General features: G+C 45.8%; 304 protein-coding genes, 10 tRNA genes, 2 rRNA genes and 5 pseudogenes (2 of these 321 cut by a window edge). 148 read left to right on the top strand and 173 right to left on the bottom strand.

Annotated elements, in window-relative coordinates:
- The 5 genes from KUA49_RS15955 to KUA49_RS15935 all read right to left on the bottom strand — a co-directional run.
- Nucleotides 1-612: ribosomal RNA gene (locus KUA49_RS15955) — 23S ribosomal RNA — on the bottom strand; it reaches 2,284 nt to the left of the window's first position.
- Between the two features lie 218 nt (nucleotides 613-830).
- Nucleotides 831-904 (bottom strand) — tRNA-Ala (locus KUA49_RS15950).
- A gap of 19 nt (nucleotides 905-923) precedes the next feature.
- A tRNA-Ile gene (locus KUA49_RS15945) sits at nucleotides 924-997 on the bottom strand.
- 154 nt (nucleotides 998-1,151) lie between these two features.
- Nucleotides 1,152-2,683, bottom strand: a 16S ribosomal RNA gene (locus KUA49_RS15940).
- Together the 16S and 23S rRNA genes with 2 tRNA genes alongside form the textbook arrangement of a ribosomal RNA operon.
- Nucleotides 2,684-3,364: 681 nt before the next feature.
- Nucleotides 3,365-5,053 carry an IS1182 family transposase gene (locus KUA49_RS15935; RefSeq protein WP_318331612.1) on the bottom strand — a complete coding sequence of 563 codons (1,689 nt, stop codon included), beginning with the start codon at nucleotides 5,051-5,053 and terminating at the stop codon, nucleotides 3,365-3,367.
- Nucleotides 5,054-5,381: 328 nt separating this feature from the next.
- Here KUA49_RS15935 and KUA49_RS15930 point away from each other — a divergent pair, with 328 nt between their 5' ends.
- The 7 genes from KUA49_RS15930 to KUA49_RS15900 all read left to right on the top strand — a co-directional run bounded on the left by KUA49_RS15930 (nucleotide 5,382) and on the right by KUA49_RS15900 (nucleotide 24,735).
- Entirely contained in the window at nucleotides 5,382-6,923 is a 1,542-nt protein-coding gene (locus KUA49_RS15930; protein ID WP_218412833.1) for a DUF3575 domain-containing protein, read from the top strand.
- 35 nt (nucleotides 6,924-6,958) lie between these two features.
- Nucleotides 6,959-8,860 carry a hypothetical protein gene (locus tag KUA49_RS15925; protein ID WP_218412834.1) on the top strand — a complete coding sequence of 634 codons (1,902 nt, stop codon included), beginning with the start codon at nucleotides 6,959-6,961 and terminating at the stop codon, nucleotides 8,858-8,860.
- A 518-nt stretch (nucleotides 8,861-9,378) separates the two neighbouring features.
- On the top strand, nucleotides 9,379-10,353 hold the full coding sequence (locus tag KUA49_RS15920; RefSeq protein WP_218412835.1) for a hypothetical protein: 975 nt from the start codon (nucleotides 9,379-9,381) through the stop codon (nucleotides 10,351-10,353).
- A 54-nt stretch (nucleotides 10,354-10,407) separates the two neighbouring features.
- Nucleotides 10,408-11,625, top strand: coding sequence for a hypothetical protein (locus KUA49_RS15915; protein WP_218412836.1), 1,218 nt, complete (start codon nucleotides 10,408-10,410; stop codon nucleotides 11,623-11,625).
- 21 nt (nucleotides 11,626-11,646) lie between these two features.
- Entirely contained in the window at nucleotides 11,647-11,841 is a 195-nt protein-coding gene (locus tag KUA49_RS15910) for a hypothetical protein (protein WP_218412837.1), read from the top strand.
- A 7-nt stretch (nucleotides 11,842-11,848) separates the two neighbouring features.
- Nucleotides 11,849-23,806 (top strand): hypothetical protein, encoded by an 11,958-nt coding sequence (locus tag KUA49_RS15905; RefSeq protein WP_218412838.1) that lies wholly within the window; start codon nucleotides 11,849-11,851, stop codon nucleotides 23,804-23,806.
- A 173-nt stretch (nucleotides 23,807-23,979) separates the two neighbouring features.
- A complete protein-coding gene (locus KUA49_RS15900) occupies nucleotides 23,980-24,735 on the top strand; it encodes a Bax inhibitor-1/YccA family protein (protein WP_254880685.1) in 756 nt (251 codons plus the stop codon).
- Nucleotides 24,736-25,055: 320 nt separating this feature from the next.
- On the opposite strand, the gene KUA49_RS15895 is transcribed toward KUA49_RS15900, so the two are convergent.
- Nucleotides 25,056-26,087, bottom strand: a complete 1,032-nt coding sequence (locus KUA49_RS15895) for a helix-turn-helix domain-containing protein (protein ID WP_218412839.1) — start codon at nucleotides 26,085-26,087, stop codon at nucleotides 25,056-25,058.
- A gap of 65 nt (nucleotides 26,088-26,152) precedes the next feature.
- Nucleotides 26,153-29,710: a GH92 family glycosyl hydrolase gene (locus tag KUA49_RS15890; RefSeq protein WP_256624853.1), complete on the bottom strand. Its 3,558-nt coding sequence runs from the start codon at nucleotides 29,708-29,710 to the stop codon at nucleotides 26,153-26,155.
- Nucleotides 29,711-30,027: 317 nt separating this feature from the next.
- Here KUA49_RS15890 and argR point away from each other — a divergent pair, with 317 nt between their 5' ends.
- The 5 genes from argR to KUA49_RS15865 all read left to right on the top strand — a co-directional run bounded on the left by argR (nucleotide 30,028) and on the right by KUA49_RS15865 (nucleotide 34,751).
- Nucleotides 30,028-30,513, top strand: coding sequence for an arginine repressor (gene argR / locus KUA49_RS15885; protein WP_203041609.1), 486 nt, complete (start codon nucleotides 30,028-30,030; stop codon nucleotides 30,511-30,513).
- Nucleotides 30,514-30,568: 55 nt separating this feature from the next.
- A complete protein-coding gene (locus tag KUA49_RS15880; RefSeq protein WP_203041610.1) occupies nucleotides 30,569-31,174 on the top strand; it encodes a GNAT family N-acetyltransferase in 606 nt (201 codons plus the stop codon).
- 74 nt (nucleotides 31,175-31,248) lie between these two features.
- Nucleotides 31,249-32,451: an argininosuccinate synthase gene (locus KUA49_RS15875; RefSeq protein WP_218412840.1), complete on the top strand. Its 1,203-nt coding sequence runs from the start codon at nucleotides 31,249-31,251 to the stop codon at nucleotides 32,449-32,451.
- A gap of 45 nt (nucleotides 32,452-32,496) precedes the next feature.
- Complete coding sequence (gene argC / locus KUA49_RS15870) at nucleotides 32,497-33,498, top strand: N-acetyl-gamma-glutamyl-phosphate reductase (protein WP_218412841.1); 1,002 nt, start codon at nucleotides 32,497-32,499, stop codon at nucleotides 33,496-33,498.
- 110 nt (nucleotides 33,499-33,608) lie between these two features.
- Nucleotides 33,609-34,751, top strand: coding sequence for an aspartate aminotransferase family protein (locus tag KUA49_RS15865; protein WP_218412842.1), 1,143 nt, complete (start codon nucleotides 33,609-33,611; stop codon nucleotides 34,749-34,751).
- A gap of 339 nt (nucleotides 34,752-35,090) precedes the next feature.
- On the opposite strand, the gene KUA49_RS15860 is transcribed toward KUA49_RS15865, so the two are convergent.
- A complete protein-coding gene (locus tag KUA49_RS15860; protein WP_218412843.1) occupies nucleotides 35,091-35,438 on the bottom strand; it encodes a winged helix-turn-helix transcriptional regulator in 348 nt (115 codons plus the stop codon).
- A 132-nt stretch (nucleotides 35,439-35,570) separates the two neighbouring features.
- Here KUA49_RS15860 and KUA49_RS15855 point away from each other — a divergent pair, with 132 nt between their 5' ends.
- Entirely contained in the window at nucleotides 35,571-36,464 is an 894-nt protein-coding gene (locus tag KUA49_RS15855) for a radical SAM protein (RefSeq protein WP_218412844.1), read from the top strand.
- Nucleotides 36,465-36,799: 335 nt separating this feature from the next.
- On the opposite strand, the gene KUA49_RS15850 is transcribed toward KUA49_RS15855, so the two are convergent.
- Together KUA49_RS15850 and KUA49_RS15845 are read right to left on the bottom strand one after the other, a co-directional pair.
- Nucleotides 36,800-37,408 (bottom strand): hypothetical protein, encoded by a 609-nt coding sequence (locus KUA49_RS15850; RefSeq protein ID WP_218412845.1) that lies wholly within the window; start codon nucleotides 37,406-37,408, stop codon nucleotides 36,800-36,802.
- A gap of 139 nt (nucleotides 37,409-37,547) precedes the next feature.
- Nucleotides 37,548-37,715, bottom strand: a complete 168-nt coding sequence (locus KUA49_RS15845) for a KilA-N domain-containing protein (protein WP_118415867.1) — start codon at nucleotides 37,713-37,715, stop codon at nucleotides 37,548-37,550.
- A gap of 203 nt (nucleotides 37,716-37,918) precedes the next feature.
- Here KUA49_RS15845 and KUA49_RS15840 point away from each other — a divergent pair, with 203 nt between their 5' ends.
- On the top strand, nucleotides 37,919-38,416 hold the full coding sequence (locus KUA49_RS15840; protein WP_256624854.1) for a DUF1016 N-terminal domain-containing protein: 498 nt from the start codon (nucleotides 37,919-37,921) through the stop codon (nucleotides 38,414-38,416).
- A 272-nt stretch (nucleotides 38,417-38,688) separates the two neighbouring features.
- Nucleotides 38,689-38,793 (top strand): annotated as a pseudogene (locus KUA49_RS17660) (type IIL restriction-modification enzyme MmeI); the annotation flags it as partial.
- 18 nt (nucleotides 38,794-38,811) lie between these two features.
- Here KUA49_RS17660 and KUA49_RS15835 read toward each other — a convergent pair.
- From KUA49_RS15835 to KUA49_RS15825, 3 genes are read right to left on the bottom strand one after another with little or no spacing between them, the layout of a single operon-like run.
- Nucleotides 38,812-38,964, bottom strand: coding sequence for a hypothetical protein (locus KUA49_RS15835; RefSeq protein WP_203050496.1), 153 nt, complete (start codon nucleotides 38,962-38,964; stop codon nucleotides 38,812-38,814).
- A gap of 44 nt (nucleotides 38,965-39,008) precedes the next feature.
- On the bottom strand, nucleotides 39,009-39,377 hold the full coding sequence (locus tag KUA49_RS15830) for a DUF86 domain-containing protein (protein WP_167639488.1): 369 nt from the start codon (nucleotides 39,375-39,377) through the stop codon (nucleotides 39,009-39,011).
- A complete protein-coding gene (locus KUA49_RS15825) occupies nucleotides 39,361-39,663 on the bottom strand; it encodes a nucleotidyltransferase family protein (protein WP_203050494.1) in 303 nt (100 codons plus the stop codon). The genes KUA49_RS15830 and KUA49_RS15825 overlap by 17 nt, the downstream gene beginning before the upstream one ends.
- A gap of 664 nt (nucleotides 39,664-40,327) precedes the next feature.
- On the opposite strand from KUA49_RS15825, the gene KUA49_RS15820 reads away from it, so the two are divergent.
- The 5 genes and pseudogenes from KUA49_RS15820 to proB form a co-directional block, all read left to right on the top strand.
- Nucleotides 40,328-41,110: a pyrroline-5-carboxylate reductase family protein gene (locus KUA49_RS15820; protein ID WP_218412846.1), complete on the top strand. Its 783-nt coding sequence runs from the start codon at nucleotides 40,328-40,330 to the stop codon at nucleotides 41,108-41,110.
- A 60-nt stretch (nucleotides 41,111-41,170) separates the two neighbouring features.
- Nucleotides 41,171-42,748: an ATP-binding protein gene (locus tag KUA49_RS15815; RefSeq protein WP_218412847.1), complete on the top strand. Its 1,578-nt coding sequence runs from the start codon at nucleotides 41,171-41,173 to the stop codon at nucleotides 42,746-42,748.
- 208 nt (nucleotides 42,749-42,956) lie between these two features.
- A complete protein-coding gene (locus tag KUA49_RS15810) occupies nucleotides 42,957-43,511 on the top strand; it encodes a helix-turn-helix domain-containing protein (protein ID WP_117662198.1) in 555 nt (184 codons plus the stop codon).
- 10 nt (nucleotides 43,512-43,521) lie between these two features.
- Nucleotides 43,522-45,183, top strand: coding sequence for an AMP-binding protein (locus KUA49_RS15805; RefSeq protein WP_218412848.1), 1,662 nt, complete (start codon nucleotides 43,522-43,524; stop codon nucleotides 45,181-45,183).
- A 225-nt stretch (nucleotides 45,184-45,408) separates the two neighbouring features.
- Nucleotides 45,409-46,179: pseudogene (gene proB, locus KUA49_RS15800) on the top strand (glutamate 5-kinase); the annotation flags it as partial.
- Nucleotides 46,180-46,285: 106 nt separating this feature from the next.
- Here proB and KUA49_RS15795 read toward each other — a convergent pair.
- Together KUA49_RS15795 and KUA49_RS15790 are read right to left on the bottom strand one after the other, a co-directional pair.
- On the bottom strand, nucleotides 46,286-48,466 hold the full coding sequence (locus KUA49_RS15795) for an alpha-galactosidase (protein ID WP_218412850.1): 2,181 nt from the start codon (nucleotides 48,464-48,466) through the stop codon (nucleotides 46,286-46,288).
- Between the two features lie 64 nt (nucleotides 48,467-48,530).
- Nucleotides 48,531-50,810: a TonB-dependent receptor gene (locus KUA49_RS15790; RefSeq protein ID WP_218412857.1), complete on the bottom strand. Its 2,280-nt coding sequence runs from the start codon at nucleotides 50,808-50,810 to the stop codon at nucleotides 48,531-48,533.
- 329 nt (nucleotides 50,811-51,139) lie between these two features.
- On the opposite strand from KUA49_RS15790, the gene KUA49_RS15785 reads away from it, so the two are divergent.
- Nucleotides 51,140-52,756, top strand: a complete 1,617-nt coding sequence (locus KUA49_RS15785) for a DUF6377 domain-containing protein (RefSeq protein ID WP_218412851.1) — start codon at nucleotides 51,140-51,142, stop codon at nucleotides 52,754-52,756.
- Nucleotides 52,757-52,789: 33 nt separating this feature from the next.
- Here KUA49_RS15785 and KUA49_RS15780 read toward each other — a convergent pair whose 3' ends face one another.
- A complete protein-coding gene (locus KUA49_RS15780; protein WP_218412852.1) occupies nucleotides 52,790-53,917 on the bottom strand; it encodes a lactonase family protein in 1,128 nt (375 codons plus the stop codon).
- Between the two features lie 1,437 nt (nucleotides 53,918-55,354).
- Here KUA49_RS15780 and KUA49_RS15775 point away from each other — a divergent pair.
- The 4 genes from KUA49_RS15775 (at nucleotide 55,355) to KUA49_RS15760 (ending at nucleotide 59,688) form a co-directional block, all read left to right on the top strand.
- Nucleotides 55,355-55,879: a DUF1016 N-terminal domain-containing protein gene (locus KUA49_RS15775; RefSeq protein WP_218412853.1), complete on the top strand. Its 525-nt coding sequence runs from the start codon at nucleotides 55,355-55,357 to the stop codon at nucleotides 55,877-55,879.
- 294 nt (nucleotides 55,880-56,173) lie between these two features.
- Nucleotides 56,174-57,460: a glutamate-5-semialdehyde dehydrogenase gene (locus tag KUA49_RS15770; RefSeq protein ID WP_218412854.1), complete on the top strand. Its 1,287-nt coding sequence runs from the start codon at nucleotides 56,174-56,176 to the stop codon at nucleotides 57,458-57,460.
- 71 nt (nucleotides 57,461-57,531) lie between these two features.
- Nucleotides 57,532-58,494, top strand: coding sequence for an acetylornithine carbamoyltransferase (locus tag KUA49_RS15765; RefSeq protein ID WP_117694653.1), 963 nt, complete (start codon nucleotides 57,532-57,534; stop codon nucleotides 58,492-58,494).
- 144 nt (nucleotides 58,495-58,638) lie between these two features.
- Nucleotides 58,639-59,688, top strand: coding sequence for a Rid family hydrolase (locus tag KUA49_RS15760; RefSeq protein WP_218412855.1), 1,050 nt, complete (start codon nucleotides 58,639-58,641; stop codon nucleotides 59,686-59,688).
- 81 nt (nucleotides 59,689-59,769) lie between these two features.
- On the opposite strand, the gene KUA49_RS15755 is transcribed toward KUA49_RS15760, so the two are convergent.
- Complete coding sequence (locus tag KUA49_RS15755; RefSeq protein WP_153093847.1) at nucleotides 59,770-60,993, bottom strand: transposase; 1,224 nt, start codon at nucleotides 60,991-60,993, stop codon at nucleotides 59,770-59,772.
- A gap of 195 nt (nucleotides 60,994-61,188) precedes the next feature.
- Between KUA49_RS15755 and KUA49_RS15750 the strand changes: the two genes are divergently transcribed.
- Together KUA49_RS15750 and KUA49_RS15745 are read left to right on the top strand one after the other, a co-directional pair.
- Nucleotides 61,189-62,538: a DUF6057 family protein gene (locus KUA49_RS15750; protein ID WP_218413169.1), complete on the top strand. Its 1,350-nt coding sequence runs from the start codon at nucleotides 61,189-61,191 to the stop codon at nucleotides 62,536-62,538.
- Nucleotides 62,535-64,019 (top strand): TolB family protein, encoded by a 1,485-nt coding sequence (locus KUA49_RS15745; RefSeq protein ID WP_218413168.1) that lies wholly within the window; start codon nucleotides 62,535-62,537, stop codon nucleotides 64,017-64,019. Before KUA49_RS15750 ends, KUA49_RS15745 begins: the two co-directional genes overlap by 4 nt.
- 53 nt (nucleotides 64,020-64,072) lie before the next feature.
- On the opposite strand, the gene KUA49_RS15740 is transcribed toward KUA49_RS15745, so the two are convergent.
- From KUA49_RS15740 to rpmH, 5 genes are all read right to left on the bottom strand, one after another.
- Complete coding sequence (locus tag KUA49_RS15740; protein ID WP_218413167.1) at nucleotides 64,073-65,224, bottom strand: 1-acyl-sn-glycerol-3-phosphate acyltransferase; 1,152 nt, start codon at nucleotides 65,222-65,224, stop codon at nucleotides 64,073-64,075.
- A gap of 144 nt (nucleotides 65,225-65,368) precedes the next feature.
- Nucleotides 65,369-66,364 (bottom strand): D-alanine--D-alanine ligase, encoded by a 996-nt coding sequence (locus tag KUA49_RS15735; protein ID WP_218413166.1) that lies wholly within the window; start codon nucleotides 66,362-66,364, stop codon nucleotides 65,369-65,371.
- 5 nt (nucleotides 66,365-66,369) lie between these two features.
- Entirely contained in the window at nucleotides 66,370-67,431 is a 1,062-nt protein-coding gene (locus KUA49_RS15730) for an RluA family pseudouridine synthase (protein WP_217764144.1), read from the bottom strand.
- Between the two features lie 150 nt (nucleotides 67,432-67,581).
- The gene (locus KUA49_RS15725; protein ID WP_218413165.1) at nucleotides 67,582-68,313 is read right to left on the bottom strand and encodes a PASTA domain-containing protein; all 732 of its coding nucleotides are present in this window, start codon (nucleotides 68,311-68,313) and stop codon (nucleotides 67,582-67,584) included.
- A 171-nt stretch (nucleotides 68,314-68,484) separates the two neighbouring features.
- Nucleotides 68,485-68,640, bottom strand: coding sequence for a 50S ribosomal protein L34 (rpmH, locus tag KUA49_RS15720; protein ID WP_004351099.1), 156 nt, complete (start codon nucleotides 68,638-68,640; stop codon nucleotides 68,485-68,487).
- Nucleotides 68,641-68,861: 221 nt separating this feature from the next.
- On the opposite strand from rpmH, the gene efp reads away from it, so the two are divergent.
- From efp to KUA49_RS15695, 5 genes are all read left to right on the top strand, one after another.
- Nucleotides 68,862-69,428 carry an elongation factor P gene (gene efp / locus KUA49_RS15715; RefSeq protein ID WP_089544480.1) on the top strand — a complete coding sequence of 189 codons (567 nt, stop codon included), beginning with the start codon at nucleotides 68,862-68,864 and terminating at the stop codon, nucleotides 69,426-69,428.
- 63 nt (nucleotides 69,429-69,491) lie between these two features.
- Entirely contained in the window at nucleotides 69,492-70,550 is a 1,059-nt protein-coding gene (locus KUA49_RS15710) for a glycosyltransferase (RefSeq protein ID WP_218413164.1), read from the top strand.
- A gap of 6 nt (nucleotides 70,551-70,556) precedes the next feature.
- Entirely contained in the window at nucleotides 70,557-71,246 is a 690-nt protein-coding gene (gene radC / locus KUA49_RS15705) for a RadC family protein (protein WP_218413163.1), read from the top strand.
- Between the two features lie 105 nt (nucleotides 71,247-71,351).
- On the top strand, nucleotides 71,352-71,672 hold the full coding sequence (locus KUA49_RS15700) for a metal-sulfur cluster assembly factor (protein WP_153122355.1): 321 nt from the start codon (nucleotides 71,352-71,354) through the stop codon (nucleotides 71,670-71,672).
- Between the two features lie 61 nt (nucleotides 71,673-71,733).
- On the top strand, nucleotides 71,734-72,498 hold the full coding sequence (locus tag KUA49_RS15695) for a UDP-2,3-diacylglucosamine diphosphatase (RefSeq protein ID WP_217764131.1): 765 nt from the start codon (nucleotides 71,734-71,736) through the stop codon (nucleotides 72,496-72,498).
- 103 nt (nucleotides 72,499-72,601) lie between these two features.
- Here the strand turns inward: KUA49_RS15695 and KUA49_RS15690 are convergent, their stop codons facing one another.
- The 6 genes from KUA49_RS15690 to KUA49_RS15665 all read right to left on the bottom strand — a co-directional run bounded on the left by KUA49_RS15690 (nucleotide 72,602) and on the right by KUA49_RS15665 (nucleotide 78,323).
- Nucleotides 72,602-73,648 carry a sugar kinase gene (locus KUA49_RS15690; RefSeq protein WP_203040107.1) on the bottom strand — a complete coding sequence of 349 codons (1,047 nt, stop codon included), beginning with the start codon at nucleotides 73,646-73,648 and terminating at the stop codon, nucleotides 72,602-72,604.
- 91 nt (nucleotides 73,649-73,739) lie between these two features.
- Entirely contained in the window at nucleotides 73,740-74,942 is a 1,203-nt protein-coding gene (locus KUA49_RS15685) for an acetate kinase (RefSeq protein WP_117694666.1), read from the bottom strand.
- 106 nt (nucleotides 74,943-75,048) lie between these two features.
- The gene (gene pta, locus KUA49_RS15680; protein WP_217764134.1) at nucleotides 75,049-76,095 is read right to left on the bottom strand and encodes a phosphate acetyltransferase; all 1,047 of its coding nucleotides are present in this window, start codon (nucleotides 76,093-76,095) and stop codon (nucleotides 75,049-75,051) included.
- 280 nt (nucleotides 76,096-76,375) lie between these two features.
- Nucleotides 76,376-77,146 carry a diadenylate cyclase CdaA gene (gene cdaA, locus KUA49_RS15675; protein WP_153090767.1) on the bottom strand — a complete coding sequence of 257 codons (771 nt, stop codon included), beginning with the start codon at nucleotides 77,144-77,146 and terminating at the stop codon, nucleotides 76,376-76,378.
- Nucleotides 77,143-77,988 carry a dihydropteroate synthase gene (folP, locus tag KUA49_RS15670; protein WP_218413162.1) on the bottom strand — a complete coding sequence of 282 codons (846 nt, stop codon included), beginning with the start codon at nucleotides 77,986-77,988 and terminating at the stop codon, nucleotides 77,143-77,145. Before folP ends, cdaA begins: the two co-directional genes overlap by 4 nt.
- Nucleotides 77,989-78,101: 113 nt before the next feature.
- Nucleotides 78,102-78,323 carry a hypothetical protein gene (locus KUA49_RS15665; RefSeq protein ID WP_134843681.1) on the bottom strand — a complete coding sequence of 74 codons (222 nt, stop codon included), beginning with the start codon at nucleotides 78,321-78,323 and terminating at the stop codon, nucleotides 78,102-78,104.
- Between the two features lie 141 nt (nucleotides 78,324-78,464).
- Here KUA49_RS15665 and KUA49_RS15660 point away from each other — a divergent pair, with 141 nt between their 5' ends.
- Nucleotides 78,465-79,766, top strand: a complete 1,302-nt coding sequence (locus KUA49_RS15660; RefSeq protein WP_203050459.1) for a UDP-N-acetylmuramoyl-tripeptide--D-alanyl-D-alanine ligase — start codon at nucleotides 78,465-78,467, stop codon at nucleotides 79,764-79,766.
- Nucleotides 79,767-79,890: 124 nt separating this feature from the next.
- Here KUA49_RS15660 and pdxT read toward each other — a convergent pair whose 3' ends face one another.
- Both pdxT and pdxS read right to left on the bottom strand, forming a co-directional pair.
- Nucleotides 79,891-80,457, bottom strand: coding sequence for a pyridoxal 5'-phosphate synthase glutaminase subunit PdxT (gene pdxT / locus KUA49_RS15655; protein ID WP_218413161.1), 567 nt, complete (start codon nucleotides 80,455-80,457; stop codon nucleotides 79,891-79,893).
- Nucleotides 80,457-81,332: a pyridoxal 5'-phosphate synthase lyase subunit PdxS gene (gene pdxS / locus KUA49_RS15650; protein WP_006847583.1), complete on the bottom strand. Its 876-nt coding sequence runs from the start codon at nucleotides 81,330-81,332 to the stop codon at nucleotides 80,457-80,459. Before pdxS ends, pdxT begins: the two co-directional genes overlap by 1 nt.
- Before the next feature lie 258 nt (nucleotides 81,333-81,590).
- On the opposite strand from pdxS, the gene KUA49_RS15645 reads away from it, so the two are divergent.
- Nucleotides 81,591-82,661 carry an AAA family ATPase gene (locus tag KUA49_RS15645; RefSeq protein ID WP_218413160.1) on the top strand — a complete coding sequence of 357 codons (1,071 nt, stop codon included), beginning with the start codon at nucleotides 81,591-81,593 and terminating at the stop codon, nucleotides 82,659-82,661.
- A 75-nt stretch (nucleotides 82,662-82,736) separates the two neighbouring features.
- Here the strand turns inward: KUA49_RS15645 and KUA49_RS15640 are convergent, their stop codons facing one another.
- From KUA49_RS15640 to KUA49_RS15615, 6 genes are all read right to left on the bottom strand, one after another.
- On the bottom strand, nucleotides 82,737-84,938 hold the full coding sequence (locus KUA49_RS15640; protein WP_218413159.1) for a peptidase domain-containing ABC transporter: 2,202 nt from the start codon (nucleotides 84,936-84,938) through the stop codon (nucleotides 82,737-82,739).
- Entirely contained in the window at nucleotides 84,939-87,215 is a 2,277-nt protein-coding gene (locus KUA49_RS15635; RefSeq protein WP_218413158.1) for an outer membrane beta-barrel protein, read from the bottom strand.
- Nucleotides 87,212-88,120, bottom strand: a complete 909-nt coding sequence (locus tag KUA49_RS15630) for a hypothetical protein (RefSeq protein WP_218413157.1) — start codon at nucleotides 88,118-88,120, stop codon at nucleotides 87,212-87,214. Before KUA49_RS15630 ends, KUA49_RS15635 begins: the two co-directional genes overlap by 4 nt.
- A gap of 44 nt (nucleotides 88,121-88,164) precedes the next feature.
- Nucleotides 88,165-89,388, bottom strand: a complete 1,224-nt coding sequence (locus KUA49_RS15625) for a transposase (protein ID WP_153093847.1) — start codon at nucleotides 89,386-89,388, stop codon at nucleotides 88,165-88,167.
- A 105-nt stretch (nucleotides 89,389-89,493) separates the two neighbouring features.
- Nucleotides 89,494-89,916, bottom strand: a complete 423-nt coding sequence (locus tag KUA49_RS15620; RefSeq protein ID WP_218413637.1) for a hypothetical protein — start codon at nucleotides 89,914-89,916, stop codon at nucleotides 89,494-89,496.
- Between the two features lie 400 nt (nucleotides 89,917-90,316).
- Nucleotides 90,317-90,448, bottom strand: a complete 132-nt coding sequence (locus KUA49_RS15615) for a hypothetical protein (RefSeq protein ID WP_255415628.1) — start codon at nucleotides 90,446-90,448, stop codon at nucleotides 90,317-90,319.
- Between the two features lie 194 nt (nucleotides 90,449-90,642).
- Between KUA49_RS15615 and KUA49_RS15610 the strand changes: the two genes are divergently transcribed.
- The 4 genes from KUA49_RS15610 (at nucleotide 90,643) to KUA49_RS15595 (ending at nucleotide 94,144) form a co-directional block, all read left to right on the top strand.
- The gene (locus KUA49_RS15610) at nucleotides 90,643-91,107 is read left to right on the top strand and encodes a hypothetical protein (RefSeq protein ID WP_218413638.1); all 465 of its coding nucleotides are present in this window, start codon (nucleotides 90,643-90,645) and stop codon (nucleotides 91,105-91,107) included.
- 229 nt (nucleotides 91,108-91,336) lie between these two features.
- Complete coding sequence (locus tag KUA49_RS15605; RefSeq protein ID WP_237474194.1) at nucleotides 91,337-92,446, top strand: transposase; 1,110 nt, start codon at nucleotides 91,337-91,339, stop codon at nucleotides 92,444-92,446.
- 211 nt (nucleotides 92,447-92,657) lie between these two features.
- Nucleotides 92,658-93,401, top strand: coding sequence for a sensor histidine kinase (locus tag KUA49_RS15600; protein WP_218412134.1), 744 nt, complete (start codon nucleotides 92,658-92,660; stop codon nucleotides 93,399-93,401).
- Nucleotides 93,402-93,463: 62 nt separating this feature from the next.
- Nucleotides 93,464-94,144 carry a response regulator transcription factor gene (locus KUA49_RS15595; protein WP_153072517.1) on the top strand — a complete coding sequence of 227 codons (681 nt, stop codon included), beginning with the start codon at nucleotides 93,464-93,466 and terminating at the stop codon, nucleotides 94,142-94,144.
- Nucleotides 94,145-94,449: 305 nt separating this feature from the next.
- On the opposite strand, the gene KUA49_RS15590 is transcribed toward KUA49_RS15595, so the two are convergent.
- From KUA49_RS15590 to KUA49_RS15535, 12 genes are all read right to left on the bottom strand, one after another.
- On the bottom strand, nucleotides 94,450-95,418 hold the full coding sequence (locus tag KUA49_RS15590) for a hydroxymethylpyrimidine/phosphomethylpyrimidine kinase (RefSeq protein WP_218412135.1): 969 nt from the start codon (nucleotides 95,416-95,418) through the stop codon (nucleotides 94,450-94,452).
- 25 nt (nucleotides 95,419-95,443) lie between these two features.
- Entirely contained in the window at nucleotides 95,444-98,344 is a 2,901-nt protein-coding gene (locus KUA49_RS15585; protein WP_218412136.1) for a two-component regulator propeller domain-containing protein, read from the bottom strand.
- 250 nt (nucleotides 98,345-98,594) lie between these two features.
- A complete protein-coding gene (locus KUA49_RS15580) occupies nucleotides 98,595-101,051 on the bottom strand; it encodes a glycoside hydrolase family 2 TIM barrel-domain containing protein (RefSeq protein WP_256624784.1) in 2,457 nt (818 codons plus the stop codon).
- 90 nt (nucleotides 101,052-101,141) lie between these two features.
- The gene (locus KUA49_RS15575; protein ID WP_218412137.1) at nucleotides 101,142-102,218 is read right to left on the bottom strand and encodes an arabinogalactan endo-beta-1,4-galactanase; all 1,077 of its coding nucleotides are present in this window, start codon (nucleotides 102,216-102,218) and stop codon (nucleotides 101,142-101,144) included.
- 82 nt (nucleotides 102,219-102,300) lie between these two features.
- Complete coding sequence (locus KUA49_RS15570) at nucleotides 102,301-103,692, bottom strand: DUF5114 domain-containing protein (protein ID WP_218412138.1); 1,392 nt, start codon at nucleotides 103,690-103,692, stop codon at nucleotides 102,301-102,303.
- Nucleotides 103,693-103,704: 12 nt separating this feature from the next.
- Nucleotides 103,705-105,372: a RagB/SusD family nutrient uptake outer membrane protein gene (locus KUA49_RS15565; RefSeq protein WP_218412139.1), complete on the bottom strand. Its 1,668-nt coding sequence runs from the start codon at nucleotides 105,370-105,372 to the stop codon at nucleotides 103,705-103,707.
- A gap of 84 nt (nucleotides 105,373-105,456) precedes the next feature.
- Nucleotides 105,457-108,426 (bottom strand): SusC/RagA family TonB-linked outer membrane protein, encoded by a 2,970-nt coding sequence (locus tag KUA49_RS15560; protein ID WP_218412140.1) that lies wholly within the window; start codon nucleotides 108,424-108,426, stop codon nucleotides 105,457-105,459.
- 207 nt (nucleotides 108,427-108,633) lie between these two features.
- Nucleotides 108,634-110,526 carry a polysaccharide lyase family 1 protein gene (locus KUA49_RS15555; RefSeq protein WP_256624785.1) on the bottom strand — a complete coding sequence of 631 codons (1,893 nt, stop codon included), beginning with the start codon at nucleotides 110,524-110,526 and terminating at the stop codon, nucleotides 108,634-108,636.
- A complete protein-coding gene (locus tag KUA49_RS15550; RefSeq protein WP_218412141.1) occupies nucleotides 110,526-110,882 on the bottom strand; it encodes a subtilase in 357 nt (118 codons plus the stop codon). Before KUA49_RS15550 ends, KUA49_RS15555 begins: the two co-directional genes overlap by 1 nt.
- A gap of 237 nt (nucleotides 110,883-111,119) precedes the next feature.
- The gene (locus KUA49_RS15545) at nucleotides 111,120-113,177 is read right to left on the bottom strand and encodes a RagB/SusD family nutrient uptake outer membrane protein (protein ID WP_218412142.1); all 2,058 of its coding nucleotides are present in this window, start codon (nucleotides 113,175-113,177) and stop codon (nucleotides 111,120-111,122) included.
- Between the two features lie 16 nt (nucleotides 113,178-113,193).
- Complete coding sequence (locus KUA49_RS15540; protein ID WP_218412143.1) at nucleotides 113,194-116,286, bottom strand: SusC/RagA family TonB-linked outer membrane protein; 3,093 nt, start codon at nucleotides 116,284-116,286, stop codon at nucleotides 113,194-113,196.
- A gap of 236 nt (nucleotides 116,287-116,522) precedes the next feature.
- Nucleotides 116,523-116,595, bottom strand: a tRNA-Phe gene (locus KUA49_RS15535).
- Nucleotides 116,596-116,772: 177 nt separating this feature from the next.
- Between KUA49_RS15535 and KUA49_RS15530 the strand changes: the two genes are divergently transcribed.
- A tRNA-Pro gene (locus tag KUA49_RS15530) sits at nucleotides 116,773-116,845 on the top strand.
- A gap of 23 nt (nucleotides 116,846-116,868) precedes the next feature.
- Nucleotides 116,869-117,837 carry a helix-hairpin-helix domain-containing protein gene (locus tag KUA49_RS15525; RefSeq protein ID WP_218412144.1) on the top strand — a complete coding sequence of 323 codons (969 nt, stop codon included), beginning with the start codon at nucleotides 116,869-116,871 and terminating at the stop codon, nucleotides 117,835-117,837.
- A 6-nt stretch (nucleotides 117,838-117,843) separates the two neighbouring features.
- On the opposite strand, the gene KUA49_RS15520 is transcribed toward KUA49_RS15525, so the two are convergent.
- From KUA49_RS15520 to KUA49_RS15495, 6 genes are all read right to left on the bottom strand, one after another.
- Nucleotides 117,844-119,199 carry a sodium-dependent transporter gene (locus KUA49_RS15520; RefSeq protein WP_218412145.1) on the bottom strand — a complete coding sequence of 452 codons (1,356 nt, stop codon included), beginning with the start codon at nucleotides 119,197-119,199 and terminating at the stop codon, nucleotides 117,844-117,846.
- A gap of 76 nt (nucleotides 119,200-119,275) precedes the next feature.
- The gene (locus tag KUA49_RS15515; RefSeq protein ID WP_218412146.1) at nucleotides 119,276-120,640 is read right to left on the bottom strand and encodes a sodium-dependent transporter; all 1,365 of its coding nucleotides are present in this window, start codon (nucleotides 120,638-120,640) and stop codon (nucleotides 119,276-119,278) included.
- A gap of 168 nt (nucleotides 120,641-120,808) precedes the next feature.
- On the bottom strand, nucleotides 120,809-121,309 hold the full coding sequence (locus tag KUA49_RS15510; protein ID WP_218412147.1) for a CYTH domain-containing protein: 501 nt from the start codon (nucleotides 121,307-121,309) through the stop codon (nucleotides 120,809-120,811).
- Between the two features lie 15 nt (nucleotides 121,310-121,324).
- A complete protein-coding gene (locus tag KUA49_RS15505) occupies nucleotides 121,325-121,474 on the bottom strand; it encodes a hypothetical protein (protein ID WP_218412148.1) in 150 nt (49 codons plus the stop codon).
- Nucleotides 121,475-121,504: 30 nt separating this feature from the next.
- Nucleotides 121,505-122,626: a peptide chain release factor 2 gene (prfB, locus tag KUA49_RS15500; protein WP_218412149.1), complete on the bottom strand. Its 1,122-nt coding sequence runs from the start codon at nucleotides 122,624-122,626 to the stop codon at nucleotides 121,505-121,507.
- Nucleotides 122,627-122,672: 46 nt separating this feature from the next.
- Nucleotides 122,673-124,481: an AMP-dependent synthetase/ligase gene (locus tag KUA49_RS15495; RefSeq protein ID WP_218412150.1), complete on the bottom strand. Its 1,809-nt coding sequence runs from the start codon at nucleotides 124,479-124,481 to the stop codon at nucleotides 122,673-122,675.
- 131 nt (nucleotides 124,482-124,612) lie between these two features.
- On the opposite strand from KUA49_RS15495, the gene KUA49_RS15490 reads away from it, so the two are divergent.
- Nucleotides 124,613-125,677 carry a M20 family metallo-hydrolase gene (locus KUA49_RS15490; RefSeq protein ID WP_218412151.1) on the top strand — a complete coding sequence of 355 codons (1,065 nt, stop codon included), beginning with the start codon at nucleotides 124,613-124,615 and terminating at the stop codon, nucleotides 125,675-125,677.
- A gap of 40 nt (nucleotides 125,678-125,717) precedes the next feature.
- Here the strand turns inward: KUA49_RS15490 and KUA49_RS15485 are convergent, their stop codons facing one another.
- The 4 genes from KUA49_RS15485 to dut are packed head-to-tail and all read right to left on the bottom strand — an operon-like array spanning nucleotide 125,718 to nucleotide 130,847.
- The gene (locus KUA49_RS15485; RefSeq protein WP_218412152.1) at nucleotides 125,718-127,502 is read right to left on the bottom strand and encodes a murein hydrolase activator EnvC family protein; all 1,785 of its coding nucleotides are present in this window, start codon (nucleotides 127,500-127,502) and stop codon (nucleotides 125,718-125,720) included.
- Between the two features lie 45 nt (nucleotides 127,503-127,547).
- The gene (locus KUA49_RS15480; RefSeq protein WP_256624786.1) at nucleotides 127,548-128,462 is read right to left on the bottom strand and encodes a DUF4292 domain-containing protein; all 915 of its coding nucleotides are present in this window, start codon (nucleotides 128,460-128,462) and stop codon (nucleotides 127,548-127,550) included.
- A gap of 17 nt (nucleotides 128,463-128,479) precedes the next feature.
- Nucleotides 128,480-130,360, bottom strand: a complete 1,881-nt coding sequence (locus tag KUA49_RS15475) for a tetratricopeptide repeat protein (RefSeq protein ID WP_318331636.1) — start codon at nucleotides 130,358-130,360, stop codon at nucleotides 128,480-128,482.
- 49 nt (nucleotides 130,361-130,409) lie between these two features.
- On the bottom strand, nucleotides 130,410-130,847 hold the full coding sequence (gene dut, locus KUA49_RS15470) for a dUTP diphosphatase (protein ID WP_218412153.1): 438 nt from the start codon (nucleotides 130,845-130,847) through the stop codon (nucleotides 130,410-130,412).
- A 168-nt stretch (nucleotides 130,848-131,015) separates the two neighbouring features.
- Between dut and dgt the strand changes: the two genes are divergently transcribed.
- The 3 genes from dgt (at nucleotide 131,016) to KUA49_RS15455 (ending at nucleotide 134,244) form a co-directional block, all read left to right on the top strand.
- Complete coding sequence (gene dgt, locus KUA49_RS15465; protein ID WP_218412154.1) at nucleotides 131,016-132,353, top strand: dGTP triphosphohydrolase; 1,338 nt, start codon at nucleotides 131,016-131,018, stop codon at nucleotides 132,351-132,353.
- Nucleotides 132,354-132,626: 273 nt separating this feature from the next.
- The gene (locus KUA49_RS15460; RefSeq protein ID WP_218412155.1) at nucleotides 132,627-132,854 is read left to right on the top strand and encodes a hypothetical protein; all 228 of its coding nucleotides are present in this window, start codon (nucleotides 132,627-132,629) and stop codon (nucleotides 132,852-132,854) included.
- Nucleotides 132,855-133,056: 202 nt separating this feature from the next.
- Nucleotides 133,057-134,244, top strand: a complete 1,188-nt coding sequence (locus tag KUA49_RS15455) for a helix-turn-helix domain-containing protein (RefSeq protein WP_256624787.1) — start codon at nucleotides 133,057-133,059, stop codon at nucleotides 134,242-134,244.
- 298 nt (nucleotides 134,245-134,542) lie between these two features.
- On the opposite strand, the gene KUA49_RS15450 is transcribed toward KUA49_RS15455, so the two are convergent.
- Nucleotides 134,543-135,535, bottom strand: a complete 993-nt coding sequence (locus tag KUA49_RS15450; protein WP_218412156.1) for a GNAT family N-acetyltransferase — start codon at nucleotides 135,533-135,535, stop codon at nucleotides 134,543-134,545.
- Between the two features lie 99 nt (nucleotides 135,536-135,634).
- A complete protein-coding gene (locus tag KUA49_RS15445) occupies nucleotides 135,635-136,462 on the bottom strand; it encodes a glycerol acyltransferase (protein ID WP_218412157.1) in 828 nt (275 codons plus the stop codon).
- Nucleotides 136,463-136,837: 375 nt separating this feature from the next.
- Between KUA49_RS15445 and rsmH the strand changes: the two genes are divergently transcribed.
- From rsmH to ftsZ, 12 genes are all read left to right on the top strand, one after another.
- Nucleotides 136,838-137,752 (top strand): 16S rRNA (cytosine(1402)-N(4))-methyltransferase RsmH, encoded by a 915-nt coding sequence (rsmH, locus tag KUA49_RS15440; RefSeq protein WP_218412158.1) that lies wholly within the window; start codon nucleotides 136,838-136,840, stop codon nucleotides 137,750-137,752.
- A gap of 4 nt (nucleotides 137,753-137,756) precedes the next feature.
- Nucleotides 137,757-138,251, top strand: a complete 495-nt coding sequence (locus KUA49_RS15435) for an FtsL-like putative cell division protein (protein ID WP_203041208.1) — start codon at nucleotides 137,757-137,759, stop codon at nucleotides 138,249-138,251.
- A complete protein-coding gene (locus tag KUA49_RS15430) occupies nucleotides 138,248-140,404 on the top strand; it encodes a penicillin-binding protein (protein ID WP_218412159.1) in 2,157 nt (718 codons plus the stop codon). Before KUA49_RS15435 ends, KUA49_RS15430 begins: the two co-directional genes overlap by 4 nt.
- A gap of 115 nt (nucleotides 140,405-140,519) precedes the next feature.
- On the top strand, nucleotides 140,520-141,983 hold the full coding sequence (locus KUA49_RS15425; RefSeq protein ID WP_218412160.1) for a UDP-N-acetylmuramoyl-L-alanyl-D-glutamate--2,6-diaminopimelate ligase: 1,464 nt from the start codon (nucleotides 140,520-140,522) through the stop codon (nucleotides 141,981-141,983).
- Nucleotides 141,984-142,003: 20 nt separating this feature from the next.
- A complete protein-coding gene (mraY, locus tag KUA49_RS15420) occupies nucleotides 142,004-143,272 on the top strand; it encodes a phospho-N-acetylmuramoyl-pentapeptide-transferase (RefSeq protein ID WP_203041205.1) in 1,269 nt (422 codons plus the stop codon).
- A 44-nt stretch (nucleotides 143,273-143,316) separates the two neighbouring features.
- Nucleotides 143,317-144,654: a UDP-N-acetylmuramoyl-L-alanine--D-glutamate ligase gene (gene murD, locus KUA49_RS15415; protein WP_203049217.1), complete on the top strand. Its 1,338-nt coding sequence runs from the start codon at nucleotides 143,317-143,319 to the stop codon at nucleotides 144,652-144,654.
- Nucleotides 144,655-144,725: 71 nt separating this feature from the next.
- Nucleotides 144,726-146,003 carry an FtsW/RodA/SpoVE family cell cycle protein gene (locus tag KUA49_RS15410; protein WP_218412161.1) on the top strand — a complete coding sequence of 426 codons (1,278 nt, stop codon included), beginning with the start codon at nucleotides 144,726-144,728 and terminating at the stop codon, nucleotides 146,001-146,003.
- A 103-nt stretch (nucleotides 146,004-146,106) separates the two neighbouring features.
- Nucleotides 146,107-147,213: an undecaprenyldiphospho-muramoylpentapeptide beta-N-acetylglucosaminyltransferase gene (murG, locus tag KUA49_RS15405; RefSeq protein WP_203041202.1), complete on the top strand. Its 1,107-nt coding sequence runs from the start codon at nucleotides 146,107-146,109 to the stop codon at nucleotides 147,211-147,213.
- A complete protein-coding gene (gene murC, locus KUA49_RS15400; RefSeq protein WP_218412162.1) occupies nucleotides 147,213-148,589 on the top strand; it encodes a UDP-N-acetylmuramate--L-alanine ligase in 1,377 nt (458 codons plus the stop codon). The genes murG and murC overlap by 1 nt, the downstream gene beginning before the upstream one ends.
- Nucleotides 148,590-149,384, top strand: coding sequence for a cell division protein FtsQ (locus KUA49_RS15395; protein WP_203049214.1), 795 nt, complete (start codon nucleotides 148,590-148,592; stop codon nucleotides 149,382-149,384).
- 43 nt (nucleotides 149,385-149,427) lie between these two features.
- A complete protein-coding gene (gene ftsA / locus KUA49_RS15390) occupies nucleotides 149,428-150,873 on the top strand; it encodes a cell division protein FtsA (RefSeq protein WP_218412163.1) in 1,446 nt (481 codons plus the stop codon).
- 30 nt (nucleotides 150,874-150,903) lie between these two features.
- Nucleotides 150,904-152,241 carry a cell division protein FtsZ gene (ftsZ, locus tag KUA49_RS15385; RefSeq protein WP_203041198.1) on the top strand — a complete coding sequence of 446 codons (1,338 nt, stop codon included), beginning with the start codon at nucleotides 150,904-150,906 and terminating at the stop codon, nucleotides 152,239-152,241.
- Nucleotides 152,242-152,297: 56 nt separating this feature from the next.
- On the opposite strand, the gene recO is transcribed toward ftsZ, so the two are convergent.
- Nucleotides 152,298-153,023 carry a DNA repair protein RecO gene (recO, locus tag KUA49_RS15380; RefSeq protein ID WP_218412164.1) on the bottom strand — a complete coding sequence of 242 codons (726 nt, stop codon included), beginning with the start codon at nucleotides 153,021-153,023 and terminating at the stop codon, nucleotides 152,298-152,300.
- Nucleotides 153,024-153,256: 233 nt separating this feature from the next.
- Here recO and rpsT point away from each other — a divergent pair, with 233 nt between their 5' ends.
- The 4 genes from rpsT to KUA49_RS15360 all read left to right on the top strand — a co-directional run bounded on the left by rpsT (nucleotide 153,257) and on the right by KUA49_RS15360 (nucleotide 159,232).
- Nucleotides 153,257-153,511 carry a 30S ribosomal protein S20 gene (gene rpsT, locus KUA49_RS15375; protein ID WP_203041196.1) on the top strand — a complete coding sequence of 85 codons (255 nt, stop codon included), beginning with the start codon at nucleotides 153,257-153,259 and terminating at the stop codon, nucleotides 153,509-153,511.
- A gap of 261 nt (nucleotides 153,512-153,772) precedes the next feature.
- Entirely contained in the window at nucleotides 153,773-155,743 is a 1,971-nt protein-coding gene (gene gyrB, locus KUA49_RS15370; protein ID WP_203041195.1) for a DNA topoisomerase (ATP-hydrolyzing) subunit B, read from the top strand.
- Between the two features lie 120 nt (nucleotides 155,744-155,863).
- The gene (locus KUA49_RS15365; RefSeq protein ID WP_218412165.1) at nucleotides 155,864-158,239 is read left to right on the top strand and encodes a glycosyl hydrolase family 95 catalytic domain-containing protein; all 2,376 of its coding nucleotides are present in this window, start codon (nucleotides 155,864-155,866) and stop codon (nucleotides 158,237-158,239) included.
- A gap of 51 nt (nucleotides 158,240-158,290) precedes the next feature.
- Nucleotides 158,291-159,232: a hypothetical protein gene (locus KUA49_RS15360; protein WP_218412166.1), complete on the top strand. Its 942-nt coding sequence runs from the start codon at nucleotides 158,291-158,293 to the stop codon at nucleotides 159,230-159,232.
- A gap of 31 nt (nucleotides 159,233-159,263) precedes the next feature.
- Here the strand turns inward: KUA49_RS15360 and KUA49_RS15355 are convergent, their stop codons facing one another.
- Genes KUA49_RS15355 through gpmI form a run of 3 tightly spaced genes read right to left on the bottom strand, consistent with a single transcriptional unit; the run spans nucleotide 159,264 to nucleotide 162,177 of the window.
- Nucleotides 159,264-159,899, bottom strand: a complete 636-nt coding sequence (locus tag KUA49_RS15355) for a DUF3109 family protein (protein ID WP_218412167.1) — start codon at nucleotides 159,897-159,899, stop codon at nucleotides 159,264-159,266.
- Between the two features lie 37 nt (nucleotides 159,900-159,936).
- On the bottom strand, nucleotides 159,937-160,602 hold the full coding sequence (locus KUA49_RS15350) for a uracil-DNA glycosylase (RefSeq protein ID WP_218412168.1): 666 nt from the start codon (nucleotides 160,600-160,602) through the stop codon (nucleotides 159,937-159,939).
- Nucleotides 160,603-160,659: 57 nt separating this feature from the next.
- A complete protein-coding gene (gene gpmI, locus KUA49_RS15345) occupies nucleotides 160,660-162,177 on the bottom strand; it encodes a 2,3-bisphosphoglycerate-independent phosphoglycerate mutase (protein WP_218412169.1) in 1,518 nt (505 codons plus the stop codon).
- A gap of 225 nt (nucleotides 162,178-162,402) precedes the next feature.
- Here gpmI and KUA49_RS15340 point away from each other — a divergent pair, with 225 nt between their 5' ends.
- The 6 genes from KUA49_RS15340 (at nucleotide 162,403) to KUA49_RS15315 (ending at nucleotide 170,348) form a co-directional block, all read left to right on the top strand.
- Entirely contained in the window at nucleotides 162,403-162,741 is a 339-nt protein-coding gene (locus KUA49_RS15340) for a helix-turn-helix domain-containing protein (protein ID WP_117587082.1), read from the top strand.
- The gene (locus KUA49_RS15335; protein WP_218412170.1) at nucleotides 162,738-163,901 is read left to right on the top strand and encodes a type II toxin-antitoxin system HipA family toxin; all 1,164 of its coding nucleotides are present in this window, start codon (nucleotides 162,738-162,740) and stop codon (nucleotides 163,899-163,901) included. Before KUA49_RS15340 ends, KUA49_RS15335 begins: the two co-directional genes overlap by 4 nt.
- A 10-nt stretch (nucleotides 163,902-163,911) precedes the next feature.
- Nucleotides 163,912-165,540: a hypothetical protein gene (locus KUA49_RS15330; protein WP_218412171.1), complete on the top strand. Its 1,629-nt coding sequence runs from the start codon at nucleotides 163,912-163,914 to the stop codon at nucleotides 165,538-165,540.
- Nucleotides 165,541-165,731: 191 nt separating this feature from the next.
- The gene (locus KUA49_RS15325) at nucleotides 165,732-166,568 is read left to right on the top strand and encodes a GLPGLI family protein (RefSeq protein WP_218412172.1); all 837 of its coding nucleotides are present in this window, start codon (nucleotides 165,732-165,734) and stop codon (nucleotides 166,566-166,568) included.
- A 297-nt stretch (nucleotides 166,569-166,865) separates the two neighbouring features.
- Nucleotides 166,866-167,741: a GLPGLI family protein gene (locus tag KUA49_RS15320; protein ID WP_218412173.1), complete on the top strand. Its 876-nt coding sequence runs from the start codon at nucleotides 166,866-166,868 to the stop codon at nucleotides 167,739-167,741.
- 3 nt (nucleotides 167,742-167,744) lie between these two features.
- Nucleotides 167,745-170,348, top strand: a complete 2,604-nt coding sequence (locus KUA49_RS15315) for a hypothetical protein (RefSeq protein ID WP_218412174.1) — start codon at nucleotides 167,745-167,747, stop codon at nucleotides 170,346-170,348.
- Nucleotides 170,349-170,619: 271 nt separating this feature from the next.
- Here the strand turns inward: KUA49_RS15315 and KUA49_RS15310 are convergent, their stop codons facing one another.
- From KUA49_RS15310 to KUA49_RS15270, 9 genes are all read right to left on the bottom strand, one after another.
- The gene (locus tag KUA49_RS15310) at nucleotides 170,620-172,971 is read right to left on the bottom strand and encodes a beta-glucosidase (RefSeq protein WP_218412188.1); all 2,352 of its coding nucleotides are present in this window, start codon (nucleotides 172,969-172,971) and stop codon (nucleotides 170,620-170,622) included.
- A 235-nt stretch (nucleotides 172,972-173,206) separates the two neighbouring features.
- Entirely contained in the window at nucleotides 173,207-174,100 is an 894-nt protein-coding gene (locus KUA49_RS15305; RefSeq protein WP_218412175.1) for a DNA-binding protein, read from the bottom strand.
- Between the two features lie 191 nt (nucleotides 174,101-174,291).
- Complete coding sequence (gene trmB / locus KUA49_RS15300) at nucleotides 174,292-175,062, bottom strand: tRNA (guanosine(46)-N7)-methyltransferase TrmB (protein WP_022121261.1); 771 nt, start codon at nucleotides 175,060-175,062, stop codon at nucleotides 174,292-174,294.
- A 108-nt stretch (nucleotides 175,063-175,170) separates the two neighbouring features.
- Nucleotides 175,171-175,878: an ABC transporter ATP-binding protein gene (locus tag KUA49_RS15295; protein ID WP_218412176.1), complete on the bottom strand. Its 708-nt coding sequence runs from the start codon at nucleotides 175,876-175,878 to the stop codon at nucleotides 175,171-175,173.
- Between the two features lie 86 nt (nucleotides 175,879-175,964).
- Complete coding sequence (locus KUA49_RS15290; RefSeq protein ID WP_218412177.1) at nucleotides 175,965-177,362, bottom strand: DUF5687 family protein; 1,398 nt, start codon at nucleotides 177,360-177,362, stop codon at nucleotides 175,965-175,967.
- Between the two features lie 261 nt (nucleotides 177,363-177,623).
- Nucleotides 177,624-178,589 (bottom strand): glycoside hydrolase family 43 protein, encoded by a 966-nt coding sequence (locus KUA49_RS15285; protein ID WP_203041187.1) that lies wholly within the window; start codon nucleotides 178,587-178,589, stop codon nucleotides 177,624-177,626.
- Nucleotides 178,590-178,650: 61 nt separating this feature from the next.
- Nucleotides 178,651-179,775, bottom strand: a complete 1,125-nt coding sequence (locus KUA49_RS15280) for an endo-1,4-beta-xylanase (protein ID WP_218412178.1) — start codon at nucleotides 179,773-179,775, stop codon at nucleotides 178,651-178,653.
- 31 nt (nucleotides 179,776-179,806) lie between these two features.
- Nucleotides 179,807-181,210 carry an MFS transporter gene (locus KUA49_RS15275; protein ID WP_117661840.1) on the bottom strand — a complete coding sequence of 468 codons (1,404 nt, stop codon included), beginning with the start codon at nucleotides 181,208-181,210 and terminating at the stop codon, nucleotides 179,807-179,809.
- Between the two features lie 12 nt (nucleotides 181,211-181,222).
- Nucleotides 181,223-182,425, bottom strand: coding sequence for an SGNH/GDSL hydrolase family protein (locus tag KUA49_RS15270; protein WP_203049194.1), 1,203 nt, complete (start codon nucleotides 182,423-182,425; stop codon nucleotides 181,223-181,225).
- Nucleotides 182,426-182,674: 249 nt separating this feature from the next.
- On the opposite strand from KUA49_RS15270, the gene KUA49_RS15265 reads away from it, so the two are divergent.
- The 3 genes from KUA49_RS15265 (at nucleotide 182,675) to KUA49_RS15255 (ending at nucleotide 190,491) form a co-directional block, all read left to right on the top strand.
- Nucleotides 182,675-186,595, top strand: coding sequence for a two-component regulator propeller domain-containing protein (locus KUA49_RS15265; protein ID WP_218412179.1), 3,921 nt, complete (start codon nucleotides 182,675-182,677; stop codon nucleotides 186,593-186,595).
- An 83-nt stretch (nucleotides 186,596-186,678) separates the two neighbouring features.
- Nucleotides 186,679-188,682: an alpha-glucuronidase gene (locus tag KUA49_RS15260; protein WP_218412180.1), complete on the top strand. Its 2,004-nt coding sequence runs from the start codon at nucleotides 186,679-186,681 to the stop codon at nucleotides 188,680-188,682.
- 666 nt (nucleotides 188,683-189,348) lie between these two features.
- Nucleotides 189,349-190,491, top strand: a complete 1,143-nt coding sequence (locus tag KUA49_RS15255) for an ISAs1 family transposase (protein WP_218412181.1) — start codon at nucleotides 189,349-189,351, stop codon at nucleotides 190,489-190,491.
- 239 nt (nucleotides 190,492-190,730) lie between these two features.
- On the opposite strand, the gene KUA49_RS15250 is transcribed toward KUA49_RS15255, so the two are convergent.
- The 8 genes from KUA49_RS15250 to KUA49_RS15215 all read right to left on the bottom strand — a co-directional run bounded on the left by KUA49_RS15250 (nucleotide 190,731) and on the right by KUA49_RS15215 (nucleotide 202,988).
- Nucleotides 190,731-190,874, bottom strand: coding sequence for a hypothetical protein (locus KUA49_RS15250; protein ID WP_006847677.1), 144 nt, complete (start codon nucleotides 190,872-190,874; stop codon nucleotides 190,731-190,733).
- Between the two features lie 233 nt (nucleotides 190,875-191,107).
- Nucleotides 191,108-191,995: an Rpn family recombination-promoting nuclease/putative transposase gene (locus tag KUA49_RS15245; protein WP_218412182.1), complete on the bottom strand. Its 888-nt coding sequence runs from the start codon at nucleotides 191,993-191,995 to the stop codon at nucleotides 191,108-191,110.
- Nucleotides 191,996-192,258: 263 nt separating this feature from the next.
- The gene (locus KUA49_RS15240) at nucleotides 192,259-193,710 is read right to left on the bottom strand and encodes a RagB/SusD family nutrient uptake outer membrane protein (protein ID WP_218412183.1); all 1,452 of its coding nucleotides are present in this window, start codon (nucleotides 193,708-193,710) and stop codon (nucleotides 192,259-192,261) included.
- Between the two features lie 22 nt (nucleotides 193,711-193,732).
- Complete coding sequence (locus KUA49_RS15235) at nucleotides 193,733-196,810, bottom strand: SusC/RagA family TonB-linked outer membrane protein (protein WP_256624788.1); 3,078 nt, start codon at nucleotides 196,808-196,810, stop codon at nucleotides 193,733-193,735.
- Nucleotides 196,811-197,089: 279 nt separating this feature from the next.
- Entirely contained in the window at nucleotides 197,090-198,376 is a 1,287-nt protein-coding gene (locus KUA49_RS15230) for an IS1380 family transposase (protein WP_118354577.1), read from the bottom strand.
- Between the two features lie 323 nt (nucleotides 198,377-198,699).
- Complete coding sequence (locus tag KUA49_RS15225; RefSeq protein ID WP_218413402.1) at nucleotides 198,700-200,019, bottom strand: ATP-binding protein; 1,320 nt, start codon at nucleotides 200,017-200,019, stop codon at nucleotides 198,700-198,702.
- Between the two features lie 595 nt (nucleotides 200,020-200,614).
- Entirely contained in the window at nucleotides 200,615-201,535 is a 921-nt protein-coding gene (locus KUA49_RS15220) for a FimB/Mfa2 family fimbrial subunit (protein WP_218413401.1), read from the bottom strand.
- 244 nt (nucleotides 201,536-201,779) lie between these two features.
- Nucleotides 201,780-202,988 (bottom strand): MFS transporter, encoded by a 1,209-nt coding sequence (locus KUA49_RS15215; RefSeq protein ID WP_218413400.1) that lies wholly within the window; start codon nucleotides 202,986-202,988, stop codon nucleotides 201,780-201,782.
- A gap of 125 nt (nucleotides 202,989-203,113) precedes the next feature.
- Here KUA49_RS15215 and KUA49_RS15210 point away from each other — a divergent pair, with 125 nt between their 5' ends.
- Entirely contained in the window at nucleotides 203,114-204,307 is a 1,194-nt protein-coding gene (locus KUA49_RS15210) for an SGNH/GDSL hydrolase family protein (protein WP_218413403.1), read from the top strand.
- A 166-nt stretch (nucleotides 204,308-204,473) separates the two neighbouring features.
- Here KUA49_RS15210 and xpt read toward each other — a convergent pair whose 3' ends face one another.
- On the bottom strand, nucleotides 204,474-205,040 hold the full coding sequence (gene xpt / locus KUA49_RS15205) for a xanthine phosphoribosyltransferase (RefSeq protein ID WP_203049187.1): 567 nt from the start codon (nucleotides 205,038-205,040) through the stop codon (nucleotides 204,474-204,476).
- A 174-nt stretch (nucleotides 205,041-205,214) separates the two neighbouring features.
- Between xpt and KUA49_RS15200 the strand changes: the two genes are divergently transcribed.
- Nucleotides 205,215-206,201 carry a YqiA/YcfP family alpha/beta fold hydrolase gene (locus KUA49_RS15200; RefSeq protein ID WP_218413399.1) on the top strand — a complete coding sequence of 329 codons (987 nt, stop codon included), beginning with the start codon at nucleotides 205,215-205,217 and terminating at the stop codon, nucleotides 206,199-206,201.
- A gap of 101 nt (nucleotides 206,202-206,302) precedes the next feature.
- Here the strand turns inward: KUA49_RS15200 and KUA49_RS15195 are convergent, their stop codons facing one another.
- Nucleotides 206,303-207,610: a nucleobase:cation symporter-2 family protein gene (locus tag KUA49_RS15195; protein ID WP_203049184.1), complete on the bottom strand. Its 1,308-nt coding sequence runs from the start codon at nucleotides 207,608-207,610 to the stop codon at nucleotides 206,303-206,305.
- 27 nt (nucleotides 207,611-207,637) lie between these two features.
- Entirely contained in the window at nucleotides 207,638-208,105 is a 468-nt protein-coding gene (locus KUA49_RS15190) for a nucleoside deaminase (protein WP_218413398.1), read from the bottom strand.
- Between the two features lie 229 nt (nucleotides 208,106-208,334).
- Here KUA49_RS15190 and KUA49_RS15185 point away from each other — a divergent pair, with 229 nt between their 5' ends.
- The 3 genes from KUA49_RS15185 to KUA49_RS15175 all read left to right on the top strand — a co-directional run bounded on the left by KUA49_RS15185 (nucleotide 208,335) and on the right by KUA49_RS15175 (nucleotide 213,017).
- Nucleotides 208,335-211,844: a DEAD/DEAH box helicase gene (locus tag KUA49_RS15185; RefSeq protein WP_218413397.1), complete on the top strand. Its 3,510-nt coding sequence runs from the start codon at nucleotides 208,335-208,337 to the stop codon at nucleotides 211,842-211,844.
- 165 nt (nucleotides 211,845-212,009) lie between these two features.
- Complete coding sequence (greA, locus tag KUA49_RS15180) at nucleotides 212,010-212,477, top strand: transcription elongation factor GreA (protein WP_203040600.1); 468 nt, start codon at nucleotides 212,010-212,012, stop codon at nucleotides 212,475-212,477.
- 138 nt (nucleotides 212,478-212,615) lie between these two features.
- Nucleotides 212,616-213,017 (top strand): HIT family protein, encoded by a 402-nt coding sequence (locus tag KUA49_RS15175; protein WP_203040601.1) that lies wholly within the window; start codon nucleotides 212,616-212,618, stop codon nucleotides 213,015-213,017.
- An 80-nt stretch (nucleotides 213,018-213,097) separates the two neighbouring features.
- Here the strand turns inward: KUA49_RS15175 and KUA49_RS15170 are convergent, their stop codons facing one another.
- Nucleotides 213,098-214,189, bottom strand: coding sequence for a mannose-1-phosphate guanylyltransferase (locus tag KUA49_RS15170; protein WP_218413396.1), 1,092 nt, complete (start codon nucleotides 214,187-214,189; stop codon nucleotides 213,098-213,100).
- 209 nt (nucleotides 214,190-214,398) lie between these two features.
- Between KUA49_RS15170 and KUA49_RS15165 the strand changes: the two genes are divergently transcribed.
- Nucleotides 214,399-214,480 (top strand) — tRNA-Leu (locus KUA49_RS15165).
- 52 nt (nucleotides 214,481-214,532) lie between these two features.
- Nucleotides 214,533-214,614 (top strand) — tRNA-Leu (locus tag KUA49_RS15160).
- A 73-nt stretch (nucleotides 214,615-214,687) separates the two neighbouring features.
- Here KUA49_RS15160 and KUA49_RS15155 read toward each other — a convergent pair.
- Together KUA49_RS15155 and KUA49_RS15150 are read right to left on the bottom strand one after the other, a co-directional pair.
- Nucleotides 214,688-216,841, bottom strand: a complete 2,154-nt coding sequence (locus tag KUA49_RS15155) for a leucine-rich repeat protein (RefSeq protein WP_256624914.1) — start codon at nucleotides 216,839-216,841, stop codon at nucleotides 214,688-214,690.
- 336 nt (nucleotides 216,842-217,177) lie between these two features.
- Entirely contained in the window at nucleotides 217,178-218,464 is a 1,287-nt protein-coding gene (locus KUA49_RS15150) for an IS1380-like element IS942 family transposase (protein WP_055235773.1), read from the bottom strand.
- Between the two features lie 205 nt (nucleotides 218,465-218,669).
- Between KUA49_RS15150 and KUA49_RS15145 the strand changes: the two genes are divergently transcribed.
- Together KUA49_RS15145 and KUA49_RS15140 are read left to right on the top strand one after the other, a co-directional pair.
- Entirely contained in the window at nucleotides 218,670-219,893 is a 1,224-nt protein-coding gene (locus tag KUA49_RS15145) for a transposase (RefSeq protein ID WP_153093847.1), read from the top strand.
- 274 nt (nucleotides 219,894-220,167) lie between these two features.
- On the top strand, nucleotides 220,168-221,745 hold the full coding sequence (locus KUA49_RS15140) for a glycoside hydrolase family 28 protein (RefSeq protein ID WP_218413245.1): 1,578 nt from the start codon (nucleotides 220,168-220,170) through the stop codon (nucleotides 221,743-221,745).
- Between the two features lie 97 nt (nucleotides 221,746-221,842).
- On the opposite strand, the gene KUA49_RS15135 is transcribed toward KUA49_RS15140, so the two are convergent.
- From KUA49_RS15135 to KUA49_RS15080, 12 genes are all read right to left on the bottom strand, one after another.
- Nucleotides 221,843-226,441, bottom strand: coding sequence for an autotransporter-associated beta strand repeat-containing protein (locus tag KUA49_RS15135; protein ID WP_218413244.1), 4,599 nt, complete (start codon nucleotides 226,439-226,441; stop codon nucleotides 221,843-221,845).
- 187 nt (nucleotides 226,442-226,628) lie between these two features.
- Nucleotides 226,629-228,752 carry a hypothetical protein gene (locus KUA49_RS15130; RefSeq protein ID WP_218413243.1) on the bottom strand — a complete coding sequence of 708 codons (2,124 nt, stop codon included), beginning with the start codon at nucleotides 228,750-228,752 and terminating at the stop codon, nucleotides 226,629-226,631.
- 135 nt (nucleotides 228,753-228,887) lie between these two features.
- The gene (locus tag KUA49_RS15125) at nucleotides 228,888-230,714 is read right to left on the bottom strand and encodes a RagB/SusD family nutrient uptake outer membrane protein (RefSeq protein ID WP_218413242.1); all 1,827 of its coding nucleotides are present in this window, start codon (nucleotides 230,712-230,714) and stop codon (nucleotides 228,888-228,890) included.
- A gap of 18 nt (nucleotides 230,715-230,732) precedes the next feature.
- Nucleotides 230,733-233,615 carry a SusC/RagA family TonB-linked outer membrane protein gene (locus tag KUA49_RS15120; protein WP_218413241.1) on the bottom strand — a complete coding sequence of 961 codons (2,883 nt, stop codon included), beginning with the start codon at nucleotides 233,613-233,615 and terminating at the stop codon, nucleotides 230,733-230,735.
- Between the two features lie 39 nt (nucleotides 233,616-233,654).
- Nucleotides 233,655-235,943, bottom strand: coding sequence for a RagB/SusD family nutrient uptake outer membrane protein (locus KUA49_RS15115; protein WP_218413240.1), 2,289 nt, complete (start codon nucleotides 235,941-235,943; stop codon nucleotides 233,655-233,657).
- A gap of 35 nt (nucleotides 235,944-235,978) precedes the next feature.
- Nucleotides 235,979-239,323 (bottom strand): SusC/RagA family TonB-linked outer membrane protein, encoded by a 3,345-nt coding sequence (locus KUA49_RS15110; protein ID WP_218413239.1) that lies wholly within the window; start codon nucleotides 239,321-239,323, stop codon nucleotides 235,979-235,981.
- A gap of 297 nt (nucleotides 239,324-239,620) precedes the next feature.
- A complete protein-coding gene (locus tag KUA49_RS15105; RefSeq protein ID WP_218413238.1) occupies nucleotides 239,621-240,229 on the bottom strand; it encodes a ribonuclease HII in 609 nt (202 codons plus the stop codon).
- Between the two features lie 61 nt (nucleotides 240,230-240,290).
- Entirely contained in the window at nucleotides 240,291-244,217 is a 3,927-nt protein-coding gene (locus KUA49_RS15100; protein ID WP_218413237.1) for a hybrid sensor histidine kinase/response regulator transcription factor, read from the bottom strand.
- Nucleotides 244,218-245,026: 809 nt separating this feature from the next.
- Entirely contained in the window at nucleotides 245,027-246,607 is a 1,581-nt protein-coding gene (tnpC, locus tag KUA49_RS15095) for an IS66 family transposase (RefSeq protein ID WP_318331635.1), read from the bottom strand.
- 101 nt (nucleotides 246,608-246,708) lie between these two features.
- Nucleotides 246,709-247,056, bottom strand: coding sequence for an IS66 family insertion sequence element accessory protein TnpB (gene tnpB / locus KUA49_RS15090; protein WP_218413625.1), 348 nt, complete (start codon nucleotides 247,054-247,056; stop codon nucleotides 246,709-246,711).
- Nucleotides 247,044-247,454: a hypothetical protein gene (locus KUA49_RS15085; RefSeq protein ID WP_270532637.1), complete on the bottom strand. Its 411-nt coding sequence runs from the start codon at nucleotides 247,452-247,454 to the stop codon at nucleotides 247,044-247,046. Before KUA49_RS15085 ends, tnpB begins: the two co-directional genes overlap by 13 nt.
- Nucleotides 247,455-247,725: 271 nt before the next feature.
- The gene (locus KUA49_RS15080) at nucleotides 247,726-250,233 is read right to left on the bottom strand and encodes a hypothetical protein (protein WP_218413617.1); all 2,508 of its coding nucleotides are present in this window, start codon (nucleotides 250,231-250,233) and stop codon (nucleotides 247,726-247,728) included.
- A gap of 107 nt (nucleotides 250,234-250,340) precedes the next feature.
- On the opposite strand from KUA49_RS15080, the gene KUA49_RS15075 reads away from it, so the two are divergent.
- Entirely contained in the window at nucleotides 250,341-251,627 is a 1,287-nt protein-coding gene (locus KUA49_RS15075; RefSeq protein ID WP_055235773.1) for an IS1380-like element IS942 family transposase, read from the top strand.
- 564 nt (nucleotides 251,628-252,191) lie between these two features.
- On the opposite strand, the gene KUA49_RS15070 is transcribed toward KUA49_RS15075, so the two are convergent.
- From KUA49_RS15070 to KUA49_RS15030, 9 genes are all read right to left on the bottom strand, one after another.
- Nucleotides 252,192-254,846, bottom strand: coding sequence for a chitobiase/beta-hexosaminidase C-terminal domain-containing protein (locus KUA49_RS15070; RefSeq protein WP_218413309.1), 2,655 nt, complete (start codon nucleotides 254,844-254,846; stop codon nucleotides 252,192-252,194).
- Nucleotides 254,847-254,923: 77 nt separating this feature from the next.
- Nucleotides 254,924-256,696, bottom strand: a complete 1,773-nt coding sequence (locus KUA49_RS15065; RefSeq protein ID WP_218413310.1) for a hypothetical protein — start codon at nucleotides 256,694-256,696, stop codon at nucleotides 254,924-254,926.
- A 46-nt stretch (nucleotides 256,697-256,742) separates the two neighbouring features.
- On the bottom strand, nucleotides 256,743-259,937 hold the full coding sequence (locus KUA49_RS15060) for a SusC/RagA family TonB-linked outer membrane protein (RefSeq protein ID WP_218413311.1): 3,195 nt from the start codon (nucleotides 259,935-259,937) through the stop codon (nucleotides 256,743-256,745).
- Between the two features lie 27 nt (nucleotides 259,938-259,964).
- Complete coding sequence (locus KUA49_RS15055) at nucleotides 259,965-261,773, bottom strand: hypothetical protein (protein ID WP_218413312.1); 1,809 nt, start codon at nucleotides 261,771-261,773, stop codon at nucleotides 259,965-259,967.
- 33 nt (nucleotides 261,774-261,806) lie between these two features.
- On the bottom strand, nucleotides 261,807-263,543 hold the full coding sequence (locus tag KUA49_RS15050) for a DUF5108 domain-containing protein (RefSeq protein WP_218413313.1): 1,737 nt from the start codon (nucleotides 263,541-263,543) through the stop codon (nucleotides 261,807-261,809).
- Between the two features lie 30 nt (nucleotides 263,544-263,573).
- Entirely contained in the window at nucleotides 263,574-265,091 is a 1,518-nt protein-coding gene (locus tag KUA49_RS15045) for a RagB/SusD family nutrient uptake outer membrane protein (protein ID WP_218413314.1), read from the bottom strand.
- Between the two features lie 12 nt (nucleotides 265,092-265,103).
- Nucleotides 265,104-268,373: a SusC/RagA family TonB-linked outer membrane protein gene (locus KUA49_RS15040; RefSeq protein WP_256624909.1), complete on the bottom strand. Its 3,270-nt coding sequence runs from the start codon at nucleotides 268,371-268,373 to the stop codon at nucleotides 265,104-265,106.
- Nucleotides 268,374-268,382: 9 nt separating this feature from the next.
- On the bottom strand, nucleotides 268,383-270,725 hold the full coding sequence (locus tag KUA49_RS15035; RefSeq protein WP_218413315.1) for a fasciclin: 2,343 nt from the start codon (nucleotides 270,723-270,725) through the stop codon (nucleotides 268,383-268,385).
- A 240-nt stretch (nucleotides 270,726-270,965) separates the two neighbouring features.
- The gene (locus tag KUA49_RS15030; RefSeq protein ID WP_218413316.1) at nucleotides 270,966-274,460 is read right to left on the bottom strand and encodes a fibronectin type III domain-containing protein; all 3,495 of its coding nucleotides are present in this window, start codon (nucleotides 274,458-274,460) and stop codon (nucleotides 270,966-270,968) included.
- Between the two features lie 141 nt (nucleotides 274,461-274,601).
- Here KUA49_RS15030 and KUA49_RS15025 point away from each other — a divergent pair, with 141 nt between their 5' ends.
- Nucleotides 274,602-275,825, top strand: a complete 1,224-nt coding sequence (locus KUA49_RS15025) for a transposase (protein ID WP_153093847.1) — start codon at nucleotides 274,602-274,604, stop codon at nucleotides 275,823-275,825.
- A gap of 96 nt (nucleotides 275,826-275,921) precedes the next feature.
- On the opposite strand, the gene KUA49_RS15020 is transcribed toward KUA49_RS15025, so the two are convergent.
- The 9 genes from KUA49_RS15020 to KUA49_RS14980 all read right to left on the bottom strand — a co-directional run bounded on the left by KUA49_RS15020 (nucleotide 275,922) and on the right by KUA49_RS14980 (nucleotide 289,658).
- Complete coding sequence (locus KUA49_RS15020) at nucleotides 275,922-278,012, bottom strand: hypothetical protein (protein ID WP_218413444.1); 2,091 nt, start codon at nucleotides 278,010-278,012, stop codon at nucleotides 275,922-275,924.
- Between the two features lie 172 nt (nucleotides 278,013-278,184).
- Nucleotides 278,185-279,399, bottom strand: a complete 1,215-nt coding sequence (locus KUA49_RS15015) for an aminotransferase class V-fold PLP-dependent enzyme (protein WP_218413445.1) — start codon at nucleotides 279,397-279,399, stop codon at nucleotides 278,185-278,187.
- Between the two features lie 36 nt (nucleotides 279,400-279,435).
- The gene (sufD, locus tag KUA49_RS15010) at nucleotides 279,436-280,779 is read right to left on the bottom strand and encodes a Fe-S cluster assembly protein SufD (RefSeq protein ID WP_218413446.1); all 1,344 of its coding nucleotides are present in this window, start codon (nucleotides 280,777-280,779) and stop codon (nucleotides 279,436-279,438) included.
- Between the two features lie 13 nt (nucleotides 280,780-280,792).
- Nucleotides 280,793-281,548 (bottom strand): Fe-S cluster assembly ATPase SufC, encoded by a 756-nt coding sequence (sufC, locus tag KUA49_RS15005; RefSeq protein ID WP_089544837.1) that lies wholly within the window; start codon nucleotides 281,546-281,548, stop codon nucleotides 280,793-280,795.
- 43 nt (nucleotides 281,549-281,591) lie between these two features.
- Nucleotides 281,592-283,043: a Fe-S cluster assembly protein SufB gene (sufB, locus tag KUA49_RS15000; protein WP_022120773.1), complete on the bottom strand. Its 1,452-nt coding sequence runs from the start codon at nucleotides 283,041-283,043 to the stop codon at nucleotides 281,592-281,594.
- Nucleotides 283,044-283,136: 93 nt separating this feature from the next.
- Entirely contained in the window at nucleotides 283,137-286,040 is a 2,904-nt protein-coding gene (gene infB, locus KUA49_RS14995) for a translation initiation factor IF-2 (protein WP_218413447.1), read from the bottom strand.
- 65 nt (nucleotides 286,041-286,105) lie between these two features.
- Nucleotides 286,106-287,368, bottom strand: coding sequence for a transcription termination factor NusA (nusA, locus tag KUA49_RS14990; RefSeq protein ID WP_203040613.1), 1,263 nt, complete (start codon nucleotides 287,366-287,368; stop codon nucleotides 286,106-286,108).
- Nucleotides 287,369-287,371: 3 nt separating this feature from the next.
- A complete protein-coding gene (gene rimP, locus KUA49_RS14985; RefSeq protein WP_203040614.1) occupies nucleotides 287,372-287,839 on the bottom strand; it encodes a ribosome assembly cofactor RimP in 468 nt (155 codons plus the stop codon).
- Nucleotides 287,840-287,993: 154 nt separating this feature from the next.
- A complete protein-coding gene (locus KUA49_RS14980; protein WP_218413448.1) occupies nucleotides 287,994-289,658 on the bottom strand; it encodes a S41 family peptidase in 1,665 nt (554 codons plus the stop codon).
- Between the two features lie 273 nt (nucleotides 289,659-289,931).
- Between KUA49_RS14980 and KUA49_RS14975 the strand changes: the two genes are divergently transcribed.
- Together KUA49_RS14975 and KUA49_RS14970 are read left to right on the top strand one after the other, a co-directional pair.
- Nucleotides 289,932-290,005: transfer RNA gene (locus KUA49_RS14975), tRNA-Asn, on the top strand.
- A gap of 46 nt (nucleotides 290,006-290,051) precedes the next feature.
- Nucleotides 290,052-290,125: transfer RNA gene (locus KUA49_RS14970), tRNA-Asn, on the top strand.
- A gap of 801 nt (nucleotides 290,126-290,926) precedes the next feature.
- Here KUA49_RS14970 and KUA49_RS14965 read toward each other — a convergent pair.
- The 3 genes from KUA49_RS14965 to pnp form a co-directional block, all read right to left on the bottom strand.
- Nucleotides 290,927-291,316: a helix-turn-helix domain-containing protein gene (locus KUA49_RS14965; RefSeq protein ID WP_318331634.1), complete on the bottom strand. Its 390-nt coding sequence runs from the start codon at nucleotides 291,314-291,316 to the stop codon at nucleotides 290,927-290,929.
- A gap of 261 nt (nucleotides 291,317-291,577) precedes the next feature.
- Nucleotides 291,578-293,035: an IS1182 family transposase gene (locus KUA49_RS14960; protein ID WP_218413607.1), complete on the bottom strand. Its 1,458-nt coding sequence runs from the start codon at nucleotides 293,033-293,035 to the stop codon at nucleotides 291,578-291,580.
- Between the two features lie 627 nt (nucleotides 293,036-293,662).
- Nucleotides 293,663-295,975: a polyribonucleotide nucleotidyltransferase gene (pnp, locus tag KUA49_RS14955; protein WP_218412574.1), complete on the bottom strand. Its 2,313-nt coding sequence runs from the start codon at nucleotides 295,973-295,975 to the stop codon at nucleotides 293,663-293,665.
- Nucleotides 295,976-296,170: 195 nt separating this feature from the next.
- Here pnp and KUA49_RS14950 point away from each other — a divergent pair, with 195 nt between their 5' ends.
- From KUA49_RS14950 to KUA49_RS14910, 9 genes are all read left to right on the top strand, one after another.
- A complete protein-coding gene (locus tag KUA49_RS14950; protein WP_218412573.1) occupies nucleotides 296,171-297,349 on the top strand; it encodes a TlpA disulfide reductase family protein in 1,179 nt (392 codons plus the stop codon).
- A gap of 152 nt (nucleotides 297,350-297,501) precedes the next feature.
- Nucleotides 297,502-298,959: a sialate O-acetylesterase gene (locus KUA49_RS14945; RefSeq protein WP_218412572.1), complete on the top strand. Its 1,458-nt coding sequence runs from the start codon at nucleotides 297,502-297,504 to the stop codon at nucleotides 298,957-298,959.
- A gap of 126 nt (nucleotides 298,960-299,085) precedes the next feature.
- Nucleotides 299,086-299,619, top strand: a complete 534-nt coding sequence (locus KUA49_RS14940) for an NUDIX hydrolase (protein ID WP_218412571.1) — start codon at nucleotides 299,086-299,088, stop codon at nucleotides 299,617-299,619.
- Nucleotides 299,620-299,725: 106 nt separating this feature from the next.
- Nucleotides 299,726-302,053: a type I DNA topoisomerase gene (topA, locus tag KUA49_RS14935; RefSeq protein ID WP_218412570.1), complete on the top strand. Its 2,328-nt coding sequence runs from the start codon at nucleotides 299,726-299,728 to the stop codon at nucleotides 302,051-302,053.
- 59 nt (nucleotides 302,054-302,112) lie between these two features.
- Nucleotides 302,113-302,640: a shikimate kinase gene (locus KUA49_RS14930; RefSeq protein WP_203049156.1), complete on the top strand. Its 528-nt coding sequence runs from the start codon at nucleotides 302,113-302,115 to the stop codon at nucleotides 302,638-302,640.
- Nucleotides 302,641-302,757: 117 nt separating this feature from the next.
- Complete coding sequence (speA, locus tag KUA49_RS14925) at nucleotides 302,758-304,650, top strand: biosynthetic arginine decarboxylase (RefSeq protein ID WP_218412569.1); 1,893 nt, start codon at nucleotides 302,758-302,760, stop codon at nucleotides 304,648-304,650.
- Nucleotides 304,651-304,731: 81 nt separating this feature from the next.
- Complete coding sequence (gene argB / locus KUA49_RS14920; RefSeq protein WP_218412568.1) at nucleotides 304,732-305,505, top strand: acetylglutamate kinase; 774 nt, start codon at nucleotides 304,732-304,734, stop codon at nucleotides 305,503-305,505.
- 65 nt (nucleotides 305,506-305,570) lie between these two features.
- A complete protein-coding gene (locus KUA49_RS14915) occupies nucleotides 305,571-306,086 on the top strand; it encodes an RNA polymerase sigma factor (RefSeq protein ID WP_218412567.1) in 516 nt (171 codons plus the stop codon).
- Nucleotides 306,076-306,576, top strand: a complete 501-nt coding sequence (locus tag KUA49_RS14910; RefSeq protein ID WP_089544823.1) for a pyruvate ferredoxin oxidoreductase — start codon at nucleotides 306,076-306,078, stop codon at nucleotides 306,574-306,576. Before KUA49_RS14915 ends, KUA49_RS14910 begins: the two co-directional genes overlap by 11 nt.
- 197 nt (nucleotides 306,577-306,773) lie before the next feature.
- On the opposite strand, the gene KUA49_RS14905 is transcribed toward KUA49_RS14910, so the two are convergent.
- The 6 genes from KUA49_RS14905 to KUA49_RS14880 all read right to left on the bottom strand — a co-directional run bounded on the left by KUA49_RS14905 (nucleotide 306,774) and on the right by KUA49_RS14880 (nucleotide 318,337).
- Nucleotides 306,774-307,961: a glycoside hydrolase family 88 protein gene (locus tag KUA49_RS14905; RefSeq protein ID WP_256624831.1), complete on the bottom strand. Its 1,188-nt coding sequence runs from the start codon at nucleotides 307,959-307,961 to the stop codon at nucleotides 306,774-306,776.
- Between the two features lie 424 nt (nucleotides 307,962-308,385).
- The gene (locus KUA49_RS14900; RefSeq protein WP_218412565.1) at nucleotides 308,386-311,454 is read right to left on the bottom strand and encodes a glycoside hydrolase family 2 TIM barrel-domain containing protein; all 3,069 of its coding nucleotides are present in this window, start codon (nucleotides 311,452-311,454) and stop codon (nucleotides 308,386-308,388) included.
- Nucleotides 311,455-311,710: 256 nt separating this feature from the next.
- Nucleotides 311,711-313,123 (bottom strand): hypothetical protein, encoded by a 1,413-nt coding sequence (locus KUA49_RS14895; RefSeq protein ID WP_218412564.1) that lies wholly within the window; start codon nucleotides 313,121-313,123, stop codon nucleotides 311,711-311,713.
- A 4-nt stretch (nucleotides 313,124-313,127) separates the two neighbouring features.
- Nucleotides 313,128-315,035 carry a glycoside hydrolase family 97 protein gene (locus tag KUA49_RS14890; protein ID WP_218412563.1) on the bottom strand — a complete coding sequence of 636 codons (1,908 nt, stop codon included), beginning with the start codon at nucleotides 315,033-315,035 and terminating at the stop codon, nucleotides 313,128-313,130.
- Between the two features lie 10 nt (nucleotides 315,036-315,045).
- Nucleotides 315,046-317,421, bottom strand: a complete 2,376-nt coding sequence (locus KUA49_RS14885; RefSeq protein WP_218412562.1) for a heparinase II/III family protein — start codon at nucleotides 317,419-317,421, stop codon at nucleotides 315,046-315,048.
- A 70-nt stretch (nucleotides 317,422-317,491) separates the two neighbouring features.
- Nucleotides 317,492-318,337, bottom strand: a complete 846-nt coding sequence (locus KUA49_RS14880; RefSeq protein ID WP_218412561.1) for a hypothetical protein — start codon at nucleotides 318,335-318,337, stop codon at nucleotides 317,492-317,494.
- 171 nt (nucleotides 318,338-318,508) lie between these two features.
- Here KUA49_RS14880 and KUA49_RS14875 point away from each other — a divergent pair, with 171 nt between their 5' ends.
- Nucleotides 318,509-320,263, top strand: a complete 1,755-nt coding sequence (locus tag KUA49_RS14875; protein ID WP_218412560.1) for an ATP-binding protein — start codon at nucleotides 318,509-318,511, stop codon at nucleotides 320,261-320,263.
- 281 nt (nucleotides 320,264-320,544) lie between these two features.
- Here the strand turns inward: KUA49_RS14875 and KUA49_RS14870 are convergent, their stop codons facing one another.
- The 3 genes from KUA49_RS14870 to KUA49_RS14860 all read right to left on the bottom strand — a co-directional run bounded on the left by KUA49_RS14870 (nucleotide 320,545) and on the right by KUA49_RS14860 (nucleotide 328,156).
- Nucleotides 320,545-323,388 (bottom strand): alginate lyase family protein, encoded by a 2,844-nt coding sequence (locus tag KUA49_RS14870; RefSeq protein ID WP_218412559.1) that lies wholly within the window; start codon nucleotides 323,386-323,388, stop codon nucleotides 320,545-320,547.
- 59 nt (nucleotides 323,389-323,447) lie between these two features.
- Nucleotides 323,448-323,963, bottom strand: a complete 516-nt coding sequence (locus KUA49_RS14865) for an RNA polymerase sigma factor (RefSeq protein WP_218412558.1) — start codon at nucleotides 323,961-323,963, stop codon at nucleotides 323,448-323,450.
- A gap of 143 nt (nucleotides 323,964-324,106) precedes the next feature.
- A complete protein-coding gene (locus tag KUA49_RS14860; RefSeq protein WP_218412557.1) occupies nucleotides 324,107-328,156 on the bottom strand; it encodes an ATP-binding protein in 4,050 nt (1,349 codons plus the stop codon).
- 272 nt (nucleotides 328,157-328,428) lie between these two features.
- Between KUA49_RS14860 and KUA49_RS14855 the strand changes: the two genes are divergently transcribed.
- The gene (locus KUA49_RS14855; protein ID WP_256624830.1) at nucleotides 328,429-329,856 is read left to right on the top strand and encodes a glycosyl hydrolase family 28 protein; all 1,428 of its coding nucleotides are present in this window, start codon (nucleotides 328,429-328,431) and stop codon (nucleotides 329,854-329,856) included.
- A 77-nt stretch (nucleotides 329,857-329,933) separates the two neighbouring features.
- Here the strand turns inward: KUA49_RS14855 and KUA49_RS14850 are convergent, their stop codons facing one another.
- The 3 genes from KUA49_RS14850 to KUA49_RS14840 are packed head-to-tail and all read right to left on the bottom strand — an operon-like array spanning nucleotide 329,934 to nucleotide 334,398.
- Entirely contained in the window at nucleotides 329,934-330,767 is an 834-nt protein-coding gene (locus tag KUA49_RS14850) for a CPBP family intramembrane glutamic endopeptidase (RefSeq protein ID WP_218412555.1), read from the bottom strand.
- 51 nt (nucleotides 330,768-330,818) lie between these two features.
- The gene (locus KUA49_RS14845) at nucleotides 330,819-331,757 is read right to left on the bottom strand and encodes a bifunctional riboflavin kinase/FAD synthetase (protein WP_218412554.1); all 939 of its coding nucleotides are present in this window, start codon (nucleotides 331,755-331,757) and stop codon (nucleotides 330,819-330,821) included.
- 1 nt (nucleotide 331,758) lies between these two features.
- Nucleotides 331,759-334,398: a calcium-translocating P-type ATPase, PMCA-type gene (locus tag KUA49_RS14840; protein ID WP_218412553.1), complete on the bottom strand. Its 2,640-nt coding sequence runs from the start codon at nucleotides 334,396-334,398 to the stop codon at nucleotides 331,759-331,761.
- 177 nt (nucleotides 334,399-334,575) lie between these two features.
- On the opposite strand from KUA49_RS14840, the gene KUA49_RS14835 reads away from it, so the two are divergent.
- The 6 genes from KUA49_RS14835 to KUA49_RS14810 all read left to right on the top strand — a co-directional run bounded on the left by KUA49_RS14835 (nucleotide 334,576) and on the right by KUA49_RS14810 (nucleotide 339,042).
- A tRNA-Ile gene (locus KUA49_RS14835) sits at nucleotides 334,576-334,649 on the top strand.
- Between the two features lie 194 nt (nucleotides 334,650-334,843).
- Entirely contained in the window at nucleotides 334,844-336,427 is a 1,584-nt protein-coding gene (locus KUA49_RS14830; protein ID WP_218412552.1) for an ATP-binding protein, read from the top strand.
- Between the two features lie 461 nt (nucleotides 336,428-336,888).
- On the top strand, nucleotides 336,889-337,350 hold the full coding sequence (locus tag KUA49_RS14825; RefSeq protein ID WP_218412551.1) for a hypothetical protein: 462 nt from the start codon (nucleotides 336,889-336,891) through the stop codon (nucleotides 337,348-337,350).
- Nucleotides 337,351-337,419: 69 nt separating this feature from the next.
- Nucleotides 337,420-338,508 (top strand): DarT ssDNA thymidine ADP-ribosyltransferase family protein, encoded by a 1,089-nt coding sequence (locus tag KUA49_RS14820; RefSeq protein ID WP_218412550.1) that lies wholly within the window; start codon nucleotides 337,420-337,422, stop codon nucleotides 338,506-338,508.
- 154 nt (nucleotides 338,509-338,662) lie between these two features.
- Nucleotides 338,663-338,785: a hypothetical protein gene (locus KUA49_RS14815; RefSeq protein WP_318331633.1), complete on the top strand. Its 123-nt coding sequence runs from the start codon at nucleotides 338,663-338,665 to the stop codon at nucleotides 338,783-338,785.
- Between the two features lie 151 nt (nucleotides 338,786-338,936).
- Nucleotides 338,937-339,042: transfer RNA gene (locus KUA49_RS14810), tRNA-Met, on the top strand.
- Nucleotides 339,043-339,632: 590 nt separating this feature from the next.
- Here KUA49_RS14810 and KUA49_RS14805 read toward each other — a convergent pair.
- From KUA49_RS14805 to KUA49_RS14795, 3 genes are read right to left on the bottom strand one after another with little or no spacing between them, the layout of a single operon-like run.
- Nucleotides 339,633-340,592 carry a hypothetical protein gene (locus tag KUA49_RS14805; protein WP_218412549.1) on the bottom strand — a complete coding sequence of 320 codons (960 nt, stop codon included), beginning with the start codon at nucleotides 340,590-340,592 and terminating at the stop codon, nucleotides 339,633-339,635.
- 1 nt (nucleotide 340,593) lies between these two features.
- On the bottom strand, nucleotides 340,594-340,977 hold the full coding sequence (locus KUA49_RS14800) for a hypothetical protein (protein WP_218412548.1): 384 nt from the start codon (nucleotides 340,975-340,977) through the stop codon (nucleotides 340,594-340,596).
- Between the two features lie 41 nt (nucleotides 340,978-341,018).
- The gene (locus KUA49_RS14795; RefSeq protein WP_218412547.1) at nucleotides 341,019-341,882 is read right to left on the bottom strand and encodes a hypothetical protein; all 864 of its coding nucleotides are present in this window, start codon (nucleotides 341,880-341,882) and stop codon (nucleotides 341,019-341,021) included.
- A gap of 460 nt (nucleotides 341,883-342,342) precedes the next feature.
- Between KUA49_RS14795 and pafA the strand changes: the two genes are divergently transcribed.
- On the top strand, nucleotides 342,343-343,953 hold the full coding sequence (pafA, locus tag KUA49_RS14790; protein ID WP_218412546.1) for an alkaline phosphatase PafA: 1,611 nt from the start codon (nucleotides 342,343-342,345) through the stop codon (nucleotides 343,951-343,953).
- A 138-nt stretch (nucleotides 343,954-344,091) separates the two neighbouring features.
- Here the strand turns inward: pafA and aat are convergent, their stop codons facing one another.
- The 5 genes from aat to KUA49_RS14765 form a co-directional block, all read right to left on the bottom strand.
- Complete coding sequence (gene aat / locus KUA49_RS14785) at nucleotides 344,092-344,757, bottom strand: leucyl/phenylalanyl-tRNA--protein transferase (protein ID WP_218412545.1); 666 nt, start codon at nucleotides 344,755-344,757, stop codon at nucleotides 344,092-344,094.
- 6 nt (nucleotides 344,758-344,763) lie between these two features.
- Nucleotides 344,764-346,998, bottom strand: coding sequence for an AAA family ATPase (locus tag KUA49_RS14780; protein ID WP_412178613.1), 2,235 nt, complete (start codon nucleotides 346,996-346,998; stop codon nucleotides 344,764-344,766).
- A 116-nt stretch (nucleotides 346,999-347,114) separates the two neighbouring features.
- Nucleotides 347,115-347,417 carry an ATP-dependent Clp protease adaptor ClpS gene (locus KUA49_RS14775; RefSeq protein WP_153122911.1) on the bottom strand — a complete coding sequence of 101 codons (303 nt, stop codon included), beginning with the start codon at nucleotides 347,415-347,417 and terminating at the stop codon, nucleotides 347,115-347,117.
- Between the two features lie 10 nt (nucleotides 347,418-347,427).
- The gene (locus KUA49_RS14770) at nucleotides 347,428-347,934 is read right to left on the bottom strand and encodes a flavin reductase family protein (protein ID WP_218412543.1); all 507 of its coding nucleotides are present in this window, start codon (nucleotides 347,932-347,934) and stop codon (nucleotides 347,428-347,430) included.
- Between the two features lie 168 nt (nucleotides 347,935-348,102).
- The gene (locus KUA49_RS14765; protein ID WP_218412542.1) at nucleotides 348,103-349,524 is read right to left on the bottom strand and encodes an AAA family ATPase; all 1,422 of its coding nucleotides are present in this window, start codon (nucleotides 349,522-349,524) and stop codon (nucleotides 348,103-348,105) included.
- 334 nt (nucleotides 349,525-349,858) lie between these two features.
- Between KUA49_RS14765 and KUA49_RS14760 the strand changes: the two genes are divergently transcribed.
- The gene (locus KUA49_RS14760; RefSeq protein WP_218412541.1) at nucleotides 349,859-351,916 is read left to right on the top strand and encodes a TonB-dependent receptor plug domain-containing protein; all 2,058 of its coding nucleotides are present in this window, start codon (nucleotides 349,859-349,861) and stop codon (nucleotides 351,914-351,916) included.
- 47 nt (nucleotides 351,917-351,963) lie between these two features.
- On the opposite strand, the gene KUA49_RS14755 is transcribed toward KUA49_RS14760, so the two are convergent.
- Nucleotides 351,964-352,875 carry a cation diffusion facilitator family transporter gene (locus KUA49_RS14755; protein WP_218412540.1) on the bottom strand — a complete coding sequence of 304 codons (912 nt, stop codon included), beginning with the start codon at nucleotides 352,873-352,875 and terminating at the stop codon, nucleotides 351,964-351,966.
- Between the two features lie 252 nt (nucleotides 352,876-353,127).
- Here KUA49_RS14755 and KUA49_RS14750 point away from each other — a divergent pair, with 252 nt between their 5' ends.
- The 5 genes from KUA49_RS14750 (at nucleotide 353,128) to KUA49_RS14730 (ending at nucleotide 359,381) form a co-directional block, all read left to right on the top strand.
- Complete coding sequence (locus KUA49_RS14750) at nucleotides 353,128-354,357, top strand: nucleoside recognition domain-containing protein (RefSeq protein ID WP_218412539.1); 1,230 nt, start codon at nucleotides 353,128-353,130, stop codon at nucleotides 354,355-354,357.
- A gap of 101 nt (nucleotides 354,358-354,458) precedes the next feature.
- Nucleotides 354,459-355,922: an oligosaccharide flippase family protein gene (locus KUA49_RS14745; RefSeq protein WP_218412538.1), complete on the top strand. Its 1,464-nt coding sequence runs from the start codon at nucleotides 354,459-354,461 to the stop codon at nucleotides 355,920-355,922.
- Nucleotides 355,923-356,005: 83 nt separating this feature from the next.
- Nucleotides 356,006-356,515 (top strand): hypothetical protein, encoded by a 510-nt coding sequence (locus KUA49_RS14740; RefSeq protein WP_318331632.1) that lies wholly within the window; start codon nucleotides 356,006-356,008, stop codon nucleotides 356,513-356,515.
- Nucleotides 356,516-357,026: 511 nt separating this feature from the next.
- Complete coding sequence (locus KUA49_RS14735; protein WP_176425639.1) at nucleotides 357,027-357,206, top strand: Fic family protein; 180 nt, start codon at nucleotides 357,027-357,029, stop codon at nucleotides 357,204-357,206.
- A gap of 33 nt (nucleotides 357,207-357,239) precedes the next feature.
- Nucleotides 357,240-359,381 carry a S46 family peptidase gene (locus KUA49_RS14730; protein WP_218412537.1) on the top strand — a complete coding sequence of 714 codons (2,142 nt, stop codon included), beginning with the start codon at nucleotides 357,240-357,242 and terminating at the stop codon, nucleotides 359,379-359,381.
- A 153-nt stretch (nucleotides 359,382-359,534) separates the two neighbouring features.
- On the opposite strand, the gene KUA49_RS14725 is transcribed toward KUA49_RS14730, so the two are convergent.
- From KUA49_RS14725 to KUA49_RS14705, 5 genes are all read right to left on the bottom strand, one after another.
- Nucleotides 359,535-362,261, bottom strand: coding sequence for a beta-glycosidase (locus KUA49_RS14725; RefSeq protein ID WP_218412536.1), 2,727 nt, complete (start codon nucleotides 362,259-362,261; stop codon nucleotides 359,535-359,537).
- A 14-nt stretch (nucleotides 362,262-362,275) separates the two neighbouring features.
- Nucleotides 362,276-363,448 carry an ATP-binding protein gene (locus tag KUA49_RS14720; protein WP_218412535.1) on the bottom strand — a complete coding sequence of 391 codons (1,173 nt, stop codon included), beginning with the start codon at nucleotides 363,446-363,448 and terminating at the stop codon, nucleotides 362,276-362,278.
- A gap of 157 nt (nucleotides 363,449-363,605) precedes the next feature.
- The gene (locus KUA49_RS14715) at nucleotides 363,606-364,322 is read right to left on the bottom strand and encodes a substrate-binding domain-containing protein (protein ID WP_318331696.1); all 717 of its coding nucleotides are present in this window, start codon (nucleotides 364,320-364,322) and stop codon (nucleotides 363,606-363,608) included.
- Nucleotides 364,323-364,331: 9 nt separating this feature from the next.
- Nucleotides 364,332-364,739, bottom strand: coding sequence for a hypothetical protein (locus tag KUA49_RS14710; protein WP_218412534.1), 408 nt, complete (start codon nucleotides 364,737-364,739; stop codon nucleotides 364,332-364,334).
- A 224-nt stretch (nucleotides 364,740-364,963) separates the two neighbouring features.
- Nucleotides 364,964-366,913, bottom strand: coding sequence for a DEAD/DEAH box helicase (locus tag KUA49_RS14705; RefSeq protein ID WP_218412533.1), 1,950 nt, complete (start codon nucleotides 366,911-366,913; stop codon nucleotides 364,964-364,966).
- 333 nt (nucleotides 366,914-367,246) lie between these two features.
- Here KUA49_RS14705 and KUA49_RS14700 point away from each other — a divergent pair, with 333 nt between their 5' ends.
- Nucleotides 367,247-368,803: a DUF3843 family protein gene (locus KUA49_RS14700; protein ID WP_218412532.1), complete on the top strand. Its 1,557-nt coding sequence runs from the start codon at nucleotides 367,247-367,249 to the stop codon at nucleotides 368,801-368,803.
- A gap of 259 nt (nucleotides 368,804-369,062) precedes the next feature.
- Here the strand turns inward: KUA49_RS14700 and KUA49_RS14695 are convergent, their stop codons facing one another.
- From KUA49_RS14695 to KUA49_RS14680, 4 genes are all read right to left on the bottom strand, one after another.
- Nucleotides 369,063-370,751, bottom strand: a complete 1,689-nt coding sequence (locus tag KUA49_RS14695) for an IS1182 family transposase (RefSeq protein WP_318331588.1) — start codon at nucleotides 370,749-370,751, stop codon at nucleotides 369,063-369,065.
- A gap of 468 nt (nucleotides 370,752-371,219) precedes the next feature.
- Nucleotides 371,220-372,668: a leucine-rich repeat domain-containing protein gene (locus KUA49_RS14690; RefSeq protein ID WP_203051694.1), complete on the bottom strand. Its 1,449-nt coding sequence runs from the start codon at nucleotides 372,666-372,668 to the stop codon at nucleotides 371,220-371,222.
- A 17-nt stretch (nucleotides 372,669-372,685) separates the two neighbouring features.
- Nucleotides 372,686-373,492: a DUF2971 domain-containing protein gene (locus KUA49_RS14685; protein ID WP_203051693.1), complete on the bottom strand. Its 807-nt coding sequence runs from the start codon at nucleotides 373,490-373,492 to the stop codon at nucleotides 372,686-372,688.
- A gap of 846 nt (nucleotides 373,493-374,338) precedes the next feature.
- Nucleotides 374,339-375,589 (bottom strand): alpha/beta hydrolase family protein, encoded by a 1,251-nt coding sequence (locus KUA49_RS14680; RefSeq protein ID WP_218413545.1) that lies wholly within the window; start codon nucleotides 375,587-375,589, stop codon nucleotides 374,339-374,341.
- 248 nt (nucleotides 375,590-375,837) lie between these two features.
- Between KUA49_RS14680 and KUA49_RS14675 the strand changes: the two genes are divergently transcribed.
- Nucleotides 375,838-376,377 (top strand): TIGR00730 family Rossman fold protein, encoded by a 540-nt coding sequence (locus tag KUA49_RS14675; RefSeq protein ID WP_218413546.1) that lies wholly within the window; start codon nucleotides 375,838-375,840, stop codon nucleotides 376,375-376,377.
- 182 nt (nucleotides 376,378-376,559) lie between these two features.
- On the opposite strand, the gene KUA49_RS14670 is transcribed toward KUA49_RS14675, so the two are convergent.
- The 3 genes from KUA49_RS14670 to KUA49_RS14660 all read right to left on the bottom strand — a co-directional run bounded on the left by KUA49_RS14670 (nucleotide 376,560) and on the right by KUA49_RS14660 (nucleotide 380,113).
- Nucleotides 376,560-377,810 (bottom strand): ATP-binding protein, encoded by a 1,251-nt coding sequence (locus tag KUA49_RS14670; protein ID WP_218413547.1) that lies wholly within the window; start codon nucleotides 377,808-377,810, stop codon nucleotides 376,560-376,562.
- Nucleotides 377,811-377,976: 166 nt separating this feature from the next.
- Complete coding sequence (locus tag KUA49_RS14665) at nucleotides 377,977-379,164, bottom strand: FprA family A-type flavoprotein (RefSeq protein ID WP_040553662.1); 1,188 nt, start codon at nucleotides 379,162-379,164, stop codon at nucleotides 377,977-377,979.
- Between the two features lie 13 nt (nucleotides 379,165-379,177).
- Nucleotides 379,178-380,113, bottom strand: a complete 936-nt coding sequence (locus KUA49_RS14660) for a carbohydrate kinase family protein (protein WP_217763629.1) — start codon at nucleotides 380,111-380,113, stop codon at nucleotides 379,178-379,180.
- A 119-nt stretch (nucleotides 380,114-380,232) separates the two neighbouring features.
- Between KUA49_RS14660 and KUA49_RS14655 the strand changes: the two genes are divergently transcribed.
- From KUA49_RS14655 to KUA49_RS14645, 3 genes are all read left to right on the top strand, one after another.
- The gene (locus KUA49_RS14655; RefSeq protein ID WP_218413548.1) at nucleotides 380,233-381,606 is read left to right on the top strand and encodes a M16 family metallopeptidase; all 1,374 of its coding nucleotides are present in this window, start codon (nucleotides 380,233-380,235) and stop codon (nucleotides 381,604-381,606) included.
- Between the two features lie 208 nt (nucleotides 381,607-381,814).
- Nucleotides 381,815-383,272 (top strand): IS1182 family transposase, encoded by a 1,458-nt coding sequence (locus KUA49_RS14650; protein WP_218413607.1) that lies wholly within the window; start codon nucleotides 381,815-381,817, stop codon nucleotides 383,270-383,272.
- A 289-nt stretch (nucleotides 383,273-383,561) separates the two neighbouring features.
- Entirely contained in the window at nucleotides 383,562-384,224 is a 663-nt protein-coding gene (locus tag KUA49_RS14645; protein WP_218413584.1) for a GDSL-type esterase/lipase family protein, read from the top strand.
- An 811-nt stretch (nucleotides 384,225-385,035) separates the two neighbouring features.
- On the opposite strand, the gene KUA49_RS14640 is transcribed toward KUA49_RS14645, so the two are convergent.
- On the bottom strand, nucleotides 385,036-387,516 hold the full coding sequence (locus tag KUA49_RS14640) for a hypothetical protein (RefSeq protein ID WP_218413582.1): 2,481 nt from the start codon (nucleotides 387,514-387,516) through the stop codon (nucleotides 385,036-385,038).
- Between the two features lie 288 nt (nucleotides 387,517-387,804).
- Nucleotides 387,805-389,391, bottom strand: coding sequence for a hypothetical protein (locus KUA49_RS14635; RefSeq protein ID WP_218413583.1), 1,587 nt, complete (start codon nucleotides 389,389-389,391; stop codon nucleotides 387,805-387,807).
- A gap of 844 nt (nucleotides 389,392-390,235) precedes the next feature.
- Here KUA49_RS14635 and KUA49_RS14630 point away from each other — a divergent pair.
- The 12 genes and pseudogenes from KUA49_RS14630 to KUA49_RS14575 all read left to right on the top strand — a co-directional run bounded on the left by KUA49_RS14630 (nucleotide 390,236) and on the right by KUA49_RS14575 (nucleotide 399,566).
- Complete coding sequence (locus KUA49_RS14630) at nucleotides 390,236-391,306, top strand: site-specific integrase (protein WP_318331631.1); 1,071 nt, start codon at nucleotides 390,236-390,238, stop codon at nucleotides 391,304-391,306.
- Between the two features lie 436 nt (nucleotides 391,307-391,742).
- The gene (locus KUA49_RS14625) at nucleotides 391,743-391,952 is read left to right on the top strand and encodes a helix-turn-helix domain-containing protein (protein ID WP_044072484.1); all 210 of its coding nucleotides are present in this window, start codon (nucleotides 391,743-391,745) and stop codon (nucleotides 391,950-391,952) included.
- Nucleotides 391,953-392,167: 215 nt separating this feature from the next.
- Nucleotides 392,168-392,875, top strand: a complete 708-nt coding sequence (locus KUA49_RS14620; RefSeq protein ID WP_118141874.1) for an immunoglobulin-like domain-containing protein — start codon at nucleotides 392,168-392,170, stop codon at nucleotides 392,873-392,875.
- Between the two features lie 295 nt (nucleotides 392,876-393,170).
- On the top strand, nucleotides 393,171-393,764 hold the full coding sequence (locus KUA49_RS14615) for an imm11 family protein (RefSeq protein ID WP_147347306.1): 594 nt from the start codon (nucleotides 393,171-393,173) through the stop codon (nucleotides 393,762-393,764).
- 78 nt (nucleotides 393,765-393,842) lie between these two features.
- Entirely contained in the window at nucleotides 393,843-394,055 is a 213-nt protein-coding gene (locus tag KUA49_RS14610) for a helix-turn-helix domain-containing protein (RefSeq protein WP_118142058.1), read from the top strand.
- Nucleotides 394,056-394,068: 13 nt separating this feature from the next.
- Nucleotides 394,069-394,257: pseudogene (locus tag KUA49_RS14605) on the top strand (type I restriction-modification system subunit M N-terminal domain-containing protein); the annotation flags it as partial.
- A 99-nt stretch (nucleotides 394,258-394,356) separates the two neighbouring features.
- Nucleotides 394,357-394,752, top strand: coding sequence for a hypothetical protein (locus tag KUA49_RS14600; protein WP_256624922.1), 396 nt, complete (start codon nucleotides 394,357-394,359; stop codon nucleotides 394,750-394,752).
- A 4-nt stretch (nucleotides 394,753-394,756) separates the two neighbouring features.
- Nucleotides 394,757-395,446 (top strand): hypothetical protein, encoded by a 690-nt coding sequence (locus KUA49_RS14595; RefSeq protein ID WP_218413437.1) that lies wholly within the window; start codon nucleotides 394,757-394,759, stop codon nucleotides 395,444-395,446.
- 18 nt (nucleotides 395,447-395,464) lie between these two features.
- Nucleotides 395,465-396,673, top strand: a complete 1,209-nt coding sequence (locus KUA49_RS14590) for a DKNYY domain-containing protein (RefSeq protein ID WP_218413436.1) — start codon at nucleotides 395,465-395,467, stop codon at nucleotides 396,671-396,673.
- A gap of 2 nt (nucleotides 396,674-396,675) precedes the next feature.
- Nucleotides 396,676-397,233 (top strand): hypothetical protein, encoded by a 558-nt coding sequence (locus KUA49_RS14585; protein WP_218413435.1) that lies wholly within the window; start codon nucleotides 396,676-396,678, stop codon nucleotides 397,231-397,233.
- Nucleotides 397,234-397,414: 181 nt separating this feature from the next.
- Entirely contained in the window at nucleotides 397,415-397,987 is a 573-nt protein-coding gene (locus tag KUA49_RS14580; protein WP_118141960.1) for a hypothetical protein, read from the top strand.
- A 964-nt stretch (nucleotides 397,988-398,951) separates the two neighbouring features.
- Nucleotides 398,952-399,566 (top strand): hypothetical protein, encoded by a 615-nt coding sequence (locus tag KUA49_RS14575; RefSeq protein WP_147347297.1) that lies wholly within the window; start codon nucleotides 398,952-398,954, stop codon nucleotides 399,564-399,566.
- Between the two features lie 57 nt (nucleotides 399,567-399,623).
- Here the strand turns inward: KUA49_RS14575 and KUA49_RS14570 are convergent, their stop codons facing one another.
- Nucleotides 399,624-399,752 carry a hypothetical protein gene (locus KUA49_RS14570; protein ID WP_256624921.1) on the bottom strand — a complete coding sequence of 43 codons (129 nt, stop codon included), beginning with the start codon at nucleotides 399,750-399,752 and terminating at the stop codon, nucleotides 399,624-399,626.
- Nucleotides 399,753-399,936: 184 nt separating this feature from the next.
- On the opposite strand from KUA49_RS14570, the gene KUA49_RS14565 reads away from it, so the two are divergent.
- The 6 genes from KUA49_RS14565 to KUA49_RS14540 all read left to right on the top strand — a co-directional run bounded on the left by KUA49_RS14565 (nucleotide 399,937) and on the right by KUA49_RS14540 (nucleotide 403,734).
- Entirely contained in the window at nucleotides 399,937-400,392 is a 456-nt protein-coding gene (locus KUA49_RS14565; protein WP_118141956.1) for a hypothetical protein, read from the top strand.
- Complete coding sequence (locus KUA49_RS14560) at nucleotides 400,389-400,970, top strand: hypothetical protein (protein WP_259318130.1); 582 nt, start codon at nucleotides 400,389-400,391, stop codon at nucleotides 400,968-400,970. The genes KUA49_RS14565 and KUA49_RS14560 overlap by 4 nt, the downstream gene beginning before the upstream one ends.
- A gap of 83 nt (nucleotides 400,971-401,053) precedes the next feature.
- A complete protein-coding gene (locus tag KUA49_RS14555) occupies nucleotides 401,054-401,260 on the top strand; it encodes a hypothetical protein (protein ID WP_218413434.1) in 207 nt (68 codons plus the stop codon).
- 77 nt (nucleotides 401,261-401,337) lie between these two features.
- Nucleotides 401,338-402,030, top strand: coding sequence for an XAC2610-related protein (locus tag KUA49_RS14550; protein ID WP_218413433.1), 693 nt, complete (start codon nucleotides 401,338-401,340; stop codon nucleotides 402,028-402,030).
- Nucleotides 402,031-402,419: 389 nt separating this feature from the next.
- Complete coding sequence (locus KUA49_RS14545) at nucleotides 402,420-403,043, top strand: XAC2610-related protein (RefSeq protein WP_218413432.1); 624 nt, start codon at nucleotides 402,420-402,422, stop codon at nucleotides 403,041-403,043.
- Between the two features lie 250 nt (nucleotides 403,044-403,293).
- Nucleotides 403,294-403,734, top strand: a complete 441-nt coding sequence (locus tag KUA49_RS14540; RefSeq protein ID WP_118082132.1) for a hypothetical protein — start codon at nucleotides 403,294-403,296, stop codon at nucleotides 403,732-403,734.
- Between the two features lie 159 nt (nucleotides 403,735-403,893).
- Here the strand turns inward: KUA49_RS14540 and KUA49_RS14535 are convergent, their stop codons facing one another.
- The 5 genes from KUA49_RS14535 to KUA49_RS14515 all read right to left on the bottom strand — a co-directional run bounded on the left by KUA49_RS14535 (nucleotide 403,894) and on the right by KUA49_RS14515 (nucleotide 407,297).
- Entirely contained in the window at nucleotides 403,894-404,100 is a 207-nt protein-coding gene (locus KUA49_RS14535; RefSeq protein WP_254953997.1) for a copper resistance protein NlpE N-terminal domain-containing protein, read from the bottom strand.
- Nucleotides 404,101-404,481: 381 nt separating this feature from the next.
- Nucleotides 404,482-405,234 carry a hypothetical protein gene (locus KUA49_RS14530; protein WP_118141974.1) on the bottom strand — a complete coding sequence of 251 codons (753 nt, stop codon included), beginning with the start codon at nucleotides 405,232-405,234 and terminating at the stop codon, nucleotides 404,482-404,484.
- 35 nt (nucleotides 405,235-405,269) lie between these two features.
- Entirely contained in the window at nucleotides 405,270-406,220 is a 951-nt protein-coding gene (locus KUA49_RS14525; protein WP_118141966.1) for a relaxase/mobilization nuclease domain-containing protein, read from the bottom strand.
- Nucleotides 406,217-406,630: a plasmid mobilization protein gene (locus tag KUA49_RS14520; protein ID WP_118141968.1), complete on the bottom strand. Its 414-nt coding sequence runs from the start codon at nucleotides 406,628-406,630 to the stop codon at nucleotides 406,217-406,219. Before KUA49_RS14520 ends, KUA49_RS14525 begins: the two co-directional genes overlap by 4 nt.
- Nucleotides 406,631-406,814: 184 nt before the next feature.
- Nucleotides 406,815-407,297: a DUF3408 domain-containing protein gene (locus KUA49_RS14515; protein WP_218413431.1), complete on the bottom strand. Its 483-nt coding sequence runs from the start codon at nucleotides 407,295-407,297 to the stop codon at nucleotides 406,815-406,817.
- A 397-nt stretch (nucleotides 407,298-407,694) separates the two neighbouring features.
- On the opposite strand from KUA49_RS14515, the gene KUA49_RS14510 reads away from it, so the two are divergent.
- Entirely contained in the window at nucleotides 407,695-408,006 is a 312-nt protein-coding gene (locus KUA49_RS14510) for a helix-turn-helix domain-containing protein (RefSeq protein ID WP_008656559.1), read from the top strand.
- Nucleotides 408,007-408,088: 82 nt separating this feature from the next.
- Nucleotides 408,089-408,397 (top strand): helix-turn-helix domain-containing protein, encoded by a 309-nt coding sequence (locus KUA49_RS14505; protein ID WP_318331629.1) that lies wholly within the window; start codon nucleotides 408,089-408,091, stop codon nucleotides 408,395-408,397.
- A gap of 238 nt (nucleotides 408,398-408,635) precedes the next feature.
- Here the strand turns inward: KUA49_RS14505 and KUA49_RS14500 are convergent, their stop codons facing one another.
- The 3 genes from KUA49_RS14500 to KUA49_RS14490 are packed head-to-tail and all read right to left on the bottom strand — an operon-like array spanning nucleotide 408,636 to nucleotide 411,479.
- Nucleotides 408,636-408,998, bottom strand: a complete 363-nt coding sequence (locus KUA49_RS14500; protein ID WP_008628592.1) for a hypothetical protein — start codon at nucleotides 408,996-408,998, stop codon at nucleotides 408,636-408,638.
- Nucleotides 408,995-410,218, bottom strand: coding sequence for a site-specific integrase (locus tag KUA49_RS14495; RefSeq protein WP_318331628.1), 1,224 nt, complete (start codon nucleotides 410,216-410,218; stop codon nucleotides 408,995-408,997). Before KUA49_RS14495 ends, KUA49_RS14500 begins: the two co-directional genes overlap by 4 nt.
- 31 nt (nucleotides 410,219-410,249) lie before the next feature.
- Entirely contained in the window at nucleotides 410,250-411,479 is a 1,230-nt protein-coding gene (locus KUA49_RS14490; protein WP_318331627.1) for a tyrosine-type recombinase/integrase, read from the bottom strand.
- Nucleotides 411,480-411,769: 290 nt separating this feature from the next.
- Between KUA49_RS14490 and KUA49_RS14485 the strand changes: the two are divergent.
- The 3 genes and pseudogenes from KUA49_RS14485 to KUA49_RS14475 all read left to right on the top strand — a co-directional run.
- Nucleotides 411,770-411,964, top strand: a pseudogene (locus tag KUA49_RS14485) (tyrosine-type recombinase/integrase); the annotation flags it as partial.
- Nucleotides 411,965-412,028: 64 nt separating this feature from the next.
- Nucleotides 412,029-413,240 carry a site-specific integrase gene (locus KUA49_RS14480; RefSeq protein WP_318331626.1) on the top strand — a complete coding sequence of 404 codons (1,212 nt, stop codon included), beginning with the start codon at nucleotides 412,029-412,031 and terminating at the stop codon, nucleotides 413,238-413,240.
- Nucleotides 413,237-413,599, top strand: coding sequence for a hypothetical protein (locus KUA49_RS14475; RefSeq protein ID WP_008628592.1), 363 nt, complete (start codon nucleotides 413,237-413,239; stop codon nucleotides 413,597-413,599). Before KUA49_RS14480 ends, KUA49_RS14475 begins: the two co-directional genes overlap by 4 nt.
- A 232-nt stretch (nucleotides 413,600-413,831) precedes the next feature.
- On the opposite strand, the gene KUA49_RS14470 is transcribed toward KUA49_RS14475, so the two are convergent.
- Both KUA49_RS14470 and KUA49_RS14465 read right to left on the bottom strand, forming a co-directional pair.
- Nucleotides 413,832-414,140 (bottom strand): helix-turn-helix domain-containing protein, encoded by a 309-nt coding sequence (locus KUA49_RS14470; protein WP_008656558.1) that lies wholly within the window; start codon nucleotides 414,138-414,140, stop codon nucleotides 413,832-413,834.
- A gap of 82 nt (nucleotides 414,141-414,222) precedes the next feature.
- A complete protein-coding gene (locus KUA49_RS14465) occupies nucleotides 414,223-414,534 on the bottom strand; it encodes a helix-turn-helix domain-containing protein (protein WP_144155427.1) in 312 nt (103 codons plus the stop codon).
- A gap of 396 nt (nucleotides 414,535-414,930) precedes the next feature.
- Here KUA49_RS14465 and KUA49_RS14460 point away from each other — a divergent pair, with 396 nt between their 5' ends.
- The 9 genes and pseudogenes from KUA49_RS14460 to KUA49_RS14420 all read left to right on the top strand — a co-directional run bounded on the left by KUA49_RS14460 (nucleotide 414,931) and on the right by KUA49_RS14420 (nucleotide 424,763).
- Nucleotides 414,931-415,410: a DUF3408 domain-containing protein gene (locus KUA49_RS14460; protein ID WP_153096049.1), complete on the top strand. Its 480-nt coding sequence runs from the start codon at nucleotides 414,931-414,933 to the stop codon at nucleotides 415,408-415,410.
- Nucleotides 415,411-415,594: 184 nt separating this feature from the next.
- Nucleotides 415,595-416,008: pseudogene (locus KUA49_RS14455) on the top strand (plasmid mobilization protein).
- On the top strand, nucleotides 416,005-416,955 hold the full coding sequence (locus KUA49_RS14450; RefSeq protein WP_218413212.1) for a relaxase/mobilization nuclease domain-containing protein: 951 nt from the start codon (nucleotides 416,005-416,007) through the stop codon (nucleotides 416,953-416,955). The pseudogene KUA49_RS14455 and the gene KUA49_RS14450 overlap by 4 nt, the downstream one beginning before the upstream one ends.
- Before the next feature lie 32 nt (nucleotides 416,956-416,987).
- On the top strand, nucleotides 416,988-417,743 hold the full coding sequence (locus KUA49_RS14445; RefSeq protein ID WP_218413213.1) for a hypothetical protein: 756 nt from the start codon (nucleotides 416,988-416,990) through the stop codon (nucleotides 417,741-417,743).
- A gap of 293 nt (nucleotides 417,744-418,036) precedes the next feature.
- Nucleotides 418,037-418,219, top strand: a complete 183-nt coding sequence (locus KUA49_RS14440; RefSeq protein WP_218413214.1) for a hypothetical protein — start codon at nucleotides 418,037-418,039, stop codon at nucleotides 418,217-418,219.
- An 83-nt stretch (nucleotides 418,220-418,302) separates the two neighbouring features.
- Nucleotides 418,303-419,673 (top strand): radical SAM/SPASM domain-containing protein, encoded by a 1,371-nt coding sequence (locus tag KUA49_RS14435; RefSeq protein WP_218413215.1) that lies wholly within the window; start codon nucleotides 418,303-418,305, stop codon nucleotides 419,671-419,673.
- A 54-nt stretch (nucleotides 419,674-419,727) separates the two neighbouring features.
- Nucleotides 419,728-422,052, top strand: a complete 2,325-nt coding sequence (locus KUA49_RS14430) for a TonB-dependent receptor domain-containing protein (RefSeq protein ID WP_218413216.1) — start codon at nucleotides 419,728-419,730, stop codon at nucleotides 422,050-422,052.
- A gap of 19 nt (nucleotides 422,053-422,071) precedes the next feature.
- Nucleotides 422,072-424,273, top strand: a complete 2,202-nt coding sequence (locus KUA49_RS14425; protein ID WP_218413217.1) for a peptidase domain-containing ABC transporter — start codon at nucleotides 422,072-422,074, stop codon at nucleotides 424,271-424,273.
- A 13-nt stretch (nucleotides 424,274-424,286) separates the two neighbouring features.
- Nucleotides 424,287-424,763, top strand: a complete 477-nt coding sequence (locus tag KUA49_RS14420) for a hypothetical protein (protein ID WP_256624894.1) — start codon at nucleotides 424,287-424,289, stop codon at nucleotides 424,761-424,763.
- A 98-nt stretch (nucleotides 424,764-424,861) separates the two neighbouring features.
- Here the strand turns inward: KUA49_RS14420 and KUA49_RS14415 are convergent, their stop codons facing one another.
- Together KUA49_RS14415 and KUA49_RS14410 are read right to left on the bottom strand one after the other, a co-directional pair.
- Nucleotides 424,862-425,545 (bottom strand): outer membrane beta-barrel protein, encoded by a 684-nt coding sequence (locus KUA49_RS14415; protein ID WP_218413218.1) that lies wholly within the window; start codon nucleotides 425,543-425,545, stop codon nucleotides 424,862-424,864.
- Between the two features lie 12 nt (nucleotides 425,546-425,557).
- The gene (locus tag KUA49_RS14410; protein WP_218413219.1) at nucleotides 425,558-426,616 is read right to left on the bottom strand and encodes a DUF4848 domain-containing protein; all 1,059 of its coding nucleotides are present in this window, start codon (nucleotides 426,614-426,616) and stop codon (nucleotides 425,558-425,560) included.
- A 258-nt stretch (nucleotides 426,617-426,874) separates the two neighbouring features.
- On the opposite strand from KUA49_RS14410, the gene KUA49_RS14405 reads away from it, so the two are divergent.
- Both KUA49_RS14405 and KUA49_RS14400 read left to right on the top strand, forming a co-directional pair.
- Complete coding sequence (locus KUA49_RS14405) at nucleotides 426,875-427,870, top strand: histidine kinase (protein ID WP_318331625.1); 996 nt, start codon at nucleotides 426,875-426,877, stop codon at nucleotides 427,868-427,870.
- Nucleotides 427,867-428,619, top strand: coding sequence for a LytR/AlgR family response regulator transcription factor (locus KUA49_RS14400; RefSeq protein WP_218413220.1), 753 nt, complete (start codon nucleotides 427,867-427,869; stop codon nucleotides 428,617-428,619). The genes KUA49_RS14405 and KUA49_RS14400 overlap by 4 nt, the downstream gene beginning before the upstream one ends.
- 498 nt (nucleotides 428,620-429,117) lie before the next feature.
- Here KUA49_RS14400 and KUA49_RS14395 read toward each other — a convergent pair whose 3' ends face one another.
- On the bottom strand, nucleotides 429,118-432,540 hold the full coding sequence (locus KUA49_RS14395) for a leucine-rich repeat protein (RefSeq protein ID WP_218413221.1): 3,423 nt from the start codon (nucleotides 432,538-432,540) through the stop codon (nucleotides 429,118-429,120).
- A gap of 272 nt (nucleotides 432,541-432,812) precedes the next feature.
- Here KUA49_RS14395 and KUA49_RS14390 point away from each other — a divergent pair, with 272 nt between their 5' ends.
- The gene (locus KUA49_RS14390) at nucleotides 432,813-433,553 is read left to right on the top strand and encodes a hypothetical protein (protein WP_218413222.1); all 741 of its coding nucleotides are present in this window, start codon (nucleotides 432,813-432,815) and stop codon (nucleotides 433,551-433,553) included.
- Between the two features lie 385 nt (nucleotides 433,554-433,938).
- Here KUA49_RS14390 and KUA49_RS14385 read toward each other — a convergent pair whose 3' ends face one another.
- From KUA49_RS14385 to dapB, 4 genes are all read right to left on the bottom strand, one after another.
- On the bottom strand, nucleotides 433,939-434,592 hold the full coding sequence (locus KUA49_RS14385) for a WbqC family protein (RefSeq protein ID WP_203041696.1): 654 nt from the start codon (nucleotides 434,590-434,592) through the stop codon (nucleotides 433,939-433,941).
- A gap of 204 nt (nucleotides 434,593-434,796) precedes the next feature.
- The gene (locus KUA49_RS14380) at nucleotides 434,797-435,237 is read right to left on the bottom strand and encodes a S26 family signal peptidase (RefSeq protein WP_203041695.1); all 441 of its coding nucleotides are present in this window, start codon (nucleotides 435,235-435,237) and stop codon (nucleotides 434,797-434,799) included.
- 12 nt (nucleotides 435,238-435,249) lie between these two features.
- Entirely contained in the window at nucleotides 435,250-436,698 is a 1,449-nt protein-coding gene (gene lepB / locus KUA49_RS14375; protein ID WP_218413223.1) for a signal peptidase I, read from the bottom strand.
- 14 nt (nucleotides 436,699-436,712) lie between these two features.
- Nucleotides 436,713-437,474, bottom strand: a complete 762-nt coding sequence (gene dapB / locus KUA49_RS14370) for a 4-hydroxy-tetrahydrodipicolinate reductase (protein ID WP_119248609.1) — start codon at nucleotides 437,472-437,474, stop codon at nucleotides 436,713-436,715.
- A 171-nt stretch (nucleotides 437,475-437,645) separates the two neighbouring features.
- On the opposite strand from dapB, the gene KUA49_RS14365 reads away from it, so the two are divergent.
- Together KUA49_RS14365 and KUA49_RS14360 are read left to right on the top strand one after the other, a co-directional pair.
- Nucleotides 437,646-438,056: an acyl-CoA thioesterase gene (locus KUA49_RS14365; RefSeq protein WP_218413227.1), complete on the top strand. Its 411-nt coding sequence runs from the start codon at nucleotides 437,646-437,648 to the stop codon at nucleotides 438,054-438,056.
- A 142-nt stretch (nucleotides 438,057-438,198) separates the two neighbouring features.
- Nucleotides 438,199-438,331 carry the 5' end (the start) of a DUF2851 family protein gene (locus KUA49_RS14360; RefSeq protein WP_218413224.1) on the top strand. Its footprint extends 1,160 nt past the window's final position, so the window shows 133 of its 1,293 coding nt (coding positions 1-133); the start codon lies at nucleotides 438,199-438,201; its stop codon lies beyond the right edge, outside the window.

The raw sequence follows: 438,331 nt of genomic DNA, 5'->3' as shown, positions 1-438,331 counted from the left end.
GGATCATTATGCAAAAGGCACGCCGTCACATCTTGCGATGCTCCGACCGCTTGTAGGCGCATGGTTTCAGGAACTATTTCACTCCCCTGCTCGGGGTTCTTTTCACCTTTCCTTCACAGTACTCGTTCGCTATCGGTCTCACGGGAGTATTTAGCCTTACCGGATGGTCCCGGCAGATTCGCGCAGGATTCCTCGTGTCCCGCGTTACTCAGGATACCGCTATGCTGCATTTCGCTTCACATACTGGACTATCACCGTCTATGGTCACATTTTCCAAAGTGTTCTGTTCACGATTTGCATACAATGTCGCGGTCCTACAACCCCAGCCACGCCTTGCGACGCCACTGGTTTGGGCTGTTCCCCGTTCGCTCGCCACTACTAGGGGAATCATTATTTATTTTCTCTTCCTACAGGTACTAAGATGTTTCAGTTCCCTGCGTTAGCTCTCTTACATTGGTAAGAGTAACCGTCCTTCAGACGGCTAGGTTGTCCCATTCGGAAATCTCCGGATCAAAGGTTATTTGCACCTACCCGAAGCTTATCGCAGCTTATCACGTCCTTCATCGCCTCCGTGAGCCTAGGCATCCGCCATACGCCCTTTCTTACTTTCTTTACGACTGTATTCTTGTTACTCGTTTCCGAATAACGAATAAGTAGCTCATACTTTCAGCTGTATTCTAACTTGTGAAATCTCATCTTGCGATTTGATTCACTTTAGTCTGAACTAAAGTTCATTACTTACAGTTTTGCTTGTGTCAATATGTCAAAGATCTTTTTGTCAGTTTATAGTTGAAAGTTGACAGTTTAAAGCAACTCAACTAATGACATAGTGGAGAATAACGGATTCGAACCGTTGACCCCCTGCTTGCAAAGCAGGTGCTCTAGCCAACTGAGCTAATCCCCCGAATCGAGAAGTAAAGAAGTAGTCCCAGGCAGATTTGAACTGCCGACCTCCACATTATCAGTGTGGCGCTCTAACCAACTGAGCTATAGGACTGTGTTGGTAAAGAGTAGCATCTCTGCCGAACATTCTCTATCTCTTATTTAATTAAACAGATGGTGCGTACAAGAAGAGAAGCGAACTTTAATCAGTCACTAAAACTATAAACTATTAACTATAAACTAATAGCTAAAGATAATCGTCTCTCCAGAAAGGAGGTGTTCCAGCCGCACCTTCCGGTACGGCTACCTTGTTACGACTTAGCCCCAATTACCAGTTTCGCCCTAGGCCGCTCCTTACGGTCACGGACTTTAGGCGCCCCCGGCTTTCATGGCTTGACGGGCGGTGTGTACAAGGCCCGGGAACGTATTCACCGCGCCATGGCTGATGCGCGATTACTAGCGAATCCAGCTTCGTGGGGTCGGGTTGCAGACCCCAGTCCGAACTGAGACAGGCTTTAAGGATTAGATGCGCTTTGCAGAACACCATCTCTCTGTACCTGCCATTGTAACACGTGTGTAGCCCCGGACGTAAGGGCCGTGCTGATTTGACGTCATCCCCACCTTCCTCACACCTTACGGTGGCAGTGTCCCCAGAGTGCCCAGCGTGACCTGATGGCAACTAAGGAGAGGGGTTGCGCTCGTTATGGCACTTAAGCCGACACCTCACGGCACGAGCTGACGACAACCATGCAGCACCTTCACAGAGACCCCGAAGGGCGTCATTGTCTCCAAATCCTTCCTCTGCAATTCAAGCCCGGGTAAGGTTCCTCGCGTATCATCGAATTAAACCACATGTTCCTCCGCTTGTGCGGGCCCCCGTCAATTCCTTTGAGTTTCACCGTTGCCGGCGTACTCCCCAGGTGGGATGCTTAATGCTTTCGCTTGGCCGCTGACCTATTCAGACCAACAGCGGGCATCCATCGTTTACCGTGCGGACTACCAGGGTATCTAATCCTGTTCGATACCCGCACTTTCGAGCTTCAGCGTCAGTTGCGCTCCAGTGAGCTGCCTTCGCAATCGGAGTTCTTCGTGATATCTAAGCATTTCACCGCTACACCACGAATTCCGCCCACTTTGTGCGTACTCAAGGAAACCAGTTCGCGCTGCAGTGCAGACGTTGAGCGTCTACATTTCACAACACGCTTAATCTCCGGCCTACGCTCCCTTTAAACCCAATAAATCCGGATAACGCCCGGACCTTCCGTATTACCGCGGCTGCTGGCACGGAATTAGCCGGTCCTTATTCATAAGGTACATGCAAAAAGTCTCACGAGACTCACTTTATTCCCTTATAAAAGCAGTTTACAACCCATAGGGCCGTCTTCCTGCACGCTACTTGGCTGGTTCAGGCTCTCGCCCATTGACCAATATTCCTCACTGCTGCCTCCCGTAGGAGTTTGGACCGTGTCTCAGTTCCAATGTGGGGGACCTTCCTCTCAGAACCCCTACTGATCGTCGCCTTGGTGGGCCGTTACCCCGCCAACAAGCTAATCAGACGCATCCCCATCCATCACCGATAAATCTTTAATCCATTTCAGATGTCTTCTATGGACGTCATTGGGTATTAGTCTTACTTTCGCAAGGTTATCCCCAAGTGATGGGCAGGTTGGATACGCGTTACTCACCCGTGCGCCGGTCGACGCCTAGAAAAAGCAAGCTTTCTCTATCGTTTCCCCTCGACTTGCATGTGTTAAGCCTGTAGCTAGCGTTCATCCTGAGCCAGGATCAAACTCTCCATTGTAAAATATCATTTTTACTTTGCTAAACCCGAAAGTATAGCGAAGTGTTTGTTGTCTGTACTTAGGACGAATATCCTTTTCGTTTATTGAAGCTTAGTAAACCTGACTTGTCAATTGCTTGACGGTTCGTTTCTTTTTACCCAGTTCCTTCATACTCCCTATATATAATAAGGTGTAATCCAAAACCGCTTCTTGTACTACTTGTCTGTTTATGTAAAATCTTTCAAAGAACTCTTTCTTTATTTGCTTAGAGAAAGTGTATTTCTCAAAAGCGAGTGCAAAAGTACTAACTATTTTCGAAACCACCAAATTTTCAGAGAAGAAAGTTTCATTTTTATCTCAAATTTAACAGTCTTAAACATTCTAACTCATTATTCTCCTTCCAGCTCCTTATAGTATACATACACACGTTGAGCGCATGTGTGCACGCACACGATTCTTTATATAGTTAAGAAAATCTAAAATACAAAAATTACCCCCCAGCCCGTCCGAGAACGGCCGTTTTGGGGTGTATCATAGAGGGCAGAACCGCTATCACGACTCCACCTAAGCCCCTCTAAGGGCATATCTTTTTTCATCTTAAAATTTTAGTTTATGTTAAACAATTCGTCATAAGGGCTTAAAATGGCCGATATGAACACTAATAGAGCGTGTTTTTCGATGGTATTGATCCCTACAGGTCATTATCCAAGAGAAGCAATCAAAGCAGGTACACCTTTGAGAGATATGGCACGACGAAGGTTATAAGATAGGCAAAAGAGACCCATCTCAGCAGTTACTTTCAGTTTGCCTTTCAGTAAAAAGTAGTATTGCCCAAGTGCTCGCTTCATGGTTCCAAAAGGATGCTCGGAGAGGCATTTGCGATTGTCCATCTTGTTCTGATCTAGATGTAAAACGTAACGGACACCCTTCTTCACGATCTTCATTCTTGGAGGTTTTGGCTTGTCCTTATTCTCTTCTTTGAGTTGCTTGCGTTTTGCTTCGGTTGCCTTTATCAAGGTGTCTTTGTTGAAGTCTGCCTCCTTGAACTTCTGGATGGTACACTTGCACTTGCATTTTTTACATGCAAGCTTGTTGCAGTAGCGGATCATACCGTTTCTTTTGATAGACTTTTGCCTCAGGATTTCTCCTTGCGGACAATAGACAAGATTGCGTTCGGCATCCCTCACGAAGTATCCTTCAAGAGCCTTGGCACGCATCTGCCCGGGAGTCATCTTCAGTACAGCAGACTCTGCTACATCAGAAGTGTACTCCTTGACCTCTACAATCTGTGCATCGGTTAAAAAATCCTTGTAGGCTTCCGGTATGACTGCAGCTTCAAGACATGCCTTCAAATCTTCTGGATTAGTACTTGACTTTTGTTCGTCAGTTATGGTAGCTTCGTTATAGTCAAACTGAACCTGCTCCGTGCAGCTGCCATCACGTTGGATGACATTTGGTACGATACCATTAGCCAATGCATCTGCATGAACCTCGGGACACTCGTACCCCTTGTCTGCAGTTGATTCAAGAACGTCAACACCATAATCGGCTTTCACCTCAGATGCTACGCTTGTAAGCTGACCATGGTCTGTTGGACTGTTGGTTACCAGGAAGCCTGCTATCATATGGCTCTCCGCATCAACTGCAGTTTGCACATTATAACCGACACAAAAGCCTTCGTTGGCTTTCATTAGTCGGGAATCAGGATCGGTTAAGGAAATCTGGCTTTCACCACTTTTCTCAAGTGTATCACGGTATCCCTCATAGCGTTCCTTGCGCTCCTTGCAAACATCAAGCTTACGTTGCAACTCATCTTTAGAGAGCCTGCGTCCTTCCTCATGATCGTATGCTTCAAGTTCTTCCATATAGATTGAAATATGTTCATCAAGACGCTTGATTCGGTCATCGAGTTTGCTTAGAGTAAGGTTGTTGTCTTTAGCATTTACAGCCTTAAACTTGCTTCCATCAATAGAGATGTACGACTTGGAAAAGAGCTTCAGTCCCATACAAAACTTGTTGAACTCTTTAAAAACTTTAGTAATAGCCTTCTTGTTGTCCTTGCGGAAATCGGAGATTGTACGAAAGTCAGGAGTCAGCTTGTTGAGCAGCCACATTACCTCTACGTTACACTTGCACTCACGAGCAAGTTTGCGAGAGGAACGTACCTGATAGAAGTAACCATAAATATAGAGTTTGAGGAGATCGCGAGGATCATATCCAGGAGTACCTGTCTCTGCAGGAGTACTGCGGACGAATCCCAGTTCATCCATTTTGAGATTATCGACAAAAGCATCAAACAAGCGAACAGGGGCGTCAGCCTCTACATACTCGTCAATGCAATCAGGGAAAAGAACCCTCTGTCGTCTATCTTGTCCTTTTTTATATGCCATATCTTTCTTGTTTTTTACTACAAAGATACATAAAATAATTGAGAATCAAGAAGATACGAAGTTAATTAACTATAAAGAGCAAAAGAAAAATGCCCAATTCAGTTGTTTGCTTCCCTAATTAAGTTTTCGGACGGCCTCCCCCGTTTTTTTGGAAGCTATCGGATTTTTTGCTACCTTTGCCTATGAATAAATGAAAGTTATACTAACTTGAATGGTATATTCTGAGCAAAATCAGATATATCCGACATAAAATATGGTATACCCGTACAAAATACGGTATATCTAAGAACGATAAAGAAGATTAAGAACAATATAAAGAGAACGATACATGAATAGAAGTAATGGACTGCGCATGCTGCTCCTCTTGATTTCTACTCTTACGATGAATTCCGCGCTGGCACAAGACTGGCGATTGAAGACGAACCTAGCATACTGGGCTACAACAACACCCAATATCGCTGCAGAAACCAGACTATCTAACCGATTGTCGATGGATCTATCATTAGGATGGAACACATTTACGTATAGTGGAAACAAAAAGCTGAAGCACATTGCGATACAACCGGAAATCAGATACTGGCTTGGATGCCCCTACATCGGACACTTCTTGGGAGCCAACATACTCTACTCGCATTACAATGCGGGTGGCGTACACTTCCCCTTCGGCTTTTTTCCAGAGCTAAAAAAGCATCGGTTCCAAGGTGACTTGGGTGCAGTAGGACTGGTGTATGGTTACGACTGGTCGCTCGGCAAGAGCAACAGATGGAACCTGGAAACGGCACTGGGACTGGGAGTGGGATTCACTCGCTATACCAAATATAACTGTTATGGAAAATGCGGTACAGCTATCGAGAAAAAAAACAAGACTTTCGTGATGCCAACCAAGTTGGCTGTTTCGCTGGTTTACAACATCGGGGCTACCGACCGCATGGACAACTGCCGCCAGAAGGAGCCGCAGGAGATCATCCTTCCTGAAGATAATTGCACGCTCAACGAAATCCAGTTTATCCCAGCCCTTTCGTTCGTCAAGGACAACACGGGCAAGGCGGGCGATTTACAGAAGAACAACCCTGTGCTTCAAGATATTAAGACCTATCGTCCTTACACCAAGGATTTGGTTTTGAGCCAGGAAGAAGGAGCACTCTACATTTTCTTCCCAAAGTCGAAGGCTGAGATTACGCAGGAGTTCCGCAATAATAACAAGGTGCTCGACCAGATTATCGACATCACCAAAGCCATCATGAAGGATACCACTTCTTCGGTGAAGATTATCCAGATAGTGGGTCTTGCATCCATCGATGGTTCCGTGAAATTTAATGAACAGTTGGCTGGTAAGCGAGCAGAGGCATTGAAGGATTATATTCAGCAACGCACCTTGCTTCCCGATTCGCACTTCGAGTGCAACAATGGCGGAGAGGCTTGGGCTGAACTTCGCTATAGTATCAAGGAGAGCGACCTGAAATGCCGGGACGAACTGCTGAGGATTATCGACAGCGAACCTGATGCCGACCGCAGGGAGCGTCGCATCAAGAGTATCGACCAAGGCAAGGCATGGGCAGAACTTCGTGATAAGATTCTGGGCAACCAGCGCAATTCCGGTTTCCTCCGCATCTACTACGATTACGTACCTGACGAGGCGGCGACCACCATCAACCTAGCCACCCAGTTGCTCAAGTCGGAGCGTTACCAGGAGGCGTTGAAGGAATTGCAGAAGGTAAAAGCCGACAAGCGAGCCGCCAATGCCCTCGGCATAGCCTACTACATGACGGGCAACCGAGAAGCCGCCCGCCGTTATTGGCAGCAGGCGATGGAGACTGGCGATGAGGAGGCGAAGAAGAACCTCATGCAATATGATAGAATTTTTAATTAACAAGATTATTTACATACTAAAATCTGACTAAAGTTATGAAAAGATTTCAACTATTTAGCTTGGCAAGTGCAATGCTTCTTGCAAGCGCAGCAGGATTCACTTCCTGCTCTTCAGATTCAGAAGATCCTCTGGACGGAGGATCAGGTGTGGCAGGACAGGTGGTGAAGACACAGTTCTACCTGAACATTCCGTATGCAGGAAATGATGAGGGCGGAAATGCCAGAGTTTCAACGAGAATGACAGAGCACTATACCCAAAACGATAAAACGTTTTTGGGATTGGACAATATGGAAATGTTTTCTTTCGAGGGCACACCTGGAACAAATACAGGTACTGGAGAGAAATCTACATCTACCGCAGCCCTAAACCTTGGAACTAGCGGAAATGCATCAAGTAAAGATAACGTCAGCGGAACGAACATGACTTCTTGGCGTAGTGTTTATCGTGACATTGCTATTCCTGTCGGAACAAAGAATATTATTCTGTATGCTAAAGCTCCAAGAAATTTATATAATGGAACAACAGGGCAGAGTACCGTTAGAGATAATTTTGCAGCTGGTGCATTGACTAATCCTTATGAAAAATTAACTTCAGGGGCAAAGCCAACACTAACAGAGCTTAAGTTCAATTTGGTTAAAGCCTATAATGGAACAAATTTTGCAGAAGATGGCAAAGATATTTTGACAGCACTGAACACTATTGCAGGTACTTCCATAGAGGTAGGACCTGAAGGCAACAAAAAGACCATCAAATGGTCTGAAATTAAGAAGGAGTCCCCATCTGATTTCGGCACAGAGAATGAGCGCGAGGCATTAGCTTCTCGCTACTCGAAATTTAAAAGCTTGACTGCGGGTTCTGCCACTTCAGTAAAAGAACTCATTACTGACTTAAAAAACGTTATCGGTGGTAAGGATGAGTCTACGGAAAACGAGTTGGCCAAAAAAATCGTCGAGAACTGTAAAACCGCTCTAAGCACCACCCTCAAGGATGTAGAATTTCCAAGAAACAAGAACTTACCTGATGGTGTAGCAAAGGTACAATGGAATACTGATCAATTTGCTTTTGTCGATGCAAACAATGTTGGCATAGGAGCAACCAATGCAGGAAACAACATTGATTATACCAAAATCACATACCCTGCAGAGTTAGCATATTTTGTAAGTTCTCCAGTAAAGACATCCCAAGAGGAGATTACTGCAGTTGCAAAATTACCAACATACGAGGAATGGACTAAAGGTACAATTTGGAACACAGGTTACAATGACGTAGTTGAAAATAGAACTCGTTTCGTTGCATTACAAAATCCACTCCAATATGGTGTAGCATGCTTGAAATCAACTATAAAGTGCAATAATGGTCCATTAGAAGATAATGCAAAAGATGGCAATTTTGGATATGACAAGAACAACACCATAAATATACCAACAGAAGGCTTCAAGGTTACAGGTATTTTAGTTGGTGGACAGCCACAAGGTGTAGCTTGGAATTTCGAACCATATGCTACCAATACTAATGAATTCAGTTATACGATTTACGATAATAACATGAATTTTGGTTTTGCAGCAAAAACAACAGAATCAAGCCCGAACTACACATTGGTATTGGACAACAAGGATGCAACTGCCAACAAGCAAAGCAACGTATTTGTAACCGTAGAATTAGAAAATAATTCAGGTGTAGCTTTCTATGGTGCAGAAGGCATAATTCCTGCAAACACCAAATTCTATTTGGTTGGTGAATTGAAGCTCGAAGGAAATACTACCACAACTGTCGACCGTGTATTTGTCAAGGATCATACCACCATTGCCAACTTCACCATCACAAACTTGAAGAAGGCATACAACCATATCCCTGATATGCGTACATCAAAGATTAACGTAGGTCTTGCAGTAGATCTTAAATGGCAGGATGGTATAAAATTCGATGTAAACCTCTAAGCCAGATAGAATAAAACGATAGCTTATCCCCCACACGTTCTTAAAGGGCGTGCGGGGGAACTTTCTAGAAACACAAATGGGGCTTGACAGGCTAGCAACTGAATCTCATCCCGTTTTGCGCCTCAGAAAGGCACGAAATTGCCCTAGCTGGGGCAACTTTCTGTCCTAACTACGGCAGTTAACTGCCATGCCTAGGCACTTTGCGAAATGAGCGGAATTCCACTCCGCTATCGCCTACACTTGCCTTCGGAAACAGGCTTTCGAAATCAGCGTATCGCAGCATACGCAGAAATCTCGAAAACTATTGCACACTACACTAACACTACACCACACTACACTCATCTCGCTCCGTGTAATGTAGTGTAGTATTCGTGTAGTGTCAGCGCCCACACTACACTCACATAACAACCTTATACACAGCTATTTGCTGAACTTCCGTGTAGTGTGCAATAGAAAACGCAAATTATAATAATATTTGTAGAGGAAGATTGTCGAACATTAAGAATGCAAAAAGTACAATGAAAAAACTATATAACACTTTACTGGCATCCGTGATGACCATCAGCCTCATCACCAGTTTATCTTCATGTATTGATGAAGATATGAGCGACTGCGGCAAAGAGTATAAGATACAATATAATCTGCAACTCAATACGCAGATCAACACCGTGATTGACGTGGATCTGAACCTCATCGAAGAACAGGAGATTGCAGCCCGGCTGAAACAGGCACTCAGTAAGGTATTCACCGACCATGCCCACGACAACGACCTCTCCTTCTTCGTAGGCGAAGAACTCTCCCACCACGAGGCAAACAAGATGGGGGCCAACTCGGTATCCTACACCATCTATCTGCCACGCAACAACTATCAGAACCTCTCTCTCGCCAATACAGGAAGCGCCGACAACGTAAAAATCATCAACGCAAACTCCTGTAGATCACTCGCTTTGCGGCAAGAGGCAAAAGATACCATCAACAGTCACAACATCGGACTGTTCACTTCCCGACTCTCCATCGACGAGAACGATTTCGAACACGATCTGCAAACCACGCTCTATATGGCAAACAGCTCAGCTGTGGTGGTCATCGACCAGAGCAAGGTGCAGCCCACAGAACTCTGGGGATTTGTAGAAGGCATGGCAACCCAATTCCAGGTGAACGACAGCACCTATTCTTCCAGCCTCAACACGATGGTCAGGGCAAAGAGAATCAACCAGGATTTCATCACCAACTCCATTCCAACCCACGATGCCCTATACACAGTCTGCTTCCCGAGCATCAAACCGGAATGGCGCTACCACGTCATCGCCAAGGTGAACGACAAATACACCGAAACCATCTTCACCATGAACGAACCGCTGAAAGCCGGCAAGCTTAAGATTATCAAGACCCGACTGAAGGAAGACGGTTCGCTCTCTACCAGTAACACCGCCGTAGGCGTAAGCGTGAAACTCGACTGGAAGCCAGGCGGAAGCCACGACATTGAGATTTAAGTGAAGAGTGAAGAACGAAGAGTGAAGAATTCAACGGCTATAAAGATTTGATATATGAATCATATTACGAAATACATATTTGTTATACTATCGCTTATCATGCTGGCAGGATGCAGCGGAAGCGAGCAGAGCGAGGAGAGGCCAAAGGACACGTTGGCTCCCATCTCGCTCACCCTCTCCGTGCCTAACGACAAGTCAAGCACCCGAGTCGGAGACCCGGGAGAAGACGCCCACGACGAGGTGGACTGGGACCGGCTCACCATCATCATCGCCTATACGAAAAAGACAACGGGAAAAGACATCTATGACGGTTCAGCCAACACGATGGTGTATTACGATACCTTCAGAAAAAAAGAGGATTTTGAGAGTACCAAGCCAGTGAGCCATTACACCTCTACCCTGTCGCCTGCCGATGCCAACGGCTATCACGACTACACCATCTATCTGCCTCCAGGCACCTGCTGCGTTTATGGTGTAACCTATAGCAAGGGCAAAGGTTTGGACCTGGAAAAAGCCTTAAGCGAGATAGCAAAGGACGGAAAAGACCACAACAAAGACATCTATAACTTACAGATTTCCAACGACTACGCATTTGATAAAACAAAGAATACGATGGATATAGCCAAGTTCATCAGCGTAGCCAGCGGTTATGCAACAGAAGTGAATGTTGTCGACAACACGTTGACCAACAAACGAGAGATTCCCGTGGAATTCAGCTCGAACACCACCAGCAGCACCAAGCGATATTGGCGCATGGTGCTGGGCAGACTTGCCACCAAACTCGACATCCAATGGGATGCTAAGGGAGCTTACGAGAATGATGCCAAGGGAAATCCGAAGTTCACCGATGTGAAAGTAGAAGGCTTTACTTATCATGGTGAGGCAGAAGGCACAGGAACTTCAGGGACAGGTTCCACCACATCGGGTGCAGGATACGGACGGCTCTTCCCTACCCTCTATGCCGCCGCTTCAAGTATAACCCAAAAGACATCCGTAGGCGGACAGAAAAACTTCATCAACACCTCGGAAATCAGCAAGCGTAACGGAAGAGTTTATCATTACACCTTCCCTGATGGCACTACGAAGCCACGCATCACCTTCGATATCAAGACGAAAAAAGATGGCGCAACAGAGGAAAAATCCGACAAGGTGACTTTCGACTTGAAGAACCGGACAGAAAGTTTCAATCCTGCCCAATGGTACAAGATCAACGTAACCATCAAGGGAGCCAAAATCGGTAATGCGAGCAACATCATCATCGACAAATTCTAACATAATAAGAGAATATTCATCATGAGAAAACTCTATCCAACATACTGCAAGCTTATCGCAACCCTCCTGTTGCTGGGTTGCTCCATCGCCTTGTCTGCACAAGGCAAGACCTATTATGTAAAAGCAGATTCCGAGATAACGACCTCCGGCAGCGACGGCTTATCATGGGAGAATGCTATCACCCTGGAAAATGCACTGAGCCAAGCCTGGCGATGAAATCTGGGTGAAAGGCTATGAGGACATTACCGGTCACATCTACAAGGCACCGGAGGGAGGCTTCGTTCTCCCTTCGGGCGTTGCCATGTATGGAGGTTTTGCAGGAAATGAAACCATCAAGAACGATCTCCCTACGGGCAGGCACAAATATCAGATGAAGTATCAGACGGCTCTGGTGGGCGATATCGATACCAACGACAAGGCGAGCCAGCAGCTGATTATCTATCCAGAGAACACCACCCGCACCGACAATGCCACCCATGTGCTGACCCTCCAGATGGGCGTAACACAGGACAACACCAACGACGGCAACAAGCCAACCATTGTTTCCGGTTTCCTCATCGCAGCAGGTAATGCCAGTGGAGCGAATACTTCTGCAAATGGCAGAGGTGGCGGCATCTACGTGGTGAACAGCAACGACGGCAATGCCCAGAGTCGCTTCTTCCGTATTTCGCAATGTAACTTTGCGAACAACTACGGCATGCGCGGCGGTGCCATCTATGTAGATAATTCCTGCACCAACCAGCTGTCAGCCATTAGCTACTGCAGCATTTTTAATAATGTGGCAGGCAAGCGAGGCTCCAGCGAAAACGAAGGTGGCGGTATGTGGATAGACGGAACAGCCACCGTCTACAACTGCAACATCAACAACAATACGAACGGCGGTATCCGACTTTCGAACACATCGAAAATCGTCAACTGTTCTGTTATTGCCAACACCGTATCAGCCGCAGACCTGACCACAGACGGGGCTTCTAACAGCAATGACGGCGGAGCGGTTTACAACACCGTGCTCTGGCATTCCACTGCACTCAGCAAGCAAGACAGCCGTCCTGCCTTCTATTCCTGTGCTTTTCCGGAAGTAGAGGTAACCAATTCCAAGGCCAACACCGACGCTAACGGGAACGTAAGGATCAGCAACGAGAACCACGGCATAGAGCCAGCCCCTTGGTTCAAGCAGAGTGCCGTGACCCAGGGTTACGACTTCTCATTCAGCAGTAACCTGAAGCAATTATACAGCACCGCCTTCACTTTCGAGGAAACCTCTGCCCTTCTGAACAAGGGAAAACTGGAATACTATAAAAATCTTGTAGTTAATGCAACCCTGGAAACAACTTCTACCGACATCATGGGTAGAACACGCTATCAGACAAGCACCATCGACATCGGCGCCTACGAGTATGCCCGCATGAAGGCAGGACGCATCAGATACGTGAAGCCTCAGAAAGAGGGAAAGGGCGACGGATCAACATGGAATGATGCCACGGACGATATCCAGTGGGCCATCAACGATTTGGCAGATAATGCACCAGGCGAGAAAGGCGAAGTCTGGGTAGCAGCCGGAACCTATGTAGTAAAAGACCGCATTACCGATGATACATCATCCCCAGTATCCCTGCTGATGAAGAATGGCATCAGCGTTTATGGTGCATTTAAGGGAACCGAAAAAAGACGTTCCGAGCGCATCGAGGAATCCAAGGATTTAAAGCCATGGGGCTGGAAACAAGAATCCATCATCAGGGGTGCGGAATTCAAGGGAAGCGACGATGCCAACTGGAGTAATAATGACGAAGCCTGGAACATACAGAACAGCGGTTCCTACCATGTGGTATGGTTTGCTCCCTTGCCTGGAGGAAATGCCTTTACCGACGAAGTATATCTTGAAGGCTTCACCATTGAGGGAGGTAAATTTCACGATACGAACAAAGCCGAATACGCCCCAGGCTGTGGTGCAGGCGTTTATATCAACGACCCATCAGCCCGAATGCGCTACTGCACCGTGAGATTCTGTAACCCGGGCATGAAAGAAAGCGGAAGCATCAAGCCACGTGGCGGCGGCATCTACTGCAAGAACGGACAGACGGAAGGTAACCTGGTATACAACTGTTCGGCTTACCAGGGCGGAGGTATCTATATAGACGAAGCCGGCTTCATCACCCGAAGCATGGTAACCAACTGCTCTGCCTATCAGGGAGCGGGTGTATATCTGAATGGTGACGCTAATAACTCAGAGAAAGCCTATTATCAGATTCTTGCCACCTCGGTAATCAGTAACAATACCAGTACCCGAAATGGTGCTGTGTATCTGGATGGTCACGGACTGGTGATTAACAACACCATCGTCAACAACTACACCACCAACACATCAGATGCCGCTGACGAGCTGTCATCCAATACGGGTGGTGTGTATATTAAGAAAAAGGGTCTTCTTGCCAACAACGTCATCTGGAACAACTCGCTGCTCCGGCACAAGTCTGGCACCAGCAACTCAGCGTCCATGGCACAGATTTATGCAGCCAACCCATCAGAAGAGACCGTACAGTTTTACAACAACGCCATCTCGGATGTAAATGCAGCCAAATGGACCAGCTCCTATCAGAGCGGAACCATCTCCATCAACACGTATTACTCGGGCAAGGGATTCGTGATGGGCAAGGAGGCACCTTACAATACGGTGGAAGCCTTCAACGAGAAACGTGGCGTTCTTACAGACATGAAGACGGTGAACTATTACTGGGAAACATTGACAGGTAGCCGACTGCGCAACGTGGGCATCAGCTATGCTCTCCTGCCATCTTCCTACCTGTATCAGCCAAAAATAGACCTGAGCGGAAAAGCTATCAGTTCGGTTCCGTCAGCAGGAGCCTATATGGCTGACAACCACGACCTTGTATTTGAAAAGAATGACAGCAAGAAACGCCTGCGCATCTACTTTGACCGTTCACGAGAACTGGTGGACGGAACAGGACAGTCGTGGGAAAAGAGCTATACCTCATCAACAGTAGATGAAGTACTGGATTATCTTGCCAACATCAAGGATGGAGACAAGGTTCAGGTAGTTACTGCTGACAACACTACGCCAGAGGAATTTACCATCAGCAAGAACAGCGGTTGGGAGTTTGAAATCTGTAGCCGCGAGGGTGTGTTCGAACCGAAGATAGCCTACAAGTGCGAGGAAACAGATGCCAGGTCATGCACCTTCAGCGTTCCACCTTGCCTACTCCCAATTACCGTGTATGGCGGTTATCCAGGATATTCAGAGAATCCGAATCCAAAGGATGAAGACCGTGCCCCTATCAAATACCGCACCGAAGTGAACGGAAACCTGAATGGTTCTGAACTCAACGAGGGCCTCTACCATCTGGTCCGCATCGAAGCGGGTGCCAACATCACCATCGACGGCTATGCCTTTACCCATGCATACGCCGCCGGTACTGCCTACATGCCTTATGGTGGCGGCGTGCTGATAGGCAGCATGGACCAGAGCAGCCAAGCAACCACCGTGAAGCTGAAGAATTGCATCTTTGAGAACAACACGGCGACAGATGGCGGTGCTATCGCTACCATGCCGGATGCCGTGAATGTGAAATTGGAACTGGAAAACTGCGTCATCAATAACAACACAAGCAAGGATCCGCATAATCCAAGTCCATCGGAGCTGCCTTCCATCATCTATCTGAACAAGGCTCAAGGCAGCAACAACAAACTCACACTCAACCACGTGAGCATCATCAACAATGAGGGAGTAGCGCCAGATAACGACCTTGTGAAGGCTACCTCGTATGCTGTAGGAAACAAACTGAACATCAACGGCACATGGGATGGTTCGAAATGCAAGAACAGCACGAATATCAACGATATCAACACTCTGGGAAAAGACGGAGCCCTGAACTTCAGCAACCCAACCAATGAAGTGGGTGCCAAGATGAGCGGCAACGTTTATTACGGAGGCTATTCATCCTTCCGCCCGCTGACCAGTTCTGTACAGGCTGGCCGCATCATCAACAGCGCCCAAGAAAACAATGCAACCACAACAGTCAAGGACATCACCGGCGAAGACCGCAACCTAGGTGGTGTTCCTGACCTGGGTGCATACGAAGCTCTCCTGCCAAAAGCAGGAAAGATTATCTACGTGCGTTCGTACAACCAGAAGTATGAAAGCATCAGCGACGCCAATAATGACGACCAGGACGGCAACCCTAACTTCAATATTCTGAATGAATCAAATACCGAATATGATGGAAGCAGCTGGGACAAGGCTATCATCGGCAACGCTATGTGTGATAATACAAAGGCAAGAAACGGCAATGATTTCTATGAAAAGCAGAGTGACAATACGCTGCTTAGCACCACTATTGACAATACAGATTATAGTCAGACTAACGGCAAGTATCGTTCAGAAACTGACTCTTATGGTGATTTCTGGACTAACTCAGGAAATCAGGACAAGCAGTATCTCTCTGGCTGGGGAACATATAATAAAATCACCAACAACAGAGACGAACGATACATCAGCGGTCTACAATATGCTGTGGAAAGAGCAGCTGAGTTGAATAAAATAAAAAAAGACAGCGTTGTGGTGTGGGTAGGTGCAGGTATCTATACCGACTACAAAGGATTCGTTATCAGAGACAACGTGAAGGTTTATGGCGGTTTCCCATACGAAGGCTACCCAGGAGAAGACGACCGCCATCCGCTGCTGTCACAATACGTGCCGGCACGTAAGGAATACGAAAATCTGGAAAAGACCAAGTATGAAACCATTCTACAGATCAGAAAGGAATCGCCTGTATACTTCAAAAACGGAGATAAGGAAATGTGGTATCAGGAGAAAAATCCTACTGATGGCTCTAATTATGACTTTACAAAAACGTTGATAAACAGCGGGAAAACAGAGCGCCATTATGTTCTCTATCAGCCAGACGTATGCCTTCCTACCTGGTCGCCATCGGGTGATGGAAACGCCTCACGTACTGATGGTAATGCCGTACGCTATAAAGGAACTTTAAAAGACGATAAAAACTACGTGGATTACGAGCATGCCAAATGGGATGGCTTCTCTGTACGTCACGGTTACATCATCAACTATCCTGGTGCCAACCGTGACGGAGGAGCAGGTGTGCGTGTATTCCGAGGTGTAGAACTGGAAAATCTCATCATCGTCAACAACTTCAACCATGGCAGTCGCGTACGTGGTGGCGGTTTGTATATGGACGGCGAGAACAGTAAGATTTCGAACAGTTACCTGCTGAGAAACCTGAGTTATGCCAACAGCAGTGAAAGTTATGGAGGCGGAGCCTATATGATTCAAGGTACCGGATTCAACCTTGTGGTGGCAAACAACCGCTGCTATAACGGAACCTGCTGGGGTGGAGGCATCTTCCTGGAAAGTGCCAAGTTCTACAACAACACCATCGCCTACAATATGGCGACAAACGGAACCGGCATCTATCACTGGCAGGATGCCAAAACCGGAGTTAGCTCACAGCTCTCACTCTACAACTGTATTATCTATGATAATTACGACAACAGTAATAGAAGTGTCACAGATCAAGTAAACTCAGCTGCATCGGGCAAGATGAATCCATCCCACAACTGCTACATGAACAGTGGTAACATCAACAACAAATTCCAGGAAAGCGATGGAAATTTCACTGGCACAAATTTGGCTTTCCCATTTGAAGACCAGACCTACGAAAGTGGAAACAATTTCCGCTTCCGCAATGCCCGACTGAAGAACAACTTCCGTCTGTACGAGGCGGGTGGTTTGACGGGTAACAAGTGTCTGAATGGTGGAACCACAAATGTAGGAAATGGAATCATCCTTCCGGAAACCGATATGGACTATACCAACCGTATCAAGGACTGCGCCATTGATATCGGTGCCTACGAGGCTGACAATAATGCCAATATCGCACCACAGAAAAAGACAAACAGCGCAAATATTATAGATTACATTTATTATGTAACCCAAAACGGATGGGGAAACAGAAGTGGAGACAGTCCGGAAAACGCTGCCTGTGCTGACAAGCTGCAGAGTGTGCTGACCGCTGCCGGCGAGAAATTTAAAACAGCGAACCAAGGCATTACAGATAGCAACCTAAAGCATCAGGTGTTTGTAAAAGTGGCAGGTTATCAGGCTGATGAAACCGGAAAGCGCTTTACTTATCATGCCAACACACTGGCAGACCCTAGCGATCCGCAGAGTTATACCTTCCTGATTCCTAACGGAGTATGCCTGATGGGTGGTTACTATGAGGGTGACCAGGAAGGAGGAAAGCTGAAAGATGGAACCGCCAATTGGGATAATGACAAACGCGACTGTATCAGCACATACCAGACGGTATTAAGTGCCATAACCGAAGTAAAAGAAGGTTCTGCCGTTAACCAGGAGGTGAACGGCTACCACACCGTGTGCTTCGGCAAATGGCCTACGGGCAACTATGACGACTACAACACCACTGCCCTGACAGAGAATACCATCATAGATGGCTGTCGCCTGATAGACGGTAACGCAAGCGACAAGTCGGGCTTCAAGAGTATGGGTGGTGCAGCCATTGTGCCAAGAAAGGCACATGTACGCAACTGTGAGATTTCCGACTGTCAGGCTACCCAAGGCGGTGCTCTCATGTTGCTGAAAGGTAGCATCGTAAGCGGTAGTGTCATCGTAAGAAACAAGGCACAGAAAGGTGGTGCCATCTATGCACTTCGTTCCAACGACAAGAACGAAGACACCAAGAACTACCATGCCTACGTCATCTCATGCACCATCGCCAGAAACGAGGCAACCATTGGCGGCGGAATCTACCAGGAGGAAAACTCCCTGATTGGCGGTAACTCCGTGATATGGGGAAATTCGGCACAGACCGACAACAACATCAGCGGTGATGTGAACTATCAATCTTACGACTATCTGCAGGGACTGGGAGAATATACGGAGAAATTCTATCCATACAACTATTGTTTCGTAGAGAAGATGGCGTTGCCAGCCAACAGAATGAACACGGAGATGACTAGCGATCTTGACAGTTACTTCAACGACAACAAAATCTTCAAGCCTCGTGCCTATTCACCATTGATTGACAACGGAGTTTTGGAAGAATACGTAACTGCATGGAAGGATTATGGTATCAGCAGCTACGATATTACCGGCAAGGAAAGAACCATGACCAAGCAACAGACAGCAGGTGCATACACATCTGATCTGCCTGCGTTTGATAATACCAAGCTTCTGAAGCGCCTGTTTGTTTCTCAGACAGGTGGTGAGATTGTAACAGAAGAAGAGAAGGCAAAGTATTATGGCCGCTCCTTCCTAACTCCTTTCAACAGTCTTGAAGCAGCCCTCGACTATATCAATGAGGCTAGAGAAGAGGGAGTAGCTGATGAAACTACCCACTTCGAGATTCTGATGACAGGCGGAACCTATAAGCCGAGCAAGATGCGACAGAATAAAGATCTTTCGCAAGAGCAGAACACGATAGACCGCCGCTTGCAGAGTTTCACCATCCCTGTGAACGTAGATATCTTCGGCAGTTTCTCGAAAGATGACCTGTATTCTTCAACTCCAGTTAATCCTACTACGGGAGAAGAAGCTGGAGATAAGTTTACAAGCTTTGGAGGTAATACTTTGACTCCAGATGGAGACATCAAAGACATCTTGGCTAACCGCAACAAGAACTACATGACCGACAACAATAAGAACGGATTGATAGAGCCATGGGAGTTCCAGAATCCTACGATTCTTTCCGGTGACATCAAGGCATCGGAAAAGGAGCGTAATGTATATCATGTAGTCTACAGCAATGCGGGCACCACAGGTACTTCGGCAACATTGAACAATGAAGTGGTATTAGACGGTATTACCATCATGAATGGTGAAACCATGACACAGCTGAAGAAAGAAGAAGGAGGAACTAACGAAGTTGCCGAGATTGGTCGTGGAGGCGCTATCTACACCAACCGCGTGAACTATACATTGAACCGTTGCCGACTGATCAAAAACTCCGGTCTGCATGGCGGAGCTATCTATGCCAACAATGCAAGTCTGGACATCATCGGCAGTACAATCAGCGGCAATAGAGACGTATCAGAAAAGGCTAGTCAGGATGTCATCACCGAACCAGGTAAGGGTGGAGCCATCTATCTCTATCTCACAGAATCTGAGAATGGAAACCTGCATATCGTCAACTCGCTCTTAGCCAACAATGATGTAACTTGTGGCAGATATACGGGCACAGAAGTTTCGCAAGGCGGAGCCATCTACATCCGTAGAGCAAACGATGCTGGCAGTATGGCTGCGGGCTATCAGGATGCCTACATCGTAAACAGCCTCATCGTGAACAACAAGGCAAAGCAAGATGGAGCCATCCATGTGGAGAACGAGGTGAAAAATGGTACGATTACACCTATATTATATAATACCGCCATTTGGGGTAATGAATCTACAGATAATAGTGTGCTCCTCCAAAGAGATCACATGCGCAACTGCGCCTGGGATAAATTACCTGCTTCTACAGTTTCTCCTGCAACCGATGGCAACATCAAGCTGAACAAGGAGAACATCGCATCGGATGGTCCACGCTTCACAGCGCCTACAACGACAAAGGGTTACGAAGGTTATACACAGGATGCCAAGTGGAATCCACAGGCTATCTCTGTGCTTACAGATGCAGGTGATGGAAAGAAGGATGCAGACGATACAAACGAGAGTGGTAAATATCAGAAATGGTGGAGTATGCACAATAATCGCCTTAAGGAATATGGTTATCGATCTGAGTATATCCGTTCTGCTAACAGCAGTAAGGAATACTACAGATACGTTGGTCCGAAAGACGAGAAAGGTGTAGTGAGAGAAAAGCCTATCGACATCGGCATGTATGAATTCCAGTATGTATTCAAGTTTACAGACTTAGAAAAGGTTTATATCGGTACGGAAGAGAAAGGAAATGGCGATGGTAGCAGTTGGGATAACCAAAGCACCGACCTTCGTGGTGCCATCATTGCCATGGCTAACCCTTCTGGCAACGTATCTGCAGGTACTACAACCAACAACAACAGAAAGGTGTTTGTACGTGGAGGTACTTATTATTCGCCAACCTACTCTAGCGGCGATGCCTTCTCTCTCATTGTGAACAATGACGAAAAGGCTAAGTATATAACATCGATTGAACTTGTAGGTGGTTGTACAGGCTCGAAGAATGCTGACGGAACAGAGGTGCAAGACTTCAGCAAGCCTTCGGTACTCATTGAGAACCCAGCAAAGGTGGGCGAAACCAAAAACTTGCTTAATATCGTAACGAATGGTAAGCCGGTGACTATTTCCGGTTTCACATTCCAGAACCAGAGTGGTGTGGGAGTAAATGCGAAGGTTAACAATGATCAAGCCGGAAAGGGAGAAAAAATGAGGCTCCATCATTGTGCCTTTAGAGAGAATAAAGGAACCGGAATGAAGGTAGACAACACCCTGGGGGATGGCATACACATGTGGAATGTACTGTTTGCAGATGGTATCGGAGATGGTCTTACTATTGACGGTTCACAATCAGCAGACATAACAAATGCCACATTTGTCAACAATACAGGCACTGCGGTTAGTGTAACAGACAACGTGTATAATTCTGTCGCCTGGAAGAATGGTTCTCAAAATCTGAATACAGATAACAAAAATGTCGTGATAGCTAGTTCTATCGAGAATGGTGATGTGCTAAATGGTCCGAACTTTGTTGATCCCAATAACGGTGACTATAGAATTCGACCTAGCCTCAAGTTACTTGATCAAGGAAGCAACGACAAATATCAGCAAAATGCTAATATAAACTCCGAAAAGGACTTGGGCAATACTGCCCGTCTGATTGGCGACAACATAGATATCGGTGCATACGAGTGTGACACGAAGATGATTCAGATTATCTATGTAAAAGAAGGTTCTGCAGTTACAGGAACAGGTGAAAGCTGGGAAAGCCCAACCAACGACCTGCAAGGCGCCATCAACCTGGCTGAGCTTTATGCCAACAAGAATGCAGGTAAATATGGCTACGTCTTCGTAGACAGGAATATGAAGGCTGATAACGTGAACATCAGCATGCCTGGTGTCAAGATGTTTGGTTCGATGCGCAAAGAAAAAAGTTCTAAAACAGAACCAGAAGCTATCGTGCAGGATCTCCTTACTCAGAGAAAAGGAATCATTGAGTTTGCCAGTCAGTCTACCATCAATGGACTGACACTCAACAGCGGAACTACAGATACCAGAATGTGTCTTGTTGATGGATTCAAGGTTTCGGGCAACGTCTGCCTCCAGGGCAACAGTATGCTCTCTACTTCTATCCTCGATGCAAAAGCAAAGGTAACAGGCGATGCAAGTGGTTTGCTCTACAACAGTCTGGCGTTAGGAACCGTGAAAGACGTGAAGTCTGTCAATGTAACTGCTTCCGGCGCATTACCATCATTGACAGGTAGTGCTGTCAACAGATCATCTGTAACCACCTATAATAAATATGTGAAAGATGATTATTGGAAGTACCAGCTTGACGAGACAGACAATGCCAACATCAACGCTAACACAGACGCAAGCAAAACTCAAGAATGCATCGACATGGTGATGCACAACCATGACCTTGCCGGCAACCAACGCATCAGAGGTAAGGTTGATAACGGATGTTTCGAGACTTGGTATCTAACAAAAGATGCAGAAGCAAAGAAATCAGATTATCCTCATGGTAAATCTGTGATCTATGTCATGGCAGAAGACAAGGAGCTGAAGCTCGACAACACATTCTATACAGAGACGAATCCGTTCAGCCCAGGCTTCCTACTCTTGAAGCACCACGCTGGTTTAAGAGGCAACAACAGTTATGTAAACCTCACCAACTTTGCCGTGGAAAGAAACTTGAAGGCAAGAACCAACTTCTTCTCCATGCCTTTCAAGGCTACCAATATGGAGGTTGAGGGCACAAATAATCCTGCTGATGGTAGCGTAGTAGCCTACTACTATAATGCAGCTACTCGTGCCAAGTACGACTATAAATTTGACAAAAACGATAGTAAAGCATGGGTAAAGGGCGTAGACAACCAGCGAAACTTCACCGCAGGTTTCAGAATGGAAGCTAATGGCAAGATGACCGTCCGTTTCTACGGAACCAGTTACACGGAGAAAGACGGTAGCACCAACAAGAGCCTGCTGGATAAGATTACCCTGGTACAGAACAATAACCAGCAACCATGGTCGAGCAGCAATGGTGGCGGCTTGAAGTTCACCCACAAGGAGAACATGGGCTGGAACCTCTTCGGGTCTCCTTATCTCTGCGCCATGAACTATAGCGATATGGAATATGGCAGAGTCATCTACCAATGCGAAGAAAACGGCAGCTACAAGGCTATCAATACGGATGGTGTAACAACCGGCTACATCCCAGCGATGGATGCCGTGTTTACGCAGACTGCCACTCTGGATAATTCAGAAATCGTGATAGTAGGACATTCGGAAGCAAGGGCAACAACAGCCTATCAAGCAACCCGAGCCCTCGACATCGCCATCACACAGAGCAACAGAAACAGCAGAGCCGGCAACGGCACTCCTGCAGATGACCAGCTCCAGTTGAACGCAGTTCCTGCTCAGGAGGCGAAATCAGACTTCGACCTGGGAAGCGACGGCGTAAAATGGATGACCAGCCAGAATGCTCAGATCTATGCAACCCGCAACGGCGGACGCTACTCGCTCCTCTCTGCCATCAGCATTGAAGCAGAACAGAGCATCGGCATCAGTCTGCCGGAAACGGGTGAATACACCATCAGCATTCCTGAAGAATGCGATGCCAGCGAATACGAAACCGTATGGCTGAAGGACAAGGAAACCGGAAAGGCTATAGACCTGAAGGAAGACGATTACCGATTCCATGCAAGCCAGGCAGGCGAGCAGAACCATCGCTTCACCATCAGTTTCAACCGCATGGCAACCGACATGAAGTCAGACATCAGCATCCAGGCTATCGGATTCAGAACCATCGTCCTCAAGGGACTCCAGCCGAACGACCTCATCAGCGTGTATGCTGCCGATGGCGTTCTCGCCCTCCAAAAGAAGGCAAAGGCTGAGAAGGAACAGGTTCGCACAGCCATCCAGGGCAACGTAATCGTAGAAGTGACACGAGGCGGCAAACAGGTGGCAGTAAGGAAGATTGCCCTGAAATAAGGGATGAGGACACGGACGAAGACTGAAAAGAATGAGATAAAAACCAGTCAAAACAGTCGGAAAGCCGTAAAAGAACGGAATAAATGTTAATAAAGCGCAGAGATAATCGCTAGTTTCAATAATTGGCATTATCTTTGCGCTTTGTATTTGCACAACAATTAGAAAATAAAACTATGACAGAAAAGGAAATGTACAATCTGATTAATAATCAGAATGAACAGCAAAGCAACGGCTTTGCTATCAATGAGAAGGAGCGTGGATTGAGCGGCGTGTTCTCCGCACTGATGCGCAAGGTTTATACATGGATGACCCTGGCTCTCGTTATTACGGGTGTTACTGCATACGGCGTGGCTGCCAGCCCAACCCTGATGATGACGCTGATGACAAGCCGAGGCTTGCTCTTCGGACTGGTAATCGCTGAACTCGCCCTGGTATTCATTATCACAGGTGCCCTGAACCGCCTGTCGCTAAGCACGGCTACCCTGCTCTTCATCGTCTACTCGGTATTGAACGGAGCGATGCTCTCTTCCATCTTCGTGGTTTACACGATGACCAGCATTGCCAAGGTGTTCTTCATCACAGCCGGAACCTTCGGTGCCATGGCTGTATATGGTTACACCACCAAGAAGGACCTGACCTCGATGGGCAAGATTCTCTTCATGGCTTTGATTGGTTTGATTATCGCCACCGTAGTAAACATGTTCCTGAAGAGTTCTGGATTTGACTACATCCTGAGCTACGTGGGTGTTGCTATCTTCACCGGTCTTACAGCATGGGATAGCCAGAAGATTAAGCACATGCTCCAGACACAGTACGACATGAGCGAAGGTGCTCAGAAGTTGGCACTCATCGGAGCCTTGACATTGTACCTCGACTTCATCAACCTGTTCCTCTATCTGCTTCGCATCTTCGGAAGCAACAAGGAATAAGATTTCAGTTATCTGATTTCTGAAGTTAAAATCAGAATATAGGAATCAGCAGTTTTTCTTAGTATATAAAAAAAGCAGAGGTTGGCTTGCCCTCCACGGGTTAGCCAACCTCTTTATGTGTTCTATCAAAAGCAAATGATAAGTAAACCTAATCTAGAAAATTCTGATGCAAAGATAAGCTTTTTCTCCGAAAGTCAGGCTTCATTTGGTAAAAAAAAGAAGCCATTTGAACAAAAAGTATCTTTTTTATTGTCTGTTACCAAAACTCATTTCGTAAAAAACATGCATTCATTTCGTAAATTCAGTTGGTTTACAATCATTTACAGAGCATTTCTAAATTCATTAGGCGAACAGCCATAAGCAGAAGAAAAGACTCTTCTAAAGGTGGAAAGGGAATTAAATCCCGACTTCTCTGAAATCTCCAGAATGGAAGATTCTGAGTTTCGAAGCAGATTTTCCGCATAACGGAGGCGGTAATTGTTCACGAAATCATAGAACGTGCTGCCATTCTCCTGATTGAAATACCTGCTGAGATAAGTGCGGTTGGTGCCCACCATGTGTGCCACATCCGAGAGCTTGAGTCGCGGATTGAGATAGATTTTCTCCACTTCAAAGAGACGCTGCACCTCGGTGGCGAGACCTTGCTTTTCCTCTTCACTCTCTTGCGGAGCAGCTTCTGCATGCGCTGCCTCCACATCCTTCAGTTCATCAATCACCGACTCATGTCGATACACAAAGTAACAGATGAACATCCAGATAGCCAGGGAGCAGACCATATAAAGATTGTCGAAGCCTCCGTCGATGACAAAGCAGCTCAAGGTCCAGATAATCAGGATGAGGAAGAAACTGCCAAGGATGGCAAGGAGCCAGGAAAGGTTGATGTTCTCCTGATAGGAGAAACGCTCCTTGAGCTGGCGATGATACCTGCGGATGAGGAAGAAGAGTACAACGAAGGTGGTGACGCCATAAACGGCACCCCATACCGAGAGAATATAAAAATAGATGTTGGCACCCGAGATGAGAAACAAGAGCGGAAGCAGCACAAAAGGCAACTCCAGCACCACCGCCTTGGTCCAGGTGGTCCATCCCGGTTTTACCAGTTCCATCAGCACAAAGCTATAGAACGGAATGATAAACATATCGACAGCGGAGGTGAAATACCATCCCTCCGTACTGCCGAAACCCTTGTAGTAGAAGAGCACGAGGTCTTTCAGGCACTGTGCGTCCGCTATCAACATCAAAAGCATGATGAGGCGGAAGAGCCGTTCACTGCCCTTACGCCAAAACATCCATGCCATCATGGAAAAGAACATCATGCTCATTCCATAAATAAAACTCGTTACAGCATCCATATACTTATCTGTTAATTGATCTAGTTGCCAGGCTTACGCCTACAGTATTAATTTCTATGATTCTATTATTTCAATTCAAAAAGCAGTTGCCCTCCACTCACTATCTGCTGGTGAGAGAGGCGATAACCATTCAGTGGTTTTCCGTTAAGAGAGGTAGACTGGATGAGGTAGCTGCCTGCATCCTTTCTTCGGGCTGACAAGATGAACTTCTTTCCGTTTTCCAGATTCAGCGTCACCTTGTCGAAACCTGGCGTACCTATATAATAATAAGGTGTGCCAGGACAAACCGGGTAGAAACCCAGGGAGGAGAATACATACCATGCCGACATCTGACCCGCATCATCATTGCCCGACAAACCGCCCGGGGTATCATTATACTCCGTCTGCAGGATGTGGTGCACCCATTGCTGGGTCTTCTCCGGAGCTCCGGCAGCATCATAAAGATAGGCTATCTGATGGCAAGGTTCGTTGCCATGCCAGTACCATCCCTTGTCGAACATCCTATCCAGGCGGTAGATGACCTTATCTTCTGCCTTCTTCTCCTTCTTATCCATCGGTTTGCTATGGCGGATCACATCAAACAATCCTTCCGGATTCTGGGGCACATACCAGGTATAATGACAGGCAGCACCCTCGGTGATGAAGCTCTGGCGATGAACCAGGTCTTTATTGTTCAGCCATTTTCCATTCTCATATCTGCCATCCGCCCAACCCGAGACGGGGTTGATGACATTGCGCCAATTCTCTGAACGGCGCATCAGTTCGTTGTAATCTTCCTGATATTTCTGTCGCTGCGAAGCATCCCTGCAGGAATCCATCAACGCCTTCGCCATCTGCGCCACGGCAAAATCATCGTAGGCATACTCCAGGGTGCGTGAAGTCTGCTCGTTGGTATGATAAGCTTCCTCCACCATATCCTCCAAAGGAATGTAGCCATTATTGATATACGACTGGATGGCACGGCGTCCCTTTCCATCCTGATACTCCTTATATATATAAGGTGTAGAGAAAGCATTCATGCGCATTCCCTCGTAAGCCTTCTGCGCATCGAAGTTGCGGATTCCCTTGATGTAGGCATCGGCAAGGGCGGCACTGGCATGGTCGCCTATCATCGCAGCCGTATAACTGTTCCAACATGGGAAGGCAGGAAGCCAGCCACGGTTCTGATACATCCCGACCAGCGACTGCATCATCTCGCCCGAACGCTTCGGGGTGATAAGCGTATAGAGCGGCAATTCAGCACGATAGATGTCCCACATGGAGAAATCATCATATCTGATTTCATCACCCACATCACTCACTTCGTGAGGGAGGAAGGAACAGCGATACAGGGCACCGTAAAACTGGTTGACCTTTGCCTGGTCGCTATGCTCCACATCGATGGTATGCAGACGGTCGCACCACAAATCGGCAGCAAACTGCATCATGCTATAGAAATCCAAGCCGCCATAGTTGTAGTTCTCGGCATTGAGATTTGCCAGGGCTTTCTCGCGGGAGGTGAAGGAAGTGCCCGACATCCACTCCATCGCCTTGCCCGCCTTTCCACGGAAAGTGAGCCAGGCACCGATGCGTGGCTTATCCTGCATCTTCAAGCCCTTGCTAATTCTGTTGTCACCTTCGAACACTCCGTAATCCACCAGGTCTCTGGCATCGTAAGCCAGCACGAAGTGACCGCTGAAACCAGCCGACTCGCCCCATCCCTGGTAAATGCGATGCACCGGATTATAGCCATACACCACATGATTGAGGGTATCAATCTCGATGTAGCCCTGCCCTTCATCACTATTCGGATTGATGACCAGACGCACCAGCTGGTCCTTTTCGGGAGTGACACGGAGGATGGAGGTATGGCTCAATGCCGTCATCTCAGCCTTGAGATGCTCCTTCTTCAGATTCACCGCATAGTAATGAGGATGCGAAACCTCATCGGCATGACTGAAAGGAGTGGCGCGCTGCTCGGGCTGGAGCCTCAGCTCATTGCCCAGGGCGGCAACGGTAAAGGAACCGTAATCCTGCATGCAGCCACCCACTATCCAATGGCTGCAGCGGAAACCCTGCAAAAGGGAGTCCTTATAATAATAAGGTGCGATGCACTTCTGTTCGGTATCCTGGGTCTGCGGAGTCCAGAAGTTCTGACCGTTCGGAACGAGTACGGCAGGCAGGGTCTGTCCATGCTCCTCACTGCCCTTGCCAAACAGGCCGGCACTCAGGGTGTTGGCCTGTGCCGTGCCCACCATCGTGTTGATGGCATTCAGCTGGCGGATGTGCTCCAGGTTGTGGATACGTTCGTGCATCTGCTTCTTCCACTGGTTCCAGGGATAGTAGCACGTGCCATACTCCACCTGCGAGAGGATATTGATCTTGATGTCCTTCTCATTGAGCATGAACTTCACCAAGACGGAATCCTGGGCATTCTTATAGAAAATCATCTGCAGATTCGCTGCCATCGGAACCACCCTATCCATCCTGTCCACATCATCGCCCAATACCACCTGTTCCTCATCATCCTTGGCACTTGGAGGAAGATGGGCGGTATTGAAGAGGAGCGAAAGCAGGCGATAGAGTGCCGTATCGTGACCGAAGCGGAGAGTTGCCGACGACTGGCGAGCACGCAGGGCGGCATCAGCCTCAGCCTCGATGTTCTGCCAGAGCGGAATGGCACAACGTGCAGGAATCGACTCGTTGGTAGGTTCGTTGCCATTGACGATGGTCATGCGACGATTGTTTGCCTCATAGATGGCTTGGAACTCCTCATCCGTGAAGAGGGCATTCAAGGCTTCTTCTATGTCGATAGGATAAACCGGGAAATTCAAGCCCACATCCTGGATGGATGAAGTGATGGCATGCATCTCGACCATCAGTTTCATCGGTTCATCTATCTTCGAGATGTCTTTGAAGAGTTGACGGAGAAATCTGTCGGGAGAAATCAGAGGTTCCACCTTGGTTCTGCTTGCCAGCGCCTTGATTTCGGGAGAAACGTGGGCTATCCATGCCATATCAGCAGAATCGGTCTTCACATCCAGGTTCAACTGGGGCTGGAGGAGCTGTAGTTCCGAAGTAAAGGCTTGCATACTCCTGGCACAACGGTCGGAGATGCTGGAACGTGCCTTCACCTGATTGCCGGCAGCAAAGATTTGCGGAAAGTGGGCAAACATTCGTCGGGCGATGCCCTGATGCTGAAGTGCACCGAGCCGGGTGAGCTTTCCACCATTTCCCCTGGCATTCTCCCACATTCTTGTCAGCATTCCCTTCACCTGCAGTCCGAGCGGAGTGAGATTACTCTCATCCTCGAAATGCCTGCATATCCATACATAACGGTCGTCATGCGCCATCCATCGGGAACCGTGGCGACCGTAATGACTGACATAAAAAGGAGTAAATCCGGCAGGAATAAGACCCGACGAAGGAATCAGGGAATCCTTGAGAGCATGCTTTTGGGAATCTGGCAAAGCGCCTTTCAAGGAATCAAGCACGCAGCAGGAGTCTGTCCCGAAAGTTCCAGTCTGCGCTGACGGACCTCCGGGATAGGCGAAATAAATGCCCCCCATCTGATGACGGGTTTGTGCTTGCATGGAAAGGATGCAACCTAACCATATATATAATAATGTAACTATTCTGTTCATTGTAGTTTACTTACTCATTGCATCAATGAGGAATACTTTGCAAATATAAGCAAAAAAATCAATATCTGCAATTTTTCTACGTAGAAAATACACTTTGAAGACGAAATTTCTACACTTTTCTTTCATTATCTGGAAGAATGAGGAAGAAGAAGACAGAGTGCAAACACGCCGTATGCATAAATATACTGCATAAAACATGCATAAAACCTAACTTTTAAAACATTTTATCGCTTAAAATGCATTTTTCCTAATATTTATTTGGCAGTTTCGCATATTTTGTGTAATTTTGCAACGGCAAACGAATAAAAATACAACGTATGAAGGTAAAAAATAGCAGATTGGAAACATTGAAGATGCTCATCTCTAGTCAAGAGTTGAGTTCGCAGGATCAACTCTTGCAAGCGCTCGCCCAGGAAGGATTTGAGATTACGCAAGCCACATTGAGCCGCGACCTCAAGCTACTGAAGGTAGCCAAGGCAGCTTCATCCAGCGGCAAATACACATACGTACTTCCGAACGATGCACTCTACAAGCGGGTATCCAACCATATCCCGATCAGCAACATGGCAATGGGAACAGGATTCCTCTCCATCAACTTCTCGGGCAACATGGTAGTTATCAGAACCCGACCGGGATATGCCAGCAGCATTGCCTACAACATTGACAACAGCGACATCACCCAGATTCTGGGAACCATCGCAGGAGATGACACCATCTTCCTCGTCAAGAAAAAGGGAATTACAGAAGAAGAGATCATCAATGCACTTTCGGTGGTTATTCCTGAACTCAGTCTGCACGACTGATTCAACCCATAAATAAGAAATAGAAACAAGAACATTATTAAATATTTAAGAGAAAATGGAAGAAGTTAAAGTAATGGTGGCTGACGAAAGTCACATCAAATACATCGACACCATTCTGACTACAATCGCAGAAGCAGCAAAGAAACGTGGTTCAGGTATCGCCAAGCGTTCACCTGAATATGTGGCTACCAAGATGCGCGAAGCCAAGGCTGTCATCGCACTCCAGGGCGATAAGTTCGCAGGTTTCAGCTACATCGAAACATGGGGCAACAAGCACTATGTCACCACATCAGGTTTGATCGTTCACCCAGACTTCCGTGGTATGGGACTGGCTAAGCGCATCAAGAACCTGACCTTTACGCTCGCCCGACAGCGATGGCCTCATGCCAAGATTTTCTCTTTGACTTCCGGTTCGGCTGTCATGAAGATGAACACCCAGCTGGGTTATCTTCCTGTTACCTTCGCCGACCTGACCGACGACGAGTCATTCTGGCGGGGTTGCGAGGGTTGCATCAACGTAGATGTCCTCCATCGCACCAACCGCAAATACTGCATCTGCACCGCCATGCTCTTCGACCCAGAGGAGCATCTGCCTATCAAGCTTCCTCAGGAAGTGATTGAGAGAATCCGCAAGATTGACGGTCCTTCTGCAGAAATCTAAATCCTTATATATAATAAGGTGTTGGCAAGAATGCCATCTAAATATTATTCACCACATATTAAACATAAAATAAAATGGCAAATAAGAAAGTTGTAGTCGCTTTCAGCGGCGGTCTCGATACATCATACACAGTAATGAAATTGACCCAGGATGGCTGGGATGTTTATGCAGCATGCGCTAACACAGGTGGTTTCTCTGCCGAGCAGTTGAAGACCAACGAGGAGAACGCATATAAGTTGGGTGCCAAGGCATACGTCACTCTCGACGTTACCCATGAGTATTACGAGAAATCATTGAAATACATGATTTTCGGTAATGTGCTCCGCAACAACTGCTACCCTATCTCTGTATCTTCAGAGCGTATCTTCCAGGCTATCGCCATCGCACGTTACGCCAAGGAGATTGGTGCTGATGCCATCGCTCACGGAAGTACAGGTGCCGGCAACGACCAGATTCGTTTCGACATGACCTTCCTGGTTATGGCTCCTGGTGTAGAGATCATCACATTGACCCGTGACAAGGCACTTTCCCGTAAGGAGGAGGTTGACTACCTGAACGAGCACGGCTTCTATGCAGACTTCACCAAGTTGAAGTATTCTTATAACGTAGGTATCTGGGGAACCAGTATCTGCGGTGGTGAGATTCTCGACCCAACCCAGGGTCTTCCAGAGGAGGCTTACCTGAAGCACGTTACTGCCAAGGAAGAAGAGGCTGAGCTGAAGATTACCTTCGAGAAGGGTGAGATTGTGGCTGTCAACGGCGAGAAGTTTGATGATAAGATTGCTGCCATCCAGAAGATTGAGGAGATTGGTGCATCTTACGCCATCGGTCGCGACTGCAACGTGGGTGACACCATCATCGGTATCAAGGGTCGTGTAGCTTTCGAGGCTGCAGCTCCTAAACTCATCATCGAGGCTCACCGCCTGTTGGAGAAGAGCACATTGAGCAAGTGGCAACAGTACTGGAAGGACCAGGTAGGTAACTGGTACGGAATGTTCCTCCACGAGAGTCAGTACCTGGAGCCAGTGATGCCGGATATCGAGGCAATGCTGACTTCTTCTCAGCGCAACGTAAACGGTACAGCTATCCTGAAGCTTCGTCCATACAGTTTCCAGACTGTAGGTATCGACTCACCAGACGATTTGACCAAGTCTAAGCTCGGTGAGTATGGCGAGATGCAGCACGGTTGGACAGCAGAGGATGCGAAGGGCTTCATCAAGGTTTCTTCAACACCTTTGCGTGTTTACTACGGTATGCACCCAGACGAACAGCGTTAATTCACATTAGCAAGACACTTCAAACAGACACTCTTCACTTAAATTATGGTAAAAGTAGGTATTTTAGGAGCAGCTGGTTATACAGGAGGTGAGTTGATTCGCCTCCTTATCAACCACCCAGAGGCAGAGATTGTATTCGCCAACAGCGAGAGTAACGCCGGCAACCTGGTGGCTGAGGTTCACGAGGGATTGTATGGCGAGACTGACTTGAAGTTTACCGCCGAGATGCCTTTCGACCAGGTGGATGTTATCTTCTTCTGCTTCGGTCATGGCAAGAGCGAGGCGTTCCTGAAGGAGCACAATGTTCCGGAGAACGTGAAGATAATCGACCTGGCACAGGACTTCCGTCTTGCCCCTGAGACTGTAGTTGCTACCCAGCAGCCAACCCCAGCCGCTCACGATTTTGTATATGGTCTTCCAGAAATAAATGAATCAAAAATAGCCGTAGCTCAGCACGTGGCAAACCCAGGTTGTTTTGCAACCTGCATTCAACTTGGTTTGTTGCCTGCTGCTAAGATGGGCCTCATCAACAGCGATGTATCTGTCAATGCCATTACCGGTAGCACCGGCGCTGGTCAGAAGCCAGGTGCCACTACCCATTTCTCATGGCGCAACAACAATATGAGCATCTACAAGGCATTCAACCATCAGCACGTGCCAGAGATTCGTGAGAGTCTGAAGCAGACACAGGGTTATCTCGATGCAGCCATCGACTTCATCCCTTACCGTGGCGACTTCGCCCGTGGCATCTTCGCTACAGAAGTGGTGAAGACCGACAAGCCAATCGAGGAAATCGTGGCAGGTTACAAGGAGTTCTACAAGAATGCCAAGTTCACCCACTATGTGGATAAGGCTATCGACCTGAAGCAGGTGGTGAATACCAACAAGTGCCTGGTTCATGTGGATAAGTATGGCGATAAGCTCCTGATTACTTCCTGCATCGACAATCTCTTAAAGGGCGCCGTGGGTCAGGCAGTTCAGAACATGAACATCATGTTTGGTCTCGACCAGACAGCAGGTTTGAAACTCAAGCCATCAGCATTTTAGATAAAAGAATTCGGAAGAACGGATGAAAAATCATTCGTTCTTCTATCATAAAAAAAAAGTTTATCACAAGATAACTCTATGAGTTGTTTTTCTTAAAACATAGATTTAACATGAAACTTTACGACGTATATCCTCTTTTCGATATTAATATAGTAAAAGGTAAGGGCTGTAAGGTATGGGACGACAAGGGTCAGGAATATCTCGACCTCTATGGCGGTCATGCCGTTATCAGCATCGGTCATTGCCATCCTCACTATGTGGAGATGCTCACCAACCAGTTGAACAACCTGGGTTTCTACTCCAACTCTGTCATTAACAAGTTGCAGGTGAAACTCGCTGAGCGTCTGGGCAAGGCTAGCGGTTATGAAGATTATCAGTTCTTCCTCATCAACTCGGGTGCCGAGGCAAACGAGAATGCCTTGAAACTGGCTTCTTTTACCAACGGCAGAACCCGCGTGCTCTCTTTAGAAAAGGCATTCCACGGCAGAACATCCCTTGCCGTAGAGGTAACAAATAATCCAAAAATCATCGCACCTATCAATGACAATGGTCACGTAACCTATCTTCCTATCAACGATCTGGAGGCATGGGAGAAGGAACTCGCCAAGGGCGATGTATGTGCTTGTATCATCGAAGCTATTCAGGGCGTAGGTGGTTGTAACATGGTAACTCCTGAGTTTGCTCAGGGCTTGCAGGCAGCCTGCAAGAAATACGGCACCATCCTGATTTGCGATGAAATCCAGTGCGGTTATGGTAGAAGCGGTAAGTTCTTTGCTCACCAGTGGTTGGGCATCAAGCCAGATCTCATCACCGTAGCCAAGGGTATCGGCAATGGTTTCCCTATGGGTGGCGTGTTGATTTCTCCAGAGTTTACTCCTGTATATGGTCAGCTGGGTACTACCTTCGGCGGCAACCACCTGGCATGTACAGCAGCCCTCGCCGTTCTCGATGTATTCGAGAAGGAGAACCTGGTACAGAATGCGCATGAGGTTGGTGAATATCTCATCGCCCAGCTGAAGGAGTTGCAGAAGCGCAACAGCCATATCACAGAAGTTCGTGGCCGTGGTTTAATGGTAGGAGCCGTACTCGATATTCCTCACAAGGAAGTTCGCAGCAAGCTCATCCACGAGCAGCACTGCTTCACCGGTTGCGCCGGCACCAACATCCTCCGTATCCTCCCTCCATTGGTATTGACCAAGGAGAATGTGGATGACTTCATCGGAAGATTGGAAACCGTATTGAAGGAAGTATAAACCCATTGAGATAAGGATATAAAGAAAACTCAACCCATAAAAGAAATAGGAAACACTCCTATCTTGAGCAGCAAGCCCTTTGCGGTTTGCTGCTTTTTTGTTCCCCTTATTGGAAAACAGACAATAAAGACAACAGGCTCTCAATAGAGAACTGCGATTATGCCGAAATACTGCGACACGCTGTCATAGTCATGGATTATACGTATAATTTGATATCTATCCATATTTACCTCCTCATTTTAAATAGTAATCACGCTGCAAATATACACCTTTTATTTTTTATCTCCAAACATTCCTGCCTAAAAGTGCAAACTGTTATAATTACTACTTAAAGCCAATCTATTTTCTGCCCTTCACTATCTGCTCAAAATGCAGCTGCCCCCATTCTATGACGTAGCCTATTTCTCGCAAGAAGTCCTTGGCTATTGGTGTGAGAGAATATTCCACCCTTGGAGGAACTTCTTCAAATCTCTCTCTTGTAACAAGTCCTTCTTGCTGTAGATAATCAAGCGTGGACGCAAGTACTTTTTCCGAAACCTGGGGGATTGTTCGGAAAAGTTCGCTGAAACGGATGCTTTCCTTTTCGTATTCCTCTATACGGAGCATCACGACCAATGCCCATTTCTGACTCATCCATTCCAAGACAGGAGCGGCTTGGCAATAATCATAATTGAGTTTCTTCTTCATAATCTTCAATACTTACCTTTTGGTTAGGGGCATAAAGCCAATATGATGATTTTTTTTGTCGGTATTTCCTTACCTTTGCACCATCAATTTTGATGATACCATTATAATAACGTAAAAAAGAAAGGAAATAGTATGCAACCCACATTACATTTTGACGGTCCGGTGTGGCGACCTCCTTATGAAGCCACTTCACAACTCTTGCAGGTCACAGCTGGCTGTACTTGGCATCGCTGCAAGTTCTGCACGCTCTATGGCAAGCAGAAGTTCCGTATGTCTCCGATGTCGGAAATAGAGGAAGACTTAAAAGTAGTCCATTCTTTCCAACCACGAGCTCACCGTATATTTCTTACAGGTGCCAATCCTTTTGTGCTCACCACGAACCGCCTGACTGACATTGCATTGCTCATCAGAAAATACGTAGGCGAAGGACACCCTACCATCGGTTGTTTCTCTCGAATCACGGATATTCGCAACAAGACGGTAGAGGAACTGCAACAGCTCCACCACTTAGGTTTCGATTATCTTACCATTGGCGTAGAGAGTGGCGACAGTGAAACTCTAACAAGGGTCAACAAAGGGTATCTGTCCGAAGACATCGTTGAACAATGCCGTAAACTTGAAGAAGCAGATATACATTATCACTTCTTCTATCTCGTCGGATTAGGTGGTCATGGAAACGGTGAAAGAAACGCTCTGCGTTCGGCTGGGGTTTTCAACCAACTTCACCCAGTAAGCATAGGTTTCCTCTCGCTAACATTGTTTCCAGAAAGCCAACTCTACCAAGAAATTCAAGAAGGTAAGTTTGAGGAGGCAACAGAGCATGAGCGTTTCGATGAGATGATAACACTCATAGAGCATCTGCATATCCAGACGCATATTCTGGGGCGAACGGTTAGCAATCCTGTACCATTTACCGGTTCCTTGCCCCATGACAGAGTTTCGTTGCTGCAAAAACTAAGAGATGCAAAGGCGAAATTGAGCGAAGAACAGTTGAGAAGTTATCGTGACAGCATAGAATCGTTGTAAGCAGTCCGAAGAAAAGGCAGAGAGTCCACAAGTACTCTCTGCCGTCAGTCTCGCTGCTTTTTCTTCTTGGGGTAAGGTATCCAGGAAAAAGAGTTTCAATAATCTCAATTGCCTTGTCACGATACTTTATATCAAGAATATAGTGTTCTTTAAAAGCCATCAAAAAGGTTGCGATGCGACATCATCTCCTTCATATATTCATGGTATAATTATTGTATTCTTGCTGCAAAAGACTGAAAAACAATGAAATAGCAAAATCTATCACATTTTTATGAGGGACTTTTTTGAAGATTAACACACTTTTATGAGGGACTTTTCGAGTTATCCATACATTTTTATGAGGGACTTCCTACTTTTTCGTCTTTTGCTGTATCTTTTTGTATTTCAATTGGCTCTATTTCCAACTGATCAAAAATTATTTTATCTGAATTGCAAATTTCATTCTTGAATTTAGAGATATTTTTATTAGAAGCATTATTCAAATATACGACAATTCTATTTTGAATAGGTCTGATACCAACAGCAACCCACCCAATTTCGTCTCGCAATGCAGCTTTCTTGGCAAAAGATACTTTCAATTTAGCGTTTAATTCTTTTAATTCTTGAAGAGAATAAGTACAAGATACAAATGTCACATTTGAATCTGTGCCTAGTCTTTTCTTTATATCTTCTATTCCTTTTGGACTTCCATTTTTGACCATGACAATAAGTTTATTTGCCTTGACATATGAGCCTCCAAAATATTCTGGTGTTATTATGTCATCAGATGTTGTGTTGTTTTTCCTTACTGCAACATTTGCATAAGAATCATATAACTTTTCATTAAGTTGTTCTATGTTGCTTGCATAAGAAGGCCTACACTTATAACTATTCTCTGCACAAGAAGAGATAAATCCTAAAAGGATTAAAGAGAAGATTGTAAAGTATAAATTCTTACTATTCATAGTTGATAAAATTTAATAATACTACAGCATAGGTTAGTTCCACCCATCGAGTCGGACTCATCGTAAAAGCATTCTAGCCCGCTTCTTTCAAAAGGGGGTAGAATTCGACCCCTTTAAAATTAGGGTTGTTCAACTGCTCTCAAAGTCCTAAGTACTCCAAGGTGTTTTTGGAACGCAACCAATTCTTTACCACATCTTTGGGTTCAATGGGATTCTTCTGCCTTGCTATATCGGTAATGCAGATGTAATCAACACCATCTTTTGTTAGTGTTTTTTTCGTTTGGTTTCTTACAATAATCTTTGCCATAAGATATTTGTTTTTGCATTCATTTTTTATTTTTTGCGTTGTCGGTTTCCCGATTGCGAATGCGAATATACGAAAAATATCGCTAAAATGGGAACAAAAGAATAAAAAACGGATGAAATTTCGAAATAAGACTTAATTTTTAACGGTTGTTATAGCATTGGCGCACGTTTATTGTAGTGTTAAGATTGCAAAGACTATAAATAATGGATGTTTCACCACATCAACTTTGGAATATGATGAAATTTTATAAACGTTACGCAGGGTATGATACAAAAGTGCTACGGAGCGTTGCACTTTTGCCGTGGTCGCACAATCTGCTGCTGTTGAGTAAGGGGCTGAATGATGAAGCCACGCTATTTTATGCACAGGAAACCGTAGCCAAAGTCTGGAATCGCGACTTGTTGCTCAATGCCATCAAACTCAAAATGTATGAGACACAGACATTGGCACGAGTAGGCAACAATTTCGACCGCACTCTTCCTGCCGAACAAGCGCAGTATGCCAATGAGGTATTTAGCAGCAGCTACAATTTCGGCTTCTTAGGTGTGACAAGTCCCATTTTGGAGCTTGCACTTGAAGATATGGGAAAACCTATCGGAGTGGCAGACTATCAGCTGATAGTACCGAAAGAGAAATTACAGAAAGTCCTTGCTGATGAGATAAAGGCATTTAGTGAGGAAAAAGAAAAAAAGATTAATTGAGCAAGCAAATGTCAAAAGCAAATAATAGAGCGGCAGCCGATACATTTTTGGCTGTCGCTCTTGGCGTTTTAAGAAAAAGTTATTACCTTTGCCAACAGGAAGAGACAACGCAAGAGTAGCCGACGAATTCTTCACTCTTCGTTCTTCACTCTTCACTTACGAACATGACAGAGAAACAACAGAAAAATGCTGCCGCTGCCTTTGTATTCATAGGAAATAAGTTCCTCAAGAATTTACCCAAACGAGAGTAGAAGCTCGTATAACAGTATTGAATTAAATGCAAACGTGTTTCTTCCGAAAGACGAAAATATGTACCAATGGGATTCATAAAGGCAGGGACAATCGTTACAGACCGCATACAAATAATTCCAGCAGCCAGCCTTTATCATAACTGTTCAAGAGGTATACGAAACCGCATTAACAGTCACAACCCTTGCCACATAGCCATTAGGCAAAGATGGCATATCAACTACCTCATTAACTGGATGCTCCTTAAGGAACTCCTCCCAGGTGGTATGAACTACTTTTAATTTATTGTTCTCTTTCATATCTACAAGCGCTTAATATAAATCAGTATAGAAGAACAAGTTCATTATTCCCCACAATAATGTTCCCAATCTGTCTCGTTCAGGTATTTCTCCACTTGAGCCTTGATTTCGGGAATATTCTCTTTTGCTGTAGCCCAAAGAATACGAGGCAACACCTGCGAATAACCATGCACCAAAACATGGCGCATACCTTCCACCTGTTTCCAAGGAATCTCCGGGTGACTTGCCTTGAATTCCTTGGTCAGCATATAAGCAGCCTCGCCTACTATCTCTACATTTTTCATCGTTGCAAAATAGACTAAAATATTTGAGGAAAACTCCTCAAACTCTATCCCATCAATGATTTTGAGTACGTTGGAAGAATACTCCACAATATCTTCCAGTCTTCCTTTATCCCTAACTAGCTCTCTCATATACCAAGATTTTATCTCGTTCAACACTCTCCTGAGCATACGGACGCAAAGAGCCATCAACTACCAAGTCAACTTCACGACCTAGCAGTTGCTTCAATTCCTCATACATTCCTCCATGAGTAAGCAAAGTAAACGAACCATGCTCAAAATCGGGGACAAAGAGAATATCTATATCGCTCTGAGCCTTTTCTTCACCACGAGCAAAAGACCCAAAGATCCATGCCTTCAACACAGGCTTCTTAGACATATAGTCATGGATTATACGTATAATTTGATATCTATCCATATTTACCTCCTCATTTTAAATAGTAATCACGCTGCAAATATACACCTTTTATTTTTTATCTCCAAACATTCCTGCCTAAAAGTGCAAGCCTACCTCAAAAAAATAATCTTAAATGGCTCTACTTTCGAATGTCAGCAGTCCTTCGTGGGTCTTCTTATATTGAGGAAAATGAGCTTTCACCACCACTTCGCCAAGTTCTTTGGAGAACTTATCAAATAGGGTCGTGTCGGAAAAGTGTCATCAAACCAAGACAACATCTGCATTTACAAATAACTTTACAGATCAAGATATAGCGAAAATATCCCTTAAGGAAAGATTTAATTTCCCTTAAGGCAAAATATATTTTCCCTTAAGGCAAAAAATAAATATCCTTAAGGGAAAATTTTCAATTTCTTCTTTCCCCATTATATGGGTGTTTCTTCTTGATTGTCTATTTCTAGAATATCATTTACATAGTTTCATCTCCATCATCTGTAAGATAGGCAAGTACAAGGAGAAGAGAACCAAGGACGTGGATACTTCCAGAATGGGAGTAAACTAGCAAAATTCTTAAAATATCGTCAGCAAACAAGCGTACTTCCTTAAAAAATCATCAATAAACACGCTATTTTCAGATAAAAGTAGTATCTTTGCACCGTAATTGCATTTTAACTATAAGACGACAATGAAAATAACAATTATCGGAGCAGGTGCTATGGGCGGTGCCATGGCTGAAGGACTCTTGCAGAGCGAGAAGTTCACTCCATCAGATATTACGGTATCAGACCATAACCAACCAGTATTGGATCACTTCGCAAGCGAAGGAGCCAGCGTAACTCTCGACAACCAGTTGGCTTGCCACGGCGCAGACATCGTATGCGTGGTAGTAAAGCCATGGTGCGTGGAGAAGACATTAAAGGGAATCAAGGATGCACTCGACTACAAGAGCCAGAAACTCGTGGTCGTTGCAGCCGGTGTGCCATCAGCCAACATCAAGGAGTGGTTAGATAAGGATGGTATTACCCCAACCTTCTTCCTCGTGATGCCAAATATCGCCATCGCCTACAAGCAGTCGATGACCTTCATCACTCCTGTAGATGCATCTGCCACAGAAATCCAGCAGATTACAGAAATCTTCGATGAATTGGGCGAAAGCCTCATCATGGAAGAACGCCTCTTCCCTGCTGCCACAGCTATGTCGTGTGCCATCGCTTACGCCATGCGCTATGTAAGAGCCAATGTGGAAGGCGGCGTAGAGATGGGCTTCAAGGCTAAGGATGCCCAGAAGATTGTCTTGCAGACCATCAAGGGTGCCGTAGAGCTGCTCCAGGCAACAGGCGAACACCCAGAGGCTGCCATTGATAAGGTTACTACTCCTGGCGGCTGCACCATCAAGGGCTTGAACACGATGGAGCAGAATGGCTTCACCAATGCCGTCATCAAGGGATTGATAGCAGGAAAGAAATAGATTCTATCTGTAGATGATAGAAGGTACATAGCAAACAACCCATAAAAGAAAACGAAGACTATGGCAGAGATGAACACAAGGAAATTGCCAGCTGGCATACAATTCTTTAGCATTATCCGCAAGGAAGGCTACTTATATGTTGACAAGACCGACTTGGTATGGCAACTTACTCACTCAGGTGATTTATACAATTATCTGAGCCGTCCTCGTCGTTTCGGTAAGTCTCTGCTTCTTGATACTTTGCAATGCTACTTTGAAGGCAAGAAAGAACTCTTTGAGGGGCTGAAGATTATGGAACTGGAAGAAGAATGGACAGAGTATCCCGTCATCAGACTTGACATGAGCGGTGCAGGTGCCACTGCTGCCGAAATCAAAGACTATCTCAATCTTGAGTTTTCGAAATACGAAGCATTATACGGCATCAAGCCTAAAGAGACATCTCGCGAATCCGTACGCCTCCAAGTTATCCTTGACACAGCCTATCAAAAGACAGGTAAGCAAGTAGTGGTACTGATTGACGAATACGATTCCCCTTTGCAGCATTCATGGAAGACACCAGAGCATGAAGGTTGCACTGAAGTTTATCGTTCTGTATTCTCCGTACTCAAACTCAAAGGAAATGTACTTCGCTTTGTCTTCATCACAGGCATCACGAAGTTTACTCAGATTTCCTTATTCTCAGTACTTAACCATCTGACAAACATCAGCTTTCTCCCACAATTTGCCCCTCTTTGTGGCATTACCGAGAAAGAATTGACAGTTAACTTCGCCCCAGAGTTGGAGGCCTTGGCAGATAAGATGGAATGCAGCATTGAAGAAGCACACGACAAGTTGAAGACCTATTATGACGGTTATCATTTCAGCGATGAGAACATGACCGACATCTACAATCCGTTCAGCTTGCTCAACGCCCTCTCCCAATTGCGTCTGCGCAACTATTGGATTTCATCCGGCGCCACTTCCATGCTGAATAAATTCGTGAACAACATGGAGCTACGCCTTCATGACTTCGAAGATTGCTACATCGACAAAGACACTCTGGAGACATCAGATGTCATAGAAGGCGGTGCCGAACTATTCCTCTATCAGACAGGTTATCTCACTATCAAGGGTTTTGATGAAGATGGATATTCTTTAGGCTTTCCGAATGAGGAAGTAAGAAAGGCTCTCTACAAAGCAGTACTGCCAGCATTGACCCAAAAGGACATTACGGATATTGTCTCCATACAAAGTAAGTTAATGCACAGCTTGAACAATGGCAATTTGGAAGAAGCCAAGAAGTGTATGAAATCTCTTATCTCAAATGTCCCATACAGCAATAAAAAATTGGCAAGTATGGACATGGAGGAGCGTTATCGCCTCATCATTAGCACCATTTTGAATGCCATAGGCTGCAAAGTAGAGGTAGAGCACATGTTATCAACAGGTAGAATAGACATCGTAGCCTCCACCTCCCGCTTCATCTATGTAGTGGAACTGAAGTTAACCAACAACGGAGGATTGGAAGCTGCCGAGAAGCAAATCATCAGCAATGGCTATCTCAAGCCTTTCTTGGCAGATGGCAGAAAGGTTATAGGATTGGCTGTAGAATTAGATGATATGGGCAAAGGACTCATTGATTGGAAAGAAGTTAAATAAAGAAAGATTAGAATATGGCAAACAACAAAATACGTGAGGAGGAAGTCTGCGCATTCTAATAGTTTTATGCTTCATACATAAATATCACTTTAATCTATTAATTTATCAGCAGATTGTTTGGATATATCAACAAAAAGTCGTAATTTTGCCCCAAAATGCGAAGGTATACAATATACCTTCGCCAGGAACAACTATAAAGAATAGAACTATGGATGAAGCAATTAAGCAAATCGGTGAAAGACTGAAAGGTCTCCGCGAGGTTCTCAACATCCCGGCAGAGGAGGTGGCTGAACTTTGCGAAATCAGTCTTGACCACTATCTCAAGATTGAGTCGGGAGAAGCCGACCCATCCGTGTATCGACTTTCAAAGATTTCAAAGCGATACGGCATCGACCTCGACGTATTGCTCTTCGGCGAGGAACCTCGCATGAAGGGATACTACGTTACCCGCAAGGGTCAGGGACCGGAGATAGACCGCAACAACCAGTATAAATACCAGAGCCTTGCCGTGGGATTCAAGGATAGAAAGGTGAATCCGTTCATGGTACAGGTGGATCCGTTGCCTGGCGACAAGAAGCCGAACAAGAACGGACACGACGGACAGGAATATGACTATGTGATTGAGGGACAGCTGGAAGTTACCATCGAAGAGAAGGTAATGGTGCTGAACCCAGGCGACAGCATCTACTTCGACAGCAAGAAGTCACACTGCTTCCGTTCACTCAACAATGAGCCTGCCAAGTTCCTTTGTATAATTATCTAGGAGAGTTATTATGATCGAGAGATTTCTTAAACAGACAAAATTCACTTCAGAGCAAGACTTCAAGGAGCATCTGGAGTTTATCATACCAGAAGATTTCAACTTCGCCTACGACGTGATGGACGAATGGGCAAAGATCAAACCAGACCACGTGGCGCTGCTCTGGGCAAGCGAACGAGGTGAGGAAATCCGTTTCACCTACAAGGACCTGAAGGAGCAGAGCGACAAGGCTGCTGCTTACTTCCAGAGTCTCGGCATCGGTCACGATGATAAGGTGATGCTGATTCTGAAGCGTCACTATCAGTGGTGGCTCGCCATGCTAGGCCTCCACAAGTTGGGCGCCGTAGCCATCCCTGCCACCCACATGCTTACCAAGCACGACATCGTTTACCGCAACAATGCAGCAAGCGTAAAGGCGATTATCTGCTGCGGCGATGATTACGTGGTAGAGCAAATTAAAGAGGCAATGCCAGAGAGTCCTACCGTCAAGACCCTGATCAGTATCGGTCCGGACATCCCAGAAGGTTTCCACGACTGGATGAAGGAATGGAACGAATGCGCTCCTTTTGTTCGCCCTGAACATGTAAACTCTAATGAAGATACCCTGCTGATGTACTTCACATCGGGAACCACTGGCGAGCCAAAGATGGTGGCACACGATCACCTCTATGCCCTCGGTCATCTGACCACGGGTGTATATTGGCATAATCTCCACGAGAATTCCATCCATCTTACCGTAGCAGATACCGGTTGGGGCAAGGCTGTATGGGGCAAGCTCTACGGACAATGGTTTGCCGGAGCCACCGTCTTCGTCTTCGATCACGAGAAGTTTACGGCGGATAAGATCATGCGCCAGATTGAGAAGTACCACATCACCTCTTTCTGTGCCCCTCCTACCATCTATCGCTTCATGATTCAGGAAGATTTCTCAAAGTATAATCTCAGCAGTCTTGAATACTGCACCACTGCGGGTGAGGCAATGAACCCATCCGTGGCAGAAACCTTCCAGAAGCTGACTGGTGTTCAGATTTACGAGGGCTTCGGACAGACTGAGACCACCATGACCTTGGGAACCTTCCCTTGGATTAAGCCAAAGCCAGGAAGCATGGGCAAGCCAAATCCACAATATGATGTTCACATTCTTCGCCCAGACATGACGGAATGCGAGGATGGTGAAAAGGGTGAGATTTGCATCCGCATCGGCGATAACAAGCCTATCGGTCTCTTCAAATATTACTATCGTGATGAGAAGCAGACCAAATCGGTTTGGCATGATGGTTACTATCACACGGGCGATATGGCTTGGCGTGATGAAGAAGGCTACTTCTGGTTTGAGGGCAGAATCGACGACGTAATCAAGAGTTCGGGTTACCGTATCGGTCCTTTCGAGGTAGAGAATGCCCTGATGACTCACCCTGCCGTAGTAGAGTGCGCCATCACCGGTGTGCCAGACCCAATCCGCGGCATGGTAGTCAAGGCTACCGTCGTACTGAAGGATGAATACAAGAGTATGGCAGGTCCAGACCTCATCAAGAAGCTGCAGGATCATGTGAAGCACGAGACTGCTCCTTATAAATATCCTCGCATCATCGAATTCGTAGATGAACTGCCAAAGACCATCTCCGGCAAGATTCGAAGAGTAGAGATTCGAGAAAAAGACAATAAAAAGAAATAGGAAATCAAGCTTTTCAAGTTTCGAAAGCTTTTGCCCTTACAGGGCGTATAGCAATTATAAACCTTAACCCAGGGCGTTGCCCTGGGCTAGGAGTTTCTGCCCTTTCAGGGCGTGTGGCGTCTAGGTGCTTTTGGACTTTCTAGTCGTATGGTGTCTAGGGGGGGGGCTTGTCCATCCTCAAGCCATTTACGAAACTTGCAAAAAGCATTCATCAGCATAAAATTTATGGGAAAAAGAATCGTAGTGAAGGTGGGCAGCAACGTGCTGACCCGAGAAGACGGAAAACTGGATGTAACGAGAATGTCGGCGATTGTTGATCAGATTGTCTGGCTCAGAAAACACGACTATGAGGTGATTCTGGTTTCTTCTGGTGCCGTGGCTGCCGGAAGAGCCGAACTGCACGTTGACCACCAACTGGACAGCGTGGAGCAACGCCAGCTGTTCTCTGCCATCGGACAGGTGAAACTCGTAGGTCTCTATTACAACCTTTTCCGCGAATACAAGATCAAGATAGGTCAGGTATTGACCATGAAGGAGAATTTCGGTGCCGAAGAGCAGTATAAGAACCAGGAAGCCTGCATGCAGGTGATGCTGGAAAACAACGTGCTCCCTATCGTCAACGAGAACGATACCGTGTGCATCACCGAGCTGATGTTTACCGATAACGATGAGTTGTCAGGCTTGATTGCCAAGATGATGAATGCCGACACCTTGATTCTATTAAGTAATGTGGATGGCATCTACAATGGCGACCCAAGCGAACCTACCACCCGCATCATCCCATCGGTTTATTACGACCGCGATATCAGCGAGTACATCCTTGCCAGCAAGAGCAGTCACGGCAGAGGCGGTATGACTTCTAAAGTAAAGACCGCCCACGATGTAGCCAATGCCGGCATCAAGGTAATCATCGCCAACGGCAACACGCCAAACATTCTCATCAATCTGAAGGAACATCCGATGGAGACCCTTCATACTGAGTTTGTGGCAAGACCGCTAAACAAGTAAAATCATTAGGGATAAGAAATACAGAAACCTAAAAAAGCAGCAAGCCTATTATAGACTTTGCTGCTTTTTGTTTTTATTATGAATAGTTGATACGTTATTCTAATACCAATACATGGCTGGTTCCATCTGTCTGGCTGAATACATTCAAACCGACCTTCATCAGATAGTCACCGCTATACTGCTTGCCATTGCACTCCAAATCAGATTCCTTGCCAGGCATCAGATTAAGCTCCTTTACGGTATAAACCTTATCGGCATCCAATCCCTGCATCTTCACATTCATCACAGGCTCCTTGTAGCGTGGATGCAAGTCGTAAGCAAAGAGAACGGCACGCTGCCTGTCCTTACTTACATAGTTAATGGCACAGTGGTTGCCTTCGTATGGAGAAACCAGACGATACTGGTCGCCATCGAGAATCATCGGCTTCATGCTATCGTAGTTCTTGACTGCATTCTGCACAAACTTGTATTCATCACCAGAAAGCGACTTGAGGTCGATATCAAAGCCCAACTTACATGAACTGCAAACATCGGTGCGGAACTTCACACTGGTATTCTTGTTCCAGTTAGTTACATGCGAACCCATGGTCTTGGCTGGGAAGAACTTAGACAAGCTCCACTGGATGTAGAGGCGCTCGTATGGATCCGTATCGTCTGAACACCAGAACTCAGTGAAATACTTCAGCATCTCGTAATCCATTCTGCCGCCACCACCAGAGCAGAGCATCATCGGCAACTTAGGATACTTCTTATGAATACGGGTAAGCACCTTGTAGATACCACGCACATGATCGATATAGAAATTACCCTGATTCTCCTTATGATATGGAGAATAGATATTGGTAATCACACTGTTGCAGTCCCACTTGAAGTAAGCCACATCCGGATTCTCCGTCATGATGCGATCCACGATGCCGAATACATAGTCCTGCACCTTAGGATTACTGATATCAAGTACCAGCTGATTGCGGTAATAATAGGTATCACGCTTTGGCTGCATGATGACCCAGTCAGGATGCTTCTCAAAGAGTTCACTCTTAGGATTCACCATCTCAGGCTCAATCCAAATACCAAACTTCACACCAGCCTTTTTGGCATCTCTTACCAATCCAGGTATTCCATCAGGCAGCTTGCTCTTGGTAGCCTCCCAGTCGCCGAGACCTGCATGGTCGTCCTTGCGAGGATACTTGTTGGCAAACCAACCATCATCAAGCAAGAACATATCTACACCCAGGTCCTTGGCATCCTTCATCAACTCAGCAAGACTCTGCTGGTTGAAGTCGAAGCCGGTATTCTCCCAGTTGTTCAAGAGCGTAAGGCGATCTTCCATACCCATGTTTACCTGATACTGGCGAGCCCAATTGTGCAAATTACGGGAAGCCTCACCAATACCATTATCACTCATGGCAAAGATAAACTCAGGGGTAGTGAACGTCTCACCAGCCTTCAGCTTATAGTTAGAGGCGTATGGATTGATGGCAGGGATAACACGAAGGGCTCCCACGTTATCTACCTCGAAGGTAAAGCGGAAGTTGCCAGGCCATCCGATGGTTCCAAGCATCACCTTGCCCTCATTCTCCTTGGCAGGCTCATCGAATCCCAGTTCAAAGAAGGGCTCCTCCTGCATGGCTGCACGGGTACCCAACTTGGTATCAACAATCTTTTTACCAGCAGTCAACTGGCAAGTCTCAGGCTGGCCTTCCTTAGCCCAGTCGCTATGATAATTGGTAACGAAATACTTGTTTGCCTTGAAATAAAGCATTGTAGAGCTATATCTCCAAAGTGTAACCGGAGCTTTCTCCTTATGAGAGATTTCGCTCCATGCCTTGATGACGTTCTCCTTAGGGTAAGCTGCATAGTGGAGCTTCACGGTCAGCGGATACACCTTGTCCTTAAGAGTGATGATGGTCTCAACACCTCCACTGATAGCCTTTTCTTCAGAAGACTGATAATATAAATAGGTGGTCATATTACCATCTGCATGGGTCACTGCCACTGCCGGTTCGAAGAAATCTTCATCACCAGAGGTTGCATAAACCTCATGACCTCGCTGGCAGACGGAACCATCAGAAGCCGCATATACATCCCACTTCAGATGATTGTAATCTGAAGGATTCTTCAACTTGTCACCCAGATACACCTGGTAGAGGCGACCCTTAGGAGAAACTTGCATCACGAGGTCGGTCTTATCGGTTGACACTCTGATGGTCTTTTGAGCAGATGCCATGATAGATGTCATGCACATCGCTGCGATAATCATAAATACCTTTTTCATTGTTCTTTGGTTTTTATGTGATTGCTTTGTTATAATTAAACGCTATAATTCTTTCGTTATTATCTTAGAACTTGATTCCTGCAGAGAATTCCACCGTGAACGGACGGAGATAGCTACCACTCATGTACTTGCCTTCATATTTTCCGGCTTCCTGCTTGGTAATCAGCTCAGAGCCACTAATGGTACCCTTGGCACCCTTCTCGTTGAAGATATTGATGACACTCACGCCAAGGCTCAGATTCTTGTTCACATTCCAGTTGATTCCGCCGAAAGTCTCCCAGTGACCATTGAAATAGAGTGCCTCCTGAAGGTTGGCATAGGTCTTACCGAAGTAACGGAAGCTCAACCAGGCATTCAGATTCTTGGTGATGTCGTATTTAGGGTCCAACTCAATAAGTACCTGAGGAATCTCCTTGACAATCATGTTATTGGCATTCACTCCCATAGACTGACCGTCACTGAACGTTACACTTGCATTATAGTTCTTATACACCGGCTTCTGATAGGTGAAGAGTGCATGCATGTGGAAGTTCTTGAACGGATTGATTTCTGCCGAGGTTGTCCAACCCAAAGTCTGGATGTTATAGATGAGCAACACGGTCTTGCCCTCTGTTGTTCCTGGCTTGGTAAGATTCTGCTGGTCGATATTGTTCGACTTAGAAATATAGGTCACCATTGAAGAAAGGTCAATCCAATCATTCTTGTAGAAAATACCACCACGAATCAGTGGGATGGTTACTCGCTTATACTGTTCCTCGGTAGGACCTGTTCCTGCATACTCGCTGATACGTGGGAAACGGGTGGCGATGGTAGCATCGGCTGTCAAACCAAACTGGCGGGTCAGGTTATACGTCAACTGCAAGGTGGCTGCATAATTCAATTTATCCTTGGTTACGTTCTTTGCTTCGATGCTGTGCTCGGTAGCAACAACAGAACCATCAGCAGCAGTGGCGTATGTATTATAGTTACCCATGTGGAATCCTGAGAAACGTGGAGTAGAAATCTGCTCGGCAGACATACGGTAGTACTCCAATCTACCACCATAGAACACCTTGAACTTAGGACTTACCTTCCATTCGTCGGTAAAGTAGAGTGCCAACTTGTTCTCTGATCCCTTGGTGTATTCAGGACTCAACTCATTATAACCGAAAGTCTCAGAACGGCGGGCTGTCTGTGTAGGATCAAGCGGATTGACATACATCTGGCTCAAGGAGCGTGGATAAGCTTCTACGGTGCCTGCCCACTGGAACGAAGACGAATAGTAATTGAGATGGTAATACCACTCGTTCAAACCAATCATTAACTTATGGTTGTTCAACTGCTTGGAGATTTCGGTAGTCAAAAGCGCATTGCTCACCTTACCAACATGCAACCAGGTGCGACGTCCCTCTATGTAGCCACTGTAGTCAGACCCATCAGAAAGCTGATAGCCATCAGCCTCGCTCACCTTAGAGATGGTACTTCCTCCGTAATCCACATAATTGGCACGTGGAGCATTCATATACTTGGCGTTGAATTTCCACAACCATCCATTATCAAACTGATACTGACTGATGAGGGCAATCTCGTTGGCATGATTCTCACTGCCATCGCTCATATTCCATGTCTCCATCTTTCCTGACTTTGTATTCAAGTATTGGAAAGAACCTTGACGTTGCACGTATGAGTCCATACCAGGGTCAAAGCCATCAATCTTCTTGATACTGCCGTCGCCAGAATAGATAAATGGGGCTGCATTGGCAAAATTGCCAGGGTTCTTGCTGTTGGAATACTTATATAATAAGGAGACACGTCCCTTTCCATCATTCAAGATGCGAGTGATGCCGAAATGATAAAGTTGGGTACGGTCGGCATAATCAGTAAAGCGAAGCTTGAAACTACCTGGATCGAAATTCTGATACATACTGGCTGTATAAAGCCAATTGTCACCGATTCCACCAGACAGGTTGAGATCTACATTCTGCATACCAAAATGGTTTGCCTTATAGTTGAGCTTGCCCTTGAACTCTTTCTGTCCCAACTCGCTGAAAGAAGAAACTGCGTACGCAATATTACCCGTAGCAATGGCAGACTCAGATGGAGTCATCAAGTCGGTACCTTTCAGTGAGGCATCGCTTCGCCAATGGGCAGACAGCTTGTGTACGGAAGAAGAGTAAACGGCAGGAAGACCGTTCTCATATACGGTTACATCCTCGCTTGGCAATCCTATCTGGATTTCACGAGGCTTGTTGGCATCAGATGCGTTGAGCATCACATTACGCTCTTCCTTTTTCTCCTTGTTTTCAGAATCGTCAGAAGGAAGTGCATACACTTGGCTTGCAGCTGACATCGCTACCAAAGCCATAGAAAATGTACGGATTCTTAAGTTCATAATCTTACAGTTGTTTATTCTTAGTTTGACTTGATTTCACTTGCCACCGAATGCGATTCGATTGCGGTTGCAAAGTTAAGGAGATTTTTCAGACATTGGCATCATGTGTAGGTTACGAGTAGATAAATACCAGGTTATAAAGTCTATAACCTACTAATAATCAATCCATCAAAGATATTAATACTTTTTAATAGAGTAGATGATAAAAAGAGGAATAAAAGTAGTATCTTTGCAGAAAAATACAACTCTAAGGCATTCTTATAGCCTATCTGATAGTAACAATAACAATTAAAAGGATAGTTATGAAAGTAGTATTGTGGTTCTTAATGATGCTTATGCCATTGCTGGCAAGTGCTTCTTCCGTAAACGAGGAACAGCTGTTCCATCGTTTAGACAGTTACATCGCTCAGCGAAGCAAGTTTACCCAAAGAAAAGAAGCGAAACTGCTAAGACTCAAAAAGCAACTACACATGACTTCCGACAAGCGCAGCCAGCTTAGTCTCTATAACCAAATCTACAGGGAGTATTATACCTACCGTTACGACTCTGCCATGACATACGCCAAGAAGGGCTACCAGCTGGCAGCACAGCTTCAGGATGATTATTTCATCAACCTGAATAAAATCAATCGCGCGGCAGTGCTATCAACAGGCGGTTTCTACAGCCAGGCAGAAGACTTAATGCTCGCAATGGATGTGGAGAAAATGTCACCTAAGTTATTGCAATACTATTATTATACCTTGACTTGGGTATATAACTACTGGGGAACTTTCTGCAACAAGTCGGAGTTTCAAGAAGGATTAGAAGCCAAAAAACGTTTTTATTTAGGCAAGACTCTTGAGCATATCGGCAACAAGGAATCCGCTCTTTATTACTATCTTTCAGGAGAGTTTGAATTTCTAAAGCAGCGTACAAGCAAAAAAACACTTCAGTTCTACATGAAGGCGCTTTCAGCCAGTCCCCTGAACAGCCGTGTGCATGCCTCATCGGCTTATTGCATTGCCCGCTATTATTATGATACCGACCAAAAGGATTTGTATGAGAAGTATATTGTAGAAGCAGCCATCTCAGACCAGATATGCCCCCTGAAAGAGAATCTTGCCCTTCAGGAACTTTCCACCTATCTATATAATAAGGATGCCTCCTATGCAAAGAGGGCTTCCAAATACATCTATTGCTCCATGGAGGATGCCCAATTCTACAACAACCGTCTCCGCATGGTTGAGATTTCCCGCATACTTCCCCTTATCACAGAAACGAACCATCAGGCAGAAGTACGCAAGAACCGCATCGTAACAGCATCCCTCGTCATCGTGAGTATCCTGTCGCTAGGATTCCTTGCCATGGCTTTCTTTGCATTCAAGATGAACAAGCGTCTGGCCAAGAGCCGTAGGGAGATAAAAAGCCAAAATACACTCTTGGACGAACTGAACCAGAAGCTGCTCAACACCAATAAGCGAAGAGAGACCTATATGCATTTATTCATGGATATCAGTGCCGTATATATCAAGAAACTGGATGATTATCGCAAACTGGTAAGCCGCAAAATCAAGGCAAAGCAAACTGCCGATCTTCTGACTGCCATCAATAGCTACAAGCTGGCAGAAGAAGAGGCAGCCAACTTCTATATTCGCTTCGACAAGGCATTCATTGACTTATATCCGAATTTCGTGGAAGAGTTCAACCAACTGCTGTTGCCTGAAAAGCAGATTGTTCTCCCTGCCCCAAACAGTCTCACCAAGGAACTGCGTATCTATGCACTGATGCGACTAGGAATTACAGATGGTCAGGAACTGGCCACCCTCCTGTTCTATTCTACGCAAACCATTTATAATTACAAGACTGCCATCAGAAAGCGAGCCAAAGACCTCGCCACTTTTGATGCAGCCATCAACCAACTATGCAATGTGATAGGCTAACCAGAGCAAGTGCCTGATAAGCCCCAAAGCGTATTAATTGGCAAACTGCACGCAGACAGGTTTTCCAACCTTTATATCCTGCTTCGTATCAACCATCATTCCTGTTTTCCTGTCGATTTTGAAAACTTGAATCACATGGCTGTCACGGCACGCCACAAGCATAAACTCTCCGTTAGGCGTGATGGCGAAATTGCGAGGATGGGCAGCTGTAGGTTGGAAGCCTATCTTTGTGAGCAGACCCGATTTCTTATCTACGGCAAATACCGAGATGCCCTCATCGGTTAACCGATGGGATGCATAGAGAAAGCGACCGTCAGGAGACAGATGAATATCAGCACTTCCAAGCGTACGGGTCTTTGAAGCCTGTATGCGCTGCAACTCCTGCAATGTACCCTTGTTATATCCCAATACGGTTACCGTGCCATCCAGTTCGCCTATCAGATAAACCACATTGCCTTTTGAGTTGAATACAAGATGGCGTGGTCCCGTTCCTTTAGGTGCCTGATAGGCAAGAACAGGATTGGATAAGAATTCCCTGCCATCATTTACCTGGAAGCGCCAGATACAGTCGTTCCCCAAATCATTGGCAAGCATATATTGATGATCAGGAGTCATCTGGCAGCAATGGATATGCGAAACCACGCCACTCCCCTGTCGATGCATATCGAAATATTGCGATTCTGGCGCCACACTTCCATCTTCCTTGATTGGGAATACGGAAATATCACCCCCATTATAATTGGATGTCACTACATATCCGCCATACAGCATCACATTGCATGGTGCAGCACCAGGCATATTGTTTTCCTGTCGAGTAGCCTTCGTTCCACACTTCTGATACCCAAGCGGAGTCATCGAACCCTCTTTCTTATTGAGTACGAAAGCCCCGAGCCCTTGTCGCCCATCATCATATTCACTCACGGCATAAACCCGATTTGCATCATGATTCATCATGAGGAACGAAGGATTGCCTGCCTGCACATCGCCCACCAATTGCGACTTCCCTGTATGCTGGTTGAAACGATAAACATACATTCCATCCGAAGTACTCTGGTCGGTATAAGTACCTACCACCATTGTAAGTTCATCACTCGCCACTGCCGGCATCCCCACAGCCATCGTCAAGGACAAGCCTGCCAATATCGCCTTTATATTGTCCATAAGTCGTATCATTTTATCAAGTTTATAATATTAATATTGCATCAGAAGCAAAAATACAAAAAGAAATGGAAACGGGCAAGCGAAAAAGCAAAAAACTATTATTTTTAACTCTTTAAGCAAGAGAGGCAACTACTCTGCACCCCAACCAACCATATACATTCGGCATCTCCTTCTGAATGACGGCGCAAAGATACTGCTTTTTTTCGACTCACTCTGAACTTTCGTGAAGATACGCAAAAAAAAAAATCTCTCAATGACTAAGATAGAAATCTCAGTGACTAAGATAAATCTCCCAGTGACTAAGATAGAAATCTCAGTGACTAAGATAAATCTCCCAGTGACTAAGATAGAAATCTCAATGACTAAGATAGAAATCTCAGTGACTAAGATAGAAATCTCAATGACTAAGATGAAATCCCTGTTTGTGTGAAGGCAAGGCTGTGATGTGAAGGCATGGTTTCGAAAAACTAGTTTTCTAATACTAAAAACCTATATCTAAAACCCTGATATTCATTTCATTTACCTTTATAACACGCTGTATATACAAAAGTATTGGAGCCTAGGGTTCACATCACACCTTCAAACCAGCGGTCATTCGGGCTTGATTTCGGTTGCAAATGTAGGCAATGGCAGAAGAAAGTCCCAAGTATTTCTGCGACAGAGAAAATATGCTTTAAACGTGCGGAATGTATCTAAAAAAGATAGATTCCGCACGTTATCTCACTATTTGTTAGAGGATACAAATTCGCAGGTTAGCGGAGCAGTTTCTTTAGTAAGAGAATATGGCTTCTCGAAGATTGGCACTAGGCTCGGCAGCTCTGCTGAGCCTAGCCAGCAGGTCTGCCGACTGCAGTCAGCACCTCTGCTGAGCCTAGTGGCAACACGTTAAAATTGTACTACATCATACCCTATAGTTGTACAAGCATACACCCTATAATTGTACAACTTCACACCCTATAGTCGTACGACAACAAATCTCGTGTTGTACGACTATGCATATATTGTTTCTATGCGCTACAGTTCGTTTGATTTATTTTTAAGCATTTTTTGTGAAACCGCCAAACTTTTATCGAAAAAAGTGATGGGAAAGATGGATTTTTAGAAAGAAAGTACTATCTTTGCAACATATTTCATTAATTGAAGTTTCGCAAGTAGCATTCTACCGTCCCCGAAGGGGGCGAATGTGAATAACCGCGGGTGGAATGACCGAAGGGAATGGAACCTGCGGATAGTGACAGAAACTCTCTTATCGTCCCCGAAGGGGGCGAACAGGAGCAAGACTGGATGAGGTTCGCCCCCTTTGGGGACGCTTTCTCCCTACTATTGGTTGTCCGCAGGTTCCATGACCTTCGGTCATTCCACCAGCGGTTATTGAAAGTTGGCCCCCTTCGGGGACCGGAGGTTACTTGCGAAACTTGAGTCATTAATAAAAGCATCATGAAGCAACTCAACAAGAAATATAACGATGAAGACAATATGCTCGTCAACGACTTGCGCTCCATCGTCAGCAAGGCTCGCAGCAAAGCATTTGCTGCCGTCAATTATTCTCTGGTGGAAAGAAACAGGAGAATAGGACAACGTATTGTAGAACAGGAACAGAACGGAGCATCACGTGCTGAATACGGAAAGCATGTGATAGAGGTTGCTTCGGCTGCTTTGACCAAGGAATTCGGAAAAGGATTCTCTGAGACAAACATCATGAATTTCAAGAAGTTCTACCTGAAATTCAAAGAGTTAACAATTCCTCAGACACTGTCTGAGGAATTCAAAAAGCAAAAACAGCAGACACTGTCTGATGAATTTTCTTTGCTACCCAAAAAAGGTCAGACACAGTCTGCCCAATCCGAGTTACGCCTTCTTCCTTGGTCTCATTACGAGCGTCTTATACGAGTAGAAGACAAAAAGGCTCGTGAATGGTATGCAAAGGAGGCATATGAGCAAGGTTGGAGTTTCAGAACCTAGAACCGCAATATTAACATCTCATATTATGAACGTCTTCTTATATCTTGGTCGATTTGAAGGTAATCGCATTACTTACCAGGATGTAGGACAAATGGATATGTATCTTCAGATGTACGACAAGATGAAAAAAGGACCAGGCGCTGCCTGACCTTTTTGAATCTCATTTTCCGTATAACTATACATTTTTATACAAAATCATCACTTTTTCTTGCATAAAGTTTGCGATTTCCAATAATTATACTTACCTTTGCAACGAAATAACATCTTATCATTAAATAAGAAAGGAAATAGCGAATGGAACTGAAAGAGACTTTCCAAAAAGTGAAGGCTGCCAGCAAGACCCTGGGCTTGCTCAGCGACGAACAACGTAATGAAATCCTGCAGGCGGTGGCTGACGCTATCATCGCCGAAACTCCTGTGCTCCTCCAGGCAAATGCAGAAGACTTGGCTAAGATGGACAAGGCTAACCCACTCTACGACCGATTGCAACTCACCGAGCAGCGACTCCAGGATATTGCTTCGGATATGAGACACGTAAGTACCCTGCCCTCACCACTCGGAAGAGTTCTCAAAGACAAGACACTCGACAACGGATTGCACCTGCAGCGAGTAGCCGTTCCATTCGGAGTCATCGGCATGATTTACGAGGCCCGTCCTAATGTTACCTACGATGTTTTTTCTCTCTGTTTCAAGAGTGGAAATGCATGCGTACTGAAAGGTGGAAAGGATGCAAACTCCTCTAACTCAGCGGGTGTCGAACTTATCAACAGGGTGTTGATAAAGTATGGCGTGAATCCAAACGTATGTACGCTTCTACCAGCTACCCATGAGGCTACAGGCGAAATGCTGAATGCCGTGGGCTATATCGACCTCTGCATTCCTCGAGGTGGAAAGAAGCTTATCAACTTCGTTCGTGATACTGCCAAAGTGCCGGTTATCGAGACTGGAGCTGGCGTGGTACACTGCTACTTCGATAAAGATGGCGACCTGGAGATGGGCAAGCGCATCATCACAAATGCCAAGTGCCGAAGAGTAAGCGTATGCAATGCACTCGACTGTCTGCTGATTCATGAAAGCAGATTAAGCGATCTCCCTGCCCTCTGCAAGGGGCTCGCCGAGAAGCAGACCAAGATTCATGCAGATGCCAAGGCCTACGAGGCATTAAAGGGGCACTATCCTGACACCTTATTATATAAGGCTGAGGAAAGCGAAGCGAAGATGAAGGAAACTGATGCTAACATGAAGAGCATCTGGAACACCGAATGGCTCAGCATGCAGATGGGTATCAAGACCGTGGCTTCGGAAGATGAGGCACTCGAGCATATCGCCACCTACGGAAGCGGACACAGCGAGAGCATCGTTTCCAATAACGAAGCAACCCAGAAGAAGTTCCAGGCAATGGTAGATGCAGCCTGCGTTTATGTAAACGCTCCTACCAGCTTTACCGATGGCGCACAGTTCGGACTGGGCGCAGAAATTGGCATCAGCACCCAAAAGCTTGGAGCCCGCGGACCAATGGCGCTAGAAGAGATTACTACCTACAAGTGGTTGATTACAGGTCAGGGACAGACAAGGAAGTGAAGAACGAAAAGTGAAGAGTGAAGAATTCAATAGCATTATATTAGAAATAACAAACAAAAAACGAAATAACAATGAAGACATTCTTTAATGTTGAAGACCTTGGCGACTTGAAAGCAGCGCTCGCCGAGGCACAGGAAGTGAAAGCAAACCGTTTCGGTTATCAGGAGTTGGGCAAGAACAAGACCTTGCTGATGATATTCTTCAATAACAGTCTCCGTACCCGACTGAGTACACAGAAGGCTGCGATGAACCTGGGCATGAATGTGATCGTGCTCGACGTGAACGCCGGTGCATGGAAACTGGAGACAGAGCGTGGCGTTATCATGGATGGCGACAAGAGCGAACATCTGCTGGAAGCTATCCCAGTAATGGGTAGCTTCTGCGATTTGATTGGCGTGCGCAGCTTTGCCGGTTTGAAAGACCGTGACTACGATTACGCCGAGACTATCGTAAACCAGTTTGTGAAGTACAGCGGCCGCCCAGTCTTCGCCATGGAGACTGCCACCGTTCACCCACTCCAGGCATTCGCCGACCTCATCACCATTGAGGAGCATAAGAAGGTGGCTCGTCCTAAGGTAGTCTTGACCTGGGCTCCTCACTGCCGTGCCCTGCCTCAGGCTGTACCAAACTCATTCGCCCAGTGGATGAACGCAGCCGATGTTGATTTCGTGGTTACTCACCCTGAGGGCTATGAGCTGGACCCTAAGTTTGTGGGCAATGCCAAGGTGGAGTACGACCAGAAGAAGGCGCTGGAAGGTGCAGACTTCGTTTATGCCAAGAACTGGAGCTGTCCGGGCGTGAAAAATCCAGCACAGTATGGTGAGATCTTGAGCAAAGATATGAGCTGGACCATCGACGAGGAGCACATGAGCTGGACCAATGATGGTTGCTTCATGCACTGTCTGCCTGTTCGCCGCGGTCTGATTGTTACCGATGATGTCATCGAGAGCAAGAACAGCCTGGTGATTCCAGAGGCAGCCAACCGTGAGATTTCAGCCGAAGTTGTAATCAAGCGCATGCTCGAATCGCTTTAATATTTTACAGATAACAGGAATACCCATCACCATAAGTAGGTATTTTCATCAAAAGTCCATCTTGTTTTTTTCTTTTCTCATGAATTATCCGTAACTTTGCAGAAAAATTGTAGAAGATATTCAGAAGAAAAGACAAAAAACAAGATGGATAAATACAGCATTATTACACCAGAAGTGATGGGGACATTCAATGACCGCCTCAACTTTCTGTATCTAAAACTAGGTAATTATCTCGACATTGAGAAACAGGAGCATCGCACTTTGCAATATTGCAAGGTATTTCTCAGCGACTCCCAAAATCAGATTCAGGATTTCCAGGACTCTCTTCTCTATCAGGAGTATCTGAAAGATATCCACCTCACCATCGTAGAGCAAACACCCCTTTGCGGCAGCAAGATTTCACTTCTGGTCAAGACCACGGACGATGAGACACCACTCCTATTCCATAGTCTTCGCCTGACGGAGGAAGAAGCAAAGGGGAAGGATTCATACGAGCAGACAAACCTTCTTTTCAACAAATATCTGCAAATCATTGCAGATACGGATATGACAATGGAACGCAATCTTGTGCGTACCTGGATATACGTTACCAACATCGACGTGAATTACCAGGGCGTAGTGGAAGCACGCAACGACATTTTCGACAAGGAAGGATTAACTGCCGACACCCACTACATCGCCAGCACCGGCATCGGAGGAGCCACTCCCGTTCGCCATGCAGCAGTAGCCATCGATTTCCTCACCTTCCCCGGCATCAAGGAAGAAGACAAGAAGTATCTCCAGGCACTGGAACATCTGAACCCTACCCATGAATATGGCGTAGCCTTCGAAAGGGGAACCCGGGTTACGCTGCCAACGCATTGCAGCAATTCTGATGGAAGCCAGCATTTCAAGCAGCAATACTTCATCTCAGGCACGGCGAGCATCGACAAACTGGGAAACGTAGTTTATGAAGAAGATATTGTAAGACAGACCGGCAGACTGCTGGAGAACGTAGGAGCCTTGCTGAAAGATGGCGATGCCACCATGAACGATATCCAATATTTCATCATCTACCTGCGAGATATTTCCGACTATCATACGGTAGATAGAATGATGCAACAGTTTTATCCGCAGATACCCCGCATCATCGTAGAAGCCAAAGTCTGCAGGCCAGGATGGCTGATTGAGATGGAATTTATCGCAGAAAGATAATAAAAATGCAGAAATTTGCCCCCTACAAGCAAATTTCTGCATTTTTATTACTCAATAGTTCGTTAATAATTCAATAATGTGCTAAGCAGCTATACGCTGTAAGCACGAGAGATCTTTGAAAATCTTGCTAATTAAAGTTCGGTTCGGGGTGTACCCGCTTGCTTTAAAAATTCGTTTCACCAGATAAATATTGGTCATCAGTGACTTGAATGAAGACATAGAATATTCCATTCCCATCTCCTTCATAGTTACCTTGGCAACATTTAGTGATGTGAACGAAGCATTGAAAGCAAAATCGAGTTTCCACTTATCGCGAGCCTGGCAGTCCATAAGACCAGTATAGCCTTTGGCGTCACGAAAGCAAAATTCGATCTGGAACCTGGTTCTATAATAAAGAAGTACTTCTTCACCCGAAAGTGAGGTGTCTGTAGAGAAGAATAGTTTCTTCTTGCCATTCGGCATCTGCCAGATGACAAGTCTAACTTTACACCTGAGTGCCTTGGAATAGGCTATCAAAGTATAAGCTGTTCCTTCTATATCTTTCATCTCCATCTTCTCCATTCGAGTGAGGTCAAGATTCTTCATATCAATCTTGCCATCCTTGGTCTTGGGGCGACCACGTTTTCCAGTACGTGGACCAGCATAGACATAAAAGAGACAAGCATTGTCACGAAAGCGGCTTATCAAAGAGAACCCTTCTTTCTTTATCCCATTAACAAATGTACTTGTAGAGAAGTAAGCATCTGCAACTATGAGGGTTGAGAGTTTAAGAAGTTCCTTGCGGTAACGCTTAATGACGCTGATATAGAAATCTACCATAGTCTTGTTTCTAAGACTCAGTTCTTTATTACTTAGCGACTGGTGTGCTTTTAACATCATGCAGTCTTTGGCATCAATATCAATGAGGCCAATACCCATGATTTCGAGACCATGTTTAACAGACTGTGCACATCCCGACCAAAAACGACCGATATGTGGAGTCTTCTTGCCAGCTTTGCTGATGTAGCTGGGATCAATGGCAATAGCCCATCTTCCCTGTTTACCAAAGAAGCGCTTGGCAAGTGAGACATTAAGTTTGAGCCAGTCAATGCTTTTCGACTTTTTTAAGCCGAATGCGTTGCGATAGGTTTGCTCAACATGCGAGCCATACCTCCCCATTTGGGTGAAATTTATCTTTCTTGGTATTACCATGAACAAAATTATCACCTCGATGAGTATTTTCTCGAAACTTTTTGTTAACTTTGCAGCCGAATCTTCAACTGCATCTTTAAAGATATCCATATATTGGTCAAGTCCTGTATTCATATAATTTTGCGTTTGTCGTGATTTGCAAAGTTACTGAAAATCAGCGACTTGACCAACTTTCTATAGTTAAGTTTTCATAAGCATTTCTTAATATAAGTTATTGATTTACAGACGATTAAATATTAATTTAACGCAGTATTGTTACTTATTCTTATATTTTTTTTCTACCTTTGCAATAACCAAACTTATCAAATTATGAATAGTAATCTAAAAAGCTTTTGCATATTCATCATATATGTATTTGGGGCTATAGCATGTTTTGCTTTCTTCCAATTCTGCTATCCCTATCATCTGTATTACCAGGAGCAGAACCAGCTGTTCCTGGCATCATGGGATTATCTTACCACCTATCTGGAAAAACCAGGTTGGCTGGCATGTATGGCTGGTGATTTTCTCACACAGTTCTATCTCTATCACTATATGGGGGCTACCATTCTTACCCTCTGCATCCTTCTCGCTGGCTACAACATCAAATATGCGGTGAGAGATGCAGGCTTCAAGGGAACATGGGCACCCAATATCGCTGCGTTCGCAGTGATGACGCTGTTGGTCTGCTTCAGTTTGGATTACGAATACCGGCTGAGCAGCATCCTGGCAATAGCCGGTGGAGCCAGCGTATTCCGTGTCAGCACCACAATACTTGCCAGCACCAGAAAGTTTATCAATAAGATAGAAACGATGGACGAAAATAATCCTACATTGCATCGCATGGGACTTCCGATCTGGATCTCAACATTCAGTATCACCATATCAATTTTCGTATGTCATTGGTTCTTCGGATACGGCGTATGGATTTACGGCGCACTGGTCTTCATAGGCAGCCTCGAGAACATCATGAAAGCAGGCTGCTACTATTGCCTGACCACCCTGGTGATTACCTTCTTCCTGCTCATGCTCTGCAAACGCCTTTACTTCTGTGATTTCCAAACCATCTATACGTATCCGGGTATAGGCAAATTGGTAAAACCACAATTAGACCAGGAAAGGACACTCGCCGTGGATTGTGAATACTACTTTGGCAACTACAACCGGGTAATCAACATGGTTGAAAAGGATAAGAACCCGAACCAGTACATGAAGTTTTACCATGACCTCATCATGGCACAATTTCGCAGTCAGCCTGCTTCCTTAAAGAAGTACCCCAACAAAGACATCGGTACCTTTGAGACATTGGAAGCCAACCCTTCCCTGCTCACCATCCATGCACTGAATGAACTATACTGGGCTCTAGACGATATGACCTTCTGCGAACGGGCAGCCATGCTGGGAAACATATATTCCCCCAACTGCCGCAACATCCGCATGGTGAAGCGACTCGCAGAAATCAATCTGGTGAAAGGAAATTATGCCGCCACCCGCAAATATCTTCGTATTCTTCAAAAGACATTCGTCTGGAAAAGATGGGCCGACCGCATTTTCGCTTCTCTCGGCAAAAACGCCAGTGCAGAAGAGAAAGCCATACTGCAGACGTATCTCGACAAGCGCAAGAACATCAGACTTGAGCAGCAAGACAACAACAACCAGTTTATAAAGCAAGTAAGATGAAACACAAGAACATTCTAAATATCACCCTGGCAGGACTCCTTCTGTTCGCCTCATGCGCCCAGACACATGAGAATGCAGAGCAGAAGAATCATCTGCCCAATATGTATCCCGACTATGCTGATGTTACCATCCCCGTGAACATCGCACCGCTCAACTTCAAGATTCGTGACAAGCACCTCACCAACATCGAGACAGTACTCACCATCGAAGGAGCAGATGAGGATGATGCAGATAATACCCTGACGGCTACCAGCAATAGCCAAAATCTGAAGTTCGACTTAAAAGAGTGGAAATATTTCCTGGCGAAGGCAGCTGGCAAGAACATCAAGGTGCAGATATATTCCAAGAGCGACGAGGGGGAATGGACGGCCTTCAGACCTTTTACCTGGCAAGTGGTGAGCGACAGCATCGACTCGTATCTTACCTATCAGCTCATAGAACCAACCTATGATGTATGGAGTAAGACCAAAACAAAACAACGCTGTATAGAGAACTGGGATGAAAAGATAATCGCCGACTACACCCTGCTCAAACATCTCAAGATGAACACGTATGCGTATGGCAACCAGAACGAGAATCTCAGCATCATCTATCTAAGAGGTGAAAATGGAGGAACCATACTCAACCGTAACGGTAAACTGAGAAAACTCAACCTGCAAGGCAAGGGCATGGCTTTACCTGGAATATACTACAGTTTCAATCCTTCGGGCAGATATCTCACCTATTCAACCAATACAATGGTGAGAGATTTCAATATCAATACCGACAAGCGACTGGAAGTATATGATACGGCAAGCGACATATATGTGGCCGACCTCGACAACAACCGCATCATCTCATCACCACTGGCAAGCGACAGTAGCCATCTGGAGACTTTTCCCACCTTTTCGGCCAACGGCAAATACATCTACTACTGTGCAGCCAACAAGAAGGAACTGTCCGACAAGAATCAGAAAAATCTGAAGAATCTGAAATATGCCTTGGTGCGCATTCCCTTCAATGAGGTAAATGGCACATTTGGAGAAAGAATAGACACCCTCTACTCATCCCGTTCCGTATGTCATCCTAAGATTAGTCCTGACGGCAGATTCTGTCTCTTCACGGTCCTGGATTACGGTACCTTCCCAGTCTGGCACACAGAGTCAGACCTCTATATGCTGGATTTACAGACAGGCAAGACCGACAGCCTCAACATTGTGAACAGCAAGAAGAGCGACACCTATCACTGCTGGTCACATACCGGTAGATGGTTTGTCTTCATCAGCAAACGGGATGATGGCATCTACGGCAAACCTTACTTCTGCTATATCGACCGGCAAGGCAAGGCCCACAAGCCATTTGTACTCCCACAAAAGGAGCCGACCTTTTACGACGACTGCCTGAAGAGTTTCAACATCCCGGAATTGAGCCGAGGTCCTGTACCTTTCAATACCATTGGCATCGAACAGGCACTGAAACAGGAAGCAGAACAATTCAGATAAACAAAAAAAGTCCGAGCTTATGAAGGCTCGGACTTTTTTTATTTATCCATACTTTATTTATTTACAGCCAAATAATTACGTGCCGGATTGGCATACATGGTTAAGAATCGCTCCTTCAAATATGCTTCATCCTTACCAGGAAGGTCAATTTTAGCAAGCTGACTCTCCATATATCTTTCAAAATTAGCTTTTTCTTCTGCAGTATATTCTGTCTGATGCGCATCAGAACCCTCCAGAAGATCCAGGGCTACATAGTTGCCCGGATAGAGGCGGTAGTTCTTGAATATCTGTTCATCTATATAGGCTGCCACCTTATTATACAGTTCCTGCTTAGGTGTATCAGGATCCAGAGAATCGAGATACTCATCAAGACATGGGGCTGCATGATAATGCACATGACCCTTATAGCCGAAGATACCGGTCTGCATGCTTACCAAATCATCCATAGGGCCCTTCTTCCAGTCTGCATTATCGCGCTTCTGCTGGAACTCCTTTGCCTTCAGGAAATCGCATGGGTCGTACTCATAACTGATAGACAGAGGTACAAGATGCAGCTGCTTCAAGCGCTCGATGATACTGCCTTCTCCACCCATCGACATCATCTGCAGAATACTCTTCTGGGTGCGGTCGTTGCTATCCTTGGCTCTACCCTCTCGCTGGGCAATCCAGATATTCTCGTTCTTCTCCTTGATGGCGAAATGCATGTAATCGGAAAGACGCTTGCTCGACACGAGCATCTGGCGCATACTCAAGGCACGCTCCACGATAAACGCCTTGTTGACACGCACCAGGTCCTTGACCCAAGGAAGTGACAGAAGGTTGTCACCGATGGCAATCTCGCAGGTGGTCTTGAAGCCATTGTCGATAAGCATTACATCGAGGATAGCTGAATCGAGCACGATATCACGATGGTTACTGATGAAGGAATAGTTGCGGGTATTATCGATGGCTATGCAATCCATCTCACAACCCGTTGCTGCCTTCTTCAGGATGCCATGGACAAAATCGTAGGCGAAAGCCAACTGGAAGTCGAGATTGGTCTTGCAAACCTTCAACTTCTGGGCAATCATCTCAAAAGGAACTTGTGGATAAAGATAAGCAAGTACTTGCTTGAACTGATCGTTTGAAAGCAAACGGTCGAACACCTCAGGAAGGTCTTCTGGCTCCCAAGGGCGAATGGTATCAAATTCTTGAGGGATCTTCATAACTTTATGGTTTTCGGGAGTTAAGGAGTTAAGGAGTTATAGGAGTTAAGACAAATGTTCTAAAACGATATCTTTACATACCATTAAATTCTACCGTTGTCTTAACTCCTTAACTTCTTTAACTACTTAACTCCTCATTAATTATTAGAACTGATTCTCCACGATGTCGCTGAGCACGTCCTTGATGTCAAGACCTGCAGCACGCACCTGCTGAGGAATGAAGCTAGTAACGGTCATACCCGGAGTGGTATTAATCTCCAGCATATTCACCTTATCCTTACCGTCCTTATCCTTAGAGATGATGTAGTCGATGCGGATGATACCGTTGGCATGGAGAATGTCGTAGATGCGGGATGTAGTCTTTGCCACCTCTTCTGCTGTCTCTGGAGAGAGACGGGCTGGAGTGATTTCCTGTACCTGACCATTATACTTGGCATCATAGTCGAAGAACTCGTTGCTGGTTACCACCTCGGTAGCTGGCAACACTACTGTCTTCTCGGCTGTCTTGTAGATACCCTGAGAAATCTCGATACCATCAAGGAAGCCTTCTATCATCACCTCGTTGCTCTCCATGAAAGCCACACGGAGGGCTGGAGCCAACTGGTCGGCATTCTTCACCTTGCTCACACCGAAGCTGCTGCCGTCGGCTGCTGGCTTCACGAAACAAGGCATACCGATGCGCTCGGCAATGGCATCCTCATCATACTCCTCACCACGGCGAAGCAAGATACTGTCAGCCACGTTGATTCCGAAGCCACGGAGATAGTTGTTGAGCACATACTTATCAAAGGTCAGTGCCTCTACCAGCACGCCGCTGGTAGAATATGGCAGATGGATGAGGTCGAAGTAGCCCTGCATCACGCCGTTTTCACCTGGCTGTCCGTGGATGGTGATATAAGCATAATCAAAGTAAACATGCTTGCCGTCTTTTACAAACGAGAAGTCGTTCTTGTCAATCTCAATAGTCTCACCATTATCCAAGGCCACGTGCCAATCAGTGCCCTTCACGTCGACGAGATAGATATCATAACGCTCCTTGTCGAAGAAAGAATACAAACCCTGACCTGAGCGCAATGATACGTCGTGCTCAGAAGAATCACCACCACATACGATGGCTATCGTTCTCTTGCTATTTTCCATAATCACTAAATATTTTTGAATGTATCTTGTGTGGTGCCTGCAATAAAGCCGCGCCACTTTTCTATTAACTTACTGAAATCTTCAGGCCACTCGCTGTCGAAGTCCATCTGCTCCTTGGTTGTTGGATGAACAAAGCCGAGTGTCTTGGCATGAAGTGCCTGACGTGGACAGAGCTTGAAGCAGTTCTGGATAAACGCCTTGTAACTGCTGCTTCGCTGACCTCTCAGGATTTCGGCTCCACCATAGGTCTCGTCCATGAAGAGCGGATGACCTATCTGCTTCATGTGGGCACGAATCTGGTGGGTACGGCCTGTTTCCAGGATGCACTGCACCAAAGTGGTGTAACCGAATCGCTCCAACACCTTATAATGGGTCACCGCACTCTTGCCGATGCCGCTATCCGGGTCGAACACCTTCATGCGGAGACGATTCTTAGGGTCACGACCGATATTGCCTTCGATGCGTCCCTCGTCTTCCACGATATTTCCCCAAACCAGGGCATTGTAGCTGCGATGGGTAGTCTTGTTGAAAAACTGCTTTCCCAAAGCCGTCTTTGCCGTAGGAGTCTTTGCCACCACGAGCAAGCCGCTGGTATCCTTGTCTATGCGATGAACCAAGCCCACCTCCGGGTCGTTGGCATCAAACTCAGGCATATCTCTCAGATGCCACGCCACAGCCTGAATCAAGGTGCCATGGAAGTTTCCGGCACCCGGATGCACCACCATACCTGCCTCCTTGTTGATGACCATGAGCTGGTCGTCTTCATACACCACATTGATGTCGATTTCCTCAGGCTTGATACTTGTCTCATGACGAGGACGGTCGAGCATCAGGGTAACCAGGTCGTTAGGGCGAACCTTGTAGTTACTCTTCACAGGTTTGCCGTTCACGTGGATAAATCCGGCATCGGCAGCCTGCTGAATGCGGTTGCGGCTCTGATAAGCCATCTTGTCCGCCAGATACTTGTCTATACGAACCGGATCCTGGTTGGCATCCACCTGCACCTTCCAATGCTCATAGAGGTCGTCGCCTCCATCGCCAGCCTGTGCAGCTCCGCCTTCATCCATCTGGATTTCGTCATCAAGTTCATCCATATCTCCTGCATCATCAAACCCGAAGTCATCCTCTACAGGAGCATATACCTTATTACTATAATATATATAATTCAGAATTTCCACTCTTAACTATCAATTATTAATTATCAATTATTCATTAGCTCACTCCACCACTTCGTTCGGCTGGTGTTCATGCGAAGGAGCAGGTTCAGTAGGTTCCGTACCAGGAACCACCTCGAAGTTGTCCACATCTCCCGTGGTTCCATCACCCTCGCCTTCCATCACGTCATCTTCGCCGTGATATACCGGATCAATCTCGTCGATGGAGTCGGAAGCGTCACGCTGTCCGTTACCCACCTGTATGATGAGCATGTCGTCGATGGAAACCTTGTCGCCAGCTACCACATGCCTACCCTTTACCAGGATGCCATACACCCAGTCTTCTTCACCAGGAATGTATTGCGGAGGCCCCAGTTTGAATCCCATAGCCGTGAGCTTAGCCATCGCCTCTCTCAAGGAACTGTTGTCGATGACATCCGGAATGGTGATACGAGGCGAATGGTCGGAATTGATGGTGACATAGATGATATGTCCCGATTTCACCAGTTCGCCGAAGGCAGGACTCTGCTCGAGAATGCAGTCGGCAGGCAAGGATCTCACGTATCCCGTATCCGTAACCACGATTTCCAGCCCCGCATCATCGAGGATGTGGGTGGCATCATCAATATTCTTGTATCTGATGTCAGGCACACGGATGGCCTCACCATGATGGGTATAGATATCGATGCCAAACTTGACACCGACACAGAGCAACACGAGCACCAGAACCATGGCGCCGAGATTTCCCCAAAGATACTTACTCTTAAACTTATTTATAAACTCAGATGAAGTCATACTTTAATTTTTGGTGCAAAGATAGGAATAATCGAAGACAATACAAAATAAAACGCCAAGTTTTTGCGTTTCATTACCTCATAAAAAGGCATAAAAAGACAAAAAGCAGCAAAGAATCTCTCTTTGCTGCTTTTAATGTCATCGTCCTCCGACGAATTTTCCTACCGGAAATTACTTTCCGTGGTGCTCGTCAGATACTGTTAACTTCTTACGGCCATGAGCACGGCGAGAAGCCAATACGCGACGACCATTCTTTGTTGCCATACGCTCACGGAAACCATGCTTGTTCACGCGACGACGATTGTGAGGCTGAAATGTTCTTTTCATTTTTTCTTATTTATTTTTAATTAATATTCTTCGCAAAAGTGCAAAATAAGCCCTTTTTGGGCTGCAAAATTACGCATATTTTCTGAAATAACCAAGAAAACTACCAAATTTAGCTTAAATATTTATGTTTTTTTCGATTTTCCCTTTGTTTTTTCATGTTTTTGCCGTAACTTTGCACCCGAATTGAAGATTATTATAATAACATTCAAGATAAACAAGAAATGATTAATTCACAGGAAATTAAGATTGGAACTTGCATCCGCATGGATGGCAAAGTATGGGTTTGCATCGACTTTCAGCACAGAAAGCCAGGTAAAGGTAACACTGTAATGAACACTAAATTGAAGAATGTTGCCGATGGTCGCGTGTTGGAGCGTACATTCCAGGTAGGTTTCAAATTGGAGGATGTTCGCGTTGAGCGCCGCCCTTATCAGTACCTCTATGAGGACGCTACTGGTTGCATCTTCATGAACCAGGAGACCTTCGAGCAGGTGCCTATCGCTAAGGAGAACGTTACTGGCGGTCAGTACATGAAGGAGGGTGACGTTGTTGAGGTGGTTACTGATACAACTGATGGTACTATTCTCTTGGCCGAGATGCCAGCAAAGACTACTTTGAAGATCACTCACTCTGAGCCAGGTGTAAAGGGCAACACTGCTACCAACGCTACTAAGCCAGCTACTCTCGAGACTGGTGCTGAGGTTCGTGTTCCTCTGTTCGTTAACGAGGGCGAGACTATCCAGGTTGACACCCGCGATGGCAGCTACCTCGGTCGTGTAAGCGAGTAATCCGTTTTTCAACAAGAACATTACGCTCTTATTGAGTAAAACTAACCCTTAATAGTAAGAATAATGAGATATTCCATCATAGTACCAGTTTTCAACCGTCCCGACGAAGTGGACGAACTTTTAGAGAGCCTTACCCATCAAACGGAAAAGGACTTCGAGGTGGTCATCGTAGAGGATGGCTCGCAGACTCCTTGCGAGGAAGTGTGCAAGCGATACGAGCACTTGATGGATATACATTATTACTATAAGGAGAACTCTGGTCCGGGCCAGAGTCGCAACTATGGTGCCGAGCGTGCCAAGGGCGAGTATCTGCTGATACTCGATAGCGACGTGGTCTTGCCAGAAGGTTATCTGAAGGCTGTAAGTGATGAGCTGAGCCGCAAACCTGCCGATGCATTCGGCGGACCTGACAAGGCACACTCATCATTTACAGACACTCAGAAAGCCATTTCTTATTCCATGACTTCTTTCTTCACCACCGGTGGTATCCGTGGCGGAAAGAAGAAGATGGATAAGTTCTACCCTCGTTCATTCAACATGGGCATCCGCAGGGATGTTTATCTCAAGTTGAATGGCTTTTCCAACATGCGTTTCGGTGAGGACATCGATTTCTCTATCCGCATCTTCAAGGCAGGCTGCCGTTGCCGTCTGTTCCCTGAGGCATGGGTATGGCACAAGCGCCGCACCGACTTCCGCAAGTTCTGGCGACAGGTCTATAACAGTGGCATCGCCCGCATCAACCTTTATAAGAAATATCCCGAGAGTCTCAAGCTCGTGCATCTCTTGCCGATGGTCTTCACCGTGGGCGTGATAGGTACGTTCCTGCTGCTCTTCTTCGGATTCCTCCCTTACATGCTGGGCACCGTACACGTATTCCCTATCCTGGGCAATGCGATGGCAGCATTGGGCTGCATCGGCCTGTTCTTCATCATTCTCTACACCATTGCGCTGTTCATCGACAGCAGCAAGGAGAACCACAGCATCAAGATTGGCCTGCTGAGCATCCGTGCCGCCTTCACCCAACTCATGGGATATGGCTGCGGATTCCTCTCGGCTTGGTGGAAGAGATGCGTGCTGGGACAAAGCGAATTCAGCGCATACAACAAGACTTTCTATAAATAATCCATTATGAGTGAGAAGCTTTCTATTTCGCAATGGGCAGAGGAAGACAAGCCTCGTGAAAAACTGGAGCGACTGGGAGCATCAGCACTATCCAATGCCGAACTGCTAGCCATACTGATCGGTTCCGGCTCTCAGGACGAGAGTGCCGTAGACCTGATGAAACATATCATGAGCGATTGCGACAACAATCTCAATTCACTCGGCAAGATGAGCATCAAGGAACTCACCCGCTACAAGGGAATGGGTCCCGCCAAGGCCATCACCATCCTTGCTGCCTGTGAGCTGGGGAAGCGTCGTGCCCTCGATAAGTTGGGCAATCGCCCCGATTTGGGCTCTTCTCTCGCCATCTACAACTACATGCTCCCCAAGATGCAGGACCTCGACACAGAGGAAGCATGGGTTCTCATGATGAACCAGAACTTCAAGCTCATCAAGGCAAGTTGTCTCTCGCATGGCGGCATCACGGAAACCGCCGTCGACATCCGCCTGCTCATCAAGGAAGCCGTACTCAACAATGCCACCATCATAGCCTTTTGTCACAATCACCCCAGTCATAGTCCGCTGCCCAGCAAGGCAGACGACCAGCTCACCCTGCAGATACAGAAGGCATGCGAAATCATGCGTCTCTTTTTCATGGACCATGTCATCATCACCGATGGCAGTTTCTATTCCTATCACGACAAGGGAAAGTTGTAAATCCAGGTATTTTTCATGTCTTTGTGCGCAAACAGGAAAAATAATTCTCCATTTATTTTGCATTGTCTATAATTATTGTTACCTTTGCAGAAAACAATATAAATTATGACACAAGAAGAAAAGACAAAGATAGAAGAAAGAATCGTTGATGTTCTCAAAACCGTTTACGACCCTGAGATTCCCGTGAACATCTGGGACCTGGGCATGATTTACAAGATTGACGTGAAGGACGATGCCACCGTAGAGCTGGATATGACCTTCACAGCCCCATCATGCCCTGCTGCCGACTTCATCCTGGAAGATGTACGCAGCAAGGTAGATAGCGTAGAAGGCGTGAAATCAGCCAATGTAAACCTCGTTTTCGAACCAGCCTGGGACCAGAGCATGATGAGCGAGGAAGCTCGCGTAGAACTCGGCTTTGAATAAAGACAAAGCCGTTGAATTCTTCACTCTTCATTCTTCACTCTTCACTTAAAAAGAATCGCTTATGAAAAATGTATATTTCCTCTCTGATGCGCATCTTGGCTCATTAGCCATTCCGCATGCCCGCATGCAGGAGCGCCGCCTCGTCCGCTTTCTCGACAGCATCAAGAACAAGGCTGCAGCCATCTATCTGCTGGGCGACATGTTTGATTTCTGGAACGAATACAAGAATGTTGTTCCAAAAGGATACACCCGCTTCCTGGGAAAAATCTCTGAGTTGACTGATATGGGAGTGGAAGTACATTTCTTCACCGGCAACCACGACTTATGGACGTATGGCTACCTGGAAGAAGAGTGTGGCATGATAGTGCACCACAAACCGCAGACCGTTGAAATCTACGACAAGATTTTCTTCCTTGCCCATGGTGACGGACTGGGCGACCCCGACAAGAAATTCAAGTTTCTGAAGGCAATGTTCCACAACCGCACCTGTCAGCGCCTCTTGAATGCCATCCATCCCCGCTGGGGATTGGCATTGGGACTGAACTGGGCGAAGCATAGTCGCTTGAAACGTGCCGATGGCAAGGAGGAGCCTTACATGGGCGAAAAGAAGGAATTCCTGGTCCGCTTTGCTAAGCAGTACATGCAGGGACACAAGGATGTGGATTATTTCATGTTTGGCCATCGCCACATCGAACTGGATCTGATGCTGAGCAAGAAGACCCGCCTGATGATTCTGGGCGACTGGATATGGCAGTTTACCTATGCCGTATTCGATGGCGAACACATGTTTATGGAAGAATATGTGGAAGGCGAAAGCCAACCGTAAGTATAATTTATAGTTGATAGTTAATAGTTTATAGGGCAATCTTGCTTAAAGCGGTTCCTGCTATAAACTATTAACTATAAACTATTAACTATCAACAAAGCTTTTATCTCTGAATGCGTCCACCCGAAGAAGTCATGTTATTGATGATTTCTTCTTCACTTACCAAGTTCTGGTCACCTGGTATCGTATTCTTGATGGCACTAGCCGAGAGCGAGAAGTCCAGGCAATACTGATTCTTATCACCCCACTTCTGATGTGCATGAATATAGGCTGCTACGAAAGCATCGCCTACACCCATCGGATCCACAATCGGCTCTATATCGTATATTCTTGTTGTATAGAGCTGGTCTTCCACTGCATCATAGAGCAGACCACTCAAGGTGTGATGACTGCTGGCTATCTGATTTCTCACCGCCATCACCATCTTCTTACACTTAGGGAAGAGATGGTGCATCTTGCGGAAATACGCCAGATAAGCCTCCTTATCAATCTCATAGTTCTCATCCAAAGCCTCAAAAGGAATGTGAGGCACACCACTGGCCACCTCCCACTCATTCTGGTCACCGAAGATGATGTCGCTATACTGCATCATCTGGAAGAGCACATCGTGAGGTTCCAGGCCATATCCCCAGAGATTCTTGCGATAGTTGATATCGCAGGCAATGGTCAAGCCGTCGGCAACAGCCAGCTTGATGGCATCCATGGTAGATTCCATGGCATCACGGCTGATGGCACAGGTGATGCCCGAGCAATGGAATACGGCTGCATCTGCCAATACCTGATCCCATTTCACCATACCTCGCTTCAAGGTATAGAAAGAAGAATTCTTGCGGTCGTAGACCACGCGAGAATTGCGCATTGCCACAGCCTCCTCGAAATAATAAGTTCCAAGACGGTCGCCACCACGCACCACATGAGAAACATTCAGACCATACTCTCTGAGGTGCATCAACGCAGCCTGTCCCATCTCGCCATACGGCAAGCGGGTAACATACTCCACGTTATCGCCCAAATAAGCCAAAGAGATGGCTGCATTTGCCTCACTTCCACCATAGTTGCCAAACATACGGTGTCCTTGGAATAAACGTTGATAACCAGGCTTAGATATTCTAAGCAATATTTCTCCGAAAGTTACAATCTTTGTTTTCATCATTCTCAAAAATCTCAAAAAATTAAAAAGGTGAAGACCTATCACATTTGTTTTAGTCTTCACCTTATTATATTATATCTTTGTGCTGGATTTACTTCTTAGCAACCAACTCCATTGTATCGCGAGCGATAACGATCTCCTCGTCGGTAGGAACTACTACTACCTTCACCTTACTGTCGTCAGTAGAGATGATAGCTTCCTCGCCACGAACCTTGTCGTTCACTTCCTTGTTGATCTTGATACCGAGATACTCCAGGTTCTTGCAAGAATCCTCGCGCAGGTCGGTCTGGTTCTCACCCACACCAGCTGTAAATACGATAGCGTCAACGCCACCCATAGCTGCTGTGTAAGCACCAATGTACTTCTTGATGCGATACTCATACATGCGGAGAGCCAGCTGAGCCTTCTCGTTACCCTCGTTGGCAGCATTCTCGATGTCGCGCATATCAGAAGAAATACCTGTGATACCGAGCACACCACTCTTCTTGTTCAGGAAGTCAGCCATCTCCTGTGGCTTCATGTTCAACTTCTCCATCAAGTAGGTAACGGCAGAAGCATCGATGTCACCACAACGTGAACCCATCATCAAACCAGCCAATGGAGTCAAGCCCATTGATGTATCCAATACCTTACCATTCAATACAGCAGCTACAGAGCCACCGTTACCGATGTGGCAAGTGATGATCTTAGAGTTGTTCTGGTCGAGACCGAGAATCTCGCAAACACGCTTAGAAACATAGCGGTGAGATGTTCCGTGGAAACCATAACGGCGTACGTGATACTTCTCGTACAACTCGTAAGGAATTGCATAGAGGTAAGCATAGTCTGGCATTGTGCTGTGGAATGCGTTGTCGAATACGCAAACCTGAGGAGTGCCAGGCATCAAAGAGTCAACGGCACGGATACCCTTCAGGTGACCTGCGTTGTGAACAGGAGCGAGGTCGCAAAGTTCCTCGATACCATCCTCTACACTCTTGTCAACGATGACGCTCTCCTTGAACTTGTCACCACCCTGCACTACGCGGTGTCCTACAGCGTCGATTTCCTTCAAGTCCTTGATGGCGCCGATTTCCGGGTCGAGCAGGCACTTGAACACGAAGTTCACACCTTCCTTGTGGTCAGGCATGTCGTGCATAATCTGCTTCTTCTCGCCGTTAGGCAATTTCACCTTGATGAAAGCGTTATCAAGACCGATACGCTCTACACCACCCTGTGCCAATACAGACTCATCGTCCATATTATATAACTTGTACTTGATAGATGAACTACCACAGTTCAGAACCAATACTTTCATTTTGCTTTCAATTTAAAATTTATAGTTTACAGTCTATAGCATAAACCACCCATCTTACAGCAGCTTAGCCCTATAAACTGTTAACTGTTAACTATTAACTATATACTTACGCCTTCTTAGCATCCTGTGCCTGGCAAGCTGTGATAGCTACCATGTAGTAGATGTCATCTACAGAGCAACCACGAGAGAGGTCGTTTACAGGACGAGCGATACCCTGGAGGATAGGACCAATAGCGATGGCACCACCCAGGCGCTGAACGAGCTTGTAGCCGATGTTACCTACCTCGAGGTTTGGAACTACCAATACGTTAGCCTTACCAGCTACCTCTGACTTAGGAGCCTTCTTGGCAGCTACCTCTGGAACGAGGGCTGCATCAGCCTGAAGCTCACCGTCGAGGTGAAGCTCTGGGAACTTCTCCTTAGCGATAGCAACAGCATCCTTCACCTTGTCGATGATATAAACACTCTTGCCTGTCTCCTTGTTGATGGCATCCTTGGCGCTACCCATGGTTGAGAAGCTCAACATGGCAATCTGAGGATCAGCAATACCTGCCACTGACTGAGCTGTATGAGCTGTAGTATAGGCAATCTGAGCAAGCTGGTCGGCTGTAGGGTTTGGAGTTACAGCAACGTCACCCATTACCACTACGCCATCCTGACCATACTGCTTCTGGTCTGAGATGAGCAGCATAGCTCCACTTACGCAAGTGATACCTGGAGTACACTTGATAATCTGAAGAGCTGGACGAAGAGTATCGCCAGTTGTGCTCAATGCACCAGAAATCTGACCATCAGCACCCTCTGTCTTGATAATCATGCAACCGAGGTAGAGGTTGTTCTTAGTTACGAGTTCACGAGCCTGCTCTACGGTCATGCCCTTCTTCTTGCGAAGTTCAGCGAGCTTCTCAGCATACTCCTCAGTCTTAGGGTTGTTTTGTGGATCAACGATAGTAGCCTTGTCGATGTTGTTAAGACCCCACTGTGCAGCGAGATTCTTAATGTTGGCAGGGTTACCGATGAGGATGATGTCTGCGAGATCATCAGCCAGAACTTTATCGGCTGCTTTCAAAGTACGCTCCTCTTCTGCTTCAGGGAGCACGATGCGCTGCTTGTCAGCTTTAGCGCGAGCTACGATTTGCTGTAATAAATCCATTTTATTTCTTTCTTTATATAATTTTATTATCTTCGTATGGTGGATATGTCAAAGGGTAAGGCTGCATTTTTGCACTTTTTGCCGTTTTGCCACATCGACTTTGCAAAAGTACATATTTATTTTGAAATAACACTCACTAAAATGTGTAAAAAAAGCTAAAACGGGAGATAATCATTATCGTAAAGGTTTACGTTCCAAGAAAAGTGAAGTATTAAGAGTGAAAAGTGAAGAACGAAAGCACATGAATTCTTCACTCTTCGTTCTTCACTCTTCACTTAATTTATAGCATTTCCTGAGTAAGGATGCTTTCCAGCTCCTCTGCCGAGAGTCGGAGTTTGAACTCTCCCTTGATGGCTACGCTGATTCGTCCCGTCTCTTCCGATACGATGACGGCGATGGCATCACTGCTCTGCGAGATACCCAGGGCAGCTCGGTGGCGGAGTCCCAGTTCCTTGGGAATATCCAGGTTGTGACTCACGGGGAGGATGCAGCCTGCTGCCATGATTCGCTTGTTGCTTACCACCATGGCTCCATCATGCAGAGGCGAGTTCTTGAAGAAGATGTTCTCTATCAACCGCTGGTTGATCTTGGCATCTATCTCCTCGCCCGTATCCATGATATCCTTCAAAGGCACGCCACGCTCGATAACGATAAGGGCACCCACATATTTCTTAGCCATGCTCATGCAGGCCATCACGATAGGCATGATGGTTTCCTTGTTCGCCTCCTTCTGGCTCTCCTTGCTGGAGTGGAAGAAGCGGACCAGCCTCCGCATGCCTTTCTGTGAACCTATCTCATATAGAAATCTTCGGATGTCTTCCTGGAAAATGACGATAAGGGCGATGACTCCCACGCTCACCAGTTTATCGAGGATGGAACCCATCAGGCGCATCTCCAGCACCTGACTCACGAAGAGCCAGATGAGCACAAAGAGCATGATGCCCACGAAGATATTGAGCGAGCGGGATTCCTTCATCAGGCGATAGACGTAGAAGAGCAGCGAGGCTACCAGGAGTACGTCTAACGCATCTTTGATTCCAAACTCTATCATACTCTGCCCTCCGTCATGGCTTCCACGATTTTCACAGCCTCAGCAGCTTCCTTCACATCGTGAACACGAAGGATGCTGGCACCCTTCATCAGGGCGATGGTATCAAGCACAGCGGTTCCGTTGAGCGATGTGGTGGCATCGCCACCCAGCAGCTTGTAAATCATGCTTTTGCGGGAGATGCCCACGAGCACAGGAAGTTCCATTACGTTCAACTTCTCCATCTCATCATAAATCTGATAATTCTGGATGAGATTCTTGCCGAAACAGAAGCCCGGGTCGAGGATGATGTCCTTGGCACCCAGGTCGCGCAACTGCTGCACTTCCCTGGCAAAGCCCTTCATCATCTTGGCGAGCGTAGGCTGCACCGACATTAATATATAAGGCACCTTCAGTTCGCCCACCACACGGAACATTTCAGGATATTCCTCCTGTCTCTGCTCCAGCGGCACATTGGCGATACCTGTGATTCCACCTTCTGAAACATCGTTGATGATATCGGCTCCCCACTCCCCGATACACTTGCGTGCCAAGGTAGGGCGATAGGTATCTACGGAGATGGCAGCATGCGGTTGCTCCCTGCGAACGATGTCGAGAGCGAACTTCAGGCGTCTTCCCTCCTCCTCTTCCGATACTTCATCGGCACCGGGACGGGTGGAGAAAGCGCCCACATCAATGATGCTTCCACCTTCTTCTATAATCTGATTAGCTCTCTGAGCTATCTCCATTTCTGTCTGCTTTCTACTTCCTGAGTAGAAGCTGTCGGGCGTAACGTTCAGGATGCCCATCACCTGAGGGGTACTCAAATCCATCAAGCGCCCCTTGATATTGATCGTATATTCCATCGGATTATAACTCTTTAAGCCATTTCTTACCTGATTCAGTATATGTCCAAAGCAAAATACCACCACCTATTAAAGTGCCTATTCCAAATATCAAAATCATTGTTTCCATTTTCTTAATATTTTAAAATTCGATTACCTACTATTGCAAACAAAATTGTCATGCACACACCAAATAAAACATACAGAAGATTCATATAACCGAATTCTCCTGTTATCATTGGCGTAAGCCCACCCAAAACCATCGCTCCAAAACTTAGTTTGGAGATATCGAAGAAATAACCAGCTAGCTTGTCTTTCCTCGTTTTTAATTTATCTCTTTCTATGTTTGCGCCCATTCCGACCTCACTTTCCAAAGATTACTTGAATATTTCTGCAAAAATAGAAAGAATAATCGAGAAAAACACATTTTTTTGAAAAAATGTTTGCTATGTCCACGATTTAATGTACTTTTGCACTCAAAACAACAGTTATAGACTATGGATATTTCAGAACTCTATCAGATTTACCAAGCGCACCCAGTGATTACCACTGACAGCCGCGACTGCCCAGAGGGCAGCATCTTCCTGGCTTTGAAGGGCGCATCGTTTGATGGCAACAAGTTTGCCGACATGGCTTTGGAGAAAGGCTGTGCCTATGTGATTGTAGATGAAAAAGAGTATGCCAAGGAGGGCGACGAGCGCTACATCCTCGTAGAGGATTGCCTCACCACCTTCAAGGAACTCGCCCGTGAGCATCGCCGCCACTTCAATATTCCTGTGGTAGGCATCACCGGAACCAACGGCAAGACCACCACCAAGGAACTCGTCTCTGCCGTTCTCGGCGAGAAGTTCAATGTGATGTTCACCCAGGGTAACTTCAATAATGACGTGGGCGTACCAAAGACCCTCTTCCGCCTCTCTCCGGAAAACGAGATTGCCGTTGTAGAGATGGGTGCATCCCATCCTGATGACATCCGAAAGCTCGTGGAATACGTGGAGCCTACCTGCGGTATGATTACCAACGTAGGCCGTGCCCACCTGCAGGGATTCGGAAGTTTCGAAGGCGTGAAGAAAACCAAGGGAGAACTCTATGATTACCTCGCAGCCAACGATGCCCTCGTCTTCATCAATGCCGACAACGAGCACCTGATGCAGATGGCTGAGCAGCGCAACATCAACCGTCTCATCACCTACGGCAAGGACGAAAACTGTGATGTATGGGGAGAAGTCATCTCCTGCGCACCTTTCCTGAAGTTCCGCTGGCGCACCGAGAGTTTCGACTGGCATGAGGTTCAGACCCATCTCATCGGCTCTTACAACATCGACAACATGCTTGCCGCCATCACCATCGGTCTTCATTTCGACGTGAAGCCTCAGCAGATAGATCATGCCCTGGAGAACTACATCCCAAGCAACAACCGTTCGCAGTTGGAAGAGACGGCGCACAACAAGCTGGTGGTAGATGCCTACAATGCCAACCCATCGAGCATGGCAGCCGCCATCGAGAACTTCCGCGTGATGGATGTGCCTCATAAAATGGCGATTCTCGGACAGATGGGCGAGCTCGGCGAAGTGAGCCACGAGGAGCACCAGAAGGTTGTAGATCAGTTGCAGGCAGCCGGTCTGGAGAATGTATGGCTGGTAGGCGATGAGTTCAAGGATATTCCATGCAGCTACCGCAAGTTCCAGAATGTAGAGGAAGTGAAGGAAGCGCTCAAGGCGAACCAGCCTCACGACCATTACATCCTCATCAAGGGCAGCAACAGCGTGAAGCTCTTCCAGCTTCCGGAGTTGTTATAAGAAGAACTTTCAGAATGAGTAAAACTATAAAAGCAAAAAGCCTTGCGGGATTCCGTAAGGCTTTTTGCTTTATGATATGGATTCTGCAAATAGAATCCTGAATTTTACTTCTTGCACATTTCCATTACTTGCACATTTCCAGAAAATACTTATGAATCTCCAGGCTTTCGTTCAATTCGGGATGGAAGGCGGTAACCAGCTGCTTACCCTGGCGGGCAGCCACAATCTTACCATCTACTTCCGCCAGAACCTCAGCATCTCCCCACACCTCTTTAATATAAGGAGCACGGATGAAAGTCATAGGGATATTTCCCTCGATGCCCTTCATCGGAGCCTCGATGTAGAAACTGCCCAACTGGCGACCGTAGGCATTTCTCAAAGCCGTGATGTCCATCGAAGCAATGCGATGGCTAGGCTCGCCCTCAATCTTCTTGGCAAGAAGAATCAAACCGGCACAGGTACCATAAACTGGCAAGCCGGCAGCAATCGCCTCCTTCACTGGCTCCATCAATCCCAGTTCATTCAAGAGTTTCGCCTGGGTGGTACTCTCACCACCCGGAATAATCAAGCCATCCTTAGGCTGGTCCCAATCCTTCAACTGGCGAACCTCGAAACTATCCACGCCCAGCTGAGCCAGTTTCTGTCTGTGCTCAGCAAAAGCGCCTTGTAAAGCTAATACAGCGATTCTCATTACTTACCTCTTTCAGCCATGAGCAAAGCAATCTCCTGCTCATTGATACCTACCATTGCCTCGCCGAGATCCTCGCTCAACTCAGCCAACATCTTAGGGTCGTTGTAGTTGGTAACAGCCTTCACGATAGCCTGGGCACGCTTAGCAGGGTTACCGCTCTTGAAGATACCAGAACCTACGAATACACCCTCGGCACCGAGCTGCATCATCAGGGCAGCATCAGCTGGAGTAGCCACACCACCGGCAGCGAAGTTAACCACTGGCAACTTGCCGTTCTCGTGAACATACTTCACCAGGTCGTAAGGAGCCTGCAACTGCTTGGCAGCCTCATAAAGTTCATCCTCGCTCATAGAAACCAGGCGGCGGATTTCGCTCTGCATCATACGCATGTGGGTAACAGCCTGAACCACATCACCTGTTCCTGGCTCACCCTTGGTACGGATCATGGTTGCACCCTCAGCGATACGGCGGAGCGCCTCGCCCAGGTTCTTGGCACCACAAACGAATGGCACGTCAAACTGAGTCTTGTCGATGTGATAAACGTTATCTGCTGGAGAGAGCACCTCGCTCTCGTCAATATAGTCGATTTCGATAGCCTGAAGAATCTGAGCCTCAGCGAAGTGACCGATGCGGCACTTAGCCATTACAGGGATAGAAACAGCCTCCTGAATACCCTTGATCATCTTAGGGTCGCTCATACGAGAAACGCCACCTGCTGCACGAATATCAGCTGGAATACGTTCCAGCGCCATTACTGCGCATGCACCTGCTGCCTCTGCGATTTTTGCCTGTTCTGGAGTTGTTACGTCCATAATCACACCACCCTTGAGCATCTGAGCCAAGTTGCGGTTCAATTCTTGTCTATTTTCTGCCATAATTCTTTTAATTTTATCTATTTACGGCTGCAAAGGAAACACTTTTCAACGAAACAGCAGAAAAATGTTCCAAATTCTGCAAACATTGAGTCATTTTGTATAAAGGATGATTCGCAAAAGTATAAGGCATATTCCGAAATATGCAAAGCTCTACACAAAAAGATTTGTTAAACAATAATAATTTAAAGGAGTTTATCTTCTAAGCATCTTTATTTTTTCGTATCTTTGCGAAAAGTTTCGTTACGAAAAAATTCGATTATGGAAAATCCGTTTAAATTTGGCTCATTGGTTGATGCCCCATACTTTACAGACAGAGTGAAAGAACTGGACTACATCGTACAGTTTCTCAAGAGCGAGAACCACCTTGTTCTTATGTCACCACGACGTTTTGGCAAATCAAGTCTCGTAAAAAAGGCTGTTGTCCAAACCCAACGACCATACCTATGGCTCAATATGCAAGCCGTGCTCAGCAAAGAAGATTTTGCGGCAAAGCTTCTGAAGGAACTGCTCAATCAATTCAAACTGGAAAAGATGAAGCACTATCTTCGTAACTTCCGCATCATTCCTTCTATCAACATGAACCCGATGACAGACGAGCTATCGGTTTCATTCCAACCATCAACCGACAATGGAACAACTGCAATAGAAGATGTTTTAAATACAATTCTGAAGGTTTCTACACCTCAAAACAAACTGATTGTTGTCTTTGACGAGTTTCAAAGCATCCTGGAAATCGATAAAAACATGGATAAGCAGCTCCGTTCCATCATGCAGGAACAGACAGGCATCAATTACATCTTTCTAGGCAGCCAGGAATCGATGATGACAGATATCTTTGAACGTGTGAAGTCTCCGTTCTATCATTTTGGAATGCTGATGAGACTCAACAAGATTCCATACGAAGATTTCAAATCATATATTGCAGACAGATTGAAAGATGTATCAGAGCAGCCTACTCAAATTGCAGACGAGATACTGGCCTTTACAAGTTGCCATCCATACTACACGCAACAGCTTTCATTCGCAGTTTGGAACAACCTGGTAGCTGGCAAAAACGAGGATGTACTCCAACTCGCCATAGAAGACATCATAACAACTCATGATTTAGACTACGAACGTTTATGGCTGAATTTCAATAAGACAGACAAATATGTAATGGTCAGTATCTGCGAGGGCAACAATCCTGCACAAGACAGGAACCAACCTACCAGCACGATGACCAGTGCCCTATTGCGTTTAAGCAAGAAAGGCTACATCATCCGAAGTGACAGATATGAAATAGAAGACCCATTCTTCAGGAAATGGATACTCAAGAATATGATTGAGTAAGATTATATACTGAGAAATCGCCAGCGAAGCTGTAGAAAGGCTTCACTGGCGATTTTATTCCATATCAAACGCATTTTAGTTTCCCAATTCCAACTGATTCTTCACAAGATTATAATATGCCCCTCGCTTGGCGGTTAAAGATTCATGGTTGCCAATCTCAACCACCTTTCCCTGGTCAAGGACTACGATTTGGTCGGCATTCTTCACCGTGCTCAGGCGATGAGCAACAATCACAACCGTCTTGCCTTGATAGAACTTATCCAGGTTCTCCACGATATTACGCTCGTTGTTGGCATCAAGCGAGTTGGTCGCCTCGTCCAGGAAGATATAGTCAGGATTCTTATACACCGCCCTTGCTATCAGGATGCGTTGTTTCTGTCCCTGGCTCAGTCCTACGCCATCACGCCCTATCTTGGTGTTGAACTTCAGCGGCAAGGCCATCACATAATCCTTGATGCAAGCTATCTCAGCAGCTCTCATCAAACGGTCTTCATCTATCTCTGCATCATCCACGGCTATATTGCGCCCGATGCTCTCCGAGAAGATGACGCCCTCCTGCATCACCACGCCACACTGTCGGCGCCACCATTTCCTGTTGAGCTGATTGATGTCGGTATCGCCAATGGTGATTTTTCCTTCCAGCACCGGGTAGTAACCCAGCATCAATCGGATGAGCGTGGTCTTTCCGCTGCCCGAAGCTCCCACAATCGCCGTCACCTTGCCTTGAGGAATAAGAATATCCACCCCGTCTATTGTCTTTCTGAGGGCATGAGGATCATACTTGAACATGATGTTGCTGATATGGATACCATCCTCAGGATGTTCAAGACCTGTCAGCAAGCCCTCCTTCCCGTTCTCATCATCCATCTGATGAATCTCATTGATTCGTTCCAGACTGATTTTCACATCCTGAACGGAATAGAAGAAGTTCATGAGTTGCTCCACCGGCGAGTTGAGCTGTCCGATGATATATTGCACGGCGAGCATCATACCCAAGGTCATGTGCCCCTGGATTACCGCCGTAGCGGCAACCACCGTCACAACGATATTCTTCACCTCATTGATAAAAATACTTCCTGCCTCCTGGGTCTGCTGTAGTTTTAGAGATTTCTGCTGCACTCTGAAAAGATTCACCTGAGTTTCCTCCCACTCTTTTCGCTTGCGCTGCTCACAATCCTGCAACTTGATTTCCTGCATAGAAGTGATGAACTCGTATGTTCTGTTGTTATTGATGGCCTGCTGCTCGAAGAGTTCATAATCAAGCACCTTTCTTCGACGCAGGAAGAGTGCCATCCATCCTCCGTACAGGATGCTGCCAAGCAAGAAGATGGCAAACACCACTTTATTATATATAAAGAGCACCACCGAAAACACCACGAAGGTAAGCATGGCAAAGGTGATGTTGAGCGTCTGCTGGGTGAGGAAGTTGTTCACACGGCTATGATCGTTCATTCTTTGCATCAAGTCGCCCATCAGTTTGGTGTCGAAGAACGACATCGGCAGTTTCAGCAGTTTGATGAAGAAATCGCTCACCAGGGAGATGTTGATCCGCATGGAGATGCGGAGCAGGAACCATCGGCGGGCAAAGTCTATTGCAGTTCGGCTGATAGTGAGCATCAACTGGCCTAAGAGAATGAGCCAGATGAATCCAATGTCTTGGTTCTTGATACCGACATCCACGATGGATTGGGTAAGGAACGGCAACACCAGCTGCAGGGCGCTGCCCGCAAGCAGTCCCAAGACAATCCAGGAGAATGCCTTGCGGTATTTCTTGAAATATCTGAGAAGGAACTTGAAGGAATGCTTCTCCTTCTGTCTATCTTCTCCTTCCATCTGATAGGTAAAGAAGGCAGGAGTGGTCTCGAAGAACATGGCGATACCCTTGTCCTCGCCATTAGAGCGAGTGCTTATCCAATGCCGTCTGAATTCTTCAATATTATAAGTTGTCTTTCCCTTGCCAGGGTCTGCGATATAGAACTTCTTGCCCTTCTTCACCTTATATAATACCACGAAATGGTTCTGGTTCCAATGAAGGATGCAAGGAAGCGGAGTCTCGCTAAGTTCTACGACACTTGTTTTGGCACATACCGTATCCAGTCCCAAGGTCTTCGCTGTTTCGTTGATACCAAGCATCGAAACCCCTTCGGTTGTGGCAAAACAGAGTTTCGACAGAGAATCCAAAGAATATTCTCTGCCGAAATATTTACAAATCATCTGCAAGCAAGTAATGCCACATAGCATACTATCATGCTGAAAACAAACAGGAAATCTATTCATTTACTTTTCCACATCTAAATTCTTACTATTATTTAGCTTTGTTGTCTTCCCCTTACCCAAACTATACTTAACACTGATAAGGGCAACAAAAGCATTTACTCTATTATCGCCATAGGTTTGATAAGCAAAATTTGGAAGACTCACTTTTGTATAAGTCTTCTTGGAAATCATGGAAGTCGGTATGCTTACTTCCAAAGATATTGGCAACTTACCTTTTAACAAAGAGTAAGAAGTTCCTACAAACAACTTTTCCTCTTCATCATACTGTTTACCTTGTAATAATGGCAATTTGTCATGTCGAAGGAAATAGCTAGCCATGAAACTCAATTTTGTTTTTGGAACATTCCAAAGAAACTGTGTATCAAGATACCAGGTTCTGCCAAAATGCTTCGTGTCATCTTTCATATACCGATGATACCATTGGTAATTTGCAACAAATGACAGTTCTACGCCTTTGCCAAGATTATAATCACCTTCCATTCCCAAGTAATTATGTCTGTAATTACAATTTGCTTGAGTTTGATAAGTTTTATCCTCTTCTTGCTGATAATAGTCTATAATCTCATCCTTGCTCTGCTTGTACATATAGTCAATCTTGACTATATTGACAAAGTTGACCGTAATTTCAGAATAATGCATAATTCTAGGTTTCAACTCAGAATTGCCTCTATGCCAAAGCACATCGTTCACTTGCCATCTTACCGTTGACAACTGATCAAGGTTGGGATACTCCACATCACAAAAATAATTATATTGCAAATACATCCACTTAATAGGTTTCCAATAACCTTTAAACAAAGGCATCCAAGATGTATGTTTCTCAGATACAGCCTTCAATTGGTTTTCATCTTTAACAGTCAACAAATGAGTGCCTAGCAAAGCATTGAAATTTCTAAATGGCTGATATGATATTGCTCCCATCAATTTACTTCGAGTTTCCTTGCTACTATGCAACAGAACATTCTCATTTCGGTCAGAATTAGAATAATCTTTCCATATTTGGGTGAAGTCTGCCCACAAAGACACCTTACTGCCTAAGTTATAATAACCAGACAAATAATAACGCCAATAGTTTTTATCTCCCTTGTAAGGGGTTTGAGCTACATCATTTTTTGCACTATAAAATCTATCTTCATGAATATCATACCTATTATATATGAGTTCCGAAGATAAATTTAAATGTTTTAGAACCGTTCCCTTATAAAACAATCCAATAGTATAATCATCTGTATTGAAATCATCTAGGCTATTTGATTCATATTTTTCGTCCCTATTAGAAACAGAAAAGAAATCACTTTGTTTACTTCCCTTTGTCTCTATCCAAGCTTGCACAGATAGTGTTTGATTATCTGACAATTTATAATCTGTTCCCAAACTAAAGCTACCAATATTGCTCCCAGTACTCATGTTTGGTTTTCTATAATCAATAGCCTTTGATTTTATCGTCACATCACCCAAGTTACTATATTCATAACCTAAAACATCATAATTCTGACGATGCGTAAAGTTTAGGCTGCCATACAGATTAACCCTTGGAAATGTATAGGTAAAGTTTGCACCCATAACTTCACTATTGGAATGCTTATTTCTGAAAGAATACAAATTGCGAGAGAACGCACTTATATCCCATCCTGTATAGTCATTAACCAGTTCCATATTAAGCACTACTGGATATTCAGAATATTTACCAGCAGGATAACGCATAATTTCTACGGTTTTGATGCGCTTTGGGTTTATGCTGATGGCATATTCTCGTTTTACTTCCTTGCCATTGATAATTACAGGTACATTTTTATCTTTTCCTACATTCACTTCGTCTGTTCCCCAATCTGTTGTTATACCTGGAATTTTTGCTAATAGCTGTATAGCACTAGTGGTTCCTTTTCGAAGGGAATCGGTGATGAATACAGTTTCTTTAGATGCATTTCTACTCACCATATCAGCCACAGCTACCACCTCCTTTAAGTTTTCCACCTTTGATTGCAATACAACGACACCTATATCGCCCTTGAAACCAAGAGGAGATATAGTATCTCGTTTTTCAAAACCTATCGACTGGAAAGACAATTTATATATGTTTCCTTTGCTCTCCAAAGAGAATTCTCCTGTTTCCATACTGCGCACTCCACCCAGAAACCGATTTGTTTTATCAAAAGCAGAAACTGTAACAAAAGGTACACAAGAAGAATCCGATACAGATACAATTTTTCCTCTCACCTGCGCTAAGCAAGTGAAAGGAAACAAAAATAACATCAACACTACCCAAATGTACTTCATCTCTTAAGTTTTTTATTATTAATGACTCGCCAACAATAATCTTTTATACGATGTTCCAACAATTCATATTGTCCTTGATGACCACAAGGTATTTTGCCGTGGTTTTCTATTATTCGTTCTTCTCGTAATATAGGACAACCACAATAACATAACGGATAATAATGACAATTATTACAAACGCATTTCTCGTCAAATAAGTCATAGTCAGAAAAAACTGGTTTTTCTTTCCAAATTATATCTCCATTAGGATCTAGATAACCACGTAATTTACCAATTGGTCTCTTATCACATTTTTCCACTCCTCCATTATAATAGAACATATTATAATGTTCTTTTTCTACATAGCACATAGAGAATACATGTTGGATAGAGAGTTCAAAGCCACATTCAACAAGTTTTTCTTGCAATTTGCGCAACAAAAGAATAGACACGTTCTGCTCTTTAACTTGCCATACCTTTTGTAAATCCACTAATATTCTATTTCTATATTCTTTTGGAATATATCTAGTTATATCAGTTACCAGTGTGTCACTTTTCAATGTTGCCAATGTATAATTGATTCTCAACGTAACTTTTGCCTCAGAATTTATCCTCAATAAGTTAACAATATTATTCAATATCAACCGAAAAGAACTGTCAGATAAACTATCTTGCTTATTTTTATTATGAGTCTTCTCATCGCCATCTATTGCTATTTGATAATAATCAACCTTGCATTTCTGTAAAAGTTTGATATTATCAATATTGAGCAAAGCACCATTCGTAGTTATGCCACTACTAAAATCAATTTTATGCTCTTCACAAAAACTAATCAGTTTCGGAGCTATGTATTCTATAACTTTCGGCTGCGTCAGTGGTTCTCCACCAAACCAAGATAAAACATATTCATGAATGGTATTTTCCAACAAATATTTTTTTATCAATAGTTCGTTAATAATTCAATAATGTGCTAAGCAGCTATACGCTGTAAGCACGAGAGATCTTTGAAAATCTTGCTAATTAAAGTTCGGTTCGGGGTGTACCCGCTTGCTTTAAAAATTCGTTTCACCAGATAAATATTGGTCATCAGTGACTTGAATGAAGACATAGAATATTCCATTCCCATCTCCTTCATAGTTACCTTGGCAACATTTAGTGATGTGAACGAAGCATTGAAAGCAAAATCGAGTTTCCACTTATCGCGAGCCTGGCAGTCCATAAGACCAGTATAGCCTTTGGCGTCACGAAAGCAAAATTCGATCTGGAACCTGGTTCTATAATAAAGAAGTACTTCTTCACCCGAAAGTGAGGTGTCTGTAGAGAAGAATAGTTTCTTCTTGCCATTCGGCATCTGCCAGATGACAAGTCTAACTTTACACCTGAGTGCCTTGGAATAGGCTATCAAAGTATAAGCTGTTCCTTCTATATCTTTCATCTCCATCTTCTCCATTCGAGTGAGGTCAAGATTCTTCATATCAATCTTGCCATCCTTGGTCTTGGGGCGACCACGTTTTCCAGTACGTGGACCAGCATAGACATAAAAGAGACAAGCATTGTCACGAAAGCGGCTTATCAAAGAGAACCCTTCTTTCTTTATCCCATTAACAAATGTACTTGTAGAGAAGTAAGCATCTGCAACTATGAGGGTTGAGAGTTTAAGAAGTTCCTTGCGGTAACGCTTAATGACGCTGATATAGAAATCTACCATAGTCTTGTTTCTAAGACTCAGTTCTTTATTACTTAGCGACTGGTGTGCTTTTAACATCATGCAGTCTTTGGCATCAATATCAATGAGGCCAATACCCATGATTTCGAGACCATGTTTAACAGACTGTGCACATCCCGACCAAAAACGACCGATATGTGGAGTCTTCTTGCCAGCTTTGCTGATGTAGCTGGGATCAATGGCAATAGCCCATCTTCCCTGTTTACCAAAGAAGCGCTTGGCAAGTGAGACATTAAGTTTGAGCCAGTCAATGCTTTTCGACTTTTTTAAGCCGAATGCGTTGCGATAGGTTTGCTCAACATGCGAGCCATACCTCCCCATTTGGGTGAAATTTATCTTTCTTGGTATTACCATGAACAAAATTATCACCTCGATGAGTATTTTCTCGAAACTTTTTGTTAACTTTGCAGCCGAATCTTCAACTGCATCTTTAAAGATATCCATATATTGGTCAAGTCCTGTATTCATATAATTTTGCGTTTGTCGTGATTTGCAAAGTTACTGAAAATCAGCGACTTGACCAACTTTCTATAGTTAAGTTTTCATAAGCATTTCTTAATATAAGTTATTGATTTACAGACGATTAAATATTAATTTAACGCAGTATTGTTTTATATGTTTCATTATTAAGTCAAACCGAGTATAATCCAAGACAACTGGTTCATGCTCTTGTACGCAATACCAACAATTATAGTTACATTCGAATGTAGGAAGGATTGTCGTTTTGAATTCTAAGGCATGGACAAAGCTATCCCTTTCCTTTTTCAAGATAGCTCTTTCGTCAAAATCGTCTTCAACTATAAATTTTGAAGTAGCCAATCTTTGTAATATTTTAGGGTGAGTACTTGCATAATTATCAGGATTATTTGTTAATTCCATCATTGAAGCTAAGGCTTCTTCCTCTAAAATAAGAAATTCCTTGTTAAATCCATTGAAGATTACAAAATGCACGTTATCATCTAATGGAACAATATATAAAAAATCATTTGATCTCATAAACTATAGTATTGAATTACACACATTCAAGCTGGATACCGTACCTAGGAGACAGAGTACTTATCCAGCTTGATAGTTCCAGATACTTTTTCTATTAACAAATGTTCATCTTCTATATGACTTCAAAAAATCAGAAGCAAATAGCACATTTATCACATTTGTTGCACTTGTCTGTGTTGTTACCAGGTTTTGTTAGCGGTTCATTATTATCAATACCACCGCCTAGCAATACCATCAACTCTTCTTCATTCAAGACAGAAGAGTTCTTCAAATTGAAAGTTTGTAAATTCATAATAATACAATTTATGCCTACTTAAATAAACGCTTCAGCAATCGTTCCTTTACACAGTAAGGTCTGCAAATAATATCGTCGACTTTATTATTTTTCTTACTTTAATGACTATCCCCAAATGGTGTCATCACCATCAGGTTCTTCGTCATCTGGGTTATAGTGCCAATTTCCTAAAGAATCTAACCACCAATACCCACCGCCTACAATTAGGCTTAAGTCTAAATCTTTCAATATATCCATACAATTTTAATTTGATTAATTTTCTAGTTGCAAAATTACGTCAAATTGCTCAAACCACCAAACTTTTTACATCATTTCCCACATAATATTTACCCCCTAAATTTTCATATAAAAATGATGTTAGAAAGTACGCTACTTTGAAAAAATATTTGTATTTTTGCACTTTTGAAGTAAAATAAGTAAAAATACAAAGCATGAAAAAGTATTATTGTATAACGATTTTAGCACTTTTAGTTGTTACATTGTTACAAGGATATAATGTATCTTTGCAATACAAGGAATATATCTATAAGGAAATAGATAAGATTAATTCTGCACTAAAAGTTTCTGTTGATGAAGAATATGCTATCCGAGCACATCAAAATTACAATCCACATAAAGATGGAAAACAACGACTCTACACAAAAATAATGACGGACGAAGACTTTCTCAAGGCGAAGCCCGAGAAAGAAGATGTCATTCGCTTTGACGAAATAAACATTCAAGACCTAAGAGATAAAGGTATTGCAGAGACAGAAGCTGAAGCTATGGGATTATTGACAAAAGATAGACTTACTGCCAAGGGTAATCCCATTAATTTAGCCAAACTCTCCCGAATATTCAAGAAAAATCTAAATGAGGGCTTTACCTATACCTTATTAATATCAATACTCTGTTAATTCTTATGTAATCGATTGAAAATGAGAGAGTTAATTAACGTAATATAACTAATAAAATTTGGTTAAGTGGCTGATTATCAGTAACTTTATAGTTCTCTAAGCTCAAAGTTATATGACATCAGAACCACTCAACCAATATACGGAAATATGCAGAGATGCTATCAAAAGTTCATCTGCAAAGTTAAGCAAAACTTTCGAGAGTCTACTCTTGGAAATACTTTTATTGTACATGACGATACAAAGAAAGATAAATTTCACTCAAATGGAGCGTTACGGCACCCATTGTGAGCAGACCTACAGAACGAACTTCAACCGTGGTCGTGCTAAATGCATAGACTGGGTGAAGTTCAACCTTGCCCTATGCCGACGTTACTTGAATATGGATGGTCTATTGGCTATAGCCATCGATCCGAGCTACATCAGCAAGTCGGGTAAGAAGACTCCGCATATCGGTACTTTCTGGTCCGGTTGTGCAAGTTCCATGAAGCATGGGCTTGAAATCATGGGGCTTGCACTTGTCGATGTCCATGCCAACAGTTGCATGATGCTGCGCGCCCATCAGACTCCATCTACTGGAGAATTGAAAATGCGTAACATGACTCTCGTGCAACATTACATAGCGGTCATCAAGCGTTATAAGAAGGATTTGTTGAAGGTCACCGATATTGTTGTCGCTGACGCTTTCTTCTCTATCCGTCCGTTTGTGGACGGAATCAAAGAGTGCGGTTTCCATCTTGTCAGCCGCTTCAGGGATACTGCGAGCCTATATTATGTGTATACGGGACCTCGTTCCAATAAGCCTGGACGTCCCAAGACACTTGACGGAAAAATCAACTACAAGAAACTTGACCTCACACGTATGGCAGAGTTGCATATTGAAGGACTTGAAGGCACAGCCTACACACTCATAGCCTATTCAAAGGCATTGAAGCAGAAAGTGCGCCTTGTCATTTGGGTTATGCCGAACGGAAAACACAAGCTTTTCTTCTCAACAAAGACATCCATGTCGGGTGAGGAAGTGTTGCGCACATACCGCTCAAGATTCCAAATAGAGTTTTGTTTTCGCGATGCAAAGCAATATACTGGTCTTACGCATTGCCAAGCAAGACACAAGAACCAGTTGGACTTTTCCTATAATGCATCATTCGCATCACAGAATGTTGCGAAAGTGATGATGAAGGAAAATGAATTGCCGTATTCCATGGCTTCTTTCAAGGAGATTATGGCAAGCACATACATCGCTAAATTAATTTTCAACAAGTGTCGGAGAATACCGAACCGAAAGTTAATTAGTCATACTATCAAAGAACTCTTTGGCTGGCAACGTAAAGCTGCTTAGCCATTATCTCAAATTTTAACGAACTATTGTAATATTAGATGAGAATAAAAAAGCCATTAAGAGTTATGGGCAAACAAAGGACATTGAGACTTGGCAGGCTAGCAAGCCTATCGCCATCGGGCTCAAACCTATCCGTTTCGTACAGGCAAAGGTAGATATAACTCCATCTTCTTTCATCATAAATTCTATAGAGACTCTAATCTCTACCATAATGCTAGCTCTTATCATCGTCTTCTGCGTAGGATACCAGATGACTGCCATCAGATACAAGGAAGACCTTCTGAGGAATCGTGAGGTAAGCCTTCATGGAACTGTACACGACTTGAAAGCACCATTGGCAAGCATCTTGCTAAAGTTGGGATTCATCAAAGACTGTATCAAGGATGCTGACTTGCAGGAGATGATTACTTCTTCTGAAAGACAAATCAAGAATCTTGCCAATACCATCAAGACAATACTTATCACCTCTAAGGCTAGTGAAAGCAAGTTGGTTATCAACAAAGAACAAATTGACATCATCGAGCTGACGAAACAAGCGCAAGAACAAATAGATATCAACTATGCCAGCAAGCCACATGCCATCGGAATCCACGACCATCGTGAAGAGAAAGCACTGGTGTATGCAGATAAGTATCTGATAGAAAATGTGATGCACAATCTGATGGAGAATGCCGTTAAATACTCAGACAAGGAGGCAAATGTTGAAGTCAACATCAAACAGGATGAACATTTCACCATCATCAGCGTGTCTGACCATGGCGTAGGCATCGACAAAAAATATCAGAAGAAGATATTCGAGCAGTTCTATCGCATACCAGCCACACACCATAAGAGCGGATATGGCATAGGCCTTGCCATGGTAAAATATGCCGTTAAGGCACATGGCGGAACCATCAAGGTGGTGAGCGAACTAGGCAAGGGCAGCACCTTTACATTTACATTGCCGCTCAACTAAAAGCAACAAATCGTAATGGGCAAGGAACAAGAAACAAGATAAAACATTATAAAATAAGAAATATGGAAAAGATAAAAGTACTATTGGTCGATGATGACCTGGATTTCGGCAACACAGCAGTCTTGCTACTTAAAAAAGCAGGCTATGAGGTCTATTTTCAAAACACGCTGTTTGGAGTAGAAAGCCTTATCATGAAGCTGTCTCCCAACCTCATCATCCTCGATGTGATGATAGGAGAAGAGAACAGTCTGGAAAGAATCAACGACATCCGTCTTGCCGCAGAAGACATCCCTATCATGTGTGTATCTTCGTTACATGATCCAGAACTCAAAACCGAAGCCGCCAATAATGGCGCGATGATTTACATCGAGAAGCCTTTCGACAGCCGTGAGTTCCTGGGATGGGTAAACCGCTATGCCAAGCCTAAAGACTTCAGCAATTCTCGTATGATAAACATGGGTGCCTACACCGTAGATACAGAGAGCCATGTGCTCAGCTTCCGTGGCTGCAGCGAGAAGACGCTGGGCAATACCGAGTTTGCTACACTCAAGCTATTATGGATCAATAAGGGCGAAGTCGTGCCACGCCAAGACCTCAAGGATACAGTTTGGAGAGGTGTACACTGTAGCGAAGAAAGTCTGAATAATGTGATGTACAACTTGCGACGATATTTCGCCAAGGATGCCTCCATCCACCTGGAGACATTGCGCGGAGAAGGATTCAAGATGTGGATGGATGACTAGTTTTATGGCTCCTAAGTCTATGAGTTCCAAGAAGAAAAACATAGAGTTAAAAAGCAAAGAAAAAAACAACACGGACAAATTCAATTTGTCCGTGTTCCTAATTTAACTTAATTATTTTAACTTTTATTCGTTCATACACTACACAGATGCAAGTTAGTACCATTGCCTGGCAAGAAGTAGCATAAGCCTTGTTTTAATCTTTCAAACACCCTCTAGGAACTACTTTTTTTCGATATTTCCTCAGTTGGCCGATTTTCATTTCCTCAGTTGGCCGGATTCCATTTCCTCAGTTGGCTGGACTCATTTTAATTAACAGGCTTTGATTGCCTGAAAGCAGAAGGCGTTACCCCTCTCATCTTCTTGAAGAACTTGGTGAGATGTGCCTGAGATGAAAAGCCGAAGGTGTTGGCTATCTCCTGCACCGTATGCGTGGTGGTAGAAAGCTCGCGCTCTATCTCCTTCACGATGTATTCATCGATAATCGCCTTCGGCGTCTTGCCGGAGATACGGCGGGTAACCTGCGCCAGATAGCGGCCACTCACATTCAGCTGGTCGGCATAGAAATGCACATCGCTATAGGTGCGGCAGAAGTTATTCACCTGCGAGATAAACTGGTTGTAAAGTTCGGAACTCCTGCCCTGCAGATTGCTCTCCCTAACCAGTTCTATATTAATGAAATCCTGCGCCATCGCCAACGCCTCCTCCATCTTCTTGCCCTGGTTCAGATAGATGGCAAGGGCAGAAGAGAAGCGGTTGATGAGACCATGCGAATTGGCATTATCAAGGCGATAGATCCGGAGTCCCTGCTTTTCGGCAAGCTCCAGAAGTCGGGAGTTCTGAAGAATGATGTCACTCTCCTTCTTTCTCGCCACAACTACCGAGCAGAGCGGCAGCAGGCGATATTTGATCTGGCTCACCACATCCTCGGTCATCAGCGCATCACCCTGGCTCGACCAGATGGAAGGAGCATAGATGATGTGTTCGGGACGATACTTGGTCAGGGCATCGATGAGCACATTCAGCGTCTCTACCTTGCGTATCATTCCCACCTTCACGATGTTGGGCTGCATATCGTTCATGATTGCCTCTATCTGTCCGGAAACAATCTCGGCTGGAATATCGAAGAACTCCTGGATACCCAGGGTATTCTGCACGGTGATGCTGGTTATCGCCGAAACGGCATAACCTCCCAATTCGAATATCGTCTTGATATCCGCCTGCACACCAGAGCCACCGGTGCTGTCGGAACCGGTAATCGTTAATATTGGCAACATTTCGTTTGAACTTGAATGAATCTTTCTATCTCTTCATATATTCCGAAGGCGACATGCCGAACAACTTGGAGAAGCACTTCGAGAAGTAGCTGCTGTTAGAGAAGCCCACGGTGTACATCACCTCGGAAACGCTGAACTTGCCAGCCTTCAGCAGTTTAGCAGCCTTGCGCAATCGCATGTCACGAATCAGTTCTACAGGTGTCTGACCCGTAAGCATCTTCACCTTGCGATAGAGCTGCTTGTTACCCATGCCCATCTTCTCCTGAAGCATTGTTACGTTGAAGTTGGAATCTATCATGTTTTCATCTATCGCCTCCTTAATCTGATCAAGCAGGCGCTGATCCATTTCATCCAACTCTTCAACTTCCGGCTGCGGTCCATTAACCATCTGAACAACCATGGCACCCGGAGCATCATCCGACGAAACATCCACATCGAGCGTAGAACTTACCACATGGGATACCTCTTCGAAAGAACGATGCTCCACTGCCGTCTTCAGGTCGTCGGCAAGGTTGGCATAGAACTCCATACGCGCCTTTACCTGCTCCAGGATCTCAGCCTTCTGCTTCTCAGCCTCCTGCAACTGCTTCTTCACGAAATGAGAGTTGATGATCCAGGCGAGGAAGACAATCAGCAGGGTAAGATAGAACAGCTTGCACCAGATGGTGAGATACCAAGGTGGAAGCACGGAGATATCGAGCGTATAAACCTCGTCGCCGATATTGCCCTCGCCATCCAGCACATGAACGGACAGATGGTAATCGCCATACGACAAGCCATTGTATGAAATATCGAGATTGCCCTTGTCCAGATAGTGCCACTCGTGGTCGCTGCCCTCCAGGCGATAAGCATAGACGGCTGTAGGATGGTCGGCAAAAGGAAGGTCGGAGAGCTGAAGGGTGAAACTGTTCTCATCGCTCTTCAACACCAAGGTCTTCAAACCAACAGGCGATACGCCCGGCGTACCCTTGATGCTCTCGTCGAGCAACGCCTCCTGGGTCTGTCGGCCATTCACCACAATGCCAGCCAGCAGCAGCTGCGCCTTATCGTTCTTCGGCATGTCGAGGTCGGCACGGATAGAGACGAAGCCATCGTTGCCACCCATCACCACCTCGTGGTTCAGCTTGGAATAATAGATATTGTTAGGAGTAACCATCGGGATGATGAAGCGGAAGCTGTTACCCTTAGGATCCAGCACGCAACATGCGTTTCCGGCAGCCACCCAGATGTTTCCTTCCACATCACACATGGAAACCACCTTGTCGCCAATCTTCCATTCCTTGCTATCCACCTCCTTGCCCTTCATAGGCAGGTTCACCATGTAGCACTTGACGCTGGCGTTATATCCTACCCACACGTTGCCGTTGCCGGAAGCCATGAGATAGTTGATGGCGTCGTTGCCTCCGATATGGGCCACGCGCATGGTGTAAGGGTCGATGCGGTCGAGATGGTCATGGGAAGAAGCCCAGATCATTCCCTTGCCATCGAGCACCATCTGTCCGACATGCAAGCCCGAGAGGGCATTCTGTCCCTTGTCGGAAAAATGATAGTCTGCCACGCAGGTAGCCGTGCCCGAAGCTGCATGGGCGATGGCTGCCACCAGGCGCTGCTTCTCCATCACGAAGATGCCGCCCTGATAGGACGCCATCCAGATTCTGCCCTTTCTATCCTGAAGGATATCGTAGGCCCAGGCGGTGGAATACTTGCCGGTCTTATCATAGACGATGAAATTGAGCAACTGTCTGGTCGCCCTATCATAAAGGTTGATGCCGTGGTCTGTGCAGACCCACACATCACCATCCTGATCTTCATAAATCTTGCGCACACGGTTGTGGGCTAAAGGAGCCGCAGGATTGTTCTGCTTATACCATACCACATTCTGATAATCAGATACGGCACCCTGGGCACGCACGCCCTCGGTATAATGAATCAAGCCATTGGTACCACCCATCCACCATTCGCCATTACGGGTCTGGAGGATGGCATGCAGGAAGCTTCCCTCGCCGGAGAAGGTAATCTTATCGAGCGATGTGAAGCGATAGTAGGTATGGGTAGAGAGACGTGATAGTCCGTTGTCGGTACCAATCCACACATTCTGCCATTTATCTACATAGCAAGCCCATACGATGTTGTTGGGGATGGTAGCCTCATTGCGGGAGTCGTGAACGAAATGCTCCAGACTATTGTTCATCGCCATGCGATAGAGACCATTGTCGGTACCGATATAGAGGTTTCCATCCTGGTCTTCATCAATACATTTCACGGAGTTTCCGTTCAGTGCTTCTATCTTCGAAAAATTCTGCAGGCTGCGGTCGGCGCAATAAAGAGCGCCCTCGGTACCTATCCAATAGCAATGGCGGATGGCATCGTAAGCCAGGGCATTGACCAAAGGCTGTGCGCCCGGGGTAAGAAGGATGGGACGGTTGTTGAGACGGAGTCCGGAGAGTGAACCTACGAGAAGTCCCTTCTGGGTATGCAAGATGGCATACACATCCGGAGCGAAGGCTTTCTTTTTGTCCTTCATATCGATTACGCGCAGTTCCTTCAGTGCCTTTTTCTTGCTTTCATCTCCATAAGCCTCTGCATCAGGGGTAGAAACATAGGTTTCCTTCTTGGCATCAAACTGCAGGATGCCATTGCCCGTAGCCATATAGAGCATGCTGCCCTCGAAACCGAGTGCATTGATGCGTACATGATTAAAGGTGTGGGGAGCAAAATGGCGATAGTCATGATAGCCGTCATAACTGTAGAGTCCGTTATCGGTTCCAAGCCAGATGATGCCATTGGCATCCTGAGTAATCGCACTAACCGTCTGAGCACCATCAAGGGTGGTGTTGACGAATCTTTGCGCATGAAGCGCTAAGGTTACGAAGAGCATAGCTATCGCCATACCCATTCGGTTTATAGTTGTAGTTATCTTGTTCATGGCTGCAAAATTACACATTATTCATGATAATGCCAAATATTATTAGAGAAAAATAACAATAGGATAGGGAGAAATTGTTGCTACCATTAGAAGAAATCTCCGTTCAATACTTTTGAACGTATGTTCAAAGCTTTTGAATACACATTCAAAGCTTTTGAACACACATTCAACGTCGCTGAACGAAGAATTCCCCTAGGAGCAAGAACTTCTACTCCTAGGGGAATCTATATTTATCATTAGTAAGTTTGCTTTATATTGCCTGAAGCGTCAATGTCTTCTCGATGTTGCGCTTGCCATCCTTCACGGTGAGGATGATGTCGCCCTTCTGCGCCTTGCTCTGTACAAGAATCACGAGCTTGCCGGAGAAGAGACGCATGTGTGGCTGGGTGAATGGTTCGAGCGATGTGGCATCGCCATTGCAGGCTGCCTTGAAGGTTCCGGCACCTGTTACCTCGAAGGTCAGCTCATCATCGGCGAGCGGGCACTCGTTGCCATCCTTATCCAGAAGGCTCACGGTGACGAAGGCAAGGTCTTTGCCATCGGCATTCAGCAGCACGTTGTGCTCGTCGGTGCAGCCTTCTACCATGCAGGCGATAGGCTCATGATCTGGAGTTTCCACACTGAACTTCATCTGCGCTGGTTCACCGGCTGTACGCTTCACGTCCTCGCCTACCTTGTCGCCATACTGGTTGTAAGTAACCACACGAATCTCGCCCGGTTCATATTTCACGTTGTTCCAGCGGAGGCGATAGCGGTCCAGACGGCTTGACTTGTCCTTGCGCACCCTGCCCTGGCTCTTGCCGTTTACGAAAAGCTCGCCTTCCACACCATCGGTGTAGCAATATACAGGGGTAACCTGTCCTTCTCTACCCTTCCAGTTCCAGTGAGGAAGAAGATGGGTGGTGTGCTGATGCTCGTTCCAGCGGGCACGATACATATAATACCGATCCTTTGGAAGTCCGGCAAGGTCGCAGATACCGAAGTAGCTGCTGCGGCTTGGCCAGTAGGTATCGTATGGAGTCGGCTCGCCCAGATAGTCATAGCCCGTCCACACGAACTCTCCGATTACCCAACTGTAGTCATCCTGCATCTTCCAGTCATCATCCGGAAGATTACTCCAGGAGCAATACTCCGTATCATAGCTGGAGCACTGACCGTCGGCGTATGGGTTGTTGTTGCTGGCACGCACCTCAACCGGGAACTTATACACGCCACGGGAGCTGACGGTAGATGCTGTCTCTGAACCCAGGAGGAATCCCTGAGGCAACTGCTCGATATTCTTATAATATTTATGTACGCGATAGTTGAAGCCCGGAACGTCCATCACCTGAGCAAATCCACTCTTCAGGGCAGCCTCAGCCTTATCCATACCCTGGGTAACAGGGCGGGAAGGATCATACTGATGACAGATATCCTGCAGATGCTTGGCAATCTCCTTACCCTCCTTACTCCACTGCTCAGGAATCTCGTTGCCGATGCTCCACATGATGATGCTAGGATGGTTGCGATGGTGCTTCACAAGATTGGTGATATCCCTGTCACTCCATTCCTTGAAGAACTTGGCGTAGCCATTCTTGCACTTAGGAAAAATCCACATATCGAAGCTCTCAGCCATTACCATCATACCGAGTGAGTCGCAGATCTCCATCTGCATGGTAGAAGGCATGTTGTGGGCTGTACGGATAGCATCGCAGCCCATCTCCTTCATCGTCTTGATCTGGCGGATGAGTGCCGCCTTGTTTTCAGCAGCTCCCAACGGACCGAGGTCGTGGTGCAGGCAGACACCCTTGATCTTGCGGGTAATGCCATTGAGCTGGAAACCATTATTCTTGGATACCGAGATGGTGCGGATACCGGTCTTCAGCGTCTGGACATCAGCCACCTTCTTGCCTTCATATCGGGTTAACTTCACCTGATAGAGATAAGGAGATTCCGGCGACCAGAGCTGAGGATTCGCCACCTTCAAGGTAGTCTTGATTTCAGGGGTTGCACCCTTAATGGTCTGCTCGGCTACCTTGGTACCAGCCTCATCGAGCAAGGCGATGACCGTCTTGCCCGACTTACTAATCTTTCCTTCCAGCAAAGCGTTCACCTCTACTTCGGCTTCCTGCTTATCTGCCTTCAGGGTACGGACGAAGGTATCCCAGGTAGAGAAGTTCTCTTTGCCATAAAGTTCCACAGATACCGGACGGTAGAGACCGCCGCCTGGATACCATCTGCTGCTTTCCTCTACATTATTAAGATGTACTTCTATCAAATTGCTCTTGCCAAACTGGATGAAAGGAGTGATGTCGATGCGGAAGGCATTATAGCCGTAAGCCCACTTGCCAGCCTCCTTGCCATTGACGCTGACAATAGGCTGGCTCATGGCACCGTCGAAGACGAGTACGGCACGTTTATAGCCCTTAGGAGCCGTCCACTTCATCTGATACATGCCCTCGCCTATCCAAGGCAGCGCACCCGAACGGCCCGACTTCTCAGTCTTTTCCTTTTCGCCATTCTGCTCGATGGCTACCATCTGCAAGTCCCATTTCTTATCGAAAGGTCCCGAAATAGCCCAATCGTGAGGCACGGAGACCTGAGACCACGATTTGCCATCGCGGGAGAAATCCCACGACGGCAAATTTATTACTTTTCGGCTCTGCGCCTGGCACACGGAAGAGAGCGCCAGGGCAAGAGTCATGAAAGCTATGCTTCTCTTAATCATATATATTATTTCTATAGTTTGTTCAATATTCTATTTTCAGTTTCGCTTCTTACCACTCCCGAAAGAAAAGAAGAAAGCGAACTTGCCCGATTACTTGAAGGCATCGAGAGCTGCGGTTGGCTTACCGCTGTTGTCGAAGGCTCCCTTGTCGTAACCATTCCACTTGCCATAGCACTCAGGCTCCCAGTAGAACACGCCCTCGCAGGTAGAGATAGCCTTGCAGCCATCCACCATCTTCTTGAGGAATGGAGCGGCATTTTCTGAATCCCAGACCATACCAATCTCTGAGATGATGACATCGCAGTTGTATTTACCGGAAAGGGTCTTGATGTTGCTGAGACAAGCATCAGATACTTGCTCCCAGGTCTGGTCGGTAATCCAGTCAGGATAGAGCGACATGCCGATGACATCCCACTTGGCGCCCTTCTGCTTCAGACCATCAAACATCCAGGTATACTGGCCCAGATTGTTTCCCTTGTCAAGGTGCACAATCACCTTTGCCTCCGGATAAACAGCCTTGACGGCATCATAACCGGCATTGATGTAAGCGGCAAAGTTAGCCATGTTCTTAGAGGCACGGCCTGTTACCTTCAGGGCAGCATCGCCCTCCGCATCATTCCAGAGCATGCCGTCGGTGGTTTCGTTACCCACCTGCACCCACTCTACGTTGACGCCTCTTTCCTTCAAGGCTTTCAATACATCCTTGGTATGATCGGCAACCGCCTGCTTCATCTGATTGAAGTCATAGTTCTTCCAGGCAGCAGGAACGCCCTGCTTGGAAGGGTCTGCCCAAGTATCAGAGTAGTGGAAGTCAATCATCAGGCGCATACCGAGCTGCTGAGCTCGCCATGCCTTCGCCACCACATCATTCTTTCCGTTCCATCCACCATCAGGGTTTACCCATACACGAAGACGGATGGAGTTCATGCCGAGGTCACGGAGAAGCGCCATGCACTCGGTTGCCTTACCATTGGCGTTATAGAATTTCTTTCCGTTCTGCTCCATCTCGGTGAGCCAACTAACATCGGCTCCCTTGGCGAAGCCGCTCATATCGTATGTCTTCTCCTTTTCGGGAGTAGCATTATCTTCATTGCTGCAACTTGTGCCCGTGATAGAGAACAAAAGTGCTGAAGCCAGCAATATGGCTTTTCCTAAAATATTCTTCATTGTTCTTTGGGTTTATAGCTATCTTTACATTATTCTAAATAACGCTTTTACGTATCAGATATTGCAAAGATAGCTGAATTATTTATTCATATTTCCATGTCATGGCGTTGATGTCGGCAGTAACAGTAACCTCGCCGCCAGTTACATCGTCCTTGAACCAAATGTTCCAACAATCACTAGCTGTAGACAATTTAAAGAGATCGCTTGGATCTGAACCATACCAGGTCTGCTTGTCGTCCTTGTTCTCACCTACGTAGATGAATCGGAAGTTCTCCCAAGCAGTTGGTTTGTACTTACAGGTATAAACGCCATCACTCACCTTGTTCATCACGGCAAGAAGGGTGTTACCGTCCGTGCTGAACATACAGAGGGTATTGCTAGCCTCTGGTTCTGGAGCAGTCTGATTACCAGCTTCAATAGAGTAAGTCAGTTCGCTGTGCTCGCCTACCTTTACGGTGATGGTATAAGTACCCGCCTTGGCTATGTTCACGCTGCCAGCAGTTGCGGCATCAGTCATCTTGCCATCAGCCAGCGTATAGTTCATGGTCTTGACTACGGCTGCAGCATCGTCTGTAGCTGTAGCCTTGCTGTACTCTGCACCCGTAGCTACTATATTAATAGGTGTATTATCAGCTGTGGTTGTAATCACCTTCACCCAAGCATAGTTAGGAGCATCGTAGGTCATTTCCTCACCATTCAACTGCATCGCCTTGATGTAGGTTGGCTTGAATTCCTTAGCCTTTGTATCTACCACTGTATAATAAATACCTGTCTGACCAGGGAACCAGAAGTTCCATGCAGACTCCGTATTATCCATTTCATACACATGGCCATCCTGTCCTACATTACCCCAAATGGTTCCATCATTCTCCTTACCCCAGATGTGGAACCAAGAAGAAGCAGTCATATAGCCGGCATAAACTCCATCAGAATGAGGAGAATAGAGTTTGGTAAGAACTTGATCCTTATTCTCATTCAGGATATTGATGTAACTCATATCAATAAGGTATGGAGTAACCTTTACCTGGCAGACATTACTGTAAGCGGCATCAAGATTGGCACCTTTCTGACTCTTGATACGGAAATAGAGAGGCGAACTCTGTCCTGCAGTCAGACCGAGATCCTTGGCAGCTGCATTGAGATCCGCACCAGTGAAAGCCTTGGAGAGATCGGTTACGGAATACTCCTTTACCGTAGCAAAGCTCTCTGAAGGAGATGCCTGCAGATAGGTTTTCAACACACCATTGCCCGCAGGTTTGGTCTCGTCGCTCGAAAGCAAGGTGGGATTCTGCCAGGCCATCGAAAGAACGATGTCCTTACTGTTGTCAACAGACAGCACCACATCGCTGACCGATGCCATCAGACTGGATGCCTTGAAGCCATCCAGATATATCTTGTCGCCACTCTCGTCGCAACTCACCAGAGCGGTGAGTGCGCAGAGAAGCATCATCAGGTTTCTAAATATCTTTTTCATTCTTTTATCCTATTAATAGTTGTCGTTATGAAGATTTGGATTGGCGGTAAGCTCGGTGTTAGGGATTGGATAGATGTTGTACTTGCTGTCAACAGCCTGTCCATCGTGGGTGCCACCCTTCCACTGCCAGATATACTTGCTAGTGGTAAACTCGCCGAAGCGAATCAGGTCGGTGCGGCGATAGCCCTCATGATAAAGCTCACGAGCTCGCTCATCGAGGATGAACTGGAGGAAGGCATCGTCATTGGCAAAATTGCTAGACCAAACATCAGAAGCACCTGCACGCTCGCGGAGGAGATTGATCCAATAGATGGCTCCCTGCTTTCGGGAAGCGATGACCTCAGGATCGGCAGCATCAGTCTTTCCTTCTGGCCATGGATCCCAACTTGCACCCTGGGTACGAGCCACGCACTCAGCATACATCAGATAAACATCTGCCAAGCGGAAAAGAGGGAAATCGGTTTCCACACCATCATTGGCTGTATTGGATGCTATGGTTCCATCATCCTTCAGGTTGCTCCATTTCTCTGAGAGATAACCGGTGGCTTCATCGGTCATGCTGGTTACATCCTTGCTCTGCCCGTTGGTAAAGAACTTGCAGCGCTTGTCGCCATTGCCATCGATATCGGTCTGGGTAAACTTATCCACGAACTCCGGACGGAGGCGGAACTCACTCCAGCCATTGGTAACACCGAAGTCGGCAACATTCTGATTGGCATTCGACATACTCAACTGTCCGCAAACCAAATAAGTAGATGAACCCCAGCTTACGGTATGCTCTGCACTTACCGGCAAAGCAAAGATAATCTCGTTGGTACGCTTGTCATTATCGGCATTGAAGAGCTTGCTGTAATCAGACTCCAAAGAGTAGCCCATATTCATTACCTTCTCGCAGACCTCCTTACACTCGGCATACTTAGCTACGCCGGTATAAACCTCGCTGTTCAGATAAAGCTTGGCAAGCAAGGTATAGGCGGCACCCTGAGAAGCCTGGCCGTAAGGACAGGTGGATGCAGGAAGCATGTCGCCTACGCAATCCTTCAACTCGCTCTCGATGTAATCGAAAGTCTGCTGCGGAGTATAACGAGGAGGAATAAAGCTGCCTACAGGATCGTTCTCTGTCACCATCGGAATATTGCGATAGAGATCGAGGGCATGGAAGTAGAACATGGCGCGCATGAAGCGGACTTCTGCCTTATACTCCTTTATCTTCACCTCATCCTCGCCCGAGAAGCTGGTGCCATTGGCATTGCGGAGAAACTCGTTGCAGAGGGCGATGTTGTAATAGATGCGATAGTACATATCTGATACCCAGGCATCGTTGGCATCCCAAGAGAGATAGGTCAAGCCTGTGGTCTGTTCACCTGTCAACCAGGTAGAGGCAAATTCATCGGTACCACACTCCTGCATATTGATAAACATACGCATGTAGTCGAAACCACTACCGTTGTTCAACACGGATTCCATATCCTTGTTATCGCCACCCTTGCCCTGACCGCTGGTCACCATGGCAGCATAAATCTTACCCAGCACTGCCTCGTAATTGGCAAGTGAGGTATAAACATCCTTAGAGGTTGTCTCCGTCTGAGGATATTGGTCGAGGTCGGATACACAGCTGGTAGTGCTGCTCAGCACTGCTGTTCCCAACATCATACTATATAATATATTCTTAAGTTTCATTGTTATTTGTACTTTGAACGTTGAACTTTGAGCTTTATGATCAGAAAAGCCTCAATCTATTAACTATTAACTGTCAACTATTAACTAAAACTGAAGTCCAAGGCTTACTGAATAGGTGCGAGGACGTGGATAGAATGAGTTGTCCATTCCGTTTGGCACCTCAGGGTCTGTGCCTGAGTAACCGGTAATGGTGAATACATTCTGTACCATCGCAGATACGGTGAGTGAAGCCCACTTGTTGATCTTGCCTACATTGTAACTCAGGCTCAGGTTATCGAGTTTCAGGAATGAAGCATTCTCTACGTAGTAATCTGAGAGATACTGACGGGTCTTGAAGCCTGTCTTCAGGAAACTTGTATTGAGGTTGTTGAGCTGTGAGTTGTTGTAGCTCACGGTCTCCCAAGCACCAGTGCTCATGCCCATGCCATTATATACGTAGTTGTCGATGTTGGCACGGAAACTCATACCGAGAGTCAACTGCTTATATCTCAAAGATGTACTCAAGCCCATGATGTACTTAGGAGCAGGAGAATGATAACGGTAGAGGTCGGCATCATTGATTTCGCCATCGTTGTTCAAATCGGCATAAGCGCCCTCGATTGGCTTGCCTGTCTCTGGGTCGTAGAGCTGATGATATACGTAGAACATGTATGGCTCATATCCCTCTGAGAGTACCTGGAACTGGTAAGCATCGATAGATGGACCTACCTTCACGTTGGTCTGACTTCCACCCGGAGTCAAAGAAAGGTTCTTCACCTTCATATTCTGCCAGGTAAAGTTGTAGCTCAGGTTCCACTCCCAGTCCTTGGTCTTGATAGGAGTTGCATTCAGGGAAACCTCGATACCCTTGCTATCCACATTACCTACGTTGGTAAGGATTGTCTTCGAGAAGTTGGAACCTGCTGCTGTTGGTACAGATGCCAACAGGTCCTTGGTCTTACGGGTATAGAAATCGATGGCACCACCGATACGGCCATCCAGGAATCCGAAATCAAGACCGAAGTTCCAGGAGGTTGTTGTCTCCCATTTCAGGTTCTTTACGTATGCCTCAGGACGGTAAGTATTGATATACTGTCCGTTGATGAACGCTTCGGCACCTGTCACACTGTATGTATAAACCGGCAGATAGTTGTAGTTGCCGATGCCTTCCTGCTGACCGGTAACACCATAGCTGGCACGGAGCTTCAAGTTAGAAAGTACCTTCTGGTTCTTCAACCAAGGCTCTTCTGTCAAAGTCCAGCCCAAAGCAACAGATGGAAAAGTACCCCAGCGGGTATCCTTAGAGAAACGGGAAGATGCATCGCGACGAACTGTAGCAGTCAGGAGATACTTTCCATCGAAGGAATAGTTGACACGTCCGTAATATGACAACATTACATGACGGTAATCTGATGCCTTTACGGTTGACAGGTTTGTACCTGCTGCACTCTTGGTATAATAGAGTGGTGTAGTACTCTTCCAGTACTGGTAGTCGTAACCAGCTGTCAAATCAACATTACTCTTGATATTCTCGAAATACTTCGCATAGTTAGCATAAAGGGTAAGCAGACGGTTCTCATTCTTCTGAGGACCATACTTGTAATCGCTACCGCTCAGAGACTCATCCTTGTTGAATGACTGTGCAGCATAGACAGGAACATGAATGGTTCCGTCGCCCTTGGCATAGTCAGCACCCACGGTGGCATGAAGCTTGAGGTCTGGCAGGAAATGAACCTTATAATCCACATCCATCGAACCGATGAAGCGGCTCACCTTACTCTTTGAATCATAAAGATCTACCAAACCGCGTGGGTTTCTCACACCCGCATTCACAGGATAGCCATCAGCATCGAGTGCCTCATTATAGCCACCATATTTGTCGTTGCCGGAATAAACCGGGATGGTTGGGTTGAATGTTGCGGCAGCCCAAACGGCACCACCATTATTGAATGAGTTGTTATTGAGTGTACCCTTGGCGTTGATGGTCAACTTCAGGTGGTCCTGGAAGAAGCTAGGAGTCAACACCACGTTACCTGTCCAGCGCTCTACATTATCCTTGCGCACCAGACCGCTCTGGTTGTAATATCCGGCAGAAACACGGAAAGGCAAATACTTGCCGATGCTTCCGCTCAAGCTGAGGTTGTTATCAGTACCGAAAGCGGTGCGATAAACCTCATCGTTCCAATCGGTATTGGCATTGCCTAGCAATGACTTCTGGTTATCGGTACCAAACTGATTGATGACATTCACGAAATCATCATGGCTCAGCATATCCACCATCTGCGCACGGGTCTGCATACTGTTGGTAGTATTGAAGTTCACCTTCAAACCGCCCTGCTGTCCCTTCTTGGTGGTGATGATAATGACACCATTAGAGGCACGGGAACCATAGATGGCTGTAGAAGAAGCATCCTTCAACACGGTCATGCTTTCGATATCAGATGGGTTGATCATACTGAGGAAGTTGCTGCTGTTACCAGAGATACCACCCTGCTCCAATGGCACACCATCGAGCACGATAAGCGGGTCGTTGCTGGCATTCAGAGATGCACCACCACGCACACGGATGGTACTACCTGCAGAAGCAGAACCACTGTTGGACATAATCTGTACACCCGAAACCTTACCATTGATCAACTGCTCTGGAGAAGAAACGAGACCCTTGTTAAAGTCCTTTGCCTTCACCGTAGCCACGGAACCCGTCAGATCGCTCTTGCGTGCAGTACCATAACCGATGACCACGACATCGGCAAGCGCCTTGCTATCCGATTCGAGATTCACCTTCATATTATCAGATATAGCCACCACCTGGTCGATATATCCTATATAGGAGATTTTCACCTTCTTGGCTGAAGAAGGTACTTGAAGACTGAAGTTACCGTCAAAGTCGGTAACCGTACCACTCTTATCACCTTCCACCATGACAGTGGCGCCGATAAGAGCCTCACCATTCTGCGCATCTGTTACTACACCCTTGACGGTGCGGGTTTGAGCCAGGAGCTGCAAACATCCCATGAGCAACAATGCTACGAGAAGAAAACTTCTCTGTCTAAACTTTCTAAAGATTGCATTCATTTTGCTTAGCTGTTTATTAATCAGGTTCTTATTATGATTGAATGATTTGTTTCGTTGCTGGTAGCGATGGGAGTCGCTTGTGACAACGATTTGTTTCGGTTGCAAAAGTAGGAAATAGAATGCAAAGTGCTAGACAGATACTTGACAAATGAAAAGAAAAAACGGACAAGAAGACGGAATATATCCGCTTTTGTCCGTTTTGTTATATTATAATGGAAGAAATACCTTTACCACACCCGACTTGTAAGCATCGAGAATGCTTGCCAATGCTGGCAATGGCTGCTGATGACCATTGGTTACTACAGTTTCATCTGGAATATCGAAGTGGATGTCGCCATGGTTCAATCGACCAGCGCCATAATAACCTTCTACGATAGCTGGCACATCGGCTGCGTTATCAGCTGTATGTGCATACATCAAGCTTGAGTTGGTATCGAAGTTATTATAGGCAGTACCACCCACCAAAGTCTTCACGCTGGCAGGCACCAGATCAGAAGCCCTGGCTACCTCGTAGGCATCGAAGCTGGTATTGTTGGATGCATAGGTAACATAGCTGAAGCCGCTTGGCTTGTTGGCAAACACATTGCCATACGCCTTGATCATACCACCATTCTCGCTAGAGAAGGTTCCCTTTGAACCCTTGGCATCGGTGCCCTGCTGAGAGCTCATGATTGGACGCTTCACAGCATCAAAGTAGTTAGATTCCATAAAGATATTAGAACCCGTTGTGGCTCCTACGCCATATACATCACAATGCTGATAGTAGTTATTGTACATGTGAACGGTCATGGTACGTACACGGGCATGACGGGAATCGGAATGGTCAAACCAGTTGTGGTGATAGGTAATCCAGTTTTCACCAGTCTCGCTCTTCATGCCACACATAGAAGACTTACCGTTATCCCAGAAATGGTTGTAAGCCACGGTCACATACTTAGAGTTGCCCTTGATATCCACGGTACCATCTCCCTTTGCCTGGTCGGCAGCACTACCTTTTCTGCCATAGAACAAATCCAGGTGGTGAATCCAGATGTTTGAATTCTTTGTATCGAGCGACATTGCATCGTCGAGACAACGCATGATGGCGAAGTTACGGAACTCCACGCTCTTGGCATTTCTTACCAGGAAGCCGAAGCCATAGACGGTGGCATCATCACCCACGCCCTCGAAGGTCATGTTCATGGTAGAATAGCCAGCCTTACCCTTAATCTGCAAACCCTCGGCAGAACTTGAAATTCCATCCAGGTCAGCCAGGCTCACCTTGCCGATGATACGGAAAGCAATAGGAGTGGTATCATATCCCTTCTGGTAAGCATCGATGATTGCCTGCAAACCTTTCACGGTTTGCTTCTTGTTCTTGGCTCCGGTGATGACTTCTGTAGATACGGTCTTGGCTGTGCTTGCTGTGATATAGAGAATCTTGGCATCCGACTTCAATGTACCATCATTGTTGTAAGCACCAATTCCCTCGAAATTGAAATGAGCGAAGCCCTCACGGTTGTAGTTCTTTACCAAGAGATTGGAAACCGTATTGGCACCAGCCATCTCCTTACCGGCAGCATCCACAGGAACCACCTTTACAGAATAGGAACCCGCCTTCAAGCCGAGCACATCGGCACGGAAATAAGAAGCATACTGACGAATCAGTTGTGCATCAATTTTCTTGCCATCTACATATACATTGTAAGAAGAAGCTCCCTCGAAAGGAGCCCACTTCAGATAAACAGACTCCAGCCAGGCCTTTGCCTCCGTAATCTTCACAACGCCGGCAGGATTCTCCACGCCTCCGTTCTCACCCTGCTCCACTCGCTTGGCAAAGTTGATTTCTCTGACAGAAGCATCATACTCATCGTTATCGCTTCCATCCTTCGGAGCGATGATAGCCTTGTCGCCTTCAAACTTCACACTGGCCAAGTCGGCAGTATTGTAATATTTCACATCTCCCGCATTGGTGGTAACAAACATCTGGTTCACCTTGCTGTTACGAGCCACAGCATGATTCACCTTATCTGCATTTACCTGAGCCAACACGCTACCGGCACCTCCCAATAAGAGCGCCAAAGAGAATACCATTTTCTTCATTCTGAATTCCTCCTTCATTACTTTATGATTACTTTCTTACCATTCACGATATAAACGCCCTTAGACAATCCCTCAACGGAATTGCCCACCAACTGACCATTGAGGTTAAAAACCTTACCCTGCAATGCCTCCTTGAGCTGCTCCACCTGATGAATACCTGCGGATGTGCCATAAGTGAAAGAAAGCGATACGAGCGACATATCCATCGTATCAGAAGAGTTGTCAGCGTAGCTGAGCGTTACGTTGTCACCATCGAAGGTGATTTCTGTGATGGTCTTGTCGATCACCTGACCATCTACCTTTACGGTTTGCTTGTTGTCTGCATACACGGCGGCAGAGAGCATACAAGCCAATAGGAATAAGTACTTCTTCATTATCTAATATGTTTGTTAGATTACTTAATATTATAGATGATTGTTTTGTTTGCGATGCAAAGATAAACAAATATCTTATAGATTGCGACATACTATGACAACTTTTAAACGTAAACGTTATCATAAACATCAGACTGCATCATTTTTAAAATATTGGTAAAAAAAAAGGCGAGCACTATTCACCAAGAACAATGCTCGCCAAAAAATAGAGTGTGTTAACTTATATCTAACCTATCCTTAATATCCTGGATTCTGCCAGAAACCTGTGGTGCTGTTCACTTCTGTTGTGAAGTTCTGAACGGCATCAATCTCGTTCTGTGGAATTGGACGGTAGAGATAATGCTTGTTACCATCTGCCTTCAAGTTGGCTGATGCCTGAGCATTGTACTTCTCTACATATTCATAAAGTTTACCGGTACGCTTCAAGTCGAACCAACGCATCTGCTCACCGCAGAACTCAACGGCACGTTCCTCAAGGATAGTGTCGATGTTCGCATTGCCACTCAAGGTATTGTCTGTACCTTCGATGGCACGAGCCTGACGAAGCTGGTTGATGGTTGCCATGGCTGCATTACCATCTCCTAAAGCCAACTGGCACTCTGCCTTGATGAGATACATCTCTGGCATACGCATCACGATGGCATCACGGCTAGAGATGTCGTTGGTTGGGTAATTCTCATCATACTCGTTATCCAGGAACTTCTTGATACCTGGGAATGAGCACCATCCAGCAATCTTGTATGAATTGAAACGTTCGTCACCATAAACCCTAGAGCTCTTGACTGCTGCCTCTGTTGGCTTGGCTGTAGCCTCATCCATAGAGGTATAAACAGGGATGTCGCCACCAGCCATAAACTGGATGCGGTATCTGTTCTTAGCCCAAGCCTGCATAGCCTGACCCTCTGGGGAATCTCCATCCATAGGACAGTAGTAGATGGCTGTATCCTGCAACAACGGATAATTCTTTGCATTCTTTGCCAAATCTGGAGATGCGATGTCGTAGTGATCGAGCAGGGTTGCCTCAGAACGCTGGTCGGTAGCCTTATGCTTCTCCAACAGGTTCCACAAGTGCAAAGATGGCAAGTAGCGGGTAAAGCCACGTCCGTATGGTGAGTAAGCTGCACCGCACTCTACGTTCTTGCCGGTTGACTTACTCTTGATAGTAGTCTTGCCCTTGGCAATACGCCAGAACACCTGTGAGTCTTTCTGACCATTACCACCTAGGTCGGTGGCACCATTGTTCCACATTGATACGAACATCAACAGCATAGCACTACCGCCACGGCTATAACCTGTACGGGTAATCAAACTGTTATACTGCATTGGGCTACCGCCTTCCAAACGGTAACGGTAAGGAATACAGTTGGCATTGGTAGCGATGTCCTGAGAATATGTTACACCGAAGAGAGCCTCCTTGTTGGTATTGTAGCTCTCGTTAGACATGGTCCATACATGCTTGTAGTCATTATCCAGGCTGGCGTAATCGCTTGCACCGATAACAGCCTCAGCATCAGCCTGTGCTGCAGTATAGAGGGCATTCTTATCCTTGCCATCATAGTTACCACCCTTTACGGTCTGGTTCAACTGTCCGCCCAACCATGAAGCAGCATAGAGCAACACTCTTGCTCTCAAAGCCTTGGCAGCCCAATAGTTGGCACGGCCATCTGCCTTGGTCTTGTAACCGGCAGCCTCGAAGTTGGCGATAGATGCATCCAGGTCGTCCAGAATCTTGCCATAGACTTCATTCTCCGGCATACGGGTTGGGTTGAAGTTCTGAGCTGTGATAGGCTCTGCATTGTAAGGGATAGCACCCCAGATGTTCACCATGTGGAAATAGTAGAAAGCACGCATGAAGTGTGCCTCACCCAGGTTGCGGTTCTTCTCCTCGTCGCCCAGGAAGGTAGCCTCGTTGATATACTTGAGGGCATTGTTGCAAACATCAGTAGCGCTATAGAACAACTCCCAGTAATGGTCCAGACAAGGGTTGTCGGCTACATTGTTCTCCAAGGCAGCAGCACCAAAGTTGTAAGAGCAAAGGCTCTTCTGCTTATTGTCGTAGCCATAGTAAAAGAGGTCGGTACCCATTTCACTCAAGCCCAAACCAGCCTCCTTACCATACCATCCGCGAGCGAAGGTATAGCAGTTGGCAACCAGTCCTTCCAATCCAGAAGGGGTTTTATATGTCAAGTCGGCAGTTTCGCCCACCTTGTTCTCTTCTTCCAGGAAATCAGAGCAAGAGGTAAGCCCCAACATCATAGAAGAGGCTGCTGCCATGAATAATATCTTTGTTTTCATAATTGATTCGATGATTTTAGAATTCTACATTAAGACCTACTACTACCTGCTTCTGCATTGGGAACGAGATGCTACCACCACGCTCTGGGTCGTAGTTGTCAATCTTGCTCCATGTCATGAAGTTCTTCATTGAGCAGTAGATGCGAGCCTTGCTCATGCCCACGGTGTGCAACCAGTTGGCTGGCACGTTGTAAGAGAGGGTGATATCCTTGATCTTGAAGTAATCTGCCTTCTCGTATGTGAATGCACTCTTGTAGGATGACCAGATTTTGCTGGCATTTGAATCCAAACCTGGGCTAGGGAACTTAGCGCCCGGATTGGTTGGTGTCCAGTAGTCAATGGCATCACCCCAGTTGGCTGACTCATAGTTCAACTGCTCATTCATGGCGTAAGAGATGTAGCCTCCCAAACGTGCCATCAACTGCACAGAGAGCGAGAAGTCCTTGTAGCTGAAGGTGTTGGTCATACCAAATACGTGATTAGGGTCGCGGTTGTAGAGTACACGGTCGTCAGATGTGATATTGCCATCGTTATCTGCATCCAAAATCTTTGGAGAACCTGGTGTACCATAGCCCTTGGTGCTGGCGCAGGCAGGCTTCTTTCCGTCGTGAGCTGCCTTGAAGTCCTCTACATACTGGTCGAACTCACCGATACCCCATTCACCGAGTACCTTGTAATCATAGAATGCGTTTACACGATTGCCTACGAACAGGCCCTTGGTTCCTGATACATACTTATCTACACCACCTGTCAACTCGGTAATCTCATCCTTGAAGTGAGAGTATGACCAGTTGGCTGTCCAGTCGAAGTCCTTGGTACGGATGATGTCTGTCATCAAAGATACCTCAAGACCCTGACCCTTGGTCTTACCGATGTTGTCGATTACGGTTGGGAAAGAAGAAGCTGGTGCTGTCTTGTAGAACAACAGGTCGTAGGTATGGTTCCAATAATAATCCACGCTACCGCTGATGCGACCGTCGAAGAAACCGAAGTCGAGACCCAGGTTGAAGGAAGATGTCTTCTCCCAAGTCAGGTTAGAGTTACCCATCTGACTAGGAATCTTACCAGCCACGTCGTTGTTACCTAAATAATAATAATAGGTAGTACTGCTCAAGGATGCCAATGTAGAATAAGCATCGATGGCTGCATTACCGGAAACACCCCATGAAGCACGGAGCTTCAGGTTGCTCAATACCTTCTGGTCTTTCAGCCAATTTTCTTCGATTAATCTCCAACCTGCTGCCACAGATGGGAAGTAACCCCACTTGTGTCCCTTTGCCAAGGTAGAAGAACCATCGGCACGGAGAGAAGCGGTAAGCAAATACTTGCTGGCGTATGAATAATTCAGACGACCGAAGAATGACAACATGGCTGTCTTCACGTATGTAGAAGTTGTCACAGGTGAGAGGATCTTGGAAAGATCACGGAAACCACTCTCATAGTAGTGGGTAGCACCGGCATCACCGCCTACAGTAGAACTTTCTGTTACGGTCTGTGTCAACTCATGTCCCAGCAAAGCGGTCAAGTCATGCTTCTCTGCGATGGTAGTATTATAGTTAATGGTGTTGTCCCATGTAATCGCAGTAGAGTTATTTCTGATCTGACGGATGTAGCTGGTAGAAGGAGACTGGTATCTCTGCTGACTCTGATAGTCCTGGTACAAGCCATTTCGTGAGTCGCTTCTATCCACGGCAAACATTGAGCGGAGATTCAATCCCTTGATAGGGTTCAACTCCACATAGGCATTACCGAAGAAACGGGTAGATTCGGTATTGTTCTGATATGCCCCCTCCACATCATCGAGCAATGGAGAGCAGTGGGCTGCATACCAAGGGTTTGGAGTTGAGTTGATGCTGCCATCTGTCAAATATGGATGAGTGATGGTGGTCATCTTCAACGCCTGGTTGTAAACACCTGAGTTACGGCGGTTCCAATTCTTATAGGTATAAAGCAAGCTTGAGCCTACCTTTACTACCTTGTTGATACGATGGTCGATGTTCACCTTACCATTGTAACGGCTCATCTGGTCGTTCTTCATCAGACCGCGGTCGTACATCGCACCGAGAGAAACGTTGAAGTTGGTCTTCTCGCTACCACCAGCCACGTTGACTTCGTAGTTCTGAGAAGTGCTGTTCTTCAGGAGCAAGTCGCCCCAGTCGGTGTAAGAACCATCATTATAGATATCCAATGTAGCTGTACCATCATCGAGCTTTTCTGTCAACACAGTCTCAGGAGTAATACCAGAAAGTACGGTATTATAGGCATCCAGAGTCTTGTCGCCCTTTGCCCAATCCTGGTAAGCGCGCTTGTCAATCAGGCGCTGCACCTCCTTGTTGCCATACATAGAATGTGCGGCATTGGTAGCGCTATTGAAAGAGTTGTAGAAATTGAAGCCCACAGATGTTCTGCCAGCCTTACCACGCTTGGTGGTGATGATGATGACACCATTGGCACCACGGGTACCATAGATAGCGGTAGAAGATGCATCCTTCAATACCTCCATAGACTCAATGTCGGATGGGTTGATGTCGAGGGTAGAACCGTATGCCACACCATCCACGAGGATTAATGGATTATTGGAAGCCAACATAGAACGGGCACCACGAAGATTGATGCTCACTCCAGAGCCAGACTCACCACTGCTCTGCTGCAAGTCCATGCCAGGAATCTTTGCCTGCATAGCCTGCATCGCATTAGAAGAAGCCACGTTCTTCAAGTCATCTGACTTGATAGAGGCCACGGAACCCGTGAGGTCGCGTTTCTTAACGACACCATAACCGATGACAACCAACTCATCCAGAGAATTGTTGTCCTCTTCCATTACGACTGAAATAGTGTTCTGACTACCTACCTTCACCGACTTTTCCTTATATCCAATATAAGAAAACTTAATGACGGTAGATGGCTTGACGCCATTGAGCGTAAAATTACCATCCAGATCAGTAACTGATCCAGCACCAGCAGCTCCATCAGGAACTACACTTACACCAATCATAGGTTCACCATTAGAGTCCTTGACGGTACCCTTAATTGTTGCCTGGGCGAAAGCGCCAATGCAAATAGAACCCAACGCAAGTGCCATACTTGCTCTTTTTAGTTGTTGTTGCATAAACATCTCGTTTTAGCTTGGTTATTATTGTTTCTAAGTTGAAATTTGCTTATAGGTTTCTATAAATAATCAGATAAAATATCTTGGTTATTACAGATACTTTTACTTTCTACAATGCAAAAATAAGAAAAATAGTTCAATGTTGTTCCTTTTTCGTATGAGAAAGACACGTAAACGTTTACGGATTACAATAAACAAAAAGCCGAACTTCATTTCTGAAATTCGGCTTTTTGAAGTGGTACCACCAGGAATCGAACCGGGGACACAAGGATTTTCAGTCCTTTGCTCTACCAACTGAGCTATGGCACCATACTCTTTACAGATGATTTCTCATTTGCGGGTGCAAAGGTAGTAATAAAAATCGGTTCCACCAAATTTTTCGGTGAAAAAGTTTTCAAAAAAGATAAAAAAGTGCTTTTTTATTTGGTTTTATGCAATTTTTGGTGTACCTTTGCATCGTCTTTATGACCATAGGTGCCAAAACATCGGGATTTAGCGCAGTTGGTAGCGCACGTCGTTCGGGACGATGAGGTCGCTGGTTCGAGTCCAGTAATCCCGACTATTCACCAAAAAGCGGGACTTATGAACATAAAAGACCTATTTTACCTCTCCAAGAATGACCGACAAGCCGTCTTCGCCTTGCTAGCCATTCTCATCGTATGCCTTTCTCTTGTGGTCGTCATCGGAGGTTCTGATGACGGAAAAGATGCGTCAGCATCCAGAGACATCAACGAGCAACCGCTCACTCTACGTGATTCCTCCCAACAGGCTCTCATCCAACAAGCCACCTCCCAGCATCCTCTGTATTATCAGGAAGAAGGAAAGGTGCACGAACTCTTTCCCTTTGACCCGAACACTGCCGATTCCACCACCTTCAAGCGACTGGGTTTGAAGAGTTGGCAAATCAGAAGCATCTACCGATACCGAGAGAAAGGAGGAGCCTTCTCCCGTCCGTCCGACTTTGCCCGCGTTTATGGCATCACCAAGAGAACCTTCGAAGCCCTGCTCCCCTTCATCCGAATAGCAGACGATTTCAAGCAAGCCTCCGAGTTTTACGGAAATGAAAGATATGAGCGCAGGGGAAGAAGACATACACCTTATTATAATAGGGGGTATGATGAAAGGGAGTCCAAGGTATACAGTTATCCCCACAAGTTAAAGGAGGGCGAACACATCGCCATCAACAATGCCGACACCACGGAACTGATGAAGATTCCGGGCATCGGCAGCTACTATGCCCGCACCATCGTCAGATATAGAGACAAACTTGGAGGCTTCGCTTCTGCCGAGCAACTGGAAGAAATCGACGGTTTCCCGGAAGCTGCCATCAGCTTCATTCAGATTGATGCCGAACACATCCACCGGCTCAACATCAATAAGCTTACCCTCAACCAGCTTCGCAATCACCCCTACATCAACTTCTATCAGGCTAAGGAAATCTGCGATTACCGAAGACAAAGAGGTCCTATCAAAAGTCTGGAAGAGCTGAAACTCCTCAAGGATTTCCCACCTGATGAAATAGAAAGGCTCCAACCTTATGTCTGCTTCTAAAATCTTCTAGATTACTCCAAACTGATGGAGGAAGATAAGGAGGATGCAGATAGGACTGACGAAACGGATCATAAAGAGGAAGACAGGGAATAACCTGCCACTCACCGTACCCCAGTTGGTAAACTCATCACGCACAATCTTCTTCGGAACATACCAGCCCAGGAAGAGACAGGTGACGATGGATCCCAGCGGCATCAGCAGCTGCGCCGTGAAGTTATCACAATTGGTAAGGAAATCCTTGCCGAAGAAGCCCAATCCCGGAACTGCTCCCTGGGAAAGGGAACAGAACACGGCTATGATGCTGCAGGTGACGGTCTCTATCCACGCACCCTTGGAACGGGTCATCTTGCGTTCCTCATAAATCATCGCCGTACCAATCTCGTGCATGGAAATGGTAGAAGTGAGCGCCGCCAATACCAACAGAGCATAGAACAATACCGAGATGATGTAACCTGCCACAGGCATATCACCAAACGCCTGCTGGAACACATTCGGCAAGGTGATGAAGATAAGCGACGGACCGCTATCCGGCTGCACGCCCACCGAGAAAGCAGCTGGGAAAATCATCAAGCCTGCCAATACTGCAATCACGGTATCTATCACCACAATCTGACTGGCAGATTTCAGAAGATTGGTCTGACGACTGAAGTAAGATGCGTATGTACACAGACAGGCTGTTCCCAAACTCAGGGAGAAGAATGCCTGTCCCAAAGCTTCGAGCAGCACGTTCTCATCCACCTTAGAGAAATCAGGATGGAAGAGGAACTGTACACCCTTCATCGCTCCCGGCAAAGAGCAGGAGGCAATGACGATGACGATGAGCAGGATGAAAAGCAGCGGCATCAGAATCTTGGATGCCTTCTCGATTCCATTGCGGACACCTCTTACCACCACCGCATGGGTAAGCAGGATGAAGCCCACCGCCCATAAGGTAGGACGAATAGGATCGGAGGAGAAGGTCTGGAAGTAGGTCTTCACATACTCCGGGTCGCCATGAACGCCACCCATGATGCTGGCATACAGATATTGCAGACACCAGCCTGCCACCACGGCGTAGAAACCCAGGATAATCATAGAGGTGATGACACCCACCAGTCCCACGGTTCCCCAAGCCTTATGCTTACCCAGGTTGCTATAAGCTCGTGCCGCATTGGAAGCCGAATGACGACCAATGATAAACTCGCTCATCATGCCAGGCAAACCCAGCAGGATGATACACACCAGGTAGATGAGGATGAAGGCGGCACCTCCATTCTGACCTGCCATATAAGGAAAGCGCCATACATTTCCCAAACCTACTGCAGAACCAGCCGTGGCGAGAATGACGCCCAATTTACTTCCGAAATTTCCTCTACTCTCCATTGTTTCTTATGATTTTTATGCTTCTGCCCTTACAGGGCGCATGACTAACTACTCTGACACCTTATATTAAAGGCACCTATCCGAAGACTCCAAACTGGTGCAGGAATACCAGGAAGATGAGGACAGGGCAAACAAACTTGATCAGGAAGAGATAGACATGGAATACCTGTCCCTTCAAGGTTCCCCAGTTAGTAAACTCATCCTTCACCACCTTCTTCGGAACATACCAGCCCAGGAACAAACAGGTGAGAAGACCTCCCGTAGGAAGGAACAACTGTCCCGTTACGAAGTCGAACCAATCGAACAGAGCCTTGCCGCCGAACGACAATTTATCCGTAGCTCCCAAAGAGAGTGAACAGAATGCACCGATGATGGCACAAGATACCGTAACAATCATGGCACCCTTCTTTCTGTCAATCTTCAACTCCTCATAGAAGAAAGAAGTATTCACCTCGTGGAGCGACATCAGCGATGTCAACGCAGCCACAGAAAGAAGCACGTAGAACATCAGCGAGATAATCCATCCCAATACCGGCATCGATGCAAACGCCTCGTTGAAGACATTCGGCAAGGTGATGAAGATAAGCGACGGACCACTATCCGGAGAGATACCCACCGAGAAAGCTGCAGGGAAAATCATCAAGCCAGCCAATACCGCCACCATCAAGTCAATGGCAGAAATCTGAATCGCCGATTTCAGAAGATTGGTCTGTCGGCTGAAATAAGATGCATACGTACAGATACAACCCATACCGATGCTCATGGAATAGAACGACTGTCCCAAAGCATTGAGGAATACATTCCTATCCACCTTTCCGAAATCAGGTTTCAGCAGGAACTCGATACCCTTTCCCGCATCCGGCAACAGACAGGAAGACACCACGATAATGAGAAGCAGGATGAACAGAAGCGGCATCATCACCTTGGATGCCTTCTCGATTCCTCCGCGTACACCATGGATAATCACGAAGTGACAAATCAGGAAGATTGCCACCGTCCACGTCACCGGACGGATAGGATCGACAGAAAACTCCTTGAAGTAATTTGCCACGAAGGTTGGGTCGCCATGCAGTTCGCCCATGATGCTGGCATATACATACTGCAGGCACCAGCCCGAAACCACCGCATAGTAACCGGTAATCAGGAAGCCCGTAAGCACCTCCAGGTAGCCCACCCACTTCCAAGCCGTTCCATTGGCGAGCTTGGTATAGGCACGTGCCGTATTGGAAGCACCATGACGACCGATGATAAACTCCGAAACCATACAAGGGATGCCCAACAGGAGTACGCATCCGATGTAAACCAAGATAAAGGCTGCGCCACCTTCCTGACCAGCCATATAAGGGAAGCGCCATACGTTACCCAAACCTACGGCGCCACCTGCAGTAGCAAGGATCATTCCTATCTTGCTACCAAAACTTCCTCTATTTGATTCTGCCATTTTCTATTTCTTTCTTACTAATTTCATTAACTTTTCGTATAACAGCCTGCAAAATTATAAAATATTTCTGAAATAATAGAAATATTTGAAAGCAAAAGTATAAAATTAGTAATATTTATGCATTTTAGCATGCTTTTTTGGATAAAAAAGGCAGTTTATTCACTTTTTCTATCGATATTCCTCAGGCAAGGTATCACGCCACTGCGAGAAAGGATTGCCCAAAAGATGAGAATTATAGAAACGCTTGTCGCCCGTTACCTCCATACCGATGAAGTCGGGTTTCTCATAGGCTTCGCTCTCGCTCTCCAGTTCCACCTCAGCCATTACCAGCCCCTCATTGTCACCATAAAACTCATCCACCTCGAAGGTATGATTGCCACTTTTCACCAGATAGCGGCGCTTATCGATAACATCACCCTGGCAAAGCTGCAGCAGATGCTGCGCCTCGTCCATCGTAATCTCCTTCTCAAACTCATAGCGTGTCATTCCGCCATTCACCGACTTGCCCTTAATGGTAAGGTAAGCCTTCTCGTCTCGTGTGCGAACGCGCACCGTAGCCCCCTCGGCAGGAATATAGCCCTGCTGGATATGGCTAGAAGAAAAGGCGGCGCTCTTGTAAGCGTCGCCCTTCTTGACGAGGAATTTTCTTTCTATTTCTAATCCACTCATTTCTTATTTCCTAATTTATGCGATAGAAGCTGCATAGATGGCAAAGAGAATGCCCAGGGCTATCAATACGCCAAATATCCACTTCACTACTGTCTCACCTTTTGCGGCTTGCTTCTTCTGATAAGCCTCATGCTTGGCTTTTCTTAAATCTTTATTTCCACTCATAGTTGTATTATTTTTTAGGTTGCTAATTGTTTATTCCTCATTTTCCGATGGGAACTCCATGAGATAAGCCTTGATGAAACCGTCTATCTTGCCATCCATCACGCCATCCACATCCGATGTCTGATAGTTGGTACGATGATCTTTCACGCGGCGGTCGTCGAAGACGTAACTTCTTATCTGGCTTCCCCACTCTATCTTCTTCTTGCCAGCCTCAATCTTAGCCTTGGCTTCCAGGCGCTTCTTCATGGCGCGGTCGTAGAGTTGACTCTTCAAAAGCAACAATGCCTTGGCACGGTTCTTTGGCTGGTCGCGGGTCTCGGTGTTCTCGATGAGGATTTCCTCTTCCTCACCCGTATCAGGATCTGTGTACCAATAGCGGAGGCGCACTCCCGACTCCACCTTGTTCACATTCTGACCACCGGCACCACTCGAACGGAAAGTATCCCACGAGAGTTTGGCTGGATCAACATACACCTCGATGGTTTCATCCACCAATGGGGTGACGAAGACACTGGCAAAACTGGTCATTCGCTTGCCCTGGGCATTGAAAGGCGATACACGCACCAGACGGTGAACGCCATTCTCGCTCTTCAGATAGCCATAGGCGTACTCGCCGCCCTCGATGGTCATGGTCACGCTCTTGATGCCAGCCTCATCGCCTTCCTGCAGGTCGGTGATGGTTACCTTGTAGCCATGAGCCTCAGCCCAGCGCATGTACATACGCATCAGCATCTGTGCCCAGTCCTGGCTCTCGGTGCCACCGGCACCCGAGTTAATCTTCAGCACGCAGTCCATCGGGTCTTCCTTTTGGCGCAGCATGTTCTTCAGTTCCAGGTCCTCTATGGCCTTGATGGCCTTGGCATAGTCGGCATCCACCTCCTCCTCGGTCACCATCTCGTCTTTATAGAAATCGAAGGCAAGCTTCAGCTCGTCGGCATAAAGACGCACGGTCTTGTAGCCATCGAGCCATTTCTGTATGCCCTTCACCTTCTTCATCTGCTCCTGTGCATACTTCGGGTCTTCCCAGAAGTCAGGAGCCTGGGTGCGGAGCTGCTCCTCTTCAAATTCTACTTTCTTCTGGTCTATATTCAGATAGCGATGCAGAGCATCGGCTCTGTCCATCACATCCTTCAATTGGTCAGCTGTAATCATTAACTTTGAACTATAAACTTTTAACTTTAAACTTTAAACTTTATGATTACTCCTCATACATCTTGTCAATCTCCGCCTTGTAGTTCTTGTTGATGATAGGGCGGCGAATCTTCAAGGTGTTGGTCAGCTCGCCCGACTCCATAGAGAAGTGGTGAGCCAGGAGGGTGATGCGCTTAATCTGCTCATAATAAGCCAGGTGCTGCTGGAGAATCTGAATACGATCCATCAGCATCTTCTGCACCTTCTCGTTGGCACACAGGTCCTCACGGCAGGTGAAGGCGATGTGATGCTCACGCGCCCAATCCTCTACGAGGCGGAACTCAGGAACAACGAGGGCTGATACGAACTTGCGCTGGTCAGCGATGACGGCAACCTGGTCGATGAACTTATCTACCAGGAGCAACGACTCTACCTGCTGCGGAGCGATATACTTACCATTCGATGTCTTGAACAGGTCCTTGATACGCTCAGTCAGGTAAAGCTCGCCATCCTTCATGTAGCCGGCATCTCCCGTATGGAAGAATCCATCCTTATCGAAAGCCTTGGCATTGGTGGTATCACGATGGTAATATCCCGGAGTGATGGTAGGACCCTTGAGAAGAATCTCGTTATCCTCACCTATCTTAATCTGAATGCTGGAGATAGGACGACCTACAGAACCCAGACTGTGCTTCTTGTCGAGATGATCACAAGATACGGTGGCGAGACTCTCGGTCAGACCGTAGCCCACAACCATATTGATACCCACGGCGTGTACAAACTCCTCTACCTCAGGACTTACATAAGCACCTGCTGTAGGGAAGATATTAGGATTATCCAATCCCAACTGCTTGCGCACGATGCTCAGGATAGTCTTGTTGACAATCTTATATTCCAGCTCCAGAGCCAGAGGAGGACGCTTACCGTTGGCGATATAATCAATGTTACGCTTCTTTCCCACAGCCAAGGCATGATAGAAAAGTTTCTTCTGGATAGGACCTGCATCGTCCATCTTAGCCTTCACGGCGATATACACCTTCTCCCAGAAACGTGGCACACTACACATACAGGTAGGATGCATCTCTCGCATACTATCCTGAATCTCCTGCGGATAGGTATTGATGATGAGCTGGGCACCCTCGCTCAAGCAGAGATAGGCCCATCCACGCTCAAAGATATGGGTGAATGGAAGGAAATCAATGACACGATCCTTTTCGGTAACAGGAACGCACTCATTGTTTGCCTTCAATGCAGCTGCATACTGACTGTATTTCAGCATCACACCCTTGCTATCTCCAGTTGTTCCACTGGTATAGAGGATATTAGCCAAATCATCCATACTTGCCTGCTTGTAGAGTTCCTCTACCTCCGTCTGGCGAGGAAGATTCTCACCCAGCTTCAGGAAGTCCTTGAAATAGAGGGCTGCAGGGTCATGCGTACTGATGCGCACGCTGGAATCGAAGATGATGATACGCTCCAGGGATGGACAGAGGGCAAAGATACGATGAGCCTTGTCATACTGCTCCTGTTCGCCTACAAAGAGGAAGCGAATCTGCGCATCGTTGATCATATATTGAATCTGCTGCTCGCTGCTGTTGGCATAGAAAGGTACAGAGGTAACTCTGATACCATACGCACCGAAGTCGGTGTACAGGTAATGCACACAGTTCTGCGAGAAGACAGCGATTTTGTCGAGTGGTTTAGCCCCAAGATTGAGAAGGGCATTGCTCACTTGTTTCACTCTCAACGAGAAAAGGTTAAACGAAACCGATTGCCACTGGTCACTACCAAACTTTCTGAAAGTAAGCGCAGGCTTCTCTCCCCACTTCTTAGCGAGGTCGTGAACCAGGACTGAAAGATGACTATTAATCTGCATAAGCTAATATTTATAAATATGTGTGCAAAGATAATAGAATTTGTTAAGAACACAAAATAAAAAGATATTTTTTCCACATAATCTGCTCTTTTTTTCGTAACTTTGCCCCGAAATCAAATAATAGAGAGATTATGATGCTACAAGAAGAATATGTTAGCGATGCCGTGGAACTGCTGAAAAAGCTCATCGCCACCCCATCGGTAAGCAGAAACGAAAAGGATGCTGCCGACATCATGGAGCAGACCATCCGCAGTTATGGCTTTGAGCCTCAGCGTGAGGCAAACAACATCTGGATTATCGACCCTCATTACGATGAGAGCCGACCTACCCTGCTGCTCAACGCCCACATCGATACCGTGAAGCCAGTGGCTTCGTGGACACGCGACCCGTTTTCACCGGATGTTGAAGATGGCGTACTTTACGGCTTGGGCAGCAACGATTGCGGCGGCGGCCTCTGTTCTCTTCTCCAGATATTCAGAATGCTGACAGAGAAGCCTCAGCAGTATAATCTTATCTATCTGGCATCCGCCGAAGAAGAGGTGTCGGGTAAGGATGGCATCACCCGTGCCCTGCCTTTGCTCCCGCATATCGACCTTGCCATCGTGGGCGAACCTACCGGTATGAACCCTGCCGTAGCAGAAAAGGGATTGATGGTGCTGGATGTGATAGCTCACGGCAAGAGTGGACATGCGGCAAGAAACGAAGGAGTAAACGCTATCTACGAGGCATTGGATGATATGCGATGGATTCGTGACTACAAGTTCGAAAAAGTGAGCGAGTTCCTGGGCCCTACCAAGATGACGCTCACCGTGGTGAATGCCGGCACCCAGCACAATGTGATTCCGGATAAGTGTACGATGCTCGTGGATATCCGCACCAACGAATTCTACGACAACGAGGAGGTTTACAAGTTTATCTGCCAGCACCTGAAGAGCGAGGTAAAGGCACACAGCTTCCGTCTGAAATCATCACGCATCGACCCGGCGCATCCTCTTATTAAGAAATGTGTAGCCATGGGCATGAAGCCATTCGGCAGTCCTACCCTCAGCGATCAGGCATTAATGCACTTCCCATCCTTCAAGTTAGGACCGGGCGAATCATCCCGCTCCCACTCTGCCAACGAGTTTATCCGCATCAGCGAAATCCGCGATGCCATTACAAAATACGAAACCCTCTTAGATGGTGCTGCCATCTAAGAGGGTTTTCCTTATCTACCTAAATTGTTCATTCTAGCATTTATCTTCCCAACCAAGCCTCTGGGTTGAGCTTGGCAGTCTCCTTGCGAAGCTGGAACTGGAGGATGTTGTCGGAACCCACGGCACCTAAAGCCTGGCGGGTACTTACCTTCTGTCCCTTATGAACGCTTACCGATTTCAGGTTGCAATATACTGAGATGTAGGCACCATGACGAACCAATACGTTCCACATGCCACCATAGCCGAATACGGCACTCACCTCACCATCGTAGATGCTGCGAGCTACACAACCCGGCTTGCCCTGAATGTTGATACCCTTGTTATCAAGCCTAACACCCGTCAAGCCCTGCACGTTATACTGACCGAAATGGCTCACGATGCGATAACCTCCACTGATAGGCATCGGCAGACGACCACGGTTTGCCTCGAAACCACCATTCAGCATACGGTCTACCGAACTCAAGGTAGCCGCCTCCTGCGCCTCCTTCTTGGCAGCAGCAATCTCACGAGCCTGACGCTCCTCATCCGCCTTCGCCTTCAGCTCGGCAGCCCTGCGGTCAGCTTCCGCCTTCTTAGCCGCCTGCTCGGCAGCAGCTTCACGAGCCGCCTGTTCTGCGGCAGCACGCTGTGCCGCCTCGGCTGCAGCACGCGCCTTAGCCTGCGCCTTGGCTTTCGCCTTCGCCTCCGCCTGGGCAGCAGCTTCTTCCTGTGCCTTTCTTGCAGCCTCGGCAGCAGCACGAGCTTCCTCGGCAGCCTTTCTTCTTGCCGCCTCGGCAGCAGCCTCACGGGCTTTCGCCTCAGCTATTCTGCGGGCATTCTCTCTTGCGGCAGCCTCGGCAGCAGCCTTCTTGCGGGCCAATTCCTCGGCACGCTTCTTGGCTGCAGCGGCAGCAGCAGCCTTGCGCTTAGCTTCGGCAGCAGCACGGGCACGAGCCTTTGCCACTTCCTGCTGAATCAGACGGTCAATCTGTGCATTGATGGCCGCATCCTTCTGACGCTGGTCGGCGATGACAGCCTGAATGGTCTTCTGCTGCTTCTGCAGTCCCTGCACCATCTCCTTCTGCTGCGTCTGCTTGCCTTCCAAAGCCGTCTTCTCCTGCTTGCCCTTATATAATAAGGTGTTCTTATGACCCTTTACGTTCTCCAACTGGTGATGCTTCTCGTTCACCTGCTTCTGCTTTGCCTGGATGGCCTGTCCCTGCACCTTCTGATAGGAAGAATACTGGCGGATGAACGAAAGGCGGCGATACATCTGAGTCAGGTTCTTGGCGCTGAAGATAAACATCAGCTTATCCTGCACCGTATGGTGCCTGCTCATATAGCGCATAGAGCGGATATACTTGTTCTTTCTGTCCTGCAACTGCTGCTGAAGGGTCTTCAACTGCGCCTGCAGAATACCTATGTTTCCGTCGATATGGTGGATGTCTTTCTGGATTCCATCAATCTTCTTCTGGCTCTGGTCTATTTCGCCGTTCAGAGCCATCAGGTCTTCCAGTCGCTTCTTCACGTCGGCCTGATTCTTGCGCAACGCCTGCTCCTGTTCCCTGATTCGCTTCTGGATACTGGCACGCTGTCCCTGCAATCCCCTGATGTTGGCATTGCTGTAGGTGGCAGCTCTGCGTTCTGCCTTCGTTGGAGCCTTGGTAGAAACCTGCACATGCTGCTTGCCCCTTCGGGCAGGTGCCTTGGCAGCCGGCTTTTTTCTGTTGTGCTGTTTGTTTGAGGCAACGGCAGTCTTCTTCGCAGGTTTCTTCTGCACATGATGCTGTGCAAAAGGCGCCAGCGAGAACGTCATTGCCAATATGAATAATATGATTCGCTTCATGATGAATAGGAATGATTTCTATGTTTATTTCCAGCAATCATGCGATTACATGCTCATGAGTTTGCCAAGTACATCTTTAGGTGATACCTGCTTGTACTTACCCGACACCTCGGTCTGCGCATCCCACTTGTCGTCGGTCTTCACGCTCTTCATCTCGATGTTGAGCTTTACCTCCTGAGGCTTGTTGTTCAGGATGGTGGTAAGCGTCATGCGCTGGGTGGCAGGAAACATCTTCACGCCCACACTCTTGAAGTCGCTATACTTCAGGTTGAGTCGCGAATCGCCGTTGCCTTTATCCTTGTAGGTAACGTTGGCTTCAGCGATTCTTCCGCTGTTTCTATTCGCCTTCCACTGGTAGTTCATGTTGCCATATCTGATGGAAACAGGCACATTTTCGGCGGTTTCATCGAGATTTGCCGAGAATTTCTTCAGGTCGGAATCTGATACCTTCTTCACACCTGGCACGAGCAACTGGTTCCAGAAGAGTGCCTGGAGCGAATAGAAGTTGATGCCCTGCTTCTTGAGGAAATCCACCTGCGTATAGTCTGCCTTGATGTATTCCTTGTGCATGCGGTCTACGATGAGCACATAGTTTGGGGTGAACTCCAGTCTGCCCACCTCGGAACCCAGTATTGGGATAAAGAGCTGGATGCGGATTACCTCGTCCTTGCGCATGCTCAGCTTGCCCGGCACGGTGATGTCCTTGCCTGCCGCCTGCAGATTAAACGTCATATTGCCCACGATGTTCTTGGCATACACCTGGTTGTCGGCAACCTTCTGCACGAAAGCCAGGTTCTTCATCGAAGCCACCTCTGCTGCATCCGCAGCCTTGGTCTCGGTCTTCCTGTTCTGGGCATTCACCTTGCCCGTTCCTTCCATCTTCTTGGTAGAGCCGCAAGAAGCCATCAGCAGAAGAGCCACGGCAGCCACTGCCATCTTCAAATTGTTCATCACTTTCATTTTCTTCTTATCCTTTCTTATTTCTTTCTACCTCTTTTTGTTTTTCTGCCCGTAGCCTTGCCGGTGGTTTTCTGCTTCTTCACCTCGGCTACAGCCGGATTCATCCTTTTCTGGAATTCTTCTTCAGAGATATATTGTTTGTTCTTTATTTTCCAATCAAGCGTAGTCGACGGGTTATCGTCGGTATGGGCTTTCTTCCAAAAATCCACGGCTTCATCGGTGATTCCGTTCATGGCGTAAATATCGCCGGCATGTTCAAGAACCGTACTGTTGTTCTCGGTGGAATCGCGGTTTTTCAGCGCTGCATCGATATAAGTCTTGGCATCTGCATAGCGTTCCTGCATAAACAGAATCCAGGCATAGGTGTCAAGATATGTGCCGTTGTTCGGCTCAGCCTTGATGGTCTTGTAGCTCATCGATTCTGCCTTGTGCAGATCCTTGCCCTGCTCGCTCAGATAGTAGGCGTAGTTGTTCAGCGCCATCACGTTGTCGTCCTTCCATTGCAGACAGGAATCGTAGGCTGCCATCGACTCCTCTGTTCTTCCTTTCTTATACAGGATGTCGCCCATTACGGCATAGAGATCGGAAACCAAGTCCTTGTTCGACTGTTCGTTGAGCTGCGCCACTCCCAACCGGAACTCGTTGAGTGCGTGGTCTTCGTCGTTCTTCTGATAATACGCCATTCCTCCGAAATAGTAGAAAACCATTTCCTCGGGATTATACTGATGGGCTGAATGCGACTGGGTAATGACTTCGCCATACTTGCGCTGGTTCCAGAGACTCTGGATAAGCTGCAGGCGGGCGTTCACGTTGTCCGGTGCTATGTCGAGCACCTTCTGGAATGCCGCATTCACCGTATCGGCAGGCATCTGCTTCAAACTCATATAGGCAGCCCTCAACTCGGCTACCTCTGATGATGGTTCCGGCTGGTTGAGCACCTTGTTGAAGAGGGCGAGCACCTTGGTAGAGTCGCCTCCCTCACTCTCGTTGGTCTGGATATAGGAACGGAACATCATAATCCTGGTTTCGGTATCCGTCTTCCTGCTCATCAATATCTTGTCGAGCATCTGGTGCGCCTGATCCTCCTGCTTGGTGGCATTATAGTAGTCGTAGAGCGACATCTGGGCGTAGGCATTGTCCGGTTCTTCCTTCAGGGCATCGGTAAAATACTTGAATGCCTCTTTCTGCCGGTTGTGCTGCATCAGCCAGTTGCCGAGCATCGTCTTATACACCATGTCCAGGGGATGCTGTTCCGACAGCGTCTTCAGTTCGTTGTAAGCCGCCTTCGGGTCGTTCATCATCTCGTAGATGCGCATCTTGGTCAGGGTAAGCTGTTCGCTCTCGCCTTCCTCCGTCTCCAGTCTGCCCACGGTGTTGAGCATCATGCGGTAGTTTTTCTGCTGCTGGTAGAGCTGCGCCAGGATGCGGAGGGCATCGGTGTTGCTGTGGTTCTTGGCATAGAGTGCCTCGTAGGAACCGATGGCCTTGTCGTATTGTCCCATACCTATATAATATTGGGCAAGGCGCTCAGCATAGGTCAGGTTGTCGGGATTCAGGGCGATGGCCTTATTCATACACTCCAGCGCCAGGGAATCCTTCTTCAACTGGGTATAATAGAGCGACTGGTAGAAATATACCTCAGCCGCACGAGGGTCTATCTTCCGGGCATGCTCGAAGAGATCGAAGGCAGCAGTCAGGTTGCCCGCCGCATGCTGTCGTGCCGCCTCGGTAAAGAAGTATTCAAATCGCTTGCGGTCGTTGGGTGAAAGCGAATCCACCCAAACAGTCTGCTGCTTCGCTGGCTGCACCTTTTTCTTACGGGCCAACGAAGGCAAGGCCATCACGCCTGCCAGCGCCACAGCCACCCAGAAGCCCTTATTTCCATAAATTCTCTTCACGATATCTTTCCCTTTCGCTTTTCTCTATTTTTAATGTTCTGTTCTGATGTTATTTCACTCCGGTATGTCCGTATCCACCGGCGCCACGATCGGTCTCATCCAGCTCTTCTACCTCGATGAAATCGCACTGTTCGTGCTTGGCAAGCACCATCTGGGCGATGCGCTCCCCGTCGTTGATGACGAAGTCTTCCTGCGAGAAGTTGATGAGCAGCACCATGATTTCGCCGCGATAGTCGGCATCGATGGTGCCCGGCGTGTTGAGCACGGTGATGCCATGCTTCAGGGCAAGACCGCTGCGTGGACGTATCTGTGCCTCGTAACCCACTGGCAGAGCCATGAAAAGCCCCGTAGGAACCAGTCGGCGCTCCATAGGATGGAGCACGATGGCTTCGTCGATGTTAGCACGCAAGTCCATGCCCGCACTCTGAGGTGTGGCAAACGCAGGGAGAGGCTGATGTCCCTTATTGATAATCTTTACTTTCAGCATAATTCTAGAATTTTCTGCAAAAATACTGCTTTTTAGGCGAATAATCGCATTTTATAAGTGAAAATGATATAATTTATTGTTTTTTATTTTGATTTATGCGCACTTTCATGTATTTTTGCGCATCAGAAATGAAAGGATAGTAAGAATCACTTATATAGCAGATGGATTATGGAATGGAAACAACTCATATCAAACAAGCGCTTCGGACAGGAGCATAAGCATGCCGAACGCCACGACGATCGCTCTGAATTCAAGCGCGATTACGACCGCCTCATCTTCTCGTCGGCGTTCCGCCGCCTGCAGAACAAGACGCAGGTATTCCCGCTGCCGGGCAGCATCTTCGTACACAACCGCCTCACCCACAGCCTGGAAGTATCGAGCGTGGGCATGTCGCTGGGCAACGACATCTCCCGCCGCATCATCCAGAAGCGTCCGGAACTGAAGGATACCCTCTTCGAAGAGATAGGAACCATCGTGAGCGCAGCCTGTCTGGCACACGACTTGGGTAATCCTCCCTTCGGGCATTCAGGCGAGAAAGCCATCCAGACTTTCTTCAGCGAAGGAGCAGGCCAGAGCCTAAAATCGGCGGTTTCATCGGAGTTTTGGGATGATATCACCCATTACGAGGGTAATGCCAACGGCTTCAGAATCCTGACGCATCGCTTCAAGGGCCGTCGCCAGGGTGGATTTGTGATGACTTATCCGATGCTTGCCGCCATCGTGAAATATCCTTTTGCCAGCAGTCTAGCTGGCAATCACGGTAAATTCGGCTTTTTCACCTCCGAAGCGGCTACCTACCAGAAGGTAGCCGATGAATTAGGCATCCGCCGCCTGTCTGCCGAAGGCGAACCACTGAAGTACGCCCGCCATCCGCTGGTGTATATGGTAGAGGCTGCCGATGACATCTGTTATGAGATTATGGACATCGAGGATTCGCACAAGCTGAAGATTCTTTCCTTCGATGAAACCGCCGATTTATTGCTCGGTTTCTTCGATGAAACCACGAAAAACAAGATTCGCCAGCGCATCATCGACGAGGAACTGACCGATGAAAACGAGCAGGTGGTTTACATGAGAGCCTGCGTGATTGGCAAACTGGAGAACGAATGCGTAAAGGCATTCCTCGACCACGAGGAAGAGATTCTTGCCGGCACCTTCGAGGGAGCCCTCATCGACCACATCTCGGAGCACGAGCGCAATGCCTACATCACCTGTACCCAGGTTTCGAGAAAGAAGATTTACGCCAGCAAGCCCGTTCTCGACATCGAGCTTTCGGGTTACAAGATCATGGCCACGCTGATGGAAGTATTCATCGATGCCGCCGTCAACCCGTCCCGTTTCTACTCCAAGCAGCTTCTGCGCCGGGTAAGCAGCCAGTACGACATCGAGAACGAGAATCTGGAAGATCGAATCATGGCGATATTGGATTACATCAGCGGCATGACGGATATCTATGCCCTAGATATCTATCAGAAGATAAACGGCATCAGCCTGCCTATTGTATAGGATAACACCAAAATTCTGCTGCCTTTTCTTTGACACAATAAGACAATTTACCCCCAAAAACAGAAATCTGGGCTCTAATGGGGCCACTTTAAAACTGCGCTAAAATAAGTATTTATATGTATCTTTATGTTAATTTAGGTGTCGCATTGGTACCAATGCGACACCTTGAACATAGGAAGTAGACACATGAACATAGGAATGCGACACCTAGTTTCGAAAAAAAATGCTATATTTGCAGCATGAAACAAAGATTAGAAATAAAAACAAGAAACAATGACAACAGCAGAATTCACAATTTTCATTCTAGGAGTATCCATACTCATATCGGGCATCATCATATTCTATGCCATGATACGTGAGTACCAGAACTATCTTGATGATCACTGGAAGGCAGAGTTCAGCCTTGCCGATTTCATCAAGCGGGAACAGTTTTATATCTACCTGTTCCTGGGATTAACGCTTATCATCCTGCAGAACCTGTGGTATCTGCTGAGTGATTAGCAAGTTAGCCCTGCATAGGCATGCAGAGAAATTCGCATCATCTCATCTGCAAATCAAAAAAAGAGAGATATTACGAGAATTCACAAAGTTTTATGTTAAATTGTATTGCCGTTTGCAAAAAAAGTGGTACTTTTGCAAGCAGATTCACCAACTGGAAATAATCATAATAATAAGGTGATGAAACGAATTTTTAGAAGACAATATGAAACCATTATTTCTGCTGCAGTTTGCATGCCTCATCTTCATGGTGGTCAATGCCCTAATCCTGGCATTCACCCATCTGCATGTAAGATGGCTCAACAAGCGATATGAGCGTTCAAGATGGCTGATTTTCGTAGCCATGCTTGGACTTGCCATACAATACCTGATGCAGATGATTTATGGATTCCGAGCCACAGACGATGGTTTGGGAGCCATCATCAACATCCTGGTCTATACCCCCTGCTTCACGCTCATAGCCATGGGCATCTACAACATAGAGGCCACCCACGCCAACCGCAAAAAGATGATTCTGATTTGTGGAGGCGCCTATGCAGCCATACTCGCCACCTTCCTGGCAGGTGTCCACTTCTGCAACGGCCTGCACATCGGAAGCTGGCTCTATGTGATGCTGGCTCTCTACGCAAGCGATGTAGTATATTGCATCTATATGATTATCAAGGAGATGAACAAGAGAAAGAACATGCTGGAGACGATGGCTGCCACCGACATCCTGCCATACGTGAGATACGCACGTGCCAGCGTCATGATTCTCATGTTTACAGCCGTAATCACGCTGTTTGCCATCCTCAACACCAAACTGCTATTCATCGTGGGACCTCTCGGACTGGTTTCTTTTTTCTTCTTCATCCTCAGTTTCGTGGCACTGGGCTACAACTATACCCCTACCGAAGAACTCCTTGATAAGGAAGAGGAGAAGATGGCTGCTCTGGAAATAGCTATCAGCAAAGGACTGGCTGATGAAAACGACCCTGAAACAAAGCTGGAAATGGAGGAGCTGAATGATGAAATGACGGAAGCCCTTACTGATGAACGGCAACTGTTTATACAGCGATGTCTGGATAAATGGTGCAAAGAAATGGGATACAAAGACAGCACGGTGAACATGCTGACCTTATCTCATCAGCTTAGGATTCCGAAGTATGAGCTGACTCAGTATTTCGACAAGATTCTGCAATCTACGTTCAGAATCTGGCTGAGTGAAATTCGCTTCGAGGCGGCAAAGAAGATGATGGAAGCCTGTCCTGACTTCAGCAACGACATCATCTCTGCCGAATGCGGCTTCTCATCCCGCACCCATCTCTACCGCATCTTCAAGCAGAAGGAGGATTGCACCCCTACTGCCTGGAGAGAAAGACAACAGAAAGAATCCGACATTGCTGGCTCTTGACATTCCATCGGAGTGTAATATAGAATTTATTATAGGATAATTTTCAACCATATAGGACAAAATTGTTTTTAAGACTAGAAGAAAGTTCCGTTCAGCGTCGTTGAACCTACATTCAACGTCGTTGAACGGACATTCAACGTCGCTGAACGGACATTCAACGACGCTGAACGAAGCTTTCTACTAACTCTAGAAACATTTTCCTTTAAAGGTAGGAAGTAATCAGTATGAAAATGATGTAAAAATTCCCATGCCCTTATTGCCGGAAAGCAATAAGGACATGGGATTATCTGTTGTTTTATTATTCTTTTTCCTTATAGAAAATCTTGTTGGCACCACTGGTTATCTTCAGCGCCTCAGGATGCTCCTCTATGAAACTGTTGATGTGACGAACACGCTTCTCTTCCAGAATCTCATCCACGGCTATGAGAATACCCGTCTCCTCTACATCACCGAAACCATAGTTGATGGCGGTGCCGAAGAGCTTCATGGTAGGACTCAGATTCATATACGCATTCACCAATGGAGGAATGTTGAAGCCCAACTCTCTGATTTCACGATTCAAGATGCGATAATCAGCACGGAAATCATCCTCGGTGAAAATCTTCTCCATCTCGCTCTCAGGAGTCTCCAACTTCAATGGCTTCATCGGAATCACCAGGTTCTCCTTGTCATCAAAATGCTTCTTGAGGAAGTAGAGAATCATGTCGCGACCACGACGGATGTAAGATGGATACATCGTCATCTTGCCAAAGAAATACTTCACCTCTGGGTAAAGCACAGTCAGGGCACCCAAGCCATCCCAGAGATTATCCAGGGCAAAGATGCTCTTGCTGTTCTTGCGAACATTCTGATACTCAATAGAAACGAACGAACGGCCCAGCTCCACGGTGTAAGGCATGTAATCCTTCAGGAACTTGTCGGAGAAATGGAACATGTGGCTGGTGGCGAGCTTTGGCTGGCCCTTCTCGTCGAGCTGCCAGTCCCTACCCAGCAGATAACGGTAACCACCGATAATCTCGTTGGCCTCCGGATTCCAGACGATGAGCTGCTTATAGCAGTTGTCGCCAAAGTCGAATTCGTCAAGATCCATCGATTTCCCGGTTCCACCGCCAGCCTCACGGAAAGCGATTTCACGAAGGCGCCCAATCTCCTTCAATACATTTGGCGAGTCATTTGCCGTAACGATGTAAATCTCGTTATGGCTCTTATTGGTCATGCGAAGCTGCTTGTCGGGAGTCAACTCGCTCTTCAGCAGCTCGCGGTCAATCGGTTGGATGATTTCTTCTTCCATACTACTCTATCTCTATATAAAAACTATATTCTATAAATCTATATTATGCTTTACGATGCTTATAATGCTTTGCGTATTATAATGCTCTGTTATAATCTGTTATAATTCGTAGACCTTATCTTTCACATACTGTGCCCACTCGGTGGCCGACTTGCTATGGTCGAAGGTCTGCCAAGGAATCGGTTTGCCGATGGCGATGCGGAAATGCTTGCCCACGTTCTTGTACATCTCGTCTACCAGGAAAAGCATGGCGAGATTGAACGGCAGATGCTTGTCGCTGAAGCGGGCGATGCGATAGAATCGCTCTGAGTTGCGCCCGCCAAAGTGGATAGGCACCACGTCGCGCTGATACTCCACGCTCTTGGAAATGAAAGTCTTCTTCCAAGGCAGGTCACGGATGCTGCCGTCAGGCTGCTTGCGGCTGTTCAGGCCAGCAGGGAACATGAGCATGTGGTTGTCGCTCTGGAAACCAGCCTCCACCATGCGCGGGAAGTCACGGCTCTGTCGACCGGTTTTGTTGATGCCGATGCTTACAGGTTTGAGTCCCGGAAGATTGAGCAGAAGGTCGTTTACCAGATAGCGGAACTTGCCGTCATAATGCTTTCCGATGATGGAGCCCAGGCACACGCCGTCCTGTCCGCCCAGCGGATGATTAGACACGAAGGTATAGAGCTTTCCGTCGTTCTTATCCGGCAGATTCTCCAAGCCCACAATCTCTACATCCATCTTCAGATAGCGCACGCATTCGGTGAGCCACTCTGTACCGGAAAGGCCACGACTTTCCCACAAGAACTTGTTGACCTCGTCCTCGTGAATGATTTTCTTAAGCCAAGAAACCAGGAAACCCGGCACATACTTCGCCTTGCTTCCCATCTTGCTCTTCAGTATCTTTTCTATATCTATCGTTTTCTCAATTGAAGCACTCATGTTCATTAAAACTTATAAGTACGTGCAAAATTAGTTCTTCTTTTTTAAATACGAGTCATTTTTTCCAAAAAAATATCATTTTTGCCTAAATTTCCTATAAAATAGCATCATTCGTGCAGAAATCAAGACAAAAAACAGTGTTTTCGGAGTTTCCGTGACATTCGGTTCAGCAGAGCCCAAAAGGCGGGAAAACAACTTTTTTATAGCCGTTTTTAAAATTTTGCACGGAAAAGTAGCAGTTTGTGGGGATTTTTATGTACCTTTGAACCCGAATTCCTTTTAAATAGGTACATACGTGTGGTAAAATAGGTACATACACGTGGGAGGAATGAGTTAAAAATAAGAAACTTATAAAGAAAAATAAGAAAAGACGATATGATTAAGACAGCAGAAACATACCACGTACCCGTTCTCCTGAAAGAGAGCGTTGACGGACTGAATATCCAGCCAGGCGGCATCTATGTAGATGTTACCTTCGGCGGTGGCGGACACTCCAGGGAGATACTCTCCCGACTCAGCGAGGGCGCACACCTGTATAGCTTCGACCAGGATGCCGACGCCGAACGCAACGTGGTGGCGAATCCTGAATTCACCTTCGTTTGCTCCAACTTCAGATACCTGAAAAACTGGATGCGATACTATGGCGTTGACGGACTCGACGGACTGCTTGCCGACCTCGGTGTATCGAGCCATCACTTCGACGACGAGACCCGTGGCTTCTCGTTCCGCTTCGACTCGCCGCTCGACATGCGCATGAACAAGAGAGCCGGAAAGACTGCTGCAGACATCGTGAACGAATATGAGGAAGAAGCCCTTGCCGACATCTTCTACCTCTACGGCGAGCTGAAGAATTCGCGCCGCATCGCCTCTGCCCTGGTCAAGGCGAGAGCCACCAGCCCCATCAAGACCACCAAGGACTTCATGGCAGCCGTGGAACCCCTCTTCAAGCGCGAGCGAGAGAAGAAGGAGATGGCGAAGCTCTTCCAGGCGCTGCGCATAGAGGTGAACCACGAGATGGATGCCCTGAAAGAGATGCTCCGATCTGCCACCGAACTGCTGAAGCCGGGCGGCAGGCTCTCGGTGATCACCTACCACTCGCTGGAAGACCGCATCGTGAAGAACATGATGAAGGCGGGCAATCCGGAAGGAAAGATAGAACAAGACTTCTTCGGAAGAATAGAAACTCCGTTCAAGCTCGTGAACAACAAGGTAATCATTCCTGATGCCGACGAGCAGGAGAGAAACCCGAGAAGCAGAAGTGCTAAACTTAGAATAGCAGAAAAGAAATAAGAAAATGGAAGAAAAAAAAGAAAAACAGATAGTCAACAGCCAGGCGGAAGAAACAGCTCCTGAAGGGACGCCGAAGGCTGCTGCGTCCGAAGGTCCAGCCAAGGAAGCAACTCCCGAAGAGTCGCTCAAGGCAGCTCTAGCCAAGCAGGCCATTGAAGAGGAGGCTTCGGGATCGGCAAGCTTTACCCTGCGCAAGATTCTGGGTGGCGATATCCTCACCGCCCAAATCATACGCAAGCAGATATGGCTGTTTGTGCTCATCGTGTTTTTCGTCATCATCTACATATCCAACCGATACAGCATCCAGAAGGACCTTATCGAGCTGGACCAACTGCAAAAAGAGCTGCAAGACACCAAGTACAAGGCTTTGTCTACCAGCAGCCAGATAACAGAAAAGAGTCGTGAGAGCAATGTGCTCGACGTGCTGAAGCACAGCAAAGACAGCATCCTGCACATCGCCACCCAGCCTCCTTACATCATTAACGTACCCGAAGAATGAGCAAGTTTGAACATAAGAAAGTAATGCCCCGCTACAGCGCCATCGCCATCATCATGACCCTGATAGCGGCTGCCATCGTGGGCAAGGCATTCTACATCATGACTGCCAAGCACGACTACTGGATGAAGGTTGCCGAGCGACAGAAGAAAGATTCCGTGACCGTGAAGCCTAACCGAGGCAACATCCTGAGCTGCGCCGGTCAGCTGATGGCGAGTTCGCTGCCTGAGTTCAAGGTGTTCATGGACTTCCAGGCATTGTCTACCGCCAAGAACGACTCGCTGTGGGATGTGAAGCAGGATTCCATCTGCCAGGGTCTGCACAAGATATTCCCGGAGAAGAGCGCTGAGGAATTCAAGCGCAATCTGATAGAGGGACGAGGCAAGAAGAGCCGCCACTGGGCAATATACGGCAGCCGCATCGACTACAACACCTTTACCGAGGTGAAGAGTCTGCCGGTGTTCCGCATGTCGCCCTACAAGAGCGGTTTCCACTGGGAGGAATATAATGCCCGCACCCGTACCTACGGTTCGCTTGCCGGACGTACCATCGGAGCCATGTTCGGCGCCAAGGATACCGCCCGCTTCGGACTGGAGCTGAGCTACGACTCCATCCTGCGCGGAACCAACGGTATCGTGCACCGCCGCAAGGTGCGCAACAAGTTCCTCGACATCACCGATACCCCTCCTATCGACGGAGCCGACATCATGACCACCATCGACGTGAGCATGCAGGACCTTGCCGAGCGTTCGCTCATCGAGGAGCTGAAGGAAATCAACGCCAACGTGGGTGTAGCCATCGTGATGGATGTGCCTACCGGCGACATCAAGGCCATCGTGAACATGGAGAAATGTTTCGACGGAGAATACAGAGAGATTCACAACCATGCCGTGAGCGACCTGCTGGAGCCGGGTTCCGTGTTCAAGCCAGCCTCGCTGCTCGTGGCCCTGGACGACGGCGTGGTGGATACCACCTACCATGTGGAGACGGGCTGCGGCGTATGGCAGATGTATGGCAGAGACATGAAGGACCACAACTGGCGCAAGGGCGGATATGGCATGCTGAGCTTTGCCCAGACCCTGTGGTACAGTTCCAACATCGGTGTGAGCCGCATCATCGACGATCATTACAGGAACAATCCTGAGAAATTCGTGAAGGGCATCTACCGCACCGGTCTGCACGATGACCTGAAGATTCCGCTGATGGGTGCTACCCCGGCAAGAATCCGCATGCCGCACAAGAACAGCCACGGACAGTATGACAACTGGGCTAAGACTTCGCTGCCATGGATGAGTATCGGATATGAGACGCAGGTGCCACCTATCTCTACCCTCACCTTCTACAACACCATCGCCAACAACGGCAAGATGATGCGCCCTAGATTCGTGAGCAAGGTGGTGAAGAACGGAGAAACCATCATGGAATTCCCGCCAGAGGTGATGCGCCCGCAGATAGCCAAGGAGAAGAGCATCAAGGAGTTGCAGACCATCCTAGAACAGGTGGTGAGCGTGGGACTCGGAAAGAAGGCTGGTTCGCCTAACTTCAAGGTGGCAGGAAAGACGGGTACGGCGCAGGTATCAAAGGGTGCCGGCGGATACAAGAACGGCGGAACCAACTATCTGGTTAGCTTTGCCGGCTATTTCCCTGCCGACAATCCGCGCTACAGCTGCATCGTCTGCATCCAGAAATCGGGCTTGCCTGCTTCGGGAGGAAGCATGAGCGGAAAGGTGTTCCACGACATCGCCGAAGGCATCATGGCGCAGAGTCTGAAACTCGACGTGAAGGACGCCAAGGATTCAGCTTCCATCTTCGTACCCGACGTGAAGAACGGCAACGTGCTTGCTGCCGACTATGTGCTCACCCACCTGGGCATCAAGACCAACACCAACTGGGGCGGCAGCTATGCCAACGGAAACCCTATCTGGGGCAAGGCCGAACGTTCTGGAAGCCGAAGCATCCGACTCATCAGAGAGAAGCAATACGGCAAGGGCACCGTGCCTGACGTGATGGGCATGGGCGCAAGAGACGCCATCTTCAACATGGAGAGCCGAGGCATCAAGACCCGGATTGTGGGCAGAGGAAAGGTAACCAAGCAGAGTCTGGTTCCCGGAACTCCGGTCAAGAAGGGAGCCGTATGCTCCCTTGAGCTCAACTAAACCAGAGCAGGACTCAACTCTCGATGGCATCCAGAGCTGAGTTCTGCACCCTATATATAAATAAGGTGTAAATCTCTATATATAAATAAGGTGTAAATTTATAAAAAACAATTATATGAAGTTACAAGAATTGCTCAAAAACATCGAGCCGATACAGATAATCGGCGATGTAGATGTAGAGGTGTCGGGCATCAACATCGATTCCCGAAAGATTAAGGAAGGTCACCTGTTCGTTGCCATGAAGGGCACACAGGTTGACGGCCACAAGTTTATACCAAAGGCATTGGAACTGGGCGCAAAATCGGTTTTGTGCGAGGACTTGCCTGAGGAGAAGGTTGAGGGCGTAACTTACATTCAGGTAGCATCTACCGAGGATGCTGTAGGCAAGGTGGCAACCCTTTTCTATGGCGACCCATCCAGAAAACTGAAGTTGGTTGGCGTGACTGGTACCAATGGCAAGACCACCATCGCCACCTTATTATATAATATGTTCCGCAAGTTCGGACATAAGTGCGGTTTGCTCTCCACCGTGTGCAACTACATTGAGGACGAGGCGATTCCTGCCGACCATACCACTCCAGACCCTATAGAGCTGAACATGCTGCTGGGCAAGATGGTAGAAGCTGGCTGCGAGTATGCCTTCATGGAGTGCTCTTCGCACGCCATCGCACAGAAGCGTATCGGAGGTCTGCAGTTTGCCGGCGGATTGTTTACCAACCTGACCCGCGACCATCTGGACTATCACAAGACCTTTGAGAACTATCGCAACGCCAAGAAGGCATTCTTCGACGGACTGCCAAAGACAGCCTTTGCCATCACCAATGCCGACGACAAGAACGGCATGATTATGGTGCAGAACACCAAGGCTACCGTGAAGACCTACTCCACCCGCTCTATGGCCGACTTCAAGGCAAGAATTCTGGAGTGTCACTTCGGCGGCATGTATCTGGAGATTGACGGCAGAGAAGTGGGCGTACAGTTTATCGGCAAGTTCAACGTGAGCAACCTGCTCGCCGTATATGGTGCAGCCATCATGCTGGGCAAGAAGCCAGAGGATGTGCTCGTAGTGATGAGCACCCTTCACAGCGTAAACGGACGACTGGAGCCAATTCAGTCGCCAGAAGGCTATACCGCCATCGTAGACTATGCCCACACGCCAGACGCCCTGGAGAACGTATTGAACGCCATCCACGAAGTGCTCGACGGCAAGGGCGGCGAAGTAATCACCGTATGCGGAGCCGGCGGCAACCGCGACAAGGGCAAGCGCCCGCTGATGGCGCAGGAGGCCGTAAAGCAGAGCGATAAGGTAATCATCACCAGCGACAACCCACGCTTCGAGGAGCCACAGGACATCATCAACGACATGCTTGCCGGACTCAACGCCCAGCAGATGAAGAAGGTGATCAGCATCGTAGACCGCAAGGAAGCCATCCGCACAGCCTGCATGATGGCAAAGAAGGGCGACGTGATTCTCGTAGCCGGAAAGGGACATGAGGACTATCAGGAGATTAAGGGCGTGAAGCACCACTTTGACGACAAGGAGGTGATTCGCGACATCTTCGGCATTCCACAGAAGTAAAACAAAGAAAAAGAAGAAAAATGTTATATTATCTCTTTAGATTTTTAGAGCAGTGGGGCATCTCAGGCTCTCACATGTGGGGTTACATCTCGTTCCGAGCCCTGCTCGCATTGATATTGTCACTCGTTATCTCAGCATGGTTTGGCGAGAAATTCATCAAGTATCTCAAAAACAAGCAAATCACTGAGACCCAGCGCGATGCCAGCATCGACCCGTTTGGAGTGAAGAAGATTGGCGTGCCTTCTATGGGTGGTGTCATCATCATCCTTGCTATCCTCGTTCCGGTGATTCTGCTGGGACGTCTGCGCAACATCTATCTCATTCTGATGATCATCACCACCGTATGGCTGGGTTTCCTGGGCGGTATGGACGACTTCATCAAGATTTTCAAGCGCGACAAGGAAGGCTTGAAGGGTAAGTACAAGATTGTGGGACAGGTGGGCATAGGCCTCATCGTGGGTCTGGTGCTCTGGGCTTCGCCTGACGTGAAGATGAACGAGAACCTCGCCATCGAACGCCAGGGACAGGAGACCGTGGTGAAACACCGCGCAGAAGCAAGAAAATCGCTGAAGACTACGATTCCGTTCTTCAAGGGTCACAACCTGGATTACTCCAATATTACCAGCTTCTGCGGCAAATACAAGGTGGCAGCAGGCTGGATTCTCTTCGTGATTATGACCATCTTTGTGGTGACAGCCGTATCCAACGGAGCCAACCTCAACGACGGTATGGACGGCATGTGTGCCGGCAACTCCGCCATCATAGGTGTGGCGCTAGGCATACTTGCGTATGTGTCATCGCACATCGAGTTTGCCGCCTACCTCAACATCATGTATATCCCTGGTTCAGAGGAACTGGTGGTATTCTTCTGCGCCTTCATCGGAGCGCTCATCGGTTTCCTCTGGTACAACGCCTACCCTGCCCAGGTGTTCATGGGCGACACGGGTTCGCTGACCATCGGCGGTATCATCGCCGTGGGTGCCATCATCATCCACAAGGAGCTGATGCTGCCTATCCTCTGCGGTATCTTCTTCGTAGAGAGCCTCAGCGTGATGATGCAGGTTTACTACTACAAGCTGGGCAAGCGCAGGGGCATCAAGCAGCGCATCTTCAAGCGCACGCCTATCCACGACAACTTCCGCACACAGGACAGCCAGCTGGACCCTGAGTGCAAGTACTTGTGGAAGAAGCCTCGCAACTGCTACCACGAATCGAAGATTACCATCCGCTTCTGGATTGTAACCATCATCCTGGCGGCATTGACCATCATCACATTGAAGATTAGATAAAACACAGGCGCTTTTATCAGCCTGATTTAGATAAGAATAAGACAATGAGCAAAATTGTAATTTTAGGAGCCGGCGAGAGCGGCGCAGGTGCTGCCGTGCTGGCTAAGAAAGAGGGATTCGAGGTCTTCGTATCAGACATGTCGAAGATCAAGGATAACTACAAGAAGTTGATGGATGACCACAACATTGAATGGGAAGAGGGTCACCACACAGAAGAGAAGATCTTAGACGCCGACGAAGTCATCAAGAGCCCGGGCATCCCTAAGGAGGCACCTATGGTTCAGAAACTGATGGCGAAGGGCACTCCTATCATCAGCGAAATAGAGTTTGCAGGCCGCTATACCGACGCCAAGATGATCTGCATCACGGGCAGCAACGGCAAGACTACCACCACCTCGCTGATTTACCACATCATCAAGTCGGCTGGCTACGATGTAGGTCTGGCGGGCAACATCGGAAAGAGCCTGGCGCTGCAGGTGGCTGAGACTCCTCATAAGTACTACGTCATCGAGCTGAGCAGTTTCCAGCTCGACAACATGTATGAGTTCCGTGCCAACGTGGCTATCCTGCTCAACATCACCCCTGATCATCTGGACCGCTATGAGTTCAAGATGCAGAACTATACCGATGCCAAGATGCGCATCACCCAGAACCAGACAGAGGAAGACAGCTTCATCTTCTGGAACGACGACCCTATCGTGAAGAAGGAACTGGAGAAGTATGACCTCAAGTCACACCTCTGCCCATTCTCTGAATTCAACGAAGAAGGATGCGTGGGCTTCATCGAGGACGGCAAGTACAAGCTCAACTTCCCATCAGCCTTCGAGATGCCACAGGCAGACATGAGCCTGCGCGGCAAGCACAATATCTACAACAGTCTGGCTGCCGGACTTGCCTGCAACATCGTGGGCATCGACCACGAGACCCTGCACAAGGGGCTGAGCGATTTTCCTGGCGTAGAACACCGTCTGGAGAAGGTGGGCAAGTTCAAGGGCGTTTACTATGTGAACGACTCAAAGGCTACCAACGTGGATGCCTGCTGGTATGCGCTGGAAAGCATGACCACTCCTACCATCCTCATCATCGGAGGTAAGGACAAGGGCAACGACTACAACCAGATCAAGGACCTGGTGAAGGAGAAATGCGCAGGTATCGTATATCTGGGAGCCGACAATCAGAAGTTGCACGACAACTTCGATGCCCTGGACATCCCTGTGCGCGACACCCACAGCATGAAAGACTGCGTGGCAGCCTGCCAGGAACTGGCTAAGCCAGGCTACACCGTATTGCTGAGCCCATGCTGCGCCAGCTTCGACCTGTTTAAGAACATGGAAGACAGAGGAGAGCAGTTTAAGGCATTGGCAAGAGCCATCGGAGAATAAAAAAACGAGGAGTTAAGGAACCAGGCATCCCTGACCTTAACTCCTTCACTTTCAAAATAGATAGAAAAGAAATGAACAATAAAACCATAGGCAACATATTCAAGGGAGACAAGGTAATCTGGATGGTTTTCTTCTTTCTCTGCATGATCAGTATCGTGGAGGTGTATTCCGCTTCCAGCTCCCTGTCGTACAAGAGCGGCAACTTCATGGCTCCTGTACTCCGACACATTGGCCTGCTGGGAATGGGCTTGATTACCATGATATGTATGCTCAAGGTTAAGTGCAAGTACTTCAAGATAGTAACTCCTTTCGTCTTGCTCCCGTCGCTCGGACTGCTCGTCTGGGTGCTGGTAGCCGGACAGTCTACCAACGGTGCATCCCGATGGATCAACTTCATCGGCATCCAGTTTCAGCCATCCGAGATAGCCAAGGGAGCGGTGGTGCTGGCTGTGGCACAGATCCTGAGTGCCATGCAGACACCCAACGGTGCCGACCGTAGAGCATTCAAATACGTTCTGACGGCTTGCAGCATGTTTGTTTTCCTCATCTGTCTGGAAAACCTGTCAACCGCCATGCTTCTGTGTATCACCATCTTATGCATGATGATCATAGGCAGGGTACCGATGAGCCAGATAGGCAAGCTGGTGGGTACAGCCCTGATAGGCATCTGCCTTATCTTTGCCGCCGTCATGATAGTAGGTCAGGACAAGGGAGAAACGGCGCAGAAACCGGAAAATACCTTGACGGAAAACGTGAACGAGGAGAAAGAGGCACCGGGAAAAATAGAGAAGATGTTCCACCGCGCCGACACCTGGAAGGCACGTATCGACAAGTTTCTGAATTCCAAGCCAGTGGCACCGGAAGACGTAGACCTTGACAAGGATGCCCAGGTGGCACATGCCAACATCGCCATCGCCTCATCCAACATCGTAGGAAAGGGTCCGGGCAACTCCGTGGAGCGCGACTTCCTGTCGCAGGCATTCTCCGACTTCATCTATGCCATCATCATCGAAGAGATGGGCATCTGGGGAGCCGTGTTCGTAGCCATGCTCTACATCATCCTGCTGTTCAGAGCCGGCAAGATAGCCAACCGCTGCGAGAACACCTTCCCGGCGTTCCTCTGCATGGGCCTTGCCATCATGCTCGTGGTGCAGGCATTGTTCAACATGGCAGTGGCTGTGGGCCTGGCTCCGGTGACCGGTCAGCCGCTTCCGCTCATCAGCCGAGGCGGTACTTCCACCATCATCAACTGTCTCTATCTAGGAATCATATTAAGCATCAGTAGAACAGCAAAAAAGAAAGATTTGCCTCAAAATGAAGCAAATATTGACAAATTTGCTGCTGCATAACAAAAGACTATCTAAAATTAGGTAAAAAATGCCATTAAATGGATTTTTTTGCTTACCTTTGCGTTGGATTTATTGACCCTATGGGTCAGAAACAAGAATGGACATGGACAATGAATTAAGAATCATCATAAGTGGAGGCGGTACAGGCGGTCATATATTCCCTGCCGTATCCATCGCAAACGCCATCAAGGCCAAGCGCCCTGATGCCAAGATTTTGTTTGTAGGAGCACTCGGCAGAATGGAAATGCAGCGTGTCCCTGCAGCAGGTTATGAAATCAAAGGATTGCCTATCTGCGGTTTTGACAGAAAGCACCTGCTCAAGAACATCGCCGTGCTCTTCAAGATCTGGAAGAGCCAGCACATGGCAAAGAGCATCATCAGGAATTTCAAGCCGATGGCGGCTGTAGGCGTGGGCGGATATGCCAGCGGACCTACTCTCAACGTTTGCGCCAGCAAAGGTATTCCATGCCTCATCCAGGAACAGAACTCATACGCAGGTGTGACCAACAAGCTCCTGGCAAAGAAGGCAGAAAAGATATGCGTGGCTTACGAAGGAATGGAACGTTTCTTCCCAGCCGACAAGATTATCATGACGGGAAACCCAGTGCGACAGAACGTGCTGGAGACTACCATCACCAAGGAAGAGGCAAGAAAGCAGTTTGGACTCGACCCTGAAAAGAAAACCATCCTGCTCGTGGGCGGAAGCCTCGGAGCAAGAACCATCAACGAGAGCGTGCTGCAGCACCTGGACCTGGTGAAGGAAAGCGGCGTGCAGTTTATCTGGCAGACAGGTAAGTACTACAACGCAGCCATCATGGAGCAGATGAAAGGCAAGGAATTGCCAATGCTCAAGGTTACCGACTTCATCAGCGACATGGGTGCAGCCTACAAGGCAGCCGACCTGGTTATCAGCCGTGCCGGTGCCAGCAGCATCAGCGAGTTCTGCCTCATCGGCAAGCCAGTAATCCTGGTTCCTAGCCCTAACGTGGCAGAAGACCACCAGACCAAGAACGCCATGGCACTGGTGAACAAGGACGCAGCCATCTACGTGAAGGATGCCGAGGCACCAGAGGTATTGCTGAAAAAGGCAGTAGATACAGTGAAGGACGAAGCCAAGCTCGCCTCACTCTGTGAGAACATCAAGAAATTAGGTTTAAAGAACTCTGCCGACGTCATCGCCGACGAAGTCATCAAATTAGCAACAAAGTAATGGAAATCAAAGATATCAAAGCTGTTTATTTTGTAGGTGCCGGCGGTATCGGCATGAGCGCCATCGCCAGATACTTCCTCAGCAAGAAGTTGGTAGTAGCAGGATACGACAAGACTCCTTCCAAGCTCACCCATGAGCTGGAGAAAGAGGGCATGCTCATCCACTACGAGGAGAACATAGACCTCATCCCTGAGGCCTGCAAGGATGCCAAGAGCACCCTGGTGATTTACACACCAGCTATCCCAGCAGAGCACAAGGAGCTGGTTTTCTTCCATGAAAACGGCTTCACCATCGAGAAGCGTGCTCAGGTACTGGGCACACTGACCCGTACACACAAGGGCTTGTGCGTAGCCGGCACACACGGCAAGACTTCAACATCTACCATGTGCGCCCACATCATGCACCAGAGCCATGTAGATTGCAATGCCTTCCTGGGTGGTATTTCCAAGAATTACGGCACCAACTACATCCTCTCTGACAAGAGCGACTACGTAGTAATCGAGGCAGATGAGTTCGACCGCAGCTTCCACTGGTTGCGTCCATGGATGAGCGTCATCACATCTACCGACCCAGACCACCTCGACATCTACGGCACCAAGGAGGCTTATCTGGAAAGCTTCCGCCACTACACAGAATTGATCCAGCCGGGCGGTGCCCTCATCATCCACAAAGACCTGGAGATGAAGCAGCACGTGCAGGACGGCGTCAAGATATACGAATACAGCCAGGACGAAGGCGACTTCCACGCAGAGAACATCAAGATAGAGAATGGCGGAATCACATTCGACTTCATCTCTCCTATCGAGAACGTGACAGGCGTAGAACTCGGACAGCCTGTGCCAATCAACATCACCAACGGTGTGGCTGCAATGGCAATGGCACAGTTGAATGGCTGCACAGCCGATGAGCTGCGCAACGGAATGAAGACATACGGAGGCGTGGACCGCCGCTTCGACTTCAAGATCAAGAACGACAAGCTCGTATTCCTCTCCGACTACGCTCATCACCCAAAAGAGATTTACCAGAGTGCGAAGAGCATTCGTGAGCTGTACAAAGATCGCAAGATTACTGCCATCTTCCAGCCACACCTCTATACCCGCACCCGTGACTTCTACAAGGACTTTGCCAACAGCTTGAGTCTTCTCGATGAAGTCATCCTCTGCGACATCTATCCAGCCCGTGAGCAGCCTATCCCAGGTGTAACATCCAAGCTCATCTACGACAACCTGAAGCCAGGCGTAGAGAAGAGCATGATACACAAGGAAGACGTACTCGACCTGGTGAAGAACCGAGACTTCGACGTACTCGTCATCCTGGGAGCCGGCGACCTGGACAACTATGTTCCTCAAATAACAGAAATATTAGAAAAGAAGTAAATGCATATCAATTGGCAGAAAACCATCATCATCACCCTAGACGTGGCATTGGCCACCTACCTGGGTTTCGCTTTCACCAAGTTTAACAAACCTGATGAAAAGAACCTGGTGTGCACCAAGGTGAACATCAACATACAGGATGAGATGACCAATGGCTTTCTGAATGCAAAGGAAATCAAGAAGAGACTGGAGATGAAGAAGCTCTACCCCCTGGAGAAGCCACTCAGCCAAGTGAACTCCAGGATGATAGAGGAGGCACTGAAAACCAGTCCCTTCGTGAAGACCGCAGAATGCTACAAGACCCAGGAAGGTCTGGTAGATATCTATCTCACCCAGCGCATGCCAATTGTTAGAATCAAGAGCATCAACAACGAGGACTACTATGTAGATGATCATTATCAGATTATGCCGAACACCAACTATACGAGCGACATCATCATCGCCACGGGCAACATCAACAAATGGTACGCTCAGAAGTATATCTCACTGGTGAGCAAGACTCTGATGACGAACAATCTTTGGAGAAATCAGATTGAGCAGATCAACGTACTGCCCAACAGGGGCATCGAACTAGTTCCCCGGGTAGGAAACCACATTATATATATAGGTAACCTGCCCGAGAGTAACATCATCAGCAAAAGAGAAAAGGACGTAGAAGCGTTCATCAACAAAAAGATGGACCGATTGGAGAAATTCTACAAATATGGACTATCTCAGGCTGGCTGGAACAAATACTCATACATCAATATCGAGTTTGACAACCAGATTATTTGCAAAAAGCATCATAACAGCTAATTTAAGGTTAAATAGAAACAGAAAAAGATAATATATAAGGACTATGCCAAAGGAATTTATTGTAGCTATCGAGCTTGGCTCATCTAAGATGACAGGTATAGCAGGTCAGAAGAATTTGGACGGCAGCATCACCGTACTTGCTGTCGTTCAGGAGAATTCATCTTCTTGCATCAGAAAGGGTGTTATCTATAACATCGACAAGACGGGGCAGTGCCTCATCAGCATCATCAAGAAGTTGAAGAATATTCTCCAGCAAGACATCACCCAGGTATACGTGGGTGTAGGCGGCAGATCTATCAGAAGTCTGAAAAACGTCATCGTGAAGGATCTGCCTGGAGCTTCCATCATCTCGCAAGACATGATCAACGAGCTCATGGACATCAACCGCAACATGACGTATCCAGACCAGGAGATTCTGGATGCAGCAACCCAGGAATACAAGATAGACAACCAGTATCAGATAGACCCTGTAGGCATACAGTGCAACCATCTGGAGGGTATCTTCCTGAACATACTCTGGCGCAAGAACTTCTACAACAACATCAACACTTGCTTCGAAAACGCCAATATCTCTATTGCAGAGATGTACTTGGCTCCTTTGGCTATGGCAGACAGTGTCCTTACTGACTCTGAGAAGCGTGCAGGATGTATGCTCGTAGATCTGGGTGCTGATACAACGACCGTATCCGTATATTATAAAGGTATATTGCGCCATCTCTCTGTCATTCCATTGGGCGGCAACAACATCACCAAGGATCTGACTTGCCTGCAGCTTGAGGAAGCTGACGCAGAGAAGATGAAACTGAAATACGCCAAGGCATACACCGACATCGCCAATATGGACCAGGCACTTCTCTATCCTGTAGATAAGGACAGAAGCGTGGAGAGCAAGAAGTTCATCGAAATCGTAGAGGCTCGCGTTGAGGAAATCGTGGAGAATGCCTGGTTCCAGGTTCCTGCGGAATTCTCAGACAAGCTGATGGGCGGCATCATATTGACCGGTGGTGGCAGCAACATGCCGGAAATCGACAAGGTATTCAAGAACCATACGCATATTGACAAGGTGCGCATTGCCAAGTTCGTTACCCAGACCATCAATTCGAAGGACCAGAAGATCAACAGCCGCAACGGTATGATGAACACTATCCTGGGACTCCTGGCCAAGGGCGACATGAACTGTGCCGGCAACGAATTCGGACAGGATCTCTTCGACAATCTCGACAACCACACTTCTACCGTTGATACCCACAGAACTACACGCAACCCTAACGACACCACAGGTTTGGGCGTAGTTCAGACAGAGGAAATCAAGAAGAAGGCAGAGGAAGAGGCTCGCCGCAAGAAGGAACAGGAGGAAGAGGAAGCAAGACGCCTGGCTGAGATTGAAGCCGAGGAAGAAGCCAAGCGCAGAAAGGAGAACAGCCTCGTCCACAAGTTTATGAGAGGATTCAAGAAATTCGTCAAGGATACCATCTCAGAGGAAGAATAAGAAAGAATAACATTTTAGAATTATACTATTATGCTAGATAACGGAAATACTCCACATATTCTGGACTTTGGAGAGCCAGAAAAAGAAAACAGCATCATCAAGGTGATTGGTGTGGGTGGTGGTGGCGGTAACGCCGTAAACCACATGTATCGTGAGGGCATCCACGACGTAAGCTTCGTATTGTGCAACACGGACAATCAGGCACTCAACGATTCTCCTGTACCTGTCCATCTGCAGTTGGGTAAGGAAGGATTGGGAGCTGGCAACAAGCCTGCCAAGGCACGCCAGGCAGCCGAGGAAACCCTGGAAGAAATCAAGCACATGCTCAACGACGGAACCAAGATGGCTTTCATCACCGCAGGTATGGGTGGTGGTACCGGTACAGGTGCTGCCCCTGTCATTGCCCGCGTGAGCAAGGAGCTGGGCATCCTGACCGTAGGTATCGTTACCATCCCATTCCGCTTCGAAGGTCCAAAGAAGATAGACCAGGCGCTGGATGGCGTTGAGGAAATGTCAAAGCACGTTGATGCCCTGCTGGTTATCAACAACGAGCGACTTCGACAGATTTATCCAGACCTCGCCGTGCTCGATGCATTCGGCAAGGCGGATGATACCCTGAGCGTAGCTGCCAAGAGTATCGCAGAAATCATCACCGTTCACGGACTCATCAACCTCGACTTCAACGACGTGAAGACCGTATTGAAGGATGGTGGTGTTGCCATCATGAGTACAGGATACGGTGAGGGCGAAGGTCGTGTGAAGAAGGCCATCGAAGATGCCTTGAATTCACCATTGCTCAACGACAACGACGTATTCAACTCTAAGAAGATTCTGCTGAGCATCGCATTCGCCAGCGAGAAGAAGGACAACCCTGGTTTGACCATGGATGAGATGAACGACGTGAACGACTTCATGGAGAAATTCGGCGAGGACTTCGAGCTGAAGTGGGGACTTGCCATCGACCCAGAGCTGGGCAGCCGAGTAAAGGTAACCGTACTGGCTACCGGTTTCGGACTCGAAGACGTGGAGGGTATGAACCGCCACATCAAGAAGCATACAGAGGAGGAAGCCCGCCGCATGGCAGAAGAGGAAGAGACAAGAGCCGAGCGCCAGAACCGAAGAGAGCGCTACTATGGTTCAGACGGCAACTCTACGCAGTATAAGCGTCATCCACACATCTTCCTGTTCCGCCCTGAGGATCTGGACAACGAGGATGTAATCCTGCAGGTAGAGAATACTCCTACCTACAAGCGTACACGCCAGACTCTGGAAGACATCCGCAACCTGGCTTCAGGCAATGTGGAAGTGGAAGAGGCTAAGAAAAAAGACGATAACGACTCTATTCAGGGAGTTATCAGTTTCGCCTAACTGCCCCACCGCATGAAGCCTTCCCTCATCCCCTCGCCACGAGGAAAGGGGAAAGACTAGGCAAAGAGTTCCTTCAGAACAGAAAAGCTTTTCAATTCCGGGAATCCCGGAACATGAATCTTATAATATTGCAATATCACCTCTATACAGCGGTTCCGATCCATTCTGGACATTGTATAGAGGTGCATTGTTTCATAGCTCAACCTGAACAGGCTCACCATACGCAGGGAATCCTCCTTATTTAAATAATGTGTATGCGTAGGCACGAAGGAAACAAAGCGACCCTCCTCTAAGTCAAAGTAATCGCCCGTGACTCCACTTTCCAGGTTCGGAGAGAAGCCCAGGAAGAAGGTAAGGCGAACCATGAAGACGATGTGAAAGTTGGCAAAGCCCTCTCTGGCACGGTCGAGCCACAAGACACTTTCCTCTATAAACGAGAACAAAGGCATGTTAGCCTGTTCGTTGCGGGTGGCCCGCCCCAGGAGCTCAGCCAGGAACATCGACATCGCCAACTTAAACGGCGAGAAGGGAATATCCACGAATGGAGAGGAGATGGCAACATCCCTGATTCGTTGCAGACTTGCTTTCGGACGATGGTCAAACTCCAGGTTCAGCAACATCAGGGGCTGGAACAGCTGTCGCTTCATCTTCGACTTGGAAGATTTGGGAATTTTAACCATAAAAGAGAGTCTGCCCAGCTTTTCCGTGAAGAAATCCACGATAAGCTGTGCATCACCATATTTAATCGTTTGCAGCACAATGGCTCTAGTTTTTACTTCCATTTTGTCTATAATTGTTTAAAAACAGGGCAAAATTACAAAAAAACAAGCATTTAGCGAAAATTTTCCCGAAAAAATTTGTGAGATTCGAAAAAAAGTAGTAACTTTGCACCCGCAAATAAGCAATGGTCCCTTCGTCTATCGGTTAGGACGAGAGATTTTCATTCTCTAAAGAGCAGTTCGACTCTGCTAGGGACTACAAACATTATAAAGAATAAAAAAATATAAACATAGAGATGGCAAATCACAAATCATCAATCAAGAGAATCCGTCAGGACAAGAAGAAGGCTTTGCATAACAAGTACTATGCAAAGACTATGCGCAATGCCGTTCGCAAATTGCGCAACATGTCTGACAAGGAGGAGGCTGCAAAGCTCTATCCTACAGTTCAGAAGCTTTTAGACAAGTTGGCTAAGATCAACGTTATTCATGAGAACAAGGCTGCTAACTTGAAGTCTGGTCTTACTCAGCACATCGCAAAGTTGGCCTAACTTATAAGTCAAAGCAAAAGACATAAATAAGGCTGCATTCCTTTCAAGAGGATTGCAGCCTTATTCTTGTTTTCCAAAGTATGTTTTCCTTCCCTATTTTGTTATCGGAAACAGCACGTTTTATCCTCTTTTTTCCCCTATTTCTTCTACATATTTGAAAACTTCACGTTTTCTTGTTTTTTTCGCTATTTTTCACAAAGAAAACCTTCTGAATCTCAGCTTTTTTTAGTATCTTTGCACGGAAATAAGACAATTCTAAAAATGGCAGAAAATCAAAACAACGCAAATAATTACTCTGCGAGTAACATCCAGGTTCTCGAAGGCTTGGAGGCTGTTCGCAAACGTCCGGCGATGTATATTGGTGACATCTCCGAAAAGGGTCTTCACCACTTGGTAAACGAGACCGTCGATAACTCTATCGACGAGGCGATGGCGGGTTACTGTACCGACATCGAGGTAACCATCAACGAAGATAACTCCATCACCGTAGAAGATAATGGTCGTGGTATCCCTGTGGATATGCACGAGAAACTCCATAAATCAGCCCTCGAAGTCGTAATGACCGTGCTCCATGCCGGTGGTAAGTTCGACAAGGGTTCCTACAAAGTATCTGGTGGTTTGCACGGTGTGGGTGTAAGTTGTGTAAACGCACTTTCTACCCACATGTTGTCACAGGTGTTCCGTGGCGGCAAAATCTACCAGCAGGAATATGAGAAGGGTAAGCCTCTCTATCCTGTCAAGGTGGTAGGCGAGACCAACAAGCGCGGTACACGCCAGCAGTTCTGGCCAGACCCAACCATCTTCACCCACACAGTCTATAAGTGGGACATCATCGCCAACCGTATGCGCGAGTTGGCATTCCTCAACGCAGGTATCAAGATTACCTTGAAAGATCTGCGCCCAGACGAGGAAGGCAAGACCAAGGAGCAGGTATTCCATGCCAAGGACGGTTTGAAGGAATTCGTCCGCTACGTGGATCGCCATCGCACTCACCTCTTCGACGACGTCATCTATCTGAAGACAGAGAAGCAGGGTATTCCTATTGAGATTGCCGTGATGTACAACACAGACTATTCAGAGAACATCCACTCATACGTCAACAACATCAACACCATCGAGGGTGGTACTCACCTGACCGGTTTCCGCATGGCGTTGACCCGTACCTTGAAGGCTTACGCAGAAGCCGACCCAACTATCTCTAAGCAGATAGAGAAGGCAAAGGTAGAGATTGCACCAGAAGACTTCCGCGAGGGTCTCACAGCCGTTATCTCTATCAAAGTAGCAGAGCCTCAGTTTGAGGGACAGACCAAGACCAAGCTCGGCAACAGCGAGGTGCAGGGTGCCGTTCAGCAGGCTGTGAACGAGGCTTTGTCTGATTACCTGGAGGAGCATCCAGACGAGGCTAAGCGCATCTGCGAGAAGGTGGTATTGGCTGCAACAGCACGTATCGCTGCCCGCAAAGCACGCGAGAGCGTACAGCGCAAGAACTTCATGACTGGTGGAGGTCTGCCTGGTAAGCTCGCCGACTGCTCTATGAAGGATCCTAAGGAATGCGAAATCTTCCTCGTCGAGGGTGATTCCGCTGGTGGTTCAGCCAAGCAGGGCCGCGACCGTTTCCGCCAGGCTATCCTCCCATTGCGTGGTAAGATTCTGAACGTAGAGAAGGTTCAGTGGCATAAGGTCTTCGAGGCTGAGTCTGTGATGAACATCATCCAGAGTATTGGTGTCCGCTTCGGAGTGGATGGCGAAGACAGCAAGGAGGCAAACACCGACAAGTTGCGCTACGACAAGATTATCATCATGACCGATGCCGACGTCGATGGTTCACACATCGACACCCTGATCATGACTCTCTTCTATCGCTTCATGCCAAAGGTTATTGAGGAAGGTCACTTGTATATCGCAACCCCACCTCTCTACAAGTGTACATACCGCAACAAGGTGAGCGAATACTGCTATACCGAGCAGCAGCGCCAGGCTTTCATCGACAAGTATGGCGACGGCACAGAAGACAAGAATATCCACACCCAGCGATACAAAGGTTTGGGTGAGATGAACCCAGAGCAGCTTTGGGAAACCACCATGGACCCTTCTACACGCTTGCTCAAGCAGGTGACCATTGAGAATGCAGCTCAGGCAGACGAGATCTTCTCTATGCTGATGGGCGACGACGTGGAGCCACGCCGTGAGTTCATCGAGCAGAACGCTACTTACGCCAATATCGACGCTTAAAGTTAACACGAACATATTGGGGGCAGACTCAACAGGAGTCTTCCCCCTTTTTTAGGTTGCTGCCCTCCAAGGAACCGCAACCTCAGGCATCATATTTTAACAACTAACAAAACAGGATTTATGAAGCATCTGCTTTTCACGTTTGCGCTAGCTGCCTCAGGCTTTCTGAGCAATCAGGCGGCAACAGTAAGTAAAGGGCCACTGCCCAACAAGCTGTGGTACAACAAGCCTGCATACGCCTTCGAAGAGTCACTGCCGCTAGGCAATGGCAAACTGGGTGCGCTGGTTTACGGTGGAGCCAACAACGACTCCATCCAGCTCAACGACATCACTCTCTGGACGGGCGTGCCCGTGAATCCCAACGAAGGTGGCGAAGCCTACAAGTGGATTCCGAAAATCAGAGAGGCGCTGTTCAAGGAGGATTACAAGACTGCCGATTCCCTGCAGCACTATGTGCAAGGCCATAACTCGGAGTTCTATCAGCCACTGGGCATGATCAACATCAAAGACTGCAACCAGGGCGAGTTTACGGATTATTACCGCGAACTGAGCCTCGACAATTCCCTGGCTACTGTTCGTTACAGGCGCAACGGCATCCAATACACCAAAGAGTATTTTGCTTCTCATCCCGACAAGATGATTGCCATCAAGCTGAGTGCTTCCCAAAAGCGAGCCATCAACAGCGACATCTCCCTCACCTCCCTCATCCCCCATCAGGTGAAAGCATCCAGAGGACAGCTCACCATGACGGGACACGTTCTCGGGGATGAAGCCAACAGTACGCATTACTGTGCCATGCTTCAGGTAAAGAACACCGACGGAAAGGTGTGGGCAAGCGATTCCGTACTCCATCTGAAGGATGTGAGCGAGGCTATCATCTATCTCATCAACGAAACAAGTTACAACGGCTTCGACAAGCATCCCGTGAAGGAAGGAGCTCCATACATCGAGAACATAGCCGATGATGCCTGGCATCTCGCCAACTTTACATACGATGAATTCAAGCAACGCCACATCGCTGACTACAAGAAGCTCTTTGATAGAGTAAGCTTGAGCCTGAAAGGAGCCAAGTTTGATGCCACCCGCCCTACCGACAGACAGTTGCTCGCCTACAGCGACAACCACGAGAGCAATCTTTATCTGGAACAGCTCTACTTCCAGTATGGCAGATACCTGCTCATCAGCAGCAGTAGAACCAAGGGCGTGCCAGCCAACCTGCAGGGACTCTGGGCACCAGCCCTCTATTCGCCATGGCGCGGCAACTATACCATCAACATCAACCTGGAAGAGAATTACTGGCCGGCAGAAGTTACCAACCTCCCAGAACTGGTTGCCCCAGTAGACGGATTGGTTGAAGGCATGTCGGTGACAGGCCGACACAATGCCCAGCACTTCTATGGCATCGATAAGGGATGGTGCGCCGGACACAATACAGACGCCTGGGCGATGAGCAATCCTGTGGGAACCGGAAACGAGAGCCCACAATGGAGCAACTGGGCGATGGGTGGAGCCTGGCTCGTAGAAGCCCTTTGGGATCACTACGACTATACCCGCGATACAGAATATCTTCGCACCACCGCCTACCCGCTGATGAAGGGTGCAGCCGACTTCCTGCTTGCGTGGCTCATCCCGAACCCACACAACCCCAACGAGCTGATTACTGCCCCTTGCACATCGCCAGAGGCTGACTACATCACCGATAAGGGCTACCGTGGCAGCAGTTTCTATGGTGGAACCGCCGACCTTGCTATCATCCGCGAGCTCTTCAAGAACACCATCAAGGGAGCCAAAGCCCTGGGCATCGACAGCGATTATCAGCAGCAGTTGCAAGCAGCTCTCAATCGTCTGCGTCCTTACCACATTGGCAAGCGAGGCAATCTGCTGGAATGGTATCACGATTGGGACGATCAGGATTGGCATCATCGACACCAGTCGCACCTGCTCGGACTCTATCCGTTCCATCAGATTTCGGTAAACAAGACTCCGGAACTTGCTGCTGCCGCAACCAAGACTCTGGAAATCAAGGGCGATAATTCCACCGGTTGGAGTACAGGCTGGAGAATCAACCTCTGGGCTCGTCTGCACCGTGCCGACAAGGCCTATCAGATATACCGCAAGTTGCTCACCTACGTAAGTCCTGAGGTTTACAAGGATAGCAAGCACCGCAGCGGTGGCACCTACCCTAACCTCTTTGATGCCCATCCACCTTTCCAGATAGATGGCAACTTCGGAGGCACAGCAGGTGTATGCGAGATGCTGATGCAATGCGACGGCGAGACGATGGACTTGCTCCCTGCCCTTCCGCAGGAATGGAAGGCAGGCGAGATGAAAGGTCTGAAAGCCCGTGGCAACTATGGCGTATCGCTTGCCTGGAATAATGGCAAGATGACCCGTGCCAGCATCACCAGCAAGAACGGGGGAAATCTTTCTGTCAACTACAACGGTAAGCAGAAAGTCCTCTCCTTCAAGGCTGGAGAAACAAAGATTATCAAATAACAAGAATCACATCGGTTTTAAGAAACTGGATTAAAAGACAGAAACAAAGCAATGAGATATTTAACGACTCTCATCTTTTCAATACTCTGGGTACTGAGCTCCCATGCACAGGAGTTCGGTACCCATTGGATTTCGTATCCCCTTCCCAGTGACTCTGCCGAAGTATTATTCCGACAGCGTTATCTTCTGGAAGGTCGCCCCCTGCAGGCATCGCTCAGCATTGCCAGCACAGGAAGCTACCGCCTCTATGTAAACGAAAGAAACGTGACCCGAAGCGTGAAGTTTGACGGTATCAAGGATAGCACCTTGCTCAACCGCACCATCGACATCACGAAATATCTGCGAAGCGGCGAAAACGTCATTGCCGTATGGTATTCGCCGGAAGGCAAACCGAGTCACGGCAAACAGCTTTCATTGGAGTTTTACGGATGGAATCAGGACACCACCTCATTCTATCATCAGGCAGACGGAAAATGGTACTGCCGACAGTTGAGAGACTGCACCCATGGCGACATCGAGCGCTTTGACGGAAGAACCAACACGCTGGCATGGAAATCGGAAGAATATGAGCCCTACGGCTGGATTCATCCCACAGGAAGTATGGATTTAGCAGAAAGCGAAGACAAACCAGATGGTCAACCTCGCCAAGAAGACAAAGGATATAAGGAATACAAAGGCTACAAGGTTTTCAAGGCAGAGAACACATTATATAATGTATTGGAACCTGTATGTACGTTTACAGATTCCCTGGGTGGTTACAACATCGACTTCGGTCGCCCTTTCCATGGCACCATCCGCCTCACTCTGCGAGATGCCCACAGAGGCGCCAAGCTGCACATCAATGGTTATCAATACATTTGCAACGGGGAATTGGATGAACAAGCCTTCTTCCGTTTCAAATTTCAGAACAGAAGAATCTATACGATTACCTGGAACGGAAGATTCAAAAAGAGCGATATAGTCCATATTGAAGGATTAGAGATTTCGGAATAAGCCCAAGAGCTTTTCGAAATCTCTTTTTTTATTAATCTTCCAAGTCGGCAAGCAATTGCTCTGCCACTTCGCAAAGCTCACCATACCATTCCTTACCGAACTTCTCAATCAGCGGACCTTCCAGGAACTTATAAACCGGAAGATTCAACTCCTCACCCTTCTTGATGGCATCCTTACAGATGCGCCACTTGTTATAGTTGATGCCATACACCTCGTTGCCGAAATCCTTGGCACGGATAGGGTACAAGGCACAGGAGATTGGCTTCTTGAACTTCGACTTGCCTTCGCGATAAGCACGTTCCAGGGCACAGAGGCAACAATTCGGAATTGTATGTCCATCTCCCAAGTCTTTCAAATCCTGGTAGCAGGTAAACACACAATCCTTACCGTTCACGATGCTCGTTACCAAATCGCCTTCAATATCGGTATAAGCCACACCCTGCTTATCAATGATAGCCTGGGCAGAAGCCGAGAGATCATCCCAAACCACATCGAGCGCATCCTCTATCTCCATGATTTCATCCAGGGTAACAGGAGCTCCCGCATCGCCTTCGATGCAGCACTCACCCTTGCAGGCATCAAGGTCGCAACAGAATTTTTCAGTGATGATATCAGGTGAAACCAACACGTTGCCCACCTGCAGAATACGCAGTTCGTCTTTCTTCATAATGTTTCTTGAGATGAATAAATGTCTTTGAGATAGCCTACCATTGGATAGGCGCAATTCCGTTCTGCTGCAGATACGCATTGCAGCGGGAGAAATGATGATTGCCAAACCATCCGCCACGGTTGGCAGATAATGGCGAAGGATGCACACTTTCCAATATCAGGTGCTTGCTCGTGTCAATGAGTTTTGCCTTGCTCCGGGCATAACCGCCCCAAAGAATAAACACCAGGTGTTCCTTGTCCTTGCTGAGCGCCTGGATAGCAGCATCTGTGAATTGCTCCCAGCCCTTGCGCTGATGGCTCGCTGCCTGATGGGCACGAACGGTAAGGGTGGCGTTGAGCAACAAGACTCCCTGCTTTGCCCAGCGGGTCAAATCGCCCGTGGCTGGCATCGGAGTGCCGAGATCCATCTGAATCTCCTTGAATATATTAATCAATGATGGTGGAAAAGTGATTCCATCTGGCACAGAGAAACTCAACCCCATTGCCTGCCCCGGCTCATGGTATGGATCCTGTCCGATAATCACTACCTTTACATCATCAAAAGGACAGAGATTGAAGGCATTGAAAATCAAACGGCCCGGAGGATAACAGGGCGTACGCAGGTATTCCTCTTTCACGAAGTTTGTGAGGTCAACAAAATACTGCTTGTTGAACTCGTCACCTATATGCTGTCTCCAACTTTCTTCTATCTTTACGTCCATGATGTTTTAAGTTAAAGAAGTCAAGGCTCCAAAAAGCCTTGACTTCCGAAATTATTATTAGTCAATAATCAAGTTCTCACCTGTCATATCAGCTGGCTGCTCCAAGCCCATGATGTGGAGGATAGAAGGAGCAACGTCTGCCAAACGGCCATCCTTAACGGTAGCTGAGTTGTTGTCAGTTACGTAGATGAATGGAACTGGGTTCAAAGAGTGAGCGGTGTTTGGTGTACCGTCCTCGTTGATAGCGTGGTCTGCATTACCGTGGTCAGCGATGATGATAGCCTCATAATCGTTAGCCTTGGCAGCCTCGATAACGTCCTTTACGCAGTTGTCAACAGCATGAACAGCCTTAGCGATAGCGTTGTAGATACCAGTGTGACCTACCATATCACCATTAGCGAAGTTTACAACGATGAAGTCGTACTCCTGAGTGTTGATAGCACCAACCAACTTATCCTTTACCTCGTAAGCGCTCATCTCTGGCTTCAGGTCGTATGTAGCTACCTTTGGAGAAGGAACCAGGATACGGTCCTCGCCCTCGTATGGAGTCTCACGACCACCATTGAAGAAGAATGTTACGTGAGCATACTTCTCTGTCTCTGCAGTGTGGAGCTGCTTCTTGCCCTGAGCGCTCAAGTACTCACCGAGAGTGTTCATTACGTTCTCCTTAGGGAAGAGGATGTGAACACCCTGGAAGCTTGCATCGTATGGAGTCATGCAGTAGTACTGCAAGTCCTTGATGGTGTGCATGCCTTCCTCTGGCATATCCTGCTGAGTCAATACCTGTGTCAACTCCTTGGCACGGTCGTTACGGTAGTTGATGAAGATAACAACATCACCCTCCTGGATAGTACCGTCAACCTTAGAGTTATTGATTGGCTTGATGAACTCGTCAGTTACGTCCTCATCATAGCTCTCCTGCATTGCCTTCACCATATCGTCAGCCTGCTTACCCTTACCCTCAACGAGCAAGTCGTATGCTTCCTTCACACGGTTCCAGCGCTTGTCACGGTCCATAGCATAGAAACGACCTACGATGCTTGCGATGTGTGCATCATTCTTGTCGCAGCAAGCCTGAACCTCCTCGATGAAGCCCTTACCGCTCTTAGGGTCTGTATCACGACCATCCATGAAGCAGTGAACGTATGTCTCCTTCAAACCATATTCCTTACCAATCTCAATCAACTTGAAGAGGTGATCCAAAGAAGAGTGAACACCACCGGTAGAAGTCAAGCCCATCAAGTGGAGCTTCTTACCTGTCTTCTGAGCATAGCTGTAAGCGTTGATGATTTCCTGATTCTTCAAGATGTCACCGCTCTCGCAAGCCTTGTTGATCTTAACGAGGTCCTGATATACCACACGACCAGCACCAATGTTGAGGTGACCTACCTCAGAGTTACCCATCTGACCGTTAGGAAGACCTACGTCCTCGCCACAAGTCTGGAGAGTAGAATGTGCTGAAACTGCTGTCAAATAATCGAGATAAGGAGTTGGAGTCTTGAAGATAACATCACCCTTATCATGCTTACCGATTCCCCATCCGTCGAGAATCATTAAAAGAGCTTTTTTTGCCATAATTACATAAAATAATTTAAAATCGAATTTCTGCCTGCAAAGTTACAACAAAATAGGTGAAGGACAAAATAAATTAAGATAAAAAAACTCCCTTCTTTCAACAAAAAAATATATGGAGACAAGGTTATAAGGGATTTTAACTTTTTTAGTTCATTTTTATTTGGAACATAACATTATTTTTTGTATCTTTGCAACTGATAATATCTTGTTATTATCCCAATGATTATGCAAGAAACGAATAATATATTAGCAATATTAGACAACTACCTCCACGACAATCCTGATGAGATTGCAAAGGAGATGGCAAACGACTTCAGAAAACGAAGAATAGAGAAGAATCTGACACGTGAGCAAGTGGCAGACAAGTCAGGCGTTGCCGTCAGCAACATCACCAGATTCGAACAAAAGGGCCTCATCTCCCTCAAAAATCTGATAGGTATCGCCATAGCTTTGGAATACACCTCAGAAATCAAGAACGTCTTCTCGCAACCCAAGTACTCCACCATGGAGGAGTTGCAACAGATAAAAAGAAACGCTAACAAGAAAAAGGCTTACAGACAATGAAACATATAGAATCTTTAGCCGTGAAATATCACCAGGAGAAAGTCGGCACACTGTCATTGAGTGCCGATGGAAAGGTATGCACCTTCGAGTATGACAATCTGTGGCTGGCATCTGGCTTTAGTATATCTCCGTTGGAATTGCCACTGAAGCCCGGTCTTTTCATTGCCAAAGCCACCCCTTTCAACGGGAACTTTGGCATCTTCGAAGACAGCCTTCCAGATGGATATGGTAGATACCTATTGCATAAAGCCTTGCTAAAAGAGGGCATCAACGACTTTGAGCTATCTGCTCTTGACCGACTGAGCATCGTGGGCAATGGAGGTATGGGCGCATTGACCTACGAACCTACAACTTCTATCCAGACAGGACACGAGATAGAGGACTTTGACCTTTTACAAGCAAAAGCCTTGGAAGTACTGAAGGAGCAACAGGATAATGACGCAGGATTATTATTATATAATAGTGGTAATAGTGGCGGTTGTCGCCCGAAAGCCATTTTCACAAATGAGGATGGTCATTGGTTGGTCAAGTTTCGCCATACCTATGACCCACAAGATATGGGAAAGCAAGAGTATCATTATAATAAGATAGCCAAGCAATGTGGTATCCAAGTACCCGACTTCAAACTGGTAAACAACAAGTATTTTGCCTGCCGTCGCTTCGACATTTCTCCAACAGGCGAACGCATTCACGTAGCCACAGCTGGAGCCTTGCTCAACGTTTCCCTTTCCAACCCCATTCTCGATTATCTCAACCTTTTGGCGCTTACAGGTTATCTTACTCAGAGCCAAGAGGATGTGGAAGAGATGTTCCGCCGTATGGTTTTTAATTACATAATGGACAACAAGGACGATCACTGCAAGAACTTCTCTTTCTTGGTTCAGAAAGAGAGCGATGGCAAATGGCACTGGCATTTAGCTCCTGCCTACGACCTCACCCATTGCACCGAGGGATATAATGGTGAACACGCAACATCTGTAAATGGGACTGGGCATCCGACCGTAGAGGATATGATTGCCGTTGGCGTAAAGAATAAAATGAAGGAAAAGAGATGCCGCGAAATCTACGAAGAGATATCCTTACAGGTTAAGTCTGGTGAGAATATATTGGACTTTTGCAAAAAGATTTCTGAAACAACAAATGTAAAGTTGATAATTTGACGATAACAATATGATTTATACAAGCAAGAAAACCATCATATTTCTGTTCACTATCATGCAGCTAGCCATTCTCTCTAGTTGCATGGACTCAGGATATCGCCTATCCTTCCCTGAGATAGACGACCTTGCCGACGAATACCCAGCACAAGCCAAGGTATTTCTCTCTCGTGCTGACAGCAACGACAACAAAGGCTACTATAAGCTCTTAACAGCCAAGATAGAGTATCAACTCAAAGGTTACATTTATAAAGAAAACTACATAGACGATGCCATCAACATCTTCGTGAACGAAAAGGATGAGCCCCTTCTTGCACGTTCCTTATATTATAAGGGAGCCTCGATACTCAACAACTATCGAGATACCACAAAAGCCATCAAATGGTTCTCACAGGCCATCGCCTACGATAGCAACATGAGAGAAAAGGAGAAGCTGGATATGTACGACATATTGTGTCGCATTACCCACCAAAACATTTACACCGTAGAGTTAGAAGACGAGGCTCGCCAAACCAACAATATCCGCTACCGTGCCTGGGCACTACTCTATCGTGGCATCAACAACCAAGATCAGGAACTTGCCAACCAAGCTTTCGAAGTTGCCAATCAAATCAAAGAGAACAAGGACAGCACCTTGGGTCCCATGTACTATCATTACTTCCAAGCCTTGATGGACAGGGGCAATGTGCCTGATTCCATCTTGATAAGCTATGCAAAGAAAGCGCAAGACAATCACGGGGTAAAATATGACAACAACATCGATTTCTATCGCTTGCTCACAAGAAACAGCGAGGAAACCCATGCCTTCGCCACGCAGCATATCAAAGAAAACTATAGCATAGATCAAGAACGCCTAAATACATGGGGATCCTATTCCTTTGCTTTAGGATATAAGTATTATCTCCCCTTATATTTCCTCTCCCTACAAAAAGGAGATACACTCATGGCAAACCGTGTTGCCCACGAATTACGACAAGAAGCTCCTTTGCTTGTCAAAGACGAAAACTCAGAAAAGGAAAATCAAGTAAAACTGATGTACGAGGGTGGTAACACCCGTTATCGCTATGAAAAGGTTAAGACCTATATATTTGTAGGAATCATCATCGTGCTCATCATTCTCTTGACGATGACTTACCTCTCCATTTCAAGAATCCGAAAGGCTCACCAAACTATTAAAAACTTGCATGAGTCACTGCACCAGTTAAAAGATGTGGAGAACTCTTCGTTATCGGAGCAATGCGAACGATTAAACCACGAAATCACCACCCAGCTTCGCAAACTGAAACGTCGTGACAAGGACATCGAAGAATACAAGGCTCAAATTACCGAGCTCACAGACATCAGCCAAGGCTTGGTATATTATTCGATGACGATACAAAATCAAAACATCAGCCAGATAGGTAAGCAAGGCATCCGACAACTTCTCGCCAGCTTCAAGGTGATAGACGAGAAGTATAGCGAACGATTGGAGAACTACGACTTGAATCCATCACAAAGCCTCTTCTGCATCCTCTACCATATCGGCAAGAGCGATGAGGAAGTGATGCAAATCCTGCAATACTCTCTCTCGAATATCAGGGTAAGAAAGTCGAGAATCAAGAGTGACACTGGAGCAGAGTCGTTCGACGACATCATCAGATAAGCACTCCCATCATTTTTCCGCTATGCTCCATTAAGTTATCGAAGCATTACAAAAAGCTTGTATTTTAAGTTTTTCCTAATCGTAATTCTCTCGCTATCAATACATCTGCACTCACTGACGTGTAATTCCGATTTGGCTATCTCTATCATTTGTATTACCTTTGCATCCGAAATTCTAAACATCAAACGACTATGAGAAGAATAACATTATTATTAGCAGCCATACTCACAGTATGCAGCTTGAATGCTCAGAAAGGCAACAAAAATGAGAAAGTGGTCAATATTGACAAGGTAAACTATCGCATCACCTACAATGGGAAAATGGTACCAGATACCACAACAGTTCCCTACAACTATTGGGAGAGCGAAATGCGACTGGACATCGGTAGCAAGACAACTCATTTCTATGATAGAACCAAGCAAATATCCGATTCTATCATGGATGAACAAGCTAAGACGGGGCAATATGACATGAGTAAAATTCCTAGAGGTGGCAGAATCCATTGGGAATTCTACAAGAACTATCCATCAAAGGGGCAAACCACTTTACTGGATAAAGTCCTTGGTAACTATTACCAATGTACAGAACAATTAGAGGTGCCAAACTGGCAGCTTATCCCAGATAGCACAACTACCATCATTGGCTATAGATGCCTGTTGGCAAAAGCACTCTTCAAAGGCAGAACCTGGTATGCCTGGTACTCAGAAGACATACCTATAAGCGAAGGACCTTGGAAAATTTCCGGACTGCCTGGTCTTGTTCTACTTGCTTACGACCATAACAAACAATACATATTCAATGCTATCGGTATGAGCACATTGAATGGGACCGAAAGCATAACTTTCACGGAAAAGGCAAGAGAGAAAGTAACACAGAAAGAGTTAAGAGAGGCTAAGCATAAATTTGATGGCGCAGAAGCTCTCAAAGCAACAGCGAGAAAAACTGGATTTACGTTTAAGAAATTACCCGAAGGTGCCATCAAGGCTCTAAACCGAAGCAACAAGAGCAACCCTATCGAGCTGGAGTAACTCCAGCTCGATTAACTGATCGTATTCTACACCATAACAACAAACGAACAATATAAGCATGAAAAGATATTTATTCATCACTTGTTTGGTATTCCTTGGAATCATCGGAATATCAGCTAAACTTACAGCGAAAGTAAAGGAGCAACTAAAAGGAAAGCAAAATAAAACAGATAACATTTTAGTTTACTCTTCGCTAGTTTTATCGTCTATTAAAAAGCTATAAATATCTACATTTTTTTTGCAGAGTGCCACAAAAAGTGTAACTTTGCAAGCAGATTAACAGATAAAGGCAGAATTATGAAGAAAATCATCTTAGCTTTAGCAACCTTGCTCTTTATGGGAAGTGCTGCAACAAAAGCACAAGTCACAAAAGTCACTGTGCGCTCTATCTCGGGAAACAGTAAGGAGGAAGTCGAGAACATCGACAACGCCAAGTATCGCATTACCTATGAGGGGAAATGGGTGAACAATCCTTCCATCAAGCCCTTCATCTACACGGATAGCGAGATGCGCCTCGACATTGGTGAAAAGGCGACCAGCTTCTATGACAGAACGAAACAGGTAAAGGATTCACTCATGGACGAAAAAGCCAAGACTGGCAATTTCGACTTCTCCGATTTACCTAAAGGTGGAAGATTCCCGTTCTCCTACTACAAGAACTATCCATCTACTGGCAAATCCATCCAATTGGAATCTGTCGGCACTACAGATTACAAATGCACAGAGAACGTGGAGACACCCGACTGGCAACTCATCCCCGACAGCGCAACAACCATCATCGGCTATCATTGCCAACTAGCCAAGACCAACTTCAAGGGAAGAACTTGGTATGCATGGTACGCCGAAGACATTCCTTTGCCAGAAGGTCCTTGGAAGCTGATTGGACTGCCGGGCTTGACACTGAAAGCATACGATGAAAACAAAGAATATTCATTCACAGCCATCGGCATGAGTACGTTGACAGCACCAACACCTATCACGTTCCCCAAGGCTAAGAGAGAAGAGATTAGCCAAAAAGACCTCAGAGAATTCAAAGAGAAGTTTACGCCTGGAATGGTGTTGGAAACATTAAACATTAAGAACATAAAAATACAGGACGAAAAGGGCAACCCAATTGACATGAAGAAATTCATGAACAAGAAGAATGTCTTCAATCCGATTGAACTTCAATAATAAATGAAGAGAATAATTATCAGTTTTATCGCTTTCTTTCTCTTGTTCTGCATCCCAATGGCGATGCAGAGCAAGAGAAACACTCCTATCTTACTCGATGACGACAACACTGCTACAGGGATTCATGGTTATGTAGAAGATTCATTGACCCATAACCGTCTAGCCAACGTCTCCATCACGCTGCTCCGCAATGGAAAGCCCTTGAAGTTTACAAGAACAAAGGAGGACGGAACCTTCGTGCTCCCTATCACAGAAAAGCAAGCCAACGACAAACTGCAGGCCACGTTTATGGGGTATAAAAAGACAAAAACATCGATTTCATCGGGAAAAGAAACCATTATCAGTATGGCTTCAACAGCTTTTGTCTTGAAGGAAGTACAAGTAAAAGGCTCTCGCATCACGGGTCGGGATACCATTTCTTTCGACCTCACCCGCTTTGCCAACGAACGAGATAACTCCCTGAAAGATGTACTGAAAAAGCTGCCAGGCGTGGATATAGAGAAGAATGGCCGTATCAACTACAATGGTAAGCCCATCAATCGATTCACTGTGGAAGGTCTCGACCTGACCGGTGGCAAATATAACCAACTAGAGGAGAACATCAAGGCAAAAGATGTGAAAAAGGCCGAAGTCATCGAGCATGACCAGCCTATCAAGGCACTCCAAAACAAGACCTTTACGGATAATGTAGCGATGAACATCGCCCTGAAGGATAGTGCCCGCGACAAACTGATGCCCACCCTCAAGCCTTACATGCTCGTAGGGCATCCGTCCCACGTAGGCGGAAGCATCAATATCATGCAAATTGGCAAGAAGAAACAGATGATGTATGATGCAGAATACGACAGAACAGGCAAAAATCTCGGCTATGCACTTAACCAACTCGCATCTTACAGCAATCGTCTGGCTCCTGCCTCCCTTCCATCATGGATATCAGTACCATCGCTTGACGCTCCTATCGACGAAGAACGCCTGCGCTTCAATACCTCGCAAAAATACTCCATCAACCATATCAAGAAGAATAAGGACGATGCAGAGACTCGCATAGAAGCCAACTATCTTCGTACGGTAACCCGACAAGAGCGAGAGAACATGAGTATCTACGACCTCGGCGGCGAAGCTCCCATAGTTACCACGGAGCACAACCACAAGACGATGATCAGCGATGCCTTCAATCTGCAATGGGAGAACAAGGTAAACAAGACTGAGCATTATGGCAACGAGAGCATCAGCCTCAGCGCAGCACAAAACGATGGTTTGTCAAACATCAACGACACGCTTACCCAACGTGTCCGCATCCCAAAGCTCGACCTCTCGGCAAGTATCTACCGCCTCTTCGTCTTCAAGAAAAGTCAGCTCTCTTGGCGTAGCACTGCCGACTATCACCATGGTGTGGCGGACCTTTACGTTAACGACGAGCGCAATCGCATCCGCACCAACCTTTGGCATACAGCACACGCCTTACAGTGGATGAGGAATCGCTACCACTGGACACAGGAATATAGAATGAGTATCGACCTCAACAACATCTATGCGAAATATCAGAAAAGAAGCGATGAAATCGGCAAAAACAACGGATTCATCGAAAACAGTCACGATGAAATCGGCAAAAACAGTCTTAACATCACAGGGAAGTTCACCCCTTACTGGCAATACAAGACCGAGACGTTCCGTATGTCGTTCTCTCCCGATTTCATCTGGGAACGCTTCACCTATCCACAGAAAACTCTACTTACCATATCACCCTACCTTTACTTATATAAGAAATTGGATTTCCGTAGAGAGTTGACTATCTACACAGGATACAGTACAGGAACAGGCAATGCCACCAACTACGCCATGAAGCAATATCGTCAAAGTTATCGCTCTTGGTACACTTCGAGCGACATCATTCCGATAACTTGCTCTCTTTATGGCAAGTTGAGTTACGACTACAAGCGCCCTATCAAGGAAATCTTCTTCAGCGCATCGGTCAATGCCAGCAAAAACTGGATGAACACGGCATCCGACCTACGCATCGAGGATGGCAAATACTATACCTCATTATATAAGCAGGACAGCAAGAGCAACAATCTAGGAGCATCACTCTACATATCGAAGGGCTTCTACGACCTGCATCTGAAAACCCGCCTAGAGGGCAGTTACAACTACAGCAAGGGTGAGCAATACAGCAGCGGCAAAGCCATCAGCTACACCGCCGACAACTATACAGTGAAGCCTAGCATCGACTTCTCGCCGTCCTGGTGTGCCTTTAGCTATGAGGGAGAATTCTCTTTTTACAACTCGAAACGTCAAAAAATGGCGAAGTCATCGTTATTTAATTGGCGCCAAAGCGTATCTGCCACCGCTACCATCAGCCATGTGGACCTCTCCTTCTCGCTCGTACATTATCAAAATGAGCTGCAAGAGGGCAACCACCTTAACACCCTCCTTGGCGATGCATCGGCAGTTTGGAGAATGAAAAAGCTCCGCCTTTCAGCAGAGCTTCGAAACCTTTTCAACAAGAAGAACTATATGGAAACCATCTATAGCGGCATCAGTACATTGACCGACAGCTATCATCTTCGCCCCCGCGAACTGATGATTTCCGCCCAGTATTCCTTCTAAACAAGAACTCCCATCTCAGAAAAGAGACGGGAGTTCTTTGCTTTTGAGGATAGGAAAATAGGTGCCGCGAAATTTATAAAGAAATAACTTTACAGACCAAATGAGGTGAAAAATATCTCTTAAGGAAAGATTTTATTTCCCTTAAGGAAAAATATATTTTCCCTTAAGGAAAAAAATAAATATCCTTAAGGGAAAATTTTCAATCTCTTCTTCCCCCATTTTACGGGAGTTTCTTCTAGATTATCTCTTTCTAGAATATTATTTACATAGACTACTTCTGCTTCAGATAGTTCATCTGAACATTAGGAGCGCAGGCATTGCTTGTCTTCTCGGTGTATTCAGATACCTTCAATGTAGCAGTACCCTTGATGTTCTCTACGTCACTACCTACCTTGAAGAGATAGTTACCTGCATCTACCTTCCACTGGCTGTTGGCCTCATCGAAGCTGGCAAGATCGCGCTTTTCAAGTATCATCTTCAAAGTCTGACTCTCACCTGGATTCAGCAACTTGGTCTTGCCGAAGGTCTTGAGTTCCTTGGCTGGCTTCTCGTAAGCACCCTTAGGAGCGGTGACATAAACCTCAGCAACTTCCTTGCCGGCAACCTTACCGGTATTCTTGATGGTTACGCTAACCTCAATGTTATTGCCTTTTGCCTTAACAGATGGCTTGCCAAACTCGAAGGTAGTATAGCTCAAACCATAACCGAACGGATAAGCCACATTCTTATTGAAGGTGTCGAAGTAGCGATAACCTACATAGATATCCTCCTCGTGGTTGCTATAATCGTAACCCTTGATGTTACCCTTACTCCAATCCTGCAGGTTCTTGTAGGTGTACATATCGTAATCCTTGGCGAAGTTGGCAGTAGATGGATGATCGGTAGCAGCGATAGGCCAGGTCATGGTCAACTTACCCGATGGATTCACCTTACCGGTCAGGATATCAGCTACAGAGTTACCACCCTCGATACCTGGCTGCCAAGCTACGAGAATAGCATCCACACGGTCTCTCCAGCTGGCTGTCTCCATCACAGAACCAGAGTTGATGATCACAATCACCTTCTTGCCCTTGGCATGGAAAGCATCAGATACACGGAAAATCATATCCTGCTCTATCTGACTGAGGTTGAACTCACCATTGATCTGGCGATCCATTCCCTCACCTGCCTGACGGCCGATGGTGATGATGGCAGCGTCTGCCTTTGGCTCCTCGCTGGCTACACAGCGCTCAGTAATCTCGATTTCATCGAGCTTTGGCTGACCCTGATCCAGGAACCACATCATCGGATTCTTGTCTGCCTTCAACTTAGCCTTGGCATACTTCACATAATTCTGATAGATTTCCGTAAGCTGAGGAGTAGTTGCTACACCGATATTCTTCAAACCGGTAACCATATCCACAGAATAGCCTACATTAACGGCTCCACTGCCAAGACCACCCGACATGAAGTCGTAAGAGTTGACGCCGAAGAGCGCTACGGTCTTCAAACCCTGGATAGGAAGAGCGGCATCATTCTTCAGGAGCACCATACCCTCGGTAGAACTCTGACGGGTGATGGCTGCATGAGCCTTCAAGTCTGGCTCACCACTATATTTATATCCCTTGAATCGAGGAGTCTTCACGATATATTCGAGCATACGGCGAACATTGCGATCCACATCCTTGATATCCAACTTGCCATTCTTTACTGCATCAACAATATCCTGTACCTGTGCTGGATAACCCGGCATCATCAGGTCGTTGCCTGCCTCAACTTCCTGTTCCAGCGGAAGGTCGGCACGCTTACCAATCCAGTCGGTCTCCACGATTCCCTTGTATCCCCAGTCGTTGCGGAGAATATCGGTAAGGAGTTCCTTGTTGCCCTGGGCATAAACACCGTTAATCTTGTTATAGGCAGACATGATAGTCCAAGGATTGCTCTTGCGAACCATCATCTCGAAACCCTTCAGATACAACTCACGGAGAGCACGCTGGCTCAATCGCTCATCCACCTTGGTACGGTCAGTTTCCTGGGAGTTTACGGCAAAGTGCTTGGCACTCACGCCCACGCCCTGACTCTGCACACCCTGTACAAAGGCGGTTCCGATAAGACCCGTTACGATTGGGTCTTCTGAATAATACTCAAAGTTACGACCACAGAGCGGATTGCGATGCAGGTTCATACCCGGTCCGAGCACAACATCACAGCCATACTCCAGGGTTTCGTTACCGATAGCCTCACCCACCTTTCGCACCAGGTCGGTGTTCCAGGTAGAAGCCAGACAGGTTCCGATTGGGAAACCGGTAGCAAAATAGCTACGGCTGTCACCTTCGCGATGAGCATCGATATGAACACCGGCAGGACCATCACACTGAACGGTAGTAGGAATGCCGAGACGAGGGATGGCTACAGTAGTACCCGCAGCACCCGGCACGAACTTCTTCTGATGTCCGAGCATAGCACCGCTGCCCACGAATCCATCGTTACCACCGCCCACCAGCATCTGGGCTTTTTCTTCCAAGGTCATCGCCTTGATTACTTCATCGATGTTGTTGGCATTCAATTTTGGTGCAGATTGCGCCATCATTGTAGTTGCCATTGCTCCTGCCGCAACGGTAAGAGCCAATTTCTTGTAGTTCATCATTTTGTCGTTTATTTAGTTAGTTATTATTATTCTGTTCTTTTAGTCGTTTCATCAGTTCCATGCAGTCCCTGAGAATACTGCATTTCTTCAAAAACTTGCTGCAAATATAATAAAATAAGGTGGAAACACCAAGCATTTCCACCTTTTTCTTCTCTATTTCTATCAGATTATTCCCGGATTTAACAAAAGATATAGTAAGAGAATAACATACTATACATATCCCAGACTAAGACTAGTCCTGATATTTAATCTGGAAGTAATCGAGCAGACGCTTATAGAAGTCCTGTGCAGTAAGACAAGTATCCATCAGATAGCCTTTAATGTGATTCCACTCGTGCAATCCTCTATAATAAAACATCTTCAACTCATCTGTAATGATAAACGGAACGATACCATTGCTTAGGCACTCCTTGAACATGATCAAGCGCCCCACCCTTCCATTACCGTCTTGGAAAGGATGAATAGACTCAAAGCGTTGATGGAAATCGATAATATCCTCCAGCGTTTTTACTTTCTTGGCATTATACTCCTTCAGCAACCTTACCATTTCCTTATGTACCATTTTCGGTTCACAAGTATCTATGCCCCCCACTTCATTTGGAAATCGCTTGTAATCTCCCACCACAAACCAATCTTTGGTGCTATCAGAAGTTCCAGACTTGAGGATAAGATGAAGTTTCTTGATGAAGTCTTCGGTCAACTTCTCATCAGCCTGCTCGATAATCAAATCGATACACCTGAAGTGATTGGTTGTCTCAATGATATCATCCACCCTTACACTTTGGTCCGTAATGCCTATCGTATTGGTTTCAAAAATAAAACGAGTCTGCTCATGCGACAACCTGCTTCCTTCGATATGATTGGAATTATAGGTTAAGTCTATTTGAGTACGATGATAAATGCCTCCTTTCAGCTTCATATTCTTCTGCTCCCGAAGGATAGAAAGAAGTGGAGAAACCTGTAGCTTCTTGGATTTACGCATAGGCAAGGTTGCATCGGCAGGAATATTCCATGTCTTTCCCACCAACACTACTCCCTCAATTTTCCCGGAAGCACAATAATTACGCGCAGTTCGTTCTGATACCCCATACTTCTGCGCAAACTCTTTCACTGATATATAATCCATATTTTATCGGCAAGTTTACGTTTGTATTTCGACTGCAAATATAATACTTTTTGCCGATAACGGCAAGAAAACAACGAAAAAAAGCAATCATCATCCCTCTTTTTTGCCGATAACGGCAAGAAAAACGCCCAACTGCTGATGTGCGACCACATATCAGCAGTTGGGCGGTTTTAAATATATATTGCGATAACTTACTTCGCTGTATCCTTTGAACTTCTCTTATCACGGCGATAACTGCGATAATCATCCAGCGGAATCTCAATATCAGGTTCCACCAGCTCACCCTCACGTGGCAAGGCAAACTTCTGATACTTGATGTTCAGACCACGCTCTATCCACATACTCTCATAATAGGTCTGGATAGAGAGAATCTTACGGGTTTCCTCATCGATACCCTCCTGATGATAGAGGTCCTCGGTGCGGAAGAGTACAGGCAGATGGTTGCCATCCACCATATAAGTGGTATAGGTGAAGAGGAAGTTGGAGTCCGTCTTCAGATGGATGATACCGCCATCCACGAGGAAGTGGCGATAACGGTTCATGAAATATGTAGATGTAAGACGCTTGCGAGGATTCTTCATCTGCGGGTCAGAGAAGGTGAGCCAGATTTCCTGCACCTCATCTTCGGCAAAGAAGCGGTCGATAATCTCGATGTTGGTACGGAGGAAAGCCACGTTCTTCTGTCCTTCCTCTATCGCCTTCTTGGCACCGGTCCACATTCGTGCACCCTTGATATCCACACCGATGAAGTTCATCTCTGGATAGAGCTTGGCAAGTTCCACAGTATATTCACCTTTGCCGCATCCCAACTCCAGCACGATAGGATTATCATTGTGGAAATACATCTCACGCCACTTGCCCTTCATATCGAAAGGCACGTCATCTACTACACTATATGGATACTGGAACACGTTCTCGAAACGCTCCATATCCGCAAACTTAGCTAATTTACCTTTGCTCATTGATTCTTTTTTTCTTCGTTTGGGTACAAAGGTAATCATTTACCGATAATTATACAAATCGTATAATAGAAATTGTATAATATTAACGTAAAAAGAATCGCCAGAAAGCTATTCCGCCTGAATACCGAAGTACTCGTTGAGTTCGGCGATGGCAGCGCCATCAGCATTCGGAAGATCCTTCACCAACTTGCCTTTCTCCAGTAGAAGGATGCGAGAGGAGATGTCGGCAATGAAGTTGAGGTTATGGCTGGAGATGATGACCGTGGTGCCCTGCTCCTTGCAGATGCGCTGAATCATGTGGGCGATAGTCATCTGAGAAGAAGGATCAAGATAGTTGAATGGCTCATCCAGAAGAAGGACCTTCGGATTGATGATCATCGCTCCAATGATGCCAATCTTCTGTCGGTTGCCCTGAGAGAAATCACGGAGATACTTCTTGGTTCCCATGATTTCATCGTGCATAAAGCCCTCAAACTGCGCCAGTCGCTCCTGCAAGGTCTCATCGTCGATGTTATAGACATCAGCAATGAAATCGAAGTACTCCTCAGGGGTGAGGAAGTCGATGAGGAATCTGCCGTCGATGTAACTGCCGGTATATTCCTTCCAGGTTTCACTCTCGTTCACCTTCTGTCCATTGCTTTCCACGAAACCATCATCTGCCTGAATCAGGTCGAGAATCAGACGAAGCAAGGTAGTCTTGCCCGCACCATTATTACCTACGAGTCCTATCAACTCGCCCTTTGCAACACCCAGATTATCAATATCGAGTACGGTATTGCCATTATATATCTTCTTGAGATTCTGAATCTTGATCATTTTACTTTGAATTTTGAACATTGAACATTAAACTTTATGATTAGTAAAGCTATTGAATTCTTCACTCTTCACTTTTCGTTCTTCACTTAACTCATGAACTTCTCCATGCGCTTATACTTGTTCTTCTCGAAGATGGCAGCAATCTTGGCGATGAACCATTTATGGATGGCGATGCTGATGACTGCCAGCGCTACACAGGTAATAAACCATGCCGTCTCGCCAAAGAAATGATAGATGGCAGCGACGCCAGCCAGCGGGAAGAGGAAGGCGATGGAATAAATATTGATCTTCAGATTCGCTCCCTGCATGCTGAACATGGAAGTCTGGAATATCTCCAGACGGGAAGAGAAGAGTGCCGTAGGCAGATTGAAGAGATTGATGAATACTGCCAGACAGAAACCGCTGATAAGCACCTGGATTCCGATTCCTGCATGCAGGAAAAGGAACGGAAGGGTGAGCAACAAGGCTATCGCACTCACTACCATATAATAATAGAAGCAATTCTGCAGCATCTGCTTCACCTTTACCGGCTTGGTCATCAAACCATGGAAGAAGTTTGCCTCAATACCAAAGGTCCATTGCGACAATACCACCGATGGCAGCAGGATGGCACCTGCCACATAGAGGGTAGTCATAGCCACCTTATCCCCCATTTCCTGTCCCGGCTCTAAAGGCATCAGGGCGAAAAGATAGGCATCGAAGAGGAAGATGGCGGTAATCATAATCACCATCGTACGGACACGCTTTGCTCTCAATGTGCCGATATATTGCAGACTGAAGAGGTTGACATGACTGAATCCACGGAACTTGGAAACCTTCTGTTTCTGCTCGTTATAAATCTTTTCGTGATAGAGATAGGCGGTAAGTCCGGTGAATACCGCTCCAGCAAGGAAAAAGAGACCTATCCATCCCATCCATACCGGGAAGAAGGAAGCCACAAACATATATCCTATCAGCACGGCAAACATTCCCATCCATCCTAATATCAAGGGCCATTTCAGAATCCACTCAGTAGCCTTGCGGTAACAGGTGATATAGATGCCGTTGACAAAAGAGAACCCCAGGAACAGGAAGAAGCTGGCTACAGCCTCACTTGCCGGCAGAAGATAGATGAACACCGGAAGCGTAAGCACCGGAAGCACATAGTTCCAGAAGCTCACGAGATTGGTAGTGAGCAGGAACTTGTTCCAGACTTTCTCTGGCACAGGGCGCGACTTCACATAATCATCCATTGCTGTAATATCCCGCTTCATCACCATCTTCATGATGATGTCAGGAATCAGCATGCCGATTACGATGCCTGCACCCAACAATGCCGGCATCTCTTCTCCCTTCAGTTCTCCTCCACTCTCGGTGAAACCCTGGTAGAAGCCCACGCCCACCATCACATACAGGAAGATGATGTAGCACGCCACGAAGGCATCTCTCTTGCGGAAGTTACGGCGCTGTTGCAGCCACCATAACCTTAACAGTAATTTCAACATAATTCTTTCATTTCATTGGTTTATGGATGCAAAGATAAACAAAAAAACGCAGAAAACAATAACAAAAAGAAAGAAATAACATAAAAATAACATGAGATAAAAAGAAAAAGATATCCGATACTACAAAAAGAAAAACAGCACCTTCCTCTCGAAGATGCTGCTCACTTTCTAAACTAACATTAACTAAATGTATCAACTATTCATCAAAACTATTAAAAACCTAAAGCCTATGTTTATGCCTGATTGCCCGAAAAAGGCGGATTACTCATCCGTCTTTACTGGCAAGATATTATCATCCTCATCATAGAAGAGAGGAGCCACCTTTACGCTGCGAAGCCAGGTTGTATCATTTGATGGCACGCAGTCGTGATGGAACAGATACCACTGTCCCTTGTACTCACAGATGCTATGATGGGTTGTCCAACCTACTACTGGCTCCAGGATAACACCCTTATAAGTAAATGGTCCATAAGGATTATCACCTACTGCATAGCAGAGATAATGAGTATCACCGGTAGAGTAGCTGAAATAATACTTGCCCTTGTACTTGTGCATCCAGCTAGCCTCGAAGAAGCGATGAGGATCATCGGCTGGCAACACCTTACCCTCCTCGTCAACGATGACAACAGGCTTTGGCATTTCTGCAAACTGCTGCACATCATCAGTCATCATGGCTACACGAGATGGTAACGGATTCTCCTTGCCCTCTGGAAGATGCTCATCCTTCAGTGCCTTGTTGTCCTTGTACCACTGAAGCTGACCGCCCCAGATACCACCGAAGTAGCAGTAAATCTTGCCATCATCATCCTTGAACACACAAGGGTCGATGCTGTATGACTTGCGGATAGGGTCGGCATTCGGAACGAAAGGACCTTCAGGCTTATCAGCCACAGCCACACCGAGATGAAACACGCCATTATAATCCTTGGCAGAGAAGATGAGATAGTACTTGCCATCCTTCTCTACTACATCGTTGTCCCACATCTGCTTCTCAGCCCATGGCACATCCTTCACATCGAGAATCACACCATGATCGGTTACTTCACCCTCCATCACGTCGTCCATAGAGAGAACGTGATAGTCTTTCATCTGGAAGTGACCGCCATCATCGTCGAAGCTTTCGCCGCTATCCCAGTCATGAGATGGGTAAACATACAGGCGACCGTTAAACACATTGGCAGATGGATCTGCCATATAATCCTTAGGGAACAAATATCTTGCTTTCATTGTTATCTTATATTTAAAGAGATTGATGATATTATCTTAAGAGATTCTATTTGAAGAAATCTTATTTAAAGAGATTGACGATTTCCTTCACCACAGGCTTCACCTCGTTGTTGCGGTCGATGAGCAGCGGATAGTTGGTTCTGCCTGGGATAGGCCAGCCATTCAACCAAGAGTGACCATCGTTGACACCCCAGAAGGTAACACGACTGATGACATCCTTGTGACGCTCTACAATCTTGAAGAGATCGAGATAACGCTGGTTGAAGAGTTTCTGTGCCTTCTTGTTAAGTCCCTTCACGTATGGATTGTACTTCTTCTGAAGTTCAAACTTCTGACTGATTTCCGCACCGCCGAATCCTTCCGGATTAGGAAGCATGTTCATATCCAGCTCAGTCAGCATCACCTTGACACCTTGACCTGCAAAAGCCTCGATGCTCTTCTCATACTCAGCATAATCAGGATAATCAAAACCATTGTGGCTCTGCATACCTACAGCATCGATGCGGAGACCCTTCGCCTTCAAATCGCGAACCAGCTTGCAGATAGCCTCTCGCTTAGCTGGCTTCGAAGTAGAATAATCATTATAGTAAAGCTCTACGTTAGGATCAGCCTCATGCGCAAAGCGGAAAGCCAGTTCGATGAACTCCGGACCGATAATCTTATAATATAGAGACTTGCGGTAAGAGCCATCATCCTCAAAAGCCTCGTTCACTACGTCCCATCCCTTTACTCTACCTTTATAATGAGTAACCACATTCATGATGTGATTATACATTCTGCCGATGAGCACTTCACGGCTTACCAGATTACCCTTATCATCGGTAAACATCCACTTAGGTGGCTGAGAATGCCAAACCAGGCAATGACCTATCAAGGTCTTGCCGTTCTTCTCAGCCCAGTCAGCCAGCTTATCGCCATCGGTGAAATCAAAGCGATTCACCTCCGGATGATTTTCCTCGCCCTTCATACAGTTCTCGGCAACTACCTGGTTAAACTGTTTCTTCACTACTTCCTCACCTGCCGGGTCTTGTCCGTCTGTCAGAGAAGTATTAACGGCAGCACCCACCAGGAAGTACTTGCCCATGGCCTCCTGGAATGTTGGGATTGTCGTATTATTATTGCCTTTCTGTGCAAAAGCTGCAGAAGCAAGCATCAAGCCCAAGGCTAAAGTTGAAATTTTCTTCATGTCTAATTTATATTTTTCTTAATTTTAAATGTTACTTTCCTTGTTTGTGTCGAGCCTCGATCTTCTTGTTGATATCATCGATAACCGCATCTGTCAACTCATACTTCGAGATAATGAAGATGGCGAGCAGCAACAAGGCAGCAGGAATGACACATACCAACCAGAGAATACCCTCCTGAGCCTCAGGAGTCTGCTCCACGGCCTTCGGATTGTAAGCCACGTAAGCAAGGATGGCTGGAGCCACCACACTACCCAAGGTCATACCCGCCTTGAAGAAGATGCCCGTCAAGGCATTCACGATACCTGCTATACGCTTGCCACTCTTATACTCTCCATAAGAGATAACCTCAGGAACAAGAGCCCACATATAACCCGTAGCTACAATAACACCCGTTGACTTAACAAACTGGGCGATATAGACGAGCATCATACTTGGCTGCTCCATCTTTGCTACCAGATAAAGGAATGCCATACCTACGATGGCGATGCCCAGGAACACATAGAACATGTTCTTCTTGCCGATTGCCTTCTTGATCATAGGCACCAGTGGCATGAAGATGAACGATGGTGCCGAACCCAAACCCATGAAGATGGAAAGCTGCTCGGAGGTTCCGTGAAGGTTGCTGTTCATGAAGTAAGCTCCTGCCGCATTGCCGATAGACATCATGGCGAAGGCGGTGATGAAGAAGAAGGCTATGATACGCAAAGGACGGTTGTGGAAAAATTCCATCCAAAGGTCGCTTATCTTCACATTGGCACTCTCCTCGGCATTCATTACCACACGCTCCTTACACTGTGAGAAACAGAAGAGGAGCAACAACAAACCAATGACGGCATAGATGGTCATGGTGGTAAACCAAGCCACCGGATCCTTAGGCAAACCATCCGACTGCTGGTCGGTAAAGTATGCGATGAGCAATGGAAGGCCTGAGCCTACAGCCAAACCGCCACAATTTGCCATAAACATACGAACTGACGTCAACACCGTGATTTCATCGGTATCACGAGTCAGCGATGAGTTCAAGGCTCCATAAGGTACATTGATAAATGTATAGAGCAATGTCATGGCAATGTATGTGATATAGGCATAGAGCAGGGATGGTGCAAAGCCATTCCAGAAGCAGAGGATGGCAAAGCCCGAAAGTGGGATTCCTACGAATACCAGATAAGAGCGATACTTACCCAACTTAGGATTGTGCTTATCTATAAGGGCACCTACAATAGGGTCCCAAATCACATTTGCAACATTTCCTACCGTAAACATCACGGAAACGTCAACTGCATCGAGTCCATAGATATCGGTATAGAAGAACAACAAGTACATACATGTTGTCTGGAAGATGAGGTTTTGTGCCAAGTCACCAGATCCGAATCCGATGCGCTGCAGCCAACTCAGTTTGTAGAATCCCTGGGATTCCTGTGAATTCTTTTCCATATCTTTATTCTTTTATTTCAATTTTTCTGCGGCAAACTTGCCCATAGCTTCATATCCCTTAGGGTTGAGATGCAACCAGTCGTCTGAATATTCAGCCTTCAGGCGCTGAGGGTCTTTCGGGTCGCGGGTTAATTCATCGAAATCGATGACCTCATCAAAGGCACCGCTCTTTCTAATCCATTCGTTCACGGTTTGGCGCATTGCCTCATGCCAGAAAGAATACCATCCGTTGCCCTTGGTTGGAGTGATAGTTCCGCCATATACCTTGATGCCCTTTGCCTTGGCTTTTGCTATCAGCACCTTGTAGCAGGCAATCAGGGTATCTGTCATGTGCTCATAATTTCCGCCACAGCAGCCGATGTCGTTGGTTCCCTCAAAGATGATGAGCTTATCCACACCTGTCTGTCCCAGGATGTCACGGTCGAAACGCTTCATGGCAGGTTCACTCAATCCGCCTTGCACCACGCAGTTGCCGCCGATACCGAGATTCAACACACCGTATGGCTTCTCTGCATTCAGGGCATCCGAGAGGAAATCGGTCCAACGGTTCTGATGGTTGGTAGTACTTCCACGGCCATCGGTGATAGAGTTTCCGAGGATAGCCACCACAGGGGTAGCCTTATCGGTCTTCACATCAATGGCTGAAAGATTATACCAGTGATCCACCTCCTCGCCATCATCAAAACTCTTATCCATCGGTTTAGGAGTACGATGCAAACCGTTTACTATATAAGATGTGGTACGTGAACCACGATGGGATGTTGCATTCACTGGAGTCTGCTTGCCATAGTCGATGGTAATCGTGAGGCGCTGTCCACTCTTCAAGGCATATTTCAAATCATCTGAGAAGATAGCCTTGCCAGGAGCAATGGTTACATTCTTCTTGCCATTAAACTTGAGATACTTCACGGTCTTACCATTCACAAACCAGTTGCTGTCCTTATCGGTATCTGCAATATACACCGATTTGATTTCCACCGGTTCCTTGCTCTGCTCGTTGCTGAGCTTCACTCTGAGTTCATTTCCGCCAAAGGATACATGAACCACCTGTCGGCAAGAGCGGTTGCTCAAGCTTTCCTTAGGCATATCTCCTTTGCCAGTCCATTCCACTGCAGTAGCCCAAGAGCCTTTCCACACCTTCTGAGCGAAAGCTACAGAACTTGACGCAGCCAATACGAGCGCCAAAGATAAGATTTTTATTGCTTGTTTATTCATTGTTATTATGATGCTTTTAATGTTTCTATTGTTGTTGACGATGCAAATTTACTAATAAGTTATGAAATAACAGGTATTTTATAGTTACCATTACTTTTCTATTTGTTTCATACTCACAAAAAAGACACAAAAAGATAAAGAAACAAAAAGAAACGAAACATATTGTTACATTAGAATTTGTTTCTTCCATTGTTTTTTGTTACTTTTGCAGCCATAATAACCTATTTAAATAAGAAACGGACAAAAAATATGAAGCATATCAGACATTGCCTCACGGCACTCTTCGCTATCGCCTTATCGCTTATGGTATGGGCCGACAGTGGTGAACTCTTCACTTCGGGCAAGCTATCCAGTTCGCTTATCAACTGTATAGTGCAAGACAAGTATGGCTATATCTGGGTGGGCACGGAATACGGACTCAGCAAGTTCGACGGCTACCGCTTTACCAACTATCTGCACAACGAAGAAGACACAACCTCCATCACCGACAATATTATCTCCGACCTTCTGGTAGATAAGAAAGGTAACCTCTGGATTGGTTGCGCCAAGGGACTGATGCGCTATAATTATGAGACGAACAATTTCTCCCGTCTCCAGTTTCCTGATGGCAGAAAGCCACGCATCTATTCGATGGTAGAAAGCCATCGCGGCGATATCCTGCTGGGCACGGCAGGTTACGGTCTCTACTCCGTGAAGAACATCGGCATAGAGAAAACGGCAAACAACAGATTCACCATCAAATGGGAGAGAGCATACACCGAGCGCGACTCGGATGTATTCTTCACCCATATCTACGAAGACAAGCACCATTATCTCTGGCAGAGCAGTCACCTGTCAACCTTCACCCGATTCATCGAGCAGCAAGGCAAGGTGCAGCGCAAAGACTTCAAATCGCCATACGGAGCCCCTGTGGCATTCATCCAGCATCGCCCGCAAGCCATGCTCATCGTCTGCATGTATGGCATCATCTACTATGACTATCGCACGGGACGTATAGCCGATGCCGGCTACGACCTGGGTACTTTCAAGAATCATGTAACCATCAACAATGCCACCTTCGACCACGAGGGCAACCTCTATATCAGCACCTCTGAACATGGAGCCCTGATCATCAAGAAGGGAAGCAACAAGGTGGAACAGCTGGAAAACAGCAACAGCAATTTCAATCTTTCCACCGCCTTCGTCAACGATATCATCGAAGACAAGGACAACAACCTCTGGATAGGCTGTTACAAGAAAGGTCTCTATCTGCTCAACCAGCGCCAGCAAGCCTTCAGCAGCTGGAGTTTCTCGGCACAGAACTACATCATCGGCAGCAGCGTTTCTTCCATCGCCCCTGGCGAGAATGGCGAAACATGGTGTACGGTGCAAAACAGTGGCGTATTCTGTTTTGATGCTTCAGGAAAGATTATCGCCCACCCTACCTCGCCAGCAGGCACCTGCATCATCTACAAAGACCGCCGGGGTGCATACTGGATCAGCAACGGAAGTGCGCTCTACAGCTACAATCCGCATACGGGAGCCTATCAGGAAAAGCTCACCTTTACCAGCGCAGGTATCTACTGCATGACAGATGACAACCAGGGCAATCTCTATATCTCTGTATATAGCAAGGGCCTATATATATATAATGTGGAAAGCGGAAAGGTTACCGTACTCAATATGCGACAGAGAGGAAACAAGGGATTCCTCTGCAACGACTGGGTGCGCAGCATGGCATTCGACCATACCGGTCATCTGTGGATCGGTACTTCAAATGGCGTTTCCTGCCTCAACACGAAGACACTCAGCTTCAAGGACTTCGGATGGAATAACATTCTGAAAGACAGACAGGCGAATGGCATCTGCGAAGGAAAGAACGGCGATATGATTATCGGAACGGAAGAAGGACTCTATCTTTTCGACCGAAAGAACAACAAGACCCTTGCTCTCCCTCACGCCGAAGTTCTGAAGGGAAAGCAGGTGTGCAGCATCATCAAAGACCATCAGGGCGACTTGTGGATAAGCACCACCATGGGCATCTGGCAGTATGACCAGAAGAACAGACTGTTTATCGGGCACATCAATGGCAACGGACTCACCACCCGTGAATACGTGCTGGGTTCCTCCATGCATACCGCCAGCGACCTCATCGCCTTCGGAACAAGCGACGGCATCACCACCTTCTACCCGGAAAGAGTGAGAGCCAAGAAGATGGAACTGGGAGATGTACACCTCACCAACTTCATCATCGACGGCAAGCCAATCAACTGTCTGACGGATGAGTTCACTATACCATACGAGGAGAATTCGTTCACGCTGGAGTTCTCGCTGCTCAACTACAGGAACACCGACAACATCAGCTTCCAATATCGTATCAACGAGGGAAAATGGAACAGCACCAACGAAGGCTCCAACGCAGTATCATTCAACAAGTTGAAACCGGGCAGCTACACCCTGGAGGTAAGAGCCATGAGCAATGGCAACTTCTCCAAGAAGTCAACCATCATCCACATCAAGGTGTGCGACCCTTGGTATGCTTCCACCTGGGCATTTCTCCTCTATTTCCTGGCAGCAGCAGGCATCATCCTGTATATCATCTACCGGTATGAGCGCCATCGCAAGGAAGACCTGGAAGAAACCAAGATGCAGTTCCTCATCAATGCCACCCACGATATCCGTTCACCGTTGACATTGATTATGGGACCGCTCAACAAGCTGAAGACAAGAATCACGGATGCCGAAAGCAAACAGGAAATCGACACCATCGACCGCAACGCCCAGCGCCTGCTGCTTCTGGTAAACCAGATACTCGACGAGCGAAAGATAGACAAGAACCAGATGCATCTGCATTGCCAGGAAACCCAGCTCAAGGAATTCCTGAACGGCATCATATCGCTCTACCGTTTCAATGCAGAAGAGCGCAACATCACGCTCTCGCTCCAGGAAGATGCGAGCCTCAGCGATGCCAAAGGCAAGTTGCCTGTATGGATAGACCGCATCAACTTCGACAAGGTGATTTCCAACCTGCTTTCCAACGCCATGAAATATACCTTCAATGGCGGCACCATCACCCTCATCATGGGCAAGGACGAGAAGAATGCCATCATCAAGGTACAGGATACCGGCATCGGACTGAAGGAAGAGAAGACCGACCGACTCTTTGACCGGTTCTACCAAGGCAGCAACAGCAGCGACCTTCACATCGAAGGCACCGGCATCGGACTGAACCTCTGCAAGGCATTCGTAGAGATGCACGGAGGCAAGATCAAGGCATACAACCGCACCGATGGCATCAAGGGTTCCTGCTTCGAGGTAACCATTCCGCTGGGCAAGGAACATCTGAAGCCAGAAGAGATTCTCAACGAGGAAGAAGACAGAAGCATCGAATCCATCGGCAAGAAAGTGCAAGCCAACCGCAACTTCAACATTCTGATAGTAGATGACGATGCAGAGATAGCCCACTACATCAAGACCGAATTGTGCGACTGGTACCGATTTGACCATGCCAGCAACGGCAAGGAAGGATTGAAGATGCTGCTCACGGGCAAGTACGACCTCGTGATAAGCGACGTGATGATGCCGGAGATGGATGGCATCACCATGCTGAAGAACATCAAGAGCAACAGCAACATCAGCGATGTTCCTGTCATCCTGCTCACCTCGAAGAGCGAAGTAGAGAACCGCCTGGAAGGTTTGCGCAAGGGAGCGGATGCTTTCCTGGCAAAGCCATTCAACATGGAAGAACTGCATATCCTCATCGACAACCTGGTGGATAATGTGCGACGCATCCGTGGCAAGTATAGCGGGGCACAAGGACAGAAGGCGAAGATTGAGCAGATTCAGGTGAAAGGCAACAACGATGCCCTGATGGAGCGAGTGATGAACTATATGAATGAACATCTAGCCGATCAGGATCTGAACGTGGAGAAACTTACGGCAGATGTGGGTATCAGCCGTGCCCAACTGCATCGCAAGCTCAAGGAGATAGCGGGTGTATCTGCCGGAGAATTCATCCGCAACCTGCGACTGGAACAGGCAGCACGCCTGATAGAAGAAGGACAGATCAACATCACGCAGGTGGCTTACTCCGTGGGCTTCAACAACCAGACCCACTTCTCTACCGTGTTCAAAAAACACTATGGCATGTCGCCTAGCGAGTATGCTGAAACAAAGAGAAATGAAAAATAAACAACAAATAGAAGAGAATAAGGTATTTTTTCGTATCTTTGCAGCAGAAACAATAACAATACAAACTAATGATCTGCAAAGATATGAAGAAATACCTCATTTTATTATTTACGGTACTTACATCACTCCATGTTTCTGCACAGAGTGATGGTTCACAGTTATGGCTCGGAAAGCAGTATGCTAACTCATGCCAAGTCATCTCACAGTTGCCTAATGATGCAACAGCCAAGATTGCCAAGCAGGAGTTAGAAAACAACTGGCGTGGCAAGAATGTTGAGCTCAAGATAGACAAGAGTCTCAACCTGGGCGAGGGCTATAACATCTACGCCCGTCCTGCCCAGCAAGGCGACAACATTCAGTACGAAGCAACTATCACCGCCAGCAATCCTATCGGTTTGCTCTATGGTGCCTACGAGTTAATTCGACTTCAGAACACTGATGCCTACAACACAGGTAGCGGCAATCAGCAGAACTTCAGCAAAGCCATCGATGAAACCGAGAAACCACAAGTGGGTCTCCGCATCCTCAACCATTGGGATAATCTCGATGGCAGCATCGAACGTGGCTATGCCGGCAAGAGCATCTTCAAGTGGGAAGAAATCAAACTCGGAAAGAAAGGCAAGGGCGGCAGCATCAGCAAGAGCCTGCACGACCGCCTCATCACCTACGCCCGTGCCAACGCATCGCTCGGCATCAACGGAAGCGTACTGAACAATGTAAATGCATCGCCAAAGATGATGACGGCAGAATATATTAATAAGGTGAAGGTCATCGCCAACATCCTGCGCCCTTACGGCATCCGCGTTTATCTCAGCATCAATTTCGCTTCGCCGATGGCTCTGGGTTATACCAAGACCGCAGACCTGTTGGACAAGAAGGTGCAGCAATGGTGGCAGAAGAAAGCCAAGGAGATTTATGCCACCATCCCCGACTTTGGCGGCTTCCTGGTAAAGGCAAACTCCGAGGGACAGCCTGGTCCGGGCGATTACCACCTCACCCATGCCGATGGAGCCAACATGCTTGCCGATGCCGTGAAGCCATACGGAGGCATCATCATGTGGAGAAGCTTTGTATATGGTGCTAATCATAAAGGAGAAGACCGTGTAAAGCAAGCCGTAAGCGAGTTTAAGGATATGGATGGAAAGTTCAGAGACAATGTGATTCTGCAATCCAAGAATGGTCCGCTCGACTTCCAGCCTCGTGAGCCATACGCTCCTATCTTCGACAACATCAAGAAGACTCCTCAGATAGCAGAACTGCAGATTACCCAGGAATATCTGGGACAGAGCAAGCACCTCACCTATCTTGCACCTATGTGGAAGGAATTCTTTGGATTCGTCAATCCTAGCAAACTGGTAGGTATCTCTGGCGTAGCCAATATCGGTGATGATGCCAACTGGTGTGGTCATCCTTTCTCTCAGGCAAACTGGTATGCCTTCGGTCGCCTGGCCTGGAATCCTTCGCTCAGCGCAGAAGAGATTGCCCACGAATGGCTCGTTCAGACTTACGAGAATCAGAATGAGAAGTTCACCAAACCTGTAGAGATGATGATGATGACCTCTCGCGAAGCCTGCGTCAACTATATGATGCCATTGGGCTTGCACCACATCTTCAAGTTCGACCACCACTATGGTCCGGAGCCGGATGGTTTCATCGCCAGCTATCCATTGGAGTGGTGCCCTGTTTATTATCACAAGGCTGATGCCAAGGGTATCGGTTTCGACCGTTCATCCAAGGGAACAGATGCCGTTGGCCAGTATCCGGAGCCTTATCGCAGCCAGTACGACAACATCCAGACCTGTCCTGAGGAATATCTCCTCTGGTTCCATCATGTGCCATGGACTTACAAGATGAAATCAGGCAGCACCCTCTGGCAGGAACTCTGCATGAAATACAACATGGGCGTGGCAATGGTAGAAGTTTACCGTGACTACTGGCACACTTCTGCCAAACAGTATATGAAGGGTCATGAGCAGGAATGGCAGCATACCGATTCGCTTCTCAACGTGCAGCTTGAGAATGCGAAGGAATGGCGCAACACCTGCCTGAAATACTTCCAGACCTTCTCGAAGATGGATATCCAATAAAAGCGGAAGCAGGAAAAATCATCAGCAAAAACAAAAAACTATCAAAATAAAAAAGGTGTATCCTCGCTTGCCCGATGTATGGGGCAAGAAGGATACACCTTATTATATTATGGGTTAGGATAATTAGGTTGGAGCGCCTTGAATATAAAGACTTATCCATACCTTTATCGAGCGCAATGTAAGCTTGCTTACAAATTGCCGAACGCAGCTAATCTTCTGCAAAGTTACGCTTTTCTTTTGAAAGATGCAAGGATTTTTGGGAAAATGTTTGAGTTGTAAAACTACTATTGTACTGTCAATGAGTTTATACTTGTACAACAGTAGGTTTATGGTTGTACAACTAAAGGGTATATAGTTGTACAACTAAAGGGTATACAGTCGTACGACTAAAGAGGGTGTTGTTGTACGATAATGAGGTGTCGCCGCTAGGCTCAGCAGAACTGCTGACTGCAGTGGGCAGAGCTGCTGACTAGGCTCAGCAGAGCTGTCGAGCCTAGTGGGAATCATCAAGAAGCAGTCTGCTCAGGGCAGACGCATTAAATATTTTATTCGTTAACATCTGTGTTATACTGTTATAACTTATTGAATATTAACATTATATATTTGTATATATGAAATATTTTTTGTACCTTTGTAAAGGAATAAATAACAATTAAAAGGTACAAAATGAGCATTATTAAGTTATCTAAACAAATAGCCGACCCACGAGTTGAGGGTCGAACTGTCCATAAAATGGAACATATCATTTACATTACAATCGCTGCGGTAATTGCAGGAGCTCAATCTTGGAACGAAATTGCAGAGTTTGGAAAAAGTAAGTTAGACTTCTTCAAAAAGCGTTTGCAGGGGTTGGAGACTATTCCAAGCCATGACACCTTCAATCGTTTCTTTTCTATCTTTGATCCAAAAGGATTTGAAGAGATCTTCAGAAACTGGGTTAGAGAAATTGTAGGGGAAGTCAAAGGTGTTGTTGCCATTGATGGCAAACTTATGCGTGGATCAAGCAAGTGTGATGCCGAGCACACTATTGGTCAAGCTGACTTCCGCACATGGATCGTATCTGCTTGGTCAGCAGACAATAGCATATCACTTGGGCAAGAGAAAGTCGGTGAAAAAACAAATGAAATCACGGTCGTTCCCAAGTTGCTTAGTGCTATAGACGTGTCAAATGCCATTGTGACAATAGATGCTATGGGATGCCAAACTTCTATAACAGAGAAAATCATAGAAGGCAAGGGTGACTATATTATCGCCTTGAAGGAAAATCAGAAGAAAAGTTACGAATTAGCTAAGGACATGATTTACGAGCATGAGTATAGAGGCAATTGTAATGTAGTGACAAAACATTATTCCTTTAATGAGGGACATGGTCGTCAGGAAGAAAGAACCTGCATTGTTGTAAGCTATGGGGACATAATGCAGGGAATGTTTAAGAACAGGTTTGTTGGGTTAAGGTCTGTTGTCGGGATTACCTCAAGAAGATCTGTTGCGACATCTGGTGAAACATCTGAGGAAACAAGATACTATATAACTTCCTTAAGTAATGAAGACCCCGAAAAGATAGCAAGCGCCATTAGGCAACATTGGTCCATAGAAAACAACTTGCATTGGCAATTGGACATTACTTTCAGAGAAGACGAAAGTAAGAAAGTCAAAAATGCAGCGAGGAACTTCTCTACCATAAGCAAAATGGCCCTCTCCATCTTGAAAAATGACAAGACGACCAAGGGAAGTCTCAACCTGAAAAGATTGAAGGCAGACTGGGATGAAGAGTACCTGTCAAAACTTTTGGAGGGCAGCGCAATTTAATGCGTCTGCCCTGGCAGTCTGCTTGAACCTCAGATATAGTCTCTCAGAACCTCAGATACCGACTGCTTGAACCTCCTAATCTATATCTTTGACCCAGCGCAGTCGTATCCTTGTGCCAGATGAGCCGTCTCGTTACGCTTATTCAGCCGCATTGTTATGCTTGCTCAGTCGCCTTGTTGATCATATTTTTCGTTTAAGATCTCAATTTGCGACCTTAAACGTTTTGCTTTTGCATACCTTTATCTCAAATGTGGTGCAACTTCACCATTAGGTAAAAGAATTCCTGCCCTAATTAAAAAGGCGCGTGCTGCTTCTTTACTGGCAGTAGAAGCCTTTCTTGCTGCCTCTAATCTTTCTTGTCTTTTGCTATCAAATAAATCCATATTCTACCTCCTTGTTTTAATAATTCAACTTTCGTGCTGCAAAGATTATGCCTGCAAGCGCAATGTAAGCTTGCTTACAAATTGCCGAGCGCAGCTAATCTTCTGCAAAGATACGCTTTTCTTCTGAAAGAAGCAAGAAATTCTGGAAAAATGTTTGAGAGTGAGGGAGATAAAAAGAAAAAGGTGTATCCCGCTTGCCCGGTGTATGGGACAAGAAGGATCCACCTTTTATATTATAGTCTTTTAATTTCCTGCTCTGTCAAACCGGTAATTAAAGCTATCTGCTCTATGCTCAATCCATTAGCCAGCATTTTGCGGGCAATGTTATTTTTCTCTTCAGTTCTACCTTCAGCTTTGCCTTCAGCTCTACCTTCTTCCATACCTTCCAATCTTGCATTTCCCAGAACGTCATTTTGAATCATGATGGCATTGATGTGCTCATCGTATGCATAGCGTTCTGCATCCGACATGGAATAGTATTTCAGTTTCTCACGAGCTTCCTGCAGACCTGGCGCTTGGGTTTCAGGAGAGATGACACCATTCTTCAGATACTCAACCCATTCTTCCAATGGTGATTTAGCCACCTTGTTGAATTCGTTTACACGAACCAGAATATAAGTTGGGAAAATCTCAGAAGGCGATTTCCTTACTATCGTATCTTTCTCCTTGGTGCTGATAACAAGATGGTCTTGGGTATGCAAGCCCACGAAGTTGTTCTGTCCCACATAAATATAGTCAGAACCCTTGCCCAGATCAAAGTACAGAATGCTGATGGAATATACCTTCTTCACCTCTTTGTAGGTATTTCCCAGATTGATATGCTCTGTGATGGCTTTGGCTACTCCATAGAGCACACGCTCCAGGTAATACAGTTCACTTGTGTTCTGTATCTCGACGATAATGATTTCTCCCTTGCTGTTTTTCGCCTTGATATCAACCCTGTTGAACTTATCATTAGCCTGCTGCTGATTACCTTCGCTTTCCAGAATATCAACAATCTTGATAGGTTCATTCAGAAATACAGTCAGGAAGCCCTCAAGCACCCCAAAGTTCGCCTTCTGGCGAAGCAAACGCTTGATAGCCCAGTCAAAGCGTATGTATCTATCTCTTAGCTCTGTCATATTTGCCTCCTTATTTTAATGATTCAACTTTCGTGCTGCAAAGATTATGCCAGCGAAAGCAATGTAAGCTTGCTTACAAATTGCCGAGCGCAGCTAATCTTCTGCAAAGATACGCTTTTCTTCTGAAAGATGCAAGAAATTCTGGGAAAATGTTTGAGAGTGAGGGAGATAAAAAGAAAAAGGTGTATCCTCGCTTGCCCGATGTATGGGGCAAGAAGGATACACCTTTTATTTTATTGTACTACATCTTATATCTCTAAGATTTAATACTCAGGATTCTGCTGCAGTTCCTTATTGTAGTCGCGCTCAGCCTGAGGAATAGGCAAGATAGTACGATAATCGTTATACTTGATTTCTTCCTCATCGCCACTTGTTACACTCTGGTGATTACGCCAATATGCATAAGTTATCTGGTTCTCGCAGAACAACTCAATCTCATATTGATGAAGAATATCCTGAAGAGTTACAGATGTAACATCCTCATATCCTTCAATACGATTTTTCTGAATAGCATTGATGTATTCAGCTGCGGCAGCACTTGTTGCAGTCAAAGTGTATGAACCAGGATTGTCAATGTGCCACTGAGCCTCTGCAGCAATCAGATAAACCTCAGAAAGACGGATAATCTTTGGATTATTTACGTAGATATTAGCATTCTGACCAGGATACTTTGCTGGATAATAACCTGCTGCAGCCTCATACTCATCAGCATCTGTCTGATCTTTAATCAGACCAGAACGTACATCCTTTGGATGAGAAGAAAGATACTTGTACAAATAGCCGTTAGTATTGAAAGCGCACTCAGGATAACCTGTTGCATCTGTATAATAGCCAGGACCATGACGTTGAGCATTATACTCAGAAGAAAGTTTCATCTCAAAAAGAGACTCTGTGGTTCCTGCACTTGCCCAAGCAGAAACATAATTGCTACGAGTATAAAGTTCATAACCTGCTTCACCAGCATGATCTATGACCTCCTTAGCATCAGCGAGAGCCTTGGTGTATTCACCAGCATAAAGGTAAGCACGAGCACGAAGAGCCAAAGCTGCATAATAGTTAAAGTAACCTACATCAGAAGTTTTGCTCAGCAAAGGAAGTGCATCGGTAAACTGCTGAATAATGTAGTCGTAAGTTGTTTTCAAATCAGTACGAACGCCCTTGTAATCCTGTGGGAAAGTCTTATCTGCCAAGACCAAACCCAAAGAGTTAGAAGGATTATCCACAGTTGTTGGAATATAACAGAACATACGAGCCAAGTCGAAATGCAACAAACCACGCCAAGCAATCAACTGACCTTTGAGATTGTCAATCGTAGCCTGCTTACCTTCCACATTAGGAACAGCTTCTAAGGCACTGTTTACATTTGACAATGCCTTATAGAAAATCTGATAACCTGCATCAGGATATGTTCCGTTTGGAGAATAAGCATATTGGCGGATTTCATCTGTCTGTCCCTGTGAAGAAGGAGCCATGAAATCGTTGGTACGCAAATCACCAAAAAGAGTAAACTCAGAGGCATATGACATTTTATCATAACCAACCAAAGAACCAGAGAGGACATAGCCAATACCATTGACGGCATTCTGCAAATCAGAAGTACTCTTAATAGCAGAGTTGGTAGGTAGTTCTGTAGAAGGTTCTCTATCGAGGAAGTCGCTGCATGAAGAGAACATCATGCTTGCAGCAATACCCAATACTAAATATATCTTTTTCATATTTATAATCTTCTATTATTGTTTAAAAACTGAAGTTGAGACCGAACAGGAACTGACGTGTTGTTGGAGTATCAGTCTGACGATAACCATTGACATCTACATCTGGATCCAAATCCTTGGCTGCATTGTAAATCAAGAAAGGATTGGTTGCACGGAAATAAACGCGCAAATTGCTGATATACTTCTTGAAATATGGCACAGTCCAACCAATAGTAATATCGCGCATACGAATGTTATCTGTAGAGATAATTTCACGTGAAGAGAACTTATCAGAACGATAAGGATTACCCATAATTGGCTTAGGGAATTCTGCTACATCACCTGGCTTTTTCCAATAATTACCTGCTACACGCTTAGACATATTGAATGTGCCCATACGAACACCATCGCTATAAGTCAAGAAGTAACCTGGATAATCGAACAAATCACCACCAAACTGATAAGAAATCATGAATGAAAGATCAAAGTCCTTGTAACGGAAAGTATTGGTCATACCACCAATCCAATCAGGAACACCCTTACCGACAATTGTCTTGCCTGCCTTTGAATAAACAGGTGTTACACCCTTAGACTCATCCTCTGGGTCAATCCAGAATTCCATCAAACCGGTCTCAGAGTTTACACCCTTAGCTTTTGGCAAATAGAATGTATGCATAGACTCACCCTCACGGAGCAAGTACATATTACCATCACCATACTGAACATCGTCACCATTAGGCAACTTATTGACCTTAATGCTCTGCTTGGTCAAATTGAAATCTGTGGTCCAAGAGAAATCACTTGTACGAATATTCTGAGAGCTTACAGAGAATTCAAGACCCTGATTCTTCAACTCACCGATATTATTCCAATAACTGTTGAAACCAGTTACGTATGATACTGGCATCTGGAAAAGAAGGTCTTTTGTCAACTTGTTGTAATAATCGAAAGTTAATGTCACCCGATTATACAAAGTCCAATCCAAACCGATATTGAAGTTGTGAGATTTTTCCCAGCTCAACTTTTCATTAGCCATCTGACCCCAGAAAATTGCAGGTTGTGAGCCATAACCACCAGAAGTAGAATATGTACCCATATAACCATAATAATCTGTAGGCAGGTTACCATTAGTACCATAAGAAAGACGAAGCTTCAAATCGCTGAACAAATCATTGTCCTTCAAGAATTCCTCACTGCTGATACGCCAAGCACCAGATACAGAGAAGAAGTCAGACCAACGGTTGTCTGCTGCCAAACGTGAAGAACCATCACGACGATAACTTGCAGAGAAATAGTACTTATTATCATAGTTGTAGTTTAAGCTACCCAACCATGACATCATTGCAGCAGTATAGCTCATGCTGGAGTTGCTATTAGACTGGCCATTAGACAACTCAGGCAATGCAGCTGCATAATTCTGAGCAGAAGCATACAATATCAACAGGTCGCGCTTCTCTGTCTCAAAACCAGCCATTGCAGCAAGATTATGCTTACCAAATGAATGATTATAATTCAATGTTGTAGAAGAGGTAAGAGTCTTACTTGTATATACGCTACGAGAACCAATACCATTCTGAGCCTTACCATTTACACTCTTTGGAGCCCAGAACTCGCGGATACTGTTGCTCATATAGTCGAAACCAAAGACTGAACGTAAAGTCAAATCGTATGGCAACTTTAATTCACCTTCAACATTAGTCAAACTACGCATCAATTCTGCATCCAATGTCTCAGAACGATCGCCCTGATCTTTTACATCACCAAACATCAAGTTTGGATTAGAGATTGTAGATGAGAAAGAAGCACTTGCATTATATGAACCATCTTCATTCTTTACCTTGGCAGTAGGGTCCATTGAGAAAAGAACAGACATTGGTGAACTTGTACCAAATCCCTGTGCCTGGTCACCCTGATCACGGAAACCAGAAGTATTGGTAAATGAAAGCATTTCCTTTGCAGAAACCTTGAACCAGTCTGTTACTTTATGATCCAAATTCAAACGACCACTATAACGGTCAAAAGAACTACCCTTTACTGTACCATTCACCTTATTATAGCCAAAGCTGGTGAAGAATTTCGTACGGTCATTACCACCATCAATAGAAATCTGATGGTCTGTGGTGAAACCTGTGCGGTAAATTTCATTAAACCAGTCTGTTGTCTCATTAGAGTCATAATTACTAAAATAGCCAGATTGGATTTCAGCTAAAGCTGCAGCAGAAGCATCCATACCAGGATAATATGCTTTCAATGCATTTGGATACATTTCAAAATAGTTCTTGACTGCATCAGTCCAATACTCCTTCAACTCAGCACTATTCATGGTCTCGAATGCACTCTTTTTGGCAATGTTGCTCCAACCCATCTGCATATCATAGTTGACATGTGTCTTACCTTCCTTACCTCTCTTGGTAGTAATGATAATGACACCATTGGCTGCACGAGAACCATAGAGTGAAGATGCGGCAGCATCCTTCAATACGGTCATGCTTTCAATATCATTTGGGTTGATAGAAGACAAGATAGACTGAGAACGGGTATGACCACCAGCATTTTCCATATCACTATTTGATACAGGAACACCATCAATGACAAACAAAGGCTGAGTAGAGCCATTGATAGAACCAATACCACGAATCAAAATACTCTGGTCAGAACCTGGGTCTCCTGTAGAAGCACCAAGATTGACACCAGCCATTTTACCCTCGAGTGACTTAACAAGTGAAGACTTTGCTGCAGACATGTCCTTGTCCTTCATTACAGCAGCAGAACCGGTGAAAGAAGCCTTTGTTGTAGTACCATAAGCTACAACAACCACCTCATCCAAAGTCTTGTCGTCAGAAACCATAACAATCTTCATGTTAGAAGATGCCTTTACGGTCTGCGAGTTCATACCAATGTAAGAAATCTCCAACTTGGCTCCGGCAGGAGCGTTCAATGAAAAGTTACCGTCGATGTCGGTAACTGTACCTGTGTTAGTGCCTGCCACCTTGATGGAAGCACCGATAACTGGGCTGCCATCCTCAGAAGAGGTAACCTTACCAGAGATTTGACTTTGCGCAAATGCCATACCCGTACTCAGGGTGAGGCCTGCGACTAATGTCATGAGTCTTTTATCCATAATCTCTCTCGTTTTAAATAAATGAATATATATTTTTTTTCTCTTTATCTCGTTTCGGGCAAAACTTATATGAAAGTGTAACCCGCTTTTCAAAACTTACTTAAATTTCCTCAAATCCGCAACCGCCCTCATAAGATGACACAGAGGTCAAAAAGGTAGCGACACTGTGGCAAAAGAGGGTGCAACGCAGCAAAAATCGCCACAAAGACGCATTAAATCCCCTTACCCCACCATGCGACTTGAGGCAATACGCAAAATCACGACCATAAGTTGTCGGTGTCATCCAAAGTCATTCTGGAACACATCAGCATAAGCGTTGTTGCATGAATAGATATTCAGCACATACTGCCTTGATGTCCTGACCCATTTGGCTGGCACAGAGATGAACTTGAAGACAAACGCCTTGATGCGGCTTGTTGCTTTGAGTCCGAACCTCTTCACGTCAAGCCTCGCCATGATGAATTTATAGAAGTTGCGTATGAGTGCCGTAAGCAGAAGAAACACCGTGTTTTCTCCCATGAAGGATTTTGGAAGCCTGTTCCAGCCGAATCCGTTATTCATTTCATCGAAGATGCGTTCCTTCCCTCCACGGAGGTTATAGAATTTGACAATCTCTTTCTCGGAAGACTCGTAGTCATTTGTAAGGATGCAGCGGTAGGTGTATTCGCCTTCCCACAGGTCAATCTCACCGTCAATTCGCTTCTGCCTTTGGATTACAAGACGGTATGCCCTCCCTTTCCATTTCTCAACAAGAATGGAGTTCAGTTCAAACTCAATGCCGCCCAGTTCCTCTCTCTTCCACCCTCTGAGTGCAAAGATGTCATCGTAGAGCGAACCGCAGCGGTTGGCGCGGATATAGAAAGTCATGCAATGCTTTCCGACCTCTTCCACAATTTCCTCTGAGCAGGATCCGCAATCTGCCCTGAAACGATTGACTGTCAATCCTTTCTGTTCAATCCTCTCAAAGAATCTCCTCAACGTGTCCTTCTGGTGGAAACGAACGTTAGTGTTGCCGTCGCTGTTCTCTATGCCGACAATCATGTCGCCAATGACAGCCACACCTGGACGGTACCCGAGAAACTTCTTGTATGTGGGTTTCGCATCAAACTTCTCAGCCTCTATGAACTGGTGGTCGAAGTCAACGTCATACCCCTCGCCCTCTTTCAGCTGCCCTGTGGACAATAGGCAATTGAGGAGCAGTGTATTCAGCATGTCTGCCGTGTTGAAGTCGTAGGTCTTGCCAGTGTCGGATGTGTAGGAAATGTTATCCTGGGTCAGTTCCTTTATGGCTCTGAGAATCGTGTCGGCACTGCATGTGCGAAGTGTCGGATGAAGCGAGAGGTGATACATCAGATGAGTGGTGACATCCTCTATGCATGAGCCGCCACAGAAATAAACGCTCATAAGCGAACGGATGATTTCGCTGTATTGATAACCATACAGCCTACATCTCATACCGAGGGTTGAGTCGATTACAGATGAGAGATTGGAGTCAAATTGCTCCATTATTGAAAAAATTCCTCCAAAAGGAGAGAGTTTCTCAGATTTTATTGCTACCTTTGCCATGTCTGTCGGGTTTGATACATATTTTGATTTGCAACACTAAGATAGGTGAAAAATCTGACATGGCAAAATCCTGAGCAACTTTTTGTTGCTCAGGTACTTATAAAATAAGTTAAACTAAAATGCTGCGGAATTTAGGAATTTTAAAAATATTTTTAATCGGCTGCAAAATTACACATTATTTAGCAAACCACCAAACTTTTTTCTAGAAAAATAGTATTTCGACCGACATTTTATTATAAATATTCACTTTTTATTCACTTTTTCTACAAAATAACAAGATTAAGGCGACAGTTTAGCTAAAAACTGCCACCCATCTTGTTTTTCTAGCTTTCTGCTTCCAATTCCTTACCCAAAGCAAAAAGCATATAAAGAGGTATATTGATCGTTTTAGAAGCCTCATTCTTCTCATACATCAGAAGACTGGTACGGAGTGCCCACTTCGGTGAATACTTCTCCCTGTATAATTTAAGGCTTTTTGCATTCATCGTCACTCCTGCCTTTACTTCCAACGGATAAACATCCCAGCCATCAGAAACGAGGAAATCTATTTCGGCTGTAGCAGAGGATGACCAATAGTAATTGGTTTCCAGAACATCAGAGTAATTCTGAAGTTCCTGACAAACGTATTGCTCCGTCAAGGCACCCTTAAACTCTTCAAAAATCCTGCTGCCTTCCAATATCACCTTAGGAGAAACGCGGCTCATCGCCCTCAGAAGGCCTACATCAAGCAGAAACACTTTAAAAGATTTCAGGTCAGCATAGGCCGAGATTGGAATATCCGGCTTGTTCACATTGTGGGTTCTGATGATTTCACCTGCATCACAAAGCCACATGATGGCATCCTCATATTCCCTTGCCCTGGCTCCCTCTCTCACCAATCCATAGACAAACTTCTTGTTTTCCTTCGCCAACTGAGAAGGAATACTGTTCCAGATATAGCGAATCTTCTCTACCATGGAATTAGGAGCATGCTTAGAGAAATCTTTCTGATAGGCAGCTATCAACTCCTGCTGGATGCGATTCACCTTATTATAGTCTTTACTGTCCAACCACTCCATCACAACAGCTGGCATTCCGCCTATAATCATATACTTCTTCAGGTAATCCGTAAGCCGGTTCTCAAAAGCACCCAGATTTCTATTTCCCTTGTCTATATAGTCAACCAGCATCTTCTCTTCATTTGCTATCAGAAACTCTTTGAAAGACAATGGATACAGATGCAGAAAATCCGTTTTGCCTACAGGGAAAGATGTTCCTTCATGCAGGGCTATACCTAGCAAAGAACCCGCACAGCAAATGACATACTCCGGTGCTTCCTCGCAGAAGTATTTCAGAGAAGTGAGTGCTCTTGGCATTTCCTGCACCTCATCGAAGATGATAAGCGTCTGTTCCGGCTCTATGAGTTTACCATTGTAAATGGAGAGTTGTTCTATGATACGCTGCGGAGACAAATCGCCAGCAAAGACTTCTCCAAGCACGTCGCTCTGCTCGAAGTTGATATAACAGACGTCTTTGAAGTACTTTCTGCCAAATTCCTTCAATAGCCAGGTCTTACCAACCTGTCTTGCCCCTTCCAAGACCAAGGGCTTTCTACTATGGCTTTCCTTCCATTTTAGCAATTGAGATATAAGCAATCTTTCCATACTTTATGCATTTTTCTGCAAAGATACTAATAAACAACGGATTACAAAAGAAAAATCACATTTTCCTAAGGACTTTTAAGCATATTTATCACATTTTCCTAAGGACTTTTCTCCCCATTCATCACATTTTCCTAAGGACTTTTCTTCTCATTCATCACACTTTCCTAAGGAGTTTTGCCTGACTATGGCAAGAAGTTGCTCCTAACTAGGGCAATTTTCTGCCATAACCAGGCACTAAAAGATTCGTGGCTACATGTTTCGGAACTGATACCCGCAGGAAATCCTGAGGCACCGAATACGCAAATCTACTTCACACTACACTAAGTGCACATTAAAACACTGTATTTCAGAGTGTTATCACCTGTGTAATATCAGCTCTCACACTACACTAACACTACACCACACTACACGCAGCTGCGGAAATACGGAGCCACTTACAGTTAAAAAAATCGGAGCCGCCTGCCCCCTAGAAAAGTGTAGTGTGGTGTAGTGTTAGTGTAGTGTCAGCCAGGGTATTGCACTCGCACAAGTCAATGAAACACAGACAATTACAACATATTCGTGTAGTGTGAAGTACAAAGCCCGATCCAGAGCTCTATTCAAACTCCTTGCCATACCCAGAATCAGCAATATCAGCTTCGCCAACATTTATCGAGAAACCGGTGGTATAACTGCTAAAAGGACCCGTATAAGTGGTTCGCTTGCCAGTAACCAGATGAACATTCGAGAAGGAATTGGATTTTATCACCTTATCATTCTTGTCAAACACATCAACCGTTACAGAGACATCTTCTACCTCATCTTCCCCCGGAATAACATAGAAGGTCAGTCCCAAAGTCTTGCCCACATACTTGGCTAAATCAAAGTCCTTATTCACTTCGGCCTTTGAAGAACAATGACCCGTAGACGGATTGAGCACATTACCGCAATTACCCGACATCTTGATGGAAAGATTCTTCGAATTCCCTGTGAATTTATCCGTTGTCTGAATCTTGAAAGCAGCCACGGAACGCTTGAGCACACAATCGAAACTATGCGACTTACCTGAAGAGGCTATCGTTATATCCTTATAGCAATAAGCCATATCAGGAACCGAATTGTTTGGGAAAACCACTTCCGTAACCGACTTGATTTCAACCCTAGACTTGCCGATAGGCTTAGGAGTATTGGCTGCCACAATGATAAGATGGTATGTTCCCTCGGGAACATACATTTTAACTTGACCGAAATTGTCCATAGCATCATCTTGCCTAACCACATACTCCGACTTCATGGTTCCACCATCAGGAATCAACGCCACCTCCAGTTCGGAAAACAGGCCGCAGTCTGCCAATGCCTTATTGCCAGAGCCGTCGCCTCTCGTCCCAATATCAGAGATGGAATGCTCAAAGAGATTGAATACAACCTCTTGGTTTTCTACTTGTGATGAACCAGTCATCACATTGTCTGATGTACAGCCAACCAACAGGCTAGCTACGAAGACCAGCATCAGGCCTATGCTTCTAAAATTCTTCATCTTTAACCTAGATTTAGGTAAGACGCCAGGAATATCCCAGTGTTATCGGCAATGCCAACCGAATGGTACAGACGATTGTTAGTTACAGTTGCGTTACTGCAAATTTACTTAAAAAAAGAATGGGGTGTTACCGAAGACTCCATTTTTTAAGATTGTTTAAACAGAAAATGTATCCTTACTGCTCTTCCTGGAAGAAAGCAATAAGGATACACATTATTATATTAAGGGGATGAAAAGCCCCATATTATGAACGGATCTTATATCCGTGGATGCTATAATACAGAATGTAGAGGAAGCATGGAAGGCAAAGCCAATATGCCTGCTGAGCACCTACGGCATCCTTCAAACTGCCATAAAGCGTAGGAAGAACGGCACCGCCAAACATCGCCATGATGAGCAACGAAGAACCAGCCTTGGTAAACTTACCCAAATCTGCCATTGCCAAAGGCCAGAGTGCAGGCCACATCAGAGAACAACCCAATGCCATCAATGAGATGAAATAGATGGAAATCTCGGCTGGAGTAAGAACCACCAGCAAAGCTCCAGCTATCGCCAGGAACGAACAGAGCTTCAATGCCACAGCCTGACTCATGTACTTAGGAATCAGGATGATACCACAGATATATCCGATGACAATGCCGATAGGAGCAATCCACGCATAGTTTGCCGCACCTGGCAAGCCCAGAGAATTGGCATAATCTACCAGGGTTCCGAGCGATACGGTTTCAACACCCACATAGAGGAACAATGCCAGACAACCCAACAGCAAGTGAGAAAACTGGAACACAGATGTCTTGGTAGCAGCATAGGCACAGGCTGCAGCCTCTTCACCGTCAGACTCATCTTCTCCGGCAGCCTTTACCTCAGGCAATGGAGCCACGAATGCCAGCACGCCCAGTGCCAGGAAGGCTACGATGATAATCCAGAATGGCTTAGACAGGTCTTCGATGCCAATGAGATGCACGTCCTTGCCCAGCAGCCACACGATGAATATGGATGGAATAGGCCATGCCAGCTTGTTGCAGATACCCATCATACTGATGCGCTTTGCCGCACTATCCAGAGGACCCAAGATGGTGATATAAGGGTTTACCGATGCCTGAAGATAGGCATTGGCTGCACCGCTCACAAACGAAGCCAGCAGAAACAGTGGAAAACTCTTCTCATCGGCAGAAAGGATGAAGAGATAGAATGCCGCAGCAAAGATAACGAACGACAGCGACATCGTCTTCTTATAGCCTATCGCCTTGATGGTGAGACCAGCCGGATAGCCGAAAATCAGGAACGGAATGAAGGTTGCCGCAATGATGAGATAAGAAGCTGCGTTGGAGATACCCAACGAACCCTGCAACACCGGCACCAGCAATGAATTGATTCCCAAGGCAAAGCCTAATGAGAAAAACATGATTCCAATGAACGACAATGGAATCGCAAAACTTTTACTTGAACTCATAGATTTATATTTAGTTAGAATTTTTGGCAAAGGTACAACTTTTCCCCTTATTATCCAAAGTTTTATGAAAAAAGTTTTTAAATTTCTTGGTTTTATTGCCTTTTCTCTCTAACTTTGCACGCATGATGAAAAGATTATTAGTTTTTTTAATGGTGTTCTGTGCCCTGTCAACATATTCTCTAGCACAGAACTGGGTAGGCACCTGGGCCACAGCTCCGCAAACTGTAGTCAGATCATTTATGCCCTATAACAACTGCATGACCAACCGCTCGGTGCGCCAGGTGGTAAAGGTAAGCATAGGAGGCGACGTGATTCGCCTCAAGTTGAGTAACATCTATTCGATGCAACCCGTGGAAATCCGTTCCATCTACATCGCTCATGCCAAGGACTCGTTCAGCATCGATGCCAAATCGGCACAATACTTCAAGTTCGGCAACAGCTACAAGACCGTCATTCCTGCCGGCAAGCAGATAGTGAGCGACGCCCTGAAGTTCAACCTCAGAAACCTGGAGCGTGTAGCCATCACCATCAACTACACCTCGGCTCCCGAAGTGCCCACCGTGCACATGGGTTCGCGCACCACCTCTTATATCATGAAAGGTGTAACCAACGCCCACTCCAACTTCGAGAAGGCTTTCAGAGAGAACCACTGGTACAACATCAGCGGCATCGACGTGTATACCATGAGCAACAACATGAGTGCCATCGCCATCATGGGCAACTCCATCACCGACGGCAAATGCTCTACGGATAATGCCCAGAACCGATGGCCCGACGTCATGTCGGAGATGCTGCAGCTGAAGCATAAGATAACCAACCAAGGCGTATTGAACCTGGGCATCGGCAACAACCGGGTAACCGTGCCGGGCGGATTCGGAGCACTCGCCAAGGAACGCTTCGACCGCGACATCCTGATGCAGAGCGGCGTAAAGAAGGTGATTATCTTCGAAGGCATCAACGATATCGGAGCAGCCAAGAGCGGCAACAGCGAGACGGTGGCACGCCAGATTATCGAGAGCATACAGGGAATGGTAAGGAAGGCGAAAGCCCGGAAGATGAAGGTTTACCTGGGCACCATCACGCCTTTCAGGGGCGCCGGCTATTACAGTCATTTCCATGAAGCCGCCCGCCTCTACGTGAACGACTGGATTCGCAGCCAGGCAAAGAAGGTGGATGGCATTCTGGATTTTGCAAAACTGCTGCAAGACCTGAATGATGACAGAAGGATGAAGCGGGAATACGCCAGCAACGACTGGCTCCACCCGAATCCGGCAGGATACAAGGCAATGGGCATCTATGCCGCAGACATCATCAAGTAAGTCATCATCTTATCAAGAAGATACATCCTCATATATTTAGCCTTAAGGCTAAATTTATTTTCCCTTAAGGCTAAAAATATTTAGCCTTAAGGGAAAAAATATCTTTTCTTCAAACACACAAATCCGCCGGGATGCCTAGCGGGATATGTTCTACTATAATTCTTATTTATTTCAATACAATCTTGCAGTCATCCAGGCTCTCTACTGTAGCGAGTGCCTCATAACGGATACCTTCCTTGCGCAGGAAATCACCACCATGCTGGAATGCCTTCTCGATGATGAAGCCCATCGCCTCAATCTTGGCACCAGCCTTCTCGCAGAGATCCATCACACCCTTGGAAGCGTTACCGTTGGCGAGGAAGTCGTCGATGAAGATAACACGGTCTTCAGGAGTCAGGTAGCTGTTGCTTACACATACCGTATAGTCACGGTCTTTGGTAAAAGAGTGAACCACCGAGGTAATCATACCCTCCATGGTCTTAGGCTGCTTTTTCTTGACGAAGACAACAGGGAGATTGGTCAGATAACCCACCATGATGGCAGGAGCGATGCCCGAAGCCTCGATAGTAACAATCTTGTTGTAATTGATGTCCTTGAAAAGGCGCACGAATTCCTTAGCTAAGTCCATCATCAGAATAGGGTCCATCTGATGGTTTACAAAGCTGTCTACTTTTAAGATTCCACCAGGAAAGCAGCGGCCTTCCTTCATAATTCTTTCTTTCAGTAAATCCATTATGACTTGAACTTTAATATGGTTATTGGGTGCAAAATTACTACTTTTTTCGGAAACAGGAAAGTTTATCGCCCAATAATTTTGTTTTGTCTGCAATTTAGCGTAATTTTGCAGCAGAAATGAATAAGATGTTCAGGGAGCATGATATGATACCCCCTATTAAACTATAAGAATATGAATCCATATATCAAGCAATTCCCCGACCTCATGTCGGGCAAGAAAATCATGTATGTTCACGGTTTCCTCTCTTCTGGTCAGAGCGGCACCGTGAAGATGTTGCAGGAACTGATGCCGAATGCCACCCTCGTGGCTGAAGACATCCCGGTACATCCGGAAGAGGCCATAGAGATGCTGCAGAAGATGGCGGAGACGGAGAAGCCCGACCTCATCATCGGCACCTCAATGGGTGGTATGTACACCGAGATGCTGAAAGGCTACGACCGCATTCTCGTAAACCCAGCCTTCGAGATGGGCAATACGATGAGCAGCATGACCGGCAAGCAGGAATTCCAGAACCCGAGAAAGGACGGAGTGAACGAACTGATGGTTACCAAGGGTCTCATCAAGGAATACCGTGACTTTACCGAGCGTTGCTTCCAGGACATCACCCCTGAGGAGCAGGCACGAGTTTATGGTCTCTTCGGCGATGAAGACCCGGTGGTTCACACCTTCGACCTCTTCCACGAGCACTATCCGCTCGCCATCCCATTCCATGGCGAGCACCGACTCATCGACAAGGTGGCATTCCACTATCTCTGTCCGGTAATCCGATGGATAGACGACAAGCAGAACGGCAAGGAGCGTCCTATCGTATACATCGACTTCGATGCCCTGCACGACAGTTACATGAAGGCAACCAGCAGCATGCACAAAGCTTACGAGATGCTGATAGAGCATTACAATGTATATATCGTAGCCCCTGCACCTACCAACGACCATGAATACATGGCGAAGGTACAGACCTGGGTGGAGGAATATCTCTCTACCCCAGCCTACGACCACATCATCTTCTGCAACCAGAAGAACCTGCTCTACGGCGATTACTTCATCGATCCTCGCCCATGCAATGGTTTCATGGGTACGGCGATAGAATACGGCAGCGATGAATTCAAGACCTTCGAAGAAATCATCACCTTCTTCGAAAGACTGGGAGGACAGTGATTTAGTGGATAGTTTATAGTTAACAGTTTATAGCAAAAAAGGTGCAACTCACATTCTGACTTGTGAGTTGCACCTTTTTTAACTATAAATTCCTTTGATTCTTATGCTTTATCCATGTTCTTTGGCAACACGAGGTTCAGGATAACGGCGAGCAGGAAGACTACGGCTACACAGTTATCGGCGAATACGGTGCGGACAATCTCTGGGAAGATGTTGAACATGCCCGTGGCTGATGTGAAGCCGAGACCTACGCTAAGCGAAAGGCTCACGATGACCATGTTGCGCTGAGAAAAGCCCGTGCGAGCCATCATGCCGAAACCGGCAAAGAGGATGCTACCGAACATCATGATGGTGCAGCCACCCAATACAGCCTGAGGAATGGTGGTCAATACATAACCGATAGCAGGGAATACACCACCGATAATCATGATGATGGCACCCAACGCAATGGTGAAGCGGTTTACCACACCCGACATGGCTGCCAAACCTACATTCTGGCTGAACGATGTGATAGGAGTACAACCGAAAAGACCCGAGAAGGTACTTACGAAACCATCGCAGCATACAGCTGAGCCCATCTCCTTGGTGCTAGGATCACGCTTCAAGGCACTGTTGCAGAGAGCCGAAGTATCACCAATGGTCTCTGTGGCAGACACCAGATATACGGCTACCACCGAAAGAATGGCACCGATATTGAACTCTGGGGTGAATGGCAGGAGCTTTGGCAACGAAACGATGGAAAGACCAGAAAGTCCACTATAATCTATCATTCCCACGAAGAGCGCCAGCACATAACCCACCAGCAATCCTACCAATACAGAAAGAGAGCGGAGGAAACCCTTGGCAAAAATCTGACAGAGAAGACAGGCAAGCAAGGTAACCGTGCCCACAACCCAATTGTTCATGCTGCCGAAATCTGCTGCACCCTGACCACCTGCAAAAGAGTTGGCACCCACAGGAAGGAGCGAGAAACCGATGGCTGTTACCACCGTAGCAGCAACCACAGGAGGAATCAACTTGATCCAATACTTGGCGAAAAGTCCGAGTGTTCCTTCTACCAGACCACCAATGATGACGGCACCCACCAGGGTACCCATGCCATGAGCACCGGCGATGGCGATGGCAAGCGAAAGGAAGGTGAAGGAGATACCCATCACGATAGGAAGGCGTGAACCGATTCGCCATACCGGATAAAGCTGCACCAAGGTACCGATACCGGCGATAACCATACAATTCTGGATGAGCACAGCACTCGTCGGACTATCCAATCCTACTGCACCAGCAAGAATCATAATTGGCGCAATGTTACTTACGAACATCGCCAACACATGTTGAAGACCAAATGGGAGTGCTTTACCGACGGGCACTCTACCGTCAAGCTTGTAGAGATTTTCTATTGACTGTTCCATTATTGTTATAAATAATTAGAGAATTTACTAATACTCCGTTTTTTCTGAATTTTCCTCCCACATGCGGAAGGCACCCAGCGCCTCATCACGCATCAAGGCAATCATCGGCTTGTGGCGGTCTTCTATCTTGCGGTCAATCTCCTCGTAGATAAACTCATCGTCGAAACCAATCTTTGCCGCATCCTTTCGGTCGTTGGCATAATAGATACGGTCGAGATGTGCCCAGTAGATAGCACCCAGACACATCGGGCATGGTTCGCAAGAGGTATAAATCTCGCAGCACTCCAGATTGAAGGTCTTCAGCTTGAAACAAGCCTGGCGCACACAGTTCACCTCGGCATGTGCCGTAGGGTCGAGATCGATGGTTACGCTGTTGGAAGCCTCAGCAATGATGATACCATCCTTGGCAATGACAGCACCAAAAGGACCGCCACCGGTCTTAACACTATTCTTTGAGAGCTCAATGGCTCTATGCATCAATTCTTCTTTTGTCATAATTCTTATTCTTTAATATCGGTTATTAAAATAGAGTACTACATTTTTTTGCACGAACTTTTGCTGCAAAGATACACTTTTTCGCACGAATATTCGACACTTTACTACATTTTTTTGCACGAACACCCTAAATTCCCTTAAAAACGCATTCCCATTCAACAGTTAATTATCAATAATTATAAATACCTTTATTATAAGAGTAGTTATAATTTTCGTAACTTTGTAGCCTATGAATCAAAACAATATCAGCGCCGCAGAACTCTTCCTTAGGGTAAGAGAACTTTTGATACTCCCCGAACTGGAGCCGAAGACACGCAACAAGATGATGCACGACACGCTCATCCTCTGCTGCCACGAAGGAGTGAAGGATACCAAACAGGCTTTCGGTAACCTCTTCTCCCAGGTGGATTATCTCTGTAAGGCACGCGGCATCAAGGTGGCAGACAAGATTGCCATACAGACCATGCGCCGACACAGCAACTCGCAGGAACCCCTGTCGGGCGAAGACCTCAAGTATGATGCACGTGCCCTCGCCATCTTCATCTCTGCCGTGTTCGGAGTGGATGTGCCCCACGAACTGAACGTGCTCATCCCACATACCAACCGCCCCTACCAGAAGGGACTGGAAATCAACAACCGCCGCATCCGCTGCATCGTGAAGAACTGGGACAGCGACTTTATCCGTGTGGATATAGACCAGGATGCCGACGAGGAGGAATACCTGGTGAGACTGAAGGACGAGGAGAACCATATCGACCACACCTATCTTTGGGACCTTCTGAAGGAAGGCATGCAGCTCAACCTGCTCGACTGTCAGGTGAAGCAACCCATCATCACTCCCCGACTCGTCGTGGTAGAGCCCGACTATCTGGTAGATATCAGTAGCATCGCCAGCTGCTTCACGGCTTTCGGCCACCATCCTTTGCTCTATCTTCTCAACCTGATGAAGCCTAGAGCCAACACCCAGGCCACCCTGCTGGGTAACTTTGCCGGAGCAGCACTGGACGACATCATCAACACGCACGGAAAATACCAGATGAACGAGACGGTGAAGACCAATTTCAGGGAGAAAGCCCTGGAGTTCTGCACCTGTCCCTGGTTTGATGCCAAGAAGTTCTATACCGATGCCAGTCTGCAGGCATTCAATCTGCAGCAGGTGGTGGATATTCTCTTCCCACGCACCGCATCGCAGGCACAGATGACAGCATTCCGGGGCGAGGAGTTCTACGACAGGAAGAAAGCCATCCTCGAACCTTCGTTCGTCTGCGAAGCACTCGGCATCCAGGGACGTGTGGACCTGATGACCACCGACTGCAAACTGCTGGTGGAGCAGAAATCGGGACGCAACATGAACATAGAGACCCATCAGACAGACCCGAGCTATCACAGTTATCAGCTGGAGCCGCACTATGTGCAGCTTCTGCTCTACTATGGCGTGCTGCAGCATAACTTCAAGCTGAGCAACGAACGGGTAAACATCCGTCTGCTCTATTCCAAGTATCAGCCGCAAGACGGACTGATGGTGGTAGCCTATTACCGCAAGCTCTTCCAGGAAGCCATCACCTACAGAAACCAGCTGGTAGCCGCCTCCTTCGAGATAGCCAAGGAAGGCTTTGAGCATGCGCTGAACGAGTTTACCCCCGAAGTACTCAATGTAGCCGGCACCCAGGACTTCTTCTACAACAAGTACCTGAAGCCTCAGCTCAGCGCCATCACCGACCCACTCCATGCCCTATCGCCACTGGAGGAAGCCTACTTCTGCCGCATGATGACCTTTGTGCTCAGAGAGCAGATGATCAGCAAGGTGGGCGCACAGGAAGGTACGAACACATCAAGCTCCGACCTCTGGACGATGCCTCTATCAGAAAAGAAGGATGCAGGCAACATCTACACCGACCTGCACATCATCAGGAAGGAACAGAGCTGCGAGGGAAGCGGATACGACACCATCACCCTGAGCGTGCCCGACCAGGGCAAGGACTTCCTGCCCAACTTCCGCATCGGCGACATGGTGTATCTCTATACCTACACGCTGAAGGAAGAACCCGACGTGAGAAAGGCTATATTATATAAAGGTGTATTGCAGGAGATTCACAGCGATGAGATTGTGGTGCATCTGAACGACGGTCAGCAGAATGCCGACATCTTCGAGATGAACCTGCCGTATGCCATTGAGCACGGAACGAGCGATGCCAGCACGGGCGGAAGCATCCGCAACCTGCACCAGTTTATCTGTGCACCCAAGGACAAACGCAACCTGCTGCTGGGACAGCGTGCTCCACAAAGAGACACTTCCCTATCGTTGACCAGACATTACGACGATGTTCTGGACGATATCATCCTCCGTGCCAAGCAGGCACAGGATTACTTCCTGCTCGTGGGACCTCCGGGAACAGGAAAGACCAGCCGTGCCCTGAAGTTCATGGTAGAAGAAGCCCTGAACGACGGAACGGGATTGCCTACAGCGGAAAGCATCGCCACGGCAAGAGGCGGCTATCAGCAACCAGCCTCATCCATTCTCCTGATGAGCTATACCAACCGAGCCGTGGATGAAATCTGCGAGATGCTGGTAGATTCCGGCATCCCATTCCTTCGACTTGGCAGCGAGTACTCCTGCGACGAGCGATTCCGCCCATATCTGATAGAAAAGGCCATCAGCGACTGTCCGAAGCTGGAAGCCATCAAACAATATATAATAGGTACGCGCGTCATTGTGGGCACCACTTCGATGATGACCTCCAAGCCATTCATCTTTACGCTGAAGCACTTCAAGCTTGCCATCATCGATGAGTCGAGCCAGATATTGGAACCCAACCTCATCGGCTTGCTTTCGGCTGTGGATAAGTTCATCCTCATCGGCGACTACAAGCAGTTGCCTGCCGTGGTGCAGCAAAGCGAGAAGGACTCAGGCATTCCGACCATCAACGACAGCCAGAAAGGTGGTGTCATCGACATGAGCATCCTGCAGGACATCTGTCTCACCAACTGCCGCAACTCCCTCTTCGAGCGTCTGATCCGCTGGGAAGACCATGAGGAGCGCAGCGAATTCATCGGCATCCTGCGCCGCCAGGGACGAATGCATCCGGAAATCGCAGAGTTCCCCAACAGGATGTTCTACCGACGGGAGAAGCTGGAGCCGGTGCCTTGTCCACACCAGTTGGAGACGGAACTCTCCTACACCCTCCCATCGCTCGATGCCACCGACGACCTGCTGAAGAATCACCGCATGATCTTCCTGCCATCCCAGTTCTGCAAGGAGCCGAATGTATCAGACAAGATCAATGCCAACGAGGCGGAAATCGTGGTAGATATGCTTCGCCGCATCCACCGTTTCTACGGCGATCGGTTTGATGCCCAGAAGACGGTGGGCGTCATCGTGCCTTACCGCAACCAGATAGCCATGGTGCGCAAGGGCATCGAGAAGCTCGGCATCCCGGAACTGGAGAAGATAAGCATCGATACCGTGGAGCGATACCAGGGCAGTCAGCGCGACGTCATCATCTACAGTTTCACCATCCAGAACATCTGGCAGCTCGACTTCCTTGCCGGCAACAGTTTTGTGGAAGATGGTGCCATCATCGACCGCAAGCTGAACGTAGCCATCACCCGTGCCAGGAAGCAGATGATTATGACGGGCAATCCGGAGATATTGCGCAATAATCAGATTTTTAACCAATTAATGGACTATGTGAAAGAAAAAGGGGGATATTTTCAAAATTTCACCGAAAAAGTTTGGTGATACGGAAATAAAGTCCTATCTTTGCAATCGAATTATAGACAAAAGGATAAACAAGAGACACAAAATAGATTTAGGATTCCGGTGCTCCGCAGGCACTGGAATTCTTTATTTTTTTATGCCTTTTGCAACCCTATTATTAATAACATATAAACAACAGGAAAAATTATGGCTTACATGTCACAAGAAGGCTACGACAAACTCGTAGCTGAGCTGAAAGAGCTCGTATCTGTAGAGCGCCCTAAGGCATCAGCCGCAATTGCTGAAGCCCGCGACAAGGGTGATTTAAGTGAGAATTCAGAGTATGATGCCGCCAAGGAGGCACAGGCTCATCTAGAAGATAAGATCAACCGCATCAAGCTCACCATTGCCGAGGCTAAGATCATCGACACCAAGCAGCTCAGCACCGACTGCGTGCAGATTATGTCGAAGGTAGAGATGACCAACATGGCTAACAAGGCAAAGATGACCTATACCATCGTGAGCGAGAGCGAGGCAAACCTGAAGGAAGGCAAGATTTCCATCAAGACCCCTATTGCTCAGGGATTGCTCAACAAGAAGGTAGGTGAGATTGCGGAGATCAAGATTCCTCGCGGTACCATCAATCTTCGCATCGACAAGATTTCATTTGAATAAAACGGAATAAAAGGAACTATCATATTGGCAGCGATGCCCGTATGACGGTTCCTTTTATGTTATATGTAAGCCCCCAAGATAAGTCAAGAAAGATAAATTGTAAATTCTAAATTATTAATTATAAATTGATTAGCGATTATGGCAAGCATTTTTTCAAAAATTGCAGCAGGAGAGATTCCTAGCTACAAGTGTGCAGAAAGCGACAAGTTCTATGCTTTCCTCGACATTAGCCCTATCGGCAAAGGTCATACTCTGGTGATTCCTCGCAAGGAGGTGGATTACATCTTCGATATGGAGGATGCAGACCTGGCTGAATTTGAGGTATTCGCCAAAAAAGTGGCTAAGGCCATCAAGGCAGCCTTCCCATGCAAGAAGGTAGCTCAGGTGGTTTTGGGTCTGGAGGTTCCTCATGCCCACATCCATCTCATCCCTATGAACAGCGAGGCCGACGTGAACTTCCGCAAGGAGCACCTCAAGCTCTCAGAAGAGGAGTTCAAGGAAATCGCCGACAAGATTTATACAGAATTCAAGAAACTTTAAATTCAAGAAGTTTCAAACAGAAAAAGAGCTGCGAAGCATATTCGCAGCTCTTTTTCTATCTATATTCCATACGTTCTTACTTAAACAAACTCATCGCCCTTCTTCATCTGTATCTCGTTCACATATTTGCGAACCAGGGCAGAAGAGTCTTCTTTCTTGCATACCAGGAGCACATTGTCACTCTCGGCTACGATGAAACCATCGAGGCCGTTCAGCACGGCAAGCTTGCCCTTTGGCACCTTGACCACCGTGTTGCTGCAGTTCTCCATCAGCACATCGCTGTCTACTATCACATTGTCGCCCTCACCTTTCTGCATCGCCTCGTAGATGCTGTGCCAGGTGCCCAGGTCGGCCCATCCGAAGTCGCATCTCATCACGCAGACATTAGACGGTTTTTCCAGAATACCGAAATCCACAGAGATGTTGGGATAAGAAGAGAAGCTCTCCTTCATGTAGGCATTCTCCGTCTCCACGCTGAACTCAGGATACTTTTTGTCGTAGTCACGGAGCACCGGTGGCAATATCTTGCAGAAGCACTCACGCAGATAACTTACATTGCTCAGGAAGAGGCCCGTGTTCCAATAGAACTCGCCACTCTCCATGAAGATCTTGGCGAAATCACGCTCAGGCTTCTCGGTAAACGACTGCACATGATAGATGTTGTCGCTGCAGACATCGCCCATCTGAATGTATCCGTATCCTGGTTCAGGGCGGGTAGGCTTCACACCCATAGTCAGGAAATGGTTGTTCTCGGCTACGAAAGCCAAGCCCTCAAATACATTCTCGCGGAAAGCCTCCTCGTTGAAGATGGCCTGGTCGGAAGGTGTGGTGATGACACAGGCATCCGGGTTCATCATCGAGATGCGATGGTTGGCCCAAGCCATGCTAGGTGCCGTGTTGCGATGGATAGGTTCTGCCAGGATGTTGTCGGCAGATACCTCTGGCAACTGCTCCTTCACCAGATTCACATATTCCTCGTTGGTATTGATATAAATATGGTCGGCTGGCACTATCTTCGCCATACGATCGAAAGTTTGCTGCAACTGGGTTCTACCTACTCCAAAGAAGTCGATGAACTGTTTGGGATAGTTGCTGCGGCTGCATGGCCACAATCTTCTACCCTTACCTCCTGCCAATATTACGCAATAATTGTTATTATCATTAATTGTCATATTACGGGTCTTAAATGTTGGTTACTGAAATCATGTGTAAAGTTAGCAATTATCCCCGAAAAGACCAAATATTTTGAAAGAATTTAATAAAGATAGGACAAATACAACACATTTTTAGTATTTTTTCCAAGCTAAATATCTTTTTTCGAAAAAAAACAGCCAAAAAGTTTGTTATTTCAATTTTTATTTGTACCTTTGCACCCGCAATCGCCCAGATGGCGGAATCGGTAGACGCGCTGGTCTCAAACACCAGTGGAGCAATCCATCCCGGTTCGATCCCGGGTCTGGGTACAAAGAGCTGCAAGTTCTTCAACTTGCGGCTCTTTCCTTTGCAAACACCATCGCCCAGATGGCGGAATCGGTAGACGCGCTGGTCTCAAACACCAGTGGGGCAACCCATCCCGGTTCGATCCCGGGTCTGGGTACAAAGAGCCGCAAGTTCTTCAACTTGCGGCTCTTTTTTTGTTTTTTGTTTTTTGTTTTTTCTTTCTGGAAATCTTATCGCAACTTGATATTGCTCCAATCATTCATACCATCGGCAGGAACCACCGTTGGCGACTGGCTCTTATGGTTGATGACCACCGACTGGCGGCGCACCTCCTTGTTCACATACTCGCTCAACTCGCCCAAGGTTACATCTCCCTTGGTATCCTGCAACTTCTTCAACAGATAATAGGTGAACAGACCATGTCCCTTCTCCTTATATGGATAAGCAGTCTCGTCGCCCGTAGCAGCACTGAATACCACCATGTTGCCCTTTGGCGCATCCTGCTTCACCTTCAACGCCACACCACGAGCCGATGCCAACATACCATCGCCACGCTGGGCACCACTGAAGCAGGCATCCATGAACACCAATACCCGCTTGGCATGGAGACCATCAAGCGTATCATACAGTCGCTTGGTGCTCAGACATACCTCTGTGTTCTGACCGCTGGCATCCACAGGAAGCAGGTAAGCAGCCTTGTCTGATTCGCTTGGCACACCATGACCGGCATAATAGAAGATGACATTCAGGTCGCCCTCGAAGGCAGAAGCAATGCTCTTGATGTCGTCTAAGGCTGAAAGCATCGTACCGAATGTTGCATCGCGATACACACGGATGTTCTCCTTAGGGAGACCCAGGGTCTTCTTGCAGTAGGAAGCGAACACCTTGGCATCGTTCAAGGCGTACTTCACCTTGGTGACACGCTCGTAATTCTCGTTACCGATAATCACGGCAAAGGTCTTCTTGTTCTCCTCGTTGGTTTCAGGAATATTGATGTCGAGCGCATTATCCACTACTTCCAACTGAGAGTTCGCGGTTCTGGCTGCACTACCACCATGCAAATCTATCTCCAATGGAGGAAGATTGGCAAGGAACTCGCTGGAACCATCGTTCTTGTAGCTGGAAGCCGACTGATAAACCTTATCGCCCAACTTAAACTGGCAGGAAAGGATAGCCAGCTGGTCGTCTATCACACCATACTGAGGTTCAAGCTGAATCTGGTTCCAATATCCCTTGAAGAGATCAGCCTCCTCGGCAGGCACCTTGGCATAGATGCGTCCCAAGCCATCAATGGAAACCGGGTAAGTACCATAATCGGTATCATATACGCCCAAGTTTCCCTTCACCATATTGGTGGTATAGGCAGCAATGTAGTTCTTGCGCACATTGTCAATCACCTCATCGAGCTTCTTCTCACGGTTTTCAGGAGTTACACGCTCCTTCCACTGCTGGGCAGTTTCGTAATCCTTCTTCTTCTGCCAATCCGCCATTCGGCTGTTTACCATATCGAAAGCGAAATAGCTGAACGACTTCACTATCCTGCGCAGATTCTGACGGGCAAAAGGACTGGAGTTATATGGGAACTCAGGATACTCCTTGGTCATGCTCAGGATGTCCTTCACGGCATAGTTAGGACAGGATGCAGAAGAATTGCTTCTCACATCGGTCAGGGCTGGTCCCTTGATGCCCAAACTGTTGTCATCAGGCAAGTTCTTATCGATATTGGCAGAAGGCTGCATTCTTCTTGGCTTCTGGTCGGGCAAGGTGAGGCTCTTCAACTTGTTGCAGTAAAGGAAACAGCATACACCCAACTTCTTCAAACTGTTAGGGAATGCCAGTTTCTCCAGTTGCTGGCAGTTGTAGAATGCACCCGCGCCAACGGTCTCCACGCCCATCGGGAGTTCCATCTCCTTCAAGCCGCTCGCCTCGAAAGCCAGGTCAGCAATCTTGGTTACAGAAGCAGGCACCTGCAGCTCCTGCAAAGCATCACATCCACGGAAGGCAGCCATCGGAATCAGAGTGAGCGAAGAAGACAGGGTAACCTCCTTCAGTTTCTTGCAGTCCTCAAAGGCATGAGTACCCAGGTTCTTCACCGTGTTAGGCATCAGAATAGAGGTAACGTCAGAACCCTTGAAGGCCTCCTCGCCAATCTCTACCAGATATTTAGGAAGCACGATGTCGGTGATGGAACCCTGTTCGTCCTTGGCAAAAGCACGGGGAGCGATGGCAACCACCTTACGTATCTTGCCCTTTATCTTCAAAGAAGAAGGAATTGAAAGACTGGTAGATTTATGTTCCCAGCCAGTAACCTTTGCCGTACTATCCGACAAAGCCTCATAAATGACACCAGCCACCTTGGCACTGATGACCTTCTGTGCGCTCATAGGTATCAAAGCGCACAGGATGCAAACCAAAAGCAGAAAAGTTCTTTTCATCTAAAGCTAATTTATATTATTCACGTTTATATTCATTCACAATACTGCGTTAAATTAATATTTAATCGTCTGTAAATCAATAACTTATATTAAGAAATGCTTATGAAAACTTAACTACCTCAAATCCGCAACCTATAGGGTTTAGTGGGATTTTGCTTGCAAAGCGACAAAATTCATTTTATTGTACATATTTCTTGCACAACAGAAATGTCGCAGACACAAAATCCCCTTACCCCATAAAGCGACTTGAGGTAATACGCTGGTTTAACCAGAAAAGCATGGTCTTTAACCAAAGTCTGTCTTGAACAGGTTGGCATAAGCATTGTTGTCTGAGTAAATATTCAATACATGCCTACGTGATGTCTTAATCCATTTCGCAGGAACAGAGATGAACTTGAAAACAAAGGTCTTGATTCTGCTGGTGGCACGCAATCCAAATTCATGGGTTTTCAATCTCTGCATAATAGCTTTGTAGAAGTTTCTGATGAGAGCTGTCATAAGCAGGAATACAGTATTCTGTGCCATGAACGATTTTGGCAATCGATTCCAGCCAAAGCCATTGTTCATGTCATCGAAGATGCGTTCCTTGCCACCACGAAGATTGTAGAATTCCACGATGTCTCTTGCACTCGACTTGTAATCGTTAGTCAGTATACATCTGTAGGTATATTCGCCTTCCCAAATGTCAAGGTCTCCATCTATTCGCCTTTGTCTCTGTATGACAAGACGATACGGTTTTCCTTTCCATTTCTCAACAAGGATGGAATTCAGCTCAAATTCAATACCGTTGATTTCAACAGTTTTCCATCCAGTCAAGGCAAACATGGAATCGTAGAAGGAAGAGCATCTGTTGGCACGAATATAAAAATGCCTGCAATGAGCCTCTACCATATCTACGATTTCCTCCGAGCATGAGCCGCAATCCATGCGGGCACGGGATATATATACTTCTGATGCCTCCAGTCGCTTGAAGATTCTTTCCAAAGTCTCTCTTTGGTTGAAGCGCACGTTTGTGTTGCCGTCTCTATTTTCAATACCGACAATCATGTCGTTAATGACTGCCACACCTGGACTATAGCCCAGGAACTTCTTGTAGGTTGGTTTTGCATCATGCTTCTCTGTTTCAATGAACTGATGGTCAAAGTCAAAATCATACTCTTGACCGGATTTCAATTGACCAGTAGCAAGCAGGGCTTTGATCAATAAGCAGTTCATCTTGTCTGCAGTATTGAAATCATAGGAGTTGCCAGAAGCAGATTTATAGGTGATGTTCTTACAAGTCAGTTCTTCGATAGCACGCAATATGGTGTCTGCGCTGCAAGTGCGAAGAGTTGGATGAAGAGACAAATGTTTCATCAAGTGAGTTGTAACATCCTCAATACATGAGCCGCCACAAAGATATACGCACATCAGAGAGCGTAGAATTTCGCTATATTGATAACCAAACATAGTGCATCTCAATCCCAAGGTGGAATCTATGGTTTGAGCTAAAAGAGCATCAAATTGCTCCATAATAGAAAAAATTCCTCCAAAAGGAGTGAGTTTCTCAGATTTTATTTGTATCTTTGCCATGTCATATTAGAGTTTTGCTTGTCTTCTTTTCGCAACACTAAGGTAAGTGAAAATTCTGACATGGCAAAATCCTGGGCAACTTTTTGTTGCTCAGGCACTTATAAATAATGTTAAACTATAGTGTTGCGGAATTAAGGAACTATAGAAAGTTGGTCAAGTCGCTGATTTTCAGTAACTTTGCAAATCACGACAAACGCAAAATTATATGAATACAGGACTTGACCAATATATGGATATCTTTAAAGATGCAGTTGAAGATTCGGCTGCAAAGTTAACAAAAAGTTTCGAGAAAATACTCATCGAGGTGATAATTTTGTTCATGGTAATACCAAGAAAGATAAATTTCACCCAAATGGGGAGGTATGGCTCGCATGTTGAGCAAACCTATCGCAACGCATTCGGCTTAAAAAAGTCGAAAAGCATTGACTGGCTCAAACTTAATGTCTCACTTGCCAAGCGCTTCTTTGGTAAACAGGGAAGATGGGCTATTGCCATTGATCCCAGCTACATCAGCAAAGCTGGCAAGAAGACTCCACATATCGGTCGTTTTTGGTCGGGATGTGCACAGTCTGTTAAACATGGTCTCGAAATCATGGGTATTGGCCTCATTGATATTGATGCCAAAGACTGCATGATGTTAAAAGCACACCAGTCGCTAAGTAATAAAGAACTGAGTCTTAGAAACAAGACTATGGTAGATTTCTATATCAGCGTCATTAAGCGTTACCGCAAGGAACTTCTTAAACTCTCAACCCTCATAGTTGCAGATGCTTACTTCTCTACAAGTACATTTGTTAATGGGATAAAGAAAGAAGGGTTCTCTTTGATAAGCCGCTTTCGTGACAATGCTTGTCTCTTTTATGTCTATGCTGGTCCACGTACTGGAAAACGTGGTCGCCCCAAGACCAAGGATGGCAAGATTGATATGAAGAATCTTGACCTCACTCGAATGGAGAAGATGGAGATGAAAGATATAGAAGGAACAGCTTATACTTTGATAGCCTATTCCAAGGCACTCAGGTGTAAAGTTAGACTTGTCATCTGGCAGATGCCGAATGGCAAGAAGAAACTATTCTTCTCTACAGACACCTCACTTTCGGGTGAAGAAGTACTTCTTTATTATAGAACCAGGTTCCAGATCGAATTTTGCTTTCGTGACGCCAAAGGCTATACTGGTCTTATGGACTGCCAGGCTCGCGATAAGTGGAAACTCGATTTTGCTTTCAATGCTTCGTTCACATCACTAAATGTTGCCAAGGTAACTATGAAGGAGATGGGAATGGAATATTCTATGTCTTCATTCAAGTCACTGATGACCAATATTTATCTGGTGAAACGAATTTTTAAAGCAAGCGGGTACACCCCGAACCGAACTTTAATTAGCAAGATTTTCAAAGATCTCTCGTGCTTACAGCGTATAGCTGCTTAGCACATTATTGAATTATTAACGAACTATTGCATTCACTATTCGACTACAAAAATAAGCAAACTTTTTGAGATAAAGAAACTTATTGGCAGAAAAATAAAAAGAAAAGCCAAAAAAGCATTCAATTGGCTGTTTCGAAAACGTTTACGATGTTTTCCACCCTCTATTCTACACTTTGATTTGGAAAATCAAAATAATATTTCTATATTTGCACACAAAAGGAAACTATTAAGTAAGAAACTCTATATAATAAACCCAAATAAACAAAGTAACATTCATGAAGAAATTATTCAGTTTTGTTTATGCCTGTGTACTGGCTCTCGGAATCCAGGCAGCAGACATCAACAACTATGATGCACTCTATGAGAATCTCCCGTTCAAGATGGAGAAAGTAACTCGACCACAGTTCCCAAGCAATGAGGTCAATCTGAAGGACTTCGGTGCCATCGGCGACGGTTCTACCCTCTGCACCGACGCATTCAGAAAAGCCATCGATGCCTTGGCTCAGAAAGGCGGCGGCAAGCTCGTCGTACCTCAGGGTGTCTGGTTCACCGGTCCTATCACCTTGAAGAGCAACATCAACCTGCATATAGAAAAAGGTGGTATCATCCTCTTCTCGGCAGACGTAAACCTCTACCCTCTCGTGGAGACTTCGTTCGAGGGTCTTGACACCCGTCGCTGCCAGTCGCCTATCTCAGGACGTAATCTGGAGAACGTGGCTATCACGGGTCAGGGAGCTATCGATGGTAACGGCGAGTACTGGCGTCCTTTGAAGAAGGCTAAGGTTACTTCGGCACAGTGGAAGGCGATTACATCCCGTGGCGGTGCCTTCAAGAACCCAAACTACTGGTTCCCATCAGAGGCAGCACTCAAGGCTGACGCAAAAGGTGCCGGCATGAACGTGCCTCTCGGCATCACTACAGAGGAAGGTTGGAACGAGGTGAAGGATTACCTGCGCCCAGTAATGGTGAGCCTCATCAGTTGCAAGAACGTATGGCTCAATGGAGTCATCTTCCAGAACTCTCCAGCCTGGAACATCCATCCACTGATGTGTGAGAACGTATTGATTGAAGATGTATTGGTTCGCAACCCTTCTTTCGCACAGAACGGCGATGGTCTGGACCTGGAATCCTGCAAGAACTCTCTCATCGTGAACTCTACCTTCGACGTGGGCGATGACGGCATCTGCATCAAGAGCGGCAAGGATGCCGACGGCAGAAACCGCGGCGTAGCTTGCGAGAATGTCATCGTTGACGGCTGTACCGTATTCAAGGGTCATGGCGGCTTCGTGGTAGGTAGCGAGATGAGCGGCGGCGTGAAGAACGTGATTGTAACCAACTGCCAGTTCCTCGGTACCGACGTAGGTTTGCGCTTCAAGAGTGCCCGTGGCAGAGGCGGCGTGGTTGAGAATATCTACATCAAGGATATGTCTATGTTTGATATCCAGACCGATGTGATTACCTTCGACCTCTATTATGGCGGCAAATCGGCTGTGGAAGTATTGAACGATGGCGACCAGAAGAAGCAGCAAGTGGTAGATATGAAGAAGGTGGATGAGACAACCCCAGCCTTCCGCAACATCGACATCAACCATGTAATCTGCCGCGGTGCCCGCCGTGCAGCCTACTTCAACGGCCTGCCAGAGATGCCAGTACAGAACATCAGTATCAAGGACATGGAGGTGAACAATGCCGAGCAGGGCATCGTAATCAACCGCACCGAGGGTGTAACCCTGGAGAACATCAAGGTAAGCGCCAAGACCCATACCTTTGATGCCAAGAACTCAAAGAACGTAACCGTAAACGGAAAGAAATACAAGAAGATAGATGAAAAGGGAATCACCCTCGACTTCTAGAAACTTGAGATAAGGATATAAAAAAAACTCCCTTGCTTTTGTGGGCAAGGGAGTTTTTTTATATCCTTATTATTGTATTACCTTTATGTAATCATCATTACTTCAATGTAATCTTGATTCCACCCTGAGCAGTACGAACAATGTAAGTACCGGCAGCAAGACCGCGATTCTTCAAATCGCTCATCATGGTAGCCTTGGTAGTCATGAGACTGGTCAGCTTAAATCCACCGATGGTATAAACATCAGCCTTGAACGAACCACCATCAAGACCTACCTCCTTGATGCCTGTAGAAACAGCCACACGGATAGTACCCGTAGAGAGGAACGGAGTAGTATCCCACTCCAATCCGGCAGGAAGTGCCTGAAGCTCGAAGGTAGGATTACCACTGATAGAACCCGCGCAATCGAGTACACGAACATAATCGCCAACGGCTGGAGTCCAAGTATCCTTATAGGTTACATAGATAGTACCATTCAGAACTGCATTTCCACCAACATTGAGGAAAGCCCATGCTAGAGACTTAGAACCGGTATATGCATTTACAGAGATAGAATCTGCCTTGGTCTTATTGACATAGATGCTGGAACCAGCTATAGCATTCAGGTTCTTCAAGATGTTGATAACACCCGTATTGTTAGTCTGTGCTGTTTCTGCATTGCTACCTGGACGCAAGATTCCACCCTTCAGGAGGCTGACACCGTATGTGCAACCCACACCACGAAGTTCACCTTCGTTCTGTACATAAAGAACAGTAGGAGCAGTCATGGAAGAAGTAGCAGTAGCCTTGTTCAACTTCACGACTCCATCCAGAATCTTCAACGACTTGGCATTGGCAAGTACATTCTCACTGGAGATGGTCCAGATACCCGTACCATTCTTCACCACATTGCTACCATTGATAGAACCCTTGAACTCAAAGTTCGTGTTCTTGCCACCGATGGTCAGCGTATTGGCACCCGATCCGAAGTTTCCACCATTACTGATATAGCCGGAACCTGTCAAGGCACCAATGGCAAAACTCTTGCCGTTAGTACAGAAAGCATAGTCCTTAGTAAAACGTGAATCAACATTAAGCGTTGCCAAAGGAATACCATAAGTGTTGTTGAAATCAAATACTGGCTCGTAAGCGTTCTTGCTTCCACGCTTTGCATTGATGGTTCCTTCAAACTTACTCCAGTCGCCCTTGAAAGGACAGCGGATCCAAGTGCCATAGATATCAATAGTTCCCTCACCGGTCAACTTACCGGTATAGTCACAACGTCCATCAGGATACCAGATACCCGACTTACCCTTAGGCACCTCGATATTCACATTATCCGAGTTGCTGCTATAGATACTGTTGGAAGCCTGCAATACTACCTTGCTTCCATTCAATACGATGGTCTTACCAGAGAAGTGACCATCCTGGAAGTCATATACTGTACCCTGGTTGATGTAGAGCACATCAAAATCAGCAGTACTGTTCAACTGCAATGTACCGGCTCCCATCTTATAGAGGTCACGGTTCTTGCCGGAACCCTTCCTGATACCGCCATTCAGAATCAGCGTACCTGTATTATTGATGACACCGCCATCCTCGCCAAGCACGATAGGATGAGAAGATGTCATACCTTTAGTAACCTTCAAGATACCGGTGTTGCTCAAGGTGATGGTATTGTCTGCGGCTCCCAAAGAACCATATTCCAGACCATCCTTATTGGCAAGGGTTGTTGGAATCAGGGTTCCACCCTTGATGTTGGTACCACCACTATACTTGTTGGTATTCTTGACATAGACTGTTCCAGTGCCCTCTACATTCAGTGAACCTTCGCCCAAGATAGAGCCTTTACCTGCAAGGCTATAAACCTTCTTGTCATTCTTGAAGTAAAGATTTCCCGGAGTCACATCCTCTGCAATGCTTACATTGCTTGTTGCTGCATCATCATTGAAGGTCAGTTCATCGCCTGTGACGAACATCTTGTCAGAAGAACTGAAGTTTTCTGTTGACATTAAGTCCCAGACAGAACCCTTCTCACCTGTCCATACGCAGCTCTCGCTATCACGGGTATCAGAAAGATTCAAGACAATCTTGCCATCTGTATATTCCAGACTGAACTTATGTCCATCAAGACCCTCAACAACGATATCAGAAAGTTTGCCAGTCAGCTCACCCACCTCTGCCAAGGTATAAGTACCAGGTGCTGGAGCTGTTGCGAATTCAAAGACAGGAGTATTATACTGTGGTCCATTCTTCCAATACTTCTTCTCTATGCTCATCTTGTCAGCCACCAACTTATCTACGTTACCATCCTTGGCATCGAATACCACACGAGCGCCGAAGCCCAAATCGAGCGAAGAAGTGGTCAATGTTCCGATATTCTCCTTACCGCCAGGACGAATCACAGAACCATAATCAGCCTTAATACCACCCTTGAAGTTACCGCCGTTAGAGTTCAACTCAGCAAAGCGATTGAGCCATACAGGACTGCTTTCCATGGTGCCGTCAAACTGCAAAGTACCTGCCCAGACATCAGTCTTGCCGGTATAAGTCTGCTTTACATTAGGAAGGACCAAAGTACCATCACCCTGTTTTACCAGGCGCATGCCGCCAGTAAAGGCGCCACCTGTCAAGGTATGGGTATAATAGGTATATTTAATCTCTGTATCCTTGGTTCTGCACTCGCTGGCAGCCGTACCCTGCACCCAAGAAGGAGCATTGTCGGTAAAGATAGCAGGAGAAGCACCTTCTGCCACGCTTACAGTGGCATCGCCAGTAGTGGCGAGAAGAGCATGCTTGCCATCCAATGCCTTGGAAATAGAGGAACCAACCTCTTCTCGACCTGTGGTGGTGAGAGGTGGAGGAGCAATGGTGATACCTTCCAACTCGCCGAGGAAGTAGGATACATGAGGTGGCTGATTGTAGCCGCAAGGCTGCCATACCATACCATTGCGATACTGATGATCGTACCACAAAGAATAGTTACGCCACTTAGTTGGCTCATTGGTGGTGTAGATGCGGATATTGTTGTCGGCTGTTCGCTCGATAACCTCTTCACGCCAGTCGCCAAAGATATCACCCTGGTAGCAAGGTGTTGCCTTGGTACTATTGTTGGAATAAGCGCCAAGGAAAGTAGCTATTGTTCCCACACCAGGCTTAGTTACCTCTGTATTATTAAAACACTCCTCCAGAAGATCACCATCCCAATAAATACGGAAGTTCATGCTAAGTCCATTGGTATTGGTACTCACATGATCATTTGTGACCGTAGAGATAGGAGTATCGTGTGCACTATGACCAACAGCTCCAGGGAAATCATTATAGAAATTGCCTGCCAGGCAACGACCATCATCGTTGGTATCAGTCTTTCGATAATATATCTTGCTGGTTGTTGCATCACGATAATTGTTGGATGGATTATCCTCATTACAAGCGAACATCTCCTGACCATGGATATAAGGATTGAAATCTCCTATATGCTGGGCATCACCATGACCGAGACCTGTAGTAGAGAGTCCCTTGCCGTTATCATCAATCACCATAGAACCCCATACAATCTCATCACGTCCATCCCAATCCACATCGGCAACGATATAGTTGTGGTAACCCTGACCATACCAAGGAGAACCCGGCTGGTTGTTGGTCCATTTCCAGCGAACCTTCAAATCGTGGGTCTTTGGATCCACATCGTATGCGATGAACTTGTGGCGGGTATAGATACCACGTCCCAGGAAGATGCTTGGATGCTTGCCATCCAGATAAGGAGCGCCGAAAAAGTACTTGCTGCTGCGATGACCATAGCCATCACCCCAAGCTGCCTTCAAATCTGTTTCTCCATCTTCCAGACGCTTCAATGGGAACTCGATGCACTGGTATGGCTTACCGGTAGCACCTTCGCAATACCAGAGGAACTCCTTGCCATAATGGGTAAACCATTCTACGGAACCCGAACCCTTTGGCTCACGGTAGTTAGTCCATGAAGAACCATTTTTACCATTGGCACCAATGGTATAAGTGGTACCATCTGCCATGTGGACAGTAGAGCCTTCTTCGAGTCGCATTACGACTTCAGCCTTGCCATCCATATCCCAGTCGTAGCCAACAATGTTCTGCTCGTTGTTCTGGAAGTCACCCATGTTAGGGCCACAGTTTACCCACCAGAGCACGGTACCATCCTGCTTCAGGCAAGCCAGCATGGAATACTCCTTGGTTGCCACTCCATTGATGGTTGGTCCATTTTTTGGATAGAGTTGTTCACCTTCCTCCTTATTGTTGAACTTCATCAGGATTTCCACCTCACCATCACCATCCACATCGGCGCAGCAGGCATCGTTAGGCTCATAAGTAGCCTTAAGCGATGCATCGTGCTTAATCTTGATTTCCTTATAATTGCTCTTGAATACAGTAGCAGCCTTAGAAGCCTGCTGCTCTACTCCATTCAATACCGCCTTCACGGTATATTGACTACTTTCCGAACCAGAAGTATCCGTAAAGTTAGATACATCCAATGGTTCAGCGTTTACCTTTGTACCATCTCGATAGAGATTGTACTTCACATCGTAATACTCATCGGCCTGAATACGCCATGAGCAATAGACACCCTTGGTGGTCTTCACTGCCACCAAGCCACGGTCTAGCTTATCGGTGAATCGCTGGGCGTTTGCACCCATGCTAACCAACAAAGCCAAAGCTGATGTTGCAAGTAATTTTTTATTCATTATAATCGTAGGTTATTATGTTGCTTGTTTATTCTTCTTTAATTGGTGGCAAAGATACACATAAATAATGAAGTATCATCCATAAAATCTGATTATTTACTTTATTTTTTGATAAAAGCAGCATCTAAGAACTAAAAAAGGGTGCATTGCTGCACCCTTTTTTATTTATGTTATCGTAATTTCGAGATTACTTCATCTGAGCACCAGACAAAGAGAATGTCTTGTTACCCTTAACGATTACGAGACCATCCTTTGTCATCATCTTCTTAACTGCAGGAGCAGCAACCTCAGCAGCATTTACTGAAGAGATGCCTGTTGTGTTAGGAGTAAAGCCCTTATAAGTCATAACCTTTACATCGCAGAGAGCTGTATCGTAACGATAGAGGTTGAAGTTCTCACCTGCTACACAAACTGTAGTTGCATTACAATCACCCTTGTCAGGACGGTCGTAACCACCACGAGTGTGAACGATGTAGAAGTTTGGCTTGCTAGCATCGTCAGAAGTGTACTTAGGGTCGAGAGTTACAGTAGCATTTGTAACTGCTGTGTTGTAGTAAACGATACCCTCGAGTGGGAAGATGCTCCATGCAGAAGCTACATACTTAGAGTTGGCAAGAAAATCTGCAGTTGGTGCCAATGGAGCGAATGCTGTTGTTGCATCCTCAGGAACCTGAACATTCCACTTAGCATCATCAGTACCGATACATGCCATATCATAGAAGCCATGACCCGACTTGGTAGTTACATAGTTAGCAGCATCAGCCTCTGTACAAGCAGTAGCATTACCATTTGCATCATAACCATACATCTGGGTTGAATAAGCACGATCCCAGTGTGACTTGTTGGCATTATCAACAATCTCTGTTACAGAGAAGCCTGCCTTTGCAGCATCGCATTCCTCCTTAGTCCAAGCATAATTCTTGTTCTCAGCTACAACGTACTCAACATCGTTTTCTACAGTAACCTTCTCTGATGGAGCATACCAAGGCATCTCTACAGGGTGTGTACCATCGAAAGAGTAAAGTTCCAAAGTTCCCTTACCATCCAATGTGATAGTTTCACCAGTCAAGATATTCTTCTCCTCTACTACACCATCAACAGTCTTCTTATAGTGGATAGTAACTGTAGGCTTCATCAAAGTCTCAGAGTTATCAGCCACAATCTTATAAACCTTCTTGTAGCCCTCTTCTACGTTAACAATTGAAGCAGATGGTGTAGGCATGGTAATCTGCTCGCAAACTACATCATTTACAATCTCGTTAGACTTCTTCTCTTCATTGTCCTCAAGAGTTGTCCAAACCTTCAACTGACCAGACTTGTTGCAGAAGATGATCTTAGAACCACCATCACCGCTGGTCTCCATCTCGCGGGTATCAGTTGCATCACTATAACTAACCGCAACTTCCTCCTCATCTGCATAAGCAGTACCATCGAGACCTTCAGCATCACCGAGCTGGATCCAATGCAAGGTATGACCCTCTGGGAATGTTACGTAATAAGCGCGCTGCTCGCCTATAGCTGCAAACAAATCTACAGAAGGCTCCTGAGCGAATGGACCTTCAGCCTCATAAGAAAGACCGATGTTAGAGAGCTGGTGTGTAGAAGTACCGTTCATACCGAACACGAAGATACCGGCACGATTCTCTTCACAAGTATAGTTGTGAACACCTGTCTTCAGAACTGTACCTTCTTCATCTGCGATAGAGTAAGTTGCAGTCTTAGCTGCTGTATTGATAACTACAGCAAACTTGTAAGTTTTCTGGCTTGAGAGAGTAAGAGTCTCCTCTGTAGTCTGATTCCAGTCGTTCTTTGCTGTTGGCTCCTCGTTAATCCAAATAGTAAAGTCACCATTAGCGGCAGCAGGCTTCTCGCCCACTCTCCAACGGAAGAAATAGTCATCACCGTCGTTAACCTTATACCAGTGATAGTTATGAGTACTAACACGATTATCAGTAGGAGTACAGATACCTACAGGAAGAAGCGTAAACTCCATGTCTGCACGGGCAGCCATGTTAGACATGTTCAAGTCCATGGTGAACTTGTAGGTGTGATTAGGAAGAGTAGCAGGATCTACACCAGCCCATGCAGCCTCATTCCAGAAATAGTTGAGCATACGTCCACCATTCTTCTTGTTCTGCACCTCAAGATACTCCTTACCTGGTGTTGAAGCGAAGTTGCCTGCATCCTGGATAATCCATCCAGCAGACATCTTATCAGTTGGCACCTTGAAGAAGTACTTGTCCATCACCTGAGCCTTTGCTGTCATTGCGAATACAGCCAAAAGCATTGCAATAAAAGTAAACTTTTTCATTGTTAAAACGTTTAGTTGTTTATAATTTGTATTTAATATTTTGCCCTTATCCCCAATCATCTGCCCACCCGAAGGTGGGCGAAATGATTTCTGACAGGAGATTCAAAATCTTTGTTCTTCTGGGAAGCAGGAGGATTACCATCCAGGATTCTGGGTAATGGCACCACCCGACTTCATGATTTCTGTCTGGTTGAATGGGAAGAGATTCCATTTACTCTGCCACTGTCCATCACCACGAGTCACAGCCACCTTCTTATAAGTAAAGGTACCATCCTCGTTCTTGGTAATTTCCATGCGGTGGATGTTCATGAACTTATCGCCATCTTCCATCCAGCGACGCACGTCGTAGAAACGGTGTCCCTCGAAGGCAAGCTCCACGCGGCGCTCATTCTTATACTCAGCCCAGAACTCATCGTTGGTCATACCTGTAGCGAAAGCAGGCATGCTTGAACGCTCACGGGTCTTGCTTGCCATCTTGGCTGCGGTCTGAGTGGCAGGAACAGTAATACTCTGCGCATTGCCTTCTGCATCCTTATATTCTACTGCACCACTTGCATCAGCTGCATTTCCGCTGCCGCTAGCCTTGAAATACTGATATAGAGCCTCAGCATAATTCAAATACATGCCACCCATACGGAAGGTCAACCATCCGTGAGGTGAAGTAGTAACCGCATAACCAGAACGGGCACGGAGAATCTGATCGGCATTACAGAATTTCTTCAGATAGTAACCGGTGGAAGTAGCGTATGACTTACCAGCGGCATTACCTGTACGGGAATGGTGACCTCCTACATAGGTCTCGATGGTTGGATACTCGCTATTGTAAGCCGCCAAATCGTTAGGCCATGCCTCACCATTCACAACAACAGTCTTGGCAAGTCGAGGATCGCGGTTAGCGTATGGATCATTCGCATCATAGAGAGGACTCTCTGAAATACTCTTACCATCGGTACATTCGAAAGCATCTACAAGGTCCTGGGTTGGACAGTTGCCACCCTGGCCAGATGAATAACCAACAGGGAAGTTGTAGCCTTCGAAGGTATTGGATGATGCAGTACGACGGGCAAAGAGAATCTCCTTAGTGCTGGAAACATTTGAATAGTATTCCTTACCCCAAAGATCTTCCAGGTTGGTAGCCAAACCATAACCCTTAGCCTCAGCCGCATCAATCAGTTCCTTGTTGGCAGCCACAGCGATAGCCCAGAGATTCTTCTTCTCCTCATCGGTTTTACCCTGGGTGAAGAGAGGTGAAGCATGATAGAGGGCTGCCTGAGCCTTCAAGGCAAGAACTGCATACTTATTAGCACGACCGGTTTCTGCCTTAGAAAGAATCATATCCGATTTACCGGCATAGTCTTCGATAATCTTATCCTTGATGTCATCACACTCCTTGATGATGAAGTTGAAGATGTCATCAGAACTGGTGCGTGGCAGAGCTGTTTCTTCTGTACCTGTGGTATTATGGTCCTTGAAAGGAACACCGCCATACTGGCGAACCAGGGTGAAATAGAAGTAAGCACGTGCCCAACGAGCCTCATACTGATAGTTATTGTAGAGAAACATCTGCTTCTCGTAATCGGTATTGAGCTTGAACTGGTCAAACTCCAGATTAGACCAGTTGTCAATAACCTCATTGCAATAGGTGATGCCCTGATAAGCAGAAGACCAGATGGTCTGGTGTGCATTAGATGCACTCCAGTTGCCATTGAAGAAATCTTCCACGGAGTTACCATCGTGGCTATACTCCGACTCATCTGTTGCAGAAGAGAGCATGGCACCCGAAAGGTTACCCCAGTCGGTATCAATATCTGTGTATATCGTGGTCATCAATCCACCCACATAGCTGAATGAGCGCTGTATATACTCCTTGTCGTAAGCTGTATATTCATTGTAGTCCATGTTACAAGAAGACAACGCCATAGCAGCCAATGCAAAGCAAAATAGTTTTTTATTTACTTTCATAATCGTAATTCCTTAAATTTAGAATGTTACTGCAGCTCCAAGCTGAAGACTTCTGGTAAGAGGCTGCGTTGTGCCGTATGCTGCAGCATCTGCCTTATCGAGATGATCAGCTGTAAAGAGGTCGGTACCACGTACATACAACTTCACGTTACTGATGAAACCAGCCTTTTCCAACAATGCCTCTGGCAAGTAGTAATACATCTCAACATAGCGGAGCTTCAGGTAGCTGCGGTCAAACATATTAAGCGTATTGTTTGTATTGTTGTTGGCATTGCTTGTTGCTGAAAGACGTGGGAACTTGGCATTCTCTGTATTGTTGCGCTCTGCAGACCAGGAGTTCTCGTAAAGATACTGCGACAAAGTGTTGCTTGCCACAGCCGAACGGTACAGACCATTGGTGGTCATGAATCCGGTCCACTTGCCTACTCCCTGGAACATCGCATCGATACCCAGTCGCTTATACTCCACACCCAGGTGGAAGTTGTAATAGAGGTCTGGCGCTGTAGTGCTGTAACCTATCGCCTTGCGGTCGTTGGTATCAATCTTACCGTCATCAGTCAGATCCACATACTTGATATCACCAGGATAAACCGTAGTAAAATTCTGCACAGGATAACCCAACTGCTTCATTTCTGCGGCAGAAATCACTCCATCGCCATTCAGGTCATCGCTCTTCTGGAAGAAGCCATTGGCTACATAACCGAAAGCCTGACCATATCGCTTACCTGTAGAAGAGGTATTGGCAAAGAGCTGCGGTGTCTCAGCCTGCTCCTCAACGATGGTTTTGTTCAATGTCATGGATGCACCCAAACTGATGGTGAGATCCTTGTTGAGTTTCTTGCTGTAATCAGCAGAAACCTCAAAGCCCTTCTGGTTGATGATACCTACATTCTCATAAGGAGCGTCCAATCCGAAGACTCCTGAATAGCTGCCTGCTGTAGAATACCAGATGTTGTAACGGTGCTGGTAATAGTAATCAGCAGAAATATTCAAACTGCCAAAGAGAGTGGCATCGAAACCTACGTTGAACTTGCTAGACTGCTCATGGCCGAGTCCCTGAGTACGTGCTGTTCCGAGATAAGTATTACCCCATTGAGTACCAGTATAAGTGGCATCAAACGGATAAGAATTACCATTCATCAGATAAAACTGATCGTAATAGGTCCATACGTTATCGCCAGGGAGCACGTCGAGTGACTGGTTACCCCAAGATGCACGCAACTTCAGAAAGTCAACCCAGTTCACGTTCTTCATGAATGCCTCATTAGAGAGATTCCATGCTGCAGAAACATTTGGAGAGAAAGCCCACTTGCTGCCAGGAGCCAGACGGCTGGAACCCGACTCAACGAGCGCTACATCCAAGAGATATCTGCTATCGAAACCATAATGGGCGAAGAGAGATACATTGTGACGGTAAACGGTGGTGTTGGTACCCGTCTTGTCGTTGTACTCGTAATCGTACTTCAACTGTCCATACACATTGTGCTTCTCTGCAAAAGTTCTATCATAATTGATGGCTGCATTCCATACACAGCGGCGAATCCAGTTGTTGTTGTTAGAACCAGTTCCCATGTTTGAGTCGGTACCCAACACAGAAGACATCTTTGCCTGACCATCAGCTATCACATCACCATTGGTTGGTACCTCGTAGAAACTGTAACGATAAGTCTTGGAATGGTCCTCATATACATTCGACCAGGTATCGTAACCCAACTGAGCCTGTGCACTCAATCCTTCGGTGATGGAAGAGAGATCCTGATTCAACACCAGATCAGCATAAAGAGCACGTTGGTGGTTCTTGTAATAGGCAGCGCCCTGGCTCTGAGCCACTGGGTTATTCGTAGTATATACAGAATTACCACCCCATACTGTTTCTGAAACCTTTACTGGGAAGGCATTGGCTGGTACCTTGTAAATCATACTCCAAAGATCAGCCTGAGCTCCTGGCTGCGACTGTTCTGTCAGCAAGCCATACAAATGGGTATGCAACTTGGTCTTAGGACCTAAGTCGATGTCCATGTTAGAGCGCAAGGTTCCGCGGGTATATTTATTCTGTGTAGAATAACCGTCGTTCTGGAAATTCTTGATGAATCCCTTGTTGGTGAGCAACTGCACGTTGGTATAATAACGGAAGTTATTGGTACCACCCTTGAACTCGATGTTGAAACGATCGTTGTTTGATACATTACGGAAAGTTTCATCAGCCCAGTTTACATTTGGATAATTGAGCGGATTGGAACCATCTCTATAGGCATTGATGACATTTGAACCATAAACATCATTACCGTCCAGGTTCTGGTGCTGGTTATGGTAAGCCTCGTTGACAGCCATTGCGTATGTAGCTGCATCTACCATCTTAGGCTTATTGGTCAGGAAAGAGAACACATGGTCGTAAGATGCTGTAATCGACTGGGTGTTGTACTTACCATGCTTGGTAGTAATCAGAACTACGCCATTGGCACCCTTGTAACCATAGAGAGCAGTAGCGGCTGCATCCTTCAGGATAGATACGCTCTCCACATCCTCAGCTACTACATTCTCAATGGCACGCTCCACTCCATCTACAATGAAAAGAGGAGTGCTGCCACTTGATGACTGAACGCCACGGATATAGAAAGTAGGATTCTGGGCATGAAACAAGCCTGCGCCATCAAGGCCTACAAGACCAGAACCTGAACCCAAGATATTGTTACCAATGTTGCGTGCGCCACGCTTGTTGACATCCTTGCTGGTGATGACGCTGACAGCAGAAGTTGACTGCTCACGGGTGAAGGTATGATTGGCACCCACATCAACAGTCTGGTCTTTATATGCCACAGAGTCCACGATGTCCTGCTGCGCCATTGCAGGCAGGCTCATGCCTGCAAGCAATGACAACATATATATATTCTTTGTTTTCATATACAAATTCATTTTAGTTTGTTAGTCCCAAAGAGTTCATTACTCCCAACCAGGATTCTGAACAAGACCATAATTCTTATTAATTTCTGCCTGTGGAAGTGGGTCAAGCAGCCATTTTTTCACCTCATTACTCTTAGGATCTTTATTCCAAAGGTAACGGCTGTTGGCAGTAATTGTCTTGACGCAACTCAAGAAGAACTGAGGCTGTGTTGATGAAGGGTCATTCTCACGGTCTGCTCCTACCCAGGCTGCATTACGGCTCTGGAAACCATCACTAGTCTGAATCAGGCGATACTGCATCAAGCCATGGAGCTGCTTGGTCATCCAATCGGTACGCTTCAGGCGAACCATATCGAACCAGCGGGCATTGGTAAGACCCAACTCACGCACACGCTCATCGAGAAGTTCCTCCATAAACTCATTAGAAGTTGCACCATTGCCCAGAGTTACAGTTGTATTCAGGGCAGCCTCAGCAGTAGTTGCAGTGTAGTCCTTTGCCTTTCGGAATGTAGAATTTGTCCATACCTTAGCCATCGAAGGAAGACCTACACGAGAGCGAACCTTATCCACCATCTCTACAGCCTTAGCCACATTCTTATTGCTGCGCTTCACGAGAGCCTCAGCATACTGCAGGTAGAACTCAGGCAATGACAAGGCAACCCACTGGGTTGGGAAACGATAGGAATCACCGGAATCGTCTGTAGGATAACCACCTGCTCCCAGATAATACTTGTTGAATCCGTAACCAGAACCAAACATGGTATTCTGCTGGGTCAAGACACCAGTACCACCATCATTACCACCATACCAAAGTTCCCAAGGATAACCTGTCATGGAAGCTGTTGTCCAGTCGAGGTTCATGTTCTGACCATTCACGATGCACTCTTCATACAAGCGTGGATCACGGGTAAGCGTTGTAGTAACTTGTCGGCTACCAGCAGGTACAGTACCATCCACGAACATGGTATGCAGAGACTTCTTGTTGCGGGAAATCGCACCTGTATATTTATTGGTTACGAAGTTCGTCACATTCACGGTAAAGCTTCCATCCTTATGATATACCATGGTAGAGTCTGGCTCAGTAGCCTGGCTCTTATAGGTCTTCTTAGCAGCATTATCCCAGTTGAATGGCTCGCCATCGTTCCAAGAGAACTTCTCCACATACTCCTGTGTAGGGCAATAAGCATTACGTGGCACAGTCTTAGAATACCAAGAGTGCCAGCAATAACGGCCTGCACCCGTCATATCATTACCTTGTACACGCACTGAGTGCAATACCTCTGTAGAAGCATTGAGATAATAACCACGACGATAAGCCAGTCGATAATAAGCTACCTTCTCGTCTGCCTTAGTAACCTTGGCAGGGATATTAGCTTCCTCCAGCTGATACTTGCCTTCCTGCTGCAACTTGTTGTAGAAATCATCGCAAGCCTTGGCAAAGGCATCCCAACGTTCCTGATACTTAGAAGCATCAGTGTACATGATGTATGGCTTCACCTCATCAGAAGCACCATCATAATACGACTTTCCATCTTCTGGATTCAGCAAAGGAGAGGCAGCAAACTGCAAGACCTTGCACTTCAAAGCCATCGCACCGGCCTTGGTCCAACGACCGTTCATTGTAGCCGTGGCTTGCCATGGCAAAGCACTCTCGGCAATAGCCTGGTCAAGTTCATCTACCATCCAATTCACACACTCCTCTACCGTCTTACGAGGGAATTGTCCGCTCACCTCACTAGTTTCCAAAGGATGATCCATGATAGGAATGCCACCAAAATGCTGGAAGGTATTGAAAAAGGCATCAACCATCAGACAACGGGCTTCAGCCTTCAAGCGATTCTTCTCTTCCTGAGGCATATCAGCCTCAGGAGCACGATCTACATTAGCCAGGAAAATCTGGGCAGCACGAATCGACTTCCACTGATATTCCTTGTCGTATGAATAAAGCGGACCATCCAAACCATCCGAACGGTCAACATTGGCAGTCAGAGAACCTGTATAGTACTTTGTATAAACGGCAGGTCCATTAAAGAAATCATGCCAGCAATCGGTGAGTGCATCAAACTTACCAGTATATGGGTTACCCGCATGAGGCATATTGGTTCCACCATTATAATAAGGTAAGCCATAATACTGCTTGGAGTAGATACCTACAAGAAACTCACGTGTATATTCTGCATTCTGGAATACAGAGTCGATAGTGGCAGTAGAACTGGTAGCCTTATCAAGAGAGGCATCACCCACGGCAATGGTATCAGTACAAGCGGTAAACGCTGCACCTGCCATGAGCATTGCTACTGCACTATGTAATAGTATATTATGTTTCATTGTTTCTTAGTTCATTTATTTACATTACCATTTGATTAGAAGCCTACATTCAAACTAATGGTGTAGGTGCGCTGCAATGGGTAAGATGGAGCATTAGAAGCTCTGGTCTCCGGGTCACCCCACTTATAAGGAGTAAAGGTAAGGAGGTTATAGCCCGAAAGGGTTACCTCGCACTTGTGCATACCAATCTTCTTGAAAGCTGGATTTATGAAATCGTATGACAAAGAGACTGTCTTCAGACGAAGATACTTGGCATCCTTCTCCCAAAGGTCAGATTCTGTATAATTCTGCTCGGCATTATCCCAAGTGGCACGTGGATATAGTGCATTCTGCGACTCATAGCTTCCTGGTGTCCATGTGTTGTTAACATGGTATGAAAGAAGTCCACCCTGGGTTGTATTGGAAGAACAGTAGAATGGCTGACGGAACACATCGGTGATATAACGGCTTACATTCCATGCACCCGTGAGCTGCATGTTGAAGGTCAGACGCTTGTAGTTAAAACCAAGTGTCAAACCTGCCATGTACTCAGGATCATCCGTATAACCATTGTCACGAGTCTTATCATTAGGATTTATCTTACCATCGCCATCAAGATCGATATATACACAATCTCCAGGCATAAGGTAATCCTTCAACTGCGCTGGGAATGGCTGCCCGAATGTCTTCTCATACTCTACCTTGGTCTGTTCGCCCTCGTAATACTTCCAGAACTTATACATAGAACGGGCACCGATACGATGACCCCTCGCCATCATATATTCATTCTTCTTAGGCTCCTCCTTCATCTCTACGATTTCATTCTGGTTGTAAGAAAGATTCAGTTTGCCCCAGAAGCGGAAGTCCTTACCTATCTTATCATTGTAACCGAGCGAAAGCTCCCAACCCCATGACTTCGTTTCACCTGCATTGGTATAAGGCATGGTGAAACCGATGGTTGAAGGAACAGTTTCATCACGAACAAGGATATCGGTACGATGCTCACGATAATAATCGAAAGTTGTCTTAAAGCGGTCGCCGAAGAAATACAGGTCGAAACCATAATCCTGCTTGAACGCCTTCTCCCAACCAATATCAGGGTTGTTCTTGATAGACTCGTATGCACCAGCTATAGAAGAGGTTCCCTGAACGGTACCCGACTGTGCGTTACCGAAGAGATAACCATAGGAATCTGCCCAGTTGCTCATATTGTTAGTCAAGCCATAGCTGCCCGTAATATATGGATCGGCGAGATACATGAATCGGATAGCATCCTTGGTCTTATCGTTACCAACGAGACCCCAAGATGCACGGATCTTGAAGAAAGATGCCACCTTGGAAATTGGCTTCCAGAACTTCTCCTCGCTGAGAATCCATCCCACAGAACCTGCTGGGAAGACACCGAAGCGTCTGCCTGGCGCAAAGTTCTCCGAGCCGTTGTAACCCATGTTGAACTCTGCCATATATCGGCTGGCATAGTCGTAAGTAACACGACCCACAAGGCCTACGTAAGAACGAGGTACATCTGGATAAGAACTTTTAGAATAGTAATACTGCTTCGACTGGTTGTAAAGGAGCAGTGCATTAACGGTATGCTTATCGAATACACGAGAATAGTTGAAGCTGCCCTCCAAGTACCAGTCACGTGCCTTATCCTGAGATGCAGAATAAGAAGGATCTGTATCATTGCCATTCTGACGATATACAATATATGGTGTACCATCAGCATTTAAGATTATTTTCTTGTTACCTTCTGCATCCAAGATGAATTGACCCTGATCGTCTTTCTCATACTGTATGAGCGGATTGAATGAAGCCACGACGCTCTTACCCTGCTTATTAATGGTATAGGCAGAGTTATAAGATCCCTTTGCCTTGAAACTCAATCCCTTGGTTATGAAGTCAAGTTTCTGGTCGAGAACGAGGTCCATCTGAATCTTATTGATATTGGTCTGCATGAATCCATTGCCATAGTAACCCATACCTGCATTACCTACGAACGGCAACTTCTGATCATCATAGTCGGCGGTACAATAAACCATCTTACCATCCACGATACCAGGACTGGAGAATGGGGTTGCATAATAAATCTGCTTAATCAATCCGGCAGCACCTGAACCCGTATAAGGCTTATCAGCATTGCTCACGTTACCTGCCACATTGAACGACAAGGTTGTAGTTTTGGTTGCCTTGAGGTCGAGGTTAGAACGGTAGTTGAAACGATGATACTGATAACCATAGTTGTATCCTGCACCAAACTCTTTGAAAAGACCATCCTGAGAGTAATAACCTGCAGAGATAAAGTACTTCACACGATCAGTTCCACCCGAGATATTCAAGTTGTGCTGCTGCTGAAGAGTTACATCTTTCATGATGTAATCAGCCCACTTGGTACTTGGGAAACGGATAGGGTCTGAGCCAGTGGCAAACTTCTGAATGATGCCATCAGAGAAACTGTTAGAGAAAGTGTGCTCAGCAGTATATGCATCCAAACTTGGATATTTACCAATTGCCACACTTTTGTTTGCACGCATCCAATAATCATTCAGAGACATCTGATTATAGAAGTTGGCATACTCGTAAGAACTAGCCTGCTCCACCATCTTGGTAGGAGCAAGAGCGGTCCAGGATGTTGAGACGTTGATCTTGGCCTTGCCCTGAGCACCACGCTTGGTAGTAATAAGGACAACACCATTGGCACCACGAACACCGAACACGGCAGTGGCAGAAGCATCCTTCAAAACGGTAACACTCTCGATTTCATTTGGGTCAATATCTGCCATGGTTCGCTCCACACCATCCACCTGGATAAGAGGCTGCGAATCGCCCCAAGTAGCCTTACCACGAACGAAAATCTCTGCGGCATCGCTACCTGGCTCACCAGAATACTGTACGGTTGTCACACCCGAAAGCTGACCACCGAGCACGTTATTGACAGAACCTACGGAAGTGCGGACCAAATCCTCACTCTTCACGCTGGAGATGGCACCCGTCATAGTTACCTTCTTCTGCACACCATAAGCCACCACCTCTACTGCATTCAAGCTGACAGCTCCACCCTCCTTCATGGTTACTTTCATACCATTCTTGGCTGGAACAACCTGATCTGCGAATCCAATATAGGAAATCTTCAGCTTTGCGCCAGGCTTCACCTTTATGGAGAAATTACCATCCATATCGGCAACTGTACCTTGCGTACTACTACCACCTACGACCAAAACTGTGGCACCAATAATAGGCTCACCAGTCTCGTCGACAATTGTACCTTTAACAAGTTCTCCCTGTTGTACATTCTGAACCTCAGCAATAGCCTTCGACACCAACATTGGTGAGAAAGTCATCGTCGTGAGACACAGCGCCAAGGGCAGAACAGAACTTTTCAGGACTTTGTTTTTGTTCATACCTGGTTTAGTTTTTAAGAAGATCAGCAGCAGAATCCAAACGCTCCGCCACCAACGTTCATGTTTGTATTTAATTTTGTTTAATTCTTTGGTTTAAAAATTGTTGCTGCAAAAGTACGAAATTCATTGTATATATATAAATCTAAATCGTACAATTATCCGTCAGATTGTACAAAAATACATAATAAACAAACAAAAAGACACAATAAATAACAAAAAATAGCACGGAAAACAAAGGAAAGAGACAATAATACCTAGTTTATCTAGTGGATTTAGTTTTAATCAGTAGGCGTTCTATCAATCCTTGAACTCCAAGGAGAGTTCTCCTGTTCCCAGAAGATTATAGCTCATGCGATGATATGGCGTAGTGCCAAACTCCTTGATTGCCGCACGATGCTTCTTCGTAGGATAGCCCTTGTTGCTCTTCCAGTCGTACTGAGGATATTCCTCGGCAAGGGCATCCATATAGTCATCACGATAGGTCTTGGCAAGGATGCTTGCCGCTGCTATCGCCAGATACTTTCCGTCACCTTTTACTATAGTAGTATAAGGTAAATCCTGGTAAGGCTTGAAGCGGTTGCCGTCTACGATGACTGCCTCCGGGCGCACCTTCAACTGGTCCAAGGCACGATGCATCGCCAGAAAACTGGCATTCAGAATATTGATCTGATCGATTTCTTCGGGAGTAACCACCCCCACAGCCCAAGCCACCGCATCACGCTCTATCTGCTTGCGGAGCGCCTTGCGCTTCTTGTCGGTGAGTTTCTTACTATCGTTCAAATCGGCATTCTGATAATTAGGGGGAAGAATAACGGCGGCAGCATACACGCTGCCCGCCAAACATCCACGGCCTGCCTCATCGCAGCCAGCCTCTATCATATCCTTGTAATAATGACTTTCTAACATAACTTATTCTGATTTTTAATATTTCTTATTCTGATAAATACTTCTTCTATCGAAAATCCTTCTATTCCTTTGCTTGTTCTTGTTTGATATACTGAGATGGAGGCATGCCATATTGCACCTTGAAGCACTTGCTGAAATAGTAAGGGTTGTCGAATCCCACAGCATACGCCACCTCCGATACATTATTGTCGCCTTTCGCCAACAATTCTGCAGCCTTCTTCATTCTCAATACACGGATGTAGTCGTTTGGCGTATAACCCGTCACACCTCTCACCTTTCTATAAAAGAGGGTGCGCCCCATGCGCAGCAGGCCAGCCACCTTATCTACCGACAAATCCTGCTCGCCAAGACGTGGATAAATCACGGCATCCAAACGGCGCACAAACATCAGATCCTGGTCGTTAGCACACATTGCTGAACGAACCGCCTGAACCTCCTTGCAAAACTTCTGCTTGAGTCGTTCACGCTGATCAAGCAACTGAAAGATGCGAGCAACCAGCAGTTGCGGACTGAAAGGCTTCGTGATATAGGCATCGGCTCCCGACTCCGTCCCCTCCAACACCTTGTCATCGGTACTCAATGCCGTCAACAGGATGATAGGGATATGGCAGGTTTCAAACTTATTCTTAAGTCGCTTAGTCAGTTCGAAGCCATTCATCCCCGGCATCATCACATCGCTTACCACCAGGTCGAAGTCTTCTTCCTTCGCCATGGCTAAGCCCATCTGTCCATCGGTGGCTACCCTGAGGTTAAAACAACTTTCCAATTCCGATGCCAGGAAGTCGCGTACATCATTATCATCCTCAACCAGTAAGATGGTCTTGCGGTTGAGAGGCTCATCTGCATCTGCTTTCTGCGGCTCCTTCTTTTCATTCTCCGGCTTTATCACAGAATCCACAGGCGCAACCAATATCGGATTGTTCTCTATCAGAAAGTCTGATTCCTCATAGCATTCCTTGCCCAACGGAATCTTCACCACAAAGATTGCTCCTCCCCCTTCGTTGTCATGGAAGGAGATTTCTCCATGGTGAACCTTCACCAACTCGTGGGTAAGATGCAAACCGATGCCAAAGTTCTCGCCCGTATAGCTACTCTGCATGAAACGGCTGAACAGCTGGGCTTGCTTCTCCTTCGGTATTCCTACACCGGTATCAGCCACTCTGACTGTCAGTTTTCCCCCTTGGAAAGCAAGGCTAACCACTATCCTACCCTTCACAGGCGTATATTTAAAGGCATTGGAAAGCAGATTGAACACCACCTTGTCCATCTTTTGCTGGTCAAGATACATCAGATAGGCTGGCAACTGAGACTCAAGCTTAAAATCTATCTGCTTAGATTCAGCTGCATCGTCAAACATCTTGCAGATGCCCTGCACGAACATCACAACATCCGTTTCCTGCAAGGAAAGCTTCAGTTTTCCAGCCTGCATCTTTCTGAATTCCAGCAGTTGGTCGATGAGTCGCAACATACGCTGCACACTCTTATCCATCGTTCTCACGGTCTTCTCCAGCTCCGGCTGCCAATGATTGGCCTTCATGATGCGCTTCTCCTTTTCGAGAGAGCCTTGAATCAATGTAAGCGGTGTGCGGAACTCATGTGCAATATTGGTAAAAAACACCAACTTATAGCGTATAAGCTCCTGTTCGAACTTGATTTTTCCCTTCAGGAGATTCTTTTCACGAATGCTCTTGGCTACCATAACTATCACCACCGTGAGGAACAAGGCATAGAACACCCATGCCCATACCGACAGATAGAATGGTGGCTCAACGCTGATATCGAGTACACTTTCCTTGCCCCAGATACCATCGGAATAAGATGCCTTGACGTGAAGGCGATAACTGCCAAATGGCAGATTCTGGTAATTAACCCAAGGAGTAGGCGAAGGAATGCTCCAAGATGAATCGTATCCCTCCAGCCAATAGGTATATTTCACGTTATTCACATCGGAATAATCGAGCGTAGAGAAGTTAATTTTAGGCGAACGCTCCTCATACGACAAGGTCATCTCATCAGAATAAGGATGAGAGGTAAACACCACGGAAGTCTGTCCCTTGACATGACTGATACGGGAAGGATTAATGATGGTTAAACCATAATTGCCACCCAGCAACACCCTGCCATCATCGAGACATACTGCCGAGTTCTCATTATATACATTGCCCATCATGACCCGGGAGAAAAGATAGTTATCAAAAGATTTATCCTTTGCCTTCCAGCAAGATACACCCTGCTGGGTAGATACCCACAGATTTCCATCAGCAGTTTCCACCACCGACTGCACCATATTGTTGATAAGTCCCTGCGAAGCATCCAGAATACGGAATTTTCCGTCTTGCATGCACACCAATCCCTCGCCAGGCACTGTGAGCCACAACCTTCCCTGTCTATCTACCAGCATATCATGTATCTCGGAACCCCGTTTATAGACACGCAGTCCCTGTCCATCAGCAGCAAACCGGGTAGGATCTACACAGAAGAGACCACCCGAAGTACCGCCCCAAAGCATACCTTTGCGGTCGATGGCGAGACATCTTACTTCGTTAAGTCCCACACTATCAGCAAAGAAAGTCTTCACCTCATATCCTTCGCCACGAGGAATGGCTACACTCAAGCCTTCGCCAAAGGTACCTATCCACATACGTCCCCGAGCATCCGGTTTCAGGCAGAACACCTTCTTGTTCTTGAAATCCAGTCCTGGAATGCCATAGATACCCTTTCCTCGGGTACCAATCCACATTCTTCCCTGTGGCATTTCCACCACACTATATATATTGGAATCAAAATGGCTTTTTCCCAGCATTTGCGCCATGTCGGCACTATAATGATACAGGCATCCATCGCGAGTACCCACCATCACCGAACCATCACGCTGCTTCTTAACCATTCTCACCACATTAGAGAAATCGAGGTTCTCCTTGCCATTCGGGAAAATGCGCACCACACCCTTGTCCATTACCTGGAGATGTGACACACCTCCATACTCAGCACTTACCCATACTCCATCACGACGGTCGGCAGCAATGCAAAGCAGGTAATTAGAGGCTATCGGCGATTCTCCCTTGTCGTTTGCCACGAAGTGCTGTCCTTGGGTCAAGTCGTGATTGAATACAAACAGTCCCTTGCCATAGGTGGATATCCAAACCAGGCCGTGGTTATCCTCCACGATGTTAAAACGTTCGTAATCGATATAGTTAGTTTCATTTGGCAACAAGCGCAAGGTAATCAGGCTATCGCCCACCACCTTGCGCAAGATACCCGTATTGTTGTAAATCCACTTGCCACCTTTATTATCAGTAAGCACACGCCCATTAGGCACCTTCCATTTCTGCACCAGTTGCTTATCAGCTATTTTTGCATCCTGCAACTTAGGCAGGATATCCTCCATCTCTTTAGCCGAGAGGTACTTCACCTTGAAGTTTCCATCACGATAATCTACGATGAGTCCCCCATCCTTTGGTCCCCACATATAGAACAGTCCCTTTTCCTGCAATTTTGATTGGGTAAAATGCAAAGGTCTTTCCTGTGCTCTCCATCCTTTCGCCTCCGACAGGTAATCCACCAGATGTCCCGTTGTCATATCCAGACAATAGAATGTCTCAGAGGCAGTATAAATCCACATATACTTAAAGTCCTTATCTTCCGTTATGCGCTTCACACGGCGGTCGGAACTAGAAGCATACGCACTATCCTGTAAATACACCTTCATCTGATTGCCATCATATCTTGCCAATCCATTGTTGGTAGAAAACCACATGAATCCTTTTTGATCCTGATAAATATCAGACACAGCATTAGAAGGCAACCCGTCTTGAAGGGTCACCAATTTGGCTCTCACATCAATGGGAAGTGAGAGCGTATCGATAGAAGTCTCCTGACTTACCTTTTCTTTGCAATCATCGTCCTCATGAGCTTGCTTTCCATGCCCAAGGCATGCTTGGAGAGTCAATATTACAAAGATTATGATGATAAATCTTATATATTTCATTTTGTTTCAGCCGCTTTAATTGAGGGCAAAGATACAACTTTTATCTGAAACAAAAGCAAAATTGGGAAATAAGTATCATTTTTTAGTGTATTATTATCAAAAATCCTCTTCCAGAGTGCAAGAACATATCTTTTAGAGAACAAGAACATATGTTTCAGAGTGCGTGAACATACCTTCAGAGAGATTCCCACTAGGCTCGGCAGACCTGCTGACTAGGCTCAGCAGGTCTGCTCACTGCAGTCAGCTGTTCTGCCGAGCCTAGTGACACTTCAATCAGGAGTAATCATATTTTTATAGATGATATAGGTAGGTCTGGCTAGTTTACTGTTGACGTAGAACAGTTCACTGTCTTACCTAGAACAGTCAACTGTCTTACCTAGAACAGCCAACTGTCTCCATATCTGCCAGTAGGCTGTCCACACGGCATAGCAAAACCTGCCATAAGAGATAAGAATACAAGACCATCCCCTGGGATTCTTGATTCCGAAAATAGAATAAACAATGGATTCATGAAATACTCTTCACTCTTCACCCAGCCCTCGTAAACCCCGATAAACAGGGCGTTTCCCAGGGTGAAGAGTAGGCTCAACTCTTCACCACTCTTCACCACTCTTCACCCAAGCCTCTAAGCCTGTCCCTTCTCTACCAGAGAGAAATCTTAACCATTTTCGGTCACCATCGCAGATGACCCGATTTTGTACAATTCTTCATGCTATTTATTTTTTCAATGTCCCCTTATGGTAAGCGGCTCCGCGTTTATACCTTGCATAATTCAAAAAAAACAGTAACAGCTGATTAAACAAATGCTGTTACTGCTTTTTCCATCGGTCAGGAAGTAAGTCTCTATATTTCTCCAGTGGGGTATTCGGTTGCCATTCAATGGTCTTTTCTATGACATCGCTAATGTATTCAAACAGATTGATGCCATTCAACTTGCATGAAATAGCTATAGAATATAGGATAGCTCCCCGTCTTGCTCCTTCGTGCGAGCCAAAGAACATAGAGTTTCTTCTTGATAGTGATATGTACCTCTGGATTCTCTCAATGTAGTTGTTATCGAGAGCCGTATCACCTCTTTTGAAGATGTCACAAATGGCATTATATTCATTAAGGGCATAGCCGACCGCCTGCGCCAAGGTAGACTTGGGCAGCAAATCCTTCCTGGAAGATATTTCCTCCAGTTTCTCCAATAAATCCTGTAAAATGTCTGGTGCGTATGACTGCCGATAGGCAAGATGGTCTTCAACGGTCCATCCATTTACCCCAACCTTATGTTTTTTGTCTTCTCGATAAAATCTGTTGATGATATCTACGACCTTCTGAGCATCCTTGTCCTCCTTGCCGCAGTCGATGAAGTCTCTCTTGACATGCTGTAGGCAGGCGATTCTCATAATGTCAGGATAAGCATCCGACTCCAGTTTCCGGTAAGGAGCATATGCATCACTCTGTATGGTACCTTTATAATCAGAGAATACGTTAAGTATGACCTGCTCAGAACGTGAACCATCCTCATATACGAAGAAGACAAGTCCCAGTTCAGGCGCACTTACAGCCCAGAGGTAGCCTTTCTTCGAACCCTTGTCCGTAGGCTTTGTCTTGGCTAACAGCACTTTATGATATGTCTCGTCTGCCGAGACATAATCCTGCTGCAACACTACTTGGCAGATAGCCTTATAGAAGTTTTCCAGTACATCGGCACTTCTGGCAATCAGCTTGTTTGCCGTAGCTTTCCTTAACGTAAACCCATTGTCGGCAAAGTATTTGGTAATTCGCTCTACCGGCATGGAATAGATGTATCGCATCTGCAGGAGACCTGCTGCAAAGGAAGGTGAATAGGAAGAATTCAACAACAGAGCCGGCGGAGTCTTCCCCGGATACATGATACTTCCATCCGTATAAGTGTTGATGTGATACACGGTCTTGATGAACTTGATGGGTTCCATGCTGTAACGTATACAGGTACGAGTCCCGAAGAGACGCAACGTCTTCAAAAGCTCTGCATCCATGACTGGATCTATCGTAACATGCACTTCTTTCATTTCGTAATGCATGTCACGCTTGGCTCCGTTGTTTTTGCGTGCCTTTCTTTTTTCGGCCTGCTCTTTTTTCTTCTTGTCAAATTCCTCCTGGGGCATCGAGTCTTGTGGATTCTTCTCCTGACGTTCGGACTTCTTGCCTGAAACGAGCTTGCCGAGTGCCTTGTTCTGACGATTCGCTTTGTCTATGGCGATTCCTTTCTGGACGAGTAGTTCTTCTAATGACTTTATACGTATAATGAGTTCGTTGACCTGTAGGGTCAGCGAACTCACTGTAGTATTAGCTTGCTGAAGTTGTTCGTTGGCAAGCTGAAGTTGTTCCTTCAAAAGTACTATAATTTCGTCCTTTGTCATAGTGCAAAGATACGAAAAAATATCGAGATATGCAAGTATTCTTATATATTATTTTTAGTTATTTTATTGATGTACAATATGTTAGAATTTTCCTGCCGCTACTATAGATTGAGTCTCTTTCTATATTTCATGCTTTTTAGGCAAATTCCGCTCATGATGGCCGATAGTGTCCTGTACGGCATTTTGCATTGTTTGTTCTTGGGGTCAAAGAATGGTAATTCAAAGGTTCCTCGCTCCAATCGCTTCTGGTACAGCAAGAAACCATCGCCATCCCACTTGAGCATTTTTACCTGCTGGCGGTTCTTGGAGAAGAAGATGAATACCGCACCACCAAGTGGCGGAAGTTCCAGCTCGGTTCTCACTATCTGATACAAGCCATTTATGCCCATGTTCATTCGTACGTATCTCTGGCAGACATAGTACTGGGTACTCTCATTCAATCCAAACATACTGCATCCTCCTTCTCATAAAGTTTCATCAACGCCATAACAGACTTGGCACATCCTTTTTTAACGGAAACCAAAGTTCCATTTGGAAAGGTTATGTTTATGCCATAAAGGAGGTCCTCCATAGGAAGATCTATGGTAGGAGGTTCCATAGGCACGAACATCATGCCTGTACTTGATGCAGATGCTTCTGCTTTTTCTCTGCGGGCTGCCTCCTGGGCTTGGCGGATTTCCTGCTTGGCACGTAAAACTGAATATCCTTTTTCGCACATCCAGTTCATCATGGTGCGATGATTTACATGTCTTTCCTTCAAGAAAGGAGTAAGTTGGGCCTTGGGGTTTCGATTCAGATAGACTAAGAAGGAATCCCAAGCCTTCTCAAAACGTTCGTTTGCTGTCATAATTTGTTTGATTTTAAAATGATGGTGCAAAGGTACGAACAAATGAGAAGACTACAATGGTATAAACGCGGAGCCGCTTACCCCTTATGGGTGAAGAGTGGTGAAGAGTGGTGAAGAGTTGCGGGAACTCTTCACCACGCTAAACACCTTGTTTATAGAGGTTTGCGAGGGCTGGGTGAAGAGTGAAGAGTATTGTCCGAGTGCTAAGTTTACAGCATTCTCTTTTTGAGAGTTTTTCTTCCGGGATAGACCACTGAGAGTGCATGAAACATCATCTATTCTTGACTATATTTCCATCAGGAGTTATCGCCTCAGCAGAAATAATAAGTTGCCTGCATGTACCCGTATTGCAAATTCTCAAATCCACATAGCCTTCCTTATTGGTCCTTACGTAAGGATTCCAATACAATGTACGACGGAAATCTTCATTGGATGGAAGTTCACCATACCCCGGCGAATAGAACTCCACAGCAGGACTATACCCATCAAAGAATGTGTGGCGCAAGTTTTTGGGGCATTTTCTAAACATCTTATGGGTATAGACAAAGACTGTTGCCATATTACCAATTTTCGCCCAAGCATTTCCCACCAAATAGCGTTTCCAGACATTAGGAGCTTCGGTAATATAAATCGCCTTTACTTCTCCCATTGTTACAGGCATATCGTCTATAGTTCTACTTTTCATCAAAGGAACCGTGCCTGTAAAAGGGAGACCATTTGTGATACATCTTGGACTATTGTCCAACATCCACAAAATAGGATTTCCATTATAAGAGAAATCGCAAACATCTTTATCATACCAAAAAGCAGGGTTAAAGGCATCAAACAGTTCTCTATAATCACCCTTAAACGCATGATTTTTCTGTTTCAGCCATTCATAGATATAGGGAATCTCCTCACCTTTATCCAAAAGTCTGTCTCTCTCCTTATCTATATTATAATATAGGTAAGAGACTTCCTTGCCTTCCGTTATATTATCCCAGGCTATTCCACTTTCCCAAAAATGCTTTTTCTTGACCACGGTGGGCAACATGTGAGTGCGAGAGAGCATGCTGATACCAGCAGGCTTCTCTAACACTTCATCAGTATTGCGGCTGTAATGAAAAGAAGTCATGGCTGCCGTGGCATCCTGGGGACGCATCAACTCCAACAAGGAAAGGGAACGAGGTGATGGAGAAAAATTACGGTCTATCTCTATACTATACTTTTTAGGTATGTGAACAAACATATTCCATTCTCCATCACAAGGAGGAACTTCTATCACGTAATAGCCCAGACTGTCGGTCACAGCATTCCCACTCAGAGACTGCCCCAACTCATTGTAAAGGCGGAAACGTAAATTCTGGTTGGACACAATGGCTTTCTTTTGAGGACCCTTTAATCTTCCTGAAATGCTCAATCCCTTTTCTACAGGATGAACTATCTTGAAGTTTTTCTTGCCCATCATCTGACTGAGATCATAACGACGCCAGCCTTGAACCAACATCAGCAGGTCGGCTGCTTCGCGATGTTCGGCATCGTCTGACTCAAAATAATATTCGGGATGAGACACATAGCCATGCAGTTCTCCTGCCAACAGAAGCCAGTTCTCGCAATCAAGAGAAGAGATATTCTTTTCCGTATCGGCATCACGAACTGATAAGGAGAATATGGTAGATGGGGGAGCATGAAAAGACAGGTTGATTGGGGAGGACGGGAGCAAGGAGGTTTCTTTTACGGTAACACTTATGCTATCTTTTAAAGTCCGGGGATATTGGAAAAACAACCTGTCTGCAAGAACCTGACCAGCGCCATTGACTACACTGACCCGGTTTACACCATCAGCAATGGCTGAATCTGGAAGAGACAAATATATAGAACGACTACCCGCTACAACATCCACATGCTTCAATGCACCATGAGCTGTCAGTACTATTCCCAAAGAATCCTGGGCAAAGGAGGTCGTTGTATTCAAATTCACACACCAGGATTTACCAGACTGTGTCACTCTCATGCTACAGCCTTCCTTTTCCGCCACAGGCAATTCCTGGCGATATAATCTTCCCCTCTTATCTTTCAAGTTTAGAGAATATATCTTACCAGGCTGTGCTACAAGAGAGAATACGCCACGACCGTTTTGAGAGGTACTGACAGAACATAGGCACTCTTCTCCACAGGACAGTTCACCCGTTCCATTAACAGGTAAACCCTGACGGTCTCTTATTTCAAATGCTACACGACAAGACAAGTTCTCTACCAAATGACCACCTTCGGGGAAAAAAGCTATATTACCATCCTCTGGCTTGGCAAAGGATATCCCAGTTTCCTCCTTAGTAGGCACTTTTTCTGATTCACGAACTTGCCAGGCTGTTTTCCCTAAAGAAGGACGAGAATAGTCACCTTCCTTGCCAGGCGTTTCAAAAATAGGGAACACACGAGAGAAAAGCCAGCTACTATCCCAATTGAGCATATAGCGAGTATAGGCTCTGACTTCATAGAAACCACCTGCCAGCACGTTACGTAAGTCAAAGACGCCATCAGCCTGTCCCATAGCCCCTATCGGAAGTTTTTGGGTTTCCACCACATTACCGCTTCTGTCAAGCAATTCAACATAAAGGACTCGGCTCACATCAGTTGCATGGTGATTGTCACTACGCAAGACATAAGCCTTAAACCACATCTTCTCCCCCATAAAATAAGCTGTATTATCGAAATGAAGATACACTTTTTCCTGAGGGAGATAACGATTGAACAAATTGATTCTATTTACCCTTAATTCCGCAACACTATAGTTTAACATTATTTATAAGTGCCTGAGCAACAAAAAGTTGCCCAGGATTTTGCCATGTCAGAATTTTCACTTACCTTAGTGTTGCGAAAAGAAGACAAGCAAAACTCTAATATGACATGGCAAAGATACAAATAAAATCTGAGAAACTCACTCCTTTTGGAGGAATTTTTTCTATTATGGAGCAATTTGATGCTCTTTTAGCTCAAACCATAGATTCCACCTTGGGATTGAGATGCACTATGTTTGGTTATCAATATAGCGAAATTCTACGCTCTCTGATGTGCGTATATCTTTGTGGCGGCTCATGTATTGAGGATGTTACAACTCACTTGATGAAACATTTGTCTCTTCATCCAACTCTTCGCACTTGCAGCGCAGACACCATATTGCGTGCTATCGAAGAACTGACTTGTAAGAACATCACCTATAAATCTGCTTCTGGCAACTCCTATGATTTCAATACTGCAGACAAGATGAACTGCTTATTGATCAAAGCCCTGCTTGCTACTGGTCAATTGAAATCCGGTCAAGAGTATGATTTTGACTTTGACCATCAGTTCATTGAAACAGAGAAGCATGATGCAAAACCAACCTACAAGAAGTTCCTGGGCTATAGTCCAGGTGTGGCAGTCATTAACGACATGATTGTCGGTATTGAAAATAGAGACGGCAACACAAACGTGCGCTTCAACCAAAGAGAGACTTTGGAAAGAATCTTCAAGCGACTGGAGGCATCAGAAGTATATATATCCCGTGCCCGCATGGATTGCGGCTCATGCTCGGAGGAAATCGTAGATATGGTAGAGGCTCATTGCAGGCATTTTTATATTCGTGCCAACAGATGCTCTTCCTTCTACGATTCCATGTTTGCCTTGACTGGATGGAAAACTGTTGAAATCAACGGTATTGAATTTGAGCTGAATTCCATCCTTGTTGAGAAATGGAAAGGAAAACCGTATCGTCTTGTCATACAGAGACAAAGGCGAATAGATGGAGACCTTGACATTTGGGAAGGCGAATATACCTACAGATGTATACTGACTAACGATTACAAGTCGAGTGCAAGAGACATCGTGGAATTCTACAATCTTCGTGGTGGCAAGGAACGCATCTTCGATGACATGAACAATGGCTTTGGCTGGAATCGATTGCCAAAATCGTTCATGGCACAGAATACTGTATTCCTGCTTATGACAGCTCTCATCAGAAACTTCTACAAAGCTATTATGCAGAGATTGAAAACCCATGAATTTGGATTGCGTGCCACCAGCAGAATCAAGACCTTTGTTTTCAAGTTCATCTCTGTTCCTGCGAAATGGATTAAGACATCACGTAGGCATGTATTGAATATTTACTCAGACAACAATGCTTATGCCAACCTGTTCAAGACAGACTTTGGTTAAAGACCATGCTTTTCTGGTTAAACCAGCGTATTACCTCAAGTCGCTTTATGGGGTAAGGGGATTTTGTGTCTGCGACATTTCTGTTGTGCAAGAAATATGTACAATAAAATGAATTTTGTCGCTTTGCAAGCAAAATCCCACTAAACCCTATAGGTTGCGGATTTGAGGTTTACCATTTCCCGTATCCCTACATCCTCCGCAGCATGAAGAGGGGAAAAGAATAGAAACACTATTGCGAATATTACAAAGTTACAATTTACTCTTCTCATATTATTACAAACTAACTATGACTCTGTAGATTCATATTTCCACTCAATTTTACCACCATTTCTAGTACATTCGTTTGAGCACTTCTGCATATTTAATCCTATCTACCTGCAAATCTTCAGAACTAGCATTTACTACCATAACAAACAGAGACACTAAGGCCAATATATATTTTTTCCCATTCAGTTTAAGTTTTATAAATTAAAACAATAAGCATAAACAAGTCTAGACAATTCAAAAGTTTTCAGAGGCAGGCCACACCGATTATGCAGCCTGCCTTGAATATTATCCTATCTATTAGTTGAGCTTCAAGCCAGCAACATTATAGATGGCATTACCCTTCTGAATAACAAGGCGACCATTCTTGCTGAACTTCATTACCTTCACATTCTTTGCTGCATCAGCAGCAGGGATAGACTCTATACCTGTTGTAGAACCAGCAGTCTTGATAACATAGATGTCATAAAGCTGCCCCTTAGAGCCACCAGATACCTGAGCAACACGGAGGTAAACAGGTGTAGTCTCGTTCAAGTGGAAACGAGTCTTCTTGTACAAACGCTGAGATTTAGAGAAGTTCAAATCTCCAACCTTCTCCCAAGTTGTACCATCAGCAGACTTCTGCAACTCGATGCCAAGGTCGCTAGTACCACCATTAGAAAGATAAGTAACAACATCAAATGTTCCATCAAATGTCTTGGTTGACTTCACACGCATAGTATAAGGATCACCTGAAGACTTACCACCAAAGCTAACCTTACCCTTAGAAGGTGTACCGCCTATCTCATCGATAGCCTCTTCTGCAAAATAACCAGCAGTACCAGTGAAGATACCAGAAGAAGCTGAGACATTGGTCTCACCTGTGATTACCTGACCTTCAGATTCGATAATCCAATCCGTATCAGAAGTAGAAGATACATACTTGTAAGCCTTTGGGTCTGGCTTATAGATAACTTTCTCCTCACCTGTCTCAGGATCTGTCTCGGTATGGTCAACCTCGCTACCATAGTAAGCCCAAGCAGACTTGCCGAAGTAATAAACAGCCTTAGCTGCACCACTAGCACTGCCAGCAGTAATAGCTTCTGCCAAAGGAGTAGAAACACCATCAGCATCTGTTACAACAGCATTTGTGAACCAATCAGCCTCATTGGCAGTGAAGTGAGAGATAGTATCCTTAACTTCAGGAATACCCTTTACTGCAAACTCTATAGCTACAGCCTCGCTCTGCAACTTGCCCTCAGCAACCGCAAAAGCTGTGATGGTACCAGGCTCAGTTACCTCTACAGGCTCTGCATAGGTAGCAGCAGTGCTGGTCTTGGTCTGTCCACTGAATGAATAGTAAACCTGAGCACCCTCTTCCTTGTTGGTAATGGTGATGACAGACTTACCTTCCTCTGATGCAATCTCAACAACCGGAGCAGCTGCCTGAGACTGGATGTCGATTTCCTTAGAAGATTCCTCACTCTGGAGATAACCCTCAGAAACAGCATAAGCTGTCAACTTAACAGGCTCTGTGTAAACCAATGGCTCAGAATAAAGCTGGTACTCGCCATCGCCTACCTTATAATAGACCTGAGAACCGCCAGTTGCACAACTGATAGAAACAGTGGTCTGCTGATCTGCATAGTTCAAAGAATAAGAAGGAGCAGCAGCATTGGTTACATCACGCTTGGTTTGAGCAGCCTCGTTGATGATATTACCAAGAAGGCTAGACCACTCGGCGTAAGTTGTTACAGCGGTTTCATCAGAACCCAACAGGAAGTAGCTGTTCTTGCCTGCACCATTATTATGACGATGGATGGCAACAGCATCACCCTGCTTAGCGATAACCTCGTCGTTGGCAAACTTCTCTGGAAGAGTTACAGACACATGAGATGCATAATCGAATGTACCATCCTCAAGCGTAAGGTTTGTCCAATAGCCTGCATCAGCATCGGTCACGGTCATTGTTGTTACATCGTCAGCAGCTGCGGTATAACCAAAGAGTTTGTTGTTCAAGTTAACCATTGGCACGAAAGCGATGTTCTTCTCCAAGGTTGGATAAGCAGGAGACTCGGCTGTTACGTCTGAACCAACAACCACTGCCTCGTAGCTACGCAAAGACTCATCGGTAACCTCATCGGTGGTAGCATCGATATCTGTATATTCAAAGCCATCGGTAGGACGCATAGCATAATCCAAGCCTGCGCCACCAGCATGCAACCATGCCACCTTGCGAGCCTCACCCATGTTGTCACCCTCATCAACCTTGATGAAGTACATGTGGCAGCCATTGGTGTTGTAAATCAACACATTGTAGGTACCATCCTCGTTAGGAGTATCCGTCAAGCCCTCTTCTGGTACCTGCCAGGTCTGCTCCACGTAAGTCTTAGGCACCGCATTGGCTTTGCCATCAGGATCCATCAGTTTGGTACCCTTGGTGCTAAACTTGCCGTTCTCCACGATGTAGAGTTCATAACCACGAGCCTCTGTGGTTTTGTGAGACTCCACACCCATAGTAATCTTTGCACCAGCCTTTACATTAGGAATCACGAAATAGTCCTTCTTCTTAGAACCCGTCCAGAGATAAGAAGCGCCCTCATAGCCTGAGCCATTGTTGATGGCGATGGCCAAAGAACGATTCGTAGTGTTGGTGTAGAGCAAGCCATCCAATTCCTGGATAGGCTGTCCGTCTGCACAAAGCTGAGCACCAGTGGTAGCATTACCCTGGGCCTTTACCTCCCAGAAGATTTTACCACCTTTGGCAGCAGCTTGATTACCATTTGCCTTCTCGATGTCTGACCAGCCACAAGCAGGATTCAAGGCTTCTGCATCTGTAGAGAAATTAGCAGATGCGCCCTTGTTCAAGTTGGCAATTGTAGCGGCACTCCAATTCGTGAAGTCCCACTTTCTACTTTCTGCATTTGCTGTCAATACACTGACAGCCAACAATGCTAGTGTCAAGAATTTCTTCATACACGATAGTTGTTAAATTAATATTAGGTTATTTATTCTTCTTCAAGATGATTCTCTATCCGTTCGATTCCCGGATTCTAGAGATGATACTTCACCCAGTTGGCACCATTCATGATGGCAGCACGCACCTGGGCAGCCAATCCTCTGGTTTCATACTTAGGACAGATTTCATCTGCCACGATACCCCTGTCCTTGTATCTCACAGCCACTCGGTTCATCCAAGGATAAGTCTTGCCTTCGCAAGAGAACTCCATTTCAGCCTCCTTCATGATCTGGATATCGTTGTTTCGCTTGGCAACTTGCATCTGAGCCGGATTGTTTCCGGTTTCAATCTGGCGCGCCGACAATTCGTAGGCACCACGGATTCCGGTATCAGGATACTTGCGAGTACCCCACTCTGCACTAGAAGTCCAGTTGCGGGTAAATCCTTCCCACTCCGGATACTTGATCGGCTTGCCTGCCTTGATAGAGTCATCGTTGGCAACAAGTTCATCTACCTTCTCACCCGTCATTCCGCTGTTGAGCACACTGTTCAATGCCGAGAAACGGTCTAACTGATTCAAGGCCTCACACAACATCAGATGATACTGGGTGGAACGATAGATATAAATATGCACATCGTCCTGATAAGCGTTGGCACGGATGCCATTGCGGCCACCATTCTGACGATACTTGGCGATGTAATAGCCATCGGCACTCTTTCCTACCAGATTCTTAAAGCGAGTTTCAGATGTTGAACCGCCTGGATTCTTATCAGGATTGGTGAAATTATCCATACCGGCCTCAGAAGGCTTCAATAGATACTTGGCAGGAGTATCACTATTGAAATGCTCTACCAAAGAATTGGTCTGCCCCTGGTTGTAATCGTAAAGGATGGCACATACATTCTCAGGTACGTATGGCTCCTGCGACTGCCACAAATTGGCATAACGTCCCTTGGTTCCGGCATTAGGACACCAGTAAGGGTTGTTGCCCGAGAAACTCTCATTATTTATATATACGTTCAGCGCCTTTAGGAGCAAGTCGGCAGCCGTCTTGTAATACACCTTGGCAGGCTCATTGCCCACACCATTGTCGGCATCCAGATAAGCACCCTTCCAAAGACAAAGCTCAGAATAAACACCCTCGTAAGTTGGAACGATATAATTCCACTTGCGGAAAGGAGAAGCCGCAATGTTCGTCACATTCGTCGGATCAAGCCATGCAATCCAGTCAACTACACGGTCGGACTTCACACCATCATATCCCGCTTCCATCAGGTTCAGGCATTTATCTATCACCTGGTTCATCGGAATGACATTGTTACGTGCCTGTGCCAAGAAAGCATCCACACTGCCCACGGGTTCATCTATCCAGGCAGCCTCGCCATAAATCTCACCGATGGTCTTATAAGTCCATGCCTTGATGCGGATGGTAGAAGAAATCAAGTCCTGGCAGATTTCATCATCCACCTGTGGCATCTTTCGAAACTCCTTCACCTTGTGCAGGTAATCATTGCACGCCAGAATCAACTCATAGTAGGCAGCAGGAGAAGCATATTCGTTGCCCTGCAAGTTATCTGCATACTGATAGAGCGACCACAAGTCGGTGCCTGCATTCTTCGTCGGTTCGATAAACTCAGCACGAGTATCCGTAAGCAGGATTTCCTTGTCACCTATCGCCTGCATCTTGGTCAGCAATCCCACGAATCCCGTGTACATCTCGGTATTTTCCGAGATATAATGCTTGTCGCTCACCTGGTCGTCGGTATCTGGATTAAAGAAATCCGAACATGAAGTAAAGGTCAGGGAGAACGCTGCAGCGAGTACCCCTACACTCCATTTGTATCTTTTGAAAATATTACGTTTCATTCTTTATTCTCATTTTAAATCGATTCAATACTACGTTCTGATTCTTCTAGAATTTCAGATTCACACCAATCTTCACGGAACGTGGCGCATTCAACTTGCCATAATCCACACCTTGCATCAAATTGCTGTAAGAATAGGCAAACTCCGGATCAAGACCCAGATACTTGGTGAAGGTAAGCAGATTCTCACCCGATACGTAGATGGTAGCTCCCTGAATGAAATTCCAAAGCGACTTATCGTAAGTATAGCTCAAGGAAATATTGCGCAACTTGATGAAGTCGGTGCTCTCTATCCAACGGTCGGAGAAATCGTTGTTACCACGTGGGTCACCCCACTCGGCATGCGGCATATCAGTGACCTGACCTTCCATGTTCCAACGGCGAACCACAGATACCGACTGGTTAGAGAAATCGGAAGCCGACTCTGTGACACGGCGCATGGCATTGTAGGCCTTTCCACCCCACTGATATCCGAAGTCAACATCTAATCCGAAGTTCTTATAGTCAAAGTGGGTATAGAAGTTGCCAAATCCCTTAGGAGTGGCCGAACCCAACACAACACGGTCGGCAGCATCAATTCTGCCATCACCATTCTGATCCACAAATCGAATATCGCCAGCCTGGTAAGCCACACCTCTATCGTTCAGCAAAGCTGTCTTGCTTCCATCTGCTTGGGTGTAAGCGGCATTCGCCTCTGCCGTAGTGGAATAGACTCCTGCTGTCTGATAACCATAGAAGGCAAATGGTGATTCACCCTGACGGGTAATCAAGGTGGCATTGTCTGACAATGAATAAAGCATGTCGGCAGCACCATTCATACTCTCCACCTGATTGTTGACGGTACTGAGCGTAGCACCCAAAGTCCACTTAAAGTCCTTGGTGACAACAGGTGAAACCGAAACCTTCAACTCTACTCCATCACCCTTGATCTTTGCAGCATTGCGATAGTAAGGAGCAGTACCCAAGAGTGGAGAAGCATTTCCGAAGAGAATCACATCCTTGGTCTTGGAGTTATAATACTCGGCAGCCAAAGAAATGCGATTATTGAAAAGAGCCGTCTCGATACCCACATTGTAAGTGGTGGTGATTTCCGGTTTCAGCACATCGGTGGTTGCCAAGTTTGCACGTACAATACCTGCAATATCCAGGAAAGGACTTGAAGTATAGTAACTCTGGTAATACTTGCTGCCGAAGCGACTGTTACCCGTCGTTGAACAGTTGGCATAAAGATTCAGCTTATTGATGAAATCTGCAGAATGAAGTCCTGGCAGATTCTTCACCATCAAAACCACATCGGCTCCCGGATAAACCTTGGCATCACCAAACTTTCCTGCAACACTGGATGCACCATCCAAAGAAGCAGTCAACCCCACCTTTGCCAAATTAGCGTAAGTATAATTAGCTACGGCATAGAGGTTCATCCAATTCCACTTGTTGTTGTAACCATCGAAATAGCGTTTTTCAGAAGAAGGCACACTACCCATCGTCTTCAAGTAATCGTTAGGCGTATTTCTTCCGAATGACACATCATACTCGTAATCGGTGGTCAGAGCCTGGAATCCCAACTGCACCTTCACATCATGCTTCTTGGCGAAAGTCTTCTGGAAATCGGCATTCACATGATAGAACATATTCATGGTGTAATTGGTTCCCACTCTCACTGTGTTGTTGGCATTGCCATAACGGTCGGTAATAAACTTGATAGCCTGCGAGGTGACACCCGGAATAAACATATTTTCCTGGTTGTAGTTGTAGTACAAGCCCACAATGCCATTCAAGGTAAGCCACTGCGCTGGGCGATACACCAACTGCACCTTGGCATTTACATCATACTGTTTCTGGGTAGCCTCAACGGTATTCACCACCGCCAACGGATTGGATACATAATAATCGTCGATGGCACCATATTTATAGGTACTATAGTTGGAAATCAACTTGCCGTAAATATCGGTACTGTATGGCGAGAGCAATGGAGAACGACGATATGCCGCCAACATTGGATTTGCCTCGTAGCTCATGCCCTGCTCCATGAAGTTACCCTTCATGTAAGCTGTGTTGACAGACGCCAGGATTTCCAACTTACGACTCACCAGGACAGACGCATTGATTTGCGCATTATAGCGGTCGTTGTTTGTATTCTTCAAGGTTCCCTGATCGCCATTATAGCCCAGAGAGATGTTGTACTTGGCGATGGCATCACCTCCTTCTACCCTGAACAGATAGTCCATGGTAGAAGAGTTGCGCAACACCTCATCCTGCCAATTTGTGTTGAAGCTATAAAGCTCGGCATTATTGGCTTGCGGATTTGACAGGAAGGTGAAATCATTGAAGAAAGCCTCCTGATTGGCGTAATGCGTCAAGCCCATATCCGTGAGATAACTCTTGTATTGGGTTGAGTTCATCAGAGGCAAACGGCTCTTGTTCCAATTGAATCCATAGATGGCATTGAAAGAGATGCGAGTATTCATGTTCTCCTTGGATGCCTGGTCGGTTTCGATGAGAACCACACCATTGTTGGCAAGAGAACCATAGATAGCAGTAGCCCCATCCTTGAGTACCGTGATATTCTTGATATCCTGGCCATTGAGTGCCTCGAAGATAGAACGGCTCAAACCACCTATTACCTTCGACTCATTCTTGTCAGGCATGAATGGCACACCATTAATGACAACCAACGGATTGCCATCGCCTATGATGGTTTTCAAGCCTCGTATCTGCATATTGGCACCCTCACCAGGAATTCCGCCCTTATTGACAACACGCAAACCAGGCAATCCACTTTGCATCGCCTTCTCTACAGTCATAGAACCAAGTGCGAAGTCCTTACGGTTGATATTATTTCTACCCGCCATGGTAGGGTCATTTTCCACGGTCTCATGAGGAAGAACAACCGACTCGTTATAGCGAGAAGTCTTGTTTGAAATGAGGTGTACAACGATTTGCTTCCCTAGTTCATGCTTCTTCAGATGTTCCGTCTTATTGAAATATCCCTCATGGCGGAAAGTGAGCATAACATTCTCTTTGCAATCCTTGATGGTAAACATACCATTGGCATCTGTGCGCACAGCACCCTTGCCAGGCATCGAAATAACCACATTTGCTACCGGTTGCCCGTCGTTGCCCACCACCTTACCTCGCAAGTCTTGCGCCTGAAGATTAGCCGAAAGTGCAAGAGCGGCACTCAGCAAGAGTGCGCCCTTCACATTTCCTTTGGCATATTTAGAAATATAGCTTTTCATCATTATCTATTTTTTCGTAAACAGTCTATACTAGTAGTTGTCTTTGGTTGGACGCAAGCACCAGTGGTTGAATACCATCGTGGTGTTGCCATTCCAAGTAGGACTAGCAATTTCTATCGTGATTTCCACAGGAGAACCATCGCCCTTTACATCTGGGATTTCCAACTCGCTGATAACTGTACCACCATCCGTATCGTAGTTTCCAGCTTTCTTGTTGGTAGAAAGATTCTCTGCAGAAGGATCATAACCTTCGATGAAATTTCCCGGGTTACGGTCGTAGTGGAATGTTGTGGTTGAACCCAAGGTGATTGGGTCGGAAACTGCCACGACATCGGTACTTCCCTTGACACGAACCTTGAAGGTGATTTCCATGTTCTGATTCTGCTTAGAACCAAAACTCAGGGTGTATTTGCCCGGTGGTATCAGGAATGGCTTGATTCCCGTCACCGTCAGGTTGCTCTTCAGCCAGTCTTTCTTCACCATTTCCATACGAGTAGGATAAGTCTCGAAGATACGCTTACATGGCGTGAATACCAACTGCCAGTCGCCTGAGGCATCATCACCCACGGTCAAGTCCAAGGTTCGGCACTCATGCTTTGGCCATACGCCCTGCAAAGGAGTCCATGCGGCAACCGCAGTGGTACAAGCCTTAAACTGCATGTTCAACATCTGGAAGAAACTCTCCTTCTGTTCGGCACTACAGAACTCATAAATGCTAAAGTCTTCCTTGAGACGCCAAATCAAGACGTTGTTAGGAATATGGAGTCTGGTCACCTGGTAAGCAATTCCATTAGACAATTCGATAGGAGTAGGATTGATTTGCTGAACCGAAGTCTTCCAATACTTAGAGAAGATACTGGTCAACATATCGTTCTCCTCATCCTTACTCTGCAAAGTCTCTGGTGTAAGCTTCTTATCGAAGAAGGCAGCATCCATGATCCAATGGCGCATCGTATATTCGAAATTATACTGACGCTCGGCATTCCACTCATCCCACAAGCCCCATTTCTGCAAACGGACCTTGGCATCTGCTATCGCCTCTTCTACCACGGCATTACTTGTCAGAAGCAAGGTAGCGGTAAGAGACTCAGAACTCAAATCGAAGTTCTTCTCCAGGAAGTGAGTGTTCTTGTAAATAAACACAGAGTCATAAACCGTATTACCCTCGTCGTTCACACCGATAGGCTTGCTGTTCTTCTTATCGAATTCCTTCGTTCCACTAGCCAGGATGCTATCTCTCAAGATAGAATAGTTATCATCCAGATTCGTGATATAATCATAGATTGACTTCGGAATGTTCAACAGAGAAGAAAGAACATAGATGTAGCCCGAGTTGGTTTTCACCACCTTCTTGACAGCAGAAGTACCAAACATAATGTGTCCGGCTATCTTTCCCTCGTTGCGGGCGGCATCATCCAAATCTACATTGATGTATTTACCATGCCACATCATGATGCGCATGTTGTTACCTTCGGTCTTCAAGTTGGCGGGAGAAACAGCTATATCGCTGACATGAGCCTTGACGGCATTATCGATTTCAGACTCCTTGCCAGTGGGTGCCTGAAAGTCGCTGTTTTCTACCACAAGCATGGTGCTCAATTGGTTTTTCTGCTCCAATGTGGTAAAAATGCCGTGGCTCTTGAACAATTCATTGATGGATGAGTATTCTGGCTCCTTGGAAAGATACTCCTCACTACTCATATCCACAACCACCAGTTCATCAGAGTTCACTGTGGTCTCGATATTCTTGAAGTAATCCTTGTCTGACAGTTCAGAGCAAGCCCCCAAAAGCATCACAGCCGAGAAAGCCAACAAATAGATAAACTTATTGCGTTTCATTTTTCCTATTCTTTTAAGTTATTATCTTTCATCTTAGTCGTTCACCGGCACGAATGTGATGGTGTCAAACTGCAATGAGAAGTTCTTATTGGTAGAGGCAGCTCCATCCTTCACCTTGAACGAGAAGGTATGAGAAGATGTGCTATCAAACTCTATCTCATCATAAAGCACAGTAGTATAAACACCTGGAAGTACTACGTTTGAAGAAGATTTCACCAAGGTGTAAGGAGCCACATAGTTGCGATCCTTACCATCGAAGGTTACTTCTAAGGTTCCACCAGAGCCATCAGTCTTCTGACGCATAAAGTTGTGGCTGGTTGTATAAACCACATCCAACAACACCTTATACTTTCCTCTTACCAAGGTAGGAGTCTGCATGCTTGCCGTACCGGTATTTCCAAGGTTGAACACAATGCAATCGTTGTTGTTAGCCTGCTTGGCACCATACTCAATCGCCTTGTCGGCTGGCTTCAATGTTGTATAATAGCAAATTGGAGCAAAGGTGGTATTCTTGGTCTCTGTCTCGCTATGAGTGAAGCAAGATGCCCGACTCAGGGAAACCAACTGCTGCTTGGTGCTTGCAACTTCAGGCTGATACTCTACAGAGGCATCTTCAACAAGGCTCTTGATTTCATTGTCGTCAGCCAGGTCCCATACTACCATCTGCGGGGCTGGTTCCCAAACAGGCATCCAGCTATCCACCTGGTGCAGGTAACCATTCAAGGCAAGTACATTCGATTCATTCTCTACGAAATGAACAGGAGTGCCGCTCGCAGTATTGATGGCATAACGCTCAGCAGCTGCCGTCTTGGTGGTATCGGTGGTCAGGGTAAATACAAGGTTACTGGCACCTGTTGACCACAATCGACTGGTATTGTCACCTTGAACGGTACCCATGGCATCCAGGGTATTCTTACTATTAATAATGTGGTAGCCCACATAAGCACGGAGTAAGGAATCGGCAGAAACCATGGCATCAGTATTCATTTCAGCCAACTTCTGCTTCAACTGTTCCAAAGATGCTATGTTTGCCTTCGCAAAGGTGGCATCATTCACCGCCAGCACACTATAGTTGCGATTGACCGTAGTCTCAACTCCCTCTACCATCATGGTATCAGTCACAGTATTGAGAATCTTATCCCAGCCAGTCTCCTTTACGGCTTGATTCAAGATACTATATTCTCTATTGCCGGAAATTCTATCTGCCAGCGTCTCTACCAATGGTGTCAAGGCAGAAGAAAGCACATAAATCTTACCATTAGAAGCAGGAAGCCCCATTTCTATCACCTGTGCCTGACTATTACTGTTCGACAAGATAGCCTGACCAGAATGTTCTTCATCAATCTTTATATTGATCTTATCCTTGGTCAAGCTGGTGATACTGGTCTTATTGACAAACTGATCTGCCTGGATAGAATCTTTCACCGTATGATAAAGCACGAAACTTCTAGCATACTCCTTACCGGCATCAGCCACCTTGGAGCCCAATGCAGCCTCAAACTTATTCATTGCCTCGTCGGTAGGAGCAAAGACCGTGAAACTAACTCCATCCGATGACTGATTGAGCGCATTATAGAGTCCGGAAACATTCAAGACATTCACAAACTCTCCAAATCGCCCATCCTTCTCCAAAGTATTAGAGATAGGCGAATTCTCATCCGACTTAAAGGTAGAACCTTGGGCAGGATCAGAGCCTATGTCGAAAACAGAAGAATCGCAGGAAGCCAACATCAGCATCGCTGCCAAGCCTAAAAAATATATCTTTTTCATTTTCTTTTCTGATTAATTGTTCCTACCAGATTACTTACTATAATAAGGATTCTGAACCAGCAACTGGTTATGCTCAATGTCTTTCTGTGGCAATGGGATATACCAGGCATAATTGTCGATGAGTGAAGATTTAATCCATTCTGCCTTGGTTGTCTGATTACCCTCGCAGATATACTCTATGGCCTTATTCTTGTACTTATGGTTATCTATACGAGCCAGCCATAGCAAATCATACCAGCGTTTCGCCTCTCCAAAGAACTCCATCTCCTTCTGGTTTAGGATTTCTTCCAAAGTATTTTCCTCACCGTAAGATTCCTTCTCGGCATCTGTGATAACAGGCAAGGAAGCACGCTCACGAATCTGGTTTACCAGGTCGATAGCCTCAGAGACATGACCTGTCATCACTTCTGCCTGGGCCTTCATCAAGATGATTTCTGCCACACGGTAGAGAATAAAGTTGGCATCCTGATGGAGACGGACACCACCTTCGATGTCTGCCACATCATTGCCGTAATACTTCCAGAGATACTTGGTTCCATTCACCGTAGCGTAGGTGGCCAAATTCATTCTGCCAGTTCGTTCACCAGGATTCATCACCTTAGCCACTTCCTCGTCCATCTTAGCAATGGCATCCGTAGTGAAATTCAAGCCACTATTGGACATCGGGAAAAGACTGAGAGAGAAATTATTGCTCTCTTTTGCCAACTCGTAGTTCCAGTTCAGCTCGAAGATGCTCTCATTGGAGTTACCCGGATAGAAGATGGTGTACCAATCCTGCGTATTCTTCAAGAATCGAGGATAAAATTGTTCGCCACTCTTGTTTGCATTGAGAATCATATCACAATACTTCTTGCAGGTATCATAATCCTCACTCCACAAACTCACGTCAGCCATCAAGGCATAAAGAGCCCACTTGGTAACACGTCCCTTGGTCTCCCAATCATTCTCATAGGTTGACTTGGCAGAGTTAGTAGCCAAAGCCGTTTCCACATCGGCCTTGATCTGCTTCACAATATCTTCCTCGCTATCCTTGGCTGCATTCGTATCTTGCGAATCGTCGGTATATGGATTGAGGACAAGCGGTACCTCCTTGAAGTTCTTCACCAAGATGAGATAGCAATAGGCACGCTGGAAATACGCTTCGCAAAGGTGAGCGTTCATAACAGCATCATAATAGGTGTTATCAGAAGCCTGAACCTTTGGTGCATTCTTAATCACAGAGTTGGCAAAGTTGATAATCTTATAAAGAGTGCCATAGTCGCACAAAGAATTATCAGGAGTCATCAGGAAATCCTGCAACTTGGTCTCCTTGCTATCATTTGAGAACATTGCACCACCTCGCAGTTCACCCCACTTGATGAGGCTTGGAACTGCCTGGCGCATCTGGTAATAACCTGAGTTAATGACAGCCTCCACTTCCTCCTTTGACTTCCAATACTCCGTTGATACTTGTTCATTCTTTGGCAATACATCCAACCAGTCGGTACAGGAAGTAAACGAAAGCGATACCGTAGCCGCCAACAGTAATATATTAATTGTCTTCTTCATTGTTTAATTCACTTAAAAGTTGAGATTGATATTGAACACATAACGCTTAGAGACTGGTGTGGTTGCATTATCCCTCACCAAACTCTTGGCTGATGGCATGCCCACCTCAGGCTCCTGACCGGAATAACTGGTAAAGGTAAAGAGATCGTAACCTGTAGCGTAAATCTTACAAGCAGAAATACCCCATCCCAACTTACTCAAGAACTTCTTTGGTACATTGTAGCAAAGAGTCAAAGTCTTCAAGCGAACATAAGTAGCATCCTCAACGAAACGATCGGAACCCAAATAGTTGTAACCCATACCATAGAGAGCACGAGGAATATCTGTCTGGTCACCTTCCGAGCGCCAACGGTTCAACACCGCAGTTGACTGGTTGTCCTTTCCATACATATTCTCCAGGTTCATACGAGCGCTGTTGATTACCTTCTGTCCAAGACGGCCATAGAAGACAGTGGTCAAGGAAAGATCCTTCCACTTCAGCATGAATCCACCACCGAAAATCAGCTTAGGATTGGCATTACCCAAGTAAACGATATCCTTTTCGTTGATGACACCATCTTTATTGACATCCTCATACTTGGCATCACCAGGATAAACCAAAGTACTACCATTGCGCATAGTGATAGGCTTGCCATTTACATCATACATCACGTTGCCCGCAGCATCCTTGGCATAGGTTTCGTTGGTATTCTGATATACGCCCTTGTAACGATAACCATAGAAAGCGCCAATTGGCTGTCCCTCTACGATTCTCATGGCATAGTTACCATTGCCGAAGGTATATTTCTCCTGAGTATAGTTGGCAGGCAACACCTCCACCTTATTTATATTACGTGAGGCATTGGCATTCACTCTCAACGACCATGGACCTCGCTTGATGACATCATAGTCGAAACGAGCCTCAAAACCCTTATTGCTCAAAGAACCTGAGTTCATCCAAGATAACTTGGCATAACCAGTGGTACTTGAAATTTCCACATTTCTAGACAACAAGTCGGTGGTCTTCTTATCATAATAATCCAAGGTTACGTTCAATCTGTTGAAGAATCGGAAATCAAAACCCAAGTCCCACTCACGAGTTGACTCCCACTTCAATTTATCCAACTGCATGCGAGAAGGATAAATGGCAGGATTGGTTACGTATGTACCCATGCTCTGGAACGCACCATAGTAATCAGAAGCACCGCTAGGAGATTTACCCGTCCAAGCCAAACTGGCGCGAACCTTTGCCTCATTCACCACCTTGTGGAAGCCATCAGACCAAAAATGCTCTCTATCGATATTCCAAGCCAATCCGCAACTAGGATAAGTAGCAAAACGATTGTTTCTACCCATAGATGAGTTACCCTCGTAATTGATGGTTCCATTCAATACATAACGGCTATCATAGTTATACACTACCTGTCCTGTAAGAGTAACCGTGCGTCGCTCATTGGAAGCAGAGTTAGCTCCTGCCACCGCACTACCAATCACAGGGTCTGAAAGATTTGCCGAAGCATTTCCATAAGTAGAATTAGAAGTACTTGTACTTTCAGACTGGTAGGTACGAAATACACCTGTAGCAGTCAAGCCATGCTTCTCGCCAAACACCTTATTATATAAGAGTTTCCATTCCGACTGCAACGAGTAAGCATCCGAAGTTGCATCAGTAGCCTGATTGGCATAGATACTATTCATCAAGACACCCGTAGCAGCCTGTGGCAAGAACTTATTGTTCTTCTGAGTCTTCATATACAAAGACACCCATCCTCTGAAGCGAAGATCAAACGGAAAGTCATATTCCATCGTAACCGTCATCTTCTCATCACGGACATTGGTCTTATTAAAGCCCAACTCTGCCATAGCCACAGGATTAAAATGATTACCCTTGCTACCACTCATAGAGAACGACCCTTCGTAGGAAGAGTTCAAAGAGAAGTACTGGTCGGTAGGCAAACCTGTTGTTGGGTCTATCCAATAAGGAGACTTGTTAGGCATGGAAGATTGTGCCATTGAGCGAACATTCTCCAACACATTCGCATCCTTCTTGGTATTAACAAAAGAGAAATCGGTATGCACGCGCAAACGGTCGGAGAAATTGTAAGTCACTCTCAACTGTGATGTCAAACGAGTAAGTCCCGTTCCCTTTGTTGTTCCTTCCTCATTCAAGTAGCCCAAGGAGAAACGATATCTGGCCTTTTCACCACCACCCGACATGTCGAAGTTGTTATCAGAAGTCAGGGCATGCTGCTTTACAGCATCAAGCCAATCAGTATCCTGATTATACTCGTTGTAATACTGATAATTAGGATTGTAATTGATAGGGTCTGCATTGAACAGCATATCCATCTCGGCAGAAGCATTAGACAAGCCCTTGGCATTGGCAGCATTCCAAAGCGCATCCTGCATCATGGCTGTATATTGACGACCATTCAGCAAAGGAATGGAAGAAGGCTCCTGCTTGATAGTCCACTTAGAAGAGAAGTTGAAGCGAGTCTTACCCATCGCACCCTTCTTGGTATTGATGAGAAGCACACCATTGGAACCCTTGGAACCATAGATGGCTGTTGCTGCACCATCCTTGAGCACATCGATGCTCTCGATATTAGATGGAGCAATATTCAACAAGGCACCAAAGTCTTCTGAATTAGCTGTAGCAAAATCGAAGTCATCGCTGATATTGGCATCGTATGGTACACCATCAACTACAATCAACGGATTGGCATCGCCTGTCAATGTATTGGTACCACGAATCTGCATGGTATTCTTGGCACCAGGATCACCACCCATGGTGATATCAAGACCAGAAATCTGACCCTGCAAGGCATCCTCTATAGAGGTTACCGGAGAAGCATCAACGATATCAGCCAAATTGATAGACTGTACTGAAGAAGTACGTTCCATCTTTGTGATACCCATATTATCACGTCGGTTCGCAGTGACGGTTACCTCTCCCAATTCGGTCTTGGTATCATCCTTCAACTGGAAATCCGCCTTTGTCTGTCCTGTATATTTCACCTTGATGGTTTTCATACCGATGAAAGATACCTGTAAGCTAAGATTCTTGGCATCGGCAGGTACCTGAAGGCTATAGTTACCATCCATATCAGTAGTCACACCCTTGACATATCGGTTTTGGGTATTTACCAACACCACATTGGCACCAATGATAGGTTCATTGAACTTAGCATCGGTTACATTACCCGTAATAACCTGTTGAGCAGCTGCGCCGATAACACAAGCCACCCACATGATGGTCAAGCATGCAAGCCTCATTACGTTATTAGTCTTTATCTTTTCCATATTGATTGTTTATTTCAATAATCCGTCAATAAAATGAATACATCCGTCGTTGAATGCAAATGGGAAGTAAGAGTACTTGGAATCTACAGGTGCTACCTCATCGGAACCTACCAACTTCACACTCAGAGAACTTCCGCCATCAATGATTTCCAACTTCGTGGTCAAGGACTTGGTAATGAATTGTCCCTTGCAACTTGATCCCAAGAATGGATAGTCTGTAAAGACATTCTCTTCGCTTGAGACGAAGTAGTCGGTTACCCAAGCCTGCAGCTGAGCCTTTTCGGTGGCAGTCAACTTTGCCGTAGCCTTATAGTTACCATTGGCATCAAAGAGTTTCTTGTAACCAGGAACCTTTTGATAGTTCTTGCTTATCGCCTCGTTGGTTGGCACAAAAACAATTTGTCTGCCATCGGTGACATAAGCATCATCAGAAGGGAATGCCAACGTTGTACCCGATACAAGACCAGCCTTATTGAGCAGCTGCGCAAAGAGATAGTACTCAAAGTTGGCATCATTGCAAACAGCCAGGGCATGCTTCACACCATCGCCAGACTGACGCTTAAAGATAGACTTAGCATCATAAGCGTATGCCTTTCCGTTGCTCCAAGAGTTACCAGCGTTGGTTATCTCATGGAAAGCAACAAATGGTTCTTCCGTATTACTTGGATTGAGCAGCTGATTGAAGTTGGCATTGTTGGTTATCTTACCATCCTTCACAAACCAATAGTTGAAAGGTGCATAGGTATCTACCACCTGCAATCCTTCTGTCTTCAACTCCTTCACCTGATCAGAGATGTGCATATTTACCAAATTCAGTTTGGCATTGTCTCCCATCTGCACGAAGGCACCGGCATCAGAGCTATACTCCTGCAATTCCTTGCCACTGGTAGTGGTATAAAGACGCATCTGCGGATCGGCAGTTTCAAACTGCGCATTAGATGGAATCAAGGAAACAAACTGAGAGTTGTCGGCTGCGAAAGACGAAGTCAAGCCCGAACCATCCAAGGTATAGAGATAACAATTGTAGTTCACATCCTTGAAGGCTGGTGCCACCACCGAAGAGAAGATAGCCGGGGCTGTCATTTCGTCCATTCCATAGAGGAAACCATTAGTGCAAACCTTTCTTCTACTCTGATGAATGTTTGCCGGATCAAAGTTCACTGTAGTACCAAAGATGGTTTTTACCTTTCCCTCTTTAATTTCCGTAGGCATCACCGGGAACTTACTGTCTGCAAACATCTGCATCACGAAATATCGCTTAATCAACGGATCCAAACTATTGATGTCGCCATATCCCTGTTCCGGAGTCCAGAATGTCTTGAAGAATTGGGTCAGAGCCTGGTTGGTTGGCGCAAAGATACTATATCCTTGTGACTCCAGGTAGTAAGTTTGCATATAAGCCTTATCGCTTCCTGCAAAGGTCCACTCGTATGCGATATTTGGCAAGCTGCCATGAGAACGCAAATAAGCCGTATAACCCAAAGTCTGATTGGTTTCCTTCAGAGCCTCTGTATAAGTTTCATAAGAATTATAGAGGTTGAAGAACTCAGAATAGTCTGCATTGTTCTTCAATTCATCATAAATGGTATTCACGGGTTCGATAACCTGATCCACATGATACAGATAGCCATTATCTGTGATGACATTATTCTCATCATTAACAGCAGCATTGGCAATGTTGAAGCCATCACCTGCATGAGCCTCACCATACCATTGGGTATTTGGATAGAAATAATGATAATCAGCGGCAGCATCTGCGATTCCCTTGGTTTCAAAATACTTGGTAGAGAATACCGGCAGATATCTTTCATAATGATACACGCTGATATCCTTGGCAGAACCATCAATGGTAGCAGAAACCTGCTCGATGGCATCCTGGCTATGGGTGCGATGCTTGTAAAAAAGTCCTGCATTCAATTTCTTGTCTGCCTCAGTAGCAGCATCACCATCGTTAGGACGGAAGTTTACCATCTTATCCCAGTCGAAGGCATAATACATCAGGTGCATACCAATCAAATTCTTTACAAATTGAGGATTTGCCTGGTACATCTCATCGATAGAACCATAACCTTTCTCTGTTAAATACTTACCAAATGCTTCATCATCCGGCGCAGCAACTGTCACAATACTCTTACCAGCAACAACACCATCATTGCCGGTCAAGTCAATTCCGTGTAAAAAAATGCTGTAGTTACCTTCCTTCTGAAGAACCTCATAGGCATTTCCCTTCAACCAACTTGGTACTTTATAGTGATCATTATCTTCCAACTTATCACTACAAGAGAAGAAAAGGCAAGGCGTGAGTAAAAACATTCCGCCCAACACGCATTTTTGCCAATAAATCTTATTCATAAATTAGTCTTTAGATTCCAATTGTTTGTTAAGCAGCTTCATATTCTGGCTAGGCTTCTTTATAAGAACAATAGTGCTGCATAAAAACTATCGTTCAGAGGCTTATACGATGGCAAAGTTACTCATTTTTTTAGAAAGAAATGAATAACCTGGAAACAAATCGCACCTCAGTGTACAATATTAGTGGAAATGTACGATTTGAGTACATTTCCACCAGTTTGTTACCTCAGAAGCCTTTGATTATCTTACTATTTTACGAGTAAGCACTTCGCCATTCTTGGTTGTAATACGATACATAAAAGTACCTTTACCTACCGCTGCTATTTTCTTACCCGACATATCGAAGCATTCTATCTTCTTGATATCTTTGCCAGCCAAGACATCTTTGATAGATGTGGGATTGCCAACAACCTTCACCACACCTTCCTTGGCAAGTTTTGATAAATCCCAAGTCTGACCATCGCCAGGAGTTTCAGGAATCATCTGCACTTTGCCATTCACCTTTACTCCGGCAGAGAAAACAGGAATCGTCTCACCATCCACGAAGAACAAAGCATCAGCTTCATCTCCTATCTGAATCACGGCTTCATCTTCCAGCGTCACCGAACCGGCACTGATTGTATTATAAGAAGAACCATCTGCCAGAAGACTTACGACACCTCCGGTTCTCACCTCCAGGTTTCCCTTCAAGGTCAATCTCGAACCATTGGCACCTTCCTCTACATCGCCAGCCTGGAGTTTACCTCCTTCATAAATTCTTACAAGACCCGCAATACTTCCCTTACCAGAAAGGATGGCATCTTTCATGACGTTCACGGCGCCTGTGCCACTATTCGTTCCATTAACTATAAGGTTACCTTTCAAAACATTGGTAATTCCCTTATAATCGTTGTTACCCGTCAAGCGCCAGTAACCAGTACCAGTCTTCGTAATAGAAACAGTTCCCTGGTAACCACTTCCACCCGCAGCCCAGTTGTTAATCTTGCCAGCAAAAGTCTCGTTGGTATTTGCCGAACCCACCGTCCAAGTACAAGTGAAGCCCTTGGTCTTCTTGCTCGAACCACTGAGATAAGTTTTCGAAGAACCCGACAAACCGCCAATCTTCAGATTCGAGTTGGTTTCCCATGAAGCCAAGCGGGTATTACCCGTTGCCTCAACCACTGCATTCGGCATCGTAACACTGCCACTGTTGAACAAGAGCAACGAGCCGTCTTTCTCAGAAGATACACCATTCGCAATCAGGCGCCCCGTAAACTCAGTATAGTTGCCCTGAAGATACTCACGCAGATAAGGAATGTTCAACTGCAAGTTGCCGGAACCCGTTATCTTGTTCTTCAGGTAGCAGAGGCGGTTAGGCGAGAACTGGGAGGTAGTACCTTCCTTCACCTCAATAGGGAAAGAATAGGTTTCATAACCATTCGACTCTCCCTTGGTCTTGAGTTCTCCACCAGCCATCACGAGCTTAGAAGATGAACCGATACCCGCCTTGGATATATCTGTTGTTGCTAGATTAAGCTTGCCACCACGAAGAATGGTTGCTCCTTTATAACCAAAGAACTTATTGGTTCCGATGGTAACCTGACCATCACCACTAAAGGCCAAATCGCCATCACCCTCGAACACACCGTTCATGGTAACAGTCGCATCCCCTTTGGCTATGTTCAGTTCCGTTTCACTCTTAACCTGTGCAGCTCTATCTGTAGAGGTTGTGCCACCTGTATATAAATAGGTACCACCATCGAAAATCCAACTTTGAGCAAAGTTGGCACTTGCCCCTATCGCACTAGGTTCACTTCCATTCGTCAGAGAATTAAACTCCAAGATGCCTTCATGAAGAACCGTCGGACCAGTATAACTATTCAATGTATTCAAAGCCAACGTGCCTTCGCCTCCCTTATTGACAGAAGCCTCACCACTAATGGTTCCTGCTCCATCAACAGATACTCTGCCATTGCCTTTCACAACTACAACGGCAGGCGAAACAATCTCACTCAAATTCACCTTAACGTCACCAGCGGCATCAAAAAGCACATTCTTGCCATTAACAAAGGCGTCCTGTCCCTTATTCCAACTCTTACTCTTCAAATCCCAATCGGTAGCAGACGGATTCCAGGTCAAGTCTGGCAGATAGGAATCAATATCAACCATACCCGTCTCTACAGGACGAGTTGCCATGGTGAGTTCTGGAGAATATTCAGAATACTTGCCGGCATCAGCAAAAGCTCTTACTCTTACCATGTAAGCTACACCTGGTTCCAAGCCCTCGATGGTACAAGAAGTACTATTGGCAGCTGTGCGGGCCACTTCCTTCCACAGAATCTCATCTTTCTTAGTTATTTCAACGCAGAATCCATCTTCTGCATAGGTATAATCACGCCATTTCAACTTAATGCAAGAACTGGTAGAAGAAACGAATTCTACGCACATTGGCATACGGAGAAAATAGTCGTGGTCGGCAACGGAGATACTATTAATATAATTTTCTATATTGGCATAACCATTAGCTGCAATCACCAAGGCATCATCCTTATTTGGGTTGGTACCATTCGCCTTTTCCCAAGCATCAGGCATACCATCGCCATCGCTATCTATCTTCTTGTTTCCGCCCCAAACCCTCCATTTGTCAGGCGTACCATATGGAAGATTTTCCTCATTTGCCAATAACTCTCCTTGCTTGCCCAAAGAGTTCACCTCATCCACCATATAACAGTCGCAGTAATCACGATAAGGCAAAGAAGCACCCACTATCGGAAGAAGATTCTCCAACAATGTATTTCCTGCCCACTTAGGCATCTCAGGATAATCATAACGGATTGACTGGCGTACGCCAGCAGCATAGTTGGTTACTTCCTTTGGTTCAAACTTGCCATCCATATTGCTATCTTGCCAATTGTCCTCTCCATAGAAGTTGAAGGCACCCTCGCCAGCGCCACCAGAGAAGGCATTGCCACCATTGGCAGGACCATTAATGAAAAGATTTCCTTCTATGTTCACAAAGGAATCTCCCTTGGAGTCTCCACCCATAATATAGCATCCATTCTTCCAGTTATACACTATGTTATTCACATACTGGTTGATGCCTTTTATCTTATTGTTACGAGTAGCATTGTCGATATACAGGTTACGATAAAGGGAAATATAATCTGACTGCATCAAACCACCAGCACTATGAGGCATCAGTCCCTGTCCCATGATACAGTTGGAGATGGTGATGTAATCAGGATGTTTTCCCTTATTATCAGGATTGATAGAGAAAGTCTCATCTAATCCCCAAGAGAAGGAGCAATGGTCAAAAATCATGTTCTGACCGTTGGCAATACCAGCCGCATCCTTACCCGAGCTACCTTTATGACCCATGCGAAAACGCATGTGGCGCACAATGATATTGTCTGCTCCAGAGAAGGAAACACCATTGCCATAGACTGTGATACCTTCACCTGGTGCCGTCTGTCCCGCAATATACAAATTATTTTTGAATACCAAACGGTCTTTGATATTGATGACACCAGCTACATCAAAGACGATGAAACGGTTTGGCTGACTGATTGCATCGCGCAAAGAGCCAGAACCAGAGTCGTTCAGGTTGGTGACATGATAAACTGCTCCACCTTGACGCGCTCCTGTTGCAAAACGTCCCCAGCCCTGAGCATCAGGAAAGGCCAATTGCTGTGCTTGTGCAGCCAGGCAGCCTCCAGCCAACAAGGCTGAAAACAATATTTTATCTGTTCTATTCATCAATACTGCGTTAAATTAATATTTAATCGTCTGTAAATCAATAACTTATATTAAGAAATGCTTATGAAAACTTAACTATAGAAAGTTGGTCAAGTCGCTGATTTTCAGTAACTTTGCAAATCACGACAAACGCAAAATTATATGAATACAGGACTTGACCAATATATGGATATCTTTAAAGATGCAGTTGAAGATTCGGCTGCAAAGTTAACAAAAAGTTTCGAGAAAATACTCATCGAGGTGATAATTTTGTTCATGGTAATACCAAGAAAGATAAATTTCACCCAAATGGGGAGGTATGGCTCGCATGTTGAGCAAACCTATCGCAACGCATTCGGCTTAAAAAAGTCGAAAAGCATTGACTGGCTCAAACTTAATGTCTCACTTGCCAAGCGCTTCTTTGGTAAACAGGGAAGATGGGCTATTGCCATTGATCCCAGCTACATCAGCAAAGCTGGCAAGAAGACTCCACATATCGGTCGTTTTTGGTCGGGATGTGCACAGTCTGTTAAACATGGTCTCGAAATCATGGGTATTGGCCTCATTGATATTGATGCCAAAGACTGCATGATGTTAAAAGCACACCAGTCGCTAAGTAATAAAGAACTGAGTCTTAGAAACAAGACTATGGTAGATTTCTATATCAGCGTCATTAAGCGTTACCGCAAGGAACTTCTTAAACTCTCAACCCTCATAGTTGCAGATGCTTACTTCTCTACAAGTACATTTGTTAATGGGATAAAGAAAGAAGGGTTCTCTTTGATAAGCCGCTTTCGTGACAATGCTTGTCTCTTTTATGTCTATGCTGGTCCACGTACTGGAAAACGTGGTCGCCCCAAGACCAAGGATGGCAAGATTGATATGAAGAATCTTGACCTCACTCGAATGGAGAAGATGGAGATGAAAGATATAGAAGGAACAGCTTATACTTTGATAGCCTATTCCAAGGCACTCAGGTGTAAAGTTAGACTTGTCATCTGGCAGATGCCGAATGGCAAGAAGAAACTATTCTTCTCTACAGACACCTCACTTTCGGGTGAAGAAGTACTTCTTTATTATAGAACCAGGTTCCAGATCGAATTTTGCTTTCGTGACGCCAAAGGCTATACTGGTCTTATGGACTGCCAGGCTCGCGATAAGTGGAAACTCGATTTTGCTTTCAATGCTTCGTTCACATCACTAAATGTTGCCAAGGTAACTATGAAGGAGATGGGAATGGAATATTCTATGTCTTCATTCAAGTCACTGATGACCAATATTTATCTGGTGAAACGAATTTTTAAAGCAAGCGGGTACACCCCGAACCGAACTTTAATTAGCAAGATTTTCAAAGATCTCTCGTGCTTACAGCGTATAGCTGCTTAGCACATTATTGAATTATTAACGAACTATTGATTCATAGGTTCTTGTGTTAATTATTCATTCGTTGAAATTCAATACTGATTCTTCCCAGATTGCGCATCATGGCAAAGGTTTCAAGCCTTCCCACTTCACATTCCAGTTGCCATCTTGCGGGAAGCCTGGATTAGGATGAATGCTACCATCCCAACCAGCACACATCATGGCTACCGCCATCAAGAGTCCACCATTGCCAGGAAGATAAAGACGAAGTCTGCCATCTTGGTAATTATGTCCACTTACCAGATAAGTATTCTTCTGCTGTTTCATCAACAGAGCACCCACGGCATTCTCGGGTTCACCCATGCGGGCGGCCCCCATTGCCATCATCGGATAATCCCATCCCCAGGAGGTATTCCACTTCCAGTTCTTCCAAATCCACTGCTCTGTCTTCTTCATCTTGGCGAAGTCTATCATCCTACTGTTGTAAGGGAACAAGCCGATGGCACCCATCACTGCAGGATGATCGCTGAACATTCGTTCCTTGGTATAGGTATCAGGTTCTGTCTCTGCTGCGAGATACAGACTATCCTTGGATGCCAAAGGAGAAATCTTGGCTAGGATATCATCCCAACGGGGTTCACGAGTTTTTCCCAGACGAACACGCCAATCTTGAGCTATCTTCAAGGCGCAATGCCATTGACTCAACTCAAACGGCGGATTTACCGTAGTTGCAGCAGGCAAGGTTTCTTGAGCAGCGATACAACCTCGCAGAATATAGCGATCGTGCTCTTGATCATATTCTGCAAAGTCACCCATAAATTCCGCGGTTTCATCGACCAATCTAGCATACTTCTGCAAGATAGCAGGAGAAGGATTAGCACGATAAAGTAATTCCGCCAGATAAATCAGGTGTGGCTGTTGCCAGATTAGGAAACTTCCCACACTAGAAGGAGCCTCTCCTGCATCTGGATCGGTCATCTTCATCCAGCGTACTCCCTTGAATCCCTGTCGTTCTGCTATCTTTCGGGCATTTGGTTCTGCCTTGAAATACCAAGACAAAGAACGTTCCAACAGTTCCGGATGCCCCCACAATGCAAACTGTGCCTGATGCCAGAGAATCATCTCTAAATGGAACTTGCCAAACCATGAATTATAGGTAAGTCCTGTTTCTTGAGGAGGAGTTTCTCCTGCATCCTGGATAGCCAAAAGATATTGACTCAGCACCACCCGTCGCTCCATTTCCTTGGCACGAGCATCCTTACACTGTCCAAAATCTACCATCGCACCTTTCTGCCAGTAATGGTTCCAGTAATCCTTGGCTGCATCCGCCACTTCACCGAAAGTTTTACGAGCAGAAGATGCTTGCTCGGCATACTCGCAAGTCAACTTCAGGTCGGCAGACTTCGCCTGCAACTGATAGAAGTTCTTTCCCTTTTGCTTGAGTTTTGCAGAACCCTCCCATCTCAACATCACAAAATAGACGGTTTCATCGATGATTCTCTTCAAAACTGCCGAATTTTTATCCTGCGCTACGAGCATTGTGGAATGAAGATTATCTTTATTCCAATCGCAAGCATCGTCAGCATGACCGCCTGTTGGATAAGCAAAGCGGATATCTACGGCGATGTTTCCCTTAGACTGCACATGAGTGGCAATCATATCAAGCGTTGGGTCACAAGCCGTCTCCACCCGGTATGCTTTACCTTTATATATAAAGCTACTCCGAATCATACCATCCCACATATCCAAGGTCTGATTCACCTGCTTGATGTCTTTTGGATTAGAACCAAGCGACAGACCCAGTGTACCCAGATGAAGGCGATGAGGATTCACACGAAACCAATTACCAGCAGTCTTCTTTCGCTGGTCATCCTTAATCTGAGTAGCATAAGGCTCTTTTCGCCCACGTCCGAAATCATAATCACGCCAACTTTCTTCCGGCTTGTAATTCTCAGGATTAGCAAAAGAATGCCATCCCCAATCACTCATTGTTCCAAGAGGTACACCCTTGGAATATGACTTAGGAAAAGACTGTAAGCCTGTTCCATCCACAGTCATTGCAAACCCGCCATTGCCTACAGACAAAGAATTCAGCGAATCCATCGACTCAACATGAGGGTTGTTTCTCTCTATCACTAGCTTTCTGTTGATGTTCTGAGCTGTCAAGCTCAAGGAGAACAGCAGAAGTACACTTAATAACGTTTTCTTCATTTTCCGGTTTTTAAGTTTATTTGTCGGTGCAAAGTTAGCCTTTTCATCGGGATTTGGCAATATATTATCGTACATTGGCATACATATCTATTCATATTGACAAGACCATGAACAAAAAAAGGTGTGCCAATCGGCACACCTTTATATTATATATAGTAAATGTTGTTGTTCTTTAGAACATCATAGCCACTCGCTTCACACCAGCAACCAGAGCATCTACTTCTTCCTTGGTATTGTACAAGGCGAAGCTGGCACGAACGGTACCGAGAATGCCATAATGGTCCATCAAAGGCTGAGCACAGTGATGACCGGTACGAACGGCTATGCCCAGGCGGTCGAGCAAGGTTCCCATATCCATGTGATGAATATCACCAACCAAGAAGCTGACAACGGCATCCTTGCCCTCCTGCTCACCAAAAAGCCTGATTCCATCGATGGTTCTCATCTGTTCCATGCAGTAACGGGTGAGTTCCTGCTCGTGCTTGGCAATGTTGTCCATACCGAGCGAAGAGACATAATCGATGGCTTTAGCCAAACCATGGGTAGCTACATAATCCGGAGTACCAGCCTCAAACTTGAAAGGCAACTTCTCGAAAGTGGTCTTCTCGAAGCTTACACTCTCGATCATTTCGCCACCTCCCTGGTAAGGAGGCAACTTCTCCAGCCATTCTTCCTTGCCGTAAAGCACGCCGATACCGGTAGGACCATAGATCTTATGACCGCTGAAAGCGAAGAAATCGCAATCCATGTCCTGTACATCCACAGCGAAATGAGGAGTACTCTGAGCGCCATCCACCATCACAGGCACACCGTGCTCATGGGCAATCTTTATCATCTCTTTCACCGGATTCACCGTACCCAGCACGTTGCTTACCTGAGCAATGCTCACGATTTTGGTGCGTTCGGTGAATAAATGGGCGAATTCATCGAGATTTATCTCACCTTTATCGTTGATTGGGATTACACGGATGGCGATTCCCTTCTTGGCAGCCTGCAACTGCCAAGGCACGATATTGGAATGATGCTCCATGGTAGAGATAATCACCTCGTCGCCTTCGCTCATAAAGGCATCGCAGAACGATGAAACCACGAGATTCAGACTCTCGGTAGTACCACGGGTAAAGATGATTTCCTCAACCTTCGGTGCATTGATAAACTTGCGCACAGTCTCGCGGGCTGCCTCATGAAGATCGGTTGCCTGCTGAGAGAGATAGTGCACACCACGATGCACATTGGCATTCACGTTGAGATACTCGTCGCGCATGGCATCGAGCACACACAATGGCTTCTGCGTGGTTGCCGCATTATCCAAATACACCAATGGCTTATCATATACCGTTCTCGATAAAATCGGGAAATCTGCTCTTACTTGATTGATATCATACATAGTTTTAAGAACTTTACTCCTTTAAAAGGATATTATCTACTTGCAAAGCTTGCAGCCCTCACACTTATTGAGCTCACCACGGAATCGCTTCTCTACGAGATGATGCAGGCGATCGCGCAATGGCTCCAGCTCCATCTTGTCGATGACTTCGTTGATAAATGCAAACTGAAGGAGCAACTTAGCCTCCTCACGGCTCACTCCACGCTGCTGCATATAGAACAATGCCGCATCGTTGAGCTGACCTACAGTACTTCCGTGCGCACACTTCACATCGTCGGCATAAATCTCCAGCATCGGCTGGGTGAACATGCGGGCAGTCTTCGTAGCACAGAGATTCTGGTTGGTTTCCTGCGAAGTAGTCTTCTGGGCACCATGACGAACCAATACTCTACCGGCAAAAGCACCACGTGCCTCACCATCGAGTACATACTTATAAAGTTCGTTGCTGGTACAATGACCCACCTGGTGGTCGATGAGCGTATTGTTATCTACCACCTGGTTCTTATCGGCAATCACACAACCATTGCAGAAGCACTCAGCTCCCTCGCCCTTGAACACGAGGTCGAGTCGGTTGCGGGTGATACCGTTATGAAGCGTGATGACGTTATGGTTTACACGGCTGTTAGCCTGCTGCTCAATGTAAACGTTGCTGACACGACGGTTCTTGTAATGAGTCTCCTCCAGACAATAGAGGTCGAGACTGGCATTCTCGCCAACATAAGCCTCGATTACCTGGGTAGCGAGGAAGTTCTTGTCATCGGCTGCATGGTCGCAGAAGAGGAGCTTGGCCTCAGCGCCCTGTTCCATCACGATGAGGACACGACGGTTTACCATCAAATCAACATCCGAACGAAGGATATTGATTACCTGAATGGTTCGCTCCACCTTCACGTTCTTTGGTACGTAGATCAACAAGCCATCCTGTGCCAGAAATGTATTCAATGCCGTGATGCCATCTTCATCGGTTTTGGCAATCTTGGCATAGTATTTCTCGATGAAATCGGGGTTTTCTGTAGCAATCTTGCTCAAAGAATCCACGATAACACCCTCTGGCAACTCCACCTTTGGCAATGCCTTGTTATAGAAAGCATCGTTCACCACGAAGTAGAGCGAAGTGCTCAGGTTAGGCACATCGCAGCGGAAAGCCTCGTATGGATCTACCGGAATTTCCAGACGGTTCAAGTTCAAGCCATAGTCTGGCTCGAAGATGGCACTCATATCTGTGTACTTGTATCTTTCTACCTTTCGGGAAGGGAAGCCCAGGCGACGGAAGTCCTCGAAGGCAGCATCGCGCACCGCATTGAGCACCTCAGCACTGTTCCTCTTGATCATTCTCGAAGAAGACTGATACAAGTCTAAATATTGATTTTCTGAAAGCATAGCCATCCTCCTATTATTTCTCATCTACTTCAGCCTTGATCCAGTCGTAACCACGAGCCTCAATCTCCTTGGCAAGTTCAGGACCGGCAGTCTTCACGATTCTACCCTTATAGAGTACGTGAACCACACTTGGCTTAATCATATCGAGCAGACGCTCATAGTGAGTAATGACGATGGCAGAAGTCTGGTCGGTATGCATCTTGTTCACACCGTCAGCCACGATACGCATAGCATCCACGTCGAGACCCGAGTCGGTTTCATCGAGAATAGAAAGCTTTGGCTCCAGCATCGCCATCTGGAAAATCTCGTTGCGCTTCTTCTCACCACCTGAGAATCCTTCGTTTACAGAACGGCGAGCCAACTTGCTGTCCAGTTCCACCAACTCGCGCTTCTCACGCATCAGCTTCATGAATTCGCTGGTGTTCAATGGTTCCAAACCCTGATACTCGCGCTTGGCATTGATAGCCGCACGCATGAAGTTGGTCATGGATACGCCAGGAATCTCCACTGGATACTGGAAAGAGAGGAACAAGCCTTCACGGGCACGGTCCTCTGGCTTCATATCCAGAAGGTTCTTGCCGTTGAAGATAGCCTCACCCTCGGTTACGGTATAGAGAGGGTTACCTGTGAGCACAGCGCTCAAGGTTGACTTACCGGAACCATTAGGTCCCATGATAGCATGTATCTCACCATCGTTGATGGTCAGGTTGATACCTTTCAATATTTCTTTGCCTGCAATAGTAGCATGCAGATTCTTTACCTCTAACATAATTTTAGTCTATTTTTATCGATTTCATCGAGAATAATGATGATTATCCTACGGTTCCTTCGAGTGAAACACTCAGGAGTTTCTGTGCCTCTACGGCAAACTCCATAGGCAACTTGTTGAGCACATCCTTGGCATAGCCGTTTACGATCAGACCGACAGCCTCCTCGGTAGGAATACCTCGCTGATTGCAATAGAAGAGCTGGTCTTCTGAAATCTTCGAGGTAGTTGCCTCATGCTCGAACACGGCTGTATCGTTATGGGCATCCATGTATGGGAAGGTATGCGCTCCGCAATCGCTGCCCAGCAACAAAGAGTCGCAGGAACTGTAGTTGCGGGCATTATCGGCATTGGATGTAGCACGAACCAGACCACGATAGGAGTTCTGGCTATGACCTGCCGAGATACCCTTAGAGATGATGGTACTCTTGGTGTTCTTACCCATGTGGATCATCTTGGTACCCGTATCAGCCTCCTGATAGTTGTTGGTAACAGCCACACTGTAGAACTCTGCCACAGAGTTGTCGCCACGCAAGATGCAGGAAGGATACTTCCAGGTAATCGCAGAACCCGTCTCTACCTGAGTCCAGCTCAACTTAGAGTTCACACCACGCAAGTCACCTCGCTTGGTTACCAGGTTCAGCACACCACCCTTACCATGTTCATCACCAGGATACCAGTTCTGAACGGTAGAGTACTTCACCTCTGCATTATCCTTGACAATAATCTCTACGATAGCTGCATGGAGCTGGTTCTCATCACGCATTGGCGCTGTACATCCCTCCAGGTAAGAAACGTAGGCATCATCATCGGCGATGATCAATGTACGCTCAAACTGACCGGTGTTACGGGCATTGATGCGGAAGTAACTGCTCAACTCCATCGGACAGCGGACGCCCTTAGGAATATAAACGAATGAGCCATCACTGAATACGCAACTGTTCAAGGCTGCATAGAAGTTATCACGATAAGGAACCACGGTTCCCAGATACTCTCTTACCAAATCAGGATGCTCTTTCACTGCCTCGCCGATACTGCAGAAGATGACGCCCTTCTCACGGAGTTTCTCCTTGAAGGTAGTCTTCACCGACACAGAGTCCATGATGGCATCCACGGCGGTGCCGCTCAAAGCCAGACGCTCCTCCAGAGGAATACCGAGCTTGTCGAATGTCTTCTCCAGCTCAGGATCAATCTCCTTGTTCTTCGGCTTCTTTGCCAAAGGATCGGCATAGTATGAAATCTCCTGGTAGTCAATAGGTGGCACGTGCACGTGTCCCCACTTTGGCTCCTTGAGCGTCTTCCAGTAATTGTAGGCTTTCAGACGAAATTCGAGCATCCAGTCTGGCTCTCCCTTCTTCTGCGAGATCAGGCGCACAACATCCTCGTTGAGACCCTTTTCTATGATTTCAGTATGTACATCGGTGGTAAAACCATACTCATATTTCTGGTCTATCACGTCCTTGACAACCTGATTCTGTTCTTTCTCTATTTCTGCCATTTTATTTAGAATAACCTTTCGTTATTTTAACCCTAAATAGGGATAAGCCGCTGAGGACTCATCCCTACCTTATTATATATAATATATGCTATATTACAATTTCTGCTCTACCTCGATTTCTGTGAAGGTCTCGATAATGTCGCCTTCCTGGATATCGTTGTAGTTGACGAGGCTCAAACCGCACTCCATACCGGTAACCACCTCCTTGACATCGTCCTTGTAACGCTTCAAGGCACCGATTTCTGCTGTACGGATGACGATACCGTCACGGATGACGCGAGCCTTATCCTTAGCGTGTACCTTACCCTCGGTAACGAGACCACCGGCAATAGTACCCACCTTGGAAATCTTGAAGGTCTGCTTCACCTCAACCTGACCGGTAACGATTTCCTTCTTCACCTTGTCGAGCATACCTACCATCGCGCTCTTGATATCGTCGATAGCATCGTAGATGATAGAGTATGTGTTGATTTCAACACCCTCACGGTCGGCAGCCTTGCGTGCATCAGCAGATGGACGAACCTGGAAACCAACGATGACAGCATCTGAAGCAGAAGCCAACATCACATCGTTCTCAGAAATCTGACCCACAGCCTTGTTGACTACGTTCACCTGAACCTTCTCGGTAGAAAGCTTGATGAATGAGTCGCTCAATGCCTCAACAGAACCGTCGGTATCACCCTTCACGATGACGTTCAACTCGTGGAACTCACCACGTGCGATACGGTGAGAAATATCACCCAAGGTCAAGCGCTTCTGAGTACGCAAGCCCTGCTCACGCTGCAACTGCTCACGCTTGTTGGCGATTTCGCGAGCCTCCTGCTCTGTCTCGATTACGTGGAACTGGTCACCTGCAGTAGGCGCACCGTTCAAACCGAGGATGATAGCTGGCTCAGCTGGAGCTGCTGACTTGATGTTGGCATTACGCTCATTGAACATCGCCTTGACACGGCCCCAAGAAGTTCCGGCGAGAACGATGTCGCCTACCTTCAAGGTACCGTTGGCAACCAATACGGTAGAAACGTATCCACGACCCTTGTCGAGAGAAGACTCGATGATGGTACCTGTTGCGCGACGGTTAGGGTTAGCCTTCAAGTCGAGCATATCAGCCTCAAGGAGCACCTTGTCGAGCAGATCGTGAACACCGATACCCTTCTTGGCACTGATTTCCTGGCACTGATACTTACCTCCCCACTCCTCAACGAGCAGGTTCATGTTAGCCAAGTCCTCACGGATACGGTCTGGGTTGGCACCTGGCTTATCAATCTTGTTGATTGCGAATACCATTGGCACACCGGCAGCCTGTGCATGGGCGATAGCCTCTTTGGTAGTAGGCATCACAGAGTCATCGGCTGCGATGATGATGATGGCGATATCGGTGGCCTGAGCACCACGGGCACGCATGGCGGTGAACGCCTCGTGACCTGGAGTATCCAGGAAGGTTACCTTGCGACCACTGTTCAGCGTAACACTGTATGCACCGATATGCTGGGTAATACCACCCGCCTCACCGGCAATCACATTGGTATTGCGGATATAGTCGAGCAAAGAGGTCTTACCGTGGTCTACGTGACCCATCACGGTTACGATTGGAGCACGTGGAACCAAGTCGTTCTCATCATCCTCTTCCTCGCTCACGGCCTCCTGAACCTCGGCACTCACGTATTCGGTCTTGAAACCGAACTCCTCAGCCACCATGTTGATGGTCTCTGCATCCAGACGCTGATTGATAGAAACCATGATACCTACACCCATCAGGGTAGAGATAACCTGAGTAACGCTGATGTCCATCATCGTAGCCAATTCGCTAACGGTAACGAACTCAGTGAGCTTCAGGGTCTTGCTTTCCTTCTGCTCCTGACGAGCCTGGTCCTGCAACTTCTCCTGAACAGCCTCACGCTTCTCCTTACGATACTTAGCACCCTTCTTGTTCTGGCTCTTGCTGGTCAAACGGGCGAGAGTCTCCTTTACCTGGCGTGCTACAGCCTCGTCGTCCACCTCAATCTGGCGCTGGTTGCCGCGGTTGTTGTTATTGCCCTTGTTATTATTGTTATTATTTCTGTTCTTGTTTCTGTTCTTCTTGTTGCCACCATTGTTGCCATTATTGCCCTTATTATTCTGGCCGTTACCGTCGCCATTGTTCTTAGCTTCGGCATTGATGTCAACACGCTCCTTGTTGATACGAACACGCTTCTTGCGATCGTTGTGCTGCTGAGCCAATTTCTCCTCACGCTCCTTGCGTCTCTCCTCCTTCGACTTTTTCTTAGGACGAGTACTCTGGTTGAGAGAAGAGAGGTCAATCTTACCCAACACCTTAGGCTCATTGGCAGAGAACTTCTTCTCACTCTTAAGTGTGAATACACTTGAAGCCTGACTGCCAGCAGCAGTATTCTGCTGTGACTTCTGCTCAGCATTCTGGTGCTGAGCGTTTCCATTCTGTTTACCCTGTGCAGCATTCTTATGACCCTTGGAGTCATTCATCTTTGGCTGCTGTGATTTTTGCTGATTCTCTTGTTTCATCTGTTGTTTTTGCTGAGAGCCCTGTTGATGAGGTCTCTGATCATGTTTTGGCTCAGCCTTACGAGCTTCTTTTACTGGCGCGTGACTGACGGCAGCAGTCTCGTGCTTAGGTTTCTCTGACTTATGGGCAGCAGACTCTGCAGAGTTTCCCTTGCCGATGCTATCCAAGTCAATCTTACCCAGCGGCTTGAACTGCTGCTGCTTGCTTGACTCCAACGAGTTTTCGGCATGAAGGTCGTCCTGCTCTTGTGCACGCTTCTTATCCTTGCCCTTTTTGGAAAAGAGTTTCTCGGCCTGATCGCGAACCTCCTTATCATGACTGAAGGCATTAGTCAATGCCTGATACTGCTGGTCGCTGAGTTTGAAGCTCGGTTCGGCCTTGACCTCTCCCAGGTCTTTCTTTCGTTCTAGGAATTCAACTGCCGTCTGAAGTCCTATATTCAATTCACGTAGTGCTTTGTGTAATCTGATGCTCATATATATATTTTAATCTCCTATTTTTAAAGTTTGATTCCCCTGTAGCACCCGCCAGCAAGGGAAAATTATTGTTCGAATTCAGCTCGCAATACCTTGAGAACGTTATCAACGGTCTCCTCCTCAAGGTCAGCCTTCTCTACAATCATGTCGCGTGGTGCGTTGAGCACCTGCTTGGCTGTATCGTAGCCGATACCCTTGATAGCATCGATAACCCACTGGTCGATCTCGTCAGAGAACTCATCCAGGTAGATATCCTCATCAGCCTCATTCTCGCCCACCTCGCGGAACACATCGATGGTGTATTCTGTAAGCATAGAAGCCAGCTTGATGTTCATACCGCCACGACCGATGGCCAGGCTTACCTCCTCTGGCTTCAGGAACACCTCAGCCTTCTTGTTCTCCTCGTCGATGGTGACAGAGGTGATAGAAGCAGGAGCCAGGGCACGCTGGATGAACAGCTTGGTATTGGCGCTGTAGTTGATGACGTCGAGGTTCTCGTTGCAGAGCTCACGAACGATACCGTGAACACGGCTACCCTTTACACCTACGCAGGCACCTACTGGATCGATGCGCTCGTCGAAGCTCTCCACTGCAATCTTGGCACGCTCTCCCGGAAGACGGGCGATGCGACGGATGGCTACCAGACCCTCTGCTATCTCAGGAACCTCTGCCTCCAGCAGACGCTGCAGGAAGATAGGCGCTGTACGGCTCAGGATAATCTTAGGGTTGTTGTTGTCGTTGTCAACACGGAGGATGACGGCACGCACTGTCTCACCCTTGCGATAGTTGTCGCCAGGAATCTGCTCTGTCTTAGGCAACATCAACTCGTTGTTCTCGTCGTCAACGATAAGCACCTCGCGCTTCCATACCTGGTAAACCTCACCAGAGATTACCTGACCCACGCGATCCTTGTACTTATTATAGAGAGAGTCATGCTCAAGCTCAAGAATCTTAGAAGCCAATGTCTGGCGAAGGGTCAGGATAGCACGGCGGCCGAACTTGTTGAAGTCAACCTTCTCGCTCACATCCTCGCCTACCTCGTAGTCTGGCTCAATCTTCTGAGCTTCGGAAAGGGCGATTTCCTTGTTCTCATCCTCTACCTCACCATCGGCAACAACTACACGGTTGCGATAAATCTCGAAGTCACCCTTGTCTGGGTTCACGATAACATCGAAGTTTTCGTCACTACCGAAAATCTTAGCAAGCACGTTGCGGAAACTTTCCTCCAACACACTTACCAAAGTAGTACGGTCGATATTCTTGGTTTCTTTAAACTCGCGGAATGTATCAATCATACTCGCAGTTAATTCTTGCTCTTTTTTAGCCATAGCTTATTTGAAACTGATTATATATTTTGTATATTTTACTTTATCCATCTGGTAAACGTGGTCCACTTCCATCTTTACAGGACGCTTCTTACCTTCAACCTTTACCTTTTCTTCCACGCCAACTGTGAAGTCGTTACCGTCCACAGCCTTCAAGATGCCCTTTACCTTGATGCCATCTGCATCGAGCACCTCTACCTCCTTGCCTACGAAGTTGATATACTGCTGTGGAACCTTGAATGGCTGACCGAGACCTGCGGATCCTACCTCCAGCTCATAGTCCTCGTCATCACGACTCAAGCGTTCTTCAATATATCTACTCAAAGCCACACAATCCTCAATCCATACACCGTCAGCGTGGTCAATCTCGACTACGATGCGATTGTCCGGACTGATTTCAATGTCTACCAGGAAATATTCCTGATCCTGGAGCCATTCATCAACTAATTTTTTTACGACGTTTTTATCAATCATATATACCTATTTAAAATAAAATGAGGAACTCTTGCGAGCCCCTCATTCCACTGAACGGTGCAAAATTACGAATATTTTTGAGAATATCCAAAGATTTCCCCGTTTTTTTCTTCATAACCTGCGCATTTTTAGGTAATTGTGCAGAATTTAGCACTTATTTCTTTGCCGGACGCAATATTTTGCTGTATTCTTCAGGTGAATTCAGCAACTTTACAGCTTCCTTAATCTGCTTGTCATAACGCAGAGAGTTCTGGATGGCACCAGCCTGGAAATAATAGGCTGCAACAATCTCATTTTCCAACAGTTGCTTGATATACTCCTTGTTGTAATCCAGGTCTTTCGCCACATTGTGGCTCAGCTTCTTCTTCAAAGCCTCAAACTCCGGTTTGGCATCATCGTAATATCCCTCGAACTTGGCGAGTTTCTCCAAGTCCTTCAGATATTTCTCGGTCTCTCGGTCGTATTTGAAATCCGCCTTCAGCACTCTTGCCTTGAACTCATCGTAGTCGGCATCGGTAAGGGCGAAATCCTTGGCAGGGGCGATGGTAGGATGCTTGGCGATGTAATCCACTTCGTAGTTGAGCATCACCTCGTTGCTATCTCTTGCGCCCGCCAGATAGAAGGCGATGTTAGGAAGCGAGTCAGGCTTCACCTCAACATCCGGCTTCACGCCGCCGCCATCACGCACCTCTCTTCCATTGGCGGTATAGAACACCTTGGTCAGGGAATCAGGCACATGCTCCACATAGCCTCCCTTGGAATGCTTGTAGTTGAGCGCCTGCACGCATCTTCCGCTCGGAATATAGTATTTGGCTGTGGTCAGCTTCATCAGTCCGTTGTAAGGCAGGTCCATCGTGGTCTGCACCAGTCCCTTGCCATACGTGCGCGTACCTAATATAATAGCACGGTCATAGTCCTGCAAACTGCCGCTCATAATCTCGCTGGCGCTGGCAGAATTTCCATTCACGAGCACCACCATCGGCATTACGGAGTCTACAGGCTCCACGCTGGTCTTGTATTCCTTGTTGGAACGCTGCAGCTTGCCCTGCATCTTCAGCACGGTCTTTCCCTTTGGCAGGAACATGTTGATGATGCTCACCGCCTCGCTCACCGAACCGCCGCCATTGTTGCGGAGGTCGAACACCAAGCCCTTGGCACCCTGTTTTTTCAGGTCGATGAATGCACGGCGCACGTCCTTGGCGCAATTGTCGGTAAAGGAATTGAAGTTGATGTATCCGAATCCGCCCTCCAGCATACCGTAATATGGGAGGAACGGCATCTGGATGGTACGGCGGGTTATCTTCATCTTCAGAGTCTTGCCCGTACTTGGCCGTTTCACCTTAATGATAAAGGATGTACCCGGGTCACCACGAAGATGATCGCTCACATAAGCCACGTCTTTATTGGTCATATCTTCATTGTCGATGCTGAGGATGATGTCTCCCTTCTTCAATCCCACTTCGGCAGCAGGCATATTCTCGTATGGCTCGCTGATGCAGACACGCTGCAACTGGAAATTGTAGCGCACCACGGCACCCACACCGGCATATTTACCGGTGAGCATATTCTTCAGTTCGTTGACTTTCTCCTCTGGATAGTAAGTGGTATAAGGGTCCAGACTACCCAACATAGCCTTGATACCATTGCCCACCACCTCTTCGGCATCGAGCGTATCCACGTACATGAGGTCCAGATTCTTGTAGATGGAGTTGAATATATCCATATTCTTCGCCGTCTTGAAATCATGATCTCTATCTATCTGTGCAAAAGCAGGTGCTGCGAGCAGCACCATGAGCAACGAAATCAATACTTTTTTCATGCTTATCTTTATCATCATTAATTATTTCTCATTTCTTTCTCCCCATCATCGGTTTAGAGGATAATCCGAGCGGGGTTGTAATTCGCCCACAAAATTACTCATTTCTTTGCTAAAACTACCATTTTTAGTCTAAAAAAGTGGCTCTAAGCCCCCAAAAATGCACTTTTTTGAAGAAAAAGCAAAAAAAGTTGGGGAAAAATTTGGCAGAATGGAGAAAAGTTAGTACTTTTGCACACGCAAATAAGGAACGTCATGTTTCTGCAATGCAAAAATGCTTCAATAGCTCAGTTGGTTAGAGCACCTGACTGTTAATCAGGGGGTCGTTGGTTCAAGCCCATCTTGAAGCGCAAACGATGATTTTGTTTCATCACTCATTTTATTAAAGTTAAAAATGCTTCAATAGCTCAGTTGGTTAGAGCACCTGACTGTTAATCAGGGGGTCGTTGGTTCAAGCCCATCTTGAAGCGCAAAAGATAAAGCCTTGCAAGCAATCACTTGCAAGGCTCTTTTGTTTTTATACATTTCAAAGTTGCACCCTATTTGCACCCATAATCCATAGACCTCCATTTCACCTGCCCCATTGCAGAATCTTCAACATGTAATTCTGCAAAACGGAGGATTTGCGGCTCAGGAGAGATTGTCCGTGGATAGACAATCTCTCCTGAGCCAATTTTATTTGTATCCATTTAAACTTTCGCTCTTAATTACGCTCGTAATTACAAGCAATTTAAGAGCGACGCAATTCTTGATTTTCAAGCACTTACAATCAAGAGCAAAACTTTTTCGCTCGTAATTCGCTCGTAGTTCGCTCTTAATTCGCTCTTATTTTACGAGCGACCAATTTGAGACGTTTCTTCACATGGATTTTCCCTTCCTTTCTTAAGGAAGCCAGCAAGTTAGTCATCCGCTAGGCGTCCCGGCGGATTTGCAATCCGCCGTAAAAAAGGTTCGACCTATTAAAACCGGGGGATTTGTAATCCCCCAACAAAAGGAAAAAGCACACTCCTTTGCTGCGGATTGCAAATCCGCAGAACCTAAATAGGTTAGGACATTTTTTGACGCCGGATTACAAATCCGGCGGGACGCCTAGCGGGAATATATTTAGCCTTAAGGCAAAAAATATATGAGGGTGTGCCATGGACTTATGACACATTGCTTGCCGTAGGATTTTCCGGGTTGGTCATCTGCAAATATCCGGCTACAACAAAAAGTATCATGGTCTTCGGCAAAAGTGTCATGGTCGGTGCCTGAGTGTCTAAGTCCGGTGTCTAAGTTGGTGTCAGAGTGTCTAAGTTGGTGTCTGAGTGTCTAAGTCTAGTATCTAAGTCTTCGACTTGGTTACTTTTTCCATGGACTTCGTTACCAACTTGGTCACTTTTTTCCTCGACTTGGTTACTTTTCCACTCGACTTGGGTACCTACTTGGTTACTTTCTTCTCTCCAAACCATAATGACAAATTCCTGTGCCTTGTCATTATTCATAAACGTGGCATTGGTTTCTCCGGTCTTATCCTTTATATCAACTACCAACTTGCCACCATGTGAATTACTGAACGCCACTAACTCACAGGCAATATCATATTTGTCGAGAATGCGTTCCTTGAACTGCACCCCCGACACCTCGCCAGCGTTTATTTGTTTCAATATATCGTCCATCATTCTTAGATATACATTATTGAAGTTTCGCAAGTGGTTCAAGTACGGGCTGAAGGCCCAAAAGCTCCTAGCCCAGGGAGGGCACTGAAAAAGGTACCCAATTTTAAGTTGCATAGCTTGTTTTTGAACTTTAATTCTTGTCCAAGAAGCATTTCATCTTTTAAAAGTGGAATACTTTTTTGGACAGGAATATAGCCCCAAATAGCTTTCTATAGCCTTTCTGGCGCTTAATTCGGCAATATATAGAGGAATCTACTTCCCCCCTTATGCATTTTGCATCAATTTGATGATTCTTTTCACATTTGCAGCGAAAATAGTCAAAGCACCCTGCATTTCCATGCACGACAAACCGTATGACAGGGCTCTGTCATATCCTAAGACATTCTTAAGTTCGGAGTTCTTGGCTTCTATCTTGTATCGTTTCCTCTGAAGATTTATAAACTCTTCTGTTTTTTGATATTCGATTTGCTCCAACTGTTCATCCGATTTGATGGTAACCGCATATGTTTTTGTCTTGGCTCCTTCCTTGTAGCAACCTTCACGCAATGGACAGACCTTGCATTTGTCCACATCAAAATAATAGGTAATGCTGGAGTTTCTGTGACGCTTGTCATTTTTGCGATTATTCATCTCTTTCCATTTCGCCAGATGCCCTGCTGGGCAGACGTACAGATCTGCATCCTTGTTGTATTCAAAAGGGAGTTTGTTTGTTCGATTACCGTCAATTACAGAGCTTAAACGAGCAGAGAGGCGCATATTGTTTTCCTTTGCCATTTTGAGATTCTCCTTGCTGGAATATGCCTTATCTGCTACTATGGAATCAACTTCCATTCCTGCTTCCTCTGTCTTTTTTATCAATTCCGGCAATTGCTGTCCATCACCCTTCTCGCCGGAGGTGACGGTAGCTGCGGTGATAATTCTCTCATCGCTCATAGCTATATGCGTCTTATAGCCAAAGAATGAAGAATGCGCTGTTTTATGTCCTGTACGGGCATCTTCATCTTTTGATATTACGCCTCGGGTCTCTGCATCGGAAATGGTTTCTTTCAGCATGTTAAGACGTTCCTTGACTGCAGGCATATTGGCAGTTGCAGCGTCAGCTTCTACTGTTGCAACTATTGTTTTGGCAGCAGTCATGATAGAAGAATACTTCTTTTCTTTTGGAAGCTCAGGCAATTCCATGCTGTCATCTACAGAATCAACGACCTTGATTACGTCCTTGCAATAATACTCCAAACTCTTTGCTGCACTGATAGGGTTGGAACGAGAATGCGTATGGGTTGCATCAACAATGATGGTTCTAGACTTGAGGACACCAGCTTCTATAGCAATAGAAACAGTCTTCTTGATGAGAAGATCCAACAGGTCCATATCCTTCAGGCGAAGTCGACGGAATTTGGTCAAGGAACTAGGATTAATCAGATTAGTCTCCTCAGGAGTTAATCCCAAGAAGTACTTAAACGACATATCATAGCGAGTACGTTCAACAACATCAACATCCGATATGTTATAGATTACCTTTAAAAGAAGATACTTAAACATACGGATAGGACTCTCTGCTGTACGACCATTGTCATGACAATACTTGTCCTGCAATTCCTGGTATACGAAACTAAAGTCCACCAGGTCAGTAATCTGGCGGAGCAGGTTGTCTTTTGGGATAATCAAGTCATACAAACTTGAATAATCACTGAATGATATGGTCTGTTGTTGCTCTAGCATAATCCTTGTATTTTCCTACAAAGATACAAAAAATATTGCACATATGCAACTTTTGGGTACACTATTTCAAAGATCGAATGTTAAACTAACATAACCAATGAAGGGACTTTTTCAGTGCCCTCCCTGGGCTAGGAGCTTCTGCCCTTTCAGGGCGTGTGGAGCTCACTTGCGAAACTTGAGTAAAAGGTATGTAGTCGTACGACTAAGAGATATATACTCGTACGACTAAGAGGTATATGACCGTACGGCTAAGAGGTGTACACTCGTACAACTAAGTAGGTTGTAGTTGTACGATTAGAAGGTGTTGCCACTAGGCTCGGCAGAGCTGCTGACTGCAGTCAGCAGACATGCTGACTAGGCTCAGCACGTCTGATGAGCCTAGTAGCAACATTCAAGAAGCTATATACTAGCACCCCAGAAGTTATATACTCAAACCTCAGAAGTTATATACTTGCACCACAAAAGTTATATACTTGCACCCCCCAAAGAAGCATCCACGCCCTGCAAAGGCAGCGTTTTTGTTTCCTTAAGGAAACATTTTCATAGGGTTCAGATAAAAAAAACGGGTGCATTCCGCTTGTTCGGCGAAATGCACCCATCTATTTATTTATGTATTTAATACTCGGATTAATCTACGTCGTTGTTGTGATCCAAAGAATCATTGAAGTCCTTTGGAGCATTCTCGTTGCGATGGTCACGACGTGGCTGACGAGCTGGACGCTCACCACGACCCTCATGACGATCGTCACGACGACCACGACGCTCACCACGCTCTGGACGTGGACGACGCTCACGCTCTACGTAACCCTCTGGCTTCTCCATCAACACACGGTGAGAGAGCTTGTACTTGCCAGTCTTAGGATCAATCTCCATCAACTTCACCTTGATCTTGTCGCCTTCCTTGATGCCAGCCTCTTCAACTGTCTCAAGACGCTTCCAGTCAATCTCAGAGATGTGGAGCAAACCATCCTTACCAGGGAGAATCTCTACGAAGCAACCGTAAGGCATGATAGAACGAACAGTACCCTCGTAAACCTCACCAACCTCAGGAACAGCTACGATAGCCTTGATCTTAGCCAAAGCTGCATCGATAGAATCCTTGTTAGGAGCAGATACCTGTACGTGACCCTTACCATCAGTCTCCTCGATAGTGATAGTAGCACCAGTATCCTCCTGCATCTGCTGGATAATCTTACCACCAGGGCCGATGACAGCACCGATGAACTCCTTAGGAATATCGAATGCTACGATACGTGGAACCTGTGGCTTCATCTCAGCACGTGGCTCAGAGATAGTCTCCATCATGCAGTTGAGGATGTGCTCACGACCAGCCTTAGCCTGCATCAAAGCCTCCTCAAGAATCTCGAAGCTCAAACCGTCGCACTTGATATCCATCTGTGTAGCGGTCAAACCATCGCGGGTACCTGTGGTCTTGAAGTCCATATCACCCAAGTGGTCCTCATCACCGAGGATATCGCTGAGGATAGCATACTTGTCCTCACCTGGGTTCTTGATAAGACCCATAGCGATACCAGAAACTGGCTTCTTCATAGGAACACCTGCATCCATCAGGGCGAGAGTACCGGCACAAACAGTAGCCATAGAAGAAGAACCGTTAGACTCCAAGATCTGGCTTACCAAACGTACTGTGTAAGGGAAGTCTGCAGGAATCTGACCCTTCAAACCACGCCATGCCAAGTGACCGTGACCAATCTCACGACGGCCTACGCCGCGCTGAGCCTTAGCCTCACCTGTAGAGAATGGAGGGAAGTTATAGTGAAGGAGGAAGCGCTGGTAGCTCTTCTCGAGCACACCGTCGATAAGCTTCTCATCCATCTTTGTACCAAGAGTACATGTAGAGAGAGACATGGTCTCACCACGCTGGAAGATAGCGCTTCCGTGAGGCATTGGGAGTGGAGAAACCTCGCACCAAATAGGGCGGATTTCTGTAGTAGCACGGCCATCAAGGCGCAAGCCCTCGTCGAGGATGCAACGGCGCATAGCATCGCGCATTACGTCATCATAGTAACGGGTAGCCTCAGCGTGCTTCTCCTCCAAGTCTTCCTCAGAAAGATCGGTATGAGCAGCGTCATACTTCTCAAGGAAGTCAGCCAAAACCTTGTCGAAAGCATCCTGACGTGCATGCTTCTCCAAAGCCTGGTGGTTGATATCGTAAGCTGGCTTGTAAAGCTCAGTCTTGATCTGCTCACGGAGTTCCTCGTCGTTGATTTCATGGTCGTACTCACGCTTCACGTCAGTACCCTTCTCCTTAGCCAACTCATACTGGAGCTCGCACATAGGCTTGATAGCCTCGGCAGCCACCTTGAGGGCACCAATGAGATCCTGCTCAGAAACCTCCTTCATCTCACCTTCTACCATCATGATATTGTCCTTGGTAGCACCAACCATGATATCCATGTCAGCCTCTTCCATCTGCTGGAATGTAGGGTTAACAACATACTCACCATTGATACGAGCTACACGAACCTCAGAGATATAGTACTCGAAAGGAATATCTGAACAAGCCATGGCAGCTGAAGCAGCGAAACCTGCGAGGGCATCTGGCTGATCAACACCATCGGCTGAGAGCAACATTACCTGTACGTAAACTTCTGCATGGTAGTTAGAAGGGAAAAGTGGACGCAGAGCACGGTCCACGAGGCGAGAGGTAAGGATCTCCTCATCGCTAGCCTTGCCTTCGCGCTTGGTGAAACCACCAGGGAAACGACCAGCAGCACTGTACTGCTCACGGTAATCTACTTGCAAAGGCATGAAATCTGTACCCGGAACTGCATCCTTTGCTGCACAAACAGTTGCGAGAAGTACTGTGTTACCCATGCGGAGAACCGCAGCACCATCAGCCTGTTTTGCAACTTTTCCGGTCTCAATTGTGATGGTTCTTCCATCAGGCAACTGAACACTTTTTGTAATTACGTTCATCGAAAATTAAAAAACTTATTGTTTTGTCTAACATCTAAATATATAAAACGCTGCAAAGATACCTTTTTAATTATTAATAAACGAATATTTCGGCCACTTTTTTCTACTTTTTTAATTATTTTATCTATCTAAGGCGTATTATTCACAATTTTATTGCTACCTTTGCAGTCGATAATTTTGCAAAATATAAATTCAATGAAGATATCTAAAATCTATTCAGCCGCAGTGATCATGGTAGCTGCGCTGGCTTTTACGTCTTGTAACAACAAGAAATTTCATATCAATGGTAACATTACCGAAGCCACAGACTCGATGCTCTATCTGGAGAACCTGAGCCTGAACGGACCTGTGAAAATCGACTCTGTGAAGCTGGGAGAAGACGGTGCGTTCGCCTTCGACGAGAACGCCATGGATTCCATCACCCCTGAGTTCTACCGCCTCCGCATCGCCAACCAGAGCATCAACCTCAGCATCGACTCTACGGAGACCGTCAAGGTGAAGGCATCCTATCCTCAGATGAGCTATAAATATGAGGTGGAGGGTTCGGAGAACTGCAGCAAGATCAAGGAGCTTTCGATTAAGCAGATGATTCTGCAGAACAACATCAACGCCATCACCAAGAGCCCCAACATGGGCATCGACTCGGTGGATGTCATCGTAGCCCGCATGCTCGATGGCTACAAGCAGGACATCAAGGTGAACTACATCTTCAAGGAGCCGATGAAGGCTTCTTCCTACTACGCCCTTTTCCAGACCATCCAGTTGGGCAACGTGAACTCGCTCATCTTCAATCCCCGCAACAACAAGGATGATGTAAGAGTGTTTGCTGCCGTGGCTACCAGTTGGGACACCTACTATCCTGGCGCCGAGCGTGGCAAGAACCTGCACAACATCGCCATCGAGGGCATGAAGGATATCCGCATCATCGAGAACCAGCGTGCACAGCAGCAGATTGATGCCAGCAAGGTGAGCGTAAACGGCTGCATCGACCTCGCCATGGAGGACAGCAAGGGACAGGTTCGCCGTCTCACCGACCTGAAGGGCAAGGTGGTACTGCTCGACTTCCATCTCTTCGCCAGCAGCGAGAGCACCAAGCGTATCATGATGCTCCGTGAACTCTACAACAAGTATCACGCAGCAGGCTTGGAAATCTATCAGGTTTCCGTAGACCCTAACGAGCACTTCTGGAAGACATCCACCGCAGCACTGCCTTGGATCTGCGTACGCGACGAGGGTGGCATCCAGGGACAGAGCCTGCAATTATATAATGTACAGAACATCCCTACCTTCTTCCTCATCGACCGCAGCAACACGTTGAAGGCGCGCGATGCTCAGATCAAGGACTTGGACGAAGCTATCAAGAACTTACTGTAAAAAGGTAGGAGAAAGAAATATTATAATAAGTTAGGAGTAAGAATTCAGGAACCAGGAGTTTTCCGGTTCCTGACTTTTTGCTTCACAACATTTATACCACATGATTCTAAAACGAAAGTAATCAAACATCAATAAACTTTAAACACTAAAAAATGAACAAGAAATTTTTAGCATTGGCAGCCATAGCTCTCATAGCAACAGGAGCGCAGGCTAAGGTAAAGTTGCCACACATTCTGGGTGACAACATGATTATCCAGCAGGATTCAGAAGCCAACCTCTGGGGTTGGGACAAGCCGGGAACCACCGTCAAGGTAACCACTTCCTGGTCATCAAGAACCTATTCTGCCCAGACGGGCAAGGACGGCAAATGGGCTGTCAAGGTTTTTACCCCGAAGGCTAGCTACACCCCACTCTCCATCACCTTCGACGATGGCGAGAAGACCGTTCTCAACAATGTGCTTGCAGGAGAAGTATGGGTCTGCGCCGGACAGAGCAACATGGAGATGCCGGTGAAAGGATTCGGCAACTGCCCTGTGAAAGGCTACAACAAGGCTGTATTGACAGCCAACCAGTATAAAGGCGTTCACTACGTGAAGATTCCTAGCGTGATGAGCAGCAAACCGCTTAACGACGCCAACTGCGAATGGAAGGTAATCAGCCCGGAAACCGTGGGCGATGCTTCTGCCACCGGCTATTTCTTTGCACAGGTGGTAAACAAGGCACTGAATGTGCCTGTGGGACTGGTGATGGCAAACAAGGGCGGAAGCCGAGTAGAGAGCTGGCTAGACCGTGACTATCTGAAGAAGAACACGAAGGAAGACCTCGACTCCATCAAGATGACGAAGAATCCTAAGTTCAAGTGGGATTTCCTCTACCCTCTTCTCTGGGGCAACGGAACCTTCCATCCTATCCTCAACTATAGCGTAAAGGGAATTCTCTTCTACCAGGGCTGCTCCAACGTGGGCGACCCGGCAGGTCAATACACCCAGCGCCTTGCCGACCTCGTAGCCCAATGGCGCAGAGACTTCAAGCAGGGCGAACTGCCATTCTATTTCGTGCAGATTGCACCTTATCATAATGGCGACGTGAATGGTGACTGGGGTCCAAGACTCCGCGAGCAGCAGTTTAACGCCGCCAAGGTGATTCCTAACAGCGGCATCGTGTGCACCGAAGACCTGGTTTACCCATACGAGGTAGAGCAGATTCATCCATGCCAGAAGCAGCCTGTGGGCGAGCGCCTTGCCCTGCAGGCCCTGAGCAAGACCTATGGCATGAAGGGACTCTTCTGTGAGAGCATGACCTTCAAGGAGATGAAGATTGTAGGCGACACCGTGAAGGTTCACTTCGACAACACCTACGGAGCCTACAACCGCTTTGAAGGCATCAAGGGCTTCGAGGTAGCCGGCGAGGACAAGGTGTTCCACCCTGCCACAGCCAAGCATTTCTGGCAGGAAGGCGGCAACGACGGATGGAACGAGTGCATCATCGTAACCAGCCCAGAGGTAAAGAAGCCAGTAGCTTTGCGCTATTGCTTCCGCAACTTCCAGCTCGGCAACATGGCGAATGCAGGCGGTCTGCCTCTCTTCCCATTCCGCACAGACAATTGGTAATCATCAAAATATCAACAGCGGTCGATCTTTGCCTGAATCAAAGACCGGCCGCTTTTCGATAATGACATGATGATAATTCCTTTTCCATTATACATTATACATTAATCATTATACATTAATCATAATATGAGTCACGTTTTAGATAAATTCAAGTTTTGCCCCGTTTGCGGTTCTCCGAATTTCGAGATCAACAACATCAAGAGCAAGAAGTGCAAGGACTGCGGCTTCTCCTATTATCTCAACCCGAGCAGCGCCACCGTTGCCTTCATCCTCAACGAGAAGGAAGAGCTGCTGGTAGTTCGCCGCAAGAACGAACCAGCCAAGGGTACCCTCGATTTGCCGGGCGGATTTGTAGACATGGATGAAACCGGCGAAGAAGGCGTAACAAGAGAGGTGAAAGAGGAAACCGGACTCGATGCCATCGAGGTGAACTATCAGTTCAGCATCCCGAACCTCTATCTCTATTCCGGCTTCATGGTCCACACCCTCGACATGTTCTACACGGTAAAGGTGAAAGACCTCTCGCATGTGGAAGCTATGGACGACGCCGAAGAGTCGTATTGGATTCCCCTCAGCGAGCTTCATCCCGAGGAGTTCGGATTAGGGTCGATAAAGCAAGGTGTGACCAAATTTCTTGCAAAACACAAGACGAAAGGATGAAAAAAAGCCCCGAAACATTTAAAAAACTAAAAAAATCACTATATAATAAGGTATAAGCAAAAAGTTTATATACTTTTGCAAACCAAAAGAAATTGTGTAGAAGCTTATGCAAGAAAATTTAGTTATCGTCGAGAGCCCTGCAAAGGCTAAGAAAATAGAAGAGTTCCTGGGTAAAGACTTCAAAGTGATGTCTTCCTACGGACACATCCGTGACTTGAAAAAGAAAGAACTCAGTATAGACGAGAAGACCATGGAACCTTGTTATGAGATTCCAGAGGAAAAGAAAAAACTCGTCACAGAATTGAAAGCAACCGCGAAGCAAGCCAAGAAGATTTGGTTGGCATCCGATGAGGACCGCGAGGGAGAAGCCATCAGCTGGCACCTTTGCGAAGTACTCGGATTGGATGAGGAGAAGACAAGCCGTATCGTCTTCCACGAAATTACCAAACCTGCCATCTTGGACGCTATCCAGCACCCACGCCATCTGGACATGAACCTGGTGAATGCCCAGCAGGCACGCCGTGTGCTCGACCGCATCGTGGGTTTCAAGCTCTCTCCAGTGCTCTGGAGAAAGGTGAAGCCAGCCCTCTCTGCCGGTCGCGTACAGAGTGTTGCCGTACGCCTGATCGTGGAGCGTGAGCGTGAGATACAGAAGTTCAAGAGCGAGCCATATTATCGCGTGAACGCCGTATTCGCATTGATTAATGAGAATGGCAGCGCCACAGAGGTGAAGGCAGAACTTGACCAGCGTTTCAAGACCCACGAGGAGGTGGAAGCCTTCCTGGAGAAATGCAAGGACGCCAAGTTCAGCGTAGAGGCAGTGACCAAGAAGCCGCTGAAGCGTACGCCTGCCCCTCCTTTCACCACCTCAACCCTGCAGCAGGAAGCAGCCCGCAAGCTCGGCTTCACCGTAAGCCAGACCATGATGGTGGCTCAGCGCCTGTATGAAGGTGGACGCATCACCTACATGCGTACCGACAGCGTAAACCTCTCTACCCTCTGCAGCAATGCCAGCAAGGACGAGATTATCAAGGTTTACGGCAATGAGTACAGCAAGCCTCGCACCTATCATACCAGCTCTAAGGGAGCGCAGGAGGCTCACGAGGCCATCCGCCCTACCTACATGAGCGAGACCAGCATCGATGGAACCAGCCAGGAGAAGCGTCTTTACGAGCTGATCTGGAAGCGCACCATCGCCTCTCAGATGGCTGATGCTCAGATAGAAAAGACCACCATCAACATCCATATCGACAACACCACAGAAAAATTTGTTGCCAATGGAGAAGTTGTTGTGTTCGACGGATTCCTCAAGGTATATCGTGAATCTACCGACGAGGATGACAACGCAGAGGACTCAACCCACATTCTGCCAGCCATGAAGGAAGGCGATGAGTTGCAGCGCCGCGAGATTATCGCCACCGAGAAATTCTCCCTGGCTCCGGCAAGATACACCGAGGCAAGCCTCGTGAAGAAACTGGAAGACCTCGGCATCGGACGTCCATCTACCTACGCTCCAACCATCAGCACCATCCAGCAGCGCGAATACGTGGTGAAGGGTGACAAGCAGGGCGTGGAGCGCAACTACACCGTAGATTCCCTGAAGGGCATCAAGATAACGCAGAAGACCAAGAAGGAAATGGCTGGCTCCGAGAAGGGCAAGCTGCTGCCTACCGACATCGGTATCGTGGTAAACGACTTCCTGATGGCCAACTTCCCTAACATCATGGACTATAACTTCACAGCACATGTGGAGCAGAGATTCGATGACATTGCCGAAGGAAAGACCGAGTGGATTAAGTGGATGAAGGACTTTGACAAGGGATTCGAGCCTGAGGTGAAGGAAGTGATGAACGCACGCAGCGAGCACAAGGCCGGCGAGCGCGAGCTAGGCAACGACCCTAAGAGCGGTCGCCCTGTGTTCGTGAAGATAGGCCGCTTCGGTCCTGTGGTTCAGATAGGTACAGCCGACGACAAGGACAAGCCACAGTTTGCCCAGTTGCCTGCCGACAAGAGCATCGAAACCATCACCCTGGAAGAGGCTCTGGAACTCTTCAAGCTGCCACGCCAGGTGGGCGAGTTCGAGGGAACCACCGTTACCATCGGTGCCGGCCGCTTCGGTCCATACGTGCTCCACAACCGCAAGTACGTATCCATCCCTAAGGACATCGACCCTATGGCCATCACCCTGGAGCAGGCGATAGAACTCATCAACGAGAAACGCAGCAACGAGCAGAAGCGCCACATCAAGACCTTCGAGGAAGATGAGAAACTGGAACTGCTGAACGGCCGCTACGGTCCTTACATCGCATACGATGGCAAGAACTACCGCATTCCTAAGGCAAAGCAGGAGAATGTGGAGGCGCTTACCTACGATGAATGCATGACCATCATCAAGGAAGCACCGGAGCCAAAGACTAGAGGCAGAAAGAAGTAAATTGCTGATGGATGGTTCCCTTTTTAGAGGAGCCATCCTATCAAAATAATAAGAAAGAAATGAAGTCAATCATCATCATTGGATATATGGGAGCCGGCAAGACAACCGTCGGCAAGGCCCTCGCCAAAGAGCTTGGCGTGATGTTCTACGACTTAGATTGGTATATCGAAAGCCGTATGCGCAAGACCGTGAAGCAGATTTTCGACGAAATGGGCGAAGAGGGATTCCGCCACATAGAGCACAACATGCTCCACGAGGTGGCAGAGTTTGAAAACGTAGTGGTTAGCTGCGGCGGAGGAACACCTTGTTTCTTCGACAACATGGACTATATGAACCAGGCAGGCGAAACCATCTACCTGAAGGCAAGCCCTGAAACCCTGCATGCCCACCTGAAGATGGGCAAGGGCGTACGCCCCCTGCTGCTCAACAAGACTCCCGAGGAAGTGGATGTCTTCATCCGTGAACAGCTCAAGCAACGCGAGCCGTTCTACGAAAAGGCCAAGCACATCATCGACGTCAATGTGATGGACAACTTCGACAAGATTAACAATACGGTTCAGCAGATTAGAAACCTGCTGAACGTGTAACCCAAAAGGTAAGCATTCCCCCCACCCATCTGAGGGAGAGTGCTTACCTTCACTCGTAGTATATTCATATCATAACATCAAATTATAATAGACTAAAAAGCAAGACAAGAACAGAAAATGAAGAAATGGACTATTGAAGACTCGAAGGAGCTCTACAACATTGGTGGTTGGGGCACTTCTTACTTTGGCATCAACGACAAGGGTGATGTCTATGTAACTCCATGCAAGGACAACACGCAGATAGACCTGCGCGACATCATGGACGAGTTGGCATTACGCGACATCAACGCTCCCGTACTGCTCCGTTTCCCAGACATCCTCGACAACCGCATCGAGAAGACAGCCAGCTGTTTTCAGAAGGCAAAGGAGGAATATGGTTACAAGGGGGAAAACTTTGTCATCTATCCTATCAAGGTAAACCAGATGCAGCCGGTTGTAGAGGAGATTATCTCTCATGGAAAGAAGTTCAACCTGGGACTGGAAGCCGGTTCCAAGCCAGAACTTCATGCCGTTATCGCCGTACAGGCACAGAGCGACTCGCTCATCATCTGCAATGGCTACAAGGACGAGAGCTACATCGAACTTGCCTTGCTCGCACAGAAGATGGGTAAGCGCATCTTCATCGTGGTAGAAAAGCTCAACGAGCTGGATATCATCGCCAAGGTGGCAAGCAAGCTCAACGTGAAGCCAAACATCGGTATCCGCATCAAGCTCGCTTCTTCAGGCTCAGGAAAATGGGCTGAAAGCGGTGGAGATGCATCGAAGTTCGGTTTGACAAGTGCCGAACTGCTCACTGCCCTCAACAAGATTGAGGAGATGGGATTCCACGACTGCCTGCGCCTCATCCACTTCCACATCGGAAGCCAGATTACCAAAATCCGCCGCATCCAGACGGCTCTCCGTGAGGCAGCTCAGTTCTACATTAACCTGCACAAGATGGGCTACAATGTAGATTTCGTAGATTGCGGTGGTGGTCTTGGTGTAGATTACGACGGCACCCGTTCTGCCAGCAGCGAAAGCTCTGTAAACTACTCTATCCAGGAGTATGTAAACGATTGTGTCTATACCTTCGTTGATGCAGCCAACAAGAACAATATCGAGCATCCTAACCTCATCACCGAGAGTGGCCGCTCACTCTCTGCCCACCACTCCGTATTGGTGATTGATGTGCTGGAGACTGCATCCCTGCCTGAAATGCCAGAGGAGTTTGAGGCAAAGGAGACTGACCACCAGTTGGTGAAGGACCTTTATGAGATATGGGACAACCTGAATCCCCGCAACATGCTGGAAGACTGGCACGATGCCGAGCAGATTCGCGAAGAGGCCTTGCAGCTCTTCTCTCACGGCATCGTAGATTTGAAGACCCGTGCCGAGATTGAGGCGATGTACTGGAGCGTGTGCCACGAGATCAACAATCTTGCCAAGCACATGAAGCACGTACCTGAGGAGCTGAGAGGACTGGACAAGATTCTTGCCGACAAGTATTTCTGCAACTTCTCATTGTTCCAGAGCCTGCCAGACAGTTGGGCCATCGACCAACTCTTCCCTATCATGCCTATCCAGCGTCTGGACGAGCGTCCTACCCGCAACGCTACCTTGCAGGACATCACCTGCGACAGCGACGGCAAGATTGCCAACTTCGTAACCGATGGTCATATCGGCAACGTTCTTCCTCTTCATCCTTTGAAGAAAAACGAGCCATACTATCTCGGTGTGTTCCTCGTAGGTGCCTACCAGGAGATTCTGGGCGACATGCACAATCTCTTCGGCGACACCAATGCAGCCCATATTTCCGTAAAAGACGGCAAATACAGCATCGACCAGATATTCGATGGCGAGACCGTAGAGGAGGTATTGGATTACGTACAGTATAATCCGAAGAAACTCGTCCGCCAGTTGGAGCAGTGGGTAACCAAGAGTGTGAAGGAAGGCAAGATTTCACTCGATGAGGGTAAGGAATTCCTGGGCACCTATCGCAATGGTCTCTTCGGATACACTTATCTTCAGTAAGAATTAACAGTTGATAGTTAATAGTTTACAACAAGATTGCCCTATAAACTATTAACTATAAACTATAAACTAAACTTAAAGATGGAAAAAGTAACAGTAGTAAAGGTAGGCGGTGCCATCGTTGAAGACAGCGAGCAGCTGGCACAGCTCTTGAAGGATTTTTCTGCCATTCCCGGCAAGAAAGTATTGGTACATGGCGGTGGACGCCGTGCCACCAAGGTAGCCGCAGCCATCGGCATTGAGAGCAAGATGGTAAACGGCCGTCGCATCACCGATGCAGACATGCTGGAGGTGGTTACCATGGTGTATGGCGGTTTGGTGAACAAGAACCTGGTTGCCAAGCTTCAGGCTAACGGCGTGAACGCCCTCGGTCTGACAGGTGCCGATATGGACGTAATCCATAGTCACAAGCGCCCATTGAAGGACGGCATTGACTTCGGATTCGTAGGCGATGTAGAGCGTGCCAACGGCAAGATGCTCCAGACCCTGATCAATGAAGGCATCACCCCCGTGATGGCTCCACTGACCCACGACGGTAAGGGCAATATTCTCAATACCAATGCCGACACCATCGCAAGCGAGACAGCCAAGGCTCTGGCTCCTTACTACGACGTGACATTGATATACAGTTTTGAAAAGAAAGGCGTGCTCAGCAATCCTGAGGATGACGACAGCGTGATTCCAGTGATTACACATGCCGATTTTGAGAGATATAAAGCAGACGGTACCGTGGCAGGCGGCATGATTCCAAAGCTGGAGAATGCCCTTGCAGCCATCGACGCAGGCGTGAAAGAGGTGATTATCACCCTTGCTACCGCCATCGACGGAAAGCACGGAACTGTTATTAAGAGTTAAAAATAGAAATAATTCAGAGTTGCTTGTAACTTTCTTACAGGTGAGTCGTCATTAATTATGTAGGGATGAAAGAAATCAGTTTCCAAAACGATGTTTTGCCACTGAAGAATAAACTCTTCAGGCTGGCCCTTCGCATTACTCTCAACCGGGAGGAAGCGGAGGACGTTGTGCAGGATACCATGATTAAAGTCTGGAATGCCCGCGACAGATGGCAGGAGCTCGACTCCATCGAGGCCTACAGCCTCACCATCGCCCGCAACCTCTCGCTCGACCGCATCAAGAAGATGGATAATCAGAATGATTCGCTGGAAGAGCAAAATACGGAAAGGCTCGACGAGACATCATCCACTCCTTCCGAACGAATGATTCAGAAAGACAAGCTGAACATCGTAAGGAACATCATTAATGAGTTGCCCGAGAAGCAGCGCAGCTGTCTGCAACTTCGAGACATCGAAGGAAAATCCTATAAGGAAATAGCAGACATCCTCAGCATCACCGAAGACCAGGTCAAGGTGAACATCTTCAGGGCTCGACAAACAGTTAAACAAAGATTTCAACAATTCGACAGTTATGGATTATAAGTACATCAACCAACTTTTGGACCGCTATTGGAAGGCCGAGACTTCTCTCGAAGAAGAGGAGATTCTCCGTGCATTCTTCAGCCAGGACGAGTTGCCTGCCGAGCTGAAGCCATATCAGGCGCTCTTCTCTTACGAGATGGGCGAGGCTAAGCAAGAGACACTGGGTGATGACTTCGATCAGAAGATGATGGCGATGATTGAAGATGAATACACCAAGGAGCCAAACAAGGCAAAGGTAGTTTCACTGACAGAGCGTCTGAAGCCTCTCTTCAAGGCTGCTGCCGTGGTAGCTATCGTCTTGACCTTGGGCAACGCTGCCCAGGTTCCATTCCAGAACGATGTCGATAACCAGATTGAAAACGTAGGATACACCAAGAGTGGCAAGGGCGTTTCCGTAGCCATGGGCGATTCTGCTTCGGTTGATTCCATGCAGCGCACGGGCATCGACCAGATAAGCACCACCACCGCTTCTCCTACGATATTGAAGTAGTTATTTCTATGCTTTCTCTATATAAAAAAAAATCATGTTTAGTAAAACAATTCTGAAACTGTGAAGTTTCAATTCTCTCAAATTTTTCATAACATACTAACGTATTAGGGCTGCCAGAATATTCTGGCAGCCCTTGCTGTATATCAAAAGAGACAACCCACACGGGTTGCCTCTTAACACATAAACCTTATTCTAACCTAATAACTTATATTTTTCACTCTATTCAATGCTTCTAAATAATAATAGTCGGCATAGATAATGCAGGCATCTATCTCGCTTCCTGCCGGATGATGCCCCGTGCTATGCATTAGGAATGCCACATTCTTCTTGCCGCTCTGGTATTTACTGGTGCTAAGCTGGGCTAGCGTCTGCAAGGCAAACTGCTTGTACTCTTCGCCTTTCTCACCTCCCACATATTGCTGAAGTTCCAGTAAGGCATCGGCAACCACACAGGCAGCACTTACATCCTTCGGTGCTCCCATTGTTCCACGTGAATCATCCATATCCCAAAGAGGAATGAAGTCATCGCTGGTTTCCTTCAATCGCTTGATGTAAATATCAGTCACCTTCTGGGCAAAATCCAGGAACATCCTGTTGCGGGTATAACGATACACCATCGTATAGCCGTAGATGGCCCAGCTCTGCCCTCTTGACCACATGGAATCATCAGAATATCCCTGATGGGTCACTCCCTTGATAAAGTTACCACTGATGGTATCATATACTGCCACATGATAGCAGCTGCCATCCGGACGGAAATGATTCTGCATCGTGGTCTTGGCGTGAGTTACAGCCAAATCGTAAAGAAGTTTGTTTCCTCCGTTTTTGGCAGCCCAGAACATCATATCGAGGTTCATCATATTATCCATAATCGTATTGTGCGGCCAGTTGCGAGGCTTCACTTCTCTAGGCCAACTCAATATCGTACCCACGATAGGATTGAAGAGCGTGGCAAGCGAATCGGCGGAAGCCAGAATCACATTCTTGTATTCCTGCGAATGATTCACCTCATAGCCCTTCCCGTAGGAACAGAACATCAGGAAACCGATATCGTGGTCGTAGCAAGGGCGATAGGCGATGCCTTTCAGAGACTCCGTATATCCTTCGGCAGCCCTGCGCACAGCCTCATCCTTAGTATTCTGATAGTCCATCCAGAGGATTCCCGGCCAGAAACCGTCACACCACTCCTCTGGTGTAGCCTTGCGGCAGTTCCAGCCCTTCTGCTTATCCCCCTTGAGGATATTTCGAGGCTCCATCGTGTAGTCGAAAGAGCCATCCTTCTGTTTCAACTCAGCCAAAGCTCTGCCCACCTGCTTATGGCAGTATTGCAGTTGCTTATTCACATCAAGCCCCTGCTTTGCATCGAGCTTGCTCTGTGCCATCATGCCGTTCGCTAGGAACAAGGCTGATACCCCAAAAAGTATTTTTTCTATTTTCATCATAATTCATTTATTATCAATACGAATGAAACAGGAAGATTACTTAAACTGGTTAGTATTGGAGCAATAAAGAAGCGCAGCTATGGTTTGTTATATGTTAAAAATATGCTTATAAGCTGCCAAAACTATACTTTTTAACATGGTTTTGGCAGCTTATAAGCATATTTTTATTATATCTGCCATACTTAAAGAAGTTTTCTGCAAAGATACAAATCTTTTGCGGAAAGACGAAGCCCGAACTTGTGAAAGTTTGGGCTTTGTTGTAAATAAAAACATTTTTTTCAATTCCGTATCTGGGAAAAAGAGAAAAACGAAAAGGGTGCGCCATTAACTTATGACACACCCCCATAAAGCAAGAAGAAAAAGTCTTTTACTTCTTCAATGTCAGACGATAAGCCAAAGAATACTCCCCATCAAAGAGGCGATACTCCTTGTGAGGTGGCTCACCCCAACTGTTATCACCACCGACTCCTCGCTGAGCACCATCCAAAATCACATACGTCTCCTGACGTGGGTGCATGTCCTTCTGGTGCATCATCTTCTTCTCCAATCCCATATCGAGATCTTCGTCTGCGAAATGAAGGGCAGAGAAGTCCATCGGTTTCTCGGCTTGGAATCGAAGGGTGATGCCTGATTGAGGCGAGGCAATCTCTGCCCAACGCACATCACTGTGGTTGCCTGTCTGCTGAGGGAAGATGTATGGGTAATACATATCCGTCACGGTGGTATGGTAGAGACCGATAAACTGACTGGTCTTTCTATCGGAGTAGTTCTCCCATGGACCACGACCATAGTAGCTTACGTTCTCGAAGCCCTTAGGAAGCGTCATACGCATACCGAAGCGAGGTAATTCCGGCAGTTTCTTTCCCCTGGTGTCCATACTCGCCTTAACGTCAATGCTGCCATCCTTGCGGAAGAGATAAGAGAGATGATAAGGTTGCTTGAGATCGCTCAACACCATGTCAAAGGTAATGAGCACTCCTTCCTCGGTAGGTTCGCCCACCTGACATTTCGATACATAGCGATTGGTCTGTGCGGAACGCCATACGTTACTCTTCTGTGGCATCTTGTTGCCATAATCGTTGTCATTAGGCGCACGCCAGAAGTAAGGTTCCAAGGCTGTACGATTGTGCAAGGCTGAAACACCATCCATGACATAATTGGTGAGCACACCATTCTGCTTGTTGATTTCCACCTTGATGCCGCCTACTGTCAGCACGATGTTGTTCTTCTGGGTTTCCACCTTGATATTACCTTGAGCCTGTTGGCGATTCATTTCTTCCAGTTTTCCTTCGTGTACGAACTGCTCCTTTGCCAAGTCATAATGGGCAGGCAAGAGGTCGTTTGCCTCACGAGTGTAGGCATAGACCTGAAGGGTGTATTCATCGCTTTCCTTCAAGGATGGCATCTTGATGCGCACCTTGCTTTCCTGCTGCGGCAAGGTCTTCAAGCGGAAGTCGCCTGCAGCAACCTCCTTGCCCTCCTTGCAGAGCACCCAGCGGAAATCATAGTCAGCAAGCGTAGAGAACTGATACTCGTTCCTTACGGTCAACTCGCCCTTCTTCCAGTCAAAGCTAGGGAAGATGATGTCTTGATATACCTTCTTCACCTCTAAGGCTTGCGGCTTGTAACTCATATCGGAAGCAAGGACACCATCACATCCACTGTTCATCTCCACAGGCCATACATAACTTCCCATCTCTCCATTATACATCCAATAGGTACGATGGTCGGTATTCTCGTTGATTGTACGGCGGATGCCTTGATCTTGGAAGTCCCAGATAAATCCACCTTGCAAGTTAGGCGACTTCTTGATTAAATCCCAGTAATCCTGAAGGTTTCCATTGCTATTACCTTGCGCATGAGCATACTCACACATGATGAAAGGACGCTGTTTGCCACTCTTGGCATAGGCGAGCACCCTGCCCCAGTTAGGGTACATGTGACATACGATGTCGGTATTTTCTTCCTCCCAAGCTTGCTCAAACTGTACGAAGCGAGTTTTATCGTTCGCTTTCAACCAGCGATACTGCTCATGGAATACCTGTCCATTGCCACACTCATTGCCCATCGACCATCCAATGATGCTTGGGTGATTACGATCACGATAGAACATACGATGGATGCGGTCACGATGCGCAGGAGCCCATTCCTTGCGATAAGCAGGATGTGGAACGGTATCAGTGAAATAGACACAACTGCCCATTCCGTGGGTCTCAATATTTGCCTCATCCACCACATAGATGCCATACTTGTCGCAGAGATCGAGCCATTCTGGACAATTAGGATAATGGCTGCTACGCACAGCATTGATGTTCAACTCACGCAGGCGGCGCAGATTATCCATCATAATTTCGTGGCTCTGCACGTGTCCTAAGGAGTCATTGTGCTCATGGCGATTGATACCCTTGATATATACCATCTTGCCATTGACAAGCAGTCGGGCGTTCTCAATCTTCACCTCACGGAAACCTACTTGCTGGCGCACGGTGTCACCACCCAGTACCATCGCCATCTGATAGAGATAAGGTTTTTCGCCACTCCATAGGTTCACCTTATTCAGTTTCTTGCTCACGTGGATGGTTGTCTCCTTGCCATCAACCTTGAAAGGCTTGGTTTCATTGAGCAACAACTTGCCACTGGCATCACGAAGTTGAACCATCATCTTATCAGAGACCGACTTGCCAGAGAAATTGCGAATGGTAACATCTGTCTCAAGCTGTCCATTGCGATAGTTATCCACAGGAGTAGCCGTAATATTGTAATCCCATACAGACACTGGGCTATAGGCTTGTAGATACACGTCACGCTCTATGCCTGTGATACGCCAAAAATCCTGATCTTCCATATAGCTTCCATCGTGCCAACGATACACTTGTACCGCCATTTGATTGGCACGACCATCTAGATGGACTAACTTCGTCACATCAAACTCGGCAGGAGTCTTGGAGCATTTGGTCATACCCACCTCCGTGCCATTTACCCATACTCTCGCATAACCCGTGATGGAGCCGAAGTGGAGCATCACTTCCCTGTCCTTCCACTGAGAAGGTACAGTGAATGAAGTACGGTAAGTACCCACAGGGTTAGGGATGTCGATGTAAGGAGGATTAGGCGACCAAGGATAGGTGATATTGGCATACAAGGGTGCGCCAAAGCCCAACAGTTCCCAGTTGGATGGCACAGGTATCTGCGCCCACTTGGAGTCATCGAAGTCCATTCGATAAAAATCGTCAGGAGCATCCTTGATGTCGTCGGCATAATGGAAACGCCACTTGCCGTTCAGCAACTTCGTATGCGAGGTCTTAAACCAAGCGTGTGGTTGTTCCTTGCCTCGCTCAAACACGGTCGGATTCTCCCATTCATGCTCGTAAGCATTCGCCACAAGAATAGAGCCGAAGAGAGCAGCCGACAACAGTAATAAGTTCTTGATATTCATAATTCACTTAATATTTATATTTTACTCTTAATACACTTCACTAACACTGATGTTGTAAGTTTGCGCTAAAACGATGCCTATTTGCAACATATAGAGCGCAACACTTAAAAAGAGTCTTCTTGCTGTAGTCTTAATCATCATAGTTATGCTTTGTTTTTCTAGGTATACGATTATAAAGCTAAAATTACATAAAAACGCTAACAAAAAAATCCCATTGGCATTACTACCAATGGGATTACTCTCATCTGTTTTATTTTCATTTCAAGCGATTCATCACATCTTTCGGAATCTCAATACAGATAGGTTGCACGGCACCCTTATATTCACCATCGGCATCAGCAACCGCTACCAGCCAGCAGGTGAATGACCTACGGGCATTGTCCCATCCTGCCTCGTAGGGATAGAACTTGAAGGTCGTATCATTGACTTTCTTGACAGGACCATTGATTACCTCAATGTGAGGTTTCTTCTTGCCATGCTCTTGGGTAGTTGCACGACGAGAGCTATCGGTATAGACCGCCTTTAGCTGGAAGGTGATGCCATCCAGATTTCTTAAATCAAGCTTCATGCCTCCCTGCAACTTATCGTTGTATGGAATGAGCTTACCTTGATACTCGAAACCAACATACTGAACTTTCTTGCCCGCCGTCTCCTTGTATCGAGCCTCTGTGAGTTCCGTCATTTCCTTATCGAAATACCAGAAGGCATCATGCTTGTCGCCCTTATATATATTATAAGGTGCAGGCTGAGGGCGAGAGGCTGAAGCAATCTCAGGAGCTTTGCCTTTGTCCGCTCCATCTGTACCCATCATATCAGAATGGAATCTCTCGGCAAGCCAACCCTCCTTCGGATTGAGTTTACGGAGTGTTCCATCGGCATTCAAACGCTGTTCTAATGCCTTCTGAATGAACTTGGCAAGATACAAGGCTGTCCTATCGCCACAATCAAAATGTCCTCTGCCAGTATCGCAAAGGAAGGAGATACAACTCTCTGGATACATCATGCGGAAGGCAAGGGCAGGATTCACACGAGCCTCCCACCATTCATACTCGCCTTCTACCATCAAACCAGGAATGCCATCAATGTTGCGATGACGTCCCCACTCCACGTTATCCCTACCATATCCACAGAGATTGGTACGAGGCGCATCACCATGGAAGGAGATGAGGCAGAGCGTGCGGTTCGGATTCCAAGCCGCAAAGTTCCAAGGGAAGGTAGCTTGCGCGGAATGTCCCAAAGGGATGATAGGAGCCTTGGCTATCTCGGCATGGCCGCTTTGGTCGGCGAGATTGCCCATCATCTCCTCAAAGGTATTCTGTGCGCCAGTCGCTGGATCCCAGTTGTTGGTGAAAGCAGGAGCCACCCATACCATTGCCACACCCAGTTTCTTCATCTGAGCCTGAAACTTCGGATTCTTATAGATAGCCTCCTCCGTCATATTCTGTTGAGAAAGCATCACCGCTTTCACTTGCTTGCATCCCTCTGGCACCCAAAGGTAAGCCACCGGAGCCTTGCCTGTCTCTGAAGAGATATAGCCTCTCAAATCCACTGACCACTGGTACATTCCACTACCTCCCACACCAATGGCATGGGCTGTACTTACGAAGATGCCTTGCAACAGCAAGACCATCAACATAACTCTGATACGTATTTTTCTTAATAACATCATATTGTCATTTTAACAAACTGAATCGCAATGCGGCACCGCCTGACGGCTGCAAATGAAGCTTTAATATCTTGCCAGCCTTGATAGTCTGAACTACAGTAGATACCTTGGTATGAGTATTCAACGCAGGGTTATCGTTGTATATCTCCACTTGATATTTCTTGCCTTTCTGCAAGAAGTCGGCTGTATTGAGAGTGATGTCACGAGCTTGCAAGCCATTCATCGCTCCCACAAACCAATCATTGCCCGAGCGACGCGCCTGCACGATATACTCACCTATCTCGCCCTGCAAAGCCTTGCTCTCATCCCATACGGTAGGACAATATTTCCAGAAGTCCAACTCCTTTTCTCCCTTATATACATTCGGGAGGTCATACCAAAACAAGAAGGTGACAGGACTGTAATATACTACTGGCATCGCCAACTGGTGAGCCTTGGTATTCTTCACTCTACCATTGAAATAACAAGGCGTATAATCAGCAGGACCGCAGAGGAAACGGGTAAATGGCAAGATGGTGTTGTGCTCAGCATCTGGCATTTCCTCGTTGCCGCCAATACCTTCTTGCGTCATCAAGTTAGGATAAGTGCGGCTCCATCCTGTAGGGCGATACTCATCGTGGATATCCACCATGATGTGATGGTCGGTACACTTCTTTACGGCATTGTGAAGCCAAGTGGTCCACTCCTGCGAACCTATCTGCACAAAGCCAAACTTGATTCCACTGATGCCCCATTTCTCATAGAGTGGCAATAGCTGGTCAAGCTCCTGATACAAGGCTCTCTGGTTGACATAAACCCACACACCGATGCCCTTGCTCTTGGCATACTGACAGAGCTTTGGCATATCAATGTCGCGAGTTTCCAATACTTTCAAGGCAGAAGAAGACATCTTCATCTCTGGACCATACCAGCCTGCATCAAGCTCGATATATTGAAGACCTCTATCCACACAGAAGTCAACACCCTCCATGCAAGTCTTCATATCCAAACGACATACACGGAAAGCCTTGCCTGGCTTAATCCAAGAGGTATCGGAAATCTGGCAAGGAGTATTGAGATTGAGCACCATCTGCTTGTTGTTGATCAGGTCGATAGCCTTCTCACCCACCATGATGAATCGCCAAGGCATATCGTATGCCGTGATGATGTCGGCAGGATGGAACAACGCCATCTGTAACTCATTGTCTGCTTTCAACTTAAGTTTACCTCTCACAAAGTCACTCAATGCAGCCTCACCAATGGCTGCATAAAGTCCATTATCCAAACGAAGTGTCAATGGGCGCTCTGCCTCTTCCTTCCAAGCAGCCTCGCTCTTCAAAAGCTTTACCTTGTTGGCATGAGATTGCGCCCAAGCATAGTGGTAAGCCTCTGCACCTGGGGCAAAGCGGAAAGAAGTGATGTCGTCGGTGATGTGCATGAACAAACCATTGGTTGCCTCAGGGAAATGATAGCGGATGGCTACTCCCTCATCGTAAGCTCTCACAATGATGTCTAGGAGATATTGCTGGCGCTTGTCGTAAGCATTACTTGCGCCCTGATGCTTGCCACCCTTCAAGAGATGAATGGTCATCTCATTATAACGATCTCGTATCTGGGCATACTCGCCATAGACTGGCTTCCAAGTATTGTCCTCAGAACGACGATCCACACTTGTTACTTCCATACCATGGGTCCAAACGTTGCTGTTATCCACTGGTATTCCCATAGCCGACTCCACCAAGTGGTTGTCGATATTCACACCTAATTCACCCTCTTCTATTACCTGCTTAGCTGCATAGTCGAGGCGGTAGGTTAATCTTCCGTCTTTCTGTTCGAAGACGAAGTTGTATTTGCCGTCAGGCGACTGCAAGGCTTCTGCTGCATATCCAACTATAGCAACCGCCCAAAACAAGATAGCAATAAAAAACTTTCTCATAACTGGATTTCTACTTGATTTGTACTTTTCCATTCTCCGAGCATACGATGCGCTGCTCGGTTCCATCCTTCAGCTTCACGATAATGCCCACGGCACTCGGCTCGCTCGGCGTAAAGTAATCTACCGATGCTATATCGCCTGGCTCCGCATCAGAACTTGGTTCATATACGCAGACGAATGGATGGTTCCATGCCTCTCCCTTCTGGCGAGCCACAAAGGTAAGCACTGGCTGCTCATCTACCTTATAAGGCTGATTCGGCATGCGCTCATATTCGAGGTTGACTGGCGAGAGAGCTTGGAAGATGGTACGGTTCTCATCTTTCTTCATCCACATGGTCATGGTGATTTCACGCTGACCATCCATTGCCTCCACTACCTTATCATCCAGTATCTTGGTAACGAACTGCGTCTTTACACTGTTCTGCATCTCTGCGCTCTTCTTGTCATAGATATAAGAATAGGCATAGAGATGACCACCTGCAAAAGCAAGTTCCTCCGTTGGTTTCATATCGAGAGGCTGACCAGAAGCCGCATCCATCACCTTCATCTCCTGTCCGAGATTGTGATAGAAGTAATCGTGGGTTTTATCGCCACCTTCCTTCTTCTTGCTACGGAACACATCTATGTAATATCCACCCTTAGCAGATGTCTTCACGATGGCGGTGGTACGCTGCTGCTGTGCCTGTGTCTCTGGCTCAATGAAACTTACGGTAGCGTAAGTTATCTTATCCTTAAGTTCAGAATCCTTCTGAAAAGAAAGTTTCTTTTCGGAGAGCTTCTTGCTGGCAGGTTGATCCTTGCTTACCTCTGGATAAGAGGCGACAACCTTGAAGGCATGCTGAGACATCATTACAGGATAGCTTGATACACCATCCACCACTACCGTGTTATGGGCTGGCATCTGGGAATAATATTCCAGATAGTCCAAGCCGCTATAGAGGGTTCTGCCGATACCTGCATCAGGTCCCAAAACATATCCCTTGCCATAGAGTTCGAGCGAGATGCCGTTGGAATGCTGGTGGTTGCCAAGGCTAGCATTGACGGAAGCCATCAAGTCGTGCTGCTTGTCCATACCACTTCGCATCGCTATCCACGAAACATTAGGGGCATAAAACAGGGTGCTCGTATATGCCTCTATCTCAGAGATAGGAGCTTGGGGAGCCACTGCATTCTTCAGAAGATTCATCTCAGAGATAAGATTCTTATTCTTATGGCGAGTGGCATACTTCAATACTTGGTCGATGCCACCTGTATTGAGATAACCTGGATGAGTATCGCCAAAACCTGCAATCATACGGTTAGGGAAGAGATATTCGGCAGAGGTCTTCACTGCTTCCGTCAAGATAGGACGCTGCTTGAAGAGGTCAATGCCAGCCTTCTCATCCAGCATGTTGGCGAAATCGCAGATACTGCTCAATACCGTGGTACTGTAGCCTGGCGATTCATACCAAGTCTTGCTCTTCGCATCAAAGCCGAAGTCGATGAGCTTGTTCATACTCCACTGGCGAATACTATTTTGATTTACGATATAATCCAAGTAGTATTGCTTGCCCTTGCCATCTGCGTATGCTTGGTTATCTTGCAATACCAAGGCTATCTTTACGATGAAGTCAGCCTGAAACAAATTCCAATTGTTGTGAGGCACACCATTGGCGATGATGTTCTCAGCCCACTTCTTGAAACCAGCCTCGATGACGGCTTGGTCGTCCTTCACAAGATTCTTGATGAGGGGATACATCTGGGTGAGTTCGTTGATGGCATCCTCGTGGATAACCTCAAAGGTAGTCATGCCCACCAAGGTTTGCTGATGACCATGATTCAAATCGATAGGCACATTGCGATAGGCGATGCCCTTCATATAGACATCGAACACCTTTGCTGCCATCTGTCCATAGCGCATATCGCCAGTGGCGGCATAGATGCGAGCGGCATCACGGGCAATACCGATAATCTGACGGTTCACACCTGCCAGATTGCATCCCGTCTTGGCTGGAGAAGTCTTCTCCATCTTTCCTGTAGCCCTGCTAATGTAAGTAACGCTACCCTGCTCATCGTCATCATAAGGAATAATATCCTCCAGCTTAGGGCGATTATATTGAGATGCCGTGCTTCGTGAGCCATTATATTTCACGGTAGGCGCAGCTGCTCGCTCTCCCCCAGGATGAGAGAATGTCTCACCATTAACAAACACATCTGATGCATTGGTCTTCCAAAACATCTGCAATCGGGAATAGAGCCAGTCGGGTTGCTTATCCACCTGGCTCATCACGTTCTCAATCTTAGCCTTCAACTTGGTAATCTCTGAATCCTCCACCTTCTTCTTAGCCATACCGAAAGAAGAAGAGAGGAGCATCAAGGCTGCCACATATAGTACTTTCTGTTTCATACGAGTTGTTCTTATCTTTTATGTGATTTTTAATAAGAATACGATTGGGGGGCGATTTATACGTATGACATCAGATAATAAAACGTATGTAAGTGCGGTCATCGAAGCTTTTGTTCCCTGCCACCAAGCCCTTAGTGGCGATGAAGTCGTGGATGCATTGAGGGTCGTTGGCAATCTGCTCTGCCAATGCCGCCTCACTCTCTGCCAAGGTTGGCTTCAGGAAAGGATAGCCATCGCTAGCCAATACTACTTCATTAGGCGATGAAACAGGCTTCGTTTGCTCTTGAAAGTATGTTTCAATGCTACTTGAAGCAGGTTTCATTTTCAAGGCTACAATCTTCACTCCCTCCCGATAAATCGGGAATCCATCGATAACCGTATAGGTCTGGTTCTGCCCGGAAAGCATCGCCTCAATCAATAATGGCTCTATCTGCTTTCTAGCCTCAGCAGGCGAAAGGCCCTGCTCTATCAGCTCTACCCTCTTTCTTGCAATCGCCTGCTCATAAGGCTTGCCGTTCTCATAAAGCTTTCCATCGATGATGGCCTGGCAATCGCCCACCATCCAGATTTCATTCCTTGTCCGGCTATAAAGGATAGCCGAGGCGGTAAGCCGCTCTTCCGGATGCTCCTTCAACCGCTCTTCCACCCCTAGCTTTTCATACACCTTATTATATATATAGGCTGTCACACCCTGGCAGAAATCATCTACCGAGGCATCTGCTTTCAACTCCTCACGAATATACTCCGAGATAAGCATCATGGCGTATCTTCCGTTCTTCATATCAGGATTGAGACGCTTCGGAGTCTTGCTTGTACTGCCATCAATCACTGCGATGAAATCATCGGTAACTACCATTCCATCCTCACAAGCCTCAGGGCTCTTCTTTCCTATAATACTGCTTTCAATAATTTTCATTTTTTGTCTATCTTATGCTAAAAATCAAAGTCTATTTAATATAAAACCACCCCAAAGGTACTTCATTTCTGCGAAACGACCAAAGAAAACAGACTACTTTCTTTGGTCGTTCCAGATATTTATTGTAACTTCGCAGCATAATTCGAATACAAACGATAAAACAATAAAGATATGGAGCAGAACGTAGCAAAAAGAGTACCATACGGCATACAGGATTTTGTACAAGTAATAGAGCAAAATTGCTATTATGTGGACAAGACTGCATATATTCCAAAGTTAGAAGATTGTCCCAACAATCTCTTCTGCATTCGCCCTCGCCGTTTTGGTAAGAGCGTATTCTTGAGTATGCTCCATGCTTATTATGACTGCCGCACCAAGGACAAGTTCCAAGAGTGGTTTGGTGACTTGTGGATTGGCAAGCATCCTACCCCCTTACAAGGCAGGTATCAAGTGATGCACCTTGATTTCTCACAGGTGGGAGGTTCCATCGAAAACCTCGAAGAAAAGTTCAACTTCTACCTTGGTGTTCAGCTCAATGGATTCATACGAGACTATCTTGACTTCTACTCAGAGAAAGTGCAGAAACAAGTGGAAGATGCTAAAGATGCAGGAGTTAAGCTCGCCATCATCCAAAGCGAGGCGAGGTCGAAAGGCTATCCTCTTTATCTCATCATCGATGAGTATGACAACTTTACCAACACCGTGCTCAATGAGCAGGGAGAGGATGTGTATTGGGCTATCACTCATGCCGAGGGCTTCTATCGTGATATCTTCAAGAAGTTCAAGGGTTCCTTTGAGCGCATCTTTATGATGGGTGTAAGCCCTGTGACGCTGGATGACGTAACAAGTGGCTACAATATCGGTTGGCACATATCCACCAAGGAGGAATTCAACCAGATGCTTGGATTCTCTACAGAGGATGTAAGGGAGATGTTCACCTATTATAAGAATGTGGGGAGGATTCCGGCAGATAGCGATGTCGAGGCTATCATCCAAGAGATGAAGCCTTGGTATGATAACTATTGCTTCTCTAAACAAGCATTAGGCACACAGAGTAAGGTGTTCAACTGTGACATGGTGCTTTATTTTCTCCGTAATTATATGAGCAGTGGCGAAGGCCCTGAGGAAATGGTTGACCCAAATACGAAGACGGATTACAACAAGATGAAGAAGTTGCTCCAACTCGACAAGTTGGATGGCAACCGCAAAGGTGTGATTCGCACCATTATAGAGAATGGCGAAATTATAGGCAAGATTGCAGAGACTTTCCCTGCCCGAATGTTAACCAAGCCACGTATGTTTGTGAGTTTGCTCTTCTATTATGGTATGTTGACCATCAAGGGAACGAAGGGTGACCGCTTGATACTTGGCATCCCTAACAATAACGTTCGCAAACAGTATTACGAGTACTTGATGGAATTGTATGAGGAGAAGGCGAGTGTCGATACGGAGCAGTTAGAAGCCTACTATTATGACATGGCATACGATGGCAAATGGCATGATGGACTTCAGTTCTTGGCAGATGCATACACCAAGATATCTTCTGTTCGTGACGGCATCGAGGCAGAACGCAACCTGCAAGGTTTCTTCATGGCTTATCTGAGCCTGAATGGCTACTATTATACTGCCCCAGAGTTGGAATTAAATCATGGCTATTGCGACTTCTTCCTCCTACCCGACTTGACTCATTATCCTACAAAACACTGTTACATCATTGAACTGAAGATATTGCCAAAGAGCGAGTTCAACGCCATGAGCAAGGATGGCAAGCATACGAAAGCCGAGTTACAATGGGCAGAAGCCGTGGAGCAAATCAAGCGATATGCCGAGGCACCTAGGGTAGAGGCTCTCCGACAAGGCACCACCTTGCATAAGATTATCATGCAATTTGAGGGCTGGGAGCTGAAGAGAATGGAGGAAGTGTGATTTCACAAAAGAAGCCTATCTTTGCATCTAAATGGCAAGACAGTGTACAGACATAGACGAAGTTTTACGCTCGATCAAATTCTAAATTCAATGCAATTCTTGCTGTTGTACAACTGTAAGGTAACTACCCATGCCCTGGGGGGCTGAGTAGTTACCTATGGGTGAAGGTGGAATATGGCAACCTGCTGAACCTGGAAAAACGAGAAGTTTTTTCTAATTGAGGGCATCAATATTATAATTCAATTACGCAAGTTTTGTCAACATGATAAAATGTCTGCGCATTATCTTACCACTACTTTCTTACCATTGATAATATACAGGCCCTTTCCTACTGTTTTGACCTCTTGTCCTTGCAAATTGTAGATGCGGCCTGAAACAAGGGATTTGCTTGATTCTGATACATTCTCTATGCCAGTTTCCACCGTCTTTTTTACTCCATAAAACTCAATCTCGGCCACATTGCAACTGCCTTTATCTGGGCCAATATATCTCATGTAACGATAGAACTTACCAGCAGGAGCCCTCAACAGAGTGAGCTGATTCTCTACAGGAGCAGAGGCAATCGTAGCAACAGTAATAGCAGATTTGAAATCTTCCGTGTTAGAAACCTGGATCTTTCCTCCTACCATTCGAGAGACATAGCCCACTCTAGGAGCATACTTCACATATAACAACATAGCAGCATTGCCCTCGCCCATATCGTATCCCAGCCAGTCACCAGACTCATTTTTGGCATCAAAGAAAGTGGAGAGATTGCCATCCAAAGCTGCCGTAATAGTACGAGAGGAATTATTTTTATAAGACCCCTCCGATCCGATTATAGTTCCATTAAGTTTCTCACTATCATAAGTGGTAACGGTCTTAACTGAAGAGCAGACACCTTCACCCCAGTCATTCTTTGCTGACACCTTATAATAATATGTACCATTCTCACTAATCTCATCCACCAAACTTGTGGCACGTGTTTTAGCGATACATTCATAAGACTTCCTATCAACAGAACGATAGACATAGAAGCTATCCGCATCAGTAGTAGATCTCCAAGAGAGATACACATGGTTTGCCCCTGGCCAAGAAGCCGCTAATGAAGTAGGAGCCGCAGGCTTTGAACCAGGTTCACATACCGTCCCTTCTACTTTCACATGATCAAACACAGCCTGGTACACCTTGCTAGTATTACCAGAGCAACTTGCCATTCCCACATAATAGGTAGAAGGCATGCTGACTATGCTTTCACCCACCTGATGCCAAGTTAAATTATCTCGGCTAATGTAAGTAGTAAAGAGTTTGCCCTGACGCTTGATACGCATCCACATTGGTGCCTTGCCATAATTGGTAGCTTCCTTCCAAACAGTATTTCCGTTTGAAGAAGAACGTGTACAAGTGCGAAGTATGCGGCATCCCTTTTCGCCTAACGTAATTCCCACTCTCTGCGCTCCAGCCCCTAAGGTAGAACGCATCTGAATACCGACCTTATAGAAAGCTTCTTCTGTACTAGACAGTCGCACAGTGAGAGTGGCATCACCCTTCATCTTCAGATATACAAACCCCTCAGAGTCTGCTGTTCCTCCAATGTCTTTACCAGCACCACCTACGGCAAATGTTGAATCTTGCGCAGCAGTAAAGAGCGAACCTCCCAGTGTATTGCCAATAGGAGCAAACGTCCATCTAGCAGGCAGGGCATCGCTACCTTCTTGCGCAGTAGCACTGACCACCTCGCTAAACTCGCTGTAACCAGCCTTATTGAGCAATCTCACCTTATAATAGTAAGTTTTCCCCACTTCCACCTGTTCGTCTATATACTCATTATTGGCATAATAATCCCAGGTCTTAAGTGTAGAGAAATTCTTGCCATCCTCAGAACGATATACAACAAATCCCCTGGCATCTTCACCCACAGGATGATTCCAGCTAATACAAATCTTCTTAAATCCATCCTCTGCCTTCAAGTTGACAGGCTTTGCTGGCACCTCAGTAAAATAAGGTGATGCTGCAGCATCTATCGTAAAGAAAAGAGTGCCATATCCCAACAATTCATTGCGTGTGTCAGGGCGAGCTAATTTAGCTGCCATTGTCAGATAAGGGAACAAGCTGTCATCCATTCCTTTCACTTCCTTGTAATGATGATATACCGCCTCGAAGCAGCAAGCATCAGGACGAAGACGGAAACCATTGTTGTGAGTTGAAATATAATAGAACTTGATTCCACTCATATTATCTAGTCCACTGCAATCAACTGGCTCGAAAGGGGCATCAGTATGACCTGTGTTGTATCGACACCAATACTCCATACCCTTGAGGAGACGGTTGTCTCCAGCACCAAAGAGATCATCGCCCTGATTCCAACATACAAGACATGCCTGAGCTATGTCACCCAAGGTCAGTCCACCATGTACATTGTCACGTCCCATCTCTCGCATCTGACCACTAGGGTCAATGCTTCCACCAAACATGGTGCCCCAATGGGACTCATCCAACATCAACTGATAACCTTCCTGATAAATCTTCTCATCATCGAGCAATACACCGGCAGCAATAACTGCCAAGGCTGCTGGAGTGTACCAAGAAGGATGAGAGTTTGTGTAAGTGCAGAACTGGCGGCATGCAGGATAAAGAACTGTACGCACCTTAGAAAGGAAAAGATCACGGTTCTTAGCCTCCCATCCCTGATAAAAACTACCATCCGTATTGCGGAGCATCTCAGCAGCAAGTATCAGGGCACGAGATGGATACTGATAGAGTTCAGCTGTGGCGGTCTCCAAAGTGGTAGCCCATGCCGACAAGATATTTGCTGCACACTTGGCATAAGCCTCATTGCCTGTTACATGCCACTCTATGGCATTAATCATGGCAGCATAAGCGTCTTGCGCCGCACGTTGACGCTGTCCATTACTTCCGCCTATCTCTGCACGAGCATAGGGGGTATAAGTAGGCTTGGCGAAATTATCGGCTTGCATCTCTTTCCAAAGCGAAGCCCAAGGCTCGTCACCGGCATTGACATGAGTCTTGATTCTTTCCAAGTCTGAAGCAGCCAGGATACTACCAGGATGCTTGAATGTGCGTTGGGCACTGACAGTAAAGACAAATGCAACCAACATCAAAAAAATAAAAGATAATTTTCTCATTGCTTTTAAGTTTAAATGTTGACTCCACTTTAAAAAGTGGGTTAAATTTGAATTATACATTACATCGCCATGCTCAGCATGGCCCTCACCTGCTTGCGAGAGGTGAAGAGCTGAGACTCCACGGTGCGCTTGGAGACATTCATCTCCTGAGCAATGTCGCCAGCTGTCATATCCTCAATGAGACTCATGCGATATACCTTGGCACAAGCTGGAGACAATCTTGCCATACTGTCATTCACCATGCGCAGGGTATCATGATACTCTGTCATGCGCTCTACATGAGAGTGCTGGAGTTCCATCTCATACTTGGCATTCTCCTCCATCTTATGACGGAAGATGCGACGGCGGAGAAGGTCCTTCACCTTGTTGGCTGTGATGGTATAGGCAAACGACTTGATGGTTGCCTCGTTGATGATACCTTCAAAGGTCATCAGCTTGAAGAAAGCATCCTGTACAAGATCTTCTGCCTCCTCGCGATTACCCAAGCGGGAAGTGGCGAAGTTGACGAGTTCATTCTGATGAACGGTATAAAAGGCGGCGATTATTTGCGCCTGGTTATGAGTTGACTGTTCCATAATCGTTTGATAGTTGTTTGATTTCTGCTGCAAAGGTAATACAAACCTTTAAAAGCAGATGTACCAAACGTACCAACGATATATGTGAAACGTACCAAATTTACGCTATAGCTGATTATCAAATACTTACAACGCCTCTTCTCTTAAGAATACTGCGATGGCAATACGCCAAACATCTCCTTGAAATGCTTGGCGAAGTTCTGCGGAGAAGCAAAACCTGTGCGATAACAAGCCTCCGAGACATTGCATTTCTCCTCTTTCAGGAGCTTTGCTGCCGTCTTCAATCTCACCATTCGGATGAAATCAGCAGGTGTCTGTCCCGTCAGGGATTTCATCTTTCTATAGAGACTCATTCTCGACATCACCACATCGGCAGCCAAGAAATCGATGGTGTATTCCGAGTTATCGATGTTCTTCTCGATGCAGGCGATAATCTCCTTCAGGAACTTCTCGTCAGGCGAAGAATCGGTCACTGTCTTCGGGTCAAGCGAGATGCTGTGAGAGAAGTCTCGCTGGCGCTTCTCCTGCTTTTCCAGCAGATTGCTGATGCGCGCCAGGAGCACCTCCATGTCGAAAGGCTTGGCGATATAGGCATCGGCTCCCGCCTTATAGCCAGCAGCCCTGCCCTCGTCTGTGCTCCATGCCGTGAGCAGGATGATAGGGATATGCGAGGTCTCGATGTTCTCCTTGATGCGGCGACACATATCCGTACCGCTCATCCTTGGCATCATCACATCACTTACTATGATGTCAGGGTTCTCTGCCTCAGCCATCATGGCCCCTTCTATTCCGTCCTTTGCCGTCATCACCTTGTTATATATACGGCTCAACTCTTGAGAGAGGAAATGGCAGAAGTCTTCATTATCCTCAACAACCAACACGGTCTTCTCTATCTTCCTGGATGTTTGCACACCTACGGCACCATCCACAACATCAGCCATCACCGGTGCTGCCATGCGGTTCTCCTCAGAGGCCTCCTGCCGCACTACCCGCTTCAGGTCGGCAGGGATATCCACGATAAACCGTGAGCCCTTGCCCTCTTCACTCTCCAGCGAAACCTTACCTTCGTGCAGCTTGATGTATTCATACACCATATTCAATCCGATGCCCGAACCCACCTGGCGCAAACTAGGCTCCTGCTCCGTGCGATAGAAACGTTCGAAGACATGCGCCTGGTCTTCCTTCGAAATGCCACAGCCCGTATCCTCTACTACGATATGAGCATATTTCCTGCTATCCTGGATACACTTCTCCAGACAGACACTTACCTTTCCACCTGCCTTCGTAAACTTCAAGGCATTAGAGAGTAGATTGGTCAATATCTTGCCCAACTTATCCTTGTCGAAATACATAAACAAGCCCTCGGTCTTGTCGCAGAAATCCAGACGGATGTTCTTCTGCTCGGCAAGCGGCATAAACTTCATCGTGGTATATTGCACAAACTCGTTCAGGCTTCCACTCTGCAGGTTCAGGCGTTCGCCGTTCATCTCCATCTTCCGGAAATCGAGAAGCTGGTTCACCAGTTGCAGCAAGTCGCCTGCATTCCTGCTCACATCGTTAAGCTGGGCACGAGTCTCGCCATCTTCGGTACGCTTCAGGATACTTCCTATAGGCGTGATGATAAGCGTAAGCAAGGTGCGGAATTCATGACTGATGTTGGTGAAGAAGCGGTATTTCATTTCCTCCAGCTCCTTATATTTCTCATCTTCCATACGCCTGCGGTTCTGCTCCATCTTCCAGCGGAATCCCCAAACCAGAATGGCTACAAAAAGTAAGAAATAGATAAGCTTTGCCCACCAGGTGGCCCACAAAGGTGGCTGTACCTCTATCAGCAGCGTAGCAGGCTGCTTGCTCCACACCTTGTCGAAACCGGCAGAATAAACCTCCAGTTCATAACTGCCCGGAGCCAGGTCGGTAAAGCTTGCCCTGCCCACTCCATCCTGCGGATTGATTTCCACCCATCTATCGCTCAATCCCTTGAGCCTATATTTATAATAGGTGTGAGTAGGCATGTCGAAATTCAGACCCGAGAAGAGGATGGTGATGAAGTTCTCTTGATGCTTCAATATCAGCTGACCGGTGGCGGATAAAGTAGAAGTCAGAATGGTTCTGCCATCTATCTCCTTGCCCGGTGATACCTCCTGATTGTTCACCCAGAGAGAAGTAAAGATAGGATGACCCGTGTATTTCATCTCCCTCACATCGGCAGGATTCACGATGTAGTATCCATCCTGCGTACCGAAGAACAGGTTACCCCCTGCCAGATGCCCCATAGTCATCCAGCCGAAATTACTCTTTCCCAATTTGTTCTGACTATCGAATACCATCAGCTTCAGTTCGCCATCCTGCAGGCGCTGGAACCGGCAAAGACCATTTGGCGTTGTAACCCATACATTGCCATATCGGTCTTCTATCATTCCATTAATCATCTCGTTAGGCATTCCCTCCGCCTTTCCGAAAAAGCGAGAGGACTTATCCTTGGGATTGATGACGAAAAGCCCGTTGAGCGTACCTACCCATACCCAGCCCTGACAGTCGATGAGCAAAGCCTTGCAAGGTCCGTTGAGCTTCATCTGCGTAGCCTCATCATCTACCAAATCCTTTGGGAAAAGGGCACGCCGGGTAGTTGGCGAATACACGAACAAGCCTTGAGTGGCTGCCACCCAGATGCGATGCCGGCTATCCTCCTTAAAGTCGTTGACCACCTTATATTTCTCCAGCGCCTTGTTTTTCAAAGGCACGATTCGCCTGTTCTGTTCATCAAAGCATCCGATGCCTCCATGATAATTCACCCAGATGCGATGCTGGCTGTCTTCCAGAAATCCACGCACGATGTCGTAGTTAATGTCTCTGGCAGGAATGCCACCCTGCATGAAGTGATGAATGGTCCCGTTCTCCCGCAGGAACAATCCCTGGCGGAAACTTCCTGCCCAGATTCTTCCCTTGCTATCCATCATGCTTCTGATAATATCGGAACCACCCATAGAGATAGGAGAAGCCTGATGATTCAGGGCATCCAAGGCAAACAAGCCTTTATCAGAAGATAGCAACGGCAAGCCATTCGGCAAATCGTTGATGCGATAGCCGTTCATTTTCAGACCCATAGCTACAAAAGGGGAATAGGCAAACTGCTGCATGTTGGGATGATAGAGACAGAGTCCCTTGCTCCATAATCCGAGCAGCAGATTACCTCTACTACAGGCGATTCCCTGGATATCATCTATCAAGGTCTCGCCATCCAAGGTATGAATTTCAGAAAGAAGAGAGGTTTTGCCATTGGAAGCGATGGTCAGAAGACCCGCCTGTCGGATGCTGGCATACGCCGTTCCATCTTCTGCGATGCTGAGCGCAACCAACGCTGCCGCCTCATTCTCATACCGATGCTGCCAATGATGGGTAACTGATACAGAAGATTGATGATTGGCTGATAAAGAAGGTTGATGATTGGCTGATAAAGAAGGCTGATAGGAAGCCACGCCGTGGTTCCACATCAGCCAAAACTGATGCTTGTTCTGTGCAAACTGCATGAAATCGCGAGCAGGCACCTCTCCCTGCCAAACCTGCTCGGCAGAAATCGTCTTGGTCATGGAGGCATTCATCCCCTTCACCCAACCATCAGAATAAAGGAACCAGTGGTTTCCCTTAAAGTTGCAGACATCACGCAATCCTTTGGTTCTTATCTTTATCTGCCGGCATGGAGTTTCAGCTTCTCCCAATTCAGACGCTTTCACCATCAGCATCTTTCCCGATGCAGTGACAAACCAAAGATTCTTAGCCGAATCGATGAAGAAATCACGAACTCTCTCCCTGATGCCCATCGAAGCCAGCAGCCCCTTGACATCCCGCACGTAGGCATCCTTCGTCAAATCGAACACGAGAAACTTTCCCAGTTCCTTGATCCATACCCGCTGCCTGGCATCCACATACGCCGTGGATAGCGCCGATACATAATCGGCAGCATAAGCCTCATCGCCCATCGGAGAAACCGAATGGAAGGTGCAGCCATCGAAAAAAGAAAGACTGGAAGATGTTCGCACGCCCAATCTGCCATCAGAAGTCCAAAAGAGGGCCTTCACCTCATCATCCGGCAATCCTTGGCTCGTATTGATGAGGCGAAAAGAAGACTGGGCGCTAGCCAGGAGATGGCTAACGAAAAGTACTATGAATATAATATATAGACGCAATGCTTTCATCCTGTTATTCGTTTTGTTTGTTATTCCATCATTTATCATTCGTATCGTTTGTATCGTTTGTCATTAAACGGTATAGGTTGTTCTGCCTTATGATGGTAAAAGCGATGCAAAGATACAAGTTTTTAACAACTAAGCCAAGAAAAAGAAAAGAAAAATCAGTTTTTTCCGTTTTCTCATAAGTATATCTTCCAAGTTATGCGTAACAGATGTATAAAATAAATGATTCATTATAAAATATAGCTTTTATGAAAAGAATATCTCTTATAAAGAGTATGTCTCTATTGAATAGAACATTCATGATACTCGCCTTGGGACTTGCATCCCTCACTTCTGTTGCCAAGGATAGACTGGTGGTAAGCAAGGCTCCGGCAGGCATAGAACTGAAAAATGACTTTAAAGTACAAGCCCGCACCAGTGGCGGCGAATGGCAGGACATCGATACCTACGCCTTCAAGGTGGATAGAGTGGCTGATGCCAAGCACAATGTAGAGGTCACATCCGTAGCTAAGTTTGAATTCGAAGGTAAAGTTGAAATACAGGTAAAGAGCATTGCTCAGGATATCAAGAGTTTCAAGGTTCGTCCTAACTCCTATGGAATTGAGGCTAAGCAAGAGGGCAATACATTGACATTCTCTCTCGACCGCCCTCGCTACCTCTCCGTAGAAATCAACGGCAACATCTACCAGAATCTCCAAATCTTCGCAGACAACATTTTAGAAAAACCTAAGGTAAAAAAGAAAAAAGATCTGATGTATTTCGGCCCAGGCGTTCACGATTTCAAGGGCGATTCTATTCACATTGCATCAGGCAAGACAGTTTTCATAGATAACGGAGCCGTCATCAAGGGTTGGCTATCCACCTACGGCTCAAGAGATGTCAAGATTCTCGGTCATGGCATCGTGATGCCAGGACACCACGAGGGTATTATGGTGAGATACAGCAAGAACGTCTATATCGACGGTCCTCTCACCACCCAGTTGCCTATCGGCGGCAGCGATTCCGTAACCGTAAAGAATGCCAAGGTGATGAGTTGGTATGGCTGGGGCGATGGTTTCAACATCTTTGCCAGCAACAACATCTACCAGGAACATCTCTTTGCACGTACCAGCGACGACTGCTCCACCATCTACTGCACCCGCAAGAACTATCATGGCGGTTGCAAGAACATCACCATCAAGGATTTCGTCATGTGGGCAGACGTGGCGCATCCTATCATGATAGGCTTGCACAGCGAGACTCCAGAGAACGAAGACATCATCAACGTGCTCTACGATAACATCGACATCCTGGAGCATGCCGAGAACCAGATAGACTATCAGGGCTGCATCGGCATCAACAATGGCGACAACATCCTGGTAAAGGGTGTCACCTTCCAGAACTTCCGCATCGACAATATCCGCAAGGGTATGCTCTTCAACATGCGCGTATGCTTCAACAAAAAGTACTGTTCTGCTCCAGGCAGAGGCATCGAGGATATTACCCTGCGCAACATCGCCTATACCGGAGAAGCTCCCAACATGGGCATCATCGCCGGTTACGACGAGAGCCGCAAGGTGAAGAACATCCGTTTCGAGAACTTCACCATCAACGGCAAGGTGATTTCGGATGACATGCCAGGAAAGCCAAAATGGTACAAGACTGCAGATATGGCGAATATCTACGTAAACGACCACGTGGATAACATTACATTCAGCAAATAATTCTACTTACAATCTACGTTGATATATATAAAGAAAACGGCTGCCCCCTCAGTGATGAAGGAGCAGCCTTTATTGTGTTATGCCTTTGCTTTCTTTAATCTGATAATCATCTGTATAAAGCTTGGAATCATGATGCAGAGAGAGAAGCCTACGGCGTAATATACAGTCTTCTCATCGCCATGGAAAAGGTCGATGAGCTTGCCGTCGCTCTGCGGCATGATATTGGTAAGTACATACGCCATCGTATTATTTATCCAGTGGAGCAGGATGCCCGGAACAAGACTGCCGGTGCGATAATACATCCATCCCAGAAGCAAGCCCATCAGAAGGGCATTGATAAACTGTGCCGCGTTAAAATGAGCCAAACCAAACAACGCTGCAGAGATGATGATGGCTACCCAATGGTTCTTCTTGCTCATGATGCCCAGCAGGGTGCGAAGGATGGCTCCACGGAATACTACCTCTTCGGCAAGAGGCGCCAGAATGCCGACTGCCACATAGCCCCAAGGCTCCTTCATCATCGAGGTGATTATCTGCTGAGTATTCTCATCCATCTCAATGCACAGCTGCTCATAGAGGAACGACAGGGGGATGATGGTTCCCAGGGAGAACAATACCACCCAGAGAAGCGTGCCCCAAGGCTTGGAAAGCAGATAACCGCGGGTAAGCGGCGTCCACTTCGTCTTCAGGAAGATGATGAGGGTGATGACACTGCTGAACACCGAAACAAGCGCCGTAAGAATGGCGTTACCGCCCGTATTTGCAGCCAGAAGCGTTGCCTGATAACCTTCACCCTTGATGCCTGCCCAGATTCCTGCACCGGCATACATCATGATGATTTGTACTACTATAAATATAATAAGGTAGAGGACTACATCCGTCAAACCTCTCTTTAAATTAATCTTTGCCATTGCTTTTATAGTTTATAATTAACTGTTTTATAGTTAATAGCATTCCTGCTATCATTCCGCTTCCTTTTCGAAGAGATCCAGCACGGTCTGCTCATCCACCTTCAGTTGCGCCGCCAACTCCTCGGGACCGTCAAACTTCCGTTCGCCCCTTATCCGCTTCATGAAGCCTACGAGCAGGAGCTGGTCGTAGATGTCGCCATCGAAATTGAAGATATGCGTCTCCAGCGTTATCTGCTTGCCATTGAAGGTTGGACGGTTGCCCACGTTCATCATTCCCCGTTTCCATACCACCGAGTTCTCCAGTCTCACCTTTACAGCATAGACGCCAGGGGCAGGAATCATCTGTCCGAAGTGCGAGATGTCAAGATTGGCTGTAGGGAAACCGAGCTTTCTGCCTTCATGGAATCCGTTCACCACCTTTCCGATGATGGTATAAGGAAAACCGAGGCACTGGGCTGCCATCTCCACTTCTCCCTCTTTCAGCAAAGAGCGGATCACGGAAGAAGAGATGTTGATGCCATCTATCTGGAAGGCTTCGTTCCTGATTACCTCGATGCCCATCTCCTTGCCATAGCGCACGTAATCTTCGAAAGTCTCCTCGCGGTTGTGACCGAAGCGATGATCGTAGCCGATGAAGAGTTTCCTTACGTTGAGATGGTCGTGGAGCACCTGCTGCATAAACTCTCTTGCCGACATCGCAGCCATCGCCTTGTCGAAATGCAGCACCACGGCATTATCCACTTCCGTCTTCGAAAGCAGCAGTAGCTTGGAATCGAGCGTACTCAGCATCTCTGGCTGATAATCCGCCTGCAAAACCTTGCGGGGATGCGCATCGAAGGTGATGACGGTGGATTGCAAGCCATCCTTTCGTGCTGTCTCTACGAGATGATGAATCAGGAACTGATGTCCACGATGCACCCCGTCGAAGAAACCAATGGTTGCCACACATGGCGGCAACTGCACGGTATCGTTATAATGTATTGTATTCATTCTATCTTCTCTTTGCTATCATTCTCTTAAAAGCTCTCCACAGCTCGCCCACCCAGAGCACAACAGAGGTGGAACCGATGATGAGCAGCCACTCGTGGAGCGACAATGGTGTGGTGCGGAACATTTCGCCACCAAAGGTGACGATAATCCACTGACCCACCAAGACCAGTACAAGCACCAGAATCATTCCCCTATCCTTCAGGAAATGGCGGAAGGCGGTGTGATGACTCATCAGCGCCTTGGCATTGAAGAGGTTCCAGAACTGGATCATCACGAAGGTGGTGAAGAACATGGTCAGTTCATGCACATCTACTCCACCCTTGCCTCTGCGCTCACAGTAAACCAGCAGGGCAAACATCACGAGGAAGAAGACGATGCCGCAGAACAGAATACCGAAACCGATGCTCTTGTTGATGATGAAATCGGATGCCTTGCGTGGTTTCTCCTTCATCACCTCGTGAGATGGAGGCAATGAGGCAAGCGCCAGGGCTGCGAAGGTATCCATGATAAGGTTCACCCAGAGAATCTGAGTAACCGTCAAAGGCATCTCGGTTCCGATGACTGAGCCACCAAGCACCAGCAGGAGGGCTGCCACGTTTACTACCAACTGGAAGAAGAGGAAGCGCTGCAGGTTGCGATAGAGCGAACGTCCCCACATCACGGCGTTGGCGATAGACTTGAAGGAATCGTCGAGCAGGGTCATATCCGAAGCCTCCTTAGCCACGGAAGTTCCCGAACCCAGCGACAAGCCCACGTGGGCATAGTGAAGCGCCGGAGCATCGTTGGTACCATCACCTGTTACGGCAACCACCTCGCCACGCTTCTGGAGCATGGCCACCAGTCGCTGCTTATCGGTAGGACGGGCACGGCTCATCACACGGATATCCTTTGCCCGTTCGTAAGCCTCTTCATCAGAAAGAGCCTCCCACTGTTCGCCCGTAATCATCTGCTGGTCGAGCGAGGTCAGAGAGCCATCTGCTCCGATATTCTCAGGTTCATCTTCGAAGACACCTATCTGCTTGCCTATCTCCAAGGCGGTGGCAGCCGTATCACCCGTAACCACCTTTACTTCGATACCCGCATGACGGCACTCCTGCACGGCGGCAGGAACATCCGGACGGATAGGGTCGGCAATGGCAGCAATGGCTTGCAGCTGAAGGTCGTTGGCATCGAGAAGTGCTACCACTTCGGCAGTAGAGGTTCTGGAAGTTCTCATGATAGAAGCTTCTACCTTCTTATAGGCGAACGCCAGGGTTCTCATCGCCTTATGCTGCCACTCGTCGAGTTCTTCGGCAGTCTGTTTCTTCATTCTATCCTCGATGATGCATTTCTTCATCACGATTTCAGGCGCACCCTTTACGAAGAGATAGGTTTCGCCATCAACTTCTGCCAAGGTTGCCATCATCTTCCTCTCGGTAGAGAAAGGCAACTGCTTGAGCACGTTCACCTGCTTGCGGAGTTCTTCATAATCCTTGCCCTGGGCATCGAGCCAGAGCAGGAGAGCCGACTCGGTAGGATTTCCGATAGGTTTGCCGTCATTCAACTCGGCTGTAGAGTTGAGGGCGATGGCAGTATCGAGCAGCGCCTCATCACCCTGCTTGAGTTCCAGGGCGCTCACCTGCATCTTGTTCTGGGTAAGCGTACCGGTTTTATCGGTACAAATCACGGTAACGGCACCCATGGTTTCGCAGGCATGGAGCTTGCGCACCAGATTGTTCGACTTCAGCATTCTTCGCATGTTGAGCGCCAGAGAAAGGGTAATTGCCATCGGCAATCCCTCCGGCACCGCCATCACAATCAGGGTAACAGCCATCATGAAATAGTTCAGCACGATTTCTGCCATATAGAAATAATCCTTGCCGCCCCATGCCGGATTGGTGAGGATATCGTGAATCAGGAAAATGAAGAAGGCTGCCACAGATACCACGGAGCCCACCTTGGAAATCATCTTCGCCAACTTATCGAGCTGCATGTGAAGCGGTGTCTCCACCGAAGTCTGTTCGGTAGATTTCTTCGCCACCTTACCAATCTCGGTAGCATCGCCCACGGAAGTAACCACGAACTCGCCCCTACCATTCATCACCATGGTAGAACGGAGGATGATGTTGCGAGGATAGGCTCCATCGCCACCGCCTTCCAGAGATTTCTCAGTAACGGGTTCGCCCGTCAGGGTAGATTCATTCATCTGCAGGTCGTTGCAGACGATGAGTTCGCCATCGGCAGGCACCTCGTCGCCCACTTCCACGAGTACCACATCTCCCACCACCACATCGTGGCGAGGAATCTCCATCACCTTACCATTGCGGCGCACCTTTACCGGCTGCTCTTCGCTGAGTGCCGTGAGCAGATTAAACTTCTTAGCCGCATCACGCTCAAAATAGAAGCCCACGGTAGTAGCCAGGAAAACAGCCACGAAGATACCGATGGTCTCCATGAAATTCTTTTCGATGAAAGCGAGGATAAGGGAAACGAAAGCCGCAACGAGGAGTATCTGGATAATCGGATCGCGAAACTTATCCAAATACAGTTTCCATAATGAGGTACGTTGAGGAGGGGTGAGCACGTTTTTGCCATGCTGTTGCCTACTCTGTTTTACTTGTTCGTCGGTAAGACCGATTCTTTTGTTTTTGTCTATGTCCATTTCTGAATAGAAATACTTTTCTTTTTGTACATTTAATAAGTACATACGCACGTGTGCGCACATAAATTTGGTGCAAAGATACAGTATTTTTCTGATTCTAAGAAAATTTTTAAGATTTTATTTGGTTATTTGCCTAAAATCTAGTATCTTTGCACTCGAATTTGATAGAAATTCAATGGACTTGTAGCTCAGTTGGTTAGAGCAACAGACTCATAATCTGGAGGTCCTAGGTTCAAGCCCTAGCTGGTCCACGTTGGAAATCAAGCAGTTAAGCAGAAATCGCTTAACTGCTTTTTTCGTTTTAGGAAACATGCCTGAAACTACGAATTCAAGCATGCAGAAAGAATGCATCTTCAAAGAGCAACATCGTAATTCCTCTTTCAAAATTTGGTGGTTTCAATTATTTGCCGTATCTTTGTGCCATATTAAAAAAGGAGAAAGGATTATGGCAAACAATGAATACAGAAAGCTGCCTACAGGCATACAATCTTTCAACAAGATAAGAGAAGAAAACTATCTCTATGTTGATAAGACTGACATCATTTGGAAATTGGCGAACAAAGGCAAACAGTATAATTACTTGAGCCGCCCTCGCCGATTCGGAAAGTCTGTGCTCGTTGATACGCTACAATGTTACTTCGAAGGAAGAAAAGAACTCTTCGAAGGACTCAAAATTATGGACTTGGAGAAGGATTGGAAAGCATATCCTGTGATTCGACTCGACATGAGCCGTGGAGGAGCCAATGCAGAAACCTTGCGTTCGTACCTGAATCTGCGATTCGGATACTACGAGGAGAAGTATTCCATCACTCCCGATTCTACAGCCAAACTTGCCGACCGCTTTGATGCCATCATTACGACGGCATACAAACAGACGGGCTTGAAGGTTGCCATCCTTATCGACGAATATGACTCTCCACTCCAGCACTCTTGGAAAACCCCGGAACACGAAGCATGCACCGAGGTATATCGTGAAGTCTTTGCCATTTTAAAGGCCGATGATGAATACGAGCGTCTGGTCTTTATCACGGGCATCACCAAGTTTACGCAGATTTCCCTTTTCTCTGTGCTCAACAATTTAACCAACATCAGTTTCCTCCCAGAATATGCAGCCATCTGCGGCATCACTGAAGAGGAAATAAAAGAGAACTTCAAGCCTGAACTTGAAAAAATGGCAGAGGCGAACGGATGGACTTTGCAGGAAACCCACGACAAGCTGAAGGACTACTACGACGGTTACCATTTCAGTCGCCGAAACATGGTTGACATCTACAATCCTTTCAGCCTTATCAATGCGCTTGACACCCAGGATCTCAACAGTTATTGGGCATCATCAGGAGCCACATCCATGCTGCCGAAGTTCATCAAGGATGCAGAGTTGCGCCTACCTGACTTTGAGGATTGCATGATTCTCCGCAACACATTGGAGACTTCCGATGTTACTGGTGGAGGTCCAGAACTCTTCTTATATCAATCAGGTTATCTCACCATTAAATCGTGCGTAGGAAATGTCTATCACTTAGGCTTCCCAAATGAAGAGGTAAAACAGGCGCTATACGAATGCGTACTGCCGGCATTGACCATGCGACAAGAGGCTGATACGCAATCTCTGCAAGCGCAGTTGTACCAATATCTGGAATGCAAAGAGCTAGATAAAGCGATGAAAGCACTCAAAGCATTGGTTGCCGATGTGCCTTACAGCAACAAAAAGTTGGCATCCATGGATATGGAAGAGCGTTACCGACTGATTATCAGTACCATCTTGAATGCCATCGGTTTGAAGGTGGAAGTAGAGCACATGCTTTCTACTGGCAGAATCGACCTCGTTGTCAAAACAACTCATCACATCTATATAATAGAACTGAAGTTAAGAAACAATGGAGGCAAGGAAGCTGCCATCAAGCAAATTCAAGACCGACAATACCTAGAGCCTTTCAAGGCCGACAAGCGAGAGGTAGTAGGCTTAGGCATAGAACTAAACGAAGAAGGCAAAGGCGTTTTGGATTGGGAAATGGTAAATGAAGTATAAAGCAATAGGGGCATGTCGTTACTTGATACGGCATGCCCCTATTGCTTTCTCAACTAAATTATAGCCAAGAAAAAACAACTTGAAATGTTAAATCTCAACAAATATTAGAAGAAAGACTGACAAATCCTTGGTCAATCAAACAATTATTGCTAAATTTGCACCAATTCTACAAGGAGTAGAAGTACATATTTAGAATGAGCGTTTGAAGTTATCTCGACATAGAATCTGGACAATTCGATGCAAAATGAGATGGCAGTTCAAGGTGCTCATGCTTTCATGTCGCATATATATACCCATATATATAACACATGGAGCATGGGCTATTGTCTGTTACTATTTTGCAAGCAGTCCAGAGCTTTATGTCAGTAATACTCAATAGTCCCCATGCTCCTTTCTTTATGTGTTGAAAACAACTATCAATAAAAGCCTATCTGGTGGGGATATAAAGGCAACGTAACAATATGACACTTGAAGAATTTACAGGGAAAAAACAAGTTCCACAAATTCCTCAAACAGCTAAAGAGGTTGAAGCATATATCCAAAAACTTTTAGCTACAGACATGACTGTTGACATATTTTTAGATAAAATTGCAACATTACTTGCTCTTATTGGGGAAGAACAGTTAGATTCAACTAAGATTATCGGCCAAGTTGGTTACAAAGGCAGTCCCCTGATTCCAGAATGGGAACATAAACCAAACCAAACACCATTCTATGTAAAAGACCCATTAACAGAGAAAAGTGTTCCAGACCCTCGTGTAATCTACATCGGACGCTTTATCTATAAGATGGGGAAAATTATGGAAAATAACGGACATGGTTTCATGTACGAACTTTATGTTAGAACTGCACAAAGAATACATTGTTTTATAAGTCCTCTAAATGATGCTTGGACAGGAATAGGAACATGGAACTTCGAATAACAAATAACGATATTTTTTTATAGGGCTGATTCTATTTAGCCCTATAAATTATAAACAAAAATAAATAAAATGCAAAATATTATCGATAAAAATACAGCAGAACAACTAAGCTTTTTAACTCATACTGCCTATATAGCACCTATCGGAAACTTCTTAGCAGCAGAGTTTAGCATAAACGAAGATATTTACTTTGAGATGGAAGTATCTTCAAGGCAAAATGCTTATGAAAACAACTTATTAGGATTAAACCAAGAAGGTCTAGCAGAGCATCTTGCTATTCTTGGGGTTATTCCAAACCCCGATTTTGTTTTCTTTCCAAAGCCTATAGAAAATATCAGATATTTAATGTACCGATACATAAAAAGCATTTTTCAAATTCCCAACAATAGTTTACATTGTTTTTCTAACGATTCTGAGTTTAAAGCATTTTGCAACAATAACAATATAGATTATATCCCACAACAATGGTTTAAGCGCATTTATATCGAAGGTTCTTATACCGTTGCACGCTCTTATATTTTAAAGTGCAGTCTAGTTTTTCAAAACTTATATTTTCCAAAGGATTTACAAGAAAATAATTTTTCTGTAACACTTCATGATGCTAAAAAGCTTCAACAAACTGTAAATTTCAAATCTGATTTCTCAGAAATTTTCGAAATATTAAAGAGAAACAATATTACAAAGTTCTATCATTTCACAGATAAGAACAATATTGAATCTATAAAAAGATATGGACTACTTTCGGCAGATGAATTACACAAAAAAGGAATAAGACCTAAATACGCTAGTAGTGAAAGGTCTCGATATTATGACAAAGAAATGGGAATTAGCGATTATGTCAGATTGAGCCTCGTAAAAGGGCACCCGATGATGTACTCTTCTATGACAGCCACAGGTTTAACTCCTATCATATTAGAAATAAATCCTATAATAGCTTTAATGCCAAATGTTTATTTTGCAAATACAAACACGTTGGCAAAAGATGCTCAAATTGGTTCTACAGCAACAGACCTAACGAAACTTGATTTTACCATAATACATTCAAACAAGGCATATTATGAATTAAATAGCATAAAAGACAAAAAAGCATATCAAGCCGAAATTCTTATCAAACAAAGAGTTGGGCAAGAAATGATACTCAACCTAAAAGATTTTTAAAATATCGTACCTATTTGGCCAACTTCTACCATCATATGGAGGTTGGCTTTATTTTTTAGCTAATTATCCATAAAAACAAAAATTTGGTTACCAAAATGGTTGCCAAATCAAATAAAAGCATTATCTTTGCAGCCATACACCAACATATATCAATATGACAGAATACAAGAGACAAGACATCACAACGGAACTTCGTGGAGCACTTCAAGAAGTGAAAGACCATATCGAGGGTAAGAAGCGACTTCAATCCTTAGATAGTCTTCTTGAAGAATTATAAGAGAGATGGGGTTCTCTCTATAAAATGAATCCCAATATTATTTGCAAAGTACATAACTATTGTACCCAAGCAAAAAGGATGATTGTTGACTCATTGTTGACTAATTTCATTCTATCAGTGTTCATTAACTGGTTGGCAAATAGCATAAAAAGACTTGTAGCTCAGTTGGTTGCACCTTGCTAAGCCCGCAGGAGTTAGTAAGGCTTGGCAACAGACTCATAATCTGGAGGTCCTAGGTTCAAGCCCTAGCTGGTCCACGCTGAAAATCAAGCAGTTAAGCAGAAATCGCTTAACTGCTTTTTTCGTTTTTGGGAAACATGCAATGGTTATGGATGAAAGCATTGCAATAAATGGGCAAGAACTATTGCTGGCTCTTGCCATTCCATCGGAGTGTAATATCGAATTTATTATAGGAGGATTTTCAACCATATAGGTCGAAATTGTTTTTAAGACTAGAAGAAAGTTCCGTTCAACGTCGTTGAACCTACATTCAACGTCGCCGAACCTACATTCAACGTCGCTGAACGGACATTCAACGTCGCTGAACGAAACTTTCTACTAACTCTAGAAACATTTTCCCTTAAAGGTAGAAAGTAATTCCTTTAAGGGAAGAATTATTTCGAACTGTCGAGGTTTGTCTGGGTATGCTCGCAAAACATATCCTTGCACAAATGGCAGGGAGCAGCGTTTCTACCAATACATACCTTCTGCTAGAAATGTTTAACCTACGCTGTATATCAAACATAGAATACACATTTTCATGAATTGCATTTACTAATATTTGAACTTGTTCACTAGCTTGTTCACCAGCTGTTTTGTAAAAATAGAGTAAAAACATTTGCTTTTTTCATTGCAGGTTTGCTTGAATTTGGTCTATTTGTTTTTGCGTATTCCGCAAAAGTTTCTTTGCCCATCTTACTCCTTCACCATGTTCGGAGAATGCGATATAATCTAGCCCTAACGCAACAAATTCTTTAAACTGCAAAAGAGCATCTTCAGATAAACCGTTAAACATCAACGCAACAGCATAGTCATACTTAACAAGAGGGTCATTGGGTTCTTGCTCAAAAGCTGCTTTTGCATAAGTTAAGCAACCTGCCTTGTCCCCAATAACCTTATAGGTCTCGGAAAGAATCGTCTTCAAATAATACTCTTTGGAATAACGCTTGCAAATGACACGAAGATAGCGCACCAGTTTCTCCTTATTGTTACTCTCTTCCAAAGCGTCTATTCTTTTCAAGATTCGATTCCGCTGAGATTCAGAAGCATATCCTATATCTGAGGCTTTTGCAACAGTCCTTGGATGACTATACTTCAATACTTTACAGAAAAGAATAGCTTCCTTTTTGGAGAAATCACTTTCAATACCTTTTCCTCGGTGTGACAAATGCTCTTCCATTAGAGCCAAGGCCTCCTTATCTTTAAAAAGGTGATAGAGACAATCTGCCTTATAATATCTGGAATCATTGATGACAGACTTTGCCCATCTGACACCATAGCCATTTTCCGCAACCTCCTCAATAGTCATATTTAAAACAACATCCCACTCTTCTATGGATTGCTCATATTTTTCTAATGACCAAAAGATTCTGCCACGAGTATAATTCAAGAGAGGCATAACAGGGCATACCTCTTTTGCTTTATCGGCATAAGACAAAGCTTCCTTATCTTTGCATCTGTTCCATAGGACATTTGCAAGTTGAGTCAACAAATAGCAGTTATTTGGTGACAAAGCAAGTTTCTTTCTCAACAGCTTTTCTGCTGCTGAGAAGGAATTACTCTTTATAAGTTCTATCAATTTATCCATCTTACTTAGAAATATTTGATTCTGTCCCAAAAGGAAGTTGTACCTCTTCGTTCCAAAGTTTCTCAAACGCTTCCTTTGATATTGCATGAATATTGAGATTTCGATAATCATCCATAGTCATGTCATTATCACACCAATACCCCCAGTTTTCTTCAAAGGGAGCTTTGAATACCACCAAGCCATTTTCTGCCACACCAACTTCCCTATTCGTATATTCTTCTACGTCATCATACTCTAAGTTCCATTCTTTAACGTAGTCAAGATTTTCCTCTAATGTAGGGTTAGCCATTGGCACGAAATGAGACAATAATCTATCTATTATCTTTTCCCAAAAGGTGGCTTTTTGAGCTATGGAATATTGATATTCTAATTTGAAATACAGCATTTAAACTAATAGTAAAAAATTTAATAACACTCCCTATTGTTTCATTTCCTATAAAACTTTATAGTCTTTATTCTTGTCTTGCCAGAATAAACTTCCACCAGATACACACCAGCAGGTAAACTCTGTAAACTGCTAAAGCTATTTGTCGAAAGTTTACGATTACCATACAAATCCCTAACAATAAAATGCTTGTCATCTAACTGCAAGTTATTTATTCCAGCAACATTGCCATATGGAGGTAGCTCTAAAGTATATACATCCTTACCATATTTGTTCTCTGCCGAAATATGTATCCAAGCATAATAAGGAGCTGTGATATATTCTGATTTAACATGAGCATAAAACGGCTCTTTGATTATCTGACTTGACATACCACCGCCATATTCCTCTTCTACACTGATAAACAATTCATCACTACCAACATATTCAACATCATAATACACATCATAAGAATCGTACTTTGGCATATTACTAACGATTTTCACCACCTTTACACTTTTGATTCTAGGCTTTAATTCCAGAGTCAAATTATAAACACAAGATATTTTCTGTCCTCTCACCTCTCCCTCTAAAACTATCTTGGCATCAATATCACCATTGATATTGATATGATACTTACTGACATCATCTATTTGTGGGATAGAGAAATCTTTCGTGTCACTTTTTTGAAAGACAACATTCTCTTTCCCATCACTTGATGGCAAGATATACTTCCAACATATATGATCCAGATACGCAGCATCAGCACCACTGATATAAAAATCATGTCCTGTGTAGAAAGATACCAAGCCCGTACTATCCATATCTCTCCCTATAATTTCTACATCTTCTTTTCCCTCAACAGCAACTGATGATACCAACAAAAGCACCAACAAAAATACTTTTTTTATAGTTCTCCCCTTCATGACTTTATTATTTAAATAATTTCCACAACACTATAAACTCTATATTTTCACAAGCAGCTGAACAACCTAAAGTTATTCAGAATATTGCCACATCAGTAAATTCACTTATCCTAGTGTTGCTAAAAAATAGTAAAATACTGAATGACATGGCAAAAGTACAAATAAAATCTGAAAAGTTCACTCCTTCAGGAGTTTTTTTTTCAATCATAGAGTTTTTTCTCTTTTGAGTGTTCGCCAGCAGGCTGTTCCGTAGTTTTACTTTGTAACAAAAAAAGAGACTATGTAACAACTTGGCTTCATCATTTCTTTCTGCCTTACTTTTCGATACCAAACTCCATTTTCTTCTGTTTTTATTGTTTTATCCCAAAATAAATTGTATCTTTGCAAGCGTATTTAAAACATATTACAATTTACAATCTATCTATATCAGATATAGATGTATCAAATAACATATAGAGAAATGAATAAGATTTTTAAACTCATCTTCGTGCTCTGCTGCTTCTGCGGCATCGCACAGGCTCAGCCTCAACGACCTAAGCTCGTTGTAGGCATTGTAATCGACCAGATGCGATGGGATTACCTCTATCGCTACTACGCCCGCTACGGCGAAGGCGGATTCAAGAGAATGCTCGGCGAAGGATTCAGCGTGGAAAACTGCAAGATTCCTTATATCCCTTCGGTTACAGCCATCGGTCACTCTTCTATCTGGACCGGTTCCGTGCCTTCTATCCACGGAATCGCCGGAAATAACTTCGTGAAGGATGGAAAGGTTGTGTACTGTACTGCTGATGATACCGTAAACCCTGTGGGCTCTGATAGCAAGGCGGGCAAGATGTCGCCTCGCAATCTGTGGGTAACTACCATCGGCGATGAACTCCGTCTGGCTACCAACAACCGCTCTAAGGTGGTGGGCGTGGCCTTGAAAGACAGAGCTTCCATCCTCCCTGCCGGTCATCACGCCAATGGCGCTTACTGGTTTGATGATAAATCGGGCAAGTTCATCACCAGCACATTCTATATGGAAAAACTGCCAGAGTGGGTGAACAAGTTCAACAAGCAAAAACTGCCTAACAAGTATCTTTCCAAGAAATGGGAGACGCTCTACCCTATCGATTCCTATAAGGAGAGCACCAGCGATGACAACAACTATGAGAACGGTATCGCTGAGGGCGAGAAGGCGGTATTGCCACTCGACTTGCCAGCCTTATACAAGAAGCATGGCTACAAGATTCTCCGCAACACCCCATTCGGCTGCAACCTGACCTTCGATATTGCCAAGGCTGCCATCGAGGGCGAGAACCTGGGTAGAAACACAGATACCGACCTGCTGACCATCAGCTGTTCAAGCACCGATTACATCGGTCATCAGGTGGGCGTGAACGCTATAGAAACAGAAGACTGCTATCTTAGACTTGATAAGGCTCTGGCTGATTTCTTCGCTTATCTCGACCAGACCGTAGGCAAGGGAAATTATCTCACCTTCCTCACCGCCGACCATGGAGGTGTGAACAATGCCACCTTCCTGCAAGATCAGCGAATCCCTGCCGGCATCTGGAACAAAAAAGGATTGGTAGAAGAGCTGAATCAGATTCTGAAAGCTAAGTTCAATACCGACAAGAATCTCGTGAAGACTATCATGAACTACCAGGTGTTCTTCAACACAGATACCATTGAAGAACTCGGTTTGGATTACGCAGCCATCAAGCAGGCTGTGGTAGATAGATTGAAGAAAGACAAGGATGTGCACTATGCCTTCGATATGGAGAAGACCTCCACAGAGAGCATTCCTGCAGAGCTGAAGTTCCGTGCCATCAACGGCTACAACCGTGAGCGCAGCGGAAGCGTCCAGATAGTACTGAAGCCAGGTCACTACGATTATTACAGCAGCAAGGGAACTACCCACGGAGCATGGAATCCATACGATATCCATATTCCTTGCCTGTTTATGGGTTGGGGCATCCAGCACGGCGAGAGCGCCCAGCCTCACTATATGACGGATATTGCCGCCACCGTTTGTGCGATGCTGCATATTCAGGCACCTAACGGCTGCATCGGCACACCGATATTCTAAACACAACAAAGGCTAGGTTTCCCAGAATCGGGAACCTAGCCTTTATTATTTATTTCCTCTTCAAAAGAGAAACTCTTTTATTCTTTCTTGCAGATTATATTCTTCATGCATGATTATATTCTTTCATGCATGATTTTCCTAATCATCATTCATGATTTCCATATATTCCTCGTAGGAAATATATCTGCCACCCATCGACTTGAGATGCGGGGTTTCCAACTGGCAATCTATCATCTTGCCTCCATGCTCCTGCAGATAATTAGCCAGGAAGATGAGGGCTATCTTTGAACCCGACGGAACCTTGGAGAACATGCTCTCGCCAATGAAGACCTTGCCGATGGTGACGCCATAAAGTCCGCCCACCAACTCACCAGTTTCATTATCCCATACTTCCACGCTTGCTGCAAAGCCCTGCTCATGAAGGGCGGTGAATGCCTGAATAATGTTTTCACCCAACCAGGCACCCTCTTCCTCATAACGGCCATTGGTCTTGCTGCAGGCACGAATCACAGCATCGAAATCCTCGTTGATTCCCACGCTGTATCGGTTCTTTCTCAGCAAGGTTCTCATGGAATGACTGACGTGGATTTCGTCCGGGAAGATGACGAAGCGCTTCATCGGACAGAACCAGAGTATCTCCGGCTGGTCGCGAAAGCTATACCAGGGAAAGATGCCATTGCTGTAAGCCAGCAGCAGGCGGTCGATGCTCAAGTCGCCACCTATCGCAAAACATCCGTCGTCATCGCCGTAATGCGGATCGGGAAAATAAATCTCTTCCGCATTTTCATCTATCTGTAATATCATAGCTTCCTAATAATTAACCACCAGTTCCTTACCATCGAAATCTACGCAGCCCTTGCCTGCCTTCTTGAGCTTGCCGAAGAGCAGCGCCTTCATCAGGATTGGCTTCAGGCGGTTGCCGATGACACGATCCATCTCGCGGGCTCCATATTCCTTGGTAAAGCCCCACTCCAGAATCTTCTCTCTTGCCGCATCGGTAAGCGTAATAGAAACTCCCTTTGCTGCCAACTTTGCATCGAGCTGACGAAGCTTCTTGGCAAGAATCAGTTCTGCCATGTGCTTATCCATATCGTTAAACACCACAGTGTCGGAAAGTCGGTTGATGAACTCTGGCTTGAAGGTCTTCTTTACCTGAGCCAACATCGCCTCGCCACGGGTTACATTACCGCCGAAACCTACGCTTGCCTGGGATGCATACTGCGCTCCGGCATTGGAAGTCATCACGAGGATTACGTTTCTGAAATCTGCCTTCTGACCCTTGTTGTCGGTCAATCGGGCATAGTCCATCACCTGAAGCAGGATGTTGTAGATGTCGCTATGCGCCTTCTCAATCTCATCGAGCAGGAGCACGCAGTTTGGTGTCTTGCGGATGGCATCGGTAAGGAGACCTCCATCTTCATAACCCACGTATCCGGCAGGCGAACCGATGAGCTTAGCCACGGTATGCTTCTCGGTGTATTCACTCATATCGAAGCGCACCAGTTCGATGCCGAGTTCCTTAGCCAGCACACGGACCACCTCGGTTTTACCTACACCCGTAGGACCCACGAAGAGCAGCGAAGCCATCGGCTTGTCATCATCCACCAGTCCTGCCTTCGCCATCATCACAGCCTCAACCACCTTATCCACAGCCTTATCCTGACCATAAATCTTGTCGAGTATGCGCTGGCGGAGTGTAGCCAGAGAATCATTGTTTTCGTCCTTGATGGCAGCCGCATCTATCTTGCAGACCTTGGTAAGAATCTGCTGGATAATAGCCTTGGTTACATAAGAACGCTGGCGATATTCCACAGGATGCACCTCCAGATAAGCACCCGCCTCATCCATCAGGTCGATGGCCTTATCAGGCAGACAGCGGTTGCTGATGTATTTGGCACTGGCACGAACGGCATACTCCAGGGCGTCCTTGCGATAGGTTACGTTGTGGAACTTATTGTATTTATACTGCAAGCCCTCCAGGATTCTGATAGCTTCCTCCTCGGTAGGTTCCTTGATGTCAATCTGCTGGAAGCGGCGCACGATGCCCTTGCTCTGAGCCATATAGCGGTTGAACTCCTCGTAGGTAGTAGAACCGATGAATCGGATGTCGCCTGCCTCCAGATACTGCTTCAGCATATTGGAAGCATCAGGTCCACCATCAGAGCCACGACCTGCACCTATCATATTATGAATCTCATCAATATAGATGATGGTATTGCCTTCCTTGGCGGCTCCCTCCATCACCATCTTGATACGCTTTTCGAAATCGCCACGATACTGGGCGCCGGCAAGCATCTGTCCCATGTCCATGCCATAGATGCGTGCTCCCTTGAGACGATCAGGCACCTGATTCTCGTTGATGAGTTTGGCAAGACCATAAACCAGGGCGGTTTTACCTACGCCCGGTTCGCCGATGTGAAGCGGATTGTTTTTTTCTGCACGACAGAGCACCTGAATGGTTCTATCCAGTTCCTGTTCTCTGCCGATGAGCGGATTGTGCTCCTCCACCTGATCAGAGATACAGGTAACCAACTGGTGCCAATCCTGAGGCTGTCGGCTTCTTCCCTCCTCTTCGTCATCATCATAATCGTTATCATAGTCATCCTCATCGTAGCCATCACCCATCATTAGGGTTTCATCACCTGGTTCATTTTCCAGCGGATAATAGCTATCCACACTCGCCAGGAATTCGCCCTGACGGTCGCCTACGTTCTTGCACAACAGGTAAGCGGCTTCTGAGTTCTGCAAGCCAAACATCGCCTGCACGAAATGAGGCACATTCACAAGTTTTCTATCAGCGGCAGCAGCCAAGGCGCATGCCGTTCCAAACATGGTCTTGAAGAGCGACGAAGGCTCCGGCAGATACTTGATATTTTCAGGCACACGCTCCTGCTTGGCGAGCCATCCCACCAAGTCTTCGTGCATCTTAAGACTATCCACGCCTTCCTCCTGCAAAGCCTGGCAGAAGGCATACTGGCGGAGCAATGACAGAAGCATGTGCTCCGGCATCACAAACTCATGATCGAAGAACCGGGCCTGCTTCATGGCATCGTCCATCAAGACACTCATATATCGGGTTAATCCCATACTGTCCATTCTATTCTTTTCCTTTCTTTATTCGGGATTTAAAACTTGAATCGGGGGTTTTGAAAAGCCCCCTATCATTCTGGCATATAAGTGAGCTTCAGCGGATATTTCTGCGTACGGGCTTTCTCCATCGCTTTTTCCACTTTGCTCTTGGCAATGTCGTAGCTGTAGGTACCCACCACGGCTTTCTCCTCGTGATGAACCTTGAGCATGATTGCTTCAGCCTCAGCCTGCGACTTGAAGAAGATGGTTTCGAGGATATCCACCACGAAATCCATCGGTGTGAAGTCATCGTTGAACATCATCACCACGTAACGCCCCGGCTCCTTGAGCCTGGTTTTCTGGCGTTCACGAATTGCTGTCTGTTCTTGAGCCATATTTTAATTATTACTTTGTATAAGCATTGGTAATCTCCACGACATAGACATCGTGGAATCCGCCCTTGGCACCATACCACTGCAGCAGGTCCTTATCGAGGAACTTCTCTGCCGTCATATTGTCCTTATAGAGTTTGCGGCATTCCAGGGTGAGTCGTGACTGCTCAAAGCCAATGCTGCCGTTATCGGTCTCCACAGGAGTCAATCCTGTTTCCTTTGCCTTATCGAAATCACGTCCACTCTTAGAACCGCAGAAGTTATATATCTTTCGAGCCTCCTCGCTATTGCCGAGGAAAGAGAGGGTCATGAATTCATTCTCCTCGATGATGCCGTGGGTGTAGCGTTCCGGGCGGATAAATACCACAGCCACCGGCTTGTTCCAGAGCCATCCCAGGCAACCCCAGGAAGCCGTCATCATATTGAACTTATCCTTGTTGCCGGCGCAAACCAGCATCCATTCCTTACCAATAGTCTCGAAGACATTATCATTCAGTTCTTTTACGTTGATTTTCTCCATTTTATCTTTTCCTTTCTCTGTATATTTTAATTAATGAAATAAAGCAGCATTCAACAAAAGCCATGCCAATTCATCGCCTAACACCGCATATCACCTGCAAAGATACAAGAATAATCTGAAAAAGCGAATGTTTCTATCAGAAAATATCGAAATCGCCCATTTTTACAATTATTCACAAAACAGATCATCTGCCACAACCTCGCTCTGCACTCTATTCCAATAGGCATTATGAGCTACCCCATAAGTGGTAACCATCGTAAGATGAATCGCCTTACGATGAGAAACGGAAGCACCAAAGCGGGAGAGCTTGTGACGAAGAACTGCATCGTAATCCTTATCTATCACAAACTCATTCTGCGAGAACTTCATCTCGCAGATATTAACCGTATTATCGGCTCGCTCTATCAGCATATCAATCTGCGCTCCTGCACCATAAACCGGATCATCTTTCACCTGCCAGGAATACGTATTGGTAACAACGCCCGAAATGCCAAGCGCCTGCTTGATTTGAGGAATATGCTGGAAACATACCCGCTCGAAAGCCAAGCCGCACCACGAATACCGGAGAGGCGAAGTATAATTGTGAGACCAGAACGAAGGATCATCAGTTTTGTTCTCCTGCATGAACTTCAAGAAGAACAAAGAGAAATTATCCATCAGGCGATAGATGGCATTATATTTCCTGGCACCATAGGCATTGGTACGGACGATAAAGCCACAATGCTCCAAATCTTCCAAGATTCGGGAAAGATTGCCATTATCCGCAATTCCCAGACCAGACACAATCTCCTCTCTACGCATTCCGCCTAACTTCTTCCCCAAGATACTCACCACATCTATATATTTATCAGAATTACGGAAGAGAGAATCATACAACTCCCTGAACTCATAATGCAAAAGCCCCTGAGGTGCAAAGAAAAGAGCATCTATATTCTGTGCCAAACTTCTGCCCTTCTGCATCAAAGACCAATAATAGGGAACACCACCCATCACCATATAGGCTTCCAGCAAATCATATCGAGAATAAGCCAAGCCCATAGCCTCGCTATATTCCTCACACTCGTGAAGGGTGAAAGGCTCCAGGAATATCTGATAGTTCACACGATTATGAAGTCCGCCATGATTCCTGAAGATCTTATTGATAATCCAGGATGTGGCAGAACCGCAAATAATGAGCAGGATGTCGTCTCGCATGGCAGCCCATCCATTCCAGAAGAACTCCAAAGCCGTGACAAACTTAGACCTAGGCGTATCCATCCAAGGCATTTCGTCGATGAAAACAACTTTCTTTTTCGCTGATGACTGGCGAATAAGCTCCTTCAACATATCGAAAGCCTCCAGCCAATGCTTGGGGGTAGAAGGCGCAACATATCCTGCGTTCTCTAAAGAAGAACGCCAACCATACAGTTGCTCTTGCAAAGACCCATTAGCAAGACCGGAATGAGAAAAAGTAAACTTATCCTTAAACGTCTGTTTGATGAGATAAGTCTTTCCCACACGTCTTCTTCCATACAACGCAACGAATCTTGAGTCATCGGAATTATAAGCTTCCAGCAACTCAGCCTGCTGTTTCTTTCTGCCTATCAACATATTATAATCCTCCCTAATTGATGATTCTACTTATTAAACTAGGGGCAAAGATAATAAAAACTATCGGTATAACTGGCGGAAAATACATTTTTTAACCCACATTCCGCCAAGTATGCACTTATAATTGGCGGAAAACGCCTTTTTAACCCCATTTTCCGCCAAGTATAGCACGCCAACCACTCTTGATTTAAATTAAATCTTTACATGCAGGATTAAAATAAATCACATTTTACTTTGTCATTTCGAGAAAAGGCAGTACCTTTGCAGCCCGAATGCCGAAAACCGAGCAGGCTTGCGGCTTCGATTTATTATTCATTTATAAACATTTTATTTAATGTACAAAACAATTTTCAACAAGCGCAACAGCTTGAAGTTCAACCGATTCTCTAACAAGAGATACGCCCTCTTCGCAGTTTTGGGAAGAGAGGTACTTGTTGGTGCTCTCAGCGTTGCTACCCTGAGCCATGCTAAGGCAGCAGGCGTAAGCACAGAGGGAGCCAAGGTTGATTCTACCCTCTACAAGGGTGGAAAGGCTTACGAGCTAGATGCGGTGAGCGTTACCGGATCTCGTGCGCCGATGACTGTAGAGCAGTCACCTAAGATTGTGTCTGTCATTACCCGCGACGATATTCATCGTGCGGCTGCACAGACGATCAACGATGTATTGAAATTAGCTACCGGCGTGGATGTCCGTCAGCGTGGTGGCTTTGGTGTTCAGACGGATATCTCCATCAATGGTGGAACCTTCGACCAGATTACCATTCTCCTGAATGGTGTCAACATTTCCAATCCACAGACTGGTCACAATGCTTCTGATTTTCCTGTAGCTCTTGCCGACATCGACCACATCGAAGTGCTCGAGGGGGCAGCATCGCGCGTATTCGGAACTTCAGCCTTTAATGGTGCCATCAATATCGTGACCAAGAAGGCAAAGAATGATGGAGTATCTGCAAGTGTAGAAGGCGGAAGCTTTGGAAGTTTCGGAGCACAGGGACGTGTGCAGACGGCTTTTGAAACGGGCAAGTGGACTCAGGCTTATTCCGCAAGCGGAGGCTACAAGCGCTCGGATGGTGGCACAGACAACAGCGACTTCGAGAAGGGACAGGGCTACGGCAATCTCTCGCTCTCTTACGACCAGCGTTTCGACATCATCGCCCAGGTGGGTATTGCTACCCAGAGTTACGGTGCCAACACTTTCTACAGCGCCAAATACAACAACCAATATGAGAAGACAGACCACGGTATGGCTTCTCTCAACCTGAGTCTGCACAACCAGGAGAAGACCTGGGAGATTGCGCCTCAATTCTATTATAACAATTTCAAGGATCACTATCAGCTGATTCGCGGTATGGCTGGAGCCAAGGCTGGCGAGAACTATCACGACCTAGATGTTTATGGTGGTGGACTGAATGCCAACGTGGCTTGGGCTTTGGGTAAGACTGCAGTGGGCTTCGATATCAGCAAAGAGTGCATCTACTCTACTGCATTGGGCGAGGAACTCGCAGAGAAAGACTATAAGGACATCTCTGGTTCCGACCGTCAATATACCCGAAAGGGTGAGCGCACCAACACCAACATCATGTTGGAGCACAACTTCATCTTCGGCGGCTTCACCTTGTCGGCTGGTGTCTTGGCCAACAAGAATACAGGTCTTGACAACGACTTCCGTTTCTATCCTGGTGTAGATATGAGTTATCGTCCTAACGACAACTGGAAGTTCTACGCATCCTGGAACAAGGCTCTGAGAATGCCTACCTACACCGACTTATATATAAGTAATGTGGTGCAGCAGGGCGACATCAATCTGAATCCAGAGAAAAACTCAACCTTCAAGGTAGGCTCTCAATATCGCCAGGCTGGTTTTGCCGCAACCGTAAGCGGATTCTACGCACACGGCACCAACATGATTGACTGGGTTCAGACTTCCGTGACCGAGCAGAACGACAGCAAGTATCACGTAATGAACATCGGAAAGCTCAACAACATGGGCTACAACGTGGATGCAACCATCTATATGAGAGAGTTGGTACCAAACAGTTTCATTACCCGCATCAAGTTGGGTTATGCTTACATCTATCAAGATCATAAGACCGAGACCAACATCCTGAAATCACTCTATGCATTGGAGTATCTGAAGCACAAGGCAGTATTCGGTTTGGATCATCAGATCTGGAACAAGCTTTCAGCATCGTGGAGCGTAAGATGGCAACAGAGAATGAATGGCTATCATCCATACACCAAGGTGGATTGCAAGCTGATGTGGGATGAGAAGAAATACAATATCTTCGTGAAAGCCGACAACATCACTTGCCACCGCTATTACGACCTCACAGCCGTTAAGCAGCCAGGTTTGTGGATTATGGCAGGAGCCAGCGTAAATCTCGGCTGGTAATATAAAAAAAAGTCTTCAAGCCAAAATGGCTTGAAGACTTTTTCCGTTTATTCCGGTTTCTGATATTTTCCATTCACTTTAATCGGTTCGAGATGGATTCCCACATGGGTATCTGCGCCGAAGTGCTGCTTCAGTTTTGTTTCGATATGAGTAGCATGCTCATGAGCCTCATAAAGCGAAAGAGAGCCCGGCATGCGGATGTGCATCTCTACCGCAATCTTGTTTCCGATGCGACGGGTACGCAGGTTATGAATCTCTCCTACTCCCTGCTCTTCATTTGCAATCTTCAGGATTTCATCTTCCTCCGTTTCCGGAAGACTGGCATCCGTCAGTTCTTTCACAGACTGCATCACCAGTCCCCAGGCAGCCTTGATGATGAAGGCACTCACGATGATGGCTGCAAGCGGATCGAGCACCGCCCATTTTTCTCCCAGGATGATGGCGCCACCAATACCGAACATCGTTCCGATACTCGATAAAGCATCGCTACGATGATGCCAGGCATTTGCCACTACAGCCTCGGAATGATATTTTCTTCCGGCTTTAACCGTAAACTGATAAGCCCACTCCTTCATCACGATACTTACGATGGCTGCAATCAAGGCTACAACGCCCGGCTGCTGGAGTGTCTCGCCGCAGATGGCACGATAAGTCTTGGTTACGCCCGAATAGCAGATCATCACACCCACCACAAAAAGCGAAATGCCGATGATGGCTGTGGCAAGCGTCTCGTATTTGCCATGACCATAATCATGGTCCTTATCCTTTGGCTTATTGCCCAGTTTTACGAATACCAATACCACCACATCGGTGGCGAAATCGGTAAGCGAATGGATGGCATCCGCTATCATGGCTGCAGAATGTCCGAGAATACCTGCAGCAAACTTCAGTACGAGCAGCACCACATTGATGATGCTTCCCGCTATCGTCACCTTATATACTTCCTTTACTCTATCCATTTTATAAAATATAACAGAAGTCCTTTGCTTCCTCAATAATGTTTTTGTATAAATCTACTTACTGTTTTTTAGAATTTGGGGCGCAAAGATAATACCATTTTCTGAAAGCAGATAAAAAGGGAGATTAAAAAAGTATAAAAGCATCGCTAAACAAGAAAATTATTGTAATTTTGCAGCCGTTTTAGAAATATTACATTAATTAATAAGAGAATGTGCGATTCTTAGGTCGCAGCATCAGATTATTCAGATTATATGGTTTTAAATTACATTTGGATAGCATTTTTCGTGATTGCGTTCATCTTCGCACTCATCGGATTGGCAATGGGAGATACGACTATCTTCCAGAAGATTGTAGATTCCACCTTCGATTCTTCCAAGAATGCCTTCGAGATTTCTCTCGGACTTACGGGCGTGCTCGCCCTCTGGCTTGGCATCATGAAGATTGGAGAGAAGGCGGGAGTAGTGAATGTGTTGGCCCGAGCACTCAGCCCGGTCTTCACCCGTCTCTTCCCCGATATTCCGAAGAACCATCCGGTGATGGGAAGCATCTTCATGAATATCGCTTCGAACATGCTGGGACTCGATAATGCGGCAACGCCTACCGGATTGAAGGCGATGCAGCAGATGCAGGAACTCAACACGAAGAAGGATACGGCAACGAACCCGATGATTATGTTCCTGGTTCTGAACACCTCAGGACTCACCATCATCCCTACCACCATCCTCGCCTTCCGTGCCTCCTATGGTGCAGCCCAGCCTACGGATGTCTTCATCCCTATCCTGATGGCTACGCTCGTGGCTACGCTTGCCGGAATCATCATCACTTCGCTCTGGCAGCGCATCAACATCCTGCAGCCGGCATTGCTCGCTACTCTGTTGGGAATGTGCGCCTTCGTAGGCATCATCATCTGGGGATTCGGACAGATGGACAAGGATACGATGAACACGGTTACCACCCTGGCTTCTAACATGATTCTCCTGGGCATCATCCTCTGTTTCATCCTGGCTGGTTTCTGGAAGAAGGTGAATGTATATGATGCATTTATCGAGGGAGCGAAGGAAGGTTTTACTACTGCGGTGAAGATTATCCCTTATCTCGTAGCTATCCTTGTGGGCATCGGCGTGTTCCGTGCTTCGGGAGCGATGGATATGGTGATTCAAGGCATTTCGTGGTCGGTAGAACAATGCGGCTTGAATGCCGATTTCGTAGGCGCCCTGCCTACCGCCATCATGAAACCGCTATCGGGAAGTGGTGCACGAGGCATGATGCTGGAGGCGATGAAGAACTATGGTCCTGATTCGTTTGTGGGCAGATTGAGCTGCATCTTCCAGGGTTCCACCGACACCACCTTCTATATATTGGCTGTATATTTCGGAAGCGTAAGCATCAGGAATACCCGCCACGCTGTGGCTTGCGGCTTGCTCGCCGATTTGGCAGGAGTCATCGCAGCAATCGCCATTGCATATTTATTCTTCGGATAAGAGTCTCCCACAGATTTCACAGATTTACACAGATAATCTTTGAATGACGGCGCAAGCCCAATTTAACATTTAATACTTAACATTCAACATTAAGAAAGATAATGGCAAGTTTAAAATCACTCGCAAAGGATACCGCCATCTATGGTTTGAGCAGTATCATCGGCAGATTCCTGAACTATCTGCTTGTACCACTCTATACGGCTAAGATCAGCGCCGCCAGTGGTGGTTATGGTGTCATCACCAATATGTACGCCTATACGGCGTTACTCCTCGTTATCCTGACCTACGGAATGGAGACTACCTTCTTCCGTTTTGTCAACAAGGAGGGAGAAAACTCAGAAAAGGTTTATCACACGGTATTGAGCATGGTGGGCTTCACTTCCCTACTCTTCATCGCCCTGGTATTCCTCTTCATCACGCCTTTGAGCGAAGCGATGGGCTACGCCGACCATCCGGCTTATGTATGGACCATGTTCGTAACCGTGGCTATTGATGCCTTCCAGTGCATTCCGTTCGCTTACCTCAGATACAAGAAGCGCCCATTGAAGTTTGCCGCCTTCAAGTTGCTCTTCATCGGTCTGAACATTGCGCTCAACCTGATTTACTACGTCATCATGGATGGTCACGATGTGGGTTATGCATTCTACATCAACCTGGTTTGCACCGCTTCCATCACCTTCTGTTTCTACAAGGAACTGAAGGAAGGATTCATGGGCGAGAAATGCTCCTGGAGCGAATGCAAGGTACTCATCAGGAAGATGATGGGCTACAGTTGGCCTATCCTCGTACTCGGTATTGCCGGTATTCTGAACCAGACAGCCGATAAGATTCTCTTCCCTTACATCTATGAGAAGGGCGATGCGCATGCACAGCTCGGAATCTACGGAGCAGCCAGCAAGATTGCGATGATCATGGCGATGATTACCCAGGCTTTCCGCTATGCTTACGAGCCGTTCGTATTCGGCAAAGCGAAGGATAAGGACAACCGACAGACTTACGCTTCGGCGATGAAATATTTCGTCATCTTCACCCTCTTGGCTTTCCTGGTGGTGGTAGGCTATCTGGATGTATTGCGCCACATCATCGGTCGCGACTACTGGGATGGTTTGAAGGTAGTGCCTATCGTAATGGCTGCCGAAATCATGATGGGAGTATATTTTAACCTCAGTTTCTGGTACAAGCTCATTGACAAGACCATCTGGGGTGCTTACTTCTCGGGCATCGGTTGTGCGGTATTGATTGCCATCAACGTTATCTTCGTACCTATCTATGGTTACATTGCCTGTGCCTGGGCTGGTTTCGCAGGTTATGGAACAGCCATGCTTCTCTCCTACTTCGTGGGTCAGAAGAAGTATCCTATCAACTATCCGGTGAAGGAGATTATGATTTATGTGGTTCTCGCCCTCATCCTCTTCGCAGGAATGACCGAGGCTAACAGATACTTCTCCAGTGGAATTGCCTGCCTCATCAACACGGTGCTCATCCTCATCTTCGCCGCATATCTCGTGAAGAAGGATTTCCCATTGAAGAGTCTGCCGGTGGTGGGTAAGTTCTTTAGAAAGTAAAGCATCTTATGAAATTATAAGAGCTGAAACAAGAAGTTATAAGAACTGAAATGATGAGGAATCAACTCCTAAACAGATTAAGTGTGAACGATATTTATTCTCTTTGCCTTCAAACGCAAGGCAAAGAGAATAATTGTTTAAAGGAAGAGCTTTACCAACTCACCTTCGATGAAAACGACCGTGTATCGTTCAATGCGCTTTGGGCTTTAACCCATTTCGATGAAGCCAACAACCCGTGGCTCTTTCAGAAGCATGACGAACTGATAGATAGAGTTCTCGTAGAGAAGAATGAGACCAAGCGCCGCCTGATGCTCCATCTTCTTCTCCGTCAGCCTTTCGAGGAAGAATCACTCCGCTCCGATTTCATCGATTTCTGCATTGCCAAGATTACCGCCTGTTCCCAGCCCTACGCCATCCGCTGCTACTGCATGAAGCTCGCCTACGAGCAGATGAAGTACTATCCCGAACTCCTCGAAGAGTTAAGAATGGCATTGGATATGCTGGAGCAAGAGGTTCTACCCCCAGGATTATTATCAGCAAAAAGGCAAATTATGAAGAAAATCAAGCGAAGCCTTGGAAAATTCGGGAAATAGTCGTAACTTTGCAAACGTAATATTCTAACAATATAATACATAAATGGATGGAGATACAACTGAACGATTATCACAAGAAAGTCAATGCCCAAATGCAAAAGAGCATGGCTTATTGGCGAGAGCATCCGCTTTCGCTGGAGGAGTGCTTAGCTCAATTCAAGCGCTTGCGGGAACGACGGCTTGCAAGGGAGTCAAAATCGCAAAGTTAAATATCAAGCATTACATCTATGAATAAAGATAGTTCGTGCCAACTATCGAAACATTCAGAAAGGCATAGATTACTCTCCTATCTACCTGGTTCGTTTCTTCAGAAACTTACTCCTAAAAGATGGTTGGGTTCTCAAGAACAGATATTTGCATATCCGGCCGACTGATGATTGGAAAGAGCAACCAAGAATAGGTACCCCACAAGTATCCCGCAAGCTATCCTCAAGTACCCCACAAGTTCAGTCAACATGTGGAGACTCTTATTCTATCCTTTAACGATGAATATATGACATCTGCGGAAATTATGGGTGCAATCGGACTAAAGGACAGAAAAAGTTTTAGTGAACTATATTTAAACGCTGCCCTCTCAGAAAAAGCTATTGAAAGGAAATACCCAAACACCCCAAGACATCCACGCCAGCAATATCGAATGACAGAGCTGGCAAAGACTTGGAAAGAAGGGTATGAGAAAAAGAATAAATAACATCATAATAAAAATAGAAAACAAAAACAAGTAATGAAGAAAAAAGCAACGGTCCTTATCGCCTCTATCATGGCGTTCTGCGGAATCAACACCGCTCACGCTGACGAGGGAATGTGGACGATTTACAACTTGCCTAACGCTGTGTATGAGATGATGCAGCGCGAAGGCTTCAGTATGACTTACGACCAGCTCTACAACGGCGAGAATGCCTTGAAGAATGCTGTGGTTAACTTCTCCGGCTATTGCTCGGGCGTAGTCGTTTCTCCAGACGGTCTGGTATTTACCAACCACCATTGCGGTTTCGAGGCTATCAGAAGCCACTCTACCGTGGAGCACGACTATATGCTCAATGGTTTCTTTGCTAAATCTTACGCAGAGGAATTGCCTAACGAGAATATGTTCGTCAGCTTTATGGTTGAACAGAAGGATGTAACCGATAAGGTGATGAGCCTCGGATACGAGAAACTCGACAACAAGAAGCGCGATGAACTCATCGATTCTCTGGAGAACGAGATGACTAAAGAGGCTAAGAAGAACGATTCTACCCTCCATATCACCGTTCAGCCTTTCTACGAGGGCAACAAGTGGTACGCTACTACCTATCGCGACTTCACCGACCTGCGTCTGGTTTTCACCGTACCAAAGTCTATGGGTAAGTTTGGTGGCGATACAGACAACTGGATGTGGCCTCGCCAGACCTGCGACTTCTCTGTATTCCGCATCTATGCCGACCCTAAGACCAATGGTCCTGCTGCCTACAGCAAGGACAATGTGCCTTATCATCCAAAGCGTTGGGCACAGGTTTCTCTCCAGGGTTACAAGGATGGCGACTATGCGATGACCATGGGTTACCCAGGCAGCACAGAGCGCTATCTTTCAAGCTACGGAATCCAGACCATGCGCGATGCTGAGAATGCGCCTCGTGCCCAGGTTCGTGGCGTAAAGCAGGAGGTAATGCAGAAGCACATGCGTGCCGACGAGGCAGTCCGCATCAAGTACGACAGCAAGTATGCCAGCTCTGCCAACTACTGGAAGAATGCCCTCGGTATGAACAAGTGTATCGACTCTATCGGCATCGTAAATCTGAAACGTGAGTACGAAACCCGTCTCCGTGCTTGGCAGGATACAGCCAAGGCAGCCAACGATCTTGCCCACAAGGTAGATTTCGACAAGCTCGCCAAGCTCTACAAGGAGAGCGCAGACGTGAAGTATGCCTGGACCAACTTCTCTGAATCTTTCACCAGAAGAAGCAACATTGAGTTCTCTACCCGTGCCATCAAGCTCCAGACCAACATGGAGGTGAAGGGTCCTGAGAAGAACAAGAAGAAGCAGTATCATGAGTTTGAAGATAACTCTGCAGAATGGGATATGGCGCTCGATAAGGAAGTGCTCGCTACCCTCTTGAAGAACTACAAGGAGCACGTAGATGCAAAATGGTTGCCTAAGTTCTACAAGACCATCGACGCTGAGTTTGGCGGCGACTACGCCAAGTATGTGGATTATCTCTGGGAGAAGTCGCTCATCATGAAGAAGGGCGCCAAGCTCTATTTCAACAAGAAAGGATATGAGAAGGATCCAGGCGTAAGCTTCGGTATGGATCTGAACGATGTATTTGCAGATTTCGCTGCTCAGATGGGCAGCATCAACGACAGCATCGCCGAGCAGGAGAAGTATCTCTGTGCTGCCAAACTCCGTATGGAGGAAGACATGCCTCACTACAGCGACGCCAACTTCACCATGCGATTGAGCTACGGTCAGGTAGGCGGTTTCGACCTCGGTGGCAAGCCATCTGGCTATTATACCACAGCCGAGAGCCTCGTTGAGAAGATGAAGCAGGGCGATAAGGTCATCGATTACTACGCTGAGCCTATCATGCACGAGCTTCTCTCTGAGAAGGATTTCGGCAAGTATCAGGATAAGACGACTGGCAAGATGCAGCTCTGCTTCCTCACCAACAACGATATTACCGGTGGTAACTCTGGTAGCCCTATGTTCAACGGCAAGGGTGAGTTGATTGGTCTTGCCTTCGATGGCAACTGGGACAGCCTCAGCTCTGACATCAACTTCGACAAGCGCCTGGCTCGCTGCATCGGTGTGGACATCCGCTACGTGCTCTACCTGATGGATAAGTGGGGACACGCAGACCGCCTCTTGAAGGAGATCAATGCGAAGTAATTCCTATCTCTGAATCAACAGAGATGATAGAATGGTTTATCCTGGGCTAAAGATTAGTCTCAGGATAATATGAAAAGAGCGGAAAATCAGCTGTTAACTGTTAACCTGTTAACTCCTGGCTTTCCGCTCTTACTTTTTCTCATAGGTTCGCAACTAATATTGCGAGATATTATTCAGCTCCTTCAATGAAACCTGACGAGGCTTCTCGGCGAGTTTCTTTTTCAATTCATCCACCGTTATTTCTGCAGATGGATTGAAATCGGCAGAGCGCATATAATCAATTACACTCTGATAGAAAGCCTTGCCTTCCGGATATTTGGCAGCCTTTTCCAAATCACTCATGCAGACGAGAAGCTTTCCGGCTCCCACCTTCCATTCCATCACCAAACCCAACTTATGATTCCGCTCAATATTATCTATCACCTGAACAATCGGGCGATAATCCTTGGCGAAGTTGTCAAGCACCAGCGGATGCGATTCCTTAATAACCGGGAACCATTGCCAGTTGGTGTGCATTTCCGTAGGGAATCCCTTGAATATCGGATGTTCCGGATTCGTCAGAATGCCCAGAGTTCCTGGAGAAACCTTCTTCTTGTTGTTCTCGCAGATGGTCTTGAACATGCGATAGTTCCAGTAATCGGTCTGGAAGAGTCCGCCAACAGTATAAGGAGTAGCATTATCTGCCTGCGAAAGCGTATCATCGGCAGCCACAAAATGGCTGGAAGCCGTAGGCATCCAAAGCACCTTTCCACCATTTTCCAAGACTTTCACCACTTCTTGATTCAAATCCTTGGCTATGATGACGCCCTTCTTTTCCAACGTCTTCTTCGGATAAACCCAAAGTTCGTAGGAGTTTCTCGCCTCTGTTCCTTCAATGTTTAATGTAAGAAGCAGCTTGGTAGGTTTCTGCACGTGGAAAACACCATTCAGTTCACCCACATCCACCAAACCTTCATCGTATGAAAAGATGTTCAATACACCCTCATCCTCAGCCATCAAGTCGCCCATATTCTTTCTCACTTCACCATCCTTGGTACTGAAAGTTCCATCATCCATACAGAACAATCCGTTCTCGGCAGCCAGATGCCATTTCAGTTTCTTGCCCTTCAGCGAAGAACCGCCATAATTGGCTACCTTTACCTTTGCCTGAATCTTCTCGCCATCCTCGAAACAGAACTTCTTCATTTCCAACAGAGGAACCACAGGCGAACACCACTGGCGCCATTCCTCGGGTGTAGTGATTCCCTTACTCTCCATAAACGCATCCAGGATGCCTACGAAAGCACTTCCCTGACCGGGATAATCCTGAATGTCGAGCAGTTGGAAGCCCGCCATATTCCGGGTTCTCAAATCCATCTCTATATCGGCTTTATAGAGTTTCACGCTCCATAAGCCCGAAGCCTTGTGGAAATCATCTGCCTGCGAGAGCATTCCGGCTGCAGCCAGACGACGGCGGAACACTTCGAGGTTATAAGGATGAAGCACTCCGGTGTATTTCTTCATTTCCCGATAATCAGGATAGGTCTGAAACTGGCCTGTTTCGTGAGAGATGATTGGGATTCCTGCCTTATCGCAAGCCTCATCAAAATTCATCGTAGAATTAGGATGGAAATGATTGATCATTCCTCCATCGTAGGCATCGGCAAACGAGAAGGAACCACGGGTATGAGTATTGTATTTGCCCCATCCCTCGCCTCCAATGCGGCAAGTGGTGAAGTAATCCATTCCTTCTTTTATTCCCTGATAACCGAGATAGTAATTACTTCCGAAGGTATAGTATTTATCGGGCGCAATCTTGCGGAAATCATCCACAAACTCCTTCATCTTGTCGATGTCGCCCCAGAGTTCATTACCCAGTGCCATCATTCTGAAAGAAGGATGATGACCATATTCTCTGAGGATGTTCTCGCCTTCCTGATGCAGGAACGCCATCAGCCTTTCATCCTTCTTATCAAAAGAGCCCCAGAAAGGAAGCTCCGGCTGAAGATAGATTCCCAGACTGTCCGCTGCCACGAAAGCCGCCTCCGGTGGGCACCAGGAATGAAAGCGCACATGGTTGATTCCATACTCCTTGCAGGTTCCGAGATACTTCATCCAGCCTTCCACGCTCATTTCCACATGTCCCGTCAGCAGCCATACAGCTGCATCGTGCTTGCCACGGAGAAATATCCTATGGCCATTGGCGTAGAAGTGAGCGCCCTTGATATGAAAATCCTTGGCGAAATCAGGCATCTGAAGGGCTGAAGGAGAAACTACAGAACGGCTAGGGACTGCTCCTGTTAGAGTTTCTGCAGATTTGCTCTCTACTGAGCTGGCTAGCTGGAGTTCTATCCTTCCGATAATTCCATTCCAGTTGGTCTGCGTATCTTCTGTATAAGCATGACTGGAGCCGTAAACCTGATCCGGCACACCTCTTCCATTATCCACCACGATTTCCAGGAGATGCTTGCCCGGCTTCACCTTCTTTGGCAGAAGATAGCGCTGGGGAGTAGAGATGAAGTTGCAGGAATCCACCAGTTCTCCATCCACATACACCCATGTCGGTCGAGTACGCTCCAGGAAGAGTTCTACCGGCTTCTTCTTCCAATCCTTCGGGATATTGATGGTTCTGGAATATCTAGCAGCTCCTTTATAGGCATAGAGCCTCGTAAGATGCGTTGTTTCCATCGTATCTTTCGGAGCGAATCCCAGATGGTTCGTGTCGATGGTGCCTGGGAGGATGGCACGCTTCACCTCACCTTGCGAGGCACGCTTACCCTTGGCAAAAGCACTACCGCTCTTTCCCAACTCTACATTCCATTCACCAGCGAGCGAAATGCTCTGTGCTTGCAAGCCCAGACTTACCAGTCCCAGACAAGCGATAAGAATAGATTTCTTCATTTGCTTATAATTGTCTAATAGTTCATACCAAAAGCCCAGAGAGGAATAACATTGCCCATGCCTGTCTCTATATCATCCTTCACAACATATCCCTCTTTAGCCTCAGAAATCTGCTTCTGACCTTTCTTTTTACCACCAATCTCAAAAGTCTTGTCTTCTATCTGGAAATCAGAGATTGGAGAATTGAAGACAGCATGATTCACACGCATCTGATTAAAAAAGAAAGTCTCTCGTTGATTGCCAATATCAGGCACCGAAGAAGAGAGAGCAAAGGAGAGGTTGGTATTATCAAGATACACCTTTTCTACCTTGCCCAAACCACGCACACCTCCTGTGGACTCGTGAAGTTGGGCTATCAAACCTGCACGCTCCATCAGTTCGAAGTAATCGGGCAGATTATTGCGATCTACCTTGATAGTTGTAGCAATGGTACTCATGTTTGGCTTGAAAGGCACACTATCAGCTATTACCTGCATCAATTCCTTCAATTTTCTGGACACCATCACCGTATAATTGGCATATTGTGGAATATCCGTCTCCAAAGTCATACTCACCACTTGATTCAGTCGCATCCTATAGCCCTCATCCTTTGAAAAAGGATAGTAGCCCTTGCGCAGATATTCATTAAACAATGCCAACGGATGCTCTATCTCCTCCGGCAACACGACTTCATTATTTACGATTTGTTCCAATGTAGAGACAGGAATGTCTATGCCCTTTTCCATACCGATGTATTCACGAAAAGACAAGCCTTGCATCGTAAAGACCAGTACTCGTCGGCTTAAATCTGCTGTACCTTTATAAATATCAAGCACAGAAGAACCGGTAAATACCACTTGCAAGGTTGGCAGATTATCGTATATCATCTTAAGTTCTGTAGCCCATCCCTTATATTTATGTATTTCATCGATAAAAAGATGCTTGCCTCCAAGTTGGCTAAACTTCATTGCAGTTTCAAAGAGAGTATGATTAGCGAAATAGATGGATTCCGCACTCACATAGAGAGTATCTTTCATCTGAAGATTCAATTTGATATACTGCAAAAGGAGTGTTGTCTTGCCGACTCCACGAGGTCCAACAAGAGCTGTCATCCGATTCGACCAAGGAATCTGATGATACATATATCGTAGGTATCGAGTATCGGTACGCTTGATAAGATTGTCTGAAAGTTGCTTCAATAATTCCATATTTCTTGCCTTATTTGATGTTTACGGCTGCAAATATACAAAAATTGCGGTAAAAATACCGCAATTTACCAAAGAAATTGCTGTATTTTTACCGCAAAATATAATTTTTGAAGAAAAAAGCCACAGCAAGTGCAAAGATGATTGTGCTGACTCGACATTACTTTCCACTACATATTATCTTTTTTATATAAGAAGATCCATTATCAAAAAATAATGAAATCACAAATACCCCACTCAGATGGTGATGAATTTTTATGAATTTATCATTTACACTTTTGGAAAAGACCTTTGTTCCATTCAAATCAAATACTTGTATCTTTTGTAAACATTCATCACACTTAACTGCAATATTACCATGCAAATAAGAAACTTCTATTTTTCCGTCATTTGTTTGCTTACTTATCCCTGTAGAAGATTTATGAAGAGGGATGTAACCACTTTCCTCTACAACTGATTGCCCTTTGTCACTAGTCAGAAATTCAAAAATTTTATAAGCAGTAGAGCTCTTGTCTATATCGGCTCGAATAGAAGCATAAATATTAGTTACATATGGATAAGTATCATTATATATATTCTCCTTAATCATGCTAACCCCTTCTATACCGATAGCCTTTGTACTTCCATAGCCAACAATTACGCTATAATAATAATATGGAGTAAACGCAATTCCACTCCTGTCATTTTCTATTTGGAAATAAGGAGTTTCCATAGTTGTTCCCATATGCCACTCTGGAAACTTTTTGATTTCTAGCCCATCCATTACCATTGTTTCAAATTTTTCTTGACTACCAGAGTTTCTATTACGCACATAAGGAGTTATAAGCATATCTTCTCCACCAACCTCTTGCCAATTAGTGATATCTCCTGTATATATTTTTCTTATTTACTCCACAGATAGACATTCTATAGGATTAGAGTTATTAACCATAAAAGTTAAAGCATCCTTAGCTATCGGTTTTTCTATCAATGCAACATTATTGTCCCGAGCGTATTTATTTTCATCACGCGAAGCTGCTCTAGCGGCAATTACAAGTTCAACCTTTCCATCTATCAAATTCATATATGATTGATGCGTGTTTGACTTTTGCATTTTCTTTTCTATCAATGCACGTTGACTGTCAGAACAAGCATAAACTGGGCGTACTTCTTGCTTTGCTCTAGTTGGATCTTGCAGGAAAGGGCTATATCTTTCCCATTTGTATTGAAAACCAAAAATTCGGCACATCAATATATCTCTCAATGGTTCCGTAGAATCAGATCCATCGAGAACGGGAAAATTCTCAGGACTCATTCCCTCTAAGACTGGACTGACATTGTTTGTGTCATCACCACTACAAGATGTAGAAAACAGCAAAAACAGACTAACGATGTGTAAATAAAAGTTTTTTTTTCATAGACTATAAGCATTAAAAGGATAGGTGTAATTGCGATTTGCTTTTCCACCTATCTTTGTTTGTTATTTTATTATTTTAATATTACTTTCTTGACATTTACTTTACTTCATCATGCTATGCTTTACTTCTTCTTAGGTCTACGGCGAGCCCAACCTTCTTCCTCGAAGTTTGGCTCCTCGCCCTTAAACTTCACGTTGTCGTTGTTCTGGAAGAACTGGCGCCAATCGCCTGTATCCTCCTGGCTGCGTGATTTTCTTCCGCCACGAGATTCGCCACGGCTTCCACGTCCTCCCTTTCCACGAGCATCACGAGAATCATCAGAAGAACCTCTGCGGCCACGACCTCCTCTTTCAGAAGAACGGCCGCCACGGCTCTCAGAATCGCGTCCGCCGCGGGCTGCTCTGCCATGACCTTCCTCATCAGCATCGTTACATCTCACGGTTCTACCCTTGTACTCAGTACCGTTCAATGCCTTCATCACGCGCTTAGCATCCTCCTCAGGCACCTCGATGTAGGCAAACTTACTCAGCAGGTCGATGTGACCCACCTCCTGACGACCCTTCACGTGCTTGTTCAGATACTGCATGATTTCGCCCGGATAGAAACCATCAGCCTTACCCAGGTTGATGAACAGGCGCTTGAAACCAGCCTCTGTCTCATGCTTTCTGCGACCATTGGAAACCTTGCCACGACCCTCGCCACGGCTTCCACGACCCTCACCGCCACGGGAACCCTTGCCGGTTTCTGGCTTGATAATCTCAGGAGCGTTCTTATAGTAATCGAGGAACTTACCGAAGGTGATGGTTACCATCTTCTTGATGATGTCCTCCTTGTCGATGTACTCAAACTGGCGGTTGATTTCAGCCATGTATGGTTCAATCTGATCCTCATCCACATCGGTCTTCATGATGTCGTCCATGGTCTTGAAGAGCTGCTTCTTGCAGATTTCCTCTGGGGTAGGCAATACGCCGTCCACGAACTCCTTGCCAATCTGCTTCTCTATCTGGCGAACCTTGAACTTCTCTCTGGTATGGATGATAGAGATGGATGTTCCCTTCTTTCCGGCACGACCGGTACGGCCGCTTCGATGGGTGTAACTTGCCACATCATCAGGCAAACCATAGTTGATAACGTGAGTCAGATCATCTACGTCTAGACCACGAGCAGCCACATCGGTAGCCACCAGGAACTGAACGGTATGGTTGCGGAACTTCTGCATGGTGAGGTCACGCTGCTGCTGACTCAAGTCGCCGTGCAGCGCCTCAGCATTATAACCATCCTTAATCAGCTTATCTGCAATATCCTGAGTCTCCAGCTTGGTGCGGCAGAAGATAATCGCAAAGATGCGTGGATAGAAATCCACCACGCGCTTCAGGGCGAGATACTTGTCCTTGGCATTTACCAGATAGTAGATGTGGTTTACATGCTCAGCACCCTCGTTGCGCGAACCCACTACGATTTCCTTGTGGTCGTGCAGGTAGTTGAGGGCAATCTTCTCGATGTCCTTGCTCATGGTAGCCGAGAAGAGCAGGGTGTTTCTATCCTCAGGTACGTTCTCAAAGATGGAATTGATGCTCTCAGAGAAGCCCATGTTCAGCATCTCGTCAGCCTCATCAAGCACCACATTGTTCACGTGCTCCAACTGAGCCACGCCACGATTAATCAAATCGAGCAGACGGCCAGGGGTAGCCACGATAATCTGCACACCATGCTTCAGGGTGCGAATCTGGCTTCCGATGTCGGTACCGCCATAAACTGCGGCAATATGCAAACCGTCGATGTACTTGGCAAAACTGTTCAAATCGTCAGCTATCTGGAGGCAGAGCTCACGTGTAGGACTGAGGATGATAGCCTGTGTCTGCTTGCTGCTGGCATCAGTTTTCTGGATAACCGGAATACCGTAAGATGCAGTCTTACCCGTACCGGTCTGCGCCAACGCAATCACGTCGTTCTTATTACCAAGCAAATATGGGATAACTTCTTCCTGAACTGGCATTGGATTCTCAAATCCAAGCTCTTCGATGGCACGGCGAATCTCCTCGCTCACGCCCAATTCTTCAAATGTCTTCAAATCTTTTTAACCTTAATTCATTATAATCAAAATGGAAGGCCGAATTCACCCTCCCAGCCATGAATTAGGGTGCAAAATCCTTCCGAAACGCTTGCGGCAATCATACGCTTTTATTAAGATTGCCTAAATTCGGGTGCAAAGATACGAAAAAAATGCGAGTTTCTTGCATTTTTTGCGCAGAAATCATTATCTTTGCATTATCTTTACAGATAAATCGGGCGACATTCTATGCCGAACGACTAACAATTGATAATAACAAACAACGAGAATAACGACCCTCGCACCTATACGATGCATCCGTTATAACCTCGAAACAACAAAGAATCAAACGATATGAAAAAGGTAATTTTCACCCAAGAGTGGATGGCAATGCATCCATACGAGAAACCAAACGACGTTGACCAGTACTACACAGAACTTGCCAACGAAATATATCACGCCCTTGACGAGGCATGCTTCACCCACCAGTTTCCAAACGTGGAGGAAGCCAAGCAGCTTGCACTCAGCATAGCCGGCTACTTCGAGGACATCATCTCAGGCACCTGCATCTGGAAGACCTTTACTGCCGAATGCAAGAAGCGCTACGGCTCCTACATCCCTTTCTATGAGAACGAGGACGATTTCATCCAGAATACCCTGAACGAAAATATGCCTCCATACGACCCGGACGAAATCAACTTTGCCGACATCAAGTTCCTCTGCTGGCATCATTACCAGCAGAGCAGTCATGTGCAGGGAGCCGTGCCTTTCCTCTTCAGCACCGTAGAGCTGGCAGCAAAGCTTGCCTACAATGTGCTCGACAAGGAGTATGAAACGGCACCAGAGAACGACCGCCTCTATGAGTTCCTCTGCGAACTGCCTACCGATGAGGATAAGTTCTATGAATATCGCGATGCACTCGCCTGGTTCCACTATGGCTGCTACTTCAACGTGGGCAACCGATTCCGCCTTCAGATGGAGCTGGAGCGCCTCGCCCACTCTCCACAGGGCTTCAACGACATCATCGCCTACTCTATCCAGATAGAACAGACGATGAACAGCCGCAACAACCTGCTCGCCCTCACCTCTGCCGAATGGCTTGCCAAGGTGAGCGAACATCATCCTGCCCACAAGCTCTGGACAGACATCGACTACAAGAGCACCCGTGCCTTTAAGATGATCAAGGAGGATGATAACTTCTTCTATCTGAAAGATGTATATGATGCGAAGGAAGAAGAGAATCTGCTCAGAGTGCGCAAGGATTCTACCAACATCGAGGATGCGAGCGCATTCCTCAGCGGCGAACAGCTGATTGTTACCAACCTCTTCTACTTCGGTGGTGACTGGTGGCAGACGGGTGCCTTACTGAACCCTCCTTACGAGGAGAACAAGGAGCAGATTGAGGCTGAGAAAGACCGCCTGAACCGCAAGCAGCCTATCCACGATTACAACCTGCTCAAGGCGAAGGATTTCGGGGATAAGTTCATCTTCCTGGAGGATGTCAAGACCCTGAAGGAGTTCTTGCAGGAGATAGGTTTCGAATTACCAGCCAACATCAAGTTTCCTCCAAAATACGAGAAGGGAATCATCGTTTGCGGAAGTCCATATACGGGCATCAATATCTGTTTCGGTATGGCTCATTGCATTGCAGCTCCAGAGAATCCATATTACAACGCTGAGCGTGCGGAGGTTGATGGTTTCAACATCATCAGCGGCAACGGTCGCCCATTCCCTTACGAGATTGTGTGCAAGCTGATAGACAACAACATGTTGCCTGATGCCAACCTCTTCACCAGCCGATACGTAAAGGAGGCAGGCTTGAAGATTACCCAGGCAAACCTTCAGTTCCTTGCCGATTACTATCTGATGGGCAGAAAGGACAAGGATCTGTCGCCAGCAGAATTGTGGTAAAATCATATTGAAAAGAGCGGAAAAACAACTGTTAACTGTTAACTCTGTTAACCCCCCAGCCCGTCCGAGAACGGCCGTTTTGGGGTGTATCATAGAGGGCAGAACCGCTATCACGACTCCACCTAAGTCCCTCTAAGGGCATATCTTTTTTCATCTTAAAATTTTAGTTTATGTTAAACAATTCGTCATAAGGGCTTAAAATGGCCGATATGAACACTAATAGAGCGTGTTTTTCGATGGTATTGATCCCTACAGGTCATTATCCAAGAGAAGCAATCAAAGCAGGTACACCTTTGAGAGATATGGCACGACGAAGGTTATAAGATAGGCAAAAGAGACCCATCTCAGCAGTTACTTTCAGTTTGCCTTTCAGTAAAAAGTAGTATTGCCCAAGTGCTCGCTTCATGGTTCCAAAAGGATGCTCGGAGAGGCATTTGCGATTGTCCATCTTGTTCTGATCTAGATGTAAAACGTAACGGACAACCTTCTTCACGATCTTCATTCTTGGAGGTTTTGGCTTGTCCTTATTCTCTTCTTTGAGTTGCTTGCGTTTTGCTTCGGTTGCCTTTATCAAGGTGTCTTTGTTGAAGTCTGCCTCCTTGAACTTCTGGATGGTACACTTGCACTTGCATTTTTTACATGCAAGCTTGTTGCAATAGCGGATCATACCGTTTCTTTTGATAGACTTTTGCCTCAGGATTTCTCCTTGCGGACAATAGACAAGATTGCGTTCGGCATCCCTCACGAAGTATCCTTCAAGAGCCTTGGCACGCATCTGCCCGGGAGTCATCTTCAGTACAGCAGACTCTGCTACATCAGAAGTGTACTCCTTGACCTCTACAATCTGTGCATCGGTTAAAAAATCCTTGTAGGCTTCCGGTATGACTGCTGCTTCAAGACATGCCTTCAAATCTTCTGGATTAGTACTTGACTTTTGTTCGTCAGTTATGGTAGCTTCGTTATAGTCAAACTGAACCTGCTCCGTGCAGCTGCCATCACGTTGGATGACATTTGGTACGATACCATTAGCCAATGCATCTGCATGATCCTCGGGACACTCGTACCCCTTGTCTGCAGTTGATTCAAGAACGTCAACACCATAATCGGCTTTCACCTCAGATGCTACGCTTGTAAGCTGACCATGGTCTGTTGGACTGTTGGTTACCAGGAAGCCTGCTATCATATGGCTCTCCGCATCAACTGCAGTTTGCACATTATAACCGACACAAAAGCCTTCGTTGGCTTTCATTAGTCGGGAATCAGGATCGGTTAAGGAAATCTGGCTTTCACCACTTTTCTCAAGTGTATCACGGTATCCCTCATAGCGTTCCTTGCGCTCCTTGCAAACATCAAGCTTACGTTGCAACTCATCTTTAGAGAGCCTGCGTCCTTCCTCATGATCGTATGCTTCAAGTTCTTCCATATAGATTGAAATATGTTCATCAAGACGCTTGATTCGGTCATCGAGTTTGCTTAGAGTAAGGTTGTTGTCTTTAGCATTTACAGCCTTAAACTTGCTTCCATCAATAGAGATGTACGACTTGGAAAAGAGCTTCAGTCCCATACAAAACTTGTTGAACTCTTTAAAAACTTTAGTAATAGCCTTCTTGTTGTCCTTGCGGAAATCGGAGATTGTACGAAAGTCAGGAGTCAGCTTGTTGAGCAGCCACATTACCTCTACGTTACACTTGCACTCACGAGCAAGTTTGCGAGAGGAACGTACCTGATAGAAGTAACCATAAATATAGAGTTTGAGGAGATCGCGAGGATCATATCCAGGAGTACCTGTCTCTGCAGGAGTACTGCGGACGAATCCCAGTTCATCCATTTTGAGATTATCGACAAAAGCATCAAACAAGCGAACAGGGGCGTCAGCCTCTACATACTCGTCAATGCAATCAGGGAAAAGAACCCTCTGTCGTCTATCTTGTCCTTTTTTATATGCCATATCTTTCTTGTTTTTTACTACAAAGATACATAAAATAATTGAGAATCAAGAAGATACGAAGTTAATTAACTATAAAGAGCAAAAGAAAAATGCCCAATTCAGTTGTTTGCTTCCCTAATTAAGTTTTCGGACGGCCTCCCCCGGTTGTTCTTCCGCTCTTTTTTATTTTTAGTAATTTCTCAGTTAGTTATTCTAAAATCACTAATTTAAAATGTTTGTACTAAGGAAAGAATGAAAAAGGGCACGATTACTCGTGCCCCAATGAAAGCTTCTGTTAGTAAGCCTCCAAACTAAATATCAGCATTAAGACCACCAACAAAAGTACCTTAATCTACGTTGACTTTTTCATTGTCTTCGCTTTTTAGGGTTAGTTTAAAATAGGTCTTCACCTGCCTACGGTATCTATGCGGCAGAGCACCTAGTAAGCCACAGTGCTCCCATATAGCATCACAAGATGCCTGTCGTCATTTATTGAACAACAACTTTCTTCACACTACCATCACTATACTTAACGATGTTCAATCCCTTGGCTGGAGCAGACAATCGCTGACCATTTACAGAATAGCGAGAGAGTTCCTTGGCATCATTTGAGGTTGTAACCTTATCAATGCCAGTTGCATCGAACTCTACTATCTTTCCAAAATCGCCCCAAACATTAGCAAGCCAATAGTCTTGTTCTGTTCCTTGTGGAACATATAGAGTACATTTTCCTAAATTTGTTTCACTAAAAGTCTTGTAAGCAGAAATCGGAGTTGGCCAGCTAACATATACAGACAGTAAGTTCGAGCATCTTTGGAAAGCATACATACCTAAAGTAGTTACACTAGATGGCACCACTATACTTGTAATTTCTTCATCATTCAGATAATATTTAATACCACAACCAACCTCTATACAAGGATGATCTTTTGTCAAATATGTCTCAAAATCACCATTAATATAAAAGCTAACATCTTTTAAACCAGTACAGCCCTTAAAAGCGTAAAAGTCTATCTCGGTAATACTAGAAGGGAGGGATAAACTAGTTAAACCAGTACAGCCACTAAAGGCGGCAGAGCCTATTTCGGTAACACCAGAAGGGAGGGATAAACTAGTTAAACCAGTACAGCCATAAAAGGTTAAAGAGCCTATCTCGGTAATACCAGAAGGGAGGGACAAACTTGTCAAACCTCTACAGTCCTCAAAGGCGGAAGAGCCTATTTCGGTAACACCAGAAGGGAGGGATAAACTAGTTAAACCAGTACAGCCCTCAAAGGCGGAAGAGCCTATCTCGGTAACACCAGAAGGGAGGGATAAACTAGTTAAACCAGTACAGCCATAAAAGGTTAAAGAGCCTATCTCGGTAATACCAGAAGGGAGGGATAAACTAGTTAAATCAGTACAGCCCTTAAAGGCGGAAGAGCCTATCTCGGTAACACCAGAAGGGATGGTCAAACTTGTCAAATCTCTACAGTCCTCAAAGGCGGAAGAGCCTATTTCGGTAACACCAGAAGGGAGTTTTAAACTCTTCAAATTTCTGCATTCATAAAATGTATAACTACCGATGGTATCATCTGTTGTATAATATTTATCATAAGAGCCACTTGGGGAATAATAAAAAGAACCTCCTTTTATTATTTTCGCTTCAGACAAATCTAATACAGATAGATTTCCTTCAACAGGTCCACCGTAAAAATTTACTCCTGCCATCTCACGAACAAATTGCAAATCACTTCCATTTATCTCACCAACAATCTTAAGATTAGTAATCTGACGTTTTTTGTTATAACCAATTTTACCAGATAAAGTACCAGCCTTATCCAGCTTGATTGTAATCTGTTTGGTAATCAAGCCACCATCTGCAGCCTGAATTGCTAAACAACCAAGCAACATAAATACCGCTGTTAAAAACAGCCCTTTAAAAGTAATTGTTCTCATATTCTTCTATTTATTTGTTAATACATTAATTGTTCTACAGATATATTCTTATAACCTATTTGCTGCAATAAAGTTTTTATTGTCTTTTCTGTTGTTTCAAAATTTAATTGTTTGCCTATCAGAATTCCTTCCAAAGACAACTTTGAGAAAACTATGTCTAAATAAGGAACTTGCTTGCCATTATTATCACGATACTTTACACATTTTTTATCCTGTGGATAAGAAAAATACACTCCGTTCTCTGAACATGAAACTTGCATATTGCGCTCACGTATTCTTACATAGCGCACCTCTTCCTCTTTGCTCCATTCTTCACATTTCACAAAAGGACAACAGGCAATCTCATCAACAAACTCTTCACTAATATTAGCCGTCCCATAGCCCTCCTTACGATATTCTAATGTAACCTCTGCCAGTTTTGCCATCTTATTTTGCTCTGTCGCATATCTAACAGATGCCAAATAGTCACCTTCTTTCGCAAATTGTTCATCAGTTGGTAGCATTATTTTTCTATTCATGACCAGGCACACCCCATTTCCATTTTTACCATATTTTTCCCATAAGTATTTAGTATCAGATGCTTCAGAGAAAGAAACAACATAAGGGAATAGCTCATACAAAGAATCTACTTGCCCTTTAAGAGTTATATTATTTTTGGTTATTTTCTCTTTCAACGGCTCATACAACCACTTATATTCTAGAGAATCATTCATACAATCATAACGGCTTGCCCAAAAATGCAATCCGTCATTTTTTATGATGCTCTTTAAGACATCGTAACTTGTAAAGTGCAATATTTGATTTGTAAATTTGGACTGTACCATAATCTAACTTTTTATAATGTGAAACAACTGGTTTATACACAATAAAAAGAAAGCGTGAACTTGCCCGTTGCTCGCTTCATGAACAGAGGCCCTGGCAAGCCCATCTTATCGAAACGAACAACATCGAAGCCCACGCCGATATGATACACTTATCCCTATACCGAATTGGACACCCTACTTGCGTAGGGTGCCACATCAGTACAGAGATGTGAATATACACATCCCGAGAGCATCTACCGTTGCATAGTCTTTGATAAGATTCTGAAACTGCCAGGTTTCTGTTCATCAAGAACTAAGCGCATAGTAAACGCACTTTAATATTATGTATGATACCTCTACCCTCCCAAGTCCTCGTCTCAACCATCTCCCCTTTAAAAAGGAAGAAAAGCATCAACTCGGCGTGAGCGAACGGGTATCTGCGTGCAAAGGTAATGAAAATAATCGGAAAGTCGTATCATTTCCGATTATTTTTTTCAAGAAACATAAAGATTCTGTTGTGTGAAGGCACACAAACAGCCACAAAAGCCCTTTATCTATTCTACTTTGAACAAATCATCCAGCACCACCTCGTTCTGAATGTTTTGCCAACCAGCATTATGCTCTACACCATACGAAGTTATCATTGTTAAATGGAGAGTCTTCTTCGTTCCTGTAGCTTGCCTGAACAACTCCCTGCGCCTGATTAACCAAGCCGCATAATCGGGAATAATGGAATAAGTACACAAGTAAAAATACAAAAGTCTACTACGCTAACCCCTTAAAAAATGGCGTTAGCGTAGTAGACTTTTGATATTTAAGAGGAGAAGGTACAGAAAAACAGCTGTTAACTGTTAACTCTGTTAACCCCTATTTCAAATTCTTATCCAGAAACTCCAGCATTTTCTCCTGCGCCTTCAAGCCGCAGGAATGAGGAATATCCCAAAGCTCCGTATCAAGCAGATTATCAGCCCCCTGACTCTTCCAAACCTTGTGCATTTCGGTGAAAGCATCTTTTACACCAGGTACAGGGAAGAGCTTGTCTTTTGTGCCATTGATGAAGAGCATCGGCTTCGGACAAGCGAGGGAGGCGATGTGAGGATAGTCGAGATATTGCCTCAACCCCGGGATGCAATTCGCAAAGCCGCCATTTTCCTTTCTTCCGAATCTCCGGGTAAGTTGAACATCGGTGGTAATCATCCAGCAGATGGAAGCACCCGCCTTGATTCTATCCGATAAAGCCGAGAGCATCCACGAACGATAGGCTCCCATCGAACAGCCTACGCATCCGATACGCTTCGCATCCACCATCGGCAGCGAAGCCAGGAACTCGGTGCTGGAAATATCATCGTAAGTCATGAAGGCAGAGAGGTCTCTACCCAGCATCATCATGTTGCCGGCTATCAGGTCGTATTTGTTTCTATCCACGCCTTCCTTCCGGCCTCGTTCTCCCCACATCGGAGCATCTGCAGAAAAGACCACGTAGCCATGTTTCGCCAGATAATCGCCCACATACTGATTATCGTAAAGCTGTTTTGCCCACGCATCTGCATCATCAAGAATCTCCTGACAGAGCGCCTGCTTCTCCGGAGCATCTTTCTCTTCCGGAGTAAAGAAAGGACGAATCATCTTCTCCTTTCCTATAAAGAGATGAGCACCATGATCATGAAGCGCATTGACTGTTGGGAACGGGCCCTTGCCATCCGGAATCAGGAGATAAGCCGTAATTCGGGAATAGGCGTTGATATTAAAGGCGATTTTCTGCGCCTTATATCCGTCTCTCCGTTCCTCGCCCAATACTTCCATATCCCAAGCCGCAGCCGCTTTCGGAGACGTCATCATACATTCAAACACCTTCGCTCTTGCCGCCTTCTTCCATTTTTTGAAGTTCTTAATCGGACTGTTTCCCCAAGCCATCGGATACGTCAGTTCCTTCTTCAGCGTTTCTACATAGGTAGGAATCTCTCCCTGCCATTCATACTTCTCTCGCTTCTGAAGCTTCGGCTTCGAAGGGGTTTGCGCATGCGACACAGGGGTTTGTGCAAGCGATACAGAGGTCTGAGCAAGCGCCACCGACGCCTGCAACAATGCAATAATACTATATGTGATAATCCTTTTCATTCTATCTTTCTGTTTATAATTTGTCGAGAAGAAATCTATCTTCCTGTTTATAAGATTAGTTATAGTTTGCAAAATTAAGAAATTATCCGCAAAAAGAGCCCAATAATCTCGAAATTTTTGCGTACCTTTGCCTAAACATCTATAAATAACGGATAAAACATCATCAAATAGAAGATAAAACATCAATAAACAACAGATAAAACATCAATAAACAACAGATAAAACATCATCAAATAGAAAATAAAGACATGAAAATAGCAGTTTTTTGTTCAGCAAATAAGAATATCGACCCCGACTTCTTCACGATGACTGAAGAGATGGGAAAGTGGATGGCAGAAAACGGCCACGACCTGGTTTTCGGCGGCTGCAACTCTGGTCTGATGGATTGCATCGGCAAGGCGGTGAAGGCGAATGGCGGCAGAACCATCGGTGTGGTTCCTACGCTTGTAGAGCGAGGCGGCAGAACCTTCCCTGACCTCGACATCGAGATTCCGTGTGATAATCTCAGCGACCGCAAGGACCTGATGCTTGCCCAGAGCGACATCTTCGTAGCCCTTCCTGGCGGCATCGGCACCCTGGATGAAATCTTCACCATCGCCGCCGCCCACACCATCGGCTACCACCACAAGATGATGATTCTCTACAACATGAAAGGCTTCTGGAACTCCACCATCGCCCTTTTGGACGATATGGCAGAGAAAAGCATGATTCGTGGCAATTGGCGAGATGTGATAGAAGTAGCGGATAACCTGGAAGAGTTAAAGGTGATAGTTGAAAATTCCCATTAATATGATTTTTCGGCAAACTTGCACATTTTTGATATTAAGGAAGGAATAGAAGCCTATAAACGAAATACTCAGAAACAAAAGAAAGAGCGGAAAAACAACTGTTAACTGTTAACTCTGTTAACCCCAGTTGTTCTTCCGCTCTGAAACTTTATTTCTTATCACCTTCCCGCTCAAAAAGAAAATTACTTCAGCATCCATTCCCAAGCAGGAATTATATGCACCGCCTTACCATCCACGGTAAGCTCCTCTTTCTCATTCAGCGTAATGATGTAACCCTCAGACAAATCATAGATTTCCATCGCCTCTTGCAAGCCCTCTATTTCACGCTTGCGAGTCTTCTCATCATCCATCTTCACCGTAACCTGGTAAGCCTGGGTAATCCTTACACCTTCTCTCACCACAAAGTCGCACTCTTTCTTGTCGGCATGGTAGAACAAGTCGTAACCCCTTCGCAGCAATTCGATGAAAACGGCATTCTCCAGTTTTACACCATTGTTATCCGTGACATTGAAACCCATCCTGCTGATGATGGCATTATCTATAAAATACACCTTCTTCGGGCTCAACATCTGGGTCTTTACCGATGGAGCATACTTCAACAACTGGAATATCATGTAGGTTTGCTGAATATATTCCAGATAGTTCTTGATAGTTTCGGGATGGCGAATGCCCACTATCTTTCCCAGCGAGTTATAGGTAACACGCTTGGTGGCATTGCTGGCAAGATAAAATGCAAGTTCTTTAATTTCCTTGTCGTTTGTAAGACCATTGCGAGCCATCACATCCCGGAAGATAATGCTCTCATAAAGTGAGGACAGGTAACTGACGGAACCCGTCTGAAGATACTTCGGGAAACCACCCCTCTCCAAGAAATCACGGAAATGTCCCAACAGTTTGGAACGACTCGCCATCAGATAGAAATCTTTCTGCGAAGGCTCAATATGCTCCAGCTGCAGGTATTCGGCAAAAGAGAAAGGATAAACCTCCACAGAGATATAACGCCCTGTGAGGTGAGTGCCCATCTCCTTGCTCAGCATCCGGGCATTGGATCCTGTCACCACCACCTTATTGCCTTCATTGTAAAGACGTCTGACAAAGGTTTCCCAACCCGCAATGTTTTGAATCTCATCAAAGTAATAGGTGTGCTGCTCACCGAAAAGCTCAAAGAAGCATTCCTGCAAGGTTGCAAAATCTTCAAGCTTAAAGTTTACAAGACGCTCATCGTCAAAATTGAAGAAGAAATCTTTCTCCTCCAACTTATCACGCAGTTGCTGCAGCAACACCGACTTTCCACATCGTCTTACACCAGTTATGATAAGGATTTCCGTGGTGGTAAGCCATTCCTCTTCTATGTGTCGAGGGATAGCATCCTGCATAAGATGCTTGCAGTTTTCCTGCTGCTCAAATATAATTCGTTTCAACAGTTCTTTCATTGCTCCACTATTTTATGATTTGTGGGCAAAAATAAGAAAAATATCTGAAAGCAGCAAGAAAAAGCCGAAAATCTTTCATTCAGGATGAACAATTTTTCAGAAATCTTTCATTCCGAACGAATACTTTCTCCCGAAACCTTTCATTCGGAATGAATAGATTCTGATTTTATTCCGCCAGCAGCTTCTCAGCCATCGCCTTACCCAGAGCCTCGCACTGCGCCTTTACCTCTGGAGTAATCGCCTGCTTCATATCCACCGGCTCGCCCACTGGCTCATAGTGGAGCTTGGTTTCGTTCCACTCCTGAATCTTAGCCACAGCCTTGCTTGCCCAGCAATGAGAGCCGTACCAGCCAAGAAGGTGGTTCTTGACGTCCTTATTGGCAAGCTCGGAGAGGAGAACCTCCATCTCGTGATAAAGACCGGCATTGTAGGTTGGAGCACCCACGATGAGACCCTTGTAGCGGAAGATGTCGCGCAGGATGTAGCTGTGGTGAGTCTTCGAGATGTTGTACATTACGATGTTCTTCACGCCAGCCTTGCTTGCTGCACGGGCGATGATTTCAGCCATACGCTCGGTGTTGCCGTACATGGTGCCGTAGCAGATAACCAAGCCCGGCTCCGTCTCGTACTTCGACATCTTATCATACATGCCGATAACCTTCTCAATATGCTCGTGCCAAACCGGACCATGGGTTGAGCAGATGTAATCCAGCTCCACGCCAGCCAACTTCTTCAAGGCATTCTGAACAGGGATTCCATACTTACCCACAATGTTTGAGTAGTAGCGAACCATCTCCAGCCAGAAAGTCTCGCAGTTGATTTCCGTATCGATGATGCCGCCGTTCAGCGCACCGAAGCAGCCGAACGCATCGCCCGAGAAGAGCACCTTGTTCTTTGCATCGAGGGTTACCATGGTCTCTGGCCAGTGAACCATAGGGATGAGAACGAAGCTCAGCTCGTGGTTGCCCAGAGAGAGGGTTTCGCCATTCTTCACCTCTACCACATCATCAGTTACGCCATAGAAGCCTTCCAGCATTCCCAGGGTCTTCTTGTTGCCCACAATCTTGATGTTAGGGTAATATTTCTTGATGAGGGCGATGGAGCCGCTGTGGTCAGGTTCCATGTGGTTGATGATGAGGTAATCGATTTCGCGGTCGCCAATCACCTCGTGGATGTTCTCCAGGAACTGGGTGAAGAAATCTACCTCTACTGTATCTACCAGCGCTACCTTCTCATCGTCAATGATATAAGAGTTGTAGCTCACTCCATTAGGCAAAGGCCAGAGGCCCTCGAAACGATGCTTGTTGCGGTCGTTAACGCCTACGTAATAAATCTTGTTTGTAATCTCAGTCATAATCTATATATTTTTATAATTCCTTCTTCTTTTGCTCTCCAAATTCCTTGGAAACATAATTGTATATGTCCTTGCAGCATTCGGTGGAGAACTCCTGGGCACTCTTCAGGAGGCTATCCCATTGTGCCTCAGATAAGCCACGGTCGATATCCTCGCGGGTGATTCCATCCTTGATCAGTCCGAATACGAAACCGGCATTGAAGTTATCGCCGGCTCCGATGGTGCTCACCGGCTTCATCTTCTCCGAAGGATAACTCTTGGCAAAGCCGTTCTCGGCTCTCACCTCCACAGGCTCAGCGCCCTGGGTGCAGATAAACTTCTTGCAGTAGAAACTGATTTCGGCATTATACACCTTGTCTGCCTCCGGTTTCTTGTAGAGGATTCCGAAGTCCTCGTGGCTGCCACGCACAAAATCGGCGTGCTCCAGGTTCTCTATCAGATTAGGCGTAATCTTCATGATCTCATTCTGATGAGAAGCACGGAAGTTGATGTCGTAATAGAGGATGGCACCGTGATTCTTGGCGTACTCCAGGAAACCGGCCACCTGAGGACGAACCACCGGATTCAGGGCGAAGAACGAACCGAAGAGCACGATGTCGCCAGGATTGATTTCGGGAGTGGCAAACTCCAGCTGGTCGTGGGGATGGTCCTTGTAGAAGATGTAGTCGGCATTGTTGTTCTCGTCGAGGAACGCCAGCGAGAGCGGCGACTTCGATTCCGGAAAGATGCTCACATTGTCGGCATTCACGCCGTTATCTCTCAGAAACTGAATCACATACTCACCAATACGGTCGTTGCCCGCCTCGCTGATAAACGAAGCGTTCACGCCCGAACGTCCCAACGAGATGACTGCATTGAACGATGAGCCACCCGGTACTGCCTCTATCGGCTTGCCGTTCTTGAAGATGATGTCAAGCACGGTCTCTCCTATTCCTATAACCTTACGCATTGTTTTATGTCTCTTTTATATTTTTTTGGGGACAAAGATAAGTCTTTTTGGCGATAATGCAAAATAAATGCTCAATATTTTGGATAAATTACATTTTCAATGTAACTTTGCACCTTGAAATGAAATACAATACTTATACATTAGACAACGGACTCCGCATCATCCACCTGCCATCGGACAGCAAGGTGGTGTATTGCGGCTACCAGATAAATGCCGGCACCCGCAACGAGGAGCCGGGCGAAGAGGGCTTGGCTCATTTCTGCGAGCACGTCACCTTCAAGGGCACCGAACGCAGAAAAGCCTGGCACATTCTCAACTGTCTGGAGAGTGTGGGCGGCGACCTGAATGCCTACACCAACAAGGAGGGCACGGTGTATTACTCTGCCATCCTGAAGGAGCACATCGCAAGAGCCGTGGATTTGCTTTCCGACATCGTCTTCCACTCGGTTTATCCGCAGGCGGAGATAGATAAGGAGGTGGAGGTAATCTGCGATGAGATAGAGAGCTATAATGATTCGCCAGCCGAACTGATATATGATGAGTTCGAGAATATCCTCTTCAAGGGTTCGCCGCTGGGGCATAATATTCTGGGCACAGCCGAGCAGGTTCGGGCTTTCAAGACGGAGGATGCGCTGCGCTTCACAAGGAAGCTTTACCGGCCGGATAATGCGATATTCTTCGCTTATGGGGATATTGATTTCAAGAAACTGGTGAAGCTTATCGGGAAGGCGCTCACAGATGATAGTTCGGGCAAGCTTGCTGAGAAGGGTTGTCACGCAGATTTCGCAGATGACGCAGATTTCTCGGGAGAAACGGGAGACACGGGATTCGCGGGGGCACGGGATTCTGAGATTACGCAGATGTCGCAGGCTCCGCAGATGACGCAGATTTCTAGGGGAGCGATAGATTCGATGGGGTCGATGGATCCGATGGGTTCGCCTGCCGGGCAAACGATTGTGATGCAGAAGAATACCCATCAGGCTCATGTGATGATTGGAACCCGGGCTTACGATGTGAACGACGACCGCCGAATGCCGCTCTATCTGCTTAATAATATGCTGGGAGGACCTGGCATGAACGCCAAACTGAACCTCGCCCTCAGAGAGCACAACGGCTTGGTTTACACCGTAGAAAGCACGATGGTTTCCTATGGAGACACGGGCACCTGGAGCATCTATTTCGGCTGCGATGAGCACGACGTGAAGCGCTGCCTCCGCCTGGTTCGCAAGGAGCTGGATAAGTTCATGCAGAAACCATTGAGCGACGCCCAGCTCAAGGCCGCCAAGAAGCAGATAAAGGGCCAGATAGGCGTGGCTTGCGACAACCGCGAGAACTTCGCCCTCGACTTCGGCAAGAGCTTCCTGCACTATGGCTGGGAGAAGAACGTTGACCGCCTCTACGAGCAGGTGGATGAGATTACCGCCGCCCAGATTCAAGCCGTGGCTCAGGAACTGTTTGATAAAGACAGGCTCACCACCCTGATTTTCAAGTAGTTCTTGAAACAGAAAGCAAAGCAAAAAGCAAAAAGCAGAAGCCATTGCCCCACACGCCCTGTAAGGGCAGAAGCTCCTAGCCCAGGGAGGGCACTGAAAAAGTCCCTTCATTGGTTATGTTAGTTTAACATTCGATCTTTGAAATAGTGTACCCAAAAGTTGCATATGTGCAATATTTTTTGTATCTTTGTAGGAAAATACAAGGATTATGCTAGAGCAACAACAGACCATATCATTCAGTGATTATTCAAGTTTGTATGACTTGATTATCCCAAAAGACAACCTGCTCCGCCAGATTACTGACCTGGTGGACTTTAGTTTCGTATACCAGGAATTGCAGGACAAGTATTGTCATGACAATGGTCGTACAGCAGAGAGTCCTATCCGTATGTTTAAGTATCTTCTTTTAAAGGTAATCTATAACATATCGGATGTTGATGTTGTTGAACGTACTCGCTATGATATGTCGTTTAAGTACTTCTTGGGATTAACTCCTGAGGAGACTAATCTGATTAATCCTAGTTCCTTGACCAAATTCCGTCGACTTCGCCTGAAGGATATGGACCTGTTGGATCTTCTCATCAAGAAGACTGTTTCTATTGCTATAGAAGCTGGTGTCCTCAAGTCTAGAACCATCATTGTTGATGCAACCCATACGCATTCTCGTTCCAACCCTATCAGTGCAGCAAAGAGTTTGGAGTATTATTGCAAGGACGTAATCAAGGTCGTTGATTCTGTAGATGACAGCATGGAATTGCCTGAGCTTCCAAAAGAAAAGAAGTATTCTTCTATCATGACTGCTGCCAAAACAATAGTTGCAACAGTAGAAGCTGACGCTGCAACTGCCAATATGCCTGCAGTCAAGGAACGTCTTAACATGCTGAAAGAAACCATTTCCGATGCAGAGACCCGAGGCGTAATATCAAAAGATGAAGATGCCCGTACAGGACATAAAACAGCGCATTCTTCATTCTTTGGCTATAAGACGCATATAGCTATGAGCGATGAGAGAATTATCACCGCAGCTACCGTCACCTCCGGCGAGAAGGGTGATGGACAGCAATTGCCGGAATTGATAAAAAAGACAGAGGAAGCAGGAATGGAAGTTGATTCCATAGTAGCAGATAAGGCATATTCCAGCAAGGAGAATCTCAAAATGGCAAAGGAAAACAATATGCGCCTCTCTGCTCGTTTAAGCTCTGTAATTGACGGTAATCGAACAAACAAACTCCCTTTTGAATACAACAAGGATGCAGATCTGTACGTCTGCCCAGCAGGGCATCTGGCGAAATGGAAAGAGATGAATAATCGCAAAAATGACAAGCGTCACAGAAACTCCAGCATTACCTATTATTTTGATGTGGACAAATGCAAGGTCTGTCCATTGCGTGAAGGTTGCTACAAGGAAGGAGCCAAGACAAAAACATATGCGGTTACCATCAAATCGGATGAACAGTTGGAGCAAATCGAATATCAAAAAACAGAAGAGTTTATAAATCTTCAGAGGAAACGATACAAGATAGAAGCCAAGAACTCCGAACTTAAGAATGTCTTAGGATATGACAGAGCCCTGTCATACGGTTTGTCGTGCATGGAAATGCAGGGTGCTTTGACTATTTTCGCTGCAAATGTGAAAAGAATCATCAAATTGATGCAAAATGCATAAGGGGGGAAGTAGATTCCTCTATATATTGCCGAATTAAGCGCCAGAAAGGCTATAGAAAGCTATTTGGGGCTATATTCCTGTCCAAAAAAGTATTCCACTTTTAAAAGATGAAATGCTTCTTGGACAAGAATTAAAGTTCAAAAACAAGCTATGCAACTTAAAATTGGGTACCTTTTTCAGTGCCCTCCCAGGGCAACACCCTGGGTATAAACAGCATTTCGCCCTGCGCCCTGTAAGGGCAAAAGCTTTAAAAATACGCATTAATAACTAACTTAATATAAAATTTATGATGAAAAAAATCATGTTATCAATCTGCCTCCTCTGTGCCTGCACTACCTTACAGGCTCAAGGACGCAAGCACACAACTTTCTTTGATCAGAGAGCTACGCTCTTTGAAGTTCTTCCAACCAGCAAGAAGGACATCATCTTCCTGGGCAACAGCATCACCAACGGAGGTGAATGGGCAGAGTTACTTGGCAACCCACACGTCAAGAACCGAGGAATCAGCGGCGATAGAGCCGACACCCTTCTCGACCGCCTCCACGTCATCACCAAGGGCAAGCCAGCCAAGATCTTCCTCTTGATTGGCATTAACGACCTCGCCGGCGGTCGCAGCGTCGAGGACATCGCCAAGGACATCGATGAGATTGCCGAGCGAATCAAGAACGAATCTCCTTCTACCCGACTCTATCTGCAGAGCGTTCTGCCGCTGAACCCAAAGTTCAACATGTTTGTTACCCACATGAACCGCAAGAAGGATGTTCCTGCCCTCAATGCCCTGATCAAGGACATCGCCAACCGCCGCGGCTTGACCTACATCGACCTCTTCTCTGAGTTCGTGGCTCCTGGAACCCAGGACATGAACCCAGATTATACCAACGATGGCTTGCATCTGCTCGGAAAAGGCTACCAGAACTGGGTTAGAATCCTGAAGCCATATCTTGGGAAATAAATTCAAAAGAGATAGATTTACCTACATATCAATAAGTTACGTAATTTCTTCTATGTGGTAAATCTCAAAATCATCCTCGAATAGGGGTATAAACAAAGAAAATCGGGCTGTTAACTGTTAACCTGTTAACCGCCCGATTCCTTTTTATATAATGTATGTCTGATTTTTTGTTGTTAAACGAAAAAAGGAGCATCATCCGCTCCTCATCCGGAAAGCCCCATTGGCTCCCCTCCTACATTCTGGAAGCCCATTTGGCTTCCTGCTTTGCTTCAATTACTGTTTTTGAACTTTTAATGTTCTTTACTTTTAAATACCTGAACTTCTTAAAGTCGTTGAACTTCATAAAGTTCATTACCTCGTTGGCTTTTACTTAAGCGAGCTTGTTGCTTGCTGCGCCAACTGTTGCAGCGAATGCTACTACTGCTGCGAATGCAATTCCTAATACTAACATAACTTTTCCTTTCTTTACTTTAAATTAAACATTATCCTTTATATTAACAATCTTTCAACGTTACCCTGCTTCTCCAATCTTTCACCTTATCTAATACCTTCGTTTATCCTATCTAATACCTTCGTTATCCTTACTCTAACAATCTTTCTTCCTTATAACCAATACTTTATGTTACCTGAACTAACAATCTTTTATCCTTCTTTCTTAATTCCGGTGCAAAGATACAAACTTTTGTGTTCGCACACAAATATTTTAGAAGAAAAGTTTCAGAAACCCCCGATTTCTTGATAAAGGTCAAGTACCTTTACATTCTCGTTACAAAATCAGACACGGATTACACGGATCCGTGCCTAATCTATTCTACGCTGCCATTCCCGGCGTTCCATAATGCCCATACTTGCCTATGAACTTAGCCGTCTTCGAGAAGGTGCCATCCTCGTTCTTCACGATGAAACCACGCTTCTTCCAGTTGCACAGCAAGATGGCAAGTTTCGTCTTCGTGCCGTGAATCTGACACACACGCTGAATCTCCACCTTATCAAAGGTATCGTGAACATAGAGCAGAAGATTGCTCACACCCGTAGCATGATAAACCATACGGCTGTCGGCATCTATCGCCTCCTGCATCTGATTGCCGAAGAAACGCATCTTGCACCACAAATCATACTTCACGCTCCACTCTATGAAATCCTCTATCGACTTCTCCCACTTCTCGCCATTAGCCAGATAAAGCACCATCGCACGGCGGAAACCATTTGCCAAACCACGCTTGGCAAACTCGGCGTATGGCTTGTTGTAAGCCAGCTGAGCCGTCTCCATAATCTCATTCTCCAGTCGCTCGATGAGCAGTCGCGCCTTCTTGCAATCCTTGAAACCGCTGGTGCCGTTGAGATGATGAATGTAAGGAGCCAGCTGCGCCTTGAACAGGGCATCATACTCGCCTACCACCGGACGCGGAGCGAAATCGGGACGGATGATAGTGGCTAGCGACAAGCGGCTCACGGCGCCATCAGCCACCTCTCTTACCGAGAAGAACTTCTGGGTAACGGCGATGGTGCTCGAAGCATTCCAGTTGAAACGGGTCTTCACCTGCGCCGTAACGCTCTTTACGCCTACACGCTCCTGACCATCCAGCGAGCAATCCCAGCAGCAGCGAATCAGCTGACTAGGGTCGTTGAACTTCTTGAGCATATCCACCTCGTCCATCTTGCAGTAGAGGAAGCCGTCGCCAGCCTTCTGCACATCGTCGAGACGCTGGATGTAGGCAGCACGGGTAAGGTCGGGCGAAACGATTCGGATGCAGATATCCTCCGGGCGCACCGGCTTTTTCTTGTTGTCGCCCATGGTGCTCACCTCATCCTTCCAATCCTGCTCCTTCTGGCGGTTCACCTTATCCATCTGCACCAGGTCGTCGATGATGCAGTCGATAGCCCCATTCACCAGCGATTTGCCCGAAGACATCGCTGCCACCAGCAGATTCATCATTGCCGGCTCGTGCACCTGGTTATCGGTGTATCTGAAGCTTACGCCCTTGAGGTGAGCGGCAAGCGGAGGGAACACCGCCATTGCCACGGCTGGCTTGAAATCAGCAGGCACCTTGCTGGTGAGCAGCTTCACGAGCTTAGGCAGCTTGGCAGGCATCTGAGGGGGAACATCGGCGTAGATTCCCGCCTTCTCGGTGACCTGCTTGGCGAGATAATTCTTGCGGGCAATCTCCACCGCCTGCTTCACGAGCTGCGGCATTTCCGTGGATTGAGCCACCTTGCAGGCATTCTCCACAGAGGCGAACGCCTTCGCCTCGTCTTCGCCGAAGATTTCGATAACCTGCTTTATCCAAGCCACCTCGCTATTGCAGATGTATCTGAGCAGGCAGGCTTCACGATAGATGAAGTTATTGCGGTTGCCATGGGCAGGAGCACCGCCCATCAGCTCCACCAGCGCCTTGGTAATCTCCTCATAAGGAACTCCATCGTAGGTTTGCTCATACTGCGCAGCATTGGCTGCCTTTCTCGCCTTCTCCTCCTCGCTCTCGATGGGTTGGAAATCTACGGTTGGAGCAGATGATGATGAAATATCCAGCGGACGGCCGTCAATATCCAATCCTCTCTTTCTATAAGCCTCACGATATTCTGCCACGGCCTCCTCGTCCAGGCGCTTGTACCAGTCGTCGGCAGTATAGATTTGGCTGGTTGCATCGGTGATGAAGATGATGCGCTCGGGAGTAACGCAGCTAGGGTCTTCGGTGGCATGAATGAGCTTGCAGAAGGCACTCTGCGCCTCGGCGATGGTCATTCCCACCGGGATACGGATATCGATGTGCGCCTTGTTGCGAGCCGAACGTTCCACGTGAAGCACTTTCCCCTTCCAAAGCTCGATGTCATCGGCAGAGAAAATCTTCTCTCTGAAAAGCTTCTCCTCTGCATCATCAAACATCCCGTTCAGCAGCAGGGCATTCTTCACGGCCACCTCTACCTCCTCCGGGTTGTCGATGTCAACGGTGGTTTGGAAGGTAAAGGCCTCAGGGTCGATGGTCTTCTGGGCACGATGGTCGTCGATGAAATGGAAGTAGTGAGGCGAACGGAACGGCAACTGCTTCTTCAGGAAGCCCACCTGCTTATCCAGCTGCTTGTAGGCATCGCCCGCCTTCATCTCCTCCTGCTTGGCGGTAAGGTCGCGAATCTGCCCTACGAGCTGGGCGAGCCAAGGCTGCTTGGTAAGCTCGGTGTAGTAATCGAGAAGATAAGTAGAAATCTTACCCATGTTCGCATTGCGATTAGGGTTCATGGCGATGAGACGGCTGCTCATCTGCTTGCACTCATCAAAGGATAATAACTGTTTCATAGTTCTTTCTTTTTTTTATTTTGTTTGAAAGTTAATAGGCAGATTGTTTCCAAAACTGCCGCTCTCCATTTTGAAAAGCGATGCAAAGGTAACAAAAAAGAAAGTAACTCCATTATTATACCTCTGCCAGCGGATGGTGTATAAAAATATGGGGGAAGAGGGATAAAAGTTTTTAGATTAAGGGATAAAGAGAGGTATAAAACATGATAAAAGCAAGAAAAAAGAAAAAGAACGAGGAAGAAACAAAAAAAACGTTGGCAACAGATTTCTATCCATTGCCAACGTCCCTTATTTCTTAAGCCAATCATCTAAAATAATACCCTTCTTAAAGGCTTCTTCCCTCAAGATTCCCATAAAAATATCAACAATCTCACAATAACGATTGAATTTTGCTTCCTGCGTATTGACAAGCTCTTCCTGCTGCAGACATTTCCATTCCAATGCCTTATGGTTAGAAAAGGGAGCGACTCCTGCTTGCCTCAAATCATCCCTACCGCAGAGAGGAGCTTTCGGACCGGATATTTTTTTGCCTTCAAATAGCTCTTCCAAGAAAGTACAGAACGACTGAGGAGAATTGGATGGGAGTAGTTCCCAATCGCCCATCAGGCGGAAAACAGGATACCAATAGACCTTTTTTGAAAGAAACATGCCATAATATCCCCTCTTCTGATAAACAGCAATCTTCAAGACTGCCTTTTTCACCAATTCCCTGAGTTCCTCCTTATGCTCTCCAATCGCAGGTTTCTTCCCCACTGTCTTCATCGCCAGCAACGATTCCTCATTGCCGTGCTTGCCCCACTGCTTCACATCCTTCACCCTGCCGTTCATGATCATCAGGATGATGCCCGAGAGCAGCTGCTGCATCTTGCGTCTCGGCACCCGCTTGTAGAACACCTGACGGAGAAAATCAACGGGGTCTGCCTTGAACGTGCGATAGAGATTGAAGGGGAATGCCTCCAGCTGCTGCTCTATCTGGTCGAGTTGGTCGCGATAGTCGTAGGTGCCCGTCTGGCGGGCGAGGATTTCGGTGGGCGTATCCACGAAGAAGCATAGCGCCGCCTTCTCGCGATAAGAGGAACTGGTGATGAAGCCCATCTCCGTGAGCAGTTCTTCTCTGAATTTCTGCACCTCCTCATCCTTCACCAGGGCAAGCTTCTTGAGGAGTCGGTTTCGGGCTTGGGTGGTTTCCCGGGAATAGTCGTTGCGCTGGTTCTCCAGGAATTTACGCAGACGCTTCTTGGCTTCCAACAGGAAATTGCCCAATTCACTTTCGAGATCTTCTATCTCCGAAGAAGCCAATGGTTCCAGGAACGAAGTCTTCTGGTTCGCATCGAACGCATCTTTTTGGTTCGATTCGAGGGAATTCTTTCTGTTCTCCTCGAGGGAATTCTGAATACGGATGATGTGCCCTATCAAATCTTCGAGCATTCGGGTGCTGGCACTGAATCGGGCCAGCTTATCGATGGTAAGGATAGGACCCGTGTAGTGCCAGTCGTCATACTCCCTATCATCATACATCTTGCTTCGTGCCAGTTCCAGCTCTTCATCGGTTGCCTTTATCATGGCCTCCACCTTCAGGTAAAGTCCCGACTTGTCGTTCTCGCCCTTGCTGCCCCATCCCACGCAGGTGGTTCGCAAGCTTACATCATGCGATGCGATGATGGCAGCTCTCACATCTTCCGATTCCAATGCTCCCACGAATCCCACGGCAACATCGTCTTCATCATAAGCTCTTACGGCAATTAAGTCGCAGACATTATCGTCGTCGGGCACCAGACAGATGGTTTTGCCCAGTGCTTGCTTGGCGTACTCCACCTCGTGATTCTTCACATCGCTATGGGTAAGCCCTACTATATGAAATTTCAGTTTATTCATCTGCTTCTTTTTATTTTTGATTCTTTGATTTCATGATTCTTTGATTTCTTGATTCTTTAGAATCTCGATTCTTTGTTGTTGATAAGTTGAAGGCAAAAGTACGGATTAAAATCGATACCACCAAGCATTCTTGCAAAAAAGTTTAGTTTTAGTTAAAAGTTGATAGTTGAAAGTTTATAGAGGGTTAACAGGGTTAACAGTTAACAGCCGTTTTTCCCTACTCCCTCTTGCGTACATTATTATATTTAAATATATATATACTTCTTTTTATGTTGGGGGGTATACATTTTCAGCTGTTAACTGTTAACTCTGTTAACCCTGCTGCGCTGTTGGTTTCTCTGAAAGCTTCTTTGACAGCTCCTCTGTTGGCTCCTCTGAAGGGATAATAGATGCCTCGCTTTGATCTTCATTGATAACCGGAGGGCGTCATCATAGATGGCAAGGAATGCTGCAGAACGAAGACCGAAAGCCAGCAATATGTTCCCTTAAGGAACTACGAGTTTCAGTTAAGAAACTATGATTTTCCCTTAAGGAAACTATGAGTTAGTTTTTTTAACATAAAGCTCTAAAGCAGCCAAAGGAGAATAAGAGAGGTTGGAACGTAAACAGTTGGGAATGAGTAGATTTGCACAAAGTTGCCAAATCAGCATAAAGCAAGCGAGTGAGGAATATTGAAGTAGTTCAGTTACTAAATCGTGAGCCACAGTTACCTATGCAAAGCAGGTAACAATGCGGAAAGGCAACTTTGTGCATCAACGGATTTTATTGCGCTGATTCTCAATGTTTTGCGTATCAAGGAACGCTTACAAAATGATTATATTTGCACACTCAAAATGTAAGCGTTATGAAAATCGAAAAATTCAAGGTGTTGCTCTACCTAAAAAAGAGCGGAATGGACAAGAATGGAAAAGCTCCCATCATGGGACGCATCACGGTGAACAGGACTATGGCGCAGTTCTCCTGCAAGTTGTCTTGCACTCCATCGCTTTGGAATCCCCGTGCCAGCCGATTGGAGGGCAAGAGCAAGGAAGCCGTGGAGACCAACAAGGACATCGGGCAGTTGTTGCTTTCCATCCAAAAGGCTTTCGATGTGCTTGTGGAAAAGAGAACGGACTTCGAGGCTAAGGATGTCAAGGAGGCTTTGCAGGGCAGCGTCAAGACACAGACCACCCTTCTCTCCTTCGTGGACGAGCATATCAGTGAACTCAGCACCCATGAGGGCATCGATATGTCGAAGAGCAGTGTCTGGACTTACAGAAAGATTCGCAAGAATCTCGCTGAGTTCATCGGGGAGAAGTATAGGTTGACTGATTTGGCTTTCGGACAGCTGACCGAGCCTTTCATCAGTGACTTTCACCATTACTTGCTTGACGAGAAAGGCTTTTCATCAGGAACCATCACCATCTATGTGTCGCTCTTCAAGAAGATGTGCCGCATCGCCTTTGAGCGAGGCTTGTGCAAGAACCTGCTGTTCGCCCATTATCGGGTTGGCACTCCAAGGGTTACGACACCCAAGGCTCTCAGCATGTCTGATTTCATAAAAATCCGTGATGTGGAACTGCCCGAAGACAAGCCGAGACTATCCGTTAGCCGTGACCTGTTTCTTTTCGCCTGCTATGCAGGAACAGCCTTCATAGACACCGTTTCCATCACGAAAGCCAATGTCAAGGTGTTGGAGGATGGCGACAAATGGCTCATCTATAACCGCAAGAAGACCGGAACACTTGCCAGGGTGAAACTCCTGCCCGAGGCGTTGGAGCTGATGGCGAAATACGAGGATGGGGCAAGAGATACCCTTTTCCCATTGCTGAGCACGAATCGTGTTCGTATCGATCTCATCACCATCTGCAAGTTGGCGGAAACGAGCAAGACCTATTCCTACCACGTGGCGAGTCACAGCAAAATCTTTTATTAATTGAATATCAACGAGTTAAGTGCTTTGAAGAATGTAACTGCTAACGATTTAGAAACGAGCTATATTCTTTTTCTTTCACAACTTTGCAATATACAAAGAACGCTTTGATTTCGAGTGCAAAGTTAAATCTAATTTCTGAAAAACAACATTTTATGCTGTGATTTTACAAAATATTAAGATAAGTCTTTGCAAAGGTAAAAGAGTAGTTACCAACAGTAATTTTCATGTAACGTCATTTTAAGAGTCTGGCAAAAAGAACATATTCATAAACGCATATATGTATCTTGCCATGTTGGGAAATCAATTGCTTAGTTCCATTTTTGCAGATTATATTTCTATTTTGTCTAAATTACGACGGAATACAGCAGATTTTCAAGGGATTTGGATGGATTATCACGATAAAATATTATTTTTGTAGCGTAAAAACGATAAAAACATGAAGTTAAATCGCATAAGAGCAGTCTTAGAGGACAAAGGGATAAGCCAAACATGGCTTGCAAAGAAGTTAGGAAGGAGTTTCAGTACGGTCAATGCTTACGTATGCAACCGTTCTCAACCCAACCTTACCACACTTCTTGAAATTGCACAGTTCTTGTCTGTGGATATGAAAGAACTTATCACGGACAAAAAGGAACGCAATGATTGAAGAGATTATGAGAGACAAAATAATATCATAACATCATTTTGTGGATAAACTAAATATAATATTTGTAAAATAAATTGAACTTTTCTCATAAGAAAAGAAATATACTATAAGAGTTCATATCTCTCTACATGTTAAATTATTAATTGCTGATAACTATGAGACTGAAGCCAAAACTCCTCAATGCAATAATATTAGGATTGACAATGTTCCTTTCAATGCAAACAGCTTTTGCTGCTTGCAAACAGTCATTTGCCGCTCAACAAAAGAAGGTAGCGACCATTAGCAAAAAGAGAGTTGTCAAGAGCAAGAAGAGAACCTATCGCAAGGCTTCGGCGCGTAAATATTCGCATAGGGAACTGAACGCCATTATGCGGATACTTGAGCGGAAGTTCCTGTCGGAAGACAAGACCCCGGCCTTGCGAAATGTTGTTGGATTTGGAATGGGATCCAACTCCATTGATGTTGCGCTCCGTTGGAACACGAAGGAGAAGCAGCTGGAGTTTCGTAGGCAGATTTACAACTCGCCCGCCATCAGGTTTGAGGGCAAGTTGGACCCTATCATCGACAACAGGGAAGGCGTGAGCACCTACCAAGGCATCTCCCTCAAGGCGGAGAAGCCTTCCTATCCATTGGGCACCACGGAAATCAGATTCACGATTACCAACCATAGTGGCGAGGAATTTGTGTATGGCGAAGCATATAGCATCACAGTCCAAGGAGCGGATGGCAATTGGTTTGTTGTGCCCACCGATTGCTCGTTCACGGCCATCGGTCATGTTTTAAGCGATGGTCAAAGCGGCACCATCACGGCCCATCTTTTTCCCGATATTCTGCCAAACAAGCCAGGCGTCTATCGCTTCTTCTACGAAGATAACATAGATGACAATAAGGTGCTGCTTATGGCAACCTTTGAGTTGAAGTAAATAAAAAGAATTGTTGCTTATGAAAATACTCTTCAGTTTATTGGCATTTTGTTTATTTGCCTCATGCGTCCATTCTCAAGAAGCGCTGGACACGGTAAGTGTGCATGTACAGTATCGTGCATTATATAAACACACACATGAGCAAAAGGAAGCGTACGATGATATAAATCTGTTGGATATAGGGAGACATTCATCTCGGTTTTATAGCCAACGATTTGAGCATTTTCTGCATCAGCGCGACTCTGTTAATACGGAGTAATCCAAAAATGTTAAACAAATCTTGGTGGAATAGATAATGAAATATTTTTTAATGGGATTGAAACATTTTAAGAATGTTGCAATTGCATGTGCTCCAGACAATGTCGGTTTAGCGCATGAGTTAATCGGTGCTCTAAGAGAATCAGAGGTAATGCCATTTGATTTTACTCTTAAAGCTTTAACGGTAAAAAGTGATGGAATACATTATTCTAATGATTTCTCACGTGTAGAAACTATCTGGTTGGATTACCAACCAAATAGTTTAGCATGGCCTTTGTTCTCAGAAAAATTAAAAAATTTAATTAAAAAGATGTTGACAGGAAAAGAAGGTCTTAAGTGGATTTCATGCAATATTTGTTGTGGAAAAGAAACCAGAACATACCATATACCACATTTTATTGAGGAATTGGACGTGTTAAATAAGGATAAATGCTTCTATTCTAATAATGGTGGTTTAATAAAACCAGCATATTCCTCTTTGAAAATAAAAGATTACAGTATATTTCCAAAACCAGCAATGAATGATTTATGGCAAATAACTGCAGCTATATGTATTTCAGACAAAGTAAAAAACGCTTTAATGAAGGCTAATATTTCGAATATTGCTTATGAAGCAGTTTCTGTATATTAAGAGTGCGCATTATTTTCTAAAAATGTGTACTTTTTTTTAAGTTGTCTAAATTACGACAGAACACAGATGTTCAATGATATGAAGTTAAATCGCATAAGAGTTGTTTTAGCGGACAAAGGGATAAGCCAAACATGGCTTGCAAAGAAGTTGGGAAGAAGTTTCAGTACGGTCAATGCCTATGTGTGCAATCGTACCCAACCCAACCTTACAACGCTTCTTGAAATTGCACAGATATTGTCTGTGGATATGAAGGAACTTATCTCAGACGCGAAAGAACGTAGTACTAAATAAAAGACAAGACATAATGGAACAGTCACAATATAACTTTTTGTTCTCGTTCATCTGGAACATAGCCAATGATGTACTTGTGAACGCTTTCAACAAAGGCGATTACAAGAAGGTCATTCTGCCTATGTTGGTGTTGCACCGCATTGACGTGCTGCTTGAACCGACAAAGGATGCAGTTATACAGATGAAAGAACAACCTGACAACAAGAGCTTCCAGAATGCCATCAATGAAAGAGTTTTCCAACAAGTGTATAGCAAAGTATCACAAGGACTATAAAACAAGAAAGAAATGAGCAAGACTATTATGAAATATTTATTGGCTTTATGCCTTATTTGTAATGTTGGCAATGCGTTTGCACAACATCGTTATTATTGCGAGGTAAAGGGTATTGAGAAAGACCTTTCTTCTGGTTTGAAAATAATCTTCGACTTCGGGACAAAGGCTTCATATAATATTTGGGGAGACCTCAGCCGCAAATTGAAATTTGTGGATGAAAATGGCGAAGAAATCAAGTTTAACAGCATGGTAGATGCAGCAAATTATATGGTTGACAAGGGGTGGAACTTCCAACAAGCTTACTCTTCTGCCTATGGCGGAAAACCTGTGATACATTGGATTTTCTACAAAGATGCAGATAATATGGATAAAGCCAGAGAAGGTATTATGACCAAGACGGAATATCAGAAACTAAAGAAGTGAAGCTATGACAGAAGAAGAAAAGAAAACGTTGGTTGATGCGGTGAATTGCAAGTATCCACATCAGAACCTAACGGAGATTTACTACAATATAGGTAGAGCATTGCCTTTTACTGCCCAAAGATTCCCTGACGGAAGAGTTTCAGACTGGTATCGTAATCAGTATGTGGAGGTTGTACGAGTAGAACCACATGGAAGAGGTGGTAAGTTTGGAAATGTATTTGGTTTTTATTACCGTAATGGTGAAAGAGCTGATGCTTATGAGAATGACCCAGAACACAGTTGGTGTACAAAGGATGATACCGAACCGCAACCAATACCATGTTGTGGATGTGGCTCATGGATGTTGTTGGACATCATAGGTGAGAAGACTACAGAATCAGTTAAGGTTCTCGGTCTTGATGACAAGATTGGCTTTGGTAAATATAAGGATATGACTTTGAAAGAGGTTATTGTTAAAGATTGGCAATATGTCAAATGGGCAATTATTGACTCCCAACACTTCTATACCGATGTTGATAAGGTATTGGAATATCATATGGAGAATAGACCAACACTTGGTCCTAACGATATAATGAGCTTCGGGAAATACAAGGGAAAGTCCATTGAGGAGGTTTGCAAAACAGACCGACAATACCTTATATGGCTTTCACAAAACAACGATTCTTTCAATCTTGATTGGGAGAAATTCAAGTAATCAAATTATAATGTAGCTATGAAGGGATTTATGTTAATATTTTGCTCCCTGCTTATAACATTCGGAGCAACTGCACAAAGTAAGTTAGGTTCGCAAACTCCTAAGAAATCTATATTCATTACATCAATACTTTTGGTATTGATGATCCTAGTTTCTTGTTCTGTCGGATATAAAAACGATGGTAAGGAGGTAACATGGCATACGTGGAATGAAGGAAGCGGTCATACTTCAAGGCATGTTGATGCAGACCCAAAGACTTTTGAAAAACTGAATGATGATTATGGTCGAGACAAGAAACACGCATTCTACGAGGGCGATATTATCAATGGTGCCGATGGCGGCTCGTTCCGTGTGCTTACCAAATCGTATGCAGCAGACAATACGCATGTATATGTTTCCGGTGAATTGATAGAAAAGGCGGATCCGGCAACATTCAAAGTGCATTCCTACTATTTTGCAGAAGATGCCAACGATTTTTATTGGGATGGGAAAGCATTGAACGTAAGAGATAAATCGACATTCAAAATCTTAGGCAGTTCAGATTCTTGGGAAACTCATTGGGCAAAAGACAAATACAATGGATACTACCTTGCAGGAGGTGTGATTACAGATATCGATTACGAGACTTTCCACCCGATTGAAGCAGAGATTCCGCTCCAATCAGGAGACTATGCCGCTGACAAGCACAAAGTGTTTTTCAGGGACAGGGAGGTTCCCGGTGCTGACCCTGCGACGTTCAAGGAAGTGGACTTCTATATAGGGCAAGACAAGCACAGGGCTTACAATAAAGGGATTCCAACCCAAATAAAAGATTATTCCAAACTCACCGAAGTAGGCCGTTTGATGTATTCCGACGGAACGAATATCTACGATTCCCATTTTAATATCCTTCCTGAAGCCGATGTCGCGACTTTCGAGCATATTTCCGACAACTGGTACAAGGATAAATCGCATGTCTGGTGGAGTTCCCAATTAGTTGCCGGGGCAAATCCCGAAACTTTCCAGCCTGTGCCCGCGGGAGGTTTCGGGGGAGATTTCAACTATGGGAAAGATGACAAACATGTGTTTTGGAACGACTCCATCATTCAAGGTGCTGACCCCGGAAGTTTTGAGAAGATGACATTCCCGGACGGCGACAGTTGGACGGTGTTCGACCGCAACCGAATATATGAAGGCAAGGATTCTCCCAAACTGCGTGAATATCTGAAAAAGAAATATGGAAAATGAGTATGGAAATCATGCTGCGCTATATAGTCGGAATCGCTATTGCTTATGGCATAGGCAAATGGATATATCAGTCGATACGTTCACGGTCGATTGACTATTTTTTATTGGCGATTATCGCGCTTATGGGTGCAGTTTTATGGCTTTCAAGAGGGTTTCTTATCTCCAACCGTGTATATGATTTCTTGATGATTGTCGTATGGCTTGTTGCTGTCGGTTGTTTTATCATTTCCCGAAAATCCCAATATGGCAAGTATTTGAAATTTGCTACTGTTGGCGGTCTTTCTACTTTTCTTGTGCTTTTTGTCTATTGGAATGTAAAAGCGGAGTCTATCAAACCGATAACATTGACAACTCAGCTGAGGGGATATTCAACAAATAGAATAGTTGAGGTATGTTTCCGTTATAACGAAACTCCATTTAGGAGAAGTTACAATCTCAACCAATACCCAAATGTAAAGCTACTCCCTGAACAGTACGATGTAAGGCTGACAATCAAACCTATCTCGGCCAATGTTGCCAAACTTGAATCAATAACGCTAATTCCAAAAAACAGAAAATGAAGCAGTGGTAGAAAATTCGGGGGTTACATCTTTTAAACAAGCGTTTCTGATACAGCGTTAAGCCAATCAGATTATTTCTATTTTGTGTTCAGTCGCATATATAGAGAGATGCGACTGAACACATAAGAGAATCACTTGAGCTAAAACCAATTGAATATGATAATGTATTAAACTTCGCATTATGAAAAAAATTATTATAGCAACTCTTATAATTTGCGTTGTGTTTTGTATGTTGTTATCACACAAAGAATACCGAAATTACAAGATAACGAACATTACACTTTCTGAGATTGTTATCAAAGATTCTCTTTTGAATTTGAGAAAGGGAAATAGATATTTCCTATTAGAATTCATGGTAGACTATTGCAATAGTTCTTTAACTTTTATGGGAGGAGGTATAGAACCTGGTTTGAATGGTACAATTGAGTCAATTAAATCTATGAAAATAATAGATTCCAATGGCAATGATATATCCTCGTTGTTTCATAATCTTACAATTGAGGACAATGATTTATGGCTCGACGATTACTTAGTTTTTTCTAAAAATTATAATATTGATTCTTTGGTAAATAGCATAAATCATCGAGATAGAAATGAAATTGGACAAAGAATTACTATTCCACGCTTATTCGTGATTGATTCTACTTCTGTAATCCCAGACTCTATTATTCTAAATTTTGGAACACATTCTATCATTAGTAATGTCAAATATAAAAAAAATAAGCCTTTTGTTTTAAGTACAAGTGATAGATAGAAATATAAAACTACGTCACAATATTAGACGCACCTTTGGCGGAAAAGCATGTATGACTTGAACATGCGTGTCGCCAAATAATCCCTGCTTGGTGAGACAATAGAAAAACATTGATAGACATATTATTGTGCGTTTTCTGATTAATACTGCAATTCAATGCAATAAATTCAATATCCAGTCGTTCTTTAGTTATAACATAAAAGTAAAACAATATGAACTATATTTGTGTTTGAGGAATATTAGCGTCTATAACAGGAATTGCAATAATGTTTTCAGTTATTAAGCACAAAAAGTCGGTAAGTGCCGTAAAATATGGCACTTACTTGATTTTTTCAATTTTGATGATATGCTTAGGGATAACAACCATCTTATTTAAAAGATATGATAGTATTTGTGCAATATTCTATGGTATTACTTTCCTAAATATTACATACAAAGACAGGCGTAATTTCCCACCGAGTTTTACAATAAACTATATAAATTATCTTCAAGGATATATTGTTGGTTTTGTGTCTATAATGTATGGTTTGTTTAGAATTTTTGAATAGTAAGAAGAATGGAAATATTAAAGATTTATTGAAGCGGAATTCCTCCTAATCAGCCTTTCCAGATAAAGCCTTTGTATTGCGCCCAACCAAAGTAGGACAATGGCTTTTCCTTTGTGGGCAGCAGTCTTCGGCTTCATTTCCTGTTACGCTTCGCTTCATCTGCACCTTTTTGGTGAAAACAACCTGAATCAGAGGAAGACCTCCTCGAACACCGCACCGACGGCACCGATGTCTTCGATACTCTCTATATCGGCTGCGAGAAGTTCCCACAGCACGATTTGTATCCAATTGCTATTGGTGGAGTGAGATAAGCAATATTTTACGTTAATAAGTCTTTAAACATTTGGAATTTCTGAAAATAAATGCTATTTTTGCAGATCAAATAATAATTTATACCTAATAAAACGAGAATGAATATGAAGAAGATTTTAACAATGCTATTTGCCCTGTTGTTTGCATTTACAATGCAAGCACAGAACATCAAGTTGACACTGAACAATGGTCAAACAGTGAGTGGAAACACTAAATCTTTGTTTATGTACGACAACGGAAGTGAAATCCGTGTTAAAGATAAAAAGAATGGTGAGCATAAAGATTACAAATCGTCTGAGATAAAAGAAGTAAAGTATTTCGACGAGAAAGGAAAAGAATGGATTACATTCGTTCCTCTGATGGCGCAAAAAACTATGCCGAGCGTTTGGGTCAAAAGTCCAAAACCATACAAAGAACCAGTATTTATGATTCCTTTATATGAGGGAAAGAGAGCTACTGCATATATGCATCCAATTACCACTCAGACCAATACCAAGAATTTACATATAACTGGAAGTGGCTGCATTTATTATTTTAAGGTTAAGGGTGAGGATGTCGCCAGAGCCTTTTGGATGTCATCTGCCATTGGTGTGAAAGCAATGTTGAAAATTGTCTTCAAAGACTTTCCTGAAATGAAACCCATTATTAAGGAGCTTGACACAGACAAGTTTTATGAAGATCCGACTATGCTCATAAAGATGTTTGACGAGGCGAAATAATGTACTTTACAAATTTCTTTAGAAAAATATAATGAAGCGGAACACCGCCTAATTCCCCTAAGCCTTTGTCTTGCGCCCAACCAACGTAGGACAATGGCTTTTCCTTTGTGGGCAGCAGCCATCGGCTTCACCTCCTGTTACGCTTCGCATCTTCTGCACCTTTCGGGTGAAAACAACCTGAATCAAAAGAAGACCTTCTCGAACACCGAACCGACGGCACCGATGCCTTCGACACCCTCTACATCGGCTGCGAGAAGTTCCCACAGCACGATTTGTATCCAATTTGCGTTGGTGGAGTGAGATAATGCAATAAAATCGGAGAATTGCCGTTTTTATGGTGTAACTTTGTGAGGTAAATTAAGAAATAACAATGAAAATAACGATAATCAATAAAATCCTATTATGCTTTATCTGTAGCATTGTTCCTTACATATCTAAGGGCCAATGCTTGGACTCATTTAAAAGCGTGTGTTTACCTGACAGTATAGCGGAACAAATAGAAAACAACTATGAATATAAAAAGGCAAATGCAAGTAAAAATGTTGTAAACCTTATCTCTCCTAATAATTATCTTTGGGGAGATGGAATATATGCCTTCAAGGGTATGGGACCGCATTTTCCAAGACGAATCTTTGCATACAAAGGGGGACGATTATTCATCTTTAATAGCCGAGGGGACTATAATCCAGAAGGTGTTATTACGGAATTCTGCTCTTGTATAAAAACACTAAATTTGACACATAAGGAAATTGTCGATTATCTGAATGTAATATGCTTATATTTACAGGAAGAAGCGGAAACTGATTATGGAGATACAATAAAGTGATTAAAGATATTCTTGTTTTTATATTGGCCTGTATTATTGGAACATCGTGTAGTAATAAAACAAAGCGTGTAAATACGAATTTCAATGAAACTCATGCTAATAAAGATATAAAACCATCTAAAATGAGTTTTGCATCTTTAGGTACTTTTTCAAATAATGTTGAATCTGCGTTAATACCTTGTTATGACTTAAATATTGACAAGTATATTCAAAAGTCAAAAGAAATTTTTGACTGGATGGAAATTATGGAATATCCACCTCATATATTTACCTGTCAAAATGGTTGTTATTTCTTATTATCTATGACAAAGAATGTCACAGGATTAGATACAAATTTTTATCACTGGCTTATTTTAAACGCCAAAGGTGAAGTCATTGCCAACATTGTAAGTTTTTCTAAAAACATCAATAATTGTTATATAAAAGATGGGAAAATACACATGGTCACCTTTGACTATGACGATGAGTTCTTCTTTAAGGAGCAGTCAGAACGAATACCTATAAAAGAAAGAGACTTCATTGTTGGGAAGAAGTTGATTTTATACAAAGAGAATAAATTTTACGTTGAAGCAAGGTAATGAATTTGAAGATATTGAAGCGGAATCCCTCCGAATCCGCCTTTCCATAAAACCTTTGTCTTGCGCCCAACCAACGTAGGACAATGGCTTTTCCTTCTTGGGCAGCAGCCATCGGCTTCATCTCCTGTTACGCTTCGCTTCATCTGCACCTTTTTGGTGAAAACAACCTGAATCAGGAGAAGACCTTCTCGAACACCGTAACGACGGCACCGATGCCTTCGAAACGCTCTATATCGGCTGCGAGAAGTTCCCACAGCACGATTTATATCCAATTGCTATTGGTGGAGTAAGGAAATTGCTAATTTTTGCAGAAAATAAAAAGAAATTCTGTATCTTTGTCGCAATAAAAATAAAAATAAAAAGAAGTATGAAAAAGATAGTTTTTATTCTACTCATTTTTTGTAGTTTTCTTGTAGTATGGGGATGCAATAAGAATAAAACGAAATGTGTTCCACAGAAAGAAGCAACTTCTGATTCTTCTATGAGAAGTAATGACGACACTCTAAGCCTTATGATAGAGCATGAGGTTGACGATGTTGATTATGGCGTGATTATAAAACGTGGCGACAAGACCATTCATCGCTTCGGATACAAATATCCTGAAGATGATGATCTTGTACCAAATGAAGAACGTATTGATAGTTGTCTGTTGACTGACTTGAATTTTGACGGTATAAAAGAAGATGTGCTGTTTTATTTGGGTAGCTTTGGTGCTTCTGGCACTGAACATTTTGATGCATATGTTTGGAATCCTAATACTGAGCATTATGACAAAATTGAAGAATTCAAAGATATTCCAAACCCCAAAATCAGCGACAAATACAAATGTATTCTTTCAAGAGTGTATGTTTCTTCCGCAGAGAACGAATATGCAAAATATGTATGCACCAATGGACATCTCATTAAGGTTGCCGAATTGAGACAATATTGGAAAGGGAACATTTATCCAGAGCGAGACAGGGCTGTTTATGAAGAGCATTTTATTAAAGCTAATGTTTGGAAGAGAAACTTGAAACTAAATCAAATTAGCGATTTCTGGAAACCGGTCGTACCGTTTTGATTATATCCAATTGGAGTTGGTGGGGTCATATAAAAAATAAAAGGAATTATGGGCAAATATCGCTTTCCATAATTCCTTTCTAATTTTTTTCTTTTTAATGAGTTGTAGATATTACCTTTTTCCCAGACAAATCATATATCTGTTCTTCCTTTTGTGGACTTATTGTAATGTTATTGACTCCTGTTGTCGGGAAATCATCCGTTTAAGGGGTAAATACCGTACAACGAGTGAAACGATTAATAAAAGTACAATCATCGCAATAATACTATTGATTTTACGTTCTTTTCAAAGAAAGGGGTTGTGTGATAGTGGCTTAAAGGCTCAAAGCACTACCTTTGCATACAATAATAAAAAATAACGCAATGAAATGATCAAAATATTTAAAGACAATGAAAAGAATTATCGATAGTACATTAGTAATACTTTCTTTGATGTTGATCTTCGGTTGCAAGGAAAGTAAGGTGGGGCAGGGAAACCCTACCAAAGACAGCATGTCTATTGACACCGATAGTGTGATTCCGGGCAAGGTCTTTACCAAGCAAGATATTGCATCGGAAGATACGCTTAACGCTGTTATAAGAACACAATCTCCCAAGTCCAAGGATTTCGATTTTGAAGTATTTATTATGCGAGGGGAGAAAACTGTACAAATTATACCTTTCTCTTATCCAAAGGACGATACCTTTGACCCAAATGGTGGTCGGAAGGATAGCTGTCTGATGGCTGATGTGACGTTTGATGGCAATAAAGATCTGTTGGTATATTTGGGACAATTCGGAAATCAAGGTGTGGAATATTGGGATGCTTATGTCTGGAATGAAGTCAAGCAGAAGTTCTTGTTTGTTCCATCATTCCATGATATTCCCAATCCTACGCTTAACGAAAAAGAAAAGATTATTGAATCTTTCAGCCGTGGTTCTGCCGTTGATTATGAGTTTGGAAAATGGAAGTTCGAGAAAGGAGTGTTTGTACAAAAAGAACTTCTGTCACACCCTCCGAGAGAGAGTGAATAGTGTTATTCTTCGTTCATCACCACTTCATGGCCTCCTTGGGAAGCAACAACTTCGTGCTTTCGTTTTATATTGGAATCTGATTTTCTTCAATTTTGCGATAGAAGAAAAAGATTTGTATGAAACCCTGTTATAGACACCTCAAATTGGGCGGTTTCACAATTGGTGAATACCGCCCAATATAAAAAATGTCTTAACAAACAAGTTTAACAAGAATGGTCAAGATTTGGCTATTCACAATAGATTTTTGAGAATGAAATATATAATAGAAATTTTCATGTGTTTATTTTTGATTTGTTCATGTGACAATCATGATGTAGAATTCAATGAAAAGGAACAGACTTTTTATATTTACAATCTGTTGCATTTTTCTATTGAGCCATTAGATAGCTTTAGCAAATCTTATACATATGACTTCTTTTTGCGGACAAAGGGAACATGTAGAGAGGTGGATACTATTTGTTTAAAAAAAAGAATATCAAAGAAATTTAAAGCGATAGAATCGTCTTCTTATAAGCAAGAATTTCGGTATAATCCTTCCTATATAAGGCTATTACCAAATACTCAATATGTAATAAGACATAACGGGATGGGAGCTAAAGTAAATATAATAAAGTATTTTTATACAGATTCTTCTGGAAATTTACATTATAAGTGTGATGAAAAGTCTAGTAGGAAATTACAAGAGCCTTAATTGTAAAGATTTTTGCTATAAAAAGAATATATAATTAGTTAGGAGAAAATATCCATAAAATCCGTGAGTGAGACACAACAACCCACGGGTTTTATTTTTATTATTTTTTCTTCAGTACACCGGTCTTTGCGCTTCTTGGCTCATTCCCAAATGAATCTATTAGATAATGCAACTATCATTCTTTATCTTGTAAAATATATTATAACCACTTGACAAATGTTCTAACATCAGAATACTGCCGTCAAGCACTTTGAAGATACCGTTCAACACTTCACTACTATCCGAATCGTTTGTAGATTCCTGCTTCAAGCAATACGTTCCATCTTCATTTAGTGTGAGTGTTGTTTCAACATTAGGTGGCAACACACCGCAATATGTTCCTGCAATGGAATCCAAGTCAATACTGTTTTCTTAGACTGTCGTATATTCTTCGGCTTTAACGGAATCAATATCGGCATCATTTTGTTTCGTATCACATAAGATATAAGATGCAACAAGTGAGATAACCAAAACTGCTATAATTATCTATTTCTTCTTCATAGCCATCATAAAAATAAAAAGTGTCCGCAATGTCAAACGAGTGGCATCACGGACACGGATGAATAGTTGAGAGTTTAATGAAAGTTAGTATGCTGAAACATTGTTGATGCACGGACAAGCCCTTGCGCTATTGAATACGATGCGAATGCTGTTGGTCTTAATCTTGTCGAAACGAAGAATGCGCTTGTACCCGTTGGTCGTTGTCTATTATTTCTGATTAATTTTCTTTTTAATTTCATTCGCTTCTTTAAATAGGCTATTAGCAATGCTATCTTTAATTGCTGCCATCTGTATCATTTCGTTATGATAGCGAATTGAGTCCTCGTAAATATTTACATGAGTTCTCACTTTCTCAATAACTTCTTTATTTGGGCATACAGAAAAGTTCTTTTCGATGTATCGAACATTGGGGTCGTCAGATGGAAGAACCATCTTCAATGCACGATATTTCAAGTCTGCCTCCTCCCTGTCTTGGTGTTCTCGCCATTGGGTTAGATTGCCCCAAATGGATATGACAAGAGATAGAGCCAAGCCACCAATGAAAAGAAGAACATACTTTGAAGTTGGTTCTAAGCGGTGGGTGACAACCTTCTTTTGAGGTGTGTAACCTATTGCGTGAAGTTTTTCCTGCACATTTTTTGATGTGGCATTCAGCTCTTGTTTCACCTGATTAATTGCATCAAACAAGAGTTTGCTTCGCTGTTCTCCGTTACTTGCTTCTTTCTTGGTAAGGTCGATATAGACGCATATCGCCTCTCTTAATTTAGCCAATTTTCCAATAGTTTCCTCTTCTCTTGCAGATGCAGAAAGAATGGCTTTTTCAAGTTTGCTTGTGTCAACACTTGCAGGGCTGAGAACAGTTTCCGCTCCTGCGTACTTTGGTGAAGCAGAAAGTTCATCGACTTTCTGCTCCAATCTCTCAACTGTGCCGTAGATGGCTTCCAATAGTTCTTCTTTCATCTTTCTTTTGTTGTTTGAATGGTTTGTAACTTGCATCAAAGGCTAAAGCCTCTTCTGCGTTTCTTCTTTTTCTTCTTGGATGATTCATCCTCTGGGAATTGCTCAAAGGTCTGTGCATTGGCAGAAGCAAAAAGTCCTATGGAAGAAATACCATCCCAAGGGTCTTGGCTGCACTCCGACACGAATGGCACCTGCTCATTCTTGCGACAGCCTTGCTCATATTGCTGAGTAGAATTGGCTCTTGCTGATAAATGGTTCTCCGTTCCCTCAAACATTGCATCCAACTTGCCAAAGCTGTATTCTCTGCAAATCTGCGTACCCTTGAAACTATATCCGTCCTTGCTGAATCGGATGCCTTGTACCTTGGTTCGCTCCTTGTCCTTATAGACAAGCTCCAAGTGGACACCTCGTCTTGCAAGTTCATTCTTGAACTTCTGCCAGCTATCTGCGGCTTTCAAGGCACCTTTAACGGCATTGTGAATCTCGTATTTTGCACGCTCCGCATTGCGTAACTTGCGAGTATTAGTATTGCTCTTGTCCGTTCCGTAGGTCAGTCCATATTTGGATTTTAGAACCTTGGTAACTTGCTCATTACGCCTGTAATCATTCCTGTCTGATATGAGCTTGCCATCGTTATTGATGCGGTTATATACGATATGACAATGTGGATTGTCCGTGTTGTGATGCCTTACGATGATGAATTGGGTATCGGTGATGCCCATCATCTGCATGTATTCAATGGCTATTTTAGCCATGAACTCATCCGTCAAGCGTGGCTTGTCCTCGGGCTTGAAGCTCAATGCAATGTGTCCCACAGGCTTCTTAATCCTTGGATTTAGTTGCCTTTGTAGCTCAAAACTTTGCGCCATCTCGGCATTCGTACCGAGTAACACATCATCCGAGGCAATGATTTTCGCCTCGTCCTTGCCTGTAACATAGCGGATGCAACCACCAAATGAGCTGCCCTTCTTTAGCTTGCCTATCATGTGGTATCCTCCTTTCTGCCCATACTGCTTGGCTTCGGTTTATAACTTGCTTGGCGATACTCGCCAAGGATTTCTTTCAATCTTCTCAACAAGTCCACCACATATACATGGGTCTCATGGAAACCTCTCTGATGCGACAGCTTGGCAAGTTGGTTGAGGTTGTTCGCCATGCCAATGAGATGCTTGGCGATGGCTACCGTCTCTGCGTTGTGTCCGCTGACCACCTCGCCGTTCAAGGCGGACTCACGAATGTACTCCGCCAATTTGCGGTTGGCTTTTCTCGCCCTCAGTCTCAATGCCTCGTAGCTTGGCTTCGAGAACTTTACCGTGACAGACTTCGACAGCTTGCGAACCCTGCCCGTGGGCGGTCTTCCGCCCTTTCTCTTGTCTTGTTCCTGTATGTTTGTCATTCTATATACTGATTACAGTTGGTACACTCACTTTCTGCGACCGTCGGGAGCAAAATTTCTCCGCCCTCATGGTGGAGCGAGGCGTTTTGGGGTTCCCAAAACATAACCTCGCTCCCTCTCAGAACACGTTAGTTGGAACTACAGCCTTCCAGCTATCCACGTCCAAGGTCGCAGACCTTAATTCTCACAATTTACGCCAAGCCTCGAAGTCCTCTTCATAAAGGCTTATGTGGTGGCGCACGATGTTCTCGATGATGCCCGATACGCTCATGCGTCTCCCTCCGAGGATGCGGACGACACGGTCAAGACGGTCTCGTACATCGGAACTGACGAAGACTGGCTTGCGGTCGTCAATCCTTGGAACTTGGAGGAAGGTCTGCTGATACTCCTCCAATGTCGCCTTGCGCTGCTTGCCACTGATGCGCTTCTGCGGATTCGGTGGCGATTGAGCCTCGTTCGTTGATGTTTCCTCTCTATAGGGAGTTGTTGCAGCAACTTTCTCTACAATTGCTCTCAACTCTGGGTTCTCTACATCATCATAGAGAGAATTACAACTACTTGGGTTGGCTTTGTTGCCATACGTAGATGGTTTAACAAAATCCAAATACTCTTTTTCCATCAGCTCCTTTTGCCCAGGAGCCAAGACTACATCTTTTGTTCTTGCCATAGCTTATGCTGTTTTATTTGTTAGTATAGTGGTCACGGTATGCACCATTGACCGATTGTCGGGAGCAAAGTAAGTGTACTGAGTGCAGCCATGCAACTGATTGGGTATAACGTGGCAATTTAGTTGTGGCTTGCTTATTTGCATACCGAGATAGTTGTGAGAACTTCAACGTATTTCTCAACTCATCATTGTTCATGTATCCGTTGCAGTCGTGCAAGTTTTTCTTGTTGCTTTTGGCGTTGATGTCGGCAAACCCCGGCAACATACTGCCACAGAAATTGAAAACGCTTGTTTTTAGATTGCCGTGCCTTATCTTTGCACTCACAAGCGTGGAGCACAGCATATGCGTGGAGCTTTGCGACATATAACATAGTATTAACTTAGAAAAAAGAAAAGTATGGGATTCATCGTATTCGAGGAAGAGGCATTCAACTATCTTGATGCCCAGTTGGAGAACTTCGTGAAGCGCATGGACAGAATCCGTGAGCGCAGTGAGGACAAGACCATGAACAAGTGGCTCGACACGCAGGACGTGTGTCAGACGCTCAACATCTGCCCACGGACAGTGCAGACGCTTCGGGACAACGGAACTTTGGCTTATACGCAAATCAGCCACAAGACCTACTACAAGCCGGAGGACGTGATGGCTATCGTAGCAGTAGTGGAGGACAAGAAAAAGGACATGCGTTTTCGCAAGCGCACAGGTTAGGCTGTCAATATACAACAGCCACTTTATCCAATGCAGCAAGTAAACCGAGTAACGTAAGTATCAACAATAAAACGAGACAACTATGAGCAATGAAGTAATGACAAGAAACAGCGAGTGGATGAACCACATCGTGAACCACCTCAACCGAATGGTTGACAATTTTGAACGTGCCGTGATGAACTACCGCCCCATGCTTGACGGTGAGCGCTTCATGACGGACAAGGATCTTTGTGCCAGGCTGCAACTGAGCCGAAGAACCCTGCAGGACTACCGAAACAACGGTGTCATCCCGTATATCCAGCTTGGCGGAAAGATACTCTACCGCGAGTCCGACATTCAGAAGATTCTGATGGCTAACTATCGTGAGGCGTACAGAATGAATGGCTTGTAGGAGAAATACATGTCCTTGATGAGTGGGGTGAAATGAACAAGGCGACAACGTATAACTTACCGAGCGTGGCTGTTATAGGTTGTCGCCTCGTTTTATTGGCTATACCGAGTTGTTCGTGTTTGCCGGGTATCATTTGTGTTACCTGTATAAATCTAATACCATGCTAAAACACACTGCGGTGGTTCGCCCAAGTGGCTGGAGGCGCAAAGCCTCCAAGGAACGTTGCTTTATGGCAGGTCTATGCCATTGCATTCTCTGTAAAGATACAGACCAGTTTAGTGCGGCTTGTCTGTCTGCCGATGACGGACTGCATGATGAACTCCCGAAAGGCTCTGCTCTCAATGCTGTCAATACGAAAGGCTACCGCAATGACGAGTTCAAGGCTATACACATCATAGCTGATGCGGTCGTTCTTCCTGACATGACGGCGTACACCCTGCTCTTTCAGAATGCCGTCCTTGAATACAGCCTTGACAGCCTTGCGCACATAGCAGCCGAACACATTATACATGTCGGCAATCTCCTGCATGGTCATCCATACAGTATCGGTCGGCATGGATACCGTTCCGCTCTCGCTGATAGTTATAACTCCTCTGTTCATTTTTCGTCCTCCTTATTTCTCTTTTGGTCAGTTTCTTTTGTTTTTCTGCGTTGCATCAGTTTGTCCATGTCTATGGAAATCTTGTTATCGGTGATAACGGCATAGATTTGGGTGCTTCGCAGATTGGAATGTCCCATCATCTTGGCAACGCTTTCCATTGATATGCCAGAAGTAACCATGTTTACTCCGAATGTATGTCTTGCAACGTGTGCGGTAAGGTTCTCATTGATACCCAAAGCCACACCGAGTGAATGAAATTCAAACCACATGGAATCACGTGAAGAAAGAGGGAAAACAGGTTTGCTATCATCCGCTGTATTGTATAGCGACATTATTTGTTCAGCTATCGGATGCAAGGGAATGAACGCTTCGTTGTTGGTCTTTGCTCTTTTCTCACGGATGTATTTTCTACCGTCTGCCGTCATCCCGATATGGTGTGGATACAGGTTACGTAAATCGACATAAGCCAAACCTGTAAGGCTGGAGAAAACAAACATTCTGCGTGCCAACTCCAAAGCCTTATCCTCCATAGGAGTCTCCATAATGAGCAGCAAGTCATTTCTGGATATATGTCTACGCTTTGGTGAGCCTTTCTTTTCATATCCGACATCTTCCAGTGGATTGAATTTCAGCAGACCTCTGTCAACAGCGATATAAACCAAGCGTTGCAACCAACAAAGATTATGGTTCGTATTGGATGCACTATACCCTTTGCCAATCAAGAACAACTTATAAGATTTGCCAAATTCCTCAGTCAAATCTTCAAATGCAATGTCATTCATTCCTCGTAACCCGATGAACTCTCGCAAGTTTAGCTGCGATGTCTTAGATTGGCGATAAGAAGATGTTGAGTTAATACGGATAGAGCGCAGCCTAAGGCGTTCACGCTCCTCCTCGCCAGTGGCAAGCAATGTCATCGGGATAGTATTTGCATCAACAATAACATTCTTCAGAATCTCGGCGGTAACGATGCCCTTTTCCTTTGTTGCCTGCTCGTAGGCTTCGTCAATTCTTTGTCTGAACGCTTGCAGTAGTCCGTTCACTCTTGCATTCTTGGCTTCACCTTTTTTCGTGTCCCATTCTTCGGGAGCACAGTAAAGACCTGTTGCTATGGCTGACACTTTGCCGTCAATCGTGATACGGCAAAATATAGATGTGGTTCCGTTTGCCTTTACTCTGCCACGGTTGATATAATAAAACTGCTTGTATGTACTTCTCATTGTTATGTTCCTTTCTTATTTTGTGATAATATTACAGGACAAACTTGAAGTCTTTGTTGGCTTCGATGAACTTGTCCATATCCTCAAATAGCTTTTTCGGGGTGACACGTGCATAGATTTGCGTGGTCTGAATGTTGCTGTGACCAAGCATTTTGCTGATAGTCTCTATCGGAACACCTTCTTCGAGCGTAACGAGCGATGCGAAACTGTGCCGTCCAACATGATAGACCAAATCCATACTTATGCCAGATAGTACTCGGAGACTTTTCATGTTACCTCTCAGCACTCGAAATTCCTGTGGCGGTAAAAGAGTAGGTCTTGTCGGGTCTTTGTATTTCTCCAACATGGCAAGCGCCTCTGGTAGTAACTTCACACGTGCAAGCATCTTGTTCTTCTTTCTGTGGTATTTAAGCCAAAGGCTGCCCTCCTCATCACGAAAGAGGTTTTCTTCCGTGATGGAAACCGTATCGGCATAAGCCGTGCCTGTATAGCAGGCGAAAAGAAAAAGGTCACGGGTCAAAGCCAACGATTTTCTTCGCTCTGGTATTTCGAGGTTACGAATTTTCAGGAAGTCCTCACGTGTCAATGCCTTTGGTGGATTCTCTTTCTTTTGAGGTAGCTTGAAGTGCATGAAATGATAACGCTCGGAGTGTCCTGCCTTGAAAGCTATTCGGCAGGTCTTCTTCAAGATGGCGAGATAGTGGCGGACTGTATCAAGTGCAAGACCTCTCTGGTCCAAGCAAAAGTCCATGTACTCACGGATAAACTGCTCGTCAAGCTCACCGAATGCCACATCGTCAGTTCCATAACGCTTCTTGACGAACAATGCCAATGTCAGGCGAGTGTACTGGTAGTTTGGAAGCGTGCCTTTCTTGTAGTCGATGCCGATTCTTGACTCAATGTCCGCAATGATGGCGTCAAGCTGTTTCAACAAGGTCATCTGAGTGTCTGCACTGCATTGAAACAGATCCTTTATCGCCTTTGCGTCAAAATCCGTTTTGTGCTCCACAAGTGACTCGTAGGCTGAATTTATTGCCAGCAACAGCTTGTCAATCTTGGCGTTCACTTCCACAGCCTCCTTGCTCTTGCCGTCAAGTCTGCTCTCACGTGGATTCCATAACTTTGGCGTACATGACAACTTGCAACCGAACTGCGCCATTGTTCGGTTGAGGGTGATGCGTCCCATGATGGGAGCCTTACCGTTCTTGTCCAATCCGCTCTTTTTAAGGTAGAGCAACACCTTGAATTTTTCAACTTTCATCTGCTTACTTTTTTAGTTTGCAAAAATAATCAATCAGTAAGCATTCTCTGTCATTGAAAGTTGTGCAGAACTGTGCAACAAACACTGGTGACAAACTATTTGTTTTTCACCTCGTTAGCAGTGTTGGTTTCGGTAACTGACCGCTAACGGTTTGGTAACTGAAATAACTCAATATCCTGCTCGGCTTTGCTTTGCAGCCAATTGGCAGAATTATGAAATATTGCTCATTCTCAACCACTTGCAGTTCATTTCTCTCATCTTCACTTTCCGTTGCTTTTGCTTAAATTGTGCACATGAGACGACACTCGTTTGCCAGCCTCATTACGCTGGAGGCTGGTGTGCCGATGGAGACCATCTGCAAGATGCTCGGTCACAAGGATGTGAAGATGACGCAGCGGTATGCGAGAGTAACCCAAAAGAAGCTGTTTGAGGACATGGACAAGTTCATCGCTGCAACCGAGAAGGACTTTATTCTCGCATTATGAACAGGGCTTTCAACTTTTCTTTTTACAGTTTCAACTACATTATTATATTATAAGGACAACAACTATGAGCAGAAGTACATTTTCAATTTTGCCTTACATCAACAGACTGAAGGTGAAGGCAGACGGAACAGCCAACATACTTTGCCGCATCACCGTTGACGGCAAAAGTGCAGCCATTTCCACAGGCATATCCTGTACCCCACAGGAGTGGAACGCCAAGAAGGGAGAGGTACGGAACGCAAGGGACAACGGACGATTGGCAAGTTTCCTTGCTGAGGTCAAGGATAAATACAACTCACTTCTTACCACCAATGGCATCATCACCGTGGAAATGCTGAAGGCTGTGTTGAAGGACAAGGACACGACAGGAAGGTTCTTGCTGAACTTTGGTGATACCATCGTGGAATGGTATCGAACCTCAAAAGCCAGACAAACCTTTCTGCACAAGCGGACATGGCAGAAGAACCTGAGAGCCTTTGTCCATTCGTTGGATAAGGACGACATCGCCTTTGAGGACATAGACGAGAATTTCGGGGAGGAATACAAGCTGTTCCTGAAACGAGACCAGGGACGTATCGACAGCTACGTGAACCATTGCCTTCTCTGGCTGAACATGTTGATGTACAAGGCAGTGGACAGGAGCATTATCCGCTTCAATCCCATAGCCAAGATAGGGTATGAGAAGAAGGCAGCCCCGAAGATGACCCATATCAGCAAGGCAGACTTCATCAAGATGCTCTCTACCCCGATGGCTGACGAGCGAACGGAGCTTGCACGCAGATGTTTCATTTTTGCCTCGCTCACCTCCTTATCCTATATAGATGTAAAGAAACTGTACCCTCACCATATCAGTGAGAACTCCTATGGTAGGAAGTTCATCCGCAAGGAAAGAGAGAAGACAGGAGTGGAGTTCTTCGTGCCACTCCATCCGATAGCCGAGAAGATTCTTTCGCTCTACAATACCACGGACGACAGCAAGCCTGTTTTTCCACTGGGTGAGAAGAAAGACATCTATCTTGATGTGCATACCCTTGGAATGGTACTTGGCATAAGCAATAAGTTGGGATTCCACGCCAGCCGCCATACATTCGGAGTCTTGATGCTCAACGAGGACATTCCCATCGGCAGCATAGCCAAGATGATGGGACACGCAGACATCACAAGCACACAGGTCTATGCGCAGGTGACGGAGCAGAAGATTTCAAATGACATGGATAAGCTTATTGCCAAGCGAGAAAGGAACAGATTATCGAACGAAAAAACTATTGGAAAATGAACAGAGGAGTTATAACTATCAGCGAGAGCGGAACGGTATCCATGCCGACCGATACTGTATGGATGACCATGCAGGAGATTGCCGACATGTATAATGTGTTCGGCTGCTATGTGCGCAAGGCTGTCAAGGCTGTATTCAAGGACGGCATTCTGAAAGAGCAGGGTGTGCGTCGTCATGTCAGGAAGAACGACCGCATCAGCTATGATGTGTATAGCCTTGAACTCGTCATTGCGGTAGCCTTCCGTATTGACAGCATTGAGAGCAGAGCCTTTCGGGAGTTCATCATGCAGTCCGTCATCGGCAGACAGACAAGCCGCACCAAACTGGTCTGTATCTTTACAGAGAATGCAATGGCATAGACCTGCCATAAAGCAACGTTCCTTGGAGGCTTTGCGCCTCCAGCCACTTGGGCGAACCACCGCAGTGTGTTTTAGCATGGTATTAGATTTATACAGGTAACACAAATGATACCCGGCAAACACGAACAACTCGGTATAGCCAATAAAACGAGGCGACAACCTATAACAGCCACACTCGGTAAGTTATACGTTGTCGCCTTGTTCATTTCACACACTCATCAAGGACATTCTCCTACACACCTTTCATTCTGTACGCTTCACGATAGTTAGCCATCAGAATCTTCTGAATGTCGGACTCGCGGTAGAGTATCTTTCCGCCAAGCTGGATATACGGGATGACACCGTTGTTTCGGTAGTCCTGCAGGGTTCTTCGGCTCAGTTGCAGCCTGGCACAAAGCTCCTTGTCCGTCATGAAGCGCTCACCGTCAAGCATGGGGCGGTAGTTCATCACGGCACGTTCAAAATTGTCAACCATTCGGTTGAGGTGGTTCACGATGTGGTTCATCCACTCGCTGTTTCTTGTCATTACTTCATTGCTCATAGTTGTCTCGTTTTATTGTTGATACTTACGTTACTCGGTTTACTTGCTGCTTTGGATTAAGTGGCTGTTGTATATTGACAGCCTAACCTGTGCACTTGCGAAAGCGCATGTCCTTTTTCCTGTCCTCCACTACTGCTACGATAGCCATCACGTCCTCCGGCTTGTAGTAGGTCTTGTGGCTGATTTGCGTATAAGCCAAAGTTCCGTTGTCCCGAAGCGTCTGCACTGTCCGTGGGCAGATGTTGAGCGTCTGACACACGTCCTGCGTGTCGAGCCACTTGTTCATGGTCTTGTCCTCACTGCGCTCACGGATTCTGTCCATGCGCTTCACGAAGTTCTCCAACTGGGCATCAAGATAGTTGAATGCCTCTTCCTCGAATACGATGAATCCCATACTTTTCTTTTTTCTAAGTTAATACTATGTTATATGTCGCAAAGCTCACGCATATGCTGTGCTCCACGCTTGTGAGTGCAAAGATAAGGCACGGCAATCTAAAAACAAGCGTTTTCAATTTCTGTGGCAGTATGTTGCCGGGGTTTGCCGACTTCAACGCCAAAAACAACAAGAAAAACTTGCACGACTGCAACGAATACATGAACAATGATGAGTTGAGAAATACGTTGAAGTTATCACAGCTGTTCTCATTCACCCACAAGCAAGCCACAACTAAATTGCCACGTTACACCCAATCAGTTGCATGGCAGCACTCAGTATACTTACTTTGCAGCCGACAATCGGTCAATGGTGCATACCGTGACCACTATACCAACAATTTAAACAAGTTAAGCTATGGCAAGAACAAAAGAAACGAAAATGTTTCCTGAACAGCAGGAAAAAATGACACAGGAGGTGATGGCTTCGCTTCAACCATCCACTTATGGTAAAGACTATGCCCAAAAACATAGCTCTTTCTTTGAAGAGGTGGAGAACTCCGATTTAGAAGTTGTGACAGAGAATGTGGCTGCAACAACCTCCAACATGGAGGACGAGCTGACGAACGAGGTTCAATCGCCACCGAATCCGCAGAAGCGCATCAGTGGCAAGCAGCGCAAGGCAACACTGGAGGAGTATCAGCAGACCTTCCTCCAAGTTCCAAGGATTGACGACCGCAAGCCAGTCTTCGTCAGTTCCGATGTACGAGACCGTCTTGATCGTGTCGTCCGCATCCTCGGAGGGAGACGCATGAGCGTATCGGGCATCATCGAGAACATCGTGCGCCACCACCTAAGCCTTTATGAAGAGGACTTCGAGGCTTGGCGCAAATTGTGAGAATTAAGGTCTGCGACCTTGGACGTGGATAGCTGAAAGGCAGTAGTTCCAACTAACGTGTTCTGAGAGGGAGCGAGGTTATGTTTTGGGAACCCCAAAACGCCTCGCTCCACCATGAGGGCGGAGGAATTTTGCTCCCGACGGTCGCAGAAAGTGAGTGTACCAACTGTAAACAGTATATCGAATGACAAGCATGCAGGAACAGAACAGGAGAAAGGGCGGAAGACCGCCCACAGGCAGGGTTCGCAAGTTGTCGAAGTCTGTCACGGTGAAGTTCTCGAAGCCAAGCTAAGAGGCATTGAGGCTGAGGGCGAGAAAAGCCAACCGCAAGTTGGCGGAATACATCCGTGAGTCCGCCTTGAACGGCGAGGTGGTCAGCGGATACAACGCAGAGACAGTAGCCATCGCTAAGAACCTCATCGGTATGGCAAACAACCTCAACCAACTTACCAAGCTGTCGCATCAGAGAGGTTTCCATGAGACCCATGTATATGTGGTGGACTTGTTGAGAAGATTGAAAGAAATCCTTGGCGAGTATCGCCAAGCAAGTTATAAACCGAAGCCAAGCAGTATGGGCAGAAAGGAGGATACCACATGATAGGCAAGCTAAAGAAGGGCAGCTCATTTGGTGGTTGCATCCGCTATGTTACAGGCAAGGATGAGGCGAAAATCATCGCCTCGGATGGTGTGTTACTCGGCACGAATGCCGAGATAGCGCAAAGTTTCGAGCTACAAAGGCAACTAAATCCAAGGATTAAGAAGCCTGTGGGACACATTGCACTCAGTTTCAAGCCCGAGGACAAACCACGTTTGACGGATGATTTCATGGCTAAGATAGCCCTTGAATACATGCAAATGATGGGTATCAACGATACCCAATTCATTATCGTAAGGCATCACAACACGGACAATCCACATTGTCATATCGTGTATAACCGCATCAACAATGAGGGCAAACTCATATCAGACGCCCACGATTACAGGCGTAATGAGCAAGTGACCAAGGCTCTAAAATCCAAGTATGGATTGACTTACGGAACGGACAAGAGCAAGACTAACACTCGCAAATTGCGCAATGTAGAGCGTGCAAAATACGAGATTCACAATGCAGTCAAGGATACCTTGAAAGGCGCTGATAGTTGGCAGAAGTTCAAGAATGAACTTGCAAAGCGAGGTGTTCTCTTGGAGTTAGTCTATAAGGACAAGGAGCGAACCAAGGTGCAAGGCATCCGATTCTGCAAGGACGGATATAGTTTCAAGGGTACGCAGATTTGCAGAGAATGCAGCTTTGGCAAGTTGGATGCAAGACTTGGCACAGAGTATAATCGTGTATCGCCAAGAGCCGAATCTATGCAGGGAGGACAACCAAGTTGTCACCAAGTAGAACAGACTCAACCAACGGCAGAACATACCCAAGACCCTTGGAGTGGTATTTCTTCCATCGGCTTGTTCGCTCCGTCTAATGCCCAAACTTATGAGCCATTCCCAGAGGAAGAATCCGCCAAGAAGAAAAAGAGAAAACGCAGAAAAGGCTTCAGCCTTTGATGCAAGTTACAAACTTAAAAATAGAATCGAACATGAAAGAAGAACTATTGGAAGCCATCTACGGCACAGTTGAGAGATTGGAGCAGAAAGTTGATGAACTTTCTGCCTCCACAAAGAACGCAGGAGCGGAAACCGTTCCTGCAAGTAATGACATAACCAAGTTGGATAAGTCAATCAATGCGATGTTTATCAAAGAAGAGGAAGTCAGAGGTAAAATATCCAAATTAAGAGATGCCATTATCGTTTTTGCTGACCTTATTAAGGTTGAACTTGGCAAAAATGAGCAGCGAAGCAAGTTCTTGGTTGATGCAGTCAAGCAGATGAGACAAGGGAATGATATTTCCTCAAAGGCATTGCAAGATAAACTTGAAGTAATGAACAAATCACCTCAAAAGAAGGTTGTAACCCATCGCTTCGAGCCAACCTCAAAGAATGTTCTTCTTTTCATCGGTAGCTTGGCTCTGTCTCTTATCCTCTCCATTTGGGGCAATCTCACCCAATGGCGAGAGCATCAAGATTGGGAGGAGGCAGACTTGAAGTATCGGGCATTGAAGATGGTGCTTCCATCTGATGACCCGAATATTCGCTACATCGAAAAGTATTTCAATGTGCAACGAGATGAAGATGTGATATACAAGCTCAGAACCAGAGTTGATGTTTATGAAGATTCTGTCTATCAACATCATAAAATGGTTGAGGTAGCATCATATAAAGATAGTATAGCAAGACAACTTATTGATGAATCAAATAGGATAAAAATGCAGATAAACAGTAATAAAAGTAAATGAAAACGTTATTTTTTGTATTATTATGCAAAGTATAATCACGTACAACATAGTTTAATGTAGTTTAAATATTCTCTGAAAATTACTTTGTTTCAAAAAATCTTCATACCTTTGCACTCGGAATACAAAATGAGGCAAATAATTGCAGTTTGCTTTCGTTTTGGTGCAATTGTTCCAATAACCTTTGCGCAAGGTTGATACAGCCCCGTCTGGGTAAAAAGGCGTATACTTTCCAAGAAACGTTAGATTCCAAGATTTAAAACATTAGTAGATTTTTTAAAGAAAGGAAACAGACAATGGAAAAGAAACTTAGTTTTAATGAGGTTCTTCCTATGGAGGAACTTGCTCCTGTTGAATTGGATGCTATTGTTGGTGGTAATGCCATCAAAATAGTTGGTACCAACGGTCATCACTGTAGCTGTGGAGACACAACTAAAACAACCCAAACCTCCGATTCTACATCTGTGAAGAAACCATAAGTAGTCTTTTTTGACGGTGGAGAGTGGATTGCTGTTATCAACAATCCACTCTTTATGTTAGAACATATTCCGTAATCAAGAAAATGGGAAATAATATGATTAATTTTGACGATATACACTTTATAGAGAATGGGGATGTCTCCTTGCTGTTGCATGTTCCCTCGTTTACACTTGTTAGCTTAAGTAGCGATACAGCAAATATACTTAAGTCGTTGAAAGAAGGTGCTTCAATAAGCGATGTTGCCCAAAACAGCTCTATTTCTCTCGATGAAATAAAGAACTGTTTACTGAAATTAGAGGATATGTTTAAAAAGAATTTGCCTCCTTTGACACCTAATCCAACAACGGATGTCGCAGATAGAATTACATTACATATTTCAAATGATTGTAATCTCAGATGCAAATATTGCTATGCAAGTGGAGGCAACTACAAGATGAAACGCTCATTAATGACTACGGATACCGCAAAGCAATTTTATGATTTTTGCATACATCATTTCTCTCATATTGAAAAAATTGTCTTTTTTGGTGGCGAACCATGCCTAAATTTAAATGTGATGGAATACGTTTGCTCTCTTTTTAATAGCTACAAGTTTGATGACAAACTAAAGGATATGCCTAAGTTTGCCATCATAACCAATGGTACCATACTAAATGAGCGACTGTTGAAAATTATTAGAACATATATATCTTATATTACTGTTAGCATTGATGGTAATAAGGAATTTAATGATTATAATCGCTTGGATAAAGCAGGTAATGGTTCGTTTGACAGAATAGCAAAGTTTATAGACACCGTTAAACAAATTGATAACGTTACGATTCAATATGAGTCCACTTTTACAGAATACCATATTGGAAAAGGAATTTCTAGAGATGAAATTGCTTCATATATGTCAAAACGCTTTGGTCTCAGAGGTTTTGTTGTTGACGAAATGAGTGTAAAAGAGCATGACGATGCTTATTCTATCGATAATTTGGAAAATCTTCCAGAAGGTTTTGCAAGTATTCTATGGGCTATATCATTTAAAAAGCCACTTATGTCTTGCCAAATGTCTAGTAAGCAATTTGCGGTATCTATTTTTGGGGAGATATTTCCATGCCATATGGATGTTGGAAAAGAAGGTTTAAATTTGGGGAATATTGGAGGAATAAATATATTCAATTCAGATACCATCAAAAAATCTTTCCCTTTGTTCAGTTTGCTTGCCAACAAAAGAGACTTGTGCTCCAATTGTTGGGCTCGCAATTTATGTGAGGGTTGTCCTAGGGAATTTTTTTATGATGAAAAGAACAAATGCTATCAGACAACTCCTAATGAGGATAAATGTAAATCACAAAGAGAACATATAGAAAAGATTCTTTTAAGCATATCACATTTAAGACAGGATAAAAACAAATGGCACGATTATGTACAAGGTATAAACGAGATGTGCAAAGAAAAGATTTGTTAGTATAAATGATTGCCCATATCTATGAAAAAGTATGTTTGATTAAAAAGTTGTATTATGAGAAAGTTTATCATGACAACAGCCGTGTGTTTCTGGGCAATGTCCCAGATGATGGCACAGAACATTTCGGGAAAGATTGTAGATGCCAAGGGCGAGCCTTTAGCATTTGCAAATGTAGTGCTCCTATACCGTCAAGATTCAGCATTCGTCAAGGGGACTGTGAGTGGAGAAGATGGGCGTTTTACCATCGACTCTCCTTGCAATGGCGGAATCATCAAGGTAACTTCCGTAGGATATAAGACAATATTCAAGGACTGCAAAGGTGAGAATGTGGGAGTTATTAAGATGGAAGAAGATAGTAAGATGCTCGGTGAAGTAGTGATAAAATCATCTTTGCCAAAGACCATCCTTAAGAATGGCGGAATGACAACAACCGTTGCCGGATCTGTACTTGAAAAGGCAGGAACTATGGAGCACCTGCTCGACCGCATACCTAACGTATCTGCACAGAATGGCAACATCAAGGTGTTTGGACGTGGCGAGCCTATCATCTATATCAACGGACGGCAGATGAGGGACAGAAGCGAACTCGACCGTTTGAGTTCGGACAACATAAGGTCGGTAGAGGTAATATCCAACCCTGGTGCTCGTTATGCTGCAAGCACTAAGGCTGTTATACGTATCACCACAAAGAAGATACAGGGCGACGGATTTGGATTTGACGCTACAACAGAAGGATCGTACGACGAGAAAAAGAACATTGGAGGATATGGTAGGCTGAATATGTATTACCGTAAGAACGGATTGGAGCTTGGCGCCTACGCCTATGGCTCAAAACAATCGTCGCCAGACGAGAAGGACTTGCATCAGATGACCTATCTTGACAAGACCTGGAACCAACAGGACAAAACACGTTGGAAGAACAAAACCGAAACTTTCAGTTCTCGCTTGAATGTCAGTTATCAGTTTGACGACAACAATTCGTTGGGAGCAAGCTTTAGTTTCTTGCGCAATCCAAAGCTGATAACAGACGGAAAGACGGAAGGCTCTGTGCTGAGAGATGAAGATCTGACTGAGACCAACACTTCTATCAGATCGGAGTTTGGGCAGAATAGCAACTTGTCAAGTAATATATATTATGTAGGTAAGGTAGGTAAATTGGGTATTGACTTCAATACCGATTGGTTTTGGTCGAAAGGAAACAATAAAAACAATATAGATGAGCATTATCAGGAAGTGAACTCGGATATGCAAAACCAACTTGTAAACAGTACCACTTCAAAGTACAACCGCTTGATAGCTTCCAAAACGGTGCTCTCTTATCCGCTTTTGGGTGGTGACTTGTCTGTAGGTGGCGAGTATTCGTTCACCAATCGTAACACCAACTACGCCATCATACCAAATACTCTTGCCGACAATGTAAGAGACCGCATTAAAGAGGGCATGTCCTCTGCGTTCGTTACCTATAGTCGTGACTTTGGCAAGTTGAACATGGAAGCGGGATTGCGATACGAGAATGTTGATTTCAAATATTATGACGATGGTAAGTATATGTCGGAGCAAAGCAAGACTTACGGCAACTGGTTTCCGTCTCTCAGCCTTTCGATGCCGTTTGGCAATGTACAGATGCAGCTGAGCTATGCAGCCGACATCGATCGTCCTAACTACTGGGTATTAAGAAGCGGTGTGCAATATAGCAATCATTATACATATGAAACCGGTAATCCGTTTCTTGTCTCAGAGATTTCAAGAAATATAAGTTACGACCTCGCCTACAAATGGCTGACTTTCAACTTGACTTATGAACATGTATCCGATCCGATATATCAGACTGTAGAGATGTATAAGGACAATGCCACCATAGGATTGATGAGGATGATAAATGGCAAATCTTACAACAATGTGTCTTCTATGCTCACCTTGCAGCCTGCCTTTGGCATCTGGCATCCTATGCTGTCAGCTATGGTTGAGAAGCAATGGTTCAAGTTGGAGACAAGGGACGGACATTATCTTAACAAGCCTGTAGCTGAGCTAAAACTCAACAACACCTTCGATACGAAATGGGCGATGTTCTCCGTTATGACGACTTACATCACAAAGGGATATGAGGAAAACCATTACATCTACAAGCCGATGTTCAACACCGACCTGTCTATATACAAGGGCTTTCTGAAGGACTGCCTGACTTTCCAGCTTTATGTCAACGACGTGTTTGGCACGAACGACAGTCACATAATAGGCAAGTACGGCAAACTGAAGGAAACAATCTTTGATGAGTTCTCAACAAGTAAAATCTCATTGACAGTCAGCTATAAGTTCAATGTTACTCGAAGCAAGTATAAGGGTACAGGAGCAGGTCAAAGCCAGAAGGATAGAATGTAATTCTACGATGTTCTTTAAAATGAGAAAAATAACAATTATACATCAACATGACTCCATGCAATGCGGAATAGCCTGCTTGCAAATGGTATGTAAATATTTCGGCAGAGAATACACTTTGGATTCTCTGTCGAAACTTTGTTTTGCTACTGCGGAAGGAGTCTCTCTGTTAGGTATCAATGAGGCAGCAAACACACTTGGCTTGCATACTACATGCGCTAGAGCTACAACTATGGTGCTAGGTGAAGTCCCTTTGCCTTGTATCCTTCATTGGAACCAAAATCACTTTGTTGTCTTGTATAAAGTCAAGAAAGGAAAGAACTTCTATGTAGCAGACCCAGGAAAGGGATTGGTTGTTTATACGTTAGAGGAGTTCAAGCAACATTGGATAAGCACGAGCTCCAATGGTGAAGACAAGGGCATTGCTATGTTCTTGGAAACCACTCCTGTTTTCTTTACTTATAAGATGCAAGGTGAAGAGAATATCAAAGAGAAGCGGTCTTTCCGCTTTCTCTTTGGGTATGTGAAGAAATATCGCAAGTACTTCGGGCAAATCATTTTGGGCTTGATAGTCGGGAGCCTCTTGCAGCTTGTCCTGCCGTTCCTCACTCAGTCTATCGTGGATGTCGGCATCAAGAATCAAGATATTGGCTTTGTTTGGCTTATTCTGTTGGGACAGTTGATGCTTACAATCAGCCGAACGGCAATAGACTTTATCCGCAGATGGTTGTTGCTACACATATCCTTGCGCATCAACATATCATTGGTTAGCGACTTCTTTATCAAGCTCTTGAAGTTGCCGATGTCTTTCTTTGATACGAAGCTCATGGGCGACTTGATTCAGAGAATGAACGACCATAGCCGTGTGAACAACTTCCTCACGCAGCAGACACTCAATATTACCTTTGCCATACTTACCTTCTTGGTGTTCTCGGTGGTGCTGTTCTTTTATAACAAGTTAGTGTTTGCCATCTTCTTGTTGGGAAGCATCCTCTATGGCGCATGGATGACCTTGTTCTTGAAGCGGAGAAAGGTGCTTGATTACGAACTGTTTGAGCAGCAAGCCATCAACAATAACAAAACTTATGAGTTTATCACCTCCATGCAGGAAATCAAGTTGCAGGATTGTGAACAACGTAGAAGATGGGAATGGGAGGACACGCAAGCAGACTTGTTTGGGGTGCAGATGAAATCTCTCAAACTCCAACAGACACAGGAGGCAGGAAGTATCTTCATCAACGAGGTGAAGAACATCATTATTACGGTTGTAGCAGCAACCGCCGTGATTCATGGGCAAATGACACTCGGTATGATGCTTGCCGTGCAATACATCATCGGACAGCTCAACTCACCTGTAGAGCAACTGATGAACTTCTTCTATTCTCTGCAAGATGTGAAGATTAGCTTGGAGCGTATCAACGAGATTCACCAGATGGATGATGAGAACGGAAAGGAAGGCTTGCTAACTTCCATCGAGGACAAGAGTGAGGGAATTGACATCAAGAACATCATGTTCAAGTACGACCCACATGCTTTGCGTAAGACCATAGACGATGTGAATATTCACATTCCGCAAGGTAAGGTGACAGCTATTGTTGGTGCTTCTGGCAGTGGAAAGACCACCCTCATCCGTTTGATGCTTGGTTACTATCCTGTTTTGGAAGGACAAATCAACATTGGTAACACCGACATCAACAAGCTCAACAAGAAATGGTGGCGCAGACAATGTGGTGTTGTCATGCAGGATGGTGTTATCTTCTCGGAGAGTATCGCACGAAACATAGCCGTTGATGATGGCGACATAGACAAGAAACGATTGTTGAAAGCAGCAGAGATAGCTTGTATTAAGGAATATGTGATGGCTTTGCCTCTGAAGTTCAACACCAAGATTGGACGTGATGGCGTGGGACTGAGCCAGGGACAGAAACAACGCATCTTGATAGCAAGAGCTGTTTATAAGAATCCAGACTATATCTTTCTGGACGAGGCGACCAACTCGCTCGATGCCAACAATGAGAGAAGCATCGTGGAGAACTTAGATAAGTTCTACAAGGGAAAGACTGTTGTGATTGTGGCTCATCGCCTAAGCACGGTGAAGAATGCCGACCAAATCGTGGTCATCGACCATGGTAAGGTGGTAGAGGTAGGCAACCATGAGTCTTTGACCGCCAAGCGAGGGGCATACTATAACCTTGTGAAGAATCAGTTGGAATTGGGAAACTAAAAATACTTTTGATATGGAACAGAAAGAAAAAGAATCAGATAACATCGAGTTGAGAAGCGAGAAGGTGAGGAACGTGATAGGCAAAGTTCCTCCTCGCCTCGTCAGCTTGGGAACGGTTGTCATTACGATAATAGTCCTCGCCCTCGCAGTTGCTTTCTACAAGATACCTTATCCTATATCCATAGAGGCTAATGGTGAGGTCGTCAATCAAAGAACGATGCAGGTGTTTGTACCATACAAGTATTTGTATCTTTTCGATGAGCCAAGGACGGCTCATGTATCTTTCGAGGGTAACGACAATGTATCTTATAACTGCAACATTATAAGCCATAATGCCAGGCTCATACATAGGGAAGATGGCAACTATTTTATGGCTATAGCCACAGTGAGCACACAGGGACAAAATACTCCTATACTGCAAAAGTATATGAAAGCCGATGTCAGGATCATCGTAAGCAACAAAACGTTGTGGCAGCAGGTATTTGGATAATTCTAGTAAGCAAATATAAAAAATGACACTTTGTGGTTATTCTTTACAAGAATTGCCACAAAGTGTCTTCATTGTTGTTGTAAAATCAAGGAGAACCACTATAATGTATATCCCAATGTCAGATGATAGCTGTGGTTCTTGAATTTAAACTGAGGTGACTTGTCAAGAAAACCACGAGAATAGCCTAATGTTACAGCATAACGATTGGCATAAACAAACTTTCCTTCAATTAAGCCTCCCACATCCCATCGCTTATAACCATCAAGGCGATTGGTATTATGTTGATAGTTGTTGAAGCTGTTCCATTTGAAGCTATTACCAGACTTTCCATCTGTATTCTCGGTTACATTCTCCTTGATAGATACCATGGAAAATCTTCCATACGCACCAACAGAAGGAATGAAATGCAACTTCTCACCCAGAGTGAAGTCATATCCAAACTTGACAGGAATTTGGATGGATAGTTCTCTTGAATTTACCGTAGGAAATGCAGCTGTAAGTCCACCATTATAGTAGTCTGACATGGCGGTATAGCTACCTGCCGTCATTAAGAAATCAATTCCCGAGGAATAGACAAAGTTCTTGCTTGTTTCATAGGATATCCCAACACCTACACTTGCACCCATTTTCATTTTTTGATCTTGGGCTACATAGGAATTTCCACCAACAAAACCTGACAAGTTTGTACCAGTATGTAAATCCACCTTGACTCCCTGTTGTGCCATGCTGCACAAAGGTAAGAGACTTGCCATGATAAGCATAGCTAAAAATACTTTCTTCATCGTCTTATAATTTTATAGAATGTCTATTTTTACAATTTGGGCTTTGCTTTCCAAGCATTTAGGCATGACAAAATTTCCAACTTTCTCTGTTATGTCATTTCCATCTTTGTCATGTTCAGAAGTCAAGTCTGACCAGACATGGAATTCTCCAGTAAACTTAGCAGCGGTCTGTCTCTTTCCTAAAATGATGTCAAAGCCATTCTTTACTGCCTTCTCGTTATTGAAGATATATCTAGGAAGTCTATTGACAATGGCTTCTTGTCCATATTTTCCTTGTCCAAGATAGACAAAGTTGTTGTCAAGATAGGAATCAAAGAAATATTGACGGTGTGGGTCATTTTTCCACCCATACCACATATGTTTCTTAGCACTCATCTTTACTCGAAGATAATACCCTTGAGCATACGCTTCAAAATATATCTTGGTGTTGCTGCGTGGTCTGAGTTCCACTTTGTTAGTGCCAGCAACTGTACCTTCCTGTGATGGTACTTTCTGACCAGGGGTAGATGGGAGGGATGGATAATTTGGATAGTTTTCAGAATTTACACTAATTTTTCTGACTTCATTTCCAACAACGAAATAGCCATCCTTATTCGCAATATATGATTCTGGTGAATCAGCATTAGGTACATACAATGATACATCAGAATTGTCCGAAGCATCAGTTATCAACAGTCCCTCATACTTCTTTTTATACTCTGAGTATTTAGCGTTGAAATCAGATAATGATGTTGCCTCATTACCAATCTTTTCAAGCTCTGCGTCTGCATCATCTGCTAAATCATAAAGATTCTTGATGCCATATTTGCTAATAGTCTCGGTTCTTGCGAAACTAGACTCGTTAAGTAACTCGTTCTTGAACTTCTGGAAACTAGCCTCTGAATCAAATTTCAGCGCAAGTTCTCCATCACCCAATGTTCGTGTACCTTGTACAACATTTCCATTGGATACTTCTACAACCTCAATTCCATTATTGTCTGCTACTGGGGCTGAGTTTGTACTTAGGCTATCATCATCTGTACATGAGAACAGAAGTGAAGCTGTACACATTGCTAAAATTAACTTTTTCATTTACCTTATTTTTGATTTAACCTAAATTTTTCGAGTGCAAAAGTATTAAGATATTTCAGACTATGCAAGTACAATCATCGTGATTCGGAGAAATTGAGGTGTGAATCACTCAAAACCACAGATGAACCTTATCTTACTATACTATGAATGGTTCATAAGCGAAAATAGTGGATTCATGAGTGTTTTTTCGTCATTCATGGTTTTTACTATTGTCTATCTCGAAAAAAAAAACTAAATTTGCAAGCAAAAATGAGTAATATGAAGAAATATCATGGTTTTATAAAGAGTTGGTTCATCATATCCATCACCACATGCATCTTTTCCTACTTGCTATGGGCACTGATGGACTTTGATACGTTTGTGGGTACAGGTGTCACTTTCGAGGACTTGTGCTTCGACATAGTATATTGTTCCTTTTACACATTATTCTCTTTGTGGGTTTCTATTTCCTTGGGTGACATTTTTGTAAAAAACAAGATAAGCAATCCTCGTTTTGTCACCCATATCCTATTGTTGTTGCTAGCCAATTCTGTTTGGGCTGTTGCATTTGAAAACATATTTGATAGCCTTTGGCATGCTGGGAACGATGTATATTGGGACAGATTATATGTTTTTGGATTAATCGCCACATTGCTGACCATGGTGAATGCGTGCCTATATTATTGCTCCATCCTCATCAGAAAAGAGAAGGAAAACGTAGTGCTTACCAATAATCTCTTGCGTCTGCAGATGAATCCGCATTTCATATTCAACAGCATCAACACGTTGGCAGACTTGATTGAGGAGAATCCTGTACAGGCAGAAAGTTTCACTCTGAAATTCTCTGAAATCTATAGATATGTAGTCACACATCTGGATGATGAGACGGTGCCAGTACATGAAGAGATTCATTTCGTGAAGAACTATTGTGAGCTTCAAGAGATAAGTTCTCCTCATACCATACATGTGGAAATTGCCGAAGAACTGGAAAGATGCAAGAATAAGACCTTGCCATTGGCGATACAAATGATGGTAGAAAATGCGATAAAGCATAACTGTCATACCAAGGAAAGACCGCTTTTTATCTCAGTGTATTGTCATGGCGAATATATTATCGTTAGAAATGTAGTGAATCCGATAAAGAGCACTTTACCTACAACACAAAAGGGATTGTCAAACTTGCGTCTGCGCTATAGTCAATTAGGAAAGGAACTAGTCGTTAGTAACGACAATAAATATTTTGAAGTTAAACTTCCAATCTTATCAAAATCATGAAAGTTTTAATCATAGAAGACGAAGAACGTGGCTTTTCAAGACTGAAACGCCTCTTGCAAAACATAGACAACTCTATGGAAATACAAGGACCATTAACAACAATGAGAGCGGTCATTGACTATCTGCAAAATCCGCATGACGAGGATGTAATCTTTGCGGATATAAGACTGGGCGATGGTGATGTGTTCGAGGCTTTCTTGGAGATAGCCCCAACTTCTCCTGTGATATTTACCACGGCTTATAATGAATATGCCTTGGAAGCATTCAAGAGCAATGGCATCGCCTATCTTCAGAAACCGATATTGACAGAAGAATTGGAGAAAGCTCTAACAAAGGCTAAAGCCCTGTGCAATAAAGTCATAGATTACTCAGATCTGATGGAGAAAATGGGGATGGCAACAGGTAAGAAATGGAGAGACTATTTCCTTGTGCATATCTATGATGGCTTCAAACTTGTCAAGACAACTGACATTAGTTATTTCTTATCAGAGAATGGTGTCGTTAGGGCATACCTTAGTGATGGTAATTCTGTACCCATCAACCAATCTTTGAATGACTTGGAGCTGCAATTAAATCCCAATTTGTTCTTCCGTGTCAGCCGCCAATATATGGTAAATATCGAGCGCATTGACAAACTCACCAATTTCTTCAAATACAGAATGACCATTAGCCTTCATGGATTTCCTGAGTTGCGAATTGTGGTCAGCAAAGACAAAATCATGAAATTGAAGAATTGGCTCGACAGATGAAGACAAGAATTGACTTGATGTTTTTTCGCACAACTATATAAAAAAAGAAGTTTCACTGTGGTACATATTGTTGAGAGGTGTACCACGGTGAAAATTGTGGAAACTGACAATATACATTAAATTTGGATTCACTGATGTTTCTAATCTCAAATTACTTGTGAAGCAAGGTTTTACTATAAAAAGTTCTAATTTCCATAAAATTCCTCTTGTAAATCATTGGATATTTAGAAAAATATCGTATCTTTGCCCCCAAATTGAGGTGTTCTTTGCATATTGCAAAATACAGAAACGAGCAGAAGTCCGCTCGTTTCCATATTGTTACCTATATAATATAGGCAAACGCCCAACTTCTTGATTTTCAATCAAAGTCCAAATTAGAGCGAGTTATTTTTTTTAACGTTACATTTTCATCATTCCCCCCACGCGAATTCAAAATCAGATGCCCTTAGAAACACCACCGTTAATGCTTCTAAGGGCATAGTTTAAGACAATTACAATCTACTTTATCACCAGTTTATAATTACTTCCGTCGGCTCTACGAACTACGTAAATGCCAGGAGCATTTGGCTGCTCTATCTTCACACCATCCAAGGTGTAATAGCCAATGATAGGCGAATTGCCATCTATCAAAGTATGATTGATGCCCGTTGACTGAGATACGCCTACGGCATAAATCTTCACGCAGTTTTCGGAAGCCGAAGCCGAAAGTGCCGCAGCTCGTGATAATGGGCGGCAAGCCGCTACCTGGTGAGCCTTTGCAGCTTCTGTATCATCAGCCACCTCCTGCTCGGCTCCATAGATATAAACGCAAGTTTCCTTATCTACACGATAAGCCACCTCGATGGTTCCCCTATCCGATTTAACAAAGGCCTGTGGTTCCGCCTCGCCCACCTTTACATTGAGCGTGTTTTTACCCACAGTCTTGCAATCTATCACCATCGTTCCGTCGCCGGTATTCACCTTTACGATTAATCCATTAAAGCGATTGGCAATATCCGATTTTCCTGGTGCCAAGCTGCCTATTCCTGCCACTTCGGCAGCAGTCATGGTAGAATTGAGCACGATACTTCCATCAGTACTGTCGTAGCCATCACCATCGCCCACCGTAACATAAACATCTCCAATCACCGCATCACCCAAATCAGCTTCTTCTGAAATGCCTGCAGCAAACGAGGTTTTAGAATCCTTATCCATTGCACCCACCTGGTTAACTGCCATCACCTTATCAGCAATATCTGGGAACTGAGCCTTATACTGCTCTACCAATTCGGCAGGCACCTTGATGGCAGCAACGCCTACATTCCAACATTCAGCTTGTGGATGAGGTATTGGCGACATGCAAGTTATGACGCAATCACCCCCTTCTTTCTTCAAAAAACTGTAGGTGAAATTATCCTCTACATTAGCCGTTGAAGGAATATAAACCGTCTTAGCGGGGCAATCAGAGAAAGCTCCATCTCCTACACTCGTAACGCCTTCTGGTAAAGAAATGGTCTCTAAGGCTGTTTGTCTAAATGCCCGACTTCCTATCGTTGTCAAACGAAGTGGCCAGTGGATATTTTTCAGAGAAGAACAACCATAGAATGCATTATCTCCAATATATCTGATGCTATCAGATAAATTGATGGTTGTAAGATTCTTGCATCCATAGAAAGCAAATTCGTCTATTCGCTCCAAGCAAGCAGGAAGAGTTACCTCCGTGAACTCTCTACCAGAGAAAATTCCTCTCGGCAGGCGACGTACCTTATCACCTATGACAATCTTCTCCAGAGGTATATTTGACTCCATTAAACGCTCGCATTCGGCATTGATTGCATTATAGGTAAGGCTCCAAATATTTGAGCAACCATAGAAAGCACCACCACCAATATACTCCACCGTTTCAGGAATGGTTACCTTTTTAAGATTCTTGCATTGATAGAATGCCTCATCACCAATTCGCTTGAGTCCCGGCATTTCAGGCAGAGTCTTTATTTGCGTACCGGCAAAAACCCGGCTACCTATCTGCTCCACAGAAGCTGGGATATGGAATGTGGTTGCATTTCCTTGCCAATTTTCAAAAAGATTATCTGCCAATGTTACGGTTCCATCTTTGATAGTATATTCCTCCAGATTTTTATCCACACACTGATAAGCCACTTTACCAATATAGCGGATATGATTCTCTGGCTGAATATCGTTGATAAACGGGCAGTAAGAACTAGAATAACCAGTGAATGCATAAGAACTGATATCACGAAGTGTGGATGGTAGATTTGCCTCCTTTACTGGCGAATTACTAAAGGCACTATAGCCAATATACTTCAAGCCCTCTCCTATCGTAATCTTCGTCAAATTCGGGCAGTCTCTAAATGTACCCTCCCGGATACTATCGCATGGCGTTGTCATCTCGATTTCGGTAATCGGAGTATTAGAAAAGGCGCCTGCGCCCATCTCCACTTTTCTATCTAACTTAAGAGCCTTCAACGGAACATCACAGAATGCTTCTCGGCCAACATACAGAAGACTATTTGGAAGATTATCCAACTCCAAACTTAAACAACTCCGAAAGGCATTATCCCCCACAGAAGTAAGTTTCGCAGGGAAATTTATCGTTTCTAAAATAGAACAGCCATAGAATGCTTCTTTATTTATACGGCTCACTCCTTCTGGGAGCTTCACACCTCTCAAAGTTTTGCAATCACCGAAAATATCTTCTCCTACTTCGGTTATGCTCTCAGGAAGCTTCACTGTAACAAGACTCTCGTTCTTGAAGAATGCCCATGCCAGGTTATTACGGTAGCAATCGTATCGCTTGTAACCAAATCCTGCAGGTACTTGCTCTGTGCGATTCTCCTTGCTGAAGATATAATTATATATTTTTTGTTCCTCATGGAAACCCTTGGATGGAGAGTATGTTCTGTACACGGTTCCATCATACTCAAACTTCACCTTTTCCAGATCAAGATAAGCAAGGCTTCCAACGAGTCCCTGGGCATCGGCAAGAAACTTCAGGTCTTCACCATTCATGGTGCCGGTAAGCACAAGTCCGTTTACCTCATCAGGATCCAAATCGAGAAGCTGCTTTTTCAGCTGACCCGGCTTTACCTCTATCTGATAGGTATTCTCCGGCTGTTCGTTGATGTCATATCGCTTCGTCAGAGTATAGGTCATAGGATCATTATACCTCATTGACCCGTCTGCCAGAATCATGGCTGCACGCACCGTAGTGGTAGAGGCGATATGGATTTTATCATCTTTATGATAACGCTGGGAATGGTGGTTTGGCATAGAACCATCTAATGTATAAACGGTGATGTTATATATACTGTCGCCATCATCAACCTGAATATTCCATGGATTGAGCGTTAAATCAAATGGCTCGTAGAAAGGTCCTGCCTCATGCGAGAATCTGATGTAGTGCCCACCAGAAGATCCAAATGGATAATAAACAGAAACACTGCGCAGCACAATATCATTTGGCGCAGTAATCTTCAAACGACTGTTTCCATCTACGCCATACATTTTTATCCTCTCTTCGCCACATTCATCAGAACTGAGCTTGCCGTTGGAAATAGATACATTTACTTTTGCCAGGAAATCCCAATAAAATGGGTCATCATCATCATATTCCTTATCGGGATTATGCCAGTGAATGGCATTGACAGATAAACAGGCGTTGCCGATAAGTTCAGGAATCACCGGTAGGGTTATGCTTCCTCCTTCCTTGATAATCAGATTACCCTCGCCGGCATAGACATTATCAAAAGTCCATCCCGAGGGGTTATCCAACTGCGATGGATTCAGCTTAGTCTTACCATCAGAAGTTCCCACTACTTTTTCAAAGGTCTCCTCAAAAAGAAGATCTCTTCCCTCTGCCAAAGCTGGCTGTATTCCTATGCAAAACAGGAAGAGGAAAAGGATTAATTTTATTCTTCTCATAACAGTAAATTTATAAGTTATTAATAATGAAGATTATATCACTCTACCTGCAAAGATATAAAAAAGATTCAAACGAGAAATAGCCCTAGCCGCCTGGGATGAAGATTTATACGCATTAGCGTTTCTTTTTTACACATTGACGCATCCATTTACGCTTTTACGCTTCTTTTTTACGTATTGAAGTGGATTCTTTAACGCATTGAAATGGTTTTCCGTATTTTTTTTGTACCTTTGCGCCCGAATATTAACTATTATTTTTTAAGTATAAACGTATGAATTCAAAATCAGTAGCAAAATTAGCAGCATGCGCCTCAGCGACGCTATTGTTGTGGGTAAGCCTGACGAGTTTCTCGCCTGCAGTTGCCAAAAACGCCGAAGGTTTCACCGAAAGTAATACCGAAAGAAATACTATCGGTACTCTTTCTGAATTAAACCAGATTGAATACGAGAAGCATCTCCTGCCTTCCAACAGCATCAGCGCCGGATGCGGATATTCATGGCTCAGCAACGAAATTCTTACGGCTAACGGCAAAAGCCTGAACAGAACGCCTACGGGCTTCGACGTTACCCTGGAATACGCCCATCTGTGGAATCTGTGGAAGCAGCCGAACGCCTACCGCCGTCCTTTTTATATGGGCTTCTCCATCAATGCTGTGGGCAGCAGAACCAAGGTGGGAATCCCTACTGGCTTCGGCAACGATGCCAACGATGTGATCATGAACTATTTCGTGGGTGCGGGTTACAAAATGGCCTACAAGACGAATAAGCACTTCATCTGGAATATGGTGCTGAGCCTTGGCTACGCCTGCACTGACGATGATTTCAACACCATGGATGGCTTTGGTGTCTATGCGGAAATGGGGTGCGAATACTTGCTCAGCAAGCACTGGTCGGCTGGCGTGAGTTTTGGCGGTATTAGCACCTCTTATAAGCAGCCGGCAGGATGGGACGGCAAATATAGATTCGGCATCGATCACAATGGCTTGCGCGCAAAGCTGGGGTACTATTTCTAAGTTAACAGCAAAATCAGGCACTTTTACTGGGGATTTGCTACCACAAAATAACGCAAAAAGGTGGATTTTTAACTAAACAGGGGGTAAATTCTGTTTTTTATGTGGCAAAATAATAGAATTTATACCACAAAAAGGCAATCTTTACGAAAAGAAGACACAAAAAGTTTGTACCTTTGCATCAGTTAAAACAAAAAGACGTTGTGAAACGTTTTATCATCATCTTTTACTTATACAAATAAATTATGAAAAAAACGAGTTTCCATGGGGATGGGAGCTCGTTTTTTCGTTTTTTAAGTTCCATTGCACCCAAGATATTAACTATAATTCAAGTAATAAATGAATAACTGAGCTTTTAAAGGCAGCGAGGCGATACTCTACCTTATTATTATAGGTAGAATATCGCCTCGTTTCCTTCGTTGAAGAGAAGATCAAGGATGCTCATGTTGGGCTGGAAACCAAATTTCTGCTCATACACCTGATAATAGCGCTTCGACTCGAATTCGGCATCAGGAAGCGGTTTCTTGGGGCGAATGGCTTCGCGGAAATCCTTGATACTTTCAACTTTATGCTTAGTAAAGCTGTTGAATTCTTCACTCTTCACTTTTCGTTCTTCACTTAAAAAGTACTCGTTGGTGATTGAAATCTTGGGACGGATATCCAGAAGTTCTATCATCTTCTCTGTAATCTCCATGTTGAAATCGAAGAGGAACTCGTATTTCTTCTCGTAGAAGGGGCGAATGTCGTCCTGGTAATACTCGAAGAAGGGGCTCTCGCCGTAGGCGGAGAGGAGCGCATTCCAGTGTACATGGCGCCAGTTGGCGTGGTCGGAGATGCGGATGTCTTTCATCGCCAACGATGTGTTGTGGTTCGTGGGGATGGTGAGGGCGAGGGGGCCGTTGGTGGTTGGGATGAGCATGCGGTTGCGATAAGTTTGCTTGATAAAGCTCTCGTGGCGCTCTATCAGGCACTCGTCGTAGCGGTTCAGCTTCTGATACCACTGAATGGGGCCGAAATAGGTGGAGGATAATAATGCTTTCAAATTCTTATTCTTATGTATTTATTAATTCTTACTCAAGTTTCGCATGTAAGCTCCACACGCCCTGAAAGGGCAGAAGCTTTTGCCCTTACAGGGCGCCTTGCTGATTGCCATTATACCCAGGGCGATGCCCTGGGCTAGGAGCTTTTGGGCCTTCAGCCCGTTCTTAAACCACATACGAAAGTTCAGTTAATAACGTGTTTATTCTCAAAATAGCTTATAGGCTTTGCCTATCATCTGATGCTTGTGAACCAGCTGCTCACCGGCAGGTGTCTTCAGGAGATAGAAGCGGCAATCCTTGCAGCCGCAGCGCTTGCAGCATACTGTGGGTATGATGTAGCTCGCCTTGCCGATGCGGAGGGTATCGCCCGGAAGCTTGTCTATCCTCCCGATGAAATACACCATGAATACATTCTTGCGCCGCTGGTTGCGGAGCGGAAGTGCCACGGAATCGGCATAAACCACTATCTCGCCACGATTGAAAAAATCGCAGTCAATCCTATTCACTATCACCCGGTTGCCCTCTTCCAAATGCGGAGGGAGACCCCCGGCGGGCACCGTGAAGACAGTGAATGCATAGGTTCGCACCGCCCATACCAGGAGCAGCGACAAGCCTAAAGCTATTAGGAATTTAACTGCGATTTTCAATCTATCTTTCTATTACTTGATGTTATCTACGAAGTTGAACAGGCGGTTCCAGCGGATGCCTGAGAAGCCCGGATGGTCAGGACTGTGGCTCCACCAGATGAAGATTGGCTTGCCAACGATGTGATCCTCTGGCACGAAGCCCCAGTAGCGGCTATCGGCTGAGTTGTGGCGGTTGTCACCCATCATCCAGTAGTAATCGAGCTTGAAGGTGTAGCTCTTCGCTAGCTTGCCGTTGATGAAGATGTTGCCCTGGCTGTCTACCTTGAGGTCGTTGCCCTCGTAAACCTTGATGCAGCGCTCATATACTGGCAGGTTCTTCAGCGTCAGAGCGATGCTCTTGCCCTTTTTCGGAATCCATACAGGACCATAGTTATCGCATGTCCAACCGGTGTAGGCGTTGAGCGGATAGAGGTCGCCGTATCTCGCATCGGTGTTGATGGAGATGCTCTCTACCAGGTTCTTGTTCGCCTTCAGAGCCAGATAAGCCTTCTTGGTGAGTGGAATCACGCCGCTCTGATTATACATCAGCAGGTCTTCGTTGGTAATTCCCAGTTCATCGGCAAGGTCGATTGGGAACTCGCCCTTGAGCTTCATCTTGTAGGTATATTGCACATTATCAGGCTCCTTGTTTGCCTTTCCGTTCAGATAAACGATGCGGTTCTTGATCTGCAGGGTCTGACCAGGCAAGCCCACGCAGCGCTTTACGTAGTTCTCGCGACGGTCGGTAGGACGGCTGATGATGTCACCATATTCGCCCGGCATGCTGGCGATGTAGTTGCGTCCGGCAGCATACACCTTTTCGAAGTAGTGGCGCTGCTGCAAAGGGTTCAGCACGCGAACATCCTGCTGCTGTCCGTTCTGCTCCAGAAGCTGGTCACCGATAGAGTAAACCATCTGATAATAATCATTCGCCTGATAGCGCTCCTCGTTGCAGAGGGTGTCGCCGGCAGGATAGTTGAACACCACGATGTCGTTGAGCTTCACGTTGCCCAAGCCCTTTACGCGGCGGTAATCCCAGTGAGGCCACTCCACGTAGCTCTTCACGTTAACCAGCGGCAGGGTGTGCTGGGTTAATGGCATAGTGAGCGGGGTTTCAGGGATGCGAGGACCATAGCTTACCTTGCTCACGAAGAGATAGTCGCCCGTGAGGAGACTCTTTTCGAGAGAAGATGACGGAATCACATAGTTCTGGAAGAAGAAGAGGTTGATGAAATAAACCGCTACAAGAGCGAACACCAGCGCATCTACCCAGCTCATGATGAAGCGCACGGGGCCTTCTTCATCCTTCCACCACTGCCAGTGAATCTTCTTGGTGATGTAAACGTCGAAGATGAACGGAACCACGATGAGTCCCAGCCAGCTCTCAACCCATATCAGGAAGAGGAGGTAGAGGGCGAGAACCACTGCGAACTTCGCCCACTGCACCTTCATGTTGAGGTTTTGTTTCTGTTTATCAATCATATTTATTAGATTTATTAGAACTTAAATAAATCTGATGTGGTGAGCAAACCTGAATGGTTGGCTGTGAACTCTGCTGCAAGAACGGCTCCCAGGGCGAAGCCCTTGCGTGAGTGGGCACTGTGCTCGATGGTAATCATATCAGCATCTGAATCATACATCACGGCGTGAATTCCAGGAACCTCGCCATCGCGTACGCAGTTGATAACCAGGTCTTCGTCGGTGATGTTAGCATCGCCCTCATCGTGATGGCCATCCTCTGTCCAGTAGGTTACGCCACGCTTCCAATCCTTCTTTCTATCGATGTTGTCGATGATTTCCTCGGCCAGTGTGATGGCTGTGCCTGATGGCGCATCGAGCTTATGAACGTGGTGGGTTTCCTGCATGCATACTGAGTACTGTGGGAATCCGTTCATGATCTTTGCCAGATAGCGGTTTACGGCAGAGAAAATGGCTACTCCGATGCTGAAGTTAGATGCCCAGAAGAGGGTCTGCTTTCCGTCGGCGCAGAGTTTCTCCACGTCTTCCTTATGGTCTTTCATCCAACCAGTGGAACCTGAAACCACCTTCACGTTGTGAGAGAATGCCTTCAGATAGTTGCCGTAGGCGGCAGTAGGGTTAGTAAACTCGATGGCAACATCGGCAGAGCAGAACTCCGGACTGTCGATATCCTCAGGGTTATTCACGTCAATCTTACATACGATTTCGTGGCCACGCTGCAGGGCGATCTCCTCGATCATGTGTCCCATCTTTCCGTAGCCAATCAAAGCTATTTTCATCTTTATCTAAATTTTATTTGTTTTTTACTCATTTCTTATGCAAAAATACACATTTTTCTTCGAAAAACCTTGAAAAATACGGGTTATTATTATAATAAATAGAAAATTTTGGTTATTTTTGCAGTGATTTAGGGCTTTTAGCCTCATTTAGTAACTAAAAAAGAGAAAATGATGAGCAAATACATATTTGAGACGAAGATGGAAGTGAGGGATTACGAGTGCGACATTGAGGGTATTGTGAACAACGCCAACTATCTGCACTACATGGAGCATACCCGCCATCTCTTTCTGAAGGAGTGCGGCCTCAGCTTTGCCGAAATGCACAACAAGGGCGTGGATGCTGTGGTGGCGAGAATGAACCTGCAGTACAAGGTTCCGCTGCAATGCGATGATGAGTTTTTCTCGCGTTTGTGGCTGGAGAAGCAGGGCGTGAGATATGTCTTTCATCAGGACATCTTCCGTGCCAGCGATGAGAAGCTCTGCCTGAAGGCCACCGTTGAGCTGGTTTGCCTGATTAACGGAAGGCTGGGCAACAGCGAGGAATACGACAAGGCGTTCGAGAAATACCTCCGTAACAGTTAACAGGTTAACAGTTAACAGCTGATTTTTCAATACCCCTTCCGCACACGAGCGAAAAAACTTGCACCAAAAGGACAAGCATCAGAACTTGCGATCCGAAAGAGGCAATCCTATAAATCCATAAACCCTATAAAGCCGAAACAACATGGAGCAACTACTTCACTATGTGTGGAAGCACAAACTCTTCCCACTCTCCCCTCTTTCCACCACCGACCACAGGCAGGTGGAAGTCATCGACCCCGGATTGCACAATCGCAATGCAGGGCCCGATTTCTTCA

This window comes from Segatella copri (assembly GCF_019249655.2).
GTDB lineage: Bacteria > Bacteroidota > Bacteroidia > Bacteroidales > Bacteroidaceae > Prevotella.
This window is presented reverse-complemented; position numbering and strand designations above follow the sequence as displayed.

What these genes read in the sequence shown, in the direction of transcription:
- KUA49_RS15935 (WP_318331612.1), bottom strand. Translation starts at nt 5,053, where the DNA reads ATGGCATATAAAAAAGGACAAGATAGACGACAGAGGGTTCTTTTCCCT.
- KUA49_RS15930 (WP_218412833.1), top strand. Translation starts at nt 5,382, where the DNA reads ATGAATAGAAGTAATGGACTGCGCATGCTGCTCCTCTTGATTTCTACT.
- KUA49_RS15925 (WP_218412834.1), top strand. Translation starts at nt 6,959, where the DNA reads ATGAAAAGATTTCAACTATTTAGCTTGGCAAGTGCAATGCTTCTTGCA.
- KUA49_RS15920 (WP_218412835.1), top strand. Translation starts at nt 9,379, where the DNA reads ATGAAAAAACTATATAACACTTTACTGGCATCCGTGATGACCATCAGC.
- KUA49_RS15915 (WP_218412836.1), top strand. Translation starts at nt 10,408, where the DNA reads ATGAATCATATTACGAAATACATATTTGTTATACTATCGCTTATCATG.
- KUA49_RS15910 (WP_218412837.1), top strand. Translation starts at nt 11,647, where the DNA reads ATGAGAAAACTCTATCCAACATACTGCAAGCTTATCGCAACCCTCCTG.
- KUA49_RS15900 (WP_254880685.1), top strand. Translation starts at nt 23,980, where the DNA reads ATGACAGAAAAGGAAATGTACAATCTGATTAATAATCAGAATGAACAG.
- KUA49_RS15895 (WP_218412839.1), bottom strand. Translation starts at nt 26,087, where the DNA reads ATGGATGCTGTAACGAGTTTTATTTATGGAATGAGCATGATGTTCTTT.
- KUA49_RS15890 (WP_256624853.1), bottom strand. Translation starts at nt 29,710, where the DNA reads ATGAACAGAATAGTTACATTATTATATATATGGTTAGGTTGCATCCTT.
- argR (WP_203041609.1), top strand. Translation starts at nt 30,028, where the DNA reads ATGAAGGTAAAAAATAGCAGATTGGAAACATTGAAGATGCTCATCTCT.
- KUA49_RS15880 (WP_203041610.1), top strand. Translation starts at nt 30,569, where the DNA reads ATGGAAGAAGTTAAAGTAATGGTGGCTGACGAAAGTCACATCAAATAC.
- KUA49_RS15875 (WP_218412840.1), top strand. Translation starts at nt 31,249, where the DNA reads ATGGCAAATAAGAAAGTTGTAGTCGCTTTCAGCGGCGGTCTCGATACA.
- argC (WP_218412841.1), top strand. Translation starts at nt 32,497, where the DNA reads ATGGTAAAAGTAGGTATTTTAGGAGCAGCTGGTTATACAGGAGGTGAG.
- KUA49_RS15865 (WP_218412842.1), top strand. Translation starts at nt 33,609, where the DNA reads ATGAAACTTTACGACGTATATCCTCTTTTCGATATTAATATAGTAAAA.
- KUA49_RS15860 (WP_218412843.1), bottom strand. Translation starts at nt 35,438, where the DNA reads ATGAAGAAGAAACTCAATTATGATTATTGCCAAGCCGCTCCTGTCTTG.
- KUA49_RS15855 (WP_218412844.1), top strand. Translation starts at nt 35,571, where the DNA reads ATGCAACCCACATTACATTTTGACGGTCCGGTGTGGCGACCTCCTTAT.
- KUA49_RS15850 (WP_218412845.1), bottom strand. Translation starts at nt 37,408, where the DNA reads ATGAATAGTAAGAATTTATACTTTACAATCTTCTCTTTAATCCTTTTA.
- KUA49_RS15845 (WP_118415867.1), bottom strand. Translation starts at nt 37,715, where the DNA reads ATGGCAAAGATTATTGTAAGAAACCAAACGAAAAAAACACTAACAAAA.
- KUA49_RS15840 (WP_256624854.1), top strand. Translation starts at nt 37,919, where the DNA reads ATGGATGTTTCACCACATCAACTTTGGAATATGATGAAATTTTATAAA.
- KUA49_RS15835 (WP_203050496.1), bottom strand. Translation starts at nt 38,964, where the DNA reads ATGAAAGAGAACAATAAATTAAAAGTAGTTCATACCACCTGGGAGGAG.
- KUA49_RS15830 (WP_167639488.1), bottom strand. Translation starts at nt 39,377, where the DNA reads ATGAGAGAGCTAGTTAGGGATAAAGGAAGACTGGAAGATATTGTGGAG.
- KUA49_RS15825 (WP_203050494.1), bottom strand. Translation starts at nt 39,663, where the DNA reads ATGGATAGATATCAAATTATACGTATAATCCATGACTATATGTCTAAG.
- KUA49_RS15820 (WP_218412846.1), top strand. Translation starts at nt 40,328, where the DNA reads ATGAAAATAACAATTATCGGAGCAGGTGCTATGGGCGGTGCCATGGCT.
- KUA49_RS15815 (WP_218412847.1), top strand. Translation starts at nt 41,171, where the DNA reads ATGGCAGAGATGAACACAAGGAAATTGCCAGCTGGCATACAATTCTTT.
- KUA49_RS15810 (WP_117662198.1), top strand. Translation starts at nt 42,957, where the DNA reads ATGGATGAAGCAATTAAGCAAATCGGTGAAAGACTGAAAGGTCTCCGC.
- KUA49_RS15805 (WP_218412848.1), top strand. Translation starts at nt 43,522, where the DNA reads ATGATCGAGAGATTTCTTAAACAGACAAAATTCACTTCAGAGCAAGAC.
- KUA49_RS15795 (WP_218412850.1), bottom strand. Translation starts at nt 48,466, where the DNA reads ATGAAAAAGGTATTTATGATTATCGCAGCGATGTGCATGACATCTATC.
- KUA49_RS15790 (WP_218412857.1), bottom strand. Translation starts at nt 50,810, where the DNA reads ATGGCTTTGGTAGCGATGTCAGCTGCAAGCCAAGTGTATGCACTTCCT.
- KUA49_RS15785 (WP_218412851.1), top strand. Translation starts at nt 51,140, where the DNA reads ATGAAAGTAGTATTGTGGTTCTTAATGATGCTTATGCCATTGCTGGCA.
- KUA49_RS15780 (WP_218412852.1), bottom strand. Translation starts at nt 53,917, where the DNA reads ATGGACAATATAAAGGCGATATTGGCAGGCTTGTCCTTGACGATGGCT.
- KUA49_RS15775 (WP_218412853.1), top strand. Translation starts at nt 55,355, where the DNA reads ATGAAGCAACTCAACAAGAAATATAACGATGAAGACAATATGCTCGTC.
- KUA49_RS15770 (WP_218412854.1), top strand. Translation starts at nt 56,174, where the DNA reads ATGGAACTGAAAGAGACTTTCCAAAAAGTGAAGGCTGCCAGCAAGACC.
- KUA49_RS15765 (WP_117694653.1), top strand. Translation starts at nt 57,532, where the DNA reads ATGAAGACATTCTTTAATGTTGAAGACCTTGGCGACTTGAAAGCAGCG.
- KUA49_RS15760 (WP_218412855.1), top strand. Translation starts at nt 58,639, where the DNA reads ATGGATAAATACAGCATTATTACACCAGAAGTGATGGGGACATTCAAT.
- KUA49_RS15755 (WP_153093847.1), bottom strand. Translation starts at nt 60,993, where the DNA reads ATGAATACAGGACTTGACCAATATATGGATATCTTTAAAGATGCAGTT.
- KUA49_RS15750 (WP_218413169.1), top strand. Translation starts at nt 61,189, where the DNA reads ATGAATAGTAATCTAAAAAGCTTTTGCATATTCATCATATATGTATTT.
- KUA49_RS15745 (WP_218413168.1), top strand. Translation starts at nt 62,535, where the DNA reads ATGAAACACAAGAACATTCTAAATATCACCCTGGCAGGACTCCTTCTG.
- KUA49_RS15740 (WP_218413167.1), bottom strand. Translation starts at nt 65,224, where the DNA reads ATGAAGATCCCTCAAGAATTTGATACCATTCGCCCTTGGGAGCCAGAA.
- KUA49_RS15735 (WP_218413166.1), bottom strand. Translation starts at nt 66,364, where the DNA reads ATGGAAAATAGCAAGAGAACGATAGCCATCGTATGTGGTGGTGATTCT.
- KUA49_RS15730 (WP_217764144.1), bottom strand. Translation starts at nt 67,431, where the DNA reads ATGGATGAAGGCGGAGCTGCACAGGCTGGCGATGGAGGCGACGACCTC.
- KUA49_RS15725 (WP_218413165.1), bottom strand. Translation starts at nt 68,313, where the DNA reads ATGACTTCATCTGAGTTTATAAATAAGTTTAAGAGTAAGTATCTTTGG.
- rpmH (WP_004351099.1), bottom strand. Translation starts at nt 68,640, where the DNA reads ATGAAAAGAACATTTCAGCCTCACAATCGTCGTCGCGTGAACAAGCAT.
- efp (WP_089544480.1), top strand. Translation starts at nt 68,862, where the DNA reads ATGATTAATTCACAGGAAATTAAGATTGGAACTTGCATCCGCATGGAT.
- KUA49_RS15710 (WP_218413164.1), top strand. Translation starts at nt 69,492, where the DNA reads ATGAGATATTCCATCATAGTACCAGTTTTCAACCGTCCCGACGAAGTG.
- radC (WP_218413163.1), top strand. Translation starts at nt 70,557, where the DNA reads ATGAGTGAGAAGCTTTCTATTTCGCAATGGGCAGAGGAAGACAAGCCT.
- KUA49_RS15700 (WP_153122355.1), top strand. Translation starts at nt 71,352, where the DNA reads ATGACACAAGAAGAAAAGACAAAGATAGAAGAAAGAATCGTTGATGTT.
- KUA49_RS15695 (WP_217764131.1), top strand. Translation starts at nt 71,734, where the DNA reads ATGAAAAATGTATATTTCCTCTCTGATGCGCATCTTGGCTCATTAGCC.
- KUA49_RS15690 (WP_203040107.1), bottom strand. Translation starts at nt 73,648, where the DNA reads ATGAAAACAAAGATTGTAACTTTCGGAGAAATATTGCTTAGAATATCT.
- KUA49_RS15685 (WP_117694666.1), bottom strand. Translation starts at nt 74,942, where the DNA reads ATGAAAGTATTGGTTCTGAACTGTGGTAGTTCATCTATCAAGTACAAG.
- pta (WP_217764134.1), bottom strand. Translation starts at nt 76,095, where the DNA reads ATGGATTTATTACAGCAAATCGTAGCTCGCGCTAAAGCTGACAAGCAG.
- cdaA (WP_153090767.1), bottom strand. Translation starts at nt 77,146, where the DNA reads ATGATAGAGTTTGGAATCAAAGATGCGTTAGACGTACTCCTGGTAGCC.
- folP (WP_218413162.1), bottom strand. Translation starts at nt 77,988, where the DNA reads ATGGAATATACGATCAATATCAAGGGGCGCTTGATGGATTTGAGTACC.
- KUA49_RS15665 (WP_134843681.1), bottom strand. Translation starts at nt 78,323, where the DNA reads ATGGGCGCAAACATAGAAAGAGATAAATTAAAAACGAGGAAAGACAAG.
- KUA49_RS15660 (WP_203050459.1), top strand. Translation starts at nt 78,465, where the DNA reads ATGGATATTTCAGAACTCTATCAGATTTACCAAGCGCACCCAGTGATT.
- pdxT (WP_218413161.1), bottom strand. Translation starts at nt 80,457, where the DNA reads ATGAGAATCGCTGTATTAGCTTTACAAGGCGCTTTTGCTGAGCACAGA.
- pdxS (WP_006847583.1), bottom strand. Translation starts at nt 81,332, where the DNA reads ATGGCAGAAAATAGACAAGAATTGAACCGCAACTTGGCTCAGATGCTC.
- KUA49_RS15645 (WP_218413160.1), top strand. Translation starts at nt 81,591, where the DNA reads ATGGAAAATCCGTTTAAATTTGGCTCATTGGTTGATGCCCCATACTTT.
- KUA49_RS15640 (WP_218413159.1), bottom strand. Translation starts at nt 84,938, where the DNA reads ATGAATAGATTTCCTGTTTGTTTTCAGCATGATAGTATGCTATGTGGC.
- KUA49_RS15635 (WP_218413158.1), bottom strand. Translation starts at nt 87,215, where the DNA reads ATGAAGTACATTTGGGTAGTGTTGATGTTATTTTTGTTTCCTTTCACT.
- KUA49_RS15625 (WP_153093847.1), bottom strand. Translation starts at nt 89,388, where the DNA reads ATGAATACAGGACTTGACCAATATATGGATATCTTTAAAGATGCAGTT.
- KUA49_RS15620 (WP_218413637.1), bottom strand. Translation starts at nt 89,916, where the DNA reads ATGAGATCAAATGATTTTTTATATATTGTTCCATTAGATGATAACGTG.
- KUA49_RS15615 (WP_255415628.1), bottom strand. Translation starts at nt 90,448, where the DNA reads ATGGATATATTGAAAGATTTAGACTTAAGCCTAATTGTAGGCGGTGGG.
- KUA49_RS15610 (WP_218413638.1), top strand. Translation starts at nt 90,643, where the DNA reads ATGAAAAAGTATTATTGTATAACGATTTTAGCACTTTTAGTTGTTACA.
- KUA49_RS15605 (WP_237474194.1), top strand. Translation starts at nt 91,337, where the DNA reads ATGACGATACAAAGAAAGATAAATTTCACTCAAATGGAGCGTTACGGC.
- KUA49_RS15600 (WP_218412134.1), top strand. Translation starts at nt 92,658, where the DNA reads ATGCTAGCTCTTATCATCGTCTTCTGCGTAGGATACCAGATGACTGCC.
- KUA49_RS15595 (WP_153072517.1), top strand. Translation starts at nt 93,464, where the DNA reads ATGGAAAAGATAAAAGTACTATTGGTCGATGATGACCTGGATTTCGGC.
- KUA49_RS15590 (WP_218412135.1), bottom strand. Translation starts at nt 95,418, where the DNA reads ATGTTGCCAATATTAACGATTACCGGTTCCGACAGCACCGGTGGCTCT.
- KUA49_RS15585 (WP_218412136.1), bottom strand. Translation starts at nt 98,344, where the DNA reads ATGAACAAGATAACTACAACTATAAACCGAATGGGTATGGCGATAGCT.
- KUA49_RS15580 (WP_256624784.1), bottom strand. Translation starts at nt 101,051, where the DNA reads ATGATTAAGAGAAGCATAGCTTTCATGACTCTTGCCCTGGCGCTCTCT.
- KUA49_RS15575 (WP_218412137.1), bottom strand. Translation starts at nt 102,218, where the DNA reads ATGAAGAATATTTTAGGAAAAGCCATATTGCTGGCTTCAGCACTTTTG.
- KUA49_RS15570 (WP_218412138.1), bottom strand. Translation starts at nt 103,692, where the DNA reads ATGAAAAAGATATTTAGAAACCTGATGATGCTTCTCTGCGCACTCACC.
- KUA49_RS15565 (WP_218412139.1), bottom strand. Translation starts at nt 105,372, where the DNA reads ATGAAACTTAAGAATATATTATATAGTATGATGTTGGGAACAGCAGTG.
- KUA49_RS15560 (WP_218412140.1), bottom strand. Translation starts at nt 108,426, where the DNA reads ATGAATGCAATCTTTAGAAAGTTTAGACAGAGAAGTTTTCTTCTCGTA.
- KUA49_RS15555 (WP_256624785.1), bottom strand. Translation starts at nt 110,526, where the DNA reads ATGAAGGAGGAATTCAGAATGAAGAAAATGGTATTCTCTTTGGCGCTC.
- KUA49_RS15550 (WP_218412141.1), bottom strand. Translation starts at nt 110,882, where the DNA reads ATGAAGAAGTACTTATTCCTATTGGCTTGTATGCTCTCTGCCGCCGTG.
- KUA49_RS15545 (WP_218412142.1), bottom strand. Translation starts at nt 113,177, where the DNA reads ATGAAAACAAAGATATTATTCATGGCAGCAGCCTCTTCTATGATGTTG.
- KUA49_RS15540 (WP_218412143.1), bottom strand. Translation starts at nt 116,286, where the DNA reads ATGCAACAACAACTAAAAAGAGCAAGTATGGCACTTGCGTTGGGTTCT.
- KUA49_RS15525 (WP_218412144.1), top strand. Translation starts at nt 116,869, where the DNA reads ATGAACATAAAAGACCTATTTTACCTCTCCAAGAATGACCGACAAGCC.
- KUA49_RS15520 (WP_218412145.1), bottom strand. Translation starts at nt 119,199, where the DNA reads ATGGAGAGTAGAGGAAATTTCGGAAGTAAATTGGGCGTCATTCTCGCC.
- KUA49_RS15515 (WP_218412146.1), bottom strand. Translation starts at nt 120,640, where the DNA reads ATGGCAGAATCAAATAGAGGAAGTTTTGGTAGCAAGATAGGAATGATC.
- KUA49_RS15510 (WP_218412147.1), bottom strand. Translation starts at nt 121,309, where the DNA reads ATGAGTGGATTAGAAATAGAAAGAAAATTCCTCGTCAAGAAGGGCGAC.
- KUA49_RS15505 (WP_218412148.1), bottom strand. Translation starts at nt 121,474, where the DNA reads ATGAGTGGAAATAAAGATTTAAGAAAAGCCAAGCATGAGGCTTATCAG.
- prfB (WP_218412149.1), bottom strand. Translation starts at nt 122,626, where the DNA reads ATGATTACAGCTGACCAATTGAAGGATGTGATGGACAGAGCCGATGCT.
- KUA49_RS15495 (WP_218412150.1), bottom strand. Translation starts at nt 124,481, where the DNA reads ATGCAGATTAATAGTCATCTTTCAGTCCTGGTTCACGACCTCGCTAAG.
- KUA49_RS15490 (WP_218412151.1), top strand. Translation starts at nt 124,613, where the DNA reads ATGATGCTACAAGAAGAATATGTTAGCGATGCCGTGGAACTGCTGAAA.
- KUA49_RS15485 (WP_218412152.1), bottom strand. Translation starts at nt 127,502, where the DNA reads ATGAAGCGAATCATATTATTCATATTGGCAATGACGTTCTCGCTGGCG.
- KUA49_RS15480 (WP_256624786.1), bottom strand. Translation starts at nt 128,462, where the DNA reads ATGAAAGTGATGAACAATTTGAAGATGGCAGTGGCTGCCGTGGCTCTT.
- dut (WP_218412153.1), bottom strand. Translation starts at nt 130,847, where the DNA reads ATGCTGAAAGTAAAGATTATCAATAAGGGACATCAGCCTCTCCCTGCG.
- dgt (WP_218412154.1), top strand. Translation starts at nt 131,016, where the DNA reads ATGGAATGGAAACAACTCATATCAAACAAGCGCTTCGGACAGGAGCAT.
- KUA49_RS15460 (WP_218412155.1), top strand. Translation starts at nt 132,627, where the DNA reads ATGACAACAGCAGAATTCACAATTTTCATTCTAGGAGTATCCATACTC.
- KUA49_RS15455 (WP_256624787.1), top strand. Translation starts at nt 133,057, where the DNA reads ATGAAACCATTATTTCTGCTGCAGTTTGCATGCCTCATCTTCATGGTG.
- KUA49_RS15450 (WP_218412156.1), bottom strand. Translation starts at nt 135,535, where the DNA reads ATGGAAGAAGAAATCATCCAACCGATTGACCGCGAGCTGCTGAAGAGC.
- KUA49_RS15445 (WP_218412157.1), bottom strand. Translation starts at nt 136,462, where the DNA reads ATGAGTGCTTCAATTGAGAAAACGATAGATATAGAAAAGATACTGAAG.
- rsmH (WP_218412158.1), top strand. Translation starts at nt 136,838, where the DNA reads ATGATTAAGACAGCAGAAACATACCACGTACCCGTTCTCCTGAAAGAG.
- KUA49_RS15435 (WP_203041208.1), top strand. Translation starts at nt 137,757, where the DNA reads ATGGAAGAAAAAAAAGAAAAACAGATAGTCAACAGCCAGGCGGAAGAA.
- KUA49_RS15430 (WP_218412159.1), top strand. Translation starts at nt 138,248, where the DNA reads ATGAGCAAGTTTGAACATAAGAAAGTAATGCCCCGCTACAGCGCCATC.
- KUA49_RS15425 (WP_218412160.1), top strand. Translation starts at nt 140,520, where the DNA reads ATGAAGTTACAAGAATTGCTCAAAAACATCGAGCCGATACAGATAATC.
- mraY (WP_203041205.1), top strand. Translation starts at nt 142,004, where the DNA reads ATGTTATATTATCTCTTTAGATTTTTAGAGCAGTGGGGCATCTCAGGC.
- murD (WP_203049217.1), top strand. Translation starts at nt 143,317, where the DNA reads ATGAGCAAAATTGTAATTTTAGGAGCCGGCGAGAGCGGCGCAGGTGCT.
- KUA49_RS15410 (WP_218412161.1), top strand. Translation starts at nt 144,726, where the DNA reads ATGAACAATAAAACCATAGGCAACATATTCAAGGGAGACAAGGTAATC.
- murG (WP_203041202.1), top strand. Translation starts at nt 146,107, where the DNA reads ATGGACAATGAATTAAGAATCATCATAAGTGGAGGCGGTACAGGCGGT.
- murC (WP_218412162.1), top strand. Translation starts at nt 147,213, where the DNA reads ATGGAAATCAAAGATATCAAAGCTGTTTATTTTGTAGGTGCCGGCGGT.
- KUA49_RS15395 (WP_203049214.1), top strand. Translation starts at nt 148,590, where the DNA reads ATGCATATCAATTGGCAGAAAACCATCATCATCACCCTAGACGTGGCA.
- ftsA (WP_218412163.1), top strand. Translation starts at nt 149,428, where the DNA reads ATGCCAAAGGAATTTATTGTAGCTATCGAGCTTGGCTCATCTAAGATG.
- ftsZ (WP_203041198.1), top strand. Translation starts at nt 150,904, where the DNA reads ATGCTAGATAACGGAAATACTCCACATATTCTGGACTTTGGAGAGCCA.
- recO (WP_218412164.1), bottom strand. Translation starts at nt 153,023, where the DNA reads ATGGAAGTAAAAACTAGAGCCATTGTGCTGCAAACGATTAAATATGGT.
- rpsT (WP_203041196.1), top strand. Translation starts at nt 153,257, where the DNA reads ATGGCAAATCACAAATCATCAATCAAGAGAATCCGTCAGGACAAGAAG.
- gyrB (WP_203041195.1), top strand. Translation starts at nt 153,773, where the DNA reads ATGGCAGAAAATCAAAACAACGCAAATAATTACTCTGCGAGTAACATC.
- KUA49_RS15365 (WP_218412165.1), top strand. Translation starts at nt 155,864, where the DNA reads ATGAAGCATCTGCTTTTCACGTTTGCGCTAGCTGCCTCAGGCTTTCTG.
- KUA49_RS15360 (WP_218412166.1), top strand. Translation starts at nt 158,291, where the DNA reads ATGAGATATTTAACGACTCTCATCTTTTCAATACTCTGGGTACTGAGC.
- KUA49_RS15355 (WP_218412167.1), bottom strand. Translation starts at nt 159,899, where the DNA reads ATGAAGAAAGACGAACTGCGTATTCTGCAGGTGGGCAACGTGTTGGTT.
- KUA49_RS15350 (WP_218412168.1), bottom strand. Translation starts at nt 160,602, where the DNA reads ATGGACGTAAAGATAGAAGAAAGTTGGAGACAGCATATAGGTGACGAG.
- gpmI (WP_218412169.1), bottom strand. Translation starts at nt 162,177, where the DNA reads ATGGCAAAAAAAGCTCTTTTAATGATTCTCGACGGATGGGGAATCGGT.
- KUA49_RS15340 (WP_117587082.1), top strand. Translation starts at nt 162,403, where the DNA reads ATGCAAGAAACGAATAATATATTAGCAATATTAGACAACTACCTCCAC.
- KUA49_RS15335 (WP_218412170.1), top strand. Translation starts at nt 162,738, where the DNA reads ATGAAACATATAGAATCTTTAGCCGTGAAATATCACCAGGAGAAAGTC.
- KUA49_RS15330 (WP_218412171.1), top strand. Translation starts at nt 163,912, where the DNA reads ATGATTTATACAAGCAAGAAAACCATCATATTTCTGTTCACTATCATG.
- KUA49_RS15325 (WP_218412172.1), top strand. Translation starts at nt 165,732, where the DNA reads ATGAGAAGAATAACATTATTATTAGCAGCCATACTCACAGTATGCAGC.
- KUA49_RS15320 (WP_218412173.1), top strand. Translation starts at nt 166,866, where the DNA reads ATGAAGAAAATCATCTTAGCTTTAGCAACCTTGCTCTTTATGGGAAGT.
- KUA49_RS15315 (WP_218412174.1), top strand. Translation starts at nt 167,745, where the DNA reads ATGAAGAGAATAATTATCAGTTTTATCGCTTTCTTTCTCTTGTTCTGC.
- KUA49_RS15310 (WP_218412188.1), bottom strand. Translation starts at nt 172,971, where the DNA reads ATGAACTACAAGAAATTGGCTCTTACCGTTGCGGCAGGAGCAATGGCA.
- KUA49_RS15305 (WP_218412175.1), bottom strand. Translation starts at nt 174,100, where the DNA reads ATGGATTATATATCAGTGAAAGAGTTTGCGCAGAAGTATGGGGTATCA.
- trmB (WP_022121261.1), bottom strand. Translation starts at nt 175,062, where the DNA reads ATGAGCAAAGGTAAATTAGCTAAGTTTGCGGATATGGAGCGTTTCGAG.
- KUA49_RS15295 (WP_218412176.1), bottom strand. Translation starts at nt 175,878, where the DNA reads ATGATCAAGATTCAGAATCTCAAGAAGATATATAATGGCAATACCGTA.
- KUA49_RS15290 (WP_218412177.1), bottom strand. Translation starts at nt 177,362, where the DNA reads ATGTTGAAATTACTGTTAAGGTTATGGTGGCTGCAACAGCGCCGTAAC.
- KUA49_RS15285 (WP_203041187.1), bottom strand. Translation starts at nt 178,589, where the DNA reads ATGAAAGCAAGATATTTGTTCCCTAAGGATTATATGGCAGATCCATCT.
- KUA49_RS15280 (WP_218412178.1), bottom strand. Translation starts at nt 179,775, where the DNA reads ATGAAGAAAATTTCAACTTTAGCCTTGGGCTTGATGCTTGCTTCTGCA.
- KUA49_RS15275 (WP_117661840.1), bottom strand. Translation starts at nt 181,210, where the DNA reads ATGGAAAAGAATTCACAGGAATCCCAGGGATTCTACAAACTGAGTTGG.
- KUA49_RS15270 (WP_203049194.1), bottom strand. Translation starts at nt 182,425, where the DNA reads ATGAATAAACAAGCAATAAAAATCTTATCTTTGGCGCTCGTATTGGCT.
- KUA49_RS15265 (WP_218412179.1), top strand. Translation starts at nt 182,675, where the DNA reads ATGAAGCATATCAGACATTGCCTCACGGCACTCTTCGCTATCGCCTTA.
- KUA49_RS15260 (WP_218412180.1), top strand. Translation starts at nt 186,679, where the DNA reads ATGAAGAAATACCTCATTTTATTATTTACGGTACTTACATCACTCCAT.
- KUA49_RS15255 (WP_218412181.1), top strand. Translation starts at nt 189,349, where the DNA reads ATGAGCATTATTAAGTTATCTAAACAAATAGCCGACCCACGAGTTGAG.
- KUA49_RS15250 (WP_006847677.1), bottom strand. Translation starts at nt 190,874, where the DNA reads ATGGATTTATTTGATAGCAAAAGACAAGAAAGATTAGAGGCAGCAAGA.
- KUA49_RS15245 (WP_218412182.1), bottom strand. Translation starts at nt 191,995, where the DNA reads ATGACAGAGCTAAGAGATAGATACATACGCTTTGACTGGGCTATCAAG.
- KUA49_RS15240 (WP_218412183.1), bottom strand. Translation starts at nt 193,710, where the DNA reads ATGAAAAAGATATATTTAGTATTGGGTATTGCTGCAAGCATGATGTTC.
- KUA49_RS15235 (WP_256624788.1), bottom strand. Translation starts at nt 196,810, where the DNA reads ATGGATAAAAGACTCATGACATTAGTCGCAGGCCTCACCCTGAGTACG.
- KUA49_RS15230 (WP_118354577.1), bottom strand. Translation starts at nt 198,376, where the DNA reads ATGGCAAAGGTAGCAATAAAATCTGAGAAACTCTCTCCTTTTGGAGGA.
- KUA49_RS15225 (WP_218413402.1), bottom strand. Translation starts at nt 200,019, where the DNA reads ATGGAAAGATTGCTTATATCTCAATTGCTAAAATGGAAGGAAAGCCAT.
- KUA49_RS15220 (WP_218413401.1), bottom strand. Translation starts at nt 201,535, where the DNA reads ATGAAGAATTTTAGAAGCATAGGCCTGATGCTGGTCTTCGTAGCTAGC.
- KUA49_RS15215 (WP_218413400.1), bottom strand. Translation starts at nt 202,988, where the DNA reads ATGAGTTCAAGTAAAAGTTTTGCGATTCCATTGTCGTTCATTGGAATC.
- KUA49_RS15210 (WP_218413403.1), top strand. Translation starts at nt 203,114, where the DNA reads ATGAAAAGATTATTAGTTTTTTTAATGGTGTTCTGTGCCCTGTCAACA.
- xpt (WP_203049187.1), bottom strand. Translation starts at nt 205,040, where the DNA reads ATGGATTTACTGAAAGAAAGAATTATGAAGGAAGGCCGCTGCTTTCCT.
- KUA49_RS15200 (WP_218413399.1), top strand. Translation starts at nt 205,215, where the DNA reads ATGAATCCATATATCAAGCAATTCCCCGACCTCATGTCGGGCAAGAAA.
- KUA49_RS15195 (WP_203049184.1), bottom strand. Translation starts at nt 207,610, where the DNA reads ATGGAACAGTCAATAGAAAATCTCTACAAGCTTGACGGTAGAGTGCCC.
- KUA49_RS15190 (WP_218413398.1), bottom strand. Translation starts at nt 208,105, where the DNA reads ATGACAAAAGAAGAATTGATGCATAGAGCCATTGAGCTCTCAAAGAAT.
- KUA49_RS15185 (WP_218413397.1), top strand. Translation starts at nt 208,335, where the DNA reads ATGAATCAAAACAATATCAGCGCCGCAGAACTCTTCCTTAGGGTAAGA.
- greA (WP_203040600.1), top strand. Translation starts at nt 212,010, where the DNA reads ATGGCTTACATGTCACAAGAAGGCTACGACAAACTCGTAGCTGAGCTG.
- KUA49_RS15175 (WP_203040601.1), top strand. Translation starts at nt 212,616, where the DNA reads ATGGCAAGCATTTTTTCAAAAATTGCAGCAGGAGAGATTCCTAGCTAC.
- KUA49_RS15170 (WP_218413396.1), bottom strand. Translation starts at nt 214,189, where the DNA reads ATGACAATTAATGATAATAACAATTATTGCGTAATATTGGCAGGAGGT.
- KUA49_RS15155 (WP_256624914.1), bottom strand. Translation starts at nt 216,841, where the DNA reads ATGAGCGCACAGAAGGTCATCAGTGCCAAGGTGGCTGGTGTCATTTAT.
- KUA49_RS15150 (WP_055235773.1), bottom strand. Translation starts at nt 218,464, where the DNA reads ATGGCAAAGATACAAATAAAATCTGAGAAACTCACTCCTTTTGGAGGA.
- KUA49_RS15145 (WP_153093847.1), top strand. Translation starts at nt 218,670, where the DNA reads ATGAATACAGGACTTGACCAATATATGGATATCTTTAAAGATGCAGTT.
- KUA49_RS15140 (WP_218413245.1), top strand. Translation starts at nt 220,168, where the DNA reads ATGAAGAAATTATTCAGTTTTGTTTATGCCTGTGTACTGGCTCTCGGA.
- KUA49_RS15135 (WP_218413244.1), bottom strand. Translation starts at nt 226,441, where the DNA reads ATGAATAAAAAATTACTTGCAACATCAGCTTTGGCTTTGTTGGTTAGC.
- KUA49_RS15130 (WP_218413243.1), bottom strand. Translation starts at nt 228,752, where the DNA reads ATGAAAAAGTTTACTTTTATTGCAATGCTTTTGGCTGTATTCGCAATG.
- KUA49_RS15125 (WP_218413242.1), bottom strand. Translation starts at nt 230,714, where the DNA reads ATGAAAGTAAATAAAAAACTATTTTGCTTTGCATTGGCTGCTATGGCG.
- KUA49_RS15120 (WP_218413241.1), bottom strand. Translation starts at nt 233,615, where the DNA reads ATGAAAACAAAGAATATATATATGTTGTCATTGCTTGCAGGCATGAGC.
- KUA49_RS15115 (WP_218413240.1), bottom strand. Translation starts at nt 235,943, where the DNA reads ATGAAACATAATATACTATTACATAGTGCAGTAGCAATGCTCATGGCA.
- KUA49_RS15110 (WP_218413239.1), bottom strand. Translation starts at nt 239,323, where the DNA reads ATGAACAAAAACAAAGTCCTGAAAAGTTCTGTTCTGCCCTTGGCGCTG.
- KUA49_RS15105 (WP_218413238.1), bottom strand. Translation starts at nt 240,229, where the DNA reads ATGTTAGAAAGTCATTATTACAAGGATATGATAGAGGCTGGCTGCGAT.
- KUA49_RS15100 (WP_218413237.1), bottom strand. Translation starts at nt 244,217, where the DNA reads ATGAAATATATAAGATTTATCATCATAATCTTTGTAATATTGACTCTC.
- tnpC (WP_318331635.1), bottom strand. Translation starts at nt 246,607, where the DNA reads ATGACAAAGGACGAAATTATAGTACTTTTGAAGGAACAACTTCAGCTT.
- tnpB (WP_218413625.1), bottom strand. Translation starts at nt 247,056, where the DNA reads ATGTTTGGATTGAATGAGAGTACCCAGTACTATGTCTGCCAGAGATAC.
- KUA49_RS15085 (WP_270532637.1), bottom strand. Translation starts at nt 247,454, where the DNA reads ATGACAGCAAACGAACGTTTTGAGAAGGCTTGGGATTCCTTCTTAGTC.
- KUA49_RS15080 (WP_218413617.1), bottom strand. Translation starts at nt 250,233, where the DNA reads ATGTTAAACTATAGTGTTGCGGAATTAAGGGTAAATAGAATCAATTTG.
- KUA49_RS15075 (WP_055235773.1), top strand. Translation starts at nt 250,341, where the DNA reads ATGGCAAAGATACAAATAAAATCTGAGAAACTCACTCCTTTTGGAGGA.
- KUA49_RS15070 (WP_218413309.1), bottom strand. Translation starts at nt 254,846, where the DNA reads ATGAAGAAATTCTTGACACTAGCATTGTTGGCTGTCAGTGTATTGACA.
- KUA49_RS15065 (WP_218413310.1), bottom strand. Translation starts at nt 256,696, where the DNA reads ATGAAACGTAATATTTTCAAAAGATACAAATGGAGTGTAGGGGTACTC.
- KUA49_RS15060 (WP_218413311.1), bottom strand. Translation starts at nt 259,937, where the DNA reads ATGATGAAAAGCTATATTTCTAAATATGCCAAAGGAAATGTGAAGGGC.
- KUA49_RS15055 (WP_218413312.1), bottom strand. Translation starts at nt 261,773, where the DNA reads ATGAAACGCAATAAGTTTATCTATTTGTTGGCTTTCTCGGCTGTGATG.
- KUA49_RS15050 (WP_218413313.1), bottom strand. Translation starts at nt 263,543, where the DNA reads ATGAAAAAGATATATTTTTTAGGCTTGGCAGCGATGCTGATGTTGGCT.
- KUA49_RS15045 (WP_218413314.1), bottom strand. Translation starts at nt 265,091, where the DNA reads ATGAAGAAGACAATTAATATATTACTGTTGGCGGCTACGGTATCGCTT.
- KUA49_RS15040 (WP_256624909.1), bottom strand. Translation starts at nt 268,373, where the DNA reads ATGGAAAAGATAAAGACTAATAACGTAATGAGGCTTGCATGCTTGACC.
- KUA49_RS15035 (WP_218413315.1), bottom strand. Translation starts at nt 270,725, where the DNA reads ATGAATAAGATTTATTGGCAAAAATGCGTGTTGGGCGGAATGTTTTTA.
- KUA49_RS15030 (WP_218413316.1), bottom strand. Translation starts at nt 274,460, where the DNA reads ATGAATAGAACAGATAAAATATTGTTTTCAGCCTTGTTGGCTGGAGGC.
- KUA49_RS15025 (WP_153093847.1), top strand. Translation starts at nt 274,602, where the DNA reads ATGAATACAGGACTTGACCAATATATGGATATCTTTAAAGATGCAGTT.
- KUA49_RS15020 (WP_218413444.1), bottom strand. Translation starts at nt 278,012, where the DNA reads ATGAAGAAAACGTTATTAAGTGTACTTCTGCTGTTCTCCTTGAGCTTG.
- KUA49_RS15015 (WP_218413445.1), bottom strand. Translation starts at nt 279,399, where the DNA reads ATGTATGATATCAATCAAGTAAGAGCAGATTTCCCGATTTTATCGAGA.
- sufD (WP_218413446.1), bottom strand. Translation starts at nt 280,779, where the DNA reads ATGCTTTCAGAAAATCAATATTTAGACTTGTATCAGTCTTCTTCGAGA.
- sufC (WP_089544837.1), bottom strand. Translation starts at nt 281,548, where the DNA reads ATGTTAGAGGTAAAGAATCTGCATGCTACTATTGCAGGCAAAGAAATA.
- sufB (WP_022120773.1), bottom strand. Translation starts at nt 283,043, where the DNA reads ATGGCAGAAATAGAGAAAGAACAGAATCAGGTTGTCAAGGACGTGATA.
- infB (WP_218413447.1), bottom strand. Translation starts at nt 286,040, where the DNA reads ATGAGCATCAGATTACACAAAGCACTACGTGAATTGAATATAGGACTT.
- nusA (WP_203040613.1), bottom strand. Translation starts at nt 287,368, where the DNA reads ATGGCTAAAAAAGAGCAAGAATTAACTGCGAGTATGATTGATACATTC.
- rimP (WP_203040614.1), bottom strand. Translation starts at nt 287,839, where the DNA reads ATGATTGATAAAAACGTCGTAAAAAAATTAGTTGATGAATGGCTCCAG.
- KUA49_RS14980 (WP_218413448.1), bottom strand. Translation starts at nt 289,658, where the DNA reads ATGAAAAAAGTATTGATTTCGTTGCTCATGGTGCTGCTCGCAGCACCT.
- KUA49_RS14965 (WP_318331634.1), bottom strand. Translation starts at nt 291,316, where the DNA reads ATGATGGACGATATATTGAAACAAATAAACGCTGGCGAGGTGTCGGGG.
- KUA49_RS14960 (WP_218413607.1), bottom strand. Translation starts at nt 293,035, where the DNA reads ATGCTAGAGCAACAACAGACCATATCATTCAGTGATTATTCAAGTTTG.
- pnp (WP_218412574.1), bottom strand. Translation starts at nt 295,975, where the DNA reads ATGAACGTAATTACAAAAAGTGTTCAGTTGCCTGATGGAAGAACCATC.
- KUA49_RS14950 (WP_218412573.1), top strand. Translation starts at nt 296,171, where the DNA reads ATGAAGATATCTAAAATCTATTCAGCCGCAGTGATCATGGTAGCTGCG.
- KUA49_RS14945 (WP_218412572.1), top strand. Translation starts at nt 297,502, where the DNA reads ATGAACAAGAAATTTTTAGCATTGGCAGCCATAGCTCTCATAGCAACA.
- KUA49_RS14940 (WP_218412571.1), top strand. Translation starts at nt 299,086, where the DNA reads ATGAGTCACGTTTTAGATAAATTCAAGTTTTGCCCCGTTTGCGGTTCT.
- topA (WP_218412570.1), top strand. Translation starts at nt 299,726, where the DNA reads ATGCAAGAAAATTTAGTTATCGTCGAGAGCCCTGCAAAGGCTAAGAAA.
- KUA49_RS14930 (WP_203049156.1), top strand. Translation starts at nt 302,113, where the DNA reads ATGAAGTCAATCATCATCATTGGATATATGGGAGCCGGCAAGACAACC.
- speA (WP_218412569.1), top strand. Translation starts at nt 302,758, where the DNA reads ATGAAGAAATGGACTATTGAAGACTCGAAGGAGCTCTACAACATTGGT.
- argB (WP_218412568.1), top strand. Translation starts at nt 304,732, where the DNA reads ATGGAAAAAGTAACAGTAGTAAAGGTAGGCGGTGCCATCGTTGAAGAC.
- KUA49_RS14915 (WP_218412567.1), top strand. Translation starts at nt 305,571, where the DNA reads ATGAAAGAAATCAGTTTCCAAAACGATGTTTTGCCACTGAAGAATAAA.
- KUA49_RS14910 (WP_089544823.1), top strand. Translation starts at nt 306,076, where the DNA reads ATGGATTATAAGTACATCAACCAACTTTTGGACCGCTATTGGAAGGCC.
- KUA49_RS14905 (WP_256624831.1), bottom strand. Translation starts at nt 307,961, where the DNA reads ATGATGGCACAGAGCAAGCTCGATGCAAAGCAGGGGCTTGATGTGAAT.
- KUA49_RS14900 (WP_218412565.1), bottom strand. Translation starts at nt 311,454, where the DNA reads ATGAATATCAAGAACTTATTACTGTTGTCGGCTGCTCTCTTCGGCTCT.
- KUA49_RS14895 (WP_218412564.1), bottom strand. Translation starts at nt 313,123, where the DNA reads ATGATGTTATTAAGAAAAATACGTATCAGAGTTATGTTGATGGTCTTG.
- KUA49_RS14890 (WP_218412563.1), bottom strand. Translation starts at nt 315,035, where the DNA reads ATGAGAAAGTTTTTTATTGCTATCTTGTTTTGGGCGGTTGCTATAGTT.
- KUA49_RS14885 (WP_218412562.1), bottom strand. Translation starts at nt 317,421, where the DNA reads ATGAAACAGAAAGTACTATATGTGGCAGCCTTGATGCTCCTCTCTTCT.
- KUA49_RS14880 (WP_218412561.1), bottom strand. Translation starts at nt 318,337, where the DNA reads ATGAAAATTATTGAAAGCAGTATTATAGGAAAGAAGAGCCCTGAGGCT.
- KUA49_RS14875 (WP_218412560.1), top strand. Translation starts at nt 318,509, where the DNA reads ATGGAGCAGAACGTAGCAAAAAGAGTACCATACGGCATACAGGATTTT.
- KUA49_RS14870 (WP_218412559.1), bottom strand. Translation starts at nt 323,388, where the DNA reads ATGAGAAAATTATCTTTTATTTTTTTGATGTTGGTTGCATTTGTCTTT.
- KUA49_RS14865 (WP_218412558.1), bottom strand. Translation starts at nt 323,963, where the DNA reads ATGGAACAGTCAACTCATAACCAGGCGCAAATAATCGCCGCCTTTTAT.
- KUA49_RS14860 (WP_218412557.1), bottom strand. Translation starts at nt 328,156, where the DNA reads ATGAAAGCATTGCGTCTATATATTATATTCATAGTACTTTTCGTTAGC.
- KUA49_RS14855 (WP_256624830.1), top strand. Translation starts at nt 328,429, where the DNA reads ATGTCTCTATTGAATAGAACATTCATGATACTCGCCTTGGGACTTGCA.
- KUA49_RS14850 (WP_218412555.1), bottom strand. Translation starts at nt 330,767, where the DNA reads ATGGCAAAGATTAATTTAAAGAGAGGTTTGACGGATGTAGTCCTCTAC.
- KUA49_RS14845 (WP_218412554.1), bottom strand. Translation starts at nt 331,757, where the DNA reads ATGAATACAATACATTATAACGATACCGTGCAGTTGCCGCCATGTGTG.
- KUA49_RS14840 (WP_218412553.1), bottom strand. Translation starts at nt 334,398, where the DNA reads ATGGACATAGACAAAAACAAAAGAATCGGTCTTACCGACGAACAAGTA.
- KUA49_RS14830 (WP_218412552.1), top strand. Translation starts at nt 334,844, where the DNA reads ATGGCAAACAATGAATACAGAAAGCTGCCTACAGGCATACAATCTTTC.
- KUA49_RS14825 (WP_218412551.1), top strand. Translation starts at nt 336,889, where the DNA reads ATGACACTTGAAGAATTTACAGGGAAAAAACAAGTTCCACAAATTCCT.
- KUA49_RS14820 (WP_218412550.1), top strand. Translation starts at nt 337,420, where the DNA reads ATGCAAAATATTATCGATAAAAATACAGCAGAACAACTAAGCTTTTTA.
- KUA49_RS14815 (WP_318331633.1), top strand. Translation starts at nt 338,663, where the DNA reads ATGACAGAATACAAGAGACAAGACATCACAACGGAACTTCGTGGAGCA.
- KUA49_RS14805 (WP_218412549.1), bottom strand. Translation starts at nt 340,592, where the DNA reads ATGGATAAATTGATAGAACTTATAAAGAGTAATTCCTTCTCAGCAGCA.
- KUA49_RS14800 (WP_218412548.1), bottom strand. Translation starts at nt 340,977, where the DNA reads ATGCTGTATTTCAAATTAGAATATCAATATTCCATAGCTCAAAAAGCC.
- KUA49_RS14795 (WP_218412547.1), bottom strand. Translation starts at nt 341,882, where the DNA reads ATGAAGGGGAGAACTATAAAAAAAGTATTTTTGTTGGTGCTTTTGTTG.
- pafA (WP_218412546.1), top strand. Translation starts at nt 342,343, where the DNA reads ATGAATAAGATTTTTAAACTCATCTTCGTGCTCTGCTGCTTCTGCGGC.
- aat (WP_218412545.1), bottom strand. Translation starts at nt 344,757, where the DNA reads ATGATATTACAGATAGATGAAAATGCGGAAGAGATTTATTTTCCCGAT.
- KUA49_RS14780 (WP_412178613.1), bottom strand. Translation starts at nt 346,998, where the DNA reads ATGAAGCAGGCCCGGTTCTTCGATCATGAGTTTGTGATGCCGGAGCAC.
- KUA49_RS14775 (WP_153122911.1), bottom strand. Translation starts at nt 347,417, where the DNA reads ATGGCTCAAGAACAGACAGCAATTCGTGAACGCCAGAAAACCAGGCTC.
- KUA49_RS14770 (WP_218412543.1), bottom strand. Translation starts at nt 347,934, where the DNA reads ATGGAGAAAATCAACGTAAAAGAACTGAATGATAATGTCTTCGAGACT.
- KUA49_RS14765 (WP_218412542.1), bottom strand. Translation starts at nt 349,524, where the DNA reads ATGTTGATAGGCAGAAAGAAACAGCAGGCTGAGTTGCTGGAAGCTTAT.
- KUA49_RS14760 (WP_218412541.1), top strand. Translation starts at nt 349,859, where the DNA reads ATGTACAAAACAATTTTCAACAAGCGCAACAGCTTGAAGTTCAACCGA.
- KUA49_RS14755 (WP_218412540.1), bottom strand. Translation starts at nt 352,875, where the DNA reads ATGGATAGAGTAAAGGAAGTATATAAGGTGACGATAGCGGGAAGCATC.
- KUA49_RS14750 (WP_218412539.1), top strand. Translation starts at nt 353,128, where the DNA reads ATGGTTTTAAATTACATTTGGATAGCATTTTTCGTGATTGCGTTCATC.
- KUA49_RS14745 (WP_218412538.1), top strand. Translation starts at nt 354,459, where the DNA reads ATGGCAAGTTTAAAATCACTCGCAAAGGATACCGCCATCTATGGTTTG.
- KUA49_RS14735 (WP_176425639.1), top strand. Translation starts at nt 357,027, where the DNA reads ATGGGTGCAATCGGACTAAAGGACAGAAAAAGTTTTAGTGAACTATAT.
- KUA49_RS14730 (WP_218412537.1), top strand. Translation starts at nt 357,240, where the DNA reads ATGAAGAAAAAAGCAACGGTCCTTATCGCCTCTATCATGGCGTTCTGC.
- KUA49_RS14725 (WP_218412536.1), bottom strand. Translation starts at nt 362,261, where the DNA reads ATGAAGAAATCTATTCTTATCGCTTGTCTGGGACTGGTAAGTCTGGGC.
- KUA49_RS14720 (WP_218412535.1), bottom strand. Translation starts at nt 363,448, where the DNA reads ATGGAATTATTGAAGCAACTTTCAGACAATCTTATCAAGCGTACCGAT.
- KUA49_RS14710 (WP_218412534.1), bottom strand. Translation starts at nt 364,739, where the DNA reads ATGAGTCCTGAGAATTTTCCCGTTCTCGATGGATCTGATTCTACGGAA.
- KUA49_RS14700 (WP_218412532.1), top strand. Translation starts at nt 367,247, where the DNA reads ATGAAAAAGGTAATTTTCACCCAAGAGTGGATGGCAATGCATCCATAC.
- KUA49_RS14695 (WP_318331588.1), bottom strand. Translation starts at nt 370,751, where the DNA reads ATGGCATATAAAAAAGGACAAGATAGACGACAGAGGGTTCTTTTCCCT.
- KUA49_RS14690 (WP_203051694.1), bottom strand. Translation starts at nt 372,668, where the DNA reads ATGAGAACAATTACTTTTAAAGGGCTGTTTTTAACAGCGGTATTTATG.
- KUA49_RS14685 (WP_203051693.1), bottom strand. Translation starts at nt 373,492, where the DNA reads ATGGTACAGTCCAAATTTACAAATCAAATATTGCACTTTACAAGTTAC.
- KUA49_RS14680 (WP_218413545.1), bottom strand. Translation starts at nt 375,589, where the DNA reads ATGAAAAGGATTATCACATATAGTATTATTGCATTGTTGCAGGCGTCG.
- KUA49_RS14675 (WP_218413546.1), top strand. Translation starts at nt 375,838, where the DNA reads ATGAAAATAGCAGTTTTTTGTTCAGCAAATAAGAATATCGACCCCGAC.
- KUA49_RS14670 (WP_218413547.1), bottom strand. Translation starts at nt 377,810, where the DNA reads ATGAAAGAACTGTTGAAACGAATTATATTTGAGCAGCAGGAAAACTGC.
- KUA49_RS14665 (WP_040553662.1), bottom strand. Translation starts at nt 379,164, where the DNA reads ATGACTGAGATTACAAACAAGATTTATTACGTAGGCGTTAACGACCGC.
- KUA49_RS14660 (WP_217763629.1), bottom strand. Translation starts at nt 380,113, where the DNA reads ATGCGTAAGGTTATAGGAATAGGAGAGACCGTGCTTGACATCATCTTC.
- KUA49_RS14655 (WP_218413548.1), top strand. Translation starts at nt 380,233, where the DNA reads ATGAAATACAATACTTATACATTAGACAACGGACTCCGCATCATCCAC.
- KUA49_RS14650 (WP_218413607.1), top strand. Translation starts at nt 381,815, where the DNA reads ATGCTAGAGCAACAACAGACCATATCATTCAGTGATTATTCAAGTTTG.
- KUA49_RS14645 (WP_218413584.1), top strand. Translation starts at nt 383,562, where the DNA reads ATGAAAAAAATCATGTTATCAATCTGCCTCCTCTGTGCCTGCACTACC.
- KUA49_RS14640 (WP_218413582.1), bottom strand. Translation starts at nt 387,516, where the DNA reads ATGAAACAGTTATTATCCTTTGATGAGTGCAAGCAGATGAGCAGCCGT.
- KUA49_RS14635 (WP_218413583.1), bottom strand. Translation starts at nt 389,391, where the DNA reads ATGAATAAACTGAAATTTCATATAGTAGGGCTTACCCATAGCGATGTG.
- KUA49_RS14630 (WP_318331631.1), top strand. Translation starts at nt 390,236, where the DNA reads ATGAAAATCGAAAAATTCAAGGTGTTGCTCTACCTAAAAAAGAGCGGA.
- KUA49_RS14625 (WP_044072484.1), top strand. Translation starts at nt 391,743, where the DNA reads ATGAAGTTAAATCGCATAAGAGCAGTCTTAGAGGACAAAGGGATAAGC.
- KUA49_RS14620 (WP_118141874.1), top strand. Translation starts at nt 392,168, where the DNA reads ATGCAAACAGCTTTTGCTGCTTGCAAACAGTCATTTGCCGCTCAACAA.
- KUA49_RS14615 (WP_147347306.1), top strand. Translation starts at nt 393,171, where the DNA reads ATGAAATATTTTTTAATGGGATTGAAACATTTTAAGAATGTTGCAATT.
- KUA49_RS14610 (WP_118142058.1), top strand. Translation starts at nt 393,843, where the DNA reads ATGAAGTTAAATCGCATAAGAGTTGTTTTAGCGGACAAAGGGATAAGC.
- KUA49_RS14600 (WP_256624922.1), top strand. Translation starts at nt 394,357, where the DNA reads ATGAAATATTTATTGGCTTTATGCCTTATTTGTAATGTTGGCAATGCG.
- KUA49_RS14595 (WP_218413437.1), top strand. Translation starts at nt 394,757, where the DNA reads ATGACAGAAGAAGAAAAGAAAACGTTGGTTGATGCGGTGAATTGCAAG.
- KUA49_RS14590 (WP_218413436.1), top strand. Translation starts at nt 395,465, where the DNA reads ATGAAGGGATTTATGTTAATATTTTGCTCCCTGCTTATAACATTCGGA.
- KUA49_RS14585 (WP_218413435.1), top strand. Translation starts at nt 396,676, where the DNA reads ATGGAAATCATGCTGCGCTATATAGTCGGAATCGCTATTGCTTATGGC.
- KUA49_RS14580 (WP_118141960.1), top strand. Translation starts at nt 397,415, where the DNA reads ATGAAAAAAATTATTATAGCAACTCTTATAATTTGCGTTGTGTTTTGT.
- KUA49_RS14575 (WP_147347297.1), top strand. Translation starts at nt 398,952, where the DNA reads ATGAAGAAGATTTTAACAATGCTATTTGCCCTGTTGTTTGCATTTACA.
- KUA49_RS14565 (WP_118141956.1), top strand. Translation starts at nt 399,937, where the DNA reads ATGAAAATAACGATAATCAATAAAATCCTATTATGCTTTATCTGTAGC.
- KUA49_RS14555 (WP_218413434.1), top strand. Translation starts at nt 401,054, where the DNA reads ATGGCTTTTCCTTCTTGGGCAGCAGCCATCGGCTTCATCTCCTGTTAC.
- KUA49_RS14550 (WP_218413433.1), top strand. Translation starts at nt 401,338, where the DNA reads ATGAAAAAGATAGTTTTTATTCTACTCATTTTTTGTAGTTTTCTTGTA.
- KUA49_RS14545 (WP_218413432.1), top strand. Translation starts at nt 402,420, where the DNA reads ATGAAAAGAATTATCGATAGTACATTAGTAATACTTTCTTTGATGTTG.
- KUA49_RS14540 (WP_118082132.1), top strand. Translation starts at nt 403,294, where the DNA reads ATGAAATATATAATAGAAATTTTCATGTGTTTATTTTTGATTTGTTCA.
- KUA49_RS14530 (WP_118141974.1), bottom strand. Translation starts at nt 405,234, where the DNA reads ATGAAAGAAGAACTATTGGAAGCCATCTACGGCACAGTTGAGAGATTG.
- KUA49_RS14525 (WP_118141966.1), bottom strand. Translation starts at nt 406,220, where the DNA reads ATGATAGGCAAGCTAAAGAAGGGCAGCTCATTTGGTGGTTGCATCCGC.
- KUA49_RS14520 (WP_118141968.1), bottom strand. Translation starts at nt 406,630, where the DNA reads ATGACAAACATACAGGAACAAGACAAGAGAAAGGGCGGAAGACCGCCC.
- KUA49_RS14515 (WP_218413431.1), bottom strand. Translation starts at nt 407,297, where the DNA reads ATGGCAAGAACAAAAGATGTAGTCTTGGCTCCTGGGCAAAAGGAGCTG.
- KUA49_RS14510 (WP_008656559.1), top strand. Translation starts at nt 407,695, where the DNA reads ATGGGATTCATCGTATTCGAGGAAGAGGCATTCAACTATCTTGATGCC.
- KUA49_RS14505 (WP_318331629.1), top strand. Translation starts at nt 408,089, where the DNA reads ATGAGCAATGAAGTAATGACAAGAAACAGCGAGTGGATGAACCACATC.
- KUA49_RS14500 (WP_008628592.1), bottom strand. Translation starts at nt 408,998, where the DNA reads ATGAACAGAGGAGTTATAACTATCAGCGAGAGCGGAACGGTATCCATG.
- KUA49_RS14495 (WP_318331628.1), bottom strand. Translation starts at nt 410,218, where the DNA reads ATGAGAAGTACATACAAGCAGTTTTATTATATCAACCGTGGCAGAGTA.
- KUA49_RS14490 (WP_318331627.1), bottom strand. Translation starts at nt 411,479, where the DNA reads ATGAAAGTTGAAAAATTCAAGGTGTTGCTCTACCTTAAAAAGAGCGGA.
- KUA49_RS14480 (WP_318331626.1), top strand. Translation starts at nt 412,029, where the DNA reads ATGAGCAGAAGTACATTTTCAATTTTGCCTTACATCAACAGACTGAAG.
- KUA49_RS14475 (WP_008628592.1), top strand. Translation starts at nt 413,237, where the DNA reads ATGAACAGAGGAGTTATAACTATCAGCGAGAGCGGAACGGTATCCATG.
- KUA49_RS14470 (WP_008656558.1), bottom strand. Translation starts at nt 414,140, where the DNA reads ATGAGCAATGAAGTAATGACAAGAAACAGCGAGTGGATGAACCACATC.
- KUA49_RS14465 (WP_144155427.1), bottom strand. Translation starts at nt 414,534, where the DNA reads ATGGGATTCATCGTATTCGAGGAAGAGGCATTCAACTATCTTGATGCC.
- KUA49_RS14460 (WP_153096049.1), top strand. Translation starts at nt 414,931, where the DNA reads ATGGCAAGAACAAAAGAAACGAAAATGTTTCCTGAACAGCAGGAAAAA.
- KUA49_RS14450 (WP_218413212.1), top strand. Translation starts at nt 416,005, where the DNA reads ATGATAGGCAAGCTAAAGAAGGGCAGCTCATTTGGTGGTTGCATCCGC.
- KUA49_RS14445 (WP_218413213.1), top strand. Translation starts at nt 416,988, where the DNA reads ATGAAAGAAGAACTATTGGAAGCCATCTACGGCACAGTTGAGAGATTG.
- KUA49_RS14440 (WP_218413214.1), top strand. Translation starts at nt 418,037, where the DNA reads ATGGAAAAGAAACTTAGTTTTAATGAGGTTCTTCCTATGGAGGAACTT.
- KUA49_RS14435 (WP_218413215.1), top strand. Translation starts at nt 418,303, where the DNA reads ATGGGAAATAATATGATTAATTTTGACGATATACACTTTATAGAGAAT.
- KUA49_RS14430 (WP_218413216.1), top strand. Translation starts at nt 419,728, where the DNA reads ATGAGAAAGTTTATCATGACAACAGCCGTGTGTTTCTGGGCAATGTCC.
- KUA49_RS14425 (WP_218413217.1), top strand. Translation starts at nt 422,072, where the DNA reads ATGAGAAAAATAACAATTATACATCAACATGACTCCATGCAATGCGGA.
- KUA49_RS14420 (WP_256624894.1), top strand. Translation starts at nt 424,287, where the DNA reads ATGGAACAGAAAGAAAAAGAATCAGATAACATCGAGTTGAGAAGCGAG.
- KUA49_RS14415 (WP_218413218.1), bottom strand. Translation starts at nt 425,545, where the DNA reads ATGAAGAAAGTATTTTTAGCTATGCTTATCATGGCAAGTCTCTTACCT.
- KUA49_RS14410 (WP_218413219.1), bottom strand. Translation starts at nt 426,616, where the DNA reads ATGAAAAAGTTAATTTTAGCAATGTGTACAGCTTCACTTCTGTTCTCA.
- KUA49_RS14405 (WP_318331625.1), top strand. Translation starts at nt 426,875, where the DNA reads ATGAAGAAATATCATGGTTTTATAAAGAGTTGGTTCATCATATCCATC.
- KUA49_RS14400 (WP_218413220.1), top strand. Translation starts at nt 427,867, where the DNA reads ATGAAAGTTTTAATCATAGAAGACGAAGAACGTGGCTTTTCAAGACTG.
- KUA49_RS14395 (WP_218413221.1), bottom strand. Translation starts at nt 432,540, where the DNA reads ATGAGAAGAATAAAATTAATCCTTTTCCTCTTCCTGTTTTGCATAGGA.
- KUA49_RS14390 (WP_218413222.1), top strand. Translation starts at nt 432,813, where the DNA reads ATGAATTCAAAATCAGTAGCAAAATTAGCAGCATGCGCCTCAGCGACG.
- lepB (WP_218413223.1), bottom strand. Translation starts at nt 436,698, where the DNA reads ATGATTGATAAACAGAAACAAAACCTCAACATGAAGGTGCAGTGGGCG.
- dapB (WP_119248609.1), bottom strand. Translation starts at nt 437,474, where the DNA reads ATGAAAATAGCTTTGATTGGCTACGGAAAGATGGGACACATGATCGAG.
- KUA49_RS14365 (WP_218413227.1), top strand. Translation starts at nt 437,646, where the DNA reads ATGAGCAAATACATATTTGAGACGAAGATGGAAGTGAGGGATTACGAG.